The organism is Lichenihabitans psoromatis, assembly GCF_004323635.1.
In the GTDB taxonomy this organism is placed as follows: domain Bacteria; phylum Pseudomonadota; class Alphaproteobacteria; order Rhizobiales; family Beijerinckiaceae; genus Lichenihabitans; species Lichenihabitans psoromatis.
On sequence record NZ_CP036515.1, the window covers coordinates 3,247,512 to 3,702,115 of the forward strand.

Below are 454,604 nucleotides of genomic sequence, written 5' to 3' on the forward strand. Positions count from 1 at the left end.
AAGCATGGAACGCGGAGAGAGGATCGACGCATGACGGCGTTCAAGGCCGCCACGACCGCCGCAATCGCGGAGGGCGGCGCTTGCTTGCGCGCGGGTCGGCTCGTCGCCTTCCCGACCGAAACCGTCTACGGCCTCGGCGCGGATGCGCGGTCGGATGTCGCAGTGGCGCAAATATATGCCGCCAAGGGACGGCCGGTCTTCAATCCCCTCATCGCCCACGTGGCGTCGCGAGACTTGGCCGAACGCGAGGGCCGTTTCGACGCGACCGCACGGGCGCTCGCCGATGCCTTCTGGCCGGGGCCGCTGACATTGGTGCTTCCCGTCGCTCCGACCGGCTCGGTCAGCCTGCTGGCCCGGTCCGGGCTCGATAGTGTGGCGCTTCGTATGCCGGCCCATCCGGTTGCGCTGGCGCTTCTCAGGGCTGCTGGTTGTCCGGTCGCTGCCCCATCGGCTAACCGATCCGGGCGGATCAGCCCGACCGAAGCCGCGCATGTGATGGCGGATCTCGATGGACGGATCGATCTGATCCTCGATGGCGGCGCGTGCAGCATCGGGGTCGAGTCCACCATCGTGTCGTGTCTCGATCGCGTCGAGATCCTGCGTCCGGGCGGTTTATCCCGACGTGCCATCGAAGATGTCGTGGGATATCGGATCGACGCGCGTCGCCATGTCGAAACCGCGCCTGTCGCGCCGGGCCTCCTGCTGTCGCATTATGCGCCGCGTGCTGCCGTTCGACTAGGAGCGAGCGACGTCAAGGCAGGTGAGGCCGTGTTAGACTTCGGCGGCCGTCTGGTCGGGCAGGGTGCCGTCACGCTTGATCTTTCGCCGGGCTGCGACCCAACGGAAGCCGCAGCACATCTCTTTGCTTACTTGCGTCAACTCGATGCCAGTGGCGCCGCGGGGATCGCGGTTGCTCCGATTCCCGACGACGGCCTTGGCGAGGCGATCAACGACCGGCTTCGTCGTGCGGCGGCGCCGCGCGGCTAGAGCGCAGCACCCGGGTCTCACTGTGATCCCTGCCGGCTTATTTCTTATCCGATCTCGACGACGACCCGGCCACGGATCGTTCCGTCGAGAATCGCATGCGCGGTGGGGATGATCTCGTCGAACCCGATCGTCGTCGTCAGCGCTTCGAGTTTGGCCGGATCAAGATCGCGCGCAAGCCGGTCCCAGGCTTCGAGACGGCGCACTTTCGACGCCGTCACGCTATTGATTCCGATCAGCGCGACGCCGCGCAGGATGAAGGGCGCGACGGAGGTGGGCAGATCCATACCCTGCGCGAGGCCGCATGCTGCCACCGCTCCCAGCCCTTTCGTCTGTGCCAGCACATTGGCGAGCGTGTGCGACCCGACCGAATCGATGCCTGCGGCATAGAGTTCCTTGCCGAGTGGTCGGCCGGGCGTCGAGAGTTGCGCCCGGTCGATGACGTCGGTTGCGCCGAGCTCTTTCAGATAGGGGCTTTCGTCCAAACGGCCCGTGGAAGCGATCACGGTCCAGCCGGTCTTCGCAAGGATCGCGATTGCGATGGACCCCACGCCGCCGGACGCACCCGTCACGATGGCGGGACCTTGAGCCGGCTCGAGGCCGAATCGCTCCAACGCGATAAGCGACAGCATGGCGGTATAGCCAGCGGTGCCGATCGCCATGACCTGCGCTGGCGAAAAGCAGGCAGGCAGCGGGATCAGCCAGTCGCCCTTGACCCGAGCGCGCTGCGCGTAAGCGCCGAGGTGCGTTTCACCGAGGCCCCAGCCGTTCAACACGACCCGATCGCCCGGCTTAAAATCCGGATCGGCGCTTGCCTCGACCACGCCGGCGAAATCGATGCCGGGGATCATCGGGAAGCGGCGAACCACGGGTGATTTGCCTGTGATCGCAAGCCCATCCTTGTAGTTGACGGTCGAATGCGTCACGCGCACCGTCACATTCCCGTCCATCAGATCGTCGTCGGCGAAGCTCACGATCTCGACGGCTTGTCCGGTTTCCGTCTTGTCGATGCGAAGCGCCTTGAAGAATTCCGACATGGCCGGCTCCCTACTGCGATGGGTTGCGGAGAGCGAACCGCAGCTAAAAGCAAAGCTCTTGTGGTCGGCTCCGTCAATGGCGCGATCTCTCCGGTCGGACCTCGGCCGCCGGCGCCCTTGCCGAGGCTCCGCAAAAAGGACATCTTCACCACTCACCTCAGGCGCACCCTGCTCGGGTCGGCGTCGTCGACCTTGGTCGAGCTCGCAATCGGGAAGTTGGCGCTCTTGTCACAAACAAATTGTGGACGTTCTCCTGTCTGGATTCGGCTGTCTCCGCCGATCCGCCGGCCTCTGGCGGCGGCGCTCTGCCTGTCGGCCGTGTTCTTTCCCCTCGCCGGCCAAGCGCGTCAGACGATTTCGATCCCAACTCCCTTTGAGGTCGGTGGTAGTTCGGTCGGGAACTATCTGTCGGCGTTGGTGGCCGGTGCCGACCGCGACACGATTGCGGCCGCGACCTTCTTTCGCGAGGCGCTGCGGGCCGACCCGACCAATGCCGAACTGATCGAACGCACCTTCGTGGCGTCGCTCTCGAATGGGGATATCACGGAGGGGGCCGACCTCGCCCGCCGCCTAGTGGCGCGCGATCCGAAGAACAGCCTCGGCCATCTCGTCCTCGGCGTCGAGCAGTTCAAGGCGAAGCACTATGTTGCGGCGCGGCGTCAGTTCTCGCAAGGCGCGGTCGGACAGGAGCGTGACGTTACGGCCGCCCTCCTGACGGCCTGGACCTATGCGGGGCAGGGCGACGAGAAAAAGGCGCTGGCGACGCTGGATGGCATTCGTGATTCGAGCTTTGCGCTGTTCAAGGACTACCACGCCGGGTTGATCGCCGACCTTGCCAACGACGTGCCGGAAGCGACGCGTCGCATGAAGGCCGCTTATGCGAGCGACAAGACCATTCTGCGGCTGGTCGATGCCTATGGCCGGTTCTTCGATCGCCACGGCGATGTCGCCGAAGCCCAGCGGGCCTATACCGAATTCGACAAGCTGATGCCGCGTCACCCGATCGTTCTGGCGGCGCTGGCCGACATCAAGGCCGGCAAGACCCTGGCGCCGCTGATCAAGACCCCCGAGGACGGGGCCGCCGAGGTCCTGTACGGGCTTGGCGCTGCCGGAGGGCGACAAGGCGACGAACTCGCCGCGATGGTCTATCTCCGCTTGTCGCTTTATCTCGCGCCGCAGAACGCCCTCGCGACCGTGACGCTTGCCGATATCTTTGGTCGCCTCAAGCAGAACGAGCAGGCCATCGATGTTTATGAGAGCGTGCCGGAAAGCAGCCCATTGCGAAGCAATGCGGACATTCAGACGGGACTGACGTTGGATACGCTGGGTCGTCCCGACGATGCGATCGCGCATCTCGAAGGGATCCTCAAGGATCGGCCAAACGATCTCGATGCCTTGACGACGCTCGGCAACGTGCAACGCGAACAGAAGCGCTTCGCCGATGCGGCCGCGACTTACACCAAGGCGCTGGCACTGCTGTCGCCGACCGACAAGGCGGCTTGGCCGCTGCTTTATTTCCGTGGCATCGCCAACGAGCGGCTGAAGAAATTCGCCGAGGAAGAAGCCGATTTCAAGCAAGCGCTCGAGATCGTGCCCGATCAGCCTTTGGTGCTCAATTACCTCGGCTATTCCTGGATCGATCGCGGCCTGCATCTCGACGAGGCGTTCAAGATGCTGCGTCGGGCCGTCGCGTTGCGGCCTGAAGATGGTTACATCGTCGATAGCCTCGGCTGGGCGCATTATAAGCTCGGCGAATATGATGACGCCGTGAAGGAACTCGAGCGGGCCGTGACGCTGAAGCCGTCCGATCCGACCATCAATGATCACCTCGGGGATGCCTACTGGCGCACCGGGCGAAAGCTCGAGGCGACCTTCCAGTGGAACCATGCGCGCGATCTCAAGCCGGATCCCGAAGACCTGCCAGCGATCGTCAAGAAGATCGCGGATGGTCTTCCTGACCTGGTGAAACCGACAACGGCCGCCGTGACGCCGATGCCCGTCGAACCTGCGCCTGCGACATCGTCCCCCGCGACCCCCGACGCGACACCGGCTCCCGAGCCTGCGGTCGTCACGCCTGCGCCGATTGCTCCTGCGCCTGGGATGTCCGCCCCGGCGGTTCCGGAAGCTCCCCCGGCGCCGGAGGTGAAGCCCGCTCCTGAGCCGACGGCCATCACGCCGGCCGTCCCGCCCGCCAGCGTTCCGGCTCCAGAGCCGGCAACGCCTGCGGCGGCTCCACCAGCGCCTGCGGAGATCACGCCTCCGACGCCCGCTCCTTCGGTCGCTCCCGCAGAACCGGCTGACCCGATCCCGCCTGCCGATCCGGCAAAGCCCGCGGGTGGCTAGAGCTTAGTCCCGAGCGATCATTTCCCGGCTGGCGTATAATGGTCTACAGCCTGTTTTCATGCTGGCTCAAAAGACCGCTGGCCGAAACGGAAGTAGCATCGTGAGTGTCGAAACGCTGATCGTCGCGTCTGACGAAGATGGGATGCGGCTGGACCGCTGGTTCAAGCTGCGTGTGCCGGGTGTCACGGTCGCGCATCTGAACAAGGTCGTGCGGACCGGACAGGTGCGGGTCGATGGCGGTCGTGCCAAGACCTCGACGCGGCTCGTCGAGGGCCAGAAAGTTCGCATTCCCCCGCTCGGAATCACCGCCGAAAGCCTTGCCGCGCCATCGCTTCGGCGCACCAAGGGATCGGAGCAGGATCGGCGTGACGTCGAGGCCATGATCCTCTTTGAGGATCGCGGTCTGATGGTGCTGAATAAACCGTTCGGTCTCGCCGTCCAGGGCGGGTCCGGCACCTACCATCATCTCGACGGCATGCTGGATGCGTTTACCGATCAGAATGGCGACCGACCGCGCCTCGTCCATCGCCTCGATCGTGATACATCGGGCGTGCTGCTCGTCGCCAAGACGCGAAAGATGGCGGCCGATCTCGGGGCCGTGTTCAAGTCGCGTAACGCCCAGAAAATCTATTGGGCACTGCTCGAAGGCGTGCCGAAGCCGGCGCAGGGGCGGATCTCCTTGTTCCTGGCCAAAGGCGAACTCATGGGCGATGCCCGGTCGCAGAAGCCGGGGCGCCCGGTCGATCGGGCTCCTCAGGAACGGATGCGGGTCGCCAAACACGGCGAGGAGGACGCACAGCATTCGGTCACTTATTATACCGTGGTCGACAAGGTTCTGCCGCGCGTCGCCTGGGTGTCGATGAAGCCGATCACTGGCCGCACCCATCAGCTTCGCGCACATGCCGAAGCGATCGGCCATCCGATTGTCGGCGATCCGAAATATAATGGCGGCAGCGGGCCGAACCCGCGCCGAACGGATCCGTTGCGATCGGTGCCGACCGATGTCGAGCAGAAGCTTCACCTTCTGGCGCGCCGACTGGTGCTGCCGAACCCGAGCGGCGGATCGATCGATGTGACTGCCCCGTTGCCGCCCCACATGCAGGCGACCTGGGATTTGTTCGGGTTTGACGTGAAGCAGTATGATCCGATCGACGATGCCCCCGAATGACGAGACACGGATGACAGGCGACAGTCCAACCGGTTCCGAGCCGACCGCGTTCGTTCCGATCGATCCTTACGCCCTCACCCGTCGTGAGGCGGCCGCAACGCAGATCAAGCGCTTCTACAAGCAGGCGACGAGCGGGACGCTTGCTGGCGGCCATACGGTTTTGCTGGACGGCAAAGCCGTGAAGACACCCGCGCGGGCCGACCTCAATCTCCCTCGGTCGGAGTTTGCTGCGGTCTTGGCCGACGAGTGGAACCGGCAGGGCGACATCGTACAACCCGGCGACATGCCCCTCACACGCCTCATCAATTCCGTGATCGATGGGGTCTCGACCCATGCGGACGACGTCCGCGCCGAAATCGTCAAATTCGCAGGCACGGATCTTCTGTGCTATCGCGCCGATCAACCTGCGAGCCTCGTCGAGCTTCAGGCGCGCGAGTGGGATCCCGTGATCGCATGGGCTGGATCTGATCTCGGTGCGCGATTTAGTCTGGCGGTCGGCGTCATGCATGTGGCGCAACCGGACGCGACGCTTGAGGCGGTCGCTGCTGCGATCGCGGAAGGGATCGGCGACGGGTGTGAGGCCGCCTTTCGACTTGGCGCCTTGCATGTCGTCACGACGCTGACCGGGTCGGCCATCCTGGCTCTAGCGGTCATGCGCGCGGCCTTGACGCCTGACGAAGCATGGCGGAAAGCCCATGTGGACGAAAACTTTCAGATCAGTCGTTGGGGCGAGGACGCCGACGCCGCGGAGCGGCGTGCCTTGCGCTGGCAGGATCTTCAAGCAGCGGCCTTCGTGCTGGCTGCCTTGCGTATTGGCAGCCACGCGCTAATCGACGTGCCAGAACAAGCTTAAGACAAATCCATCGTGACAAAGCAACGATTGCGAAAGCTTACCTATTTGGCCGCGTTTAACCGTCCTTTTGGTTGCTTTCTCTGATTCATGTCTCGTCAACCCGGCGCGATCATTGTGGTGTCACAGAAGACACGGGGACGACGATGACCACGATGAACCATGATGTTTCGACAGCGCTGATGACCGGAAGCGACCTCGCGCCGATCACACCGTTCCCGTACTTCACCGAGAGTGGGTTGAACCGCGTGCGTCAGATGTATGCGGCGCTGGTTCCGACCCGCACCTCGCTGGCGGTGTTATTCGCCCTCGATGCAGCACAAACGGCGGCAACGGACCAATGGGTGTCGTTCTTCATCGAGACCGCCAGCGCGCAATTGATTTGGGATCAGCGGCCCACGGGCGTGTTGAGCGAACAGGACGCCGTCTGGTTGCTGGCACGCTTTGACGAAGCCCCAACCTTGTCGGTCATGGCGCTGCTCGTGCGCGTCGTGGATGAGGCGCACCGGATGCCAACATGGCTCCCGGCCGCCGTTCGCCACCGGGCCGCACTGTTCCGCTCTGCCGCCGCGACCGCAACCGGTCTCACGACCCCGCGTAAGGACGTGGCCTATCTGCGCCTCGTGGCCTGAGCCCGGCTCAAGCGGGCATCGATTTTTTGAAAAAAGCCTCGGATCTGCCTCAGTAGAGTCCGAGGCTTTTTGGTTCAGGCATGCGTCATGGAGACGATGATAAAGGCCAGGATGACCAGCACCAATCCACCGATGAGCACGTAGCGGACGCCGACATTCGACTTGCCTTGTCGCGCTTCCACCTTGTCGACGCGGATCGGATCCTCGGCCATTCTTCATTCCCCCTTGGACACCACTGGCTGTTGAGCCGCTTGGTCATTCATCCCTGCGAGAACCTTGAGCACGGCAGGAAGGTTGCGTGCGCCCCGACCGACGTGCGAACGAAGCATCTGACCGGAGGGACCTTTCGTGCCGCTCTATTTCGCTTACGGAAGCAATATGGACGTTGCGGTGATGGCCCGGCAATGCCCGGGCGCGACCGTCATCGCACCAGCCCGCCTCATGGGGCATCGCGTCTTCATCCACGTCTCTGGCCGCGCTTCGGTGCGCCGAAGCCCGACCGCGACCGTGTACGGGCTCTTGTGGGACGTGCCGCTCGCGGACGTGCCGGCGCTGGATCGGTCTGAAGATGTCGTCGGCGGCTCGTTCACGAAGATCATCCAGCCTGTCGTCAAGCCGCAGGGGACGGCCCGTGCTCTCATCTACGTCGCCCGCTCGCTGGCCGAAGGGACGGCATCCGCCGCTTATCTCGACGCCATGATCGCGGCGGCAAAGACGGGCGGCTTGCCGACACCCTACGTCACGGGGCTTGTGTCGCTCCTGCCGAGAGCCTCGGCGCGCCCCAGGGAGGGAGGGAGTTCGCCTGACACGGGGATGTTGCGTTCCGGGCCGATGGCTGGGGTCCGGCCCCGATTCGCAACGCCGTTCGACCGAGATTAAATCTCGTCGACGCTCGCGCCGAATATCGGGGCGAAGGATTGCCGCAATGCGACGTCGACATCGGCCATCGTCACCGGCAGGCCGAGATCGACAAGGCTCGTGACCCCGAGGTGAGCGTCCGCGATGCCGCAGGGAACGATGCTTGAGAAATGCTCGAGATCGGGCTCCACATTGATCGAAATGCCGTGAAAGCTGACCCAGCGGCGCAGGCGGATGCCGATTGCCGCGATCTTGTCTTCCGCCAGCAGCCCGCTCACGGAAGGCGGTTTGTCGGGACGATCCACCCAGACACCGACGCGGGCTTCGCGGCGCCCCGCCCTGAGGTTAAACGACGCAAGCGTCGCGACGATCCAGTCTTCCAGAGCCGCCACGAAGGCGCGGACGTCGGGACGGCGGCGCTTGAGATCGAGCATCACGTAAGCGACGCGCTGGCCCGGACCATGATAGGTATATTGTCCGCCGCGACCCGTCTGATGGACCGGAAAGCGAGCGGCGATGAGATCGTCCGGCCGGGATGACGTGCCGGCCGTGTAGAGGGCAGGGTGCTCGACCAGCCAAACCCATTCGCTGGCTTCACCCCGCGCGATGGCTTCGGCACGGTGTTCCATGATCGCGACAGCGTCCTCATAGTCGACTGGACCATCCGTAATTGTCCACCCGACGGCAGGAGCGGGATCGACCGGAAAAAAAGATCCTGCGAGGTCGTCGCGAGTTGGCACGAGTGTTGCCTTTGAGTCACGTGTGGTGCCGACGTGAGGCGACGCCGCAAACAAGTACTTTACTTAAGAGGCAATGCGCCGAAACTCAACAAGTCGCCCGATGCACGCCGCGAAAATGTGGCGACTTTGCCTCAATCCGCCGCCCTCGAATGGCTGCGAAAACTACGACTTTATCCGAAGTGATCGGGCGAAGACGTCATCCCTGCGACACTACGGATACTCATTATTGCCTGTATGTTGAGTCAAAAATAACGAGCGAGTATTTAACCTTTGGATGTGCCATGCCCCATGCCGCAGGAGCTCTTTCGGATTTCGCTCGATTTTATCAAGAGCGTCGTGACGCCGAGCTGACGCTCTCGGAATATTTGGAGGGTTGCAAGACCGATCCAACCATGTACGCCAGCGCGCCCGAGCGAATTCTGCATGCGATTGGCGAGGCCGAACTGGTCGATACGTCGAAAGATCCGCGACTTGGACGGATCTTCATGAACCGGACAATTCGAGTTTATCCTGCCTTTGCCGAATTCTTCGGCATGGAAGAGACGGTCGAGCGTATCGTCAGCTACTTCCGCCATTCGGCCCAGGGCCTCGAAGAGCGCAAGCAGATCCTCTACCTGCTCGGCCCGGTGGGCGGCGGCAAGTCCTCCCTGGCAGAGCGCCTCAAGGCCTTGATGGAGGTCTGCCCGATTTATGTCCTGAAAGCTGGCGATGAGCTCAGCCCCGTGTTCGAGAGCCCGCTCGGTCTGTTCGATCCAGAGCGAATGGGCGATATGCTCGAAGAGCGCTACGGTATTCCACGTCGTCGATTGACCGGGCAGATGAGCCCATGGTGCGTCAAACGTCTGGATGAATTCGGGGGTGATCTGTCCCGCTTCACGGTCGTCAAGGTGCTGCCATCGCGCCTACGTCAGGTCGCGATCAGCAAGACGGAGCCGGGTGACGAGAACAACCAGGATATCTCGTCGTTGGTCGGCAAGGTCGACATCCGTAAATTGGAGACGCTGAGCCAGAACGATCCCGATGCCTACAGCTACTCGGGCGGCCTAAACCGGTCGAACCAAGGCATGCTTGAGTTCGTCGAGATGTTCAAAGCCCCGATTAAGATGTTGCATCCATTGCTGACTGCGACGCAGGAAGGCAATTACATCGGGACCGAGAACATCGGCGCCATTCCGTTCTCGGGCATGATCATGGCCCATTCGAACGAATCGGAATGGCAGAGCTTCAAGACCAACAAGAACAACGAAGCGTTCATCGACCGGATCTATGTCATCAAGGTTCCGTATTGCCTGCGGGTCACGGAGGAGCAGCGCATCTATGCGAAGCTGATTCGCAGTTCGGAACTGTCAAAGGCGCCATGCGCGCCCTCGACGCTCGAAATGTTGTCGCGGTTCTCGGTTCTGTCGCGGCTACGCCATCACGAAAATTCGAACCTGTTCTCGAAGATGCGGGTCTACGACGGCGAGAGCCTGCGGGAGGTGGACCCGCGCGCCCGCAGTCTGCAGGAATATAAGGATGCTGGCGGGATCGACGAAGGCATGGACGGGATCTCGACCCGCTTCGCCTTCAAGGTTCTGGCCGCGACCTTCAACCATGACACGGTCGAGGTCGGCGCCGACCCCGTCCACCTGATGTATGTGCTGGAACAGGCGATCCGCCGCGAACAACTGCCGGCCGATATCGAGAAGCGTTACATCGAATTCATCAAGGCGGAACTCGCGCCGCGATACGCCGAATTCATCGGACACGAAATTCAGAAGGCCTATCTCGAATCCTACCACGATTACGGCCAGAACCTGTTCGATCGCTACATCGATTATGCCGATGCGTGGATCGAGGATCAGGACTTCAAGGATCCCGATACCGGGCAGTTGTTGAACCGCGAGTCCCTGAATGGTGAGCTGACTAAGATCGAGAAGCCCGCGGGCATCGCCAATCCCAAGGACTTCCGCAACGAAGTCGTTAAATTCGCTCTTCGGTCGCGCGCCGCAAATACCGGCCGTAACCCGTCTTGGACCAGTTACGAAAAAATTCGCGACGTGATCGAACGCCGCATGTTCAGCCAAGTCGAAGAGCTGCTGCCGGTGATCAGCTTTGGCTCGAAGAAGGATAGCGACACAGAAAAGAAGCACGAACAGTTCGTCGACCGGATGATTTCGCGTGGATATACTGAGCGTCAAGTCCGGCGCTTGGTCGAGTGGTATATGCGGGCCAAGCAGGCCAGTTGATCGCAAGTTGGAGCGGACGAGGCTGAATGCATATCGTCGATCGTCGTCTCAACCCAGGTGGAAAGAGCTTCGCTAATCGCCAACGGTTCCTGCGCCGGGCCAAGGAGCAGGTCCAGCGTGCGGTTCGCGACAGCGCCAAAACGCGGGACATCAAGGATCTGGAGCAGGGCGGTGAGGTCACGATCCCGGTCGATGGGATCAGCGAACCCAACCTTCGCCGCCAATCTTCCGGGGGCAAGCGCGACCATATCCTCCCGGGTAACAAGATCTACAACGAGGGTGACCGGCTGGAACGACCGCAATCGCGCAAAGGCGGCGGGTCCGGCGCGGGTGACGGTGGCGGCGGGGATGACAAATTCCGCTTCGTCCTCAGCCGTGAGGAATTTCTCAACATCTTTCTCGACGATCTCGAACTTCCGGATCTCGCCAAACGTCGGCTGTCGGTGACCGAGACACAAGGCATGCGGCGCGCCGGCTATACGGTCTCCGGCTCGCCGGCCAATATCGCGCTGAACCGGACGATGCGGAACGCCATGGCGCGCCGGATCGCCCTGAAACGGCCGACGAGCGCCGAACTCGACCGGCTCGAGGCCGAAGTGGCAAGCCTCGAAGATCTCGGGGCCGCCAGTGCAGACGCGCGACGTGAGGCGCTGACGACGCTGCGGCAGCGACAGGGCCGGACGCCTTATCTCGATCCGATCGATTTGCGCTATCGTCGGTTCGAGCCCTATCCAAAGCCGATCGCCCAGGCGGTCATGTTTTGCATGATGGACGTGTCCGGCTCGATGACCGAGCACATGAAGGATCTCGCCAAGCGCTTCTTCATGCTGATGCACGTGTTTTTGACGCGTCGCTACAAACATGTCGACATCGTCTTCATTCGGCATACGGACAAAGCCGCCGAGGTCGATGAGGAAACCTTCTTCACCAGCGCCGAAACGGGCGGGACTCTGGTTTCCTCCGCACTCGTCGAAATGAAGCGCGTGATCGCCGAGCGCTATAGCCCCGCCGACTGGAACATCTATGGGGCGCAGGCGTCGGACGGCGATAATTCGTCGAGTGACGGGGAGCGGACCAAGCTGACGCTGCAGCAGGAGCTGCTGCCGCATTGCCAGTATTTCGCCTATCTCGAAGTGGGCGAGGAATCCGGCACGCGGTTCGGTCCCTCTGCCCAGGGAACCACCTTGTGGCGCACCTACAAGACCGTGCAAAGCTCGGGACGGTTCGCCATGCGACGGGTCCACCAGCGGGGCGATATTTACCCGGTCTTCCGCGAGCTGTTCCAAAAGAATCAGGATGCAACGGCCTCTCAGGCGGTCCCATGACGCTGATCCAAACCAATCGTCTGCTCTACGACGGGACCGACTGGACCTTCGACACGATCCGTCGCATCCACGATGCCGTTGCCGAGATCGCCCATAAGGATCTCGGCCTGAGCACCTATGCCAATCAGATCGAGGTCATCACGGCCGAGCAGATGCTGGATGCCTATGCGTCCACCGGCATGCCGCAACTCTACAAACATTGGTCTTTCGGCAAACACTTCGCCCAACACGAGGCGGGATACCGCCACGGCCACATGGGGCTGGCCTACGAGATCGTCATCAACTCCGACCCCTGCATCAGCTACATTATGGAGGAAAACTCCGCCACGATGCAGTGTTTGGTGATCGCTCATGCGGCCTTCGGGCATAATCACTTCTTCAAGAATAATTACCTCTTCCAGCAATGGACGGATGCTGAGGGCATTCTAGATTATCTGACCTTCGCCAAACGTTACATTGCCGAATGCGAAGAACGGTATGGGCAAGCGGCCGTCGAGCGTGTGCTCGATGCGGCGCATGCGCTGCAGGCGCAAGGGGTGCATCGATATCCGCGCAAGAAGCCACTGAACTTGATGAGCGAAGAGTTGCGCGAGCGGGATCGCGAGCGTCAGCGCGAGGAGATGTTCAACGACCTGTGGCGCACTGTGCCGGGCAAGACGGCGCCAAGCGGCAAGGATCTTTCGGAGAGCCGTCGGCGCGCGATGCTGGATTTGCCGCAGGAAAATCTGCTGCATTTTCTCGAAAAGAGCGCGCCGCGTCTGCGACCCTGGCAGCGTGAAATTCTCCGCATCGTGCGCCTGGTGGCGCAATATTTTTATCCGCAGCGGCAGACCAAGGTGATGAACGAGGGCTGCGCGACCTACTGCCACTACCAGATCATGTCGCGGCTGCATGCGAATGGGCAGATCACTGACGGCTCGTTCCTGGAATTCTTGCAATCCCACACAAACGTGGTGCGGCAGCCGACCTTCGAGAGCCAGCATTATAACGGCATCAACCCCTATGCGCTCGGCTTCGATATGATGAGCGACATCGAGCGAATCGTCACGGAGCCGTCGGAAGAAGACCGTGAATGGTTCCCCGATCTTGCCGGCACCGGCGATGTCATGGCGGTGCTGCGCGACACCTGGGCCAATTACCGGGACGAAAGCTTCATCACCCAGTTCATGAGCCCGCGCCTCATTCGAAACTGGCGGTTGTTCCACATCGCCGATCATCCCGACGAAGAGGATTTAAAGGTCGCGGCAATCCACAACGAGCGCGGCTATCGCGCTCTGCGGCGGTCCTTGGCGCGCCAGTATGACGTCGCCTGGACCGATCCCGACATCCAGGTGATCGACGTCGATCTCGCCGGTGACCGCAAGTTGATCGTCCACCACAACGTTCTCGACGGCATTCTCTTGCAACCAGGTGACTGCCGCAGCGTGCTGCAGCATCTCGCCGATCTGTGGGGCTATGGCGTGATCATGCGAGAGGTCGAGGAGGCGAGCGGCACGGTGCTGGCGGAGCATCAAGCCAGCCCGCGCACAGGTGTCGCGTAAGGCCACTCCGATCTTTTCCACCGCGCTGCTCGAAGCGTCCTTGCATCGCGGAAGCGGATTTGTTACTTGACGCGCCTTGCCGAGGACGGGTTCGCCCGCTTCGTCATTGCGGCCATGGCGGAATTGGTAGACGCGCTAGCTTGAGGTGCTAGTTTCCGAAAGGACGTGGAGGTTCGAGTCCTCTTGGCCGCACCACACTCAACCAAGAGTGTATTTTCATCCCAAAAGTCGAAGCGCGTTTGTAGCGCGTGGTGCTCATTCAGCCCGCGTCGCAATCGAAAGCGAAAGCCGGCGTTAAGTCGATCGCCACGCGGATATGCGGCGACACGGCGCATTCAGCGTGAGTTCATGGCGCCCCTTTAGGATTGAGCAATCGGACGTCGCGGCCAGATCGCCGGCGACCGAAGTCCTCGTCTTTCATCGGGCCGGGCTCTGATCGACAGTCAGGCCGGCCCTACAGGAGATCGTCATGCTCAGACTATCCAAGCTCGCTGTCGTTGCGGCCCTCGCGTTCAGCGGCGTCGCCTTCCAATCACTCGAGGCGTCGGCGATGCCGGTGGGCACCGATATCGCCACCACGGCCCATGCGGAGGATGTTTCGGGGGTCCAGCAGACGGGCTGGCATGGCCATTATGGTTGGCACCGTCGGTGGCATCGCCATTACGGCTGGCGCCGTCACTATGGGTGGCATCGTCACTATGGTTGGCACCGGCCCTACGGCTTTCGCCACCATCATCGTTGGTGAGACGCGGTCCTCGTAGAGGATGGAAGGCCGGAGCTCGCGCTCCGGCCTTCTTTTTATCGAAGCGGGACGCCCGGGAGTGGATCGTCGACTACCGGCGCCGCCGGCTTGGCGGCTTCGCTCGTCGACAGGAACGGTTTGGCGACCCCGGTAGGGGTGGCCTGAGCTGGGCGCGCGCGCAGCAATTTTGGCATCAAAGCCGCCACCGTCTTCTCGGTTTCGGAGGACCACCCCGCAGGCGCGCTCTTGAGGACTGTCTGACCGGTCCCGGGTTTGATCGCGACGATGTGATAGCCGCCCTGTTTCAGTGCCGTGAGCAGCGACGGCAGCATGGCTGCCGTCTGCTCCTTTACGTCATGCAGCAGGATGATGCCGCGGCCTTGCGCGTTAAGCCGACCCATGAGCAGCGCGAGTTCGGCCTCAGGGGTCTGTTTGACCCAGTCGGACGCCCAGAGATCTGCGCCGAAAACCGCGACGTGGCGCTCGGCCAGCCATGCCATCAGCGGCGGCGTGTCGGCGAAGCCCGGAAAGCGAAAAAATGGAACGCGCGGCGCCTGATCGGCCGAGCCATAGGCGGCTTTGTCGTCGGCCGCGAAGCCATGTTGAATATCGGCTTTCGCCTGCGCCTCCGTCAGGCCCCGCTCCGTGACCTCGGGGTGCGACCACGTATGATGCCCAACGCTATCGCCATCAGCGATCTCGCGCTTCACCAGCGCGGGAGCCGCCTGCGCGTTCCGCCCGATGAGGAAGAAGGTGGCGCGCACACATTCATGTTCCAGCGCCTCCAACACCCTCGGCGTAGTCTTGGGCGAGGGGCCGTCGTCGAAGGTCAGAACGACCTCATGGTCTTGCAGATCGAGCGTCTGCGGATAAGTTTTCAATCCGACCGCGATCGGGACCGACGGATCGATCAAGATGTCGCGGGTCGTGCCCAGCGCGGCCGGGTTGCCGGGGCAGGAGGTCGCTAAGCTGGCCTTTTGCGGCTCGGCCCCGGCGATTTCAGGCGACAGAGCGGCCACGAGGGCCATGATCACAGAGAGGCAAAGGCGCATGCGCTTCCTGTCGCGGGGGCTTGCGGCATTGTGATGGCGTTTTCGTACGATGGGCGCCATCCTGGACCGACGGAAAGCATTGGTGGCTTGTTAAGCGCTCGTTACCAAGTCACAGCTAATTGTTCCTTTAGGGTGTGGCTTGTGGTTTCGCGGGTCGCGCCATCGTCGAGGACCGGACGTCGATTCTGCGGAGAGCCACCATGGCCATCCGCGTGATCGTCAGTCCGTCGAAGTTCGGGCTGCGAGCCGCTATGGGCATCATCAAGTTTCTGGCCGCGACGATGGCGGCCATCAGTCTAGCGGGTTGCGCCGCCACGGTCGGTTCGCTCGACGCAACCGATCTACCTCACCCGACGGACTATTCGGTGCACGGCATCGACGTGTCGAAATATCAGGGCAAGATCGACTGGGATCGCGTCAAGAGCTCGGGCGTGCGCTTCGCCTGGATCAAGGCCACCGAAGGGGGCGATCACGTCGACTCCCGGTTCTTCGAAAATTGGGAGAATGCCAAGGCGGCGGGCGTCAAGCGGGGCGCTTATCACTTCGTCTATTGGTGCCGGCCATGGCAGGAGGAGATCGCCTTCTTCGAGCGCGTCGCGCCCGTCGAGCCGGATGCGCTCCCGCCGGTGCTCGATGTCGAGGCTACCCCGACCTCAAAGAGCTGCAAACGCACCCTTTATCGGGACGAAGTCGTGGCCCAGATGCGGCAGATGCTCGCCGAAATGGAACGGCATTTTGGCAAGAAGCCGGTGATCTACACCACGGTCGATTTCTACGCCGGGATCTTGCAGAATCACGCGCTCGAGGATTACCCGATCTGGGTTCGCAGCACGAAATATTTCCCGTCGATCAAATACGGAAACCGGCGCTGGCATTTCTGGCAGTACCAGTCCGATGGTCACATCGACGGAATTGAAGGCAAGGTCGACCGCAACGCCTTTTTCGGCACGGCCGAGCAGTGGCAGGATTTTACGCGCGGTCGCAATCTGCTCGAGTTGGCCAGGAACTAACCTCGCTGGCGTCGGCGCTACAGGCCCTTGCTGTTGCCGGACGTGATGTCGAACTTGATCGCCGCGCCATCCTGATCGATGGCGCTGCCGCTGCTGCCCGTGACCTCAAAAGCCGAACAGCTATGGTCGTCGTCCTCGGGGAAATCGAAGCAGACGCGCTCGCCCTGAACCGCCCAGGTGCCGGTCGATAGCCCATTCTGGTCGACATATCTGACCTTGCCGCCCGCATCGAAATATTGGGAAAACATCTCGTCGCCCGACCGGCCCGAGATGGTATTGCCGACGAGAGCCTTCCAGGCCGCGAGGCCGGTCAGCTTTTCGGCCGCTGAAGGCGCTGCGGCCGCTGCTGGGGCGGGTGCCGCTGCGGGCGCAGCAGGCGTTGCTGTCGGCGCCGCAACGGCCGGTGCATCGGCCTGAGCCAAAGCCGACGACGTCAATCCGAGCGCAAGGCCGAACGCCGTTGCGAGACCGAGGGAGAGGCGAACGCGGGACTGCATGGATGGATGCTCCGTTGAAGGTTGGCCGGATTTCACCGGCTTCCGATGACGTTATGTCGACAGGGGTGTCATGCTTCTGGTCTCGGCAAGCTCCCGAAGCGGAGCGGCGCTGACCGTCGCGACGGGGGTGTCGGTTTGAAGCTCGAACAACCGACGATACAGCCCATCGACGCGTCCCAGCAGGGTCGCATGCGTGCCGTCTTCCGCGATGCGGCCCCGATCGAACACGAGGATTCGATCCAGCGACCGCACGGTCGACAGGCGGTGGGCGATCACGAGCGCGGTGCGTCCCACCATCAAGCGGCCGATCGCATCCTGGATCAATCGTTCCGATTCGGAATCGAGGCTCGATGTCGCCTCGTCGAGGATCAGCAACGGCGCGTCCGCCAGAAAGGCCCGAGCGATGGCGATGCGCTGCCGCTCGCCGCCCGAGAGCTTCACGCCGCGCTCGCCGACCAGGGTTGCATAACCTTGCGGCAGCCGGTCGATGAACTCCGCCGCATTCGCCAGCTGGGCGGCGTGGCGGATCATCGCGGCGCTCGCGCCGGGACGCGCATAGGCAATGTTTTCGGCCAGGGAGCGATGAAACAGGATGGGCTCCTGCGGCACGATGGCGATCTGCTGACGTAACGAGCTTTGGGTCGTGTCGGCGACATCCTGCCCGTCGATCAGCACGCGGCCACCGGTCACATCGTAGAGCCGCTGGATCAGCTTGACGAAGGTGGTTTTCCCCGAGCCCGAATGGCCGACGAGGCCCACCCGCTCTCCGGCCCTGATCGTCACCGACAGATCGTCATAAAGCGGAGTCGCGTGAACACCGTATCGGAACGTCACGTGCTGGAATTGAATTTCTGCAGCCGAGATCGTCATCGGCGCAGCATCGGGCTTGTCGGCAAGACCAAGCGGCTCGTCATGCAGGGCGACGAGTTCCTCCATATCGTTGACGGAGCGCTGGAATTGATTCACGTGCTGGCCGACGTCGCGCAGATAACCCTGCACCACGAAATAGGTGGTCAGCACGTAGGTCACGTCGCCGGGGCTGGCGCGGCCCTGCCACCACAACAGCAGCGCGACAGCCGTGAGCGACGTCCGCACGATCCAGAGCAGGGCGAGTTGCAAGGTGCCGCTTGCGGTATGGCGGACCCAGGTGCGCCGGGTTCGCTTGATCCACTTGGCGACGATGCTCGTGAAGCGGCTGTCCTCGCGCGCCTCCGCCCCGAAGGCTTTCACCACCGCGTTGCAGCCGAGCGCGTCAGCCAGCGTGCCGCCGAGGCGCGTGTCGACGGCGTTCGAGAGCCGTGCGGCGGGAGCGATGTACCGCGTCGCGAGCAGAATCGTCAGCGCCACATAGACGATCGTGCCCAGCGCCATGACAAGGCCGAGCACGGGCCACTGCCATCCAAGCAGCAGGATCGTGCCCACCAGCACGACGCACGACGGCCAGAGCGCAAGAAGAAGCACGTCGTCGATCATGTCGACCGCCGCCATGGCCCGGGTGATTTTCCGCACGGTCGAGCCCGCGAAGGTGCCGGCGTGCCAATCGGTCGAGAAGCGTTGGACGTGATGAAAGGCGTCGACCCCCATGTCCGACATGATTCGCAGACTGAGCGGAATGACCGCGCTCCACGCCACATGGCGCAGCCCGACCACGACGAGACCAAGCCCTGCCATGAGCGCGAAGGTCTCGATCACCTCGGAGGCGGCGAGCGCCCGGTCGTTTCCGGCACGTGTCAGAGCGTCGACGAGGCGGCCTGCAAAGAGCGGCACAACGATCTCGGCGAGCGTAGCCGCTGCGATCGCTCCCGTCACAAGCGCCAGCAGCGGCTTGCGACGTGACCAATGCCGAAACATAAAGACCAACACGGGCCCGATCGCGGACCCCCGCCGCTTGCGGCGATGTTTAACCATGGGACGTTTCGGCGCTGATCGCGCCGTCCCTCTTGTGAGACCATCACGGTCTCGAACGATGGGAAATTCGTACGAAGCGGATCGTCCGCCGGTCAGTGGACCGGGCGGAGACCGAAGGCCGGTGTGGGCCGACGAAAAAGTGAAGTCATTCGGCCCTCCCTGGCAAGTCGTAAGCGATGACGTTGAATAGCATTGGAGACGATCGAGCACAATCCGCACGTCTGAAGGACGCGCTGCCGCCGCTCTCAAAAGAATGGTAGGAGCGTCGCGACTGTCAGCGTCGACGCCGTCGTCCGTCCTTTCCTCAAAAGCGCCGCACCCGACCTCATGTTCTTTCTCGTCTCGAAACTTTTGTGGGTGATTGCCGCCCCAGTCACGCTGATGGTGCTTGTCGCGCTGGGCGGTGCGCTTCTGTCGTTCAGCCCCGGACGCTTTGCCCGGGTCGGCCGTCGCGTCGCGCTCGCGGGTACCGTTCTGCTGTTGGCGGGCGGTGTTCTGCCAGTCGGAACGCTGCTGCTCCGCCCCTTGGAAGACCGTTTCCCGCAACCTCCCGCCGACCTTCCGGCCCCGACCGGCATCATCGTGCTGGGTGGTTCCATCGATCAGACCATCGCGGCTTCACGCGGTCGCATCACGATCTCCGATGCGGCGGATCGTATGACGGAGGCCGTGATCTTGGGCCGCCGCTACCCCGATGCGCGACTGGTGTTTACGGGTGGAGCCAATGCGCTGGCCGGGAGCGCCTTGACGGAAGCAGCCGACGCACGCCGCCTGTGGATCGAGATGGGGATCGCGCCGGAGCGAATCACGACCGAGGATCGATCCCGCAACACCGACGAAAATGCACGGTTCACGAAGGCGATTCTGCAACCGCAGCCCGGCGAGCGCTGGCTGTTGGTGACCTCCGCCTATCACATGCCGCGCGCCATCGGGCTCTTCCGGGCCAATGGCTTTCCCGTGATCCCCTATCCGGTCGATTACCGGACGCTTGGCACCGATGCCGATATCAGGTTGCATACCGATATCGCGAACGGGCTAGTGCTGCTCAATACGGCGGCCCACGAGTGGATGGGTCTGCTGGCCTATGCGATCGCCGGAAAGACCGAGACGGTTCTGCCGCGACCGTGACCCGGTCTTCGACTGCGTGTCTGTTCAATCCTCGATCGTGAGATCGTCTGGAACGATCAGCATCACGGCCGCCCGCGCGTCGGAGCCGAATTGCCTCATCCACATGACGCCGAGCGTCAGGGCGGTCGCACCGATCAATACATAGGGGCTGACGAACCAGCCGAGATAGGCGACCGCAAAGAAGAAGGCGCGCTGCCCGCGATTGAAATGACGACCCGCCACGATGTTCATCTCGGCGGCGCGGATCGCGACGAGGCGTTTTTGTTCGACGCGGCTGGATTGCTTGGGCGGCACCGAGCCGATCAGAATCGCGACATAGCCGTAAAGGCGCGATGCCCAGGAGAATTTGAAAAACGCATAGCCGAAGATGATCGTGAGCCCGAGAACCTTGGCTTCGAATGCGCCTCGTGTGGACGCGATGCCGAGCGGCAGGTCGGCGAAGATCTTCAGCACGTCGTCGGTGCCGCGCAGCAACGCCAGGGTGCCGCCGATCGCGATCAAGGATGTCGACGCGAAGAACGATGTGCTGGTCTGGATGGTCATCAGGAGTGACGAATCGACAATGCGATTGTCCCGGCCCTGCATCTCCAGCATCCAGCGGAGACGATATTCGTTCATCAAACCGTTCAGGCCCTTGCGGCCGGCCGAGGCCCGCTCGACGAACAGGTAATAGGCGATCCAGGCGGCGAGGAAGAGCGCCAAGCCCACATCATCCGCGATCGTGAATCCAAGCATCGGTCGATGGTTCCTCCCCGTCGGGCGTCATCGTATCACGAGACGTCGCGATGCCGCTGCGATCGACCCTCATAAGTCGCTGACTCATCGCATCCGATGATGCTTTTCCATCATAAAGATTGGCTTGGCCGAGGCGGTCGATCCAGCCATCATGCCGCTCGATCAAAGAGGATTGTTCTGCATGGCACCGCGTCTTTACATCGGCAACAAGGCCTATTCGTCCTGGTCGTTGCGGCCCTGGCTCGCCATGACGCATTTCGGCCTGCCCTTCGAGGACGAGGTCATTCCTCTCGATCAACCGACGACCCATACCGACATCTTGCGGCATTCGCCGACCGGAACGGTGCCGGCGCTCGCGGTCGACGGGATCGTGATCTGGGAATCCTTGGCGATTCTGGAATATTGCGCCGATCGGCATTCCGAGGTTGCGATCTGGCCGAAGGACGCCAACGCCCGCGCGATCGCCCGGTCCGTGTCGTCCGAAATGCACGCCGGCTTCGGCAATCTCCGCAAGGCATGCCCGATGAACATGCGTCGCGCGGTTCGCAAGATCGAGGTCAGCGACGCGGTCGTGGCCGATGTCGCTCGGATCGAAGCGCTCTGGGCCGCGATGCGCCACGACTATGGGCAGGGCGGCCCGTTCCTGTTCGGGGCTTTCACGGCCGCCGACGCCATGTATGCGCCGGTGGTCAATCGCCTGCATGTCTATGATCTCGTGCAGCAGCCGGGGTCACGCGCCTATATGGACGCCATGATGGCGCTACCGGCGTGGCAGGCGTGGCTCGAGGGGGCGAAAGCCGAGCCGTGGTTCTTGGACAAATACGAAGCCATCTGATCGATGTTGTCGTGGACAAGCCGGTCTGCGACGACCGATCGCGGACTGTGTGGTTGCTCGGCTCCGGCAGTTCGGTAGAACACCGCACATGCCGCTTCACATCTTGAAACTCTGCGTCGGCGCGGAGTCGATCGCCGACCTACAAGGCTGGGTCACGGCTCGGATGAGCGAGATGGTCCGCAATGGCGAAACGCCGGAGCAGCGCCATACGACCCGTATGGTGCCGAAACGCGTGCCGGAACTGCTCGACGGCGGATCGCTCTACTGGATCATCAAAGGCCAGGTCGCCGTGCGTCAAGCGCTGCTCGGCGTTCGCCCGTTCACCGATCACGATGGGATCGGGCGCTGTCACTTGGTGCTCGATCCGGCCATGGTGCCGGTCGATCCGCGGCCGCACCGGCCCTTTCAGGGCTGGCGCTATCTTCGGCCTGAGGATGCTCCGATGGATTTCGGCAATCTCCGCTCTGACCTCGCCGCGATGCCCGAGCCGCTGCGCCGGGAACTGCGCGAACTCGGGTTGCTGTAGCGGCTGCCTCGCTCGCTCGAGACTAGACGGCCCAATTATCGATGAGCCGCGTCGTCCCGATCTTGGCCGCGACCAGCAATCGAGCCGGTTGTCCGCTAAGGGCCGCGACGGGGGCCAGCGTCTCGGCGTCGCGCAGCTCGAGATAATCGAGGACGAAACCGGCCCGCTCTAGTCGCGCTCTGGCCTGGGACAGTGTCGGAGCCGGCGCACTCCCGTCGCGCAACGCTGCCGCGCAATCCCGCAAAACGGCTGGGATGAAGGCAGCGGTTTTCCGCTCGGTCTCCGACAAATACCGGTTGCGCGAGGACATCGCCAACCCATCCGGCTCGCGGATCGTCTCGGCCCCCATGATCGCGACCGGAAGATCGAGGTCACGCACCATGTGTCGGATGACCTGCAGCTGCTGGTAATCCTTCTGTCCGAAAAGCGCGACATCCGGGGCGGATTGGATCAGAAGTTTGGCCACGATGGTCGCAACCCCGGCGAAGAATTGCGGGCGATAGGCGTCTTCGAGACCGACGGTCGCTGGCCCGCCCACCGACACTGTTGACGAAAAACCGGGTGGATACATGACCGCAGCCGTCGGCGCATAAACAAGATCGGCTCCGATGGCGGCCAGCATCGCGCAATCGGTCTCGAAGGTGCGCGGGTAGGCTGCGAAATCCTCCGTCGGCGCAAACTGGGTCGGATTCACGAAGATCGAGACGATCGTGCGCCGTGCCTCCTTTTGGCCTTGGCGGACCAGCGACGCATGTCCCTCGTGCAGCGCGCCCATGGTCGGGATCAGCGCGACCTTGTCCCCGGCGTCGCGCCACTGCTTGACCGTCGCGCGCAAAGCCTCAACGTCACGCGCCACCGCGATGGCCGCAGATGCGTGGATCATTGCCGCACGCTCGACGTGGCGCTTGCCGACACGAGGCAGGAGGACGATCTACGGACGAGGGCTGTCGGAATGAGCGAGGTTGTCCTGTGATTCAACGTAATTCGCCTCCCGTATCGCCCCGCTCCACGCCATCGCGCGCCGAGGTGGATGCCTTTATCGATCAGGCCGCCCAGACGCCAGCGCCTTATGCGGCTTCGTCCGGTCGAGGTCGATTGATCTTCGCGCTCGATGCGACCATGAGCCGGCAACCCACCTGGGATGTCGCCATTGCGGTGCAGGCGAAAATGTTCGACACGACGGCGGCCTTGGGCGGGCTCGACGTGCAACTCGTGTATTTCCGCGGCCTGACTGAATGCAAGGCCTCTCGCTTTGTCTCGGGAGGAGCGGGCCTTGCGGGCGTCATGTCCAAGATCCGGGTCGAGGGCGGCAATACGCAGATCGGCCGGGTGCTGACCCATGCGCGCGACGAAGCGCGGCGTGGCAGGGTCGCGGCGCTCGTCTATGTCGGCGATTGCCTTGAAGAACGGATCGATCCGCTCTGCGCCACGGCCGGCGAACTCGGGTTGCTCGGCATCAAGGCCTTCATGTTCCATGAAGGCAACGATCGTGCGGCGACACGCGGGTTTCAAGAGATTGCGCGGCTGACCGGGGGCGCTTACGCGACCTTCGATGCGAGTTCGCCCAAACGCCTGGCGGAGTTGCTGTCGGCCGCAGCTGCCTATGCGGCAGGAGGGCATTCCGGTCTTCTTGCACAAACACGCGCCTCGGACGGCTCTACGGCGCAAAACCTGCTTTCACAGCTGCGTTAACCGGGCGATAGTGCATTCATGCCGTTTCTTATCGCTGGATTGTTGCTGTTTTGGCTCGCCTCGGTCGGGCTGAAAACATTCGTTCGCGCCAATCCGGCTGGGGTCGCCCGCCTGATGCGGCGCGGTGGCGGCCTGCTGGCCTTGATGCTGGCCATTTTCTTGTTGGTGCGCGGCCAGATTGATGCCGCGCTTGCGCTCGGGGGGGTCGGGGTCTGGCTCACCAGCGGCAAGAAGGCACCCGCGATTTTGCGGGGCATCATGGGGGCGACCGGCACCCGTCCCAGAAAGATTTCGAGGGTGCGCTCCGCCATGATCGAGATGGAACTCGATCATGCGACGGGCGTGATGACCGGCACCGTCTTGGCAGGGTCGGACGAGGGCGCGTCGCTCGATCAACTCACGAAAACACGGTGCATGAGCCTCCTGGCCCGATGCCTCTCCGACGATCCGGAAGGCGCGCGTTTGCTAGAGGCGTATTTCGACCGCCGGTTTGCCGGCTGGCGTCAGGCAGGACACGATGGAGGCGACGCGGGGCGCGCTGACGCGTCGAACCGAAGCGGCCGGCGTCCAGGTTCCATGTCGGAGGATGAGGCTTACGAGGTGCTTGGTCTTGCGAAAAGCGCGACCCGGGAGGAGATCACCCGTTCGCACCGGGCGCTGATGAAGAAATTCCACCCGGACCATGGGGGCTCCACCGATCTCGCGGCCCGCGTGAACGAAGCCAAAGACGTGCTGATGCGCCGACATCTGTGACATCGCCTTACGCTGGAAGCTGAAACGAGAGGGAGGAGGCGCGCCCACGGACGGCCGCGAAACGTGTGCCGTGGTCGAGACGAGTTGGGGCGAGCTGCTGCATCTTGCCTCAATCCCGCATTGCGATGCAGGCAAAGCCTGACCGCTTCAAGGTTTTGCAGGCGGCTTCGGCACTCCCGGTATCAAGCCCGACGAAGCGGGCGCGGTAGAGGGTGGAATCGCCCTTCTTGACCTTCTCGGTCATGGGCCGAGCCGACGCGAGGGCGGAGCGGCCCTCGGATTTGGCGCGATTGAGGAGATCGGTGGCTTTGCCGGGAGCATCTGTCGCGCCGATCTGGATCACCCAGCCGCCGTGCTGCTCCGAAGCGGAACGATCCTTGGCGTCGCTTCGATCGACGCGCGTTTCCTCCGGGCGAGACCGGCTAGCCAAAATCTCGGGCTTTACAACCGGCAGGGGAGCCGCCTTTGCGGCTTTCGATCCATTCGGGCCCGCAACCCATTTCAGCGTCGACGGTGTGGCTGTTGCGAGCGCCACCGCGGACGAGTTCGACGCAGCCGGACGGCCATTGGTCGAGCCATCGAGGATCAACCGCTGACGCTCATTGGCGGCCATGGGCGGGGGCAGACGCGAGAGGTCGATTTTCGGCGCGCCGGCGATGAAGGCCGGACGGGGCCGTTCGGATGGCGAGGGGATGGCACCGGCCAGCACAGCCTGACCCAGCGTGCGGGCGCGGTCGCTCGGCCGTGTGGCCGGGGAGGGCGGAACCGCAAGGGTCGGGGCGATCAGGTTGGGGCCGCGTTCCTTGGCCGGCTCGACGTCGGGCGCTGCATCCGCCACCTCAGTGTCGACAGTTTCGGCCGGGCGTTCGATCGGCGAGGGAGGCGCCGCGGACGCGACGCGTGTCGGAGCGGCTTCCTCGATGTGGTTTTCGATCAGCGACGCCATGATGTTATCGCGGCCGGCTGCCGACTTGCCGCCGAGCACGACAGAGATGATCCGGTGGCCGCCCTGGTTGACCGACGACAACAGGTTGAAGCCCGAGGCGCGCGTATAGCCGGTCTTGATGCCGTCCATGCCTTCGATGCGGGCCATCAGATGGTTGTGGTTTGCCATATACGACCCCGCATAGGTGAAGCTCGGGGTCGAGAAGAAGCGATAGTAGGTCGGGAAGTTTTCCTTGATGGCGCGCCCGAGGAGCGTGAGATCGCGCGCCGTGGTCAATTGGCGATCGTCAGGCAGGCCCGAGGCGTTGACGTAGACGGTGCGGGACATGCCGAGCGCGTGAGCCTTGCGGGTCATCAGGCTCGCGAAGCTTGGCTCGTCGCCCCCGATCGATTCGGCCACCGCGACCGCCATGTCATTGGCCGATTTCGTAACAATGGATTTGATGGCATCTTCGACCCGAATGGTCGACCCGGCGCGGAGGCCTAGTTTGGTCGGAGCCTGGGCGGCGGCGTGGCGCGACACGTCGATGCGGGTGTCGAGGCTCATCTCCCCGGACTGAAGCTTTTCGAACAGAAGGTAGAGCGTCATAACCTTGGTGATCGAGGCCGGGTGGCGCAGCTCATTCTCAGCAACCGCATAGAGGGTGCGACCACTATTCGCATCGACCACCATGGCTGAGAACTTCGGCGAATCGACCAGGGACACGTGATGCCGAGCCCCATGGTTGGCCATATGAGCGCGCGCATGACCGTGGTGACGTCTCGCCTGGGCTTCCCCCGTCGTCGCCATCATCGCCAGCGTCAGGCCAACGATCGTCAAGCAGCCTTTCCGGACTAACCCGTTGTGACGCGAACCCATCAATCACCCTCATGGCCGGTTCCGATCGAAGGCCCGAGGGCCTTGCGTGACCGAAACATCACGAGCCAAAACGCTAGGTGATCGCAGTTACGGCGCGGTTAACGGCCGGTAAGTTGGTTCCGCCGCATTCGAGGGAAAATTTCTGAAATCTACTCGGCGCATCATCGTCGAGCCTTAGCCCTAGTTGCGCCACGATCACTGCCAACATTCCGGGTCGAAACAAAAGCGGCCGTGCTCTGGCGAAGCGCTCGGCGCGACCGTACATTAGCAAACCGGGCGACGAGGTGCCGGTCGGGTGAATTGCCGAATACGAGGATACAGTGACGTTGACTGTCGATGCCCCTGTCTCTGATCTCAATCCGCGCGCTTCGAACGTCCAGACGGTCATCAGGATGATGGCGCCGAAGGAGCCGAAGAAGAACGGTGACGGAAACGGCACCGGAACGGCGGTTATCACGCGTCCCAAGACGCAAACCAAAAAACCCAGCATGTACAGGGTTTTGCTTCTGAATGATGATTACACGCCGATGGAATTCGTTGTCGCCGTGCTGCGGAAGTATTTCAACAAAGGGCCGGAAGACGCGACCAGGATCATGTTGCATGTCCACCAACAAGGCGTGGGGGAGTGTGGGGTGTTCACCTACGAGGTTGCGGAGACCAAAGTGACGCAGGTGATGGATTTCGCGCGCAAGCACCAACATCCTCTGCAATGTATTATGGAAAAAAACTGAGAGGCCGCTGTCCCCATGCCTGCATTCTCACGTGCTCTAGAACAATCGCTTCATCGTGCCTTGGCGGTCGCCAATGAACGCCACCATGAATATGCGACGCTCGAACATCTGCTGCTTGCGCTGATCGACGACACCGATGCTGCGGCGGTGTTGCGCGCTTGCTCCGTCGACATCGACATTCTGAAGAAGCAACTCGTCGAATATATCGACAACGAACTCGAAAACCTTGTGGCCGAGGGACACGACGACGCCAAGCCGACGGCCGGCTTCCAACGCGTCATCCAGCGCGCCCACATTCATGTCCAATCGTCGGGCCGCGAAGAAGTGACCGGCGCCAACGTGTTGGTCGCGATCTTCGCCGAGCGCGAGAGCCACGCCGCCTATTTCCTGCAGGAGCAGGATATGACCCGCTACGACGCGGTCAATTACATCAGCCATGGCATTGCCAAGCGTCCCGGCTTGTCGGATCCGTCAAAGTCGCCGCGCGGCGCCGACGAGGAGGGCGATGGCCGCGACAAGGACGCGAAGGAGCCGGACTCCAAGAAGAAGGAAGGCGCTCTCGAGGCCTATTGCGTCAATCTGAACAAGAAAGCGCGAGACGGCCGCATTGATCCGTTGATCGGCCGTGAGATGGAGGTGCAGCGCACCATTCAGGTTCTCTGCCGTCGACAGAAGAACAATCCGCTCTTGGTCGGTGATCCGGGCGTTGGAAAAACCGCGATTGCGGAAGGTCTTGCGCGCAAAATCATCAAGAATGAGGTGCCGGAGGTTCTTGCTGGTGCGACCGTCTTTGCGCTCGACATGGGCACGCTGCTGGCGGGGACGCGATATCGGGGCGACTTCGAGGAGCGTCTGAAGCAGGTCATGAAGGAGATCGAGGGTCACAAGAACGCGATCCTGTTTATCGACGAAATCCATACGGTCATCGGCGCGGGCGCGACCTCGGGCGGCGCCATGGATGCGTCGAACCTGTTGAAGCCGGCGCTTGCCCAGGGTGGTCTGCGTTGCATCGGCTCGACCACCTACAAGGAATATCGTCAGTATTTCGAGAAGGATCGCGCGCTGGTTCGTCGCTTCCAAAAGATCGACGTCAACGAGCCGTCGGTGCCGGATGCTGTGGAAATCTTGAAGGGTCTCAAGCCCTATTTCGAGGAATTCCACAAAGTCCGCTTCACCAATGAGGCGGTTCGGGCGGCGGTCGAGCTCTCGGCCCGCTATATCCACGACCGCAAGCTCCCCGATAAGGCGATCGATGTGATCGACGAGTCGGGCGCGTCGCAGATGCTTGTGCCCGAAGCCAAGCGCAAGAAGACGATCGGCATCAAGGAGATCGAGAGCACGATCGCCACGATGGCGCGTATCCCGCCCAAGACCGTGTCGAAGGATGATGCCGAGGTGTTGGCGCATCTCGATGCTACCCTGAAGGCGGTCGTCTATGGGCAGGATGAGGCGATCGCGTCGCTGACCTCCGCCATCAAGCTGGCTCGCGCCGGCTTGCGCGACGGAGAGAAGCCGATCGGCTCTTACCTGTTCTCCGGCCCCACGGGCGTCGGGAAAACGGAGGCTGCGCGCCAACTGGCGCTCGGCCTCGGGGTGGAACTGATCCGCTTCGACATGTCGGAATATATGGAGCGTCACACCGTCAGCCGACTGATCGGCGCGCCTCCCGGCTACGTCGGGTTCGACCAGGGTGGGTTGTTGACCGATGGAATCGATCAGCATCCGCATTGTGTGCTGCTGCTGGACGAGATCGAGAAGGCTCACCCTGATCTCTACAACATCTTGTTGCAGATCATGGACCATGGAAAGCTGACGGATCACAGCGGAAAGCAGATCGATTTCCGTAACGTCATCCTGATCATGACCACGAATGCTGGTGCGTCGGATCAAGCGCGTGCGATGATCGGTTTCACGCGCGCCAAGCGGACCGGAGAGGATATCGAGGCGATCAACCGGTTGTTCACGCCGGAGTTCAGAAATCGCTTGGATGCGATTGTTCCGTTTGGTCATTTGCCGGCATCCGTCATTGCCAAGGTGGTCGACAAGTTCATCCTGCAGCTCGAAGCACAACTCGCCGATCGCAATGTCACGATCGAACTGACCGACGAGGCGCGCAACTGGTTGATCGAGAACGGCTACGATGAGGCGATGGGTGCGCGGCCGATGGCCCGTGTCATCCAGCAGTCGATCAAGACGCCACTGGCCGATGAAGTGTTGTTCGGCAAGCTCAAGAACGGCGGTGCTGTTCGTGTCGTCGTCACGGCGGAGGAAGGCGGGCCGAAGAAGCTCGGCTTCGTCTACCTGGACGGGCCGGTTATGCCGCGTCCAGAGCGCGATATCGTCGAGGCGGGACGGAAGCGAAAGAGCCGTGCCGAAGCCGAAGATGCGCGCGACGAGGAGGAGCCGGAGACCTTCGATACGGAGGAGGATGGCGATGGCGAGACGCCGCCATCCGCCGGTGGTGGGTCTGTTCCCAAAGTTCCGCTCAAGACCTGATCGCATTCAGTCCCGAACCTGATTGTTTCGGCGGCGCTCCATCGCAAATGTTGGAGCGCCGTTTTTCGTTGTCATGCTATGTCTGCCCCCAATCCAGACCCTTTCGATCGAAGATTTTCATTCATGCCTCTTAACCAAGAATCCGTGCTGCAGGCGCTTGAAGGCATAAAGGGGCCGGACGGGCTGACGCCGCTTCCACGTTCGGGTGCGCTCGGTGGCGTCGTCGTCAAGGACGGGCGCGTTTTCATATCGATCGAGGTCGATCGGCGCCTCGCGACAGAAGCGGAACCGATGCGGGAGCGTGTTGAAAAGCTCGTCGCAGGCCTCGATGGGGTCGCGTCGGTTCTCGTCACGCTGACGGCGCAAAAACCGGTAGGGGCGGCTGGCGCGCCCGCGCCGCACGCTCATTCGCATGCGGCACCTGCTCTCGGGCCGAAGGCTCAGGCGGCTCGGGCCGGCATCGCCGTGGTCGGCGTGAAGACCATCATCGCGGTTGCGTCGGGAAAGGGTGGTGTTGGCAAGTCAACCACGGCCTGCAATCTCGCGCTGGCCCTGCAGGCGCTCGGCAACAAAGTCGCGGTGCTGGACGCCGACATCTACGGCCCGTCCATGCCGCGCCTGTTTGACCTAAAGGGCAAGCCGGAGGTCGTGGATGGCCGGATCATGCGTCCGCTCGATGCCTATGGGCTGAAGGTCATGTCGATCGGTTTCCTGGTCGAGGAGGAAACGCCGATGATCTGGCGTGGTCCGATGGTCATGTCGGCCATAACGCAAATGCTCCGGGACGTGCAGTGGGGTGAGATCGACATCATGGTGGTCGATATGCCGCCCGGCACGGGCGACGCCCAGCTCACCATGGCGCAATCGGTGCCGCTGGCCGGTGCCGTCATCGTCTCGACGCCTCAGGATCTGGCGCTGATCGATGCGCGACGCGGGGTTGCGATGTTCCGGCGGGTCGAGGTGCCGATCCTTGGTGTCGTCGAAAATATGAGCACGTTCATCTGCCCGAGTTGCGGCACCGAAACCAACATCTTTGGCCATGGCGGCGCGCGCCATGAGGCGGAGCGCCTCGGCGTGCCGTTCCTGGGCGAGATCCCCTTGGCGCTCGACATCCGAACCACCTCCGATGCCGGAACTCCAGTCATGGTATCGGCTCCCAATGGTCCGCATGCGGCGGCCTATAAGGCGATGGCGCAAGGCGTTCTCGACTCGCTCGCCGGGCAAAACAGTCGCCCGGCCCCGATGATCGTCATGGAATAAGCGAGACGCTCGACACGACCAGTCCGAGATTAACGCGAGGGAGTTGTGCATGAAGACCGGGGTGGGACGGCGACGGTTTATCGCAACTGCGGCGGCGACGGGAGTTCTGGTGGCCGGAACGGCTCGGGGCGAGGATGCTCCGTCAGCCGCGACACCGACCCCGGATGTGATCTGGCGGCTGACGTCGAGCTTTCCGAAGTCGCTCGATCTCATGTTCGGTGGAGCCGAGACGTTCGCCCGCGTGGTCGGTGATTTGACCGGAGGCCGTTTCCGCATCGATGTGCTGGCACCGGGTGACGCTGTACCGGGTCTTCAGGCCCTCGACGCGGTGCAGGCCGGAACCGTCGAGGCTTGTCACACCTCGATGGACTATTTCTACGGCAAGGACCCGACATTCGCTCTCGCAACCGCGATCCCGTTCGGCCTGAATGCGCGCGGACAGGCCGCCTATGCCTATGAGGGCGGCGGCAACGATCTCTTCAATGAATTTCTGGGCGGCTATGGTGTTCTGGCGTTTCCGGCCGGGAATACGGGCGCTCAAATGGGCGGCTTCTTCCGCAAGCCGGTGAAGTCGGTGGCCGACCTGCAAGGTCTTAAGATCCGGATCGGCGGATTAGCCGGCAAAGTCCTGCAGCAATTGGGCGCCATTCCGCAGGCGACGCCACGCGCCGATCTCTACACCGCTCTCGACCAAGGCACGATCGATGCCGCGACCTGGGTCAGCCCTTATGACGACGATAGATTGGCGAGTGACGAGAAGACCGCCCTTCAGAAGGTGGCACCGAATTATTATTACCCGGGCTGGTGGCGGGGTGGATCGGTCATCCATGTCGCCTTCAACAAGGCGAAATATGAGGCCTTGCCGGCACCCTTTCGCGCCGCTTTGAAGGCTGCGGCGATGACGGCCAATACCGAGATGCTGGCGCGCTATGATGCGCGGAACCCCGCTGCTTTGAAGCGGCTCGTCGTTTCCGGCGCCCAATTACGCGCTTTCCCGCAGGATGTTCTCGAAGCTGCCTTCAAGACCACCAACGATGTGCTGCATGACATTGCAGACGGAAATCCTCACTTCAAGGCCGTGCTCGACAGCACCGTCAACTTCCGGTCGGAGGAATATCTATGGTGGCAGGTCGGCGAATATACGTTTGATAACTTCATGATCCGGCAGCGCGCCAAAGGCTGATCTGTCTCATGCGGGGTCGTCGGGCAGGCGAGGCTGCGACGTTACCATAAGCATGAAGGCGGGAACGAGGGGGCCGGATCGGCGTTTTCGGGTCCATTGCTCCGACAGCGGAGCGATAGATCGAAGGAAAGCCCTATGACAAGACCGTTGATCGCGACCTTGATGCTGTCGGTTGCGATGCTGGCGCCATGTGTCGCGTCTGCCGTCCCCCTGCAGGATCAAGCCGAAGCCGCCGTGCAGAAACTCACTGGAAAAGACGGCCCTGCGACCATCGCCAAGGTCGCCAGTTTTGATCATCAGGTTACGGGTGTCGCCGTGACCGAGACGGGCCGCATCTTCGTCAGCTTTCCGCGTTGGTCCGAAGATGCGCCGATCTCCTTGGCGGAACTGATGCCGGATGGGGCGTTGCACCCCTATCCTGACGCCGAATGGAACGCGTATCGCAACGCCGCGCCACGGTCCGCGAACGATCATTTCGTCTGTGTTCAGGCCGAGACGGCCGATGGCAAGGGCTCGCTCTGGGTCATCGATCCCGCCGCGCCCAACACGGAGTTCATCGTTCCGGGCGGGCCAAAGTTGGTCAAGATCGACCTCGCCACCAACAAGGTCGCGCAGGTGTTCGGGTTCGATCTGAGTGTCGCGCCACAGGGAAGCTATCTCAACGACGTTCGTTTCTCGCCCGATGGCAAGACGGCCTACATGACCGATTCAGGCGCGACAGGCGCTCTGGTGGTTCTCGATCTGACGACGGGACAAGGTCGTCGGGTGCTCGATGGTGACGTGTCGACTCAAGTCGATAAGACCGTGAAGGTCGCGATCGACGGCAAGGAGATGAAGCAACCGGACGGGCGCGGTGTGCAATTCGCCGCAGACAGCATCAGCATCGATCCGAAAGGCCAGTATCTGTACTGGCAACCCTTGACCGGTAAGACGTTATACCGGATCGCGACGGCGGCGCTCGCTGACGTCAGCCTCTCGCCGGAGCAGATGTCGCAGAAGGTCGAGAAGGTCGCCGATAGCGAGCCGAACGACGGCTTGTGGACGGATGCGAGAAATCGCCTGTTTTTCACAGCCGTCCAGAAAAGCGCTATCGAAACGATGGAGCTCGGCGGGAAGCGCACGACCCTTGTCAGCGATCCACGCCTCCGCTGGCCCGATACCTTCGCGCAAGGGCCGGATGGAACGCTTTACGTGACAAATTCAGACATTACCGACTCGCCGCGCTTCAACACCGGAGGCTGGGCTGCGAAATCCTTCAACCTGTGGAAAATCGTTCCGGGCAAAGCCGGACTGATCGATAAAAACCCGGCTTTTTCCAAATAAGTTGGCGTGCGACCAGACCGGCGTTCAGCCGCCGGTCTGGCTCATGGGCCGGCCAACGCGTGGCTTGGAGACCAAGCGATCGGCAAGAAAGTCATGCCCCTTTGGCTTGCGTGCGATCGCCTCGTCCAACGCCAGCATCAAGGCTCGATCGTCCTCGGAGAGACGCAGCGGCGTTCGCAGGTCCGCGGCGTCATTCTGACCAAGGCACATGAACAAGGTGCCGGTGCATGTCACGCGCACCCGGTTGCAGCTTTCACAGAAATTGTGGCTGAGCGGCGTAATGAACCCGATACGGCCGCCCGTCTCCTTCACGCGCATATAGCGGGCCGGACCTCCGGTCCGATGCGAGATCGGCTCGAGCGTCAGCGTCGCGGACAATTGGCGTCGAACGTCCTCGAGCGAGAGATACTGGTCTGCCTGGTCAGCGCGATCTTCGCCAAGTGGCATGACTTCGATGAACGTGATCTCCATCCCGTCCCCATGCGCCCAGGCGATCAACTCTTCAAACTCGCTATCGTTAAAGCCTTTCAACGCCACGCAATTGATCTTGACCGACAAGCCGGCTTGTCGAGCAGCGCGTATGCCGGCCAGCACCTGAGCGAGATCGCCGCGACGTGTGATGGCGCGGAATTTCTCGGGATCGAGCGTGTCCAGCGACACGTTGATCCGCTGGACACCCGTTGCGGCCAGAGGGCCCGCGAAGTTCGCGAGCTGCGAGCCATTCGTGGTCAAGGTCAACTCGTCGAGACGCCCCGAGACAAGATGGCGGGAGAGACGCTCGAACAGGTGCAAGATATCACGCCGCACGAGCGGCTCGCCGCCGGTGATCCTGAGCTTTCGCGTGCCGCGGGTCACGAAGGCGGTGCAGAGTCGGTCCAACTCCTCAAGCGTCAGGAGATCGCGTTTCGGCAGAAAGCGCATCTCCTCCGACATGCAGTAAGTGCATCGAAAGTCGCACCGATCGGTGACCGACACTCGGACGTAGCTGATTGCGCGCCCGAATGGATCGATCAGCGGCGGGTTGTCGAGCAGCGTCAGATCGGTCGTGGGCGCGTTGATCATGCCCATGAGATAGTTTGTCTCCGGCCAAATGGAAGCGCCCATCGCCACAGGCGGGCTCACTTCACGCCTACATATAGTCTGCGGCGACCGTCGCGTCCCGTGTTTCGCGCTGGCCGATCATGTTGATCAGCGCAGTTACGACCACCGCGACGACGATATTCGCCGAAAGCGCGTAGACGGCTGCATAGGCCGGGATCGTAAAGCCGCCGATCGTCAAGGCGTAATTGGCACTCTTGAACCCGGTGAGAGCCGCCATCCAGGTGCCGAGCCCGATACCAGTGGCCCAGCCGAGAAGCAGCGCCCAGGAGTTCAGCCAGCGCGTGAACAGCCCGATCAACACCGGCGGAAGCGTCTGGCTCATCCAGACGCCGCCGAGCAATTGCAACTGGATGGCGTAATCAAGCGGCAAAAACAGGATGAAGAATAGGGCGCCGAATTTGACCACGAGCGACACCCACTTGGCCATACGGGCTTCGGCCAGCGGTGTCGCGTTCGGGTTGATGAACTCGATATAGACGTTGCGGGTCCAAAGGTTCGCGGCCGCGATCGACATGATGGCGGCCGGCACAAGGGCGCCGATACCGATCGCCGCGAAAGCGAAGCCAACGAACCAGCTCGGAAACATATTGAGGAAAAGCGCTGGCACCGCAGCATTCGCCTTATAGCGGGCGAAGAGCTCGGAAAATTCCGGCAGCTTGTCGAGATGCGCCCCGACCGCCATGAAGCCTAGCAGCGTGATGAATGCCAACACTAGAGAATAGGCCGGGAGCAGCACCGAGTTGCGACGGATGACGTCCCGGCTCGACGAACTAAGCACAGCCGTGATCGCATGGGGGTAGAGAAAGAGCGCTGCGGCCGAGCCGAGCGCCAGCGTCGCATAGACCGAATACATGCCGGTCGATCCGGCCGGCGGCAAGGCGAGTATCAGCTTGCTGGGCGAGACCGCCGCGAAGATGCCGCTGAACCCACCGAGCTTGGCCGGAACCACGATCAGCACCGCGAAGATCGTCACATAGATCATCACGTCCTTGACGACCGCGATGGCGGCCGGGGCGCGCAAGCCTGATTTATAGGTGAAGACCGCAAGGATGATGAAGGCGATGATGAGCGGCAGGTCACCCAGGATGCCGCTGGTTTCAATGCCCATCGCGCCGATGATGACCTGAAGGCCGACAAGCTGCAGTGCGATATAAGGCATCGTCGCCATCAAGCCGGTGAGCGCGACCGCGAGCGCCAGCCAGCGATTGCCGAACCGGCCGCGTACAAAATCCGCCGAGGTGATGTAGCCGTGTTGGCGGCAGACCGACCAGAGGCGCGGAAAGATCACGAAGGTCATCGGGTAGATGATGGTCGTGTAAGGAACCGCGAAGAAGGCGATCGCGCCCGCGCCGAACGCGAGGGCCGGAACCGCGATGAACGTGTAGGCCGTGTAGATGTCGCCGCCGATCAGGAACCACGTCACCAGCGTACCGAAGCGGCCGCCGGCGAGGCCCCACTCATGCAGGAGATCGAGATCGCCCTTGCGCCAATTGGCGGCCACGAAGCCCAGGATCGTGATGCTGCCGAAAAACAGCACGAACACCGCGAGCGCGACCCAATTGACAGACATTATTCCTCCCCAGGCACAAGCTTAGCCTCTCGATCCGATACTCGCGGTTTAGCTGCGCGGGCTGGACCTTGTGGTTGCTCGTTTATTGCGTTGCGACGTAGACGATGGCGACCAGCATCGAGCTCAGGACGACCCAAGCCATCTGATAGATGTAGAAAAAGGGAAAACCGAAAAAGCTCGGCTCGACCGCGTTGTAGAACGGCACCCACAGCACGGCCACATAGGGGATCAGCAGCAGAAGATGCCATGGCGTCAGCTTGTTGCTGGACGCGCGCCTCGCTCCTCGTTCGGACATGTCTTCTCCCGCCATCAGTGCCGGCACTATAGAAGGACGAGCCCGGTCGACAAGGCATCCCGCGTCGATCGAGGCCATTTTACAGCGCCAATCCGGCGGAAAGAGCACGACCCATGGTGGACGACCGACAGCACTGGCCGACCGAGCTTCGCGTCCGCGATGGCGGTCGCACGTTCCGAATCACGTTCGACGATGGCGCGAGCTACGATCTTTCGGCGGAATATTTGCGCGTGAAGAGCCCCAGCGCTGAAGTTCAGGGGCATTCGCCTGCGGACCGAAAGGTCGTGGGTGGCAAGCGCGATGTCGCGATCGTGGCGGCGGACCCGGTTGGACATTATGCCGTGAAGCTCCGCTTTGACGACGGACACGACACCGGGCTGTTCACGTGGCGGTATCTGCACGAACTCGGCGCGACGCAAGCGACCGTCTGGGCCGCCTATCTCGCCGATCTCGAGGCCAAAGGTCTGGCGCGCGGCTGATCGCAACAAAAAAGGCCGGGCGAACCGGCCTTTCCGTTTGTCGAAGGATCGATCGATCAGCGCATCACGACGGCGCGCGTGCCGATCTTGACGCGGTCATAGAGGTCCGCGACGTCGTCGTTTGTCATCCGGATACACCCGGACGATACCGCTTGGCCGATCGTGTCCGGCTCGTTCGAGCCGTGGATGCGGTACAGCGTGCCGCCGAGATACATGGCGCGCGCGCCGAGGGGATTCTCGATTCCGCCAGCCATGTGGCGGGGCAGATCGGGGCGGCGGCGGATCATCTCGGCTGGCGGGGTCCAATCCGGCCACTCACGCTTGGCCACCACGGTCTTCGTGCCGGCCCAATCGAAGCCGGGGCGACCGACGCCGACACCATATTTGATCGCCTGATGATCGGGGAGGACGTAGTATAAACGTCGTTCCTCGGTCGAGATCACGATCGTGCCGGGACCGTATGGACCGTCATAGGCCACGGTCTCGCGCGGGATCGCGATTTCGAGCGGTCGACCATCGTCTGCGAAGGACCGCGGCTGTTGTTGCTGGAGGAAGAAGGTGCCTTCATAGGCCCGAGCCGGCATTGAGGCGGCAGAGAGCAAAAGCCCTGCCACGAGCCCGGCCAAAGCAAGTCTGTTACGGCTCATCGAATGCCTCGTTGATGACGCGGGTAACCCAAGGTTTTGGGAGGGCGGTCTACCCGATTCGCGTGTCTTTATAGTGCGGGTAGTCTTGTTGCTTCAGCAACGGAGTTTGCTACGCAGCACGCATTCTGCAGCCCGTCGTTGCTGCCGCGCCACAGTTTCGCCTTCGAAACTTCGGATTTGTGCTCGGATGACTTGTAAAGTTTTGATGAATCGACGCGATCAACTACGCCGCTGCGATGATGCGCCGCGAGAGTGACGATGCGGATCGCTTGACTTGGCGGGCCTCGGCCTCTATCCGCATCAAACCGCAGATGTCGCGGGCGCGTAGCTCAGCGGGAGAGCACTCCCTTCACACGGGAGGGGTCACAGGTTCAATCCCTGTCGCGCCCACCATTCTCATCGAGCAGCCTGAAACGTTAGGCTTCTGGGCATGAGCCTCGGATATCCCGCCTTTCTGATGGTGCGGCGATGGCGGTACTCCAACGAAGGACAATACCAATGACGCGATCCCTTGAGCGCGCCGTGCCGCGGCGTGCGCTCGTCACCGGCGGTTCGCGCGGCATCGGCGCCGCGATCGCGGCGACGCTTCGACAGGACGGACATGACGTCGTGATCGTTGATCGAACCATCGCGACGACGGGTGAGAAGGGGCGGGATCACCGCGCCTACGAATTGGACGTGAGCCAGTTCGCTGCGGTCGAGCGGGTGTTGGCCGAGGTGGAGGCCGACGGCGGACCCATCGATATCCTGGTCAACAATGCCGGCATCACGCGGGATGGCATGGTCCATAAGATGGACCCGGTGTCGCAATGGCAGGCTGTGATCGACGTCAACCTCACCTCCGCATTCAATACGGTTCGGTGTCTCGTGCCGGGTATGCGGCAGCGCGGGTGGGGCCGCATCATCAACATTTCCTCGATCAGCGGCCTGAAAGGACAGATCGGGCAAGCGAATTATGCGGCTGCCAAGGCCGGGCTGATCGGCTTTACCAAAAGCATCGCGTTGGAATTGGCCGGCAAGGGCATCTGCGCCAATTGCGTAGCACCGGGCTTCATCGAAAGTCCGATGACGTCCGCCATGCCGCCGGACGCGTTGCGGCGAGAGGCTGCCGGCATTCCGGTGGGACGGCTCGGCAAGCCTGACGATATCGCCGCGATCGTGGCGTTCCTGGCGTCCGACCAAGCGAGTTTCGTCACGGGGCAAGTGTGGAGTGCCAACGGCGGCCAGTATCTCTGATGACGACGCCGGTTCGGCTTCGACGTGATTTGGCCTCAGGCCGATCGTCGGCTTGCCTGGATGGATGCCACGGCGTCAAACAGTTGATCGAAATGTGAGATGACGCGGTCCGGCCCGAGTTCGGCGACCGGCTTGTCCGTGTAACCGAAGTCCACCGCGATAACTGGAATCTTAGCCGCTTTGGCGGTGGCGATGTCGGTGACCGAATCGCCGATCATGATGCTGGTGTCCGGCAGGCCGCCCGCCTTCTCGATCGTGCCGAAGAGAGCGTCGGGATCGGGCTTGAAGACCGCGAAAGTATCTTGCCCGCAGATGGCCTGGAAACGGTCGACGATGCCGAGAGCGGTCAGCAGCTTGACCGAAGGGGCTTCCATCTTGTTGGTGCAGACCGCGAAACGGTAACCGGCTGCGTCCAGCCGATCCAAAGCCGCGACGACGCCAGGGAAGAGATGGCTGTGATCGGCGATGTGAGCATCGTAATGAGCGAGGAACTGCTTGAACAGGATCTCGAGCCGCGTTGTGTCGACGCTGCGGCCGACCGATGCATAGCCTCGCTGGATCAAGGCTCGTCCCCCGGAGCCGAGAAGAACGCGCGCTTGATCGATCGCAATCGGCCCGATGCCGTCCTGCGCCAGAATGACGTTCAATGTGGCAATCAGGTCACCGGCCGTTTCGGCGAGTGTTCCGTCGAGATCGAAGACGATCAGCGGGGCTGCGGGCATCGAAGATCCTAACCGGAAAGAGCCATGGTCGGCGCGCGGCCGCAAACTAACGGCGATCCGCCTGCCAGAGATTGGCCGATCTCGCAATCATCAAAGCGAAGCTCTCGTGTTTCGCCGCTTCAAATTGTCGAGAGCTTGTGATTATCCAATGATCGGGCGATCGTTTCGGAAAATGTGGAGTTGAACGAATGTCTTCTTGGTTCAGCCGCGTGGCACTTGCGTTGATCTTGGCCGCGACATGCGCCCAGACCGCAAGAGCCGCCAGCTACGAGTTTCTCGCGGCGCCGGAAACCGATCTCAATCGAGTCTATCGGCTCGATCGGGCGACAGGCGAGATGGGCGCGTGCCAATATGGCCTGACCGAGGGGAAGGTGGGCGCGACACTTTGTTATCAGCCCGGAGATGGCGCCGGCCCTCAGGCGCAAAGCGAATATTCGCTGATCGCATCGCATCACGTTCGCGAAGGGGGCGTGTTCCGCGTCGACCTACGAGCCGGAACGATGTCGATCTGTTACGTGCTGAATGACACAGTCGTGTGCACGCCGCCGGCGAAATGACGGCACGAGAGCGGAACACGAAAAAGCAAAGACCCCTCGGTGGGGCGCAAACCGAGGGGTCCTGTCGCCAACGCGGCGCCGAGCGGGCCACGCGGGGGCGATCGTGGAGCATGACGGGCCCTCAGTGCCCGTCATGCTCGCAAACTCAGTTGCAGACGCGAACGGGACGATAGCCGGCAAAGTTGCCGTATTCGTCGTAGACCGGACGACGCGAGCGATAGCAGGGCTCGTAAGCCGGCTCGGCATAGGCCGGATATCCGTACCCATAGCCATACCCATAGGGTCGGGCCGCGCTGCCGATGATGGCGCCAGCCGCCAATCCACCAATGACGCCGGCCGCGACCGGGGCTCCCCAGCCGCCTCCGCGATACCATGCTGACGCGGGGGCCGACGATGTCGCGACGCCTGCGGTCAACGTTAGGGCCGCCAATCCGGCCAACAGGGTCTTCTTCAACGCGGACATGTTAACAGCTCCTCCAATGAAGCCGGTTCGGACGGTGGACGACGGCGAAGCGGCTTCGATCGTCTGATGAGAGTATCGCCCACGACCTGAACCGTGCATGAAAACAAGGCAAATATTCTGTTCATGTCGCAGCAAACGGAGCGAATTGCGTTTTTGGCGCGAAGCCGCTACCGAAAGGCAACATGAGGCGGGAGGCGATCGAACCGGCCAATCCGGTCGCAGCAACGTTTCGCCAGCCAACCGTCCGCTGTGCTTTCCGAGAGATGCGCCCATGGCCGAGAGTGATCCCGACACGATGAAGCGCCAGGTTGCCGAGCGCGCCTTGTCGTTCGTCGACGACGGCATGAAGCTCGGACTTGGCAGCGGCACGACAGCCAAAATCTTCGTCGATCTGTTGGCTGAGCGCGTGAAGAGCGGTTTGCGGGTGCGCTGTGTTCCAACCTCGGAACGGATCCGAGCGCAGGCGACCTCGCTTGGCCTCGACGTGACGACGCTCGACGAGTTGCCACAACTCGACCTGACGATCGATGGCGCCGACGAATATGATCCAGCACTGCGGCTCATCAAGGGCGGCGGCGGCGCGCTGTTGCGCGAGAAGATTGTCGCGACGGCGTCGGACAGGATGATCGTCATCGCCGACGCATCGAAAGCCGTGTCGCACCTCGGGCGTTTTCCATTGCCGGTCGAGGTCAACCTGTTCGGATTCGCCGCGACGCGGAGGCTTATCGAGCGGGATTGCGCCGCGATCGGCCTGCACGGCAACCTCGTGCTGAGGACTGGCCCGGACAAGACGCCATTCATGACCGACGGTGGCCATCTCATTCTCGATTGTCACTTTGGGTCGATCGCCGATCCCGTCGCGCTCAGCGATGTTCTGCTCGCCATCGCCGGGGTCGTCGAACATGGTCTGTTCATCGGCATCGCACAGTCAGTCATCACCAATGTGGACGGAGCGGCCTGCGTTGTCGCCCCCGACCACACCTCATCTTCATCGCGATAGGAAGCTCAAGAATGTTCATGTCGATCCGCCCGTCTCAGCGCCGTGTTGCCTTTGGCCTGGGCGCTCTCGTGCTCGCTCTCGGCACGGGCCTCCCGGCCTTCGCTCAGACCGCGACCCCCGCGCCGGTGCCGGATGTCAGCCAGCCGGAGCCGCCGGCTTCGGCGCTCGCGGCTGCCCGTGATGTCGTCGTGTCATCCGGCATGTCGCGCTCGTTCGAGCCGATGGTTCCGCAATTGACCGAGCAGATCGTGCCGATGTTGACGCGGACGCGTCCCGAACTGACGGCTGACTTGACAGTCGTGCTGAAGGACTTGCAGCCCGAGTTTGTCAAAGACGGCGAGCAGATGACGGATATTGCGGCGCATATCTACGCACGCCGGATGAGCGAGCAGGAATTGAAGGATACGGCGGCTTTCTTCAACAGCCCGGTCGGCAAGAAATACGTCGATATTCAGCCCGCGATGTTGGACGAACTCGTCGTCGCGATGCAGTCTTGGACGCAGAAATTGTCTTCAATCATGATGACACGCGTGCGCCAGGAAATGATCAAGAAGGGTCACAACGACTTCTGATCCGACGCCTTTGACCGCGACGAGCGAAACGCTTGTCGCAAGTCACGCGATACCCACATGAACGAGAGCTTGGAGGGCGCGCGGGATCGCCGCGACGCCGGTCCAAGCGCATCCAAACGGGCCCGAGACGATGACGGCGGACGAAGAGGTCGATCTTTTCGTGATCGGTGCAGGATCGGGCGGCGTGCGTGCCGCGCGCATCGCCGCTGGTTACGGCGCCAAGGTTGCGATCGCGGAAGATTTTCGCGTCGGTGGGACCTGTGTCATTCGCGGCTGCGTCCCCAAGAAGATCTATGTCTATGCGAGCCGGTTTGCCGACGAGTTCGAGCAGTCCGAAGGATTTGGCTGGTCGCGACCGCAAGCGAGCTTTGATTGGGGTCACCTCGTCGCCACCAAGGAGCGGGAGATCACCCGCTTGTCGGCCATCTATGCGGCCAATCTCGAGAAGGCCGGTGTCGCGCTGCATCAGGGTCGCGCGACGGTGACGGGGCCGAACCATGTGATGCTCGCCAACGGGCGATGCTTCGCGGCGAAATATATTGCGGTGGCGACCGGCGGCGTGCCCGAGCATCGGCCGCATGTGCCGGGCCTCGACCTCGCCATCAGCTCGAATGAGATTTTCGACCTGCCGGACTTTCCCAAGAGGCTTCTGGCCGTGGGCGCAGGCTATGTGGCGCTGGAGTTCGCGTCCATCTTCGTGCGTCTTGGATCGCGCGTCACGGTCGCGTTTCGCGGTCAGACGATCCTGCGTGGGTTCGATGGCGACATGCGCGACGGCCTGACGGCGGAGCTGCAGGCCTCCGGCATCGATCTGCGTCCGGGACTATCGGTTCTTGGGATCGAGCGGCACGCCGATGGTCTGCATGTTCGCTTGAGTGACGCCTCGACGCTGGTGGTCGACCAGGTCCTCCTCGCGACGGGGCGCCGTCCCGCCACCCGCGATCTTGGTTTGGAGCATGTTGGCGTCGAACTCGCGGAGGATGGCTCGGTGAAGGTCGATGGCTTCTCGCGCAGCAGCGTACCGTCGATCTATGCGATCGGAGACGTGACCAATCGGGTCAACCTCACGCCGGTCGCGATCCGCGAAGGGCATGCGCTGGCCGATACGCTGTTCGGCGATAAACCGACACCTGTCGAACATCATGCCATCGCGACGGCGGTCTTCACGACGCCCGAACTCGGCACGGTGGGACTGACCGAGGAAGAGGCACGCAGCACTCTCGACGTCGTCGACATCTACAAGACCTCGTTTCGGCCGATGAAATCGACCATCTCGGGTAGTTCCACGAAAACCATGATGAAAATTGTGGTCGACGGCGCAACCGATCGGGTGGTCGGCGTGCATGTTCTCGGCACCGATGCGGGCGAGATGGCGCAGCTTCTGGGCATCGCGGTCAAAATGGGCGCCACCAAGCGGGACTTCGACGCCACGATGGCGGTCCATCCGACAGCCGCCGAAGAACTCGTGACGATGCGAACGCGCACCGCGCGCTACGTGCGCGAGGCATAGGCGCCCTCAGACTGCGTGACGGCGTCGTCCGCCCAGGGCCGGATTGATGGATGGACCGGACGCGGCGCTGGTGTATAAGCCCCGCCACCGTTGTTGACGCGCCGCTACCCTGTCTTCGGACAAGGAGAGACGCGCGAGGAGAGTTTAAGATGCCAGAGCTGCGCGCCGCCGGCGACCATGGACCCCAAGCGGCGCGGTCCGACATGTCCTCGTCGATGGGCTGGTCGCCGACGAGCTGGCGCTCGAAGCCGATCGAGCAAGTGCCGGTCTATCCGGACCTCAACGCGTTAGCCCAGGTCGAGACGCAGCTTGGCAAATTCCCCCCGTTGGTTTTCGCGGGCGAAGCCAGGAAGCTCACGCGCGCCTTGGGCGATGTGGCGAACCGCAAGGCATTCCTGCTCCAGGGCGGCGACTGCGCCGAGGCTTTCGAGGAGCATGCGGCCGACAACATCCGCGATTTCTTCCGCGTCTTCTTGCAGATGGCCGTCGTCATGACGTTCGCGGCCGCCTCGCCAGTGGTCAAAGTCGGACGGATCGCGGGCCAGTTCGCCAAGCCGCGCTCGACCCCCAACGAGATCATCGATGGCGTGGAACTGCCGAGCTATCGCGGCGACATCGTCAACGGCATTGCCTTTGACGAAGCCTCCCGCATCCCGGACCCGCAACGTCAACTCGACGCCTATCGGCAGTCGGCCGCCACCCTCAACCTGCTGCGTGCCTTCGCGACCGGCGGCTATGCCAATCTCGAAAACGCCCATCGCTGGATGCTCGGCTTCGTCAAAGATAGCCCCCAGGCCAGCCGCTACGAGGAACTCGCCGGCCGCATCACCGAGACACTCGGCTTTATGAAGGCGATCGGTCTCGATGCGGAACGGCACCCCGAACTTCGCCAAACCGATTTCTACACCTCGCACGAGGCCTTGCTGCTGGGCTATGAACAAGCCCTCACGCGGATCGATTCCACCAGCGGCGACTATTACGCCACTTCGGGACATATGATCTGGATCGGCGATCGGACGCGCCAACTCGGCAACGCGCATGTCGAATATTGCCGCGGCGTCAAAAACCCGATCGGCTTGAAATGCGGTCCGTCGCTGCAGCCCGACGATCTGCTCCGCCTGATCGACGTGCTCAATCCGGCCGACGAAGCTGGCCGCCTGACGCTGATCTGTCGGTTTGGGGCCGACAAGGTGGGCGATCACTTGCCGAAACTGGTTCGCGCGGTGGAAGCGGCGGGGCGCACCGTCGTCTGGTCCTGCGATCCGATGCACGGAAACACGATCAAGACCGCGTCCGGCTACAAGACCCGTCCGTTCGAGCGAGTCATGGAGGAGATCAAGCATTTCTTCGACGTGCATCAGGCCGAGGGAAGCTATGCGGGCGGCGTCCATCTCGAAATGACCGGCAAGAATGTCACCGAATGCACGGGCGGCGCGCGCGCGATCTCGGAAGCGGAACTGCACGATCGCTACCACACCTATTGCGACCCGCGCCTCAACGCCGATCAATCGATCGAAGTGGCGTTTAAAGTCGCGGACCTGCTCAAGGCCGAGCGGGGCAACGCGCAAGACACGAGCCGGGCAGACGCCGCCGAATAGGAGCTAGCGCATAGCCATGTCTGGCGCTCGTGGTGACGCGCATCGTCAACTTGCTGGTCTTTTGACGAGGCCATGCGGCCCTGGCGCTTTGCGTGAAGCGTTCAATTAGGGGGCGAAGCGCAACGCCCCTCGTGTTCGATGCCGAAGTAGACATCGAGCGCGCGTTGACCGGGGTGGGTGATTGCTACGGCTCTGGACCCCTCGATGGGCCGCATCCAGCCTTGCTCGAAACAGGCGTTGAGGAAGGCGGCGCCAAGCGTCCCGGCGACGTGCGGACGTCGCTCGCTCCAATCGAGACAGGGACGGCAAAACAGGCGACCCTGTGTGGCGCGGGTGGTCGCCGCATCGACGTCGACCCCGATCGAGCGGAGGAATGCGGTGCCCTCATTGGTCAGATCGCAGCCGCCCTCCATGTCGCCGATGTAGCCGCGCTCGATGAGGCGATCAGCGATGGCAACCGCGACCTCGCCGGCAAGATGGTCATAACAGCAGCGCGCTCGCCGCATCGCCGCGTCGCGCGGACCGGTCCGAACCTTGCGGGGCCGGCGATGGCCCGGCTCCGACGCCACCGCCATGATGCCTTCGAGCATCGTCGCGACCGTGGATGACGCGAGTCGATGAAACCGATGCCGTCCCTGCGGCTGCACTCTCAGCAGACCCGCTTCCGTCAACCGGCCCAGATGGCCGCTCGTCGTCTGGGGCGTGACGCCCGCTACCTTTGCCAATTCGGCGGCGGTGAGCGCACGTCCATCCATCAGCGCAATCAAGATCGCGATCCGGGCGGGGTCGCCGACAAGCGCCCCAATTTCGGCAATCCCGGTCGTGGTCAGCATCGATCATCTCCAAGTGTGAGGACATTGCGGATTGTCGTCGCATAGACAATGTCGGTCATGCTTCGGTCACGGCCGAAGCATCGTCGCGTGAGCGCGGTCTACGAACGATTTGGCAATACGCCAAAGGGACCGCTCATGCTCACATGTATCATCCGCTACGACATCGATCCGTTTCGCGTCGACGCTTTCGAGCACTATGCTCGCACGTGGGGACAAGCCATACCGCGCTGCGGGGCCGATCTGATCGGCTATTTCGCGCCTCATGAAGGATCGACCACGACCGCCTACGGCATCTACAATATCGATGATCTCGCGGCCTATGAAGCCTATCGCGCACGCCTTAAAGACGATCAGCTTGGCCGTGACAATTACGAGTTCGCCAAGCGCGAAAGGTTCATCCTCCGCGAAGAGCGATTGTTTCTCCGGTTGGTCTCCGCCCCCCATGCGACGCTGGTAAAGCCATGATCGCGGTGATTTTCGAGGTCGATCTGGCGGAGGACGGACGCAAAGACTATTTGGCTTTAGCCGCGGCCTTGCGCCGCGACCTCGAGGCGATCGATGGATTTCTGTCGGTTGAGCGGTTTCAAAGCGTCTCGGCATCAAACCGGATGGTGTCGCTCTCGTTCTTCCGAGACCAAGAGGCCGTTCGTCAGTGGCGGAACTCCAGAGCGCATCGGTCGACGCAGATCCGTGGGCGATCGAGCGTCTTCACCGATTATCGTCTTCGTGTCGCCGAGGTCATCCGCGATTACGGCATGAACGATCGCGACGAGGCACCTCCCGATAGCCTCCTTGTTCATGCAGAGGGCGACACCAAAGCCAGGTGAAGCGAGAGCAGATCGGCGTGGGACGTCAGGTCTGCTTACTCTCTTTGACGTCCATCTCGTTACCGCGCCAGACGAAATCATCCGCCGCCAAAGCGCTGACAAAAATGAGAGGAAGCATCAGGTCGCGGATCATCCAGGCAAACGGCGAGGTCCAGGTGAAGCGCCATCCGGCACTCAGGGCGAGTTGGACTTCCGCAGCCAGCCAGATCACCCAGACCAGCAATCCCGCGAGAATGGGATCGTAACCATTGGCCCAGGCCGCATAGGCGCCTGCCAACAGGCTGAGAAGGGAGCCGGACAAGATCTCGGGCAGAAAGAACATCGGGAAGGTGACGCGGCGAAGTCGTGCCCAGCGCGTCTGGCGCGCCCACACCTCGGACAGCTTACGACGCCCCAAAGGTTGCTCGAAGGGGCTGTCGACGAGCCGAACCCGCAACCCCTTGCGGCGAACCAGTTTGGTGGCGGCCGCGTCCTCCGCGATTTCGGCTCCGAGCGCCGTGATGCCTCCCGCAGACTCAAGGATGTCGCGACGCCAAAGCATCGTCTTGCCTTGCGCGAAGCCGAGCCCGATGGCTTCGGCCGCATATTGCCAGCGCGCCTGCAGGCTATTGAGGAAACCGCATTCGACATCGGCCCAGAATCCATCGGGGTGTGAGCCGATCGGTGTCGAGCAGACGAGACCCGTATCCGGACGCCATGCCGCAAGCAGGCGCTGCAGGTAGTCGCCTGGCATCAGCACGTTTGAATCGGCCATCACGATCCAGTCATGAGCGGCGGCGTGCCAACCCTTGGCGACATTGTTCAGCTTCGGATTGGCATTGATCCAATCATCTCCGATCAGGATGCGGGCCGGTACACCCGGGTTGGCATCGATCAACCGCTTCAGCAGAGGCAGAACAGGATCATCCGCGCGCGCGGCACAGAACAAGACTTCATAATCCGGATAATCAAGATGAAAGCTCGAACCGAGCGTCTCTTCAGCATAATTTTCGAGGCCGCATACCGGACGAACGATGCTGACCGGCGGAGCATCGGCTGGCGCGGCGAGCGGTGTCTTGCGCTCCGGGCAACGATAACGTGCGATGGTCGTGCTTACGACCTGCACGGTCGTCATGATGAAGCAAAACCCAGCCGCACATTGCGCTACCGTCATGGTCCGGTCCGTTATTCAGAGTTAAAGATAATTCATTGGCAGGCTAAAGCTGTATTTGCCTGCACGAAACAATCGTCCAAGTCTAGCGTCAACGCACGGGACACATGATCCGCTAACGTGGTCATCAACAATATTTCGATTGTCTGCGTCGTTTGAGTTACGCCGCCGGACACCAGAGGAGCCGATATCCGGCTTGACATAGAACAAAACAAGAACATACTGTTTGAAAGCGGAGGAGAGACCCATGGTTCGTGCCTTGTTTGAAGACGTGATCGAGCTCGCATGCCTCGCCGCATTCCTGTCTGGCGTGGCGATCCTGGCGAACCCCGGAACCATGGCTTGGATATTTTGAGGGGGAGTTGATCCGGTGTCGGTCGATCAAGCGGCGATCGAGCGATGTTCGGCCTCCAAGCGCATGTCAGCTTTCTGTTGACGAGCCGGCCTAACGCTCGACGCGTCGCCGATCGGCGGTCAAAGTAGTGACCGGCGCCGCGGTGGCGGAACCGGGTTGCCTTTGAAGGATCATGTTTTGGTTGCGGATACGAACGAGCCTGGTTTCGTGCACCTTCATGTGCATTCGTCGTTTTCCTTGCGCGAAGGCGCGCTGACCATTGGCAAGCTCGCGAAGCTCGCGGCGCAGGATCGCATGCCGGCTCTGGCGATCACAGACAGCAATAACCTGTTCGGCGCGCTCGAGTTTTCTGAGAAATTATCCAAGGAAGGCATTCAGCCGATCGTCGGCCTTCAGATCGTCGTTGATTTCGGCGATGGAGCGGCCGTTGCAGGGCGCTTCGATGTGGCCAAGGCGGGTCGAGGCGCCATCGTCTTGCTCGGTGCCACTGAGGTCGGCTACGCCAATCTCATGCGGATCGCATCGCGGGCCTATCTCGATCCGACACCTGGCGAGCCGCCGCATGTGAGTTTCCAGCGCCTGTCGGAAAGCCATGCTGGCTTGATCGCGCTGACGGGTGGGCCCTCCGGTCCCATCGATCGGTTGTTCGCCGTCGATCGAGCCGATAATGCGGCACAGAGGCTCGATCGTCTCGTCAGCCTGTTCGGCGATGATCGTCTTTACGTGGAACTCCAGCGTCATTCTCTCGACGAGGAGCGACGGGTCGAGCCGCAACTCATCGATCTGGCTTATCGTCGGGACCTGCGCCTCGTCGCCACCAACGAGCCATTCTTCGCCACGCAGGCCGATCATGAGGCCCATGACGCGCTGATCTGCATCTCCGAAGGCGCCGTCCTCGGCACGCCAAATCGACGCCAATTGTCGGCGGAGCATCGGTTCAAGACGCGTGCTGAAATGCTGGCTCTCTTCGGCGACCTTCCGGAAGCCACCGCTCATACGGTGGAGATCGCGCAGCGCTGCTCCTACCGGCCGCGAACCCGGAAGCCGATCCTCCCGAACTTCACCGCGCTGAATGGCGAGCCGCTCGACGAAGTGGCGGCCCTCCGCCAGCAGGCCGAGCAGGGGCTCGATGCGCGGCTCGCCAGCCATGGCACCGCGCCCGGCATGAGCGAAGACGTCTACCGCCAGCGGCTTGCGTTTGAGCTCGACGTCATCATCAATATGAAGTTTCCGGGCTACTTTCTGATCGTCGCGGATTTCATCAAATGGGCGAAGGCGCATGACATTCCGGTCGGCCCGGGGCGCGGGTCGGGCGCAGGGTCGCTCGTGGCTTATGCGCTGACCGTTACCGACCTCGACCCCCTGCGCTTCGGGCTCTTGTTCGAGCGCTTTCTCAATCCCGAACGCATTTCGATGCCGGATTTCGACATCGACTTTTGCCAGAACCGGCGGGACGAGGTCATTGCCTATGTGCGGCAACGCTACGGGGTCGATCGCGTGGCGCAGATCATCACGTTCGGGTCGTTTTTGGCGCGGGGCGTGCTCCGCAACGTCGGGCGGGTGCTCGAAATGCCGCTCGGGCAGGTCGATAAGCTCGCTAAGCTGGTGCCGCAGAATCCGGCTAACCCGGTGACCTTGGCCCAGGCTGTCGAGAGCGAGCCGCGTCTGCAGGAAGCCGCCGAGACCGAACCGCGGGTGGAGCGTCTTTTGTCGATCTCGAAGACGCTGGAGGGGCTCTATTCCAATGCCTCGACCCATGCGGCCGGTATCGTGATCGGCGACCGCCCCCTCGATGAGCTCGTGCCGCTCTATCGCGACCCGAAGTCGGATATGCCGGCAACGCAGTTCAACATGAAATGGGTCGAGCCGGCCGGTCTGGTCAAATTCGACTTTCTGGGTTTGAAAACCCTGACGGTTCTGCAGACGGCCGTGACACTCATCGCCCAACGCGGCATCAAGGTCGATCTGTCGGCCATCCCGATCGACGACGTTAAAACCTATGCCATGCTCGGACGGGGCGAAACGGTCGGCGTGTTCCAGCTGGAAAGCGTCGGAATGCGAAAAGCCCTGGTCGACATGCGCGCTGATCGGTTCGAGGATCTGATCGCGCTCGTGGCCCTCTACCGGCCGGGTCCGATGGCCAATATTCCGGTCTATTGCGCCCGAAAGCTTGGCGAGGAAGTCGCCGAATATCCGCATCCAAAACTCGAGGCGGTGCTGAAGGAGACGCATGGCGTCATCATCTATCAGGAACAGGTGATGCAGGCCGCCCAGATGCTGTCGGGTTATTCGCTCGGCGAGGCCGATATGCTGCGCCGCGCGATGGGCAAGAAGATCAAGGCCGAGATGGACGCGCAGCGCGATCGCTTCGTGAGCGGTGCTGTCGAGCGCGGCGTCAAGACCGAAACGGCCAATACGATCTTCGATCTTCTGGCCAAATTTGCCGATTACGGCTTCAACAAAAGCCACGCCGCCGCCTATGCCTTGATCGCCTATCAAACTGCTTATCTGAAAGCCAATTATCCGGTCGAGTTTCTCGCCGCCTCAATGACGCTCGATAAAGCCAACACCGACAAGCTGTCAGAATTTCGCAACGAGGCGCGGCGGCTCGGCATCAAGGTCGAACCACCTTCGGTGAACCGGTCCGGTGTCGATTTCGACGTCACGCGGGACGATCCGCCCGCCATCGTCTACGCTTTGTCGGCCATCAAGGGCGCGGGGGAAGGGCAGATCGCCGCCATCGTCGCGGCGCGGGGGAGCAAACGCTTCAGCTCGCTCGCCGATTTTGCGTTGCGGCTGACCTCTCGCGACGTCAACAAAAAGGTGCTCGAGAGCCTTGCGGCCGCCGGCGCCTTCGATGAGTTCGAGACGGATCGGGCGCGCGTCTTTGCCGGAGTGGAACAAGTGCTCGGCATGGCGACGCGTGCGGGCGACGAGCGCCGCGCCGGCCAGAGTGCTTTATTCGGCGCCTCCGACGTCGAAAGCGCCTTCCGCTTACCGCTGGCCGATGCGTGGCCCGCAGCCGAGCGATTGCGCCGGGAGTTCGATGCGGTTGGATTCTTTCTGTCGGGTCATCCCCTCGACGACTACGAAGCCATTCTCAAGCGGCTCCGCATCCAGCGTTGGGCGGAGTTCTCGCGTGCCGTGAAGGGCGGTGCGACGAGCGCGCGCCTTGCCGCGACCGTGCTCGACCGGATGGAGCGCCGGACGAAATCCGGCAACAAGATCGGCATCGTCAATCTGTCGGACGCGTCGGGTCAATATGAAGCGATCATGTTCCAAGAGACCCTGAACGAGCATCGCGACCTGTTCGAAAAGGGATCCGCCGTGTTGATCACGGTGCAGGCTAGCGCTGAAGGCGACGAGGTGCGTTGCCGCATTCTCACGGCCGAGGGGCTCGATCAAGCGGCTCATCGAGCGCAGAAAGGGCTGCGTATCCACGTGCGGGATGTCGCGCCACTCGCCACGATTGCGAGCCGCCTCGATAAAAAGGGCGATGGCGAGGTCTCATTTGTCGTCATGATGGACGATGGCCTCCGTGAGGTGGAGGTCAAGCTGCCGGGCAAGTTCAGCCTGTCGCCCCTGATGGCTGGCGCCTTGAAGGCGGTGCCGGGCGTCGTCGCGGTCGAAAACGTATGACACAAGTGTCCGAAGACGATCTCATCGCGCGTTTCTTTGCGCCGCTGGCCGGGCCAGCCGCGCTGGAGTTACGCGACGATGCGGGGTTGCTGGGGGTGTCGGCCGGGCAGGAGCTCGTCCTCACCAAGGACGCGCTGGTGGCGGGTGTGCATTTTTTCGCCGATGATCCACCGGCTTCGATTGCCCGCAAGGCGCTTCGAGTCAATCTCTCGGATCTCGCGGCGAAGCGGAGCCGCCCGGTCGGGTTTCTGCTCGGGCTCGTCCTGCCTGCGGATTGGACGGCCGATTGGCTGCAAGCTTTTGCGGAGGGATTGGGCGAGGATGCGGCAAAGTTCGCCTGTCCGCTCATCGGTGGCGACACGGTTTCGACGCCGGGTCCCCTGTGTCTGTCGATCACGGCTTTGGGCGAGGTGCCGGCCGCCGCGATGCTGCGCCGGACGACCGCGCGCCCCGGTGACATCATCTACTGCTCGGGCACGATCGGGGATGCGGCCCTCGGCTTGCGCCTTCGGCAATCGACCGGTAGCGATTGGACCTCATCGGCCACTGGGGCGGATCGGGCGCATCTGCTCGACCGATACCTGCATCCGCAGCCTCGGCTTGGTCTTCGCACGGCGCTCTTAGCGGCCCATGCCGGGATGGATGTTTCCGACGGCCTCGTTGGCGACCTGACCAAGATGATGCGCGGGTCCGGCGTCTCGGCACGTCTCGATCTTGGGCGTCTGCCGCTTTCGAGCGCGGCCAAAGCGGCGCTTCGGATCGATGCGGATCTGCTCGAAACCATTGCGACGGGGGGTGACGATTACGAGATCATCGCCACCGTTCCACCGGTCGCCGCGAAAGGTTTCGAGGGGGCCGCAGGTCGGGCCGGCATTTTGGTGACTGCCATCGGAGAGGTTCTGGACGGGTCCGATCCGCTCGACATCGTCGGGCCAGATGGCTCGACCATCACCTTCGCCAAAGGATCTTACAGCCATTATTGACGCCAGCTTCCGCCTATGGCGGAAATTCTTGGATCGCGCGTTCCTACATCGTGATGGAGCGGAACGCGGATGCGGCGGCAGCCGGGTCTCGGGCCGCCATGATGGCGCTCACGACCGCCAGGCCATCGGCACCGGCTTTGAGGATCGATGCCGCATTGTTCAACGTAATGCCGCCGATCGCTAGGATAGGCTTTGTGGTGCGGCGACGCATCGCGGCGAGGCCCGCGAGCCCGATGGGGGAGGCCGCATCGGGCTTGGTCGATTGCGGGAAGATCGGCCCGATCCCGAGATAGTCGGCGCGCGTCGCAGCGCTCTCGGCGAGATCACTGTCTTTGGTAATCGAGAGGCCGATCAAGGCGTTGGGTCCGAGGAGATGGCGCAGCATGTCGATCTCCATGTCGTCCTGCCCGACATGAACGCCATCGGCGCCGACCGCCAGCGCGACATCAGCGCGATCGTTGATCAGGAGCGGGATGCCGAGCGGCCGCAGCACCGACATCAGCGCGCGAGCTTCGTTGACGAAGGCGCGCGTCGGAGCCGTCTTCTCGCGCAGTTGCACCATGGTGACACCGCCCGCGACGGCGGAACCGACAATGGAGACAAGCCCGCGGGTGCCCGCAAGATCGCGGTCGGTGACGAGGCAGAGCCGGTAAATCTCCCGACAGGGCGCCATCACGACAGTTTCAAATCAGACGTGATGGCGGTCGCGTCCAGTGCCGCGAGTTGATCGATCCAAGCGGTTCGAAACGAGCCGGGTCGGGCTGTTTGAGCGGCGGCCCGCTCGCCGGCGATGCCGACGACCGCCAGTGCCGCCACCGCGGCGTCGAAGCGATCGGGCTCGATGGCGCAGAACGCGGCCGTAATGGCCGATAGGGAACAGCCGATTGCTGTTACCTGCATCATCAGGGGAGATCCATTGGCGAGATGCGCCTGGCGGCGTCCGTCGGTGATGAAATCGATCGCGCCGGTCGCGACCACGACACAGCCGACATGCCGGGCAAGCTCGATCGATAGGACTTCCGCCTCGCTGGTCGTATTGGCGCTATCGACACCTTTCGGGCGTGCTGCGGAGAGGCCGAGGCCGCAGGAGGCCGCAACCGCCATGATCTCCGAGGCATTGCCGCGGATGACGGATGGGCCAAACGGGAGCAGCTGTTGGACGGAGGCGTCGCGGAACCGGGTCGCACCCGCGCCGACCGGATCGAGAACCCACGGCGTTCCGCGCTCATGCGCCACGGTCGCGGCGAGCGCCATGGCCGCCACCCAATCCGACGACAGCGTGCCGATGTTGATCGCCAGGGCCTGGATGAGGCGGCCGAAATCGTCGATCTCTTCGGGCGCATGGACCATCGCGGGCGACGCGCCGAGCGCCAGAAGCGCGTTCGCCGCAATGTCCATCGACACATAGTTGGTGATGTTCTGGACCAGGGGACGACGCTCCCGCAGGCGGTCGAGTGCCTGCCCGATCCGGGTTGCCATCGGGCTCGCGATCGCCTCGGTCGTCATCACTCATCCCTTTGATTGCTCGACGTTTCGGCCGCCATCACGCGTTGCGGTGCTCCGGGCTTTCTGTCACAACTTTCGTGTACGTGCGAGAATAAAGCCGACGCGAATGATCGAGCGGTGCGTACGCCAAGATCAAGGGAATCGACCAAGGAAAAGGGCAATCTCTCAATGAACCCGATTTGGCTTATCTTGTTAGCCGGCTTGCTGGCACTTGTTTACGGCGGCGTGACGATCCGAGACGTGTTGGCGGCCGACGTGGGCAGTCTGCGGATGCAGGAGATCGCCGGCGCCATCGCCGAAGGCGCGCAGGCCTATCTGCGTCGGCAATATTTGACGATCGCGATCGTTGGCGTCGTCATCTTCGCGGGACTGTGGTTCCTTCTCTCCGGTGTCGTGGCGATCGGGTTTTTGATCGGCGCCGTCTTGTCGGGTGCGGCAGGGTTCATCGGCATGAACGTGTCGGTCCGTGCGAACTTGCGGACCGCCCAAGCCGCGACCCAGTCGCTGGCCGGTGGGCTGGACATCGCGTTCAAGGCCGGCGCAGTCACGGGCATGCTCGTGGCCGGCTTGGCGCTTCTCGGAGTCGCCGGTTATTTCGCCGTGCTGACCGGCCCGATGGGTCTTGCGATCGATAATCGCGAGGTCACCGACGCGCTTGTGGCGCTCGGGTTCGGAGCATCGCTGATCTCGATCTTTGCGCGTCTCGGTGGCGGCATCTTCACCAAGGGAGCGGATGTCGGGGCGGATCTCGTCGGCAAGGTCGAGGCTGGTATTCCGGAGGACGATCCCCGCAACCCGGCCACCATCGCCGACAACGTCGGGGATAACGTCGGCGATTGCGCCGGCATGGCGGCTGATCTCTTCGAGACCTATGCGGTCACGGTCGTGGCCACGATGGTGCTCGCCTCGATTTTCTTCGCGGGACAGGCCGTGTTGGCCGGTGCCATGGTCTATCCGCTCGCAATTTGCGGCACCTGCATCATCACCTCGATCGCCGGGACCTATTTCGTCAAGCTCGGCGCCAATAACTCGATCATGGGAGCCCTCTACAAGGGGTTGATCGTGACCGGGCTGCTCTCGATCGCCGGACTCGCGATCGCGACGCATTTCATGATCGGCTGGGGCGAAATCGGGACCGTCGCGGGACGTCCCATCACCGGGCTACATCTGTTCTTCTGCGGAATTCTCGGTCTGGTCGTCACGGGCCTGATCGTTGTGATCACCGAATATTACACCGGCACCGGCAAGCGGCCGGTCGTGTCGATCGCGCAAGCCTCGGTCACGGGCCATGGCACGAACGTGATCCAGGGTCTCGCGGTCTCGCTCGAATCGACCGCGCTGCCGGCCCTTGTGATCGTTGGCGGGATCATCTTCACCTACCAACTCGCGGGGTTGTTCGGGACCGGGATCGCGGTCACGACGATGTTAGGACTGGCCGGGATGATCGTGGCGCTCGATGCGTTCGGGCCAGTCACCGATAATGCTGGTGGCATTGCCGAAATGGCCGGTCTTCCCAAAGAGGTTCGGCACGCGACCGATGCGCTCGACGCCGTCGGCAACACCACCAAAGCCGTAACCAAAGGCTATGCGATCGGCTCGGCGGGCCTTGGCGCGCTGGTGCTCTTCGCGGCTTACTCGAACGATCTCGCCTTCTTCTCGGCGCACGGCGACACGATCCCGTATTTCAAGGACGTGGGTGTCGTGTCGTTTGATCTCTCCAATCCCTATGTCGTGGCCGGACTGATCTTTGGCGGGATGATCCCCTACCTGTTCGGCGGCATCGCCATGACGGCGGTGGGGCGTGCGGCCGGTTCGGTGGTCGAAGAGGTACGGCGCCAATTCCGCGAGAAGCCTGGCATCATGCAAGGAACCGATCGGCCGGACTATGGTCGCGCCGTCGACATGCTGACGCGCGCCGCCATCAAGGAAATGCTCATCCCCTCGTTGCTGCCGGTGCTGGCGCCGCTGGTCGTCTATTTCGGTGTGCTGGCTCTCTCAGGATCGAAAGCCAGCGCTTTTGCGGCGCTCGGGGCGTCGTTGCTCGGCGTCATCGTCAACGGATTATTCGTCGCCATCTCGATGACGTCCGGCGGTGGGGCTTGGGACAATGCCAAGAAGAGCTTCGAAGACGGCTTCGTCGATAAGGACGGTATCCGCCATTATAAAGGGTCCGAGGCCCATAAGGCATCGGTGACCGGCGATACGGTCGGCGATCCCTATAAGGATACGGCGGGGCCGGCGGTGAATCCGGCCATCAAGATCACCAATATCGTGGCGCTGCTGCTGCTCGCCATCTTGGCGCATTAGGTCCGCGACGCAAAAAAACCCACGCGGCCTTGGCTGCGTGGGTTTGTTCGGGGCGGTAGCCTCGCCCTTAAGCCGAGGCTACCGCGTATTGTCTGTGCTAGAAGCGCAGCAGGTTGCGGAAGAGGTTCTTCACGAAGCCCTGCTCGGCGCCGCCGGTCGGTGTGGTGCGGCTGATGAAGTCGAACACCTTACCGTCCTGCATCCCGTAATTAGCGATGCGCTCGACCTTCTTCTGCGGTGTGAAATACACCGCCATCACGCGCTGATCCGTGACCTCGGCGGCCGAATAAGCGAGGGGACGATCGACCTTCTGGCTAATGTAGTACCAGGCGCTGCCACCGATCGTGGAGGTCGTCGACGGCGTGCCAAGGACCACCAGGACTTGCTCGGCCGATGAGCCGACCTTGACTTGATCAAGCGCATGCTGGTCGACGACGTAACCGCGCGCATATTCCCCATCGTAACCGAGGCAGCCGCCGAGTGAGAGACCGAGGACGGCAACGCTCGCCCATCGGGCCAAGCTTGGGAAAGGGAATATGGCTTGTGCCGACCGCAGCATTATGGTCTCCGAAGAATGCCGAACCAAGTCACCGATCGTGTTAATATCGGCGGACGGACGCTTTTCTCTTGCATCCAAACCCGCCGTTGCCTAACCCCCGACCACGTCAAAAGCAAGGTGCCACGGGTGATCCTTCGGCAGCATGCTTGAATCTGGATGCCATGTCGTTTTTGTTCAATCGAGGCCGGGCTGCGTCGAATCGCAAGATCATCGATCGGCTGAACGACGACATCATCGCGGCCGTCCGCAACCCAGTTTTTTATCAATCGGGCGACGTCCCAGACACGTTCAATGGCCGGTTCGAACTGCTCGTTTTGCATCTCGCCCTTGTGGTTCGTCGCTTGCGCGTCCTTCAAGATCCGGCGCCCGCGATGGGGCAGGATCTGATCGACACCGTTTTCCGGCATCTCGATCCGGCGATGCGCGAGCTTGGGGTCGGCGACATGGCGGTGCCGAAGCGGATGAAGAAATTGGCCGAAGCGTTTCTCGGGCGATCGGTGGCTTACGACCTGGCTTTACGGACGACCGATGGGAGCTTGGCCGACGCCCTGTCGCGCAATGTCTACGGTGGTTTGCGGACGGCCGATGCGATGTCGCGTTACGTTCGCGCATCCGCCGCTGCCTTGGATGCGCTGGATTCAACTGCTTTCCTCAACCACGGGGTCGCATTTCCGGACCCTGTCCCGTTTTTCGTTCCAAGTGGCGCGTGATCATGTCCGAAGCAAATCCCGTCCCCTTGTCGGCCGGCCCGACCTTGATCGACAGTCTGGGCAGTGCCGGCTTGCGGGTGGTTCAGACCGCAACCGCAGAGGAGCGATCCGAGTTGGCGCGGCTCAACGGTTTGGTCGACATCACGTCGTTGACCGCGACCTTGCTGGTACGGGCCGAGGGGCGCGGCGGGGCTTGGGTGACCGGCAGCGTCGTCGCCACCATCGTCCAGACCTGCGTGATCAGCCTCGACTCGTTCGAGACGAATGTCGTCGAGCCGGTGGATGTCCACTTCCTCCCGGAAGCGGATCTCGACGCCTATCGCGCCGCGCTGTTGAAGCGGGGGCCCGATCCTGCCGAGGACGAGCAGGAAGAGGACGAGCCCGATCTTCTTATCAATGGTCGGATCGATCTTGGCGCTCTGACCGCGGAGGCCTTGACGCTCGGACTCGATCCCTACCCGAAGAAACCCGGCGTCGAGTTCAAGGAACTCAGCCCGCCAGAGCCGGACGTTTCACCCTTCGCGGCCTTGAAATCGCTTGATCTTCGGAAGAGCTAGGCGGCTTGGACCGAACATTGTCCTTGCCAATCGGCCCGGCTCTATGGTCTTGCCTTATCGGATCGCACGGGCCATCGAGCCATAACCGATCGAGAATGATCGCGTCCATCGGGCGGTGCTTTGAGGATGCGATGAGGAACGCGCGATGACAAAACCAGTTCGGATCGCGCTCGACGCCATGGGCGGCGACCACGGACCAACCGTCGTCGTTCCAGGAGCGGCGCTGGCGCTCGAGCGTCGCCCGGATCTCACCTTTGTGATGACGGGGGATCGCGCCACGATCGAGCCGTTGCTGGCGCAGCATCCAAAATTGCGGGACGTGACGACGCTGCTTCACGCGGAAGTCTCGATCCGAATGGACGATAAGCCAAGCCAGGCCTTGCGGAGTGGCCGGCGCGTGTCGTCGATGTGGATGGCGCTCGATGCGGTGAAGCGCGGTGATGCCGATGCGGCGCTATCGGCCGGCAACACTGGCGCTCTGATGGCCATGGCGAAAATCTGCCTCCGAACGATGCCTCAGATCGACCGGCCAGCGATCGCGGCGATGTGGCCGACCATTCGCGGCGAGTCGATCGTGCTCGATGTTGGGGCCACCATCGGTTTCGACGCGCATCATCTTGTCGATCTCTCCATTATGGGGGCCGCCATGGCCCGGATTGTGTTCGATATCGAGCGTCCCACCGTGGGCCTGCTGAATATCGGTGTCGAAGAGATCAAGGGCATCGAGGAGGTCAAGGCGGCCGGTCGGATCCTACGGGAGATGTCGCCGCCTGGTCTCGAGTATCACGGGTTCGTCGAGGGTGACGACCTCGGCAAAGGCACCGTCGATGTGGTGGTGACGGAGGGGTTTACGGGCAACATCGCCTTGAAGACCGCCGAGGGAACCGCCAAACAGATCGCACAATATCTGCGCGACGCCATGAGCCGGAATCTGATGTCCAAGATCGGCTATTGGTTCGCCAAGCAGGCCTTCGACGCCCTGCGGGAGAAGATGGATCCGAGGCGCGTCAACGGCGGTGTGTTTCTTGGTCTCGACGGGGTCGTCATAAAAAGTCACGGCGGAGCAGATGTGCTCGGCTACGCTGGCGCAATCGAGATCGGTTACGATATGGTGCGGCACGAATTGCTCGCGAAGATCCGTGACTCGCTCGCTTTCGCGCAGGATAGCCGGCTTGTCGCGACCGGGATTGTTGCAGTTCCCCCCGCTCTTTAAATCTGTCGGGGCAAGCAGTGCGCGACGAGTTGTGGCGACGGCCGATGCCGTCAGGACGGAATGGGCAATCGTTTGACTGAAACCAATCTTCGCTGGAGAGCGGTCGTTCGCGGCGTCGGCGCCTACCTTCCGCACCGCTGCATGTCGAATGCCGAACTGGCCGCGACGGTCGAGACATCGGACGAGTGGATCGTCCAGCGGACCGGGATCACGCAACGCTACATCGCGGCGCCTGACGAGACGACGTCTGTGCTTGCAACCCATGCGGCGCGGGCGGCGCTATCCAATGCGGGCGTCGACGCCAACGACATCGACCTCGTGATCGTCGCGACATCGACCCCCGATTACACCTTTCCGGCGACAGCCACCCAGGTGCAGGCCGCCCTCGGCATTCGTCATGGCGCGGCCTTCGATCTTCAGGCGGTCTGTTCCGGCTTCGTCTTCGCGCTCGCGACCGCAGAAAAATTCATCCGTTCAGGCTCGCATCGCCGCGTGCTCGTGATCGGCGCCGAAACATTTTCACGCCTGCTCGATTGGACCGACCGCACCACCTGCGTCCTCTTCGGCGACGGCGCCGGAGCCGTGGTGCTGGAGGGTGAGGATGGTGGCAACGCCTTCAAGGACGGCGGGATCATCTCGACGCATCTCCGCTCCGACGGACGCTTTCGCGATAAGCTGTTTGTGGATGGTGGGCCGGGATCAAACGGGATGACCGGCCATCTCCGCATGGAAGGTCGCGACGTCTTCCGCCATGCCGTCGGAATGATCGAGGACGTCGTCACAGCGGCATTCGCGGAATCGGGGATCACCGCCGACGACCTCGATTGGTTCGTGCCACATCAAGCGAACCGTCGGATCATCGATGCTTCGGCGGTTAAATTAGGTGTAGCACCATCAAAAGTAGTTGCTACTGTGCAGCTACACGCCAACACATCGGCGGCTTCAATTCCACTTGCACTCGCAACGGCTTGTGGCGATGGACGGATTAAAAAAGGGAATTTGGTGATGCTGGAGGCGATGGGCGGCGGCTTCACCTGGGGCAGTGCGCTCGTTCGTTGGTAGCTGGCCCAAAGTTAACTCGATGCCAAGCGGGCTTTTTAGCTCGGACGCTTGAACCAGAGGTTCGGTGGGTGCAATTTGATTAAACGACAGAGATCGCGAGAGGATGGCTCCATTGGCGAAAAAGCCTTCTGAACTGACGATGGGAGCGGAAAAAGGGGAAGCCGTGACGCGGACGATTACGCGCGCAGATCTGTCCGAAGCCGTTTACCAGAGGGTCGGCCTTTCCCGAACCGAATCGGCCGAGCTGGTCGAAGGCGTCCTCTCGGAAATGTCTGAGGCGATTGCGCGCGGCGAGACTGTGAAATTGTCATCCTTCGGCTCATTCGTGGTGCGGTCTAAAGGCGAGCGCATCGGCCGGAATCCGAAAACGGGCGTCGAAGTGCCGATCACGCCTCGTCGTGTGATGGTGTTCAAGCCATCGAACATCCTGAAAAGCCGGATCAACGGGCAACCCGTGACAGGAAATGACCAATAGTCGGACGTCGCAGAAGAGCTCTGAGGCGTTCCGCACCATAAGCGAGGTGGCGGAAGCGTTGCAGTTGCCGCAGCATGTGCTTCGTTTCTGGGAAACCCGCTTCGTTCAAATCAAGCCGCTGAAGCGTGGGGGCGGTCGGCGCTTTTACCGGCCGGATGATGTCGAACTCCTGATGGCGATCCGTCAATTGCTCTACGGCGAGGGTTATACGATCCGCGGCGTCCAGCGGATTTTGAAGGAGCAGGGGCCGCGGGCCGTGGCCGCCTTGGCGCGAGGCGGCGCCATCCCACCCGCTCAGACGTCACCGCACGACGATCAGACCTCGCCTCACGACGCCATCGAGGCACCAGAGTCGACTTCGTCGGTTTTCGCTTATCAGACGATGGCACCTGACGCACGCGGGGCCGATGATGTCGACCCGGAGGCGTTCGCGCCCATGGAAGCTGGGGAATGGGCAGGCGACCAAGCGTATCAAGCCAAAAACGAGCCTGACCGTGGCGCGATTATCGATCGACTGCGCGGCGTCATGACGGAGCTGAGCGAGTGCCGCCGCATCCTCATGGCTGCAAGAGGCTGAGAGCGAAGCCAGCCGAAAAACTTGTCGAGGCGTCTCTGGAGGTTGTACACGCTTCGTCCACTTGACCCTCTTGCGTCGGCACCGTCGAACCGCTAGAGCAGTCAAGTCGATTAAACGCCGCGCCAAGCGCCGTTTGGTCGACATCCGCTTTCATGAGACTGCACCATAAAGCCCAGGTCAGTTATATCGTGTCGAGCGGTGTCGGAGTGTAGCGCAGCCCGGTTAGCGCACTAGTCTGGGGGACTAGGGGTCGTAGGTTCGAATCCTATCACTCCGACCATTTTACCGTTTCACATGCGACGTGACAGCGACCGGACCTGGATGCCTTCAAGGCACCGAGACTGATATTGCAACGATAACGGCGACTTTTTTCCGCAAATGCTCCACTCGCGCCGTCTTTGTTGAGTCGGGCGTCATGTTAGCGATTGTGACGCCACGGCTTTGCCGTCACTCGCCTGCGATCAAGCGCCAATATTCAATCTTCGGGCAGCGGTTCATGACGACCTGAAGCCCGCGCTGCTCGGCACGCCTGGCGGCGGCGTCGACTCTGATGTCGAGCTGCATCCAGATGACCGAGGGGCGTGTTTCGAGCGCCAGTACCTCATCGACGACACCGTCGATCGCCGCGTTGTTGCGAAAAATATCGACCATATCGATCGCGTGCGGGACGTCCGCCAGTTGCGCGAAGACGGGGATGTTTCCGATTGAGCTTCCTGGCAGCGCCGGGTTGATCGCGACGACCTTATAGTGCTGCGCTGCTAGAAATTGCATGACCCCATAGGATGGCCGCCGCGGCTTGTCGGAGGCGCCGACAACCGCAATCGTTTTCACGCGGAGGAGGATGTCGCGGAGATAAGCGTCGGAATAATCGTCGTGATCCTGCATCGCTAACCCCTCGACGGCCGCCACCGCGCAGAGTGCGGCGTTCCAGTGAGCACTGTGGCGGAGGTCTTTGGCTCTCGCAATCGAGGATCCAGTCTCGACGACATGCGATGAAAATTACGGTATCCCGATACCATGTTTGTTAGATCAATGAAAAGGTTGACGTTTTTTGAGATTACGCCGAAGCGTCGTCATTGACATGATTTGAGATCGTCTGTAGGCCAACCGCAGACGGTCGATCATGCGTGTTCGGCCCGGTCATTTTGGACAAGTTGAAACTGATGTTTGGTAAGACCTACTCGGCCAAAGCCGCCGAAATCGAAAAAAAGTGGGTGATCATCGACGCGAAGGGGCTGGTTGTCGGCCGTCTCGCGTCCGTCATCGCCGATCGCCTTCGTGGCAAGCATAAGCCGTCCTTCACGCCGCATGTGGATGATGGCGACAACATCATCGTGATCAATGCCGCTCAGGTGGTGTTCACGGGCCGGAAGCTGGCTAACAAGGTTTATTACCATCACACCGGCTATCCGGGTGGTATCAAGGAGCGGACCGCCAAGTTCATCTTGGAAGGTCGCTTTCCGGAGCGTGTGGTCGAAAAGGCTGTTGAGCGCATGTTGCCGCGCGGCCCGCTCGGTCGTCAACAGTTCGGCAATCTCCGCGTCTACAAGGGCTCCGAGCATCCGCATGCCGCCCAACAGCCCGTGCCGCTCGATGTCGGCGCGATGAACAGCAAGAACTTGAAGGTCGCCTGATCATGGCTGAAACGCTCTCCTCCCTCCAGGATCTGGCATCCTCCTCCGCGTCCGAGCACCCGGTCGCTCCTGTCTACGTGCAGAAGATCGACAAATATGGTCGGGCCTATGCGACCGGCAAACGGAAAGATGCTGTTGCCCGCGTGTGGCTCAAGCCCGGTTCGGGCAAGATCACGATCAACGAGCGCGCCATCGAGGTCTATTTCGCTCGCCCCGTGCTCCGCATGATCGTCAATCAGCCGTTGCAGATCGTGCAGCGCTCCAGCCAGTATGACCTCGTCATCACGGTTGCGGGCGGCGGTCTGTCCGGTCAGGCCGGCGCGGTGCGCCATGGTTTGTCCAAGGCGTTGACCTATTACGAGCCCGAGCTTCGCTCTGTCTTGAAGCGCGAAGGCTTCCTGACCCGCGACTCGCGCGTCGTCGAACGTAAGAAGTACGGTAAGAAGAAGGCTCGTCGGAGCTTCCAGTTCTCGAAGCGCTGATTTCAGCCCTTCACCGATCTGGTCGATATCGAGGGCTTCCCGGTTTCCGGGGAGCCCTTTTTGCATGCGAAGCGCGATGACGTGGCTCCTCGATCTGTCTGCGGGTCCGTCATGGTGTCTTCACATATCCGGGTCTAATCAGACCCGATATCCGCGAGGGCGAACTCCATGGCGACTGTGTTCATCGACGGCGAGGCTGGTACGACTGGTCTCGGCATTCGCGATCGTCTCGCGGGTCATGCGCATATCGAACTCCGCAGCATCGATGCGGCGTTGCGTAAGGATGCGGCAGCCAAGCAGCAGCTTCTCGCCGAGGTCGATCTCGTCATTCTTTGTCTTCCGGACGATGCCTCGCGTGAGACCGTGCGGCTGGCCGACGAACTCGCGGGCGGCGGACCGAAGATCCTCGATGCGTCAACCGCCCATCGTGTTGCGTCCGGCTGGGTCTACGGATTTGCAGAACTCGCCCCAGGTCAGGCCGATGCCATTCGGGCATCCCGGAGGGTCGCCAATCCGGGTTGCTACGCGACCGGCGCGATCGCACTGCTGCGCCCGCTCGTCGATGCGGGGCTCGTGCCGTCTGGTTTCCCGCTCACGATCAATGCGGTCAGCGGATATAGCGGTGGCGGCAAATCCATGATTGAGGCTTACGATTTAGGCGCCGCGCCGAGTTTCGAACTCTATGCTTTGGGGCTCGAGCACAAGCACCTGCCCGAGATCGAGGCCTATGCGGGCTTGTCACGGCGGCCGCTCTTCGTCCCATCAGTTGGCAACTTTCGCCAAGGCATGCTGGTCAGCATTCCGCTTCATCTCGATGACCTGCCCGGTCAGCCGACGATCGCGGCACTCGAGCAGGCTCTAACGACGTTTTATCGGGGATCCGCGCATGTCAAAGTCATGTCGGATCATCCGGCCAAAATCGAACCCGAAGCCTTGAACGACACGAATGGGATGGAACTCAGGGTCGCGGGCCATGAGGCCTACCGTCAGGCGGTGCTGATCGCGCGGCTCGACAATCTCGGCAAGGGGGCCTCGGGCGCCGCCGTGCAGAATGTCGAGCTCATGCTTGGCATCGACTGAGGCGAGTCACCGCGTCCTTGCGCCTCAAGCCTTGACGCGCACATATGTGCCGGGCGCGTCGCCAAGGAGGTCAAGCACACCGCCGCCTGGCTCTCTCGCCGGCACGGTCTCGGGGGCTTGCGCTGTCTGCCAGGCGGCCCAGTCCAGCCACCATGTTCCGGGCTGATGCTGCGCCGCCTGCAACCACTCCGCATAATCTCCGGTCGCCTTGGGTCCCAGCCAAAACCCATATTTGGCTCGGCTAGGCGGGTTAACGACGCCGGCGATGTGGCCCGATCCGGCGAGAACAAAACGAACGGGGCCGCCAAATGCCTTGCAGCCCTCGAAGACGGAGCGGGCGGGTGCGATATGATCCTCGCGGGTGGCGAGATTGTAGATCGGGATCGTGACGCGGGAGAGGTCGAGCCGTTGTCCCGCGACCTTCATCAGGCCGCGCGCCAGCTTGTTCTCGAGGTAGCAATTCCTGAGATAAAACGAGTGGTTCGCGGCGGGCATTCGCGTCGCATCGGAGTTCCAGGCCAAAAGATCGAAGGGCAGGGGGTCTTTGCCCTTCACGTAATTGTCAACCAGATAAGGCCAGATGAGATCCTCCGGACGCAGCATGTTGAACGCTTGCGACATGCTGGATCCCTCCAGAAAGCCTTTGCTCTGCATCTGCGTTTCCAAGGCGGCGATTTGCGCCTCGTCTGCAAAGATTTTGAGATCGCCGGCATGTTCGAAGTCGACCTGCGTCGTCAGGAAGGTGGCGCTCGCGATCCGCTCGTCGCCCCGCGCGGCCATATAGGCGAGCGTCACCGCCAATAGCGTTCCGCCGACGCAATAGCCGATAGTGGACACCTGACGTTCGCCGGTCGAGGCCTCGACGGCCCCCAAAGCCGCGACGATGCCGTCTTCCATGTAGGATGCGAAATCCTTGTCGGCGTGGCGGTGGTCCGGGTTGACCCAGGAGATCACGAAGACCGTCAGGCCTTGCTGCACCGCCCAGCGGATGAACGACTTCTCCGGATTAAGGTCGAGCACATAGAATTTGTTGATCCATGGCGGCACGATCAGCAGCGGCCGTTTCAGGACGGTCTCGGTCTGCGGCGCATATTGGAGCAGCTCGATCAGCTCGTTGCGGAACACAACCTTGCCGGGCGTCAGGGCCATGTTGACGCCGAGTTCGAATTTGCTCGCATCGGTCTGGCGAACCTTCAGGTCTCCGTGGCTCGTCTTGATGTCATCAGCAAGCTTGGCCATGCCGCGGACGAGATTGCCGCCACTTTCCTTCAACGTCTCGCGCAGAAGCTCGGGGTTTGTGCCGACGAAGTTCGAGGGTGAGACGGCGCTCGAGATCTGGCGCAGGTAGAAACGGGCTTTGTCACGGGTCGCGGGGTCGACGCTTTCGGCGCCCTGCACAAGGTCGTTGGCCCAGCCTGTGCCCAACAGATATGACTTGCGGATGAAGTCGAAGAACGGGTTGTCGCGCCACTCGGGGTCGGCAAAACGCTTGTCGTCCACGCGTTTCGCAGCTGTCGGACCCTCGTTCGCCGGAGTCGTCGGGGCCGGGGACGGGGTCATGCGCTGCAGGCTGCTCGCCCAAAGATCCATGAATTGGGATGATAGCGCTGTTTGGGCCTGCAACAGGCGCGCCGGGTCGTTCAGCCAATATTCGGCGATCTGGCCGAAGGTTTTGAACGCATCGGACACGTCCTGGCTGAAACCGCTCTCCTGGCCTTTGGCCTCACGCGCCTTGACATAGGCTGTCGTCGCCTGGCCGCTGAGCTCGATGAACTGCCCCATATTCTTCGCGAGCGTATCGAAATTCGGCATGTTCCAGGATAGAGGGGCAGGCGGCGAGACTGGCTTGGCCCCACGCGGGAGCGGCGCAGGATCGACCGGGGTCGGCTCGATCTGGGGCGACCGCGTCGGCTCGGTCAGTTTGGCGTCCAACGTCACGCCACCGACCGAAGCAGTGGGCTCCGCTGGCTGAGCAGTGCTGTCCAGCGGTCGTGCAATCTGACCGGGTGCAGGCCGCAACCGGTTCGCAAGTCGCGATGGCGTGGGAGTTGGAGGCGTTTCGACGTGATGCAGGACGGCATCGACGGCCGCCGCGAGCACATCCGAGCCGTTTTTCATGACGGCCGCGGCGCGGGGCTGCTTCTCACCGGCTGCGCTTTTAAAACGTATCTTGGGAGCGGCTTTGGCCTTGGCCGGTGCGGCGGCGACGTCCGCAGTCGCTGGCAGAGGTGTGTCGAGCACCGATGTCAGCTCGGCATGCTCAGCTTTCACATGCCGGCTTCGAGCCTTCTGGGTTTTCTTGCCGCTCACCCTTCGTCTCCCTCGCCCCGAACCGCGGCGGCGCTGTCGCCGTGGTCCTGTTTCAGTCATATTACGGAGCTAATTCGACAGCGGATCGATCGTTTCGGCACCATCCCGAAATAGACGGCCGGGCGGGAGATTGCCAGTGATGCTTTTGTGGCGACGAGGACGGCTGGTTTGTGGCCGCCTGCTCCTAATGGTCGGGGTGATGGGGGTTGTGTCTCCGCTGCTGTCCATTCCGGATCGCGCCGCGGCGCAGACCGCGCCGGCTGCGGGCAACGGCAGCTTCGCCGATACGATGGAAGCGGTCGGGCTGAAGGCCAAGGTCGCGCCACCGCCCGATTTCGTCGTGAAAAGCCGCCCCGACCCGAGCAAGCTCAACTATCTGCCGGTCGGCACGACACATCCCGAGCGGCCCATCAAGGTCATGACGCCCGCCGAGATCGCGGCCACGACGGCCGATCTCGACAGCACGCGAATGAATCAACAGCGGCGCGCCGGGCTGAAGCCCCCACCGGTGCCGTTGAAGACCCAGAAGGTCAAAGCGCCCACAAAGAAAACGGTGCCTTAAGGATTCTTCACCGACTATCGTAAGTCCGTGTTAAGCGCTGCGCCGCATCGCAACACCCATCAGGACCCTCCGGTTATGACCGATTTTCATCGCGTCCGACGCTTGCCGCCCTACGTTTTCGAGCAGGTCAATCGCTTGAAGGCCGCCGCGCGCAACGCCGGGGCCGATATCATCGATCTCGGCATGGGCAATCCTGACCTCCCTGCTCCCAAACATGTCGTCGACAAATTGATCGAGACGGTCGGAAAACCTCGGACCGATCGCTACTCATCGTCGAAGGGCATTGCGGGCCTACGCCGCGCACAAGCCGCTTATTACGGTCGCCGCTTCGGCGTGGCACTCAATCCGGACACGCAGGTGGTTGCGACCCTCGGCTCGAAAGAGGGTTTCGCCAATATGGCGCAAGCCATTACCGGGCCCGGCGATGTGGTGCTGGTGCCGAACCCGTCCTACCCGATCCATGCCTTCGGCTTCCTCATGGCGGGCGGCGTCATCCGTTCGGTTCCGGCCGAGCCGACGCCGAGCTTCTTCGTCTCGCTCGAACGGGCGGTGGTTCATTCCATCCCCAAGCCGATCGCCGTTGTGGTCTGCTATCCCTCGAACCCGACCGCCATGGTGGCATCCCTCGATTTCTATCGCGATCTCGTCGCTTTTGCGAAAAAGCATGAAATCTTCATCCTGTCGGATCTTGCTTATTCGGAGGTCTATTTCGAGGGCGAGCCGCCGCCATCCGTGCTGCAGATCCCCGGCGCCATGGATGTCGCGGTGGAATTCACCTCGATGTCGAAGACCTATTCGATGCCGGGGTGGCGAATCGGGTTCGCGGTCGGCAACGAGCGTCTTCTCTCGGCGCTGACGCGCGTCAAAAGCTACCTCGACTATGGCGCCTATACACCGATCCAGGTGGCCGCTGCTGCGGCGCTCAACGGCCCGGACGATTGCATCGTCGAGATGCGGGAGATCTACAAGCAGCGACGCGACATCATGGTCGAGAGCTTCGCGGCTGCCGGCTGGACTGTGCCGGCGCCTGCCGCTTCGATGTTCGCCTGGGTGCCGATCCCGGAGAAGTTTCGTCATCTCGGCAGTCTGGAATTTTCCAAACTGCTGATCGAGAAGGCCGATGTCGCGGTCGCGCCCGGCATCGGGTTTGGTGAGCATGGCGACGATTACGTTCGCTTGGCGCTGGTCGAAAACGAACAACGCATCCGCCAGGCGGCGCGCGGGATTCGTCGCTTCTTCGATACGGCCGATGCGACGCTTCACAATGTCGTGCAGTTGAAGAAACACGGCTGAGCCCGATCTCTGCCTCAGCCGGGTCGGGACCCGGTCAGAGGAGCCAAGCCGATGACACAGACGATCGGCGATGCGCGTCAGAAGTTCGCGGCTTTGCTGGAGACAGCGGGGCGGATCGTCGCGCTGACGGGCGCCGGCATATCGACAGAATGCGGCGTGCCGGATTTCCGCTCTCCCAATAGCCCATGGCGCCGTTACCCGCCGATCGACTTCAAGGACTTTTGCGCTTCGCCCGGCGCGCGCGTCGAGGCGTGGCGGCGTAAGTTCGCGATGGACGACATCTACGCAGGCGCTCGGCCTGGGCGAACGCACAGGGCTTTGGCGCGACTCAATGCCGAGGGCCGCCTCTTGGCCGTGCTGACCCAGAATATCGATGGATTGCATCAGGGCGCTGGATTGCCCGTCGACAAGCTCGTGGAACTCCACGGCAACGGCACCTATGCGCGCTGCCTCGCCTGTGGAGCGCGGCATGAATTGGTCGACGTGCGTCGTGATTTCGAGGCGACGCATCAGGCGCCAACCTGTTCATGTGGCGGGATGGTCAAATCCGCGACGGTCGCGTTCGGGCAATCGCTCGATCCCGACATCCTCCGTCAGGCCAGGATCGCAGCAGAAGCGTGTGACCTGTTCTTGGTGCTCGGATCCTCCATGGTGGTGCAGCCCGCCGCGACCCTGCCGCTTCTGGCACGCCACAAAGGCGCGGTGCTCGCGATCGTGAACCGCGAGCCGACGCGGCTCGACCAGTCAGCCGATCTCGTGATCCACGATGATGTCGGTACGGTTCTGGCTGCGTGGGCGGAGGCGCCTTAGTCGCTCGTCTGCAACAGGCCTCTCCCATGCCGCATCGGAACCCTATTTCCGGCTTTGTTGCGGGAATCCCGATGCTACAGTCGGGATGACGCGACGATGATATGATTCGCGACGGGACGTCTGAAACGACGGCTTCGATCGGATTATCTGACTTTAGGGTCTTCGGTTCGCCTGAGTGGGATGGGTCCGTTGGGCATCAAAGATGAGTCGAGCAATGCTCTCAGTCTTGAAACCGCGATTGCGTCCCAAGGTGGTGACCTCGACGTCACCGAGCTTGCCGGTCAGATCAAATGGTTCGACGTCGCCAAGGGATACGGCTTTATCGTTCCGGATGGCGGCGGCGCCGACGTTCTGTTGCATGTCACGACGCTTCGGCGCGATGGGCATCTGACGGTTCGCGAAGGCGCCCGCATCGTTTGCGAGGTCCTGCAGCGTCCCAAGGGCCTGCAGGTGTTTCGTGTGCTCTCGCTGGATTTGTCGACGGCCGTCCATCCCGCGCAAGCCGCCCCCCCGCGGACCCATGTGCATGTCGCGCCGGCCGGCGGTTTCGAGATCGTCGTCTGCAAATGGTTCAATCGCGTCCGTGGTTTTGGCTTCGTGTCGCGCGGGGAGGGGACCGACGACATCTTCGTCCATATGGAAACGCTGCGACGCTTCGGCATCTCCGAACTGAAGCCTGGCGACCACATGCTCGTGCGTTTCGGCGATGGCCCGAAGGGGTTGATGGCCGCAGAGATCCGGCCGATGAACGATGAGGCACCATCGTCGCACTGAGGCTTCCGCTTTGAAAAGCGGATTGAAATCCCTTAGCTATGCCGATCCCCGGCATTGTCATCGCGCTGCGATCCGCAGCCCTACCAATGCTGCACCTGAAAGGATCATGCCTTGATCTCGATGCGGATGATTGCGGTTGCGTGTCTCTTGGCCGGCTCGACCGTTGGCGCGGCCGCGCAGGACAAGACCCTCGAACCACTCTCGATCGTAACGGCCAGCGGCTCGCATCCATTCGAGGTCGAGGTGATGCGGACCGATCCTGAGCGGGAGCGTGGCCTGATGGAGCGCCGATACCTGCCCCCGAACCGCGGCATGTTGTTCGATTTCAAAACCCCGCAGCCTGTGATGATGTGGATGAAGAACACCTATATTCCGCTCGATATGGTGTTCATCGACAAGCAGGGTCGCGTGGTCAGCACGACCGAGAATGCCGAGCCGATGTCGGAGCGGATCATCTCGTCCAAGGGCGTGACGCTCGGCGTCCTCGAGGTCAATGCCGGCGTCATCGCCAAGATCGGCGTCAAGGTCGGCGACAAAGTCGAAAACGCGATGTTTCCAAAATAAGGGGGGAAGCCGGCACCTTGTTTGGATCGCTCGCAACCCATCCATGATCGAAGCGTTTGCACCCTGCAAGCGACATGCTATAGCGCGACTGGAGCGGGCAAGTGTGTGGTCGGCGTTTGTAGGACAGTGTCCGGCAAGCGCTGTAACTGGATTTGTTCGTAACGGTCGTCTTGGCGGCGTGTCGCACCTGTGCGGATGCGGTTGCCAAGTGTCGTCGGGGTATAGCGCAGCCTGGTAGCGCGGAAGTTTTGGGTACTTCAGGTCGTAGGTTCGAATCCTGCTGCCCCGACCATTCCGGCTTGCCGGACGCCACAGCAGAGGAGAGCGGTGCAAGCCGAGGTCCTTTGCAAAGTTTCGACACGGGCTCGCAACGCGAGCCGCCATTGGGGTTCAGGCGCGGATGTCAGCACGTATTTTTCGCCCGGGCCGTGGTGCGACCCAATCTGGTCGTGCACGCACGAAAGCTTGGGTTCTCGATTACGAACCGGCTGTGGCGCGCGAGATCGAACCGTTGATGGGGTGGACGAGCTCCTCGGATATGAACTCACAGGTTCGTTTGACCTTCGCGACCAAGGAAGAAGCCATCGCATTTGCCGAAAAGCGCGGCATCGCCTACCGCGTGGAAGAGCCAGCCCCGACACCGGAGCGTCGTGGCCTCTCCTATTCGGATAATTTCAAAACAAGCCGCATGGGTCAGTGGACCCACTGACATTCGGTAGGATGCGCGGATCGATTTGGCTCCGTAGCTCAGTTGGATAGAGCAGCCGCCTTCTAAGCGGCAGGTCGCTGGTTCGAATCCAGCCGGAGTCGCCAGTTTTTTCAATTAGTTAAACGCCACTGTTAGTTGAACGGATTGACCGTTTTACAGGGCGTTCTACATCTCCCGTTCTCTTTCGTTCGAGCGCGGCAATGGCCTGTTCAGCAGGTCTGACGTCCCGGCTGAGGTCGTGCTCCATCATCTTTGCTTCCGCGTGATCGATCCATTTGGTCACCGCGTGGATCAATCGATCAGGCGTATAGACCGATTGCTCTTTTAATTGTCATCACCTTGCTCCGTATCAGCGGCTAAACTCAACCTAGTAGATCGCTGTTGGTCGCTTGGATTTTTAGCATCCAGACCAAGCCAAACCCAGCGATCCTCTGGTAGAAGCCGCAAATGACGTAAGGAGTGAAGCTTATGAATTTGGACATGGTATCCCCGGCGATGCGAGCGGTAGCCGAGAGACTTGAGTCGGAATACAGCTATAAAGCTGTACAATTTCAACCTTGGTTAGCTAAAAGCAAAGAAGATATTTTTTTACAATCCACATTTCATCGAATACTTAAAGAAAAAGCGGGTGCAACCCATATTGGTGAAAACGTTTTTATCTCGACAGAGGCGAATGTTTTTACTCATGCTTTCTACATTGACGATGATAGCTGGATTGCAGCAGGAGTAATCATTAGAGGCAATGTTGAAATCGGAAAGAATTCATCGATCAACTCGTTTTCGCATATTGCAGGTAACGTCAAGGTCGGAAACGGAGTGAGAATTGCTGGTGCAGTTGCTATCTACGGGTTTAATCACGGTCATGAGCGAACTGACATCCCTATATATCAGCAAAGACATACATCAGCAGGTATCGTTATCGGCGACGGCGCTTGGATTGGAACTAACGCGGTTATCGTTGATGGTGTGAAGATTGGTTCACATTCAATTGTCGCCGGAGGCGCTGTTGTCACCAAAGACGTCGGTGACTTTCAGATTGTTGGTGGCAATCCGGCAAAAGTGCTTCGCGACCGCTTAGCAAGTGGCAACGAACCTGCGGCGATCGGAGCATAGCGACGCTACGACGCTGATTATGGACTTTGGAGTTCCACTGCGAGCCAATGCTGCGCGTGCAGTCCGTCAAAGTCGCTTGTTACGATGTCTTTCCGTGAGGAGCTTTCCTGAACGTGCAATTCGCGCCAACCTTATCACCTTTGGGTCGGCGAAGGTTTGGTCCAGATCACGTGGGGGATTGATGGGGTTAGCTCAGGGATTTCCACCGACCTGAGCCTTGAACTCATCCCCAAGCGGCAAAGAAGAGATGATGTGACTGCAGGTGTGCATGCTGCCGTCCAGCAAGCCGCTTAGGTTTGTGTCATATCTCGATCAAGAGCAGTCAACACCTGCCTCAACCGCATAAGAGCGTCGATCGACTCAGAGAGCTTCTCTTTCTGCGATTTCAGAAGCGCGAGTTGAGTCTCGATTTCGTCTGTCCTGAGATTGGGCAAGTGGTCGCCCCGCGCCTCATCCAACCGGGCTTTAATTTCGGTCAGCGTAAAGCCAAGCGCAACCTGTCCCAGGACATATTCGAGGCGCCTGATATGACATTCTTTATAGACTCGACGGCGGTTTACTCGCTCAGGGCTAACAAGACCGCGCTGCTCATAAAACCGCAAAGTCCGTGGCGTGACGCCAAAGTTCTTGGCGACTTCGTCTATTCCGAAAGGTCCGTCTTCACGCGACAGTACATGATTAATGCCGTTAGTCGGCATTGCATTGTCCATACGAATCGCCAAAGCAAGAGTACGAAAAGGTTGAAGTTAAGGACGCTTGGTCAATTGAAAACGTCTACTTACATTTGACCGCTCGGAAGTCTAATTAATTTGTTATCAATATGACATTTAAACGTTTTGCGGCGCCTGCTATCCCTTAGCCCACGGTCGCATCAAGGTCTGTCAAGGCTATTGAGCGAGATATGAAGCGATACTGTACGATGGCGAACGGTCGGCGACACGCGGCGTGAACGATGGTCGAGACGAGTTGTCGCGGACGGATCGCGCATCGTCTGCTGAATCGCGGCGACACAGTCGTTGACAGGCAGCGCTCGCGCTAAAAACCGAATTTCATCCCCACGGTCGCTCCGCTGCCCCCGGAGCCCTGGTCGCGGGACTCCATCGTCTGGCTGTAGACGTGCGGATCGTTGGCACCTTGGACATGAACGCCGAACGCGATCGGATTGCCGGTCTCGGGCCCCGCCGGATGGCGGTCGGCGACAGGATGGGGCAGGGCGGCAGGCTGGGGCGGGGAGGCAGGGTCTCGGGTCCGCGTCGCGCTCTTGCGATGGGGCTTAATGCCCTGTCGGATCGACGGCGTAGGAGGCGCCGTCGTTGCAGAGGCTGCGCGGAGACTGGGCGGCACCAGGAGCGAGTCGCTTGCGTCACCGGCCGATACGCCCGCTTGCGCGCTGGCCAAACATGTCGTCGCGATCAGCAGTGTACCGATCATCAATGCGGTTGAATATGGTCGTGTCACGTCTCTGCTCGTATCGTTGAACCCGACACGACAGAATCGCGGAAACCAAGCCGTTTCAAGGCATGGTTGCTGACCATGCTGATTGAATCGGAAGGCTCTTCAGTCCTCCTCCTCGTAGGATTCCGGCCAAGCATCCACCCAAGGCGTCCGATGACCAGCGTCGTAAAGATGGCTGGCGCGCAACTCGAACAACGCTCTGCTGCGTTGGAAGCGCGCCAGACGATCATCGTCGGTGCGGGAAACCCGGGTTTCGCCCTGATCAATGGCGGCCCGAAAAACGTGGCATCGAACCACCTTGCCATGATCTTCCATTTTGAAGCGAACGCCGAAAGCATCGACTTCGCCTGGTTCGTTCATCGTCGTCAGCGGCATTACACATCCATTCGGGGGCGACGATCTCTCGCGAAGCGTTCCGCGCCGACGTCAGTCACCTGTCTTCCCCGCTTTAGCGCTAAAGGCTCGGCGCGACCTAGTCGAGTAACCGTTTCGCGTCGACCTCCAATCCAAACTGTGTCGGCCTTGCGTTCCGGAGATCCGCCTTCTAAGCAGGTCCGTTGATCGAGGCGGTCCCGACAGCAGCAAGGATGACGATGTGGGTTTGATTCGACAGGCCGTGTGGAGCTGCATGGTCGCAACGACACTCGGAGCCTGTATGGCTTCCCAGCCGCCGCTCGGCGCCCATTGGCACCGCGCGGATTCGCAAGCGCAAATCCCCGGCGAAGTTGCGGCTGCTCTGACCGAATGCGAACGCGCCGCCGCTCCAATGCGGGATCAGCGGAGCGCTTTGACCACCTGTATGCGACATCGCGGCTTCGTCTATCTCGAAGGCGTTTGATCGCACATCTCGGATCGCGACTCGAAAAGCGAGCCAATCGCGTGTAGGCTAGCGCTGCGATACGCGAGGACCTCCGATGTCCAGACCTGCATCAAGCGCCAGCCGAACTTTTGAAGAGGGGGCCGATGCTCGTGCTGCTGGGCAGCCTGCATCTGCCAACCCGCATTGTCCCGGGACGGAGGATCGCCGTGAGTGGAGTGCGGGATGGCGCGCAACATTCGATCTTGACGAAGACCCCGATTTTCGGTCCGAGCGATCGAACACTGACGATATCAGCGATGCCCATATCGACGCCGAGTTGCCGAAAGTGCGTCGCTAACCGGCAATAACGATCTCGCCCTTCGCTCGCCGTCTCAGAACACGATCGTACCGGGAGGGCCGGACGGATCATCTGACGGGCTCGGGTCCGGCACATCGTTCGGCGCGTCATCCGGGATGCCGATCGGTTCCGGGCTCAACGGATCGTCAATGGGATTTGCCGGCGGCGACGGGATGCCAATCGGCTCGACCGGACCGTTTTCGGATGGGTTTGTCGGCACCTCAGGGGGCATGACGGGAGGCAGGACCGGATCATTGGTGTTCGGCAACGACATGCTGTCTTCCTTCTGGCTCGTCTGTCGGACAAGTCTTGCGTCGCCGATTTAGATGCATCACGGCGCAGCCGGCATGGATGACTTGACCCTGCGGCCCTGATGATGCTTCTCCCGCGCGTGAAGCAGTCCCGTCCCGTGCGACGGGATTGCACTCGCAATCGGGCGCCGTCCGGTTTGGGATCGGCTGCATCCTGGGCTGAGGAGGGGCGCCGCTCTTGGATCGGCAATCTCGTGTTTGATGGACTACTCGACCGCGTCTCTCGTCATCACGCGCTCGCCTGCGCTCTCCTCATCCTGGTCGGGCTCACGGCCTATCTGCCTGGTTTCGCCGGCCTGTTCCCCATGGACCGCGACGAGCCCCGCTTTGCTCAAGCCTCCAAGCAGATGCTCGAATCCGGCGACTATGTGGCGATCCGCTTCCAAGACGAAGCGCGCAACAAGAAGCCGGTCGGCATCTACTGGATGCAGGCCGGGGCGGTCTCGGTCGCCGAACGTCTCGGCGTCGCCGATGCACGGACCAGTATCTGGGTTTACCGGATCCCGTCCCTGCTTGGGGCCTTGGCGGCGGTTCTGCTGACCTATTGGACGGCGCTCGCGCTCACGCAGCGGCGAACGGCGGTGCTGGCCGGTCTGCTGATGGCTCCTTGCGTCATTCTGGTGGTCGAAGCCCATTTGGCCAAGACCGATGCGGTGCTGCTCGCGACCGTCGTGGCCGCGATGGGCGCGTTGGCGCGCGCCTGGATGCGCCGAACCGAAAATCGCCCGCTCGAGCTGTGGCTCTGCACAGTGTTCTGGACCGCGATCGGGATCGGCATTCTCATCAAGGGACCGATCACGCCGATGGTCGTGATCTTCGCCGTCATTGCGCTGAGCCTGCGCCACCGCTCGGCGCGATGGTTGGCCAATCTGCGGCCGTGGGCCGGGCTGGTCTGGTGCCTGCTGATCGTTTTGCCGTGGTTCGTGCTCATCGTAAAAGCGTCGGGGGGTGCCTTCTTCAGCGAGGCTGTCGGGCACGACATGCTCGCGAAAGTCGGGAGCGGCCAGGAATCGCATGGGGCACCGCTCGGTACCTATCTCGTGGCATTGTGGGTGACCGGATGGCCCATGGCGCCCTTTCTCCTGCTGGCTGCGCCCATCGTTTGGAAGCAGCGGTGGAGCGATAGCGTCTTCTTTCTGCTCGCCTGGGTGGTTCCGGCTTGGATCCTGTTCGAAACCGTGCCGACCAAACTGCCGCATTACGTTATGCCGATGTACCCCGCCTTGGCGATCTTATCGGCCATGGGAGCGACGTGGCTGCGCCAAGTGGACCGGATCGGGCGTGTGCGGCTTGCGGTCTTCGGTCTTGCGGCGCTGCTGCTCCCGATCGCGCTTCCGGTCGCGCTGGTGGCTGCAAAGGGCAGGGTCGCATCGACCATCGACCCAGCGACGATCGTGGTCGCGGCTCTGGCCTTTGTTGCGGCCGTCGCGGTTTCGATCCTGGCGATCCAGCGGGTGCGTCGGGGCGACATACGATCCGCCATCCTCTGCTCCGTCGTCGCAGCGCTGATCGTCAACGGCTTCATCCTCGGCTGGTTCATGAACCAGACCCATGCGGATCTGATCGGGCTTTCGCCGCGCCTTGCCGATGCCGGACGGGCCGCCATCGCGGCTCGTCCCGGCTGTGGAGCGCCCCTTTACGCGACCGTCGGCGATCGGGAACCCAGCCTCGTCTTTTTAACCGATACCCGTCTGCTGATGACTGACGGTGCCGGGGCCGCCGCTTTCATGAAGGCGGGTCCGTGCCGTGTCGCCTTCGTCGACCAGCCAGGTGAAGCCGCTTTCCTCAGCGCGCTCGGCACCGCGCCCGAGGTCTCGTTGGCATCCCGGGCTGCGGGTCTCAACATCAACGGGGGCAAAAAGCTCGACATCGGTGTCTATGTGCGGCAGGACGGTTCGCCATGATGCAGCAGATGAGACCCGATCGCGCCGTGATCGCGGGCGTGACCAAAATCGACGCTGCGGCGCCGTCGCTCGTGGCGATCCGGTTCGCCGCCGTGTTGATGCTCGCCTTAGCGATCGTGTTGCTGTCATCCGTGGTGGACGTCCGCGTCGCGACCGCGATGGCGGATTTACCGCCGGGCGATATTCGCGCCGCGAGCTATCTGAGCGATCTCGGTCTATCGGGCTACATGTTCGCGCTGGCAGCTCTCGTGGCGATCGGCCCTTTGCTGGTTCGCCACTTGTCTGCCGATCGACGGTGGGATGAGGCCTTGACGGTGCTGGCCGAGCGCGGCGCCTACGTGTTCGCCACCTTGGCTGTGTCGGGCATTCTGGCGCAGGTCATCAAGCATTTGGTCGGTCGGGCCAGACCGACGTTGATGGAGGCCTTCGGGGCCTATCATTTCGATATCCTCTCGATGAAGGCGAGCCTCGCGAGTTTCCCCTCCGGTCATGCCGCCACAGTCTTCTCGGTCGCGATCGCGCTCGGCGCACTCGCGCCGCGTTGGCGGATCGTGCTTCTGTTGCTCGCCACGCTGGTGGCGGCGTCACGCGTTGCGGTCGAGGCGCATTACGTCAGTGATGTCGTCGCCGGAGCCGCCCTGGGAATCGTTTCGGCCACTATCGTGACCCGTCTATTCGCAGGCTGGCACCTCGCGTTTGATCGCGTCGGTTCAACCATTCGGCTGAAGCAGCCGGGGCTTTTCAGCGGCGCTTTCGCCGCACGCGGCTTCGCCCCATGACCGCTCCTGTGCCGCATGTCTCGATCGTGGTTCCGGTTCGCAACGAAGGCGGCAATATCGAGCCTCTGATCCGCGAGATCGAGGTCGCCATGGCGGGCTCGGGACCCTTTGAGGTCATTTATGTCGACGACGGTTCGCGCGACCAGACCGCGTCCGAACTCGCGCGGATGGCGGCCCAGCGTCCCTGGCTACGCAGCTTCCGCCACGCCGAGTCCTGCGGAAAGTCGGCAGCTGTTCGCACAGCCGTTCGGGCCGCCCGCGCGCCCGTGATCGTCACCATCGATGGCGATGGCCAGAACGATCCCGTTACCATTCCAAACCTTGTTTCGACCCTGGCCCAAGCGGGGCCTGGCTGCGGTCTCGTGGCGGCCCAGCGGCTGCGCCGTCAGGATACCGGCTTCAAAAAATGGCAGTCGCGTGCCGCAAATGCGATCCGCGACGCGATCCTGCAGGACGGAACGCGAGACACCAATTGCGGCCTGAAGTGCTTTCCGAGGGCGGTCTATCTCGATTTGCCTTTCTTCGACGGGCTGCATCGTTTTCTGCCGGCGTTGGTGCGGCGGGAGGGGTATTCGATCGCGACGGTCGACGTCGTGGATCGGCCTCGCCTCAGCGGCGTGTCGAATTACGGTTTTTTCGATCGGCTCTGGGTCGGCATCGGCGATCTGCTCGGCGTCCGCTGGCTCATCAGCCGGCACAAGACCCGGCCGGTGGTCAGCGAAGGCGACGCTCGTGTTGTATAGCCTCTCCCTGTCGGTCGAGACCTATCTCCACGAGGTGTTCGTCGACAAGTTCGACATCTGGTTTGCGTTTGGCTTGGTGGCGCAACTGGTGTTCACCGGGCGCTTCCTGGTGCAATGGATCGAAAGCGAACGCGAGGGCCGGAGCGTTATCCCGGTGGCCTTCTGGGTCCTGTCGCTTTTGGGCGGCGTCATGACGCTGATCTACGGCTTCGTTCGGCACGACGCGATCATCATCCTCGGACAGGTTCTCGCGGTCTTTATCTATACCCGCAACCTCATCCTGATTGCCCGCAACGCGCGCCGTGCCAAACGGCAGGCGTCATCCACCACCGAAGCTGAGCCGGACGGAACCGCATCCGCGGCCCCGACACCGACGAAACCGATCACCGCATCGGACGGTTGACGTCGGACCATGGGCCGCGCTGGTCCATTCGTCGAGGAGCCAAAATGCCGACCGACCTTCCGCCCGACTACAAGCCCCAACCCGTCAACGATCCGAACAATCCCGCAGACCCGTCCGTCCCGGGTTCGGTGCCGGCCTACCCGCCGCAACCCGGTAACGACGAGCCAGCGCCGGGCGGTGTGCCGGATCCCGGTGCCGACGTCATCGACCCTCCAGGTTGGGCCGAACCGTCCAGTGTGCCGGGTCTATTTCCCGTGCCGTCGCCGACCCCAGCCGGGACGCCGACCTTCTAAGACGTGGAGTCTCTTATCCCAACACGGGTTTACGTCGCGAAGGTCAAACCATGTCAGACGCTACACGCGACTTCAGGGTTCGGGCGCGCCATGAGGATCCCCATCATGGCCGCCTTGTGAGCGAGCCGAGCTTCGAGGCCGCAGCCATCGCTTATGTCGAGCATCTGAGTCTCTCGGCCGAGCAGACGCTCGAGGTCAACATCGTGGTGCATGATGTTCACAGCGGCCATGAACACAGCTTCGTGGTTCACCTCGACACGGGGGAAGCAACTCCCGTTACCTGACCGAACCAATGTTGCGTCGCGTCGTTGATTCGGCGCGACCGACAACGTCGGCGGTGCGGCTGTCCGGACAAACGATCTGGTCGTCGCTCTTCGTACCTTGGAAAAGAGCCGACAATGGCACTACGTCCGACATGGCAAGGCCACCTGAGATTGTCCCTGGTGACGTGCCCGGTGGCGCTTTACACGGCCACCAATGCTGCGGGCGACGTGCATTTCCATCTGCTCAATCCCAAGACGAAAAACCGCATCAAGATGATCACCACCGACCCGGACACGGGGCCGGTCGAGCGGTCGAGCTTGGTCAAAGGTTTTGAGGTCGAGAAGGGCGAGTATATTCTCGTGACCGACGAGGAGATCAAATCGGTCAAGCTGGAAAGCACCAAGACCATCGACATCGAACGGTTCGTGCCGGCCGATGAAATCGACCGGATTTATTGGGACCACCCCTATTTTCTCGCGCCTGACGGCAAGATGGCGCAGGAGGCTTTCGGCGTCATCCGAGAGGCGATGCGGCGCTCCGGACAGATCGCCCTTGGGCGTGTCGTGCTCTCGACCCGCGAACGGATCATGGCGCTCGAGCCGCGCGATCAGGGTATTCTCGCCTATTCGCTGCGGACCGCAGACGAGGTGAGAAGCGCCAAAGATCTATTCGGCGCCATCAGCGACGATGAACCGGATGCCTCGATGATCGCAATCGCCGAAAAGATAATCGAGCAAAAGGAAGGACCATTCGATCCCAGCCAATTCAAGGATCGATATGAGGAGGCCCTCAAAGCCTTGATCGCCGACAAGCAGAAGGGCCACAAGTCCGTGGCGGCTACGCCCCCGTCCGAGACTAACGTGATCGATCTGATGGCCGCCTTGAAGGCCAGTATTGCCCGGAAAGACGGTGCTGTTTCGAGCGGCAAAGCCGCCAAGGCAGGCGGCGAGACGGCCACCAAAGCCAAGACGAAGGACGCGGATCGCAAAGCGGCGCCGCGCCGCCGCAAAGCGACGTGACAACGCCGGCCCGTTAATCAGTGCCGCCCGCTTTGCGATAGGCCACAGCGGCGGCATCCAAGTCCTTTTCGGCGGTTCGTCTGCAGGCATCCCAGCGGGACTGCGCCTCTGCGACGTCCCGCGCGAGATCCGTCCGCCGCTGCTCGAACGCCTGCGTCTGCCGGTGGCGCTCATCCTCCAGGGTCCGCATAGCCGCCTCGGCCGCATCGAGCCGTCTCCGGTCCGGCGGTGGTGGCTGCGGTTTCGGAGCGGGTTTTGGGCTTGCCCGAACGACTTGCGCCGCAGCTGTGGCGGGTGCCGCTTGTCTTCTAGCCGCCTTTTTTTCGCGCGATGGCGGCAAATCCGGTATGTGCGGCAGGCCCGGCTTTAAGCCGAAGGGATCGGTCGACCCGACCGCGCGTTTGAGCGGCACGTCCGGCTGGACAAAGCGGCCGCGATGGCCGCTTCATCGGTCGCGACATGGGCCTGCCCCTCGGCAAACAAATTTTGATGCGTTTCCCAGGCCCGTAGAGCGGCCTTCTGGTTCGCTGCCGCCACCACCGAATCGTAGAAGCCGAATTGCGCTTGGTAGACCTTGAGGCTCTTGGCCATGGGGACGTCCTCTTCTCGGTCGCGCGACGTTACCCAAGAGCGCTCGTCGGCGTCGACCCCGTTGATCAAGAGCAGCGCCGAAACATCGGACCTCGGACGCATCAAACGACGACGAACAGACAGATCATCCTTGCGTCCTGATAATATACATTATATATAACTGTATATCAACAGAAGGGACGATCGATGCAACCCGTGAGGATAAGTGACCGCCTGTCGGTCGTGCCGCAGCCGAGCCCGGACGAGTTTGCGGCCTTTGCCGCCGCTGGCTACGCGGCTTTGGTCAATGCGCGTCCGGATGGCGAAGAGAACGGACAGCCCGGAAATGCCGCCGAGCGAGCTGCAGCTGACGGGGCCGGGATGGCCTATCGCTTCATCCCTGTCATGGGATCGAACATCACCACAGCGGACGTCCGCGCCTTTCAAGAGGCTGTCGCGCAAGCCAAGGGGCCGACTCTCGCGCATTGTAAGACCGGGCTGCGGGCCTTGATGCTCCATGTGATCGGCGAAGTGTTGGATCACCGGATGGCGCGCGAGGATGTGGACAGCTTCGGCAGCCGCCACGGCTTCGACCTGTCCGGCGCCGGTCGTTGGCTGGATCGTGAGGCCAAGCGCGTTCCGGTCGTCGAAGGCTTCTTCGATCAGCGGACCCGGAGCATTCAATATGTGGTGTCCGATCCAACAACGAAGCGATGCGCCATCGTCGATCCCGTTCTCGATTTCGACGAGCGTTCTGGTGCGACCGGCACCACCAACGCCGATGCTCTGTTGGCTTACGTCGAGGCGCATGAACTGACAGTCGACTGGATTCTCGACACGCATCCCCATGCGGATCATTTCTCAGCCGCGACCTATCTCAAGGGCAAGACGGGAGCTCCGATCGCGATCGGGGCCCGCGTGACCAGCATGCAGACGCTCTGGCAGAGCCTCTACAACTGGCCCGCGCTCGCGACCGACGGGTCTCAGTGGGACCGGCTGTTCACGGCCGGCGATACGTTCCAGATCGGCTCGATCGAGGCCCGTGTTCTCTCTTCGCCCGGCCACACGCTGGCCTCCATCACGTATCTGATCGGCGACGCGGCTTTTGTCCATGACACAGTCTTCATGCCCGACTCCGGCACCGCTCGGGTGGATTTCCCTGGCGGGAGCGCTTCAGATCTGTGGCACTCCATCCAGGAGATCCTCGGCTTGCCGGACGAGACGCGCTTGTTTACCGGCCACGATTATCAGCCCGGCGGCCGACATCCGCGCTGGGAAAGCTCCGTCGCCGATCAGAAGCGCGCCAACCCGCATCTCAACGGCATATCCGAAGCCGAATTCGTGACGCTTCGCGAGTCGCGCGACAAGACGCTGCCGATGCCGAAGCTCATTCTCCACGCGCTGCAGGTCAACTTACGCGGCGGCCGCCTGCCGGAGCCCGAAGCCAACGGCACCCGCTATCTCAAATTTCCACTCGATGTGCTGGTCGGATCGACATGGTAACCGCCCCCGATTTAGCTATGCCGCCCCGCATGACGCGCCAGGATATGGAAAAGCGCGCCGGCGAAGTCGCCAACCTGTTGAAGACCTTATCGCATCCGGTTCGATTGATGCTCGTCTGCACGCTGGTCGAGGGAGAATATTCCGTTGGGGCGCTGGAGGAGCAGATCGGGATCGGCCAGCCGACCCTGTCTCAACAACTCGCCGTCCTACGGGATGCGGGCATCGTCGAGACGCGACGCGAGGCCAAGCAGATTTTCTACAGGCTGACGGAAGCCAAGGCCGCCCAATTGGTCGGTGCGCTTTATTCGATTTTCTGTGCACCGGACGACAAGACATGAGCGCGCTTTTGCAGCCACTTTTTGGCGGGATGCTGCTCGGCTGTTCGGCGTTGCTGCTGCTGCTTTTCAATGGCCGGATCGTCGGGATCAGCGGCATCGTTGGGCGGTTGCTGCAAGGCGAGAGGCTGATCGAGAATGCGGCTTTCGTGATTGGCCTCCTTCTCGGGCCGATCGCCAATGCGGCGAGCTTCGGTGGGTTTCCCATCGTGACGATCGCGACCGCCTGGCCTGTCGTCATGGTGGCCGGTCTTCTGGTGGGTTTCGGCACGCGGATGGGGTCGGGTTGCACCTCCGGCCACGGGATCGTCGGTCTCGCGCGGTTCTCTCGCCGTTCCATGGCGGCGGTCGCGACCTTCCTGTCTGCAGGGATCTGTGTCGCAACGCTGACAGGATTGGTCCGATGACCGGTCGCGCCGCTCTCCGTCTGATCGTTGTGCTGCTCGCCGGCCTCTGCTTCGGCTTCGGTCTGTCCGTTTCCGGTATGGTCAATCCCGGTCGCGTCCTCGGCTTCCTCGATGTCGCGAGCGGCCATTGGGACCCGAGCTTGATGGTCGTTCTCGCCGGAGCCGTGATGGTGACGATCCCGGGGGTCCTGCTGCAACGCAGGCTATCCCACCCCGTGCTCGATCAGCGCTTTCATCTGCCTCAAAATCGCGTCATCGATCGGCGGCTTCTCGTCGGCTCGGCGATCTTCGGAGCCGGTTGGGGCCTGGCCGGTTTCTGTCCCGGGCCGGCCGTCGCCAGTCTGGTGATCGGGTCCGGTCCGATCGTCCTGTTCGTCGCGACGATGCTGGTCGGAATGATCGCCCATGACCGCCTCGTCGGCAGGCGGTCGGCATGAGCCTGCACATGCTCATCTCGGCTGTCGGCTCGGGCAGCATCGTCGGCTTCACGCTCGGGCTGGTCGGTGGTGGCGGTTCCATCCTTGCGACGCCACTCCTGCTTTATGTCGTCGGCGTCACCAATCCGCATGTGGCGATCGGGACGAGCGCGTTGTCCGTCTCGGTCAACGCCTATGTCAATTTTGCGGCTCATGCGCGGAAAGGTCATGTGTGGTGGCGTTGTGCCGTCGTCTTCGCGGTCACCGGAACGGTCGGCGCTCTTGTCGGGTCAAGCCTCGGTCAGCTCGTCGATGGTCGGCATTTGCTGTTTCTTTTCGGGCTTTTGATGATCGCGGTCGGCCTATTGATGCTGCGCTCGACGACCCCCGCGAGCAGCACGCCCAGGCCTGTCGATCTCCGCATGTGCCTGATCACAGGAATCACGGCCATGCTCGCGGGGGCGGCCTCCGGATTTTTCGGGATCGGCGGTGGCTTTCTCATCGTGCCGGCGCTGATCGTCGCGACCGGCATGCCGACCATCAACGCCATCGGGTCGTCGCTGTTGGCCGTCGGCACCTTCGGGCTGGCGACCGCGCTCAACTACGCCAGTTCAGGCCTGATCGATTGGATGCTTGCGGCTGAATTCATGGCCGGGGGCATCATCGGCGGGCTGTTCGGGACGTGGCTGGCAACGAAACTGGCGGCCCGCACGAACGTCCTCAGCCGCATCTTCGGCCTTCTGGTTCTCGTGGTCGCGGCTTACGTGATCTTGCGCAATCTACCGGGCGTCTCGGTCTGACGCGCCGGCTTCATGCGCGCGGACCTTTCGCGACGATCAGCTCCTGCTCGTCGCGCGCATCGTCCAGGGTCGCTCCGACGCCAGCCCCGTCGGCATGGTCGACTGAGAGGGGCTACGACCGACCGAAAGGTCAAGCTCGGATGGGGTGACATCGACACGCGTTGATGACCGTGATGGCCGATCCGGCCCTCCCATTCCTGTCCTCGCAGCAGCGGTGAAAAGAACCCCGTCTACGGTGGACAAGCGACCTCCGCTCGCACGCGTCTCTGGCACTCACCGACCGGCCGCTTTGAGGATGAGGTCGGCGATGGTTTGAGGGTGGGAGATCAGCGACAGATGGCTGGACTTGACCTCGATTGTCGTCGCGCCGATGCGCTTGGCCATGAACCGCTCCAGATCCGGGTCGATGGTCCGGTCCTCGGTCGAGACGGCATAGAAGCTTGGCTTGGACCGCCACGCCGCGACGGTCGTCTTGCCGGCCAGCAGGGCTTTGTGGAACGGCTCCTGGACGGCGTAAAGCACCCTCGCTTTTGCTTCCGGCAGATCGCCTGCGAAATCGCGCAGAAAAGCCTCTTCCGTGAGTCGTCCCTCATCGCCGTCGAATACAATCCCGGCGCTGGCGGGCGGTGTCGGAAAGGTCTTGGCGAGCGCCGCATAGTCTTCTCCGGCATCGGGGGCACGAGCGGCCACGTAGACCAGAGCGGAGACGTTGGGCTCTAAACCGGCCTCGGTGACGATCATGCCCGAGAAGGAATGGCCAACCAACACAGTCGGCCCGTCTTGCCGCGCCAGCACCCGTTTGGCTGACGCCACTGCGTCGTCGAGCGTGGTGAGCGGGTTCTGCACTGCTGTCGTGTTGAGGCCGGCGGCCTGCAATTTGGGGATGACCTCGGACCAGCATGATCCGTCAGCAAAGAGGCCGTGCACCAGCACGACGTTCCTGGCGACAGGACGGGATTGCGCCCCGGCGAGGCCAGAGCTGGCGGGAGCCAGCGCCGCGGCGGCCAGCAGCGTCGAAAAATCGCGACGAGTTATCATGAGATGGACTCCAGGGGATATGAAGGTCGACGGATAGCCACATGCCCCCAAGTCCCCTCTATGTGGTCCTCACAATGGCATAGACATGACGGGGACGCGGTTCGTTCATGTTGGGCCGTTTTCTGACGCGATAATCGAGCGGTCGCTCCAGGCGGTTGGAGCGGCGGGTCCGGCCGCGATGGTGGTTTTGAGGCGGCGTCGGTGGGGCAATGAGCGTGCAGCGCGACTCCGTCCGCGATGGCGCTGATCCTATCATGCGCGTTCGGCATCGCACCGTTTTCTGTCTCAACCTCTCACGGCGCGACGACCTTGAAGATGCGATGCACATGAGGGCATCATCGGCGGGATGTTCGAGACGTGGCTGGCAACGAGACTGTCGGCCCCCGCGAACGTCCTCAGCCGCATCTTCGGCCTTCTGGTTCTCGTGGTCGCGGCTTACGTGATCGTGCGCAAGCTACCAGGTGTCTCGATCTGACGCGCCGGCTTCACGCGCGCGGACCTTTCTCGACGATCAGCCATAGTTACGGCAATACGGGCACCAGTCCGTGCCGCAGCATAATCTCGCGCAACACCTCCGGGTCAGGCTTGCCTGCTGCGACGACGGCGCCGAATTCGCGGAAATATTCCGGGCCGAGCACGCCCGGTGTCAGCATGCACAGGCAGGTCGCCAGCGTGCCACCGCGGTTCTCGAAGCCATGCACTGTTCCACGCGGAATGAAGAGCGTATCGCCGGGATCGAGCGTCATCGGCTTGCCGTCAACGTGGAACATCAAGGTGCCGCGCAATCCGTAAACAGTCTCGTCCCAGTTGCGGTGATAGTGTGGCACGGGCATCCGCCCCTCCCACGCCACGTCCATTTCGAACATGTCGAGGCTGCCGGCGGTGTCGTGTTTGCTGCGCAGGAAGCGCAGGACGATCGGGCCGATCTGGATTGTCTCAGTCATTTATGGACCCTCCCCATTATAGCCCGGCCGTCGAACGGCTTGAACCGTTTTTGTTGAACCTGGCTTTGGTCCAGGCGAATTCAAGAAAGTAAGCCATCATACAGTCCTCAGTTCATCCCGTGAGCACAAGATACATCGGCGCAGTACTGGGCGATTATGCGCGACACTGTAGGCTGGCTGACATTGTAAAACCGAGCCATGTCAGCGCCTGATTTGCAACCCGGCGATGACGCTTTCGGCAATCTCGCGCCGATTGGCGGGGTCTAGCTTCCTGCGCCGGCCGCCTATACGCCCCTCTGCCCGGGCGACAGCCAGGCCCGCGGACGTGCGCTCGCGGAAAGGCATTAGGCCAAGTGAGTGAGTAACGGTCGGGAATCAGCGTGTCGCCTCCGCGGGTCGCTCGCCGCGTTCCGCGAGCGCTTCTAGGTCGGGAATGAGCTCGGCCATGATCTCGGACCGCGTGTACTCTCAACCCTGCAGGAGGTCGTGATGGAATCGCGGGGCGTTGACGCGCCAAAATCCAGGACGGTTTTTCCAGCTTTCCCACTACTCGCCTCGACGAGGCCGGGCGAGATCGACGTGCGTCACGATGCGCTCACTCATCGTGGAGGGATCGGCAAAGGCGGAGCGCGGGGCAGTTGCGGCGATACGCGCGTGCTCGCGCTCCTCGATGGTCGGACGGGGCAGGGGCTTTCGCATGCACGCGCTCAGGCCGACGCCCCCGCACCCAGGCTTGCCCCAGGATAGTCCGAACGCAGGACATGCATCTCGACCGTTCGAGAAAGCCGGATAATTGTTCCCGGCTGGGGTGTTTGGCGGGGGGAGACGTTGCTTCGCTCGGATTTGTGAGCATCAGCAATAGGACTTGGCGGAAGGGGTGAGATTCGCATCCTGAAAAATTTGCAAAATTCGATTGAGAAATCAATTATATCGATCTTTCTATTTCGGTCAGTGTTGCACGTTTTGTTGCGCAAAATATGAGAGCGATTGTGTGGTTGGGCGCTTCTCTCCGCAGTCGTCGCAGCTTCTGACAATCGCATCATCATCAGCTTGGAAGGCTCTATGGTTTGCGAGCAAGATCAACGCTCATTCGGAAAAAAGTGACGTCCAAACGTAAGCTAATTGGACGGCTTTTCCGAACGACTTAGCCACGCTGTCTCGGCATCTCCTCGAACACTGCACTGCATCGCGGCGTGTGTTCCCGCCGGCCGGGGCAGTCCACCGAAACCATGTTGATCAGCGCTGGTAACGGCAGATCGGGCCCGTGCCGGGCCAGTAGGCGCGCCACGTTGAGCACGCCACGGCGGCCGCACGGAGTGCAGATGATCGCGACCGTTGGCCCTGACAGGTCTCCCAGCCGCGGCATGTGGTACTGGGTCGGAAGCTGTGGCTTGGTTCTGACGGACTTTGCCGGCTGGTCGGCAGGAGGTCGGTCAATATCCCAGTCCGTAAAGCGGATGCCGCAGCGAGCCTGATAGGGGCGCGGCGCTCGGCCGGAGTGATTCCACGGGCAATCGGCAGCCAGCGCGTTGAGCAGGGCCTCGAGCTCCATCTCCGACCCGAATCGGTACGCCAGCCGCGCCAGACGGTAGCGGCCTCGACGGGCGCAGAGCTTGCAACTGATTTGCACCTGGACCCACGGCCAGTCGGAGAGACGAGAGGGAGGCTTGCCCATCGGTGGAAATGAGAACAAAATAGGAACAAGAGCAACCCCTGGGAGCGTCGCATATGCCGATCACCTACCATGTCGTCGTACCGTTCGATCGGAGTGACGAGGGCGATCTCGTCGCCGGCGAGGCGCTTGAGGCGCCAAACAGCGACATTGCACGACGCCGTGCCCAGGCTTTGGTGCCGACCCATGTCGGCGCTCTCGCGTTCTCTCGCACCGGAGATCCGGATAGTGGAGAGTTCGCCGATGCGGTGGTGACGGCTGAGTTCGGCGAGGTCGACAAGGGTTCCTTGTTCGGGTGAGGCTCGACCCGGACACGCGCGGCCGATAACCTCCATCCCATGTGCAACCTCTACAGTCACACCAAAGGCCCGACCGCGATCATCGAGTTCACGCGAGCGCTGGTCAACCACGCGGGCAACTTGCCGCCGCAGCATGGCATCTTTCCGGACTATTCGGCGCCGATTGTGCGAAACTCCGTTGCGGGCCGGGAGCTGACGATGGCCCGCTGGGGAATGCCGTCGTCAAGGCAAGCGCTGTTCGAGGCGACCAAGAAGCGTGCCGAGAAGCTCGAGGACAAAGGCAAGACGGTGGACTTCCCAGCGCTGCTGCGCATGGAGCCGGACGGCGGGACGACGAACATCCGGAACACGGCGTCTGCCCATTGGAAGCGCTGGCTCGGACCGGAGAACCGCTGCGTCGTGCCGTTCACCAGCTTCAGCGAGTTCAACCGCGACGCGGGCGGCGAAATCTGGTTCGCGCTTGATGAAAGCCGGCCGTTGGCCTTCTTCGCCGGGATCTGGACCACGTGGACATCGGTGCGGAAGGTTCGCGAGGGCGAGGTCGCGGCTGACCTATTCGGGTTTCTCACGACGATGCCGAACGCCGAGGTCGGCGCTGTCCACCTAAAAGCAATGCCGGTAATTCTCACAACACCCGACGAGGTCGATCAATGGATGACGGCGCCGACGCCGGACGCTCTAAAGCTGCAGCGTCCCTTGTTCGATGGAACGCTGCAGATCGTAGCGCGCGGGATCAAGAAGGACGGGGAGCAGGAGGTCGCATGAGGAGCCTCCGCTTCTACCGGGTCGCTCTGGGTCTTTCTCTTGGAGCGAACGTGCTGCTGATCTTGGGAATTTGGGCATACCTCCACTTCGAAGGGGTGCTGTCGATCATCGAGGAAGTGGTCGGAATTTGGGGCTGACCGCTTCCGTTGCGAGCCTGGGCCGATGACGCTCGACAGCTCGCCGTTTCTGTTACATCCTCGGCTTCGCGCGAGCGGGCTGCCGTGGCAGTTGGGATCATCTGTCCGAACCGGAGTCCCTTCCGCTCGCGTACGCTCGCAAGGTTCATCAATCGGTATGGCACGACCTAAGAGATCGCTTCATCGGCAATATGGAGCCGTGCCTTTCCGATTTGACCAAGACGGCTTGCTCGAGGTGATGCTTGTTACATCGCGAGATACCGGCAGATGGATTGTTCCAAAAGGTTGGCCAATTGCAAAGCTGAAGCCGCGCCAGGTCGCTGCTCGAGAGGCGTGGGAAGAGGCTGGTTTGAAGGGGCGGATTGTTGGCAAAAAAGCACTCGGCCGCTTCCGCTACATGAAAGCGATTGAGGACGAGCAGCCGATCGAGTGCGAGTTGACGCTGTTTGCGCTGCAAGTCTCAAAACAGAGCAAGTCGTGGCCTGAAAGGCGACAGCGAAAAACTGAATGGTTCGGTGTGGATGCGGCAGTCGCGCTCGCTTCTGACCCAGGCCTGCGCAAGATCCTGACGGACCTACCGGCTTCTCTCAGGACGCTCCTCAGTACGGCGCCGCTCCGAACCGCGGGTTCAAGGCCCAAACGCAAGTCTGATCGAGCGGCAGCTTGATGTAGGCGAGATGAAGCTCCTGCTCGTCACGCAGATGTTCCAGGGTCGCCACGACGCCGATCCGCTTCGGCAAGCCTGCTCTGGTTCGCAATCGGGGTAGTTACAAACCTGACGAGCTCGGTTTCCACGCTACAGGCAATCTTTTTCATCGGGCGCGCGTTGATCGAAATGGAAAAAAAGCACCCACCGATCCTCGATGCCTCTGCCGTGATCTTCGACGTGGACGGAACGCTCGTGAGCACCGTCGATTTTCACGCGGAGGCTTGGCAGAAAGCCTTCGCAAAATTTGGATTTCAGTTCGAGGTCGAGAAGATCAGATCTCAGATCGGGAAGGGAGGCGATCAACTCATGCCTGTCTTCCTTAAGCCGGACGAGATCGACAAACACGGTAAAGAAATTGACGCCGCTCGACAAGAATTGGTTGAGCGGGTGTACTTTCCTCAGGTCGTCGGCTTTCCGAAAGTTCGTGAGCTGTTCGATTTCCTGATCGAGCGGGGCATAAAAGTCGCGCTCGGGTCCTCGGCGAAGACGGACGACTTAAAAGTCTATAAGCGAGCCGCGGGGATCGAAGACCTGAAGATGACCGAGACCACATCGGAGGACGCTGAGAGGTCGAAGCCACGTCCAGACATCTTCAACGCCGCCCTCGATCGCCTAAAGATCGAGCCGACTCGCGTTATGGTGGTTGGGGACACGCCTTATGACGTCGAGGCCGCGACGAAGGCTGGTATGGCAACAACCGGCTTATTGTGCGGCGGTTTCCCCGAAGCGTCATTGAGGGACGCGGGTGCCGTCGATATTTACCAGGATCCAGAGGGTCTCCTGACCGCCCTAAAGGCTGCTCGAGATGCAAGTTAACGCGATAATGCTCCTCGCGCGATCGTGCGAGCATCAAGGCTTCCGATCCCTCTGCGTCAGTCCCGGTCGTGACTTCGGCCGCCACCGCGTCTTCGGGCTGTCGCCAGATCGCGGCGGGTAAAGCTGGTAGCCGACCACACCCGCGTCCTGAAAATGCGGCCTCCATTCACCATCTTCCACCTCGAACATGCGATAGGTACCCGTCCGAGGTTCCAGCAGAGGTCCGAAGCGCTTCTCGGCCTCGTCGAGCGTGATTGTGATCATGGTGGCCTCCAGCGGAGCGAGTGTGCTGGAGGGGCGTTGAAACTGGGTTAAGCTGCAGATATCTCGGCTGTGGCCTCTCAGGCCTGCTTCAAGCCGCGCGGTACGACTCCACGTTCTTCGACGCCCCGCGCAATTGTTCACCCGACGGATCATTGCCTTTCCACCTTTCACGGATGAGGCGCTAGCTCATCAGCTTTGGCCCCGATAACTGCCCTTCTCGGAACCAGAGCCACTGAGAGCCAATAGCAGTCCTTCGTATCTAGCCGTGTAGCGGACATTCCTACTCGCATGGGATCTTGCGCTTGTAAGTCCCACCAAGGCCGCATTTTTCGTAGGCGTTCAGAATGCGAAGCGTGTCGAAGCCATTGATGATGCAGTAGGTCTTTAATTGACCCATGCGCGTCGCGTAGGCGCGCATCATTGCACGAACGGGCGACGTGATCTCATTACAGTGCTGAAGCACCATAAGGTCGGCTGGTTCGGAGAAGAGCCGATCAATCTGATCCCCGTTCTTGCCGAGATCAGCCAGCGTCATGGCGTGGAACTCCGCTGGGCCTTTGAATGCGAACTGCCGAGACTTGCTTTCGATCAATCTTCACTGAGGTAAACATGTCGGAGCGCTCTCCACCCCAGTCCTTGGGGACAGTTGGCTCTCCGAAAATCTCCACGAAGGCTTGGTTTACGTCAGCCTCAGGGACGGCACGAAGAAGATTGAGATCTGCCGCTGAACGCGGCTTGTCATATTCGCAAATCTTGGCGAACTCCCCGATCTCGGAAGGAAACGTCTCAAGACCCCAGTGCCATCGATCGCCAACGACACTCGGGCGGATTGGGTCCACGAGTGAGATGAAAGGATAAGCAATGACGTTAGGCACGATCCGGATTTCGGTATCGCTGACGCTCGCCGCAAATCCGAGGACGAGAACATCCTTTTGTCCTGATAGTTCAACCCAGGACGAACTCGATGTGAGGTGCTCATGGTGGAATTCGAAGCGTGCGATCAGGCCGGACTTCAAAACGTCGAGCTTCGCGTAGCCCGTGGCCAGCGGGACCGGTACTCCCCCCTTGCGAATCGCTCTATCAACCGATGATGGGCCCTTAAAAATGTATTTGGAGTAGTGGGTGAAGACTGCCCCTTGGCGCAGCTCATTTTTCAGGATGAGCTGATCGAGCGAAGGCGGCTTCGCAACGGTAACCAGGCGGCAAGCCGGCTTTTGAAGTACGCATGGGTCGCAAGTGTTTGAAGCTGATTGTGCAAATTGCTGATTGAGGCGAGCGTGGCTAGCTTGCTATCGTCGAAATCAATGCCAACGAGCTCAGCAACGCGGCGCAGGTTCAGGTACCAACAGGTCAAGTCGTAATCGTGGCGGTCATCCGATTGAGCCATTGGAGTATTACTCGCCTAGAGTCGACCGTGGCCGTTGCTCAGGCCTTCTCAATAGTATAGCGGTCGCGAGGTGTGTCGAATGTTATCGACGGACAGCATCGCCGGTGATGCGGAGAGTCATCACCCTACCAAGTGAACATTAATAGCTCGCGAGGGCCGGAACTGACGCCGCAAGCGCTGGCGCTCGCAGAATACATGCAACCGTATTGTATAGTGCTAAGCTCCCCGCTGTGCAGACGGTGTGGAGCTTTTGGCTTCGCTCTGCGGGAGAAGTGGCCGATGGCGCGGGTTCGTCACATCAATGTCAGGAACTTTCGCTGTATCCAGCAACTCAGCTGGACACCTTCGGTAGGCATCAACTGTCTGATCGGCCCTGGCGACTCCGGCAAGTCCACGATCCTGGACGCCATCGACCTCTGCCTTGGCGCCCGCCGGTCCCTAACGTTCACAGACGCTGATTTCTATCAATTAAATGTCACTGATCCAATTGTCATCACCGCCACGGTCGGCGAGCTTGACGACACGCTGAAGAGCATGGAATCCTACGGAAATTACCTGCGCAGCTTTAACGCCTCTAGCGGCGTGGTCGAGGATGAACCGGAAGCCCAGGCGGAAACCGTGCTCAGTATCCGCCTCACAGTGGGCAGCGACCTCGACCCCGTCTGGACCCTGGTGTCTGATCGCGCTGAAGCCGCCGGCCAATCTCGCTTCCTGACTTGGGCCGATCGTGCTCGGCTCGCGCCGAACCGGGTCGGTGCGCTCGCGGACCATAACCTCGCCTGGCGTCGGGGCTCGGTGCTCAACCGTCTGTCCGACGAGCGACCCGAAATGGCGGCCGCCCTGGCCGACGCCGCCCGTAACGCACGCGCGGCGTTTGGCGACCTTGCTGAAAACCAACTGGGCGGCACCCTGCGGATAGTCGAGGCCACGGCCCAGAGCCTGGGGATAACCGTCGGCGAGGGTTTGAAGGCGTTGCTCGACACTCACTCGGTCACCTTCAACGGCGGCTCTATCGCGCTCCACGGCGCTGATGGCGTGCCGCTTCGAGCGCTTGGGATCGGTTCAACCCGACTGCTCCTGGCCGGTCTCCAACGCCAAGCGGCTCGGGAGGCGACCGTGGTGCTAATCGATGAGCTTGAGCACGGCCTCGAGCCGCACCGCATCCTCCGGCTCCTTGGCTCGATCGGAGCGAAAGACGCCGAGCCTCCCTTGCAGGCCTTCATAACCACCCATTCACCTGTGGCTGTCCGTGAGCTCGGTGGCGACCAGTTGTTCGTCGTGCGGAACGTCGATGGCCGCCACCACGCGACATCGGTCGGGGTCGATGAGCACGTCCAGGGCACCATCAGGTTGTATCCTGAGGCTTTTCTCGCGCCGTCTGTCATCATCTGTGAAGGCGCCAGTGAAGTTGGTTTTGTACGCGGCATGGACCTGATCGGCCCCCATCGGGTGGTCCGGGTTGATTGTTAGTTCATGGTCGGCCTGGGCGCCACCCTGAGCATGGCCGGCGGAGATGGTCGGGGTTTCGCAGCCGGCCATGCGGCGAAGGCGGGCACGAAGACCTCCGGCGCCGGGGGCTTGTAGCCGATTGATCCGTGCGGGCGCACAGTATTGTAATGCCTTCTCCAGCTTTCGATGATGACCTGAGCTTCCTTGAGCGAGTAGAAGATCTCTCCGTCGAGCAGCTCGTCTCGGAAGCGAGCGTTGAACGACTCGACGTAGCCGTTCTCCCACGGGCTGCCTGGGGCAATATAGGCGGTCTTTGCTCCAACCGCCGTGATCCAGTCTTGCACAGCCTGGGCGATGAACTCGGGGCCGTTGTCCGAACGGATGTGACCAGGCACGCCGCGCAGGATGAACAGGTCGGACAGAACGTCAATGACGTCGGTCGAGTTGAGCTTGCGCGCGACCCGGATGGCCAGGCACTCCCGGGTGAACTCGTCGACGACATTGAGGGTCCTGAACTTGCGGCCGTCATGCGTGCGATCCTCGACAAAGTCGTACGACCAGACGTGATCGCGGTGCTCGGGCCGGAGGCGAATGCAGGAGCCGTCGTTGAGCCAGAGACGTCCCTTCTTCGGCTGCTTGGCCGGCACCTTCAGCCCTTCGCATCGCCAGATGCGCTCGACCCGCTTGTCGTTTACCAGCCACCCGGCATCGCGCAGCAACGCCGCGATCTTGCGATAGCCGTAGCGGCCGTACTGCCGCGCCAGCTCGATGATGTCGCCCGTCAACGCCTCTTCGTCGTCAAAGCCCCGCGGCGCCTTGCGCTGCGTCGAGCGGTGCTGACCGAGCGCCGCACAGACGCGGCGCTCGGAGACAGGCAAATGCTGTCGCACATGCTCGATGCAGACGCGCCGGCGCGCGGGGCTCAGAAGTTTCCCGAGGCCGCCTCCTTCAGAATCAGCTTGTCGAGCGTGAGGTCGGCGATCGCCTTGCGAAGCCGCATGTTCTCCGTCTCCAGCTCCTTCAGGCGCTTGACCTGGTCAAGCTTCAAGCCGCCGAACTCCTTCCGCCACCGGTAGTAGGTGACCTCGGTCACCCCGATCGAGCGAACCGAGTCCGCAACGGTCTTCCCCTGTGAGACCAACACGTCGACCTGACGCAGCTTGCTCACGATCTCTTCAGGCTTCGGTCGTCTTCCCATCGATCCATCCTCCAGGCTCGAAAGCCATACATCGGGATGGACCACTTCAAGGGGGGACGATCACCCGGCCGGGTTGCAGTTGAGACCTATTTTTCCGCTCTAGAGTTTTTACATCCACCGCTGCTCGGTGAGAGGTGTTGATCGCTGGCGAACGCTCCCGACGTCCGTAAAGGGTCGAGAGAAGCTAGTCGGCTCCGGGAATGTCGCTTATCGGAAGCTATTCGCCCGGTGCTTATGTCAGCCGATAGGCGGATAGCGGCTGTAGCCAAGTTTCGACGGCTTTGTCCTTCGCCATAGGACACCGGACATTCGAACCAGACTTATGCAACGGCAACATTGTTGATTAGCTGGAGGCCGCAATACCGCGCAAAAATCTTGATTTTCGCACCAGACCGCTTTGAGTGGTCAATAATTTCGCAGGCGTGCCTGGAATGAACTGCCGCCAAGGCCATCCATGATGGGACATTCCGGCCTGTCGTCTCCTTCGCAGGCATCGGCGAGGCCATGCAGCGCGCCGGCCATGTCGCGCATGTGCTCGATCTTCGTTTCCAGCTCGGCAATGTGCGCCTGGGCGATAGCCTTCACCTCGGAACTGCACCGGTTGCGGTCGCTCCACAGCGTCAGAAGTTCGCGAATGCGATTGAGGGGAAAGCCGAGATCGCGGGCGCGTCGGATAAATTTCAACCGGTGAACATCCGTCGTCGAGTAGCTGCGGTAATTACTGTCCTGCCGGGTGGCGGACGGAATGAGGTCGATCACCTCGTAGTGCCGGATCATCTTCGCCGTAACCCCGGACGCCTTAGCGGCTTGGCCAATTTGCATAAAACATCCTCTTACGATTGTCCTTGACCTTACTACTATGGGAAGGCGCACAACAATGGGAGAGGTCAAACCATGGATGATCATTCTCACGGCACCCCCACCGAGAATCATAGCTGCTGCGGCTGCGATAACGGTAAGCCAACACCTGCGGACTCTTCAGCGCAGCAGGTCAAGGACCCGGTTTGCGGGATGATGGTCGACCCGCTCAAGACAGCCCACAAGGCGGAGCATGACGGCAAGGATTATTTCTTCTGCTCGACCGGCTGCCGCACCAAGTTTACGGCTGATCCCGCGAAATACCTGAAGCCGGATCCGCACCAGGCGGAGCCGGTGCCGGCCGGCGCGATCTATACCTGCCCGATGCACCCGCAAATCCGGCAGGTCGGGCCGGGAAACTGTCCCATTTGCGGCATGACCCTGGAGCCGGTCACGGTCACGGCCGACGCGCCGCCCAATCACGAGCTGGCGGACATGTCGCGCCGCTTCTGGATCGGGCTCACCCTGACGTTGCCGGTGTTCGTGCTGGAAATGGGCAGCCACATACCCGCCCTCGGCCTGAACACGCTCGTTCCTCCGCACATCTCGACCTGGGTGCAGTTCGCTTTGTCGACACCCGTCGTTCTATGGGCGGGCTGGCCCTTTTTCCTGCGCGGCTGGGCTTCGGTCATCAACCGCAGCCTGAACATGTTCAGTCTGATCGCGCTCGGAACGGGTGCATCTTACCTCTATAGCGTGGTCGCGGCGTTCGCGCCTGGCGTCTTCCCTGCCGGCTTCCATGAAATGGGCGGCATGGTGCCGGTCTACTTCGAGCCGGCCGCCGTCATCGTCGTGCTGGTATTGCTCGGCCAGGTGCTGGAGCTGCGCGCCCGCGACCAGACCGGCGGCGCGATCCGCGCCCTGCTGAATCTCGCACCGAAAACCGCCTTGCGGGTAAAGGCCGGCAGCGACGATCAGGAAATCCCGCTCGATCAGGTGCATGTTGGCGATCTGCTGAGGGTCCGGCCGGGAAGCGGCGTGCCGGTCGATGGCGTCGTGACGGACGGCAACAGCGCCGTCGATGAATCCATGGTGACAGGCGAGTCCATGCCGGCCGCGAAGGAAACAGGCGCAAAGCTGATCGGCGGCACGGTCAACGGCACCGGCTCCCTGATCATGCAGGCGGACAAGATTGGCTCCGATACTATGCTGGCCCGCATCGTCCAGATGGTCGCCGAGGCGCAGCGCAGTCGCGCCCCCATTCAGCGCATGGCCGATATCGTCGCCAGCTTTTTTGTCCCCGCCGTGCTGGCCATCGCCGTGCTGGCCTTCATCGCCTGGGCCGTGTGGGGCCCGGCGCCGGCACGCGCCTACGCTCTGATCGCCGCCGTTTCGGTTCTCATCATCGCCTGCCCCTGCGCGCTTGGCCTCGCCACGCCCATGAGCATCGGGGTTGGCGTCGGCAAAGGGGCCGGTGCCGGTGTCCTGATCAAATCCGCCGAGGCGCTCGAGCGCATGGAAAAGGTCGACACACTGGTTGTGGACAAGACCGGAACCCTGACCGAGGGCAAGCCGAAGGTGACGGCTGTGCTGCCGGCAGGCGGGTTCGCGGAGAAAGACATTCTGACCATGGCGGCCAGCCTAGAGCGGTCGAGCGAGCATCCCCTGGCGGCCGCTATCGTGGCCGCTTCGCGCGAGCGCGGCCTCACGATCGAGGACCCTACGGACTTCGCTTCCGTCACGGGTAAGGGCGTTACTGGCAAAGTCAGGGATCGACTCGTGGCGCTTGGCAACAAAGCCCTGATGGACGGTCTCGGCATTCAGTTTGCCGACCTGAACGGCAAAGCCGACGATTTGCGCAGCAAGGGTGCCACGGCCCTGTTCATGGCCATCGACGGCAAACCCGGTGCGGTCATCGCCATTGCCGACCCCATCAAGGCCAGCACGCCCGCCGCGCTCGAAAAGCTGCACGCGGGGGGCATTCGCATCGTCATGCTGACGGGCGACAATGCGAGGACGGCTGAAGCCGTCGCGCGGACGCTCGGCATCAAGGAGGTGCAGGGCGACGTGTTGCCCGAGGACAAGCACCGCATCGTCAAAAAGCTAAAAACCGAGGGTCGCATCGTCGCCATGGCCGGCGACGGTGTGAACGACGCGCCCGCCCTCGCGGAGGCCGATGTCGGCATCGCCATGGGCACCGGTACGGAAGTCGCGATCCAGAGCGCGGGCATCACCCTGGTGAAAGGCGACCTGATGGGCATCGCCCGCGCTCGCTCGCTCAGCCAGATGACGATGCGCAACGTCCGCCAGAACCTGGTGTTTGCCTTCGCCTACAACGTGATCGGCATTCCGGTCGCGGCCGGGGTTCTCTACCCCGCCTTCGGCATCCTGCTCAGCCCGATCATCGCCGCGCTCGCCATGTCGCTCAGCTCAGTGTCGGTTATCCTCAACGCGCTGCGCCTTCGCTCTGCGCAGCTTTAGCGCCCGGCACGAGGACATCCCTCAATTCAGGCCCGGACAATTTGGGCCTGTAACCAAGGCGGCGAAGCCGCATCTACAGAGGAGAAACGCGCGATGAAGTTTTTGACAACTCTGGCCGGTCTGGCCCTTGCGGCAGCCCCGTCCGTGGCGATGGCGCAGCAGGCGATGAAGATGGATATGGGGGCCGACGCCACCCCGTCCGACAAGGCCTTTATGTCGTCCATGCAGACGATGACGAAGAACATGGACGTGAAGCCCACCGGCAACACGGACAAGGACTTCGTTTCGATGATGATGCCCCACCATCAGGGCGCGATCGACATGGCAAAGGTGGAGCTTCAGTACGGCAAGGACCCGATGCTGCGAAAATTGGCCACCAATATTGTCAAGGCGCAGGAAATGGAAATCGGCGAGATGAAAAGCTGGCAGGCCAAAAACGCCAAGTGAAAGGCGGAGTGATAACTTCCATTATGGCTGGTGCAAAACTCTTGAATTACGCACCTACTCTTTTGAACCATCCGGCCCGTCGTCGACCAGCACCTTAGCCAGTCCTACCTGACGTTTCTAAAGGGTTCAGTTTTGAAGACTTCAATGCGGGGCATCATAGACGGGTCACATGCCGGCCGCACCGCAATGGCCTTTGCCCTGCTTGTCGACCACCCAGATGCAGTCAGGCTCGGGATAGATCGGAAATACCCGGCCCCGCCGGCTTTCCATCGAATCGGCAGTGCCGAAACCCCAATAGTCGGCTTTATTCGCCTTCTTGAAACAGGTGAACGAGCCGCTCGGGCTAACCCCGTGCTCGGGTGCGAACTTCGGATAATAAAATCCCGTGCGGTGATCCGCCCATACGACACCGTCACCCGTGCAGCCGCCTTGTGCCGCAGCTTCATTCTCGAATGTCGGCACGGCCCCCAGGCCGTATTCGGAAGCGACAACGGGGCTGGGGCCGATCGGACGCGCCCCAGACCGGTTAAACGCTGGCGGATCTCGCCAACGACGCCCGAGGCCTCATCGAGGCGCTCGGCCTCGAGCACTACTATCTTGTCGGGCACTCGATGGGCGGTAAAGTGGCGCAGCTTGTCGCCTCGCGTCGTTCTTGCGGACTCGCCGGGCTGAGCCTGGTCGCCCCGTCGTCGCCGTCACCGTTGCACCTGCCGCTCGACGTCTGTCAGGGTATGGTCAGCGCCTACGCCAGTCGGGAGAGCATCATCGCGACCGTCGAGCAGGTGTTGGCGGCAAAACCACTAGCCCCAGAAGATCTCGAGGCGGTGGTGTTTGACAGTCTACGCGGCGCGTCCACAGCCAAGGCGGCGTGGACGCTTGCAGCAAGCCAGGAGGACATAAAGCACACTGTCTCCGCGATCGCCGTGCCGACGCTCGTCATCTCGGGTGAGGAGGATCTGGTCGATCCTACTTCAATCCTGAAGCAAGAACTGTTGCCGCGTATTCCGCAGGCGACGCTGCATATTTTGGCTGGCGTGGGCCACCTCTCCCCTTTGGAGGCGCCGCACGAGATCGCGAGCCTGATCCGCACGTTTGTCGCCCCGTTGGTCGGCTAACCACCCGTCCCACCCGAAGGAGTTTCTGATGTTCGAAACCGAAATCATTCGGATCCTTATCCTGCCACTCGGCATTATCAGCACCCACCTCATTCGAAGCCCCGCTGGCTGCATTCTTGTCGATGCAGGCATCCCTGGATCGGAGCGCAAAATCGGTCGTGCCCTTGCCCGGGTCGGTCTATCCTACCGCGATATCAAGCTGATCGTCGTGACCCAGGCGCACACCGATCATGCGGGCAGCGCCGCACGCCTACGCGACCTATCCGGGGCGCCCATCCTGGCCCACAGGGACGACGCGGATTTCTACCGCAGGAAGGCCGATGACCTTCCGCCCGACTGGCCGAGTCGGCAGGCTGTTCCTCAAAACGCCGATGCCGCACAATGCCTATGATGGCTTTGAACCCGATATCATGATGACCGATGGGGAAACAGTAAACCTCCTCGACTTCGGCATCGATGGGTCGTTCTGCATACCGGCGGCCATACGCCAGGTTCGATCTCGATCGAGCTGTCCTCGCAGAATGCACTAGTCGGCGATCTGATCGCATCGGGCATCCTGATCGGCGGCATCGCATTCACCGGCCGAGCCATTCGTCCTCCGTTCGAGGACGACCCGGGCAGGGTCGCTCGCGAACTGGAACGTCTCGTGAGGCGTGGAGCAAAGCGTTTTTACATGGGACTTGGTTGTCTATCGAATGTGGCAGAGGTCGTGCGGCAAGCCCGCATCTTGGTAGAGCTGGGAACCGAAAGATGTGTGACCGGCCATTGCAATCAATCGCATTGAGATGGCACGGCCACCGACCCGACGCATACAGGCTGCCATTGGTCGCGGCGTTTGCGTCCGGCTAGATCGATTAAGCTTACGAGAGCGGCTTCGTGTCCGGCCATCGGATTCGGTCGTGAGCTGCTTTTTACAGCAACCAGCGCGAAGGGCAGCTTTTCTCACTCGAGGCTGGATACCGGACATTCCGCTCCCGGCCAGGATGCGCCAGCAGCTGCCGTTGGCTTGTCGCCCTAAAGCGGACCTTCGGCTTTGCGCCCAACACGCCCTTCAGCGGTCATGGCCCTGTTCCAGAGAGCAGCCGTTCGAATCGACGCGATTTGCACGAAAGTCGCGCGGCTCGCGTGGCCCGATCTCGATGACCCGTATGCGGACGGTTGGCTTGTAGCATCGCTCGATGTTGTCGAATACGTCGGCGGAAGCGTCGTTGTTGGGGATGATGCATGGCGCCGCAAGTTCCGCCTTCCAAATTAGCGCCAGCTCATAGGCCCTCGATCTCAGCCGCTACCAGCCAAGATGCGTTCGATCTTGCGTCCTGCACGATGACGGACAAAAGCGCGTTCATGGAGTTCGTCGAACGGGCGATGACATAAAGGGCCGCCGCATGAGTAGTTTCCGAACCTCGGCAAGAATGGCGTGCCGCTCTAGCCTCTCCCTTTGAAACTGCGTGCCTTTGTCGCGTGCCGATTCAACGGCACTCTTCACAATGCCGTCACCAAAACATTCAGCTCGCACCGAAGCGCAGAGGGTCAGACCATGCTTTTGGCCGTATCAGCATTGAAGGGCTACGCCATCCTGGCGAGCGATGGCCGTATCGGCAGCGTCAGCGACGTTCTGTTCGATGACGAATCCTGGCGGCTTCGGTGGCTTGTCGTCGATACCGGAACCTGGCTGTCGGAACGCAAGGTCCTGGTTCATCCGTCAGCCATCGGGGAGGTCGATCACGACCGGCAGGAATTGCCGATCCGGATGTCGAAGGCGCAGATCGAACGTAGTCCCGACATCAGTCGGGATCGACCCGTCTCGCTGCAGATGCAGGGCCAGCTCTACGACTACTACGGATGGGATCCCGTCTGGGGCGGCAGCGGCTATTTCGGAGGCGGCTTGGGTCTGGTTGGCTCGTCGGGGTATTCAGGGATGGGAGCCACTCCGATGCCGAACGGCCATGGGTCTGACGACGGTGATCCGCATCTGCGCAGCACGACGGCCGTGACGGGTTCCCACCTCGAGGCGACCGACGGAGAAATCGGTCATGTCGAGAACATGCTGATCGATGATGCGGGCTGGGACGTTCGCTACCTCATTGTCGATACCAGGAACTGGTGGTTCGGACAGCACGTCCTGATCTCGCCCTACGCCGTCAAGAGCATCTCCTGGTCGGATCGAACGATCCAGCTCGACGTCACGCGCGCGTCGGTCAAGGCAAGCCCGGCGTGGGTTCCGACCGCCATGATCGACCAAGTGTATGAGAAAAGGCTTCACAACCACTACGGCTGGCAGGGCTACGGGTTTTAGGAAAGGTTCGCTTTGACAGCCGGCACGGACGGTTGGGCCTCCATGCTCAGCAACCAGAAACTGCGTGAGTTCGAAATCGAGGCGCTTGCCGGTCTCGACGTGTCGCTCGCGGCGGTGTCGGGCGTCGCGACCGTTGTGACCGACCCTCGTCGTCCCGACAATCCGGTCGTGTTTGCGAACCATGCTTTTTCCCAACTCACGGGCTTTGCGCACGATGAGATCATCGGACGAAATTGCCGCTTCCTTCAAGCCCCCGAGGCTGACCCTGCAGCGATCCGCACGCTTCGAGAGGCCTTGGCCGCACGGCGTCCGATCGCGATCGAGATTCTCAATAAGAAGCGCGACGGCTCCTTGTTCTGGAACGCACTTTGCCTTTCACCCGTGTTCGACGTGACCGGCGATCTTCGGCACTTCGTCGGCAATCTCGTCGACGTGAGCCGGCGGCGGACTGCCGAGCAAGCGCTGCATCAACTGCAAAAGATGGAAGCGATTGGACAGCTCACCGGCGGCGTCGCCCACGATTTCAACAATCTCCTGACCGTCATTATGGGCAGCGTCGAAGCCCTTCGGCGTCAAACTCTTACACAGGCGAATCGGAGCCGTTATATCGACGCGATCGGGACGACGGCCGGCCGCGCCGCGAAACTGACCGGCCAACTTCTGGCCTTCGCCCGCAAGCAGACCGTCGAGCCGACCGTCTTCGATACGTCTGATCAGGTTCGTCGCACGGTCGACATGCTGCAGACGATCGTCGGGTCGCGGATCGAGATCACCACCGAACTCTCCTCGAAGCGTTGCTTCATCAAGGGTGACATCAGCCAATTCGAAACGGCGCTGGTCAACATGGCCGTGAACGGGCGCGATGCGATGAACGGTCAGGGGCATCTCATCATCGCGGTCAAGCGGGTTACCGACGGTCCCGCGTGGCATGGACACGATGCGGTGTCCCGCGACGTCATCGCGGTGGCCGTGACCGACACAGGCGCCGGAATCCCGTCCGCCAGGCTCGAGCAGATTTTCGAGCCGCTCTACACGACCAAGGAGGCGGGCGCTGGTACCGGGCTGGGGCTTGCACAGGTACATGGTTTCGCTAAGCAGACGGGCGGCGAGGTGCGCGTCGAGAGCGAACTCGGACGGGGCACAACGTTTACGCTTTTTCTGCCGTGTGCTGAAGCGGAGCCGATTGCCGTTCCGACGGAGCGAATTCAAGCAGCCATACATGAGCAGGGGCGACTTCTCATGGTCGAGCACCATGGTCAGATCGCTGAAATCACCTCTGAGATCCTGAGAGATCTCGGTTACGAGGTCCGCTGCGTGACCAACGCCGCAGCGGCTTTGGCGGCGATCGAAGCCGACGACCAGGTTTTTGACCTTGTCTTCAGCGACGTTCAGATGCCCGGCCTCATGAGCGGTATCAATCTTGCGCATGAGCTGAATCGCCGATGGCCGGAGTTGCCGGTGCTCTTGACGACCGGCTACAGTAACGTTCTTGCGAGGGACGAAGACGTGGTCGGTGATTTTCGAGTCCTGCGGAAGCCCTATTCCGCAGAGGCCCTTACGAGCCTCATCGAGGACATGATCCGCGTCGCGCGAGTCACGGAGGAGAGCAGACTGGCCTGATCCAGGCCCGGACCCGCCGCCACGTCACCGGCGGCCCCACTGCCGCTGCCATTACGGCCCATCACGCAATCGTCTGGACCAATCGGTCATCGAGCGTCTGACGACGGCGTCCTTCGGACCGGTCAAGACCGTAAACTCGGTCCAGTCGCCCTTGCGCTCGAAACAGATGTCGAAGCTCATGCTGCCGACGCGGAGGTCGCGCACCGTGAGGGTCGACATCCAATCGGGCAGCGCCGGATCAACGAACAGTTTTTCGGCCGGCGCGTCCGGCTGAAACCCGAGCATGGCCTGCAACAATGAGAAGATGGATCCGGCCGCCCAGCCTTGCGGGACGTTGGCCCCGATATATTGCACGGGAAAGTTCGAGTCGTCGCGCTGTGTGCCGGCATAGAGTTCCGGCATCTGGTCTAGCGCGAAATAGCCGGCTGCTCGGGTGATTGCTTCGGCGATGCGGCAGGTCTCGTCATGAAAGCCGTAGCGCTTCGTGCCCTGCGCAATGAAGCCGTTATCATGCGGCCAGACTGCGCCGGTCTGATAATTGTAAGGGTTGAAGCTCGTGTGGTCGGCCGACAACGTGCGGATGCCCCAGCCACTCCACATATCTGGCTTCATGAGACGGTCCGTGACCCGACGGGCGCGTTCGGGCGGCACGATGCCCGACCAAAGGCATTGTCCGGGGTTGGACGCGATCGACATGACCGGCTTCTTCTCGCCGTCGAGCGCATAGGCGTAAAATCCCTCGGCCTCGTTCCAGAAGGCCGCGTTGAACTGCTCGAACAGCACAGCTGCCTTTCGACGGAGCTCCGAGGCCCGGTCGCCTTTGTCGAGGGCGTCGTAGATCTGGGCCATGCGCAGCCAAGCATCATAGACGTACCCCTGCAACTCGCAGAGGGCCTTCGGGCCTTCAACCAGCGAGCCGTCGAGGTTCATGACGGCATCGCCCGAATCCTTCCAGCCCTGGTTGGCATAGCCGACGGGCGAGCGGGTCTCGTATTCCTGAAAGCCGTCGCCGTCGCGATCTCCATATTGATCGATCCACTCGAGGCAACGTTCCGCCGTCTCGAGATGCTGTGTCAAAAGCGACCGATCGCCCGTGCAGGTCCAGGCGGTGTGCAGCGTGATGAGGTACAGCGGGGTCGCGTCCGCGGTGCCGTAATAGGGTGTGTGCGGGATGAGCTTGAAGTGGGCGAGTTCGCCGCGCCGGAGCTCATGATGGATCTTGCCTGGTTCGGCGTCGCGATAGTCGTCCCGTTCGGTCGCTTGCCAGTATGCCAGAACCAAGAGCGCGCCGCGGGCAAATTCGGGGTGGACGATCGCATTCTGCAGCGAGATGATCAGGCTGTCGCGGCCGAACAGTGCAACGAACCAGGGCAGGCCAGCGGCCGGAACGAACTGCATATGATCCGTGCCCTCGATAGGTAGCCGCAAGGCCGACATGTCGTCGATCGCCTGAGTGAAGGCCGCGGCAAAGGTCTGGTTCTCCGTCTCGACCTTCAGCACGCTGTCCTTCCAAATCTTTTGCGCCTTCATGGCTTCCGACCCCATGTAGTCGGCCACCGCCTGTTTGGGCGCCATGCTCCAGATAGCGCCATTCGCGAAATCGTAGAGCAGGCCGGTGTGCCACGACGCCCCTGGCTGGATATCGATGGTGAAGCTCAAGCGGCCGTTGGCATAGGTCATGGCCGTATGCTCGTTGACAGCCGTCACTTTAAGGGCTCGCGAAAAATCGTCGTGGCGGTAGGTGGTGGTCAGCGATTGCGTCTCGGCGGACCACTCGGTGCGGATTTCTCCTCGACGGGTGACCTTCTTGCCCTTGACCTCGAACAGATCGGCAAAGTCGCTCCGGATCGAGAGTTCCAGGCTGAAGCATATGGGCTTGGAGCCGTAGTTGATGATATCTACGTCTTCATGCATGCCGCCGTCGATATGGCGGCCGAACACGAGCCCGAGCGTGTTTTTCGCGATCGTCCCGCCGGCCGTTGAGATTGGCGGGTTGGTGCAATAGATCTGGGCCGCGGAGGCCGACAGCGCACCGCCGTTAAGCAGTGTCCAGGGCACCCCGTCGGCAAACATGGCCCAGCCGCTGATGAGGCGAGTGTCAAGAAAGTAGAGGCCCTTGTCGCCTCCGGCGAGGATCTGCCCGTCTGGTTCGCTGACCATCACGGTGTAGCCCTGATGAACCGCGAGCTGGGGCGGACCGACTTTGATCTCGAGCGTCATGATTGTCTTTCAGGCGAAGTCGCGCCGCATGTGTGATGAAGATCGTCGCTCCGATCTTGGCGCAACAGAACTGCTGGTTAGTGGGCCGCAAGGCGGGCCTTGATGGCGCCGACCGCCCAAGCGCTTTCGCTGACCTTTGCGGTCATGGCCGCCTGTCGAAGTTGATCGTAGAGTTTGGCTGGCACTGGGACGCTGATCAGGATGTCTTCCTCAGTCGATTTGGGTGAACTGTACACAAAGCTCGCGAGACTGGAGGCGAACTGGCTGACCTCGTCGGCTTTGCTCTTGTCCGACGTGTCGGCCTGCGATCCGATTTTGGAACACTAGGCAATGACGAGATGATCAATGATCTCGCCGCTCTTCAAACCTTGTTCCCGCAAGCGGTCGATCGCGGTCATCACGGATCGGCTGACACTCGGATCGTTCGTCGAAATCTCGTCGGTAGCAAGGCTTGGTTTGGTGCCGGCGGCCGGGCATTCAAACGCCGCTGCCGCTGGTACCGTCGCGATCACCAGCAGCGGGAGAACGAACAGCGGATGGAGGCAATAGGATCTAGGCATACAACCCTTTCGTTCGTTCTAGGCCGGAGCTCGAGTTGAAGTTACTTGCAGAATCACTAACCAGGCACGTTGGTGAATGTCTCGCCGTATGAATCACCGTCGCAACTGTCGCACCGACAGAACCAATCGAGAACAAAGAATGTATCGGTGTTTCAAATACTTTTCATTAACTCACCGCCATCCTAATAGATAGAACAAGGGAGCCTCGTAACGGGTCCAATTCAGTTTGTTAAATTTACGAAAGACTAAACGCGGCTCATCTGCATAGAGGAGATTTTCAGGTGAGAAATCGGCGAGGCGGTTGACACAACATCCGTGCGCTGATCCGTCATGATCTGACTAGCCAGCTCTTTAAGCGCCGGACTAGGTAGTTTCCGAGGCTAGGATCGCCGATCGGTTCTGTCCTTATCGCATCATGATCATGCATGAAGGGGTTCGGTTCAGCCGTTTACTGGGCTGCGTCACCGAAGCTACACGCATGCGATGAGGACGGCGAGCCGAAAAATCCGACGCTCTTTGCATGCTGCGTTCTTTAATCGGCCCGTTATTGGGCCGTCGCAAGGCTCAACCTGCTGCGGAGGCGTTTCCACGAAAGAACTAGAAGCCATGACCCTCAAGAGCGACATCCGGCTCCTCCTTGCGGACGTCGACGGGACGTTATTGACCCGTGACAAGGTTTTAACCGAGCAGGCAGTGGCAGCGGTTCGCGCCTTGCGACAGGCCGGCATCGTCTTCGCGATCACCAGTGGCCGGCCGCCGCGCGGCATGCGCATGCTGATCGAGCCGCTCGGCCTCGATGACGCCATCGCGGGCTTCAACGGCGGCGTCATCTTCAACCCCGACCTGTCCGTCATCGAGAGCCACCAACTCGACCCAGCGACGGCTCAACGGACCGTCGAACTGATCCTGGGCCGCGGCCTCGACGTCTGGATTTACACGGCCGACGCTTGGTTGATCCGCGACCCCATGGCGGCGCACGTCACGCACGAGACCTCGAACGTCAGATTCGCGGCCACGGTCGTGCCATCCTTCACGCCCGCGCATCTACAGCGGGTCGTGAAGATCGTCGGCATTTCCGACGATCTCGCCCTGGTGGCGGCTTGCGAGACGGCGGCCCAGGACACGCTAGGCGCGACTGTGAGTGCCGAGCGCTCGCAGCGGTTCTATCTCGACGTGACCCACCCGCAGGCCAACAAGGGCGCGGTCGCGGTCACCTTGTCACGATTGCACGACATCCCGCTCGCGCAGATTGCCACGATCGGCGACATGCCGAACGACATCCCGATGTTCCGTAAGAGCGGTTTCTCGATCGCCATGGGAAACGCGAGCGACGAGGTGAAAGCGCAGGCGCATGCGGTGACCGTCAGCACCGAGCATGAAGGCTTTGCCAAGGCCGTGCGGCGCTTCATTCTGCAATCGGTCGGCGCTTGATCGTCTTCCTATGATGCAGAGCGCCAAGCCTTAGTGCCCTCAACACTGAGGACGGAACCTCGCCCGCGATCGTCCAGCTACCTAAGCTGCAGTCCGAGTCTGCGAATGAGCCAGGGCATGGTCAGCCCTTGCACCACGATGGAAAAGGCCACGACCGCAAAGGCGACGACGATGATCTCCTGCCGCTCAGGGATGCTGTCCGGGAGCGCCAGGGCCAGCGCCAAGGCTAGCGCTCCGCGAAGACCGCCCCAGACGAGCACGTGCTGATAGCGCAGGCCGATGCGGAGGGGCGTAGGGAACAGCAGGAGACAGAGCGGATAGATCGCGAGCACCCGCCCGATCAGCACAAGGATGATCGCCACCACCGCGGCTCCCGAAAAAAAGGCGAACGGCTGAGTCGCCTCGTGGCCGCCGATCAGGATGAAGATGACGGAGTTCGCCAGGAAGGCCGCATATTGCCAGAACGACAGGACATGGTCGCGCCCGTGTTCCGAGATGGCGCCCCTCCAGCCGACATTGCCAACCAGGAGTCCGGCCGTGAGAGACGCGAGCACGCCCGACATGCCGAAATGTTCGGCCAGCAGGAACGACCCATAGGCCGCAATCGTGGTCAGCGTGATCTCGACGAGGTGATCGTCGGTCCGCCACGCCACGAGAAGAAGCAGGGCTGCAATCAGCCCGCCGAGGACAATCCCGCCGACGATCGTCCAGGCTAGCGAGCCTGCGATCATCAGCGCAGAACTCGACCCGCCCGCCGCGACGACGATCAGGACTCCGAACCCGACCGCCGCGGCACCGTCGTTGAGCAGGCTCTCGGATTCGACCAAAAGGCTGAGGCGTTCTTCGACTTGGATCTCCTTGAAGGCCGCAATGACCGAGACGGGGTCGGTCGCTGCGATCAAGATGCCGAACAGGGCGGCGCCGATCCAGCTCCAGTCCAGGAGAAAGTGGACGCCCAGGGCCACCGCTCCCGTCGCGATCACCACGCCCGGGAAGGCTAGGAGCAGCGTCGCGGGAAGCTCACGGCGGAAGGCCCGCCATTTGAGCTGAAGCGCTGCCTCGAAGATGAGCGGGGGCAGGAAAACCGAGAACACGAGGTCGCGGCTCAACGGAATGGTCAGAACCTGAGGCAGAAAGCCGAGGCCGTACCCGGCCGCCACCAGCCCGATGCTAAGGCGGCGGGTGAGCATGGCGACCAACGACGCGGTCAGCAGGATCAGCCCCAACGTCGTGGCGGTTCCGTCAGCCAAGAGACAGGTTTCCTCCGGCGGGCACGTTACCCGCTTGGGCCAGGATGACTGATGTTATCGGTCCTCCTTGGGTTCTAGAGGCTAGTAGCCAGGTTTTGCTGATCTGTCACGCCTGTCACACCTCGCGTGCAGACCTGCCGGTGCGCCAATGCGCCTCGATCTGTTCGAGGGTCTTGCCCTTGGTTTCGGGCACCAGAAAATAGAAGAACACCCAGGCAGCGATCGCTACGACGCCATAGAGCCAGAAGGCTCCCGCATGCCCGAGAAACCCGACCAGGGTCAGGAAGGTCAGCGCCACCACGAGGTTCAACGCCCAGTTCGTGACCGTGACGGCGCTCATGGCCGCACCACGCACTTTGAGCGGATAAATCTCCGAGATCAGCAGCCAGAAGATAGGCCCAAGCCCGAAGGCGAAACACGCCACGTAGATAACCAGCCCGCCAATGGCGACGGAGCTCTTGAAATTTGCCAACTGCTGAAACTGGAAGGCCGCGCCCAGGATCGCCAGACCGACGATCTGGCCGGCCACTCCCACGAGCAACAACGGCCTGCGACCAACCCGGTCCATCAGGAAGATCGCCACGACGTGAAGAATCCACATCACCATCGTAAGTCCCGCTCCGGCCAGGATCGCGGGTCCAGTACCGCTAATTCCGGCGAACTTAAAAATGGTTGGGGCATAATAGATGACCGTGTTAATGCCGGTGATCTGTTGAAAGATGGCCAGTCCCAGGCCTACGATCATCGGCTTTCGTAGTGACGGCTCGAAGAGCCCCCTCATCCCACCGATGCCTTGGTCTTTCATGCTTTTTTGGATGTCGGCGATTTCCGGCTCGACATCGGATCCGGTGCGGGCTCGCTGAAGGATTTGCCTCGCCTGGTCGACCTTCGATTTGCCGATCAACCAGCGCGGGCTGTCGGGCAGCCACCACATGCCAATGATCAAAGCAACGGATGGAATGGCGGCCAGTCCGAACATAAAGCGCCATCCGCCGCTGGCGGCGGAAAAGGCATAATCCACCAGGTAGGCCACCACGATGCCGCTGGTGATCGCCAGCATGTTGACCGCCACCAAGGACCCGCGGACCTTTGCCGGCACGAGTTCGGCGATATACATCGGGGAGATGAAGGACGCGATGCCGATGCCGATGCCACTCACCACCCGGGCCGCGATCAGCCATTCGATCGTTGGCGCCAGAGCGGTGCCGAGAGCGCTTATCGTAAAGATCATGCCGGCCAGGATGATCATCGTGCGGCGCCCGAAACCGCCCGTGAAAGCGCCTCCGATGCTGGCACCGGCAACGGCGCCCACGAGGACGGAACTGACGACCACTTCCTCCATACTAGACGACAGGGAAAACTGGATTTTTATGAACAGGATAGCACCGGAAATCACGCCCGTATCATAGCCAAACAGCAGACCGCCGAGAGCCGCCACCGCAACCGCAAAGTATACGAATCCGTTCACTTCCGATTTGGCACTATCAGCTGCCGCCTCGACCCCCTTTGGACGTTTCTGGCGCAAGGTTTGTCTCGAGGCCGGAGGTGTCCGATTGGGGGTCAAGTCGTGGCACGCTGAAGCTCGAGGACATCGCTCGGCTGTCGAAATTTGAGAACCGTAAAGTCGAGCCGGAACAGAAGGCGGCCGTCATCGTCCGTGACCTCCATCCGCCAATCCTCTCCGAGTTGCAGCCGGGCGGCGTCGGATGCCAGGAGGGCGTCGAAGAGCTGGATCGCCCGACCGCGGGCGGCAAGCTGCCCGGAAAGCATGACGCCTTGCTTGTCCATCATCGCATGGCCGTTACAGGTATTGAAATGGTAGCGGGGCATGGGCGCTCTCGATCAAGCCGACCGATACTTAATGGCCGGAACCTGGCGGAGACCCTGTGGTCAGCGGGCCTGCGGTGGTTGCCGACGTGGTCGCCTGCTGCGGCTGAGCGGGCGACTGCTGGCTGGCCGCCAGGGCCTGTGCACCGATGATGAGGCCCATCACGATGATCCATGTGACGAGCGAGGGCTTCGTCATTCCGAGGGCGTTGTGGGCGACCGTCTCGCTCCGCGGGGTTATTGAAGCAACGCTCCTCGGCAGAAGGAGGACCAGGCGATTGGCGGCCGCTCCCGCCTCCAGGCGGCCCCGCGATCAACGACGCCAGTCGCCTCGCGGCGGCATCGGCCGGCAGCGTTGCCAATTCGGCGGCTTCCTTCCAAGGATCGAAGTCACGTCTCGCCAGCGTCGACAGGACACTGAGCATCATGCCGTTTCCTTCGTCGCCGACTGAAGCATAGAGGAAGGGCCCGAAATCAGGTCCAAAAAGTCTTGAGAGGCTCTTCATCTCGATCACCAGGGGTTTGTGGCGCCTCACCGAAGGGGCAAAGCTTCTCCTGCAAGCACCGTTTCGAGCCTGTGGGGCCTTGATCCAAGGCGTCAGAGTCAGAAATTATTTGATTGACGTTTACGACGGCTATCCTCACCCGGTTTGGCGAAATAGGCCAAGCGCCGGCGGGCGATTGCAGGCCTCCGGGGTCATAATCAGCTGCGGGAACGCGGCGCCGTGGCCACAGATCGGTGCAGATCGATAATCCGGCACCTCGTCACTTGAGGTGAGCGCTTGACAATTGGCGGCGGCTACGTTCGTAAAAACGCCGACTGGCGCCCCCGCCCTGAGCCATAGATGTTCCAAGGCCACCGCGCAGCGTGGAAACTTTTGTGCATGGGTCAGGACGACAACATTGCCAATTGTCAGATTGAGGGCGACGAAACCCGCGAGGCTAAAATAGGGAAAGCGGGACGGCTGCACGTGAATGACAACTCGGGCTTCACGACCGCTCCCCTTCTCGCGAGAGAGTGGCGCAAGGTGGCTCCGTGCGCAAAGACCAAGTGCACATTTGGCGTAGTAGTCCATGATGTCGACGCTGAGATCGACTTCCGCATCCGATTGTTCGATACGCTGGCTCTTCTCGATCGACAACAAACGCACATGCGCGTGCTTGCGGCGATACAGGGCACCGGCAGCTGCCGCGGCCACGCGCCCTCTGTTTGAAACGCCCCTTGACCGCCACGACTCGAGACAGGTCTCGGCGGACGTCAACACGCCGGCAAAGTCTCCGGCTGGCCGTTCGGACTGCGTCACCAGGAAAGTCATGGCACCTCAAGGAGCAGAGGGCGCGGGTGGAATTGCGAGCGCCTGCCTGGATCCAACATACGGTCCGGCGATCGCCGGCGGCAGGCTCGGAAACTACCCAGTCCATCGTTCAGGACATGCCGTTTTCACCCGTAGGGTTCAGAAGCAACCAGGTGTGGCGGGCAATCTGCTCGTCCTCGAGCGAGGGGAGAACCTGCACGCTGCAGTGCCCTTGCCGATCTCTGACTGGATCGGTTGTCGATCGGTTTTGGGCCGCCTTAAGGTCAACGCCGGCCCACGCCAAGCCCCTACAGATCGCTGCGCGGACGGCGGCGTCGTTTTCCCCGATGCCACCGGTGAAGACGATCAGGTCTATCCCCTCGAGCGCGCCGATCATAGCGGCGATCTGCTTGCGCACGGAATAGCAGAACATCCGGACGGCAAGGTCTGCGGTGGGCTTCGACGATGCGGCGTCGTGCAGCGTCCGCATGTCGCTCGCGAGCCCCGAGACGCCGAGGAGGCCGGACCGATGGTTGACCAGATCTTCGATCCTGGCCGCGTCGAAACCCTTCTCGCGCATGAGATAGACCAGAACGCCGGGGTCGAGGTCGCCGCTGCGCGTGCCCATCACGACGCCGCCGGTCGGGGTCAAGCCCATGCTGGTGTCGATCGACCGGCCGCTTTCGACCGCTGTGACGCTCGCGCCGTTGCCCAGATGGGCGATGATGAGGCGCTTCGGCACCTCGGTTGAAAGCTGGTGCAGGATCGACTCGCAAGACAACCCATGGAAGCCGTAGCGTTGAATGCCCTCCGCCTGCAGGTCCCTAGCGATGGGCAGGACGCGGGCAATGTCGGGCAGGTCAGCGTGAAAGGCCGTATCGAAGCACGCAACCTGCGGGACGTCTGAGAACAGGTCCTGCGCGTAGCGGATCATCCCAAGAGCCGGCGGCATGTGGAGGGGCGCGAAGATCGTCGCGCTTTCGAGCTGTTGGATGACTGTCGCGTCGATCAAACAATGCTGGCGAAGTTTCGGCCCTCCGTGCACGATGCGATGCCCGACCGCGATGGGCACCGGCCTGTTCGAATCAACCAGAAATTTGCAAATTCGGAGCATGACGTCGCGATCGCCGGCAGCCGGCATATGCTCGTCGACCGTTTTTTCCTGGCCTTTTCGTTCGTGGCCGCGGAAGAGCCCAGTGCCGTCCTTGCTGCGTTCCACTTCGCCTGTGAGCAGAGTCTCGGTGCGTGGCGAGGTCACATCAAACAAGCCGAACTTCACAGACGAGGACCCGCTATTCACAGACAGAATGGGCCGCGTGGGACCGCGCTCGGTTCTCCTATGGCGAGGCTGGGGTCTTGCGCCGCCGGTATCTGACGCTTGCCGTTCGTCTCCCATCGTCGGGTCTCCCTCGTTGGGCTCTCGCGCGTGCTGCGAGCGAGATTAACGCTGTTCCGCCAGAACGTAGGTCCGCAACGCTCTCGCGTCGTAACAGGCGTTGTGTGGCACCTCGCTGAGCGTCTCTGAATCGAAGAGCGGCAAATCAAGTAATTCGAAGATCAGCCTCGGTGAGGCAAGACGATAGCCCGGGCCTGTGACCATCAGCTGCGCCAAATGCGCGATGTCCTCGGGCCAGTCCGCCACCACCACCGGTGCCGGATCGTCACGTAGATACGCTCCCAGCTTGGCAATCATCGCGGGCCGGGAGATCGGCTTGGTGTGCAGAACCGGCAGCACATGCGTCGCAACCCAGGGCTCGGGCGCGGCACACGGCAGTGCCTCGTAGAAGGGGGCGTAATCCGGCTCCTGCGGCACGAGCGCCAAGGAGATGAGCAGGCCGCCGAAACCGTTGAACTCGGCATCCAGAAAATAACGCACCGGCAGCTCTATCGCGCAAGCTGGAAGGCCATGGGGCTGTCGTCCCCACGCACGTCAGATCGGATCGAACTGCTCCGACTGGAAGCTGCGGCGATCGGTTGAATCTCGATCGTGCTCGTGACGCCGGTCACGCCGAGCAACCGCCGGACATCCTGTTCGACGGCATACCTCTGGAACGACCAATCGACACGTCCGCTGAGGGTGATCCATCCCTTGTCGACCCTCAGTGTCACCATGAACCCTGGGTCGACCTTGTGCCAGGCAAGCAGAGTTGCCGCGGTCGCGGCGATGTCGGCATCGCACCAATTCAAGCAGGGCGCGTGCTCACCGGCTAGGGTTGCGGCCCGATGACTCCGTGTCGCGTGTCCCTTAAGCGGGACCTCGATCCGGGCTGCATCCGCAGCCGGGCTCGCCGAAGCCTGCTTCAATCCCTTGGAACTGGACAATGGAAACCTCGAGGTTCTTGGATTGCGACCATGGAGCCCCAACGCTAGTTGGCGACGAAGAAACAAGAGAGGATCGGAAACTACTCAAGGTCTGTCGATCCCGGGCCAGACACTCAACCTCCGCCTCGAGAGGCACTTGGAACCATTCCCGGCGAACTCACGATAACCGCTCTGGTTTTCAGCCACTAACCGATGCCGTCATCATCGCTCAGAGCAGCCGCCTGAGTACATTCCGAACCTGCGCCCGCGGACCCATCCGCGCTATAGTGCGTCCAGCAGTTCGTTCGACGTGGCAGGCCGAAAGTATCGAAACTTCTCAAATCCTCGGGCCATCGCGGCCCCAGCCCTCGTCCTCTTTCGTTCCGAAATCCAAGACCATGGACCATTATGATGCGGCCGTCGCCGTCTTCGACATGAAGGACCTCAGCATCGTCGGCAAAGGCTATCACACCGACGAGAAAGTCACGGGCTTCTACAACATGGGCGACCGGGTCCGATTCTGGGGCAGGCGCGGGGCCTACTGGGGTGGGCTCCGTGGCCTCTTTTTCGGCGGCCTGTTCATGACCATTTTAGTCGTGGATTACGTCGTCGTGCTCGGATATCTCGCGGCGATCGCGCTTTCCGCCGCCGAGTCCGCCGTCGTCGTTGGTGGCCTGAGCGCGCTCGGCGCAGCGCTCCATGGCGCCGGTATCTTAAAAGACAGTGTGCTGAGTTACGAGACAGCTTTGGCGGCCGACAGTTTTCTCGCGATGGCGCGCAAGAGCCGGGAGGAAATGTCCAGGGCAAAAGCGATCCTCGGGGGAAGCGGGCCGTCGCGCTTCGATCTGCATCACCAACCACAGGTGCTCGAAAGCGTCGGATAAGTCAGTTGAAGCGAGACCTGAGTATTTTCCGAGGCTGCTCCATTGATTCGCGAAAGCCCAGCTAGGTGGCATGGTCTACATTAGGCCACAGCAAGAAGAGATGATCCCATGAAGAATTTCCTCCTATTCAGTTCCGTTGCATTATGCCTCTCTCTTGGCATCGGGAGCCCGCTGCTTGCGGCTGAAGCCGTTGCAGGCACGACTGCGGTGAATACAACAGCAGTGACGAGCGACGCGCCCGCCATCAAGCCGGCGGAGACCTGCCTGAGCGATCTTCGGGCGTTCAATACAAAGATGGACAAGGGAGGGTATTGGCTGGGCGGATCGGAGTACGGGTATGGGTACCCGGCCGGCGGATGGGGCAATGGCTATGGCTATGCGATGGGCGAATATCGACCCGCCATGGGGGTCGGCTATCAGAACGCACGCCCAGGCTACGAAATCCGGGTTTTGGTCTCGGCGGCAAACATCCTGGCCCGCCAGGGAAAGGAACAGCCCTGCCAGGCTGTGCTCGCAACAACGAACGCGATCTACAATAAATACGCCGCCGATATGCGTGATGGAAAGTCGGCGATGGTCGACGGGCCCGGCTGGCGGCAGCAGCAGATCGCCGCCGCCCAGCCGGTCGCGGATCGGACCATGTCCCTGCGGTCCGACGAGTTGATCGGAACCGAGGTCCGCAACCAGAAGGATGAATCGCTCGGCAGCGTTGACGACCTGGTGATGAGCCCAACAAGCGGCAAGATCGCTTACCTGATCGTCGCGCGGGGCGGATTATTCGGCATCGATCAAAAATATGTCCCGGTGCCCTGGACGGACATCAAGGCGACGCCGAACACGAACCTGCTGGTCCTCGATACCAGCAAGAGCGTTATGGAGGGCGCCCCCAAAGTCAAGCACGATCAGTTCTTCACGAATGCGCAGTATACCGAGACGAGCCAGAAGGTGGACAATTACTGGAAGACCCATCTCGCGGCCAACTGATTTGCGAGACGGGTTTTCTCGATCGCCATGGCGACCTCCCCTGATCGCGGAGCAAAAGGCGGGCATCTGGAAAGGTGTTCGCCCCCGTGTCCTTAAATCGGGCGTTGAGTAGTTTCCGAAGCTCTCTTGCAGGCGGAAACGGCGCTACGGTCGCATGCTCAGCATTGGCGTTCCGCATTATAACGACTCGGGCTGTTTCTTGAGCGAAGGCTTCAAGCCTAGCGGCCGGGCATGCCGGTCAAGTCGTCCGCAACATCAAAATCCCCACCGGCCAGCCGTCTTGCGCCCGAGCTGCGCAGAACGGCCGGGACGCAGACACCGACCCGAACCACATGAGGATCACCCGACATGGACGCACCACCGCTGACGCGCGAGCCGCCGAGCAGCACAGCCAGCACCGGCACCCCGGAAAAGCGCGGGACATTAGGTTCCGACGAACTGCGCAAGATGAACGCCTATTGGCGTGCCGCCAACTACCTGTCGGTCGGGCAGATCTATCTTTATAATAACCCGCTGCTGCGGGAGCCGCTGACGCTCGACCACGTCAAGCCGCTGGTCGTCGGCCACTGGGGCACCACGCCGGGACAGAACTTCATCTACGTACACCTGAACAGGGTCATCAAGAAATACGACCTCGACATGTTCTATATCGCGGGGCCTGGTCACGGCGGCCCGGCGCTGGTCGGGAATACCTATTTGGAGGGCACCTACAGCGAGATCTACCCGGACATCAGCCAGGATGAGGCCGGGATGAAAAAGCTGTTCACGCAGTTCTCGTTCCCCGGTGGCATCTCAAGCCACGTGGCGCCGACCACTCCGGGCTCGATCCACGAGGGCGGCGAACTCGGCTATTCGTTGAGCCACGCCTTCGGGGCTGCCTTTGACAATCCCGCTCTGATCGTCGCCTGCGTGATTGGCGACGGCGAGGCCGAGACCGGACCGCTGGCGACGGCCTGGCAGTCGAACAAGCTGCTGAACCCGGTATCGGACGGGGCCGTGCTGCCGATCCTCCATCTCAACGGCTTCAAGATCAATAATCCGACGATCCTGGCCCGCATCGAGCACGAGGAACTGGAGCAGTTCTTCCGGGGCTGCGGCTGGATCCCGCTCTTTGTCGAGGGCGACGACCCGGACACGATGCATGAGCTAATGGCCGCCACGGTGGAGAAGGCCGTCGAGCAGATCCATCTCATCCAGAAAACCGCTCGCACCGACCCATCCGCCGCGCGGCCGCGCTGGCCCATGATCGTCCTGCGGTCGCCCAAGGGCTGGACCGGCCCGAAGGTCGTCGACGGGCTCCGGATCGAGGGAACCTCGCGAGCCCATCAGGTGCCGCTTCTCGTCGATGAGCAGCATCCGCAGCACGTGGCGCTGCTCGAAAGCTGGATGAAGAGCTACAAGGCCGAAGAGCTGTTCGACCGGAACGGGCGACTTATCCCCGAGCTGGCGGAACTGGCGCCGAAGGGCGACCGCCGGATGGGCGCCAATCCGCACGCCAACGGCGGCCTGCTCTTGCGCGACCTGCGCATGCCGGACTTTCGCGACCACGCGGTGACTGTTCCTGCGCCTGGTGCCGTCATGGGCCAGGACACGCTCGTGCTGGGGCATTTCCTGCGCGACGTCGCCAAGCTGAACCAGGAGCGACGGAACTTTCGAATCTTCGGCCCGGACGAGACACTCTCGAACCTGCTGGGGGCCGTCTTCGAGGTCACCAACCGGCAGTGGGATGCCCGAACGGAAAGCATGGACGAGTTCCTCGCGCCGGACGGTCGCGTCGTCGATTCCATGCTGAGCGAGCACCAGTGTGAAGGCTTTTTAGAAGGCTATCTGCTGACCGGCCGGCACGGCCTGTTCAACAGCTACGAGGCGTTCATCCGCATCGTCGACTCGATGTTCAGCCAGCACGCGAAATGGCTGAAGGTCACGGCGGAACTGCAGTGGCGTCGCAATATCGCCTCGCTCAACTACCTGCTGGCTTCACACGTCTGGCAGCAGGACCACAACGGCTTCACCCACCAGGACCCCGGCTTCATCGACCACGTGGTCAACAAGAAGGCCGACATCGTGCGGGTCTACCTGCCGCCGGATGCCAATTGCCTGCTGTCGGTGTTCGACCACTGCCTGCGCAGCCGCCACTACGTCAACGTGGTGGTGGCGGGCAAGCACGCGCTACCCCAGTGGCTCACCATGGAGGCCGCCGTCATCCATTGCACGGAGGGGATCGGCATCTGGCAGTGGGCGAGCAACGACCAGGAGGGGGAGCCGGACGTCGTGATGGCCTGCTGCGGGGATACTCCTACGCTGGAGATCCTGGCGGCCGTCTCAATCCTCCGGGAGCATCTGCCAGAGCTGAAAATCCGGGTGGTTAACGTCGTCGACCTCATGCGGCTTCAATCGGCGAGCGAGCATCCGCACGGCCTCAGCGACGCGGATTACGATGCGCTCTTTACCACCGACAAGCACATCGTCTTCGGCTACCACGGTTACCCCTGGCTCATCCATCGGCTGACCTACCGGCGAACCAACCGCAACCTGCACGTGCGCGGCTACAAGGAAGAGGGCACGATCACGACGCCCTTCGACATGCGTGTGCAGAACGATCTCGACCGGTTCCACCTCGTCCAGGACGTCGTGGATCGCCTGCCGCACCTCGGCAGCCGGGGCGCTTACCTCAAGCAGTTCGTCAGGGACAGGCTGATCGAGCACAAGCACTTCATCGAAAAGCACGGCAAGGACATGCCGGAAATCGTCAACTGGACGTGGGGAAAATCCACATGAGAATCCAGGAGCTCGCCGATACGGCAAGGGCGTTGGTGGCCGACCACAAGGGGCTGCTGGCGATGGACGAGAGCAACGGCACCTGCAACAAGCGTTTCGCCAAGCAATGCATTCCCCAGACTGAGGAGGCCCGGCGCGCCTATCGCGAGCTGATCGTGACGACGCCCCATCTCGGCGAATGCATCAGCGGCGTGATCCTCTACGACGAGACCATCCGGCAGAGCAAAAAGGATGGGTCGCCGTTTATCGAAGTCATCCGAGAGGCCGGCATCATCCCCGGCATCAAGGTCGACATCGGCGCCAAGGATCTGGCGGGTCATCCCGGCGAGAAGATCACCGAGGGGCTGGACGGTCTACGGGACCGGCTCAAGGCGTATTTTGCGATGGGCGCCCGCTTCGCCAAGTGGCGCGCCGTCATCGCGCTCGGGGACTGCCTGCCGACCCAAGCCTGTATCGAGACCAATGCGCACGCTTTGGCCCGCTATGCGGCCCTATGCCAGGAAGCCGGTCTGGTCCCGATCGTCGAGCCGGAGGTGCTGATGGCCGGCGATCACACGATGGAGCAGTGCCGCGCCACGACCGAGCAGGTTCTGCTCAACGTGTTTGAACAACTTCACCTGCAAGGCGTGGTGCTGGAAGGCTTGATCCTCAAACCCAACATGATCCTTCCCGGCTTGACTTGTCCGCAGCAGGACGCCGTGGAAGAGGTGGCCGACGCGACGGTGCGCTGCCTGTTGCACGCCGTCCCGGCCGCCGTTCCGGGCATTGCCTTCCTGTCGGGCGGCCAGTCCGCGAAACTCGCATCGGCGCGCCTCAACGCGATGAACAGCCGTTCCAAACCACGGGCGGCGCCGCTGCCTTGGGCCCTGGCCTTTTCCTACGCCCGCGCCATCCAGCAGCCGGCCCTGGAGATCTGGCGCGGCAGGCAGTCGAACGTGGTCGCGGCGCAGCGCGCTTTGCACCATCGGGCGCAATGCAACGTGGCGGCACGCCGTGGCGCCTATCGTGAAGCAATGGAAAGCATGTGATACAGGCTCGGTTCTAAGCTCAAGCGACCGAGGTGTGGGGAGGCCGCGGGGGCTCTGAGTCGATCCGGCGGGTCGCGGTGCGATTGGGGAGAATCAGAGTGCGCCGACAGGATGACCGAACACCGGTAAGAGAGACCACCCTCAAGGCTCTTGACGCGCTGTTCGCACCTTGATTGCCGCGCTGCCAATGCCACTCGGTCTGGCATTCATCACCTCATCAACTCCGACGTGAGCCGCGACTGGGGCCAAAGAGAGGTTTGGGAAAGGTCCGGCTCCAAAATCATGGGCCTCGGTGCAATGGCCTCGAAACTCTTGGCCAACCTCTCGGCCGAGACCATCGCCGCTCGTGCGTTAGGCGAAGTCCCAGAACCGAGCAGCTCCCGTGAGTTCTCCCCGTCGGTCGCTGGTGTTCGAAAGACGAGAAACCGGGTCAATCCACCAATTTCCCCGACCGACAGCTGAAATGCGTCGGTGCCGCACGTTAACTCTCCATTGGGCGTCATTCTCCACATCAAATGCTGCATGGAAGTCCCCCCTTTAGAAAAAGTGTCCCAAGCTAGCATCGTGGCCCGACCACGGTCCCAGAACATTACTTGCTGTGCCAGGCTGAGGAACCATCGGAATCTACCTACTGCGATGACCCAAACGGAGAATTCGCAGCGCTTTCGGTCCGCGCGAGTCTCTCGGCGTCGTCAGAGGCCCTATGCCTGGTGCCAAAGCTCCAGCGTGGTACGGCTTCTAGCTGACACCCGCCGACACAGGCCTGCAGCTTGCTTCGGTTTTTCCCTTCGATTGATGAATGCCTGTGACGCTTCGACTTTCAACGTCGATCTCGAGCGGAATGCCGCGTCGGAGCTCATAGGGTTCTCCACCGATGAAAATCGTCATCGGCTCTCCGGCCTCCAGCGTGGCTTCGATCAGGGTTTTGGCTTGTTCGACCCTGACCTTCAGCGTGCGGCGGCGCCACTGGACGCTGAAGGCAAGGCTGGTCCAGCCGCGGGGCAGTTTCGGGTCGAGCGCGATGCCGTCGCGGCGGACCGACAAGCCAGCAAAGCCGAAGACGGCCATAATCCAAAGCCCTCCAAGCGCCGCAATGTGGACGCCGCCGTCGATTGCCACTTTAGTGTCCGAGAGGTCGATCGCGGCGGTTTCCAGGAAATAGCGGAGTGCCGCTTCGCTCGCGCCCAAGCGCGCGGCCACGAGGCCGTGCATGGCTTTGCTCAATGAGCTGCCATGGCTGCACCGGTGCTCATAGTAGCGGAAATTTGCCACCGCGCTCTCGCCTCTGAATTCCTCCGGCAGTAAGCCCAAAAGCGCGACGACATCGGCCTGCTTGACCACCTGTGATCGCTGCGTCCGCTCCCGCCCCAGCACCACGTCCATCGGGACCGAGCGGCCCGCGTAGTCAGCAAGATCAATGTCCTCGAGCACAAAATAGCCCGCGAACTGCTCGAACAGACCGGTTTTCGGATCGAGCCCGGTCGCGATGGTGTCCGCCACGGCCCGCCACCGCTTAAGTTCGGCCTCGTCGAGCTTCAAGCGTTCGGCAAGGTTGGCCCAGCGATCTGGCCATCGCTTCCTCAACAATGCTGCGACATCGATCGCGCGGTGGATGTTCCACCGCGCCATGACGTTGGTGAAGGCGTTATCGTCGATATGCTCGTGATATTCGTCGGGTCCGATGACGCCACGGATATGGCATAGCCCGTCTGCTTCGGGCTGGGCACGGCTTGTCCAGAACCGCCCCGTTTCCAGGAGGATCTCGGCCCCGGCGTCGAGCAGAAAGTCCTCGTCCCCGGTGGCTTCCCAATAATGCCAGACCGCATAAGCCACGTCGGCGCTGATGTGCTGCTCCTGCGTGCCGCAGAGGATCTTGATAATCGTGCGATCCGGACCAACCGCCTGCGTCGGCGTCATCTCGGCCCCTGTGTCGGCGGATTCCCAGGCGTAGAAGGCGCCGCGCCAACCCATGCCGGCCGCCTTAGCCCGCGCGCCATCGAGGGTATGAAAACGGTACATCAACAAGGCACGCGCCGCTTCGGGCCAGGTCAGGGTGTAAAAAGGCAGCAGGAAGATCTCGGTGTCCCAGAACACATGGCCACGATAATCGTCGCCGGTCAGCGCGCGTGCCCCGATCGAGACGTGCTCGTCGTCCGGATTGGCGGCGCTATTCAGGTGATACAGTGCAAAGCGGAGGACTTTCTGCGCCGTCGCATCACCTTCGACCGTGACGTCGCTGAACTGCCAGCGCGACGACCAGACCGCATCATGAGCCGCGAGCATGCCGCGCCAGCCGATCCGTTCTGCATTCCGGAGCTTGTCCCGGGCCGCATTTCCCGCATCGATGGTCTTGACGTCGCTGCGGACGATCGCGACCGACCGCTCGAAACACACGGTTTGGCCGGGCTGCGTGGTCCACGACCAAGCCCATTTGAATTGACCGAGAGACGTGGGCTTAACATCACGGCCATCGATCTGGAGTAACGCTGCGGCCGCCATCCCGAGGCCCTTGCCGGAATGGGCGGTATGCCAAACTCCCAGTTCCTGATCCAAATGATCGCTCAGCAGCCCCAGGCCAACGCCTTCGCAAGAGGCCTCGACCGTGACATCGACTACACCGGTCTCAACCATCATGTGAATCAGTTGCAGCCCAAGCCCGCGCTCGCTCATCGAGACCAGACGTAAGGTCTTCAGATGAAGGTTGAGGTCCGCCGTCTTCAATCGGCTGCTTTCACTAAGCAAGGCGCCTCGCCGCACGTCCAGCGTCATGCGATGCGACAGTACTTCGCCGGGGTGACGCACCATCGGCACGCCGTTGACCAGAAGACGCACCTGCAACCAATCCGGGGCTGGAACGAGCCCCGGTGTCGCGTGCTCGGTATCGGGAGTGTCGAACAGTCCGGCCACATAGGTCCGGGCCGGAGCGACCCAGCGGGTGCCACGGGTCGTCGCGCGTCCACCCCTGACGCCGAGAAAGCCGTTGCTGATCGCGAAACGCGACTCGACACTGGTTTCGCGAAGCGGATCGAAGCCATCCGCGATGAAGACCCAGGCAGGGTCGGCAGTCGGCGCGAGCAGTTGGTCCATGCTTTTCGGCCCGGTCATGCCGCCACCTGGCGAAGTCGGACGCCCGTCAAGGCGTCGATGGCAATGGCGTCGAGGCTCGTCACGACGAGATCGGCGCCAGCCGCCTGCAGCAGGGCTGCATCGTCCTGGCGGGCGACGCCGAGCGCTCCCATGCCGCCGCTGCGGGCTGCCTCAATTCCGGCGGGAGCATCCTCGACGATGAGGCAGTTTGCTGGCGCGACGTGCAGGGCCGCCGCAGCCAGCAGGAAGATCTCCGGATCCGGTTTGCCCTTCTTGACATCGCGCCCGCAGACATTGGCATCGAACATATCAAGCAGGCTCTCGCCGGAAGGCAGACGGATGGTCTTCATCATCCCGTTGGCGTTCTTCGAGGACGAGGCAACAGCGATGGGCCACCCCAGCGTACGCACCGACGCGACGAAACGGAGCGCATCGGGGAAGGCCTCGACCTCTCCGGCCGCGATCAAATCCTCCAGGCGTTTCTGCTTCCGCGCGGCGTAGACGGTAACTTTCCGCGCGGCATCGGGCACCCCGAGCGCCTCCAAGGCCGCGCGAGCCCCGGCGAGGCGCGGCTTGCCCGCGACCTCGGCCTGGTACAGGGCGGTCGTGAAACGGCCCGGATCGGCGAAGCCTTCCAGCGCCTCGCGCCAGGCTTGCTCATGCGGGGACGCCAGCAGGACGCCGTCGACATCGAAGATGACAGCCGTCAGCTTTGCGGACTGCGAGGGCGGATTCGGTGAAGCGCGATCGTTCATGGGATGGGACCTTGAGGGCATGGCGAGGCCGTCAGGCCGTCAGTTCGCGCCGGATGGCCTGGAGTTGCTGCTGGCGCTCGGCGCTGACCTTGGGATAGCTCATGTCGAGCCCCTCGAGCGTGTCGACCACGATCTGGGAGACAATCAGGCGGGCATTCTCCTTGTCGTCCGCCGGAACCACATACCAAGGTGAATGCTCTGTGCTCGTTGCACTGAGGCACTGTTCATAGGCGGTTTGGTATTGCTTCCAGGACTTCCGTTCCTCGACGTCAGCGAGGCTGAATTTCCAGTTCTTGTCGGGCTCGTCGATCCGCGCCAGGAACCGCTTGCACTGTTCGTCCTTCGACAAATGCAGGAAAAACTTGACGATGCGGGTGCCGTTCGCGTGGAGGTGCTGCTCCAAATCGACGATCGAGCGATAGCGGTCGTGCCACATCTTGCCGTCGTGGCGGGGCGCGTCCGGGATGCCTTCGCTGTGAAGAATGTCGCGATGGACCCGGACGATCAAAACTTCCTCGTAATAGGAGCGGTTGAAGATGCCGATCCGTCCCCGTTCCGGCAGATCGCGGGTTGTGCGCCAGAGAAAGTCGTGTTCCAGTTCGGTCGCGCTCGGGTGCTTGAAGCTGAAGACCTGACAGCCCTGCGGATTGACGCCCGACATCACATGCCTGATCGCGCCATCCTTGCCGGCCGCATCCATGGCCTGAAAAATCAGCAGCACGGCGTAGTGGTTAGACGCGTAGTGCATGTGCTGCAGCGCGCTTAATTTCTCGATATGTTCCGCTAGAAGCTGCTTGTACTGCTCGCTCGATTTGTAGACGGGATCGGTGACGGTCGGCCATTGCTTGAGATCGACGTTGTCGCCTTCACGCACCCGAAAGTGCTTTGTATGGATTTTCATCGTCGTTCCTTCGGCTGTTTGTGGCACATCGTCCGTCGTCGCTGCGCGTGTCCGCGTCTGACGCGCCGACGGCTTCAGGCTCTCACGCGGCGGCTGCGGGCGTAACGACGGTTTTGCCGGCACCTTGTGGCTGACTGTCCTTCCTCGGCTTCTCGTCCTTCTTGACGTCATCGAGAATGCGATAGGTGAGCAGCTTTGCCCGATCGTTCACGAGCGCCCAGGCCAAGGCATAGCCCCAAACCAGCAGGGCCCAATACCAGGCCAGAGGAGTCACCAGGCCGAAGCCAAAGATCGCAATCAGGGTCGCGACTACCTGGGTTCCGAGCACCGCCATCCAGAGAATCTTGGCCGGGCGAATGGACCAGAACGGGCCGCGCGTCCGCGTCAGGAAGATGGTGAGATGTCCGGCGACCGACAGCTTCAGATACATGAGCGTCTGGATATGCGGCCGGTCGATGTGAAAGACGCGCTCGCCAAGGTAGAATAGGCCAAAGGCCGAGATCACGCCGAGCACGCCCAGGACCGTGGACACGCCGAGGACCACGCGCATGTTCCAGGCTTCGGGCTCGTCCCTGTACTGGACGTTGTCGTAGGCGATCGAGAGGATCGCTCCGTCGTTCAGCAGCGCCAGCATGACGATCATGACTGCCGTGAGCGGATAGAAGTTGAACACCAGGATCGCGAGCGTCATGAAGAACAGCACCCGCAGCGTCTCGGCGATCCGGTAGATCGCATAGCTGTTCATGCGTTGGAAGATGCGGCGACTTTCCTTGATGGCGTCGATGATCACCGACAGGCCCGGGGTCAGCAGCACGATCGAGGCGGCCGCACGGGCCGCATCGGTGGCGCCCGAAACCGCGATCCCGCAGTCCGCCTTCTTCAGCGCGGGCGCGTCGTTGACGCCATCGCCCGTCATGCCGACGATGTGCCCGCGCTTCTGAAGCACGTCCACGATGTGGAACTTGTGCTCGGGAAACACCTGGGCGAACCCGTCCGCGTCCTCGATTGATTTGGCGACCGCCAGGGTTTCGTCGCGCTTGGCGTCGCCGAGGCCGGCGCCGTCGAGGATATCGGCTCCCATGTCCAGCGTCTTGGCGGTCTCACGGGCGATGGCAAGCGCGTCACCGGTCACCATCTTGATCTTCACGCCCATTTGGCGCGCGGTGGCGACCGTGGCTTTGGCGTCCTCGCGCGGGGGATCGAATAATGACAGGACGCCGACCAGCTGCCATTTGCCATCGCCATCCGCACGGGCCACGCCGAGCGCGCGGAAGCCGCGCGCCGCGAAATCGTCGACCGCCTTGTCGATGGCGGTCTTCACGGCCGCGGCATTGTCCGCCATCTTGAGGATGACCTGAGGCGCCCCCTTCGCCACCTTGAAGGTGCTGCCGTCCGCGGCCTTGACGGTCGCCTCGGTTCGCTTGTGCACGGCATCGAACGGCGTGAAATGCAGGACCTCATAGGCCTGCAACACTTTAGCATCCTTCAATCCGCCCAGGACCGCCAGATCGATGGTGTCGTCATTGTCGGCGCGCGAGGCGAGCGCGGCATTCAGGACCACCTGATCTGCCGTCATGTCGTCGACGGCAAAGGGGTCGCCCAGCGTCAGCTTGTTCTGTGTCAGCGTCCCGGTCTTGTCGGCGCAAAGCATGTCCACGCCAGCGAGTTCCTCGATGGCCACAAGGCGGCTCACGATCGCCTGCTTCTTGGCGAGCAGGCGCGCCCCGACCGCCATAGTGACCGATAAGACGGTCGGCATCGCCACAGGAATGGCCGCGACCGTCAGCACCAGGGCGAATTGCAGGGTCGAGAGGATCGGGTCGCCGCGGTAGAGCGCCACCGCGATGATGACCGCCACCAGGGCGACAGCCAGAACGATGAGGTAGTTGCCGATTTTCAGCACGGCCTTCTGGAAATGGCTGACCGTGACGGCCGTCTCGACCAGTTCGGCGGTCTTGCCGAAATAGGTCTTCGTCCCCGTGGCATAGACCAGCGCGCCGATCTCGCCGCGCCGCAGGATAGAACCGGAAAACACCGCGTCGCCGGGTTTCCGCGTGGCGGGCAACGATTCTCCGGTCAGCGCCGACTGATCGACAGAAATCTCGTCGCCGTCCAACAACCGGGCGTCCGCCGGCACGATATCGCCCAGGCGTAATCGAATGACATCGCCCGGCACCAACTCCCGCGCGGCCGGCGTCACCCATTTGCCATCCCGCTTGACCCTGGCTTTGATGGCGAGCCTCGCCTTCAGCGCCTCGATGGCATTGCCGGCTTGGCGTTCTTCCCAAAAACCCACGCAGGCATTGGCGACGAGCAACAAGAGGATGATGAAGAAATCCGGCCAGTGCCGAACGACTGCTGAAAGCACGACCGCAATTTCGATCATCCAGGGGATGGGACCCCAGAAATACGAGAGGAACTTCAGCAGTGGATTGACGGTCTTCTCGGCGATCTCGTTCGGCCCGTATTGGGTCAGCCGCTTGTCTGCCTCGGACTGCGTGAGCCCATCCGGCGACGAGCCGAGCCTGTTCTCGACCTCCGGCAGGGGAAGTGTCTTGAGATCGTCGGCGGCCTTAATGGTCGGATCCGATTTGGCATCGCGAGCCTTCGCCTGATCCTTGTCGAGCGTCGCCATGGGGCTCTTCCAGTTTTCGTGCGCAAAAGGGGGCCTGGGCAGCGTGAGGTCGACGGTCGCTCGCGCCGACCCGAAGCCAGCTAACGCTATGCACCGGGCGCTGCGTTCGAAAAGGATCGGAAACTACTCAGCGGCGTCGATTATCGCGTTGAAATCCGCGGCATTCAGGCTGGCGCCGCCGACCTCGGGCAACGACAGGATCGCGCGTGCGTTGGACAGCTTGACCGATCCGCCATAGCGGATTCTGATCGCGTTCCCCGCGACCTCCCCGAACCGATCCGTGAGGCACTGGCGGATGTGGTCGTGCATCTCCACGATCTCACTCGCGGCCGGCATGTGACCGCTGCCGATCGCCCAGAGCGGCTCATAGGCGATCGCCAGGGTATCGGGTCCCGCCAAATCTTGCGGCACGCTGCCGGCGATCTGGCCGCCGCAGGTCGACAGGGCGAGACCGTCACGCCGCTGAGCTTCGCTCTCGCCGATACAGATGATGGCCACGAGCCCGGCGCGCCACGCCGCCGTCGCCTTGGTGGCCACGACGGCATCGGTCTCCTGGTGATAGCGCCGCCGCTCCGAGTGGCCGACGATCACCGTAAAGGCGCCCGAATCCTGGGCGTCGCAATCTTCTCCGCCAATAGGGATACGGCCTGAGGCGGTCTGCACGGCGCGTGAGATCAAGGTGGCGGGGACGCAGATCAGCGTGTCTGCTTTCGGCGGCGTCGCCGCGACCGACGTGGCCACGGCCTCGATCTCGGCAAGCTGAGCGGCCAGCCCGTGCATCTTCCAATTTCCCGCGATCAAGCACCGCATGGCATCCTCATCGTGGGTCGGTCTTGCTTGTGGGCCGGTCGATGCGGGTGCCCGAAAGCGCCCGCGGACTGACGCTATTGTCCGTGGTTTGCGTTGCCGTTGGTCAGGGCAAGTCCCGCCTCGCCGTTGGCCGGGAGAATCAGTGCACCGTTCGCGGTCGCCGGTTTGCCGGCTTTTGCCGCGATGTCGAGGAACGGCTTGATGATGTCGATGGGCATCGGGAACACCACGGTCGAGTTCTGTTCGGCGCCGATCTCCGTGAGCGTCTGCAGGTAGCGCAATTGCATGGCGGCTGGAACGCTCGACAGGATCGTGGCCGCATTGACGAGGGTTTGCGAAGCCTGGAACTCGGCTTCCGCATGGATGACCTTGGCGCGTCGGTCGCGCTCGGCCTCGGCCTGTTTGGCGATGGCGCGCACCATGTTGTCGGTCAGCTCGACCGTCCGGATCTCGACGTTGCTGACCTTGATGCCCCAGGCTTCCGTCTGGGTGTCCAGAATGCTTTGCACGTCCGTGCTCAGCTTCTTGCGCTCGGACAGCATTTCGTCGAGTTCGTGCTGCCCGAGCACGGCGCGCAGCGTGGTCTGGGCCAACATCGTGGTGGCGGACAGGTAGCGCTGGACCTGGATGATGGCGCGCTCGGGGTTGACGACATTGAAGTAGAGCACCGCATCGACCTTCATCGAGACGTTGTCGTGGGAGATCACATCCTGACTGGGAATCTCGACGACCTGAATGCGCAGGTCGACGCGGACCATTTCCTGGATGAAGGGGATGAGCAGGACGAGGCCCGGGCCCTTCACGCGATCGAACTTGCCAAGCGTAAACACCACGGCGCGTTCGTATTGTCGGAGAATCCTGATGCTCATGCCGAGCAAGATGAACGCCGCGAAGATCAGGATCGGGATCAGATAAAACGAGAGAAGACCCATTGTCATCGTCCTTCAAAGGAGAAGCGAGTTCGCCTTCAGCGGAGTGAAGATTGACGAACAGATCGATCTGGCACCTTCAAGGTCTGCGGTGGCAGTTTGGGAGGTTGGCTTAGACGGTCTTCAAGACTTACATCATGGCAAGATGCTGCGGCGGTAGGGTCGGAAACTACTCAGTTCGACGATCGCCTTAGGTAGAGCCGCATACAACGGCATTGGCCAACGTCGCAGCACTGTGGTCAGACCTGTCGCCGTCCGCGGCTCGCTCCCCATTTGCGCTTACTGCGGCGTGATTACGAAAGCCCCTGTGATCCATTCGGACCGCCAGCGCAACGGATCCTCCGACTCTGCGGCGGAACATGCTATCATTCTTTGCTGCTGGCGAACGAGGACCCTCGACGATGCCAGAACCACTGAACCAACATGCTAAGGGAAAGCGCCCCAAGTCGGGCCGGCGATCGACGTTGTCGCGCGGCCCACCGCCCACCGTTGTGCCCCGCTTTGCCGTTGTCGGGATCGGAGCTTCGGCAGGTGGGCTCGGTGCCTGCACGAGGCTCATCGACGCCATGCCAGCAGAAAGCGGCGTCGCCATCGTGCTCGTGCAGCATCTCGAGCCGAACCACGCCAGCATGATGGTGGACTTGCTCGCCACCCACACGGCGATGACGGTCCAAGAGGCGAGTGATGGGCTCCGTCTCGAACCAGACCATCTTTATGTCATTCCTCCTGGGCGATATCTTTCGGTGCGCCAGGGCGCCCTGCACCTCACAAAGCCGAAAACCCAACGCGGTGCGCGCCTACCTTTCGATGTCCTTCTGCATTCGCTCGCCGAGGACTGCGGCGAGCGTGCAATCTGCGTGATCCTGTCGGGTACGGGAACCGACGGTAGCCTGGGACTTGCCGACATCAAGGCGAACGGTGGCTTCGTCATCGCACAGGATCCGATCGAAGCGGATTACGACGGCATGCCGCAAAGCGCGATCGCGACGGGCGGGGTCGATCTCGTGCTCCCAGTCGGCAAGATCGCCAAGGCGCTCCTCGATCACACGCGACAAGGATCAGGGCGCAAACTCGCGGCGGTCGCTCTCGCCTCACCGCCAAAAACGGGGGACCTCCCCGAGATCATCGAACTACTGCGGCGACGAACGGCGCACGACTTCACAGCCTACAAGACAGGAACGCTGGAGCGACGGATCCAACGTCGGATGGCCATGGTCTCCATAGAAACCCGCGACGTGAGCCGCTACGTCGAGCGTCTCCGGGGCGATGCCAATGAACTCGAATTGCTGGCCAAGGACCTTCTGATTAACGTCACGGGGTTCTTCCGCGATCCGGCCGTTTTCGCCTATATTGCGAAAAACGTAGTCCCCGATCTGGTCCGCGACCAAGCGCTGGAGCAGCCGCTTCGCATCTGGATTGCCGGGTGCAGCACGGGCGAAGAAGTCTACTCGCTGGCCATGCTGTTTCGGGAGGCGATCACCGCCGCCAAGAGGGAGATCAAGATTCAGATCTTCGCCTCCGACGTAGATTCGGATGCCGTCGCGCGCGCGCGCGAGGGCCTTTATCCCGAGGCGATCGCGACCGCCGTGTCACCTCAGCGGTTGGCTCGCTTCTTTGTCAAGGAGGACCATCATTATCGGATTCGGGCCGATCTGCGCGCTCTCGTGGTGTTCACGGTTCAGGACTTGCTGTCCGACCCACCCTTCTCGCGGCTAGATGTCGTTTCCTGCCGCAACCTGATGATCTATCTCAGCCCCGAGGCACAGGGCAACGTCATCTCCCTTCTCCACTTCGCCTTGCGTCCGGGCGGTATTCTCCTGCTCGGCAGCGCGGAGACGGTCGGCCGGGCCGAGGGGCGTTTCGAGCTGATCGCCAAATCCGAGCGTCTGTACCGGCGCATCGGGCGAAACCGGCCGAGCGAGTTTGCGTTTCTTAAAGCAGTGCCGGAGGCCGTAAAGCCCATGGCGCGCGTCGAAACTCAGGCGGCGCCCTCACGCCAAAGCGTTTTGGCGCAGCTCTGCCAGAGGCGGGTGCTGGATGCGCATGCTCCGGCGACGATCCTGGTGAACCACCGGCACGACTGTCTTTTCTCACTTGGCCCCATCAATCGCTTTCTGCAGGTGGTGCCGGGCCAGCCCAGTTTGGACTTGCTCGCCATGGCGCGTCCTGAGTTGAGGACCAAACTCCGATCAGCTCTAAAAAGGGCCATCCGCGAGAACGCCGGCATTGTGATCCCGGGTGGCCGGATCATCGAGGGGGGCGAGACGCTCGCATTCAGCATCGATGTCCAGCCCCTAGTGAGCGAGGGCGAAGAGCTCCTGCTGGTCTGCTTCGTCAACGCGCCGCAACACCAGCCCGAGCACCGCGCCCTCGCGGTGGCGAGCGGGTCACCGAGGATCGCCGACCTCGAACGCGAGCTAGACGCGACGCGACAGGAGCTCGAAGACGCGAACCGCGGCCTGGATGCCTCGAGCGAAGAGCAGAAGGCCATTGACGAGGAAGCCTCGTCGGTCCGCGAGGAGTACCAGTCGACGAACGAGGAACTGCTTGCGTCCAAGGAAGAATTGCAGGCGCTGATCGAAGAGCTGACGGCCTTGAACAGCCAGTTGCAGGAAACACTCGAGCGGCAACGCACTACAACGAACGATCTCCAGAACGTGCTTTACAGCACGGATGTCGCGACGCTCTTCCTCGACACTTCCCTGAACATCCGGTTCTTCACGCCGGCCACAAAATCGTTGTTCAGCATCATCCCAGGTGATATTGGCCGCCCACTCGCCGATCTTCATGCTTTGGCCAGCGACGGCGCGCTCGCGCTCGACGCCGCTGCGGTGCTGCGGGACGGCTCTCCCGTCGATCGGGAAATAGAGGGGCAGAAGGGGACATGGTTCGAGCGGCGGATCCTGCCGTATCGCACCCCAGACAGAGGGGTGGAGGGGGTCGTCATCACTTTCACCGATATCACAGACCGGAAGATCGCCGCAAAATCGCTGCAGTTCTCGCAGCAGCAAGCTGAGACCGCGAACCTCGTAAAGTCTCGATTTCTGGCGGCCGCCAGCCATGATCTTCGCCAGCCGCTTCAGGCCCTAAAGCTGATTCGAGGGGTATTGGCCAAGAGGATTGCGGAGCGACGGACGGAAGAAGCCCTGGTCCTCGTCGCCAGACTGGACGACACGGCGTCCTCGATGTCGATGATGCTCAACACCCTGCTCGACATCAATCAACTTGAGGCTGGTACGGTCCGGACGGAGGTGACCGCCTTCCCCATCAACGATCTTCTCGATCGATTGCGCGACGAGTTCAACTGGCACGCTGGCGAGCAGCATCTTGGCTTCCGCGTCGTCCCCTGCAGTCTATTGGTCGAAAGCGACCCGCAACTGCTCGAGCAAATGATGCGCAACCTCCTGGCAAACGCGCTGAGATATACCGACCATGGCAAGGTTCTGATGGGGTGTCGACGGCATGCTGACCGACTCAGCGTCGAGATTTGGGACACAGGCATCGGGATTTCGGACGAGGATTTGGAGGTTATTTTCGAGGAATACCACCAGGTCGATAACGACGCGCGGGAGCGTGACCGTGGGCTCGGCCTGGGGCTTTCCATCGTCAAGCGCCTGGCAAGCCTCCTAGGGCATCCGATTCGCGTCCGCTCCACGCCGGGAAAGGGCTCGGCTTTCATCGTCGACGTCGGTCTTGCCCTCCAAGGCAACGCCATTCGGCCTGCGGTCCCCATGCGGCCAAGATCTTACGGATCGCCGGCTGACGCTCAGAAGGGTACGATCCTGGTCATCGAGGACGATCCGGCCGTGCGACAGTCGCTCGCGCTCTTCCTTCAGGACGAGGGTTATCGAATTGCAACCGCCTTCAACGCCACGGCGGCGCTCGACCTCGTTACCCGGGCCGAGGTTGTGCCTGACCTCATTCTGACGGACTACAACCTTCCCAACGGACTCAGCGGGCTGGAGGTGAGCGTCAAACTCGGTGACGTGCTCGCGCGGCGTGTCCCAGTGATCATTTTGACCGGGGACATTTCGACACAAACGCTGCAAAACATCGCCGACAGCGACTGCGTCCAGCTGAACAAACCAGTCAAGCTCGACGCCCTGATGGATGTCATCCAACGTATGCTGCCCGACCTGCCGGCGCCTCCGCAGCCACGCGCGCCAGCGACCGCGAGCTCCAAGCAAGGTGTTGCCGACTCGACCGTCTTCGTGGTCGACGACGATGACGCGGTCAGCGCCGCGATGCGCCTCGTGCTCGAGGACGCCGGACACAGTGTGAGGGTGTTCATCTCCTGCGAATCCTTTCTTGAGGTTTACCAGCCGGGACATGGTGCGTGTTTGCTCATTGATGCCTACCTGCCCGGCATGGATGGGTTTGAACTCCTGCGGCGGCTGCGAGCCGCTGGACACCTGCTCCCCGCCATCATGATCACGGGGCGCAGCGACGTGCCCATGGCGGTCAGGGCGATGAAGGCCGGCGCGTCGGATTTCATCGAGAAGCCGGTCGGGCGCGACGACCTGCTCCTGGGGGTCGCGCGCGCACTCGACCAATCCCACGACGAGAGCAAGCTTTTCGCTTGGCGGGAGAAGGCCGCCCACCAGGTGTCCGACCTCACGCCGCGCCAGCGACAGGTCATGGGCCTCATTCTCGCGGGCCACCCCAGCAAGAACATCGCGGCGGACCTCGGCATTAGCCAACGCACCGTCGAAAACCACCGCGCGTCGATCATGAAGCGAACGGGTTCGAAATCCATGCCGGCCCTGGCGCGCATGGCCATGGCCGCTAGGGCAGTTGACACCAGCAGACCGCCCGAAGAGGCGTTCACGGTCGAGGAAGCACTCTGATCGGCCTACCGGATCATGTGGATTCGACCAGTTGGATGGCAGCCCAGCGGCCTTGTGCCGATTGAAAAGCCCGGCGGCCACCCTGCCAGCGCAAACGCTCGACCTCGGCTGTCATGTCGGCATGACCTCCCACACGCGTAGTTCAAGGCTGACCAGCCCTGATCGCTCTTGGCTCAAGCCGCGTGGAGGACTGGTTTCGACCTTGAGCGAGGAAACCAGCAGGTGAAGGTGGTTCCCTGTTCCTCGGACGAAGTGACATGGATCTGCCCGCCGTGGGCTGCGACGATCTCCTGTGTGATGTAGAGGCCCAGCCCCAAATTCATCGACGCATGCTGACCGGTCGTCGCCGTTGCGCGGGTCAAAGGATCGAAGATCGAGCTTAACTTCTCGGCCGGGATCGGGACACCCCTGTTGTGGACCGTCAAGCTGACGGAATCCTTGTCGCTTGTGATACCAACTTCAATCGAGGGATCTTGGAATCCATATTGGATGGCGTTGCCGAGCAGGTTCGAGAAGACCTGTCCGATGCGGGCTTTGTCCCATTCACCCGTCATGTCAGCGGGAGATACGTCGAGCCTGATGTCCCGCGACGGATGCCCGGCCCTTATCTCGTCGACCATCTGATGGGCGACGTAGCCGAAATCCATTGCGGATCGGACGATCGGGAGCGAAGCGCCAAACCTCGCGCGCGTGACATCCGTGAGAGTGTCGATCAGTCCGCCGATCCGGCCGGCACAGTCGGACATGGTTCCCACGAGCATCGACTGGCGTTCGTTGAGCGGTCCGATGCGCGGCATGAGTTCGGCCGACAACATTATAGCCTGCACCGGACTGCGAAGGTCATGCCCTAGGATGCCGATGAACATGTCTTTCGACCTCAGCACCTCGTCAGTGTAGTATGTCGTCGACTCCATCAGTTCCTGGTCGATGGCCTCGTTGAACCTCGTCAGGTCCTCGAAGTCCTTCCCGTCCATGAGCGGTTTCGATCTCCTCCAGAGCTTGATCACGCTTGCCCGCAAAGCCCGGTACTCGGAGGTCATCTGACCGATGTTGAAGCCACCCGAAAGGCGCAACGCCGCGTGGGTTTCCGCGGCCGTTCTGGTTGGGTCTCGGGCCTTCTTTCCCCTGGACTTGATCGCTTCTTCCTTGGGCGTCTGGTCCGACTGGATGTCGGCGACGATGAATTTCAGAATGAGATGGATGTGGTCCCGCAAGGCCAAGGGGGTCATGCCGTCGGACGTCGGCGTCAAGGTTCGTGCAAAGTTCTCCCATTCGACGACGATCGGCTTGATGTTCTCGGACATGAAGGTCGAAAGGCGTCTGCGACCCTCACTCTCACCCGAGTGCGGCGAAGTCGAGATGGTCTCTGCCTTCGGGTTCATGGAACTCCTGTCAAATCCGTTACTAATCTATAATAAGATTTTTTGTCCCCTTGCGAAAATGCATACTGATTATGCGCATACGGCTGCGGCATGCGCCAGCCTCGTGCCTCGTTCTGTCAGCCCGACAGGCATTAATCGTTTTCTACGGCAATTCGAATTTAGGACGGCGCCGTTTCTATCGAACGACGCGGTAAATGCTGGGGCGCCGAGATCTTGGGCATGTCCGTGATTTCCGGCGTAAGTACACGGCGACAGGCGACAAGCAGGGTCGCAGCCCTGTTGCTACCGAAAAACTCCCGGCCACCGTGGTGAATGCCCTGATTGTCGTTCATTTGCACAGTCTGAGTATTTTCCGATCCTACCGGCCAGACGCGAAATCTGCAGTTTGGGTACGGATGCCGAGCAAGCTGTGCGGGCGCCCACAGTTGGTCGATCGCGATTTGCCGGGGGGTCAATCGTTGCGTACTGGGGGAAGCCAATGTTGGATTGGGATGACTTGAGGTTCTTCCTTGCGATCGCCCGCGCCGGCAGCCTGTCGGCCGCCGCGAAGCGGTTGCATGTGGCCCAGTCGACGGTGGGGCGCCGCCTCGCATCGTTGGAATCCAGTCTCGGCGTCCGCCTCCTGAATCGGACTCCAGACGGATACGTTCCTACGCTAGCCGGGGACGACGTGCGCCATCAGGCGGAACGGGTTGAGGCGGAAGCGCATGCGCTGGAGCGGCAAGTGGTGGGACACGACCTGCGCATGGCGGGCCAGGTCCGTGTCACCTGCGCCGAGACGATCGCCAGTAACCTCGTCGCGCCCTGCCTCGGGACGTTGCACGAAACGCAGCCGGACATCCTGATTGAACTGATCCCGGACCCAAAGGATCTTAGCCTTGCGATGCGTGAGGCGGACATTTCCATCCGGCTCAGACCGCCCGTCCAGCACGATCTCGTGGTCCGCCGTATCGGCACGCTCGCCTACGGACTTTACGCCAGTCCAGGGTATCTCGAGCGGAGTGGCGAATGTGACTACGATACCGGCTGCGCCGGGCACTGGCTGATCACCCAGCTCGAAGGGATCCAGGACGCAACCCAGACGGACTGGCTCGCCGATCTTGCGCCCCGCGCGCGCATCGCCATCCAGACCAGCAGTCATGCCGCCGCTCTCGCGGCCGCAAAGCAGGGCGGAGGCCTCGCCAGCCTCGTCCGCTTCTGCGCGGACCAAGAGCCCGGGCTCGTTCGGCTGAGGAACCCGCCGCTACGCGCCCCGATACCCAGCACGGGCATCTGGCAGGTCGTGCATAAGGACAATCGCGACACCCCTCGGATCCGGTTCGCCCTCGACCACATCACGAAATGGGTCAGGAAACGCGGCGACGAACTCGATCCCGTGCAAGACCGGCTCGATCTTGCGCCGGCCTTAATGGCAGGTTGAACGGGCGGAGGAGACCCTGACGGCGCCGATGGTGACGCAGGTGCGCGCGGGTTCCCGGCGAATGTGACCTCGGATGGCATGCTCCGTCGGACCCGGCCGGTGGTTTTTGTAGAACACACAGCGATCGCTAACCAAATGATATATGAGCAGCCGTTTGCGTAGTTCGCTCATTGTCTTCCTGGCGACGTAGATCCTTCACGGAAGCGGCGAGCGCCTCAATCTCGTTCTGCTGCACGATCGCCCTTCGGATCTTCGAGCTGTTCGATCGCAACGGACTGGCGTCCGAGGCTCAGGAACAAACGAAGGCAGCGGTCGTCCAGCCCAGGGCGGGTTCAACGGAAACGCTGAGCGGCGGCGTGAAGGCAACGTTCGCGCCGGCCGACTTGGCGATCTGGACGTGACAGTCTCACCCTCATTGGCCAAGCGCCACGGCCCCGGCGGCCGTGGCGCTTGGCGAGACCATGCAGGGTCTAGCCGGGCAGGTACTCGTGGACAGCCTGTCGCTTGGATTCGACACTGTGGATTCGGTGTTGACGCATGGACTGTCATTTAAAAAGTCCGACCTCCGGTTAAACGACGATCGCCAACCCATCCATCGTCAGGGGCCCGAATCCACTCGAGGGACAACGAAGGGCTGCTTTTACGCACTCATTTCTCCGGAGCATCCTGACCGAAAACGGCCAAGCTCGCGCATTCACGGTAAATCACGCTGCCAACAAGCAAACGTTCTGAATGTCTGGGTCGGGTCAGGTGTAGCCGTCCAGTTCCGGAATGCCGTTTACCGCAATGATCGGCCGCGCTGCAGATCACGGGCGAGTTCCTGCGCGTAGTCCGGGTGCCGCTGCGGTGGCGCTGATCGCTGATGGGCAATCTCACAAGACATGGCCGCCCAAGGCACTTCGACGTAGGATGAGGCCAGCTGAGCGAGGCGGCGCGCAGTTTAGGCCTTTCCTATGCAGGTCTCCACCAGCACAGTCGCCGAGCGCGGAGTGCCGTAGGGCAACCCGACTATAGAGCCTTCCTGTATCTGGTCGCGGAAGCAGAGTTATATTGATGGGAATCGGCTATATGGGATTGTTGGCGCGCCGCCGACCTTGATGGGTTCGTCACCTATGTCGAATTGGCGCATGCCATCAGGCGGTGCGATCGGGCAGGGCGGGCTATCGCGGCCGCTGCCATGCTCGCCTGACACCCTTCGCGTAAAAAGCTCCCGTGAACCGACCCACGATAATCGCGCAATCCATCAAAAAGCGTGTTCATGCCATTCAGGCCGCGCTTAGTCGGCGGCTCGCAAGCTCCTGATCAATGACGACAAGACCGCCCACCTGATCCTCGACGCTGCGGCTGCTTTGCAAGCTGCAGACGAGGCGCGCCCAATGCGGTTTCAAGCGCATGTCGCCTTGAGTTCGAAGTCCGCTGTATCGGCTGGGAACACTCGTCACTTGGATCCATTGCCACTTTTGTTTCACGGCAAATGTAAACGTTCTCTGGTTCATCCGTTCTACACAGGCACTCAGGCCGCTATCGTGCAGGCTTTGGCTTCCTGCTCGATCAGCCATGCGGTCAGCGTCGTTCGTCGAGCGCAGGTCAGGCGGCCAACCTTAAATGTCGGGATCGTCCTTTTGTCGGAGAGGTGGCGCGCCTGGGGGACTTTGAGGCCGAGGTGATCCGCGATGGCAGGCATTCCGTAGAGGAGATCGGGGGTCTGTGACATCATGATCGAAGAGTCCTTGTCGTGCTCATGTCGCGTCGAGTTGCGAGCAGGCTTTCTCAAGTAATTGATAACGCTTGCAAACGGTATCACGTGCTTTGGAAATGATTTAGCCGCTTCAAGAGTTAATCGAAGCGGCTAAGACGTTGTTAAATAAAAGAAAATTTCATTTATCGGAAATGCGTCTACAATCCTCGGTCATGAACGTGATTTCGTCCGCGAAGGCCTCGTTGGCGATCGAGGTTAGCACGCTGGCGTCCTGCAGGATCTCGTCGGTGACATACATCGTCGACATCAGCTTCTTGAGGTCGAGCTCGACGAGGCGGAACTTGGGCTTGGACGAGGGAGCAGGCGCGCCCTCGCCGACCCAATAGGACTGCACGCCGCCCCAACGCGAGCCGGTGGCACGGCTCGACTCGTCCACGGCCGGGATCTTGATGCCATTGGCGCTGGTGCTGATGCTCAGCTTGCGGACACGGCTGAGGATATCGCCGGTCACATAGGACCGCTTGAAGATCTCGGTCGCGAAATCCGTCTGCACCAGGAAGCCGCCGGACGAGGCGTCGACCTCGCCGGCGCCCTGCGGCGCGCGGACGAGGCGCTGGTCGAAGGTGCGGAGCGAGGGGTTCGCGTAATTGACGCAGGCGATCAGTTGCTCGCCGAAGTTGCGGAAGCTCTTGCCATCGTTTTGGGTCTGGCCGGGTTCCTGGGAGGCTTCGCCGCCGAGCGGACGAGCGAGACCGGCCTGACGCTCCTGCGCCTTTTCGGTGCGCTCGATGGAGCGCTGCAGGGTATCGATTTCGGCCTCCTTGGCCGTATAGGCGGCTTCGTCGTTCGCCAAGCCGACGAGTTCGTCGACCTTGACGCCGAGGGCGGCGCGCATCTCATGCAGTTTCATAGCTGTCTCCGGGACATGGGTTTAGGCGCCGTGCCCCAGGGGGACGGCGGGACGTCCTGGCCGCGTGGGCCGAGGAGGTTCGGGGGATGTGAGAGCGGCTAGGCCGCTTCGCTGATGGGCAAGTTGGCGCGCCTCTGCAGCGCCTTGGCGCGGCGGAGCCGCAGCGCCGTCGCGCGCGTCTCGGCGTCGGCGGTCTCGGTTGTGGCCTCGGCCAGATCGTCGGTGTTCGTCTCAGCCGGATCGTCCGACGCATTGGCGGCCGCGACCGCCGTGATCATGTCTTTGGCCTGACCGAGATGATCGAGCGCCTGGCGCAATGCATCCTCGTTGGCGGAGGACAGCGCCTTGCCGGCGCGCTGGACGGGGCTGCGCTGGTGGCGGGCTGTCATGCCGCGCATCAGGGCGATGCCGGCGGCACGGTCCTCAGTCTCGCCGGTGACGCTCGCGATCAGCTCGGCGACTTCCTCGGACGTCATGTCGATGAGGATCTGCCCGGCGTCCTTCAGAAGACCGCCAAGACGACCGGGGATGTCGGAGCCGTCGCCTTCGTAGCTGGCCTCCCAGGTGACGCTGCTGGTCAGATAGGCGAGCCATTGGATCACGTCGGCCATGGCGGACACGTCGTAGAGGTCGCGCGTCAGCACGCGGCCGATGGCGCGGGTCTCGGTCCCAACGATCGCGGCCAGCTGGACGACGTCGACGCCGGCGGCGCGGGCCAGCGCCAGAGCATTCTTGTTGCTCGGGATGGCGACGATCGACAGCTCGAGCAGCTCCTGCCGCGTGAAGTCGACGCCGCCCTTGCGCGATTTCGACAGCGTCCAATCGATCGGATCGAACCCGACGCTGCAGGAATTGATCACGCCGGCCCGGACCATCTTGTAGACGGCCTCGGCCCGCGGGTTGATGTCGGCCGCCACGAAGGTCGCGTCGCCGAGCAGGCGGCTCTCCTCGACCCGGATGTTGTGGACGCGGCCGATGACGTTCTGCGGGTCGCTCGGGTTGTGACCGTAGAGCAGCACCGTGCCGGCGCCGCTGCGGTCGTAGACCCAGCCGTTCGGATCAAGCGTCGTGTTGTAGCTATCGACCGAGTTGTCCGAGAGCACGAAGGTGACGGTGCGCGTGTCCTCGGCCGTGTCGGTGCTGGCCTCGACGCCGGCGAAACGCACCATGGTGTGCAGCGGACCGCGCTTGGCGGTGCCGAGGAGAGCGGCCGTGCGGAAGGCCGCGAGATCCTCGACCGGTTCGGCCGCGCTCGATCGATGGAACATGCTGGAGGATCCTTTAGGCGGCGGAGGCGTCGGCAGCGGGCCGGCCCGCATCATCGGGCGCGGTACCGGTCGACTGACTGCCTGCAGCGGCCATGTTCTGGGGTTGCTGGAGCTTGTCGCCACCCTCCATCGGGTCGCGTCCGTCGTCGATCCGCGCCTCGTTCGGTGTCATGAACATCGACATGATGCCGGTGCGATAAGCGTTGTAGCGGGCCGCCACGTCGCCCCGCGTGATCTCGCGATAGTCGAAGTCGATGAACAGGCCCTGGCGCTTCAGGCCGAACTGCGACGACAGTTTCGACCGCCACCGGTTGGTGTAGCCCGACAGCGTGTAGTTCACATATTCCTGGCCCTGCTGGCCGATGTTGTTGTTGGTCGACCGCGACAGCTCGCCCACCATGTGGGGCGGCACGCGGAAGATGCGGCAGACCTCCTGCAGCTGGAAGGCTCGAGCCGCAATGAACTCCATGTCGAGCGACGATAGCGACATGGCCTGCCACTTCAGGCCCTGCTCGAGCACCGGGATGCTGCCGGTGTTGGCGAGGCCGGCATGCTTCTTCTTCCAATCCTCCGACATCCGTTGGGCGCCCTCGGGCGTGAGGGTCTTGTCGGTCGTGAGCAGGCCGCTCGGCCGCGCACTATTGCCCATCCACCGTGCCGCCAGTTGCTCCTGGGCGAGGCTGAGGCCGATCGCTTCCCGGGCGAGACTGATGCGCGCCGCGCCGAGCAGGCCGTTCAGCGAGAAGCCGCGCAGGTGGATCATGTCCTCGGCCGGGACCAAGGTCGGGAAGCGGGCCGCCATCGCCATCTCGTGCATGCCGGAAGCGGAGAGCCGGTAGAATAAACCGCCGTCCGGCGTTTCCCAAAGGGCAACACGATCCGGATTCCAGGGCACCAGCTGGGAAGGCACGCCGCGCCGATCGCGCAGGATGGCCGCGTAACCGTTGCCGCGCATCATCAGGCCGCCGGTCAGCTGCTCGCGGAACTCCATGCCGGACTGCCACTCGTTCGGCTCGTCGAGCAGGGTATGCAGGAAGTGGTCTTTCGCCACCTCGCGGCCGCCGTCCTCGCGCTGCCGGTAGATCTCCGGCGTCAGCTTGCCGACATCCTCCGAGATCATGGTGACGCAAGCCAGCACCGCCGCGGCGTTGAGCGCCGTGTGCTGGTTGACCGGGATCCCGGTCTGCGAGGCCGACACGATCCCGAGCGCGTCCGCGAACTGCTCCTCGGCAGGGTCGCCATAGCCGCGCCGCCCGGCGGCGGTGCGATCCCGCCCGAACAGGCGCGTCATCCAACTCATGCCGGATCCTTCAAAAATACGTCAGGCCGCGCTCGACCGTGTAGACGGAGCCTTTCGGCTCGGGGTTGGCCGCCATCAGCGAGGTGGCGTTAAACGCCGACATCAGCGGATCGATCTTGCCGGTGCCGCTCACCTGCTTGGTGATCAGCACCGCATTGCCGCGCAGCTCGACCCGCGCGTTGCTGACGCACCAGGTCATTAGCGGCTGTCCCGGATGGGAGCAGGCCTGGTCCGAGAGCTTCACCTCGAGCGTCTTGATGGCGCCGGTGAGCTTGTAGCCCTGACTGACGGCGAACACCTGCTCGGTGTCGTCCGAGATGCCCCGCACCGAGAGCTCGTCGACGATGAGGCCGACGCCGGCCGGATCGAGGCCGACCGAGGCCAGCAGTCCGGCATCGTTGCATTGCACGACGCGGTCGACGAGCGCGGCATAAGCCGTGCCCATGTCGTCGACGATGGAGAGGTCTCCATCCCGCTCGAAGTCGAGGAAGTTGGACGCCTCGCTTTTCCGCCGCTCGAGGACGTTGCGATGCATCCAGGCGTGGATCCACAAGCGCCACTCGCGAGTGACCTTGTCGCGGCCGATGACCGCCAGGCCGAGCAGATCGTCGAGGCCGCCGCCGTCGATGCCGACCGTGATCACGTCCGACAGCGTCAGGATGTTTTCGAAGGTCATGCTCGGATCGGCGCGCTTCTCCCAATGCTCGGCCCCGGGCCAGCGGTCGGAGCCGAGCGCCATGCCGATCTCGACGTTGAGATGCTGGCTGGCCCAGCGCCGCAGCTCCTCCTCGCCGGCGAGCTTGGCCGTGTCGAAATCCTCGACCAGGCGGTCGACCGTGATGGACCGCCCGTCATTTGGGGTGACCATGTGCCAGAAGGCTTTGCTCTCCCACGGGTAGGGCTTGTCGGGTTCCTTCTTGGCCCGGCCGATCGCGTCGGGAAACTCGTAGAGGACCGGCAGCATCTTGCCGCCCGCCGTGCCGTTGCGGATGGCCCGCGCCTTGGCGAGCTCGGCCTTGAACACCCCGCGCGGCGGCCGTTCCGACTGGGTGGTCGTGATGGCGAAGAAGGCCTCCGGCTGCGAGACGATGCCGCCGCGGATCTGCCCCATGACGCGATCGGCGTCGGAGGATTCGGCGATGACGTGCAGCTCGTCGACCATGACGCCGGCCGGCTTCACGCCGGTCATCACCTTCGGGTTGAAGCTCTTGATCTGCAGCGTGGCGCCGGTCGGGTTGAACGTGACCTTCTTCTTGTGCGCCTGGATGTGAAAGCGGCCCTTGGACGACAGGAAGGGGTCGACCTCGATCATGCCGGTCAGATGCTAAACGGTCGCTAAATCAATGGTTTGCTGGCCATTGTTGCGCCCTTGTTGCGTCGCGAGCGGCATCAGCTGCGCGGCCATGCTCTGAATGATCTCATGGTGCCGCCCGCCACCAACGATCGGGTGTGCGTAGATCTGTAAAGTCGTGTCGAACTTCTTGTGTCCGAGAAGCGAAGCCACGTCCGGCATGGGCATGCCTGTGCTGATCATGAACGATGCGGCGAAGTGGCGAAGCGCATGGAAATGCGGCCACCCGTCCTTGCCGTTGTAGCCAGCGCGAACCAGCAACGGCTTCCAGTGTCCGGCATGAAAGCAAATCGAATGCATGCTGCCGCCGCGTTCCGATTGAAACAGAAGCTCGCGGTCATTGACCTTGTAGAACAGTGTCACCCACTCCCGCAGCATCGTACGGATATGCTCCGGCATCGGAACGTCCCGCAATCCGGAAATTGTCTTGGGAGATTTTAGGTCGTCAAACTTGGTCAGCCTATGTCGGACGTGAATAATGCCAAGCTCAAGGTCGACGTTGCACAAGGTCAGACCTGCGATCTCGCCGTGGCGCAGGCCACAGCAGCCTGCGAGGTTAACGAAAAGGCGCGCGAGAAGATGACATGCGGGTTTGTAGACTCGATCCGTCGACTCGGCGGTTTTGAGCAGATGCAGAATCTCACCTTTGGAGAAGGTTCGAATAGGATCGATCGGCGGTCGACCGATCTCCGCCAGAAACTCGGCAATGACCTTCTTGCGGATCAATTTGCGCCTGAAGGCGAAGGACTCGACCTGCTGCAACGTCCGCATACGGTGGGTCATGGTTGATGGGCTGTAGCGCTTCACCTTAGCCAGCCACTCATACCAAGCTTCGATATCCTTGAACGTCAGGTCCGTGATGAGTCGACCTCCGAGGCGCGGTACGATGGACTGGTCGACGATCATGGTAAGATTTTGGTGACACCCCTTGCCAATTTTGCCGTCCCGCAACCGGCCTTCCGAATAACGCAGGAATAGCTCGCAGATCTCCGACATGCGCAGCGCCACGGATCGTGGCGTATGTGTTCCGGCTTCGACCTCGGTCTCGGCGTGCGTGCGGAATTTGTCGGCTTCCTTCTTCCGTTCGAACGTTCTCATGCGGCGCTTGCCGGCTTCGTCGACATAACGGACCACCCAGGCGAATTTACTCTCTCCGTTGTGGGTCCACTCGCGTTTAGCGACGCTCGCCATCGGTGGCCTCCGATTGATGAAGAGGTTCGGCGAAATGGAGCCTGCCAAGTCGCGGGGGAGGGGACGCGACGAGCGGTGGGGCCGCCTCGCGGATATCGATCTGGATTGGATGTGCGATCATCATTAAGTTGCCTGTTGATTGGCTTTTGGCCGCTATCGCCAGCGATCGGTTCTGGCCCCGGGAGGGTGACAACCAAGTCGAAGAAAGCGCACCCGCGCGCGTTGCTCTTTCAGGCTGCAAGACGCCCGACTGCTCAAGAAGACTGCTCGCTGGCACCGCACAGGCGCGCGTCGGTTGTCGGCGGATTGGTCTCGCTAGAGACAACCCGACGCTCTCTGACGTGCCGTCGACGATGGACGAGTGTCATCGGGAGTTGTCCCCTCCGTCCGGAATCTTGGACGTGTATCCGGGGTCTGGCAAGTTGTTCTCGGTCTCACCACACACTATTCGTGAGGTGAAGTCGAAGGTCCTCAAAGGTAAGCGCATCGGCATAGGCTATATGGGTGAGGCAGGTCCATGGTTAAGGCCTCGTTTTCAAGAGCACTCGACGACCACGACGCAGTGCGGTGCTTCGAGTGACTTCGACGTGTCTGGAACCTCAGGCTTGATAATCGTTGGCCCCGATGTCTGGAGATGGGCTCTGTCGGAATGCATTCCGTTCCGATCGAGGGCTGCCCATGGTTTGCCGATGACGCTCCAAGATGCCCAGATAAAAGGCTAACCTATTGTAAACATTGATCCGTTTGAATTATTTGAATTCCACTCTATTCAAACGGGCAGGGCCAAAATCTTAACCCATTGTAGTGATTGACGTTTTTGATTTCGCGGCACCGCTATCTGCCCCTTTGAATAGCGCGTTTTTCAAAAACCCAGAAAATCTCCGCGTGAGACTACGTCCGGTTCCAGCCCCCCTTGACCGGTCGGGATCGAAACCCCCCACCCCCCGGCCAGGCCCCGACGCCTGACGCGGAGGGCCGGGCAGGGGCATCGGAGGGTCAGGACAGGCGATGGGGGCCAGAGAACCGTAGGACAGCCAGCGGGCTTCTATGATGCTTTGAATCGAGAGAAGCGGCCACCGCCGCGACGGGTGCCGTCTGGCCCTTCCTTGACCTGGTTGTCATGGGCCCGGCAGAGGAAGCGGAGGTTCGAGGCCTCGTCCGACCCGCCGTTGCGCGGGCTGACGATGTGGTCGACGACGACGCCGCGAGCCATGCAGCCGGGCGCTCCACATTGGTGACTGTCGCCGGCGAAGATGACTTGCCGCAGGACCTTCCAGTCCGACGTCCGGTACCGCGGATCCGCCGTCTTGAGCGGCAGCTTGGCGATGGAGAGGTCAGCCGCTTTCAAGCGCGACGGCACCGTGCGAAGCGCCATCGGCCAATCTCTCGTTTACTTCCGGGAATGTTCCTTATCGGAAGGAATCCGCCTTTTCAAAGTTAGGTGAACCGGCCGCCGTTGCGGCGGGTGCCATCGGGCAGCTGCTTGATCATATTATTATGCGCTCGGCAGAGGGATCGCAGGTTCGAGTCCTCGTCCGAGCCGCCGCTGCGTGGGCTCGTGATGTGGCCGACGATCAGTGCGCGTAACCTGCAGCCAAGTGCTGCACATTGGTAGCCGTCCCGCTGTACCAACCACGCGCTGCTGCTCGACCCTCCGCCTACTGCCGCTCGCCGAACGAGATGGGATAGGCTGCGGTGCGAACGCCGATCATCGGGTCGGCCGGCATGATTCCGATCGGGACGTTGCCTGGAAGAAAAATCAGTTGTTTGTCGAGATCCGCCTGATCGACCGCCATCTTGTCGATCGTGAGCGTACCCAAGCGGATCAGCCGGCGAGTGTCCGGCCACGCCTTTGCCGGATCGTCGAGGGCGTCAGTCGCCTCTGCAACCTGTGCAAACCAGTCGAAACGGATCGGCGCCCGGCCGACTCGATCGGCGACGTCGTGCAACAGATAGTCCGCCGGCTCGGTCTTCAGCGACGCTGCATCAAGATAATGCTCGCCAGCGGCGGGCACGAAGCGATAGCGGATCGCGATGCTCTGGCCGTGAGCGTCGACAAAGCGAAACGCGTTCACTCCGAAATAGCTGGTCGTGGCGAAGCTTGCCGGCGACTTTTGGCTGGAGAGAAACGCCTTGGCGGCTGGGTGAGTCTCGAGGAACCGGTCAAGCGCAGTCGGCTTCGTGGCGCTGGGCCCGCTCGAAGCAATCGCTTTGAACAGGTGTCCGAAATCGGCGGCGTTGGAGACCGGGAAGCCGTCGAAGCTGTGTGCCACGATATCGAGGCTGGCATCGTCGACCGTACCGAACTTGATCGACAGGCCGCGCGGATTGGCGTTGCCGTCGTTGTCGGGAATTGCGGGAAGGCCAGTGAAGTCCGAGAAACGGACGATGACGGGCGACGGGCTCTTGAACAGAGCGGCTTCGCTGATCGCGCTCGCTCCCTGCGCAGGATTGAAGATGCCGGTCAACACTATGCCTTTGGCGTGAATGGCACGCGCATGGTTATTGCCGAAGGTCGCGTGCAGGTCTGCAACTAGCCTGGCGGGCAGGTCGGCCGGATCTGCGGCTCGGGCCGGAACGGCGATCCCTGATGCCAGAAGACCGCCCGCGAGGAGAAGACGCCAACCCACACTGCGGTTTGCCCGTTTCAAAGTCTCGAAATGCATGGTGCCCCCTATGCAATTGCTCGAAATGATCATGCAGAGTGTTGGGACGAGTGTTAATCTCCTGGCTTGCGCAATCGTTTTCCCGGGTTGCTGTGGTCGTTGAGGTGTTCCTGTGCAGGGTCATGGCGAAAGGAAGTTCACGGAGTCGCGATTGCTCGCCTCTTCGGCGGCGCGAGACTGGCCGGCCCTCGCAGTCGACATCCGCAGCCACTGCGCGGGGCCCATTCCCGCCTTCGTCACAGAAGATGCCGAACTCACCTTGATTCTCGACGGCGATGGTCACTCGAACGTTCACCGCGCCGCACATGGCGTCCGCCAGCACGCGCCGGCCATGCGGGGAACAACCTTCGTCATTCCAGCCGCAACCCACGAGGAAGCCACGTATGTGACAGCCGACATCCCGGAGGTGATGCATCTGTATCTGTCGCGTCGCCTATTCGAGGATATTTCCAGGGAAGATCATCTGCCGTATTTCGATCCTGCCAATATTCATTATGTCAGCGGCATCTGCGATCGCTCCCTCGATTGGATGGGCGCGATCGTGGCGCGCGAACTCCTCCAAGAGACCTCGAGTGCCTCGATCCTCATCGAGACCATCGGGCTCAGTCTAGCCGAGCGGATGGTCGCTAATTACGGAATTGGGGTCCGCCAGCGACCGGCCACAGCCGGGGCAAGACGAGGACTGGACTCGATCCGGTTGCGTCGGGTGCTTGCCCATGTGGAGGATAATCTGGGCAGAGCGCTTTCGATCCATGAGCTTGCCGCCGTCGCGTGCCTCAGCCCTTTCCATTTCGCGCGCGCGTTCCGACAGGCGACGGGCGACCCGCCGCACCGCTACGTTTCTGGCCGCAGGCTCGCTCTGGCAAAGCGGTTGCTGCGCGAAACCGATCGATCGCTCAGCGAGATCGCGGCGATCTGCTGCTTCTCGTCCCAAGCTAACCTCTCCCGCGCCTTCGTGCGAGTGGTCGGCGTCACACCCGGACGGTTCCGTGCTGAGATGAATTTGTAGCGCACGCCCCAGACCTGACCCATCGCGTTAAGCCATCGCACTGTTGCGCGTCGGCGCAAGAGTCTCGATTTTGGCACTAAAATAAGCGTGAGGTCCGCTCATACTTTGAGGCGGCCGGTTTTACTTCCGGGAATGTCCATTATTAGAAGCAATTTGAGAGTGGGAAGGCTGCTCAGGGGGGCTTGCAGTGAGGCAGCTTTCGAACGGGCAAATTCCGGAAGCCGCCGTCGCCTACTCGCTTATTTGTGACGCTGGCAGAACCTGATCCGGTTCCCAAATGGATCGTGCACCTGTAGCTGATCTCCCCACGGCAGTCGCTCGATGCCGGGCCGGCCATAGCCGTAGTTCTTCGCAGTCAGTTCTGCATGAAAGGCTTGTACACCGGTCATCCAGACGAACGCCGTTGATCCGGGGCTAGCACCACCATGATGCTCGGTCAGGTGAAGTTCCAATCCGGCCCTCTCGATAGCCATATAAACAGGCAAGCCAAGCTCGTGACGATGTTCCATCGTGATGGCAAAGCCTAGAAAGTCACAGTAGAACTCCCGGGCCTTCGCCAAATCAAAGATGCGCAGGATAGGGATAGCTTGTCGGAACGACACTTGGCCCGGCCGATGGGGATCGAGAATTGCTGCGGCTGCATTCCAATCTCGATGGCCGAGTTCCGCCGCAACCAGTTCGAGGCTCGCGGCATGGGAAATGTTTATCGCGTTGACAGCTAGTGCTGATCGCAGCCGCTTAGCCATCGCTTTCGCTTGTTCGATTGTCGGCATGATAGTTCCTCGCGCCGGCGATGGTCATCGGGGCTCACATTGCCGATACATCGCCGGGCGGACTATCCGGTGAAGATCCGAACTCAGTGCCTTCACCATGTCCATATGGACGCGAGCGGCTGGCGGCACCTGCCGAGCATACACCTGTCAGAGCCGGGTCGTTGGTGTCAATCGGCTCTGCACGCTAGCAATGACCGCTTCAAAAATAGGGAGCCGGATTGTCCTATGGCTTGCAAGAGGCGAAAGCATCCATCCGGCATTCCGGGAATGTCCCTTATCAGAAGCTATTTGTCCGCGGCGTAGTCGCAGATGGGTGGAAAGTGGAAATAGGGGCGGAGGCGAAAAGCGGACATTCATCTCTGTGCCAATCAAAGCCACTGACCCTTGCACTCTAATACACCCGTGACCGTAGTCATTGTCGGAACTCGACTCCCAAGTCGGTCATCTAGCGGAGAGCGACCTATTCCCGAGGGCACGGAGTTAGCGTTTAAGCTGCGGAGTTGTTATCTTGCAGGCTGAACGGAGTATGCCCGATGGCGACGGTCGACGAGTGGATTGCCCATGCGGAAACTCTACCGGCGGTGGCGATGACAGTGTTCGAGGCCGCCGGCAACGTGCCGGTCACCGAGCGCGAGTTCTACGATCCAAAGGTCCTCTCCCTCGCGCTCTTGAGCCGAAGCTACAACACGTTCCGGGCCATTCTGGCGCTGGCGCGACAGGACTTTGTGCCGGAGATGCGGACGCTAGTCCGATCGTGCTACGAAAACCTCTTCCTGGTGGTTGGCCTAGCTGAGAAGGGCGACGGCTTCATCGAGGAAATGCTGCGCGACGAGCAGATGGCCCAGATCGGCACCACCAAGGTACTCTGGCAGGTGCACCGGGCCGAGGTGGGCGATAACGACCCACTGGTGAAGCAGCTGAAGAGCCGCATCGACTGGATGAAGGACCACACCCCCAAACCGGCGTTCCTGAACCCGGGGGACGCGGTCGCGAATACCTCGATCGAGCACACCTATTTGGTCTACAGGAACCTCTCACGCGATTCCGCCCACCCGTCCATCACGGCGTTGAAGCGGCACCTCGACATCGAGGAGGTGAAAGGGAAACTGCTAATGGGGTTAGACGTCCAGCCGCTGCCAAAGGAAGCAGAGCGCATCGAGACCATCGACCTCGCGTGCATCGCCCTGATGGCGCTTTGCATGGGAGTCGCGGGCGTTTTGGGTGTGGAGAGCAGCGCCGAGATGATCGACGCAGCGCAACGCTACGACCGTTTGAAGTACGGCCCCGAGGGGTTCATAGACGCCCGGCCGGGTTGCAGTTGAGACCTATTTTTCCGCTCTAGAGTTTTTACATCCACCGCTGCTCGGTGAGAGGTGTTGATCGCTGGCGAACGCTCCCGACGTCCGTAAAGGGTCGAGAGAAGCTATTCGGCTCCGGGAATGTCGCTTATCGGAAGCTATCGATAGCAGCCTAAGTCGCCGATGGCTGAAGGGCCGAAAATTGTAGGTTCAACAATCCTGTCCGATAGCAATCAAGCAGCAGACCTTCGCCCGACTTTCCGCTGGCCAACCCGCTAATCACGCAGACGCTACAGGGGCGGTGCATCATTCTTTAGTTACGCACGATGATCCCGACCAAGGCGAATAGCCAGAAACACACATATTCACGATAATCTCGACCAGGCAGCCTCGCTGATTTTTAGCAACCGGATGCGGGCGGCACATCCTTTACGGCATCTGCAAACCTCCGCATCAGGCGCACCAACTCGTCAACCTCTTGTAGGTCCCACGTTTTAAAGACTGCGCGACCCATCCGATCGCGCGCGGCGTCAACAAGCTCGGTCATCGTCTTACCCTTCGGCGTGATGCTGGCTTCCCGAACGCGGCGGTCGGCGGCACTGTCTGTACGCTGCACGAGGCCAAGGCTTTCGAGCTTCGCCACCTGACGGCTGACGGTCGTGTAGTCGCGGCCGACCCGATGGGCCATGTCCACCACTCCAATCGGTCCGTACCGTTCTATGCCGACCAACAATGGAAACAGGGCCCGGTCGAGGGGAATACCGGCCTCTCCGATCAGAGCTTCGTCACGCTGCGGCCGATTCATCACAGCGACGATATCGAGGACGGCTCCGTGTAGCTCACGAAGGCAAGTGGTGGATATATGTGTATTATGCATGTTATCAATTGACGCTGATGAGTGGCAATGATCCAGATGGGTGGAAAGCTGCCAATGCAGTTACGGCAGGCAAACGCCCACTAGCCGGTTCCATAATCGGACATTCCCACCTGTGTTCCGCACCGTCCAACCACCTGATCTTTTTCGGATGTCCGGGCAGTGTAAAAGTCTTGATTTCTGCACGCTCAATGATGGGGATTAACGCATTGCCCGTGATTGGCGAGTGTCTCGATGACACGGCAGTGATCGACGCGACCATGGCTACATCCTTCGATCATCGCCTGTAGTTCGGTCTTGAGGGCGGTCAGGCTGACCAAGCGCTGTTCAACGTCAATGAGGCGCGAGCGCGCGATGGCATCTGCGGTCGCACAGGGCTGGTGCGGGTCATCTTGCAAGGTGAGCAAGGTGCGGATGGCATCGATCTCGAAGCCCAGTTCACGCGCATGGCGAATAAATGCCAACCTGCGCAGGTCGCCGCTTTCGTAAAGTCGGCGGTTTGCCTCGGTGCGGGGTGGGGCAGGTAAAAGACCAATTTGCTCGTAATAGCGAATGGTCGGGACTTTCACGCCGCTGCTGCGCGCTGCTTCTCCGATGGAAATACCTTTCATCATGGGCTTGCTCCTCTAGTCGCTAGAGGATGTAGCATCCTGTTCTATAGAACAAGGATAGCGCGATGACGGCGATAACGACGCAGACCCGCTTCAGGGTTGAAGGCATGGATTGCGCAGCCTGCGCGACCAAAATCGACACGGTTGTGCGGAAAATGCCGGGCGTGGCCGACGTGTCGGTATCAGTGACGGCCGGCACCATGACCTTGCACCACGACGCCACAAGCGATCTGGTCTCGATCGCGAAGAAAGTCTCGGGTCTCGGTTACGCATTAACGCCGCTCGCTGGACAAGCTCCAAACGCAAACGAGAACGCGCACACTCACGATCACGCCGGTCACTATGATGGTGGGCACGATCACAGCTCGGCATCCCGGCCATGGTGGAAAAGCAAAAAGGGCTTGTTGACGATCGCGAGTGGCGCGGCGCTTGTCGCTGCTTACGGCGCTGGCAAGGCTGTTCCTTCCATAGCGCAATGGGTTTTTGTCGCAGCTATGTTAATCGGCCTGATCCCGATTGGCCGCCGCGCCATCATGGCCGCCATCGCCGGCTCACCCTTCACGATTGAAATGCTGATGACGATCGCGGCCGGGGGGGCAGTCATCATCGGCGCCGGCGAGGAAGGCGCGACAGTCGTGTTTCTCTTTTTGGTTGGCGAGCTGCTGGAAGGAGTCGCCGCCGGCAAGGCACGCGCCAGTATTCAGGGGCTGACCAAGCTCGTGCCACGCACGGCGCTGATCGAGCGCAATGGTCAGACCCAAGAAGTAGCCGCCGACGCTGTGGCGGTGGGTGCAATCGTGCTGGTGCGGCCGGGCGAACGCATTCCAGCTGATGGTGTGATTGTCTCCGGTGAAAGCGCGATCGATGAAGCGCTGATGACGGGAGAAAGCAAGCCGGTGCGAAAGGGCGTGGACGCCAACGTATTTGCCGGGACAATTAACAGTGACGCGGTGCTGCGCATTCGCGTGACGGCGGCGGCGGCTGACAACACGATCGCGCGCGTTGTTAAGCTGGTGGAGGAAGCGCAAGAAAGCAAAGCGCCAACCGAACGATTCATCGACCGCTTTTCTCGCTGGTATACGCCGGGCGTAACGGTAGTCGCGTTTCTTGTCGCCATCATCCCTCCGCTTGCTTTTGGCGAAGCGTGGGGAGCTTGGGTCTATAAAGGACTCGCGATCCTACTGATCGGTTGTCCTTGTGCATTGGTGATTTCGACGCCTGCGGCGATTGCCGCATCCTTGTCGTCGGGCGCTCGGCTTGGTCTCCTGCTCAAGGGCGGCGCAGTTCTCGAACAGCTTGGCAAGATCACGGCAGTCTGTTTCGACAAAACCGGAACCCTGACCGAAGGCAAGCCACAGGTGACGGATGTTGTGGCCTTCGGCCGGAATGAGCGCGACGTGCTATCGATGGCGGCGGCGCTTGAAACTGGCTCGACTCATCCGCTTGCAGTGTCAGTTCTAAAACGCGCTAAGGCCGACAAAGTGCCGGTGCCCCCGGCAGGCGAAGCGTCGGCCTTAAGTGGCAAAGGCGTCGTCGGCCGCGTTGGCGGCGTCAATCTGTTTCTCGGGTCTGCGGCCGCCGCCGGCGAGCGGGTTGCGCTCACGCCGGAACAGACCGCACGCATTGAAGCATTGAACGGCGTGGGCAAGACGGTTTCGGTGCTGCTAGCGGGAAATATTGTCGCTGGAGCAATCGCGATGCGCGATGAGCCCCGTGCTGATGCGCTTGCAGGCCTCAAGACGCTGACCGATGCGGGCATCAAAGTTATTATGCTGACCGGCGACAACCGCCGCGCGGCTGAAGCCATTGGCAAACAACTCGGCATAGAGGTTCGGGCGGAGCTGATGCCGCAGGACAAGCAGCGCATCGTCGATGATCTGAAACATCAGGGACTAATCGTCGCCAAAGTTGGCGACGGAATTAACGATGCGCCAGCGCTCGCAGCGGCGCATGTCGGCATTGCAATGGGCGGCTGCACCGATGTCGCGCTCGAAACCGCTGATGCTGCCGTGTTGCATGGACGGGTGGCCGATGTCGCGGCCATGATCGCGCTCTCAAATCGCACAATGGGCAACATCCATCAGAACATCACCATGGCGCTCGGCCTCAAAGCGGTGTTTTTAGTCACGACGGTAATAGGAATTACCGGGCTATGGCCTGCAATCCTGGCCGATACCGGCGCAACTGTGCTGGTGACGTTGAACGCGATGCGGCTGCTGCGGCCCGTGTAAAAATCTCGACTTTCGCACGGGCGCTCAAGCCGACAGCGTGTCGGCACGGCCGGCCGCGTAGCGCTCCCCGATGCGTGACCAGTCGAGCACGCCCCACCATGCCGTCAGGTAGTCCGGGCGGCGGTTCTGGTACTTGAGGTAGTAAGCGTGCTCCCAGACGTCATTGCCGAACAGCACCTGATGCCCGTCCATCAGCGGCGCGTCCTGGTTAGGTCGGGCGACGAGGGAGAGCTTGCCGTCGCCGTCCATCAGCACCATCGCCCAGCCCGAACCGAACACGCCGGTCGCGGCCTTGTTGAAGGCCGTCTTCAGGTCGGCGAACGACCCGAAGTCCCGGGCGATGGTCGTGTCGACATCGCCGGTCGGCTCGCCCCCCCCTTGCCGCCCATGACCTGCCAGAACATCGTGTGGTTGGCGTGTCCCCCGGCGTTGTTGCGCACCACTGTCCGGATCGCTTCCGGCAGGGTCTGAGTTTTCGCGAGGAGGTCCTTAAACGCGACGTCGTGAAGGTCGGGATGGTCCTTCAGGGCGGCGTTGAGGTTGCTCACATCGGCCGCGTGATGCTTGTCGTGGTGGAGCTGCATCGTCTGCGCGTCGATCGATGACTCATCGGCGTCAAAGCCGTATGGAAGCGGCGGCACCGCGAAGGGATAGTTGAGCTTGGCCCCAAAGTCGACAGGCTGGGTCGCTGCCTGGGAGCTGGCGCGCCGGAGGGTGGTTGCGGTCGCGAGCGCGGCCGTGCCGAACAGGAAGGTGCGGCGGAACGGGTTGATCATCAGGGGGACTCCGTTCATGGGCGTGAATCAGCGTCGTCCTATGTAGCGGCCAAGGCCTTGAGCTTGGCCAGCGCGGTCTCCGGAGCCTCGCCGTAGTCAATCGTGCCGGTGAGCCGGCCAGCGCGGTCGAGCAGGAACACCGTGGCGCTGTGGTACATCGTGTATTCATTGCCGCCCTCGCCCGGCACGCGCTTGTAGTAGACGTGGTAGGCGTTCGCGATTGTCGCGACCTCGGCTTCGGTGCCGGTGAAACCACGGATGCGAGGGTCGAACGACTACAGGTAGAGCTTCATCTGCGCGGGCGTGTCGCGACCCGGGTCCACCGACACGAAGATCAGGGCGTCGGCGGCGGTTCCCATCTGCTTCATTGCCGTCGTCAGCATCAGCAGGGTCGTTGGGCAGACCTCCGGACAGTAGGTGTACCCGAAATACAGCACCGTCGGTCGGCCGATGAGATCCGCCTGGCTGACCGCGCGCGTTTCGGTGTCTATCACCGTGAACGGACCGCCGAAGGTCAAGAGGGCCGGCGCGGGCGCCTGGTTCGACCAAACCGATGTGACGAGGGTGGCCACGACGACGGCGAGGGTGCAAAGCGCGAGCGCGACAACAAGTCGGATGCGGCGCATGAATCGGCTACTTCGACATGGGCGGTGTGACCTCGCCCATCGGCTTGACGGCCAGTTCGACCCGCTCGGAGCCGGCGTGCTCGAAGGTCAGCGTGACATAGATCGTATCCCCGGCCTTGAAGGGCTGCTTAGGACCGATCAGCATGAGGTGGTAGCTGCCGGGTTTGAGCGTGACGGAGCCGTGCGCCGGAACGGCAAGGCCGCCCGGCACGGGGTGCATGGTCATGATGCCGTTCGAGACGGACATCTCATGGATCTCGACGTGGTCGGCCAGCGGCGACGAAGCCGTAACCAATCGATCTGGCACCGCGCCTGTGTTGGCGATGGTCATGTGGCCGATGCCCGTCGGCGCCCCGGCCGGCGTGGCGCGCGAGACGGGATCGATGGCGACGAGATCGCTCGCCGCGTGGGCGAGTCCAGGGGAGACGACCCCGACGAGGGCGGCGAGCAGCATCTTTGGTGCAAAGCGCATGGGCGTGATCCGGTTGCGATGAGAGGCGACAAAAACGTTTTGGGCCCGCGCCGCGGCGACGGTCGCGGACCCGTGCTCACGATCAGGGCTTTACGGTGAACTTGTAGGTGCCGGTCGTCTTGTGCCCGTCCGTCGAGAGCGCGTGCCACGCGACCATGTAGGTGCCGGCCGCAAGGGTGCCGGTGACCGGAACGACCAGGGTAGTATCACCGCTGGAACCGAGCGTGGCATCACCGGTCGTGACGGCGGCCTTGTCGGGACCCATTAGCTTGACGCCCGTGAACTTCAGGTTGAGCCCTTCCGAGAACATTAGATCGAGTTCGGAGGGCGAGGAGGCCGTTCCGTTGATCGGCGGGTTCGCCGACTTGAGATGCGCATGGGCGAAGACGGGCGCGGAGGCGGCGAAGAGGCCGAGGCCGGCGAGGACGAGGGTGCGTGCGAACGTGTTCATGATGTTTCCTGTCGGTGATGGGGAAAGTTCGGCGAGCCACGGGCCAGCCGTTTGTGTCATCCGGAGAGTCCGCCAAGGCGTGACCGCTCGGCGGGACCTCAGGCGAAGGCGCGCCGGAGCGGTGAGACCGTGCGGATGACCAGGAGGTCGACGGCCAGCATGAGCAGGATGGCGGCGCCCGTGATCGGGAACGCCAGCCCGAGCGCGGCGGCGGCGATCCAGAGCGCGCGCTAGACGCGTGACTCGGCGGGATAGGGTGGCACGCCGACCCGGCCTACCGGACGGCGCTTCCACCACATCATCACGGCCGCCACCGACGACAGTATGATGGCGAGGCAGGTCGCCAGCATGACGATCTGGTTCAGCAACCCGAATTCCTGCCCCATGTGGACTTTGATGCCGAACTCGATCGCCTTGCCGATCGGGCCGTAATCCTTGAAGGCGAGGTCGACAAGCGGCTTACCGGTATACTAGTCGAAGTGGATCGTCCGCTCCTTGCCGAGGTCCGCGGGGTAGATCGCTACCGTGTAGACACCCGTCTCGTCGCCAGGGGCCGACATCTCGAAGCCGCGCGTAATGCCGAGCGTGTGGGCCTCGTCGACCGCCCGGTCGAGCCCGATCGGAGCCGTGCCGGTCGGGGTGGAGGCCGGTACGGGCGCCGTTTCCATAACCCAGCCGGGCTTGGTCGTGGCCTCGCTCATCGGCACCGTCGAGGAGGGAACGTCGTCCCAGAGCTTGGCCGGGTAACCAACCCCCGCCTGGTTGACGTAGTCCTGCATGTGCGCGCCCCAGAACTTCGACCAAGGCATGCCGGTGGCAGCCAGGAAAAAGATCACGATCCCGGCGAAGGCGCCGGTGACGGCATGGACGTTGCGCCACCAGATCCGTTTGGTCGGCGTGCCGCGAACCGTGACCACGCCTCCGGCCTGCCTACGGGGCCACCAGAGATAGAAGCCGGTGACCACCAGGATCAGCGCGAAGCCGCCGACCGCCTCGATGACGTAGCTCGCTTAGTCCCCGAAGTAGACGAGGCTGTGCAGCTTGCGTGCGACGAACATGAACTCCGTGTCGGCGTTCACCTTGTCGCGCACCTGGCCCGTATAGGGGTTGAGGTAGACCAGCGTCTTGCGCCCGCACTTCAGCGTTACCAGTGCCGACGCGGTCGGGCTCGCTGGCTCTGCATAGGATTTCAGTCGCGTACCAGGAACGGCGGCGAGCGCCTCCTCGGTCAGGCGACTGGGCAGCTGCATCGGCGTGGCCTGCGCCTGGACCACGGTGCGGTAGGCGAAAGCCGTGTGGTTGATCTCGTTCTTTAAGTAATAGATCGAGCCGGTCACGGCCAGCAGGATCATGAAGGGGACGCTGATCAGCCCGGCATAGAAGTGCCAGCGCCAGATGGAGCGGTAGAGCGACGAGCGTGCGGAGGGAAACGCCGGAGCGGCGTCGAGGGGGAGGGCTTTGGACATGGTCGATCGCTCCCGTTCAGTCCACGTCCATGCCGGGCATCGAATGCCCGTCATGTCCCGCCGCGTCGTTCCGGACCTTTGCCTTGGCGCCGATGCCCTCGACATCGAAGGTCACCGGGACCGTGCCGGTCACGATGTCGCGGACCACCGCAAGAGTTGGAGCGAGCGCTAGCCTGGTTAGAACTGCCACGGGGCAGGTACGTGAGGATAATCGCATGGGAGACGTCCTGAAAGGCTCGCGAGCGTGCGCATTGACGCGTCGCCATCAACGAGCAGGAAAAGACCGGGTCCGCGTGTCAGGTCACGCGGTCGATGGGCCTTGTGATTTGCGCGGCGAGCGCAGCCGTGAGGAAGCCGGCACCCAAGTCATGGCTTGGACGTGCTCGACAACCGATCGCGCCACCTATGCCCCTATTCGCGAAAAAACTAATTGCTGCATTTCGGGGTGGCGGGCTCATATCGATCGCTGGATCTCACCGGCCTGACCTTCTCGGTCAGCAGCCGGCCGGAAGACTACCTGGAGCGTGCACTCGTCACCTCCGGTACCCTGGTCGACGCCGATTCCATCCAGCGCGCTAACGCCGAGGCGCTCTATCAGCTGGGCTCCTACTGTATCCAAGGCGAGTACACCTACCTAGACGTCACGGGTCGCAACGGTCGGGCCGACCGGTCCTTCCAGGGCGGCTATGTGGAGGGCGCCTGGGTTGTGAACGGCAACGGGCATCCCTACCGTGTCGCAACCCCGTACGGCGCCGATTTGGCTGTGCTGCAGGGCGTCAAGGTGGAAGACGGCCGGCGTATCTCCCGAGGTGCATCGGTGTATTCGAGCTCCCGGCGCGTTTCAGCGCCCTGAACCGGCAGTCGACAGGCGTGCTTGGTGGCTCGGAGCAGGATGTGACGGCGGGCGTCGGTTGGTACCCCGACCGGAACGTACGTGTACTCGCCGACTACGTGCATGGCTGGACAGATCCGCCGCTTTCTCAGTCGCGGCTGGCCGCAAGGTCGAGAGCGACGCTTTCGTGACCCGCATGCAGATCAAATGGTGAATCCGGGTATCGCCCGGTTCACCATCCGCGCATGCCGATCGAAGGAGAAACTTGATGAAGCTGAGCGCGCGAAATCAGCTGTCAGGAACGGTTCTCTCCGTGGTCAGGGGGAGCGACTACGTTTCATGTGGTGATCGAAACACAGGCGGGCAGCGGATCACCTCGTCTATCACAAACGAGGCCGTCGATGACCTTAAGCTCGAAACGGGCAAGAGTGCGATCGTGGTGATCAAGGCCTCGGATGTCAGCGTAACGAGCGATTAAGACTATGATTTTGCGAATGAAAAACCACTGTCGTGGCATCGCCTTGTTCGCGCTCACTTTCTGCTTGGCCTCGCCGTGTTTGGCGATGGTCGCGGAGGCCCATGTCGCCGTGGCGGCCAACTTCACCGAGGCCGCAAAAGAGATTGGCATCGCCTTTGAAGACAAGACTGGCGACAACGCCCTGCTGAGCTTTGGGTCGTCCGGGTAGCTTTGCACGCAGACCACGCAGGCTGCGCCGTTCGACATCCTGCTGTCCGCCGACGTCGAGCGGCCTTAAAAAGGCGTGGCGGACGGCTATGGCGTGGCCGGAAGCCCCTTCACCTATGCGATCGGCAAGCTGGTGCTGTGGAGCAGGACGCCTCAGGTGCTCAAAGGTGAGTACACGCTGAACTCCGGCAGCTTCCCAAGACATCTCCTTCAGGCTGCTGAGCCTCGATGCGAGCGGCAACCCAGTCGACGACTTCGTGGAGGTCGCCCGTGGTTCAGGTCATCGCCGCGCTTCTGCCACCGCCTAAATCCGTCACCGAGGGCAACAACAGGGCTGTGTCGGACCTGACGCTTGAGAAGCTGATCCTGAAGGAATCCACCTCGGGAACCTTCTAAGTCCAACCGGCCGTCGGGCTTGCGTTGAGCAGTTGGTGGCCGAGTACGGCGTGTCCATTAAGAGCGACCAGCCCAGCTCACAAAGCTGTGCAGACAAATAGAGCCACATCAAACGAGGAAGCCACTCGATTGGACAATTCGAGTGCAGAAAGACATTAAAACGCGCAACAGTCCCACCATTTAGGCGACATTTGCGAGCGTTATCTTGGCATAACGTCTTCTCATTTCATTGATTGACATGGGCAGCCTACCACGGACTATCAGGCAATTCAAAACAGACGTTTGCTTTGCCTTCGATGGACTTGAAAGGATATCGATATGACGGCACGGACCACGCCATTGATGCTAGCGTTTACTGCCGGCTTGACGGTCTTTTCTGCGAACGCAGCCTTTGCCGAGTCCACCCTCTCGATCATGAGCTTTGGAGGCGCCTATCAAAGCGCGCAGAGAAACGCAGTCTTCGATACGTTCACGGCAAAGACGGGCGTCAAGATCGTCGAGCAGGAATACGGCGGCGAGATCGCAAAGATTAAAGCAATGGTCGATTCTGGCAACACGACTCTCGATGTGATCGACGTTGATGCCCCCACTCTGCAGCAGGGTTGCGACGAAGGCATCTTCGAAACGATCGACTGGGCCATGATCGGTCCGCGGTCGGAATGGCTGCCGGGCACCTCAGCCGAGTGCGGGGTCGGTAGTATCGTCTACGCAACCGTGCTGGCCTATGACACGGCTCAGACCAAAGAGGGCCCAACAAAGATCACCGACTTGTTTGACACGAAAAAATTCCCCGGAAAACGTGGATTGTGGAAGAACCCGGCCACGAATCTTGAATTCGCGCTGATGGCAGACGGTGTCGCGCCTGCCGACGTCTACACGGTCCTGGGGACACCCGCCGGCGTGGATCGGGCCTTCAAGAAGCTCGATACGATAAAGAAGGATATCGTCTGGTGGGAGGCGGGTGCCCAGGCCCCCCAAATTCTCGCCTCCGGCGAGGTTGCCATGACGACCGCCTGGAACGGCCGCATCTTCAACGCCAACAAGGAAGGGCGAAAGTTCAGGATCGTGTGGGATCACGAGATTCTCGACAGCGATCTCTGGGTCATCCCAAAAGGGGCCAAGCATCCCGATGCATCGCTGGCCTTCATTAAATTCGCGGTTGAGCCAAAAATTCTCGCCGACACTACGAAGTTCATCCCCTACGGTCCGGTACGCAAGACAGCCGCTGCCTTCGTGCAGCCCGATATCGCGCCAGATCTTCCGACGAGTCCGCAGAACATGACGGGAGCGATCACGATCAATAACGCTTTTTGGGCCGACAAGGGAGACGAAATCCGCAAGCGGTTCACGACCTGGCTGGCGCAGTAGCGGCGCGAATCAAGCATCCGAAGACGCCGGCAAGTATAGCGACTCTGGAGAACCACATGATTGCGTCCCGACCGATGCCGCAGGCGCCGAAACCCGGCAGCCCCGAAGCGATCGCGGACGTGACATCCTTCGTTCGCTTCGAGCGGGTCCGAAAGTCCTACGACGGGGTTCATTTTGTCGTCGAAGACCTCAACCTTGCGGTCCGCAAGGGCGAGTTTATGACAATGCTGGGGCCGTCAGGCTCCGGCAAAACGACTTCGCTGATGATGCTTGGCGGGTTTGAAGAGCCGACCTTCGGTCACATCTTTCTAGGCGACGAGCCGGTCGAGCGCTTAGCACCAGAAAAACGAAACATCGGATTTGTGTTTCAGAGCTACGCGCTCTTCCCGCATATGACGGTGGCCGAGAACATCGCCTTCCCGCTGCGTTATCGTGGTTTAAAGGGGGCCGCTGCGGCCGAAAAGGTCGTGAAAGCCCTTGATATGGTCCACCTCGGCCACCTCGCGTCGCGAAAGCCCAGCCAACTATCCGGCGGCCAGCAGCAACGCGTGGCGCTAGCCCGGGCGCTTGTCTTCGATCCGACGCTCGTGCTGATGGACGAGCCTCTTGGTGCGCTCGACAAGCAGTTGCGTGAACATATGCAGGTTGAGATCAAACTGCTTCAGCGCATGCTCGGCATCACCATGGTCTATGTGACGCACGACCAATCCGAGGCGTTGACTATGTCGGATCGCATCGCGGTTTTCAACGACGGCCGCGTCCAGCAGTTGGCGACCCCCGAGGTGCTGTACGAGCAGCCGGCAAACAGCTTTGTCGCCAGCTTTATCGGCGAGAATAATCTGATGCCCGTGACGGTCGCGGCAGCGGGCGGAGGGGTCGCCACGGTGACGTTGCGTGACGGCTCTCGTCTACAAACGCGCAACGCCGCCGGGGTAACAGCCGGTGGGAGGGCTCTTCTCGCTATCCGTCCCGAACGGTTCTTTATCCAGGACGGCGCGACGAGCGGATCGTCGATCCTCTTGAGCGGGTCAATTAGCGACATCTTCTACCTCGGCGACCATGTCCGCCTCTCCGTAGATGTCGGCGGGGAAAAGCCGGTCGTGGCGCGTATTCCCGTTTCTCTACGTCGCTCCTTCGCCCGCGGCGAGTCCGTTGCCCTCGGATGCGCGATCGCCGATTGCCGCCTGCTGGAAGGTTGAGAGGATGCTCCTCGCCATTCATAGCCCCGCCAAATCACCCTCCATCAAACGCGCGATCCAGCGGGCGAGCCGGCCTGCGCGCCGCGCGGCCTTTCTGCTCGCCCTGCCGCTCCTCGCGTTCCTGGCCATCGCCTTTGTCGTGCCGATCGCGGCCTTGTTTGCGACCGCCGTCGACAATCCTGAGACGCGGAGCGTTTTGCCGGACACGCTGGGGGCGTTAGCCGCCGCGCCTGACACCGTAGTTCCGGACGAGCCCGTCTTCGCCGCGTTGGCCCACGATCTAGCTGTCGCCGGCAGGGCGCGAACTGCCGCTTTGCTCGGCAAACGTTTGAACTACGAAATGCCCGGCATGCGCAGCATCGTAATGGGTGGCTCGCGCCTAGCCGCCGGATCGCCGGGAGGACCCTGGCGCCAAAAATTCCTTGACAGCGATCCCGCCTGGGGCAAGCCGGCGCTTTGGGCCATCATCCGGCGGGACGGCGCGCGGTTTACACCATATTACTTGTTGACGGCTGTCGACCTTCAGCAATCGCCGAACGGCGACCTTACGTGGGTCGTGCCCGACCAGCGCATTTTTCTCGCGGTTCTGGGCCGCACACTTCTGGTCGCCGCGGGCGTGACGCTGCTGACCTTGCTGCTCGGCTATCCCGTCGCCTATGCGCTCATGCTTGCGCCGCCGCTGCTCGGGGCTATCATGATGCTTTGCATCTTGTTGCCCCTGTGGACCTCGTTGCTGGTGCGGACCACGGCCTGGGTGGTGCTGTTGCAATCTAACGGGGTCATCAATGATCTGCTGATCGGCATGGGCCTGATCTCCGAGCGCTTGCAACTGATCTTCACTCGTTTTGGCACTGTGGTAGCGATGACCCATATCCAGTTGCCGTTCACGATTTTACCGATCGCGAGTGTCATGCGGACCATTCCTGTTGCCCAACTCCGGGCAGCCCGGTCGCTTGGGGCGCCACCGATAGCGGCCTTCTGGCGGATCTACATCCCCCAGACGATGCCCGGCGTCATAGCGGGCTGCCTGATCACCTTCATTTTATCTCTCGGCTACTATATTACGCCTGCTCTGGTGGGTGGCCCGACCGACCAGATGGTCTCCAACTTTATCTCTGTCTACATCAACCGAGACCTCAACTGGGGCCTCGCCAGCGCACTCGGCGTGGTCCTGCTTGCGGTTACACTACTGATCTACGGACTGTTCCTCAGGATCGTGGGCATCGAAAAACTCAAGCTCGGGTGACCGCCATGACCGTGCTCGGCCTTTCCTCTTATTCGCAGCCGCCAGAGCGCTTCGCCCGGTCCGGCCTCATCGTTGTCGTTACTTTCGTGCTCCTTTTCCTGATTGCACCACTCTTCATCGTCGTTCCTTTGTCGTTTTCGAACGATCCGTACTTCTCGTTCCCGGTAAAGATGTACTCGCTTCGCTGGTTTCGCGACTTTTTCGGGGACGACCGCTGGATGGCGAGCTTAAACAACAGCGTGATCACGGCCGCTTTCACGACGATCCTATCCACGGCGCTCGGCACTATGGCGGCGCTGGGGCTGTCGCATCCCTCCTTTCCATTCCGGCGGACCGTTAACGCGATCCTCATCGCGCCCATGATCGTGCCGGTCGTCATCGTGGCGGTCGGAGACTATCTGCTCTATGGCCATGTTGGGCTAACCAACACGCGCACTGGGCTTGTGCTCGCCCATACGGTGCTGGCCACGCCGTTCGTCGTCATCACGGTGACGGCGACGCTCGCGACTTATGACGTAGCGCTGACAAGGGCGGCCCGCTCGCTAGGCGCATCGCCCCTTTCGGCCTTCCTGCGAGTCACGATGCCCGTCATTCTGCCGGGTCTCGTGGCCGGTGCGGTTTTCGCTTTCGCCACGTCTTTCGACGAGGTCGTAGTCGCGCTCTTCATGACCAGCGCCGAGCAACGCACGCTGCCAGTCCAGATGTTTTCGGGCATCCGCGACCAGATAAACCCGACGATCATGGCGGCGGCCACGATGCTTCTTGGCTTGTCGGCAATGCTGTTTGTTTTGGTCGCGTGGCTTGGGGCGCGAGGGCGGGCGCGGTAAGGCGTGCAGACGACAGATGCCTGCCGTTAACAAGCCTCGATCTCGGTGCGCCCGACGAACATGTCGGCGAGCCGCGCCGCGAAACTTTGCGCCACGACCGAACGGTTCCTAGCCTCGTTGAGATAGATGCCGACGACGACGTCGGTCAGATGCGGCAAGCCGGCGCTGCGGCCGAGCGCGCGCAGGCTGTGCGGCAGCACGCGGGTCGCAATCGCGGTCACACCGAACCCTGACGTCACGGCGGCTTCGATGCCAGTCTGGCTGGGGGTGGCGTAGACGACATCGAAGGCCCGACCCTCCCGTTGGAGCGCCGACAGCATCGCGCGACGATAGAGACAGCCCTCCGGGTAGCAGACCAGGCGGACGGGATCCGTTTCGCCGAACGGCGGTGCCATGGGACCGCCGGCCCAGGTGAGACTCTCGCGCCATGTCATGAAGGCGCCCTCGGCAGGACCGTCAGGCGTCATGGCCACGACCATGTCGTAGCGGCCGCCACGGAGGCCTTTCAGCAATTCGACCGAGAGGTCGCAGGTTACGTCGAACGTCACACCGATTCCGTCAGCCGTGAGACCGGTCAGCAGTTTGGGCAAAAAGTGGTCGGCATAGTCGTTGGTGATGCCGAGCCGCAGCTTGCCGCGCGTGTCCCGTTTCGACAGGCGCAACATCATGTCGTCGTTGAGCGCAAGGATCTGACGCGAGTAGCCGGCCACCACCTCGCCGGCCTCCGTCAGGCTGCTTCCGCCACCATCCTTGTGGAACAGCGCCGTGCCGACGAGGTCCTGCAGCTTTTTCATTTGAAGGCTAATCGCCGGCTGCGTGCGTCCGAGCCGTTCCCCCGCGCGCGTAAATCCCTTCAAGTCGATGATCGTGACAAAGGCGCGCAGGAGGTCGGTCGGAATGCTGCGCATCGATGAAGTCCAAGCCAAATGTGTCCTTCGCTACTAGGCCGTGCAGTTGCGGCCTCCTAAGGACGATCAGATCTGGAGCGTAGCAGAAATCATGCCTTAACGATGTTATGCTCCGGTCCGAATGGGAATCCGGTGATGTTCTCGGCGCCGTCCTGGCTTAAAACAAGGATATCGTGCTCACGATAGCCGCCTGCTCCGGGCAGGCCGTTGGGAATGGTCAGCATCGGCTCCATCGACACGACCATACCGGGTTTGAGAACGGTATTGATGTCCTCGCGGAGTTCGACGCCCGCCTCGCGACCGTAATAATGCGATAAGACGCCGAAGGAATGGCCGTAGCCGAATGAGCGGTAGCCCAGCAGGCCTTCCGAACGATACATGTCGTTCAATTCGGCCGCGATGTCTCCGCATCGAGCGCCCGGCCGCAAGATCTCCAGGCCACGGCGATGGACCTTCACATTGACCTCCCAGACCCGCAAGCTTGCATCGTCGACATGGTCTAGGAACAAAGTGCGCTCAAGCGCCGTGTAGTAGCCGGCGATCATGGGAAAGCAGTTTAGCGAGAGGATGTCGCCCTCGAGCAAGCGGCGGGACGTCACTGGATTGTGGGCGCCGTCCGTGTTGATGCCAGACTGGAACCAAACCCAGGTATCCATCAGCTCCGCATGTGGAAAAGTTTCGGCGATATGGCGTACCATCTCCTGCGTGCCGGCCAGGGCGATTTCATGCTCGCTCGCGCCTGCGCGAATCGCGGAACGGATCGCCGCGCCTCCGAGATCGGCCGTGCGGGCCCCTTCACGGATCAAGGCGATCTCCTCCTGAGATTTGATGGCGCGCATCCACATGGTGGCTTGCCCCACGTCGACGAACTCGACACCTGGAAAACCATCTTGAAATTGTCGGAACAGATCAAGAGGCACGTCATCGAATTCGATGCCGATACGTTTGCAGCCCTTCAGCTCCTGCTGCAGCGCGTGGATATAATTGTCCTTACGCCAGTCAGTATAGGTGACGTTGTCGCCGAACGTTCGCCGCCAGGGCTGGCCTGCGTCGATACCCGCCGACACTGATACGGCGCGCGAGGCGCTGACGACGAAAGCGTAGCGGCGTCCGAAGGAACAATAGAGGAAATCGGCAAAATAATTAATGTTGTGATAAGACGTCAGGAGTGCCGCATCGAGATTCATCTCGACGAGGACACCGCGCAGGCCATTTTGGCGGCGCTCCATTTCTGCCTGCGAAAATGTCGGCTCCGCCTTTTCGCCGTTGTGCATTGTCTGAAGACGCAGGAGGTCGTTGGACATGGCGGTCGCGTACTGGTTCACGGGGGGGCACTCTCGATGATTTAAGACTTGATGTGACGATACTAGGAGCTCAAGGGGACCTGTTCTAATCAAAAGCCAAAATGCGCCGATCAGCACTTCTCATGCACGGCGACACTGCTGCGGAGGTAGGGTTGCTACCCCACACTGAATCATGGAAGCATCATCGCATGGCCGAACACAGTTACGACACCGGACGGTTGGATCTCCCCTTCGTCGGCATCGCAACCTTCGGTAAACGGCCCTATCAGCCGGACTGGAGCCGCATCGACGCCGATGTCGCAATTCTGGGCGCCCCTTTCGATTTCGGGACGCAGTGGCGCGCGGGCGCTCGCTTCGGACCGCGTGCGATCCGCGATGCCTCGACCCTGTTCGCGTTCGGCCATGCCGGCGCTTACGACCATGAGGACGATATCACCTATCTCGACGGCGTTCGTATCATGGACCTTGGCGACGCCGACATCGTGCACACGGATACGATCAAGAGCCACGCGAACATCGAATATGGCGTGCGGCGCATCCTGGAAGCTGGCGCTCTTCCGATCGTGCTCGGTGGCGACCATTCAGTGAACATTCCTTGCATCGCAGCCTTCGAGGGACGAGGGCCGATTCACATTGTGCAGATCGACGCGCATCTTGACTTCGTGGACGAGCGGCACGGCGTCCGCTTCGGACATGGCAGCCCAATGCGGCGTGCCATCGAACGGTCGTGGGTGTCTGGCCTCACCCAGATTGGTATTCGCAATGTCTCCTCGACCGCAAAGGATGGTTATGAGGCGGCGCGCGCGATGGGATCGGACATCCTGTCGGTGCGCCAAGCCCGGAAGCTCGGGGCTGACGCGATGGTGGCCCGTGTGCCTAAGAGTGTTCCGCTCTACATCACGATCGACATCGATGGCTTCGATCCGTCCATAGCCCCTGGAACCGGCACACCGAGCCATGGCGGGTTCCTCTATTACGAAGTTCTCGAACTTCTCGACGGACTGGTCCGTGGTCATGACATCGTCGGAATCGATCTCGTCGAAGTCGCCCCGGACTACGACCACACCGGTACCACTGCCATTCTGGCGGCTCAGATCCTGCTCAACTTGATTGGACGGGTTCATTACCACACACGCCGCCGCCGCAGTGACGCATTATGAGAGTTTGTTTGAGAACGATCCCCTTGGAGGCTTGTGCATGATGCATGGATGGTCGGATTGCCCCTCGTGTGTCGCTGCCGATGCCAAGGATTAACCATCGAAGCGGCGGGGTTAAGACACGAATCTGAGCCATGGTCAGCGGGTTTTGTCGAGACGATGATCCCGCAGGCGGTGCCTGTAGATTGTCCATTCGAAGCGGGAACGCGAGACAGAGGTGGTTCGGCGTATCTATACAGTGGGCTTAGTGGATTGTCTGTCTGAAGGCGGCCAGGGTGATCTTCCCCGGTTCGCGGACACGGGGTTTAGCTTGCCTTCCTTTCGGCCTGCTCAGGCGTGATGTAGCCGACTACCGAGTGTATCCGCTGCCGATTGTGGTAGCCTTCGATGTAAGCGAACAGGTAGCGTCGGGCCACCTTCCGGGTCGCCCAGCGTCGCTGGTGGACGAGTTCGACCCCGAGAGTATTGAAGAAGCTTTCCATTGGGGCATTGTCGTAGCAGCAGGCGGTCCGGCTCATGGAAGGCGTCGTCGTCATGTGGGCGAGCTGCTTTCGGTAGCCTCGGCGGCGTATTGGCTGCCGCGATCAGAGTGACAGATGACGCCGGCCCCTGGTCGCTGCCGTTGGGAGGTCGTCATCAGGGCATCCGAGGTCAGCTCGGTCCGCATGTGCCGCGCTTGGACCAGCCGACGATCTTGCGGGTGGCAAGATCAAGGACGGCGGCCAAGTAGAGCCAACCCTCTCCGGTCGGCAGGTACGTGATATCGGCGAGCCAGACCGTGTTTGGCAGCGCGGCGGAGAACTGCTGCTTCAGGAGGTTCGACGCAATCGGCAGGTCGTGCCAGATGTCGGTCTTGCAAAACCAGTATCGACGCCCCGCCAGGGCGCAGATGCTATGGCGTATCAGACGCTCCACCCGCCCTCGGCTGGCCGTTCACCATTCTGCGCGCAGGGCGGCATGGACCCGAGGCGAGCCATAGCGTCTGTTATGCACGGCATGGACTCGGCGGACGTCGTCGGAAAGGCGACGGTTGGACGTCGATCGAGCGCTCTCGTGACGAAACGGCCAGTCGTAGTAGCCGCTATCAGAGACTTCGAGCACGCGGCACATGAGACGCACCGGCCAAGTGCTCGCATGCTGCTCAATGAAAGCAAACGTCATTTAAGCATTTCCGCAAAGATGCCCATCGTTTTTTTTAAGACGTCGCGCTCCATGCGCATCCGGTCGAGTTCCCGCCGCAGGCGAGCGATCTAAGCCGCGTGGTCGGACGGCGAAGCCACCGGCCTCGCGGATGCGGTTACCGATATTCCTGCTGCCCGCAGCGGTGGGGAGCCACGCATTAGCCCCGTGCGCCACTGCCTAAGCATGGAGGGTTGGATCTCCCGAGTTTGGCCGCGATCTGCATCTACCGGCAGCCACTGCTCTCCAGCAAGGCCAATGCCTCACGTTTGAACTCGCGTCTCGTCTTTGCCATCAAACACCTTCGCCGCCCGCAAGGAGCGTATCACAGGTGTCCGTGAAGGCGGGGGAAGATCAAGACGATGAGGAAGAGATCCAGGCGGAACCACAGCCCGGCCGCCAAGGCGAAGGTGGCGTTCGCGGCCGTGCCTAGCGAGAAGACGCTGGCGGAACTGGCGCAACAGTTCGACGTGCATCCCAATCAGATCACGCAATGGCGCTCACAGCCTTTGGGGGCACCGCTGGCGTCGTCGGATCAGAGACGACAGCCATCGCCGCCACCTCTGTCATCGACGTGAAGACGCTGCATGCCAAGATCGGGACTGACATTTGCCAACGATTTTTGGGAAGGCGCGCTCGACAAGGCCGGACTGTTGCCGAGCAGGAGACGATGATCGAGCGCTCGCTTGATCTGCCGGTTGCCCGGCAGGCCGGAGAGCTCGGCATCAGCCGTGGCAGCGTCTATTATCTGCCGCGCCTGGTCCCGGCTGCCGGTCTCGCGCTGATGCGGCGGATCGACGAGTTGCATCTTGAGTATCCCTTCGCCAGCAGCCGCATGTTGCACGACCTCCTTGCTGGGGAAGGCATCACCGTCGGCCGCGTCAATCGCCACGCTGACGAAGCGCATGGCGATCGAGGCGGTCGAGGAGGGTCTGGCCCGCTTCGGAGCGACGGACGTCTCCAACACGAAGCAGGGTTTTTAGTTCACCAGTATCGACTTCATGAAGTTCCTGCTCTCCAAGGAGATCAAGATCAGCATGGACGGCAGGGGCGCTTGGCGCGAAAACGTCTCCGTCGAGCGGCTCTGGAAGTCCGTCAAAAGGGATACGAGCCGACTTCATCCGCTGCGATCTGGCAGCCAGAGACGTCGCCGCCGTCATCCCCCCCAATCGTAACCGTAAGGTCCAGCCCGTCATCGACTGTCACATCTATGCCCTGAGCAATACGGTCGAGCGCTGCTTTGCAAAGCTTAAACACAGCCAACGACTGGCGATACGATACGACAAGACAGCCGAGAGCTTCCTCGGCTTCGTCCTCGTCGCTTCGATCCGCTTGTGGCTCAGGCACTTTGTCCTTACCGCCTAGAATGCTCCAGCACCGTCTTCAGCGCGATTAAATAGTCTGGGCGGATCTGCAACTCGGCTATTCCAAGCGCATTGTGCGCTGACTCGCTGGTCGCCTGACGGGAAATCTTGATCGCACCGTCCAAGGCGATTTCAACAATTCAGTCGATTTCCTCCCGCTCGGCTGCGCGAATAGCACTGCGAACCTCGGTTACTGTAAAGCGCGCCGGCTTGTTCACTTATCGGCCTTTCTCAACCGCACGCCTGGCTGACCATGGTTCAGGAACTCGACGCCAGCGGCTTCTAGGGCGCGCTCAACTGCCTGGACGTTGGCAGCCCGGCCAGCGATCGGACATGCCGCGGCCTTTTCCATTCTGCGGATGGTGTTGACATTCAAATTGGCTCTGTCAGCCAGATCCGCCTGTTCTATCCCACTTAAAGCGCGAGCCGCCTTAAGTTGGTTCCCGGTAGTAAGCATGCAACAGGTTCCTGAGTGTCGGAATAGATGTTTCATAACTAGATAAATATGAACAAGGCATACGCGCATTTCTAGTTTTCAGAACTAGGAAACCAGCGTTGAATGCCACGTGCTCCGCTATCGCACCCCAACCAGCACCTACGACCGCACCACAATTATGCGGGCGGCATGGTCGAACGCCCGCTGCACCGCACCGGGCTGGTGATAAGGTCGTGGGCTTGTAAAAGCCTATAGACTATCGCTATCGAAACGACGTATCGCCTTTCGTCGGTTAAACGGACGACCAGTTCCCGTGACGAGAATTCGCAATTATCCAGCGCCAGTTCGATCATCTGGTCATGGATATTAACCGGTATACGGTTCCAGAACCGGCCCGGCGCCGATGGGCGGTCCTCTAGCGCCTCGGGACCGCCGCTGAGATTGCGGTCAAACCAGCGGCAGAAGGTTCGGCGCGCAATGCCCAGTTTCTCCCGCGTCCGCTTGGCCGGCAGATGTGACTGCTCGACGATCCGGATAATTTCGAGCTTTTCGGATGCGGGGTATCTCGTGCGTTGTCGCCCCCATCCGCGATCTTGCTTTTTATTCAGCAGACGGTTTTCGAGCGTCAGATCGGCCACGCACGCCTTCAGGGCGCCGGCCTCACGGCGCAGGTTCTTGACCTTGACGCTGGTGGCGGCTCGAGCCTTGTCGCCGGCCAAACGCCGTTTTCTCGCTTCCATGAACTCCTTCGACCCAGTGTAATAGAGGCCTCCCTCTCGTCAGGACTTCCGTAAGCGGAAAACCGTCGTGAAGTAGACCGTGTCAAGGCGGTTTCACTTAAGCAAAGAACGGTTCACGATCAAACGCGGGTCGAGTGTTCCATCGAAGGCGGCCAGCACATTGCGGACGGTCGCCTTGCCCATGTCGACCAGACAGTCGGCGGTGAGGGCCGCACAATGCGGGCTCAACACGATGTCCTCGCGGCCGAGCAGCGGATCATCGGCGGCCGGGGGCTCGCGGGCGAACACATCGAGCCCAGCGCCATGCAGGCGGCCGGCCTCAAGAGCCGACACCAACGCCGCCTCATCGATTAAACCGCCGCGCGCGGCGTTTATGAGAATCGAGTTGTCCTTCATTCGGGCCAGCGCGAGCACGTCGATGAGGTTGCGGGTCTTGTCTCCGAGCGGCACGTGCAGCGATACGACGTCGGCCTCTGCCAGAGCTTCGTGTAGAGTGTCGAAGAACCGCACGTCGGGAAAGCGTGCTCGATCCACGAACGGATCGTAAGCCGCGACCGACATGCCAAGAGCGCGGGCGCGGGCCGCGAATTCTTGGCCGATGCGGCCATAGCCAACGAGCAGCAGCGTCTTGCCCCGCAGCTCGAACGTCGATTTCCGACCGCGGATACCGAAATCGCCCGCCCGGACGGCGCGGTCAAACCGGATGCCGTTCTTGGCCACCGCCAGCATCAGGTACAAGGTATGCTCTGCGACCGCGACGGCGTTCACGTCACCGATAATCGTTACTAGAATGCTGCGCTCAGTGCAGAAGGCAAGCGGTAAGTTGTCGTAGCCGACGCCGTGGCGCGAAATGATCTTGAGTTTATGGGCGCCCGTGAGCGCCTCTGCAGGCAGCGGCGCGTCCCGGATGGTAATTGCGTCGGCGTCGCCCACGTGCGCCGCGATGTTGGTCGCGCTGGTGTCGGTCAGCACCTCGACCTCAATGTCGTCCCGCGCCGAGAACAGGTCCAGCGCCGGTTGGGCGATACGCTGGATGACGAGGACCTTTTTGCGATTGTTCATGGGCTCCATCCGAACTTAAAACGGGAGATCAGCTCGTGCTCGTCCAGCCGCCGTCGAGCATCAGGGCGGCGCCGGTCATTAGGGCTGAGGCCTCGGAGGCCAGGAACACGACCCCGCCCATAATGTCGTCTAAGCGCCCCATGCGGCCGAGCTTAATCTTGGCAAGCGCAAAGGCCCGAAAATCTGCGTCAGCCAGGAACGGGGCGGTAAGCGGTGTTTCGATGAAGGTCGGGCATAGGCTGTTAACCCGGATCCCCTTGGGGCCGAGCTCGGCCGCCATCGCCTTGGTAAGACCTTCGATGGCGTGTTTTGTGGCGCAATAGACCGTCCGGCCGGGACCGCCCACATGTCCCATCTGCGACGACATGTTGATGATTGAGCCATGGCGCCCGGCCTCGACCATGTGGCGCGCCACGGCCTGCGCCACGAAGAACGCCGCTCTGACATTGAGCGCGAACACGGCGTCATAGTCGCCTGCTGACACATTCAGGAACGGTGCCGGCCGGTTCGTGCCCGCGTTGTTTACGAGGATGTCGAAGGGGCCCACCGCGCCGAGCACGGCCGCGCAACGGTCGCGGTCGCCGACGTCTAGCGTTACGGTCTCCGCCGTGCCGCCACGCCGCTCGATCTCCTGCGCCACGGCCTCGATCTCAGTCGTCGTCCGGCTCACGAGGGTAACGACCGCGCCGGCATCTGCGAGGGCGAGTGCCGCCGCGAGCCCCAGGCCGCGACCGGCTCCGGTCACGACCGCGCTGCGGCCATCCAGCCGCAGCGATGGCGTGCGGGGATAAGCCTCGCTCATCGGCTCACCGGGCATCGACGGCGGAGTAGGGCTCGACATTGCGGCGGCCATAGCGCCGAACCCGGACGTTGGCCTGCTCGCCATGGCCCGAAAACCCCTCGAGCGCGCAGAGCCGCGAGCAGACCTCGCCTAGGCGCGCCGACGCCTCGTCGGTCTCGACCCTCTGGTAGGTGCAGGTCTTCAGGAACTTACCGACCCAGAGTCCGCCCGTGTAGCGCGCGGCCTTCATGGTCGGCAAGGTGTGGTTGGTGCCGATGACCTTGTCGCCGTAGGCCACGTTGGTGCGGGGGCCGAGGAACAGCGCGCCGTAGTTCGACATGTTGTCGAGAAACCAGCCATCGCGGTCGGTCATCACCTGCACGTGCTCGGAGGCGATGTCGTCGGCGACCGCAAGCATTTCGTCGTAGTCGCGCGCAACAATCACCTGACCGTAATCGGCCCAAGCCTTGGCCGCCACCGCGGCGGTCGGCATGATAGTGAGGAGACGCTCGATCTGCTCAATCGTGGCGCGACCCAGCTTCTCCGAGACGGTGAGCAGGATGGCGGGCGAGTTGGGTCCGTGCTCCGCCTGCCCCAGCAGGTCGATGGCGCAAATCTCGCCATCCACCGAGTCGTCAGCGATGACCAGGGTTTCGGTCGGGCCGGCCAGAAGATCGATCCCGACGTGTCCGAAGGTCTGGCGCTTGGCTTCGGCCACATAGGCATTGCCCGGGCCGACCAGCATGTCGACCGGCGCGATCGTGGCGGTGCCAAGCGCCATGGCGCCGATCGCCTGGATACCGCCGAGCACGTAGATCTCATCGGCACCGGCGAGGTGCTGGGCCGCCACGATGGCCGGCGCCGGCTCGCCCCGGTAGGGCGGCGCGCAGGTGATCACGCGGGCGACGCCTGCCACCTTGGCGGTGATGACCGACATGTGAGCCGATGCCAGCAGCGGATATTTGCCGCCCGGCACGTAGCAGCCGACCGAGCGCATCGGTACGTTCTTGTGACCTAAGAATACGCCCGGCAGCGTCTCGGTCTCGACATCGCGCAGGGCGGAGCGCTGCACCTGGGCGAAGTTGCGAACCTGGCTTTGAGCAAATCGGATGTCGTCCAGCGCCTGGCCGGACAGCCGGGAAAGGCAGGACTCGATCTCCCGCTCGCTCAGGCGAAAGCTTGCCGGATTCCAGCCGTCGAACTTGACCGACATGGCCCGGACCGCCTCTTCGCCGCGCTCCTCTATATCGGTAAGGGCGGCTTCGACGACCGTGCGCACCTGCCGGTCGGCCGCGCGAGCCTGCTGCACGTCCATCCCCCGCTTGAGCCACTCCGCCATGCCGCGATCTCCCCGTTCGCCTCTCGAAACAAAAAAAAATGGCACGGCTTGACCACGACGTCAATTTTTCGCACATTTGTGCGATAATCGCGCAAAAGGAGTTTGCATGTTGAAACCGCAGATTGCCAAGCCGGACTTTTCGCAAACGCTGGCGCGCGGACTCGATCTTCTCGGCGCTTTGTCTGACTCGGCCGCGTCGCTTTCGGTCAGCCAGGCCGCCGAACGGGTAGGGATCAGTCGGGCCGCCGCCCGGCGTCTGCTACTAACCTTGCGCGAACTCGGCTATGTCCGGTCGGACGGCACGCTGTTTTGGCTAACCGCGCACGTTCTCCAGCTAGGCGCGGGCCTTATCCGCAGTGGCGGAGTGTGGGCCAGCGTAGCGCCGTATGTGATCGATATCGCGGACCGGTTAAACGAGCCCTGCTCGGTCTCCGTCCTCGACGGACCGGATACCCTGTTCGTCTGCCGCGACGCGACGCGACGAATATTCACGACCCGCCTTGGTGTCGGCGACCGCTTGCCGGCGCACTGCTCGGCGAGCGGCAAGACGCTGCTGGCCTGTCTGCCGGAGCCTGACCTCGACCGGGTCCTGGCGCTGCGGCCGCTGGTCGCCCGTGCGCCGGCCTCGATCACCGATCCGGTGCGGTTGCGCAGCGAACTTGGCTTTACCCGCGTGCGCGGCTACGGATTGGCCATTGACGAGATGGAGGACGGTACGCTGTCGGTTGCGGTTCCGCTGCGCGATCGGGACGGCCAGGTGATCGCCGCCATGAGCGTCGCCTCGCACCGAATGCGTCGCACGCCGGCCGACCTGCAGGGCTCGTTGCTCGACGACCTTCGCCTGGCCGCGCAGCAGGTCGAGCGCGTGATCGAAAGCTTTGGAGATCGGGGCTGGGTGCCCTGACCAGCGAAGTGCTGGAAAAGCCGGCGGAAAGGGGACGATAGATGACGATGGAATCGGTCGAGGAACAGCCAATCGTGGCGGCGCGGCTCCCTGACGTGCCGTTTGATGCCGCCCGGCTTGACGGACTGCTGGACGATGCCGGGCTCGATGCAGTGTTGGTGACGTCCAAGCACAACATCCAGTACATGCTGGGTGGCTATCGCTACTTCTTCTACGCCAACATGGATGCGCACGGCTTGAGCCGCTACTTGCCGTGCCTCGTTTACGTCAAGGGACGATCCCGCGAGGCGACCTATATCGCCAGCCCCATGGAGGACCACGAGCGCGAGCTCGGCAAGTTCTGGGTCGACAGCACCCATTTCAACAACATGACCTCGCGGCAGACAGCCGCGACCGCGGTTTCGACCCTGCGTCACTGCGCCCCTCGGGCGCGGCGCATAGGCATCGAGACGAGCTTTCTGCCGGTGGACGCCTACGAGGTGCTTCGCGACGGCTTGCCCGGCGTATCCTTAGAGTCGGCCACGCTGCCCTTGGAATTGCTCCGGGCAGTCAAGACACAGGCAGAGCTGACTAAGCTAGAAGATGCGTCGACCAAAGTTGTCGAGGCTATGCTTGCCGTGATCGGACAGCACGGGAAGGGTGCCACCAAGGCGAACATCGCGGAGGCGCTCCGCTACGAGGAGACCGTGCGCGGCGTCACGTTCGACTATTGTTTGATCACCATGGGGCAGTCGTTCAACCGCGCCCCGTCGGGGCAGGCGTGGCGGGAGGGGGAAGTCCTGTCGCTCGATTCCGGCGGCAACATCGGCGGCTACATCGGCGATCTCTGCCGCATGGCGATCCTGGGCGAGCCCGACGCGGAACTTGAGGATCTGCTGGCGGAGATCAACGCCATCCAGATGGCGGCCCGCGGACCAGTGCTCGCAGGGGCGCGGGGCGGTGACGTTTTCGCGGCCCCCGAGGCAATGCTGGCGCGCTCGCCCCATCGCGAGCGGCTCGATTTCGTGGCGCACGGGATGGGCATCGTCAGCCACGAGGCCCCTTGGCTGACGGGGCGATCCGCGGTGCCTTACGAGGCCTATCATGCCAACAGGCCGCTCGAGGCCGGGATGGTTCTGTCCATCGAGACCACGCTACTTCATCCCCGCCGTGGCTTTATCAAGCTCGAGGATACGGTGGCCGTCACCGAGACTGGCTGGACTGCCTTCGGAGACGCCGGCCGGGGTTGGAACAGTGTGGGCGGCTGATCCGCGCGGGGCCGCCCTCAGAAGGCGCCCCCCTTGCGGGGCAGCCCTCCTGAGGAGCGGGATGCACGCTTAGAAGTTATATTTTTCTATATTATCCTTGTTAAAAACCAGCGGCGGCCCGAGTAAGATCTCGTCCTTCGCGGTGAACTTGAGGTCGCCGAGGCGCCCGGCTTTCACCACTCCCTTGGCCGGATCGAGCGTGCCGTCCAGCTGTGCCTTGGTAATGAAGAGGGCCGCATAGCCGATATCGACCGGACTCCAAAGCACCGCTTCCTTAATGACACTGTCTTTGATGTAGGGTCGGATCGAGTTGGGAACGCCAATTCCGGCGATGGTAATTTTGCCGGACAACCCGAGCTGCTTTACCGCCTCGGCCACGCTGACCTCGGCGATGCCGTCCACCGTAAACACGCCCTTGGTTTCGGGGTTGGCGCGCAGGTAATTGAGGGTGATGTTCTTGCCCTTTTCGATGTCCTGTTCGCCAAGTAGCGTCGTCTTGATGTGCATGTCGGGGTATTTTCTCGCCACGGTCTCCGTGATGGCCTTCATCCAGGCCAGCATGTTCGAGGCCGTCAGCGAGCCGGTCACCATCAGAAAGTCGCCCGAGGTCCCGGCCCCCTTGGCCATAATGTCGGCTATAGTCTCGCCGATGGCGGCGTAGGACGCTTGGTTTAGGAACACCTGACGGGCCTCGGACTTAACGTCCGCGTCCCAGGTGTTAACCTTTATGCCTTTCTGCTGGGCGCGCATTAGCGACGGCGCGAGTGCGGTGGGATCGAGCGCGCAGATCGAGATCGCATCGACTCGGCTCCGGATCAGACGATCGACGATGTCGACCTGGCCGGCGACATTGGCATCCACGGGCCCATTGTACTGGACCGTCAGGCCGAGTTCCTTGCCGGCTTCCTGCGCGCCCTGGTTCGCGGACACGAAATAGGGATCGCTCGTGAATTTCGGCACGAAGGCGACCGTTTGGCCGGCCGCCAACGCGGGCCCGCTCAGCAGGCCAGAGGTGCCGGCGAGCAGGCCGCCGCCGATGCCGATCATGGCTTGGCGGCGCGTGGGATAGAGAAGCCCGGACGGGCGTCGTTCGTCGTTTGACACTGAATGTCCTCCCCAAAACAATGTTGTCCGGTCGAAGCTGCCGGATCGGCGGCCCGCCTAGGCGGCGGGATCTTGTGAGCCGTGCGCCGCCTCAGCGGGGCGCGCGACGGAAAAACTCGTTAGCCAGCACACCGAGGATTAGGAAGGCGCCCACGATGACGAGCCCCCAATCATTGCGCACGCCGGCAGAGACCAGCCCGTCCTGCAGGTATGCCAGCACCAAGACACCCAGCACTGTTCCCGGGATGGTGCCGGCACCGCCCGTGATCTTGGTGCCGCCCAGTACCACCATCGCGATGACCGGCAGTTCCAGCCCCAACGAGGCATTGGCGCGCGCCGTTGAAACCCGGGCCGTCTGAATAATGGCCGCGACGGAGACGAGGCCGCCCATCAGGCCATAGATAGCGAGCTTTACGCGTTCGACCGGAACGCCAGAGAAGCGGGTTGCGAGTTCGTTCGCGCCGATGCCGTAGACCCTGCGCCCGAAGGTGGTGCGATCGAGGAGCAGCCAGCACGCCAGGGCCGCGACCACGAGGGCGGGTAATTGCGCCGGCACCAGGCCGCCCGCGATGTATGACTGCCCGATGCTGGCGAACCAGGGCGGGAAATCCGACACCGCCGCCGCGTTTGAGATGGCGTAGGCCGCACCGCGGTAGATCGCCATGGTAGCGAGCGTCACAACGAATGGGTGTAGGCCCAGATAGGCCACGGCCGCGCCGTTGACGAGGCCGCCCGCGATCCCCGTCGCGACCCCGAGCAGCATGGCGGCTGGAAGCGGAAGCCCGGCCTGATAGGAGAGTCCCATAACGACCGACACGAGGGCCAGTAGCGAAGCGATAGAGAGATCTATGCCTCCCGACACAATCACGAAGGTCATGCCGAGCGCCAGTATGCCGGTCTCAATAAAGGTGCGCGAGGTGTCGAGCAGGCTGCTCGGGTCGAGGTAGCCCGGAACGAGCACACCCAGTCCGGAGAGTTCAACGACGAGTAAGAGGGCTAGCCCGTGGGTCCGAGTGAAGACGAAGCGCCGTGGCGGTGGTGCCTCGACGGGTGCGGTGAGGCGAGTCGTGGGCTGGCTCACGAAAGCCTCCTTGAAGCGCGAAACCGCAGGGCGTCGACCGAGATCGCGAGCAGGATCAAAAGGCCTAAGACCAGTTGCTCGAACGTACCCGGGACGCTGTTCAGCGTAAGCGCGTTCAGGATCACGCCGACCAGTACGGCACCGATCACTGGGGCGACGGTGGAACCGCGCCCGCCTGTAATGCTGGTGCCGCCCAGCACGACTGCCGCAATGCATTGTAGCTCAAATCCGGTCGCGGCGGTCGCTTGGATCTCGCCGATCTGGCCCGCAAAGATCGCGCTGGCAAGGCCGCAGCCCAGGCCCGTGGCGAGGAAGCAGCGGAACTTCACGAAACCCGCCCGCAGCCCGACCGCGTCGGCGGCCCGGCGGTTGCTGCCGACGGCCAGGATGTCGCGACCCCATTCAGTATTGCGATTGACGAGGTCGAAGAGAACGAAGACGAGGACCAGACCGACAATAGGCGCGCGCAGGCCTGCGATACTGCCGAGCCCGAAGGCGCGGATTCCGTCGGGGACCAGCAGCACGCCGTTTGCCCCGATCAGCAGAACCACGCCGCGCAAGGCGAGCAGCATGCCGAGCGTTGCGATGATAGAGGGGACGCGGCCTACAGTGACGATCGCTCCGTTAAGCGCGCCGACCCCGAGACCCACCCCCAGGGCTGCAAGCAGCGGCAGGACCGGGTTCGCCATGAGGTGGCCCACGCTCGCATAAGTAAAGGCGCAGGCCGCCAGCAACGAGCCGATCGACACGTCGATCTCGCCGGACAGGATCACCTGGTTGAGCGCGAGCGAGACTATGCCTACAACCGCGACCTGGCTGATGATGTTGAGGAGGTTGGCGCTCGACCAGAAGCCCGGAGTGGTCAGGCCGAGCAGAAGCGAGACCACCACTAAAAACGCGATGGGAGCGGCCTCGGGCCGCTTGACGGCGCGATCGACCCAGGGCGCGGTCAATGCACCGACCCCGGATGAAGAGCCGGGTCCTCAGCCAGTTCGGCGACGATGCCCGCCGCGGCAGCCCCGATCGCATCGGGTGAGAAGTCTGGCCCCTGGAAGGCGCCGGTCAGGCGGCCCTGATGCATGACCAGAATGCGATCCGACATCGATAATATTTCGTTCATCTCCGACGACACCAACAGCACGGCTTTGCCAGCCGCCGCGAGGTTGTCGATTATGCGGTAGATCTCGGCCTTGGCGCCGACGTCGACCCCGCGCGTCGGCTCGTCGAGCAGGATGATATCTGGCTCCACCACCAGGGCTTTGGCGAGCAGCACCTTCTGCTGGTTGCCACCGGACAGCGACAGCACCGGGGCTTTGAGGCTGCTGCTCCGGATCGCGAACAACGCGCGGAAGCGCTCTGCAATCTCCCGCTCCCGCCGGCGCGACACGAACCCCAACCGAGAGATCCGGTCGAGGCCACTGAAGGCGATGTTCCAATCGATTGGGTAGTCGAGAACCAGTCCCTGCGAACGCCGCTCCTCAGGCACGTAGATGATGCCGCGCGCAATAGCGGTGCTCGCATTTGGGATGGGGATCGGACGCCCCTCTATGAGGATGCTGCCATGGGTGGCGGGTGCGATGCCGAAGATGGCTTGCGCCACCTCCGATCTGCCCGCACCGATCAACCCGGAAAGGCCGACAATCTCGCCCCGCCGAAGCGTGAACGAGATGTCTTTGAACGCGCCGGTGCGCCCGAGCCCACGCACCTCCAGCAGCGCCTCGCCGGGCGAGTGCGGCGTGCGGTGGAACAATTTGCTGAGCGGGCGGCCAACCATCATCTGGATTAGCCGCGACATGTCGAGATCGCGGGTGCAGCAAGTGTGTATCTGCTCGCCATCCCGCATCACTGTAATCCGGTCGGAAATCTGGAACACTTCGTCCAGCCGGTGCGAGATGTACACAATTGCAACACCGCGGCGGGTTAGTTCGCCCACGATGCCGAACAGGCGCTGAGCCTCCCTCTCGGTGAGGGCGGCGGTCGGCTCGTCCAGGATCACGACCTTGGCATCGTGCATCAGGGCGCGCGCGATCTCCACCATCTGGGCATTGGCGCCCGACAGGGAGCGCACTGCCGCGTCGAGGTCGAAGCTGACGTTGAGCCGCCCAAACGCCGCTGCCGCCTGCCGGCGCATCGCGGCCCAGTCGAAGGTGCCGAGGCGCGTGCGCGGGCGAACCCGCCCCACGAACAGATTCTCGACGACCGATAGGTCAGGGAATAGGTCGAGTTCTTGCGGCACCATGGCGATGCCCGCGGCTTCGGCTATGCGTGGCGAGGTCAAAGAGACGATGCTGCCTGCGACCTCCACATGCCCCTCGTCGGGCAAGTGGATACCGTGCAGCATCTTCATCAGCGTGCTTTTGCCAGCTCCGTTCTCGCCCATGACCGCGTGGACCTCGCCGGCCCGGATCTCTAGGTCGACGCTCCGGCACGCCCAGATGCCGCCAAACCGTTTGCCCGCACCCGCCAGACGGCAAGCGATCGGGACGGCCGTCTCCGCCGAAGGCGCAGCGCTGCGGTCCTGGTCGATGCTTGGCGTCATCATTTCTCCCCTCTAGCGGCTGCCGTCTGACGCGGACCGTTGGGCGCTAATAAGCGGAAGCCAGATCAAATTGTCAAACAATCTTATTTGACATTTTTGCGCGTCGATCTTAGTGATTTCGCCATTGGGAGATGTCAATGCGCACCGAGACGCTCAAAACGATTAGTGGTTCGGAACACCGCGGGATTAGAACGACGTGGCTGCATAGCGCCTCGACGTTATCCGGGGAGATGATTGCGCGGGTCGGCTGGGACTGCCTTGTGGCAGACATGCAGCACAGCATGACCGGGTTCGACGAGATGGTCCGGCTGCTCCAGGTAACGACCAACCTCGGGGCGATAGTCCTGGTACGTCCCCCGGCGCTCGACCCCGCACTGATCGGGCGACTGCTCGATGCCGGAGCCAGCGGCATCATTTGCCCGATGGTGAGTTCGGTAGCAGAGGCACAACTGCTGGTCGCGGCCTGCCGCTACCCCCCGGTCGGTAACCGTAGCATCGGGCCCATCCGGGCGCGATTGCTGTTCGGCGACGATTATGTCGCCAAGGCTAACAGCGGAGTGCTGGCCATCGCCATGATCGAAACGCCCGGGGGCCTCGAGCAGCTCGATGCCATCGCGCGGGTGCCCGGACTTGACGGCCTGTTCGCCGGACCGAGCGACATCGCATCGAGCCTCGGCCGGCCGCCGAGGATGGACACTGACGACGCCGTCGTGGTCGAGGCCCTTGGCCACATTGCCAAGAGCGCCGTCGCGGCCGGCATCATGGCGGGACTTGCCTGCGAGACCTCGGCCTATGCCAAGCAAATGCACGCGGTCGGCTACCGCCTCTTCGTGACGGGGTCGGACCTGCGCATCATGACCGTAGCGTCCAAAAGCTTGCTGGCCGAGTTCGGCCCATGAGGCCCGGGCTGGAGTCCTCCTTATCGAGCTCCGGCCAGGAGATCTTCGATGCGCTGCGTGACGACATCGTGTTCGGGCGGCTCAACCCGCGCGAGCGACTGGTAGAAGCCGATCTCGTGTCGCGGTTCGGCTCGCACCGGGCGGCGGTCCGCGAAGCGCTCGCGGCGCTGGAACATGCCGGGCTTGTGGACCGGCAGCGTAACAAAGGCGCCTCGGTGCTCGACCTCAAGCCCGAGCGCGTCGAGCAGCTTTACGCCGTCCGCATACTGCTGGAGACGACCGCGGTCGAAGCCATACCGTTGCCCCTCGACTCGGCCGCACTGGACATGCTCGTCGCCATTCAGCGGGAGCACCAGGAGGCCGTTGCCAGCAACGATCTGCGGCGCATCTTCAACCATAACAACAGGTTCCACGGCACGCTCTACACGCAGTCCGGCAATCTCGTCCTGGTCGAGATGATTGAGCAATGCGCTACACGTGCCCTGACGGTACGCTTCCATCCCTACATGGACCGAGGCTTCCTGGAGCGTGTCTGCAGCGACCATTGGGAGATGATCGACGCTTGCCGCCGCTGCGACCGCGCCGGTCTGGTCGCCCTGGTGCGGGACCATCTACCCCTAGCCAAAAATCGCTACCTCGATACCTACGACCAGCTCCTAGTGCAGGGCGGCGTTCTCGCGCTGCATCCCTGACGGCGTTACGACACCGCGACAACAACAATTACCACACGATCGGGAGGATCAATTGAGCAAGCTCTTTGACGCGGCCTGGAATATCGAATTCGTGGGCCGCACCAACCAGGCCGGCCGCGCCGACGGCATCCAGTGCATGATCCACAAGGGTTACGCTTTCGTCAGCCACGTCTTCAGCGGCGGCGTCAGCGTCATTGACGTGCGGGATCCGCGCAACCCTGTGCCGGTCAACTTCCTGCCGACGCACAAGCGATCGTGGTCTGTCCATATCCAGACAGCGAACGACATCCTGCTCGTGGTGGAAGAGTTCAACTTCTATTCGGTCTACGTGAGGGAGACCGAATATTACGGTCATTCGATCGAGGGCGTGCACTCGAGCAAGTTTGGGACCCGCGGCGAGGATTATACGGCCGGCATGCGGGTCTACGACATCTCCGACCCCGTTCATCCGCGCCCGATCGGCTTCATGGAGGTTGAAGGGCTGGGTTTGCATCGTATCTGGTGGGTGGGCGACCGCTACGCCTATGCGTCCGCCCTGTTGGACGGCTACACCGACCACGTGTTCATCGTGATCGACATGCAGGATCCTGCGCATCCGCGCGAGGTCGGACGCTGGGCGCTGCCTGGCATGTGGGCCGCGGACGGCGAGACTTTGACCATGCCGGGGCGCGTTGCGTTGCACCACGCCGTGATCGCGGGCGACACCGCCTATGCGTCTTGGCGGGACGGCGGCCTGACCCTCCTCGACATCTCGGACAAGACCGCGCCGAAGCTGATCTCCCACACCAACTGGTCGCCCCCGTTCGCGGGCGGCACCCACAGCGCCCTGCCGTTGGTCGACCGGGGCCTCTGCATTGTAGCCGATGAGGCGGTGCTCGACATCGACCAGGAGCCTATGAAATACACCTGGGTGGTGGACATCCGAGCGCCGCAGAACCCGGTCACGATCGCGACTTTCCCGACTCCGTCCGACCAGGACTACGTGGCCAAAGGCGGCCATTTCGGTCCGCACAACCTCCATGAGAACCGGCCCGGCGCCTTCCAAAGCTCCGACTTTGTGTTCGCGACCTATCAGAATGCGGGGGTGCGCGTGTTCGACATCCGCAACCAGTTCCAACCGCTTGAAATCGGCTTTTTTGTCCCGAGCGAGCCCGAGCAGTGGCTGGATACGCGACCCGATCGGCACCGCGTCATTCACACCTGCGACGTCAACGTGCAGCCAGACGGGCTTATTTACATCACGGACTACAACGCGGGCCTATACATTTTGCAATGGAAGGGAGCCTGAGACGGCGATGTTGCTGAAGTCCGTCAATGACCTAAAGTCATAAGCGGTTCAGTTTGCGATTATTGGGTCTGACCAGTCCGACCGCCCGGAGGCTAATCCAAGGCGCGGGCGTCGAGACGCATGAATCGTGTTGGAGGCCAAACTCCGCGTTCATGGTGATCCGCACGATGAGACGCTTCTGTTTCGACCAAAAGTCCGCGTCGGTTTAATTGTCATTTAAAAGCAGATTGATGCCGTCCGTCTACTTCTGACTTATTCAATTGAAAAACTGCGCATCAAGGGCGGAGCAGGCCAGCGATGGCTTGCGGTCACGGACAATTGCAAATGGATACCGCCGCCTCATGCGGGTTTCAGGTCTGGCATCGGGATCAGCTTGGCCATCTATCGGAGGTTCTGAGCGGCGGCAGCAAGGTGCAACTCGTTGCGGGCTCCGTTTGGACCTCGGAGGCGCATCCGGTCGAGCTTCTGGACGCGCTTGAAAGGCCGTCCTATCGTGCAGTAGAATGGCGCCAACTTCCGCCGCACATAGGACCAGGTCGACAAAGCGGTCGATGGAGCGAAGAATATGGCCTGCCGGCACGTGCCTTTCGAGTGAGAACTCGTCGAAGAGCGCTGCTTGATCGACTTGCCGCGGTCCCATCATCAGCTTCGCCTCCCGTCCGTCTGCAGGATTGACTCAGCCCCGGTACTTCAATTCGAGGCCAGACTCTTTGCAACGGAATATGCCCGGAGCAGACATAGTCCGACCTATCTACGCGCTCCCGGTCGCGTTCCAACTGGCCCCGGATAGACGGCGTTTCCTTGGTCGGCGACGCGGCCCATCTCATGCCGCCGTTCGCTGGCGAGGGTTTCAGTATTGCCATATACGACGGCTCCGAACTTGTCCGATCGATTGCCGTCAGCGTCTGCTTGGCCGGCAGATTTGACTGCGACGATCCAGATGATTTCGGGCTTTTCGGATGCGGGGTATCTCAAGCTTCGTCGCCCCCATCCGCGATCATGTTTTTTTTTGGGCAGACGGTTTTCGAGCGTCAGAACGGCCACGCACTCCTTTAAGGCGCCGGCCTCACGGCGCAGATTCTTGACCTGGTCGGTGGTGGTGGCCCGGGTCGTGTCACCGGCCAGACGCCATTTTCCGGTTTCCATGAACTCCTTCGACCAAGTGTAATAGAGGCTTTGGGGGATGCCTTCCCTGCGGCACAGCTCGTCGATGCTGTCCTCGCCACGCAGGCCGTCGAGCACGATCCGAATTCGGTCTTCGGCGGAAAGATGCCGGCGGGTCGCTAGGCGGGTGTTTTTTACCACCCGCTCGGCGAAGGGCTTGGTGGGCAATTTCGGCGTGGAGCATTTGGCTCTCATCTTCGTTCTGTCGTCGCTACGACGAGACCCAAATCCGCCTCGAATTACAACCTTGATTCTGGGCCATAGGTGCTGACTGCAGACAATCACGCAGAAGTTGAGCCCCACGCTGGTCCCGCGAGACTTGAGGTCGGTCGGCCCTTAGCGTGGTTCTTGACCCAGTCTGGGCAAGATTGCGATAACGGTCCGCTTCGCTACGGGCAAAGTCGAGCGAAGCTTGCGTCGTGCCGACGCCGCCGGACCAATCCGATGTGCAGCGACAACAACCCCGAGCTGCTCGACTTCTCGAACGTGACCAAGCGTCTTTAATCGTGGGTTGCAAGATTCTTAAAGATCGAGTCCTTGCGGCAGGATTACGATGTCTCGGATTACGACGTTTCGCGGTCGCGTCACCATAAAAAGAACTGCCGCCGCAACCTCCTTAGGTTCCATCAGGCTCCCTGAAGCCAGGGCGTCGTCGAGCTTTGCTTGCGGCCAATCCTTCAGGAGTGCCGTAACGACAGGCCCGGGGGCAACCTCCCCCACCCTGATCCCGTGCTTGTTAACTTGTCGCCGCAGCGTGTGAACGAAGGCCTGGATGGCGTGTTTCGACGCAGTGTAAACAGGCTCCCAGACGACCGGCACGAAGCCTGCGACCGAGCTCGTCACGATGATATCACCCGTTTTACGCTCGACCATGTGCGGTAGAACCGCATGAATGCAACGAAACGTGGCGTTGATGTTCAGGTTTAGCATGCGGTCCCACGCGTCAGGATCGCCATCGATGACCTCCCCGCCTACATATGATCCGGCGTTGGCGTGGAAGATATCGAGCGAGCCGGTCTGCTTCAACAATGCAGACATCATCCCCGATACGCTTTGAGGATTCGTTAGGTCAATCACCAACGGGATAGCGTCTGGGCCGAGCGACGCGCAAACCTCCTTGAGCGTATTTTCTGCACGGTCAATGAGGACAACGCGGGCGCCTGCCGCGTGGAAGGCCCGCGCGCATTCCAAGCCGATCCCGGATGCGGCACCTGTCACTGCCGCGACCTTCCCCGATAAGTTCTGATCCATCAAAGCATCCTTTCAGTATTTTTGAGATTTTTGATCATGGTTTTGAGGGGCTTTTGTGTCCGATGATCATCGCCGTGAAGGTTGAACCCAGTGTTTGCGACCACAAGATAGCCCCGTACAATTGAATCTACCGATCACGCTGCCGATGCAGCCATGGCGGCATTCATCGTGTGGGTGTTGCGAAACTTGGAGGGCGTGGTCTGCTTCAGCAGAAGAAACTGGCGATTGAAGTTCGAGACGTTGTTGAAGCCGGTTTCGTAACAGATCTCCGTTACGTTTTTGCGCCCCTGAACCAGCAGCTGGCACGCAAAGTCGATGCGAAGCAAGTTGATGTAGGGCACGAAAGTCATTCCAGTATGTTTCCTGAACGTGCGGGAAAACGCGCTCGGACTAAGGCCGCTGAGTTTCGCGAGTTCGCTCTCATGCAGTTCTGCAGTAAAGTTCCTGCGAATATGACCCAGCACATGGTTCATCGCACCTGACATATACTTCATTGGCTCGGACTGAAACTCCCCGCTGGCAAGCGGCACCCTGGTCCGGATCTGCCCCAGAATGTTGAGCAGTGTCACGAACAGCGCGATGCGGCGGGCCCCGATGGCGTGAAGCAGTTCGGTGAGGATCGGCGTCACCAGCGCGGCCGTGGCAGGCGGAAAGCCGATGCCATGCGTCGACTCGTCCAGCAAACCGGCGACGAAATCGAGCTCGGGAAACAGGGCGAGACATCCTTGGATGAACTCTTGCGTAAACTGCAGCACAAGGCAGCGCTCGGGGATAACTTCATCGGGGGCGACATTGCTGACCCAGTTGTGCGGCAAGTTCGGGCCAGTCATCACGAGGTTGCCCGGCTCGAACGCCCCCACATAGTCGCCGACCCGGAACGTGCCGGTGGTCGCGGTGACCAGATGCAGCTCATATTCGGGGTGAAAGTGCCACCGGACGGTTTTATACGGATAGCCGTGTGCCCACACCTTGAACGACTCGTTGCGGCGAACCTGGACCAGCTCGAGATCGGGCTGCTGCATCGCGTTCCTCCGTTCGTGCGGGTGGCCGCTCTGGCTCAAAGCGCGGCCCCGCCATCAACCTCCGAGAGCGTCGCCATCAGATGTTTGGTCTGCCTGTAGAGCGCGCGATAGACCGCGTATTGGTGGTCGTAGAGTGCCTTGACAGCCTTATCCGGGTGCTGGATGCGGGCAGCCTTGTTCCAAATCTCGATGTCGGTCAGCGTTGCATGGCCTGTAGCGAGCGCGGCCAAGAACGTGTCGCCTAGGCTCGCCCCAGTGGTGACCTGCCGCAACACCTGCGACTGGCCGCTGATGTCCGACACGGCTCCGAGCCAGACGCCGTTGCGAGTGCCGCCGCCGACCGCCACGACGCGGTTCGGGGCATGGCCGACCGCCTCGAAGGTCTCGACGATGTGGCGCACCGCGTAGCCGATGCCCTCCAGCGCGCCGCGATAGACGTCGGCGCGGGTATGCGTGAGATCGAGCCCGAAGATCACGCCCTTGGCACGCGGGTCGTGGAGGGGGGTCCGCTCGCCGGAGAAGTACGGCAGCACGATTAGGCCCTTGGCGCCGGCGGGCGAGGTCGCGGCCTCCTGCGCCATCTCGCCCATCACGTCGGCGGCGGGCTTGTCGCGAAACACCTGATCAGCGAACCAGCGGGTCAGGGTGCCGCTTGTCGCGAGCCCCGCCTGGCTGGCGTGCAGCCCCGGAAACAGCCACGGCGCGTACCACAGGCGGGGGTCCCGCACCTGAGCGGCCGTGATCTGGATGATGAAAATGGTCGAGCCGTACATCATCATCATGTCGCCCGGGGCCGTGACGCCGACACTGAGCGCTTCGGCAGCCGCATCGATGGTGCCGCAAACCACCGGCGTCCCGACCGCGAGGCCGGTTTCGGCCGCCGCCGCGGCCGTGATGGTTCCGGCGATCTCGTGGCTCCACAGCAGGCGCGGCAGATGGGCGAGATCGACGATGCCGTCGGCGAATTCCGGGCTCCAGCGTTGCGCCGCGGGATCGTAGAGCGGCGTGAAGCCCGCCGCCGTGAAGTGATCCATCGCGTAGTCGCCGGTGAGGCGATAGGTGATATAGGGCGTGGCCGAGACGAACATGCGGGCTTGCGCGTAAATATCGGGCCGCTTGTTCTTGAGCCACAGAATCTTGGGGCCGACCGACTGGCTGGTGAGCCCGCTGTTGCAGCGCGCCAGCAGCGTCTCTGCGCCGATCTTCTGCATGAGGAAATTGATCTCCTCCACGGCGCGGGTGTCGACGCCGTAGAGCACGCCGTTCATCAGCGGTTTGCCGCCGCCATCGAGCGGCAGCATGCAGGGCCCGATGGCGCTGGTCGCCACCGCCTTGATGTCGCGCGGATCGACACCGCTTTTGGCGAGAAGCTCCCGCGTGATCGCGACGGTGTCGCCCCACCAGTCCTCATCGGGGCGATGCTCGGCCCAGCCGGGGCGGGGCACGATCATCTGATGCCGGCTGACTGCCTGGGCCACGATGGTGCCTGACGCATCGGTCAGCACACCTTTGGACTCGAAGGTCCCGACATCGATGCCGATGAAATACGTCACCGATCTCTCCCGTTCAGGCGCGGCCGTGCGAGGCGCGGGACCGGCGCGCCAGGCTATCGACGATGACCGCGACGGCCAGCACGCCGCCGGTGATCATGTAACGGAGCGAGGACGACAGATCGAGCAGCGTCAGCCCGCTCGAGATCGACTGGATCACGATGATGCCGACCAGGGCCGAATAGGCGCTGCCGCGACCGCCGAAAAGGCTGGTGCCGCCGATCACGGCCGCCGCGATGGCGTCGAGGTTGACGTCGCCGGTGCCGGCCTGCTGGCTTGCCGAGGCGAGCCGCGCCGACGAGAGGACCCCGCCGAGCGCCGCCAGCATAGAGCACAGCATGAACGCGCTCGTATAAATAAAGCGGACGTTGATGCCGGAGCGGCGCGCGGCCTCCCGGTTGCCGCCCACCGCCGTGACGGAGCGGCCCCACTGGGTGCGGGTGAGCGCGTAATCGGCCGCCACCACGAGACCGACGAAGAGCCCGAACATCCACGGCACGCCGCGATCGGTGTTGAGATAGGACACAACCGCTTCGAGCACGGCCGTGATCAAGATCACGCGCACCAGGAGGCCCCCGAAGGAGCCAGCGGTCAGCCCGGCGGCGCGCCGTCGGGTGGCGGTGCTCAAGCCCGTCACAAGACCGAACACGCCGGGCAGCGCCGCAATCGCGTAGGCCACGATGTGCGGCATGAAGAGAGACTGGCCGAAATCGACCAGGCCCGACTCGTAGGGCAGATTGATCGATCCGCTGGCGCCCAGAATGTAAAGCTGCAGCCCGAGGATCGCGAGCAGCCCGGACAGTGTCGAGACGAAGCTCGGCATGCCGAAGCGGTTGAACAGGAACGCGTAGAGGAAGCCGAACAGGCCCCCGACCACCACGGCGCCCAGAATCGCGAGCCCCACGGGCCAGCCCTGGTTAACCCAGAGTACGCCCACCATGGCTGACGCGAAACCGCTGACCGACCCGACCGACAGATCGATCTCGCCGACCATCAGGATCAACACGATGCCGAGCGAGATGACGCCCACGGTGGAGGAATCGTAGACGAGATTGACAAGGTTGTTGCTCGACAGGAAGACGCTGTTGAGGCTCTGGAACACGGTCCAGATGATGGCCAGCCCGACGATGACCGGGAGCGAGCCGAGATCGCCCGACCGCACTCGGTCGATGAAGGCCTGGACCGCGCCGCCGACGCCCTGGCCGTGCCTGACGCGCTCGTCGCTGCGATCGAGCCGCGGCGGCGGGGCCGCGGCGTTCTGTGTCTCGGTGCTCATGGCCGCTCTCCCTGCGCGCTGTCGTGTTCTGCCTGAAGGCGATGGGACCGGCGCGACACCGAATTATCGCTGGCGCCCGTTATGGCGCTGATCAAGTCCTGGTTCGAGGAATCGGGGGTGAACACCCCGTTGTTACGGCCGAGCCGCAGCACCACGATGCGGTCCGCGACGGCGCGCACGTCCTCCATGTTGTGGCTGATCATCACCACCCCGAGGCCCCGGTCGCGCACCCGCTCAATCAGGTTCAGCACCTCGGCGGTCTGGGCGACGCCGAGCGCGGCGGTCGGCTCGTCGAGCAGGATGAGTTTGGGATCGAGCAGCAGCGAGCGCGCGATCGCGACCGTCTGGCGCTGGCCGCCGGACAGCGAGGCCACGGGTTCGCGCACACTCGGAATTCGGGCCGACAGCTCCTTCAGCAGCGTCCAGGCCCTGACTTCCATGGTGACCTCATCGAGCCGCAGGGGGCTGAGTTCCTTGCCCAGGAAGATGTTGGCCACGACATCGAGGTTCTCGCACAGCGCAAGATCCTGGAACACGGTCGCGATGCCGAGCGCCAGCGACGCGCTCGGGCCATCCAGCGACACGGGCTTGCCGCGAAACGCAATGGCGCCAGCGGTCGGCTGGAACACGCCCGCCAGGATCTTGACCAGGGTCGATTTGCCAGCGCCGTTGTCACCGACCAGCGCCACCACCTCGCCGGCCCGGACATCGAGATCGATGTCGGTCAGGGCCGAGACGGCGCCGAAGTTCTTCGAGACGCTGCGAAGGCTGAGGACAACCTCCCCATGTCGGTCCGGAGGCGACGGTCGATCGGTCATCCAGGGAGCATCCTCTTGCGACGGGTGGGGGAGATGCGCCGCTCGGTCGGGCCTTGTCGGCCGGGCGACGATGAAGCGTGTCAGGTCAAAGCGTCAGGGCGCGATGCCGAGCGTCTTGCAGCCGTCCGCGTAGCGGCCGGTGCAGAGTTCCGCCGCGGTCTGGATCGGCTTACCCTCGATCATCTTGTCGAGGATCTCGGCCTTGAGGTTCTGGGCCGTCACGACCGCGGGCGTGAACAATTTAGAGGGTGTGTCGAAGAGCATCGTCTCGGCCTTGGGGGCTTCACCGGACAGCAGCGCGATCACGATATCGGCCGCTGCGCCCGCCACGATCTCGCTCGGCTTGGAGATGGTGTTGTACTGGTCGCCCGCGATGATGAGTTGTAGGCCCGCGATGGTGGCGTCGTTTCCGGTGACGGGCGGCACCGGGTTCACGCCGGCCGCCTTGAAGGCCGCGATCGAGCCGCCGCCCGTGCCGTCATTGGCGGCCACGACGCCGACGATCTTCTTGCCGAAGCGCGAGATCTGGCCGCTGACCCACTGTTGGGCCTTGGCCGGCACCCACTCGGGCGTATCGTATTCGGCGAGCGTCGCGTAGCCGCTGCCTTCGAGCCCCTCGTGAATGCCCTTCTTGATGAGGCCCGCGGCCGCATCGGTGGGAGAGCCGTTGACTTCGAGCAGACCGACATCGGCGGTCGGGACCTTCATGGCTTTAAGCTGCTCGACCAGCGATTGCGCGATCGCCTTGCCGATGGCCTGGTTGTTGAACGACACGTAATAGTCTGCTTTGGCGGACGGGATCGGCCGATCGTAGGCGATGATCTTGATGCCCTTGGCCTGAGCCTGCTTCACCAGGGAGGCGGCAGCGGTCGAGTCCACGGGATCGATCACGATGGCTTTGACACCCTGCGAGATCACCGAGTTGAACTGCTGCTGCTGGCGCGAGGCGTCACCGTCTGCGTTTTGATACAGCACGCTGCAGGTGGGGCACTGCTTCTTCATCTCGGCCACGAAGCCGGGATGGTCGTGCTGCTCGTAGCGCGTCGAGCCCTGATCTGGCATGAGGAACGCAACTTTTGCGTCGGTGACGGGTGCGGCCAAGGTTGCGGTGCCGCCGAGCAGGCAACCCGCTATGGCCGCGACACCACTGAATTTCCAAGAGACCGTATTCATGGGGGCTATTCTCCATATCGATTAAAAAAAACAGTCAGCGAGGTCGAGAATGTAACGTCATCCTCCCGCATGAATTGAGCAAACCGGCTTGGCACGCGTGAAGGTCGGTCAAGCTCGAGCTGTCGCGTGAGAGATCGCGCACCAGGGCAACGCTGTCGAACGCGGAAGCCTGTCAGTCGCTCAAGTCGGAATGATTGCTCATTGTTTCTCTCCCAGGGGGCGCTTTAGGCGCCGGATCGGCTGGCTTTTGCCAACTCTATTCACGATCCTAGGCTCTGCTCAGAAAGCAGGCTACCAAAATTGCACCATGATTCTGATACTTTCTTGCAAGTCGAAGCTCCAGCGTAGCGCGTAGGACGGCAAGAGTAGATGCACTGGTATCGAAGTGCCTTGGGCACCCCATTTAAGCTTTGATCGCGTCGAGACGTCAGCACAGGCCCTGCAATTCACTCGCAGGGCGCTGAAAAAAGATCGACGTTCAGCCTTTCAGCTTCATCGCGCATTATTTTCTGCTGATGCACCGGGAAACGCGGGGGAGTCGGGATTTTTCGCTGTCTGCGATGCGCTTTCTGCGACGGGCGCCAGCCCCGTTGCTGTGGGCGAGCGGCCCCTGCGCCGCCATCTCACGCTACCTCCGTTTAACGAGCAGCTTTGGCAGGCGAAGGAGGTTGCAGGCTGCGGCCGAGAAGGCAAAAGCCATGTCGACGCGCTCCCGGCCCCATGCCCGGATGCGGCGCAGCAGTCCGAACTAGTTGCCCCAGCCGAACCCCTCCTCGATCCACTTGCGGATGCGCTGTCTCACCGCGTAGCCGGGATGGCGTGTGGTGCGTGCGTCGATGGCCGAGGGCCGCCCTGCGGTTTTGCGGGCGTGGTGCTACGTGACGTTAGAGGTGACTCGGTTTATCTGAACAGGCTCGCCGTCCGGTAAGGCGTAGGTGCCCGCACCGGCCACGGCTATAAAGCCGTCCTTCACCACGAATGAGCGACCGATCAATTCGAAAAGAGGACGGTGCTGCTGCGGCTGCACGTAGCGCGGTTCACCGGCCGCTATTCCGAGCGGAAGGCAGGTCCAGGCACGGTTGCTGCCGGAACCCGCTGACGCTGCGAAGGCAGCTTTGACGCCCGCCCGCCGGATATCCTTCACCACCCGCTCGGCAGGCTTCTTGGCGATTGAGGACTTGGCTCATCTTCGTTCCTTCGTCACTACGACCAGACTCAAATTCTCCTCAGTTCACAACCTCAAATCTGTGCCATTGCTGCTGACGCTGGACAATCGCGGTGCAAGTAGCGCTCGCCTTCGGCGAGGGAGAGGCGGCAGGCAAAGTTCTCGCCAAATTGTCCGACACTGGATCGGGCGGATTTCTCAAAGGACTGTTGGCCGTCAACAAGGGCGACTGAGAAATCGCCGCCGCGCTGTTCTCGCGCTGCGACATCCCGGAGCCGGAGCGTCCCTTCGCGAACATCATGGTCATGTTGGATCCGTTCCGGCGGAGCGAAGATCCTGCGGACAAGGCCGCGATCGAGGCGCTGCGCGTGGCCGCCGCCTCGGAACCCGGGTCGCTGATCGTGATCGCCAAGCTGGCCGCAAACGAGGTTTCGAGGACCTGTCCGACAGGGCCTGCAAGGATGCGGTCGGCCTGATCGGACCCGCCATGCACCTTCCCGCGCGCATCACGATCGCGGCCTATGCTTACGGAACGAACGACCACGTCGTCGTCATCCGGGCGCTCGACGACTTCGTCGACACGGGCGCCGTGACCGAAGAACTGCAATGGTTGGCGGACGCCCCATGCTTCGGATACGCCGCCCCGAAGCCGCAGTGCCCGCTTCTTCGAAAGGCTTTCGGCATCGACCCGCGTCGTCCCACCGATCGCGCGCGCATGCTTGCGTCCTGACCAACGCCAGGCGGTATCTCAAGGCCGAAACCATCCTGCGGCGCCCGGTGCGTGCAACGCCCGAAGACCCGCTCTGCACCTGCTGCTGGCGCAGACGGACCGGCGCACGAACAGCGCCGAGGAAGCGGTCCAAAGCGTGGTTGCCGTCGACGAGAATGCCTACGTCGGTCCCGCGTCGTATCGTATGCATTGGGCCCACGAACTCCGGGAAGCCGGCCATTTGCGGCGCGCCTTGGACTTGGCGTACGGCCTGCTACGCTCCTTCCCAGACAGGCCGCAGATGTTCTTGGGCTACGTTGGACTCGTCTTTAGGGACCCGTCGCACGCTATCATCCCCACCAGGCGCAGGCCGGGCCGGGATGCCGGGTCTCGATTTTCTGAGGCGTCCGGCCGCACAGACAGTTTCATCATCCACGAGGGGGGCGTCTTTCCTCGGCCTCGATGTGGTCCCTCCCTAGTCCGATCGGGCGAAGAAGGTAATCGGGCTCGGCGTCGGTGGGACCTTCCTGGTTCCGGGGATGCTCGGCCGCGCGACGACCTGGACCGTCAAGGACATCAAGAGCAAGTACCTGCATGTACTGCATACCGTGCTGCAATACTTCGAGAAGCGATTTCCAAGCGTCGAATAGCTACGGCAGTTCACGATGCAGAACGGCGACGTTGAGCCCGCGCTGGCCATCGTGAGGGAGAGCGCCAAGGCGAGACGGGACCGTGCGGAACGTGTCTACTTCACGGGCAACATGCCTCTCTGTTTGGCGGCCGCCTCGACGGGGTTGAACGTGTTCTCCTTTGCCCAATACGTCAGATTCATCGGCTTCGAGATCGCTACGTCCAACGGGGCCCTGCCGAATCGGACATTCGGCATCGACATGACGAACAGGCATCGAGGCAAAGGGGCCGCTCTCCGGGCTTGGACATGCAGGTGCACAGCGCCATCGCTTCGAACCGCCTTAACATCGTTTGGAACGGGAAGGATCAAGGCCTCAAGAGAGAGACCCGCACGTCAGCCTAGGCCGCCCAAGCGTCGGAAATGACCGCTGCTCAAACTAAGCGGCGGCGCATTCACATACGACATCGTGAAAGCCGAAGCGCCGCCACCCTCAAGACATGCGCTGACATTTGTGATTGCATATAAAACTTCAGCTTCCTGGTGCCCAGCAGACATTCAAATCGTCGACGCGGAAGTCCGCTTAGGGTCACTTTCGGACCTGGCCGTCGCGGAGCTGTTTCAAAGGCAGGGATCGTCAGGCATCTCATAGCCGAGACTCACAAAGCGTCAGGTAAGGAGACGACGCTGATCTTGGTCGCGGCGCCTGGCACCAAAGACGCGTACCGCCGCATCGAACTGCAGCCGTTTGCTGGGTGCTGGGGCGTTCGACGCCAGCGCGAGCGAAGTAGATCAAGTCGATCACGGCCGGGCGAAGCTCCCGATGCCTGCATACTAAACGCCGCGCAGCAGAGCGGCGCGGGTTGCCTCGTCGGCAGGGTAGAAACATTCGAGCGCGATTTCGGAAAGGGTCACGTCCGCGGGCGAACCGAACACCGTGGTGGTGCTGATCATCGACAGAGGTGCGGCGAGACCGGGAAGACGCAGTCGCAGAGGAACCGCAAGGCCGGCTAAGTCGTGCGGCGGCGCTGCACTGGCGCGGGACGGAAAGTTGGACAGTTCCGCGAGGAGCGCCACCAAGACGGCATCGCCGCTGCGGTCGATCTGCTGCTGCAATCGAAGGAGCAAGTGCATTCGCCACTCGCCGAGATTGTCGATGCGCGGGGCTAGGCCTTTGGGATGGAGGCTGAGCCGCAGGACGTTGACGGGAGGAGCGAGCAACATGGCATCCACTCCGACCAAGAGCCCGGACATGGCAGCATTGCTTGCGACAAGCGTCCAATGTCGGTCGACGGCCAGCGCCGGAAACGGCGCATTGGCGGTCAGGATCGCATCGACGGTCCGTCGCGCCACGGCCATGTCGGGCGCCGTCAGCGATCGCTCGGGATAGAGCGCAGCGAAGCCGGCGGCGTGCAGCATCTGGTTGCGGGTCCGGAGTGGGACGTCCAGCCGTTCGGCTAGGCGGATCAGCACGCCGCGACTCGGTACGGCGCGACCGGTCTCCACAAAACTCAGGTGACGGGTGGAGATCTCCGCCTCGCCCGCAAGATCGAGCTGGCTCAGCCGGCGGCGCCGCCGCCATTCCCGGAGAAGAGCGCCGACACCGGCGGAGGAGGGGGACGCAAGATGGCTCATGTCGACACGATAGCCCAGCTCCAGCGGTTCTCCATGACCTTCGAGGTAATGGACCAAGGGTTGGACAGCATCGATCCTGTCAGTCGTCAAACCACGTTGACAGGAGGTCATCATGCATAATTATCAGGCGATCGCGGAACGCTACCTCGCGATGTGGAACGAGCCCGATCTTAACCGTCGACGCGCCCTCGTGGCGGTCGGCTGGATTGCGGACGGCCGGTATGCCGATCCGTTGATGGAGGGGCATGGTCATGACGGGATCGCGGCCATGATCGAGGACGCCCGCGCGTCCTTTCCTGGTCATCGTTTTACATTGCGAGGTAAGCCCGACGGCCACGGCCCTTTCTTGCGCTTTGCTTGGTCGCTTGCTCCAAACGGCGGCGCGCCCGTTGCAGGCGGCACTGACGTGGCAAGGCTCGACGAGGCAGGCCGCTTCATCGAGGTCACCGGCTTCCTGGATGGGAACGCGTCTCATGAATGAGCGAAACATCGTTCGTACCCGATCCGGTGTGGACCTCTTCGTCCGCGACTGGGGCAGTGGCCCGCCGGTTCTGCTGCTCGCGGGTTGGGGCATGACCTCCGACCTGTGGGCGTCCGTGATGCTGCGGCTATGCGAGGCGGAGCTGCGGGCGATCGCATTCGATCGGCGCGGGCACGGTCGATCGAGCGATCCAGGGATCATCAGCTATGACCTCCTGGCCGACGACCTTGCCGACGTGATGAAGGCGCTTGATCTGGCCGCCTGCACGGTCGTGGCGCATTCAGGTGCCGGAGGCGAGGTGGTCCGCTACCTCGCTCGCCATGGTGACACTCGGATCGCCAGGATCGTGTTCGTCGGGGCGACCCTGCCGGCGCTGGCACGCACGCCGAACAACCCCGAGGGGATCGACCCCGCGCTGCTCGAGGCCATAGCGCAACAGATTGGCGACGACCTGCCGGCATGGATCGACAACAATGCCCGGCCGTTTGTTGCTCCGGATACCCCGGAAAGGACGATCGACTGGCTGGCCGGCATGGTGATGGGCTGCTCGCGGCGTATTCTGGTCGACTACTACCGTGCCATGGCAGCAGCCGATTTCCGAAGCGAGCTTCGGCGGCTCATCCAACCGGTCACCATCATCCAGGGCGACCAAGACGTCTCGGCCCCGGAGGCCCTCTGCGGTAGACCGCTTGCGGCGCTGCTACCCGGGGCGGAGTTCCTTCTCTACAAGGGCGTGGCTCACGGCCCAATGGTGACACATGTCGAGAGGATCGCCGCTGACATCGCGGAACGGGCGGTAAGATAGCCCCGACGTTGTTCGTTGGCCATGATCTCGCGCGGCTGAGGTCGCGACTGCCAACGATGTAAGTCTAGCGCAGTTTTATGGATGGCATCATTTAAGCTGCAGCCCGGCGGGCAAGTGCCTCTTGATCGACGATCCAAGCAATCAGGGTTGAACGCCGGGCGCAGACGGTCCCTCCGATCCGAAATGACGGGATGATCTCAGCTTCGATTCGGTGCCGAACCTGTTTGTCTCGCATCTGTAGAAAGGCCGCGATGGCGGGCACGCCATAGAGCAGGTCTGCATTGGCCTCTGCGTTCATCATAAATTCCTTGTTGCACAGTTGTTGCGTGAAACTGCCGGGTATTCTCGGGCAGTCTTGAATTCGTTCAGCTTTTTCGGCCCATAGCGGGGCTGAGTTCGCAACATAAAAAGGGCCACCATAGGCGACCCAAGTTATTGTTAAGATTGATAAAAAAATGTATTTGTGGCGGCTTTAGAGAGTTCCGGTCAGCTGCTCGAAGGCGAGCAGCGAGATGGCCTGGGTCGGCGCGACCAGCAGGAATTCGGCATTGGGCCGCTTGTTGAGCAGCAGGGCCGTCAGCATCATGCCGGAGCCGTTGGTGGTCTTGCTGTTCTTCTTGGGCACGAGAAGGAACAGCTCGCGGATGAACCGCACGTTGGTGACCGGATCGTAGGAGCCGAACATGGCCCGCACGATGTCGCGGAACCAGTCGCCGGCCGCCTGCTCGAACCGCGGCGTGCCGGGGATATCCGGAATGCGCAGGTTGTCGAAGATCCGGACGGCGCGATCGGCCTGCTCGACGATCAGGTCGGGGAGGAACGGCACCAGGCTCGTTCCGTTACGGAGGCGATCTTCCCAATCGGGGCATGACAGATCCCAATCCGTCATCCGATCAGGTCTCCCCATCCGCCGTCATCGACCGGCTTGCTCGTCGCGCCCGGTTCGGGCGCAGGCTTGGCGCCCGACTTCGGCTTGCCGAGGGCGCGATCCAGGATCGCGTTGGCGGCCGAGACGCGCGACGATTCCTTGAAACCCTGGGTGGCGATATGGGCCAGCGTATGGATCGCGATCGCCTGGTAGTGCTTGGCGAGATCCTCGGCGCTTTCGCTGCCCTTCAGCGGCGACAAGACTTCGATCGCGGGGGCTTCGGTCGGACCGAGGTCGGGCTTCGTTTTCGGCCCGGTTCCGGATCGAGCGCCGCCGCGCCCCTTGCCGGTTGGCTTGGTCATTGAGGGCTCCCATGCGAACCGCCCGAAAGCGGCTAAGTGATTGATGGGACGCGTCCGTTTGAATTATTTGCTATTCAAAGGGGCAAAAAAATCTCCGCGTGAGACTACGTCCGGTTCCAGCCCCCCTTAACCGGTCGGGATCGAAACCCCCCACCCCCCGGCCAGGCCCCAGCGCCTGCCGCACAGGGCCGGGCAGGGGCGTCGGACGGTCAGGACAAGCGACTGAGGCCAGAAGAACCGAAGGCCAGTCAGCGGGCTTCTATGAAGCGTTGAAGCGGGTGAAGCGGCCTCCGCCGCGGCGGGTGCCGTCCGGCCCCTCTTTGACCTGGTTGTCATGCGCCCGGCAGAGGGAGCGGAGGTTCGAAGCCTCGTCCGAGCCGCCGTTACGCGGGCTGACGATGTGGTCGACCACCACGGCGCGGGCCAGGCAGCCGGGCGCCGTGCATTGGTGGCCGTCGCGAGCGAAGATGACTTGGCGCAGGACTTTCCAGTCCGTCGTCCGGTACCGAGGATCCGCCGTCTTGGGCGGCAGCTTGGCTATAGACAAATCGGCTGCCTTCAGGCGAGATGGGACCGTTCGCAAAGTCATTGGCTCGCCTCCTGGAGTGATCAGGTTTCAAGGACTATCGAGAGGTTGGAAAACTGGGAGAAAGATGTGACCCGCTACACCTTCGACTTACTAGACGGCGATGATGCTACGGACCTGTCCGGTATCGCAGATGGCAATCATCGGATGGCCCTGAATGTGGCAACGACGCTGTTACCTCAAGTTGTTCAGGGCATTACCGCTTCCGATTTGACAAAACAAGTTAGGGTCGTTGTTCGTGACGTGGGCGGCAATCCACTCTTTCAAGTAAAGATTTCGATCGAGGTGGATCGCGCGGTCTGATCGATAGGCCGACGAATGTGCGGCTTTTACTTCCGGGAATGCTCATTATCAGAAGCAATCCGCTCTCGTAGCAAGCTCAGAGGAAGCCCTTGCCGGCGTGATCCTTGAACGCCTTTGCGCGTCGATCGTAGATCTTCAGCGTCGACACATCTTTGTGCCGCGTCACGTCCATCACCTTGAACGGATCCGCGCCACTGGCGAGCGCACTCGTGGCGAAGCCGGCGCGCATCGAGTGCCCCGAGAACAGCGTCGGGTCGAACTTGGCGACCGCGACCCAGCGCTTGATGATGTCGGCGACGGAGCGGTCGCTCAGCGCCAGGGGCGAGACATGACCGCCTTTGGCGATCGATCGGAACACCGGGCCGTCAATGATGGCGGCGGCGGCGAGCCAAGCCTCAAGCGCAGCGACAGCACCCAGCTTCGAACCACGCGGAACCGCGACGACATGACCGGATCCTTCCTGGTCGGTTTTGGACGTGCGAATATGGACGATGACGCCTTCGAGCACGCGCTCGAGGTCGTTGACGTCCAAGGCAACAATCTCGGAGCGCCGCAGCGCGGCCGCGAAGCCGACGCCGAGCAGGGCGCGATCGCGTTTGCCGATCAGCGTGTCCGGAATGACCTTGTTGATGGCCTTCATCACCTTGTCGGTCGCCGGCGCCTTTTGGGTCACCCGTGTACCGATGGTGCGCCGAATGCCGCGCATCAACTGCTTGATCGCCTCGGCCGACGTCGGCGGCTCATGGCGCGCCTGGACATGGTGATAGGCGATCGCCGCCGCGCGCCGGTTGATGGTCGACGCTTTGATTCCGCCATCGGCGAGCGACGCGAGATAGCCCGCGACAGTCGCGATCGAAGCGGGCAGGGGATCGGCGCCCACCTCGGTGCACCATGCTGTGAACTGCCGGAAGTCGCTCGCATAGGCGCGGCGCGTCGCTGGTGATTTCTCAGCGAGCGCATAATCGACGGCCGAGCGCACCGCCTCGGTAAAGGCGGTGCTGTGGGCAACGTCCCTCCCGCCGATCGGGACCGGCAGGTTGGACATGATGACCTCGCCTGCTTAACCAGCGCGTTCGTGGGCAACAACTTTGACGCTTGGATAGTCGTGGTTGACGATAAGCTCGAACTCGACGCCGAGCGGATCGCCCTGTTCCTTGAGACTCGGCACGATCGAGACCGACACGTCGGGCTCATAGTGGATGGACGCTTGCCGCTTCAACTCCTCGCCGAGCAGCTGCACGACCTGGTCGCCGGTCAGCGTACCGGTGTGCCGGGTCTCATTGGTTTTCGTCCTCTCGAACTCGATCGTCTTCACGGCTCGCTCCTGAATTGATGCGTCGGGCCGTCTGGCCGGTCAGCGTTTCCCAGCGCCGGATGGCGACGTCGACGTAGACCGGGTCGAGCTCGACCGCGTGGCAGATCCGACCGATCGTTTCGGCCGCGATGATCGTGGTGCCGGATCCGACGAACGGGTCGTAGACCGCGTCGCCGGGGCGGGAGTTGTTCTCCATCGGCCGCTGCATCGCCAGCAGCGGCTTTTGCGTGCCGTGGCCGGTCTCCGAGCGCCGATGCGGCATCAGCCACACCGTGGTCTGTTTGCGATCGCCGGCCCAATGACCGGTGCGACCCTTGCGGACCGCATACCAGGCTGTCTCATGCCGCCAGTGATAGTGGCCGCGCGAGATGATCAGCCGGCCTTTGTCCCAGATGATCTGAGAGCGCATCCGGAACTGGCAGGCCTCGAGGCTGGCCTTGACGACATCGCCGCTCAACCCGCCGTGCCAGACATAGGCGACGTCGCCGGGAAACAGCGCCCAGGCGGCGCGCCAGTCGGCCTTATCGTCGTTCATGACCTTGCCTGTCGCGCCGCCTTTCGAGCGGCCGAGCAGATCCGTCAGCTTGTCGCGCCAGGCCGGGTCGTAATTCACGCCATAGGGCGGGTCGGTCACCATCAGATGCGGCACGGCGCCGTCGAGCGCCAGCGCCACGATGGTCGGGTCGGTTGCGTCTCCGCAGACAAGCCGATGCGCGCCGAGCGACCAGACGTCGCCGAGCTGCGCCACCGGCCGGACCGGGGCGTTATCAATTCCTTGCATGGTTGTGGGTTCTTTTGCGTCCCGCCGCATGCGGCAGGCGGGATGGCCGAATGTCGGCCGGCTCAGGTCATGCGAGGTACAACTCGCGGCTCGAGGTGTTTGCGCACCTCGGCCCCCGCCTTTCGCGGCGGAGGATCAGGCAGCGCCGAGGCGGACAGCCGGCAGGCCGGTCAACGTCTCCCAGCGGGCAATCGCGATATCGACATAGGCCGGGTTGAGCTCGATCGCGTGACACACGCGACCCGTGATCTCGGCCGCCACGATGGTGGTGCCGGACCCGACGAACGGGTCGTAGACGGCATCGCCTCGGGCTGAATTATTCTCGATGGGGCGCTGCATCGCCAGCAGCGGCTTCTCGGTCGCATGGCCGGATTGAGACCGGACATGCGGAATAGGCCAGATCGTGCGTTGCCGGCGATCGCCCTGCCAATGCGCCGGTCGGCGCTTGCGCACCACATACCAGCATGGCTCGTGCTGCCAGTGGAAGTGACCGCGACTGAAGATCGGCCGCTTCTTGTCCCAGATGATCTGGGCGCGCGGCTCGAATTTGCTGGCCTCGAGGCTTTGCAGCACATGCACGCTCTGCAGCGCGCCGTGCCACACATAGGCGGCCGAGCCGGGGAACAGGTCCCAGGCGGCGCGCCAGTCGGCGATGCCGTCGTTCATCACCGCGCCGATCGCGAAGCTGCGGCTGGCGGTACCGACCGATTTTGCATGGGCGATACGCCAGGCCGGATCGTAACCGACACCGTAGGGCGGGTCTGTCACCATCAGGTGCGGCACGGCGCCGTCAAGCGCCAGCGCCACGGTCGCCGGGTCGGTCGCATCGCCGCAGACCAGCCGATGCTTGCCGAGCGACCAGACGTCGCCGATTTGCGTGGCCGTTCGGCGGGCGGGATGCTGCATGCCGGTCCGTCCTGTCTGGTGTCAGGCGTCGGCGAGCACGCGCGCCTTGGCTTTTGATCGGGTCGGCTTCGGCGCCGGCTTGGGTGCCGGCTCGGGCTCGACCTCATCGATCGGCTTGCGGATCACCGACCACTCGAACCAGCCCATGAACGTCTTGCGGGCGTTGATCCAGGCGTCGCCCATCTCGACCGCGATCGCTTTGGTGTCGAGCTGGCGGCGACCGCCGGGCACCTTGGACACGTCGAAAAGCAGGCCTTTGTAGAAGTTCTTGCCGCGCCGCACGAACTCCGCCGTCAGGATCTTGAGGCGCTCGGCATCCACCTTGGCGCGCGCCTTCACGACCCCGTATTCGTCCGCGAGGTCGCGATCCGACCTCTTTTCAATATCGTCCATGTCGGCGTCTCCTACGCTTTTCGACCGGGACCATCGCCCCGAGATGTGTGGCCCCAGCGGGCGATGGCGCCCTTCGTCCAGTCGGCCCGATTGGCTCTGACCTCGCGGAATCGCGCGACGCTGGGCACGGCCGCAGCACGGATCGCCTCGAGCTCGCGGTCGCACAGCACGATAGAGCCGAGCTCGTCGGGCAAAGCTGCGACGGCGTCATCGGTCATCCGGAGCATGGCTCAGCCCTCGAGGCGGTCGACGATGCAGACCGGGACCGTCATGCGGTGCATGGCAAATCGCTCGGCCAGGTGCTTGTCGGTGAAGCGCAGCGCGTCGGTAGCATCGACGGTCCAGAACAGGACCTCGTCGTGATCCTCGGCCAACAGCTTGGGAGCTGAAGCCGGGCTCGACGCGTGTTCGATCATCCAGACGCGCCGCATGGATCAGGCCACAGCCGCGAGAGCATGACCGCGACGGCGCGCGCATTCCCGCGCCTGCCCCGTCGCGCGGATCTCGCGCAGCATCGCGCTGGTGTAGCGGTTGCGGCCCTGGTCGCGCGCATAGGTAAAGATCGTCTTGCGATTCTTACGGTCTGCCGACCGAGGACGCTCGGGCAGGCGAACGAAATCGCGCTGGATGAGCCCGGACGCGGCCATCACGATGACGGCGAGGCGTCGGAGACGAGTTGTGAGCATGCAAGGCCCTTCGGCTGGCGCGATCGAGACGCGCGGGATCGAGCCGGCGGCGACAGCCACCAGCGGGACATCCGGTCGAAGCCGGGATGGGGGTGAGGAGGGGACGCGGGCCGGGACGCGAGGTCCGGCTCTGGTCGCGCAGGCGGGATCGGCCCGGCTTACCCCTTGCGGGCGCAGGCCAAGATCGGAACCGTCAAGCGCGCCAGTTTTCCACCGAGGGGCAGGGAGCGATTACCTGCATCCGCGTCGTTGCTGGCCCGTTCGGGCGTCTGTTATCGGGAGGCGATACGCTTGGGGCGGCGGACTTCGACCATGACCGCACGGCCCTGGCGGTCCGTCACGGTGCGCGGCCGCATCGACACCGCGCCGCGTTCGGACTCGGGATGCGATGGCAGCTTGGCGAACACTTGATCGAGCTGGACGTCGCGCGCGAGCTTCTCGAGTTCACTCAAGGCGGCATCCTTCTGCTCGTGAAAACGGTGCGGGTCGCGGCGATCGGGGCCAAGCCCTCGGATCATGTCGCAGGCGGCCAGGATACGGCTCGCATAATCGCTGGCAAGATCGGTCACATGACGACCTTCCTGCCGCGGAACCCATAGGCCCGATATGAAAATCGCCCCGCAGGCGTTTGCCCCGGAGCGATCTGTACCCGTTCTGTCTATGTCAAGTCACTGACGCTAGTCAAGCGCTGTGCGCGGGGCGGACCGCTCGCGCCAGCCACGCCTCGGACACCCGCTTGGCCGGTCGGATGGCCAGCGGCACAGCCGGAGCGCCGCGCCGCGCCGGCGACAGCCGACGCATGCCGAGGGCACGATGCGCCGCCGCCGTCTCGCGATCGTCCTTCCGGTACATCCGGGCACTGAGATCGGCGAAGATGCGGGGCGGTTTTCCGGCATCGGTCTCGCCCAGCCACGGCTTCTGTGCCGCCGAGGGCGGCAGCACCGCGATCGACTCGAGCACCTCGAACAGATCACCGGCCAGCGCGTTCAAACCCGCCCACCACGCGAGATATTCGGCCCGCTCCTCAAGGATGCTCTTCGGCTCTTGATCGTATTTCAGCGGGCAGTAGGCGCCTTGCGGATAATGTTGCCCTGATGGCGCGACCGGCACCAGAACGTCTTGTGCCAACTCACCCTCTGGCCAGACCGGCACGAACTGCGTTTCCCATCGCAGCACCACCGGTTTGCCGTTCGGCTGCGTCACCCGCGATTGGGTCGGCCGGGACTGCCAGAAGGGCCGGCATCGCGCCGCCGGCATCCGGGCCATGATCCCGATCGTCACCTCGATCCGCTCGAAGCCACGGCGCATCGCCTGCGCCTCGTCCTGGGCCGTCGTGACGAAGTCGGGCGCAAGATCGAGCGGGCCGCTGATCGGCTCATCGTGGAACCGCGCCAGTGCATTGACGGCCGCCTCGACCTTCAGCGCGTCGGGGTGGCACTCGCCGAGCGCGGCCGGCAGACCGGGCTCACGGCTCCAGTCGTCGACGCGGACACCGAGATCGCAGATCCGGAACATCGGCGAGACTTCGCATGGCTCGCCACCGTCGCCCTCACGCTGCCGTTTCGGCAACTCGTCGCGATAGACCCAGCGGAGAACATCCTCGATGTCCATCACGCGTCGCCCTTTCGCTTTCTCCTCCAACCGCATCATCCGTGCCAAGCTCCAGCGCAATCCCCTGTTGCTGTGGTCCGTGGCGATCGTTGCACCTGTCAAGGGCTAAGCGATCATCGACCGCGAGCATGGATGCGAGCGTCCGCGCCGCTCGCCGTCGCGCATATTCCGCCGTTCGGCGCGTCCAGGCCATGTCACGGCAAAGCTCGCCGAACGAGGCTTGCGTGGCGCGGCACCGCGCCCAGGCCCACAGGTATTTACGCCCGTCCGGATCATGCTCGAGCAGGGCGGACCAGTTCGACACGTCCGAAAGTCGAGTGGAGATGCCAGTAATTTCTGAAGTTTTTCCGTACACTCCGAATACCGGCATAAGCGGCAGAGCGGTAAAAGCGGCAATGAGGCAAGCCTCGACGCGCTCTTGCGTCCAGATATAAGCCAGTTCAATCCTATTGATCACGAGGAACCATAACAGGAACGAAGCTCTGTAACTACGATCGACATTGTGTCGTCTCGATAAAGTAACGAGGTAATCACAGATGATCTAGGCTGAGTTTTATCCATCCCTCGAAGAGAGTTCATCCATAACAAGGCGACTCAGACCGTGCACAGGGGACCCGGAGCATTGCCCGATGGCCTGCTCCGGATCATCAAGTCTCACATGCTGGACATGGCCTCCGCCATTTTCAGGTGCATGTTGACAGTCGGGAGTGTCTTTGTGGCCCAGGTCTTCAGCTTTGCGTCGTCCCCTGCATCCTTGTAGCTCGCGAGGAGCGCAGCCGTGTCCTGATGCGCCTGGATCTGGTCGGCCACGTACGCCTTGTCAAAATCCGCACCGGTCTTGGCTTGGAGTGCCGTCACCAGAGCCTGGTGCGGATCGTCGAGCGACATCGCGACCGTCGCGCCCGACCCTTTTGCTGCGGTCTGGAGTTTCTTCTCCGCCATGTCGTGATCCTTGATCATCTTACGGGCGAATGCTTTTACCTTTGGGCTCGCGCCCTGTTTGAGAGCGAGCTTTGACTCGGCGACTTCAAAGGTATTTCCAACCGACGCCTTCATCGCAAAGTCCGGGGCCGGAGTTGCGCCCTGCGCCAATGCGGGGGAGGCCAGAACTGCAGTCAATGCTGCCACGCCACATACAAATTTAACGTTCACGATCGAGGTCCTCGATGATTTGGCAGTGGTGCCGGAGCCCGAACTCAAGACGCGCGTGTTCAGGTCCCGATGGCGACCTGCGACCTCACCGCACAGCTCTCAGCAGGGTCGGATTGCGCCTGGCGCGTCGTAAGACGCAGGTAATATCCCGATGGACCCCCTTGCAGAAACGACCACGACGCCATCGTGGGGTCGACCTCGCGCCAAGCGCTTCCGTCGGAAACCAACGCTAGTCAATCACCGCGGAACCATGAAGCCGCTGACACGTAAAGACGGCACTCACCAGAGCAAATCTGAAGCGACCTACAAACCGACGATGTGCTTGACGTCAGCGCACTCAACGACCGGTTGCATCCCGTGGCTTACCGCGCGGCGCTCAGTCGGCATCGACCAGATACTCACACGAGGCTTTCCTATGGCAAAACACAAGACACCTCATGCATCTGCCACAGCGATCTCGGAACTTGTCGGCAGCGGTGGCGAGCTGCATCAAACGGCACATGGCACGCATCCCCCTATGACCACCAACCAGGGTGGCGTGATCGCCGATGATGAGAATTCGTTGAAGATCGGGGAGCGTGGTCCTGTCCTGCTCGAAGACTTCGCCCTCATCGAGAAGCTGAACCACTTCAATCATGAACGGATTCCGGAGCGCGTCGTCCACGCCCGGGGAGCCGCGGCGCACGGCTTCTTCGAGTTGACGGACTCGCTGGCGGAATTCAGCAAGGCCAAGATCCTCGGCGAAGTCGGCGTCAAGACGCCCCTCTTCACCCGCTTCTCGACAGTTGGTGGCAATATGGGCTCGGCCGACACCGCGCGCGACGTGCGTGGCTTTGCGGTTAAGTTCTACACGCAAGAGGGCAACTGGGATCTCGTCGGCAACAACATACCGGTGTTCTTCATCCACGACGCGATCAAGTTCCCCGATCTGATCCACGCTGCCAAGCAGGAGCCGGATCGCGGCTTCCCGCAAGCACAAACCGCCCACGATACCTTCTGGGATTGGGCATCGCTCTCGCCGGAGAGCACGCACATGCTGATGTGGATCATGTCCGATCGGGCGATCCCGCGCTCGTTTCGCATGATGGAGGGCTTCGGCGTCCACAGCTTCCGGCTCGTCAACGAGGCGGGTCAGTCAACCTACGTCAAGTTCCACTGGCGGCCGAAGCTCGGCATGCAGTCGGTTGTCTGGGACGAGGCCCTCAAGATCAGTGGTGGGGATCCCGACTTCCATCGCCGCGACCTTTGGAATGCCATCGACACTGGCAGCTTCCCGGAATGGGAACTGGCCGTGCAGTTGTTCGACGAGGATTTTGCGACGAGCTTTGACTTCGACGTCCTGGACGCGACCAAGCTTATCCCGGAGGAGGTCATCCCGCTGCGCGTCATCGGGCGTATGGTACTCGACCGAAACCCGGACAACTACTTTGCCGAAACCGAGCAAGTCGCTTTTTGCACGACGCATGTGGTTCCCGGCATTGACTTCACCAACGACCCGCTTCTGCAGGGGCGGAACCAATCCTACCTCGACACGCAGATTAAGCGATTGGGCGGCCCGAACTTCGCACAGCTGCCGATCAACGCACCGCGCTGCCCTGTCCGCAACTTCCAGCGAGACGGTCATATGCAGATGGGGGCGCCGAAAGGCCGTGTGTCATACTCGCCGAGTTCACTCGACACCACGACCGAGCGGCAGGATCCAATGCTCGGGTTCAAGAGCTTTCCGGCCAAAGAGGCGGGCGACAAGCTGCGGACACGCTCATCCACCTTCGCCGACCACTTCAGCCAGGCTCGTCTGTTCTTTTTCAGCCAGACCGAGACTGAGCAGAACCACATCATCTCCGCCTTTATCTTCGAGCTGAGCAAGGTGCAAACAGAGGCCGTTCGCTTGCGGCTCTTGGGACGGCTGGCGAATGTCGACGAAGCGATCGCCAAGCGAGTCGCCAATGGACTTGGCTACGAAGGCCCGATCGAAAAGGCGCCGACGCAGGTCCCGGTCCGCAAGGACCTGAAGCCGTCGCCGATGCTCAGCATCCTTGCCAAGGCCAAGCCGACTCTCAAGGGACGTCTGATTGGTTGTCTCGTGGCCGACGGAACGGATCCGAAGGTGGTGGTCGCGATCGAAAAGGCCGCGACGAAGATTGGAGCGCAATTGAAGGTCATAGCCCCAAAGGTTGGGGGCGCTAAGGGCAGTGACGGTGGGCTCATCCACGCTGATTTCCAGCTCGCGGGCGGCCCGTCAGTCCTGTTCGACACTGTTGTCCTCGCCTTATCGGTCGAGGGTGCAGCGATGCTCGCCGAGGAGTCCGCCGCTGTGGCCTTCGTGCATGACGCCTTCGCGCACCTCAAGGTCATCGGCCACTCGGTCGGGGCTAAAACGTTGATGGACAAGGCGGGCGTCAAACCGGATTCGGGCGTCGTTGCACTCGACGCTCACAGCGGAGCCGCCTTTCTGCAAGAGGCCGAAAAGGGACGTGTCTGGGCGCGCGAGCCGACCGTCCGCTCGGTTTTCTAACCTGCCTATACACTGAGGAAGGGAGCGCCGGCCGGGAGACAGGCCGGCGCTCATCAACATCTTTCGGCCTGCAATCTGTATTTTGACCGGCGTGCAAAGGTAGATATTTCGTCATCTACCGTTCATCGCCTATCTTCGAGAGAACGCCATCCGCACTTCGCATCATCCGAAGCAGCTAAGTCTCTCACATCGGCCGCCCGCGATAAGTCGTCGGCTGAAATGGCCGGCTCCCGCGATACTTCGATCCTGACGGCGCTTGTCCGCGCGGCGGCGCCTTGTCGGGCCACTCGTCCGTCCACGATCGCTTGTTGAGCCACGTCGCGGGGTATTTCCAGGCATAGCCAGGTGGCTTGCCATCGGCATATCGGACGACCGCGGCGATCATCTGCTCGAAGGGGAGGGGCGGGTCACGCGCCATCTCCGCAAAGACCTGCATGGCGTCCTCTTTGCCGACTTTGTTGGGCCAAAGCACCCACCAATCTTGCCACGCTGTCGCGGGCCAGGGCGGCACGGGCGTCCGATCCTGACTGGGCCTAGATCCAGCGCTGCCGCTTCGGCTGTCCTGACCCGGACATCCGGCCTCAACCGGGCTGCGCCCGGTTGAGGATATATAGTCTGAGGTTTCGGTTCCTTTCGGTTCCTTTCCTTTGTGACTCACTGGGTCATTGTCTGAGGCAGTGCCTGGGGCACGCTGATCTGCGAGTGCCGGTGCAAGGTCCGGGTCGGCGTTCATGTGGTTGCGTAGGATCTTGGCTTGGGGATCGAGAGCGTAGAGGGCATTGCAAGCAGATGTGTTGGCTCTGTCGTATGGCTCGCTGTTGAACTCTGCCCCTTTTCGCCCCGCGCTCGACTTGGCCTGTTTGCGGCGGTTCGAAATGAGCTTGATCCAGGTGCTCAGTGCTTTGACGGCCATGTCGCGCCGATAGAAGCGCCCGTCCGAGCAGAGCGTCCAGCCCTCCATGGCGACTGCCTTGACCATAAGCCAAGCCCGCACGTCGCGCCCATACCCTGCCAGGAAGGCGAGCTCTGCATCGTTTTCCGGCAGGGTGGCGGCCGGCTTCTCGTGCTGCGAACGTGCATGCAGACGAACCGCCGCCCCGAACTCCTCGGGCGAGGCAATGATGGAGAATCGGCTATCGCAGAGCCACTGGATATTGAGCATGACCTCGGGCATGTCGCCGAGATCGACATCGGGCGGCAGCAAGGGAGGCGGGGCACCGCCGTGGGTGACGACGCGGAGATGCGGCTGGGTCGTCACGGGTGCCTCCGGGCAATGAGTGTGGCGTCGGTCATGCGGTCACCTCGAGGATCGATGTCTGATCGGGATGCTCGAACCGCAGCGGCTTCGGCGGCCGCGCCTGCTTCTCGCGCTTGCAGTTTGCGGGTTGTGCCTCGTCGAACTTTCCAGCCTCGCGGCCCCATGCATCCCAGCCCGGCCGGGTCTTGCGCGAGAACAGGTCGGCCCGGCGCCCAGGCCCGAACAGCTGCTCGGCGGTCGCATAGGCGAGCTCGGGCTTTTCGGAGTGACGCCGGCGCGGCGCCTCGATCACGTTGAGGATCGAGCGCGAGACCGTCTTGGGTCTGCCGACCCGGCCGATCAGGAACGGCTCGGCATTGCCGCGCAGCACGAAGCCCGGCCCGAAGGCTAGCTTGCCCGTGGTACCGCGCTTCACCCAGGCGCCGCCGGTCACATAGGTGAAGCCCCATGCTTTCAGCACGGTCAGGCCGGCCTCGATCATCGGGAAGGTGGCCCAGAGCCAGAGGTAGCAGTCGCCGCGCGCCAGATAGCTGACCGGCAGGGCGCAGATCTCGGCCGTCGGCATGCAGTCGTATTGCCCCTGCGGAGCCTTGTCGGCGCCATTGTCGGAATGCAGCTCGAACAGCCAGGGCGGATCCGCCATGATCACGTCGTAAGATAGGATCGGCAGCGGATCGAAGAACGTATTGGGATCCGGCGTCACGCGGCGGCCCTCCGGTCCGCATGCTCGCGATGGGCGTGGCAGAACCATTCCGTCTGGCCGTTCACGCCTCGAAAGCCGAACGCACCCCACTCGCCGCACATGCAGAGGTGGATACGCGGGTCGGGTCCGGGCGCGGGCGCGGTCGACTCCGCAAATAGGTCGGTGGCGACGGCCGGCGTCTCGGCGCGCAGCGCGCGAGAGTGGGCGATCCGGGCCAGCGCGGCGGTATTGCCCTTGCGGCGCGCTTCGTGCTCGGCCGGGCCGAACATGTCGGTCTCGATCGCGCCGTTGCGGACCAGCACGGCACGCACCCGCGGCGCGCAATCGTAGTGGCGCCAGGAGGCTTTCGGTGGCTCTTGGAACCACTCGCGCTTCAGGCCAGCGGCGGCGGCCGCGAGATGGAGCTCGTGCAGGCTGTCAGCCCACACATGGCAATACATCTGCCCGCGGTAGGGCAGTCGAGCGGGATCGACGAAGACGCTCATCCGGCCATCCCCAAGGCCGAGAGATACAGGTCGAGGATCTCGTCTTCCTCCCGGCGCTTGTCGTGATCCATCTTCCGGATCGAAACGACCTTGCGCATGATCTTGACGTCGTAGCCGGTGCCTTTGGCCTCGGCGTAGACCTCCTTGATGTCCTCGGCGACCTGCTTCCTGTCCTCATCGAGCCGCTCGATGCGCTCGATGAAACTGAGCAAGTGCTTGGCTTCTGCGGTGTTGGAATCCATGGCCTAGCACCTCGCCAGTGAGATCTTGGCGGGGCGGCGGACTGAAGAGGGCACGTAGCAGCGCTGGGCGTGGCCGGCGCAATAGGGCTTACCGGCCGCCTCGACGGGCTCGCTGCAGAACCGGAAACCCTCCTGGCGCAATTCTCCAAGCGGATAGTGACAGCCGCCGGCGGCCGGCCCGTTTTTGAAGGCGTTTGCTGCGGGGGAGCCCTCGAACAACATCGGCCGATGCGTGGAGGGCGCGGCGATCGGCGTCTCGATCGGTTGCGGCAGAGCGCGCTGCGGGGCCGGCGAGACCTTGCTGAGCTTTGTGGGGGTTCTCCTGCGGAAAGGCTGTCGGATGGTTGGTGTGCTGCTGCTGAGATCGGTCATGGCCACGCCCGAAAAAGGATGAAGAGAGAGAGGGCGCGGTCCACCTCGCAGCGGGCCGTCCCAACACGTCGAGGGCACACAGGGCGCCCGAGTAGCGGTTCACGATGAGGGAGAACGGCGCGGAGGCCGTGCGCCTAGCGGCGCGGCGTCAGAGGGGGATCACCCGGCCGGCTCGGGGATCTGAAGAGCCAGGGCGCCCACCATCTCGCCCAGGCGAGCGAGCGCACCGCCGCGTCCGCCCTCCGGTTCGCTGCCTTGATTTGGCGCGTGGCGAGCCAGGTGCGCGTTGACCTCGGCAAGAGCGCGCTCCACGACCTCGAGGCGGGCCATAACGCGTTCGGCTTCATAGCGGGCGGCCACCTCTCCTAATGTGTGGGATTGCTCGACGGGCGCAGGGGCGAGCCGCGCAGCTGCCTTCCGCAACGCGTCCATCTCCTCGGCCCTGATCAGCTTGGCCGTATCGTTCCAGATCCCGCGCACGCGTCGCGCCCCGAGCTTCGTCTCGCGATCGACGTAGCGGAGTATCTCCTTCACCTTCGAGCCGCACGGCATGGTCCTGGCGATCCTCTGCACGAGGGACTTGGCTTCCGCGACCGAGCTCATTGAATATCCTGCCATGTTCGCGGCTCGAAAAGCCTCGCCTGCGGCTGAGTTTGCCGCGACCTTGGCAAGGACCCATGCGATGCTTCGCCTCGAAGAGCACCACGGGCGCTTGAACCCGCCTTGCTCGCCTGAAAACGGAGATGGAAGTGACCGATTTTCTTACCCCCCAACCGGCCGAACGGGGCTGAGTCCACCGAGCGGCTGGGGTGAAACCGCCCGGTCTCTGAAGCTGCTGAACAGGCCGGCGGAAAGGCCAGGTGAGTGGCACGCGAAACGCCGCGCTCACCCTGCAAGTCTCGCCCGCTTTCGCGGGTCAGGGAGGAAACGCCCAAAGCGCGCAAGCGCAGAAGGGGCATCTCTGACCCGGCAAGCCGAGCCAGAGCGAGGATCGCCCGACGCGAAAGCGCGGGCGCGAAGGGCGAGACGGGACGACCGAGCGCAGCAAAGCCTCGGCCGCCCCTAACACCAACGATGGTGGCCCCACCGTCAGTGATCTCGTGACGGCAAGCGGCAGACCTGGTCATAGGCCACCTCCGACATCGTCGACTTGACCGAACGCATGCGGATGCAAGGACGCACCCGTGCCACCGATCGACCGATCGCTTCCGCTTTCTGTCGTTAGCCATCCCAACAACCCAAGAAGACGGCGCCGGTCGACACCGTTCGCGCCAGGAGAAGACGCATGTCCCGCATTCCCGTCGATGCCGATACGACTCGTCTGCTCGACGCACTTGAACGGTTGAGCCTTCGCCTGGTCGACCATCTGCCGCCCTCGGCCGTGCCGGCCGCCCAGGAGGCATTGCATCAGGAGATTGAGACGACGAGGCCGGGCTTGCGGTCGCCCGGCCTGATGACCTGGACGCTGCAGTTCAGCGAGCGCGTGGCGCAGCGGTTCGCCGGAAAGCGCCCGTGACAATTCGAGCGAGTCGGCAGAGGCGTGCGCGCGGCTCATGCCGCACCTCTGTTCAAAGCGGTAAAGCGCGACCGGACCCCTTGCGAGGCCCGGTCGCGCCCTTCACCATCGAAGCGCAACACAACGACGGAGAACCTTGTGGACCACCAGCCTGAGCAAACCCTAGCGAGCAAACTGGAGAGCATCGTCCAGCACTTGGCAGCGCAAAACGTGTTGATCATCCTGCTGCTTTCGGAAGTCGCACGAGATAAGGATCGCAACGCTGCTTTCATCACGAACCTCGACGCGAAGTTGCAGAAGATGAGGGAGAGTGAGGGAGAGACACCAGCTCTTCTGAAGCTCGAAGTGATTGCAGCTCATGCGCGTCGGGTGATGTCCGGTCTGCAGCAGACTGCGGAGCCGGCGAGCGATCTGATAAACCTAGTCCACGTAGCAGGTCAGCAACCGCGTCGGGCCACAAGACCTCGTTAGCGTGTTCAACGTCAGCCGCATCATCCTGTCCATAGAACCTGGCGATGACCCTTCGACTCCAGCGCTCTTTTTCGATGAGGCGTCGCCAGATCGCGGGCACCAGCGCGAGGTCGCGGCCGAACTGGACGAGGCGTGAGACGGAGGCGCGGCTCATGCCGACACCCCGCCCGCGAGCGCGGAAAACCGCGACCGGACCCCTTGCGAGGCCCGGCCGCGCCCTTCACCATCAGTGCGTGACCAACCGACGGAGAAACAATGCCGGAGCACTACGAAATACAACTCGATGGCTTTCGATATGTGACGAACGACGCTGGAAAGCAGATCGCTGAAGTAAGCTACCTGGTGAAGCAAGGTTACTTCACGATGGTCATGCCGGTTCTCATCGACGCGCAAAGCGTCAAGGAAACCGACTTTATTTTGGCGGCTCGAGGAAATCTGCATCGGATCCTCAGCGAGCTTTCTGTTCAGACGCAGGAATGGGCTCTGCCGCATCATCCAGGCGCAGCAGCGGCACACAATCAATCGAGCCCCACGCAGCCGTCGGATCTCTGACCATCGGCCAGATGCCGGCGCGCAATCGGCTCTCCTCGAGGTCCGATAGCCGACCCATCTCGACTAGACTGTCGATGATGCGCAGCGCCTCGGCGCATGGCTCCGGCAGCTTGTAGCTCCGGATCAACTGCTCGGTCCGGCGACGACGCTCCTGCGGCGTGGTGAGAGAGCCCCTCATGCCGCGCTCCTTTGGGCCTGCTGCGGCTCTGGGCGCGAGACAGACTCGGGCCAGACTGCGTGGTCCGGCCAATTATCTGAGAACCAGCGAAGAGCGTGCTCCCACCGCCTGACCTGAATGTCTGCTCCTGTGCTCAGGGCCCGCAGCTTCTTCGTATCCCCAAATACCCGCCAACTGACTGTCGATTGCTCGACACTTAGCGCCTCTGCGTAAAGAGCGGCTAGCAGGAGAATTTGTGTGATTGCACCCATAGACACAGGTTTCGGTAATACTACCGTTAAAGTCAACGGTTATCTTACCAGTAGCGCCAAACAAGAGGAGCGGTCATATTACCGGTCAATGGAACTTTCTGAAATCCTGGCCAGAATCGAACGCCGGCTTGAGAAGCTAGGCCTTAGTGCGGCTTCGGCGTCGAAAGCTGCAGGCAAAACTGACGCCATCCGGAATTTGCAACGCGCTGTGGAAAGCGGGGACAAACGACAAGGGATCAGCACAGCGACACTGAACGCTCTCGCCCCAATCTTAAAAACGAGCTCAATTTGGTTGCTGGCTGGCGCGGGACCGGAGAGTATTGACAATCCGGATGAAATCGAAAATGACGCCGCCCGCGATTATGGTAGCCGAACGTCAGATTTGGTTCTCGCTCAGTATGCCGGGATCGTCGAAGCTGGATCGTTTCGCCCGGTCGACGAAGACATCAACTACGACGTCGAACCGATCCCTGTCCCACGTGACAGGAAATACCCGCACGCCAAACTCTTCTTCTTCGACGTCGCAGGCGACTCGATGAACGATCTGAAGCCTCGCCCAATCATGCCGGGCGACCAGGCGCTATGCATCGAAATTGAGAAGCTGCGGGTGCCGTATCGTCACGGCATGGTCGTAGTCGTAGAGCAGATCATCAACGGCGGACATCTGCGCGAGCGGTCGGTCAAGCAGATCGAGTTGTTCGAGGACCGGGTCGAGTTCTGCCCACGCTCCCGAAACCCCAAGCATAAGCCGATCGTAGTGCCGCGGGAGCCAACGGCCGACGACGGCCGCATCGTCGCCGTGATCGCGATCGTGCGCAGCATCGTCAACACCATCTCGTCGGACTAGGCCAAGCCGCACTTAGGCATATCGCATCAAAGGCGATAGCGGCAACATCGGATAAGGATCAGGTCGGCGCGCGTAGCGAAGCTCACGTTCGCGTTGTGCAATGTCGAGCGCGGTTGCGTCGCGAACGTCGTCGAGATTAGCCACCTCGTAGGCGCAGGCGGGGCAACTGAACACCATGCGGGTCCAGAGCTTCCGCCGCTTGAACAGGGTCGAGGCTTTCATGGCGCCCGGCGGCCGATCAACGCTGGCCAGTCGCATGGCGGGCTTAAGGCATCCGCAGCACCGAAGGTCCACCCGCAGCAACACGGAATCGATTGATGTCGCAAAATCGTTGCTATTCGGCATTCGAAGCCACCCACTCCGTTTGTTCCTTCTATGTTCCTTAAAGGTTAGGGGCTGGAGAGAGTCAATCCGTCGAGGCGCAACTCAAACTGTAGACCCGTGTCTGATGTACCTAGGTGAGGTAATTTTACTTATCTGGCTTGACGCGGTAATTTTACTGTTCCACTCTTACCTCATCGCTTACCCGCTGAGGTCTCCATGTACACCGTCACCATCGCCGTTCCGTTCTCAGGCGTAGCAAATTCCAACCGAGCAGGCAGTCCGCTCTCCGGCACCGTCCTGGTCAGCCCAGCGCCCTTCGGCCAGTCGAGCTACGGTCAGTTCGAATTCTGGGCCATTCCGCAGGCTGTTCCAGCCAAGCGTCGTAAGAACGCCAAGGCCCTCGCGCCGGCCATCGTCGCCCCGACGCTGCTGACCCAGGATCACCCCGACTTCGCGGCCTTCGCGGCGCATTTCGAGCGGTGCCGCCGCGAAGACATCGACGCCTTCATGGCCGACTGGATGGAACACAAGGGCGGCTTTGTCGAAATGACCGGCGGCCGCCGCATGCCAAATGTCCATCACCGCCAGCCGGCCCATGCCGACGGCGCTCGCGCCCTCGCAGCGTGAGGGTGTGATGACCTCTCCCTATCGCAAGCATCTCATCGGCCGCCGAGGTGTGCCCGCTCCCGAGACCGGCAAGCCGGAACGTACCGAAGGGGCGGCGGCATGACGGGCGGCCATTTTTCCGACGTCCTCGATGACGAACTGCGTCGCGTCACGACAACCCGAGCCCTGCGCCACCTCAACGCCCGCGACCTTGCCGATCCCGAGGCGCGGGCCGTGGCCTATGTCCGCGCCGGTCTCCTCATCACTCCGCTCGGCGCCGACGACCTCGAGGCAGTGCGCCGCGCAGACAAGCTTATCAAGATCAACGCTCCCGTCCTCCATGTCAGAGATGCAGCATGACCTACGCGCATGTCTTCGCCAGTATCTTGGCCGACACCCCGGCCCACGACCAAGCCGAAAGAACCACCGAGCGGATGTCTCGCGACCTGCTTCATGCGGCTGTCCATGAGCGGGCAGACCTCGGCGATTGGCGCACCATCGACTCGGTTCTCCTCGCCGCCGGATTTACCCGGGGCTCGATCGACCTTTATGGCGTGTCGGCGCTCGAACGCGCCCGCTTCAAGCGCCAGTTTCGCACCCGGGTCGTCACCGGCTTGGAGGCCTTCGGCTTTGCCTTCCTGATCGCCGTTGCTCTCGTGATCTACTGCATCGTCTGCCCGCTCCCCGCGCGCGCCGCCGGAACCTCAGTCGAGAATCCCTCGATTTTTGCCTCATCGGTCGTCCAGATCCTGCTTGGCGTCTTGCTGCTCGGAGCTTTGATTTGGGCCGTCGCCACGCGCGGAACGCCCTGGATCGCCGACGCTCCGGAGAGCGACCAGCGCCTATTCGGCGACACCACTACCTACACCGGGGACGATCGATGATCCGTATAGTCCCCATGCGGGTGCCGCCGCGTCCCGCTCCTGATCCTCCGGCCGCCATGAGGCTGATTTCCGCTCAGGCATTCGACGTCGCGTTGAGGACGCTGCAGGTGCTCGCCCTCGAGGCAGAAGCCGCTTACGGTCTGCATCCGGACGAGATGGCGCATCCGATGGTCCGGATGCGCCATTGCCAGGATGCTCGAGAGGCCGTGCGCCTGTTCGGCGAAGCCAATTGGATCGTGTCGTGGGATACGAACCATGCCTGACGCCGCTATCGATCGCCGAGCACGCCTACTCTCCAAGATCGTAGAGTTGCGCGCCAAGACGGCGAGCATCGGTTGCACCGAAGCCGAGGCGCTCGCGGCGCCGTTGGCGCGACGCTGCCGACATTCGATTGAGGGACCGTCTCATCATCGCGGAGCGCGTGACGGGAACGCGGCCGATGCCGGACGAGCAGCCGCCGACCCCGTCACGCTCGCGCATGGCGTCACTTCAAGTGCGCTCGTGCAGGCCCAGCTGGGCTACGGGAATGTGCATGGCTGATCGGGATATCTGTCCGTACGGCCTAGTCCCCAAAGAAGGCCAGCCGTTCGAAGAGCATCATCTCGAGCGTGCTCTGGCAGAACTGGCGCGGATCATCGATCAATACGGTGAGGTCTACCTTCCGCTATTCGAGAAGGTGGAGGCGGAGTTGGCCGAGCTGCGGCGTCGCGCCAATCCGCTCGAGCGTGCGCGTCGGATGGCACAGGCTATACGGAGGCAGGCGGCGTAAAGGCGATCCGACGAAGCCACTCCCGCTTCTGCTCTAAGCTTGGACCAGAGCCATATTTCGGGCGTAAATATTTGTGGCCCATCAAAGCTGCGATCAGCTTTTCAGGAGCTTCGACGGCCGTTAGCCGATCCTCGAAGCTGTGACGCAACGAATACAACGAATGCGACGACGTCGGGCGCAGCTGGTGTGATCCCAGGACTTTGTTGACGAGGGCCGACAGCCCCGCGGCCTTATCGCGATATCGAGGAAAGCCAATTGGCTGTGCCTGCATCGCTGCGAGCGCAACGCCAACCAGCGGAATGTCTCGTTCCGACTGCCGCGTCTTCATGCGACGATTGTCTGGCCGGACCTGAACATGAGGAATATCTGCGTCCAGATGGATCGTATCGCTCGTGAGATTGACGGCTTCAGAGAGGCGCAGACCGGTTTCGGCGATCAGGTAGAGAGCGCGTCTCGCTTCGGAGTTCAAGGCGTCGAGAGCGCCGTTCGCGAGCAATTGGTCTTGAATGAACCCGGTCGCAAAGGCTGAGCGACTTCCGGTTTCCTCCCCCTCGATCCGCAACTGGCCGAAAACCGCCGCGAGTCCTAGTCGATGTTTTTGATCAACGGTCCTGAACATCTTGTTGAGGTGTCCGATATCTTTGTTGGCCGTGCCGATATCGATCTTTTCCGCGAGCACCCGATCCTGCCACCATCCCTGAAAGTCGAGCGTGTCGCCTCGAGTGACCTGGTCGATCGGTTTATCGCCGATCTTCGCCATCAGGTTGGCGATGGCGCGAAGCTTCGGATTTCGCCATTTTCGAAGCTGATCGGGCGAAAAGTCGTTATTGCCGGCGCGGGAGAGCTTCTCAAACTCCGCGAAGAGGTTAGAGAGCTGTATTTGCGGGACGGGGACACCGCCCAGCAGCGATGCGGCAGCCGATCCGCCTTCCTTCTGCTCGATCGTCAGGAACGATTGGAGCCTCGTTGCGAGCTCTCGCATCGGGCGTTCTGCAAGCTGCTCCGCGGGAGTGTAATCGAAACCGAGTTGCCGGCTACGCAGCCTCGCTGCCTCATAACGGACAGCAGCTTCGGCCGACCGTCCATCAGATAGCGCGCGCCAGTAGATCTCGAGCTCGGCGTTGATTTGGCCAGCCACCTTACCGGCCCTGATCCCGCGTGGGTCGTCAGCCACACGTACTTTGGTGGATTGCTTGACGATGCCTCTTTTGTCCAACCCGGTGAACGGTTCGGGCACACGGCGTGCAAAGTGCCACCAGCCATCGCGCCGCGTCAAAAAGGTGCTCATGTCCGCAAGTGTTGCACGATTTGTTGCGCGATACTAGGGCAACGTGCCATATGTAAAACAATTCATTAACGATTAATCGTTACATAACAACAAGTTAGGCTAATTCTCTTTGGCGGAAGGGGTGGGATTCGAACCCACGGTGGGCTTGCACCCACGGCGGTTTTCAAGACCGCTGCCTTAAACCACTCGGCCACCCTTCCAAGCCCGCCGCGGCGATGAACTCTCACCCTCATCTCGAAGGCGGATATCACGGCCTGGACCCGTCGACATCCAATCGACGATGATCCGACGCCCCACGTCTTTAAGGGGGCGCAGGGTGCGTCGTCAACGGCGATACGGCAGCGCTCTCACGGATCGCCGGCGAGGCCCTTGCACCATTGGCTGACCATCAATCGATTTTTGATTTGTCCGATGCGCGGCGCGCGCTTTGAAGACGTTCTTCAGCCGACCGTAAGCGCGCTTTGTCGATCGAGCGAAGCTCTTCCTTAGACGTGAAAGCTGGGGCGGGCTCCGCGGTCGACGTCTGTTTCGACTGCGCTTGGCGCGCGGCTTCGATCATCTTCTTCAGGTCATCCACGGTGTCGTCTCCCGCCTCGAGCAGAAGCTACGGTCAGCGGAGCGGAACGGCGTCGGATCGCGTGTGTTTGAGAAGCGACATGCGTTCTCGACCTCCCGTCAGCCGCAGATATGCCGCAATTCAGCCGCATCTCGCCACGAGACACGAAATGGCGTAGTTGAAGTCGAAGCGTTTCGAGGCCAGGGCAGGGGAGGACAAGCAGCTTCAATGTTCCGTAACCAAACTGGCGTGATAACAACGTTCGGATCGAAGGATGTGTCGGCGCGACATCGCGCTCTGTCGTCCTACCGCGAGGCTCAGGCGCCTTGTGGACCGTCGACCGGCGTAAACAATGGGTCCTGCGTCATGCGTGTTTCGGAATGAAGGCCGCTGCTTTCCCTTGGCGAAGCTCCAACTTCGGTTGCGCCGGAGCGTCGATCAAGGTCATCGGCTTGTCGTTCGGTTCGATGTTGATGCTGGCGGGGTGCGCGACCCAGCCGGGAAAACAGATTGCCCTTGGTGGATCTGGTTACGATCCCAAGCTTGGCGTCTACGCAAGTCCCCGTGTGGTTGCCGATGGTGAAGCGGTGCCGCGTGGTGGTGGCTCCTACCTTGTCGGTCGCCCCTATGTGATCGGCGGCCGCTCCTACTACCCCAGCGAACGCCCCTCCGGCTATTCGGTGGTCGGCATGGCGTCCTGGTATGGCGACGCATTTCATGGACGTCGAACCGCCAATGGCGAGGTGTTCGACAAGGGCTCCATTTCGGCCGCGCATCCGACCTTGCCGCTGCCGAGCTATGTTCGAGTCACGAACCTGAACAACAATCGATCGATGATCGTGCGCGTCAATGATCGCGGGCCCTATCACGGCGGCCGCGTCATGGACGTGTCTCAGCGCGTCGCCGAATCGCTCGATTTTCGGCGCGCCGGCACGGCGCGTATCCGGGTTGAATATATTGGTAAGGCGTCGCTCGGTGGCGCGGATGACCAGAAACTCGCAGCAACGCTCAGAACCGATGGCGGTCCGGCTGAACTCGGTGGCTTCGCCAGCCCGACGCGTTTGGCAGATTCATCGCAACCGCCCGCCGGGCCCCCGAGCGCGCCGGCTCAGCCGACCCGTGTGGCAGCTCTCACGACGCGCGATGATTCGACTCCGGAGGAGCCGGATCTTCGGGCCTCGCAACCGCGGGGTCGCTTGAGCAAAGCGCCGACGCCGCCCTCGCGACCGTTCTCGATCGGCGACCTGCTGGTGCCACCGACCCGCCCCGGGTCGCATCCCTCTGCCAAAATGTCGGCGCGACCCCATGTGGCCGCTGATGCGTCACGCTCGAGGTCGGCCGACAACTGATCCCATGCGGAGCGGCACGTCGTTGCTCGGTCTGTGGCAAGGATGCTCTGCCGTTCGCGCCAGGCGGATGACCAACATGCGGCTTTGGCGGAGGACGAACGACGATGTCAAATCTTTGGTCTCGACTCGGACGATCTTTGGCGGCTGTCGTGGTGTCGCTTGTCTGGACTGCGGCAGCCGATGCGGCTCCGGCTGCTGAATCGTTTCAGACGATCGCGCCCTATGCGATCCTGATGGATGCCGATAGTGGTGCGGTGCTCTTCGAAAAGAGCGCCGATACGCTGGTGGCTCCCGCCTCCACCGCAAAGATCATGACGGCCGAGATCGTCTTCCACGAACTGACCGAACATCGCTTGAAGCTCGATGACCTGTTCGTCGTGTCGGAAAATGCCTGGAGAAACGGCGGCGCACCGTCGGGCGGTTCGGCCATGTTCGCGGCCGTCAACAGCCGCATCCGGGTCGAGGATCTGTTGCGCGGACTCGTGATTGATTCTGGCAATGACGCGGCCATCGCACTGGCCGAAGGCATTGCCGGATCCGAGGATGCCTTTGCGGCGCGGATGACGGCGCGGGCGCGTGAACTCGGCATGGAGAAATCGACGTTCACCAACCCTTGGGGCAGGGGCGATCCGGACCAGAAGGGGACGCCGCGCGAAATGGCGCGGCTCGCCATTCACGTCATCACGGCCTACCCGGCTTTCTACAAATATTTCGGCGAACGTGATTTCACTTGGAACAAGGTGCATCAGCTCAACCGCAACCCGTTGCTGACCATGAATATCGGGGCCGACGGTCTCAAGACGGGCGACATCAAGGAGAGCGGATACGGGTTGGTCGGCTCAGCCGTGCAGAATGGCGAGCGTCTCGTCCTCGTGGTCAACGGCCTCAGGACGGCCCGGGATCGCGCCAACGAATCGTTGAAGCTGCTGTCTTGGGGGTTTCGCTCGTTCGACAACAAGACCGTGTTCGCAGCCGATGACGTCATCGGCACGGCACAGGTGTATGGGGGCGAAAGCCACAGTGTGGATCTCATCGCCGATGGAGCCGTGAAACTGCTGGCGCCGCGCGGCGCTGCGGAGCCATTGACCGGCAAGGTGCTTTACGAGGGGCCGTTGGTCGCGCCCATCGCCAAGGGCGCTCAGGTGGCGCATCTCGCATTGTACCGGGGTGGTGCTCAGGTGCTGGACGTTCCGTTGCGAACGGCGCACAGCGTCGCGGCTGGCTCCTTGCCGAACCGGGCTCTCGACGCCGGCATGGAAGTCGTCGCAACCTTCATCCGGACCAATGTCTTCAAGCGCTGACCTCAATGGATCGAGCCCCGGTTTCTTCATCACGCTCGAGGGAGGCGAGGGGGCCGGCAAGTCGACACAATCGCGGCTGCTCGTCGAGCGCCTGGCTGCGAGCGGTCTCGAGGCGATCGCGACGCGGGAGCCGGGCGGCACGCCGCTGGCCGAAACCTACCGGACGGCGCTGCTGTCGGGTGCCATTGCACCCTTGGGGCCCGCCGCCGAGGCGATCGCCTTTTCGGCGGCTCGCATCGATCATCTCGATCGCAAGATCGCGCCCGCTCTCGCGCGCGGCATCAGCGTGGTCTGCGACCGTTTCATCGACTCGACGAGAGCCTATCAGGGCGCGCTTGGGCAACTCGATCCGCGTCTCATCGCGGCGCTGGAATGCGTCGTCGTGGGACGCCATCGGCCCAACCTCACGTTGATGCTCGATCTGCCGAGTGAGATCGGCCTTGCTCGGGCCGCAGCCCGACGCGGCAATGGCGCGGTGGCCGACCGGTTCGAGCAGCAGGATCTTGCCTTTCACGATGGGCTGCGGCGGGCGTTCCTCAATATCGCGACGGAGGATCACGGCCGCTGCGTGGTGATCGATGCGACGCGTCCGCCCGACGCCGTGGCCGAGGCGATCTGGCAAGCCGTCACCAGCCGCCTGCTCAACCGCCGAACCGTGGAGCGCGAGCCCTGATGCGGCCGTCCAGCAGCGATCATGCGGAAAGCGATGCCATCGAGGGACTGCCGCACCCGCGCGACACCGAACGGTTGTTCGGCCATGCCGAGGCGGAGCAGGGGCTGCTCGATGCCTATCGAACCCGCCGTCTGTCGCATGCGTGGCTGATCGGTGGCCCGCGCGGCATCGGCAAAGCGACCCTGGCCTGGCGCTTCACCCGTTTCCTTCTCGCCAATCCAGACCCGGATGGTGCGGCGGTGCAGGCCGCGAGCGATCTGTCGGTTCCGCGCTCCCATCCGGTTTGGGCGCGGCTGCAGAGCGGCGGCTTCGCCGACGTCGCGGTGCTGCGCCGCGAATGGAACGACAAGACCAAAAAGATCTTCAGCGAGATCCGCGTCGACGATGTGCGGGAGGCGCTGCAATTGTTCCAACGCGCCTCGGCCGCGGGCGGATATCGGATCTGCATTATCGACAGCGCCGACGATCTCAACCGGTCGAGCGCCAATGCGCTGCTCAAGGTCATCGAGGAGCCGCCGGCGCGGTCGCTGTTCCTCATCGTGGCGCATCAGCCGACCCAGGTGATGCCGACCATCCTGTCGCGCTGCCGCAAGATGATTCTGACCGGATTGTCGCCCGACGATGTTCACGGTGCCGTCCTCGCGACGGGGCAGGTGGGAGACGCACCTGCGGCCGATCTCGATGCCGTCATTGGCCGAAGCCATGGTTCGGTGAGCCAGACGATCCGGATGCTCAGCGGCGCGCGCCTGGGGCTCGATCGCGACCTGCGCCAGGAACTCGATCGTCTGCCCGAGGTGGATTGGCGCGCGCTGCACCGGCTTGCCGACCGGCTCGCGGCCGCCGAGGCCGCGGAGCCGAGCGGCATAATGCTCGAGACGGTGCTGGATTGGCTCGACACCCGCGTTCGAACCCATGCGATGGCGGCGACACCGGCGCGCCGCCTTGCGCCGCTGGCGGAGGTATGGGAGAAAGTCCGTGCTGCGGCGCGGGAGGCCGAGGCCTTGAATTTGGATAAGAGACCTTTGCTCCTGTCCATCTTCGCCGATCTCGCGCAAGCGACCCGGATGGCTGGGCTATCCTGAAAAACGGTTGAACATGGCTGCTCGTCCGAGCTTTTACATCACCACTGCTATTCCTTACGCCAATGGTGCACCGCACATCGGCCATGCTTACGAGCGGATCGCGGCCGACGTCATCGCGCGCAGCAAGCGGCTCGACGGTTATGACGTGCTGTTCCTGACCGGCATGGACGAGCATGGCCAGAAGATGCAGCAGACGGCGGCCCGTCTCGACTTGACGCCGCAAGCCTTAGCGGATCGCACCGCTCGGCAGTTCGAAAGCGTCGCGACTCTTCTCAATGCGCGGGCCGACGATATTGTGCGCACCACCGAGGATCGTCATCGCATCGCTGCGCAGGAGATCTGGCGGCGGATGCAAGAGAAGGGCGACATCTACCAATCCACCTACGCGGGCTGGTATTCGATCCGAGACGAAGCCTATTACGACGAAGGCGACCTCGTGCTCGGGCCAGAGGGCAAGAAACTCGCGCCGACCGGAACGCCAGTCGAATGGGTCGAGGAGGCAAGCTATTTCTTCCGCCTCTCTAGTTATGGCGACCGGCTGCTGACGCTATACGACAAGCAGCCCAATTTTATCGTGCCAGATAAATATCGCAATGAAGTTGTCAGCTTCGTCCGGCGGGGCCTCACCGATTTGTCGATCAGCCGCACGACCTTTGATTGGGGTGTGCCGGTTCCCGGTGATCCGGCGCATGTCATGTATGTGTGGGTCGATGCGTTGACCAACTATCTGACCGGGACGGGTTTTCCGGATGCTTCTGCCGAGCGCGCCCGGTTTTGGCCGGCGCAGGCGCATGTGATCGGCAAGGACATCACACGCTTTCATGCCGTCTTCTGGCCGGCGTTTTTGATGTCGGCCGACCTGCCGGTGCCGCGACAGATCGTGGTGCACGGGTTCCTGTTCAACCGCGGCGAAAAAATGTCGAAATCGACCGGCAACGTGGTCGATCCGGTGACGCTGATCGACACCTATGGGGTCGATCCGATCCGGTATTTCTTCCTCCGCGAGGTGCCGTTCGGTCAGGACGGTAATTACTCGCATGAGGCGATCGTCAATCGCATCAATGCGGATCTTGCCAACGATCTCGGCAATCTGGCGCAACGGTCGCTGTCCATGATCGGCAAGAACTGCGAGGGCGTGGTGCCGCGTCACGTGCTGCTCAGCGAGGCCGATCAGGCTTTGCTGGATGCCGCCTATGGCCTGCCCGGCACGGTAAGGGCGGCGTTGCGCGACTTTGCCTTGCATCAGATGCTGGCCGACATCTGGCAGGTGGTCGCAGAAGCCAATCGTTACTTTGCATCCGAGGAGCCTTGGATCAAGCGCAAGAGCGATCCCGAGCGGATGGCGACTGTCCTCTACGTCACCGCGGAAGTGCTGCGGGTCATCGCGCTCCTGGTGCAGCCCTTCATGCCGGCCTCGATGGAGCGATTGCTCGATCTGCTCGGAGTCGCGCCCAGCGCCCGCAATTTCTCGGACGCGACGGTCGAGCACCAATTGCAGAGTGGAACGCCGCTGCCGTCTCCCGTCGCGATCTTCCCGCGCTATGTCGAACCGGAGGCGGCGCCTCCCGGCAGCGCGACGGCGGCCTGATGTTGATCGATAGCCATTGCCACCTGGATTTTCCCGATTTCGAGGTAGAACGGGACGCTATTGTGGCGCGCGCGCGCGCCGCGGGCGTCGAGCGCTTGATCACCATTTCGACGCGCGTCGAGCGGTTCGATGCGATCCGGTCGATCGCCGAGCGCTACGACGATGTGTTCTGCACGGTCGGGACTCATCCGAACCAGGCCAACGAGGAGCCTGACGTTGCTGTCACGCGGCTGATCGATCTATCGCGCCATCCGAAATGCGTTGCGATTGGCGAAGCTGGGCTGGATTACCATTACGACGATGTCCCGCGCGACATCGCCGAACGCGTGTTTCGCACCCATATCGCGGCTGCACGCGAGACGGGTTTGCCGTTGGTGATCCATTCGCGCGAGGCCGACGACGACATGGCCATGATCCTGCGCGACGAGATGGGGCAGGGCCGCTTCACGGCGGTGCTGCATTGCTTCACCTCCTCCCGCGCCCTGGCCCAGACCGGCCTGGACCTCGGCCTTTATGTGTCGTTTTCGGGGGTCTTGACCTTCAAGGGATCACAGGATTTGCGCGACATCGCGCGCGATGTGCCGGTCGACCGAATGTTGGTCGAAACCGACGCGCCGTTCCTCAGTCCTGTTCCGCATCGCGGCAAGCGCAATGAACCCGCCTATGTGGTTCGCACAGCCGCCGTGCTGGCCGAGCTGAAGGGCCTTGAGCTTGACGCCTTTGGCGCGGCAACCAACGCCAACGTGCTGCGCCTTTTTTCCAAGATGCCGCCGCTGCCTGCGCGGGCGGCCGCGTGAGCGTCACGGTGACGATCCTTGGCTGTGGGTCGTCGGGCGGCGTGCCGCGCGTCGGCCAGGGTTGGGGTGCCTGTGATCCGAACGAGCCGCGCAACCGGCGCCAACGCTGCTCGATCCTGATCGAACGGACTAATGCGGCTGGACTCAAGACCAGCGTGCTGGTCGACACCTCGCCGGATTTGCGCGAGCAATTGTTGCGAGCCGGTGTCGAGCGCCTGGACGGGATCGTCCTGACGCACCCACACGCCGATCATACCCACGGCATCGACGACGTGCGCGCGCTGGTGCTGCATATGCGACGCCGCATCGCTATTCACATGGATGAAGCGACAGCCGCCATCGTTCGGCAGAGCTTCGGCTATATTTTCGAGACGCCGGCCGGGAGCCTTTATCCGCCGCTACTGGACGAGACCCGGATCGAGGCTGGCGTGGCCTTCTCGATCGACGGTCCAGGCGGCCGCATCGAGATCATGCCGTTTCGGCTCGAACATGGTGAGATCGATGCGCTCGGGTTGCGGGTCGGCGATACGGCCTATACGCCCGACGTCAATGCCATCCCGGACGAGAGCGTCACGCATCTCGTGGCGCTCGATCTCTGGATCATCGATGCCTTGCGCTACACGAGCCACCCCAGCCATTTCTCACTCCGTGAGGCGTTGGACTGGATCGCGCGGATGCAGCCGACGCGCGCCATCCTGACCAACCTGCATAACGACCTCGACTACCGGACGTTGATCGGCGAAGTGCCGGACCATGTCGAGCCGGCCTATGATGGCATGACAGTGGGAACGATGCTCCGAGCCGTCTGATCGAGATGTCGGTTAGGTTCCATAATATACCTTATGCGAATCCGCTTTGTGATTGCACCACCCTGCTGATGGCATCGCCGTCGCTAGGAAGGATTGAAGCCTCGGACTGCTGGGCTCTGGGTCGATGTGAGCAGCAGATCATCGATGCTTCGCGGTTTCGCCTCACTGGGCCGACTGTTCGGGCTCCTCGCCACGGCAACGATCGACATCGGAGGCGCGATGGTCATCGGCGGCGCGACAGCCAACCGCGTTGCCCTGTGGACCGGAGCGTCGAGCGTCGGTGCGTCGCCACCGACGTGTGATGTCGCCTTGAATGGGTCCGCGACCCGGGCCGGGTCGGCATTCATAGCCAGCAGCGCCGTCGGCTGCTGGAAACCGGCATAGCCGCTCGGCGCACCCCGTTCCGGCGCTCGCTTCTCGTAGAAAGCATTGCCGCCCGCCACCGCGACATAGTGCATGTTCGTATAAGGGAACGTCAGGCCCGCTGTATGGAAGAACATGGCGCTCCCGACTTGCGGGTGCCGCTGGCCCGCCAGAACCGCATCCGCGACCTGCGCGATCCGGTCCCGTTCACGAGGCGACATCGGCTTGCTGAGCACGCCCTCTGCATATTGGTTGCGCTGGCCGACCACCCCACAGACCGTCTTGGGATAGCCAGGAGCCGCGACGCGGTTCATCACGGTCGTGCCAACCGCCAGCATGCCATCAGGGCTGGATCGATTGGATTCGAAATACATCGCCCGGGTCAAACATTCTCGGTCGCTGAGTTGCAAACCACCCATGGGAGACAAGCCGCAACCGCCGAGCGAAACGGCAATTCCAATCAGCGACAAAATGGCTCGATGGCGGATGGCACGCCCTCCCGGCGACACGACGGATCCTATGGATCAGAAGCGAAACTGGTTAAAGCTGAGTTGCATCGCGGATTTGGATCGACCGAAAACGTGGCTGTCAGGCCTGCTCGCGACACCGCACCCTTGGTCGAAATGTGGCCGATCTAAGCGAAACCGACTTGCATTGGCCTGCGGTTATGTCAAGAAGGCAAACGGCCATTTCTTTATTCTAGACCCCGGCTGGGACGCAGCTTGGGCGGGCGGGTGTGGCCGGGCCGGCTGGTCTTCGACACGTGAGCATGTGGTGCTGTGGCGATTAGAGTGGGCGAACAGATACTAAACGGCAGACACGAGCAGGTAAGATGAGCAAAGGCAGAGATTTTCGGGGTCCTAAGAAGCGTGGTTTCGACGACGATGGACCCTCCCCCTATGATACGCGCACGACCCGCCCAGCTCGGAGCTTTGGCGGCGGCGGCTTCGGCGGCGCACCTGCTGGCGGTGGCGGCTTTGGCGGCGAAATGTCGTCCCCGGCACCGACGGGTCCTGTTGTCGATGCGGTCGTCAAGTGGTTCAAGTCCGACAAGGGCTTTGGCTTTGTTGAACTGTCGAACGGCGCCGGCGACGCCTTCCTGCATATCGGTGCTCTCCAGTCCGCTGGTTTCGAGACGGTCCCGCCCGGCGCGAAGCTGAAGGTCCATGTCGGCAATGGCGCCAAGGGCGCACAGGTGACCCGGGTCATCGAAGTCGATACGGCTGGCGCTCAGGAGCGTGCACCGCAACGGTCGTTCGACGCCCCGCGCGCGCCTCGTCGTGCTCCGGATCCGTCGACCGCGATCGAAGTGTCCGGCAAGGTCAAGTGGTTCGACGACACCAAGGGCTTCGGCTTCGTGTCGAGCAACGACGGTGGCAAGGATGTGTTCGTGCACATCTCGATCCTCGGTCCGGCCGGTCTGTCGCATCTCGCCGAGGGCCAGCCGGTCAACATGCGCGTCGTCGATACCCCAAAGGGTCGCGAAGCACTTTCGATCTCGGTCGACTAAATCGCCGATTTGTCCGCATGCTGGCCCTCGCCAGCATGCCTCAGCACCTGCTCGCAATCGTGCTTTGGCCTCGAGAGTTCTGCCTCTGTTGGTCGGAGCGCGCAAACCGGCGCATGCTCCGCTGTCTGCTTTCGTCAACGAACGAGCCATCATGAGCCCTTCGCGGGACATCTCTCGCCTGCTCGACATCATGGCAGCGCTCAGAACACCCGGCACGGGTTGCCCATGGGATCTCGTACAGGATTTCGCTTCGATCGCGCCCTACACGATCGAAGAAGCGTTTGAGGTCGTCGACGCGATCGAGCGCGATGATCGACAGGACCTTCGCGACGAACTCGGAGACTTGCTGCTTCAGGTGGTGTTTCACGCGAGGATCGCGGAAGAAGAAGGCTCGTTCGATTTCGGCGGCGTCGTCGAGGCCATCACCACCAAGCTGATCCAACGCCATCCGCATGTCTTCGGAAACGTCGAGAAGCTGACCCCCGCTGAGGTGAAGACCCTCTGGGCCGACATCAAAGCTCGCGAGAAAGCCGACCGGATTGACAAGCGCCCTGCTCCCGAGGCGCCGGCAGCGCTTCTGGACGACATTCCTAAAAACTTTCCTCCGCTCCTCCGCGCCCTGAAACTTCAAGCAAAGGCCTCGACCGTCGGGTTCGACTGGAACGATACGGGCGCCGTCATCGCAAAGATCGCCGAGGAGCTGGACGAGGTGCGGGTCGCACTGACCTCATCCGGCACAGCGGCGCAACAGGACGAGATCGGCGACCTTCTCTTTGCGGTCGTCAATCTCGCTCGGCATGCTGGGATCGATGCCGATACGGCCTTGCGCGGCACCAACGCTAAATTCGAACGGCGGTTCGGTTACATCGAACGGACGCTCGGCTCCCAGGGGTCATCTCTCGCTGATGCGAGCCTCGATGAGATGGAAGCCCTCTGGGGCGACGCGAAGGCGATCGAACGCACGCCCTCACCCTGCGTAAAGCGGGTCTAAGCGGGCGACCGCTCCGGGATTGGCGACCAGCCCGCTGCTTGCGTTGTCTCGATCGGCTCGACGGCGAGGCTCGGCACCACATCGGTGAAGCGGCTATGCAGTTGTTCCGCCCGCTCGGCCTGGATCCGAACCGTCAGCCGGATCGTCCCATCCTCATCATCCTCGCGGCCTATGGTCTCGGCATGCTCGTAAAGCCAGTTAAGGCCCTTCCCGTCCGCTGGCTCTAACGTCACGACATAGGTGTGGCGACCCGTCGCAAGGCGGGCCTCGACAGCCTCCAGCAAACCCTGCGTCCCGTCTCCGGTCAAAGCCGATATAACGATCGGGCGAAGCTCGATGGGACGATGCGCCGCGTTGTCGAGCAGACCCTCACGCCGTTCAGCGTCAAGAAGATCGACTTTGTTCCAGACCTCGATGAGGCGGTGATGGTCTTCGGCGTCGACGCCAAGATCATGGAGAATCGAGACGACGTCGGCGCTCTGCGCGTCGGTGTCTTCATGCGAGATGTCACGGACGTGGAGGATGACGTCGGCCGAAATCACCTCTTCGAGAGTGGCGCGGAACGACGACACCAACATGGTGGGCAGGTCGGAAATGAACCCCACCGTGTCGGACAGGACGGCCTTGCCGCGATGCGGCAGCTTGAGCAGGCGGAGCGTCGGATCGAGCGTCGCAAACAGCATGTCGTCCGCCATGACGTCGGCCTCGGTCAGCCGATTGAACAGCGTCGATTTGCCGGCATTGGTGTAGCCAACCAGCGCCACGACGGGATAGGGCACATCCGAGCGGCTCTTGCGGTTGAGCGACCGGGTCCGCTTGACCTTGTCGAGATCCTGCTCGATGCGCGCCATGCGCTCCTCGATCATGCGCCGGTCGGTCTCGATCTGCGTTTCGCCCGGTCCGCCGAGAAACCCGAAGCCGCCGCGTTGGCGCTCCAGATGAGTCCAGGACCGCACAAGACGCGACTTTTGATAAGCGAGATGCGCGAGTTCGACCTGCAGAGATCCTTCTCGTGTTCTTGCACGACGTCCAAAGATTTCGAGGATCAATCCGGTCCGGTCGATGATCTGTGCGCCAAACTCCTTCTCGAGATTGCGCTGTTGCACCGGCGACAGGGCGCAATCCATGATCACAAGGTTTGCTTCTTCGTCTACAACGAGTTCCGCGATCTCCTCGACCTTGCCTTTGCCGAGATAGGTCGCAGGCCGGATCTCGGGCAGATTGACGATCAGCGCGCCCGCGATATCGAGATCGATCGCTCCGGCGAGGCCGACGGCCTCAGCCAAGCGTGCCTCGGGAAGACGAGATGACCCTGCAGCGCCATTGCGGCGCTTCTGGCTGAGATAGGGGCCGACCACGAGGGCCCGGGTGGCTGATGCCGTTGCTCGCTCGGCATCGGCAAAATGCGAAAGACCTGTTTCGATCAGCGGATGGTTTGACAGATTGAGTGACCTACTTCACGGCTCAGGACGACAATCCAATCAGGATGGGACCGTTTCGTCCGGCGTTTCGAACATCTGGATCGGATGACCCGGCATGATCGTTGATATGGCGTGCTTGTAGACAAGTTGCGAGTGGCCGTCGCGGCGAAGCAACACGCAAAAATTATCGAACCAAGTCACCACGCCCTGAAGCTTGACGCCGTTCACAAGAAAGATGGTCAAAGGTACTTTGTGTTTGCGCACGTAATTGAGAAACGTGTCTTGTAAGTTTTGAGCGCGTTCGGCCGCCATGTTCCATTCCGTTCTTGGCGCCGCCTCTTGTTATCACGATTGCGCGATGCTGCTGTCGCAGGCATCGGGGCGGGGCACCTCGATTCGCATTAGATGCAGAGACGCGCCAAGCCGCAAGGAAAACTTGCGCCTTCAGCCGTCGCCGGACCTTGCCTCGCGGTCGCGGGTCGCGCAATCAGTCGATGCCGAGCGACTTCAATTTGCGATGCAGTGCGGAGCGTTCCATCCCGATGAACTCGGCCGTTCTAGAAATATTGCCGCCGAACCGGCTGATCTGCGCCACCAGATATTCGCGCTCGAACACTTCACGGGCTTCGCGCAGCGGCAGGCTCATCAGCTTCTCGCCCCCTGCCCCATTCGGGGTCGCCGGCACCAAGGTCCCGATTTCAGCCGGCAACATGTCGGCCGAGACCTCCGCCTCGAGATCGCCACCGGCCAGGATCATCAGCCGCTCGACATTATTGCGGAGCTGGCGAATGTTGCCGGGCCAATCATGCGACTGGAGCACCGCCATGGCGTCGGCCCCGATCTTCCGGCGCGGCAACCCACCCGTCGATGAGACCTGGTCCATGAAGAATTCGATCAGTTCGGGAATGTCCTCGCGGCGCTCGGACAGGGACGGAACCCGCATCGGCACGACGGAAAGGCGGTGAAAGAGGTCCTCCCGGAACGTGCCTTCGGCGATCCCCACCGAAAGATCCCGGCTGGTCGACGAGATGATGCGAACGTCGACATGCACGCGCGTCGATCCGCCGACGCGCTGGAAGTTTTGATCGACCAGCACCCGCAGGATCTTGCCCTGCGTCTCACGCGGCATGTCGGCGACCTCGTCGAGATAGAGCGTGCCGCCATGGGCCTCTTCCAGCGCACCGACCTGACGATTGCGACCATCGCCGCCCTCGGTCCCGAAGAGCGCCACTTCCATCATGTCGGGCGTGATCGTCGCCGCATTGATGACCACGAAGGGTGCGGTCGCACGGGCCGAGACGTCGTGCAGCATGCGAGCGGTCAGTTCCTTGCCCGAGCCCGGCGCGCCGGAGATCAGGATGCGAGAATTCGCGGGTCCGATCTTCTCGATCGCCTGCCGCAATTGATTGGTCGTGGTCGACTTGCCGACGATCCGGTTCGGCGTGAAGGCGCGAATCTTGAGGTCGGTGACCTCGCGTTTGAGGCGCGATGTCTCAAGCGCGCGGTCGGCTACGAGCACCAAGCGATCGGCCTTGAACGGCTTTTCAATAAAGTCGTAGGCCCCAATCTTGATGGCCGACACTGCCGTTTCGATGTTGCCGTGACCCGAGATCATCACGACCGGTAAGCTTGGATGCTGCTCCTTGATGATTTCGAGCAGTTGCAAACCATCGAGGCGCGAGCCTTGCAGCCAGATGTCGAGGAACACGAGGTGGGGTCGCCGCGCACCGATGAGAGACAGCGCCTCGTCGGAGTTCCGCGCCGTTCTGGTCCCGTGACCCTCGTCGGACAAGATGCCCGAAACAATGTCCCGAATGTCGGCTTCGTCGTCTACGACCAGGATGTCTGTGGCCATGTGATCCTCAAGCTTGTTCGGAAAATGAATCGGCTCGGGCCGTCTCGGGTAGGCCGAGAGACCGGAGAACCGGGAAAAAGAGACGAACGCGGGCGCCCTTGACGGATTGCCCGTCCGATGCGGCATCGAGCAATTCGATGCCGCCGCCATGATCCTCGAGGATCTTGGCCACGATCGCGAGACCGAGCCCGGTGCCATCCGCGCGAGTCGTCATGTAAGGCTCGAGCAAACGTTGCCGGTTTTCTGCCGGAAAGCCCTTCCCGTTGTCGACGATATCGATCGATGCCATGCCGTCGTGATCGACACTCAAGCTGACGTCGATCTGGCCCGGTCCCCGCTCGTCTTCCGGGACGGCGGCGATGCCCTCGGTGGCGTTTTTGGTGATGTTTGTCAGCGCCTGCGTGATGAGACGACGGTCGAACTTGGCGATGACGGGATCGGCCGGAAGGTGATCCACGAACGTGACATCCGGATGCCCTTCACGCATCAGGAACAGGACCTGCTCGATGCAGGGCCGGACGTCGTCCTCCTCGAGCAAGGGTTTTGGCATGCGGGCGAAGGACGAGAACTCGTCGACCATGCGCTTGATGTCATCGACTTGTCGGACGATCGTATCGATACATTGATCGAACACGTCACGTCCCTCGACGATGACGCGCCCGTAGCGCCGCTTCAGGCGCTCTGCCGAGAGTTGGATCGGGGTCAACGGATTTTTGATTTCGTGGGCGATCCGTCGGGCCACATCGGCCCAAGCGGAGGTCCGCTGCGCCGAGATCAGGTCGGTGATGTCGTCGAGCGTCACCACATGATTGTAATCACCCGCGGCCGATACGTCGTTCGTCACCCGCACATTCACGGTCCGCTCGCGATTGAGGGTCGTGAGCGTGATCTGCGATTGATGCAGGCGCTGCCGCCCTGCCCTCGCTTCCATCAGCACGGGACCGAGTTCCGGCACCAGCGATTCGATCGTAGCACCGACAAGTGGCTCCCTCGCCCCCGGAATCGACAGAAGCTTCTGCGCCGAGGCGTTGACGACTGTAATCTGCCCTTGGTTGCCGACCCCGATGACGGCCGCCGGAACACCCGACAGCACCGCTTCGGTAAAGATCCGACGCTCGTCGTTCATTCGGTTGGCAACGATCAACTTATTCTGCTGGACCCGAAGCTCCGACGTCATTTTGTTAAACGTCTCGCCGAGCCGGCCCAAATCCCCTTCCGAGCGGCGGACCGGAACCTGGACGTAAAGATTGCCCGACGACACCTGATCCGTGGCGCGAATTAATCGACGGATCGGGGTCACGAGTTGGTTGGCGAACGACAGGCCGAGCCAGATCGACGACAACATCATGATAGTGGCCAACAGGCTATACATCGTGATGAACGCCACCTGGATGCTGCGGCGATGGCGATCGAAGATGTCGTAAAGACCAATGATATCGGTCGCTTGGCGCGAAAATTCGATTGAGAACGGATCAACCGGACGAGCCAGATACAGGAACGTATCGTCGAACGACGGCAGCGACCGGAGCGCCACAAAGGTCTTTCCCGAGTCGAGCACGAAGCAGACCGGGTCGCGCTTGCGGGCATCCTCGAAATCCGCCGCTTCCGGCTTCGCGATCTGAGCTGGTTTGCCCGTATCGACCTTCTCGACGACGGAGCCGTCGCTCTTCATCATGACGGCCGTGGTAAATCCCAGAAAATGCACCCGAGACGCGAAATAATTCTGGAAGAACGCGCGCTCGTTATAGCCGACCTTGGCCCGGTCGAGATCGGAGGCCGTCAGGTCAGCTTCGCGCAGCAATGAATTGCATTGCGTCTCGCGGTACAATCGCGCCGCATCGGCGGTATGCGAGATGAAACCGCGAACATCCTGCATGAAGGCGGGATACAGGCCCCGTTCGAGCGTCACGGACCCGACCACCGCCATGATGATGGCGGGCACGGCGGCCGTGATGCAAAACAGACCGACGATATAGAGGTGCAGCCGAGCGCCGGCCATGCGGGCTCGCCATGCGATCACGAGCCGAACCGCTTCGGCGATGACGAGGCCGAGCAGAACGAGCACGATCGCGCCATTCACGAGGAACACATCCACCACGACCGCATCGGTCGGCAGGATGGGGGTATAGCCGGTGAAGACCACGAAGGTCGCGAGCGCCGAAATTAGACCGAGCGTCACCACGATCGGGCCGAGTCTTAGTGCGATACGCCGCCGGCGTGGCCGTCGGGTCGATGTCCCCTCTGGTGTGCTCGCAGTTTGGTCCACCAATCAAGAGCCTTCCGGATCAACAGTCCTGCCGCAAACACCATCGGGTCTCGAGTATCCGAGTCTGCGACTCGGACAGGCTACGCCGATATGCGTTGTATTTATACGACAGTGTTGCCGAACTGCGACGATTTGAGGGCAGCGGCCAAGCTTCGCGGCCGCCGCGCCTTTTTCATGGCGTCCCGCTTGTTACCGCGGCATCCGCATCAAACGAATATCGAGCTCCCGAACCTTCTTTCGCAGCGTGTTACGATTGAGGCCGAGAAGTTCGGCGGCCTTGATCTGATTGCCGCGCGTCGCCGCAAGCGCGGCCGAGATAAGCGGCACCTCCAGTTCACGCAGAATGCGGTGATAGAGGCCCGGTGGTGGTAGGTTGTCGCCATGTTGGCGGAACACGCCGGACAGATGCCGCTCGACAGAGCCCATCAGGCCGCCGTCGTCGGAGCTGGCGTTGGCCACCATGGAGGTTGCGGCCGTCTGCACGGCCTGCGCGCTTTCCATGCCAAAGCTGCTCAGCGGCGCCTGCCCCGCAAGTTCGGCGTCGACGAGGTCACCGCCGATCACCTCTTGCGGGTATAGCGCCGCGAGACGCCGCACGAGATTCTCGAGCTCACGGATATTGCCGGGCCAACGATACCGTTTCAGCCGCTCCTGTGCGTCTGTATCGAGATGTTTCAGCGGCAGACCCTCGGAGGCTGCCAGGGTGAAGAAGTGACGGGCAAGGTCGGGGATGTCTTCTGCCCGTTCGCGCAGCGGCGGCAGGCGCAGCGGCACCACGTTGAGGCGGAAGAACAGATCCTCGCGGAAGAGACCCTGCTGGATCGAGATGCGGAGGTCCTTGTTGGTGGCCGCCACGATGCGAACGTTCGTCTTGATCGGGGTGCGACCACCCACGGTCGTATATTCGGCCTGCTGCAACACCCGCAGCAATCTCGTCTGCGCCTCCATCGGCATGTCGCCGATCTCGTCGAGGAACAAGGTACCGCCCTCGGCCTGTTCGAACCGTCCGGCCGAGCGGGTGTTGGCGCCCGTGAAGGCCCCCTTCTCGTGACCGAACAGCTCGCTCTCGATCAGGTCGCGCGGGATAGCCGCCATGTTGATGGCGACGAACGGCCCAGCTTTGCGCTTGCCGTAGTCGTGCAGCGCACGCGCCACGAGTTCCTTGCCGGTGCCCGACTCGCCCGTGATCATCACGGTCAGGTCGGTCTGCATCAGCCGCGCCAGCGAGCGATAAATCTCCTGCATGGCGGGCGAGCGACCCACCAAAGGCATGTTTTCGAGATCATCATTATCCTTCGGCAGCGCTCGCTTGCCCGGTTCGCTGAGCGCACGGCCGACGATCGCGACCAATTCCTTCAGATCGAAAGGTTTTGGGAGATAGTCATAGGCGCCCCGTTCGGAGGCCTTGATGGCGGTCATGAACGTGTTCTGCGCGCTCATCACGATGATGGGCAGGTCCGGCCGCAGCTTCTTGATCCGGGGCAGGAGTTCGAACGCGTTCTCGTCGGGCATCACCACGTCGGTGATGACGAGATCGCCCTCGCCGGCTTGCACCCAGCGCCAGAGTGAGCCGGCCGTGCCGGTCGTCCGCACGTCGTAACCAGCACGCGCCAAGGCTTGGCTCAGAACCGTGCGGATCGCCGTATCGTCGTCGGCAACGAGGATATGGCCATTCGTCATTACAAACCCCTTCGGATCAAAAGCGGCGTCAGACTTGAGACCCGCGCCCGTCCCGTGCCGCATACATCGGCATAAGAATGCGAAACGCCGTCCGTCTTGGATGCGATTCGCATTCGACGATGCCACCATGGTCGCCGACAATCTTGGCCACCAGTGCAAGACCAAGGCCAGTTCCCGAGACTTTCGTGGTCACGAACGGGTCGAACAGCACGGCTGCGATCTCCGGCGGAATGCCGGGACCATTGTCGCGCACGCAAAATTCGAGCGGCAAGCTGACGGGGTGCGACGAGCCGGCGGTCTTGAGCCGGACCCCTGGTCGGAACGCGGTCGTGAGCTCAATCTCGCCATCGATCGCGTCGCCCAGCGACTCTGCCGCGTTTTTTACGAGATTGAGAAACACCTGAACCAGCTGGTCGCGGTTGCCGAGCACATGCGGCAAGGATGGGTCATAGCTCTCCTGAAAGCGAATGTGGCGGGCGAAACCCGCCTGCGCCACGCGCTTCACGTGGTCGAGCACGGCGTGAATGTTGACGCTCTCGCGTTCTGTCGGCCGCATATCCGAAAAGGCTTCCATCCGGTCGACCAGCTTCACGATCCGGTCCGTCTCGTCGCAGATCAAGCGCGTCAGAGCCCGATCCTCGTCGCCGACTGCGGTTTCGAGCAATTGCGCCGCTCCCCGTATGCCCGAAAGCGGGTTCTTGATTTCATGAGCCAGCATCGCCGCAAGCGCAGAAACTGAGCGGGCTGCCCCTCGATGGGTAAGTTGCCTGTCCATTTTATCGGCAATTGTGCGTTCTTGAAGCAGAATCACGACACCATCGCGAGCTTCCGGCATGGGTGCCACGTGAATGTCGACAATTCTGTCCGGCCCGAGACGCGGATTACCGAGGTCGACCCGGTATTCTTTCACGGCTGAGCCGCGGTCGAGAACCTGCTCGATCAACGCCAGGAGGGGCGACCCGAACGGCACGAGGTCGGCGAGTTTGTGCCGGGTCATCATGGCGCGTCCCATCTCGAAGAAGGACTCGGCGGCCGAGTTGACGTCCACCACGGTTCCATCGGCGCGGATCGCGAGGACCGGATGGGGCAAACCGTTGAGCACCTGAATCGCATTGGCGGCGAGGCTGAGGTCAGAGCGCGCCGCCGTCTCGGATCCGTCCGTCCAGGGTGTCGTGTGCGCGGTCATGCGGCATGGTCCATCGTGGTGGTTGTCTCGTCGGATCGAAAAAGCGCTGACAGAAGCGCGGGGACCTCATCCGGATCAGTCGTGGTCACCAGACTGTCACGGAGATGAGCGGGTGCGCCCCCCGCATGCAGCGCATAAGCCGAGAGGTGCTTGCGGGCGTGCCGCAAGCCCTTGTCGCGTCCGAACATCTCGATAATCGACTCGAAATGCTCACAAGCCGCCTCGAGGCGTGCTGCGCCGCTCGGCTGCGGCACCGGACGACCGGTCCTCAGAAAGCCCGCGATCTGTCCGACCAGCCAGGGGCGACCGACCGCGGCCCGTCCGAGCATGACGGCATCGGCGCCCGACTGCGCCAGCATCTGCACGGCATCGGCGGCCGAATGGCAGTCGCCGTTGACCACGACCGGGATCGTCACGGCTTCTTTGACGGCCCGAATGGCCGCCCAATCAGCTGTTCCGTTATAGAATTGGTTGCGGGTCCGGCCATGCACCGTGACCAACCGGACCCCGAGTGACTCGGCCCGTCGGGCAAGCTCGGGCGCATTGAGGCTGTCGGCATCCCAGCCGAGCCGCATCTTGACCGTGACCGGAATCGTGACCGCGCGAACGGTTGCGTCGATGAGACGGCAAGCCTGATCGAGATCACGCATCAAGGCCGAGCCCGAGTAACCGCCCGTCACCTTCTTGGCCGGACATCCCATATTGATGTCGATGACGGCGGCGCCGAAGCCCGCAGCGAGGCGAGCCGCTTCAGCCATCGGTGCCGGCTCGCGCCCCGCGATCTGGACCACATGGATCGCGACGCCCCGGCCCTCGGCGCGGTTCAGCGTTTCGGCCTGCCCTGTCGTGAAGCTGGCGGCCGCCACCATTTCGCTCACGGTCAGTGGCGCACCAAACCGGCAAGCGATCCGACGCATGCCGACATCGGTGATCCCCGCCATGGGAGCCAAGATCGCACGCCCCGGCACGGCTACGGATCCGATCATGAGACCGGCCTGCGGGACTGCAGAGCGCTGGGACTTATGTCCTGCGTCATTGCCTGTCTCGTCCGATCGCATCGCTTCGCGCATCAAGCACCTTTCTTTCGGGGGCGGTTCCGGGTAGATCGCTCACGCGATACGGTGGTCGTTGCCCAGCGTGCCTAATTTATCATCAGCATGGTCTAAAGCCTGCAGATTAGTCAGTTGCTGCGGCGCGGCAACTCCCTTGATAGCGCATCTGCCCGGCCACTTGGCGACAGTTTGACGCCGCGCGGGCGTGAGTTGGTCGAAATCGTATTCGGAGTGTGTTTGCACGATGCCTGCCTCGTCCCATGTTCTTGTCGTCGCTGCAGGCCGGGGGTCGCGCGCCGGCGCTGGATTGCCCAAGCAATTCAGGACGCTCGCGGGTCAGTCGCTGATTGCGCGGACGCTTCATGCGCTTTTGTCGGCTCATCCGGACCTTCGTGTCACGCCGGTGATCCATCCTGACGACACCGATTTGTTCAGCGAAGCGGCCAGGTTGCTCGATGCGACGATGCGCGAGCGGCTGCACGCTCCCGTTTTCGGTGGCGCGAGCCGGCAGGACAGCGTTCGCCTTGGGCTTGAGGCACTGGCACTGCATGACGTCGCGCCAGACATCGTGCTGATCCACGATGGGGCCCGTCCCTTCGTCTCGCCGGAGCTCGTGCTGCGGGCGATTGCGGCCGCGGATCGACACCAAGCGGCAGTTCCCGGCTGCGCCGTCACCGACACGATCAAGCAGATCGGCTCGGACGGGGCGGTGCTCGGCACACTGGATCGCCAGCAGTTGCGAGCCGTGCAGACGCCGCAAGCCTTTGCGTTTCCGCTGATCCTCGCGGCTCATCGTCAAGCCGCCCAAGCGGGGCGCAACGACCTGACCGATGACGGGGCCGTGGCTGAATATGCCGGCCATTCAGTTTACGTGTTTGAAGGCGATGTCATCAACGTGAAGATCACGACCCCCATGGATTTCATGTCTGCCGAAGCCCGCCTGCTCGCCACCCTGCCGGACATCCGCGTCGGCCAGGGCTACGACGTCCACTCCTTCACCGACGGCGACCATGTGTGGCTTGGCGGCGTTCGTATCCCGCATGATCGCAAGCTGACCGGCCATTCCGACGCCGATGTCGTGCTGCACGCCTTAACCGATGCGGTCCTCGGTGCGATCGGCGACGGCGATATCGGCGTACACTTCCCGCCCAGCGACGAGAAATGGCGTGGCGCGCGGTCCGCTCTCTTCTTGAAGGATGCGATCGAGCGCGTCGGCAAGCGGGGCGGCGTCGTGGCGCATCTCGACGTCACGATCGTATGCGAAGCGCCGAAAATCGGCCCGCATCGCGAGGCCATGCGGGCCGCGATCGCCGAGATCGCCGGGATTGGCATCGACCGGGTCGGCATCAAGGCCACCACATCGGAACTCATGGGGTTCGTTGGCCGTCGCGAAGGCATGGCGGCTTGGGCTCTTGCGACGGTTCGTCTGCCGCTCGGGCCAACCTGATACGGAGGCGTCGATGTTCCAGCCCGCCCTGCTGCGCCGTGCCGAACTTCTCTTGGATGCATGTCGGGTCAGGTCGCTGATGATCGCTACGGCGGAGTCATGCACAGGCGGCCTCGTCGCGGCCTTGTTGACCGAGATCGCTGGATCCTCCGCCGTGGTCGATCGCGGCTTTGTGACCTATTCGAACGACGCCAAGCGCCAGATGCTCGGCGTCCCGGATGATGTGTTGGCCCATGACGGCGCCGTCTCCGAGGCCACCGCCCGAGCCATGGCGGCCGGAGCGATCACCCGCTCGAACGCCGACATGGCGGTCAGCATCACGGGTATTGCCGGGCCGGGCGGCGGCAGCGAAGCCAAGCCCGTGGGGCTGGTGCATTTTGCCTGTCAGGTGCGGGTTGGCGCTGGTCGGGCGGGCGCGAGCAACCATATCGAGCGCCGTTTCGGGCCTCTGACCCGCGATGCTATTCGACTGGCGTCGGTCGAGCAGGCCTTGGCGCTGCTGGAAGCCGCCATCGCGGCCACGCCGGCCTGACGCGTCCGAGCGCCAACCGGCGGAAGGTTTTCACCGTTAAGGCGCCACCACACGCGTGCCAGCGTGCGGGTACACGCGGTTGGCACGCTCCTCGAACGCCTCGGCGAAGCGCCTGAATGCCGCTTCGAAGACAGAGCCCATGAGCATGCCGAACATCCGGCTTTTGAACTCGTAGTCGATGAAGAACTCGACGGTCGATTCGGGCCCTTTTGACCCCGATGGCAAATCGACGAAACGCCACCGATTTTCCATGCGCTTGAACGGCCCGTCGACATATTCGACGAGAATCTGCATCTGCGGCCGATCCATCGTGACCCGGCTCGTGAAGGTCTCGCGGATGGCCTTGTAGCCGATCCGCATGTCGGCGAGCAGTTGCTCGCGACCATCGTCGAGCGTCGTCCGGCGTCGAATGTCCAGGCTCTGACAAAGCGGCAGGAACAACGGATAATGCTCCACATCGGCAACGAGATCGAACATGTCGCTTGCGGTATGTCGAACGCGACGGCTGGTGCGGAATGTTGGCATGTGTCTCGATCGGCCTGAGTGAACCGGATGAGGGACCGATCCTCGTGAATCGTCTCCTCCGTCATGCGTGACATTTAGGGGCTTCGGCCGGCTTTCGCCATCGGTTCAAATCGCCACCCGGCTTTGCGCCGCAAGCAGGTCTCCACTCCCCCCACCTGCGACACCTCAGCTTTCGTTAACCATGTCGGCTTACAACAATGACTAAGAATCACGAGCCGCAACAATTGTTGTGGCCTTGCCCGGTTAACTTCCATGCGGCGAACCCTCACGGCAATCGGTCTGGCCTTAACCGTTCTGACAAGCGGATGCGCCGGGCAGAACTATCCCACGGATCTCTTCCGTGCCCAGGCCAATGCCCCGTATCAACTCGGGAGCGGCGATCGGCTTCGGATCATCGTGTTCGGGCAGGATGCACTGTCGAATTCCTATTCGGTGTCGGGCGCCGGGGCGGTGTCGCTCCCGCTTGCCGGGGATGTGCGCGTCGGCGGCCTCACGACGACGCAGGCCGAACGCCTGATCGAGACACGGCTGCGTGCCGGCTTCCTGCGCGAACCGCATGTGTCGGTCGAGGTCGAGGCCTTTCGGCCCTTCTTCATTCTTGGCGAGGTCACGCTGCCTGGCCAATACCCCTTCGTGAACGGCATGACGGCCCAAAAAGCGATCGCCATTGCGGGCGGTTATACGCCGCGCGGCTTCCAAGGGTCTGTCGATGTGACCCGCAGCGTCAATGGTGCGCCGGTGACCGGAACGGTTCCGTTAACGTTCCCAATACGTCCAGGCGACACGCTGACCGTCGAGGAAAGGTTCTTTTAGGAAACCGGTCCATAAAGCCTTGCGAGAGCGAGGCCATGGCGGCCTCGCCTGCAGTTCTGTTCCGGACGATATCGCTCGCGCGATCTCGCCCCGGAATGCGAGGCCGGTATGCGGGACGCGTCACGCCACCAAGATGACAGTCTCAAGATCCTTCATGTCTTGCGTGCGCCTCTCGGCGGTCTGTTCAGGCATGTCCTCGATCTGACGCGCGAGCAGGTCGCCCGTGGACATCATGTCGGGCTCGTTGCGGATGCGAGCACCGGCGGCGCAATGGCCGACCGGGTGCTTGCCGATCTGGAGCCTCACCTCGCGCTCGGCGTCACGCGTTTCGCCATGCGGCGTAACCCGCATCTGACGGATGTGTCGGCTCTGTTCAAGATCGCGGCGCTGACTCGTAAGCTCCGCCCGGACGTGCTGCATGGGCATGGATCGAAAGGCGCGACCTTTGCGCGACTTCCGGCGATCCTGCCCTGGGCCGATGCTCATGTAGTGCGGGTCTACACGCCTCATGGCGGAAGCCTCAATTACGCGCCAGGCACGATGTTGCACCGCCTTTACATGCGGATGGAGCGGATCATGGCGCAGTCGTCCGACCTGATCCTCTTCGAGAGCGCCTATATCGAGGGCCGGTATGGCCGATCCGTCGGTCGACCTCGTTGTTTGTCCCGCGTCGCCTTGAACGGGATCTCCGAGGCCGAGTTTCTGCCGATCGTGCCGGCGGCGGATGCGGCAGAGTTTCTCTATGTCGGTGAACTGCGCGAAGCGAAAGGGATCGACACGCTTCTGGACGCGATCGCCGCAGCCAGCATCGTGACGGGTCGCCGGTTACGAGCTGTTCTGGTCGGGTCCGGTCCCGACCGAGATAAGCTGCAGGCCCGGGCCGCGTCCCTCGGTCTTCAGCAGGATATCGTCTTTGCGGGGCCGATGCCGGCGCGGCAAGCGTTCGAGCTCGGTCGCGTGCTCGTCGTGCCGTCGCGCGCCGAGTCCCTCCCCTACGTCATTCTCGAGGCAGCCGGGGCCCAATTGCCGATCATCGCCACCAATGTCGGTGGCATCCCCGAGATCTTCGGACCCTATCGGGATCGATTGATCGCTCCGAACGATGTTGCGGGCTTGTGCGACAAAATGATCGAGCAACTCAGCCTATCGCTCGATGAGGAGCGAGGGGCCGCGGTTCAACTTGCCGATCATGTTCACCTGGAATTCGGAATGGCCCGCATGGTCGATGGCGTTATGACCGCGTATCTTGATGCAATGGCCGAAAAAGCAATGCACTCGACCGGGGGAGAGCGATCGTCGTCTCTGCGGCCCGGTGGCTTTGGCCTGTAGGAGCTCGTTTCCATGACATCGCCTCCCGGCGGCTTCACGCCGGACGACATTCGCCGCAGCAAAGCGCTCGATCCCATGGGTCAGGCCGCGCGCCCCTCGACCCGCCCTCCCTCGCCCCGGCTCGTGGCCCTCGCCGAAGCGATGGGTGGCCCGCAATCTCGTCCGCCCTATTCGCCGGTCGTTTTGGCGGGTGTCGTTCGGATGGTCGAGTTTGCGTTGCTGTGCGCCGTCGGGTTTCTGATCCACGAGGTCTATGTCGCGCCGCTATCTGACAGCAGCGTCGCTTACGTGGCCATGATCCTGATCGTGGGCGCGCTCAGCATCATCGGGTTTCAAGCCGTTCACGCCAATTCGGTCACGGCGTTCCGCGCGCCTGTGACGTTCGGGTTGCGTGTTGCTGCCGTCTGGACATTCGTCTTTCTCGTCGCCCTGGCCGCGATCTTCTTTCTCAAGCTCGAGGGCACGTTCTCACGCGTGTGGCTGCTCAGCTGGTATGGCATCGGCCTGGCGGCTCTCCTGCTCGAGCGCGGGGCCATATCGATGGTGATGCGCCACATGAGCCGGATCGGCCGTCTCGATCGCCGCACCGTGATTGTGGGAGGCGGCGCCCCCGCCGAGTCGTTGCTGACAGCCTTTGGCGACCAATCGGAGACCGACGTCCGCATCATTGGAGTTTTCGACGACCGCGACGACGATCGCTCGCCAGACGTGGTGGCGGGCTATCCGAAGCTTGGCAACATTGACGATCTTGTGGAATTCGCCCGCCACACGCGGCTCGATCTCGTCATCTTCACTCTGCCGATCACGGCGGAGCAGCGCCTTTTGCAAATGTTACGAAAACTATGGGTGTTGCCGATCGACATTCGGCTCGCGGCTCATATCAACAAGCTTCGGTTCCGCCCGCGGTCTTACTCCTACATCGGATCTGTTCCGGTTCTCGATGTGTTCGACAAGCCGATCGCCGATTGGGACGTCGTCTCGAAATGGGTCTTCGACCGGCTCGTTGGCGCCTTGGCGCTGCTGGTTCTCTCACCCGTTCTCCTGGTCATCGCCATCGCGGTGAAACTCGACTCGAAGGGTCCGGTCCTGTTCAAGCAGAAGCGCCATGGCTTCAACAACGAGATCATCGAGGTCTTCAAGTTCCGCTCGATGTATGTCGACCAATTGGACTATGTGGTCAGCAAACAGGTAACGCGAGGCGATCCGCGCGTCACACGGGTCGGTCGCTTCATCCGCCGCACATCGCTCGACGAGTTGCCGCAGCTGTTCAACGTCGTGTTTTGGGGCAATCTCTCGCTGGTGGGGCCGCGGCCGCATGTTGTTCACGCGACCGCCGCCGACCGGGCCTATGATGAAGTCGTCGATGGGTATTTCGCCCGTCATCGGGTTCGACCCGGCATTACGGGCTGGGCGCAAGTCAACGGGTGGCGCGGCGAAACCGATACCTCCGACAAGATCCAGCGCCGCGTCGAGCATGATCTCGCCTATATCGAGAACTGGTCGATCTTCTTCGATCTTTACATCCTGCTGATCACGCCGGTCGCTCTCGTCAAGGCCGAGAATGCATATTGACCGTGCAGTGGCGGCGGCGAGCGCCGGGTCGGCTCAGGCTGCCCCCATCGCGGTGCGGCTGCCGCCGTTGCGGTTTAATTATAATGTCCTGATTAAACTGAGCTTCTTTCTTTTCGTCGTGTGCGGCGCCATCGCTCTCGTCGAACCATCGCCCTACGATTTCGCCTCGTTCCTCACGATCGGGCTCTGGTTCCTCGGCGGCTTCAGGGTCCATCGCTTCATCCTTGCGTTCCTGGCCCTGATCTTCGTCTATAACTTCGGCGGCTTCGTCGCTCTGCTTCCGTATCTGAACGAGCCCGACCCGACCCTCTTTATGTTGCAATCGCTTTATCTTGCGATCACGGCCGTGTTTTTCGCGCTTTTTTTTGCCGAGAATACACTGGCGCGGGCCGAGCTTTGCCTGAAAGCCTATGCGTTCAGCACGGTGGTTGCGGCTGCTTGCGGAATTCTCGGCTATTTCAACATCGGCGGGACGGAGGATCTGTTCTCTAAATACGGTCGCGCCTCCGGAACGTTTAAGGACCCCAACGTCCTCGGCTCCTACCTCATCATGGGTGCGCTGTACTTCATTCAGAGCCTCATTCTCCGCCGCACCCGGCACCTCCTTCTCACGCTTTCGGCCTTGTTCATCGTGGTGGCCGGCATCTTCCTGTCGTTCTCACGTGGGTCGTGGGGCGCTTTCATTGTCGCGGCCCTGATGACGATGGTGTTTGCGTTCCACTCCAACCGCGACGCGAGGGTGCGCCGACGCATTGTGGTGATGGCGGCTGTGGCGGTCGGCGTCGCCTTGATCGGCATCGTACTGCTGCTCTCGATCGACAGCACCCGCGAGTTCTTTCTCCAGCGCGCCAGCGTCACACAGGAATATGATGAAGGAGAAACGGGGCGCTTCGGCAACCAACTGCGCTCACTTCCGATGCTGCTCGACCGGCTGAATGGCTTCGGGCCGCTTCGGTTTCGGCTGATCTTCGACCTCGATCCGCATAATTCCTACATCAACTCCTTCGCGTCCTACGGATGGCTTGGCGGGTCGGCGTTCTTGCTGATGGTCGGGCTCACGATCTTCATCGGTTTTCGCTTGGCGCTCGCGCGCTCGCCCTACGCCCGGATCGCGCATGTCTACTGGCCCGCGCTTTTCGTCTTTCTCATGCAGGGGTTTCAGATCGATATCGACCACTGGCGGCATGTCTATCTGATGCTCGGCGCCGTCTGGGGTATCGAGACCGCTCGCATCCGCTGGCTCGAACGACCCGCTTGGGTCGAACGCCCGGTCGGCTTGCGCCAGTCGTCAGGCCGCCTGCCCTCGCGGTGAAGCCGGAGCGAGGCGCGCGCGGTAGACCGAGGTGATGGCCGCGATGTGGCGTTGCAGTGTGGGCGGGTTCGACCAGTAGAGCTCATAGGCACGCTGTGATAGCCGTTCGACCAGCGCATCGTTCGCCATCTCGCGCAACGCACGGGCGAGATCGGCGGCGTCACCGCTCTTGAACCAGAGCCCCGCGACACCGTCTTCGATCTCTTCCCGCCCAGCGCAACCGTCCGATACGATGACCGGGGTGCCGAGCGATTTTGCCTCAAGAACCGTGAGGGGCTGGCCTTCGTACCAGAGCGACGGGAACACCAAGGCGCGCGCCTCCCGCATCAACTGCCTGACCTCGTCCGGGCCTTTCCAGCCGAGAAGCCGCGCCTCCGGAAAGCGCGCCGCGAGTTCCGAGGCCGCCGGTCCGTCGCCAACGAAGAGTGGGACGATGCCCGCAAGACGGGCGGCCTCGGCAAAGAGAAATGGCCCCTTCTCAGGCGAGAGACGGCCGATGAACATCATGTCGGCGCCCGGCCTCGGCGGCTTCTGGCCCAGATCGAGCGCATCGATAGGGTTTGAAATTTCGTGCACCGGAATGTCGGTGGGCAGGCGATGGCCGATGACGTCGAGCTGGAATTTCGAGATGCAGATATAGTCGGAAAAAACGGTCGGGAGATGGGCAATCCGCTCCATCACGACTTGCCGAGCCGCGCGCCAAAGCTTCCGCCCATAGGTGCGCGAGTCGCAGTGCGTGCTCCAGCACGCCAGCGACAGAGGATCGAGCGGACAGGCGTGATGCTTCTGATAATTATAGAAGCCACCATTCGGGCACAGGATGAAATATTCATGCATCGTATAGATCGCGGGTAAACCCGACCGCGCGATGGGGACCGCGATGGATGGTGAAAGCGCTTTCGCCCAACCATGGACGTGCACAACGGTGCGACCGGCTGGACAGGTGGCGAGAAGCTCCCCCAGCCGCTTTGCAGCCACGCCGTTCCAGATGCCCTGAACAGCGGCTGCCGCCTTGGACGTATGGCCGATCAGGTCCGCTTGGCCGAGACAAATCACCTCGACGCCCGCTGCGCTGAGAGCGGGCGCGATCGGGCCGACAGCCGCAAAGATGATCGGTCGATGGCCCGCTTGCTTGAGCCCGATGGCACTGTCGAACGCGACTTTAGCCTGACCGCCGGTAACGGAGGCCCAATCGAGAACGATGATGACCGTCATCGGATCGGCGATGTGCTTGTCCATCGCTCACGTTTATCACAGCGGGCTTAATGTGCGGTTGCGGAAGGCCGATCGATCGCCGCCGTCACGGTCGGGTCGGGGCCACGTCTCGGGCGAGCCGCCAAGGTTACTGCCCATCAACCGGCCATTGAACTCTGAAACTCTTTGATAAGAGCCGCGTAACTTAAGCTGTCTCCCTTGAGGAGGCTGACCTTGTGGAGGTAAACATGTTTTCGAACAGGAACAGCCAGTTCGTCGCCGGTATCGTGCTCGCTCTTGGCGTCGCCGCTGCTCCGGCCGCTTACGCTGCCGTCAAGATGGTCGGTGGTGCACCGATGTATCCGACCAAGAACATCGTCGAAAATGCCGTCAATTCCAAGGATCACACGACGCTTGTCGCAGCCGTCAAGGCAGCCGGTCTCGTCGATACGCTGTCGGGCCCCGGCCCGTTCACGGTTTTCGCGCCGACCAACCGCGCCTTCGCCAAGCTGCCCAAGGGCACTGTCGAGAGCCTCGTTCAGCCTGAGAACAAGGACAAGCTGACCGCGATCCTGACCTATCATGTCGTTCCCGGCACCCTGACGGCCGCTGAATTGAAGCAGCAGGTCAAGGCTGGTGGCGGCAAGGCCGAGCTGAAGACTGTGAATGGCGACACGCTCACCGTAACGGCGCATGGCAAGGGTCTCGATGTGACCGATGCCAAGGGTGACGTCGCGCGCATCACCATTCCGGATGTCATGCAGTCGAACGGCGTCATTCACGTCATCGACACGGTCATGATCCCGGGCTGATGCCTGAAACAAATCGAAAAACGACAGAGGCGCCGCGACCTGCGCGGCGTCAGACTAGCGGGTCCGTTTCGTCAATCGCGACGGGCCTGCAGGGCTTGGCGGGATTGCTCGGCGCCGGGGGAGTTGCTGTTGCGGCAGCGGCGGCTCATCGAGGCGGAGGAGACATTACGGCGATTGCCGCCAATATGATGTTGATCCATGCGGCGGCCATCTTTGCGATCCTGGCATCGACGCAGCATTCGACGTCACGGGCGGTGCTGCTCGGCGTCATCGCCATGCTGATCGGGGCGGTGTTGTTTTCCGGAGAACTGGCGCTCGCCGGCTTGACCGGCGAACGGCCGTGGCCCACGGCTGCTCCCATCGGCGGAAGTCTGTTGATTGCAGGGTGGCTGGTTGTCGGTCTGGCCATGGTGTACCGCGCCGTGATGGGAGCGGCGAAGCCCTGATCGCGCTGCGCCGACCCAATTTCGGAACGAGTGCTCCTGCCTTGGTGAACACGGCGAAGTCGCATAGAACCAGCTAAGCGTACCAGGGCGGGTGGCCTTTGGACGTCAGCTGGTGGGGCAGGAAATGCTTGGTTCGTCCCGTGAACTCGCTGTGGTGCTGCAACGGGTGGCCCAACGCGATCAGGCGGCCTTTGAGGTTTTGTACAACGCGACGAACCGTAAACTTTATGGGATCGTTTTGCGTATTTTGGTCAGCAGGAGCTTGGCGGACGAAATTCTTCAGGAGGTCTATGTGAAAATCTGGCAGAAGGCCGTCGATTTCGACCCTGGGAAAGCGTCCCCGATCACATGGATGGCCGTCATCGCACGCAATCGGGCGCTCGATGAGGTTCGCCGTCCGTCTCACTCGGCCATGCAGGACGACATCAGCGAGGGGCTCGAAATCCCTGCCGAGGTGGATCATCCCCTCGACAGTATGGAGCGAAGCGACAGCTTCAAGGCCCTGCTGGTATGCCTACAAACGCTCGATCCGGAGCGTCGTGAAATCCTGCTTCTGGCTTACTATCGCGGTTTGAGTCGCGACGCTCTCGCGCGGCGGTTCAACCACCCGACCGCCACAATCAAGACATGGCTGCACAGAAGCCTGGCCCAGTTGAAGAACTGTCTCGCATCATGACGACTCCCGAAACCACCGATCATCCCGACATGCTGGCTGGAGAATATGTTCTCGGAACGCTCGATCATGCCGAGCGGACGCAAGCGTCGCTTCGCCGTGTGAGTGACCCCGTTTTCGATGGTGCTGTTACGGCTTGGGAACATCGTCTGGCCCCGCTTGATGAGGCAACGCCCGAAGTGGAGCCGCCGACCGAGTTGTGGTCGTCGATCTTGGCGCGAATCATGGGTTTGAGTGCCGCTGGAATCGGTGCTGCCGGGAACGTGGTTCAACTCAGCCGACAACTTCAGCGTTGGAAACAAGTCGCTGCCGCGTCGATGGCGCTCGCGGCCGCCTTGGCGCTTTGGGTTGCGGTCTCGCCCTTCATGGCGACGCGTGGTGTAAACGAGCCTCTGGTGGCCGTCTTGCAGAAGACGAACGACGCTCCGGCTTTCGTGATGCGGGCCGATCTTCGGGACAATGCTCTCTCGATCAATCCTGTCGCTGCGACCCCGATCCAAGGCAAGTCCTACGAATTATGGATCATCGATGCCGATCTCGGTGCGCCGAAGTCACTAGGGATCCTTGGTGAGGATCACGTCTCGCAAACCAAACTCCCCAATGTGCCGCGCGCCGTCTTGGAACGAGCCACATATGCCGTCACGGTCGAGCCGCCCGGCGGATCCGTGAATGGCGTCCCATCAGGTGCCCCGGTTTTCTTCGGACATCTGCTGCGAACCGGGCCGTGAAACTTGATTTCTAGCGCCGGCGGTCCGATATCTAATGTAACGGTTTTAAACATGTGGCCCAAGTTGCATTCTGCAGCCCGTCAAAGCGCCGTCACGGTCGCGATGCCATCATCGTTTGGACGATCATAGTAGGTTAACGCTAGTCTCGACAGGATAGCGTCCTGATCGAGTGGCTCGGCGAGGGGAGTTTAACATGGGTGTGAACGAAGCCGAACAAGGTCAAGGCTCGGCCGCATCCACGACGGAGTCGTCCGAGGCAGAGCAAACGACGCTCCGTCCCGCCGAACCGAAACCGACACATGCTCTCAAAGACGACATGCTTCGGACCATTCCTAGCCTGCGGGCCTTTGCGTTCTCGCTTTGCGGAAATGCCGACCGTGCCGATGATCTGGTTCAAGAGACCTTGATGAAGGCCTGGATCAATCAGAATTCATTCACGCCGGGCACGAGCATGTCGGCTTGGCTGTTTACGATCCTGCGGAACGTCTTCTACTCGGAATATCGGAAGCGGCGTCGAGAGGTCGAGGATGCTGAGGGCACTATGGCGGCTCGCCTCGTGTCGGTGCCCGAGCAGAACGGGCATATGGACCTGCAGGATCTCCGCACCGCGCTGCAGAAACTGCCGGCCGAACAGCGGGAGGCTCTCATCCTCGTTGGCGGATCTGGTTTTGCTTACGAAGAAGCGGCGCAGATCTGCGGATGTGCTCTCGGGACGCTGAAGAGCCGCGTCAACCGGGCGCGAACCGCCATCGCGGCCCTTATGGCTTTGGAAACAACCAGCGACGTCGGCAAGCCGGAGTGGAACGCCATGGGCGAGCTCGGCAGTGTCATGATGTGGGAACGAAACTAAGTCCCACCCGGCCATAGTTTCTCTGCGGCTGAGGCTAGTGGAACGCCGCGGAGATGTCGCGCGGCTGCTTCGCGTTGAGCTGAAAACGTAGCCGATGATCTGACGCGGTCTGGTGATGATGGCATCGTCGTGGCGTCGCTGTACTCTGCATCAGCCCCGATAACGACTGTCCGAGGCCTCGCCTACAGACATCCGGCTCAGTCCCCGCTTTGCCATAACGAATAGTGTCTTGTCGCTGAGAAGCGCCGCGGTGCTTTGTCGAAGGATGTCGGGGTCTATTTAATAGAAAAGCCCGGCGCTTTCGCGCCGGGCTTCTTTTGTTGGACGAAACGAGTCGACTTAGAAGTCGCGCTCGACGCGGAGGCGAGCCTCGAAGGCATCGGGGTTCTTCTTGACGCCGACCGGCAGAGCGGTCGCGACCTGGCCGAGTTCGTGAGCCAAGGTCTGGTCGATGCGCATGTAGATCACTTCCACGCCGAAGTTCAGGTCGTGAACCGGGGTGAAGATGAACTGGTTGCCGACGCGGAATTCCGATGCGTCGCCGATACCGCCACGGGTCCAGTCGATGTTCTTGACGATGTTGCCGTAGCCGATCGTCTCGTACGAACCGAACAGAACGTCGTGGAACTGGGGCGTGAAGTAGTGGTGCAAGGCGCCCATGACGTGGAAGCCCGAACCCTTCTGGAGGGTGTAGCCGCCAGTGCCGTTGCCGATCGCGACAGCGTCACGGTCGATATGCTGGAAGCCGCCGAGCGCGAGCGAGTTGAAGCCGGCGTTCAGGTAGTTCGAGGAGTCCTGGTAGAGGTAAGCGCCTTCCTGGTAGCCGCCTTCGATCCACAGATCGTCGCCAGCAGCCAGCATCGGCAGCTTGATCTGCACGCCGCCCTGAACCGCGAAGCCTTCCGTGGTCGAGTTGGCGAACTGGTTGGCGATCGCCACGTTGCCGAGCGGACCCGCAACCGTGTTCACGTCATGGTAGGCAGCCGAGATCTGAGCCGCACCCCAGGCCTGATCGACGCGCAGGACACCGACGACATCCGGGATCGTCTCGCCAGCGTAGACGGCGTTCGCGCCAGCCAGACCGTTGAGGCCGGCAGCCGGGTTGATGGCGCCGGTGCCGAACGCGATGTTGCCGATGTTCTGGCTGAGGTTACGACCGTTGCGGTCTTCGACCGAGATCGTTGCCGAGAAGCCGCCACCGAAGGTCGCGGTGTAAGCGAAGACGTTGTTGCTTTCGTCGGAGTTGGCAATGCCTTCGAAGTTGTAGTTGTCGGCGTAGAAGTCGAAGAACGACTGAACGCGACCGGCCGTGAACCCAGCGAACTGGATGAAGCCCTTGTCGAGATAGGCGTTGTTGCCGCCCTGGTTGGCGAAGGAGTTCTGACCACCAGCGACACCGCCGCCCGAGTAGTTGCCCTGCAGACGATCGATCTGGAAGCGGACGTAGGTGCGCAGCGTGCCATAGGCGGTCTGCGTGCGAGCGTCGGCGTCGATACGACCGCGAGCGAAGAAGCCGCTTGCGTCACGGCTACGGCCCGGGATGAACGTGCCGGTGGCGCGCGGAGCCGCAACCGTGCTGACGCCCGGGCTCGGGAAGAAGGCCGAGTTGTTCTGGATGTAAGCATATTCGGCGCGGATGATGCCGCCGACCTTCAAGCAGGTGTCGGTGCCCGGGATGTAGAAGTAGCCAGCGCCGGTCCAGTCGCAAACGCGAACGTATTCGACCGGGGCAGCCTTCCGAAACGGCAAATCAGCAGCCTGCGCGCCAGCAATAGCGGCCATTCCGGCCACCGAACCAAGAAGAAGACTCTTAACGAGCTTCATAGTACAACCTCCAGTTTGAAAGACCCAACGAGATTAGACTTGCTCTTGTTCGAAGCAGATTGAGACCGGACCGTCTTCATTCCAACTTTATCGAACCGTTGCTACTCTAACCTCCTTATCAACCCGGACTTGCCCTTACAAAACCCGGCGTCTTGGCCGATGGCATCTTTGCAAGAATTCCGTTCCGATCTGAGCGTGGGGTAAACCCCGTTCGCAAAATCAACATACGCGGCGACCCCTCGGCGACAAACGCCAGAATGGTCCCAACGCCCTTCAGTGGGGGGTTTCAGTTCGGATTGTGACATTCGAGCAACGAATTTTCGACCCAATGTTGCCTTGTTGCCGCGTGTCGGCAAAAAAGCATGCCACATATGCGATTGGCAGCATCTGTCGCTTTCACGACCGTAGGCCGATTGCGGCATTCGCTCTCACTTGTGCTGATTCATGGCTCTGATCGCCAACGTTTGACGATGACTCGGTGCCGCATCTCACATCTGGTGTCCGGAGTCGGATGACGTCCCCTTCCCGATCTCCCAGCCTCTTCGGCGCCCTGATCCGGGCATCGAACGCTTGCCATGCCGGGCCTCTTCGGGCATAGGTCTGGACGTTGCTGGTCCACGGACTGCGGCGAGCGGAGATGTGGCCGAGAGGCTGAAGGCGGCGGTTTGCTAAACCGTTATAGGGTTGTAAAGCCCTATCGAGGGTTCGAATCCCTCCGTCTCCGCCAATTGTTGCCTATTCCCCCCATCTCGCTTTCTTGCCTTCTCGCGCTGTCTCGAAGCATCGGGACGACGAAGAGGGCGTGCGAATTCCGCAGAACGATGGGGTGGAACGGTCTGATTAGATCCGCGGACCGCGATAGGCCAATTTCGGCCGGATCTGCGCTGCGCGCGATGCGCCCTGCTGATGCTGATGCTGCTGGTTCCAAAGGCTCGAATAGATCTCGCAGCGGCCGAGCAGTTCCTCGTGCGTGCCGATGTCGTGAACCGTGCCCTGATCAAGAACCATGATGGCGTCACAGCGCACCAGGGACGATAGGCGATGCGAGATCACCAACATGGTTCGCCCGTTTGCGATCGATTCGATGTTGGCGTTCACGATCGCCTCGCTTTCGGCATCGAGTGCACTCGTCGCTTCATCGAGAATCAGCAATTTCGGATCGGTGATGAGCGCACGAGCAATCGCGAGTCGCTGGCGTTGCCCGCCAGACAGATTCGGCGACCCCTCGAAAATATAAGTCTCGTAGCCGCGAGGCAGCTTGTCGATGAACTCCTGCGCGCCGCCGAGGCGGGCCGCCGCCACCATCTCGTCATAGGTCGCGTTCGGTTTCGCGATTGTGATGTTCTCTTTGATGGTCCCGGTGAACAGGTAATTATCCTGCAGGACCACACCGAGGCTGCTCCGCAGGTGATCGATGTCATAGTCTCGGATATCGAGGCCATCGATCTTGATCGACCCCCGGTAATCGGAATGCAGCCTCTGCAAAAGGCGCGTGATGGTCGTCTTCCCCGAGCCGCTGCGCCCCATGACGCCGAGCGTCGTGCCTTGCGCGATATTAAACGTCACATCGTTGAGGGCTCGTCGCGTCGAGCCTTTGTAGCTGAACTGCACTTTCGAGAATTCGAGGTGCCCCTGTAACGGCGTTTTGACGCCGTGGCCGGAACGCCCCTCCTCCGCCGGTTGATTGACCACGTTGGAGACAACCTGGATGGCGATCCGCGCATCGTCCAACTGGCTGACCAATTTGGCGGCTTGGATCAGCGGCGTCGCCACGCGCTGACTGAGCAGCAGGAACGCCAACAGACCGCCGACCGAGATCGGATCGTCGTTGGCGGTCGCCAGATAAACGCCATACGCGAAGGTGCCGCTCACCATCAGCTTTTCCAGCGGCGCGACGACGGTCTGAACCATATTCGACGTGCGGCCTTCGGCGATGCGGGCCATGGCGGCGCGTCTGTTCAACCCGTCCCAAAGCTTGCGCTGCCGCGCGTCGAGCGCGAGTGACTTGACGGTCCTTATGCCCTGCAAGGTCTGGATCATGAAGGATGAACGGGCGCTTTCGGCCGCCACGACGACCGACAGTCGCCGCCGCATCAACGGCATCATCAAGACGATCCAGGTGAAGATCGCCACACAGCAGATCAGCACGATCGCGGTCAGGATCGGGCTAAAGAAGGCCATGACGGGGAGGAAGACCAGCAGGATCCCGAGATCGAGAACGCTTCCGAACATCTGCCCGGTCAAGAACAGGCGGATCTTGTTGCTCTCGTTGAGCTTAAACGCGATGAGACCGATCGGATTGCGCTCGAAAAAGTCGATCGGCAGGCTCAGCACTTTATCGAAAATATAGGTCGAGAGCTTGATGTCGATTCGTGTCGTCAGATGAAGAACGAGGTAGCGGCGGATCGCTGCGAAGACGACATCGAAGGCGGTCAGCACCGCCATGCCCAGACAAATGACGATGAAAGTGCTGATGCTATGGGATTGAAATACCCGGTCCGACATCAGGCGAAAGAAGATGACCGGTGTGAGCGCCAGCAAGCTCAGGATTGCGGCGCAGATCACCACGTCGCGCACGATCCGGCGCTCACGGAAAACCAGGCTAGCGACGAGCTGAGCACTGAACGGCTTGGTCTCGTCCGAAATCGCATAGCTGCGGCTGAACAAGACAACCTCGCCGCTCCACGCCTCCTCCAAGCGATGGCGGTCCACCACGAGCTCGAGTTCGCCCGGAGACATCGGATCCCGGAGCTTGGCCCAGGACAGCTTCGGGTTTTCGCCGACGTCGACAAGCAGCATTGCATTGCCGTTCTTCAGCTTCACCACCGCCGGAAACGTCTTGGCGATCTTGGTGAGGCCGTCCCAGTCGAGTGTCACGGCCTTGCCGCGTAGACCTGAGGCTTGCGCGAGAGTGACGAGCTGATTCGATGTCGCTTCATCGCTCGACGGCCCGAAATCCCTGACCAATCGGTCGAGCGTGACGGTCAGGCCGTGATGCCGGGCCACCAGACTCAGGCATCGCAAAGCGCTATGTGCAGGCCCTTCGTCAGCGCTGGCTGATGGCTGGCTTGTGTCGTCCATCGATCGGAATTCCTGTCACGGCTGTCAGCTTTCTATAGCACAAGGTGATTGCTTGGTCGCCTTCCGTAACGAGAAGCTACCTCGTCGAGAATACGAATGGGCCTCAATCACTCCCACTCGATGGTCAACTGGTTTGAGTCCGCGTTGTAAATATTGGGTTTTCTGCTCATGCTCCGAACCGATACCAACCGCGATACCACCAGGTTCGCGGACCGCCACTGGCCCGCTTCCTCCTAAAGGCAACTGGTGACGACGATCGGGATGGCACCGAGGCTCAGCGCTTAGCCGCATAGATTTTGATGTCGGGTTACCCGATCACGGTATGCGTCGCACGCTCCCTCACCGCCCGGGCGACGTCGGCATCCTCGACAGCCTCAACCTTTGCGACGGATTCATCAATGTAGTCCTGCGGAAGGCCGTGCTCCCGTCCGCCAGCCAAGACATGTTCCTTATACCAAATGTAGGGCTTGAGGCTTTCGTCGATTGCTTCACTCGAGGCGATATACGTCAGGACCTTTCGCCTACGCCCCTTATCATTGACGACCGTCACCATCGTGGCGTCATAACCCTTGCCGGCTCCCTCAGCGGCGTCGAGCTTTCGGCGCTCTGCGGGATCAAAACTGAATAGAACACCGATGACGGCTCTCTCATCGTCATCGGTCGCGAACGCATTGCACTTACCCGACCCGTCTTTGCTTCGCTTGTGAAAGCGCAGCTCATGGCCTGACAGTGTGGCAACTCCCAACGGCTTGGCGCTCGGCATACGTTCACGCAGCCGCGCAGTCGCCATGTTCGACCCGTAGGCGAAATACTCAGCCGGCTCCGGCGCACCCGTCTCGACGTCTTGCAAGGCTTCGACTGCCGGATCGCCGGGCTTGCGGATGGCGCGCAGGGGCACGGTCATGATGCTGTGGTCATGCGTCTCCTCGCCCTCCCGGGTTATGAGTGGCCGGCCATTCTCGGAATCGAGGATCGGAACCGGCCTACCGGCCCATCCACAGGCCGTGCATCTCGGTCGTTCCCAGAGAAGGCCCGGCGCCGCGGTGTTTTCACCCTGTTCGGGCGCCAGATCGGGCGAGCCGCAATCGGGACAGGCCTCCGGCACACCACGCAGCTCACGAAGGATCAGGGATGTGGCCATGCCGATCGCATGCTGAATCAACGTATGCGCCATGTCGGCGTCGAGCCATGTGGCCGACTTCGCATGTGTCAGCCAGTTGGAGAATGTCCAGGCGCTATCGAGCGCGCCCTTCAAGGCGCCGCGCCGTTCCCGATTGCTATTGCCGGGCACCACGGCGTTACAGATGATTTCCGACCACTCGCGGAAATTGGCGCGCTGCGGTGGTGTCTCCGTCCAGACTGCCGCGTCCTGGGCCACGCCGATCAATTCGAGCAAGGTCTCACGGCAACGAACCCCGACGGCCTGATAGTCCGCGAGATTGTGGGCCTGGGCAACCGCGTCGCCGGCCTCTTCCATTTTCTCAAACACCGGCCCGAACGGGAGAAGCCGCATGTCGTCCCGTTGCTGCTGCTCCGTGCGCGGGATGCGCAGGATCAGGCCGATGTGGAACGTGAGCGCCAGGTCCATGTTCGGAAACTGCTGCTGGGAGTAGAGGTTGGTGCCACCAGTGATGACCCACCATCGGTCCTTATTGGTGTGAATGTCCCACACGTCATGACGGGTGTTCAACACCGCTTCGGAGTACACCTTTTGCAGAAAGGTTACCTCTAGGTCGGGCGCTTGCCATTCAAAATATTCTCGAATGGACTCCATTTCCTCTTCGCTGGCCTTCAGCATCTCGCCTCCACTTTGAGGCTGCGCCCATCGGGCGACACACCAGCCCACAGCGACGCCCACCTAAAACATTAGATTTACCGTCCGAGCGCCTATCCTTGCTCCGCAAGTAGGCTTTTTAGATTCCGGGTGACCGTGGCAGCGATATCTGCCGGCGAGGTACCGTGCAGCCGTGCCAAGCCTTGCACAGCGACCCAAACATCGCTCGGCACCGCGGGACGGGCATCGATCCGTGTAAACGGTCCGTCTGTTTCCGTCAGAACGCGGTCCAGCGGGAGCGCCTTGGTGATCGCGGCGCGCTTTTCGTTCACAAGCATCTCAGCGTTCACCGAAAAATAGCAGCCGAGATCGACCGCTCTCTTGGCCTCCGCCGCGGTACCGGTGAACCAATGAAGCACGACGCGACCGTGAGGCGGCGGCATGTGTTGCTCGATCATATCAAGCACGGCCTTCGTCGCTCGGACGCTGTGCGTCGTGACGATCTTGTTGCCCGCCGCCGCGCAGAGCGTCAGCACGCGAGCAAAAACCTCCTTCTGTGTCTCGAACGATTTGTAGAATCGCGGGCCGGCGTCGAGCCCGACCTCGCCTACATAGCGGGTTCGCGGCAGCAATTCCTCCCATAACCCGATCTCATGGGCGCGGTCGGCGACCAGTTGAGGGTGCAGACCGAGAGCCGCTCGAACATGACGGGTGGCGGACGCCAGTTCGTGGTTCCGCGGCCAAGCCTTGGGCGTGGTGGTTACGGTAAGAGTGAACACGCCATCGCGCTCGCAACGCTCCACCGCGGCCGCGTGGTCGGGGTAGAGATCGAGGTGGCAATGAAAATCGACGAGACCCGATCGCATGGGGCCTCTTACGACGGTGCGGCGCGAACGCCAGTCAGCAAGCGCCCAACCTCCTCCAATCCGCGGCGATAGACATCGGCCAGATCATCGTGGCGGGAGGGATCATCAAAGAGCGGCCCCGGCTTGTGGATGAGGACCTTGGCGAGTTCCGGGCGCTTCGATAGCCGCGCGATCGCGATCTGGAAGGATCGGACCTGCTGACCTTCGGCCTGCTTGGTGTCCAATGTAGCAGCCTTCAGGTCGGGTACGCCGTAAACTGTCGAGTCCTTGCCTCGCAGAGAGGCCCGCCGAATGAGACACGGCAGGCAGTACCCGCAGTGCCCCTGGGGCTTCTTGGTCCAGCGCCCCTTCGTCGGTGACGAACATGATAGCGACAGCGGGGCGAGCTGCTTCAAGAGGGCCGGATTGGCGCATTGGGCGACCATCTCCCCCTTAGTCTTGTCCCAATAGGGATTCTCGACCTTCCCCGCGACGCCGAGCGCCTGGAGTAAATCGTTCCACCGGGCCATGTAGAAAGGATGCGTCGTCCGCGTGCTGAGCGCGCCGAGCCGGAGTCTATCAAGCGGCACATTGAGCGCGATTAAGCCGTTTTCCGGAACCTTGAGCACGAAGTCGCGGCCGAGCGCGGTGCCGGCAGCGACGCCCAGGGAGAAGAATAGGAACGAGCGGCCGCGCGTGGTGTCCTCCGATCCGACATCCTCGACCAGTCCGCTGTCGAAGCTCATCCACACGCGCAATCGATCGAAGGCGGATGATTTGTAAGCAGCTTTCAAACCGTCGAAGCACTGCTCCTGCGACTTGCTCACCAGCCCTTCGCCGGCATGGCTGACAAGGAGCGGCGTTTCGCCGGCATTCAGGCTGTCGATCGCGCCGATCAAACTGTCCAAACCACCGGAGAACAGGCTCACGCCACCGAACGGGGTGGGAATGAGGGTGGGCGCGGCAGGAGAGACCAGCTTCGCATAACCCTTAGTCCGTTTGCGGAAGCCTACATCCCACCTGTCGCCGGTCAGGAAATTCAAGGCGCGGAGCAAGATGGGTGCGGCGGCCGTCCATCGCGCCGGATCGCTCACGGGGATGACCAGCCGAATCTCGCGCGTCCAGGCGTCCTGCGATTCGGTCGAGCGAGAGATGCGGGTATCCGCAGCATGAACGTGGGCAGCGACCACCAGTATGTCTGCGCCGATCTCGCTCGGTGTCAGATGCAAAGCTTTAAGGTCGGCCAAGGCATGGGCGATCCCATGATCGAGGCGCTTGCCCGCCACCAACTGCAAGGTCGATGCGACCTCGTCGCGCGCCTTGGGGACGCGGGTCTTATCGTCCGGCCCGAAACGGCCGATGATGACATGGCGCCTCATTTCGCTGCCTCCCCATCGCCCATCGTCTGCAATACCTCGAAGGCGGATTGATAGACGTTGGTCACGAAGCTCATCACCGCATCAGGGGTTAGCGACTGGATGTTGACACCCGCGGCGTTGATCGCGTCGCTGACCCCACGCTGGATGAAATCACGCAGTTGCGCCTGAACCCTCTCGGCCGCGCGCGGGTCGGCAGGTAAAGTCACGACCTTAGTGCCGATGTCGTTGCAGATGCGCGCTTCGATCGCGTGTGTCGCATATAGTTCGAAGACGGTTTGGATTTGACCAGGTGTCAGCGCGTCGATGTCGGTAATGCCGGCGCCGGCGAGATCGGCGATAGTCTCGACGAAGGCGTCTCGCGCGATCCCCTCGTCGATCGACCCCCCTTCGGGGCAGATGTAATCGGCGAGCCCCGCGAATACCTCCTCAATCGGCCGCCCGGCGAGGCTTTCGAGGTTGAGCGTTCGCAGCGCCTCTCGAACGCCATTCGCGCTGGCGTCGTTGAGGAATCGGACAAGCCCGGCGCCCGCACCCCGCGATGAACCCATCCGTTGCGCAGCCTGGCGCGAACCGCCCGCCGATTTGGACACATATTGCGAGACAGCACGGCCGAGGCTCCGACGGTCGCTTCCGCCCGAACTTGCGAAGCGCGTGAAATTGTTTCTGGCCGATGTGAAGCGATCCGACGCTCCTGCTGGCGCGGTCGGCCGGGGTGCCGGCGCGGGAGGAACCGCAGGCGGCGATCCATCAGGCGGCGTGGATTGTGTTCCGTCGCCATCGCCCGCGCCCGCGCCGGCCCCGCCGTCGCCATCACCCTGCAACCAACTCGGGATGAGCGGCGTGCCGCCGCCTGCACCTCCATATGCGTTCGAGGTGCCCATCAGCGACCACCCTTCCGCGTGCGAAGAGCGGCGCTCGCCGTCGGCTTCAAGAAGGCCGAACCGGCGGTGGACCACCTTTGGAGTAGCTTCTCGAAGCGCGCGACGGCGTCGGAATCCTTGATGATCCCCTCCCAACCCGACGCTGGCCACGGCCCGCATCGATCGGCCGGCAAGGCTTCGAGCAGGTCGAGGAGGTTGGCCTGCAGCGTCGGATGCGCGCGAACCAGCACGGCGAGTCCATCGACGCCCGGCGGCACGGTATCGAAGGCGTCCCCGCCCATAACACGGCCCCGCAGCTCCTCGAAGACCTGCGCGGCTTCGGCCGGAACGAGCTGCTTGAGTTCACCCTCGAACGCCTGGACAGCGAGCTTCGGGCCGAGCAGCTTTTCGACTACCGCGGCGAGTCGTCCGAGGACGGAGGCCGCTCCGAAATAGTCCTTCCGATCCTTAGTCACGAACAGATAGGGGCGCAGATCGACTTCAGCCAAGGCCGGTGACAGCCGCGCCCAGGCCCGTATCGCGTCGGCCGCCTTCCACTCCGTCAGGATGGCGCTGTCATTGGAGCCCGGCACGGCGGTCGGCTTGGCGTCATCCATAGAACTGACCTTCGACCCGGCTCGCTTCGCCTTGGAAGCTGGCTTCTCCTCCGATGCGGCGGCTTCGAGCGCCGCCAAATCTACGCAGCGGCCGTCCGGGTCGCGGGCGGCGGCGCTAGCGATCTGGTCGAACAATCTTGAGAGGAACCGTTCCGCCAGCATCAGCTTCGCCAGGACGGGCAGCTTCACCTCATCTCCGAAACCGCGTGCGAGCGCGGTCTGATGGCGTAGCAGCAGGGTGTTCAGGAAGCGTTTGATCTGCCGCGGATTGCCCTGAGTCCCGCTGGCCAAGATCGGACCAATCTGGTCGCTCAAGGTGAGCGCGTTCTGGACTTGGCCGGCCTTGTCGCCCAAGGCGGTCTTGACCGTCTGCGCGTCGAGCCCGGCGGTCTTCCAAGGCCGTTTGAGCAATTCACGCGCGACGGTGATGAGCGCCGAGTAAGCAGGATCGTCCTCGCCCAGCTCGGCGCCGATGAGCAACAGGGTGACGTAGATGCGGGTTTCGGTCTCGCCCAAAGCCGGGATCCGGAATGGGATCTGGATCAGCTTTTCGAGATAGTTGCGCGCATAGTCGCGCGGGCCGGTCGTGTCCGGCAGCTCCGGGAAATGCTTCCGCACGGAATATTCGATCATCGCTTCATCGGCCGCGACGATGAACGCGGTGCGGGCGGTGAAGACGAACAGCCGGACGGCTTCGAGCGTTTCGATCGCGGTGTCCGGCAGGCAGCGGTCGAGATCGTCGATGAGGACGATCAGTTGTTTGATGCCCGCCTGCTTGAGCAGGTCGTCAAAAGCCTTTCGGAACGCCTCGATCTCTTCCGGTACATTTTTCGACTCTCCCGGTTTCAGCAGGCCCTGCACACCGTCGATAGCTTTGTCGTAGTTCTCCTTCGTGGCGAGTTTCGAGGGATCGGAGAAGATGCCCTTCAGCGTACCGACCACCGCGCCTACCTGGTCAGCTGTGGGGATGCCTGTGAACGCGGTAAACGCGAGACCGCCCCCGTGTCGCGCGATCTTTAGCCAGTCGATTCGCCGGAAGATGTCTTTGACGGCTATGCCCGCCTTGGTGAGCAACGGCCGTTTTTCGATAAGGCCAGTGACGATGCCCTCGATCAGCGCGATCTTGGCGTCTTCGAATCCTTGAAAGCGCCATCCGTTGAATTTGATGCAGAGCACGTCCTCATCAGAACTAAGGCCGTTCTCAATCATCTCCAAGATGCTGGATTTGCCCGCGCCCCAGTCGCCGTGAACGCCGATCGTCACGGCGCGCTCGGGCTTTTCGCGCAGCAGCTCGATGATGGTTTTGGCGATCGCCTCATTGTTGAGGAGATCGACCTTTGTCTCATTGTCAGTGAGAATCATCCTGCCCCGACTCCTCCCTGCGACTCGCGGCTGTTATTTCACCAGAGCTACGTGCAACACTGGCGCAACCACCGGAAATTCGCCATAAGTTCTTGTTAATCTTTCGTGATCTCCACCCCACGAAGCGTCTTTGAATATTGCCGTAACTGATCCAAAGGGCGGGCACTTGCGGCCGATTATTTAGTACTTGAGATCTCCGCTGTGGCATTACCTGGAAACATGCCGCGACGCGATCTTCGCCACCTGTCGTCTCGGGTCCGGAACAAAGACGTTGCCAACGTAATTGCCGCACTACGGCCACATGTGGCGCTGAACGCAAGCTCATCGCTCGAGCCTCACTCGCAGTCTTCGGGCCCGCTCGCGGAAAGCGGCCTCGCCGCCCTCCAAGATGTCACACACCGCCTTGCGGATTTCCGCGCTCTCAAGACCGCCCGACACATAGGTGATCGGCGGAAGGCCGCCCGAAGGATGCGGGCCCGCCGATGCGACGATGATCTGGTCAGCATCTGTGTTGATGACGAGGTTGGCGTTGTGCGTGACCATGATCACCTGGCGCTTCGCCTTGGCCGCGATGAACAGCGCCACCAGTTCGTCGAATACCGACTTGGGATCGAGATTCTCTTCGGGTTGATCGATGATCAACGGGCGATCATCTGAATCATCCAGAGCAAGATAGAGCAGCAGCAGCACGATGCCCCGCGTGCCGGGCGAAAGCTTTCGGATGTCGACTCCATCATAGGAGATTTCATATCGGACGCTGATGTGCCCGGTCCCGAAGAGCCAATGCGCGAACTGCTTCGACCACGCCCGAAATTCCACCTGCTGCGTCGGCGCATATGGCGCATGGGACAGCAGTTCCCTTAGATAGCGCCCCATGAACGCCGTCATCGCCGCTTGAACCTGAGCCGCCGTGCCGGTCTCCCATGCCGATTTAAGTGCGTCTGTGGCGGCCGTAATCAGGGAGCCGCGGCCGTAGAAGGGACCGGCCTTGCGTCTGTCGAGGAGATCTTCCTCCGCGATCGAACCCCAGGCTTGGACGTCTGCGATTCGGCGAACCGAGAAGCTGAGCTTGTTAAGCGTGCCCGACGACGACGCGAGCCGTGCCAACAGCGGCGCGTAGAGGCCGGCAAGCGCGTTCTGCTCATTGATTATCGCCTCGAAGACCCGGCCGTAGGCCTCATCCCGCTCAGCCTGAAGATCCTTCCGACGCGCGGCGGCGCCTTGCGCATCGGTCAGCCGGGTCTCGAGGGTCTGAAGCGCGGAATTCTCCTGCGCGATGCGGTTGGTCAGCGCCGTATATTGATCGCGAACCAGCTTGTCGGCGCTGAACAGCGCTTCGAGGCGGGTCATTTCCGCCACGATCGGCGCGAGCGCTAGCACCGCGAGGTCTGCACCGTCGGCAATCAGCGCGACGTTCGGATCGCCGGGCGGCGGCGGAACGCCGTTGAGCTTGCGCGCCTCGCCATCGGACCATGCGATGTAGGCCGTCAGGCTCTTATCGACGTCTCCCTTGTAGATCAGTAGGAAATCGTCCCACTGCTGGGCACTCATGCCGCTATTGCCATGTCGCGCCTGGGCCTGACGGAGCATCTCCGGTGCGCCGGTGGCGCGCGTGCTCCGAACTTCGCCCTGGAGGGCAACGAAGGTCCGGCGCTGGTTTCCGTAGGCCTGGATCTTGTTCCGAAGGCTCTGAGCCGCCTCGCTGAGTTGGGTGTGGCGAGCCACCTGCGCTTCCGTCCCCTTGACGACCAGCTTGGCGCGATCGGCAGTGTAGTCCGCAATCAGCTTCTTCTTTTGTGCCACCTGCGTAGTCAGCGGGGCGACCAGGCTTTCCTTTTCGAACTCCGACGCGATGCGATCAGATATGTCCGAGATCGCCTCGGCTTCACGCTCGCGCGCCTGCTGGAATTGTGCGGTCTGCTGCTCTCGGAGCTCCGCAAAATCGATCGCCCATTCGCGATCGTCTTGCGAATGCGACTCGAAGATCACCCGCTCGATCTCATCGACGAGACCGTCCGAAACGCCCTTCGCCGAGCAAAGCTCTTCGACGAACTGCTGAGATAGATAGCGGGCACGCGGGAACGACATGTGGCCGTTGGCGTCGCGTCCGTCGAGTGATCGCGTAACCGTCGCACCGCCGCCCCAAGTGAGCGTCGCTTTTGCGTTGCCGATCAGCCCGCGCGCCCGGGCTAGGAATGATGGGCTGATGTTCTCGTCGGCTTCCCAGCCGGAAGGCGAGATTGCGTCGCAGCCCGCTGCGATCATGTCGGCCAGGGCCGTCTTGCCCGAGCCACGCGCGCCGATGATGGCGACGAGACCATGATTGAGGGGGACGTCGGGCGTGGTGGCCCAATCCGCATTGCCGATCTGGACGTGCGAGATGACCTGCGACGGCATGGCCGAACGCGGCGGCTGCTCACCGACATAGGCGCGACCGTCGGGATCGATGCACGCTTGCCGTAGCGCATCGAATTCGAGGCCGCCCTTGATCCACGAGAAGCGATTTCCGAATGGCGATGCCACGTCGTCGAGCCTGTGCGCGTCGCTTCCGTGCAGACAGGGCTTCAGCCCGCCATAACGCACGCGGATCTCGTCGGGCCCGAGGTCTTTCTGACCCAACCAGAACTCACGCTGCGCCGGACTGCCCGCGAAGATCACATGCGCAAAGCCCTCGATCTCGCGCCGGATAGTTTGGTCGGCAGCTTCGCGAACGCCCGACGTTCCGTCTGTGGCGCCGCCGGCGACCGCAATCAAGATGTTCTTCTTCGCCCAGGCGCTCTCCGAAAACACCTCGCGCAGCCTCTGGAAATTCACCTTGAACTGGTTTGCGCCGTAGGCGAGCGCGGCGCGATCGTCGATGATGTCCGGATCGGCCTTCTTACCGAGGCGGATCAGGTCGGCACGGGTGCAGTCGAACCGATCCTGCATGACGTTGAACTGCAAGCGCGACAGCAGGCGCTGCAGCTCCTCAACATGGTTCGGGTCTTCAGGGCTCACGAAGAGGTGGAGATTGACGAAGCCGCCCTTGGCCGTCGCCACATCCAGCCGCAGCTCGACATTCGGGAAGACCAGCGCGGCTCTGGGCAAGCGGCCCAGCGCCTTGTGGCGGAGCACTTCCTCGTAGGTGTCCGTCACATAATAGTCGGTCACCGCGATCCCCTCGATCACCGGCGTCGCCTTCTCAAGAGCGGCCAAATAATCGTGCCACGCCGTCGGGCCGCTGAACTGATTGTTCATGGCGGTGCCGGGCGCGTGAATGTGCGGCTCCCATCGCCGCCACTCGGAACCCCTGTTTAACATTTCCCCGCTGCCCCTCGCTTCTTATCGTGGGTTTGTCCCCCAGGTTCGGCGCCGTCCAGCCCAGGCGCGACATCAACGACCTCTCCACGGCTGCCAACCAGGGCAATCGCAATCCCTGCCAGGGCGCAGCGCGGGGCAAGGCGCTCGGCAAGCCGGACCGTGGCGTCGGTCTTCGGGACGACAGCGACCTGCCGGCCCGGCGATGGCGTCGCCATCAGCATGCCGACCGTCTCGCACAGCCCTTTGTAGAGCCGCGATACCTGGCCCGAATGCCGCGTGTTGATGATGCCACCCTTGCACTCGGCCGAGATGACCTGGCCACCAGCCTCCGCCACGACATCCCCAAGGCCCGATTTGGGATTGATCGTGATCGTCTGACCATCCGCGTTTCGATAGACGCCGCCATACGAAGTGGTCCCAAGCGTCGACACCATCGAGAAGCCGCGGCGCGACAGCCAACCGGCGAAGTCGAACTGCTTTCCGTGCTCGCCGTCGGGATGCACGCGGACATCACGCGCGCCCTCTGTGCGCAGCAGATGCATGGCATAGGCAACCATCACCGCGCCCTCGTAGAGGTGGTGCTCATGTTCGCCGTCCGCCTTTCCAACGCGGTTCGGCGGCGGCGCAAGCGCCGTCACAAGGTCGTCAAAGTCCACGTTGGCCTCCCCGTCGCGACGACGCGCGAGCCGTCGTCATCGCCATTGACAGTCCCTTATAACCGGCCATATTTGCCCGGTAAAGGAGGCCCAGTCATGATTGCCTATAATCCAGATAAGTTTGGGTCGCTCTATAAGACCGACCTGGGCCAGCGCCTCTGGGGGTTTCTGACCGAAGAGCCGAATATCGCGCGGCTGGAAACGGCCTCGCAGCTCGGCAAGCCGGCCGTTGAAGGGATTGAAGAGCACCTTCTGGACGCGTTTCGCGAGGACGTGCTGGCCGACCGCGTCAAGCAGATGGTCGGCCATATGGTTCGCCAGATTTTAGAACAGCGCGATTGGGTCCTCGACCAGACCGATGTGAAGGTCCAGTCCGTGCCATTCAGCAAGGCGGCCCGCTACCGGCGGGCCGACTGGATTACATTTCACGCGTTTCGCAATACCAGCGACCCGCGCGACGTCGTCATCACAGATCGCCGCCAGAACGCGCCGCTGCCCGCCGACGCCCGTTGGACCTACTACGCGACCTTCGCGAGCCCGTTGAAGGCGTCAGTGGCGTTTGGCGTGCGTGACATTCGGCAGCTTCGTCAGCATGTGCATGCGCACGGCTATCAGCGCATGCGCATCGAGCGGATCTTGCGACGTGCCTAATGCCGATGCCCGATCACCCGCACATCGCGCTCAGCGACCGCGAAGAGCCCGTGCTGCTCGCCTGGCCGACGCAAGGCAATGCTGGCGGCTTCATTCAGTTCGAGAAGGCGGCGGACTGGCGCGCCTTCGTTGAGAGCCTCGGCATCGATCCGCGTATCCCCGAGATCGTGCGCGCCAAGTTTGCCCGTGCGCAGACGCTCTATCTGCTGGGCTGGGCGGATTTCAGCGTCATCAAGGCTGGCGAGCTCGCCGCCCTGATCGCACTGGAGCTGGCGCTGATGGATCGCTATGGCGGCCGCCTCTCGAAGAACAAGCGAAGCTTCGCGGCGTTCCTGAAACACATGGTCGAGGTCGACGGTCTCACCGACGCGCAGATTCCCATGGTCGTGCGCTGTGGAGGAACGGCATTAGGTCAGTTGACCGGCGACACACGTCCGACCCTTGCCGAGCGTCGAAACGCTCTGGCCCACGGCGATCCGTTCGATGGACTGCCAACGGGCGGTCTCCTTGAACTGGCCCGCGACCTCATCAATTTCGCCTACCGCCACTACATCGCGGAGGCCGCGGGCCTCGGCCTACATCCAACCACGACAGGACGAGCCCAATGACGGCGAGTACGTCGCTCATTGCCGCCATGAGCGCGGTCTGGCGACTTCCCCGGCCGGGCCCGGACAACCTTCTGGCCTCACCGCCCTTCGTCGCGCTGAGCGAGCTGTGCCTCGCGGAGTACGGCGGTGGCAAACCGGTATTCGCTTTGAGCACTGCCCTCCGCTCACTGGGGCTGCCGTGTCATCTCCCTGCCAACAAGGCACCATTGAGCCTCGATCCCGAAAGCGCCGCGAATGCGCTAGACGACGCATATCGGCGCAGGACGACGCTGCGCCGCCATCTATGCCCGCTCGACCTGGCGGACGAGATGCCTATGTTGAGCTTCGGCAATGCCCGCGTCGCGGACTTCACCGCGGATGATCTGGCGCGGCTGTTCAACGCCCCGCGCCTCGCCCGCAACTTTCACAATGAGTCGCTCGATCCTAAGCGCTTGGCGCAGTTCCGATGGCTGGTTGTGGAGGAAGAAATCGCGCTCGACCCGCGCCCTGAAGCACGCGCCGCCCCGTTCATGTACATGACACTCGATCGGGATTTCGGCGAGATCGATCCCCATCTCGGTCGCTTTCCGCCGGCGGTCGAACGAGCGCTGTTCTTTCTCCTGCTGGCGCCATGGGAACGGTGGTCCACGATGCAGGAGGTCGACTGGCGAGGCTTTCGCTTGCCTTGGATTTACACGGCCGACGACGACCTCTTCATTCGCCCGTCTCCACCCCCGAGCGCGGATAGCCTCACCCTTGAGCCATGGATCGTCCAGGATCAGTGGGGAGACGACATCGAACTCGAACGTCCGACCGTCTTACGACTCGATGACGACGCGGCGTCGGGTCTGGCGCTCTTCACCGATGATGCTTGGAAAGAGCTCGAGGGGGCACGGGCAACGGACCTGTTCGAGACGCCTATCGCGCATTTTCTTGTCCGGGCCTTCCTCGCCGATGGCATGGACGAGGTCATGGCGCACATGACGGCCATCGAAGCTGCCGTCGGCCTCGAGATGGACCACAAGAAATGGCTTCGGCCGAAACCTGACCCGCACAAGGCGGTTTCGTCAGCCACGGATCGCGTTGCGGCACGCGTCGCGGCTGTCTTGAACGACGCCACAAGCGTGCAGGCCTACAAGGAACTCTTCGACCTGCGCAGCGCCTTCGTTCACGGCCGCACTGGGCTCCAGAAGATGTCGACCAAGCAGCGCGTCATGGCGCGCAGCCTGGCGCGCGGAGTAGCCCGCGGCCTGGTCGACCTGGCGCTCAAGGGGCTGCGGCCGCGTGCAGACGTACTGAGCGACCTCCTCACGCGAGGCGCACCCTACTTGTAGGCCCTCAGGGCAGAATGGTCCGACCGCGAATGGCTGCCGAAACAGAGTCTCTCCTGATCAAGCCCATCAGCGTGCGGCAGTTCGAGCTGTACGCCCTGTCGCTCGACCGTGGCCCGAACTTCGACCCCGCAAGCATTTGCGCCGCATATCAAGTCGGCCGCGGCGGTGCCTGTGGCGGGATTCTCCTCGACCAGGAGACCGGGACCTTCAGCACGGTCGCTTTGCGACGCCGGGTCGATCATTGTTGGACCGGCGTCGCAAAAAGCGGTCCGTTCCCGGCGCCCGAACAGGCCCTCGACGCGCTCAGCATCGGCATGCGCGGCGGTGATCCGCCTGAACCGCTCGCACCTGGGGTCCGCCGAAGGCCTTTGTTGATCGAGGTCGGGCCGCGTGGAAGCTCCCCGGAGTTTGACTTGCTCATCAAGTCCATGAGTCATCTGCCGGCGCTGATGGCGGTGGGAGAGTGCTATCTCGCCCTGCCGCGGCCAGATCGGAACTTCATCCCCGATTTGCAGACCAACAACTTCGCGTCGCGGCTCTTCGAGCTTTACCTGCTGGCCTGCTTTCGTGAGCAAGGCCTGCAGGTCCGCCAAGATCACGTCTCGCCCGATTTTCAAATCGAGAAGGACGGCATGACATGTTGGGTGGAAGCGGTGACCGCGAACTCCGAAACCCCGCGCGCTGGCGGCATCGGAGATTGGGTTCATGCGCCTACGGATCGAACGGAGCGGCTCACCGGCGCCCCGGCTGAACGCTTCGCCAAAACGCTGCGAGGAAAGTTGCAGCGGGAATATCACGACCTGTCGCACGTGCAGGGGCATCCGTTTGCCATCGCCATCGCGGATTTTCACAGCTCCGGCTCCATGGTGTGGAGCCGGGAGGCACTGCCGACCTATCTCTACGGTGTTCGCGCCGATGTCGAAGATGACGGCACGAAGCGACGCGCGGTCGGGACGGCGATATTTAATCTCACGGGCAAGAACGCGATCCCGGCCGGACTGTTTCGAGACCCGGACTTCGCGCATTTGTCCGCCGTTCTCTTCAGCAACGCCGGCACCTTGGCAAAATTCAACCGTATGGGCTTTTTGGCCGGATGGCGTCCGCCCGGCCTGTCGATGATCCGTCGGGGCATCTTGTTCGATCGGACGCCGGGCGCGTTGGAACCGATCGACTTCGAGCTAGAAGTGGGAAGCCAAGAGTACGACGCACTATGGCCATGGGGCGAAGCCTGGTGCCAGGAACTCGAGGTCTTTCACAACCCGCTCGCCTCCCATCCCATTCCGTTCGACCTGATCCCTGGCGCGACGCATTGGTTCGAGCGCGGCGGCGAAGTGGAATGCAGCACGATTTGGGCGAACTCGGTGATTTCATCGGTCACCCAGCTTCGAGCGCCAAAAGGCTATTATCCCGCGGCAGAAGCATAGGCGCGCGAGAAACGCTGCGAAGCGAAGCGTTGGGGCGCAAACTCCGTCGTTGCCTAAGCTTGTTCGCCCTTTCGCGTGATGAATCTAAATTCTGTTTGCCCAGCTTTGGCCGCCAATTCGAACCATTTCTCACGGTAGTCCGGCAGCTCTGCTCGACTTACAGCAATAGTGGAGAGCGCCGAACAATAGGCGATCCCGGCATGGACTGTTTCGCCGACATAATTGAGAAAGCGCGTCAGATCAGCTGGGTAAGCAAGGTCGGTGTCACTCTCGAAAACCTTGTGTCGCTCGCCATCGACGAAGGTGTTAATCGCGGTTTCCAGAACCGCGTAGCTCAAAAACGCATCCGCCCCTGCGTCTTGCATGGCGAGCACCGCGTTCAGCTCAGGACGCCATTCGATCGCTTTCCGGCAAAGCGCCGGATTAACGTGGCCGACGGCAATGTTTCGCATGTACTTCGCGAATTCGAACCCCCGCCGATGTGTTGAGATGATCTCATTTAGCTCCGGTTGATCCTTGTAGAGTCCGCGGCTTATCCCCTCCAGGTCGGCGACATTCGCGCACGAAACGAGCAATTGCTTTAATAGGACCAAACGGATGGCGTGATCTTCCGGCCCGGCTTCCAGCGCCTTATCCGCAGCAACGAGATCGCCATGTGCGAGCCGCGCCGAAATCGCAATCTGGATGAAGTCCAAATCCATTCGTCTGCTCGCTCTCTTGATCGGCGACTACACTATTCGTCATCGTCGCGGTTGACCCGCCCTGTTGCAGGCCCAGCCAGCATCGGGCTGGATCGACCGACGCCCAATTGGAACCGCCGCGCCGCATCGACAAGGTCGAGGGCACTCTTGCGTCCGAAGGCAATTTCCAGACGCCGCTTTTTCAGGTCGAAGGTGAAGCTCGCGCCGTCCCGACTGTAAGTCACGCGCTGATCGCGATCATCGTCGTCCACATCGCCACCGGACGATTCACCGATATCCTCCAGCCGATCAACCAGCGCATCGAAGGAGTCCTCCATGCTGTCGAACTGCACCACCAGCCGCTGGAACTCGTCCGAGAAAAGTTCGTCGAGCGCCTCGCGATGCGCCGCCCAGCCTTGCCGAAGCTCGAGCCGTCGCGTGATGTAATACTCGCTCGGGTCCTCCGGATTCTGACCTGTCTCGACGATATAGCGGAAAGCAGGCGCATCGAGCGTGTCGGCCTCCTTCCTGAGATCCTTGCGCTTGAGGCCGAGGACATCGCGCGCATTTTGGTAGAGGGTTTGCAACTCCTCCGCGACCGTGTTGGCAAGCAGTCGATTGCACCAGCCGTCGGCCGACTCCGACAGCCGATCGGGCACCTTGTGATATCCGCGGCTGAAGCCGTCGAGGCTCCGGATTGCCCCTGTCTCGGTTCCCTCCAGATACTCGCTGTTGTTCTTCAGCCGGATGCCTGCAAGCGCCGCGTCCGCAGGTATGGCGGGCGGTTGCGCCACATAGTGGATCCGAAAGCTGTTCGATGCGGACAAGATGGCCTGGGGCGTCTGAGTCGCCCGCATCGACATCTCTCGGGTGATGTAGCGCGGCACTTCCTGGCGCAGATAGTTCTGCAAGCTTTCGCCGGTCAGCCAACGATCGCGTGCGAGCGCGTCGGGTGCGCGACCTTCAAGCGCTTCCAGCAGAAAGTGCGTCCAGATGCCGTGACCCAGCGCGTTTGACGGGTAGGACTTTTCCCCCGGCGAGCATGACAGGAAGGCGCCAAGATACCAGCCGCTATCGAGAAATTCTTCGACCTCGTCAGGGTCAAGGTTCCCGATCACGTCCCGCGACTGCACGACGTCGCGGAAGGGCTCGGCGCACGCGTCGATGAAGATCAGCGCCTGCTCACACGCGCTCTGGGACAAGGGCTCCAGCAGCGCATCGCGCATCGAGAGCGTCGTATCGGCGATGTTGAGGCGATTGGTATCGTAAGTGCTGAGGCGGTTCCCACCCGCGCCATGGAAGCCGTGCCCTGCGTAGTAAAAGACGAAGAGGTCATCGGCCGAGAGGTTGCGGATCGTGTAGCCCAGATAGTCCTGAACGGCGGCCAGGCTGGCGTCGGCGTCGGTCATCAGCTCAATCTCGACATTGTCCGCCGGCAGACCCTTGAAGATCTCCTGCACCGCCTCACTCACCGCGTCGGCATCCGCATGCGCGAACGCCACCGACGGCAGCGCGTCGCCGCTCTTCGGCTTGCGATAATTCTCAAGCCCAACGATCACGGCCACGACCCGCGTGAAGCGCGGTGCTGTGGGATCCTCGTCAACTGGCCGGGTCGGCGCCGGCACGGGTTTGCGCGCCATCACGCGTTCTCCTCAAGATATTCGCGTTCCACGCGACGCCCCCTTGCCCGTCTGGTTCGTGGGTGCCTCTCCATCCCAGAGGCTCGACAATGGCGCCGCTGCCAGCCTGTCGCCGAACGGCACGACGTCCGTGCTGTCGTAAAGGACGACGCCGAAGGCAAAGCGGTCTCCGCAGGCCTCGGCCAAGGCCCGCAGGCCGCCGAAATCACTGGCTTTGACCGTGGCGCTCGCCTTGACCTCGATGCCTGCGATCATCCCGTCATCGCGCTCCAGCACGATGTCCACCTCGCGCTTATCGCGGTCGCGGAAATGGTGCGGCGTCAGCCGCAGGTCCGAAGCCGTCATCAGCTTCAGCACTTCCGAGAACACGAAGCTCTCCAGCAGCGCGCCGAACGTGCCGCGATCAGCCTTCACCCGGTCGAAGGTCAGCCCGCGCACGCTCGCCAGCAGACCGGAATCGAGGAAATGCAGCTTAGGTGTCTTGACGATGCGCTTCAGCGCGTTCGTGAACCACGGCTGCAACGTGGCGATCAGGAACACCTGTTCGAGGAGCGCGACGTAACGCTGCCCCGTCTTGTGGGTCACGTTGATACCGGCGCCGAACTGCGAATAATTGACCAACTGGCCGGAGTGCTCGGCCAGCAGCCGCACGAATTTCGGAAGCTCGGTCAGCTTCTCCACATCGGCGATGTCTCGCAGATCGCGGGTCAGAATCGAGGTGAGGTAAGATCGCAACCAGTCCTGCCGCCGGCGCTCGCTGTCACGACTGATCGCTTCGGGGAAACCGCCGAGCAGGGCGAGTTGGACGAGATCATCGCCAATAATCGCGCCGTGTTGGCTCTGGAGTTTTCCGTCGAAGAGGCGCTCGAGAAACGAAGGGTGCCGACCTTCGATTTCGGCCTTGGCAAGCGGCAGCATCTGGATGGTCTCCATCCGGCCAGCCAAGCTGTCTGCGATCCGCGGAAGGGTCAGCACATTTGCCGAGCCGGTCAGCAGAAATCGGCCTGGGCGATAGTCCTCGTCGACCGTCTTTTTGATCGCCAGCAGCAGGTCCGGCGCGCGCTGGATTTCGTCGATGATGGCCCGGTCCAGGCCCCGGATAAAACCGGCCGGATCGGACTGGGCGGCCTCGAGCACGGTCTGATCGTCGAGCGTGATATAAGTTCGGCCGGTCTCCCCCATCTTTCGGACGAGCGTGGTCTTCCCGGCCCTGCGCGGTCCCACGATCAGGACGACAGGCGTATCTGAAAGGGCTTCTTCCGCCCGCCGCTCCACAAACCGTTCGAACATGCCTTCTCCGAATCCCGGACAATCGGGACTATGGGTATCGGCCAATTGGGAGTCAACGGTCCGCTAATTGGGAGTTTGTGGGCCGCTATTTGGAGAGCCAAGAGGGGAATGCCTTCCCCCTGGTCGCCGCCGCTGTCACCGACGCACCCCCTTCTGCGGGGAGTCCCCGCAACGCCCCTTTGAGAGTGAGAGGGCGGAGGGCTTCGCTGTGACGGGTTGAGGGCTGGAGGAGAGGCCTCCGGCGCCCGTCATGGAGTTTGGTCTCATGAATATGCAAGTCCTCGACGCGCGCCGCGATAACGACGGCGGCTACTCGGTGGATGTGAGCCGCGGTGAGCGTATCGGCCGCGTATCGTCGGAATGGTTCTCGCGCCCCGCCGACGAGCGCTATCTATCGTTATCCGACCTGGCTCAAACGGTCCGCGACCGCGCCGATCGGAGCCGAACACGCGTGGTGGAAAGCGCCCTTATCCACGTCGAGGCGAACCGCGACGACCCGGAGCGGTTGGCTCTGATCCTGCCAGGCACGGACACGCCTGTTGCGCCGACACACTGGTCTTTCGGCCAGCTCGCCAGCCTGGTCGGTGCGCCGGCAGCCTACCTGCGGCAGCTTCCGGCCGCGCTCGCCGGCATCAACCTACAATATGGCCTGACCTCCAATCGCGCCGAGCAGATCAAGACGCTCGAAACCGACACCGGGCGGGTCGAGCTGCGCGCCGTCACCGGCCCGGATTATGGCCGCATCTTCGATCACGAGCTGGTCGAGGCCGTACAGCGCATCGCAGGCAACGGCACCGGCGATACCCGCTGGAAGGTCCCGGGCGTGCTCGACTGGTCGACCGGGATCTACAATCCCCGCGTCGACATCAGCAAGGATACGACCACGCTCTACGCCTCGGATCGTGACGTCTTCCTGTTCCTGGTCGATGACCTGAACCCGATCGAAGCCGGGCGCCTGCCGGACGGCTCGCCCGATTTGTACTTCCGCGGATTCTATTGCTGGAATTCGGAGGTCGGCGCCAAAACGCTCGGCATGGCGAGCTTCTATCTTCGCGCCGTCTGCCAAAATCGAAACCTCTGGGGCGTGGAGGATTTCGAGGAGATCACCATCCGCCACTCGAAATATGCCGCAAATCGGTTCGCGCATGAAGCAGCCCCGGCGCTGCTGAACTTCGCCAACTCCTCGCCCATGCCGTTCGTCAACGGCATCAAGGCGGCCCGTGAGCGGATCGTCGCAAAGACCGATGAGGATCGCACCGACTTCCTGCGTCGTCGCGGCTTCTCGAAGGCGGAATCCGGGAAGATCATCGACGCAGTGCTGGGCGAGGAAGGCCGCCCGCCCGAGTCCATCTTCGATTTCGTACAGGGCATCACCGCCGTCGCCCGCGATAAGCCGCATCAGGACGCCCGCCTCGACCTCGAAGCCAAGGCGAAAAAGCTGCTCGACCGAGTCGCCTGACATCAGTGAAGCCGGAGACGCGTTTTTACGTGTCTCCGGCTTTGCGCTTCCGTGTCCTTCCGGCCCTCCGATCCGAAACGCTGCCCCCTTTAGAGGAAGAGGGCGGCGCTTCGCTTCGTGACGGGTTGGAGGTCGAGAGAGAGTCTTTCGGCCGCCCGTCGCGGAGTATCATCCCATGGCGACTACAGTTCAGAAGATCACACTCTCGCCTTCGCGCGACATTCCCTTCAACAAGCTCTTGCTCAGCCAATCGAACGTCCGGCGCGTGAAAGCCGGCGTCTCGATAGAGGAGTTGGCTGAAGACATCGTCCGCCGCGGCCTATTACAAGGCCTCAGTGTCCGGGCCGTCAACGATCAGGCCGGTGTCGAGACCGGCATGTTCGAGATCCCCGCCGGCGGCCGGCGCTACCGGGCGCTTGAGCTGCTGGTGAAGCAGAAGCGCCTCGCCAAGACCGCGCCGGTGCCCTGCATCGTTCGCGACAGCGGCATCGCGGAGGAGGATTCGCTCGCTGAAAACGTCCAACGGGCGCCGCTGCATCCGCTCGACCAGTTCCGAGCCTTTCTGGCGCTGCGCGAGAAGGGCCAGTCCGAGGAGGAGATCGCCGCCGCGTTCTTCGTCTCCGTGAATGTGGTGAAGCAGCGCCTGAAGCTGGCGTCGGTCTCGCCGGCACTGCACGATGTCTATGCCGAGGACGGCATGACGCTCGATCAAATGATGGCCTTCACCGTATCGGGTGACCATGAGCGTCAGGAGCAGGTGTTCGAACGCCTGAAGGCTTCCCACGACAAGCAGCCCTATGTCATCCGCCGCATGCTGACCGAAGGCGCGGTCCGTGCCTCCGACAAGCGGGCACAGTTCATCGGGGTGGACGCCTATGTGGCAGCGGGCGGCACAGTGCTGCGCGACCTGTTCCAGGGCGATGATGGTGGATGGCTGCAGGACGTCGCGCTCATCGATCAGATGGTGGGCGACAAGCTGAAGGCGGACACCGAGACGATCGCCGCCGAAGGCTGGAAGTGGATCGAGGTCGCGCCCAACTTCGCCTACGGCCATGCCTTCGGTCTGCGTCAGCTCCGCGGCGAGACCGTCGCGCTCACGCCCGAGGAGGACGCAACCCGCGAGGCGCTCCAGGCCGAGTTGGACCGGCTCTCCGACGAATATCAGGACGCCGATGAACTTCCAGACGAGGTGGACGAGCGCCTGTCGGAGCTTGAAACAGCGATCGAGGGCTTCGAGAGTGGCCCCGTGGTGTTCGACGCCGCCGAGGTCGCCCGCGCCGGCGCCTTCGTAAGCATCGGCGCCGAGGGAAAGCTTCGCGTCGAACGCGGCTACGTCCGGCCCGAGGACGAGTTGGCGGCTGAACAGGAGTCCGGGCTGCCCGCGGATGACGACCACGAGCGCGCCGTGCTCGCCAACTACGAGGGCGTCGAGCCTGCCGTGACGGCCGAGCCGGAAGCCGAGACGGAGGAGGACGAAGGTCTTTCGCCCATCTCCGACCGACTGATGACCGAGCTGACCTCGCACCGGACGCTGGGCCTGCGACATGCGCTCGGCGAGCGGCCGGACATCGCCTTCCTCGCGGCCCTGCACGTCGTGACGCTCAAGACCTTCTACCACTATGGCTCGGATAGCTGCATGGAACTGGACCTGAAAAGCGTCAGCTTCAGCGCCCAAGCGCCGGGGCTGAACGACAGTGATCGTCCCCCCTTGAAGTGGTCCATCCCGATGTATGGCTTTCGAGCCTGGAGGATGGATCGATGGGAAGACGACCGAAGCCTGAAGAGATCGTGAGCAAGCTGCGTCAGGTCGACGTGTTGGTCTCACAGGGGAAGACCGTTGCGGACTCGGTTCGCTCGATCGGGGTGACCGAGGTCACCTACTACCGGTGGCGGAAGGAGTTCGGCGGCTTGAAGCTTGACCAGGTCAAGCGCCTGAAGGAGCTGGAGACGGAGAACATGCGGCTTCGCAAGGCGATCGCCGACCTCACGCTCGACAAGCTGATTCTGAAGGAGGCGGCCTCGGGAAACTTCTGAGCCCCGCGCGCCGGCGCGTCTGCATCGAGCATGTGCGACAGCATTTGCCTGTCTCCGAGCGCCGCGTCTGTGCGGCGCTCGGTCAGCACCGCTCGACGCAGCGCAAGGCGCCGCGGGGCTTTGACGACGAAGAGGCGTTGACGGGCGACATCATCGAGCTGGCGCGGCAGTACGGCCGCTACGGCTATCGCAAGATCGCGGCGTTGCTGCGCGATGCCGGGTGGCTGGTAAACGACAAGCGGGTCGAGCGCATCTGGCGATGCGAAGGGCTGAAGGTGCCGGCCAAGCAGCCGAAGAAGGGACGTCTCTGGCTCAACGACGGCTCCTGCATTCGCCTCCGGCCCGAGCACCGCGATCACGTCTGGTCGTACGACTTTGTCGAGGATCGCACGCATGACGGCCGCAAGTTCAGGACCCTCAATGTCGTCGACGAGTTCACCCGGGAGTGCCTGGCCATCCGGGTCGCGCGCAAGCTCAACTCGACCGACGTCATTGACGTTCTGTCCGACCTGTTCATCCTGCGCGGCGTGCCTGGTCACATCCGTTCGGACAACGGCCCCGAGTTCATCGCCCAGGCTGTGCAAGACTGGATCACGGCGGTTGGAGCAAAGACCGCCTATATTGCCCCAGGCAGCCCGTGGGAGAACGGCTACGTCGAGTCGTTCAACGCTCGCTTCCGAGACGAGCTGCTCGACGGAGAGATCTTCTACTCGCTCAAGGAAGCTCAGGTCATCATCGAAAGCTGGAGAAGGCATTACAATACTGTGCGCCCGCACGGATCAATCGGCTACAAGCCCCCGGCGCCGGAGGTCTTCGTGCCCGCCTTCGCCGCATGGCCGGCTGCGAAACCCCGACCATCTCCGCCGGCCATGCTCAGGGTGGCGCCCAGGCCGACCATGAACTAACAATCAACCCGGACCACCCGATGGGGGCCGATCAGTGGCACGAAGGTTCCCGGTCGATAGAGACGTATGAACGCCAATTGCAAGTCTGCCGCTTTCACCTCGCGAGCTAGTTCGAAGGCGCACTCTAATTGTCTCTACTTCTTCAACGATGCGCCGGGCGACTTCGATAAATTCCACGCCCTCAACAGTCGGATGAGTGCCTCCATTGGTGCGCTCAAAAAGCACGGCACCGAGTTCATTTTCAAGGCTGCGAAGGCACCGGCTGAGCGTAGATTGCCTTACATTTAACGCCTCCGCGGCCCTACGAAGACTCTTATAGTGGGACGCCGTCACCGCCCATCGAAAGTCTCGAAGTTCTAGGGTCAAGTCGGACCACTCGATCTGCGCTGATTGCTCACCGGAAGCAGACGCGCCAACTTCCCACTCAGTCCGCCACGGGACGACGGCAGCTTCCTGTGAAGATTGCTTAGCTCAATCCAAAACCTTTCGCCCGATGCCATCGCCATCATGCTGCGGCAACCCAGCCACGAAACGTAAAGCCGGCGTAGAACAGTGCAACTTCAGAAAACCCTGCCTCGCGGAGGGTCGCTTCGTCTTCACTGACGGACAAAATGGGTAGGCGCGATGCCATCGCGGAAGCCGACACAGATGCCGCTGCAAAATCGACGCGGGATTCGCCGGCAAACGCTATGGACATCGACAACCAGCGGCGAAGCTTGCCACCTTCCGGGCAACTGTGGTGCGCCACGACGAGTGGTGCACCCGGCTTCAGACGTCGGCGGATTTCCCGCAGCGCGCACAGCCGTTCGTCTCGCCCGAGAAAGTGCAGCGTGAGCAGACAGGTTGCGCCATCGTATGGTCCCGGCGGTGCGGTGTCGATATAGCCGTGATGCAGTTCCACACGCTGTTGCAGAGGCCCGAGGACGCGGCGTCCTAAATTGAGCATCTCGAGCGAGGGATCGACGCCCACGAAGCGCCATCCCTGCTGCGCCTCGGCAAGCGCTTTGAGTTCTAGGCCGCCGCCTGCGCCGACCACCAGAATATTCGCCGCCTCCGACGCGTGCTCCGCGAGCAGAAGCATCGTCATCCGGTGGAGATCTGCAAAGCCCGGTACTTTCCGCGGTGTGGCTTCCGCATAGCCGGCGACCGCGGCCGGATCAGTGAAGGGCTGCATCACGTCCATGGCTCAACCGAACACTAGCGCGCGGTGAGCGGACGTACCCGCCGTCACACCGTCGGCGACGGCCCAACTGATGCTGTGTGGCGCCCGAGCGATGTCCCCTGCGGCATAAAGACCGGGAATGCATGTCATCTTGTCGGCATCAGTGCGGATCAAAGGGCCAAGCGGACCATCTTCGATCTCGACGCCAAGCTGGTGGGCGAGCGGGCTCGCCAGGCGCGACTGAGGCGAAATGTAAAGCGCATCGATCGCGCTTCTACGGCCATCGTCCAACTCGATGGCGGAGAGCGCGAGACCGTCGCCGACTAGTCGTCTTACGCGGGACGGCTCGACCTTCACGCCACGGGCAGCGAGCTTCAGCGCGTCGGCTTCATCGAGCACGGCACCATCGAGATACAGTGTTGTGGGCCCCCATTCGGCGACCAAGTACGCTTGGTGGACGGACATGAGCGCGTGGTAAAGTACACCGAGCTCGCGGTCGCTGAACTCGATTCCATGACAATAGGGGCAGTGGAGCACCGTCTTGCCCCAGCGTTCTTGAAGGCCGGCGATGTTCGGCAGTTCGTCGCGGAGTCCGAAGGCGAGAATGAGCTTTGAGCTCTCAATCGATTCGCCGCTTGCCATAAGAACTGAGAACCTGTCGTCGTGGACTTGCGCCTCGCTAGCCTCTGCACCCAACATCTGAACGGTCGTATAGGCCAGAAGCTGCTCGCGGGCCGCTGCCAGGATCTGGTGCGGGTCCTCCCCGTCCTGCCCCAAAAAGCCGTGGGAAGCAGAAGCGAAACGATTCCGCGGCCGGCCGGTGTCAATGACGCATACCTTCCGGCGAGCCCGCGCGAGATAGGTCGCAGCAGCCAGTCCGGCGAAGCCGCCACCGACGACGATGGCGTCATGCTTCATGTGCCGTCTCCTTGGCGACGTTGCCGCCTCGTTTTGCGAGGCGGGCATGGGCGTCGGCGCTCAGTTGCGCCAGCGTGACTTCGCCGAAGCGGGTCAGCAGAAGCGCCTCGGCATCATCGAACGCCTGCCCGAGCGCAGCATTGACAGCCTGCTCGACGATGCAACCGGGCGCTTCGGTCCGATTACTCATTGCCAGGATCTCCGGCTCTCCCAGCCCCTCGTAGATGTCGCGCAGTGTGACCTGCTCTAAGTCGCAAGCCATGGTCCAGCCGCCGCCGTGCCCTTTCTCGGAACGAACAAAACCCTTCTCGCGCAGGCCTGCCATGATCCGGCGGAGCACGACCGGATTGGTATCCATTGCACGCGCGAGAGATTCCGAGGTTTGCGGCTCGGGCCGCTCCGCCATGTGCAGCAGGACGTGCAGCACGCCCGACAATCGACTATCCCGTCTCATGATCTGATCCTGATCCCCGTCTGCGCCATCAAGCCGAGCGCGATTGCATGTTGTTCGGGGGGGTAATCGGGCGGCGGTACACTGGGTCGCAGCGAGAAGCGCGCATACCAATCGGAGAGCCGAGGACAATCGGAAGGGATCGGCACACCGTAGAAGCCGAGGGTGAAATGCAGGGACGCCATCGCCACGCAATCGGCGGTCGTCACGGTATTTCCGGCGATGAACTCCGCGTCGCCGATCATCCGCTCGGCAAGCCTCAGCCTCTGGAAGTAGCGTTCGGCGCCGATCTCGGCCGCCTCCTGGCTTTCGCGATCGGCACCACGGTTGAGACGGCTCCCGTGCCGTGCCCAGATGCCGAAGAACGTGAGCGCTTCGTCAAGGACGGTGGTGACTTCGCGCGTGCGAGCTCGGTCCTTGGGCGTCTTGCCGCGCATATTTGGGCCGCCGCGCGTGTCCTCGAGATATTCAAGGATCGCCAACGACTGTCCGACGACTGTCCCGTCGTCGTCGACGATGATCGGAAGCGATCCGTTTGGCGAGAGGCCTTTGATGACTGATGGCGGCCAGTTCGTCCTGCCGCGTGGTGGCTCCAGACGGACCAGTTCGACATCGCTGAGGCCTTTCTCCGCGAGGTAGATGGTCACCCGCTGCGGATAGGGGCCGAAGGCAAAGTTGTAGAGTTTCGGCACATCAATCCTCAGTTACTGCGCTTGTGCGCGCGACCAGATTCCCACCTGTCGCGCGGACAAGCGCGTCCGAGGCCTTAGGATGGGATCGCTTGGCGCGCGGGGGGAAATTCACCCTTTCACACAATCTGCCGCCTCGTATCATGCAACATCATATGTTGCATGACATGTTAAAAGTCAATGCTCCGGGGCGTGAGCCGGTCAATTTTTCAGCGGACATCTAGCGACGGATGAAGGAACCGCAGTGAGGATGCTGCTCGGAATCTTGAGTGAGATAACTGTGGCGAAGTGTTCGCCGCGGTGGAATAGAGTCGCGATGGGAGAGATGGCGCACCCGACAGGATTCGAACCTGTGCCTACGGCTTCGGAGGGTGGCGCTCTATCCAGCTGAGCTACGGGCGCATCGCCTGTCCGGCCCTCGCGCCGACAGCTTCGTGGAACTCTGCGGGAACTCGGCAAAACCAGCCAACACCAGCATCAGGCGAGCCACATGCCCGGTTACAGGTCCGCGCGGTCGGCGATGCGCGATTAGACGAAGAGTCTCGAACGCGATCCACAGCTTGAACCCATATTCGAAAGCCGCAAGCAAGACCTCGGCATCGAGATCGCCTCGAGCAGCAGTCTAGTTCCAGAACTCGCCTTCAGCCAAGCCATCGCCCTCAGCATAGTCCGGGTCTCGGACTGTAGACCCGCCTATTTTTAGCCTCCTCCACGCCAGACAACTACGATCACTAAATATCTATTGCACAACGACAAATCGTCGCTCTGTCTAGTCTCCGCAATGTCAAGAGCATCCAGCAGGAGGCAGCACGACCATGCTCGTACCAGACCGTATCGTCCGACTAAAAACCGTCCTCGCCCGCACCGGCCTCAGCCGCTCCACCATCTACCGCAAGATCGCTGAGGGCACGTTCCCAGCCCAGCTAAGAATCAGCATGAACGGCGCCGGTTGGCACGAATCCGATATCGATTGTTGGGTCGCCAATCCCACCGGCTGGCGGCCACCAGAGGTGATGACGGAGATGATGCGCGCGAGGAGCGCGTAGTTCAGAGATCGTCGTCAAGCCCGTCGTCATGAACCTCGGCTGCGCGCTGCTTCGCGTCGGCGATCAGCTCCTTAGCAGACTCGCCCTTCACCCAGGCATCAAGCATGTCGGCCCAACACTGAAGCATGATTTTCCGTTCGGCCAGGTAGCGGTTCACGTTGTAGACAGCCGCGATCCGGTTCCGAGGCGAGTGAGCCATGCTCATCTCGATCCAGCGATCATCGAACTTGGCGCGGTTCAGGCCTGTCGAAAACGTGCGGCGCAGGTCGTGAACGCCGAGGCTTTGAAAGTCCGGGTCGTCCTCGCGGATACGCTCCACAGCCGTATCGATCACCCGATTGAGCGTGGCGTTGCTTATTGGCGTATCGCCGTCGTACCGGCCAGGATGGAGGTATCGGCTGACGCCGAACATGGTGCGAAAGGCCGTCAGAATGTCGAGCGCTTGATCGCTGAGCGGGACGAAATGCGCCTTGCCAGCCTTCATACGCTCGGCCGGGATCGTCCAGCGCGCGGCGGCGAAGTCGATTTCCTTCCAAGTGGCGTCGATGAACTCCGATTTGCGAACGCCGGTCAGCAGGACAAACTTCACCGCTGAGCGTAGCGTAGGCGCCGCCGCCACGTGATCCAACGCCGTCAGGAACGCGCGAACTTCGGATGGCGACAGGGCGCGCTCGCGCGGCTCGAACGTCGCGATGGCACTGGTGCGGATCGACTCGGCTGGATTGCTGACATCCAGCCCGCATCCCTGCGCGTGGCGGAAGACCAGCAACACGACCTCGCGGACATGCACGGCCACGGCCGGCCCGCGTTTCTCCTTGACCTCATCGCACAGACGTTTGATCCGCTGCGGCGTCACCTCCGCCAGCTTGAGCTTCGACAAGTCACCTGCGATGGCGCGCTCATAGACGGAGCGGCGCATCGCCAGCGTGCTGTCGGCCAGTCTTTCTGCCCCCGACTTAGGATCGGCCTTGTGCTTGAAATACGCTTCCGCCCAACCGCCAAAGGTGACCGCCTCGGCTGACGCGGTGCGCTTCTCCACCTTAGCTTTCGACGGCGACTCGCCTCGCTCGACCTGTCGCCTGGCGCGCGCCAGCAGCGTCCTCGCCTCCGCAAGCGAAACATCCATCCCGTATTCCAGTGCCTCGGGCGCTCGTGTCAGCGTGCGAGCCGCCTCGGCGCTATACCGGCCGATGGTCAAGACCTCCTGTCGCCCGTTCACCCGGTACTGATATCGGAACGAAATGACCCCGGTCGGCGTGACGGCCGCGTGCATCCCATCGCGGTCCGTCACCTTGTAGAGCTTGGCCCTCGGTTTGAGATTTTTCAGTTCTTTATCAGTAAGATCGCCCATAAACCTGCATCCGGTCAGGGGGCGAACGGATACCAACAAAGGGGGTGTTGGTAGCGAAGGCCCGTTTCTTGACCATCCTGCGCCATACCAACGTCGCTACCAACAAAGTCGCCGGGTTGGGGTGACATGCAGTGATACGGGGTGGGATAAATAATCCTTGTTAGTCAAAGAGATCGCGCGATTTTTGGCACGGCGCAGGACGGTCTGACACGACCTTAGATCACTCCCACTCGATTGTGCCAGGAGGCTTGCTGGTCACGTCGTAGACGACGCGGTTGATGCCGCGGACCTCGTTGATGATGCGGGTCGCGACGCGGCCGAGGACGTTCATGTCAAACTTGAAGAAATCCGCCGTCATGCCGTCGACGGAGGTCACGGCCCGCAGGGCGCAGACTTGGTCGTAGGTGCGCCCATCGCCCATCACACCGACGGTGCGGACCGGGAGCAACACCGCAAAGGCCTGCCAGATCGTGTCGTAAAGCCCCGCTTTGCGGATCTCGTCCAAATAAATCGCGTCCGCCTGACGCAGGATATCCAGCTTGTCGCGGGTCACCTCGCCTGGGCAGCGAATCGCCAGCCCCGGTCCTGGGAACGGATGCCGGCCGACGAACGCCTCCGGCAAACCGAGCTCGCGGCCCAACGCCCGCACTTCGTCCTTGAACAATTCGCGTAAGGGCTCGACCAGCGCCATGTTCATACGCTCGGGCAGACCGCCAACGTTATGGTGCGACTTGATCGTCACGGACGGACCGCCCGAGAAGGACACGCTCTCGATCACGTCCGGGTATAACGTGCCTTGTGCCAGAAACTTGGCGCCGCCGACCTTGCCGGCCTCCTCGTCGAACACCTCGATGAAGAGCCGGCCAATCGTCTTTCGTTTCGTCTCCGGATCGGAGACACCCTCCAACGCATCGAGAAACAGCGTCTCGGCATTCACATGCACCAACGGAATATTATAATGGTCTCGGAAGAGGCCGACGACCTGATCGGCTTCCCCGGCCCGCATCAGACCGTGATCGACAAACACGCAGGTGAGTTGATCGCCGATCGCCTCGTGGATCAACACGGCCGCAACGGCCGAATCGACGCCGCCGGACAGGCCACAAATCACCTTGGACGAGCCCACCTGCCGCTGGATCTTTTCGATCATCTCGCGCCGATAAGCCGCCATCGTCCAATCCGACCGAAGGCCAACGATCTTGTGGACGAAGTTCTGCAACAGCTTGGCGCCATCGGGCGTATGCACCACCTCCGGATGGAACATGGTGGTGTAGAAACGCCGCTCTTCATTGACCGCGATCGCGAAAGGGGCGTTGTCGGACGTCCCGACGACGGTGAAACCGGGGGGAAGCCGCGTTACCCGGTCGCCATGGCTCATCCACACCGGATATCGGCCGCCGACGTCCCACACTCCCTCGAACAAAGGACTCGCGGCGCGGATCTCGACATCGGCGCGTCCAAATTCGCGGGCATGGCCGCCCTCAACGGCGCCGCCCTGCTGCAACGCAAGCGTCTGCTGGCCGTAGCAAATTGCTAAAATCGGCACCCCGGCCTCGAAGACCGCCGCCGGCGCGCGAGGACTGCCGGCATCAACGACCGAGGCGGGACCGCCCGAGAAAATCACACCTTTGGGATGGAGGCGCTGAAACGCCTCGTCGGCTTTCTGAAACGGTGCGATCTCGCAATAAACGCCGGCTTCACGCACGCGCCGCGCGATCAATTGGGTCACCTGCGAGCCAAAATCGATGATCAGGATCGCGTCATGCTGGCCCGGCGCTCCGCCGTCCCGCCCCTGCGTGGCGTCGTCGGAGCCGGAACGGATTGCTGCGGGGGCCACCATCGTGTCGCGTCCTCATAGATCGGCGCGCTGTAGCGGCCTCTCGGGCCGCGACGCAAAATGCCGGGATCGTTTCATCGTGCCGGGCAGGCCCGACCGCGAGCCTCGATCCTCTAGCGGGTTTAGCCCCGCGCGCAAAGCGGCGTTGGATCACACCCTCCGCAGCGAACGCCCGCAGGAGGGTAAACGGATTTATACCCGGATCCGACCCATGGATTTAGCGAGGCGACAAGTTACGACCCTTACATCAGCGGCTCAGGAGACCCAGAATGAGTGCTTGGCTGATGAAGCCCGATCAAATACCTGCCCGTTTCGGGCTCGGCATCGAGCCCGATCCTCCACCCTCGGAGGCTCGGTCCTGGCTGCCTCGCGCAGCGGTTCGACGGATGATCGACTGGACGCGGCGGCGTTTCCATCGTCAGAGCAGATATTCCGAAACAAGCATCGCATCCTGGTAGCCGAGGCGGGAGGATGAGATGCGACGCGGATGGCTTGACCGAGGCGCGTTCGGCCGCGATTGAAGAGCATGCGTCGTCCCCGTCAGCAGATCGCTATCACGCCCGACATCATTCTCCGGGCTTATTCGATCGGCCTATTTCCCATGGCCGAAACTGCCGAGGATGAGGCTCTGTTCTGGGTCGACCCAGAGGATCGCGGTGTGTTCGATCTCACGGCGATCGCGGTCTCGAAGAGTCTCGCCAAGACCATCCGCTCTGATCGGTTCGAGGTCGTGGCCGACCGCGATTTCGACAGCGTGATCGCGGGATGTTCGGCCCCTGCCCCGGGCCGAGACAACACCTGGATCAATGCGCGGATCCGATCGCTCTTCGGGGATCTGTTCGCGATGGGGCACGTCCACACGATCGAGGCTTACGAAAACGACACGCTGGTCGGCGGCCTCTATGGCCTTCACATCGGGGCGGCCTTCTTCGGCGAGAGCATGTTCCACCGCGCGACCGACGCCTCCAAGGTCTGCCTCGTCCATCTGGCGGCCCGGCTGATCGACGGCGGCTTCACCCTTCTGGATACGCAATTCATCACGCCGCATCTGGCGAGCCTCGGTGCCATGGAGATCCCGAAAGCGGTCTATCGCGCGAGGCTCGCCGACGCGATCGAGCGCAAGGCGACATTCCACCCCTTTGGCCAAAGCGCCGGGATCGATGGAACGACCGCGCTTGCAATCGTGCGAAACGCGAAAGCTTAAGCCCGGGCTGGTTTAGGCTTATTTCCGGCCTGCGGGATCGTGGCCAACGACCGGCTCTGCCGTATAATCTGTCGCCGGGAAGAAGCTCTGCACGGGCTGGCGACGCGCCTCGGGATTTTCCTCCGGGCGCGGGCTTTGTCGGACGACACGTTTCGGCTTCGGCGGCGGTGTGTTGGGGGCCGGCGGCTTAGTGGCATTATCGGGCGGCGGCGCCTCCGTCGCCGGTGCGCCGGCATCGGCCGTCGCGGCAGGCGTGTCGACGATGATATCGGTGCCGCCTTTGCAGCCCGTCAGCCAGATATCGTAGATCGGATGTTCGATGCCATGCAGGCCGGGGCTCGCCGCATACATCCAGCCCGAGAAGATGCGCTTATAGTCCTTGTCGGACGTGACTTCATCGACTTCGACGAACGTATCGGTCTGCGGCGCCTCTGTCGGCGGCCGCGTGTAGCAGACGCGGGCGGTCACCTGCAGCGATCCGAACTGAACCGTCTCGTCGATCGCGACCTCGAACGATATGATTCGTCCAGTGATCTTGTCGAGACCGGAGAACACCGCCGTCGGGTTCTTAATCTTGTCGGCCGAGGCAATGCCGGGCAGAAGGGTCGCGCCGAGGAGCGCCGCAACAGCCACGGCGACGTGCCGACGGATTTGCGGCATCGAGAAACGATTGATCTTGAAGGGCACCGGCAGCTTTCGCTCTGGAGACAGGACGATGTTGAATCCGACGTCACTGCCTTTGGTGGGCCGATGTGTCAAAGTTTGGGCTAAGGCCCGGTCTTAGTTCGGAGTCCAAGCGCCATAGTCGCCGCCAACAGTCGGCCGGGTACCTTCGTTCGAAATCGATCCCGGCGGCCGATAGGCCAATGGCGTGCCAGTCATGTTGGGCAGATGGGGCTTTTGCCACTCGCGCGGAACGTAAGTCTCGTCCGTCGGCGGCGTATCGACGGTGTGGTGCAGCCAGCCGTACCAACCGGGCGGCGTCATCGACCCATCGATCTGGCCGGCGTAGATCACCCAACGACGCTCGAACTTCAGGCTCGGGTCGATCCCCGGCTTGCGATAATAGATGTTGCCGAATTCGTCGGTGCCGACGCGTTCGCCGAAGCGCCAGGTGTAAAAGCGCGTGCCGTAGGTCTGGCCGCTCCACCAGGTCAGCGCCTGCAACAGGTTGGTCTTGAACGTCATGGCAGCACCGTTCACTCGTGGTCGTGGCTTCGGCTGTCTTATGTCGCGTGCGAGCCGCGACGTAAAGGGCGGCCACCCAAGCCGTTCCCTTTTGACGCGCTGAGGGCTGCGGCATTTGAGAGACAGGATCGTCATCGCGGTCGCAAATGCCGGAAAATACACCATATCTTGCTTGAGAGACTCGATCGGATAATGGATTTCGCCTCTTGATCGCGAGAGTCAAGACATGACCGCCTAAGGGTCCAGGCCGTCCACATGATAGATCAATGGACTCGTCAAGAAGCCAAGACGTATCATTCAAGCCTGTTGTCGAGCGCGAGGCGTTGAGCTCGCGGTTGGCGTGTCGAGTTCCAGTCGAGCGTGACGAGCGGATGTTGGGCGCCAAGGCGGCCGGCAGGCTTTGTCGTCGAATAAGAAATTGCGGTTGAGTCTCGAAGGATGCTTTCCTTTTTGGAGCTCGATCGATTCCGAAGGTATCAAGCGATGCATATCGAACGGCTTTTCACCACGACCGCAGGCGCTCCCTACGACTCGATCGCATTTCGGAAAACCCGGAGCGAAATCCGCAACCCGGATGGATCGATCGTGTTCGCACTGGACGACATCGACGTGCCGGCGGCGTTCAGCCAGGTCGCAGCCGACGTTCTGGCCCAGAAGTATTTCCGCAAGGCTGGCGTTCCGGCTCGGCTGAAGCGTGTGGAAGAGAATGACGTTCCCTCTTTCCTATGGCGGTCAGTGCCCGATTCCGAGGCGCTTGCGACGTTGCCGGAAGCGGACCGATTCGTTTCTGAACATTCGGCCAAGCAGGTGTTCGATCGTCTTGCTGGAACCTGGACCTATTGGGGCTGGAAGGGCGGCTACTTCGCCTCCGAGGTGGATGCGCAGGCCTTCCATGACGAACTCCGCTACATGCTGGCGCGCCAGATGGTGGCGCCGAATTCGCCGCAATGGTTCAACACCGGCTTGCATTGGGCCTATGGCATCGATGGCCCCGGCCAGGGCCATTATTACGTCGACTACAAGACCGGCGAGCTGACGGCCTCCTCTTCGGCTTACGAGCACCCGCAGCCGCATGCCTGCTTCATCCAATCGGTGGCCGATGATCTCGTCAACGAAGGCGGCATCATGGACCTCTGGGTCCGCGAGGCACGGCTCTTCAAATATGGATCCGGCACGGGCAGCAATTTCTCGCACCTGCGTGGCGAAAGCGAGAAGCTGAGCGGCGGCGGACGATCGTCCGGATTGATGAGCTTCCTCAAGATCGGCGATCGCGCCGCTGGCGCCATCAAGTCGGGCGGCACGACGCGCCGCGCCGCCAAGATGGTGGTGGTCGATGCCGACCATCCCGACATCGAGGCCTATATCGATTGGAAGGTGAAGGAGGAGTTGAAGGTCGCGGCGCTCGTGACCGGCTCCAAACTGAACAAGCGGCACCTCAAAGCCATTCTGCGCGCCTGCCTGAATTGCGAGGGTCATGGCGACGATTGCTTTAACCCGGAAAAAAACCCGGCGCTGAAGCGTGAGATCAAACTGGCGCGCAAGAGCGCGGTTCCGGACGGCATGATCAAGCGCGTCATGCAGCTTGGCCGCCAGGGCCACACCACCGTCGATATTCCGGAATTCGACACCGATTGGGACTCAGAGGCCTATCTGACGGTCGCGGGCCAGAACTCGAATAATTCGGTTCGGGTGACGGACGATTTCCTACGCGCCGTCGAGGATGATCAGCCCTGGAATCTGCTGCGTCGTCTCGATGGCAAGGTCCATAAGACGCTGCCGGCCAAGCAGTTGTGGGACAAGATCGGCTATGCGGCTTGGGCCTCGGCCGATCCCGGCCTGCAATATCACACGACCATCAACGACTGGCACACCTGCCCGGCCGCTGGCCCCATCCGCGCCAGCAATCCGTGTTCGGAATATATGTTCCTGGACGATACGGCTTGTAACCTTGCCTCGCTGAACCTGTTGCAGTTCCGCGACGATACGACCAAGCGGATCGATGTCCGCTCGTATGAGCATGCGGTGCGGCTCTGGACCATCGTGCTCGAAATCTCGGTGCTGATGGCGCAATTCCCCTCCAAGGAAATCGCTCAGCTTTCCTACGAGTATCGGACCCTCGGCCTCGGCTATGCCAATGTCGGCGGCCTGCTGATGGCGTCTGGCATCCCCTATGATTCGAACGAAGGTCGCGCGATCTGCGGCGCCCTGTCGGCCATCATGACGGGTGTCTGCTACTCCACATCGGCCGAAATGGCCGGTGAACTCGGGGCTTTCCCGGGGTATACGCCGAATGCCGACTCGATGCTGCGGGTGATGCGGAACCACCGCCGCGCGGCCTATGGCGACGCTGCCGGCTATGAAGAGGTCGCGGTTGCGCCGGTGCCGCTGGTCGCGAGCGATTGCCCGGACCCGATCCTGATCGAGCGTGCAAAGATCGCCTGGGACAAGGCCATCACGCTCGGCGAACAGAATGGCTACCGCAACGCGCAGACCACTGTCGTGGCGCCGACCGGTACCATCGGCCTTGTGATGGATTGCGATACGACCGGCATCGAGCCGGACTTTGCCCTGGTGAAGTTCAAGAAGCTCGCCGGTGGCGGCTACTTCAAGATCATCAACCGGGCCGTTCCCGAAGCCCTGCGCTCGTTGGGCTACCGTGAATCCGAGATTGCCGAGATCGAGGTCTATGCGGTCGGTCACGCCAGCCTTCGGCAATCGCCGGGCGTCAACCAGTCCAGCCTTCGCGCCCGTGGCTTCACGGCCGAAAAGCTCGATGGGCTGGAGAAGTCGCTCGCGAGCGCCTTCGACATCAAGTTCGCGTTCAACAAATGGGCGCTTGGGGCCGATTTCCTCACCGGCGTTCTCAAGGTACCGGCCGAGAAACTCGACGATCCGAGCTTCGAGCTGTTGCCGTTCCTCGGCTTCACCAAAGCCGAGATCGACGCCGCCAACGTGCATATCTGCGGAGCCATGACGCTCGAAGGCGCGCCGCACCTCAAGGTCGAGCATTACGCCGTGTTCGATTGCGCCAATCCCTGCGGCCGCACCGGCAAGCGCTATCTCTCGGTCGAGAGCCACATCCGCATGATGGCGGCCGCGCAGCCCTTCATCTCGGGCGCGATCTCCAAGACCATCAACATGCCGAACGATGCGCTCGTCGAGGATTGCAAGGACGCCTATATGCTGTCCTGGCGGCTCGGACTGAAGGCCAACGCGCTCTATCGCGATGGCTCGAAGCTGTCGCAGCCGCTCAACTCGCAACTAATCGAGCAGGATGACGACGAGGAGGATGCGGTCGAGACCCTGATGGCCGCATCGACCCCGGCCCGCGTCGCCGAAGTCGCGGAGCGGATCGTCGAACGCGTCGTGGAACGGATCGAGCGCCGCCGCGAGCGCGAGAAACTGCCGAACCGCCGCACGGGCTACACTCAAAAGGCGATCGTCGGCGGCCACAAGATCTACATCAAGACCGGCGAGTATAAAGACGGCCGCCTCGGCGAGATCTTCCTCGACATGCATAAGGAGGGCGCTGCCTTCCGGTCGATGATGAACAACTTCGCGATCGCGATCTCGCTCGGCCTACAATATGGCGTGCCGCTCGACGAATATGTCGATGCCTTCACGTTCACCCGCTTCGAGCCGTCGGGCCCCGTGCAGGGCAATGACGCGATCAAGAACGCGACCTCGATCCTCGATTACGTGTTCCGCGAACTTGCGGTGTCCTATCTCGACCGCAGCGATCTCGCTCACGTGGTGCCGAGCGACCTTGGCTTCGACGCGATGGGCAAGGGCGAAACCGAGGGCAAAGCCAGCGAAGGCCGGCCGCAATCGGATACGGGGGTCGTCTCCAAAGGCCTCGTGCGCTCGAAAGCCGACCGCTTCATGCTGGTGCGCGGCGGCCCGGCTGCTGGAACGTCGACATCGGCTGAGCCGCCGCGTGGGACTCCCGTGACGGCACAGGCTTACGCGACCGATGGCGCGACGGCTCTCAAGCAGGAGATGGCGCAGGCCGTGTCGGAAGCCACGCAGGAGGCTCTCGCGGGTCTCGCATGGAGCGAGCCGGCGCAGTCCGGGCCGCGCACCAGCGTCGCCGAGAAGAAGGCCGAGGCCCGGATGAAAGGCTATGTGGGCGAATCATGCCCCGAGTGCCAGAACTTCACGCTGGTGCGGAACGGCACTTGTCTGAAGTGTGAGACCTGCGGTTGTACGACCGGGTGCTCATAGTTATTCCGACTAATTCGGAAGTATGCCCCAATGGGTGGTAAAGCCAATATAGGCCAGCCACCCGATCTATGACGACTTATTGCTCATAGGACTTAGAGCAACCCGCAAGACCAAAGCCTCGATACCGATCGGGGCCCAATCGAAGGACACGGATCGATAGGCACGCGGGGCAGATTCTATCTGCTCCGCAAGATTCAAGGCGGAACAGATCGTGACCAAACCAAGGCAAGAGCCAGTCCGTCGGATCCTCTCGATCGACGGCGGCGGCATCGTAGGAACCTTCCCGGCCGCCTTCCTCGCGGCCCTGGAGAAGAACCTCGGCGGAGAGCCGATCGGGCGCTACTTCGACCTCATCGTCGGGACGTCCACCGGCGGCATCATCGCCATTGGCCTCGCCCTCGACATGACGGCGGCCAGCCTGCTCTCGCTCTACGAAAAGGAAGGTCCGACGATCTTCGGTCAGGACAGACACCCCGTCCTCAACCGCGCCCGAAGGATATGGCGCAACGCCAAGCGCCTCGTCACCGCAAAGCATCCAGCGGAACCGCTGAAGGAGGTCCTTGAGGCCACGTTGGGGGATCGGCGGATCGGGGAAGCAAAGACAAGGCTCGCGGTACCGGCGTGGAACCCGAGCCTCCAGAAGGTCTACGTGTACAAGACGGCGCATCATCCGCGCTTCGAGACGGACTACAAGTCGCGCGCGGTCGACGCGGCCATGGCCACCGCGGCGGCGCCGACCTTCTTCCCCCGACACGTCACACGCGACGAGGTAGGCCTGATCGACGGTGGCGTTTGGGCAAACAATCCGGTCGGCCTGGCCGTCGTCGAGGCGATCGGCGTCCTTGGCTGGAGCCGCGAGTCGTTACGGGTCCTGAGCATCGGATGCCTGGACCAAGCATACCGGATCGGCGATGCACCCGGCATCACCTCGCTGGGATCGAAGGCGATCAAGCTGTTCATGGACGGGCAGTCGCACGCCTCCCTGGGAACGGCCTTCCTGCTGACCGGGCACGAACACGAGGCCGAGCGGGTATTCCGCGTCACGCACACCGTCCCCTACAAGTCGTTCGCCATGGATGACACGACCAAGATCGGGGAACTCAAGGGCATGGGCTTCGCCATGGCTCGCGATCGCATCCCGACCCTTAGGAAGCACTTCTTCGGAGGGCCGGCGGAGCCATTCGAACCCTATCACCGCCTCAAGACGGAAATGGAGATCGCGAAATGAGCATGATTCCCGATACAATCACCCTGACCAAGGAGGCGGAAACCTTCCTGGAGGATCTCGCCGCCGAACTCGAAATCCCGCAGGGCCGCTACGAGCAGGCACGCGAGAGATACCGTTCGCTGGGCGAGTGGCTGCACCGCGACGCATCGACCGTCCGGCAGTTCGATCCCCAAATTTACGCGCAAGGCTCCTTCCGGCTGGGCACGGCGATCAAGCCCCCGTCCGAGAAGGAGGATTACGACGTCGACTCGATTTGCCTATTCAAGAAGCTTGATCGGCAGACGATCACTCAGCAGGACCTGAAGATCCGGCTAGGCCAGGAGGTTGAGGCCTACCGTACCGCTAACAGCATGATCAAGCCGTTGGTCGAGGGCAGACGCTGTTGGGTGCTCAGCTACGCCGACGGGGCCCAGTTCCACATGGACATGGTTCCGGCTGTCCCGAGCGCCGAGAGCCAGCGTCGCCGCTTGTTGGAAGCGCACCTCAGCACCGCTTGGGCGGAGACGGCCGTGAGCATCACCGACAACGAGACACCCGGCTACATGGTCATCACGGACGACTGGCAGCGATCCAATCCCAAGGGCTACTCGCGCTGGTTCAAGCAGCGGACGACCGTCATACTCGAAAAGCGGCAGGCCCTGACTGCCGACAGGGTTAGGGCCGAGGTCGAGGCCATCCCGACCTTCAAGCTGAAGCTGCCGTTGCAGGCGGCGGTCATGATCCTCAAGCGGCATCGCGACAACATGTTCTCCAAGGACGCGACCGACGCGCCCATCTCTGTGATCATCACGTCCCTGGCGGCCCACGCCTACAACGGCGAAGCCAGGATCGGGGCGGCGCTCGTCTCGATCCTTGCGGGGATGGACCGGTTCATCCTTACCGGCGCCAACGGCGAGGCGGTGATCCAGAACCCGAGCGATCCACTGGAGAACTTTGCCGACAAGTGGGTCAAGCACCCGGAGCGCAAGTCGGCTTTCTACAGCTGGCTGGCCACCGCCCGTGAGGACTTCAGCGCCCTCGCCGGGATGACAGACCGCAGGCAGATCACCGAGAGGGCCTCGGACAGCGTGGGCGAGCCGCTGGCGAAGCGCGCGGAGGGCCGGCGGCCGTACGCAACGCCGAGCCTACTCACGACCGGCTTCATTCGCGACGAGGCGCAGGCACGGCGCGAGGCGGTCCGTATCCAGGGTGACAACCGCAGTGCCTGACGATCCGATCGACTTCGATGACGCCGTCGAGCGCATCGAGGATTGGATAAGCACGTCGACCGGCGGGCTCGAAAGGCTTCCGCCGGCCGCACTATCACGCGCTCGTCGATCATCGGTGGAAGGCTGGCGTGTCAGCATCCCGTGCACGGACGGGCCGCGTCGGCTCGACATCGTCATCGGCGAGAGCTTCCCGTTCGTGCCGCCGCAGATCGTGCTGGTCGATCGGCCTCCGTTCCTCACTTGGCCACACGTCGAGGAAGACGGCCGGCTATGCCTGGCGACCGAAACCGTGACCTACTCGCCGGGTGACCCGGTCGGCGTGCTCGTGACCCTCCTCGATTTGGCCGTCCGCCTTATCGAGAGGTGCGAGGGCGGCGACGTCGACGACGACTTCCGGTCGGAGGTGCTGTCCTACTGGCGCAACGTCGCGGACTACCCTGGACCGCCCATCGTTACGGCTTGCGACGCGGACGGCCCCTCCCGCATCATCCGTGTGTGGTGGGGGAAGGATTACGCTCTGCTGGGCGACGGCGACGACGAAATACTGGCGTGGCTGAGGAACAGGTACGGCAGGCTCAAGCTCAAGCCCCGTGAGACAAAGACGGCGCCGGCCGTGTTCATCAAGCTCGGACGTTGCCTGCTGCCGGCCGAGTACCCAAAGAGCGCGGCAGACATCCACGCATTGGCACGCGAGGCCGGTGCGTCGGATCTGCTCGACCAAGCCCTGGCCTCCTTGCCCGACAAGCTTGCGGTCGCTCTCTGCATGGCAACGGACAACGGCACCGCGGTCGCAGGCATCGTGATCCCGCGTCCGATCCCGCAGCGGGGCGTGGACAGGCTTACGAAGGGATATAGCGGCGGAAGATCGATCCCGGTCGACGTCCTCTCGCCTCGGTTCTTCGGTCCCAACCCCGCCAAGAAAGCTAGCCTCGAACGGGTGGACGCGGCTTGGATCCATGGCCGGTGTCAGGACGACCGGTTCCCCGCCCTCAGAGGATCGAAGGTCGTCGTCCTCGGATGCGGTTCGGTCGGCGCGCCGATCGCCGTGTCCCTTGCACAGGCCGGCGTGGGGACCCTGGTGCTCGTCGACGACGATCTTCTCGTCGGCGCCAACGTTGGGCGACATCCCCTGGGTCTGGGGTCGTTGCGCCATGGCAAGGCGGCTGACCTGAAGCTGAGGATCGCGGCGGATCTCCCCCACGTTCGCGTCGAGGCGATGAAATGTCGGGCGGAGGATGTCATCCTCGGACCACCGGTGGTACTCGACGACGCCAGCCTCATCGTCTCGGCGCTTGGGAACTGGAGTGCGGAACGGCTGCTGGACGAGTGGCACCGGGCGGAGGGCCGGCACGTCCCGATCCTCTATACTTGGACGGAACCTCGCGCGACCGCAGGACATGCGCTGACAGTGGTCGGGTCGGCATCTTCCCTTCAGCAAAGGGTCGACGAAACCGGGCTTCCTCGTATCCAGGTCACCGAGTGGCCGGCCGGCGACACCAAGAGACAAGAGCCGGCGTGTGGAGCCATGTACGAACCCTACGGCCCCGTCGAGCTTGGGTTCATCACCGCCATGGCGGCGGAGCTTGCCTTGGACTCCCTGCTGGGCACGACGACCTCGCCGACTCACAAAATCTGGGCTTGCAGCAAAAGGTTCCTGGACCGCGCCGGTGGCTCCTGGACACCCTTGTGGAAGGCGCTTCCCGGATTTCGCAACGAAGGGGCGTTCGTGACCGAACTCCCCTGGTCCGAGGCCATCTCGCTTCATGCAAAGGCCGCATGAGACGGTATCCTTTCGGGAACGCCGGCCAGTCGTTCGTATTGTCCCGCAAGGCGCTCGACCATTTCGATCGCCATCGGCAGACCCGCTTTTGGCACCTTGAGGCGGGCGGCCTGCTCTTCGCCCGCTTCGACGGTGCACGGACCATCGTCGACCTCGCCACCGGGCCCAGGCCGACGGACCGGCGGGGCCGTTGCAGCTACCGCCCCGACCGAATGGCCGAACAACGCGAGATCGACGAGAACCACGCGACGGGCCTTCACTTCGTCGGCACTTGGCACACCCACCCGGAGGATCGACCCAGCCCGTCCCCCGTCGACATGGCCAGCATCGCAGACATTTTTCGACGCTCGCGCCACGCCCTGAATGGCTTCGCGATGGTGATCGTCGGCAGGGACCCCGGGCCGGAGGGCATGTACGTGGGTCTCTGGGACGGCGCGGTCATTCACAAGCTCGCCGAAGGTCCCATCGAGGACGACCCAGTAGCCGATCAGACTCGCCCGGGTTCGTCCTGACGAATGTCCAGGGCGTGCGCGAAGCCGCCACTCGCCCTGTTTTGATCGTAGATCCGAAGGGGGAGGTCGGCCTTTGGCATCCAGACGCGGCCGACCTCGATGGCTGCGGACACGGGAAGCGCCGAGAAGACGTTGACCGTCGCGCCCTCCCCATGGACGGCCTTGATGCGGTCGAGCAGGCGCCGCAAGTGGCTCCGGAACAGCGACAGGTCCTCGGAGCGCCGCATGATGTCATTGTGTGGACGAGCGGCCGTGATCGACCAGATCGCGGTCTCGGGGCCGAGGACGTTCAGGATCCTTTCGTCGGCGACCGAGGCGCTCAGCGCGAGCACCAGGGCGACATTAGGCTTCCCCTCGACGCATTCCTGCACGTTGAACGCGATGCCGGGCTGATCCGGCTGCCAAGCCCAGGTCGACGGCTCGCGGTGGCGCTGGTGCACCTCGGCGGGAAGGATGTCGCACAGGAGGCGGCCGAGTTCGATGAGGAGCGGCTGTGGCGCGAGGGCGAAGACGGAGGCGTGGCGGATTTCCTGCCGCTCGATCCGGCCCCGTACCTTGTCGGCGAACTGCCGTCGCAGGTTTTCGCTCTGGAGCGTCCAGTAGTTGGCTTCCCCGTCCGTCATGGAGAGCCCCAGCATCTCAAGGTCGATTGTCTGAAACGAAGCGGGATGGCGGGACGGCAGCATCGCCGCGAAGATCTCCTCCCGGGAGACGAGGGCCTCGTTCCGTCCGACGTTGGCGGCGAACCGGATGACGTGGGATGCCCGGTCCTGTCCGATACCGGTGACCATGTTGATGCGGGTTTCGTGCTCCTCCTTCATGGCGAGTAGTAACGCCTCGGGATGCTCGGCCAGGCCGTCGACGTCGATCAACTTGTGGTGCCTCGGGCACATGAGCATCAGGTTCGTCAATTCCTGGGCCAGGAGCGGCGACCTGACCGGGTCGCCCCTGGGACCGTCAGCGGAGTCCCCCACGATATGGGCCACGAAGCCGAACAGTGGGTCCTCCCTTCCGGAGACCAGGTCCCTCGTCTGGTCCTCGTTACAACCTCGATACTGGCAACGACCGCCCGACCGCGCCCAGAGGATGCGCTGCTTCTTCTCCGGAATCCGTGTCTTGGCCATGTTCCCGCCTTCGAGGTTGAATCCGTGGGCGTCACGAGCAAGCCGCCGCTCCACCTTCTTCCCGATCTTTGATCGACGACGAACGTAACGAGCCAATCGGCAGACATCTCAAGATGCACGCGCGCGCCCACCGTTTCTCTTGTGTGGGCCGTCCCGGCGACCACCTCAAGGCTGGCGCTTCGCACCCCCGCTTCGCCGCTTCGGCCTTGACCCGATCGCCGGAACGGCCGATCCGCTGGCCATGGTCTTGTCGCAAGCTCCGACCCCGGGTTGACCAGGCTCCGAGCATTTCGACGCCCCTCAGGGTATTCCTTGCCAAGCCTTCCGGCTCCCGCTTCAATTCGGAATGGCTACATTACCAGTGACCAACCTTCAGAGCTTCATTGGCCGGATCATCGGCAGCCCTCCGACCCCGGGAAAGGTCGTAGTCTATCGAGGTCACCCCAACGAGGATTACCTTCTTCGTCCCGCGATATTTCGTTCCCCGATTGCGGCGGAGCGGGAACACATCCTTCTGAGGGATCTCATCGCGGCTCATCCCCAGGAGTTTGCCGCGGACGGCAGTACCCTGGAGTTGTTGGTGAGGATGCAACATTACTCCCTGCCGACCCGTCTACTCGATGTCACGTGGAACCCGCTGGTCGCCCTCTATTTCGCATCCGAGCCGCAGACGAAAAAAACCGACGTAATGCGAATGGGGCGAATGCGCAGGCGGACCGTGCCCACGGACGGCGAGGTGATCAAGCTGACTATCGACGAGTCTCTCGTCCGCTACTTCGACAGCGACACCGTAAGCTGCCTCACGAACCTAGCTCGTTGCCGCTTCGACCAGAAGGAGGAGCTTCGAACGATGACGGCGGGAAAACCCACTTTCTCGAAGACCGCGCGGGCGACGTTCAATGGCAAGGAGACCGTCAAAAGACTGCTTCACTTCATCCGAACGGAAAAACCGGCGTTCGAACCCGAGATCGTACCGGAGCAGCTCAGCAGATTCTTTCTTGTGAAACCGAAGTACAACAATCGACGGATACTCGCGCAGGAAGGTGCCTTCATGGTTTTAGGCCTGACCGAAGAGGTCCCGGCGACCGGCGCCCGCGGCATCGTGGTCGAACGCATAACGATTCAGGCGCGACGCAAGGGTGAGATCATGTCGCAACTCGGGCATGTATCCATCAACCAGCGCACGATGTTTCCCGAGATCGATCGCGCCGCCCGCTATCTGACAGACGGCTTAACCACCTCCGCCCTCCTCTCGCGAGGCACCTCGCCCGCAAGGTGAGCGCGCTAGCGTCGTTCGACGCTCACAGGCGTGAGATCGTGGAATGATGCACTGCATATGATCGGGCGATGTCACTCACAGACTCACCTCCCACTCTTCGCGCGACCGCCTCCCGCCGCTGGTGAGGCGTGAGCTTGGGCTTACGTCCGAGGCGGACGCCGCGCTCCTTCGCCCGCTGCCTCCCCTCCCCGGTCCTGGCGAGGATCAACTCCCGCTCGAACTCCGCCAGGCCGCCGAGGATCGTCAACATGAGCCGGCCATGGGCCGTCGTGGTATCGGCCCAGGCGTCCCGGAGGGACCGGAAGCCGGCCTGCTTGGTAGCGATCCCGTCGAGGATGTCGAGGAGGTCTGGCGTGCTGCGGGCGAGCCGGTCCAGCCTCGTCACCATGAGCACGTCACCGGCCCGAAGGGGCCCCGAGCGCCATGTGCAACTGCGCACGATCGAGGCGAGCGCCCGTCACCTTTTCCCGGAAGATCGGGTCCGCTCCGGCGGCCATCAGCTCGGCGACCTGGGCGTCGAGCGTCTGCCCGTCCGTCGACACCCGCGCGTAGCCGACCGCCCCCATCGTCGTCCCTCTTTTCGCACCGGAATTCCGCACGTCCCAAGTGACTGGTATCGTCGCTCGAAGACGCCGAGGATGCTTCCGTGAAGCGCGTTTGACGAAGGTCGCCGGTGACAACTCGGACCTGCGCCGGGCCCTTTCCGAGAGGGAGGCCCTGATCGAGTCGCTCCGTCGCGAGAACGGGCGGCTCAGGGCTAGCCTCGGCTTGCTTGAGGAAACCGGCATGGTGATCCGCGACGGCGCCGAGGCATGACCCTCGTCGTCGTCGAGGATGTCGTTAGCCGGCGCGACTTCGGGGTGATCTTCTCCGCACGCGTCGCGGACATGTCGGACGACCAACACGGAGAACGACTTCGCGTCCGCGCAAATCGCGTTGCGATGATCGGAGAACCCGCAAAGGGGGAGACCTGGAGGATCGAGGGCGAGCGCAAGGCGACGCCGTGGGGCCTCCAGATCGAGGCTACGCACGCGACGCGCACCTTGCCCACGGGCAAGCTGATCAGGGACTTCCTGGCCAACCACGTCGCGGGGATCGGCCACGATCGAGCGACCCGGCTTTGGCTCGCCTACGAGACGGACCTGCCGCAGATTCAAGACGAGGGCGACGTCGACGCCATCGCGGATGTCATCGCGCCCGACCGGCCGGTGCTTGCGCCGAGGCTCGCGGCGGCCTGCGTATCCGCTTGGCGCGAAGCCGCCGGCGAGACCCGCCTCGTCGAGTGGTTGGGGGCAATCGGCGTGGACGACCTTCAGATTGCTCGTCGCCTCTTCGCTATCCTCGGAGACCATGCCGTCGAACGCCTGGCGGCGAACCCATGGTCGCTGGTCGCGCTCATGCCATGGTCGAAGGTCGACGCGCTGGGGATGAAGCTCTTGCGGGAAGCGAACGCCGCCTTGGTCGACGCGGCGCCGCAGCGGCTGGTCGGCGCGGTCGACGCCTCGATCAAAGATCTGATCGGGACCGGCGCAACGGTGATCGCGGACGAAGATCTCCGCGTGAGGCTCGGGGCCGCGCTTCGCACGTCGGCGACGAACCCGGTCGTTTCGGAGGCGGTCCACCTTGGCAACGCCTGCGGAGCGCTTGTGCGATACGGAGATCGTTGGCGGGCTCCCGGGTGCGCCTCGATGGAGCAGGCCATCGAGGAACGATTGTCCTCTATGGCGGCCGGTGGCGAGCATCCATTCCCCACTGAAGCCGACATGCACCATGCCATCCGGGATTTCGAGCGGCGGCATGGGTCCCTGCATGCGGAGCAGCGCGCGGCGGTCTTGAAGGTGATGGTCGACTCCCTGGCCTGCATCCAGGGCGGCGCTGGCGTCGGCAAGACATACGCGACAAGGGCCGTTTGCGACCTCTGGGAACAAGCCGGGGGGACCGTGCTCCTGGCCGCGCTCGCGGGTAAGGCCGCTCTACGCCTCTCCGGGGCGACGGGTCGGCTGGCCAGGACCCTGTTCAGGACACTGAAGGAAATCGACGAGCGCGAAGCCCGTGGACACGGGGCGGCCTCTACCCCCGACGAGCCCGCCGTCCCTTCGTCGGCTCCCCTCGCCGAGATCACGTCCACCACCCTCGTCATCGTGGACGAGGCCAGCATGGTGGACCTAGGGACCATGTACGGACTGCTTCGTCGCATGCCGGCGGGGGCCCCTGCTGCTCATCGGCGACCATCGCCAGCTCCCTCCGGTGGGCTTCGGCCTTGTCTTTCATAAGCTCATCCACGACGACAGGATCACGGCCCGCCTCTCCTTCGTCCACCGCCAGTCGGATGCGTCGGGCATCCCCGCAGTCGCCGCTAGCCTGCGGGAGCGGACCTTGCCTCGGTTGCCTTCCTTCGAGCCGCTCGGGGACGGGGCGTCGTTCGTCCAGGCCCGAGGCGCGGAAGAAGTCGCCGCGTCGGTCGTCGGCATCGCCGTCCGGACGGGCGTCCTCGACGGTGCCGACGTTCTTGTCGTGACCCCGACGAACGGCGGAGCAGCCGGCACGTGTGCCTTGAACGCCAAGCTCCACGATCTTCGACGCGAACGTGACCGTTCGATCGAGATGCGGGGAGCGCTCGGGGAACGGTTCAGCGACGGCGACCCCGTCCTTTTTCGACGAAACGATTACCGACGAGGGCTCTTCAACGGGTCCCTGGGGACCGTTATTGCCATCGTCCCGGCGGAACGATCCCTGCTGGTGAGGTTCGAGGAAACCGAGCATCTCCTGGATGCGTCCGACCTCGTCGACGTGTCGGTCGGCTACGCACTCACCTGCCACAGGGCCCAGGGGTCCCAGGCGGCCACGGTGATCGTCGCCGTCCCCAGGAGCAGGATCATCGACCCAGCTTGGATCTACACCGCCGTGACCAGGGCGGAGCGCAAGGTCGTCCTTATCGGCGACGAAGAGGCGTTGCGCGCTGCGCTCGCGATGCCTTGGACCTCGGATACCCGGCAAGTCGGCTTCACGTGGCCCTCGTCGCGCGGCGAGATCGAGGGTGACCACGACGTGCAGACTCGATATGCCGACCATTCCTAAGTCAGCATACGAGTTCCGCGATATGCCGGGTCTAACCCATTCAAAATACACACTGGAATAAGTCAGGGGGTTATATAATTGTGGCGCCACGACCGGCTGCTCATAATTGAGCTTAACTCCCGACCGGCATATTGAGTTTTAAAGGCATTTTATATGGTTAAGTTTATTAGTGTTTTCAACAATAAAGGTGGCGTTGGTAAGACGACAATCACATGGAATGTTGCCGATCGACTAGCGGAGTGTGGAAAGCGCGTTTTGCTGATAGATTTTGATCCTCAATGCAATCTGTCAATTGCAATGTTGGGCGGGGACGATTTTAAAAAATTGTGGCGGATGTTCATAATCCCAAAACTATTAGATCATTTCTCCAGGGTTATCTGCAGAACACTGGACCCGGTCCAATTACTACATTCAAAGGACCTCATACTCATGAGAATGTTAAGATAGTAGCGGGCGATTTTTGGTTAAATGTTTATTCAGACGCTCTTAGCGTCGGTAACGATTTACTTACCGGGACAGGTATTTCAAAATTTGTGTCGTTACGAACGCTGGAACGGAAATTAGCTGCGGATGGGCAGCATTTTGATTATGTAATGATTGATTTGCCGCCGTCATTCGGAGGCTTAGTTCGTTCCGCTCTTTATTCATCAGACTACCTAGTGATACCTTGCACATCTGACACGTTCAGTGAGTATTGCATTAGCCTGATCGAGCAAATGTTACCCCAGTTTGTTTCTGACTGGGGAATAGGAATTACTCGCTTTAAGCAAATGAACTTCGGGTCGCAGGACTTTGACAGCTACGGGAAGCCGGTGTACGCGGGCTGGATTTTCAATGGCTTTGATACACGTGCGGGGAAGGAGCTTCGCGCCGATGCTGCTCACCATACTAATATACAGAGCGCGAACCAAAAACTTGCCGATAGTCTAGCTACTAATATTACGGGATATAGTGCTATCTTGCCCGGTAGTAAGATCTACTTGGGCGGTATTGAGGATATGAACGTCCTCATTCAAAATAGTTTATGGCAAAATATTCCTGTATCCAATCTCGAGAGATATGGACAAGTGAAAGACTTATCTGGCGATCGCGCTAAGTGGTCGGAAGCACAGCTCATTTTGATCAGGAAAGTGAAAGATCAAATATCGGCGATCAGCGGTCGTATAATAAACGACTTATAGTGGTTAGTAGGACTGTATGAAGGCAGTGAAATATAGCAGTGACCTGTTCGCCCGCCTCCAAGCTCTCGGCATTCAGACCGAAACGGTCAAGCATGCGCCGGTCTTCACGGTCGAAGAAGCGCAGGCCGTTCGTGGGGCATCGGAGGGCGGCGCGCACACCAAGAACCTGTTTCTGCGCGACAACAAGCGCAGTTTCTTCCTGGTGACGCTCGGAGAAGACACGGCTGTCGATCTCAAGCGGCTCCGGCATTTGATCGGCGCGAAGGGTGGCTTATCATTCGCCTCGCCCGATTATCTCTTCGACACCCTCGGCGTACGACCCGGGTCGGTGTCGCTCTTTGCGGCCATCAACGACGCATCGGGCAGTGTCACGGTCGTGATCGAGACGGCTTTGATGCAGGCGGCGCGGATCCATTGCCACCCGCTGACCAATGACAAGACAACGTCGATCGCGCCCGATGATCTCATGGCCTTCCTGCGCGCGACGGGTCACGAGCCGCTGCTGATCGCGCTCAGCGACGCCGATCCCCTGCCCTGACGGGCGAGCGATCGAGGATGACAATCAGGCCGCGACGTCGAGCGCCGAGCCTGCAGCGACGCCGATACTGGCGCGGATCACATCGGTAAGGGCAGCGGCTTCCTTCGATCGGCCCGACGAGCCACGCAGCAGCCCGACCTTCACATTGCTCAAAACTGGTAGCCCGGCGCTTGACGGCACCAGACGCTGCGAAGCCAGGTTGACGGCGGCCCGCGGCAGAACCGTCAGCGCAAGCCCAGCCTGGATGATCGGCGCAAGCGCCGCATAATTGGTCGACATCAGAAAGATGCGGGACGCGATCCCGGCCGCATCCAGCGCCTCGAGCGCCGCATTCCGCCATGGGCAGGTGGGCGTCGACAAGGCAAGAGGCAGCGGCCTTTGATCTTCGATGGGGCCGGATCGCAACCCTGCCACCCAGCACAAAGCCTCCTCGCGCAGAATCTCGAGCCCTTTGATCCGCTCGCAATCCGTCACGACCGCGACATCCACTTCGCCGGTCATGATCCGCTGGGCCAGATCGACGCTGGGATGGCAGACAATCGAGAGTTCGACCAGCGGATGCTGCCGCGTGAATCGCTTGACGATGTCGGGCAGGAATGGCTCTGCGTAATCGTCGGGGATGCCGAACACGACCCGGCCGGCGAGCCCATGCTGTTTCAGATCGTAAAGGGCTGCCGCTTCGACCTCGAGCATGCGTCGCGCATGATCGACGAGCCGTTCGCCATCGCTGGTCAGTCGGGTGCCACGCCCCTGTTTGACGAACAACGGCCGTTCGAGCTGCTCCTCGAGGCGGCGCATATGCATCGAGACGGCACTTTGCGTCTTGTTCACCCGCTCGGCCGCGCGCGTGAAGCTGCCGGTATCGACGATGGCGAGAAACGATCGGAGCTGGTCAGTGTCAAGCATAAACCGATGATGATACGCGATCGATCTTATGTCAACTATGCGTTGGACCGATGGTTGGCCCGTTCCTATCTTAAAACTCTAGACGCTTCGTAACGCGTCCATCGAGGTCCACCATGCATCTCTCCATCCCGTTCCCGTCCCGCACCGGACACCGCGCCACGCGCGGCATCTCCGCCGTCCTGCCTCTTATCAGCAACGTGACGTCCACGCTCATCTCCTGGCCCCGCCGGGCCTATGAAAGCCGTCGTTTGAGCTGGACGCTGGCGCAAATGTCCGAACACGATTTGTCGGATATTGGGTTATCGCGCCAGGATGTCGTCGACACATCCGCGATGCCGCTCGGCTCCAATATTGGCGAGTTTTTGGCGGAGCGTGCAACGAGCCGCCGGGCCGATCGTCGGCACTGACGGCGCATTTAGACGTGCGTGAGATAGTAAAAGCGTGCGGGTTCGCGGTTCGCGCGTAGCTTAAGCTCGCGACGGCGATAAGCGCTTGGCGGCTCGCGGCTACCGCGTGGCTTGAGCTCGCGACGGCGATAAGCGCTTGGCGGCTCGCGGCTACATAGCCTTCTCGACCTGGCCGCGGATTTCGCCACCCTTGTTGGCTTCGGTATGGATGTTGAAATACATCTTACCGTCTTCCAAGGCCTTGGCCTGATCCGCCGTCAGGGTCGCAGATCCTTCAATCGGGCTGCCTGAACCGATCGCCACAGGCACCATCACGCCGGCATTCGCACCGACTGCTGCGGGGCCGTGGAAATGCGCCGCCGTGGCGGTTCCGGTCAAGCCTTGATAATCAACCTTATAGCTGAGCTTCATCGAGGTTGTGTCGAAGGTGGCCGCGACCGTCCCGGTGCCCTTCAGGTCGGCATGCGGCGGCACCTCTGTTTCGGCCGAAAGATTGGCCTTATACTCCATCGTCTCGGCGAAAGCCGGAGCGGCTGAAACAGCGGCGACCACCAGAGCGGCGGCGAAAGCGAAAGAACGCATCGAAGGTCTCCATACGGAACGGACCGAACCGGCCTGGGTGGCCGCCAGTCCAGGCTGTATATGGAGCGCGACGCCGTGGCGGCGATAGCGTCAGGCTTTAGACCTCAGTGCAGAATTTGGCTCAGGAACAGCTTCGTCCGCTCGTGTTGCGGATTGGCGAAGAACGCCTCGGGCTTGTTCATCTCGACGATCTCGCCGCCATCCATGAAGATCACGCGATCAGCTACCTGCCGCGCAAACCCCATTTCGTGGGTCACGCACAGCATCGTCATGCCCTCATTGGCCAGCGATACCATCGTATCGAGCACCTCCTTGACCATCTCGGGGTCGAGGGCCGAGGTCGGCTCGTCGAACAGCATGATCTTCGGGTTCATGCAGAGCGACCGTGCGATGGCGACGCGCTGCTGCTGACCACCCGAAAGCTGGCCCGGATATTTATTGGCCTGCTCCGGGATCTTGACCCGCGTCAGATATTTCATGGCGAGCGCATCAGCGTCGCGCTTCGGCATCTTGCGAACCCAGATGGGCGCCAAGGTGCAATTCTCGAGGATGGTGAGATGCGGGAAAAGGTTGAAGTGCTGGAACACCATGCCGACCTCACGGCGCACCTCGTCGATCCGTTTGAGATTGTTGGTCAGCTCCGTGCCGTTGACGACGATGCTGCCCTTCTGATGCTCTTCCAAACGATTGATACATCGGATCATCGTGGATTTGCCCGACCCTGACGGGCCACAAATCACGATCCGTTCGCCACGCGAGACATTCAGGTTGATGTTCTTCAGGACATGAAACTCGCCGTACCATTTGTGGACGCTGTCGAGTTTCACCGCGAGGTCCTCGGCGGGAGCGATGCTCGGGATCGCCGTTGCGTTCGACATGGGAGAAGACCTCAATGAGCGCGACCGGCCTTCAGCCGTCGCTCGGTATATTGCGAGTAGCGGGACATGCCGAAACAGAAGATCCAATAGACCATTGCGGCAAAGACGTAGCTGGTTGTCGTGATCGTCGGTCCGCCCCAATTCGGGTCGAGCCGGGCGCTCTCCAGCGTTCGAAGAAAATCGAAGATGCCGACGATCGCCACAAGGGTCGTATCCTTGAAGAGGCCGATGAAGGTCGAAACGATGCCGGGGATCACGGTCGTCAGCGCCTGCGGCAGGATGATGAGCCGCATGCTCTGCCAGTAGCCGAGCCCCAGCGCCTGGGCGCCTTCGGTCTGGCCGCGCGGCATCGCCTGGAGGCCGCCGCGCACGACCTCCGCCATATAGGCGGAGGCGAACAAGGCCGTGCCGATCAAGGGTCGTAGCAGCCGGTCAGGCGTCCAAGCCTCCGGCACGAACAACGGCAGCATCACATTGGCCATGAACAAGACCGTGATGAAGGGCACGCCGCGAACGATTTCAATGAACGCGACCGACACCGTGCGGATGATCGGCAGTGCGGAGCGCCGTCCAAGCGCGAGCAAAACGCCGACCGGGAGCGACACAACGATGCCGACCACTGACATAAGCAGCGTGATGAAAAGACCGCCCCAGAGACTCGTGTCGATGATCGGCAAACCGATCAGATCCGATCCGCGCACCAGGAAAAAGGCGAAGACCGGGTAGACGATGAAGAACAAAAGCGCCGCGACGTTGCGTTTGGGCGCCGAGGTCCACAACAGCCAGACGATCAGAACGGCACCGATCGCCTCCGTCAGGTCGATCCGCCAATGTTGGGTCTCGGGATAGGACCCATAGCGAACGTATTGAAATTTCTGCGCGATAAAGGCCCAGCATGCGCCATCGACCTTGGTGCGGCAGGTGGCGGCGTCGCCGGACCACACCGCATCGGTGAAGAGGAAGCGCACCAGATCCGGCAGAACCCAGGCCACGAAGGCAACGGCCAGAAGGGTCAGCAACCCCGAACCCGGCGTCGAGAAAAGGTTGGCCCGCATCCACGCCAAAGGACCACGCACCGTGATCGGCGCCGGCTGAGGGGGATGCGACTCGGTTTGGACGAAGGCTGCGCCGCCGGACGGCATATCGGTGACGGCAGCGTCGAGCACGGCATCGGCCGTCACGGACGGATCGAGATCTGTCTTGTCGGCGATCTGGCTCATCCGCGTCACCGTTCCACCAGCGCGATGCGCCGGTTATACATATTCATGATCGCCGAGGTGAAAAGCGAAATGACGAGATAAACCAGCATCGTGATGGCCATGACCTGCACGGCCGCGCCGGTCTGGTTCAGCACCGTGCCGGCGAAAACCTGGACCAGATCGGGGTAGCCGATGAACACCGCCAGGGAGGAGTTCTTGACGAGGTTGAGATATTGGTTGGTCAGCGGCGGAATGACGACCCGCATGGCCTGCGGCACCACGACGAGAGCACGGATTCGGCCCGCCCCGAGGCCCAGCGCTTCGGCGGCTTCGGTCTGGCCGTGCGCGACCGATTGCACGCCAGCACGGACGATCTCGGCGATGAAAGACGCGGTGTAGACCGAGAGGCCGAGCACGAGGGCGACCAACTCGGGAAACACCTGCCGGCCGCCCGCGAAGTTAAAGCCTTTCAACACCGGTATGTCGAAGGTGATCGGCCGCCCCAGAGCGAAATAGGTCAGTAGCGGCAGGCTGATCAATAAAGCGAGCCAGACCCACCCGACGGGCGACTGTTGGCCGGTGCTCTTCTGCCGCCTGCTTGCCCAGATCGTAAACAGGATCGCGGCCAGAATGGCGATCACGACGGCCATTCCGACGAAATGAGCGCCCTCGCCGAATTGCGGATTGGGAAAAATCAGCCCGCGGTTGTTGAGAAAAATACCGCCTGGCAGCGCAATCGATTGGCGTGGCGCCGGCAACGGCTTCAGAACCGCATTGTACCAGAACAGCAATTGCAGCAGCAGCGGAATGTTCCGCAGCGTTTCGACATAGACCAGCGCGAGTTTCGCGACGATCCAGTTCGACGACAGGCGCGCGATCCCAACCGTGAAACCGATGATGGTGGTCAGGACGATCCCTACAACGCCGACCAGCAGCGTGTTGATCAAGCCGACCCAGAAGGCCTCAGCGTAGGTCGAGGAATGCGAATAGGGGATCAAGGTCTGGTTGATGTCGAAGCCCGACGTCTGGCCCAGAAAGCCGAAATCGGTCGGCATGCGAAGCCGTTCCATCGCCGTCATGGCGTTGGTGGCGGCCCCGTAAACCACGAAGACGATCAGAGCCACGAGCACGATCTGATAAACCGCTCCGCGGACGATCGGATTTTGGATCAGGGACCCGCCCGATGGCTTCGCACGCTCGACTAATTCCACCATCGCGATCCTTCGATGTGCAGGGGTTGGTGGTTGCGATCAGGGACAATCGCCCCGATCGCAATCATTGCTTACTTTTTCAGCGGATCGGTGGGGCGTATTGCAGGCCGCCCTTATTCCACAAGGCGTTCAAGCCGCGCTTGATTTTCAGCGGCGAGCCGTCACCCACGTTTTTGTCGAAGACTTCGCCGTAATTGCCGACCGTTTTGATGATGTTGTAGGCCCAGGCCTTGTCGAGCCCGAAGCCCTTGCCCTGCTCGCCTTCGACGCCGAGAAGACGACGAATGTCGGGGTTATCCGACTTCATCATGTCGTCGACGTTCTTGGACGTGACACCCAGTTCCTCGGCCGACACCATGGCATAATGCGTCCAGCGGACGATGTTGAACCATTGGTCGTCGCCCTGCCGGACGGCCGGCGATAGCGGCTCTTTGGAAATGATCTCCGGCAGCACGATGTGATCGTCAGGATTGACGAGCCGGATCCGCTCGGCATAGAGGCCCGACGAGTCGGTCGTGAAGGCGTCGCAACGGCCAGACTCATAGGCCTTGAGGGTTTCATCCTCCCCCTTGAAAGCGACGCTGTCGTATTTCATGCCGTTGGTACGGAAGTAATCGGCCAGATTCAGTTCTGTGGTGGTGCCCTGTTGCACGCAGATCGAGGCGCCGTTCAGATCCTTGGCGGACGACACGCCGAGCTTCTTGCGCACCATAAAGCCCTGGCCATCATAGAAGTTGACCGGTCCGAACAACATGCCCTGCTGGTCACGCGAGGAGGTCCAGGTGCTGTTCCGCGCCAGGAGGTCGATTTCGCCAGACTGCAAGGCGGTGAACCGATCCGTCGCGTTGAGCGCGATGAACTTGACCTTGGTCGGGTCGCCGAGCACCGATGCCGCGACAGCGCGGCAGAAATCTACATCGAGACCGGTGAACTGCCCCTTGTCGTCCGGAATGCCGAACCCGGCCAACGACGGATTGACGCCACAGGTCAGCACATTCTTCTGCTTGACCGTATCGAGTGTCGCGGCCGAGGCGACCGCGGTGCTCGCCGCAAGGGCAGCGACCATCAACGATGCAAAAAGTCTCTTCTTCAAAAGCTCAACTCCAGCGTTCCTGCACGACACTCAGCACTCGCGACTAAGCACGCCATGTGCCACCGCCCGCCAGCGCCGTCGCTATCACAGAAGTTTTGCCTGTCGTGGTCAAGGCGTTGCAGGCCATCTCCCGCGTCTTGACGTCCCGCCCTGCAATGGATCAGGTGCACGCCGACCTTCAACCTCGGACGATCATGACAAAACTCACGCCGGACACTCGCGCGACTCTCGGCTCGCGCTCGCGGCTCATCCATGCCGGGCGCGACCCTGAGGAGCAGCATGGGTTCGTCAATACGCCGATCTATCGCGGCTCGACGGTGCTGTACGACAATGTCGCACAATTGAAGAACCGCGAGCGTCGGTTCACCTACGGGACGAAGGGTACGCCGACCACCGAAGCGCTGGAGACGGCATGGAGCGAACTCGCCGGAGCAGCCGGAACGGTGCTAACGCCCTCGGGCCTTGCGGCCGTGACCGTTGCGTTGATGTCGGTGCTCGGCAGTGGCGACCACATCCTGGTCACTGACTCGGCCTATCTGCCGACACGGCACTTCTGCGACACGATGCTGCGGCGCTTCGGCATTTCGACGACCTACTACGATCCGCTGATCGGAGCGGGGATCGCCGACCTGTTTCAGCCGAACACCCGTGCGGTTCTGGTGGAAGCGCCTGGGTCGCAGACGTTCGAGATGCAGGATATCCCGGCCATCGCCGAGGCAGCGCATGCGCATGATATCTGCGTCATCATGGACAATACCTGGGCGACACCCCTGTTCTTTCCGCCCCATGCACGCGGAGTCGATATCGCCATCGAGGCCGGCACAAAATACCTCTCCGGCCATTCCGACCTGTTGCTCGGCTTGACATCCGCGAATGCGACATACTGGCCGAAGCTGCGTGAGACCTTCGACGCGTTTGCGATATGTGCCGGGCCCGAAGATGTGTTTCTGGGCTTGCGCGGACTTCGAAGCATGGACTTGCGGCTTCGCGAGGCCGAGCGCCAAGCGCTCGCAATGGCGCAATGGTTCGACAGTCGCGACGAGGTGCGTCAGGTGCTGCATCCCGCCCTGCCGAGCCATCCCGGACACGCGATCTGGAAGCGTGACTTCCTTGGGTCGTCGGGTTTGTTCTCGATCATTCTCGAACCGGCATCCACGGACGCCGTCGCGGCGATGCTCGATGGGCTCGAACTCTTCGGGATGGGCTTCTCCTGGGGTGGCTACGAAAGCCTCGTGATCCCGTTCGATCCGACAACTTATCGAACTGCGACCACCTGGAACCCAGGTGGACCGACACTGCGCTTCCAGATCGGGTTTGAAGATCTCGCCGATCTTCAGGCCGACCTCGATCGTGGCTTCGCCCGCCTGCGCCAAACCTGACGGCCGCCAGGCCTGAGGCAAGCGGGGTCGACCATCAGTGATTATAGAGGCAGCGACCGTCGGCGTGTTTGAACGACGGCGGATCGCAGGGATTTGAGTCGAACTCACATAGTTTGACACAGCCGTTCGGCTGCAGCCCTTCATGCGGATTGAAGGCCTGTCCCTGCCGATTGTAGATATAGCCGTCCGGCTCGACCAACCGCCCGCTTGCATATTGCGCATGGGCTAAACCTGGCAGGGCGAGCGCTGCGGCAACCACGCCAATCAGCGCTATTTTGCGTTTTGAATTGTCCATCTCTCGCTCCAAATAATATGGGCCGCTGCACGGCGACTGGTGCCCGACCGTTTCATATCAAATCGATGAGTAGGCGGCTCGGTTCCTGGACGGCGTGGCCCAGGAGCCTGCGGTATGTCGGCGCTCCACACATGCCGATTCAAGACGAACGAACTCTTTAGGGATCGTCGCATTAGTGTAATGCAGGAGTTTGGAGCCAACCTCAATGCCGATCGCATGCGAAGGATGTCGAGATGGATCGGCATTCACATTTCCCTTCTCGATGGCGTTTCAGCCCATTGTGAATGTCGCCAAAGGAATGATTTTCGCCCATGAGGCGCTCGTGCGCGGTCCTGCCGGCGAGGGTGCCTTCACGGTCCTGTCATCCGTGACCGACAGCAATCGCTACGCCTTCGATCAGCAATGTCGGGTGAGAGCGATCGAAATGGCGTCTGCGTTGCGTCTGTCAGACGATCCGACAGCGAGCTTATCGATCAATTTCATGCCGAATGCGGTCTACGAACCGAATGCTTGCATTCGGCTGACATTGGAGGCTGCGGAACGGACGAGCTTTCCCCTCGAACGGATCATCTTCGAATTCACCGAAACCGAGAAGCTCGATGCCAAACATCTTCTCAACATTCTGCAGACCTACAAGGATATCGGCTTCCGAACCGCAATCGACGATTTTGGCGCGGGCTATGCCGGCCTTGTGCTGCTGGCTCAGTTTCAGCCCGATATCGCGAAACTCGATATGGCGTTGATCCGCGGCATCGATACCGATCCGGTTCGGCGTGCCATCGTCCGCTCGACACTCGATATGTTGCGAGACCTTAACGTCGTTCCGGTCTGCGAAGGTGTCGAGACCGAGGGCGAGCTCCACGCGCTACGCGATCTCGGGGTCGATCTCATTCAGGGCTATCACATCGCCCGCCCGGCTTTTGCCGCGTTGGCCAAGCCGGTTTAGGCGATCGTCGCGTCACTCAAGCAGGTCGGCTAGTCGATCAAATCGAGCCGGCGTGCCTCTTGCGACGCAAACAGCAGCGCATCGACAACGACATCCGACGCGATCCGGTCGGTCGCTGTGTCGGTTCGACTGATACCCGACGTGATGATACGCCGTTTTTGTCGATCTCGTCCCACGGCGAACATCCAGACATGGTGATCTTCCCGGTGGCGCACGCTGATATGTGTGGGGTTAATGCCCTCGATCTCATACATCGGTGTCGGCTCGATCCCTGACTTCAAGAGCCCAGACCATCGTGGGTGCCGCTTAGGGAAGCGCGCGAAGATCGTGTCAAACTTGATTGATCGTCTTACGCCGCGGCGTTTGACGGTGCGCCGTGAGCCTCCAACGAGCTTGTCGGTTCGGGAACGCTGGGCATGAAAAAAGCCCGGCCAACCGTTTCCGGTGCCGGGCAAAATCAGGTCCGCGTCATGCTATCGGATTGATGTTCCGAGAAGCTCCGTTGCGATCGATCGCTGTTGGGAACGCGACCCTGCCCGGCTTTTTCCGACCTTGCGCCGCAACATCCTAACCCGACGTTGACGCTACTGATGGGTTGCCGTCCCGATCTGCGTCGTTGCTCGGCAAAGCATGCCCGACTCGCGGCCGCTACCATCGCAGTGTTGCCATTTATTAAATGTAGCAACCCCCGAGTTGCGTTATTTCTGCGTATGCGGTTTTCTCGCCGGTATCATGCATCGCCTCGTGTGTTCATGATCTGCGGGAGTACAGCGGGAGAGTTTTTCATGGTGTTAAGATCGGCAACGGGCATTTCGATTGCCTGCGCCGCGCTCACGCTGTGCGTCGGCGTCGCGCTTCATGCGATGCCACCCAGAGAGACCGCGTCTAAGCCATGGGGCGATCTCGCCAAGGCCCCCTTCCCGGATCCCGTCGTTCCTGCTCGACTTCCACGTCGAGTCGAGGTGGCTGCGCTGACTGCGCCCGTTCCGTCTCAACAGCACGCGGCTGACGTCGTGGCGCCGACGACCTCGGCGGTCCAGACCTCGTCTGCTGCTATACCCGCCGCGCAACCCGTGCCGACCCAAGCCCCTGCACCAGCACCTGACGCGCAGCAGATCTCGAACCCGACAGCTTCTCCCGGTTCGACTGTCGTGCCGTGGCCGGGCCAGCAGCGGGAACAAGGCGCGCCGGCGAGCGAAACCGTGGTTCAGGCTCCCCCTGCCGACGTGCTCGCGATGGCGGATCCGAGCGAGGTGCCCGCCGCCGACACGCGCAAAACCATCGACATCAACACCGCCTCGGTCTCGGCCTTGAACCATCTACCCGGCAACAGTCACATCGGACAGGCGATCGTGAACCACCGCCCGTATCGCTCAATTAAGGAACTGGTGGCCAAGCGCGTGTTGCGGGACAGCGATTTCGCACGCGTCAAATCTGTCATCCGCGCCGATTGAGATCGCGTCGCTAGAGTCGCGGTTTTCAGGACGGCGATGTGTCGCCATCGAGTAACGGGGCCGCCTCGACCTCTTCGAAAGGCCTCAAGCCTATCCGCAGGACTGGATCATGACCGGAGCGCCACCCACACCGCGCCGAGTACGATGGCCAGGACCACAATGACCATGATGCCAATCGACATCCATCGACTGGCTTGTTTCGAGGTTGCGTCACTGGCGGCTAAAACGGGCTGGGCCTCCTGCCGCCGCGCCAGCGCGATCCGTTCCGGACTGTTCGGTGTCCCGGCTGCCTCGTCGTCCGTCCCGAGCGAAGACAATCCCGGATCAGGCGCCGACACCTTGTCGCCGGTCCGACCAGAGTCGATATCTTGCTTCAATTGCGCCACCGTAGACGTCTGGGCGTCGATCGGATGTCTGGCCACCTAAGTCTCCTCGATTGTCATGCGTGAGACAATGCACGAGCGGCTCGTACGGCTTGAACCGGATGGCGTGCCCTATCGTCACAACGGATCGGAGTTGCGATGAGGCGGACGGAACGTCGTCGTCAACGGGTCGACCCCCGCGCAAGACACGACCCGCTCTTCCAGCTTGACGGTCAGTTTTCTGGGATGTCCGAGAGCCATCGCGCGTCGAGGATCAGTTTGGCCTCAAAGATGATCCTGCCCTGATCGTCTCGAACGTGGCACGTCATGATGCGATGATTGCCATTCGGCATCACATCACGCGCGATGTCGGGAAGTGCGTCGATGGCGGCAAGTCGGGCCGCATCACGGTCCACGAACTCGGTTCCGAGATCGTCTCGTATTTCGATGGCACCGTCATTGATATCGAAATAGAAGCGAGGCATCGGGCTTCTCCGACAGCAAGCATTCCGACCGGTGACACCCGACTTGATCGTCTGGTCACCCCCGTCAATGACACTCTAAGAGTGAGACAACGGCCGACATTGTTCTTTGTTAAAAAGCGGAAATTTGGTTGAAATCGCAACTGCCACAAGCGCCTACCGACGATAGCAAAGGTCTGTGACCATCTGAAAAGAACGCACCTCGTAGGTGCGAGTGTGCGACCCCCTTTTTTGGTCGCAAAAAGTCGCTTGTTCCGCCGCGATTTTCGCTAAGTGTTTGATCTAAATGGTGAGCGCGATGGGGCTCGAACCCATGACCCTCTGATTAAAAGTCAGATGCTCTACCGACTGAGCTACACGCTCCCGTTTCCAGGCGTCCTGTGCATAGTCTGCAACCGGTCCGGGGGTCAAGGCAAAGTGGTTCCCGATCGTCGAATGGGCTGATTTGTCCCGCGCCAAACGCGATACGTGCGTCGTTTTTGCGGTGACCCCGATCTTCTGCTCGTTTTTCTTCGTATCTCAACAAGCGGAACGGGAGCGATGTCATGCGAGATAGATTGAAAAGCGCAGCAATGGTGGTGGCTCTGGTCGGATCGATCAGCTTGGCGTCCTGGCAGGCGCGTGCGGCCGATCTCGATGCGGCGACGCAAGCAACGCTTCGATCGATCATTACCCAGCAGATCAATGCGTTCGGTCGCGACGACGCGGATGCCGCAGAAAGTTTCGCGGCGCCGGGCATCCGCTCGAAATTTCCGAACGCGAAGGATTTCAACGCGATGGTGCATCAATCCTATGCGCCGTTAATCCATCCGCGCAGCACGCATTTTGATGAGGCCGGACAAACCGCGCTCGGTCCGCTTCAGAAGGTGACGATCGTGGATGCCGATGGCGGGGTCTGGACCGCCGTCTACACGTTCGAGCAGGTGGATGGCATGTGGCGCATTACGGGCTGTGCTTTGGTCAAGGAACAAGGCACGACGATCTAGGCGCGATCGCGCGAGCGCCGCTCGTTGCTAGTCGGTGTATTTGATCAGCAGCATCAAGGCCACGAAGAGGACGGCCGAAATGACCGTGGTCCAGAGGGCTTTCTTCTTGAGGCCAGGGGTTTCCGGCGCGCCCGGCTCGCTGCCGGGCACGACCGAGCCGCTCTCCTGTTGCGATCGCACGCCAAATGGCAGCACGGCAAATAACACGATCCACCACATGGTAAAGTAGATCGCGATGGCCATCGGGGTCGGGATCGGCATTTGATCGCATTCCCACCAGCAATAGAGAGCCAGGGCTTGGTCTCCCGGCGCGTTTCGGCATGAGCAACGCCACACCGCACCTTGTGGTTGTTAGCCACAAGGCGCGGTGACGATTTTAGACTTCCACCACCAACACATGGACAGTGGGCTTCTTGCCCCACGCCGCGCCGATCGCGCCGCGAACCGATCGTTCGACCGCCGTCGCGGCTGCATCGGGGTCACGCCGCTTGCCACGACCGAGATTATCGAGCGTTGCGAAGATCGCGGCATCGATCACGGCGTCCATCGCCTTGCCGTCGCGGGTATGCGTTGGCATGCCGGAAAAGACGACGTCGGGATCGCCCGCGAGATCGCCTCGCGACGTCAAGGCGAAGGCGATCGAAACGATGCCCGCGAAGGCAAGCCGGTTGCGGGCCGCCAACGACGGATCATTGGCACTGACCAGCAGATTGCCATCCTTGCAAAGACGACCATGTGGCGCTTCGTCGACGATAGACGGCGCTCCCGGTGCGAGCAGAACCACGTCGCCATCCGCAGCCGTGATCACATGATCGATGCCCATAAGCCGCGCAAACTTGCCATGCTCGAACAAATGCAGTGGCTCGCCATGCGCCGGAACCGCAATCTTGGGCCGGACCCAGCCATAGAGTTGCGCCACCTCGGCGCGCCGGGGATGCCCCGACACGTGGATCATCTCGGTTCGGTCCGTCACCACCTCGACGCCTTGCCGCACCAGGCCGTTGATGACGCGGCCGACTTCTCGCTCGTTGCCAGGGATCGTCCGCGACGAGAAGATCACCCGATCACCTGGGATGAGCTTGACCTCGGGATGCTCGTCCTGCGCCATCCGGGCGAGGGCGGCCCGCAATTCACCCTGGCTTCCGGTCGCGACCACGACAGTCTTTTCCCGCGGCAGATAGGCATAGCTGTTGGCCGAGAAGAACGGCGCGACTCCATCGAAGTAGCCACAATCGCGCGCCACTTCGATCGCACGATCCATCGCGCGACCCACCACGATGACGCTTCGCCCGGTGGCTTCCGCCGCATCGGCAACAGCCCTGATGCGCGCGATGTTGGACGCAAAGGTCGTGACCAGTACGCGCCCGGGTGCGTTGCCGATCAGCGTCCGCAGATTGATGGCGACTTCCGCCTCCGAGGGGCTCTGCCCTTCGCGCAGGATGTTGGTCGAATCGCACACCAGAGCCAACACGCCCTCGTCGCCGATCTCGGTCAGTCGCTTCTGGTCGGTCGGAAGCCCGATCACCGGGGTTTCGTCGATCTTCCAGTCACCCGTATGCAAAACCGTCCCAAGCGGCGTGCGGATGGCCAGAGACGAGCTTTCCGGGATCGAGTGAGCCATCGGGATGACCTCGACCTCGAAGGGTTCGAGATCGAGCCGATCGCCGAAGGCCATGATCTCGACCGGGATCTTGGGTGCGCCGGGCTCCGCCGATCGCTTGATTTCGAGCAGGTTCGCGGCAAAACGCGTTGCGAAGATGCGGCAGCCGAGTTTCGGCCAGAGCTCGGTCACAGCACCGATATGGTCTTCATGCGCGTGCGTAATGACGAGACCGACAAGGTCCTTCTTGACCCGTTCAACAAAGCTGACATCCGGAAAAACAAGATCAATCCCCGGAAGATCCGGGCCTGCGAACGAAACGCCGCAATCGACCATCAACCATTTTCGTTTGTTCGGTGGGCCAAACCCATAGAGGGCGGCATTCATGCCGATCTCCCCGAGGCCTCCGAGCGCGCAAAATACGAGCTCATTATCGCCACTTGCCATTCAAATCACCCTTTTAGCCGATTTTCGGAACCGGCTGGTCCATCAAGAAAACATCACCTGCATCAACCGTCTTCTGGCCGTCGCTCGTCTTCAGGACAAGGCGACCCTGGTCATCGATCGTCTCAAACAAACCGTCGAGTTTGTGCGATTTCGACGCAACCGACATTCTGGTCCCGGCCGGGAGGGCTCGTTCGAGCCAACGCGATCGAATGTGGAGAAAGCCACGCCCTCGATCCCATAACGTCAGCGCCTGATCGAGCGACAGCGACAAGGCGCTCACCACATCGTCGACGTTGGGTCGCTCCGCCGAAACAGAGAAGAGGTCGGTTGCTGCATAGGGAAGATCAGAGGGATGCGATTGCCGATTGATCCCGAACCCCAACACGCAGGCGAAACGACCGTCACGGCAGCGTGCGCCCTCGACTAGGATCCCGGCCAACTTGGCACCGGCATGAACGATATCGTTGGGCCACTTGATCGCGATGGGTTGATCTGTCGCGACGAACAGCGACAGCGCGTCCATCAACGCGACGCCCGCAAGCAGCCCCAGTTGAGGCGCTAACACCTGTGGCACCGGATCGATCAGCAAGAGGCTCGCATAAACGTTGCCGGGCGGAGATGTCCAGGAACGCCCCTGTCGCCCCCTGCCGCCGGTCTGGCGGCTCGCGACGATCCATAACTTGCCGCGATCACCGCGATGAGCCCGCGCCATCGCCTCGTCGTTGGTCGAGCCTAGCGTCTCGAAACTATTGATCCGATACCCCGCTCGTATGGCTTGGTCGGCAAGCTTCACGTCTCAGAACAAGGATCGGGCAGCGGCAGCCGCGCTCGCGACGATGGGTGCCGGAAAGACCCAGAAGAGCAGGACCGCAAGTCCAGCAGCGCCGAGCACAAAGCTCACGGCAGGGTTGGCTTTGTCAAACGCAACTCCGGTTGGTTCGTCGAAATACATCATCTTGACGATCCGGAGGTAATAATAAGCCGCAACGACGCTCGAGAGGACGCCGAGAACCGCAAGGGCGTAGAGATTGGCTTGGATCGCGGCCTGGAAGACGTAGAACTTGGCAAAGAATCCAGCCAATGGCGGAATGCCGGCAAGCGAAAACATCAACATGGCAAGGAAGAACGCCATGGCGGGGCGGGTGCGCCCGAGGCCGGCGAGATCGGCGGTGGTCTCGATATTCACGCCACCCCGGCGCATCATCATGATGGCCGCGAATGTCCCGAGCGTCATGACCAGATAGATCGAGAGATAGATCAGCACACCATAAACGCCGGCCTCGGTCCCGGGAGCGAGACCCACCAGGGCAAAACCCATGTGGCCGATCGCCGAATAGGCCATCAGGCGCTTGAAGTTGGTTTGGCCGATCGCCGCGAACGAGCCGAGCGCCATTGATGCGATCGAGATGAAGATGATGATCTGCTGCCATTCGTGCAGGATGCCCGGAAAGGCTGTGATGATGATCCGGACCGTGATCGCGACGGCTGCCATTTTGGGGGCCGTGGCGAAAAATGCAGTCACCGGAGTGGGCGCGCCCTCGTAGACATCGGGCGTCCACATGTGGAACGGCACAGTCGACATCTTGAAGGCCAGCCCGGCCGACAGGAACACAAGTCCGAACACCACGCCGATGTGAGCATTACCCTGAAGGGCCGTCGCGATGCCGCTGAACAGGACCGTACCTGAATAGCCGTAAATGAGCGAAGCGCCATAGAGCAGCATGCCAGACGACAGGGCACCCAACACGAAATACTTGAGCCCCGCCTCGCTGGCCCGCAGGTTATCGCGGTGGAACGCCGCGAGAACGTAGAGCGCGAGGCTCATCAACTCGAAGCCGAGGTAGAGCGCGATCAGACTGTTGGCCGAAATCAGCATCAACATGCCGAGCGTCGAGAGCAGGATCAGCACAGGATATTCGAAGCGATCGATGCCCTCTTGCTTCAAGAAGCCGATCGACATGACCAGGGTCACCAGCGACCCCAGGAGAGCCAGACCCTTCATGAAGCGCCCGAAAGCGTCATCCAAAAAGGCGCCTTCGAACACGATTGTACCATGAACCGACGTGCCGACGTCGATCAGAAAGGCCGCGCCGAGGACCACGATGGCGAGTTCGGTCACGAGGGCGGTCGACCGCTCACCCCGTAACGCACCAACCATGAGCAGCACCAGAGCCCCCACCGCAAGGATGAACTCTGGAAGGACAGGTCCGAGGTGAAAATCGGGCGACATCGGAGTTCGGTCCTTACTGCGAAACGTTCAGAGCGGTGGCGGTCGTCGCAGCCTGAGCGGCTTGAACGACCTTCGAGATATGATCGACGGACGCCATCGATGCATCGATGATCGGGGCTGGGTGGAACCCATAGTAGATCGTCAGCACGATGAGCGGCAGAAGGATCACCATCTCGCGCGGCGAGAGATCGAGGATCCCCGCAAGAGACGGCTTCTCGAGCTTTCCGAAGATGACCCGGCGATAGAGAAACAGCGCGTAGCTCGCCGCCAGGATGGTGCCAAAGGTCGCGATCAGCGCCACCCAGGTGTTAACCTGAAACGCCGCCAGCATCGTGAGGAACTCGCCGACGAAGCCCGACGTTCCCGGAAGCCCGATATTCGCCATTGTGAAGATCATGAAGGCGACGGCGTAGCGGGGCATCCGTTCGACGAGGCCGCCGTAAGCCGAAATCTCACGCGTGTGCATGCGGTCGTAGATCACACCGACGCAAAGGAACAAAGCAGCCGATACGATGCCATGTGAGATCATCAGGAACATCGCGCCCTGAATGCCCTGCGGCGTCATCGTAAACAGGCCCATCGTCACGAAACCCATATGGGCGATCGACGAATAAGCGATCAGCTTCTTCATATCCTCCTGCACAAGCGCCACCAACGAGGTGTAGATGATGGCGACGACCGACAGGGCAAACATAAGCGGCGCGAAGTAATGCGACGCATCGGGGAACATCGGCAAAGAGAAGCGCAGAAAGCCGTAGCCGCCCATCTTCAACATGATGCCGGCCAGAATGACAGACCCTGCGGTCGGTGCCTCGACATGCGCGTCCGGCAACCACGTGTGGACCGGCCACATGGGCATCTTCACTGCAAAGGAAGCAAAGAAGGCCAGCCAAAGCCAAGTCTGCATCGAGGCTGAGAACATACCGGGTTGCAGCAGGACTTCGATGTCGGTCGTGCCGGCGACGCCATACATCTTCATGATGGCGAGCAGCATCAACAAGGAGCCGAGCAGCGTGTAGAGGAAAAACTTCATGCTGGCGTAAATGCGCCGCTTCCCGCCCCAGATGCCGATGATCAGGAACATCGGGATCAGTCCGCCCTCGAAGAAGAGGTAAAACAGCACCAGATCGAGCGCACAAAACACGCCGATCATCAAAGCTTCCAGGATCAGGAACGCGATCATGAATTCCTTGACGCGCAGCTGGATCGAGTCCCAGGACGCCAGGATGCAGAACGGCATAAGGAATGCGGTCAGGACGATGAACGGCATCGAGATGCCGTCGACGCCGAGCTTGTATTGCAAGCCGCCGCCGAACCAGCCCCGAGTCTCGATCAATTGAAAGGCCGAGTTGGACGTGTCGAAGTGGCTCCAAGCGTAAAGCGAGACGAGGAACACCACCAGCGTGGTCAGGAGAGCCGTCCAACGCGCGTTGCGGAGCGTTGCCGCGTCGTCGCCACGCAGGAGCAAAATGACAGCCGATCCGAGGACCGGGAGGAAGATCAGAAGCGAAAGAATGCCGAAGCCGAACATCAGTGGACGCCCCCGACCAGATACCAGGTGATGAAAGCGGCGACGCCGAGCATCATCGCGAAAGCGTAGTGATAGAGATAACCGGTCTGCAGCTTCACCACGCGATTGGTCGTTCCGACTACGGCGGCGGCGACGCCATCCGGCCCGAAGCCATCGATCACAAAGCCGTCACCACCCTTCCAGAACAACCGGCCAAGCCAGAAGGCCGGCCGCACGAAGAGATGATCGTATAGCTCGTCAAAATACCACTTATTGAGGAAGAACAAATAGAGCGGGCGATTGATCTTCGCCCAGGACTCAGCGGTTCCCGGCGACAACACGTAGGCATAGAAAGCGACCAGAAATCCAACCACCATCATGATGGTCGGCAGGATCGACACGAGGAACGGCACATGCTCCATCGCCTCGAAGATGTGGTTGTGATCCGAATAGAAAAGAGCCGCCTTCCAGAACTCGCTCATGCCTTCGCCGATGAAGGCATGTTTGAAGATGAGGCCGGCGAAGAGCGCGCCGAAGGCCAGCACGAACAGCGGTGCAAGCATCACGATTGGTGATTCATGCGGCTCATGATGATGCGAGTGATCGTCATGCGCCGCAGCTTCATGCCCATGGGCCGATGCCGTGCCATGGGCGGGTTCCGCATGGGTGTTGTGGTCGTTGCCTTCGACCGGCCCCTCTTGGCTGCGATCGACTCCAAAGAAGGTCAGGAAGATCAGCCGCCAGGAATAAAAAGACGTCATGCCTGCGGCGAACAACACCATCAAAAACGCATAGACGGCGCCAGGGCGAGTCGATGCGAAAGATGCTTCGATGATCGCATCTTTGGAGAAATACCCCGCCGTGAATGGAAAGCCAGTCAGGGCGAGCGTCCCGATGATCATCATCGCGAAGGTGATGGGAATCTTGCGCCAAAGGCCTCCCATTTTTCGCATGTCCTGCTCGTGGTGGCACGCGTGGATGACCGAACCGGCGCCCAGGAACAGCAAAGCCTTGAAGAACGCATGGGTGAAGAGGTGAAACACCGCGAGCGAGTAGCCACCGACCCCGAGCGCCACGAACATGTAGCCGAGCTGCGAGCAGGTCGAATAGGCAATCACCTTCTTGATGTCGTTCTGCACCAAGCCGATCGTCGCCGCAAACATCGCGGTCGTGCCGCCGATGACCGTCACGAATGTCATCGCATGCGGCGCAAGCTCGAACAGCGGAGAGAGCCGCGCGACCATGAACACACCGGCGGTCACCATCGTGGCGGCATGGATCAGCGCCGACACCGGCGTCGGACCCTCCATGGCATCAGGCAACCAGGTATGCAGCAGAAACTGCGCTGACTTACCCATCGCGCCCATGAAGAGCAGCAGGCAGGCCAGGGTCAGCGCATTCGGATCCATGCCGAAGGCATGAAAATGCTTGCCGACGAGCCCAGGCGCAGCCGCGAAGATCGTATCGAAAGCCACCGATTGGGTGAGCGCAAAAACAAGAAAGATGCCAAGCGAAAAGCCAAAGTCACCGACGCGATTGACCACGAAGGCCTTGATGGCGGCTGCGTTGGCGGTCGGCCGATCATACCAGAACCCGATCAGGAGATAGGACGCGAGACCGACCCCTTCCCAACCAAAAAACATCTGAACCAGATTGTCGGAGGTCACCAGCATCAACATCGCAAAGGTGAACAGCGACAGATAGGCGAAGAACCGCGGCCGGCTCGGATCCTCGTGCATGTAACCAATCGAATAGACGTGAACCAACGTCGAGACCGTGTTGACCACCACCAGCATCACGACCGTCAACGTGTCGATCCTGAAAGCCCAATCGACTTTCAGAGCACCGACCGTCATCCAGTTGGCGACATCGACATGGGTTGTCCCGTCGCCGAAGCCGACATTGACGAAAGCAACCCAGGACAACAGCGCCGAGATGCCGACCAGCACAGACGTCACGATCTCGGAGCTGCGGGCGCCGAGTTGATTGCCGAAGAGCCCGGTGATCAGGAAGCCGACCAGCGGGAGAAACACGATGGCTTGATACATGGGGAGTCCTAAAGCGGGGCTGGTCAGCCCTTCATCATGTTGATGTCTTCGACCGCGATGGATCCGCGATTGCGGAAATAGACCACGAGGATCGCGAGGCCAATTGCCGATTCGGCGGCCGCGACCGTCAGAACGAAGAGGCCGAAGACCTGTCCCGTGAGATCACCCAAGAAGGACGAGAAAGCGACGAGATTGACGTTGACGGCCAGCAGGATCAACTCGACCGACATCAGGATGATGATGATATTCTTGCGGTTGAGGATGATCCCCGCAACGCCGAGCGTGAAGAGGATCGCGCCGACGATGAGATATTGTGTGAGTCCGACGGTCATCATGCTGCCTTCACCGGAAAACTAGAGGCCCACACGGGACGGAACTTTCCGCACTTCGACGGACGTATGAGGATCGCGACGGTTCTGCTCGGAAATGTCCTGCCGCTTGACGCTGACCTTGTGCCGCAGCGTGAGTACGATCGACCCGATCATGGCGGTCAGCAGCACAAAGCCTGCCGTCTGAAAGAAGTAGAGATATTGCGTGTAAAGTACGCGACCAAGCGCGGCCGTGTTGGACAGCCCCGGCATGATCGGCGCAGCCGTGAGGCGGAGATCGGCAGGAGCGATCGTCCAACTACCGACGACGAGAACCAACTCGACCAGAACGACACCACCGACGAGCGCGCCGACCGGGAGATATTGAAGAAAGCCCTGCTTCAATTCGGCAAAGTCCACATCGAGCATCATGACGACGAACAAGAACAGGACCGCCACAGCGCCGACATAGACCACGATCAGAATCATGGCCAAAAATTCAGCTCCCAGCAGAATGAACAATCCCGCTGCGTTGACGAAGGCAAGGATCAGAAAGAGGACCGAGTGAACCGGATTCTTCGCCGAGATGACCATGAAGGCCGAGGCGACCGCGATCGCCGAAAAGATGTAGAAGAACGCGTCGGCCGCCGTCATGCCAGTCCCTTATGCACTTGTGACCACGTGGTCATACGAGTGCTCGTGCTGCGATGCAACGAGCCGCCACCGTCACGAACCCGTTCTTCCAATTTCAATCAGCGATACGGCGCATCAAGCGCGATGTTTCGCGCAATCTCACGCTCCCAGCGGTCGCCGTTCGCGAGAAGCCTGTTCTTGTCGTAGAGGAGCTCCTCGCGGGTCTCGACCGAGAATTCCGCATTGGGACCTTCGACGATTGCATCCACAGGGCACGCCTCTTGGCACAACCCGCAATAGATGCATTTCACCATATCGATGTCATAACGCGTCGTGCGCCGGGTCCCATCGTTACGGCGAGGTCCAGCCTCGATCGTGATCGCCTGAGCGGGGCAGATGGCCTCGCAAAGCTTGCAGGCGATGCAGCGCTCTTCCCCGTTCGGATAACGCCGCAAAGCATGCTCACCCCGATAACGCGGGCTTTGCGGATTTTTCTCGTGAGGGTAGTTTAGCGTCAGCTTCGGCTTGAAGAAATACCGCATCGCCAAGGCGAACGCACCGACGAACTCGGTCAGAAAGATCGACTTTGCGGCTTGATCCAAACGCATTTGGAATCCCTCTCAACTATCGCAGGGCATCCCTGCCCTGATTGCTCAGCCCGCGTCAATGGGGCAAGCCACCCCAACCCGTGATCTCCAACACACCCGCGACGATGACGACGCAAGCGAGCGAAATCGGCAGAAAGATCTTCCAACCGAGCCGCATTAATTGATCGTAGCGGTAGCGCGGCACGAAAGCCTTCACCATCGCGAACATGAAGAAAACCAATGATGCTTTGATGATGAACCAGATCGCGCCTGGCACCCAGGTGAAGGGCGCGAAGGGGATCGGCGACAGCCAGCCACCCAGGAAAAGGATGGTGGTCAGCGAGCACATCGTGACGATTGCCACATACTCACCGAGCATGAACAGCATGTAGGGCGTCGCCGAATATTCGACCATGAAACCGGCCACCAGCTCGGATTCGGCTTCGACCAGGTCGAAGGGAGGGCGGTTCGTCTCGGCGAGTGCCGAGATGAAGAAGATGATGAACATCGGAAACAGCGGCAACCAATACCAGCCGAGCAAGCCGAAACGTCCGTTTTGCGCGTTGACGATGTCGGTCAGGTTCAGCGATCCAGCGCACATCAGCACCGTCACGATCACGAGGCCGATGGAAACTTCGTAGGACACCATCTGGGCTGCGGACCGCAACGCCGCCAAAAAAGGGTATTTCGAGTTCGAGGCCCAGCCGGCCATGATGACCCCGTAGACACCCAGCGATGAGATGGCGAAAATATAAAGAATGCCGACGTTGAGGTTGGCGACAGCCCACCCTTGGTCGATCGGAATGACCGCCCAAGCCGAGATGGCCAAAACGCCCGACACAAGCGGCGCCAGCAGGAACACGCCTTTGTTGGCGCCCGATGGGATGATCGGCTCCTTGAAGACGAATTTCAGCATGTCGGCAAAGCTTTGCAGCAGGCCGAACGGGCCGACCACATTAGGGCCGCGACGCAGCTGCACGGCCGCCCAGATTTTCCGATCAGCCAACAAGATGTAGGCGACGTAGATCAACAGGGCGACGATCATCAGAAGGCTTTCGCCAATCTTCAGAAGGAGGGGCAGGAACCAGCCGTCGGTCATGCGAAGTCCTATTCGGCAGCTTGTTGCAGGCGGCCCTGCGCCAGCGCAGAGCATTCGGCCATCACGGCAGAAGCCCGGCAGATCGAGTTGGTCAGGTAGAAGTCCGAAACGGTCGAGCGGAACGGTGAGCGGTCGGATGTTGCGACGCCGTCCCCGAGGCTCGACAGGGCCTCCTTATCGGCGGGCACCACGACGTCGAGCGTTCCGAAGTGCGGATGCTCAGCCAGAAGCGCAGCCCGCAAAGCCCGGTGCGAGTCGAACGGTAGGCGATGGCCCAACACGTCGGACAAGGCCCGCAAGATCGCCCAATCTTCCCGCGCGTCACCTGGCGGGAAATTCGCCCGATCGGCGCGCTGCACGCGGCCCTCTGTATTGACGTAAAGACCGGTCTTCTCGGTATAGGTGGCGCCCGGTAGAATGACGTCCGCGCGGTGTGCTCCGCGGTCGCCATGGGTGCCCTGATAGATCACAAAGGCTCCGGGCGCGACGTCGACTTCGTCAGCACCAAGCAGGAACAGCACGTCGAGTGCTCCCGCTTTCGTCATTCCGGCAACGTCGAGGGCGCCGTCTGACGGCACGAAACCGAGATCCAGGCCACCGACGCGCGACGCTGCCGTATGCAGAACCGCCAGTCCGTTCCAGCCCTCAGCCGCGCCGAAACCTGCTGCCGCTTTGACGGCCATTGCGAGGACCGCCGCACCATCGTCGCGGGTCAGTGCGCCCTGTCCGATCAGCACCATCGGCCGATCGCCGCGTAGGGTGGTGCTTTTGCCAACGTCACCGAGCGTTTCGATCCCGGCCCCGAGATATTGATAGGGGTAGGTCAGATCGGCACGTTCGCCGATGACTTCGATCGGGAAATTCCCCTTCAGCCAACGCTTGCGAATACGCGCGTTCAACACCGGGCTTTCACGACGCGGGTTCGACCCGATGATCAGCAACGACGTCGCATCCTCGATGCCGGCGACCGTCGGATTGAACAGGTAGGACGCGCGGCCGAATTTCGGATGCAGCTTGGTTCCATCCTGGCGGCAATCGATGGTGGTCGAGCCCAGCTTCGCCATCAGTTGCTTGAGAGCGAACATGTCCTCGACGCTCGACAGGTCACCAGCGATGGCCCCGATCCGATCGGGGGGCGACGCCTTGATCTTGCCGGCGATCGCCGCGAAAGCCTCGCCCCACGTCACCGGCACCAGTCTGCCGTCACGCCGCATGAAAGGACGATCGAGCCGCTGAGCCTTCAGACCGTCGACCACATGACGGGTCTTGTCCGAAATCCATTCCTCATTCACGGCGTCGTTGACGCGCGGAAGGATACGAAGCACCTCGCGACCGCGTGTATCAACCCGGATCGAAGAGCCGAGCGCATCCATCACGTCGATCGAGTCGGTCTTGGTCATCTCCCAAGGACGCGCCTTGAACGGATAAGGCTTCGGCAGCAAGGCGCCGACCGGGCAGAGATCGGCGATGTTGGACTGCAATTCCGACCCGAGCGCCGTCTCGAGATAGGTCGTGATCTCCATATCCTCACCGCGACCGATCGCACCCATGTCGCCGGTTCCGGCGACCTCCGCCGTAAAGCGGACGCATCGGGTGCAATGGATGCAGCGGTTCATCGATGTCCGGACCAACGGACCGATATACTTATCTTCGACCGCGCGCTTATTCTCGTGATAGCGCGACCCGGCGACACCGAACGCCATCGCCTGGTCCTGCAGATCGCACTCGCCGCCTTGATCGCAGATCGGGCAATCGAGCGGATGATTGATCAGCAGAAATTCCATCACGCCGCGACGCGCGGTTTTGACAAGCGGCGTCTTGGTGAAGATCTGTGGTGCCTCGCCATTCGGACCCGGGCGGCAGTCCCTCACGCCCCACGCGCAAGAGGCGACGGGCTTCGGGCTGCCCTTCACTTCGACCAAACACATCCGGCAATTGCCCGCGATCGACAGGCGCTCGTGGTAACAAAAGCGCGGAATTTCAGCGCCGGCTTCCTCGCAGGCTTGCAGCAAAGTGAAATCGGCCGGGACGTCGATCTCGCGACCATCGATGACGAGTTTGGTCATGGGTAATCTCGTGTTCGTGCCGATGAAACAACAACGAGGCCGACAGTCGTCCTCGCGCGCTGAGATAGTCGATGGTCAGTAGCGGCGGTCATTACTCGGCCGCGATTTCGATCGGCTCGGGATGCGGATTGGCCATATAGCTATCAATGCGGCGCTCGATCTCAGGCCGGAAATGCCGGATCAGCCCCTGCACGGGCCAAGCGGCCGCGTCACCCAGGGCACAGATCGTGTGGTTCTCGATCTGCTGCGTCACCGATAACAAGACGTCGATCTCGCGCTTATGCGCGCGACCTTCGGCCATGCGGCTCACGACGCGCCAAAGCCAACCCGTCCCCTCACGGCACGGTGTGCACTGGCCGCAGCTCTCGTGTTTGTAAAAGTAGCTCAGGCGCGCGATCGCCCGGATCACATCGGTCGACCGATCCATGACGATGACGGCAGCAGTGCCAAGCCCGGACTTCAGAGCACGCAGCGAGTCGAAATCCATCGGCGTGTCGATGATCTCGTGGGCCGGTACGAGCGGCACCGACGCGCCGCCTGGAATGACGGCGAGAAGGTTGTCCCACCCGCCACGAATGCCGCCGCAATGCCGATCGATCAACTCCCGGAAGGGGATCGACATGGCTTCTTCGACGTTGCAGGGCGTGTTGACGTGACCGGAGATGCAAAACAGCTTGGTGCCGGCGTTGTTCTTAGCTCCAAAGCTTGAGAACCAGGCCCCGCCCCGACGCAAAATCGTCGGCGCTACCGCGATCGATTCGACATTGTTGACGGTCGTGGGACAGCCGTAGAGGCCCATATTGGCGGGAAACGGCGGCTTCAGCCGCGGCATCCCCTTCTTGCCTTCGAGCGATTCCAGCAAGGCGGTCTCTTCGCCGCAGATATACGCGCCGGCACCGCGATGAACGTAGATGTCGAAGGGGTAGCCATGCAGGTTGTTTTTGCCAACCAGATTGGCGTCGTAGCATTCCTCGATCGCCGCATCCAGGCGGTCGGCTTCAAAGATATATTCGCCACGGATATAGATGTAGCAGGCATGCGCGCCCATCGCGAAAGAGGCGAGCAGGCATCCCTCGATCAAGAGATGCGGATCGTTGCGGATGATCTCGCGGTCCTTGCAGGTTCCCGGCTCAGACTCATCGGCGTTGACGACGAGATAGGAGGGGCGAGCCGGATCCGGCTTTGGCATGAACGACCACTTCAGCCCCGTCGGGAAGCCGGCGCCACCGCGCCCGCGCAGGCCCGATGCCTTCATCTCGTTGATGATCCAGTCTTTGCCTTTTTCGATCAAGCCTTTGGTGCCGTCCCAGGCCCCGCGCGAGCGAGCGCCGGCGAGACGCCAATCGCCATACCCGTAAAGGTTTGTGAAGATGCGGTCCTTGTCTTCAAGCATCGAAAAGGCTCCCCGCGACAATGTCCCGGCTGATGATGGTGTAGCGCAACCAGATGACGTTCATGGTCATGCCCCGCCGCCCTGCTCGATCGGCGCATCTGCGGCCGCCGGCGGTTGAGGAGCAGGCGGGATAATCGTCTGAGTCGCGTGCTCAATTCGCGGAATCTCGACCGAGTGTAGACCCGCTGGCGTTTGGGGATTGTCGCCATAGATCGTCGTCAGCGAGGTCAGGTGACCGGCTGGCTCGGATGTGGCGCGTCCCATTTGCGACCCTTGCCGAACTGGCCGGCCTGCCGCCAAATCGGACAGCAGAGCGTCGAAATTCTCCGGTGTCAGATCCTCATAATAGGTGTCGTTGATCTGAACCATCGGGGCGTTACAGCAAGCTCCCAGGCATTCCACCTCGAGCCACGAAAACAGGCCGTCTGCCGACACGTGACTCTGTGCACCTACCCGCTGTTCCAGGACAGACTTGATCCCGTCCGAACCGCGGATCATGCAAGGCGTGGTGCCACACATCTGAATGAAGAACTTGCCGACCGGCGCCAAGTTAAACATCGAATAGAAGGTCGCGATTTCGAGCACCCGAATGTAAGGCATCTCAAGCATCTGGCCGACCGCTTCGATGGCCTTCTTGGGCACCCATCCGTCATGCTGCGACTGCGCGCGCCACAGCAACGCGATCACCGCGGAGGCTTGGCGGCCCGGCGGATATTTAGCGATCTGCTTCGCGGCCCAAGCCTTGTTTTCGGGTGAGAACTCGAAGCTGTCGGGCTGGACTTCAGCCAATCGGCGAACGGCCATGCTTACCTTCTCGCGTCAAAATTATGCGTTGCGGTTTCAAGGCGACGGGTCACCTGTCGACCTCTCCGAACACGATATCCAGAGAACCGAGGATAGCCGAGACGTCGGCCAGCATGTGTCCTCGGCACATGAAATCGATCGCTTGCAGATGGGCGAAACCTGGCGCCTTGATCTTGCAGCGATAGGGCTTGTCCGTGCCGTCTGAGACCAGGTAGACACCGAATTCGCCCTTCGGCGCCTCAACTGCTGCATAGACCTCGCCGGCGGGAACGTGAAACCCTTCGGTGTAGAGTTTGAAGTGATGGATCAGAGCTTCCATCGAGCGCTTCATTTCGGCGCGCGACGGCGGCATCACCTTGCCCATGCGCGCGTGAACCGGCCCCTGCCCTTCAGGAGCGAGAAGCTTGGCGACGCATTGTTTGATGATCTTGGTCGATTCGCGCATTTCCTGCATGCGGATGACCTGACGGTCGTAGTTGTCGCCGTTCTTGCCGACGGGGATGTCGAAATCCATCTCCTCGTAGCACTCGTAGGGCTGGCTCTTGCGAAGATCCCAGGCCGCGCCGGATCCGCGCACCATCACGCCCGAAAATCCCCAAGCCCAGCATTCGTCGAGACTGACGATGCCAATATCGACATTGCGCTGCTTGAAAATACGATTTTCGACGAACAGCGCCCAGAGATCGTCGAGCACCGAAAGGAACGGATCACAAAAAGCGCCGATATCTTCGACGAGCAGACGCGGCAGGTCGGAATGAACGCCGCCGGGCCGGAAGTAATTCGCATGCATCCGAGCGCCTGACGCGCGCTCGTAGAACACCATCAGCTTTTCACGCTCCTCAAACCCCCAGAGCGGGGGCGTCAGGGCGCCGACGTCCATCACTTGCGTTGTCACGTTGAGAAGGTGCGAGAGCAATCGGCCGATCTCGCAGAACATGACACGAATCAATTGTGCCCGACGAGGAACTTCGAGCTTCAGCAGCTTCTCGATGGCCAAACAGAAGGCATGCTCCTGGTTCATCGGCGCGACATAGTCGAGGCGATCGAAATAAGGAACGTTCTGAAGGTAGGTCCGAGCCTCCATCAATTTCTCGGTGCCGCGATGCAGCAATCCGATATGCGGATCGACGCGCTCGACGACTTCGCCGTCGAGTTCGAGCACAAGTCGCAAGACCCCGTGGGCTGCAGGATGCTGAGGCCCGAAGTTGACCGCGAAGTTACGCAGATTCTGCTCGGTCATTGCTGCCTCGCCTTTTCGTCGCCCGGAAGCGCCGCGATGTCTGTGCCCTCCCATGGCGACAAGAAATCCCAGTTGCGGAATTCCTGCGTCAAGCGGACAGGCTCGTTGACGACTCGCTTCTCAATGTCGTTCCAGCGCACTTCCACGAACCCGGTCATCGGGAAATCCTTCCGAAGCGGATGCCCTTCGAAGCCATAATCCGTCAGCAAACGCCGAAGGTCGGGGTGTCCCGAAAACAGGATGCCATAGAGATCATAGGCTTCCCGCTCGAACCAGTTCGCGCAGGGAAATACCGGTATGATGCTCGGCACCGGGGTCGTTTCGTCAGTCGATATTTTGATCCGAATGCGGCTGTTGTGCTTTGGCGAGAGCAGATGGGTCACGACATCGAAACGTGCGCCGCGCTCAGGATAATCTACGCCGCAAAGATCGACGAAAGAGATAAAGAGACAACGGGCATCGTCGCGAAGAAAGCGGACGACATCGACGATCCCAGCGGCCGGCAGGGTAATGCACAACTCATCATCGACCACAGACGCGACGATGCCGTGATCCGGGTGCGATGCGGCGATATAGGCGCCGAGTTCGACGAGGGGATGGGCCACTACCTCAGTTACGCTATCGCTCATGGCGCTCAGTCTTCCCGTCTATCGCTCGATCGTGCCGGTACGACGGATTTTCCGTTGCAACAGCAACACGCCATACAGCAGGGCCTCGGCCGACGGAGGGCACCCCGGAACGTAAATATCCACCGGAACGATCCGATCACAGCCGCGGACAACCGAATAGGAGAAGTGATAATAGCCGCCGCCGTTGGCGCAGGATCCCATCGAGATCACGTAGCGCGGCTCCGGCATCTGGTCGTAAACCTTACGGAGCGCCGGAGCCATTTTGTTGGTCAGCGTTCCGGCAACGATCATCACGTCCGACTGACGCGGGCTGGCGCGCGGCGCGAAGCCGTAGCGCTCGGCATCGTAACGAGGCATCGACAGCTGCATCATCTCAACGGCGCAGCAGGCGAGACCGAACGTCATCCACATTAGCGATCCGGTGCGGGCCCACTGAATGAGGTCGTCCGTCGCCGTAACCAGGAAGCCCTTGTCGGCAAGCTGATCATTCAACCCGAGAAAGAAGGGGTCGTCGGAACCGATCGGTCGTCCCGTATTCGGATCGATCACGCCGCGCGGACGAGGCGCAACAGCGGTGTCGGCCGGGCTTGTGATCAATCCCATTCGAGAGCGCCTTTCTTCCATTCGTAAACAAAGCCAATGGTCAGCACGCCCAGAAACGTCATCATCGACCAAAACCCGAAGGCACCGAGGTCACGAAACGCCACCGCCCACGGAAACAGGAACGCGACTTCCAGATCGAAAATGATGAACAACAGCGAGACGAGGTAGAAACGGATGTCGAATTTCATGCGCGCGTCATCGAAGGCATTGAAACCGCATTCGTAAGCCGACAGCTTTTCAGGGTCCGGTGACTGGTAAGCCACGATGAACGGAGCAAGCAGCAAGGCACCGGAAATGACCACCGACACGACGATGAAGACGATCAACGGCAGGTAGTCACTGAGGAGGTTCGGCATAAAGCGTTCCGCTCAAATGGATTGCCAAATCGGCGCGACGGACCAGAAGCACCTTCCGCTTTGGCCTGCCATTTGGTGTCCATGACGTAATGCAGCGCACCAATGCAAGCAAGGCGAAATGGTGCCGCAGGGCCACTTGTTTCGACAGGTTCCAATCCGCAGAAGCGGCGACTTGACAGATCTATTTGCGGATGGGGCTCGCGAGTGAATGGCGAGAGAGACGGGACTCGAACCCGCGACCTCCGGCGTGACAGGCCGGCGCTCTAACCAACTGAGCTACTCCCCCACGAGGCTGACCGGCAGTGCCGTGTCGCTCGGAGAAGTGCGGAATATGATACCCCTCCCCGGCTGTCAACCCACTTACGTCGAGGGGTGTGTAAAACCTGCGAAAACCACACACCGGAGACGAGCGATGCATGATGAGCATCGCTCAAGAAAGCCGTTGCAGATGCGATATAAAACTCCAAATAGCTTAGCTAAAACAAAGGCAAAGGCGTTCCGCTAAAGGCGAGGCCCGCCAAGCCGCCAACGCCGAATCTCCTCCGCCGTTACGATATGGATGGCATCTGGCGAGATCCGCTCCGCAAAGGCGATCATGCGAGGATCGGCACCCATCAGCTTCGCATAGGCACTGAGCGACGACACGAATTCGCTCGATCCATAGATTCGCTGCCGCTCCATCGCGCCCGATGGATCGCGGACGGCTTCGTCGATCACCATGCGGTGAATACCGAGGCGGCTGACCGGAGGGACGACCCGTCGTTTGCCTCCGAGAAACGCATAGACGCAGGCCGAATAGCATGAGCCCGGCGTGACCTGCGCGATGTTCGATCCGGGTTCGGCCGTCAGAGCCGCGACGATCACGGCCGCGCCGATCTTCCGAAAAGCGCTGCCGAGTTGCATTGCGCCGACGACCGTGCCGCCTGGCGATTGCAGCAGCACCACGGGACGGAGATCTGAGTCTTTCAGGTGTTCGGACAGGAAGGTGACGAACTGGTCGGCCGTTTCGTTGCTGATTTCGCCATCGGCCACGATCACCTCAGGGCAACTGCCGTGGCACTGAGTCTCTGTGCCGATCGTCGTCAGCGCGAAACTCATGGGTTCAGCCGCAAGGGCCGCCGCCGCAGGCCAGAGAAGGGCTAAGCACCAACCTAAGACGCTGATCACGAGCAGGTTGTTGCGATGCCGGCGATGTTCCATTGACGTCGAGCGGGTCGGCCAAGGCATCCGGTCCCTCCAGACGCGATCATTCGTTTCGAATCGGCGGTCGATTATGCTGTCCACCTTGAGCTCCGATTGGGCCACCGAGCCGACGGGCACGCGGCCGAACATCCTGGATCACCGCTCTGCTGCAATCGCCATGCCGATTTGCAGGCCGCACCGAGACCCACGAGCGATCAAGAATGGCGGAAATCAATGCCAGCGCAAAATGGTTTCGTCGTGTCGGGACTGGGGCCAATTCGCTCGCTTTGATGTGCGATGCGTCGTGGGACCGAGCGGCGCCAAGGTCCAGGCTTACCGAGCGACGTCTACCTGAAATGGCTGAGATGTGGTGGGCGGTGACGGGCTCGAACCGCCGACCCTCTCGGTGTAAACGAGATGCTCTACCAACTGAGCTAACCGCCCTCAGGGTGCCGGGTTCACTCAAAGCTTTGCCGGACGATTGGGTTCTAAGCGCATCGGGTCCGGCTCGCAAGCCCATGGAGGCGTCCCCGCTCCGATCCCGCGGCTGGTGGGTGGGGCACGTCGCGCTCAGCGGTTGCGGATCCGTCCTCTCATCGGCCACGACGCCTGTCGCGCCAGCGCGGCGCCTTCGCTCGTTCCAAGGCTCCCCGTAAACGGTGTAAGCGACAAGACAAGAGGACTGGCAAACAGCCGGGAAGCCGCAATCGAATCACGACCTCCGACGAGGCGACGACGGCACGAAAAAGCCGCGACCCTCATCGGATCGCGGCTTTCGTGGTGACGCTTCTAGCAGTGACTCAGATACCGTCGCTCAGTGTGCGACGACCCCGGATGCGTCGTCGTCGCTGATGGCGGGTGTTTGACCTGTCGGCAAGATCTTCTCCTCCCAACTGATCGGCTGCGGCTGCCGAATCAATGCATGCTTGAGAACCTCATCCATCCGTGACACCGGCACGATCTCGAGGCCGTTCTTCACACTGTTCGGGATTTCGAGCAGATCCTTGGCATTCTCTTCGGGGATCAAGACCTTCTTCAACCCACCGCGCAACGCCGCCAGCAGTTTCTCTTTCAACCCGCCGATCGGAAGCACCCTGCCCCGCAACGTGATCTCGCCCGTCATGGCGATATCGCGACGGATCGGGATTCCGGTCAGGATCGACACGATGGTGGTTGCCATCGCAACGCCGGCTGACGGTCCATCCTTGGGCGTCGCACCTTCCGGCACGTGCACATGGATATCGCGACGTTCGAAGAGTGGCGGCTCGATGCCGAAATCGAGAGCCCGCGAGCGAACGTAGGAAGCAGCAGCGGAGATCGACTCCCGCATCACGTCCTTCAGATTACCGGTGACGGTCATCTTACCCTTACCGGGCATCAGAACGCCTTCGATCGTCAGCAACTCGCCGCCAACCTCGGTCCAAGCCAATCCGGTCACGACCCCGACCTGATCCTCCGTCTCAGCTTCGCCATACCGATATTTCGGCACACCGAGATAGTCGGCCAAGTTCGCCTCGGTCACGCGGATCGTCTTGTGATCCGTGCTGAGTATCTCCTTCACGGCCTTGCGGCAGAGATTGGAGATTTCCCGCTCGAGATTACGAACGCCCGCTTCCCGCGTGTAGCGCCGGATGAGCAGCATCAAACCATCGTTGTCGATCGCCCATTCGTGCGGCTCGAGCCCGTGCTTTTTAATGGCAGCCGGAATCAAGTGCGTCCGCGCGATCTCGGCCTTCTCGTCTTCCGTGTAACCGGCGATCCGAATGATTTCCATGCGGTCCATCAAGGGCGCAGGGATATTCAACGTATTGGCGGTCGTCACGAACATGACGTTCGAAAGGTCGTAGTCCACTTCGAGATAGTGGTCGTTGAAGGTCGCGTTCTGTTCGGGGTCGAGAACCTCGAGCAGGGCGGATGACGGATCGCCGCGAAAATCCATGCCCATCTTGTCGATCTCATCGAGCAAGAAGAGCGGGTTGGAGGTCTTGGCTTTCCGCATCGACTGGATGATCTTGCCCGGCATCGAACCAATGTAGGTCCGACGATGACCGCGAATCTCGGCCTCGTCGCGCACGCCGCCGAGCGACATCCGCACGAATTCGCGACCCGTCGCTTTGGCGATGGATTTGCCGAGCGAGGTTTTACCAACACCCGGAGGGCCGACGAGGCAGAGGATGGGACCCGTCAGTTTGTTGGCCCGACTCTGGACCGCCAAATATTCGATGATCCGCTCCTTGACCTTGTCGAGCCCGTAATGCTCGGAGTTCAAGGTTGCCTCTGCCAACGGGAGGTCGCGCTTGATCTTCGAGCGCTTGCCCCACGGGATCGACAACAGCCAGTCGAGGTAGTTGCGGACCACCGTCGCTTCGGCCGACATCGGCGACATCTGACGAAGCTTCTTCAGCTCAGCCGTCGCTTTGTCGCGCGCATCCTTCGAGAGCTTCGTATCCTTGATGCGCTGCTCGATTTCGGCGAGATCGTCCTTGCCGTCCTCGTCGCCCAGCTCCTTCTGGATCGCCTTCATCTGCTCATTGAGATAATACTCGCGCTGGGTCTTCTCCATCTGCCGCTTGACGCGCGTCCGGATGCGCTTCTCGACCTGCAAGACGGAGATCTCGCTTTCCATCAGGCCGAGGCACTTCTCAAGACGCTTGATCGCGGATGGCATCTCGAGGATCGCCTGCTTATCCGAGATCTTGACCGCAAGGTGCGACGCAATCGTATCGGCAAGCTTCGAGAAGTCTGTGATCTGCCCAACGGCCGCGACGACCTCCGGAGACACCTTCTTGTTCAGCTTCACATAGCCTTCAAATTCGGTCACGACCGTGCGGGCCAAGGCTTCGAGCTCGACCTGATCGACCTGATCGTCGGCCAACACTTCACCGTCGGCCTCGTAATAATCATCGGTGCGCGTGTAGTTGCGGACTTTGACGCGCGTTGCGCCTTCGACCAAAACCTTAACGGTCCCGTCGGGCAATTTCAGGAGTTGAAGGACAGACGCGAGGGTACCAGTCGTGAAGATCGCATCGGTGGCCGGATCGTCGTCCGTGGCATTCATCTGCGTCGCGAGCAGAATGAACCGATCGGCCTTCATGACCTCTTCAAGGGCACGAATCGATTTTTCGCGGCCGACGAAGAGCGGCACGATCATGTGCGGAAAGACGACAATGTCACGGAGTGGCAGGACAGGGTAGCCTTCGATGCTACCGGGCGCTGCAGGCAAGCGCTTCTGAGTTGTCATGATTCATCCTAACGATGTGTGGCCACGCTGACGCTATTAAGCCGTTTCGTGTGGCCCAGCGATCCCGGTTCGTCCGGTCGCTGCCGCCGGAGGCCGTGCAACGCACCCCCAGCTTGGGATAGCGCGGCCGCTTCAAACTGTGGCCCGGCGCCAACACCGAAGTGGCGGTGTGGCTGAGTAAATTCAAGAAGTCGATCGGTTCTCTGGAGTAATAAAGCAGGAAACGGGCCAGAGTGTCCTCTGGCCCGTTCGCGATCCTTAGGCGCTGGCTCCAGCCTTTTCGGCGCCACGCTCTGAATAGATGTAAAGCGGGCGCGCTTTACCCTCCACGACCTCCGGTCCGATCACGACCTGTTCGACCCCGTCGAGACCCGGCAGCTCGTACATCGTGTCGAGCAGGATGCCTTCCATGATCGAGCGCAACCCGCGGGCGCCGGTGCGGCGTTCGATCGCCTTCTTGGCCACCACATTGAGCGCTTCGTCCTGGAAGGTCAGCTCCGTGCTCTCCATCTCGAACAGGCGCTGATACTGCTTGACCAGCGCATTCTTCGGTTCCGTCAGGATCTTCTTAAGTGCATCCTCATCGAGATCTTCGAGCGTCGCGATGACCGGTAGGCGGCCGACGAACTCGGGGATCAGGCCGAACTTCAACAAATCCTCCGGCTCGACCTTGCTGAAAATCTCGCCGGTGCGCCGATCGTCAGGAGATTGCACCTTCGCCGCAAAGCCAATCGATGTGCCGCGTCCACGCGCCGAAATAATCCGCTCAAGGCCGGCGAAAGCGCCGCCGCAGATGAACAGAATGTTGGTCGTGTCGACCTGGAGGAACTCCTGCTGCGGGTGCTTTCGGCCGCCCTGCGGCGGGACCGAGGCGACCGTGCCCTCCATGATCTTGAGAAGAGCCTGCTGGACGCCCTCACCCGACACGTCACGTGTGATCGAGGGATTGTCCGACTTCCGGGAAATCTTGTCGATCTCGTCAATATAGACGATGCCGCGTTGCGCACGCTCGACATTATAATCGGACGCCTGCAGCAGCTTGAGGATGATGTTCTCGACATCTTCGCCGACATAACCGGCTTCGGTCAGCGTCGTCGCATCCGCCATCGTGAACGGCACATCGAGGATCCGCGCGAGCGTCTGTGCCAACAACGTCTTGCCCGACCCGGTCGGCCCGATCAGCAGGATGTTTGATTTCGCCAGTTCGACATCGTTATGCTTCGTCGCGTGGTTCAACCGCTTATAATGGTTGTGCACCGCCACGGACAGCACGCGCTTGGCCTGCGGCTGCCCAATCACATAATCGTCGAGGACCTTGGAAATCTCCTTCGGGGTCGGAATTCCATCGCGGCGATTGACCAGCGACGACTTGTTCTCCTCCCGGATGATGTCCATGCACAATTCGACGCATTCGTCGCAGATGAACACCGTTGGGCCAGCGATCAGTTTGCGAACCTCGTGCTGGCTTTTTCCGCAGAAGGAGCAGTACAGCGTGTTCTTGGAATCGCTGCCGCCGGCTTTGCTCATTGTAGTCTCCGTTAGGATCGACGTCCTGACAGGGATGTCGATCATCTCAAGAAGTTAAGGGCGCTGCGCTAACAAACCGTAGCTGATGCAGACCCAACAGGACACGAGCCGGGATTCGTGCTAATATCGTTCGAGGTTGGCTTCATAAACAAAGACGTGGTCGATCCGATATGTGACCACGACGCGGCCGCGAGAGCAAGTTAACCCATCGCCACCGGTCGCTGACCTGCTTCGCGTCACATGGCCGCAACATCTTCATGACGATCATGCGACGGCGGCTGAAGCGTTATCGGGCGTCGCCGGTCTCTTCGACTCGCTTCGACTCGACCCGATCAACGATCCCGAAATCACGGGCTTCTTCGGCCGTCATGAAGTGATCGCGATCCAGCGTGTTCTCGATCGTGTCATAGTCTCGTCCCGTATGCTTCACGTAGATCTCGTTCAGCCGGCGCTTGATCTTCATGATGTCTTCGGCGTGTCGCAAAATATCCGAGGCTTGTCCTTGGAAGCCGCCCGAGGGCTGATGCACCATCACACGAGCGTTGGGGAGCGCAAAGCGCATGCCAGTCTCACCTGCGGCGAGCAGCAGCGACCCCATCGACGCTGCCTGCCCGATGCAGAGCGTCGAAACCTTCGGCCGAATGAACTGCATCGTGTCGTAAATTGCGAGCCCAGCGGTCACGACTCCGCCGGGAGAGTTGATGTAAAGCGAAATCTCTTTCTTGGGGTTTTCGGACTCGAGGAACAACAACTGGGCAATCACGACTGACGCCATATTGTCCTCGACCTGACCCGTCAGGAAGATGATGCGCTCGCGCAGCAAGCGGGAGTAGATGTCGAATCCACGCTCGCCCCGGCTCGTGTTTTCGATGACTTGCGGGATGAGATATTGGGCGTAGACGTCGCGGGGGTCTCTCATTCCAATCAGGTCCTTGGTCGGCGCGTGCGGCGCAATACTCGTTTCGTCAATGTATGTGCTGGGATGGCGAGCGCAACCCAGCACTATGAGAACGCTTAGCCGCGCGCGTCGTCATTCTCATCGGAGGATGCCTCGGGAGCGTCCTCAGTCCAGGCGTCGGATCGCGGCAGAGCCATCGCATTATCGCCTGCCTCGACCTTGAACAACTCTTCGCGCGAGACAGTCCGGTCCGTGACTTTCGCCTGGGTCACGATGTAGTCGACCACCTTCTCCTCGAACAGCGGCGCGCGGATCTCGGCAAGCGCCTGCGGGGTCTTGCGGTAGAACTCCCAGACTTCCTTCTCCTGGCCCGGATATTGGCGGACCATTTCGACCAAAGCCTTGGTGATCTCGTCGTCGCCAACCTTCACGCCCGTGCTCTCGCCGACTTCGGCGAGGACGAGACCCAGGCGCACGCGACGTTCCGCGATGCGACGGTATTCGGCCTTCGCGTCGTCTTCCGTCGTATCGTCATCGGCAAAGGACCGGCCGGACTTCTGCTGCTCGTCCGAAACCTGCCGCCAGATGTTCGCAAACTCCTGCTCGACGAGGCCCTGCGGGAGATCGAATGAATATCGCTTGTCGAGTTGGTCGAGCAACGCGCGCTTCAACTTGTCGCGCGAGGCCTTGGAGAATTCATCCTCCATGCGGGAGCGCACGGCCGTCTTCAGGCCATCAAGATCGTCGAAACCGAAGTTCTTGGCAAAATCGTCGTCGATCTTCAGCTCGCCCGGAGCCGCAATGGACTTGACGGTGACGTCGAAGGTCGCGGCCTGCCCAGCAAGCTGCGCCGACAGGTAGTTTTCAGGGAAGCTGAGCGCCACCTTCCGCTCCTCGCCGAGCTTCGCCCCGACGAGTTGCGCCTCGAAACCGGGAATGAAGCTGTCGGAGCCGAGGATGACGTCGATGTCCTTACCGGCGCCCCCCTCAAAGACTTCGTCCTTGATCTTGCCTTCAAAATCGATCGTCAGCTTGTCGCCGTTTTCGGCGGTGGCGTCATCGCCTTCCTTCGGCGTGAAGACACGGTTTTGGTCGGCCATGCGCTCCATCGACTTGGTGACCTCGGCCTCATCGACCTCGGCAACGAGCCGCTCGATCTCGATGGTCTCGAAGGTACCCGTCTCAAACTTCGGCAGGGTCTCGACCGCGACCGTGAACGAGAGGTCGCCTTCGGCCTCCATCGCACGCTCGACCTCGGCCTGATCGCTCGCGAGATCGATCTTCGGCTCCATCGCAAGTCGGAGACCATTGTCCTCGACGATCTTGCGGTTGGCTTCATTGACGGCATTCTGCACGACTTCGCTCATCACTGAGCGACCGTAGACGCGCTTCAGATGCGCCATCGGCACTTTGCCGGGACGAAAACCGTTGATCTTGACCTTGTCTCTCATGCCGGCGAGTTCGCCTTCGAGCCGCGACGCAAGATCTGCGGCCGGGAGGACGACCTTATATTCGCGCTTGAGGCCCTGGCTGCTGACTTCGGTGACCTGCATCTAACTCTAGCCTCTTCGTTCCGTATCGCCGCTTGCGCCGGCGATCGTTCGCGTCGCGCAGCATCATCAATCGTATGGGGCTTGCGCCGCCGGTTCCCATGTCAAACAGCTAGTTGGTGCGGGCGGAGGGACTCGAACCCCCACGATGATGAGTCACCGGAACCTAAATCCGGCGCGTCTACCAGTTCCGCCACGCCCGCTTCCGTCGGAAGCCGTCTCGACAAGAGGGGTCTCTTATCACGCGACGCTGGAGATGCAGCAAAAATCTAACTCGCCGCCGGCCTCCCCCCGTGCTGATGATGGTTTGGCCATCAACCGGAACCGAGAAACCGTGTCCCATTTCAGCAAACGATCGCTTTTGATGTCCCTGGCGGGCGCTGTCGCAGCCCTAGTGGCGGGCCGGAGCGGGTCGAGAGCCCAGGCTAATTTAACCAGCGCCACAGGTGGCGTGATACTTAAGCCGGACGCCGTCACCCGCCTCGATGCCCGTGCCGCGCCGGCCCACATGCCAGGGCTCGCCGGATCGCCCCAAATGATCGCGCTCGATGGAACCGTTCACGGCCCTGTGCTCCGAATCAAAAAGGGCGAGCCGCTTGCGGTGATGCTGACGAACCATACCGACCAGCCTATGACGCTGCAGTGGCACGGCATGTGCTGCCCCAATGCGGTCGACGGACTGATTGGCCTCGATGCTCCAGCCATCGCGCCTGGTGCTGGCGCGTCAATTCGCTTCACCCCGATCGATAGCGGCCTGTCGTGGTTTCACGCCGCGATGGTTCCCAATCGGACCAACCAGACGGCGCATGGTGTCAGGGGCGTCCTGATCGTCGACGAAGAACAGCCGCCGACGGTGGATCGCGATTTCCTGGTGTTTCTCGCCGATTGGCCGACGCCCGGCGGCGCTCAAGTGCTCATCAACGGCGGCGGTTTGCCCGAAAATGTCACCATGGCGCCGGGCAGCCGCTTGCGACTGCGCGTGGTCAACGGCTCGACCTCGCTCATCATGTTGGTCGCGATCGAGGGCGCGCGGCCGTTCATCGTCGCCATCGATGGGCAGCCGTCGGAATTGTTCGAGCCGGTGAAGGACATGGTGCCGATCGGCCCTGGCGCGCGCTTCGAGTTCATGCTCGACGTCCCCCGCACAAGCGGAGCGACCATGCGGTTGACCCTTCGCGGCACCGAGCGCGTCGAGGGTGTGCTCGAGCATGATCGCCCTGTCCTCGAGGTGCGAACGGAGGGCCCTGTGCGGGACCAACTCCCGCCGATCGTGGCCTTGCCCCGTAACCCGCGCCTGCCACCCGCCATTCCGCTTGAACGATCGGTGCGCGCCGATCTCGCGATGGAACAGGTCCCCGCAAGTCCTGGAAAAGCCCGTTGGCGGCTGAACGGCACGGCGACGCTGGACCTGCCGGCCCATCCGTTGCTGACCGTGAAGCGCGGCGGCACGGTCACGCTCGGGTTTGCCAATCGGTCGTCCGAGTCCATCGCGCTTCGGGTGCATGGCCACGTCATGCGGCTGCTGCACAGCAAGGATGATGGCTGGGAACCCTATTGGCGCGATTCGGTTTTGCTGCCGCCGCAAACGAGCAATCACGTGGCATTCGTGGCGGATAATCCGGGCAAGTGGATGATCGAGTCGGCGATCTACGATCAAGCCGCCTTCGGTTTGCGCCATTGGTTCGAGGTGACGGCCTAAATCGTTGTTCGGGTCGTCCGATGCAGTGCCGCCAGTACGGGCGGCAGCGCGTCGGGGAGATCCTCGGCGATCAGGCCGATTCCGACATGCCGAGCCGCCGCCGCATGGAGATAGACAGCGGCGCTCGCGGCCTCGAAGGCTGGCATGCCCTGCCCCAGCAACCCGCACACCAGTCCAGATAGGACATCGCCGGACCCGGCGGTCGCAAGCCACGGCGCGTCCGCTTCGGCGATCGACGCTCGGCCGTTCGGTTCCGCCACGACCGTATCGGCGCCCTTCAGCAGCATGGTGGCCCCAAGGCGCGCCGCGCCGGCCCGCGCTCGCTCCAGCCGAGACCCGGACGGACCATCCGCCCCGAACAGCTTGGCGAATTCCCCATCGTGCGGCGTCACGACAACCGGACCCGGCGCCGTCAGGATCAGGGCCCGCAGCGCCGCGCTGTCATCTGCAAAGCTGGTCAGTGCGTCGGCGTCGAGAACCACGGACCGGAGCGGATCTGTTGGGTGCTTGGGCGCTAACGCGCGTTCGACCAGCGCACGCGTTTGTGCGCCGACGCCGAGACCTGGGCCGAGCACGACCGCATTCTTGCGGGTGTCAGCCAAGAGGCTCGTCAGATCGTCGGCGGCGTCGCAGGCTTTCAGCATGATGGCGGTCAGGTGAGCCGCATTGACGCTCAAAGCTTCGGTCGGCGATGCGACCGTCACCAGCCCGGCGCCGACCCGAAGGGCGGCCCGCGCGCTCATCCGCGCCGCCCCCGTCGTCGTCGCGCCGCCACTCAGCACCAGCGCATGGCCCCGCGTATATTTGTGTCCCTCGGTGGTCGGCCACGGGTAATGGTCGATCCAGAGATCGGGGCCATTGACGAAGGCTTGCGGCGCGATCGTCGAAAGCACGACCGCGTCGATCCCGATGTCGGCGAGAATTCGCGTGCCGCATCGGCCGCGTCCTGGCAGCAGCAGATGGCCGGGCTTGTAGCGGAAGAACGTCACCGTGACGGCAGCCTGGATGGCCGGACCTTCGCCGTGAGTGCCGCGATTGCCGTCGAGGCCGGAAGGGACGTCGATCGCGAGAACCGGAATCCGGCTCGCGTTGACGCGATCGACCAAAGCAGCGGCTTCCCCGTCTAAAGGTCGAGACAGGCCCGCGCCGAACAGACCATCGACGATCAGGTCGACCTGATCGAAAGATGCAACGGACGCCGCTTCGACCGGTTCGTGCCATGCCGCGAGGGCCGCCGCCGCATCCCCGCCAAGCCGCCCAGGGTCGCCGAGAAGCGCCAGTCGCACGCGGTGGCCGCTGCGAACCAGGCCTCCTGCCGCGACGATCCCATCGCCGCCATTGTTGCCGGGGCCGCATAACACGAGGATGCGCAAAGACGCCCCGCCCAGCATCGTCTCACAAGCCGCCGCCACGGCTGCGCCCGCGCGGTCCATCAAGATCGAGCCCGGAACGCCGCGTTGCGCCATGAGGCGGTCGGCCCGCGCCATCTCGTCGGTCGTTAGAAGCTCGCCTGTGCCGCGCCGATCAGGGTGCATCGGAGGTTCCTTGTACCGGGGGATCTAGTTCGCTCGACAGTGCTCTCGGTGGTCAGCAGTGTCTTAATTGCCTAATAGTTGAGCGGTATGCGTAGAACGATGGCATAAACGAAGATCGCAAACCATACGTGTCGGATAGCGTGGACGCTGTCCTCGAAGCTGCTTTATGGCACGTCGCATGCTAATGAGAGTTGACTGCAATGCCCGTGACGCGTTGTCGTTGGACGCAAAGCTTCTCCTACGCCTGAGTCGACAATCGCATGAAAAAGATCGAGGCCATCATCAAGCCCTTCAAGCTGGATGAAGTGAAAGAAGCGCTTCAGGAAGTCGGATTGCAGGGCATCACTGTGACCGAGGCGAAGGGTTTTGGACGCCAGAAGGGCCACACCGAGCTCTACCGCGGCGCCGAATACGTCGTCGACTTTCTTCCCAAGGTGAAGATCGAGATCGTTCTGGCCGACGAGATCGTCGAGAAGGCCGTTGAAGCGATCCGGAAATCGGCGCAGACGGGACGGATCGGCGATGGCAAGATTTTTGTATCGCATATCGAGGGGGCGATCCGCATCCGGACCGGTGAAACCGGCAACGACGCGATCTGATCCACTTGGCTGAACGTTACCACGACCGCTCCAGCGGTTCGTGCGCGTGTACTTGTGATGAATAGAAAGGACCGACATGAAGACCGCCCAGGATGTCCTCAAGGCGATCAAGGACAATGATGTCAAATACGTCGATTTCCGCTTCACCGACCCGCGCGGCAAGTGGCAGCATGTGACGTTCGACATCAGCATCGTCGACGAGGACGCATTTTCGGAAGGCATCATGTTCGACGGATCGTCGATCGCTGGTTGGAAGGCGATCAACGAGTCTGACATGACGTTGATGCCGGATCCGGAAACGGCCTGTATGGACCCGTTCTTCTCGGCCTCGACGATGTCGATCATCTGCGACGTGCTCGAGCCCGCAACCGGAGAGCCCTATGGCCGCGATCCGCGCGGAATCGCCAAGAAGGCCGAAGCCTTCCTGAAGTCGAGCGGCGTGGGTGACACGATCTTTGTCGGTCCGGAAGCCGAGTTCTTCGTGTTCGACGATGTACGCTTCAAGTCGGATCCCTACAACACGGGCTTCATCCTCGATTCGATCGAATTGCCGAGCAACGGCGACACGGCTTACGAGGGCGGCAACCTCGGCCATCGCATCCGCACCAAGGGCGGCTACTTCCCGGTCCCGCCGATGGATTCGGCTCAGGATATGCGCGGTGAAATGCTGGCCTCCATGGCGTCGATGGGCGTCAAGGTCGAAAAGCACCATCACGAAGTCGCTTCGGCACAGCACGAGCTGGGCATGAAGTTCGACAAGATGACGCTGATGGCCGACGGCATGCAGATCTACAAATATTGCATCCATCAGGTCGCCAACAGCTACGGCAAGTCGGCCACCTTCATGCCGAAGCCGGTCTTCGGCGATAACGGCTCGGGCATGCACGTGCACATGTCCATCTGGAAAGATGGCAAGCCGGTCTTCGCAGGCGACAAATATGCCGATCTGTCCGAAACCTGCCTGTTCTACATCGGCGGCATCATCAAGCATGCCAAGGCGCTGAACGCCTTCACGAACCCGTCGACGAACTCCTACAAGCGTCTCGTCCCGGGCTACGAGGCACCGGTGCTGCTGGCTTATTCGGCCCGCAACCGGTCGGCATCCTGCCGCATTCCGTATACGTCGAACCCCAAGGCCAAGCGCGTCGAAATCCGTTTTCCGGATCCGACAGCGAACCCCTATCTCGCTTTCGCGGCCATGCTGATGGCCGGCCTCGACGGCATCGCCAACAAGATCCATCCCGGCGATGCGATGGACAAGGATCTTTACGATCTGCCTCCGGCAGAGTTGAAGCAGATCCCGACCGTTTGCGGCTCGTTGCGCGAAGCACTCGAGAGCCTCGACAAGGACCGTGAGTTCCTCAAGGCGGGTGGCGTGTTCCCGGACGACTTCATCGATTCCTGGATCGAATTGAAGATGACCGAAGTGATGCGTTACGAAATGACCCCGCATCCGGTTGAATTCGACATGTACTATTCGTACTGAGAGCGAACCGACGCAGTGTTGAAAAGCGGCCTTCGGGCCGCTTTTTTTATGCTGGATCGTCCCCGCTGGTTGGAGCGTCAAAAGTAGCCATGCGGCTCATGCCCTCCCGCCTTCTCGCGCTTCGGCTTTGCGCCATTCTGCTCGCCTCTTCGCTGCTGACGGAGCGGCCTGATCTTGCTGTCGCGGCGGGCGATCCGGCTCCCGTGGTCGCCGCACCAGCCGCACTGCCTGTAGCGCCGAAAGCTGGAGAGGAAAGCGTCGGACAAGCGCTGTGCCGATTAATCGAGACCTCGGCCGCCAAGGCCAGCATCCCGGTTCCGTTCTTCACGCGGTTGATCTGGCAGGAGAGCAGCTTTCGGGCCGGCGCCGTCAGCCCGGCCGGCGCGCAGGGCATCGCGCAATTCATGCCTGGAACCGCGCGGGAGCGCGGCCTCTCCGATCCGTTCGATCCTGAACAGGCCATTCCGGCCTCGGCCGCCCTACTGGCCGACCTCGTGCAGCGTTTCGGCAATATCGGCCTAGCGGCGGCGGCCTATAATGGCGGGCCTGCTCGCGCAAGCGCCTGGTTGTCCGGCAAGGGAGGGCTGCCGTTTGAAACGCAGGACTACGTGCAACGCATTACCGGGCGCAGCGCCGAGGATTGGGCTGCCGATCTCAAGGGTCACGCTCCGCCGCCGCTGCAGCCGACCCCGTCGTGCCAGCAGATCGTCGCGGACCTCCGGTTGACGACGAGTACCCGTCTCGTCGCCGAAGCGCCCTTCGCGCCCTGGGGGGTGCAACTGGCGGGCAATTTCTCGAAAGCACGGGCTCTGGCGAGTTTCGAGCGCGCGCGGAGCCGCTATGAGACGATCATCGCCGACACGCGACCCATGATCATCGGGACACGCCTCCGCACACGTGGCACCCGGGCCTTCTATCGCGTGCGGGTGCCGGCCGACAGCCGGGCCGCCGCCAACGATCTCTGCAGCAAGATCCATGCGGCGCATGGCGCCTGCATCGTGTTGCGGAGCTGACCCGCAGGCCGAGATCATTGCTTGCACCCACGAATTCCGGCATGGAGCCATGCTCTATGCCCGTCGAGGCGCAATATCTTCAGGACGATCCGGAAAGTCTCACCATGCTTGCTCCCCTCCGCGTCGGTATCGCGGGTCTTGGAACCGTTGGCGGTTCGGTGCTTCGGCGTCTCGTCGCGCAGCGTGCTCTTCTGGCCCAGCGCACCGGTCGGGACATCACCGTCACGGCTGTATCGGCCCGCGACCGAGCCAAGCCGCGTGACCTCGATCTTGCCGATCTGCACTGGTTCGACGACCCCGTCGCGATGGCGAAGTCCGACGAGATCGATCTTTTCGTCGAGCTGATAGGTGGGTCCGAGGGGCCCGCCAAGGCGGCTGTCGAGGCGGCGCTGCAGTCCGGCAAGCCGGTGGTGACAGCCAATAAGGCGCTGCTGGCGCATCACGGGATGGCGCTGGCGCGGCTCGCCGAGGAGCGCCACGCGGCTTTGGCGTTCGAGGCGTCCGTCGCCGGCGGCATCCCGATCGTCAAGACGTTGCGCGAAGGTCTCGCCGGTAATCAGGTCGAGCGCGTGCAGGGCATTTTGAACGGCACCTGCAACTACATTTTGACCCGCATGGAGGACGAAGGGCTCGCCTTTGCCGACTGTCTCGCGGAGGCGCAGCGGCTGGGCTATGCCGAGGCCGACCCGACCTTCGACGTCGATGGCTTCGACACCGCCCATAAACTCGCGATTCTGGCCACTTTGGCGTTTGGCGTGGCACTCGATATCGAATCGCTGCACATCGAAGGAATTCGCGCCATAACCCCGGCCGATCTCAAGTCGGCAGATGAATTGGGCTACCGCATCAAGCTTTTGGGCATCGCACAACGCGTCGGCACCCGAATCGACGGCCGTGTGCACCCGACAATGGTGCCGAAGACCTCGGCTTTGGCCCAGGTCGGCGGCGTGATCAACGCCGTTACGGTCTTCGCCGACGCCGTGCGTGAATTGACGCTCATCGGCCCGGGCGCAGGCGGGGAAGCCACGGCCTCGGCCGTCGTCGCGGATGTCGCCGACATCGCGCGGGGTGTGCGCTCCGCGCCGCTCGGGCTGCCGGTGGCCGTGCTGGAACAGGCCGACACCCTGCCGCTCCGCGATCACGCCGGCGGTTATTATATCCGTCTGTCGGTGCGCGATACGCCCGGAGCGGTGGCGGCCATCGCGGCCCGCATGGCCGAGCGGAGCATTTCGTTCGAAAGCGTGGTGCAGCGGCACCCGCCCCGGCGCGATCCGGGCTCCTCCGGGACGGTGCCGGTTGTGCTCGTCACCTATCGCACAGTGGAATCGGCCTTGCAGACTGCACTCGACGCGGTCGTGGCGGACGGTTACATCGCCGAAGCGCCGCAAGTGATCCGCATCGAACGAGAGTAGCCGCCGCGCTTCATTGCTTTAGACGACCTAGGGAGATTGAACCGGTGACCGACCTCATCATTCAGCAGCAGGACATCATCGAGCGCATCTTGACGCTCGAACTCGTGCGCGTGACCGAGCGGGCCGCCGTCTCGGCGGCGCGGCTGCGGGGACGAGGCGACGAGAAAGGAGCCGATCAGGCCGCTGTCGATGCCATGCGACGCGAGCTGAACCGCCTGCCGATCGACGGCACCATCGTGATCGGCGAGGGCGAGCGCGACGAAGCTCCCATGCTGTTCATTGGCGAGCGTGTCGGCACGCGCACGGGGCCGAAAGTCGACATCGCTGTCGATCCTTTGGAGGGCACGACACTTTGCGCGAAGGACATGCCCGGCTCGATCGCCGTCATGGCGATGGCGCAATCGGGCGCGCTGCTGAACGCACCCGATGTCTATATGGAAAAGATTGCCATCGGTCCGGGTTACCCGCGCGGCATCGTGCATCTCGACATGACGCCGGAAGAGAACATCCGCTCTCTGGCCAAGGCGAAGGGGGTCAGCCCGGCCGAGATCACGGTCTGTGTTCTCGACCGGCCTCGGCATGAAGAGTTGATCGCGGCCTGCCGCCGTGCGGGTGCGTCGATCCGGCTTCTCACCGATGGCGACGTGGCCGGAATCATTCTCACGTCGCGGTCGCATCAGACTGGCGTCGATCTCTATCTTGGCACAGGAGGCGCACCCGAGGGCGTGCTGGCGGCCGGTGCCTTACGGTGCGTCGGCGGCCAGATGCAGGGTCGGCTGATCCTCGATAGCGAAGCCAAGCGCGAACGCGCCGCCAAAATGGGAATCAGCGATCCGACGAAGATCTACGACATGAAGGACCTCGCGTCCGGAGACGTCGTGGTCGCGGCAACCGGCGTCACCAACGGCGAATTGCTGTCCGGCGTCCAGTTCCGCAAAGACGTGATCGAGACCGAGACGCTGATCTATCGATCGGTCACCGGAACGGTCCGCCGCATTCACGCCGAACATCGCGAACTCGGCAAGTTTCGTCTCGACTGATCACCCGTCAGTCTCAGCAAAACGAAAAGGCCGTGGAGATGATCCACGGCCTTTTTTTATGTCGGAAAGCGAAGTGCCGTTAGTGGAAATTGCCACCGAACAGCAGGTAGAGGATCAGCAGAATGCCGAGGATACCGATGATGCCGATGCCGCCATTGCCATAATAACCGGCACGTCGGCCATAGAATCCGCCGCCGCCGAACAGGACGAGAACGATGATGATCAAAAGAATCAATGTCATGAGAGGCTCCAAATGTTGGCCGAACCACGTCATGAACAAACATGGTCAAGCCGATCGTCTCGTGCGGGCGCCAAGTCCGGATCCAGTGACCGGAGATGAACAACCTTACGTTGGATAAACCCACAAACATCTGAGTGGGTCCACGGTTCGCGACAAAATTGTGGAAAAATTGCGTCAGCTTGACTGTAGACGGTGACCCTACGTCATGCAACGACGTCCCGGTGGGTTGTCGAGGGTCTGCTTCACAACGGCGGTGCAATCTTCGCAACGGAGACACCTCGCCACAGAATCGAAATGACGCAACGGAGGTTTCTGCCGTTGCCGATCGGGAAAATCCCGAGCGTCAAACGGCGCGGTCCATCCGCGACCCCGTCTTGGTGTCGGGCAAGAACAGGTAAACCACGAGCGAGATGGCGATACAGGCGGTGGCGTACCAATAGAAGCCGGTCTCAAAACCGTTCTTCTTGAACGTCAGGGCGACGTAGTCGACCGAGCCGCCAAAGATCGCTGCCGTGAACGCATAGGGTAAACCGACCCCGACGGCGCGGATCGCGGTCGGGAATAGCTCTGCCTTCACGATCGCCGTGATCGACGTGTAGCCACTGACGATCAACCAGGCGAGGCAGATCAACCCCATCGCGACCCATGGGCTTTTCGTATCATGCAGCGCGCTCAGGAGCGGAACGGTGCCGAGCGTGCCGAGCACCCCAAAGCCGACCAGCAATGGCTTGCGGCCGATCCGGTCGGAGATCGCGCCATAGATCGGCTGGAGCATGATGGCGAACAGTAGCGAGACCGCGGTCACCAGCGTGGTCTGGTCGTCTGTCAAACCCACCGAGAGCTTCAGGAACTTCTGCATGTAGGTCGTGTAGGTGTAAAAGGCCGAGGTGCCCCCGATCGTGATCCCGATCACGAGAAGCATTCCGCGCCAGTTTCCGGCGATCAAGCTCCAGAAACTCACGCGCGTCGCATCGGCCTTGGCGGTTTTGAACAGTTCCGTTTCGGCGAGATCGCGGCGCATGTAATAGCCGTAGACGGCCAGAAGAGCGCCGATCACGAAGGGAATGCGCCAGCCCCACGCCTTCAACTGGTCCGGCGTCAGCAGCAGCTTCTGAAGCACCAGCAGCACCACGAGCGCCAGCAATTGACCGCCGATCAGCGTGACATACCAGACGCCCGAGTAGAAGCCGCGATGCTGCGGCTCCGACATCTCGCTGAGGTAAGTGGCGCTCGTGCCATATTCGCCGCCCTGGCTTAGCCCTTGGAGAATGCGGGCCAGCGACAGGATCACCGGCGCCCACACGCCGATCGTCGCGTAGGTCGGGCTGACGGCAATCAGCAAAGACCCAAAGCACATCAGCAAAACCGACCAGGTGAGCGAGGTGCGGCGGCCGAAGCGATCGGCAAAATAGCCGAACAGCAAACTCCCGACGGGTCGCATCAGAAACGCCACCGCAAACAGGGAGGCGGCCGAGAGTTGTTGCGCGACCGGGTCGGTCTGCGGAAAGAACGAGCCGGCGAAATAGAGCGCGAAGGCGGAGTAAGCGTAGACGTCGTACCATTCGATGAGGTTGCCGATCGAGCCGATCAGAATCGAACGGGTCTGTTGCCATCGGCCGACCGGCGCAGCGCCGATTCGGGAAGAGCGTCGCACCATCTCAGTATCGGTCATGGTTCACCGGCTTGCATGAAACGGCGTCGTTGCTGCAAACTTCCAGCTTGGCCTGTGGGACGCAAGGGCTTTGCCGAGAGCGGGTCAATCGACGGTGAAGTCGACGACAGCGAGCCCCGCCGGGCCGTCCTTCACGGCTGAGACGAGCCGCGCGCCGGCCGCTTGATGCGCGGGATGCACCAGATAAGCATCGCGCGCCGCTGCATCTGTAAAATCAACCGTGAATGCGTGCGTGTAATCGCGGCTGAGCCCCTCAGGGCTTTCGTTCGGACCGGCCGAGAAGGCCAGCAACCCTGGTATGACCTGTTGCAGCGCCGCAAGTTCGGCGAGGATGCCGCTGATCTCGTGAGCCGGAACGTCGGCGCGGAGGTGAGCAAAAACGATGTGTCGCAGCATGGCAGTCTCTCTCGTCCATTGTTGCAGGACACGATACATGATCGCGGGCTCGCCGCGAGCGATGCGGGCCGCCTTGAGGCAGCCCATGATCCAGGAGCCAAAGTGAACCGTTACGATGTCGTGGTGCTCGGGGCCGGCGCGGCCGGTATGATGTGCGCTGCCGAAGCCGGGAAGCGCGGCCGCCGCGTGCTGGTCCTCGACCATGCCGATGCGCCCGGCGAGAAGATCCGCATTTCGGGCGGTGGTCGGTGCAATTTCACCAACATCCACGCGGCTCCCGCAAATTTCATGTCGCAGAACCCGAGTTTCTGCATCTCGGCTCTCCGCCGCTACACCGCCGCCGATTTCGTCGCGATGATCGAGCGTCATGGCATCGCCTATCACGAGAAGACGCTCGGCCAATTGTTCTGCGATGGCTCGGCGATGCAGATCGTCACGCTCTTGCGCGACGAGATGGAGCGTCACGGCGCCGCGCTTCGGCTCGGCATCCGGATCGATGCGATCGATAAGGCGGACACCGGCTTCACGCTCATGGTCGATGGCGAGGAGATCGCTTGCGAGGCGTTGGTGGTGGCAACGGGAGGGCGATCCATCCCCAAGATGGGGGCGACCGGCCTTGGCTATGAGATCGCCACGCGCTTCGGCATGCGCCTCGTCGAGCCGCGCCCAGGCCTCGTGCCGTTGCGGCTCGACCCGGCGATGCTGGAACGCTTGCAACCGATCGTCGGCGTGACGGTCGAGGCTGCCACGACCAGCGGCAAAATACGGTTCGACGAAGGCATGCTGTTTACCCATCGCGGCCTCAGCGGGCCGTCGATTCTGCAGATTTCGTCCTATTGGCGCGAAGGCGAGGAGATCACCATCGCGATGGCGCCCCACACGGATGTCTTCGATTCGCTTAGGAGCGCGCGGGAGCGAAACGGCCGCCAAGCTCTGCAGACCGCGCTCGCGACCGTGCTTCCAAAGCGCCTGGCCCAAGTCGTCATCGAGGCTCATCCCGGCCCGATCACGCTTGCGGAATGTTCGGACAAGATCCTTCGGCAAATCGATACGGCGGTGAATCGCTGGTGCTTCAAACCGGCCGGATCGGAGGGATATCGCACCGCTGAGGTCACCGTTGGTGGTGTCGACACGCGCGATCTCGATTCGCGCAGCATGGCGGCCAAAGGCGTGCCGGGTCTCTATTTCATCGGTGAGGTCGTCGACGTGACCGGTTGGCTCGGCGGCTATAATTTCCAGTGGGCGTGGTCGTCGGGCTGGTGCGCGGGACAGGCTGCGTGAGCGAAGGACTGTAGCCGCAGGCCTGAGTGCTCGATGAGGGACGCAGCGCCTTTGGTGCGCCCAAGGGGAATCGAACCCCTGTTTTCGCCGTGAAAGGGCGACGTCCTAGACCGCTAGACGATGGGCGCACAAGCAACGGGTTCAACGAATGGCGATGAACCAGCGACGACCGGACGTATAGCAGAGGTTTTTTCCCTGGCAAGCCGGGTTGGTGGCAAAAGTGTCGCGTTTCAACGCTGCTCGGGAACCGCTGCGTCCATGACGCGCAGTTCGGCGCGCCCGCTTCCGCCCCAGCGACTGACCGTCAACGTGCCGGCCAGATGCACGAGACGGCCCTGCTGGGCGCGAAGCTCGACGCCGAGCGGGCTGCTGGCCGCACGAAACGCGATGCCGCTTAGCCGTGTTCCATCCGGGCCCGCCGCCGTCAGCCGCAGATGGTCGGTGCCGACCGGCACGACGCTGGTCAGGCGGTGATTTGGGAAAGCGAAGACAGGTTCCGGATTGCCGGTGCCGAACGGGCCGGCCGTCTCGATCGATTCGATCGTGTCGATCGATGCTGCGGCGGCCGAGAGGGCCGCGTCGATCTCCAGCGCGCTTGCGGCGCGCGATCGTGCAACTGCGTCGCCCATCTGCTCATGCAAGAACAGCCGAAACGCGTCGATCCGTGCCGCCTCGATGGTGATGCCGGCCGCCATGGCATGGCCGCCGCCCTTGATCAGCAAGCCGGTCTCAACCGCAGCCCGCACGATACGCCCGAGATCCACGCCCGGAATCGACCGTCCAGACCCGGTGCCGACCAACCCATCGAGGCTGATCGCGAAGGCGGGCCGCTCATAGCGTTCGCGCAAACGCGACGCGACGAGGCCGACAACCCCGGGATGCCAACCCGCACCGCTGGTGACGAGCGCCGCATAGGCCGGTGCGTCCGTCGTTTCGGCGACCGCGAAGGCTGCGGCCTCGGCTTCTTCGCTGGCGCTCGCTTCGATAGAGCGGCGCTCGCGATTGAGTTGGTCAAGCTGTTCGGCGATGCGCCGCGCGTCGAGTGGATCGCGCGTCAGCAGCAGCCGCGCTCCGAGCGCCGCGTCTCCGATCCGGCCACCCGCATTGATTCGCGGCCCTACCAGAAAGCCGAGATGAAATGCCGTCGGCGGACCCTCGGTCCCGGCGATGTCGAATAGAGCCGCAAGCCCAGGCCGGGCGCGTAGACGCATCACCGCGAGGCCCTTCGCCACGAAGGCGCGGTTGAGCCCGGCCAGCGGCACGACATCGGCCACCGTCGCCAAGGCGACGAGGTCGAGCGCCGCCAGCAGATCCGGCATCGGCTTGCCGGCCCAGAACCCCCTCGCCCTCAGGTCGCGATGCAGCGCGACCAGCACCATGAAGACGACGCCAGCCGCGCAGAGGTGACCAAGGCCCGAGAGATCGTCCTGCCGATTGGGGTTCACGATCGCTTGAGCCGGCGGAAGATCCAGCGGCGCCTGATGATGATCGATCACCACGCAATCGAGGCCGAGACGACGGGCTTCTTCGAGCGGTTCGGTGCTGGTCGTCCCGCAATCGACGGTCACCAGCAGATCCGCCCCCGCGCGCTTCAGCGCCTGAATGGCCGGGATGTTCGGCCCGTAGCCTTCCAAGATACGGTCGGGAATGTGGATCGCCGGTCGCAGTCCGGCGGCCGTCAGATAGTCGGACAGGAGAGCTGCCGAACAGGCGCCGTCGACATCGTAGTCGCCAAAGATAGCGACCGCCTCCCCAGAAACGACGGCTCCGGCGAGCCGCTCGACCGCTGCTTCCATGCCGCTCAGGCCGTTCGGGTCGGGCATCGCGTCGCGCAGGCTGGGCGCCAGAAAGCCCGGTGCAGAGACCGCCGTCTGGCCGCGTGCCGCAACAACGCGGGAGAGCAGATCGGAGAGGCCCAGCGTCTGCCGAATCGCATCGGCCTGCACGGCTTCGGCGACCGCAAGCCGATCGCGCCAGGCACGGCCGAGCATCGAGTGTTCGACTCCGAGAAAAGCGCGGCTCATGGGCGTCCGGTTCGGCGCAACTGGCCCCGCGACTACGAACCGGGCTCGTTGATGGGGAAAACGTTTCCTATTTGTTCGTCGCACGCGTAATCCGTGCGATAAACCACCAAGGAATACTGGGGTCCGACACCTTATGGTCGACAGCGACGATCTTTTCAATTCGGAACCGAGCGTGCAGACGCCGGAGCCTGAGGACAGGCCGGCGCGCGGACGCAAGCGGACCGCGCCGGTCGTCTCGGGGGGCGCGCCGAACCTGTCGACGCCAAGCCTTTCGACACCAAGCCTCTCGACACCGGGAGAGGACGGCTATACCGCCTCCTCGATCGAAGTGCTTGAAGGGCTCGAACCGGTGCGCCGACGCCCCGGCATGTATATCGGCGGCACCGACGCGTCCGGCTTGCATCATCTTTTCGCCGAGGTGATCGACAATGCCATGGATGAGGCGGTCGCGGGACATGCGACCTTCATCGAGATCAGCGTCGAGGCCGATAATTTCGTCAGCGTCACGGATAACGGGCGCGGCATCCCGATCGATCCGCATCCCAAATACCCGAACAAATCGGCCCTCGAAGTCATCATGACGGTGCTGCACGCCGGCGGTAAGTTTGATTCGGGTGCGTATCAGACGTCGGGTGGATTGCACGGCGTCGGCGTTTCGGTCGTCAACGCTTTGTCGGAGCGGCTCGAGGTCGAGGTGGCCCGCGGGCAGACGCTCTATCGTCAGGTGTTCGAACGCGGTCTCGCTCTCGGTCCACTCGAGACCGTCGGCCGCGTGCAGAATCGGCGTGGAACCCGGATCAGGTTTCGGCCCGACGCCATGATCTTCGGCGAAGGCTCCAGTCTGGACCCGGCGCGGCTGCTCCGCATGTCGCGGTCCAAGGCCTATCTGTTTGGTGGTGTCGAAATCCGTTGGCGGTGCGCGCCGGAGCGTATTCCGCCCGGCTCCTCCGTGCCGACCGAGGCGTCCTTCCGCTTTCCCGGCGGCCTGAAGGATTTTCTCGCACGCGAGGTCGATGGCCGGTCCCTCGTGACCGATCAGCCGTTCACCGGCAAAGTCACCAAAGCAGGTGGTCACGGCTCGGTCGAATGGGCCGTGACATGGCTGTCCGACGACGATGGATCCGTCCGATCCTATTGCAACACGATCCCGACGCCGAACGGCGGCACCCATGAGGCGGGGTTGCGATCCGCCCTCCTCCGCGCCCTCAAGGATCACGCCGAGCGGATCGGACAAGCCAAACGTGCCGCTGCGGTGACGGCCGACGATGTGCTGCAAGGCTGCACCGCCATGCTGTCGGTGTTCATCCGCGAGCCGGAGTTCCAGGGCCAGAACAAAGAGCGGCTGCAGACGCTAGAAGCGTCGCGGATCGTCGATGCCGCCGTGCGCGACGCCTGCGATCATTGGCTGGCCGATACGCCCTCGCAGGCGTTGCGGCTGCTCGACTGGAGCATCGACCGGGCTGAAGAGCGGCAGCGCCGCCGCGCCGAAAAAGACACGGCGCGCAAGACCCCGACCCGCAAACTGCGTCTGCCGGGCAAGCTGGCGGATTGCCTGAACAATTCGACCCAGGGCTCCGAGCTTTTCATCGTCGAAGGCGACTCTGCGGGTGGTTCGGCCAAACAGGCGCGCGACCGCGCCTCCCAAGCGGTGCTGCCGCTTCGTGGTAAGATCCTGAATGTCGCCAATGCAACGCGCGACAAACTCGCGGCCAACCAGCAACTCGCCGATTTGGCGCAGGCGCTCGGCTGCGGCACCGGCGCCCAGTATCGGGACGACGAACTGCGTTACGACAAGATCATCATCATGACTGACGCCGATGTCGATGGTGCCCATATTGCATCGTTGCTGATCACGTATTTCTATCGTCAGATGCCGAAATTGATCGATACGGGTCATCTTTATCTCGCGGTGCCCCCGTTGTTTCGACTGACCCAGGGCACCAAGTCGGTCTATGCGCGCGACGATAAACACAAGGACGAGTTAATCCGCAGCAAGCTGAGCGGCAAAGGCAAGATCGAGATCAGCCGCTTCAAGGGCCTTGGCGAAATGCCGATGCGCGATTTGAAGGAAACCACGATGGACCCGAGCAAACGATCGCTCCTCCGTGTCATGATCGCTGAAGACCAGATCGAGGGAACCGCTGGCGCTGTCGAGCGGCTGATGGGCAACAAGCCAGAGGCTCGGTTCGCCTTTATTCAGGCCCGTGCTCCGGCAGCCGGCAACCTCGTGGATATCTGATGGTCGAATCAGAGCGGTTTACAGGCAATACAGGCCCGAAGAAGCCATGCTGCAGCATCTCGCTGTTGACTCGCCGAGATTAATCCTTAAGTGAAACGTTGAAAGTGTAGAACAGTCGCGTGATCTTGGCTGATGAGCGATCAACGCGCGTGCATCCACAAACGTGGTTTGCTTGTGTTCCCTTTATCGCTCTCTCACGCAAGATGAACTAATGAATTTTAACGAACTCGGCCTGAGCGACAAGGTCCTTCAGGCCATCGACGCGGCGGGCTACAAGACCCCAACGCCGATCCAGGCCGAAGCCATTCCACATGCGCTCGCCGGCCGCGACGTCCTCGGAATCGCGCAGACCGGCACGGGTAAAACAGCGGCCTTTACGCTGCCCATGCTGTCCCGCCTTGAACAAGGTCGCGCCCGGGCGCGAATGCCACGGACCCTGATCCTGGAGCCTACCCGCGAGCTTGCCGCACAGGTCGAAGAATCTTTCGTGCGCTACGGCATCAACCACAAGATCAATGTGGCGCTGCTCATCGGCGGCGTCTCGTTCAGCGACCAGGAAGCCAAGATCACGCGCGGCGCAGATGTCCTGATCGCAACCCCGGGGCGACTTCTCGACTTTGCCGAACGCGGCAAGCTGCTGCTGACCGGTATCGAAATTCTGGTCATCGACGAAGCCGATCGTATGCTCGACATGGGGTTCATCCCTGATATCGAGCGCATCTGTAAGCTCGTGCCGTTCACGCGCCAGACTTTGTTCTTCTCGGCCACCATGCCGCCGGAGATCACTCGTCTGACCCAGCAATTCTTGCACAACCCGATCCGCATCGAGGTCGCGCGTGCATCCTCGACGACTGAAACGATCACGCAGGGGCTGGTGGCGTCCGCTCCCGGTTCCGCCAAACGCGAGACGTTGCGTCAATTGTTGCGAAAGTCGGCCGGTTTCAAAAATGCGATCATCTTCTCGAATCGCAAACGGGATGTGGCCATCTTGACCAAGTCGCTCGAAAAGCATGGCTTTTCGGTCGGGGCCTTGCATGGTGACATGGATCAGCGCGCCCGGATGTTGTCGCTCGACGCATTCCGAAACGGTGATGTCAGCTTGCTGGTCTGCTCGGATGTCGCGGCCCGCGGCCTCGACATTCCGGATGTGAGCCACGTGTTCAATTTCGACGTGCCGACCCATGCGGAGGATTATGTCCATCGCATCGGGCGGACCGGCCGCGCTGGCAAACTCGGCACCGCTTTGTCGATCGTGACGCGTGCCGATCAGCGCTACATCGACGACATCGAAAAGTTGATCCAGCGCAAGATCGAGTGGGCGGGTGTGACCCCGGACCAGATCACCGACGAAGGCGACGACGAGTCGACCAGCGATCGCCGGCGCGGGCCGTCTCAGGGTGATCGGTCGTCCTCCGGACGTGACGTAAGATCATCGCGTCGATCCTCGACGCGCAATCCCGATCGCAGCGCCTCCGCCGATGTCGCGCCGACCTCTCGCGCCCAGGCCGCGACGGTCCGGTCCGACGCGTCGCCGGCACGGGTCGAAGCTCAGGAACCTCGCGTTCAGGAGCGGCCCGAACGGCTTGAGCGCGCCCCCTCGAGGGATCGTGGCGCGCCGTCCAACAATCGAAACGGCAACAACCGGCCGGCCGAGGCCCAGCGTCCTCGCTCGCCCGCCGAGACGCCGGCACCCCGTCGCCATTATCGCGACCGCGATGAGGAAGATACGCCGGTGATCGGCCTTGGCGATCACGTGCCGTCCTTCCTGTTGCGTCCGGTCCGCATCAAGTAGAAGCGGATGATATGAAACAAAAAAAGCACGGCAGATCCTGCCGCACTTTTTTTGTTGCCGAGCCGGCGACCCTTAGTTCAAGGCCGCCATCGCGTCCGGGGTGGCGGGCGTGATCGCGACACTCTCGCCACAGCCGCAAGCCGAGGTCTGGTTCGGGTTCTCGAACACGAAGCCCGAGGACAGCTTGTCGGTTTTAAAATCCATCCGGGTTCCGAGCAGGAACAGAATGGCTTTCGGATCGATGAGGACGCGGACGCCCTTGTCTTCGATCACTTCATCATGCGGCATGGCCGCGTCGGCAAATTCCATCGTATAGGACATGCCGGCGCAGCCGCCGTTCTTCACGCCGACGCGCAAGCCAAACTGCCCGCCCGATGCGTTAGCCATGATCTCGCGGACCCGATCGGCCGCAGCGTCCGTCAGCGAGACGACCTTGAAACGTGATGCCGAAGCACCCATCCTCGTTCTCCATGATGCCGCGCCCAGCGCGGATCTCTTTGAGCGCAATGTAACGATGAATCGACGCTTTCGCCAGGGAGCATCGCAAGTGGACCGAAGGAACACTTCCCTCCACCTTCGAACACGCTAAAATCACCGTCTGATCCCGACCTCAAGAGGCGTCCGGTCGCGCTGCTCCGCAGTGGGATGAACGGACCGATATGGCGACCTGAATGAAAGAAAGCACCGCAAAATTCGGCATCGGCCAAGTAGTTCGGCATCGAAAATACCCGTTCCGCGGCGTTGTTTACGATGTCGATCCCGTCTTCGCGAATACGGAGGAATGGTGGATGGCGATTCCCGAAGACGTGCGTCCACGCAAGGATCAGCCGTTTTATCACCTGTTCGCCGAGAATACCGAGACCGAGTATGTGGCCTATGTGTCTGAGCAAAACCTCTTGCCCGACACCTCCGGCGAACCCCTTCGAAACGCGCAGATCGAAGAGGTGTTCGTCCGAACCGAGGATGGAGAATATAAGGCCAAGTCGATTCCTCGGAACTAAGGCCGAGCTTGCACCTGCACGCTCGGTCCCGATCATCGACAAAGAAAAGCCCTGCGGGTCACATGACCCGCAGGGCTTCGATTTTTTAGACAGCTAAGCCAGCTTACTTCTTGGCCGGCGCCGGTGCTGCAGGTGCCGCGGGGGTGGCCGGAGCGCCAGCCGTGCCGTTTTGCTGCTCGAGCAACTGGCGCTGCTGCTTGGCTTTGGCTTCCAACTGCTGCTGAAGCTGCTGCTGCTGCTGCTCGAGAACCTTGGGGTCGATCGGCGCGCCATCGAAGGCCTTGCCGAACCCGGCGAGCGGGATCGTGAAGCTCACTTCGTTGTTGACCGAGTTTTTCACGGACACATTGAGCAGCGTGCCCTTTTTCAACTGGTCGATCAACACACCCTTCACCTTCGCTTCGGCGAAGCAGCCGTTGGGCATGCAGATCTCGAAAGCGCCATCGGTCTGCGGGCCCTTATCGATCGAGAAGCGGAAGCCCGGCTTCAGCAGCAAGCCCACCGGCATCAGCAGTCGAACGATCCGCGTGTCGTCGCCCTTAATGTCGTAGACCGCGACCGCGATGGCCGGGGGTTGATCCGGCGCGCTGCCGAAATCGCGGGTCGTGTAGCAGATTTCCTTGTTGGCGCCCTGGTCCTTGCCGCACACCTTGGTCCAATCGGCCTGGGAGGGCTGCAGATCGACCTTGATGGGTCCCTGCGGTTGAGCCTGCTGCCCCTGAGCCGCAGGAGCGGCGGGTTGCTTGGCGGCTTGGGCAAAGGCTGCGCCGGAAAACCCCTGGGCCGCGAGGCTGATGCACACCGCAAGAGAAGCGGCACGCGTGCGCGTCAGACGAAACAACATATAGACATCCTTCGAGGTCGGTTGGCAGCATGCCGGCCGGGTTGCGATGAGCGGACGCCTCCGCGACCAGGATGCCGTTGCAGCATCGCGTTCGCCGAGGCGCGAAACGATTCAAAGGTCTTTGCTGTGGATTAAGGCGACAGGTTGACCACGGGTTCCTTAGTCGTTCCGCCGGTCGAACGCCAGACATCTCGTTCCGGTCTGTCGCGATCGTCTGGATGTCGGTCGCCGGTACTCGTATGAGAGGCTGGACCTTCGCCTCCAGATTCGGCATGCCCACCGCATGAGCTTCACGACCGGTCGATCCATCATGCCCGCGCACAGCTGCCTGCGACCTTTGCTCGCGATCGCCGGAGGCCTGTTGCTGGCGGCCGCGCCTCTCGCCTGCGCCCGTGCGGTCGACGCTCCCTCGATCGCCATGCACGGCGCCCCGGCTTTGCCGGCCGATTTCAGCCACCTGCCCTATACGAACCCTGAGGCTCTCAAGGGCGGTAAGCTCGCCATGTGCTATCTCGGCACGTTCGATAGCCTGAACCCGTTCAATCTGAAGGCCGGCTCGACCGCCCAGGGTCTGAACACCAACGTCTTCGAGACGCTGATGACGCGCTCGCTCGACGAGCCCTTCACGCTCTACGGGCTGATCGCGAGGTCGATCGATACCGATGCGGCGCGCGACGAGGTGACGTTTCATCTCGATCCGCAGGCCCGGTTTTCCGACGGGTCGGCGGTGACGGCCGACGACGTGATCTTCACGTTTAATTTGCTCAAGCAGAAGGGGCGACCGCAGCAGCGCGCCGCCTTCAGCCTGATCAAATCCGTCGACAGCCCGGATCCGCTGACGGTGCATTTCGATCTGCGCGGGTTGAACGACCGGGAGATGCCGATGACGCTCGGCCTCATGCCGGTGCTGCCGAAGAACCACGTCGACCCGAAGGCGTTCGACGACACGTCGCTTGCGCCGCCGATTGCGACGGGACCCTATCGGGTCGCCTCGGTGGTGCCCGGCCAACGCCTAACCCTTCAGAAGAATCCCGATTATTGGGCCAAAGACAAACCGATCAGACGGGGCATGTTCAACGTCGACACGGTCACGATCGACTATTATCGCGACGCGAACGGCATGTTCGAGGCCTTCAAGGCGGGGCTGTGCGACTACCGGCTCGAGACCGACCCCACCCGCTGGACGACTGGCTACGACATCCCGGCCGTACGTGATGGCCGGATCATTAAGGAGACGGTCCACTCCGGCCTGCCGAAGGGCATGGAGGGCTTCGCCTTCAACACGCGGCGGCCGATCTTCGCCGACGTTCTGGTGCGCGAGGCGCTGGGCGACATGTTCGATTTCGAATGGATCGACGCCGTGCTGTTCAACGGCCTCTACCGGCGGACCGACAGCTTCTTCGCCGATAGCGATCTTGCCTCCACGGGGCGTCCGGCCGACGCCGCCGAACGGAGCCTGCTCGCGCCGTTCCCGCAGGCGGTCAGGCCCGACATCCTTGCCGGAACATGGCGCCAAATGACCACGGATGGGTCGGGGCGCGACCGACGTCCCGCGCAGGCCGCTTTGGCGTTGCTGAAACAAGCCGGCTACGACATTCACGACGGGTTGCTGGTGTCTCGTGCGGGCGAGCCGCTCAGCTTCGAGATCATGGTGACGAACCGCAGCCAGGAGCGGCTGGCGCTCGCCTATTCCGAAAGCCTCGCGCGGATCGGGGTCGTGGCCCATGTGCGCTCCGTCGACGAGGTGCAATATCAAAGGCGTCGGCAGGCCTTTGATTTCGATATGATGTTTGGAACGTGGACCGCATCTCCGTCGCCCGGGGCAGAGCAACGCTCCCGTTGGGGGTCGGCCAGCGCCGCACAGGAGGCTTCGTTCAACCTGGCCGGTGCACGCTCGACAGCCATCGATGCAATGATCGCCGCCATGCTGTCGGCCACGACCCAAGACGATTTTGTCGCGGCCGTGCGGGCCTATGATCGGGTGTTGCTGTCGGGCTTCTACATTATCCCGCTCTATCACTCGGCGGATCAGTGGGTCGCCTATTCCGCGACGCTTCGCCATCCGGAGCACTTGCCCTTGTTCGGCTTGAGCAATACCTCTCCGATCGAATATTGGTGGCGCAAGGCGCCCTGACGCAGAGCCCGATGGCCAAGGATTCCCGATGACCGATCCGATCGACAGCCGGCCGCCGCTCGTGATCGACATCGTCTCCGATGTCGTCTGCCCCTGGTGCTATGTCGGCAAACGCCGGCTTGAGGCCGCACTGGCCGAACGCGCCGACGACGACATCACCGTGCGCTGGCACCCCTTTCAGCTCGACCCGACGATCCCGGCCGGTGGTCTCGATCGGCGCGACTACATGATCAAGAAGTTCGGCAGCGCCGAGCGGATCGATGAGATCCATGGGCGCCTGACCGAAGCGGGGCGCGGCGAAGGGCTAGAATTCGCTTTCGACCGGATCACCCGATCGGTCAATACGCTCGACGCGCATCGCGTGCTGCATTGGGCGGCGGCCGCAGGCGTGCAGGATGCCGTCGCCGAGGCGCTGTTCCGAGCCTATTTTGTCGACGGTCGCGACATCGGTTCGCCGGCGGTTCTGGCCGATCTAGCGGCTTCGGCCGGTCTGAACGGCGTGGAGGTGGCAGAAGCCCTTGCGGGCTCGCGCGACATCGAACTGATCCAGGCCGAGATTGCTCAGGCGGTTCGAATTGGCGTCTCGGGCGTGCCGTTTTTCATCTTCGCTCAGTCTTTCGCTGTGTCGGGCGCGCAGGCGGCCGACGTTCTTGCAACCGCCATCGACCGCGCCCGCGCCGAACTCGCCTCGCCTGCGCCGATGACCGCCTAATCCTGACGCATCACCCTCACCTTATTCGGCAGCTTGCTTGAACGCCGCCGATGCGGGGTTGTTGGGGTGGGTCGTCCAATTGGCATAGGGACGATTGTTCAGTAGGCCCGTGCGCGGATCGACACCCTCGGTCTGATGGACGAGCGTGATACATGATTCGACTGGGCAAACCTCAACACAGAGGTTGCAACCGACGCATTCTTCGTCCTTCACGACGAACTTACGCGCCCCGTCGACCATCGCCGTGATGGCCTGATGCGATGTGTCCTCGCAAGCGATGTGGCAGCGGCCGCACTTGATGCAGAGGTCCTGATCGATGCTGGCCTTCACGACATAATTGAGGTTGAGATATTGCCAATCGGTCACGTTGCCGATCGCCATTCCTCTGAAGTCGTCGATCCGCTCGTAACCCTTGCTGGCCATCCATGTTTTCAAGCCGGTGATCATCTCCTCCACGACCTTGAACCCATAGGTCATCGCGGCGGTGCAGACCTGCACCGAACCGGCCCCCATGGCGATGAATTCGGCCGCGTCGCGCCAGGTCGTGATGCCGCCGATCGCCGAGATCGGCAGTCCGTAGGTCTCGGGATCACGCGCGATCTCCGACACCATGCTGAGCGCGATCGGCTTGACGGCCGGCCCGCAATAACCGCCGTGGGTTCCCTTACCGTCGACTTGCGGCGACGGACACATGCGGTCGAGATCGACCCCCATCATCGAATTGATCGTGTTGATGAGCGACACGGCATCGGCCCCGCCGCGCTTCGCCGCTCGTGCCGGATGCCGGATATCGGCGATGTTCGGCGTCAGCTTCACGATCACCGGCATCCGCGTGTAGGCTTTGCACCAGCGCGCCACCATCTCGATATATTCGGGGACCTGACCAACCGCCGAGCCCATACCACGCTCCGACATGCCGTGCGGGCACCCGAAATTCAACTCGATCCCGTCAGCGCCCGTCTCTTCCACGCGCGGCAGGATCGCCTTCCAGCTCGCCTCATCGCAGGGCACCATGATCGACACCACCATGGCGCGGTCCGGCCAGTCGCGCTTGACCTGTTTGATTTCCTGCAGGTTGAGGTCGAGTGGGCGATCGGTGATGAGCTCGATGTTGTTGAGGCCGATGAGCCGCCGATCCGGACCGTGGATCGCGCCGTAGCGCGGGCCCGACACATTGACGACAGGCGGGTCCTCGCCAAGCGTTTTCCAGACGACGCCACCCCAGCCCGCCTTGAAGGCGCGGACCACATTGGTCATGCGGTCGGTCGGGGGCGCCGAGGCGAGCCAGAATGGGTTTGGAGAGCGGATACCGAGAAAATTCGTGCTCAGATCGACCATGGTCACCCCTCCTGGCCTGCGACGGATTGTTGGGCGGCTTGCAACAGACGATCGATCGAGAGGGCGGCCTGCTTGCCATCCTCGACTGCGCTGACGGTCAGGTCTTGGCCCCCCGCGACACAGTCGCCGCCGGCCCAGACGCCGGGCAGTGACGTACGGCGTTCGTCGTCGATCACGATCCTGCCGCCCGACAGCGCCAAGGTCCCCTGCCCAAGCGGTGCTTCGATGAAGCTTTGGCCGATCGCCAGCAACACCATGTCGGCCTCGATCCTCAGGGCCGAACCGCCATTGGCCGCCAAAGCCGTGCCGCCCGCCGCGTCGCTGGGCGATCGCTGCGCGAACAGGGCTGCCGACACACGGCCGCTCGCCTGCTCAAACCCCGCCGGGCTCGCCCAATGGCGGATCGTGACGCCGTTGCGCTGCGCCAGTTCCTGCTCGAAGAGGCTCGCCTTCATGTGTTCTGGCCCGCGCCGATAGACGATCGTGACCTCTTCGGCCCCGAGCTTCTTTGATTGCACGGCCGCGTCCACCGCCGTCATGCCGCCGCCGATCACCACGACGCGGCGGCCGACCGCCACGGTCGACTTGTCGGAGGCCTGACGAAGTTGCTCGATGAAGCCGACCGCATCGATCACATGAGCGGCCTCGTCCATTCCCTCGAGCGCATTAAAGCCCGCGAGCCCGAGGCCCAGGAACACCGCGTCATATTCGGCCCGGAGCGAGGCGAGATCGAAGTCGCGTCCCAGCGCTACCCCGGCCCGCGCTTCGATCCCGCCGATCGACAGAATGAAGTCCACTTCCCTTTGGGCAAAATCGTCGACGGCCTTGTAGGTCGCGATCCCATATTCGTTGAGGCCGCCGAGCTTGGGCTTGGCATCGAGCAGCGTGACGGCGTGGCCGAGTTGCGCGAGACGATGGGCACACGCCAAACCCGCCGGGCCAGCCCCCACGACCGCCACGCGGCGACCCGTCTCAGGACCACGTCGGAAGGGCTGCTGGCCGGTCTTCATGATCGCGTCGGTCGCGTGCCGCTGCAGCAGGCCGATGTGAACGGGCTTATGCTCCGCATGTTCGCGGACGCAGGCTTCCTCGCAGAGGGTTTCGACCGGGCAGACGCGGGCGCACATTCCGCCCATGATGTTTGCGGACAAAATCGTCTCTGCGGCCCCGATGGCATTGTCGGCCGCGATCTGACGGATGAAGAGCGGAATATCGATCTTGGTCGGACAGGCGTTCTGACAGGGCGCGTCGTAGCAGAAGTAGCACCGATCGGATTCGACGAAAGCCTCATGCCGGGTCAGCGGCGGCGTCAGGTCAGCAAAATTTCGCGCATATTGGTCGGCCGATAGACGTCCCCCCGTCACCGTTTCGCTGCTCTGCTCCATCGCCGCCACCCTTCGAACCTGACCATTTGGTCAAGTTTTCAGTGTGACAGGACCTTGTCAAGCAGAACCATTCTAATGTGCGAAATCTCGGCAGTGCGTTGGAGCAATTGCCTAAGAGCCGATCGACTTTCAGGCGACTGCCTCTTTTTGTCGCGACGCGCAAAGAAGCGACAACCTGCCGCGACCGGGCCTCACGGGTTGACGCGGCTGCCGCGAAGCAGGACGGTCCCGCATGCCGAACGACTGATCCTTACCGGATACGCATCTTGGCCCAACATGATCTGTGGCGCGGGTCGCTGGTGCAGAAGGCCCGTCTCGTCTCGGGGCTCATCCTGTTCGCCTTCGCGACCGCGCATTTTTTCAATCACGCATTGGGACTGGTCAGCCTTGATGCGATGCTGGTGTTCGACGACTGGCGCATCGCGATAGACCGATCGATCATCGGCAGCATCGTTCTTCTCGCGGCGCTGCTGATCCATGTGGCCTTGGCGACCTGGAAGATGGTGCGCCGTCGCACCCTCAGATTGCCCATCGCCGAATGGGCGCAGATCGTCCTCGGCTTCGCGATTCCGATCTTTTTGTTACCTCACATCGTCAATACCCGCGTGGCCGCCACCGCTTTCGGTGTCTCGGACACCTATTCCTATGAACTTGCCAGAATCTGGCCAGTCTCGTTCGTGCCTCAGAGCGTTCTGTTGCTCTTGGTCTGGATCCACGGATGCCTCGGTCTCCACTTCTGGCTAAGGTCGACCCCGCTGTATCGACGCCTTGCCCCGCTGCTGCTCGCAATCGCTGTCTTGTTGCCCTTTGCGGCGCTCGCCGGCTCCAGCGTTCAGGGCCGCATCATCGAAGCCGCCATTAGGGATCCGGCCCGGTTCCAGGCCCTGAAAGCTGAGACGCATTGGCCCGATGAGCGCGCCTCGGCCAGCATCCAGTCGGTGCGAGAGGACGCGCAGAACGGGTATGTGGTCGGGCTGTTCGCAATCGCGGCGGCCGTGGCGCTGGGCCTCGCCGTGTCGCAGCGCGCCAAGCGGATCCAGGTTCAGTATGTCGGCGGACCGTTGGTCCGAACCGAGCTCGGCCCAACGGTGCTGGAAATCAGCCGCCGGAATAAAATCCCCCATCTGTCGACCTGCGGCGGCCGCGGTCGCTGCTCGACCTGCCGCGTTCTGGTTTTGAGCGGCGGCGCTGAGGCGGCGCCGCCTTCCGACGCCGAACGCAAGACCCTGAAGACGATCGGGGCGGCAGACAATGTCCGCCTCGCCTGCCAACTTCGCCCCTCTGCCGCCATCACGATCATGCCGCTTCTGAAATCCGCCACGACCGAACAGCGGCTTCCCGCAATGGCGGAGGCCGACACGGCAGCCGAGCGAGAGCTCGCGGTTTTATTCGTCGACATGCGGGGGTTCACGGCCCTGACCGAGAGTCGGCTGCCGTTCGACGTGATCTACATCCTCAATCAGTTTTTTGGCACGGTGGGTGGCCCGATCCATGCGAATGACGGATGGATCACCAATTATGCAGGCGATGGGCTGATCGCCCTGTTTGGCGACCCGGCCGGGCTCGCCGCAACCTGCCGATCCGCCATGGTGGCGGCGGCCGAGATCGATCGCGCTCTATCGGCGCTCAACGAGCGCCTCGTAAACGAGATGCGGCAACCCCTCCGGATCGCCATGGGCCTGCATGCGGGCGCTCATGTTCTGGGCCGCGTGGGCTATGGCGAGAAACCCGCCATGTCGGTTATCGGTCTGGCCATGAACGTCGCCAGCCGCCTCGAAGCCATGGCCAAGACGGCTGGCGTCCAGATGGCCGTGTCGCAGATTGTTGCCGATCACGGGCGGTTGGACACGCGCGACTTACGAGCCGAAGCGACCGCCGTCCGAGGATTGAGTGCGCCGATCGATGTGGTCTTCGTGGAGGCCGCCCGCGACCTGCTGCCGCGTTTGCAAAGCGACGCGCTTGCAAGCTGAGGCAGTCGCTGGCACGCCGCTGCCGTTCGGGTTAGATCACCAAGACGAACGTCATCGCAACCGGGGCCGACCATGCTGATCGACAAGACGCCTTTTCGCACGATCTGGGTCGAGCCCAACGGCCGCCACGGCAGCGTCAAGGTCATCGACCAGACGGTTCTGCCGCATCGCTTCGTGGTCAAGACGCTCGCTACCGCCGAGGAGGCCGCCACGGCCATTCGCGATATGACCGTGCGGGGTGCGCCGCTGATCGGAGCGACCGGGGCCTACGGACTGGCGCTCGCCATGGCCGAGGAGCCGACGTCATCGAACCTTGAGGCTGCGTTCGATCTGTTGATCGCCACGCGGCCGACGGCTGTCAATCTGCGTTGGGGGTTGGAGCGCATGCGCCGCCGCCTTGCGGCTTTACCCGAGGCGGACCGCGCTGCCACCGCCTTTGCCGAAGCGGCCGCGATCGCCAAAGAAGATGTCGCGGTCTGTTCCGCGCTCGGTCAGCATGGAGCCGATCTGATCCGAAATCAGTGGGAGCGCGCCGGCCGATCGCGCACCATCAACATCCTCACCCATTGCAATGCAGGCTGGCTCGCGACCGTGGATTGGGGCACCGCGCTGGCTCCGATCTACAAGGCGCATCGCGCTGGCCTTCCGGTCCATGTCTGGGTCGACGAGACACGGCCACGCAACCAGGGCGCTAGTTTGACGGCCTATGAGCTCGGTCAGGAAGGGGTGCCGCATACGATCGTGGTCGACAACGTCGGCGGCCACCTCATGCAGCACGGTCAAGTCGATCTCTGCATTGTCGGGACGGACCGGACGACCCGGACCGGCGACGTCTGCAATAAAATCGGCACCTATCTGAAGGCGCTCGCGGCTCACGACAACGGCGTGCCGTTCTATGTGGCGCTTCCGGCTTCGACGATCGACTGGCGCATGAGCGACGGCAGGGCCGAGATCCCGATCGAGGAACGCTCGCCCCTCGAGGTCACGCATATGAGCGGCGTCACAGCGTCGGGTGCGATCGAAACCGTGCGGATTACCCCGAGGGCAGTCCGGCGCTGAATTATGCGTTCGACGTCACTCCGGCTCGCCTCGTCACCGGCCTCATCACCGAGGCCGGCGTCTGCGCGGCGTCCGAGGAGGGTCTTCTGTCGCTGTTTCCGCTGCGGGATGCGGCTTAGAACGGCGCGTCGACGTCGCCCATTTCGACATAGACCGACTTCAGCCGCGTATAATGATCGATCGCGGCGCGTGAGTTTTCCCGCCCGACGCCGGAGCGTTTGACGCCGCCGAACGGCACCTCGACCGGGGTTAGATTATAGGCGTTGATCCAGCAGGTGCCGGCCTGCAGGTTGGCGATCGTGCGGTGCGCCCGCTGGATGTCTTTAGTGAAGACGCCGGCCGCCAAGCCAAATTCGGTATCATTGGCCCGCTCGACGACCTCGTCCTCATGATCGAATACCAACACGCTCATGACCGGCCCGAAGATCTCCTCTCGTGCGATCCGCATCCCATCCTGCACATCGGCGAAGATGGTCGGCCGAACGAACGACCCCTTCTCGAATCTGGGGAGGCTCGGGGCCTCGCCGCCGGTAACCAGCCGCGCGCCTTCCTGCCGCCCCACCTCGATATAGGACAACACCTTGACGCGCTGCTGCTCCGAAATGAGGGGGCCCATCTGGGTTGCCTGATCGAGCGGATCGCCGAGCCTGATCGCATCCGTGCGGCGCGTGAGCCGGTCGAGGAAAGCCTCATAGACACGGCGCTGCACGAACACGCGCGTGCCGTTCGAGCAGATCTGTCCGGCCGAGTAGAAATTTCCCAGCATGGCGCCACCGACCGCATTGTCGAGATCGGCATCGTCGAACACGATCAGCGGCGACTTTCCGCCGAGCTCCATGGTGACATGCTTGATGCCTGCCCCGGCCGCCGCCATCACGGCTTTGCCGGTCGGCACCGAGCCGGTCAGCGAGATTTTGGCGACGCCAGGGTGCTCGACCAGCGCGCGACCTGTCTCGCCACGTCCTTGCACAACATTAAAGACGCCGGGCGGGAGACCCGCTTCGAGCAGGATTTCGGCCAGGTGCAGCGCCGATAATGGCGTCAGCTCCGAAGGTTTGAACACCACTGCGTTGCCGCAGGCGAGGGCCGGAGCGGCTTTCCAGCAGGCGATCTGGATCGGATAATTCCACGCCCCGATGGCGCCGACGACGCCCAGCGGCTCGCGACGCGTATAGGCAAACGAGCCGCCGAGGTCGATCTGCTCGCCCGCGATCGAAGCCGCGAGACCGCCGAAATAGTCGAGGCAGTCGGCTCCCGACGCGGCATCCGCCACCAGCGTCTCACTGATCGGCTTACCGGTATCCATCGTCTCGAGTTGAGAAAGGGCGCGATTGCGGTCACGCAACAGGTCGGCAGCCCTCCGCAGCACCCGGCCCCGCTCGGCTCCACTTTTCCGACCCCAGGCGCGCTGGGCCTCAAGTGCTGCATCGACCGCCTGATCCACCGTCGCCGACGTTGCCGCGTGAACACGCGCGATGACCTCGCCGGTCGCAGGATAGAGAGACGTGATCTCGGCCCCGCCCGGCGCGTCAACGTAAGCGCCGCCGATGAAGTGGGATCCGCGCGGTTGGACGTCAGGCAGCATGTCGATTTTCCCTTGGCCGAACGATCGCTCTACTTCTTTTCGAGCAGAAGCGTCCCTTCTTTCTGGATGAGACCCTTCGCCTTGTCGGCCAGAAGCGCCAGAACCCACGGCAATTGAACCGTACAAATCACCTGGTCGTCGGCGACGTCCAGCGAACCGGAGGCCGTCTGTCCCATCGCGCCGACGAGGAATTCGAGCCGGTCGTCCAGCCACTTGTCTTCGAGAACGGAAATGCGGTTGGATTGATTGGTCTTGAGATAGCCGATCCCGTCCTTCAGGCGGCGCAAGGCCTCCTGTTTGCCGAGATGATGCGGAATGGACACCACGAGTGGTTTGGACATGAAGCAACTCGTTGCTGATTGCGATCAGCTTCCTATACCGGGTCCGCCGTCATGAGGCACGTGTAAGATCGCGGGCGCATGATGCCATCGGGCCATGTCTGGTCCATCCCAACCCAAAGAAGGTTCACCTATGTTTTTGAAAGCGACGCTGCTGGCCTGCTTTGCACTGATCGGCCTTTTGGCGGGACCGGCCGATGCCCAAGAAACCAAACCGCAGGATCCGAAGGCTGCCGAAGCGCCGCAAGCCGGAACCGTGATGCTGACGATCTTCTTCAAACACGACCAAAGCCGGCCCTTGGATCAACTCAACGCCCAACTGACGCAGCAGAAATTCTATGAAACATTTCCGCCCAAGGATGTCGAAATCGTCTCTTGGTACGTCATGATGGGCATTGGACAGGTGGTGACGCTGCGGTTTCCGGCGGAGCGTCTGCGCGAGATCAATCGTGCTATCGAGCGGACCGCGTGGGGTCCCTATCGCACAGAATTCTACCCAACCTACGATTACAAGCCCACGGCGGTGGCCGAGCGCAACAAGCTGAAATAGAGAATAAAAAAAGCCGGGCTCGCGCCCGGCTTGTCAGCTGACCGTCTCAGGTCGGCCGGAGAAAAGATGCGGCGTCACGCCCGACCGATGCGATCAGGCGGCGCCTTTCGGCATCACTTCTTTTTGGCGGCCGATGTGGTGTGGGCCTTGGCGGAGGTTTCATGCGCCTTGGCGGAGTGGCCGTGAGCCTCGGTCGAATGCTTGGTCGCGGTCTCGTGGTCGTCCTTGCCGTGATGCTCGGCAGCGGTACGGTGGGACTTGGCGGCCTGCTCGTGATGGGCGGCGGCTTCCTCGTGAGCTTTCTTGGGCATATGTCTGCTCCTTAAGCGTTCAGCACGATAACGTGCATGGTGCTAACACAGTGAGCATTCATTGGTTGCAGCCTTGCTCCACGCAGCCTTGCCGAACCGCCATCTACTCTGCGCCTGCCCAACCCTCCCATCGTCGTTGACGTCGCTTGCCGACCCGGTATCTTTCGATCGCGACGGAACTCATCTGTCGGCCGGGAGAAAACACATGCTCAAGACCGCACTTTCATTGGTGATGCTTTGTGGCTTGGCTTCGGCTGCCTTGGCGGACGGCTCGTGTAAGAGCGTCGCGGCCGACAAGAAGCTGGCGGGCGCTGCGATGAATAGCTTCATGAAGAAATGCCAGAACGACGCCAAAACCACCTGCGATACCTCTGCGGCCAGCAAGAAGCTGGCAGGCGCTGCCAAAACGAGCTTCACCAAGAAGTGCGTCAACGACGCGACCGGAACCTGACGCGCCACAGCATGTTCGGGTCGAGCGTCGGGCGGCGGCATGTGGCCGTCGCCATTCCCGCATAGCCACCGATCTGCCGACCATAGAACGAGCATGTTTCTCGTCTTCGTCGAACCAGCTCGGTCTGCTCCAATTTTCAGCGACTCCCCTTACTTGCGTGATCATTCACGTACCTGCCCCCGCGTGATCGTTCACGCCCATAAGACGAGGCCCTCATGAACAAGCGGCAACTTGGTGGATCGGGATTCAACGTTGCGCCGTGGTGTTTCGGCGGCAATGTCTTCGGATGGACAGCCGACGAGGCGATGTCGTTTCGATTGCTCGACGCTTTCATCGATGCCGGTTTCGACTTCATCGACACAGCGGATGTCTACTCCCGTTGGGCTCCGGGAAATAAGGGAGGCGAATCCGAAACCATCATTGGCAAATGGCTAGCCGAGCGGCGCAACCGCGACAAGGTCGTGATCGCCACCAAGGTCGGAATGGAGATGGGTCCGGGCAAGGACAATCTTTCGAAGGCCTATATCGTCGAAGCCGTTGAAGCATCGCTTAAGCGGCTGCAGACGGATGTGATCGATCTTTATCAATCGCATCGTGATGACGCCAAAACGCCACCCGACGAGACGATCGCGGCCTATGCCGATTTGATCAAGAGCGGCAAAGTCAGGGCCATCGGCGCGTCAAATTTCAGTACGGAGCGGCTCGCGGCGTCGCTGGACCTCAGTGAACACGACGGCTTGCCGCGCTATGAGACACTTCAGCCCGAATACAATCTGTATAATCGATCCGCGTTCGAGACCAGTTTGCAGCCTTTGTGCGTCGCTCGCGGCGTCGGCGTGATCCCCTATTATTCGCTGGCGTCAGGGTTCCTGACCGGGAAATATCGATCCGAGGCGGATTTTGGCAAAAGCCCACGCGGGGGCAATATGGCGAAATATCTCGATGCCCGCGGCCTGCGGATTTTGGCGGCATTGGATCAAGTGGCCGACGCCCATCATGCGACGCAGTCAGAAGTCGCGCTCGCTTGGCTGATGGCTCAGCCGTCGATCGTCGCCCCCATCGCAAGCGCCACGACGGTTGAGCAAGTCGTGAGCTTGGCCAAGTCTGCCGACCTCAGCCTATCGACCGGCGACATCGAGATTCTCGACCAAGCCAGCACCAGTTGATAAAGAAGGTTGCGCCACTGCCGATGGTAGGCGCAACCAACTGATTTCCAATGTCGGACCGACGATATGATGACCCCGTTGTCTGTTATGTACCAGTGGTCTGGAGCGAAGTTGTCGGTTTGATGCCGGTCGTGGTTGCTTTTCGGGCATGTATCTTCCCGTGTCTCCGCACTATGGTCGCGCGAATCGCGTGACCCGGACCGACGGATTTGATGTCTGACCACCAGCACACCGATGTGCCCTTGTTTCTCGGGGTCGATGGAGGCGGCTCGCATTGTCGCATGCGTCTCCGCGACGGACGCGGCACCCTGCTGTCTGCAGTCGAAGGTGGTCGGTCAAACGTCTATCTCGATTTCGAGCCCGCGATCGAGACCATTGCGCTTTGCATCGATCAATGTCTGGCGGCAGGTGGCCTCGGCGCTGAGGATCGCGCGCGCCTTCATCTGGGGCTTGGCCTTGCGGGCGTCTCGAGTCGGGCCGTCGCTGACCGGGTCGCTGAACGGTTCAAGAACGTCTGTTCCGTCACCGTAACCAACGATGCGGAGATCGCCTGCCTGGGCGCGCATGGCGGCAAAGACGGGGGCCTCATCATCGCGGGCACCGGAAGTGCCGCAGTCGCGCGTGTCGGTGGTCTGAGCACGCCGGTCGGAGGGCGCGGCTTCATCATGGGCGACGATGGGTCTGGCGCACGACTCGGTCTCGAGGCACTGCGCCGCGCACTTCGGGCGCATGATCGACTGGAACCGCAGACCACGCTGACCACGTCCTTGATGGCAGCCTTCGACAACGATCCGGTCACTCTCATCGAGTGGGGGCGCCACGCTAAATCGCGAGATTTCGGAGCTTTCGCACCACAGGTCTTCGAGGCCTCGATTGCGGGTGATCCTCTGGCTCTTTCACTGGTCCATACAGCGGCGGGCGCGATCGCCGATTTGGCGCGTGCGCTTCAGGATCTCGGGGCGGTCCGCATCTCGCTTGTCGGCGGCTTGGCCTCCGCGCTTCGCCCCTTTTTGCCGGCAACGACATTGAGCAGCCTGCACGAGCCCTTGTTCGATCCGCTGGAGGGCGCTTTGCTCTTGGCGGGCTGTCCCTTGCCTGGTGCGGATCGCGCGCCGTGAACCGGTCCGGCTCGAACGTGCCGCGCGATGCCCGGTTCGATACGGCGCTCATGGCGCTGCGCCAGGATATCTCGACGGGACGCTTTAAAGATCGCGATATGCTTCCGGGCGAGCGAGACCTATCCGACCTGCTTGCAATTTCCCGCACGACCTTGCGGCGCGTGCTGTCGACCCTCGTCGAGGACGGTGTGCTTAGCCATCGGCACGGGGTCGGTACCTTCGTTCGCCGAACCCCGCGCGGCGTGCCGGAGCCGGCGTTGCCGACCCTGACGAGCTTTACCGAGGAGATGCGGTCACGCGGCCTCAGTCCGTCGTCGCGAGACATCGGACGCGGGATCTTCCGCGCGACACCGGAAGAGGCCGTGATGCTGGCCTGCTCGCCGGGCGACGAGGTCATACGCCTGACGAGGCTTCGCTATGCGGACGACGAGCCGATCGCGATCGATCACGCGGCTATCCCGCGTCTGCTGCTCGATGATCCCGGCGAGATCGGGGCATCGCTTTACGAGGCATTTGCCCGAGTTGGACTGAAGCCTAGTCGCGCTCTGCGGCGCATCCAGGCCGTGACCGTGACAGGCCTCGAGGCGGGGCGCCTCTGCGTTCCCCTGGGGAGTGCCGCGCTCGCGATCTCGACCACGGCTTACCTGCCCGACGGGCGATGTTGCGAATTCACCCGATCGATCTATCGCGCCGATCGGTACGACATTGCCTCCGAAGTCCGCGCCCCGATCAGCGATCCCAAGGATTCAAAGCGATGACCGAGTTATCCCCCGTCGCCAGCCACATGGCCCGCGAGGTTGCCGAAATCCCGGAGGCGCTCGGACGCCAAGTGGCGGAGACGGCTGCGGCGCAGGCGGCGCTCGGGCGCCGTCTCCGCGACATGGACCCCACCGTCGTGGTGACGATCGCGCGCGGCAGCTCGGATCATGCGGCGCTTTATCTGAAGCATCTCGTCGAGACGCGCCTCGGGCTGCCGTGTTGCTCCATCGGTCCGTCGGTCGCCTCGGTCTATGGCACGGCCCTCCGCCTCAAAGGCGGGGTGGCGGTCACCATTTCGCAATCGGGCGGAAGCCCTGATCTCCTGGCCATGCAGCGCGCCGCCAAGGCCGGTGGAGCGTTGACGATTGCGATCGTCAACGACGTAGCGTCGCCGATCGCCAGAGAGGCCGATGTGCTTCTACCGCTTTGCAGCGGGCGGGAAATTTCGGTGGCGGCCACCAAGACCATGGTGGCGTCGCTCTTCGCGTCGGCCGCCCTGGTCGGAGCGTGGAGCGAGGATGCTGCCCTGAACCAGGCTGTCGCAGCGCTTCCCGATCGCCTCTCCGACACGGCTTCGATCCCGGACGAGATCGTGTCGTGGGTGGCGGCGCAGCGATCGCTTTACACCATCGGGCGTGGGCCGACCTTCGCGGCCGCCGCAGAGGCGGCTTTGAAGTTGAAGGAGACGTCCGCGATTCACGCCGAAGCCTTCTCGTCGGCCGAAGTGCTGCATGGGCCGACGGGCCTCATCGTCGATGACTTTCCGGTTCTGTGTTTCATGGCCGAGGACGCGGCTCGCGCCGGTATGGACGCGACGCGCGACAAACTCGCCGGTATGGGGGCGCGTTGCGCCAGCTTCGATCGGCGCCTTGGTGATCGCTTCGGCGTCTCTATCGCTGACTGCGGACATCCGTTGTTGGCGCCTCTCGCCATGCTCCAGAGCTTTTACGCTCTGGCCGAGCGGGTCGCCCAAAGGCGCGGCCGCAATCCGGATGTGCCGCCGCATCTTCAGAAGGTCACCCAGACCCTATGAAAGAGGTTCTGTTCGGCGCTCGCATCTTCGACGGGAACCGCTTCTGGGACGATCACGCCCTCGTCCACGAGAACGGGACGATCCTCGGCTTGGTCCCCTCAGAGGCGCGACCGGGCGCGGCCAGGTCCATCGATCTCAACGGTGGGATCCTCGCGCCCGGTCTCGTTGACATTCAGAATAATGGCGGCGGCGGCGTGCTGTTCAACGACAATCCGACGCCGGAGGGCGTGGCGGCAATCGCTGCGGCGCATCGGCGGTTTGGAACCACATCCTTGCTGCCGACCGTCATCACCGACCGTCCGGCCGTGCTGAGAGCGGCACTCGATGCCGTCCGGGCTAGTGTTGGCACAGTGCCGGGATGTCTCGGCATCCATGTCGAGGGTCCCTTTATCGATCCGCGTCGCGCGGGCGCCCATCCACCCGCCTTCATCCGCGCCATGACGGCGGCCGACGCCGATGCGCTGATCGCGGCACGGGTCGGCGTCATGCTGGTCACGGTCGCGCCCGCGTCAGCCGATGCCGCCTTGTTCCGACGGTTGGTCGAGGCTGGCATTGTGGTCAGTCTCGGTCACGCGGAAGCGACCGCTGCCGAAGCGCAAGCGGGTTTTGCGGCAGGCGCCACGGCGGCGACCCATCTGTTCAATGCCATGTCGCCGCTCGGGCACAGGGCGCCGGGGCTGGTCGGCGCCGCACTGGCCTCGCCCGCCATCATCTGTGGGCTCATCGCCGACGGGTTCCACGTGGCCGACGCTGCCCTCCGGGTTGCCGTTCTGGCGAAGGGCGCGCCCGGGATCGCGTTGATCTCGGACGCCATGCCGCCCTCCGCCGGTGGCCCCGACAGCTTTATGCTCGGGGGACGGCTGGCCACGCGACGGGACGGACGGCTGGAACTCGACGACGGGACGCTGGCGGGAGCCGCCATCACGTTGCTCGATGCCGTCGCCTACCTGACCAATACGCTGCAGTTCCCTCTCGAAACGGCATTGCAGATGGCAACCGCGACGCCGGCGCGGCTTCTGGGGTTGCAGGCCACCCACGGACGGCTTGGGGCCGGCGCGGTCGCTGACATGATCCACACCGACGATAACGCCGCGCTCCATGCGGTTTGGGTGGCGGGTCTATCTCAACCCACCGAATCGAACCCTCAATACTGACGATAGCTTTGCGGTTTGACGATCGTCTGATCGAAGGTCCGACGCCCAATTATGGCGATTTTGGACAAGTTTACGAAATCGAAAAGCAAGCGTATCAAATTTGACACAGCGGCCTGCAGGGCGTTGGAACGCAACGTTTTGTCAACACTAAGAGGCTTTAAGTTCTCTTCGTCAAAGGGCCAGTGACCCTTTGCGTGACCAAGCCAAAACACAAACGTCGAGGGTTGGTCACAAATCTGCTTGAATTCGAAGAGGTATGTCAGGGATTGAGCACGCCCGCCCCGCCAATCAGAACTGTGGCTAAGAAAACACAGTGCTTGAAAAGCAAGTCTGGAATAGCTCGATCTACGAAGCCATGCGGATTCGACACGAAACTAAACCGCAGTTGCGTAACTTTAAACTTCGAGCTTAAGCTCTGGAGGAGAACCTAAATGAACCTACGTTCGTTGCTTGCAGTCGCAGCCTTGGCGACCTGCTCGACCGGCGCCGCAATGGCCGCCGATTTGCCGATGCGTTCGCCGCCTCCGGCTCCGTTTTATCCTGCTCCGATCTTCACCTGGACAGGTTTCTACGCTGGTGTGAACGCCGGCGCTTCGTTCGACAACAAGGCTGGTAGCGCGACCGCAAACGGTTTCACGACCGCCAATGGTTTCGTCAGCGGCCCGGCCACCGGTTCATTCGGTCCCTTCCGTGGCGGTTCGTCTAGCACCGGCTTCGTCGGTGGCGGTCAGATCGGCTACAACATCCAGAACGGCATGTTCGTGTACGGCCTCGAAGCCGACATCGACTATTTCGGCGGCGGCGGCGGCAAGACCCGTTCCTATGCTGACAACGTCGTGTTCCCGGGCGGCACTCTCACCACCCGCGGCCGCGGCGGTGACGGCTACCTCGGCACCGTTCGTGGTCGCCTCGGTGTCGCAGCCTTCGATCGTACGTTGCTCTACGTCACGGGCGGTCTCGCCTATGGCGATTACGGCACCTCGACCCGTAGCGCGCGCTTCACCAACGCAACCGGCACGAACTTCATCGACTTCAACGGGAACGGCAACGACGACACCCGTATCGGCTACGCAGTCGGCGCCGGTGTGGAATATGCCTTCACCCAGCAGATCAGCGGCAAGATCGAATATCTCTACACCGACCTCGGCAGCCGCAAGTACAACCTGACGAACCCGAACACCGGCGCCGTCATCTCGGCCCGCTCGGACGGAACGTCGCAGATCGCTCGCGTCGGCCTGAATTACAAGTTCTAGTCGAAGCCTCTGCACGGTCCATCTGGACCGTTGCGGAACGACCTCGAAGCCCGGCCTCTTGGCCGGGCTTTTTCATTTGGTCATTGCAAAAAGCCTGAATCGCGTGGCAATGCTCGCCGCATGCAAGCCTCAACCCTTTTGACGCCCGCGCCGACCGGCGATCGACCGGCGCCCCGTATCTCGTTCGTGTCGCTCGGCTGTCCCAAGGCGCTGGTCGATAGCGAACGGATCATCACGCAACTCCGCGCCGAAGGCTATGAACTCACCAAGAGCCATGCCGGGGCCGATGCCGTCATCGTCAACACCTGCGGGTTCCTCGATAGCGCCAAGAAAGAGTCGCTCGAGGCGATCGGGCTCGCTCTGGCCGAGAACGGCAAAGTGATCGTGACCGGCTGTATGGGGGCGGAACCCGAAAACATCACGGCGACGCATCCGAACGTCCTGGCGATCACCGGCCCGCAAGCCTACGAGAGTGTCATGACGGCGGTCCGGTCTGCTGCGGCGCCGCTGCACGACCCGTTTCTCGATCTGGTGCCCCCACAGGGCGTAAAGCTCACCCCCCGCCACTATGCCTATCTGAAGATTTCGGAGGGCTGCAACAACCGCTGCTCCTTCTGCATCATTCCGAAGCTGCGGGGCGACCTCGTCTCGCGCCCCGCCGCGGATGTGCTGCGCGAGGCCGAGAAACTCGTGGCGGCCGGCGTCAAAGAGCTGCTGGTGATCTCGCAGGATACCAGTGCCTACGGGCTCGATCTCAATTATGCCGAGAGCCGCTACAAAGACCGGAGTGTGCGGGCGAAATTCTACGATCTCGCCCGTGACCTCGGCCAGTTCGGCGCCTGGGTTCGCCTCCATTACGTGTACCCCTACCCGCATGTCGACGAGGTCATCGGCTTGATGCAGGAGGGTCTTGTGCTGCCTTACCTCGATATTCCGTTTCAGCACGCTTCCCCGAAGGTCCTGAAGGCGATGCGCCGCCCCGGCAACCACGAGAAGGTGTCGGCGCGCCTGCAGAAATGGCGCGACCAGTTGCCGGATTTGTCGGTTCGGTCGACGTTTATCGTGGGGTTCCCCGGAGAAACCGACGAGGATTTCGAGTTCCTGCTTGAATGGTTAACCGAAGCGAAGCTCAGCCGGGTTGGCGCGTTCGTCTATGAGCCGGTCCGTGGCGCGTCGTCGAACGATCTCGGCCTGCAGCATGTGCCGCCGGACGTGCAGGCCTACCGGCATCGCCGCTTCATGCTGCATGCGCAAAAGATCAGTTCGGGCTTGTTGCAGAAGAAAGTTGGTCGACGGTTCCCGGTCATCGTCGACAAGTCCGGCCCGAGCGTTTCGGAAGGGCGGACGCAAGGCGATGCGCCGGAGATCGACGGCAAGGTCTATTTCAGCTCGCGTCGTCCGGTCCGCGCGGGCGACATCGTGACGGTCAAGATCGAGCGCGCCGACGCTTACGATCTCCACGGCATCGTCGTCTAGCCTCAACAAAAAGGGCGGCCTCTCGGCCGCCCTTGTGTTTGATCCGCCGTGGTTAAGCGATCATTGCGGGATCTTGTCGTCGATGCCCTTCACATACCAATTCAGGCCCAGGATCTCCTTGTCGGGAAGCGACTCGCCGTCTTTCACCGCGACGGTTCCGTCCTGCTTCGTGATAGGTCCCTTGAAGGGGAGCAGCTTGCCGGACTTGATCGCCGCTTCGGTGTCCTCGGCCATCTTCTTGACGTCGTCGGGCATGTTCACGTAGGGGCCCATCTTGACCATGCCGGCATCGAGCCCGCCCCAGGTGTCGTGCGACTTCCAGGTCCCGTCCATGACCGCTTTGGTTTCCTGCACGTAATAGTCGCCCCAATTGTCTTCGATCGAGGTCAGAATGGCTTTGGGGGCGAAGCGGCTCATGTCGGACGATTGCCCGAACCCGAGCTTGCCGGCCTTTTCCGCTTCCTGCAGCGGCGCAGCGCTGTCGGTATGTTGCGCGATGATGTCGGCGCCCTGCGCCAGAAGCGCCTTGGCGGCGTCCGCCTCCTTGCCCGGATCGAACCAGCTATTCACCCAAACGATCTTGACCTTCATGGTCGGGTCGATCGATTGAGCGCCGAGCATGAAAGCGTCGATGCCGGCCACGACTTCCGGAATCGGGAAGGACGCGACATAGCCGACCGTATGGGTCTTCGACATCTTCGCGGCGATTTGGCCGATGATGTAGCGGCCCTCATAGAAGCGAGCCGAGAAGGTCGACAGGTTTGGGGCGCGCTTGTAGCCGGTCGCGTGTTCGAACTTGATGCCCGGAAAGGATTTGGCAACCTTGAGTTCAGGTTCCATGAAGCCGAAAGACGTGCCGATGATCAGCTGATAGCCGCTGCGCGCCAATTGCTCGAAGGCGCGGGCGCTATCGGTCTCGGCAACATTTTCCAGAAATGTCGTCTCGACTTTGTCGCCGAGCTGCTTCTGGAGGTACTGGCGCCCGAGATCGTGCTGATAGGAATAGCCAAAATCACCGACCGGGCCGACATAGACGAAGCCGACCTTCACCTTGTCGGCCGCCACTGCGGCGCCCGTCACCGACACGGACAATGCCACGGCCGCCACGGTCCTGAACCAATTGATCATCTGTCTCACCTTCTCTTTCGAGCCAATCGACGGTCGGATCCGGCGCTGTCGCCAGCCTCGGTCGTGGCCGAATTGCGCCATGAGGGTTGCAAAAACCGGACCTCTGGACAAGCGGCATCCGTCCGAGACCGCATTCAGCGGTCGGAGATGAAGGGCATTCCCAGCATGGCGGGGGCGGCCGCGCCACGTCTGTTGCGCCAGGACAGGACGATCAGCGCCAGCACGGTGGCGGCATACGGCACGGACGATAGCAATTGCCCGGGCAGCCCGATGCCGAAGGCTTGGGCATGAAGCTGCAAAACCGTGGCGCCGCCGAACAAAAGCGCGCCACCCAAGACGCGCCAGGGACGCCATGACGCGAAGACGACGAGCGCCAGAGCGATCCACCCGCGTCCTGCCGTCATGCCCGGCGACCAGAACGGCGTATAGACGAGCGAGAGGTATGAGCCCGCAAGCCCAGCGCAGCCACCGCCGAACAAAACCGCCAACAGGCGAATGCGGCCGACCGACAGGCCGAGCACATGGGCCGAGGTGTGGTTGTCGCCCACGGCCCGCAGCGTCAGCCCGGCACGGGTTCGGCTGATGAAATAGGCCACGAGGGCGATGAGCGCGATGCCGGCATAGACGAACAGATCCTCACCGAAGAACAGCCGACCGATGATCGGAAGATCGCTCAAGCCGGGGATCCAAAGCGCTTGCGCGGCGGTGCGCTTCTGCCCGACGAAGCCACTTCCGATCAGGCCCGACACGCCGATCCCAAAGATCGTGAGCGCAAGACCCGAGGCCACCTGGTTGGCCGCCAAACCGATCACAAGAACCGCGAACAGGGCCGCCATCAGCACGCCCGATGCTGTGCCGGCCAAGGCTCCCAACACGGTCGAATCGGTCATGTAGGCGACGGCAAAACCCACAGAGGCGCCAACGATCATCATGCCCTCGACCCCGAGGTTGAGCACGCCAGAGCGCTCCGCCACGAGTTCGCCGACCGCTGCGATGAACAACGGTGTGGCGGCCGTCACGATCGTGACCAGCACCAGTTGAACGATATCCGGGTTCATCGGGCGATCCTCATCGTGCTGCCCCGGTGACGATCCGCACGCGGTAGCGGGTGAAGACGTCGGCCGCCAGCACGCACATCAGCAGGATGCCCTGAAAGGCGCTGGTCAAATCCAGCGGCAGCTTCATGGCAACCTGTGCGCCCTCGCCGCCAATGAAGGTCAGGGCGAGCACGAGGCCAGCCAGAAGGATGCCGAACGGCGCAAGACGGCCGAGAAAGGCCACGATGATGGCCGTGAAGCCGTAGCCGGGCGAGATCGAGGGCTGCAACTGGTTGATTTGGCCAGAGACCTCGATGATTCCGGCGAGTCCCGCCAAGCCGCCCGAGATGGCGAAGACCGCCAGCGTGATGGTCCGCTCACTGAAACCTGCGAACCGCGCGGCTTTCGGCGCGGCCCCGAACAGACGCACCTCATAACCGAACATCGTCTTGGCCAGGACGACCGACGCGATCAGCACGGCCGCGAGCGTCAGCAACACGCCGGCATGAAGCCGGCCGTCGGCGATCAGCGAGGGCAAAGTGGCTTCCGGGTCGAATGTCACCGAGACCGGGAAGTTGAAGCCTTGCGGGTCGCGCCACGGGCCGCGCACCAGATAGTCGAGCCCATAACCCGCGATATAAACCAGCATCAGGCTCGACAGGATCTCCGAGACGCCGAGCGTCACCCGGAGTATCGCGGGTATCATGGCATAGAGCGCGCCACCCACGATCCCGAGCAGCATCATGGCGGGGAGGATCCACCAACCGCCGAGGCTCTGCTGGTAGGCGCCGTCATGCGTGGCCAGCGCGAGCCAACCGCCGAGCGCGCCGCCGACGATGAACTGCCCCTCGGCCCCGATATTCCAAAGATTGGCGCGAAAGCAGAACGATAGACCAACCGCGATGAGGATCAGCGGCGACGCTTTGACGGCCAGCGCCTGGAGCGACCAACTCGCCGACAACGGGTCGATGAAATAGACCGAGAAGGCCTGGACGGGCGATTTGCCGAGCAGCGCCACGACGACACCGCCGATCGCGATGGCGAGCAACAGCGCGACGACGGGAGCGGCAATCGAAGCCCATCGGCTCGGCTCGGCGCGCGGCTCGAGATCAATGCGCATGCAGGCCCTTCGTCGGTGTCGACGCGGTCTCGGTCGAGGCCGCGAGCCCTCCCATCAGCAACCCGATCTCCTCCCGAGTGGTGCCGGCCGCGGACCGCAAGGTCGAGAGGTGGCCGGCATGGATCACAGCGATCCGATCGCAGATCTCGAATAATTCATCGAGATCTTGGCTGATCACGATCACGGCCGCGCCACGCCCTGCCAGATCGATGATGGCCTGCCGGATCGTCGCGCCGGCCGCGGCGTCGACGCCCCAGGTCGGCTGATTGATGATCAGCACGGCAGGTTCGCGCAGGATCTCGCGGCCAACCACAAACTTCTGCAGATTGCCACCCGACAGCGTTCGCGCCATCGGGTCGGCGCCGCTCTTCCGCACATCGAAGACTTTACCGATTCTGATCGCGAGCGCGCGGGCCGCCGCCCCGAGAATGAAGCCGCCGTTCGACACCCCTCCGGTCGAATGGCGGGTCAGCACAACATTGTCGGACAGCGAAAAGACCGGCGCGGCCGCATGACCGTTGCGTTCCTCGGGAACGAAGGCGGCATGCCGACGTCGGCGCGCCGTCACACCCTCGAGACCGACCGGCGCACCATCGATCGTGATCGCATCGGCTGATCCCGCGAGGCGCTCGCCCGAGAGGACCTCGAATAATTCGGATTGGCCGTTACCCGCCACGCCCGCGATCCCGAGCACCTCGCCCGCATGGACGGCGAGATCGATGGCGACGAGATCTGTGCCATGGAGATCTGCGGCGGGAGACGACAGACGATGGGTCGCGAACCGCACCGCGCCCTCGTGACGGTCAGACGCGGGCCGCACCTCGGCAATCTGAGACCCCACCATCATGGCCGCAATCGAGCGTGCGGTTTCCCGAGATGGATCGCATGTCCCGACGACCTTGCCGTGACGCAGAATGGTGGCGCGATCGCACAGTCGGCGAACTTCGTCGAGCCGATGAGAAATGTAGAGCAAGGCCCGGCCTTCGCGCTTCAATCGCTCGAGGGTGCCGAACAACCCTTCGGCCTCCTGCGGGGTCAGGACCGAGGTAGGTTCATCGAGGATCAGCAGCTTTGGATCCTGCAGCAGGCACCGGGCGATCTCGATCCGCTGACGCTCACCCGCCGAGAGGGTCCAGACCGGCCGGCTTGGATCCAACTGAATCCCATAGCGGTCTGCCACCTCCGCGATGCGGTCCGCGACGCTATCGAGCTTTGCGCTTTTTGGCAGAACGAGCGCGATATTCTCGCCGACCGTCAGGTTCTCGAACAGCGAGAAATGCTGGAAGACCATGCCGATACCAAGTGCGCGAGCCTCTTCCGGGCTTGCCAGGGTGATGGTCCGTCCCTGCCAGAGCATGACGCCCTCGGTCGGCTGTAGCACCCCATAAACCATCTTCACGAAGGTCGATTTGCCGGCGCCATTTTCGCCGACGAGCGCATGGATTTCGCCTCCGCGCAGGTCGAGGTCGATCCCGTCATTGGCCGTGAATGTGCCGAAGCGCTTGACGAGACCGCGCACGGACAACAAGGGCGTTGGGTCGGCGGACGCGACGGTCATCGGCTGCGCTTCGACCGGATCAGGCAAGGAGAACCGTTACGCCGGCGATGAGTTGGTTTCGGCGGATCTCGAACCGTTTCGCCCTAACGAGCTCAACGGAGTCACGAACGTGGATTGCCTTGACCATCGAGCCTCGCCGCCGTCCGCTATCGACCAAACACCTGCACCGCCAATGCAGCATAGTGAGGTTTACGCGAGATCCGCAACGGGATGCTGGCTCGATTCACACCCGCCGCAAGACGTCGATCCTGTAGTCGGCATTGCGCTCGGCCTTGAGGATCGACACGGTACCGGCCAGCGCCTGAATGAGAGCGTCACTTGCCTCCCCGCTCCCGATAGCCGAGCGCTTCTTCCCAAGCCAGTGCACCAGCACGACGTCACCGCCGGGAGCGAGACTCTCCCGAATCCGACCGGCTAAAACGACGATGTCGCTGGCTCCGAGATAATCGATCACCTCGGACATAAGAATGAGATCGAAGGGTTCGGCTGGCCAATCGCCTGGCACGAACATGGACGCGAAACGGACCCAAGGGGTTTCAGCATTGCGCTGGCGCGCTTGCTCGAGCGCCGCCTCGACCGGCTCGATGCCTAGAAGGTCGTCACAGCGGACCGCGAGCGCGGCGGTGAGAACACCGATCGAACACCCGACATCCAGTCCACGCGCATAACGCGGCTGCGGCAGAGACGCGATGGTCGCGGCATATTTGGTGCGCTCGTAATCGCTCGTGGCGAAGCGCCACGGATCGGGATTGCGATCGTAGAGCTGTTCGAAATGCGCCAAATCGACGGTGTCGCTACGCATGCCGCATCCTCGAGCCCGATCGATCGACTGCCCGAACAACCGGTCGTCAGAACGACAGCAGCCCCGACGCGACCGTATGAAGGGTCGTCAACACGGCGGCTAGCACGAAAGCCTCGATGACACCCAGGATCACGCTCATACGCCAACTTCCTTACGCTACACAACGAACGAGCGGCAGCCGAGGGGCTGCCGTTTTAGCATCAGACGGGCGGGCGAGGCCCGCCTCGGGACAGGATCAACAACCCTACCAGGTGCTGTTTTCGATGACGCCGCGGCTCGTCAGCACGACCCACGACCGGCCGCGCCGCTCGATCGAGCGGATTTCGCCCGCACCCGGTAAGAACTCGCCCGGCGCGATCTCGCGCAGGCCGCCGCGGCGCGCTTCGACCAGCGCCAGCCCATCGTAAACATCACGCACCACCCAACCGTCGACCGTCGGCGGCTTCATCGGCAAGGCGCGCGGATCGTTGGCCGCGACCACAGACACGTCCGGCTTCGGCGGCGTCTTGGTGGCTTGCGATTTGGTGGACGAGACAACGCTGTCCTGTTTGGTCGGGAGCGGAACATAGGCTGCGGCAGCCTGAGCCGTGCTGGCGGTCCGCTGCGGCGCCGTAACGGGACGCGGCGGGGGCGCGACCGGGATGGTCCCCGTGGGGGTCGGCGAGGCAACCTGCCGCTCGATGCGATCGAGCCGATTGGTGACGTCGGCAAGCTTTTGGCTTGCGTCGGGCGTCTTGTCCTTCGGGTCGCGATCGAGCTTGTCGAGCCGCGCCATGATCTCGGCGAGTTTCTGGCTGGGATCGCGCTCCGGCTTGTCGAGCTTGGACGATAACTGGGCCAAGGTCGCGCCGTCGTTGGCGCGGCTCTGCTCGATCTCCTGACGGAGGCCTTCGACGCTCTTCTTCAGGCCGCGGATCGTATCCTCCTGCTTCGAGGCATCGGCGGTCGTCCGCAGCGTATCGACGCTGCCTTTCAGGCGTCCGATCTCATCCTGCAAACGATGCAACACTTGCGCGGTCGCGTCAGGGTCGGCGGCTTTCTGCGCCATCATCGAAGAGGCCGCGGAGGAGCGAATGCTCTGCACTCCGAAGGCGCCTGCCCCAATCGCGAGCAGAAAGCCGGCTGCCCACACTCCATGGTGAAAGCGAAAGACAGGCGCCGTCGCGGTCGCGGGAACGAAAGGGATCAGCGCGGTGCCGACCTCCGCTCGCTCGGACGCGGGACCTTGTCCGGAAGCCTTGGCCTTGTCTCCGTCGTTCCGTTCGGAAGCCGGGTCAGAGCCCATTTTAAACTCCTGTGTCAGGTTTCGTTCACCACTTTGAGAGGAAGACATTCACGATGCGTTATCCTTACGCGTCTGTTGCCGTCCCGCTTTGAAACAGAACGATGTCGCCTCACGGCATGCCGTCCCATCTTGCGGATGGCTGCGCGCCGGGCCATGGTCCACCTGAAACGTGGCCGAAAAGGCGGGCGTCTCCGGCGGATTTCAGCCATATCGGAGGCGTCGAACAGCAAAGGGGAAACGCATGATCACAGACAGCTTCGAGGTGCTCGATTCTCGTTTCAAAAAGCTCGTTTTCGGCAACGTGCATGTGGAAAAGCTGTGGACAGGTGGTCGCTGGTGCGAGGGGCCGGCCTATTTCCCGGCGGGCAAATATCTCGTCTGGTCCGATATCCCGAACGATCGTGTCATGCGCTTCGACGAGACGGATTCGTCGGTCTCGACCTTCATTGCACCATCGCTGAATCAGAACGGCCATACGGTCGATCGCGACGGTCGTCTGATCTGCTGTGAACATCGGGGACGATGTCTGTCCCGCATCGAGCATGACGGCTCGCGCAAGGTGCTGGTCGATACGGTCGACAGCAATAAGCTGAATTCCCCGAACGATGCCGTCGTGAAGTCAGACGGGACGATCTGGTTCTCGGACCCGACCTACGGGATCGACAGCGAGTATGAGGGCGATTTCGGCAAATCGGAACTCGGCGTGAGCCACGTCTACCGTTACGATCCGCGCTCTGGCGTGACGAATGCCGTGACCGAGGATTTCGTTCAGCCAAACGGGCTAGCTTTCTCGCCGGACGAGAAGCTCCTGTATATCGCCGATACAGGCAGTTCGCACGTCGAGGACGGGCCACGCCACATCCGCGTCTTTGACGTAGAAGGTGATCGCTTGATCAACGGCCGCCTGTTCGCAACCTGCGAGTATGGCATGTTCGACGGCTTCCGCTGCGATACAGCCGGCAACGTCTGGACCTCGGCCGGCGATGGGGTGCATTGCTACGCACCGGACGGGACATTAATCGGCAAGGTCAAGATCCCAGAGGTCGTCGCCAACCTCTGCTTCGGCGGCCCGAAGCGCAACCGCCTCTATATCTGCGGGACGACGAGCCTCTATTCCGTGTTCGTCAATGCGCAAGGCGCGGTCTGGCCGCGCTGAAACGCCAGCGGGGGAGCACCGTGTTGCGGCTCTCTCCCGCGCATCACCTGATCAGCGCGTGAGCGCTAAGCCACCATTGCGGCAAGACGGACCTGCTCATGCGGGTGATCGATCGGCTCGGGCTGGCGCAAGCGAGCCACCGCCGCCGAGACCCGCCGCTCCACCATCCCCTCGATCGGCCGAGCCGCGGCCGCGACTGCGCGGGCCTCGTCCAGCTTGCCATTGCAGTGAAGCAGGATGTCGCATCCGGCCAGCCGCGCCTGCTCCGCGCGTTCGCCCAAGCTGCCCTTCAGGGCTTCCATTGAAAGATCGTCGCTGAGCAGCAGCCCATCGAAGCCGATCACACCGCGAATGATCTGGTCGATGACGCGAGCCGATGTCGTGGCAGGCCGGTCGGGATCGAGCGCCGTGTAGACGACATGCGCCGTCATCGCGATGGGTAGGTCCGCGAGTTGGCGGAACGGCTCGAAATCATGCTGGTCGAGTTCGTCGCGATCGGCCTCGACGACTGGCAGCGACAGGTGGCTATCCACCCCCGCCCGCCCGTGGCCCGGCACGTGTTTCATGACCGGCAGTACGCCGCCGAGCAGAAGGCCTTCGGCAAAAGCGCGGCCAAGGCGCGCAACGGTCATGGGATCGGCCGCAAAAGCACGATCGCCGATAACGTTGTGGCTTCCCGGGACCGGGACATCGAGAACCGGCGCGCAATCCACCGTGACCCCGACATTTCGCAATTCATGCGCGATCAGCCGGGCGCCGAGCTTGGCCGCCTGGGCGTCGCTCTCGCCACCGCACCCCTCATAGCGGCTCGCTGCCGGGTAGTCGGGCCAGAGCGGCGGACGCAAGCGTTGAACGCGGCCGCCTTCTTGATCCATCAGCACGGGCGCCTCGAAACGGCCCACGACAGCGCGGAACGATGCCGTCAGTCGCGAGACCTGCTCCGGTGTATCGACGTTGCGGCGGAAGAGAATCAGCCCCCACGGCTGCGTGTCAGCGATGAAGCGCTTTTCATCGTCGGTGAGCTCGAGGCCGGCACAGCCGCACACGAATCCAAGCGTCATGCGCGATGGCCCGTTCTGAAACATGAGGATAAAAAAGAGCGAGCCGCCAACGCGTTATCGACGCGCGGGCGGCTCGTTCGTCGTTCAAGGCGTCGGATCAGTTCCGCACCACGAAACACCCACCGCCACCGGCGGTCAACTTCGTGCAGAGGGACTTGGCATCCTCCTGCGAAAGATTGCCGACGCGGATGCGATAGACCGACTTGGTGCCGAGATCAGCCTTGTGGATCGCCGGACGATACGATCCGAGTTGCGCCGCATATTTTTTCTGAAGGCGAGCGACGGTCTCACGCGCATCCTGCTCGCTCGGTGGGGCGCCGAGTTGCACGGCATAACCACCGCCCGCGCCGGTTGCGGCGGGTGCCGCATCGTCCGCTGGGTCGACGGCCGCGACTTCCGTTGGCTTGGGTTTCGGCGCGCGAACCGGAGCGGCAGCCTGCCGGGCTTTCGGGCCTGTGGACGATGCGTCGGTCGCGGTCGTCCCGGTTGTTCCGAGGTCGGCGACCTCGACCGGAGCCTTTGGCGTCACCGCTGCGGCGCGCGTGGTCGACTTGGCCTTCGCGGGCGCCGAGGCCGGCGTTTGGGCGGCAGGCTGGGCCTGTCCGGATTGGGACGGCGGAGCCTGATCCTGACCGGCGAGCGGCAGCGACGTCTGCGGATCGAAGGCAAGGCTTGCCGGCTGGTCGTAGCCGAGCCCCGTTGCGGCCCCGAGCCGGGTCGATGCCGCAAGGCTGTCGGCCGGATTGGTGATGATGGTGCCATCGGGCCGGACCATCACGGTCTTGACCTTCTTGGGCTCTGGGAACGGGCTCGAGGCTTGTGGGCGGGCATCGTCAGGTTGTGCTGTCTTGACCGCCTGGGCGAGGTCGACCGGCTGTTCCGTCGTATTGACCACTTGAGCGGTCGCGGTCCCATCGCCCTTGTTTTTGTCCAGCAATGTGCTGTTCTCGGACGCTGCTTCCGCGTCTTTCGCCGAATTATCCGGCTGAACTTTGCTCGGGCCCTCGGCCGCCATAATGGTCGGCGCGGCGGTGCCAGCATTGCTGCTAGCTTGCGCCACACCCGACGGGCGGACCAGGAAGCTCGCGGCAAGACCGCCTCCCGTCAGAAGGACGACGGCCGCCAGGACGATCAAGGTTCGCCGCGACGAGCCAGAGACGGGCTCCAATGCGTCGCGCGTGACCGAAAGCCCGCTCATGTCGCCGCGTTGCTGCGGTGCGATCCGCCCCTCGGCCCAGGCATCCGGGCTCTGCTCGATGGGGCGCTGACCCTCTACGGAAAGGCGCGGATAGGGCTGCGTCCCGGCCGGGCCATGTACCACGGCCGCGTCGTCCGGAGATCCCGGCTCCTCGCCGGCCTCGGTGGAGGCGCGATAGTCAGCCTCGTCATCGTGATGGTCGGCCGCCGCATAAGGATCGTCGTGGCGCGCAACATCATGCCGATAGGTTTCGACAGGCTGGGCCTGCGGCGCGACGACAGGGCGCGGCGGCTCTGTCCGGGGCCGCGCGGCGGTCCCTCCTTGCGGGAACACACCGCGGAACGGGTCTTCCTGCCCGACGAGACGAGCGAGCTCGGCCAGGGGGTCTTGTCCGGACGATGAGGGTTGCCCCACCATCCGCATGCGCCGCTCGAACTCGTCAGCACCGCCGAGGGTCCGGGAAATTGCGGGCGTGTTACTCATCATACACCTCGCGTTACAATCGCCTTGGCGAAATGCATCATCTCGTGTCACCAAAGGATCGGGCCGCGCTCTCGTTCGAGAGTGACGAGCCAGCAGACCGCACAGCGATGTGACGATCCGTGTGACAGAGTTAGCGCATCTCTTCCGGCGCACTGACACCGAGAAGACCAAGGCCTGACGCGAGAACCGAAGTCGTTGCTTGAACCAAGGCCAATCTCGCGCTTGTCAAATCTCTACTTTCTTCATTAACAAAGCGTAATTGTGGCTGATCTTTACCGCGATTCCAGTGCGAATGCAGAGCACTTGCGAGGTCATGAAGGTAAAACGCGATGCGGTGCGGCTCGTGGCTGGCTGCAGCGGCCAAGATTTGGCGCGGATATTGCGCCAGCAAGCGCACCAATCCCGTTTCGCCTTCGTCGGTCAGCAGATCGAGCTTTGCGTCGCGCAACGCCGTGTCGCCGAGGTCGAGATCCGGGAACACGCCCGCCGCTTGCCGCATGACCGAGCGGCCCCGCGCATGGGCATATTGCACGTAGAAGACCGGATTATCTTTCGATTGCTCGATGACCTTGCGGAGATCGAAATCCAGCATCGCGTCGTTGGACCGAAACAGCATCATGAACCGGACGGCGTCGCGGCCGACCTCGTCGACGACCTCGCGCAGCGTGACAAAGTCACCCGAGCGCTTCGACATCTTCACCGGCTCGCCATCCCGCATCAGCTTGACGAGTTGGCACAGCTTGGCGTCGAGCGTCGCCGTCCCGTCCGACAGAGCCGCGACTGCCGCCTGCATGCGTTTCACGTAGCCGCCGTGATCGGCGCCCAGCACGTCGATAATCGTGTTGAAGCCGCGATCGAGCTTGGTTTTGTGATAGGCGATATCGGACGCAAAATAGGTGTAGGACCCGTCGGATTTCAGCAGCGGGCGATCCACGTCATCACCAAATTGGGTCGATCGGAACAGGGTCTGCTCGCGATCTTCCCAATCCTCGATGGGTTGGCCCTTCGGCGGTTCGAGGCTGCCTTGGTAGACGAGCCCCTTCCGCCTGAGATCATCGATCGCGCGGTCGACGGCATCCTGCCCATCATGTTTCTCAGTCAGCGACCGCTCGGAAAAGAAGACATCATGCCGGATGTCCAGCGCCGCGAGATCGTCGCGGATCATCGCCATCATGGCGTCGATCGCAATAGGCCGCACCAGCGGCAGCCACTCCGACTCGGGTTGCTGGCGCAGTGCTGGGCCATACTGGCTCGCAAGCGCCACCCCGACCGGCTTCAGATAATCGCCGGGATAGAGACCTTCGGGAATGCTCCCGATGTCCTGGCCGAGCGCCTCGCAATATCGAAGGAAAGCCGAGCGGGCGAGGACGTCGACCTGAGCGCCGGCGTCATTGATGTAATATTCGCGGGTGGTGGGATGACCCGCGAAAGCCAACAGGTTGGCCAAGGCGTCGCCGAAAACCGCGCCACGCCCATGGCCGACATGCATCGGACCCGTCGGGTTGGCCGAGACAAACTCAACATTGACGGGCGGCGCACCGGCATCGTCGCGTCGACCGAAATCGGCGCCCTTGGCCAGCATCGCCGCAAGAACCCGCGTCAAAACCTCGGGTTGCAGTTTGATGTTGATGAAGCCGGGGCCAGCGACTTCGGCGGTATCGATATCGGGATCGGCGACGAGATCGGCCGCGATCGCCACCGCGAACTCGCGCGGAGTTTTATAATGCGTCTTCGAGTCTTTCGCATAGACCATGGCCGCATTGGTCGCGAGATCGCCGTTGGCGGCATCGCGGGGCGGCTCGACGGTGAAGCGCGACAGATCGAGAGCGGCCGGCAAGGTGCCGTTATCGATCTTGCCCTGCAGGACGGCGGCGATGCGGTTGCGGAAGTCGGCGAAAATATCCATGGCGCGTGCTTTACGGCTTTACGGTTCGAATTGGTACTGGGAAGGCAGCCTGAGCAGGTCTTTGATCGCAAAGCCGCCGATGTTCCGCCAAGGCGTAGCGATCCGTCATGCCGGCCACATAGTCGGTGACGACCCGAGCGACGCCGGCCGGGTCGCAGGCGCAGCGATCGGCCTTGGCGGACCAATCGGCAGGCAGCAGATGCGGGTCGTCGAGGAGGCGCTGCGTGAGGCCGACGACGACGTCATAGACGCGCGATCGCACGGCAGCCACTTGCGGGTGCCGATAGAACCGCGCGAACAGAAACGCCTTGATGTCCTGGCTCGCGGTCATCATGGGCGGCGACAGCGCGACGACCGGGCGCCCCAGGCGGCGAAGATCATCGGCGCTCCGCGGGTCGGCCGCTGCGAGACGCCGCATCGTTTCGGCGATCACATCGCTCACGAAACGATCGACGAGCCCGCGGGCCAGCGCGAACGGCATCCGCAACGGATCGGCATCTGGACGCCGCTCACGGATGGATCGTTCGAGATCGCGGAGAAACGGCACCTCGCGTGCCTCGTCGAGATCGATCAGCCCGAGCCGCAACCCGTCCTCGAAATCATGGGCATTATACGCAATGTCGTCGGCGATTGCGGCCACTTGAGCTTCGCCGCTCGGATAGAGGTCCAGGGCGAGCGACAACCTCTCATCATAGTGTCGCAGAAGCGCGGGGATCTCGGTCGGCGGCCCGTTCCGTTTCGCCAGCCCCTCCAACGTCTCCCACGTCAGGTTCAGCCCATCGAAGTCGAAATAGCGTTGCTCGAGATCGATGACGATCCGAAGGCTCTGCACATTGTGATCGAAGCCACAAAGGTGCCCGACGCAGGCGTTGAGGGCATCCTCGCCCGTATGGCCGAAAGGCGAATGTCCAAGATCATGCGCGAGCGCCAAGGCTTCGGTGAGGTCGCCGTCGAGGCGAAGGGCGCGAGCCACGCTGCGCGCGATCTGCGCCACCTCGAGCGTGTGGGTGAGGCGGGTGCGATGGTGATCCCCCTCGTCCGGCATAATGACCTGGGTTTTCAGCGCCAGCCGGCGAAACGCCGTCGAGTGCAGGATACGATCCCGATCGCGCTGGAAGGCCGTGCGGTACCGCGACGGAGCCTCGTCGAAGGCGCGCTTCGGTCCGCGCGATGCATCCGCCGCATAGCGCGCCAACGCGGCCTCGGGGTGAGATGTCGCTTCCGCCGTCATGCAGCCGCTCCGGGACCGATCGCGGCAGGCGGCCGCGCCGACGACCGCCATTGCGGCGTCGCAACGAAGCGCTTACCTTGTGGACATGTTTGCGGGCAAGGCTCGCGTGGGAATGAGCCCGTTTCGCCGAAGCGCGGATCGGGTCAGCAAAGGAGTTCCAAAATGAGCGAATCCGCCGTTTTGGCGCCGGTCACGATTTCGGCGCGCGCCGCCGCACAGGTCAATAAGGTTTTGTCTCGCGAGGCGCCAGGGTCCTACCTCCGCATCGCCGTGAACGGTGGCGGTTGTTCAGGCTTCCAATATGCGTTCGACATCGTCGTCGAACGCGATGGCGACGATCTGGTGATCGAGCGCGATGGCGCATCCGTCCTGATCGACCCGGTGTCGGTCGGCTTTTTAGAAGGCTCCAAGATCGACTACGTGGATGACCTGATCGGCCAGTCGTTCAAGATCGACAATCCGAACGCGACGGCGTCGTGCGGATGCGGAACCAGCTTCGCGCTGTAGTCAAAAGCTCTCAGTCAAAGCCATGACGACAGCGCTTCTCATCATCGACGTCCAAAACGCAATATTGGCGGGCTTGGCCAATGGCCCCCGCCAGGCGGTCATCGATGACCGCCTCGATGAGGTGGCGGCTCGCCTGGGCCGGTTGAAACGCGACGCCGAGGCGGCTGGGATACCGGTCATCCTCGTTCAACACGACGGAGAAGCTGGGCATCGACTGAATGTAGGAACAGCCGGCTGGCAGTTCCGAGACGAAATTGCTCCGCACTCCGACACGATTGTGGTTCACAAGCGCAGTTGCGATGCTTTTCACGACACCAGCTTGGGACAGCGTCTGGACGACCTCAAGATCGATCATCTGATCATCGGCGGCTGCATGAGCCAGTTCTGCGTCGATACGACAACCCGGAGAGCCGTCTCTCTCGGCTTCGATGTCACGCTGTTAGAAGATGGGCATGCCACTTTTGATTTCGGCGCCCTGAAGGCCGAGCAGATCGTCCATCATCACAACCAGATTTTGTCGGGATTCGAGGCCGGATCTAAAACTGTTCGAGTTGTCCCAGTCGAGGCGGTCAAATTCCGCAACGTCATCCCTTAATACCAGTGGTCTGAAAGCCATGGGACGGGTCTGAGCGTCTTGTAAAACCGCTTGTACCATTTGGTTGGCCAGACGCCTTGCGCCGCATCCTTTGGACGCGGGTCACCCGTGAAGACAGCGATCCGCATATCGGGCGCAAGCTGGGCCGGACGTGTCAGCCGCGCCGGCCATGGCGGCAGGAGCTCATGCTTGAAACTCCGGCACCAACTCGCCGGCCAAAAGGCGATCGGCAAGCCCGAGCGTTTCGTCAGGTAGATCTGTTCATTATCGAATTCGTAGGTGAGGGCGGCCCCGCCTGCTTCGAAGTCATCGACCAGATGAGCCGCCGAGCCGACGTCAAAGCGCATAACGGATGAATTGCCGATCCCGTCGCGCGACTGTGTCCAGTTGCGGATGAGGCCGAGCTTTCCAGGCTCGTAGTCGAAAAAGCCGTCGATCGGCCCCGTCACGACAACATCGAGATCGAGGAACAGCACCGGGCCAGAAAGATGGCCCAGTGGTCTGGACCATAGGCTTAACTTGCGCCACGGGCCTGGTTTGAGCCCGTCGGCGAGACGAATGGCCGGGATCGACTCGACCACGATGGCGGGATCCAGACCGGTCGCATCGTCGGTGAAGGCGACGAAGCGTGTCGGGCGCGATACGTTTCGCATCACGCCGCGATACAACCGATTGACGTAATCCGGCCCGTAGAGCGTTCCCCATTTCATGCAGATCACGGTCTGCATGATTGGGCTTGGATCGAGGGGTGGGCGGGCAGCGTCCATCCGGCTCAACCTGTCGGCTTACTTGGGTTCGGGCAGGTTCAGGCGGATGTGCAACTCGCGCAACTGCTTCGTGCTCGCGACCGATGGGGCGCCCATCAGCAGATCCTCGGCACGCTGGTTCATCGGGAACAGCACGATCTCGCGCAGATTCTCCTCGCCGGCCAACAGCATGACGATGCGATCGACGCCAGGCGCGATCCCGCCATGCGGCGGCGCGCCATATTGAAAGGCGCGATACATGCCGCCGAACCGCTCTTCGAGAACGGCCTCGTCGTAACCCGCGATGCCGAACGCCTCACGCATCACCTCCGGTTGGTGGTTACGGATCGCGCCGGACGACAATTCGACGCCGTTGCAAACGATGTCATATTGATAGGCCAGGATATCGAGCGGATCCTTGGTGCGGAGAGCCTCGAGCCCGCCCTGCGGCATCGAGAACGGGTTGTGCGAAAAGTCGATCTTCTTGTCGTCTTCGTTATACTCGTACATCGGAAAATCGACGATCCAGCAGAGCTCGAACACGTCCTTTTTGAGAAGATCGAGATCGTTGCCGATCCGGATACGCGCCTGCCCTGCGAGCCGAGCCGCCTTGCCTTCCTGATCGCAGGCGAAGAAGACCGCATCGCCGGCCTTCAGATTCGCTTTCGCCGCGATCGTGGCTTGGACCTCCGCCGGGATGAATTTGGCGATCGGCCCCTTGCCTGTCAGCTTGTCGCCATCCTGTTCGAAGATGATGTAGCCGAGGCCTGGGGCGCCTTCGCCGCGCGCCCAATCATTCAGCTTGTCGAAGAAGGAGCGCGGTTGCGCCCCTGCCCCGGTGGCGGGAATCGCGCGCACCACGCCGCCGGCCGCGATGACGTTCTTGAACGCCTTGAACGACACGTCGGGATGGTTGAACTCCTCCGTCACGTCCACGATGACGAGCGGGTTACGAAGGTCCGGCTTGTCGACGCCATATTTCAGCATCGACTCGCGGTAGGGGATCATCGGGAACTTCTGTGTGACCGGACGGCCCCCGCCGAATTCCTCGAAGACGCCGCGCAGCACGGGCTCGACCGCCTCGAACACGTCCTCCTGGGTCACGAAACTCATTTCGATATCGAGCTGGTAGAACTCGCCCGGGCTTCGGTCGGCGCGCGCATCCTCGTCGCGGAAGCAGGGCGCGATCTGGAAGTAGCGGTCGAAGCCCGCCACCATAATGAGTTGCTTGAACTGCTGCGGCGCCTGCGGCAGCGCGTAGAACTTGCCCGGATGGACGCGCGAGGGCACCAGATAGTCGCGCGCGCCTTCGGGCGACGACGCGGTCAGGATCGGGGTCTGGAATTCGAAGAAGCCCTGGCGCTTCATGCGCGAGCGCAGGCTGTCGATCACATTGCCGCGCAGCATGATGTTCTTATGCAGCCGCTCGCGGCGCAGGTCGAGAAAGCGGTACTTCAACCGCGTTTCTTCAGGATATTCCTGCTCAGTCGCGACCGGCAGCGGCAATTCGGCCGAGGGGCCGAGCACCTCGATTGCAGTGACGTAGATCTCGATCGCGCCCGTCGGCATGTCGGCGTTCTGGGTTCCGGCGGGCCGCAGCCGCACCGAGCCGTCGACCCGCACCACCCATTCCGACCGCAGCACTTCCGCATCCTTGAAGGCCGGCGATTCCGGATCGATGACGCATTGGGTGAGGCCATAATGGTCGCGCAAATCGATGAACAGCACGCCGCCGTGGTCGCGGATGCGATTGCACCACCCGGAGAGACGCACCTCCGTGCCGGCATCGGCCGCCGTGAGTGCGCCACAGGTATGGGATCGGTAACGGTGCATCATGATCTCGTCGACATCGTAAAACGCGCGGCCGAAAAGGCGGCTCGTCAGAGCGGCGGAACAGGCCACGCCGCTTGCCGCATGTCAAGAAACGTCAGGCCGCCCCGCACGGTGGTCGACGCCTCAATCGCGAGCGTCATGCCGCGCGCAAGTGCCTCGCATCGGACGCGTTATTCGTCTATGGACGAAACATGACCGTTGTGACCACCACCTCCGACCTCGCCGCCGCTTGTCAGCGGTTTGCGACCCATCCTTTCGTGACCGTCGACACCGAATTTCTTCGGGAAACGACCTTTTGGCCGAAGGTGTGTCTGATCCAGATCGCATCGGCCGACGAGGCCCTGGCCGTGGATGTGCTGGCGCCCGACATCGACCTCGAGCCGTTTTTCCAGCTCATGCGCGATACGGCCGTCGTCAAAGTGTTCCATGCGGCACGCCAGGATCTCGAAATCATCTGGAAGAGCGCCGGCATCATCCCTTTCCCGATCTTCGATACGCAAGTCGCCGCCATGGTGTGCGGTTTCGGCGATCAGGTGTCCTATGGCGAGTTGGTGCAGACGATCTGCAAGGTGCAGATCGACAAATCGTCCCGCTTCACCGATTGGGCGCGGCGCCCCTTATCGGAGGCGCAAGTCACCTATGCGATCGCCGATGTGACGCATCTACGCGACATCTACCGCACCTTGAAGGCTCAGCTCGAAAAGACGGGTCGCCTGACATGGCTGGGCGACGAGATGCGGACGCTGACATCGCCCGCCACCTACGAGCAACATCCCGAAAGCGCGTGGGAACGGTTCCGCTCCCGCGTTCGCAAGCCACGCGATCTCGCCGTCATGATGGAACTCGCCAAATGGCGGGAGGAGGAAGCGCAGTCCCGCGACGTGCCGCGCTCGCGCATCCTGAAGGACGACGCGTTGATCGAGGTCGCCCTGGCGGCGCCCCGAACCATCGAGTCACTGCTGGAACTTCGCGCAGTTCCACGTGGCATGGATCGATCGCGCTCCGGCGCCGATGTCGTCACGGCCGTTCAACGCGGGCTCGATCGTGACCCCAAAACCTTGCCGAAGATCGAGCGAGACCGCCGAAACGGCTCTGCCTGTGGCGCCACTGTCGAACTGCTCAAGGTCCTGCTCCGCCAGGTCGCCGAAGGGCATGGCGTCGCGGCCAAGATGATCGCCACCGTCGACGAGCTCGAGGCCATCACGCTCGACGACAAGGCGGACGTGCCGGCACTCCAGGGATGGCGTCGCGACCTCTTCGGCCTCAAAGCCATTGAATTGAAACACGGCCGCCTCGCCCTCACGGTCGAGCGCGGCAAAGTCGTCGCTCTCGAGTGGCAGGACGCACCCGAGAGCTGACGACCGTCTCGATCGCTCTGTCTTGAGCGTCAGTCCTCGACCTTGATCTCCGCTTCACGCCCGAGCAATTTGGCGACTTGCTTCAGCCGGTTGTTGAGGCGAACGGTCGCCAAGTCGGCGAGATCGCGCGGAAGCGTGAGGGTCAGCTTGGACTTGCCGCAGCGCAACGGCGCCCGCGGCAGCACGCCCCCCATGGCCGACGACACCTGGATGGCAACTCGCAGGATCGCACCGATAAGCTTTGCACGCTCGATCCCGGCTGGCAGCACGAGCGAGCGCAACTGCGCATTCACGTCCCCATCGAGACCCTCGTAGCGATAGTTGATCGCCAGGGCCAAAAATCCGCGCCCCGGATGATCGATGCCGACGAAGGCCGCATTGGCGATCGTGCTGAAGGCTTGCGCGCTGCGATAGTCGGGATGGGCGCGCCACGCCGTGTCCGAGAGCAGACAGGCGGCATGACGAAGCCGTTTTTGTTCGACCGTCTCTTCGATCAGCCCTGTCGTGAACAGCTCGTCGGTCCAGGCGGTGAGGTCGTGACCATGGCGGGGGTTTCGCGACCGGAGCGCATTGAGTTCGGCCGCCGCTTGCAGCAACGCATCCTTGCGGCGAACCTCTTCGCTCAAGCGCTCGAACAACATGCCCTCGCGGACGCCGAGCGTCGACACCACGACATCCTTGGGCTTGCCGATGCGAATGACTTCTTCCAGCACGACGGCACCGAAACCGAGCAAAGGCCGCCGGCTCGCCGATACCGTCGCGAGCGATGCGGCGGCATCCGTATCGGATGGTTCGATCAAGCTCGAGAAGATCTCGGGGTCATTGCCGGGAATGACGTAGCCGTGCATCACATGAAGCGGATAGTCGCGCTGCCGCATGTGGAGGGCCGCGAGCGCCCGCCACGTTCCGCCGACCGCATAGAAGGTTCGGCCTTTCAGATCCTTCAACGGCGCAGCCGCCGCCAAGGCATCCCGCACGATCTTGACGGCCCGCTTCGGCGAGTTCTTGGACAGGTCGCTAAGCGCCAAGCCGCCGATCGGGAGGGAAATACCCGACCCGATCCGGGTGCCTCGGACGTCGACGAGTTCGAGGGAGCCGCCACCAAGATCGCCGACAATGCCATCCGGTTGATGGAAGCCGGAAATAACGCCCTTGGCTGATAGTTCGGCCTCGCGCAGGCCGCCGATCAGCGCGATATCGGTGCCAATCGCGGCCCGGGCGAGTTCCAGGAATTGATGGCCGTTCGAGGCATCGCGCGTCGCCGCTGTGGCGAGCACGAAGATGTCGGTGATCTCCATATTGCGGCACATGACACGGAAACACCGCAAGGCCGCGAGGGCTTTGTCGATGGCATCCTGGGCCAAAACCCCGGTTGTCGCGACGCCCTTGCCGAGACCGCAGAGAACCTTTTCGTTGAAGATCGGCGTCAGGGCACGCGACAGCGACTCATAAGCGACGAGGCGAACCGAATTTGATCCGATGTCGACGATCGCAACAGGGGAACCCGCCAACCGTCCCGGAGCGGGGTGAACAACAGTCACAAGCAAGACTTTCTCTCGAGGCGCATCAAGGTCATCGCTTGTTGAGACGCTTGAGCAGGATTTTGGGGCTGGATTCTTTCAGCGACTTGCCGCGGCCGGACAGGCTGGGGTTCGTCATAAAATAATTGTGGGCATTGAACGGCTCCTCGTCTGGCCCGGAGACGATTCTCTGGCTGCTCCCATCCGGAAGAACTCGAAAACTCTGCTGATTATCGATCAGGTTGGCGATCATGATCTGGTTCAGGATCTGGTCGTGGACGGTCGGATTGTTGATCGGCAACAGGACCTCGACCCGTCGCTCGAGATTACGCGGCATGAGATCGGCCGAGGAGATGTAGACGTTGGCTTTCGAGTGCGGCAGCCCGTAGCCGCCGCCAAACGCGTAGACGCGGGAATGCTCCAGAAATCGGCCGACGATGGATTTCGCGCGGATGTTGTCGGATAGGCCCGGCACACCCGGACGCAGGCAGCAGATGCCTCGCACGACGAGATCGATCCGCACGCCTGCCCCGCTGGCGGCGTAAAGCGCATCGATGATGTCGGGATCGACGAGCGAGTTGCACTTCAGCCAGATATTGGCCGGCTTGCCGGCTTGGGCGAAGGCCGCTTCCGCGGCGATGTGGTCCAGCAGCTTTTGCTTCAAGGTGAACGGCGACACCGACATCTGCTCGAGCCCGACGGGATCGGCATAGCCCGTGATGAAGTTGAAAATCCGCAAGACATCCCGCCCGATCGCAGGATCGGCCGTAAAGAACGAGATGTCGGTATAGATGCGTGCCGTCTGCGGGTGATAGTTGCCGGTCCCGACATGGCAATAGGTCGCGAGGCTGCCGCCCTCGCGTCGAACCACCATGGAAAGTTTGCCGTGGGTTTTCAGTTCGATGAAGCCGAACACCACCTGGGCGCCCGCCCGCTCGAGATCGCGCGCCCAGCGGATGTTGGCTTCTTCGTCGAAGCGCGCTTTCAATTCGACCAAGGCCGTGACCGACTTGCCGGCTTCGGCGGCCTCGATCAGCGCGCGGACGATCGGGCTGTCTTTCGAGGTGCGGTACAGCGTCTGCTTGATCGCGACGACGTTTGGGTCGCGTGCCGCCTGGGTCAGGAACTGCACCACCACGTCGAATGACTCATAGGGGTGGTGCACCACGAGGTCTTTGACCCGGATCGCCGCAAAGCAATCACCGCCATTGTCGCGCACCCGCTCTGGGAAGCGAACGTTATAGGGTGGGAATTTGAGATCGGGCCGCTCGATCGAGACGAGCTCCGACAGTTCGTTGAGCGCGATCATGCCGTCGACCGTGAAGGCGAGATCGGACGAGACGTCGAGTTCTTCCCCGACCAGGAGCCGCAGACCCTCTGGCATGTTGGAATCGAGTTCGAGGCGGATCACCGACCCGCGCCGACGGCGCTTCAGAGCCGATTCGAACAGCAGGACCAAATCTTCGGCCTCTTCCTCGACCTCGAGATCGCTGTCGCGGATCACTCGAAACACGCCCTGCCCATAGACCGAATAGCCGGGGAACAGCCGCGAGGTGTTCATCGCGATGAGGTTCTCGAGCGTGACCACCCGCACGACGCCGGGCGAGAATTGGTCGGGGAGCCGGATAAAGCGATCGATCTTGCTCGGCATACGGATCAGCGCATGAAGCCGTCGTCCGTCCGCCTTGCGGTCAAGGTCGAGCGCAAGCGTGAAGCCCAGATTCGGAATAAAGGGGAATGGATGCGCCGGATCGATCGCCAGCGGCGTCAGAATCGGGAACACGTGCGACTGGAAGTGGTTTTCGAGCCAGGTCCGCTCCTGCGGGTCGAGATCCTGAGGCTCGACGATCACGATCCCGTTGGCCTGCAGCTCGACGCGGAGATCGAGCCACAGCCGCTGCTGCTCGTTGCCGAGATCCGCGACGGCGGCCGAGATGCTGGCCAGTTGCTCGGATGGGGTCAGGCCATCTTGGGAGACGGTTCGAACGCCGGAATTGACCTGTCCGTGAAGACCGGCAACCCGCACCATGAAAAATTCATCGAGATTATTGGCCGAGATCGACAGAAAGCGAAGCCGTTCGAGCAGCGGATGGTTGGGGTTGGATGATTCCTCCAACACGCGACGATTGAACTGAAGCCAGGAAATTTCCCGGTTGATGAACCGCTTGGGTGAGCTTGCGAGATCAATGCCGGCGCTCGCGATGGTCGCTTCATCGGCCTTCAGTTCGCTGTCCATCAGGTTCGAATGCTCCAAAGCGTTATGCCTGTCGTGTCCGCCTCATACGGATCGCCGGCAACAGGTTGCGACTCCATCCATAGCATCTGGCCCTCGCCGGACACCATATAGCGCAACCGTGACGCTCCCATGCCGGTCCCTAAAGGTCATGGTCCAGCGGGTTGTCTTCATCCGCCTGGTTGGACTCTAACAGCTTGGCCGCCATGGCGCGCGTGACCTTCCGATTGAGGCTCAAAGCCGATTGATCCAGCACCTCGACCACGCGTCGGGCCGCGTCGATCGACCGATCGAGCTGCAGCAAGAGATAGGCCACCACCTGCTCGTCGACCGTGAGCTGCCGGTCAGCGAAGAGTTTTATCAGGACGGCGCGCATTAGATCGTCGTCCGGCGGTTCGATCCGGACCATGGGGGCGAGCCGCAGACGCGAGAGCAGATCCGGCGTGGCTAGTCCCCAACGATCCGGCGGCTGCAGCGCAGTCAGCAATAAAGCGGAATGCTGTTCACGCACGAGGTTCATCAGATGAAACAACTGCGCTTCGCTCGAGCCAAGCTGGTCGGCATCGTCGATCAGCACGGGGCGGGTCGGCAGTGTGGGCAGGTCCGGCCCCGAGAGCAGATCGGCCGTCGCGACCATGGCTTTAGCGTCCGCCGCCCAAAGAGCCGCAAGATGGCTTTTCCCAGCCCCCTTCGGCCCGACCAAAATCATGACGCTGTCGGGCCAGTCCGGCCAGCGGTCGATCATCGCCAGAGCGGCGGCGTTCGAGGTCGAGACGAGATAATCATCGCGCCCATATCGAGGCGGCAGGCTGAGATCGAACGTCAATTGCTGCATGGGAGGCCCCCAGGCACGTCGTTCACGCCTCGCGGCGCAGCGCTTTTGGGATGCGTCCAGCGATCGTCTCGTCGGGCTCCCCGGTGTAGAGCGGGCTCACCAGATATTTGCGGAGCGCGAAACGAGCCAGAACGCCCGCTGCCGCCGCGAGCGGAACCGCGATGATGAGGCCGGTGAAGCCGAACAAGGCACCGAAGGCCAGCAAGGCGAACATGACCCAAACGGGATGCAGGCCCACCGAGGCGCCGACGAGATTCGGCGAGAGAATGTTGCCTTCGAGAAACTGCCCGGTCGTCACGACACCGACCGTCAGAGCGACGAGAGTCCAATCGGGCCAGCTCTGAACCAGCGCTACCGCGACCGCGAAGAGCAGTACGGCCAGCGAGCCGACATAGGGGATGAAGCTCAGGAAGCCGCCCGTAATGCCGATGAGAAAGCCGAAGTTCAGCCCGACGAGCGTGAGCCCGATGCCATACCAGAGCCCCAGGAAGATACAGACGATGGACTGCCCGCGCGCGAAACCGGCGAAGGCCGCATCGATATCGCGGGCGATCTGCCGAACATCCTCGCGGTGAGCAAGCGGCACCCACCCATCGATCGCCGCGATCATGCTTTTCCAATCGAGCAGGATGTAGAAGGCGACGACGGGCGTCACGATCATCAGCGACAGCAGACTGAGCAAGGCCGTGCCGCCTGACCAGAGCGATTTCAAGACGCCGACGAGGTAATTCGAGCCCTGCCCGACGACCGAGCCAATGGAGTTCTGGAAATCGGACGGGCTAAGCCCGCCGCTCAGACCGAACTTCCGGAGCGTCTCGCCTCCATAGCCGTTGACGAGCCGCGTTCCCTGTTCGGTCACCAACTGCTGCAGCTTGACCGCGAAACCCGGAAGGTTCTCGATCAGCGACGCGAATTGGTGCGCCAGGATCGGCACCAGCATCAGCACGATGAGAACGAGCAGGAGCACGAAGAGGGCGAGCAGCAAAAGCGTTGCGCCGAGCCGCCCAAGACCAAGGCGCTCGAGCCGCTCAGCCAAAGGATCGAGCAGGTAGCCGAGCGTCAGCCCCGCCGCAAAGGGCAGCAGCACGCTCGAGAGCATCACGAGCGCGTAGATCAGCAAGGCGAGAAACGCGAACCAGATCAAAACTTGGCGTTGCAGGGTCATTGTCGCGCCGCTTCTTTCGACCGTTCCGTCATGCGCTCATATGCTCGAGCCATTGCGCGAGATACGCCCCGGCGGACGCGACCGTCAATGCCGCAACCGTCGCCAAGGCGATTTGAAAACCGACGCCGAGGTCTGCCCCGAAACCGTTCATACCCAACACTCCCGCCGCAAAAATGATCTGCGCCGTCGTATTCAGCTTGGAGATCGGCAACGGACGGATCGGAACCGGCTTGTCGAGAACCGCCGCGACCAGGACGGCTCCGACAATCATCAGGTCGCGTGACACCACGATGATGGCGAGCCAGTTCGGGATGACGACCGCGAAAGCCAGCGCAATATAGATCGAGACCAGCAAGGCCTTATCGGCGATGGGATCGAGATAGGCCCCGAGCTCGGTCCGGAGATCGAAGCGCTTCGCGAGATAGCCGTCGACGGCATCGGAAAGTCCGGCCACCAGAAACACCGCGAAGGCCTGCATCCAGCGCCGATCGCTGATGAGTTCGATCACGAGCGGCACCAGAAACAAGCGACCGACCGTGATCAGATTGGGAAGGCTGGCAAAAATCTTCGAGCGGTTCATTGACGCTATCGGCACGCGGCCGCACACCCTGTCGTGAGGACGATCGGAGGCGCCGATCGCGATCGAGACCCCATCGCGCGCCGCAGTCACCGCAACTCCTTGCGGCAGGCGTCGATCGATGGTGTCAGTCGAGCCTTGCGCGGATGCGCTCAGCGGCTAAAAACCCTTTCAGCACGCACAACGACGGTGGCCATGCCCGACGAAACCAAATCCCTATCCTATGCCGATGCCGGCGTCGACATTGATGCCGGCAATGCCATGGTGGATCTCATCAAGCCGATTGTGCGGTCCACCCGTCGGCCTGGCGCAGATGGCGAGATCGGGGGGTTCGGAGGCTTGTTCGATCTCAAGGCGGCGGGCTTCATCGATCCGATCCTTGTGGCCGCCAATGACGGCGTCGGCACCAAGGTCAAGATCGCGGTCGAAAGCGGCCTTCACGACACGATCGGCATCGATCTGGTGGCCATGTGCGTCAACGATCTCGTCGTGCAAGGGGCCGAGCCCTTGTTCTTCCTCGACTATTATGCGACCGGCAAGCTCGATCCGGTGGCCGGGGCCGCGATCGTCAGTGGCATCGCAGAGGGGTGCCGACAGGCCGGATGCGCGCTGATCGGTGGCGAGACGGCCGAAATGCCCGGCCTCTATGCCGGCTCCGATTATGACCTCGCCGGCTTTTCGGTAGGCGCGGCGGAACGCGGGCGATTGTTGCCGCGCGCGGGCATGAGCCCCGGCGATGTTGTGCTCGGCCTGCCATCCTCGGGCGTCCATTCGAACGGGTTTTCGCTGGTTCGGCGGATCGTATCGACGACGGGCTTGGCATGGAACGATCCGGCGCCGTTCAGCCCGGGGCAGACCTTGGCCGAGGCCTTGCTGACGCCTACCCGTATCTATGTCCGCCTCCTCCTCGACGTGCTCAAGCGGTCGGAGGGCATTCTGGCGCTGGCCCATATCACCGGCGGCGGGTTCCCGGACAACCTCCCGCGCGTTCTGCCGGAGGGGCTCGGGATTGCGCTCGACCTCGAAAAGCTCACGCCGCCGCCGGTGTTCGGTTGGCTCGCCAAGACCGGCAATGTGGCGCAGGCCGAGATGCTCCGCACCTTCAATTGCGGGATCGGCATGGTGGTGGTGGTCCGTCACGACGCGGCCGAGACCGTGATGACGCATTTCACCGAGGCCGGTCAGACTGCCGTCGCGATCGGTCGCGTGATCGCGGCCGAAACAGGCGACCGCGTGAGGCTCGACGGGACCTTAACGTTTTGACGCCGCACCGGATGCGAACCGCCGTGCTCGTGTCGGGACGCGGCTCCAACATGCAGGCGCTCGTGGCCGACGCCCGCGACCCGACGCATCCGGCCGATATCGCGCTGGTGGCGTCGAACGACCCGAGCGCCGAGGGCCTGAAATGGGCCAAGCAGAACGGCATTGCGGTCGCAGGGGTGGATCACCGCATCCATGCGTCGCGGGAGGATTTCGAACGCGCCCTGCATCTGACGCTGGGTCTTCACCGGATCGAATTCATCTGCCTCGCGGGATTCATGCGCTTGTTGACGCCGTGGTTCGTCAACCAGTGGAGCGGCCGGATCATCAACATCCACCCGGCTCTGCTGCCGAGCTATCGCGGACTGCAGACTCACGCGCGCGCCCTGGCCGATGGCGTGAAAATTCACGGCTGCACCGTGCATTATGTGGTGCCGGCGATGGATGAGGGCCCGATCATCGCGCAAGCGGCTGTGCCGGTGCTTGATGCCGATACGCCGACGACGCTTGGGGCTCGCGTGCTTGCGCAAGAGCATCTGCTCTATCCGCATGCGCTCCGCCTCGTCGCGGGCGGCGGTTTACGGATCGAAGGCAACCGGACGCTTGGTGGACGCGGCGCGCGCGACACCGACGATCTCGTCGTCCCACCGCTCTAGGGGTGGGATGTCGCCCGGACCGCTTGCCGCGGCCCGGGCCGACACGTGATTTAGCCGACGATCTCGTTGCCGGCGAAGAACTGTGCGATTTCCTGCGCGGCCGTCTCGGGAGCATCCGATCCATGGGCCGAATTCTCGCCCATCGACAGCGCGAAATCCTTGCGGATCGTGCCGGCATCGGCCTTCTCGGGGTTGGTGGCACCCATGACTTCGCGATATTTTGCGATGGCGTTTTCGCCTTCAAGCACCTGAACCACAACCGGGGCCGACGTCATCATCTCGACGAGTTCGCCGAAGAACGGCCGCTCCTTGTGGACACCGTAGAACTTCTCGGCCTGGGCGCGGGTCATGTGAATGCGCTTTTGGGCCACGATCCGCAGACCGGCGGCCTCGATCTTCTGGTTCACGGCGCCGGTCAGGTTGCGGCGGGTGACGTCGGGCTTCAGGATCGAGAAGGTGTGTTCAATCGCCATGGCGTTTGGTCTTTCGGGGGTGAGGCCAGAAACCAAGGTGGTTCGAGCGCGGGCGGCTTATACGCGCGCGTTTCGCCTGCGGCAAGGCAGGTCGGCGTCGCTCGCCCCTTGCGCTGCAGCATTTCGCACGCCACAAACCCTTCATGCTGCATATCAACGATCTCACGTTTCGGCTCGGGCCGCGCATTTTGTTCGACAAGGCGGGCGCCGCCCTGCCCGACCAGGCGCGGATCGGCTTCGTCGGACGGAACGGGACCGGCAAGACCACGCTGTTCCGGATGATCTCGGGCGAGTTGCACCCGGAAGGTGGCACACTGTCCCTGCCCCGCAATGTGCGGCTGGGCCGCGTCGAGCAGGAGGCGCCCGGCGGCCCGACCAAGATGGTCGATTTCGTGCTCAGCGCCGATGTCGAACGCGCCGCCTTGATGGAGGAAGCCGAAACCGCAACCGACCCGACCCGCATCGCCGACATACAGACCCGACTCGTCGATATCGAGGCGCATGCGGCCCCGGCTCGCGCCGCCGCCATCCTGTCAGGCCTCGGTTTTGACAAGGCCGCGCAGGATCGTGCTCTGTCCGAGTTCTCGGGCGGCTGGCGCATGCGCGTCGCCTTGGCGGCGGTGTTGTTCTCGCGCCCCGACCTGCTTCTGCTGGACGAGCCGACCAACTACCTCGATCTCGAGGGGACGCTGTGGCTCATCGACTATCTGTCGACCTATCCGGCCACGATCCTGGTGATCAGCCATGATCGCGACCTGCTCGATGCCGTCTGCGACCACATCCTGCATCTCGATCAGGCGAAACTGACGCTCTGGCGCGGCAATTACGCCAGCTTCGAGCGGCAGCGGCGCGAGCAGCAGGCGATCCAGCTCAAGCATAAGAAGAAGCAGGACGAGCAGCGCAAGCATCTGCAAACCTTCGTGGATCGCTTCCGCGCCTCGGCCACCAAGGCCAAGCAGGCGCAGTCGCGCATCAAGATGCTGGCCCGGATGGAGCCTGTCTCGGCCATGGTCGACAGCCAGGTGCTGCCGTTCAATTTCCCTTCGCCCGAAAAGCAACTCAGCCCGCCGATCGTCGCGATGGATGCGGTGAGCGTCGGCTACGGCGACCGCACGGTGCTGAGCCGCCTGAGCCTCAACATCTCGAACGATGACCGCATCGGCCTGCTCGGCTCCAACGGCAATGGCAAGTCGACCTTCGCCAAGCTGGTGGCCGGACGGCTGGATGTTGCGGGCGGCACGATCCGCCGCTCATCCAAGATGACGGTCGGGTTCTTCGCGCAGCATCAGGTCGAGGAGCTCGACGAAAAGCAGACGCCCTATCAATGCGTGGCCGACCGGATGCGCGACGGCACCGAGGCCAAGATCCGCGGGCGCTGTGCGCAACTCGGCTTTCCGAACGTCAAGGCCGATACGCCGGTCTCCAACCTCTCCGGCGGCGAGAAAGCCCGGCTGATGATGGGCATGGCGACCTTCGATGGGCCGCATCTGCTGATCCTCGATGAGCCGACCAACCATCTCGACATCGACAGCCGGGCCGCTTTGATCGAGGCCATCAACGATTACGACGGCGCCATCATCATCATCGCGCATGATCGCTACCTGATCGAAGCCTGCGCGGATCGCCTGTGGCTGGTCGAAAAGGGAACCGTCACGACTTTCGATGGCGATATGGACGAATATAAATCGCTCGTGTTGGAGAATGCCGGGGGCGCCAAGCGAAGCGCCCGCAAGGCCGACAAAGCCGCGGGTGGCGCAACCGCACCGATCCCGCTCAAAAAGCCGGGTCGCAACCATATCCCGATCCGCAAGCAACTCGATGCGGTCGAGGAGAAGATGGGCAAGTTTCAGGCGCTCATCACCCGGATCGATACGGCGCTGGCCAACCCCGAGACGTTCCAGCGCGACAAGGGGAAAGCCGCGACGCTGGCGCAACAGCGGAAAGAGCTCGAAAAAGCGCTGACGGTCGTCGAGGAAGAATGGCTGATGCTGACGACCGAGAGCGAAGCCGCCCAATAAGGCTTCAGGCCCGCTTCTCCCAGCCGCCGCTGTCGGTCTGCTGCCAGTAGGACACGACATGGCCCGCCTCCTTGAGCGCGGACCATTGCCGACGCGCGGCCGCGACCGCGTCGTCGTCTCTGCCATCGAACATGAGCACGGCCCGGTCATAGCCCGCATCCTCGGCCGCCAGAACGGGCGCGACCGCGGCGCCATCGACGAATAGCCGGATCGCAGCCTTGTTCGGGTTATCGGGCCCGTCGGTCAGGTAGACGGGCTGCGTTTCTGGCGCGCCGTCGGCCAAGGTTCCATGCGGCAGAAAGCTCGTTTCGTCATACGTCCAGAGCAGTTGATCGAGCGCAGCGACGCGCTCGGGACTGCCGGCCTGCACCACGGCTCGCCAACCGCGCGCGCGCGCCCGCTCGAGGAGGAGCGGCAGCACCTGCTCGAGCGTTCGTGTTTCGAGGTGATAGAACCAGACGTCGGTCATGACGCGTCAGGCGACCGAGCACGTCACTTTTCGTAGTGATCGGCCACGAGCCGGTCGAGCAGACGAACGCCCCACCCCGAGCCCCAGCTCTGGTTGATTTCATCGGCCGGGGACCCCATGCCGGTTCCGGCAATATCGAGATGCGCCCAGGGTGTATCGTTCACGAAGCGCTGGATGAACTGCGCGGCCGTAATGGAGCCACCATGTCGGCCGCCGGTGTTCTTCATGTCGGCGAATTTCGAGTCGATCAGCTTGTCGTAGCTCGGGCCAAGCGGCATGCGCCACACCTTCTCGCCTGTCGCGATACCGGCCGCCAAGAGCTTCTGGCTCAACTCGTCGTTGTTCGAGAAGAGGCCGGCATGCTCGTGGCCGAGGGCGACGATGATGGCGCCCGTCAGGGTCGCGAGGTCGACCATGAACTGCGGCTTGTACTTGTCCTGAACGTACCAGAGCACGTCGCCGAGGACGAGGCGGCCCTCCGCATCGGTGTTGATGATTTCGATCGTTTGGCCCGACAAGGAGGTGACGATGTCGCCGGGCCGCTGGGCGCGTCCGTCCGGCATGTTCTCGACGATCCCGATCGCCCCTATCACATTGGCCTTGGCCTTGCGGGCCGCGAGCGCGTGCATGAGACCGACCACGCAGGCGGCGCCCGCCATGTCGCCCTTCATGTCTTCCATACCGGCGCCCGGCTTGATCGAGATCCCGCCGGAATCGAAACAGACGCCCTTGCCGATGAACGCGACAGGCGCCTCATCTTTATCGGTCGCCCCATTCCAACGCATGATGACGACCCGGCTTTCGTGCTCGGAGCCGAGACCGACCGCAAGCAGCGCTCGCATGCCGATCTTTTCGGCTGCAGCCTCGTCGAGGATGTCGATCTCGACGCCGAGCTTTTCGAGTTCGGCGGCGCGATTGGCGAATTCGATCGGGAACAGCACGTTCGGCGGCTCATTGACCAACGTCCGCGCCAGTTGGACGCCGTCGGCGATCGCATCCCGGCTGAGCACGGCCGCCTGCGCCGCAGCGACATCCGCCACCGCCAGACGCACCGTCATGTGACCGTCCTTCTCGGCGTCATCCTTCTTCTTGGTCTTGTATTTATCGAAACGATAGGCGCGCAGCTTCAGCCCGAGCGCGAAATCGGCCGCCGCTTCGGCGGTCGCGTCCGGTCCATCGAACACCACCGTGACGGTCTCGGCATCCTTGAGCTTGCCCATCACGGCGCCGCCGAGCGTGAGGCTGCTATGTTGCGGCTGCGGCTTATCGGTCTCGAGTCCGACGACGAGAAGCCGGTAGGCCGGCACATCGGCCGGGGCCAGAATGTCCAGCACGGTCCCGGTCCGCCCCTTGAACTTCGCCGTGCCGGCAGCGCTCTGCAGCATGGGGCGCGCCTTTTCGAGAAGCGAGGACGCTGCCGAACCAAACGTCAGGCCTTCGCCGGCAAACACCACCAGGGAGCCTCGCGTGTCGGACGCGATCTTGTCGAGAGGAACGAACTCGATTGCAACGGAAGTGGCCATCAGACTCTCTCTGGAACGAAGCAGCACGGACCGGGTGACGGTTCGGCCGGCTTAGGATCGGGTGACGCGTCGACCGCGTCGTCATGGCGATAATGGCATGGCGTGATGGATTTCACACGCTTGTTTCAGCGGATGCGGCACAGAGCGGCAATGCTCGGAAATCGCTTCGCTAAACGCAGCGACGCCGTAATTATGACCCTCTTGTTACGTTACCGAACGGTGTGGTCCGATGGTTTGGACGACCGGCATGCGCTTGCTCGAATGGAGGCGCCGCTCTAAGGCTAAGCCGGGATCGCGCAGCATTATGGCTTCTAACGGTATGAAGAGGTTCGTTTTTCCTTTGGTTTCGCCGCGCCTTGTTGCTGGCGTGATCTGCGCCTTTTGTCGAGCGTGATCTTGCATCGTGGAGTGATCGGGGGGATGCCCGAACCGTGCTGAACCTCGTGGGGCGTTACATCCTGCGGACCTCGACCGTGGCCTTCGTGGCTGCGCTTGTGGTCCTGACGGCCGTGATCTGGCTGACTCAGGCTTTGCGCGAGTTCGATCTGCTGACGATGCAGGGTCAATCGATCCTCATCTTTCTTACCGTGACGGGGCTCGCGATCCCGTCGCTCGTCATGTTCATTGCGCCGATCGCCCTGTTCATCGCGATCCTCTACGTCCTCAATCGCTTGAACGCGGATAGCGAACTCATCGTCATGAGTGCGGCGGGTCTTTCCCCGGCGCGGCTGATGCGACCCTTCGCGGTCCTGACCATGGTGACGACCCTGATGGTGGGGTTCATGTCGCTCTATGCGGTGCCGGCCGGCTTCCACGAATTGCGGGATCTCGTGACGAAGGTGCGGGCGGATTTCATCACCCGGATCGTGCGGGAGGGAACGTTCACGACGCTTGATCAGGGTTTCGTGTTCCACTACCGCGAACGCGGCGCCAACGGCGCGCTGCTCGGCATCTTCATTCAGGATCGTCGAGACCCGACCCACATCGCCACATATCTCGCCGAGAGCGGCACGACGCAGCAATCGGGCGACGAATCCTATCTCGTGCTGCAGAAGGGCAGTCTGCAGAGAGAAGACCCCAAGACCACCAGCGCCGCCATCGTGGTGTTCGATTCCTACAAGATCGACCTCACGCAATTCGGCGGCAACAACGGCGCGGTCCCCTACAAGCCCCGCGAACGCTCCACCCTCGATCTGCTGACGCTGAACACCAAGGATCCCTATGTGGCCTCGCAACTTGGCCGCTTTCGCTCTGAACTGCATGACCGTTTCGTCAACCCGCTTTACGCTCTGACCTTCGGGATGATCGCCTTGGCGGCCCTGGCTCAGCCTCGCACCACCCGGCAAGGCCGAAGTGGTGCGATCCTGGCCGCGATCGTGATCGTGTTGCTGGTTCGCGTTGCGGGCTTCGGCGCAGCGAGCCTCGTGGTCAAATCCGCCGGTGCGGTCGCGCTCGATTATGCGGTGCCGCTTCTCGGTCTTGTCGGTGCGGCCTGGTGGATGTTTGGGCCCACCCTCCTGCGTCCGGCTCGCCGGCGACGCCTCGCGACGGCGGTGCATCCGTGATCGGACCAACGCTCACGCGCTACTTCTCGGTGACCTTTGCCCGCACGGTTTTGTCCGTCTTCGGGCTGATGTTCCTGCTGATCTATCTGCTCGATTTCGTCGAGATGCTGCGCCGGGCCAGTGACGCGAAAGGCTCGTCGACGCTGCTGGTCGCTTTCTTGTCGCTGCTGCGGGTGCCGTCCGTGTCGGAGCAGGTCATGCCTTTCGCGGTCTTGTTCGGGGCAATGTTCGCCTTCATCAATCTCACGCGGAAGCTCGAGCTCGTGGTGGCGCGTGCGGCCGGGATGTCGGTCTGGCAGTTCATGTTACCGCCGGTGGCCGTCGCATTGGCGATCGGCATCGTCGCGACCACGATCTACAATCCCATTTCGGCTCTCTCGAAACGTCAGGCCGACCGCCTCGAGCTCAAATTGTTCGGGGCCGCCGGGGCGGGCGAAAAGGCGCTTTGGCTCAGACAGAAGAGCATCGACGGCCAGGCGATCATCCGAGCCGATCATGCCGAAGACGGCGGAACGAGCCTCACCGGCGTCACCGCCTTCGTGTTCGAGCCGGATGGCTCGTTTCAGGAACGCGTCAATGCGAAATCAGCCGAATTGGAGCCCGGATTCTGGAGCCTTACCGATGCTCACATCATCTCGCCCGACGACGAGCCACAGGATTCCAAGACCTTCCTGCTGGCCACCAATCTGACGGCCGATCAAGTCTCTCAATCCTTCGTGGCACCGGAGGGCGTTCCGTTCTGGTCACTGCCGGCGTTTCAGCAACGAACCGAGCAAGCCGGGCTCGACGCGACGGCCTATCGGCTGCGATATCAAACACTTCTGGCTCGTCCTTTGCTGTTGGTCACGATGGTGCTGATCGCCGCTTCGTTTTCCTTAAGATTTTTCCGGTTTGGTGGTGTGGCAAAGATGGTCTCGGGTGGCGTTGCGGCAGGCTTCGTGCTCTATGTCGCGACGACGCTCATCGGAGATCTAGGGGGCGCGGGAATCCTCAGTGCACCTGTGGCGGCTTGGTCGCCTGCAATCGTTGGAAGCATGTTGGCCACATTCGTTCTCTTGCAGCAGGAAGACGGTTGATGGAGCGGCATGGCAGCCCCCTTCAGATCCGCTGTGGCAAGTTTCTGGCGGCGCTCGGACTATTGATCCTGTTGGCGGCCGGACTGTCGGCATCCGGCGGTCACGCTGAGGCAGCGGCACTCGATCCAAAATCACCGACGGTCGCCGGCACTCAAGCCGCCGCCGAGCCTGCAAAGGCCGACCGTCTCGTGGTCGAGGCGAAACAGCTCACCTACGATCGTGACAAGAATGTCGTGACGGCCGAGGGCAATGTTCAGCTCTACTATCAGGGCCGCATCCTCGAAGCCGACAAAGTTACCTATGACCGCACCAGCAGTCGCGTTTTTGCGACCGGCAATGCGAAGCTGACCGAAACCGACGGCACCGTCGCCTATGGCGACCGGTTTGACCTCACCGACGATTTCAAGAGCGGTTTCATCGATAGCCTGAGTGCGATCACCAAGGACAAGACCTATTTCACCGCACCACGCGGCGAGCGCAGCGCCGGCGAAACGGCGGTCTTTGACAAGGGAACCTACACGGCCTGCGCGCCCTGTAAGGAACATCCCGAGCGGCCGCCGTTATGGCAGCTGAAGGCTATGAAGATCATCCACAACAAAGAAGAAAAGATGATCTATTTCGAGGACGCGAGCTTCGAGTTCCTCGGCGTTCCGATCGCCTATCTGCCCTATCTTTCGACGCCCGACCCGACCGTAACCCGCAAGACCGGCTTTTTGGCCCCCGGCTACGTCTATGAATCACGCCTCGGCTTTGGTGCGTCTGTTCCGTATTTCTTCAATCTCGCGCCGAACTACGATCTGACCGTGACGCCGACCTTCCTGTCCAAGCAGGGCGTCCTGGGCCAGGTCGAGTGGCGTCAGCGCATGATGTCCGGCTCGTATAACATTCGCGCCACCGGCATCGACCAGCTCGATCCCGGCCAATTCGATGCCCAGCCCTACGGCACGGGCCGCCGCGAATTGCGCGGCTCGATCGAGACGGCGGGCAAGTTCTTCATCAACGAGCAGTGGAAATACGGCTGGGACCTCTCCCTGTTCAGCGACAAATACTTCTTCCAGGATTACAAAATCCGCAGCGAGAGCCTGACGACCGACTACATCAAGGAGTCGATCTCGACCGTTTACCTGACGGGCCAGGGTGATCGCAGCTATTTCGATCTGCGCGGCTATCGCATTCAGGGTCTGTCGGAATACGACTTCAACAAGCAGCAGCCGCTTGTTCTTCCGGTGCTCGACTACAACCGGACCATCGGGCTTGCGCCTGAGAAGACCTATGGGGTTGGTGGCGAAGTCAAGATCGACCTCAACTTCACGGCGATCTCGCGCACCGCAGCCGATTACCAATCGACCGGCGTTCGTCTTCTCGACAAAGCCTTCGCGCTCTACGATGTTTGCCCGACGTCGCTGACACCCAATCCGGCCCTGCCGAACTTCAAGCCGCCGAACTGCTTCATTCGCGGCGTGGGCGGCGATTATGATCGGGCCTCGGCACAGGTCTCCTGGCAGCGCAAATTCATCGATCCATTCGGCGAGGTGTGGACGCCTTTCGCCTTCGTGCGGGTCGACACCTCCTGGCTCGCCTTGAACAAGAGCGACACCTTTACGTTCACGAGCGCCGGGGGCTTCTCCGAAATCTCGAACGCGGATCAATCGAACTTCTTCGGATCGAAGAACGACTCTTTCTATGGCCGTGCTATGCCTGGGATCGGCCTCGAATATCGCTATCCGTTCGTGGCCTCGACGGGCTGGGCGACGCATCTTTTCGAACCGATCGCGCAGATCGTCGCTCGACCGAGCGAGTTGCATGCGGGTGATCTGCCGAACGAGGATGCTCAAAGCCTCGTGTTCGACGATACGACCCTGTTCGAATGGAACAAGTTCTCCGGCTACGACCGAACTGAAGGCGGCGTGAGAGCCAATGTCGGCGGTCAATATACGATGACGTTCAATTCAGGGATGTCGGTCAATGCCCTGTTCGGGCAGTCCTTCCAAGTCGCTGGGCTGAACTCCTACGCGATTAGCGATGTGGCCAACGTCAGCGCCGAATCGGGACTTGCGACGGCTCGCTCGGACTACGTCGGTCGCGTCGCCGTGAACCTGAACCAAGATTTCTCGTTCATCGCGCGGAGCCGTTTCAGCGAGAAAGACTTCACGCCGGAATCGATCGACGTGATCGCCAACGCGAAATTTGGGGCGACCACCGGATCGATCCAGTATTCGCGATATGCGGCGCAGACGTTGATCGGCTACCCCTATCGTCGTGAAGGCATTTTGTTCTCCGGACGATACGACTTCCTCGATCACTACTTCCTCAAGGGGAGCGCCACGATCGACCTCAACCCCTATAAGTACGATACGGCGACTGGCCTTTATGATCTTAAGCTGGGGAGCCCCGCGCTGTCGGTTCTCGGACTTGGTGTCGGCTACAACGATGATTGTACGACCGTGAGCGTGAATTACAGCCGAAGCTACACCGACTCGGCTGGCGTGAGGGGCCTCGACCAGACCGTCTTGTTGCAACTGACCCTCCGGACATTGGCGCAAGGCAAGGTGCAGACCGGCGTCGGTGGGGCTCAAACCGTGCAGGACGGCATTTACAAGTAGAGTGCCGTTTAGGCCGGCAACGCCTTTGCGGTGTCGTATTCAAGCCTTAAACTTTCAGCGAAATATCGTCGATTCGCTTGCAATTCGATCTCGCGATACACGGGGCGTGGTCGACAGCGTCCCTATGTGCTGCTTGGTTGTTTGCTTCGGTGTAGGTCGCTGCGAGCGACCGGCTTCTGTCAAAGCCTTGCGGCGCTTGGCTGATGTGCTTTTCTGCTCATAGGACACCCATGCTCATGTCGCGTTCGGTTCCCACCATCGGTACTCTAGCGGTTGCGGCTGTGGCTTTGGGATGGTGTTGGATAGGGTCGGCGGCGCCGGCCTCGGCTCAGGCGATCGCCGCCATCGTCAACGGCGACCCGATCACCACGTCTGATGTCGACGAGCAGATGAAATTTCTTCGCATCATCAAGAAGCCGGCTTCGCGTGCGGATGCCTTGGAGGATCTCGTCGCCGACCGCATCAAGCTGCGCGAAGCCAACAAATATGGGATCGACGCGAGTGATTCCGATCTGAGCCAGACGCTGAACCGGGTGGCGTCCGCGGCGAAAATGCAGCCACAAGCGCTGGCCAACTCGCTGCAGGCCGCCAAGGGTAATACGGATATTATCCGCCAGCATCTCCGCGCCGTCGCGGCCTGGAACAATTACGTCCGCAATCGCAACAAGGCGCTGAACGTCAGCGAGGAAGAGATTACTGCGGCTTTGGCCAAGAGCACGTCTGCCGGTAAAGAATCGGCGGATTACACGTTGCAGCAGGTGGTCTTCGTTGTGCCGAGCGGCGCGAGCGCTGGCGTCCTTGAAGGACGTATGCGGGAAGCCCAGGCGTTGCGGTCGCGCTTTCAGGATTGTGCGAGCGGCTTGCCGCTGGCCCGCTCGCTCCCCGACGTCGGGATCAAGCCGGCCGTGACACGCAACGCAAGCGCGCTCTCGGCCAAGACCCGGGAGACGCTGGATCAGACGCCAAAGGGCAGGCTGACAGCACCGGAGCGGTCGGCCTCGGGCATCGAGATGATCGCCGTCTGTGGCCGTGACGACGAGGCGGATCGGACGACGGTGCGCGACAACATTCAGGCTGATCTGATCACCGAACGCTTGTCGAAGATTGCCGATCGCATGTACCAGGATTTGCGAAAGACCGCCGTCGTCGAAAAGCATTGACGGTTATGTCAGCATTGCCGCTGCCGATCGCTCTAACGCAGGGCGATCCGTCGGGAATCGGGCCCGACCTGACCTTGTCGGCCTGGATGCGTCGCACTGGTGAGACGGTGCCGTTCTATGTCGTCGCAGATCCCGCCCTGCTGGCAAAGCGTGCAGAGTTGCTCGGGCTCGATGTCGAGATCGTCGAGACGACCCCGGCTGATGCGGCAGGTTTGTTCAGCTCACGCCTGCCGGTGGTCCCTTTGAGCAGGCGCGTCAGCGGTTCGCCGGGCCAGCCGTGCGTCGAGGACGCGGCTGGAACAATCGAGGCGATCGAGACGGCGGTTCAGCATGTCCGCTCCGGCCTCGCCGCAGCGGTGGTGACCAATCCGATCGCCAAAAGCGTGCTCTATGCTTCGGGTTTCGCCCATCCTGGCCATACTGAATTTCTCGGCGAACTCGCAGCACGGTTCTGGAATGTGCCGCGTCCCCTGGCCGTCATGATGATCTGGTCGGACATGCTGGCGGTCGTGCCTGTTACGATCCACATCGCCCTTGCGGATGTGCAGGCCGGGCTCTCCGGCTCGTTGATCGAAGCGACCGCTCGGATCGTCGATCACGATTGCCGGCTACGCTTCGGCATCGGAAAGCCGCGGCTGGCTTGTGCCGGGCTCAACCCTCACGCGGGTGAAGGGGGCAGCATGGGCCGCGATGAGATCGACATGATCATTCCGGCCCTCGAGGCCCTCCGTGCGAGCGGCATCGACATCACGGGACCGTTTCCGGCCGATACGCTCTTCACGTCCGCGGCGCGCCCTGGCTATGACGTTGCCCTCGCGATGTATCATGATCAGGCTTTGATCCCGATTAAGACACTGGCGTTCGACGAGGCCGTCAACGTGACGCTTGGTCTGCCGTTCATCCGAACGTCGCCGGACCATGGCACGGCCTTCGACATCGCTGGTCGTGGGATAGCACGCGACACCAGCCTCGTTGCGGCCCTGGCACTCGCGGGTCGGCTTGCCGTGCAGGAACGAGCCGGCTTGTCGCCTGGCTCCCTCGTTTGACCCTGCTGCCGGACGATGTTGAGCGTGAGACGGCCGATGGCCTCCCTCCCTTGCGGGAGGTCGTCAGAATGCACGGGCTCGACGCCAAAAAAACGCTTGGTCAGAATTTTCTCTTCGACCTCAACCTGACCGGCAAGATCGCACGCGCCGCCGGCCCGCTCGAGGGGCAGACCGTGTTTGAAGTCGGCCCGGGGCCAGGTGGGCTGACCCGCGCCTTGCTGCTGGCCGGCGCGTCTCATGTGATCGCGGTTGAGCGCGACAAGCGCTGCCTTCCGGCTCTAGCCGAGATTGAAGCTCACTACCCCGGTCGCCTGACCATCATCGAGGGCGATGCGCTAACGCTCGACCCGGCCGTCCTGGCGCGCGGGGTGCCCGGCGGTCGACTAAGGGTCGTGGCCAATCTGCCGTATAATATTGGAACGGCCCTGCTGACACGCTGGCTCGAAGCCGAACCCTGGCCGCCGTGGTTCGATCGGCTTGTGCTCATGTTTCAGCGTGAGGTCGGCGAACGGATCGTCGCGGGGGTGGAGGATCGCGCCGAATATGGTCGGCTCGGCGTTCTCTGCGGCTGGCGGACCGAGGCTCGCATGCTATTCGACGTGCCACCCCAAGCCTTTACGCCGCCGCCAAAAATCATGTCCTCAGTCGTCGAGTTACGGCCGCGCGATGTGCCCTTGCCATGTTCGGGGTCTGATCTGGCGGCCGTCACGCTGGCGGCCTTCGGGCAGCGTCGGAAGATGCTGCGGCAGTCGTTGAAATCGTTGTCGCTGCATGGCGGCCCGATCGATGTGCCGCTTATGCTGGAGCAGACTGGCCTCGATGGATCGACCCGCGCCGAGGAAATCGACATCGCAGGCTTTGTCGCTCTCGCGCGTGTCTACGGTGAGATGTCGCGCCGACGTTGATCCGCTATTCGCGCAGCAACGTCGCAACGAAAGCGGAAACGCCGGTCTCGACCCTTACGCGCTTCAGTCGCTCGGCCGTTAAAATATCCAGCACATCCGTGAAGGTCTTCTGCAGGTCGTCGTTGATCAGCACGTAATCATAGGCCGTCCAGCGCGCGATCTCGTTTCGCGCATTGGTCAGGCGTTGCTCGATGACATCGGCCTGGTCCTCGGCGCGCCGCTCGAGACGGGCCCGCAACTCCCGCATGGAGGGCGGCAGAATGAAGATCGTGACGACATCTGCCGGGGCCTTGCTCCGAACCTGCTGCGTGCCCTGGTAATCGATATCGAACAGCACATCTCGGCCAGCCGCGATCACGTCTTCGACCGGGCCGCGGGGTGTTCCATAGAAGTTGCCGTGAACCTCTGCCGATTCCAGAAGATCGTCGTGATCGCGCAAGGCCTGAAACCGCTCGTGCGTGACGAAATGGTAGTGGATCCCGTCAGCTTCACTCGACCGCCGAGCCCGCGTCGTCACCGAAACCGACAGCGTGAGATCCGATTCCTTCTTTTGCAACAGCATGCGGGTCAGGGTCGTCTTGCCGGCTCCTGACGGTGACGAGAGGATCAGCATCAAGCCACGACGCTTGAGAAGGGCTGGATGGTGCTGACCGAGCGGCATGAGGTTCTCTATTCCAGATTTTGGATTTGTTCGCGAAATTGCTCGATCCGATGGCGAAGGTCCAGCCCGATCCCGGTCAGAGCCGCATCGTTTGACTTGGCACAGAGCGTGTTGGCCTCGCGGCCAAGTTCTTGCGCCAGAAAATCCAGCTTTCGACCGACGATGCCGCCGTCGGTGATCAGGTCCAAGGCGGCGCGGTGGTGAATGCGAAGCCGATCGAGCTCCTCGCGGATGTCGGCCCGCGCCGCCTGCATCACGGCTTCCTGATGCAGGCGGTTCGGATCGAGCGCCGGAACCGCATCGATCAACCCTCGCACTGCTTCGACCAGTCGGTCGAAGACCGCCTCGACGCCGCGCCCGGGCGCATCCTCGGCGGCCGTAGTCAAGGCTGCGATGTCGCTCAGTTGCGCCAGCAGAACACTCCGAAGACCAGAGCCCTCGGCGACCCGCGCGGTTTGCAATTGGCCGAGCGTGATCGTCAACACATCGAGCGCCGCACGGTCGATCGTCGCGCGAACGGATGGGTCCTCGGTCGGCTCGGTGAGGTCGACGACACCCCGAATGCCGAGCAGACCATCCATCGTGACCCGCCCTACCCCGGCGCCCGGTGGCGTAGCGGCGTCGATTGCGGCGATCAACCCGCGCAAAATCGCTTCGTCGATCCGGACCACAGGTGGTTGCGGCGGCCGTTGCAACAGCAGCACTGCGTGGCACGTCCCGCGCCCGATCACGGCCGCGATCCGCGCGCGACATTCAGGTTCGAGTCCGTCGAACCCGTTCGGCAGCCGCACTCTGATGTCGAGCCCCTTACCGTTTACGGTCTTGAGTTCCCAAGCGAGGCTGCCGGCCACGATCGTCGACGAGGCGCGAGCAAAACCCGTCATGCTGGCGAGTGTCGTCGCTGTCGATCGCTCGCCCGACTGGCTTGCCTCGAGCGAGGTCAATTGACGGAGGTCGCGAGGGGAACGACGGGCGGCAGCGCGCGGATGGTCGGGACGATCTTGGCCGAGCTCAGGTCATAGCTCTTGTCGCGTAGAGGATCGAAGGCGGTCCCTTCGGAGGCATCGATGATGGAGCCTTTCCCGAAGCGCCGGTTTGATATCGGCGGTGAATTGTCGTTTGGGGTATCGAGCGAGACGGCACCGGGCTGTGGTTGTCGATCGTTCGACGTCTGAAGCCCGTAAGCGCGAGCGCGAGCCTTCTGGTCGGCCAATTGCTGCGCCGAAACCGGGAATGTGGCCATCGAGCCGGTTGCGGACTGTGCGGGATCGGCGACATAGCCGCCCTCATCGAGATCCGCATCGCCGACACCGGCTTTGGATCGCACCCCAGCAACCTCAATATCGAGTTCGTCAAAATTACCGTTTGGGGCATAGGCATTAGCGGTTGCCGGCTTTGTCGACAGCGGTGTCGAAGGCGCGGCGTCGAAACCCTTGAACGGAAAAGCAGCAAGACGGGAGGGTTGCGGCGACAGTGCCGTCGCCAATGTGCCGCTCGGAAGCTCGCCATAGACGGTCTCACCGCCATTGTTGTCGCTCCGCTGATTGCTCCGCGGCGCAACCGCGCCGGCTGGGACAGGCGCCGTGACCTTGTCGGCATCGGGCGAGACCTTGTCCTTCGCATCCTTCTCGATCTGCCTCCAACGCAACACGTTCGCGCGGTGCTGATCGAGATTGTCCGCGAAAGCATGCCCACCAGTTCCGTCGGCAACGAAATACAGCTCCTTGGTCCGGGACGGGCTCGCGACAGCCTCGAGCGCGGCCTTACCCGGATTAGCGATCGGGCCAGGGGGCAGGCCCGTGATCGCATAGGTGTTATACGGCGTTTTCTGTTCGAGCTCGCTCTTGAGAATACCACGCCCGAGCGTGCCTTTGCCGCCGACAAGGCCGTAAACGATTGTCGGATCCGATTGCAGAGGCATGTTGCGGACAAGCCGGTTGACGAAAACACCGGCGACGCGCGGTCGCTCGTCGGCGCGACCCGTTTCCTTCTCGACAATCGACGCGAGGGTGACGAGTTCGTAGGGCGAGCGGATCGGCGTATCGGGTGAGCGGCGTGCCCAAACATCCGCCAGAATCTTTTTCTGCTCGGCCTGCATGTTGCGGATCACCTGATCGCGCGTCGTGCCCCGCGCGAATTTGAACGTATCGGGCATCAAGGTACCTTCCTTGGGCACCTCCTTGATGTCTCCCGCCAGGACGTCGTCGTCGCGCAGTCGATCGACGACCTGCTCGCTCGTGAGCCCCTCGGGAATCGTGATGGAATGCAGGATCTGCTTACCCGACACGAGCGTATCGATCACGTCACGCAAGCTGGCCGCCTGCTTGAACATATATTCGCCGGCCTTGACCTTGCCGCGATTGCCCTCGATCCAAAGCGCCGCCGTCATCAAGGGTCGGCTTTCGACGACGCCCTCATCAGCCAATTGATCGACGATGCCGGACACATCCGTTCCGGGCGCGATCGTCACGGCTTTATCGGCCGGCAGAGGTCCGGGCGTGTTGATGCGCTGTTCGCCAAGCGACCACGCGACCGCAAGAGCAATGGCGGCGATGCCGATGAAAGACAGGAGCCCGCTCGCGATGCCGACGATGGGCCGGCGGCGCTTGTTTTGCGGGGGCTGCGGCGGCTGAGGCACGTCATCAGGCTGCAAGGCTTCGCGCGGGCTTCGAAGCGAACGGCGCCCCCCGAAGCTCGATCGTCTCTCGGCCGGACCCTGCGTTGGCGATGTTGGATCTTTCGGAGTGTCGACCATCATCAAACCGTGAGTTGCGGATGTGAATATGTAGGGCGCGACCCTAAGGCTTTTGCGCCGCGGCGACTACCGCAAGGTGAACGACGGCATCACGGCCTCCGACGGAGATGCGCCGATCCGCCCCGGAACCCTGCAACAACAGCACTGAAAATGTGGCGACGCAGCGACAAACCAGTGAGAGGTCACGAAACGCTATTGTCATGTTGCAGACTTGTCGCGTGACGGTGGTTCCAGAGAGCCAGGGCGGCACAGCGTCGACGACGTATCAGTGTTCGACGCGTTTGAAGATGAGTGACGCATTGGTGCCGCCGAAGCCGAATGAATTCGACAGCACATGCGTGATCGGACGGGCTTTGGCCGTGTGGGCCACCAGATCGATCTGCGTCTCGACCGACGGGTGATCGAGGTTGAGTGTCGGCGGGACGATCTGATCGCGGATCGCCAGCAAGGAAAAGATCGCCTCGACGGCTCCTGCCGCGCCCAAAAGATGGCCTGTGGCGGATTTCGTCGACGACATGGCAACCGAGGACGCCGCATCGCCGAGGACGCGCTCGACAGCGCGGAGTTCGATCTCGTCGCCCAACGGCGTCGAAGTCCCATGAGCGTTGATATAGTCGATGTCGCTGGCCGAGAGGCCCGCTCGCTTCAAGGCCGCCGACATGCACCGAAAGGCGCCGTCGCCATCTTCGGCTGGTGCCGTGATATGATGCGCGTCCCCCGACATGCCGTAGCCGACCACCTCGCCATAGATCTTGGCGCCACGGGCCTTGGCATGCTCAAAGCTTTCGAGAACGACGCAGCCTGCGCCTTCGCCCATGATGAAACCGTCGCGATCCCGATCATACGGGCGGGAGGCGGCTTGCGGCCGATCGTTGAAGCCGGTCGTCAGGGCGCGACAGGCCGCGAAGCCAGCGAATGACAGTCGGTTGACGGCCGATTCCGTGCCGCCCGCCACCATGACTTCCGCGTCGCCAAATTGGATGATGCGAGCCGCATCGCCGATCGCATGCGCGCCTGTGGAACAAGCCGTGACGACGGCATGGTTCGGTCCCTTGAGGCCATAGCGGATCGATACATACCCGCCGGCGAGATTGATAAGGCGGCCGGGAATGAAAAAGGGTGAGATCCGGCGCGGCCCTTTTTCGTCGAGCAGAAGCGCACCGTCGTTAATGCCGCCGAGTCCTCCGATACCGGATCCGATCATAACCCCGGTCTCGATCTGATCCTCATAGCGGGTCGGAAGCCAATCGGCGTCGGCTAAGGCCTGCCCTGCGGCACCCATCGCAAAGACGATGAAATCATCGACCTTGCGCTGCTCTTTTGGCTCCATCCAACGAGCGGGATCGAAGCTCCCGTCGGTGCCGTCGCCCCGCGGCACTTCGCATCCGATCTTGCACGGCAGATCGGACACATCGAACCGATCAATCAGTTTGGCGCCGTTCTTGCCCTCGAGGAGAGCGCGCCAGGATGTGTCGACATCGCCGCCGAGCGGCGTCACCATACCGACCCCGGTAACTACAACGCGCCTCAATGAATCCACCTCATCACCCTCAAGCTCCGAAGCTTTCGGAGCAAGAGGATCTTTCCGCGCTTCGCTTCATCAGACGCCGGTTCTGCGACCGGCTTGAACCGCATCACCGGCTCTGCACCCTGCTCGGCAGGACGTGCTGGCTTAAGCCTTTTTGTTCTTTTCCAAGAACCGGACGGCATCGCCGACCGTGACAATCGTCTCGGCAGCATCGTCCGGGATTTCAACACCGAACTCTTCTTCGAAGGCCATCACGAGTTCGACCGTGTCGAGCGAATCTGCGCCAAGATCGTCAATGAAATTAGCGTTATCGACGACCTTTTCCGGCTCGACGCCGAGATGTTCAACCACGATCTTCTTTACGCGCTCGGCGACATCGCTCATTTTTGTATCCTCGTTCATATTCATTTTGGTTGGTCACGCTCACCGTGGTGATGCATGACCGCTGCCCCCTCGTGGACCGTTCGACCGACCATCGTCAGACCGGACAGCCACGAGAAACGAAAGCTCTCCCACGTTCCGCGTGACCGAAGGTTCGCCCTGAAGACCGAACCAACAGCTGCGTCGCGGGCACCTCGACTTGAAACACGAAGACCTCGAACCGTCACTCGACTTTTCGCTTCGCATGCAAATCATCCGACGAAACCCAGTGTTTTTCCACTGATAATCCGTCGGCGGCGCTGGGTCGTAACATACTTTATAGACGATTGCGAGAGACCCGCCAGCGGATCCTCATGGGCTCGACCAAGACCAATAAGGCTCTCAAATCATTGCCATTCCGCCATTGACGTGAAGAGTCTGCCCCGTCACATAGCCGGCTTCTTGGCTTGCGAGATAGACAACTGCGGAAGCAACGTCCGATCCGTTGCCTAGACGTCGAGCCGGGACGGAAGCAAGTATTGATTCCTTTTGTTTGTCGTTCAGCACGTCCGTCATCGGGCTCTCGATGAAACCTGGGGCGACGCAGTTCACCGTCACGTTCCGCGTGGCGACCTCGCCGGCCAAGGACTTCGACATGCCGATCATCCCGGCCTTTGAGGCGGCGTAATTGCTCTGACCTGGATTGCCCATCACCCCGACCACGGAGGTGATCCCGATAATCCGGCCATAGCGTCGACGCGTCATGCTTTTCAGCGCCGCGCGAGCCAACATGAACCCTGCTGTCAAATTGACCATCAGCACGACATTCCAATCATCATCCTTCATCCGCAGCGCCAGCGTATCGCGCGTCACGCCGGCATTGTTGACCAGGATATCGAGAGGGCCTGCCGCCTCTTCGGCTCGCGCCACAAGGGTCTTGACCTGTTCGGGATCCGACAGATCGCATTGCACCGGGAAGCTTCTCTCGCCCAGGGTTGAGGCAAGCGTCTCGAGCGCCTCGACACGCGTTCCCGACAGAACGACCGTCGCGCCCTGCTGGTGGAGTGCGGTCGCGATCGCCTGGCCGAGGCCGCCCGTTGCACCCGTGACGAGCGCGGTTTTCCCCGATAGATCGAACATCAATGCTCCTGGATCGAATTGCGAGCCGCCGCAAAGGCCTCGATATCTGCCGGCGTTCCGACCGATATCGTCCGCAGTCCTGGCGTGATGCGCTTGACGAGACCGCATAGAACGGCGCCCGAACCGAGTTCGACAAGATCATCGACACCGGCCTCGGCCATCGTCAGCACGACGTCTCGCCAGCGAACGGTGCCGCAAATCTGTGCCACCAGGGATTGCCTGATGGAGTCGACGTCGGATACCGGCTTACCATCCCGGTTGGCGAAGAGCGGGACGACAGGCGGATGCATCGACACCGTCGCAAGCGCATCCTGCATTTTATCGGCGGCAGACCGCATGAGACCGCAATGAAAAGGAGCGGAGACATTGAGCAGCACGGCTCGCTTGACGCCCCGCTGCTTGGCCAAAGCGATCGCGCGGTCGATCGCAGCCGCGTGACCCGATAGGACGACCTGTCCGCCTCCGTTATCATTCGCGACATCGCAGACGTCGCCTTCAGCGGCGTCGGCCGCGATGGCGCCGGCTTGTTCGGCATCGGTCCCCAGCAACGCCGCCATGGCACCCACCCCGGCCGGAACCGCAGCCTGCATGGCTTCACCCCTGAGACGGAGCAGACGCGCGGCGTCGAAGATGGAAAGAGCACCTGCAGCCGCGAGAGCTGAATATTCGCCAAGCGAATGACCGGCCACGAAGGCGGCCTGGGTTGCGAGGTCCAAACCGGCATGGGCCTGCAACACGCGAACGACCGCGAGGCTCGTCGCCATCAAAGCCGGCTGAGCGTTGGCGGTCGCGGTCAGATCCGCCTCGGGTCCCTCGAAGATGGTCGCCGAAAGCTCTTGGCCGAGCGCGGCATCAACCTCGTCGAACACGGCTCGCGCTTCGGGGAAGCGATCAGCCAGGGCCTTGCCCATTCCGACGCTTTGCGACCCCTGCCCTGGAAACATAAACGCTGTTGTCATCGGCCTCGGCAAATCGTTCAACGCTTTATCAATCAAGATGTGCGGAGTGCCACTGCAGCCTCTCGCCTGTCAAGCGAAGGCACGGCTCCCGCTTTGGAGCGGTCACTCGCGACGGCAAGGGTTGCGCGTGGCTTGAATGTCTGTATGGTGCGCCCTCCGCAGCATCCTGGCCGGGGGCTGAACGGAGGGCATCGTCGTTTCTTGACGATGTAGGGCACCCGCCCGTCTTCCCGTGTTCCCGCCTTCGAATGAAACCGCTCGAGCCTTACCGAGGCTCGAAGGGCTCCGCGCCGGATGCGAGCGTGAACCAGAAAGGCAAGTCATAATGGCTCTTTACGAGCACGTTTATATGGCTCGTCAGGACGTAACCGCCCAACAGGTGGAAACGCTGACCGAGCAACTCAAAGGTATCATCGAGGCCAATGGCGGCAAGATCGCCAAGGTGGAATATTGGGGCGTCAAATCCCTCGCCTACCGGATCAAGAAGAACCGCAAGGCGCATTTCACGCTGATGAACATCGATGCCCCCTCGGCCGCTCTGGTCGAGATGGAGCGCCAGATGCGCATCAACGAAGATGTGCTCCGCATCCTGACGATCCGCGTCGATGAGCACGAGGAAGGCCAATCGGCCATGCTGCGCAAGCGCGAAGACAGCGATCGTGACGATCGTGGTGACCGCGGCGAGCGTCGCGGCAGTGGCGGCGGCCGCTTCGATCGGAGCGACCGTGCTCCGCGCGGCCCGCGTCCTCAGGAAGGTGGCTTCCAGGGTTCAGGCTTCCAAGGTGGAGGAGAAGCATAATGGCTACCGCTCCGCGTCGCCCGTTCTTCCGTCGTCGTAAGACCTGCCCGTTCTCCGGCCCGAACGCGCCGAAGATCGATTACAAGGACACACGTCTTCTGTCGCGCTACGTGTCCGAGCGTGGCAAGATCGTGCCGTCCCGCATCACGGCGGTCTCGGCCAAAAAGCAGCGCGAACTCGCGACTGCCATCAAGCGGGCGCGTTTCTTGGGCATCTTGCCCTACATGATCCGTTAAAAAGCTTCGGGCGGGTTTACTTGCCCATGACGTCGGCGCGTCGAGAGCGAAACTCGGGCGCTTGGCTGGGGGCCGGAACAAGGATGTTCACGGCCTCCTAACCCCTCATTTCGAGGCGGGACAGCTCGACCATGATGAAAACCTCAGGTGTGGCGGTTAGCGCCGGTCTCGCAGCGGCCCTGCTGTTCGTGGTTTCCGCGAAGGGTACGGCCGTCGCGACCCTCATGGCGTATTTCACCGCCCTTCCGATTATGATCGCAGCGGTCGGCTTCGGACATCTATCCGGACTTGCCGGCGCCTTGATCGGCACCGGCGCCGTGACTCTGGCGCTTGGCCCTGTCCTTGGCGCATTTTTCGCCATCGCCTTTGCGTTTCCTGGCTGGTGGCTTTCCTATCTGGCTTTGCTGGCGCGTCCCGCGCCCGAACTGGTCGCCGTTACAGGACAATCCCAGTCGGCTTCGCCTCCGCTCTTGTGGTATCCGCTCGGTCGGCTCGTCACCTGGGGCGCAGCGCTCGCGAGCTTCGCCGTGCTGATGATGGGCACCGCGATCGTGATCCGGTTCGGCGGCTATGACAAAGCTTTCGACGTGATGTCCGGGCGTCTTGAAGCGATCCTTGGGCTGCCGGTCAAGTCGACCGGCATCAATCCTTCGGAGTTTGCTGGGCTCGTGGTCCGCATCCTACCGCTGGCGATGGCGGCCTCGTCATTCATCATGTTGATGCTCAACCTCTGGCTCGCTGGTCGCATCAGTGAGATCTCGCATCGCTTGATCCGTCCGTGGCCGTCTGTGCCGGATGGATTGATGCTGCCCCGCTGGGCCCCAGCCCTCGTTCTTCTCGGGGTTTTGCCGCTCTTTGCCGATGGGTTGATCGGCATTGGGGCCGCGACTGTCGCGGCGTCCTTCGCGACGGCTTTTGCTTTGCAAGGTTTGGCGACCGCCCATGTGCTGACGCGCGGCTTCACGGCCCGGCGCGCCATTCTGGCGGCCATCTATGTGGTGACCGCCATGATCATGCCATGGCCGCTCATCGCCCTCACACTCATCGGACTCGTGGACTGCCTGTTTTCCCTCAGGTTTCGCCGCACACCGACGTCTCATTCCAATTCAACAGGAGGTACACCATGGAAGTAATTTTGCTCGAACGCGTTGCTAAGCTCGGCCAGATGGGCGAGCGCGTCCGCGTCAAGGACGGCTTTGCCCGCAACTTTCTTTTGCCGCGCGGCAAGGCTTTGCGCGCCACGGAAGGCAATGCCAAGCGCTTCGAGACGCAGCGCGTTCAGCTCGAGACCCGCAACCTCGAGCTCAAGACCGAAGCCTCGGCCATTGCCGAGCAACTCGACGGTCAGACCTTCACGATGATCCGTCAGGCCGGCGAAACCGGACAGCTTTACGGATCGGTGTCGACGCGCGATATCGCAGAAGCCATCACGGAAGGTGGTTTCTCGGCGACGCGCAATCAGGTCGTTCTCGCCACCCCGATCAAGACGATCGGCCTGCATATTCTGCCGGTTCAGTTGCACCCGGAAGTCGAAGCCAAGGTGACGATCAACGTCGCCCGGTCGCCGGAAGAAGCCGAGCGTCAGCTCAAGGGTGAAGAGATCAACGTTCGCGAGGAAATGTCTCTCGACGATCTCGGGCTTGAGATTGGCGCAGCCTTGGCCGAGAGCGACGGAAGCCTCGGCGACCGCTAAGCTTCGGCGCCTTCGGGCAAGCCCTCACAGATCAAGCCGCGCGGTGTCTGCCGCGCGGTTTTTTTTATGCCAGTTCAGGAGAAGCGGAATTCGGTCCGATGGCTGTAGACCTCGCCAGGACGAAGAACGGTTGAGGGGAATGTCGGTTGGTTCGGTGAGTCGGGAAAGAATTGCGTCTCGAGACACAGAGCGCCGAACTGGTCGTATGTTGCACCATCCAAACCGGGGACCGGGCAATTGAGGAACGCGGCATTGTAAAATTGCACGCCAGGCTGATCGGTGTGGACCTGCAGCGTCACATCGCTCTTGGACGAATGAACGGTCGCCGCATGATCGAGAGCGCCGCCGAACCGTCCGCCGCGGAGGACGTAGTTGATGTCATAGACCTGGATCGCTTCGTGCCGCACCGGGCGCGCTTCACGGAAGTCGAATGGCGTCCCCTCTACGGGTGCAATCTCGCCCGTGGGGATGCTGTTGGTGTCCACCGGCGTCATGCGATCGGCGAAGATCGTCACGTCATGATCGAGAATGTCGGTCGACCCATCCAGATTGAAATAGGAATGGTTGGTGAGGTTGACGACGGTCGCGGCGTCGCTTGTGGCCGTGAGCTCGATCCGAAGCGTGGCGGGCTCGATCAGCGTGTAGGTGCAGGTCGCGTCAAGCGTGCCGGGGAAGCCCTGATCTCCATCATCGGACCGGAGCGTCAACGTCACCGAATGTGTCGTATGGGCCTTGACGGTCCAGACGCGGACGCCGAAGCCCTTCGGTCCGCCATGCAGGCATGTGATGCCTTTCTCGTTACAGGCGAGATCGTGGCGCTTTCCGTCCAGCGTGAAACCGCCCGCGATCCGATTGGCAAAGCGACCCGGGACCGCGCCGAAATAAGGTGAATGGGCCACATAATCGTCGATGGAATTGAGCCCGAGCACCACGCGTTGCAGGCCCGACCGCGACGGCACGATCATGTCGCGGATGACGGCACCCCACGACAGCACCGAAACCGAAGCGCCGCTATCGGCTCTGAGGATGATCTCCTGAACCTCGAGACCGTCCACGACCCCAAACGTCTTCATCTGCGCGTCGCTCATCGCTTTCCTCCCATGTCGCCTATACGTCTGAGAACGCCGAGCACGGACGTTGGATCGTCCGGTCGCTCGCTATCGTTCAGGCGGGTGTCTGTCGGCGCGGCTCGAATTCATCGGATCGGAGCGTGTGGGCCAGTCCGTCCAACACGCCGTTCACCAGACCCACCTCTTCCCGATCGAAGAAAGCAGCGGCCAAATCGGCATATTCGGTGATGACGACGCGCGCCGGGACGTCACCGCGCCGCATGAGCTCATAGGTTCCGCAACGCAGGATGGCTCGAAGAACCGCTTCGACGCGCCGCAGCGGCCAACCAGCCTGCAAAGCCTCGTCCGTCATCTTATCGATCGCGGTCTGGTGATCGAGAACGCCTTGCAGGATATTGCGGAAGAAAGCGATCTCGGCCGGGCGATACTGATCGCCTTCGACCTCCTGCCCGATCCAATGCGACTCGAATTCGGCGAAGATCTCGTTGAGACCCTTCCGGGCAACTTCCATCTGGTACAGGGCCTGCACGGCCGCGAGCCGGGCGGCGGCGCGTTGCTCTCCGCGCGCCACTACTTGGCCTCGACCTTGCGCTGCAGTCGCAGTAGCGCCAGAGCCGCCCGGGCGGCATCGCCGCCCTTATCGCCACGCGCCGGATCAGCCCGCTCCATCGCTTGTTCCTCGTTTTCGACCGTCAGAATGCCGTTGCCGAGCGGCAACCGTCGGGTCAGCGCGACCGCCATGATGCCGCGACTGCTCTCGTTCGAGACGATCTCGAAATGATAGGTCTCGCCGCGCATCACGCAGCCGAGAACGACGACCGCATCATAGGCGCGTTCGTTGCCATAAGCGGCATCGACGCAAATCGCCACCGCGATCGGGATCTCGAGAGCGCCCGGAAGCGAAATCACATCATAGGTCGCGCCGGCCGCCGTCACGGCCGCGACAGCTCCCGCCAACAAGGCCGTCCCGATCGCATCGTAGAACCGCGCCTCGGCGATGAGGATATGGGCCGGAGCCACGGTTTCGACCGTGTCGGGGAGGATACGGCTTGGTTCTGCCATCAGGGTCTCGGGTCGGGTCGACACAGCGGGATTTCGCAAGCCTCGCTCATAGAGCGCGCATCCGGCTGGTGCAAGGCGCGTGCGCCATCGGCGCTCTCAGGATCGCGCTTCAGGATCAGCCAGTCGCGCCGCATAACGCGCCATCTGATCGATTTCCAGGTTGAGGCGAGACCCGGCCACGACCTCGTTCCAGGTCGTGACCGCCAAGGAATGCGGGATCAAAAGGACCGAGAAGCGGTTCTGCTCGACCGAATTGACCGTCAGCGACGTGCCGTCGAGCGAGACCGAGCCTTTTTCGGCGATGAACCGTGCCAGCGGCCAGGGTGCCTCGATATCGAACCGCGACGTGGTGCCATATTCGGTGCGGGCCAGAACGGTCGCGATCCCGTCCACATGACCGGAGACGAGATGGCCGCCGAGTTCATCGCCGATTTTCAAGGATCGCTCGAGGTTGATGCGGCGCCCGATGCGCCAGTCCGCGAGCGTGGTTCGCTCGAGCGTTTCCTTGGCGGCCTCGACATCGAAGATCGTGCGACCCTGCTCGGTCGCGATATGAACCGCTGTCAGGCATGGTCCCGAACAAGCGATCGATGCGCCAAGCGCGATGCCATCGGCCGGATAGGCACATGCGATCCGGAGGCGCGTGGTGTCGTTCGACGCGGTCATGTCGACGATAGTGCCGATGTCGGAGATCAGGCCTGTGAACATCGTTCTACTTTCTCAAAGCGGCGCAGCCGGTCAGGGCCGAGCATCTTGTCCTCGACAAGGCGATAGCGCTCCCGGTCATTGAGGATAGTTCGCCCAGCGGGGTCGAATGCCGCCAGCCCCGCCCGGCCAAAAGCGACCGGACCGGTCAGCACCGCGACCTCATCGGCATACCCTGCGACCAGAAGCGCGGCACCAAGGCGCGGGCCACCCTCACAGAACACCCGTGTAAGACCACCCGCAAGATGCCGCAGCGCCGCCGCAAGATCGAGCCGTCCATCCTGGTCGAGCAACGATGACACGACATGAACGCCGGCGGCCCGCAGCGCCTCGACGCGAGCCGATGCCGCGTGAGGGCCGGCCACGACGACCACCGGCGAGCGTGCGGCACTCATCACCAGACGTCCTGTAAGCGGTGTGGAGGCCGCGGGATCGAACACCACACGGACCGGCTGATCCGCCTCCATGCCGGGAAGGCGCACATCGAGACGCGGGTCGTCGGCACGTGCCGTCCCTGCCCCGACCAGAACGGCATCATGCAAGGCGCGCTGACCCTGGACCCATGCGTTGGCCATCGCGCCCGTGATGAGCAACCGTGGGTCACCGGAGGGCGACGCCGCAAAGCCATCGGCCGTCTCGGCTATTTTGAGCGTGATGAACGGCCGGCGATCGACCACGCGACGAATATGGCCGGCGTGGTCTCGCCGCGCTTGATCCGCGAGAATGCCCGTTATCACGGCAATGCCGGCGGTCCGCAGGCGCTCGATCCCACGCCCGGCGACACGTGGGTCTGGGTCGCCGCATGCGATGACGACACGCGCAACCCCGGCCGTCACGATTGCGTCAGCGCAGGGTTTGGTATGCCCGTAGTGGCTGCACGGCTCGAGCGTGACATAGAGGGTCGCGCCTCGGGCACGCTCGCCGGCCGCGTCGAGCGCCTGTGTTTCAGCATGAGGCCGACCCCCAGGAGCCGTAACGCCTCGGCTGATGATCACCCCATCCTTGACCAGCAAAGCGCCGACCGACGGATTGGGTGCCGTACGACCAAGGCCGCGCCGGCCGAACGTCAAGGCTGCATGCATGAAGCGGGCGTCGTCTGAAGACGCCTCGTCGCTTATCGCGGAGAACGCCACGCTCAGTAGATTGGAAAGCGCCGCGTCAGGGCTTCGACCTGCTGGCGCACGTTGGCTTCGACGGCCGCGTTTCCGTCTTCGCCATGGGCAGCCAGGCCATCCAGCGTCTCGCCGATCAGCGATCCGACGATCGAGAATTCCGCCGTTCCGAACCCGCGCGATGTGGCGGCAGGCGTACCGATACGGATCCCAGAGGTGATCATCGGCTTTTCAGGGTCGAACGGGATGCCGTTCTTGTTCACCGTGATATGGGCGCGACCGAGGGCCGCCTCGGCGGCCTTGCCGGTCAGTCGCTTCGGCCGGAGGTCCACCAGCATCAGATGATTGTCGGTCTGGCCGGACACCACCGCAAGGCCCCCCGCAACGACGCTATCGGCTAGGGCCTTGGCATTGTCGACAACCTGCTGAGCATAGATCTTGAACTCCGGCGTCAGCGCTTCGCCGAACGCCACAGCCTTACCGGCGATGACATGCATCAGCGGGCCGCCCTGCAAACCTGGGAAGATCGCCGAATTCATCCTCTTGGCGAGGTCGGCGTCATTGGTGAGAATCAGGCCGCCACGCGGACCGCGCAAGGTCTTGTGGGTCGTCGATGTCACGACATGGGCATGCGGAAACGGCGAGGGATGCACGCCACCGGCCACGAGCCCAGCGAAATGCGCCATGTCGACCAGGAACATCGCCCCGACCTCGTCGGCGATCGCGCGGAAGCGGGCAAAATCCCAGAAACGCGAATAAGCCGATCCACCCGCGATGATCAGCTTCGGCCGAACAGCTTTGGCTTGGCGTTCGACCTCATCCATATCGACGAGCTGCGTCTCGCGATCGACCGTGTAGGACTCGGGCTTGAACCAGCGCCCCGACATGTTGACGGGCGATCCGTGCGTCAGGTGGCCACCAGCCGCGAGATCAAGCCCCATAAACGTGTCACCTGGCTGTAAGAGCGCCAGGAAAACGGCCTGATTGGCCTGACTGCCGGAGTTCGGTTGAACATTGGCAAAACCGCAGCCGAACAATTCTTTGGCGCGATCGATCGCGAGTTGCTCGGCAATGTCGACGAATTGGCAACCACCATAATAGCGACGGCCCGGATAGCCCTCGGCATATTTGTTGGTCATGACCGAGCCCTGAGCCTCGAGCACGGCGCGCGATACGATATTTTCCGAGGCAATCAACTCGATCTCGTCGCGTTGACGGCCGAGTTCGAGGTCGATCGCACGAGCGATCTCCGGATCGACCGCAGCAAGACCGGCGCCGAAGAATGTGTTTGAACCACGTGCTCCACCCCGGCGGGAGGCGGCGGTCGGCGTCATCACATCGGTCATAGGTCGTCTACTCGTTACGGGGCTGCGGATTTGGTCACTGAAGACTGCCGCACGCCACCAGCATTCGCTCGCGCGTTGCCACGAACTAACACGCCCCGGCGATCCAGTGAAGATCGGCCGGGGCGTGTCGGTGTCACAGCGAGAACGGCGCAGGCTATTCTTGTTGAATAGCCGGTTCGACCGATGCGTTCTGCTCGTCGGATGTCACGTTGGAGGCCGTCACAGTGCCAAATCCATCGCGCTGGTAGATGTCGGGCCGGAACTGCACCACCCCGTCGGGCGTGGCCCAAGCGGTGATGTAGACCCAATAGACCGCAACCGGCGACGCCAGCTTGACGTCGATCCGGTCACCCGTGCGGATCGCCGCATCGATATGATCGCGATCCCAGCCGGGCGTGTCCTTCAGGAGCCATGCCACATAGTCACGCACGTTCTGCAGACGGATGCAGCCTGACGAGACGAAGCGGAAATCGTCACCGAAGACACCCTTGGTCGAGGTGTCATGCATGTAGACGCCATACGGATTTGCGATGTTGATGCGCACCACACCGAGCGAGTTATTCTCGCCCGGATCCTCACGGAATTTATAATTGACGGCGTCCAAGGAGTTCCAGTTGATCGACGAGGATGGGACCTCCTGGTTTTCCTTATTGAAAATCCGGATGTGGTTGTCGGTCAGGTAATTGGCATCGGCCTGCATCTTGGGGATCAAATCCTTGCGGATGATCGAGGCCGGCACCGTCCAGAATGGGTTGAAATTGATGTCCGTCGCCTTGGTCTGCATGACCGGGGACTGGCGATCGATCTTACCGACGCCGGCAATGTGGTGGCTGAACACGACGCCGTTCTCGACCGTCTCGACCATCGCGGCCGGAATGTTGGCCATCACGAAGCGCGGGCCGAGGTTGCCCGAGAAGGAGCGCAGCCGCACGAGGTTGGTTTCGAGCTGACGAAGCCGGGTTTCGGCCGGAACGTTGAGGGCCGCAACCGTCTCCGACGAGACCGCACCCGATTCGCCGATACCGTGGCGCGCCTGAAACCGCTTCACGCCGGCTTCGACATAAGCATCGTAGACAGGTGACATGCCGGCGGCCGCATCGAGATCACCCGATGCCATCAAACGTCGGCGAAGCGCGACGACCGCCTGGCTCTTGGAGCCAACCCGCAGGCTCGCGCCGCCCGCGACATTGCCCCAACCGCCCTTGGAAACGATGCCTTGGTAGGTCTGGATCGCCTGCTCGGTTGCCGCAACCGTTTGCGGCGACAGGACCGGAGTCGTCGAGCGTTGGATTTCGAGCTTCGGATCGGAATCGTACTTCTGCGCCCATTCGGCTTGCGATCCGAGCGCGACATCGTCGGCATGGGCCGCCGGTCCCATCATCAACAGGGCCGCAGTCAAGGCGGCGCCAAGGTATCGCGCTGCACCCTGTGATTGACGTTCCGATTGTCGCACCACGTAATCGCTCCAGTCCAAGGTTCTTGCAACGCACCGGCACCTTGATGGCAGGCCATTGCGTCTGATCAATTTGATTGACGACCACTGCCGACAGACTGATTCCGCTGCGTCATCGATCCGGTTTCGCTCGGTGCGACAAGGCCGAAATACTTCGTCCAATTTGTGGCGCCGCGTGAGGCCCTAAGTCTTTGTTCTTTCAAAAACCTCAATGCGGAGGTGAGGATTACGGTCCAACTCGAAATGCCGTGCGGACGAAACGTTCGACATGATGTAAAAGCGCAACAAGCGAAGGGGCGGCTCGATTGCTTTCAACTCTCGATGAATGACACAACGCTGGATCGGCATGGAACCCATCGGGAGCCTCGGCGGGCGGCCCTCGGGTCTGGAATGGTGATCCGGGCCAGCATCGTCGGGGCGGTTCTGCTGGCACTCGCGACGATCGCGGCTGGGTTTTTGGTGCGCTGGCCCATCACGGATCATAAACTCTACGCTCGCGCGGTTCGGTTCATCGCGACATCAAGTGGCCTGAATGTTCGCGCCACCGGCCCAATGACGCTGGTGCTCCTGCCCCGCCCCACCGTGCGGATTCGCGACATCGACATGCACGGGTTAGACGACGCGATATCGCTGAACGCCGATGCGATCACGGGCAGCCTGAGCCTCCCGGCGCTCTTGACCGGCCGTCTCAGGATCGCCAAGACGACTCTGGCGGGCTTGACCATGGCGGTGGATGTCGATCGCGTGCTTCCGCCGCTGACCGCCACTGTCCAAGCCGCAGGCGACCCGGCCGAGCGCAAGGCGAACCGCGACCGCCTCGGTTTTCTCCATACTGACGGTCTGACGATCCGGTCCGGCATCATTCGGTTGCGGTCGAACGATCCAGAGAAAGACATGCTCGTGACCGACCTCGACGGCACGTTCGAGTGGCCGGCCAACGATAGCGGCGTCAGTCTCAACGGTCGAGGACACTGGCATGGCGAACCAACCGACATTGCGATGCTGCTCGACAAACCGATCACCCTGATCGAAGGCGGCAGTTCGGAGGGTTATGGCCATTTAAAGTCGACCGCGATCGACGTGACACTCTCCGGCACGCTGAACGGGACCGGCTCGCCCAGCGCGACGGGAAAGATCGCCGCCTCGACGACGATGCTGCCGGGCTTTCTACGCTCGATCGGAACCCCGCTGCCGCAACTCGAGCAGATCGCGTCCGCCCGTCTCAACGGTGACATCACGCTGGCCGACCATGTGCTCTCGATGTCGAGCATGGAACTCGGGCTGGACGATATGCTGTTCGATGGAGCGCTGTCGTTCCACAATGAAACGGGCCACCCCGGCATTGCGGGAACGCTCGCGACCGATCGGATGAGGCTCGACCCTTTCGTCAACACTCTGCCGCCCCTCGGACGCTGGGATCAAGCCTGGAACACCGATCCTTTCGCGACGCGTTCGGTGGCCTATGACGACATCGACCTTCGGATCTCGGCTTCATCGGCAAGCTTCGGCAGCATCGAATTCGAGGATGGCGGTCTCTCCCTGCAAAGCCGCGATGGACGCATGGAAGTCTCCCTGGGCGAGGCGCGCGCCTACGACGGTTTGTTCAAAGGCCGCCTCGTCGCGACCGTCGATGGCGATGCGACCGTGGTGCGGGCCGACGCGACCATTTCGCAGCTGGATCTCGCGGCCTTGGGTCGAGCCTTTGACCCGCCGCTCCAGATCACCGGCACATCCAGCGGCCATATGACGATCGAGGGCCGTGGCACATCGCCCGACTCGCTGATCAGATCACTCGCCGGTCGCGGACAGGTGAATGTCCGCGACGGCGAAATCGGGGCGCCACTGGTGGCCTCCGTCTTGAAGACGGCCGTCTCGCCCTCGGACGATACGCCGGAGCTGCGAACGGATGCACCCATCCCGTTCGACTCGGTTATGCTCGGGCTGTCGGTGGCCAAAGGTGTCATGACGCTCGACGAGGGGTGGATGACGCGCCCGGATCTTCGAGCCATGTTCGACGGCCATCTATCGCTCGCTGATCGATCCGCCGATCTCCGGACCTGGGTCACGCCGAACGGTGATGACAGCCGGAGTGAGGCCGGACGAGCGATGGGCCTGCGGCTCGCCGGCCCGTGGCGCATGTTGCGTCTTCAATCCGTTCCGGTCGACGTCAGGGGCACGCCTGCACCCGTGCCGGATGCCAGCCAATGAGCGCGCCTGATGAGGCCGAACACCGCCCGGGCGAGACGATCGCCGCTCTTCCTCAGGATTTCGCCGCGTCGATTTACTTCATCGGCATCATCCGAACGCCCTGGCCCAATCGGGCCGCTTGTCCGAAACGCGGCGATCCGGATGGCCCCGTTTGCCGGCTCGAGATCAGCCCGCCGTGGATCGATGCGCTCGATGGCGTCGACGCCTTTACGGCGCTTCAGATTCTCTATTGGATGCATTTGGCCCGTCGGGACCTCACCCGCCAAAGCCCGCGGTCGAGCCAGCGGCTGCATGGGACCTTCGCGCTTCGCTCACCGATGCGGCCCAACCCGATCGCCTCCTCGATTGTTCGGCTGATCGGGCGCGAGGGCTCGACATTATTGGTGCGCGGTCTCGACTGCGTCGATGGCACGCCGATCGTCGACATCAAGCCGGACCATTGCCCGCGCTGGTAGAACCCTCAGCATCGTGGCGCCCGAGGACACGGCCCGCCTTCAGGGTGACGTGATCGTCCGTCAGCCGCCTGACCTCATCCATGTTGTGACTGACATAGACGATCGGAACCCGCCACTCGTCGCGGATGGTTTCGATAAACGGCAGGATTTCGCCGCGCCGCGCCTCATCCAGCGCGGCCAGCGGTTCATCCATCAGCAGAAGATCCGGCCCGGCCATCAAGGCTCGTCCGATCGCGATCCTCTGCCGCTCTCCCCCCGATAGACCCACGGCTCGGCGGCTGAGCAGATGCCCAATGCCGAGAAGGTCGACGATGCCTCCGGTGTCGTTGCGCTGCGAGGCACGATTGAACCAGCGCCCATAGCCGAGGTTTTGCGCGACCGTGAGGTGCGGAAACAATCGCCCATCCTGAAACACGTAGCCGATCTTGCGGCGATGCGGCGGAACGAAGACACCGGCCTCGCGATCGACGAAAACCCGACCATCGACGCTCACATGCCCCTCGGTCGGGCGAATGATGCCGGCCATGATGTTGATCAGGGTCGTTTTACCCGAGCCAGACGGGCCGACGAGGCCGAGGACGCGCGCTTCGCTGGAGAGCCGCACATCGAGATCGAAATCGCCGCGTCGATGTCGAATGTCGATCGCAATCATCGCGGTGCCGTGCGCCGCATGACGACGCGCGAGAGCCACTCCGACGCCGCCAACGCTGCCAGCGCGATCACGATCGCCACAAGGGTCAGCCGCATGGCCGGCGCGTCGCCGCCCGGCACCTGGATGTCCGTATAGATCGAGGATGCGATCGTTTGGGTTTCACCGGGGATGTTGGACACGAACGTGATCGTGGCACCGAATTCGCCCAGCGACTTGGCGAAGGCCAGAATGGCGCCAGCCACGATGCCAGGCAAAGCCAGCGGCAGCGTCACGGTCAAGAAGACCCAAGCCGGCGAGGCGCCGAGCGTCGACGACGCCTCCTCCAAGCCGCGATCGATCGTGTCGAAGGACATCCGGATAGCCCGCACCATGAGGGGGAAGCCCATCACGGCGGAGGCTAACGCCGCACCGGTCCAGCGGAACGAGAAGACGAGGCCACAGCATTGCTCGAGAAACATACCGGCTGCGCCACGTCGGCCGAAGCTCAGCAGCAGCAGGTATCCGGTCACAACGGGGGGCAGCACGAGCGGCAACGCCACCAGGCCGCTGACGATCCAGGTTCCCCAGATTCGTGACCGCGACAGCCAGAACGCGACCATGATGCCGAATGGCAGGCTTACGACGGTCGCGGTGGCCGCGACCTTCAGGCTCAGCGCAATGGCGGTCCAATCCGCCTCGGACAGTCCGAGTGGGTTTATGGAAGCACCCTGAAACCTTGAGCTTTGAACAGGGTCGCGGCCTCGGGCGTCTTGAGAAAAGCGAGGTAACGGGTCGCGTTCGGCCCCTTGGCCGACACCGTCAGCGCGATCGGATACACGATCGGGGGATGGGTGTCCTCGGGAAAGGTCCCGACGATGCGGACCTTTGGGTCGGCGGCTGCGTCCGTCGAATAGACGATGCCGAGTGGCGCCTCGCCCCGCGACACGAAGGCCAGCGCAGCCCGCACGCTCTCGGCTTGAGCGATCGAGGTCTCGACGCTCGACCAGATGCCGAGTTTCGTCAGCGCGGCTTTGCCGTATTTTCCGGCAGGAACCGAATCGACCAGCGGAAGGGCAAGGCGCCCCCCGCTCAGCGCACCGGCAAGGTCCATGCCCGGCTTGATGTCCAGCGTCAGGGCCTTGTCGGCCTGCGTGATGAGCACGAGACTGTTGCCGAGCAGAGTGCTGCGGGTATCCTTCTGGATCAGGTCGTGTTTGGCGAGATCGTCCATCCAGTCGAGATCCGCCGATATGAAGACATCGGCCGGGGCGCCTTGCTCGATCTGTCGCGCCAGCACGGATGATGCAGCATAAGATGCCGAAACCGTGAGGCCGCTCGCCTTCTGGAAGGCCGAATCGACGTCGTCGAGCGCATTCTTCATGCTGGCTGCCGCGAAAACGGTGATGTCGGGCGCGGCCGCGAACGACGCCGTCAGTGGCGCCACAAGCAGGGACGAGAGCAAAGCCACGAGGCGCAAGCGGCGGAGCGGTTTCAACACAGGAGGCCCTCTCGACGGAGCGCTATATATGAACGGATATAGGGAACGCGACAAGCCTCGAGCTACCCGCGCGCGCGGGTCCCATGCGAGGGCTCAGGCTTATCTCCGGATCACGAAAAATAAGACGCCATCGTCTCGTCGAATCGCTTGAAGGCTCGCGCCCATCTCACGCACCAGATTGGGAATGTCGATCGCGGCAAGCGGATCGGTACAGGAGACCTCGACCATGGCGCCGGGCGCCATGGTGCGGAGATACCGCCGCGTTCGCAACACCGGTTGTGGGCATTTGAGGCCCCTGAGATCGAGTTGCTGCTCCGCGACATCGTCCATCGCGGCGTTTCATCACCTTGTCGTCACGCGCGCAACCGGTCGCCCTCGGCGTTCATTGCCGATCCTTGACGAAAAGCGACAGTCTGGAGGGATGGAACGGCTAGACAAGCGAAATCGGCATCCTTATAAGCCACCTTCTCGCATGACGGTTCGCCGCACCATGCGGTGGCCCAGGTAGCTCAGTTGGTAGAGCATGCGACTGAAAATCGCAGTGTCGGCGGTTCGACTCCGTCCCTGGGCACCACAAAATCAAACAGTCAGACTGACCTCTCTGGGGCGTGTAGACACTTTCCAGAAAAATGCAGACATCTAGGTTCGTTTTTTTATGCGCGGTCATGTCGAGCCGAGCGACAATCTCGCGAGCCTTTTCCGACGTGTCGGCGGGTTCGGCCGGGGTTTGCAAGTAGTCTACGCGCGCTCGTGTCTAATCAATAAGCACATAGGCTCCTGCGCTAAGAATTTTAACGCAATTGGATAGAAGGTCGCGTCTGAACTCAGCCGGGTTGACATGATGCGACAACATAGCGACGTTCAACTATGATGAACGATGAACAGTGCTTGGCGCATCTCGAAACGCTTTCCGTAAGCAAGGAGCCTAGCGCCTTGGTGCAGGCCGAGGTGTACATCGAAGACCTGTTGCAGTCCTCTCTCAGCGATCGTGCTGGAGCCGCGGATACTCTCGGTGATATTCAAGCTCAGCTTCTGCGTCGAACCCCTTCGTCGCCGCAGCGCGAAGACATAGTCGACCTTCTCGGCGACAAGATTGCGCGCCTATTGGAGCCAGAGTGATCTTTTGTGCATTGCGCATACAAGCGTCTCGCGTTTCGCCCGCCGTGGCGGATCGGCTGTGAAGCATGGACGACGTTGCGGATATGGTTGAGACCTCGAACACTTAGCCTGCAGCCAAGCGGGGCCTAGACCTCAATAAAGATTGACCCTTACTTCATATTTTAACTTTGAAGAATAGTCGCGCGACGGTCTCTGTGCTTAATGCTGTTGATGCTCTTCCATAATATGGCAAAGCCTCCACATTTTGAGCGACTTTGGAAGAGTATTTTATGATCGGATCCGGTCGCGCATGGGCGGGAGGCGAATTTCGTAATCAGCTCAAGATTAAAAAACGCGCCACGTGCTTCGATCATGGCCCGAAGATCGTTCTCGAACTAAAGGATGTGGATTGAAGGCTGGAGCGAAGGCCGTTGACGGTAGTGGTGGAATCGCGGTGTGAAGAGCCGCCCGGATCGGGCCGGAGGGCAACTGTTCTTACGAGCCGCTGCTCGACACGAGGTGCGTGGTGACGCCGGACGATATTTCGAGGCGACGAGACGCCAAGCGGTTCAATGAAAGCGTCAAAATCCTCGCGACGTTCATGAACAATTTGGCGGTCGGCGCGATCATTGCCGGCCTGCTGTCGCCGCTGGTCGCGGGACGGATCGTTCCTGTGCTAGAAGACGTTATACTGGTGTTCACGGCCCTTGCACTCCATATTGGTGCTCAGGTGGCCTTGCGGCTCTTTCTCAAGAGCGAGGATTGATGATGAACTGGTCTCTTCTGGCTTTGCCTGCCATGGCGCTGTTCACGGGTGCGGTGGCCTTCGGCTACATGTGGCTGCAATCCCGCGACTACGATCACAAGCATCCTCGGATGCATCCGCCGGCTGGCGAATAATCAGCAAGGTCTATCCGGCCTGGTCGAGGCGGTAGAGCAAACCTCAAACCAAGAGTCATCGGTGAGCTCGAGGACATCTGCGGTCATTTCAGCTCTGTTGTTCATGTGCGCCAAAGCGCCCGGCGTGAACTAATCGCAAACGGGCGATCTCGACCAGCCATCGTCAGTCTCAGGCACCACGACGATCAGTTAGGGCGATGGCGCCTCATCCGACCGTACGATTCCCACGGTCAAATTGCTGACGTCGGGAAGCCACAGTTACTCGAGGCGGTAAACAGGGAAGCAAGTCATGCCGATGCTCCTTGCTGTTCAAGGGCGAAGGCGACCGCAGCGTCGGAGTCATGGCGCGCGACGTCGGCAAGCTGACGGGCGGACCCTGCACGACGTCGCCCGCTGTGCTGCCATGGCCGACAAAACTCTTTCGCCGGCAGGTGAACGCAACAGTGAGCCTCATGCTCTCAAGGAGATAAGAGCGTGGCATTTACCCCGACTTCCCCAGCACCCGAAGACAAAGTCGTGGCATTAATACTTGTTGCTAAACTGCACTGTTTTTTGAGGAGTTGACTGCGGCTAGCTCCGGCATTTTTTGTCAGCAGTGGATTGCTGCCGACTCGGACACCAAGATGTCGATACGATATAAAATCATGCCTCGACCATCAGTTATCTCCAGCCACCAATCCGAGAATGTTGACTGCTCGTCTGCTTTTTCAGCCAGGAGCGCTCCTGCGAGGCGAATGCCCCGAGCCCGAGCAGCTGCGACGTTTTCAAGTTGGGTGCCGTCTTGGTCCAGGCTCGTTGCGCCGTCGTAAACGTTGAAGTGAAACCGGGGCATGCACCCTCCTCATAACACTGAAGAATACGGTGTCGAGTGCGTGACGGTTCCCCAGGTTTTTTCTTTGACGCAGCGACAAACCGCACGACGGGTTTTCGTCGCATAACGGCGAGAAGAAGGATGGGAGCAGGAGGACGCATGACGCACCTCCAGTTCTATCGTGTCGCCGTTGCCATCTCGGTTCTGGTTAACGTTCTGCTCATTGCGGGAATCTGGGCATACCTCCACTTCAAAGCACTGCTATCGATCATCAAAGAAGCCATGAGCTTTTTGCGCTGAGTCCAAAATGCTGCGTTTGAAAAAGCCACCGTTTGATCTACCAGTTTATCAAACTCTGCACGCGCTAGCTCTGGAAATGCTTGGCTGACGTCACTCGACCCATGCGGATCAACGCAGCAAGTTCACGCAGCAGGCGTTTCGTCTCAAATGGTTTTAAATGATAGGCAGAATGCGGATAGCGCAGTCGAACGATATACGTGTCGGCTGTTAGGAAAATAAAGGGGATCTTGCGCGCTGTCAGAATGTCTGCGATCGGGAACGAGAGTTCACTTCCAAGGTGGACGTTTAACGTTGCGCAGTGAAGAGAAGCCGTTACCGCGATTGCCGCCACGGCTTGAGAAACGGTAGCGAACGGTCCGACAATCGAAGCGCCACAGTCTTCGAGCATGTTGCAAAGTTCAAACGCCAAAAGGTGCTTGTTCTCGACGACGAGAATGACGCAACCCTGCACCCCGTGTGCGTCAGGCGGCAATCCCTGTCCTGGCCATACAGAATCAATTCGATCATGTGTCATCGCGCGCGGTCCAATGGCGTCGCGTCATTGACTTGTATGGTTTTGATAATGCGGTCGGTCGTACCATTGAAATGGTACTGCGACTGACCGTTAACGTCGCTCCGGTCACATGCAAACGGATCATAATCCGATCGGGAAAGGCGTGCATTTTGCAAATCGCCTCTCCTCCGCGTAAAACTGCGCCTAACGGATCGGCTTCGTCCAAAAATAAAATATGTTGAAGATGAGCCAAGGGCTCGCCATTACAATCTTTCATCTCAGTCCGCTCCCCAACGTACTGCCGGGTGCTTAGCCGGATGACAAATGAGAGCTTAGCTCCCGCTCAACACGGCGCTTTTCTTATGGCAGCGGTCAAGCTCAATCGAATGTTATTGCTGAACGGTACGGTGCATCCCGATAGGTACTTGTCTATAAAGAAAAGCCATATTCCTCATCCGCCTTGAAATTTGTGCAGACGTTGGCAGCGGTGTCACGTCATCAGCTAAGTCAGCTGCTCGAATCGGCCTACCAGGATTGTCGGACGCGTGCCACTTCCTCGAGACTGGAGCGGACATCTCGACGATGTTGGCTGAAGTCCGTGGGGAGCCAAGGATGGTTAGGCGATCGTCGACGACCCATGCGGTCCCCATCGCCCCCCACTTGTTCAGCTGAACCCGGCCTTTCCGGCGACAGCCCGAAGCGCGTTCGCTTAGCATGTGCTCCGCCGACGCCAGTGCTTGGACATCGCGTCACTCTCCGACAGATATCGCACATGCGATCCTCTCGGGTCACGTGCAGAAGAATGGCGCATCCACGCTGCGCTGCTTGCAGTCTTCACGAGATGGCCCGAGTTGCACCGCCTGCTGAGTCTCGCGTCGAAATGCTCTCACGTTGAACGTAGCGGAGGTCCGAGCCGGACTCGAAGGTAAGCTTCGCGGGCGTGTCTCTTGTCTTCAATGGACCAGCAACGTGGCCGCAATCGCCAACAGCAAGGCGGGCGGCATAACGAGAAGGCCGAGTTTCAAAAACGTCCAGGCGCTTACGCTCTGCCCTTCACGGCGCAGTGCGGTTAGCCAGAGTATCGTCGCGAGCGACCCTGTCACAGAGAGATTCGGGCCAAGATCGACGCCGATCAGCACGGCGCTCGTGACTTGGTCGGACACTTGCGCGCTCTGCACCGCGCTGCCGGCGATCAGGCCCGCTGGGAGATTGTTGATGAGGTTGGTCGCAAAAGCGACAATGACACCGGCGCCCCAAGCCGTTTCGGTCACCGACCGTTGGGATTGATCGCGCAGAACATTGCTGATCGTTTGGATCAGGCCAGTTTTATCGAGCGCCTCGACGAGGACGAATAATCCCGCGACGAGCGGCAGCACGCCCCAGGATATGCCCTTGAGCATCGTCCACGGCGCTTTCTTCTCGCGAAGCAGCACGACGATCGCGGTCAGGATGCCCGCGATGGCGGTCGGCAAACCGAGCTGGAGATCGAAGAATGACGCCACCAGAAGCGTGATGGCGGTCGCGGCGATGCCGAGCGCCGCTGTCTTGCCGCCGCTGGTAAGGTCCGGCATTTTAACCTCGGACTCGATCGCCTGTCTCAGCGCGGCCCGTTGAGACCATCGCAAGACCGCGTAAGTCGCGACGATCGACAGCAGGGACGGCAACAGGTAGCGCGGCAGCCATTGCAGCAGGGGCGGCATATGGGTGCCATAGATCACGAGATTGGCCGGATTGGAGATCGGCAAAACGAACGAGGCCGCATTTGCGATGAAGGCGCAAATCAACAGGTAGGGCAGCGGATTCTTGGCTTTGGCGGTCTTGACGGCGGCCGCGACTGCGGGCGTCAGCACGACCGCCGTCGCATCATTGGACAGAAAAACGGTGACGATCGTGCCCACGCCGAAAATCAGGAGAAAGAGTCGCGAGGCGGAGCCCTTGGCTCGTTTCGTCGCGACCGCCGCAAGCCAGTCGAACAGCTTTACCTCGCGCGCGGTCTCGGCCAGCAACATCATGCCGATGAGAAACAGATAGACGTCCGTTCCTTTGCCGACACCCGTCAGGGCGTCCGCCGGCGAGAGCAGGTGCAGAACGATCAGCAGAACGGCGCCAGCCACTGCCCAGATCGCCTCGGGCCAATCGAAAGGATGGAGAATGACGCCGGCTGTCGCGAGAGCCGCGATCAACCACGTCAAGCCATGCGGGGACATGAGGGCCTGCCACGGCACGGTCTGCAAAAAAGTGGAGGTCAGGAGGATGGCTTTCCGTTGCGGTTGGGACCGAGTTGCGTGGCGAAGATGCCATTGTCAGGCCATGCTCCCACCGAGGCGGCGTCGCTGCCGTTCCGGACCCGGACGGGAGGCTGATAGGCAGCCGTAGCGGCGTTTATCCGATGCTGACCGGGGCGCCCCGTTTCGTCGAAAGCCTGCACCGCCACGGTGACGAGCCGGCTCGACGTGATGGGCACCGAGGCCGACCAGATCCGTCCGTCGGGCGCGAGCGTCATGGGAATCCAGTCTCCCTCATCCACCTGACACGCGACGCGAACGATCGCGCGACTGCCGAGTACCAGCGCTCGCACGTCGGCTAAACCGTCGATAGCCTGTTCGCGACGACGCAGCAGCCGATGATCGGCCGGGGCCGTGATGATGACGAAAGGAAACGCGTCGTCCAGCGCTTTGAACCGCCAGCTAACGATGCCGCGATCGAGCGTCGCGACCGAGTAGCCGACAGGGCCTTCCTCGATCTGCCCGGTCGAGCGCGTGGCGGCGAAGATGGTCCGGCCATCGTTGCCGAGTTCGTTGTAATGGGTGTGCCCCATGTCGACGAGAGCGACATCATAGGCGGCCATCAA

The 454,604-nt window shown here is 62.1% G+C and carries 433 protein-coding genes, 14 tRNA genes and 14 pseudogenes (1 of these 461 only partly in view); 218 read left to right on the plus strand and 243 right to left on the minus strand.

The window, feature by feature from the left end; translation table 11 throughout:
* The first annotated feature begins 30 nt into the window (after positions 1-30).
* On the plus strand, positions 31-987 hold the full coding sequence (locus EY713_RS15050; protein ID WP_131116159.1) for an L-threonylcarbamoyladenylate synthase: 957 nt from the start codon (positions 31-33) through the stop codon (positions 985-987).
* Between the two features lie 44 nt (positions 988-1,031).
* Here EY713_RS15050 and acuI read toward each other — a convergent pair whose 3' ends face one another.
* Entirely contained in the window at positions 1,032-2,021 is a 990-nt protein-coding gene (acuI, locus tag EY713_RS15055; protein ID WP_131116161.1) for an acrylyl-CoA reductase (NADPH), read from the minus strand.
* Between the two features lie 225 nt (positions 2,022-2,246).
* Here acuI and EY713_RS23360 point away from each other — a divergent pair, with 225 nt between their 5' ends.
* From EY713_RS23360 to EY713_RS15075, 4 genes are all read left to right on the plus strand, one after another.
* Entirely contained in the window at positions 2,247-4,364 is a 2,118-nt protein-coding gene (locus tag EY713_RS23360; protein WP_281015356.1) for a tetratricopeptide repeat protein, read from the plus strand.
* Positions 4,365-4,464: 100 nt separating this feature from the next.
* Entirely contained in the window at positions 4,465-5,532 is a 1,068-nt protein-coding gene (locus EY713_RS15065) for an RluA family pseudouridine synthase (protein ID WP_131116164.1), read from the plus strand.
* A 10-nt stretch (positions 5,533-5,542) separates the two neighbouring features.
* Positions 5,543-6,385, plus strand: a complete 843-nt coding sequence (locus tag EY713_RS15070; RefSeq protein WP_165491144.1) for an ATP12 family chaperone protein — start codon at positions 5,543-5,545, stop codon at positions 6,383-6,385.
* A 152-nt stretch (positions 6,386-6,537) separates the two neighbouring features.
* A complete protein-coding gene (locus EY713_RS15075; protein WP_131116170.1) occupies positions 6,538-7,014 on the plus strand; it encodes a hypothetical protein in 477 nt (158 codons plus the stop codon).
* Positions 7,015-7,088: 74 nt separating this feature from the next.
* On the opposite strand, the gene EY713_RS22780 is transcribed toward EY713_RS15075, so the two are convergent.
* The gene (locus EY713_RS22780) at positions 7,089-7,226 is read right to left on the minus strand and encodes a hypothetical protein (protein ID WP_165491145.1); all 138 of its coding nucleotides are present in this window, start codon (positions 7,224-7,226) and stop codon (positions 7,089-7,091) included.
* A gap of 136 nt (positions 7,227-7,362) precedes the next feature.
* Between EY713_RS22780 and EY713_RS15080 the strand changes: the two genes are divergently transcribed.
* Entirely contained in the window at positions 7,363-7,893 is a 531-nt protein-coding gene (locus tag EY713_RS15080) for a gamma-glutamylcyclotransferase family protein (RefSeq protein ID WP_131116173.1), read from the plus strand.
* Here the strand turns inward: EY713_RS15080 and lipB are convergent.
* Positions 7,890-8,612, minus strand: a complete 723-nt coding sequence (lipB, locus tag EY713_RS15085) for a lipoyl(octanoyl) transferase LipB (protein ID WP_131116176.1) — start codon at positions 8,610-8,612, stop codon at positions 7,890-7,892. The two genes, EY713_RS15080 and lipB, sit on opposite strands and share 4 nt — an antisense overlap.
* Positions 8,613-8,893: 281 nt before the next feature.
* On the opposite strand from lipB, the gene EY713_RS15090 reads away from it, so the two are divergent.
* The 5 genes from EY713_RS15090 (at position 8,894) to EY713_RS15110 (ending at position 14,451) form a co-directional block, all read left to right on the plus strand.
* The gene (locus tag EY713_RS15090; protein ID WP_131116179.1) at positions 8,894-10,840 is read left to right on the plus strand and encodes a PrkA family serine protein kinase; all 1,947 of its coding nucleotides are present in this window, start codon (positions 8,894-8,896) and stop codon (positions 10,838-10,840) included.
* Between the two features lie 26 nt (positions 10,841-10,866).
* Entirely contained in the window at positions 10,867-12,165 is a 1,299-nt protein-coding gene (locus EY713_RS15095; protein WP_131116182.1) for a YeaH/YhbH family protein, read from the plus strand.
* Entirely contained in the window at positions 12,162-13,706 is a 1,545-nt protein-coding gene (locus EY713_RS15100) for a SpoVR family protein (RefSeq protein WP_131116185.1), read from the plus strand. Before EY713_RS15095 ends, EY713_RS15100 begins: the two co-directional genes overlap by 4 nt.
* A gap of 108 nt (positions 13,707-13,814) precedes the next feature.
* Positions 13,815-13,901, plus strand: a tRNA-Leu gene (locus EY713_RS15105).
* A gap of 274 nt (positions 13,902-14,175) precedes the next feature.
* Positions 14,176-14,451, plus strand: a complete 276-nt coding sequence (locus EY713_RS15110) for a hypothetical protein (RefSeq protein ID WP_131116187.1) — start codon at positions 14,176-14,178, stop codon at positions 14,449-14,451.
* Between the two features lie 53 nt (positions 14,452-14,504).
* Here the strand turns inward: EY713_RS15110 and EY713_RS15115 are convergent, their stop codons facing one another.
* The gene (locus tag EY713_RS15115; RefSeq protein WP_131116190.1) at positions 14,505-15,500 is read right to left on the minus strand and encodes a polysaccharide deacetylase family protein; all 996 of its coding nucleotides are present in this window, start codon (positions 15,498-15,500) and stop codon (positions 14,505-14,507) included.
* Between the two features lie 200 nt (positions 15,501-15,700).
* Between EY713_RS15115 and EY713_RS15120 the strand changes: the two genes are divergently transcribed.
* Positions 15,701-16,510 carry a glycoside hydrolase family 25 protein gene (locus tag EY713_RS15120; RefSeq protein ID WP_131116193.1) on the plus strand — a complete coding sequence of 270 codons (810 nt, stop codon included), beginning with the start codon at positions 15,701-15,703 and terminating at the stop codon, positions 16,508-16,510.
* 17 nt (positions 16,511-16,527) lie between these two features.
* Here EY713_RS15120 and EY713_RS15125 read toward each other — a convergent pair whose 3' ends face one another.
* Positions 16,528-17,007: a hypothetical protein gene (locus tag EY713_RS15125; RefSeq protein ID WP_131116196.1), complete on the minus strand. Its 480-nt coding sequence runs from the start codon at positions 17,005-17,007 to the stop codon at positions 16,528-16,530.
* Positions 17,008-17,058: 51 nt separating this feature from the next.
* Positions 17,059-18,915, minus strand: coding sequence for an ABC transporter ATP-binding protein (locus EY713_RS15130; protein WP_131116198.1), 1,857 nt, complete (start codon positions 18,913-18,915; stop codon positions 17,059-17,061).
* A gap of 327 nt (positions 18,916-19,242) precedes the next feature.
* Between EY713_RS15130 and EY713_RS15135 the strand changes: the two genes are divergently transcribed.
* Complete coding sequence (locus tag EY713_RS15135; RefSeq protein WP_131116201.1) at positions 19,243-20,043, plus strand: YdcF family protein; 801 nt, start codon at positions 19,243-19,245, stop codon at positions 20,041-20,043.
* Between the two features lie 24 nt (positions 20,044-20,067).
* Here the strand turns inward: EY713_RS15135 and EY713_RS15140 are convergent, their stop codons facing one another.
* Complete coding sequence (locus EY713_RS15140) at positions 20,068-20,778, minus strand: DUF599 domain-containing protein (protein WP_131116204.1); 711 nt, start codon at positions 20,776-20,778, stop codon at positions 20,068-20,070.
* Between the two features lie 181 nt (positions 20,779-20,959).
* Between EY713_RS15140 and EY713_RS15145 the strand changes: the two genes are divergently transcribed.
* Both EY713_RS15145 and EY713_RS15150 read left to right on the plus strand, forming a co-directional pair.
* Positions 20,960-21,613, plus strand: coding sequence for a glutathione S-transferase family protein (locus EY713_RS15145; RefSeq protein ID WP_131116208.1), 654 nt, complete (start codon positions 20,960-20,962; stop codon positions 21,611-21,613).
* Positions 21,614-21,701: 88 nt separating this feature from the next.
* Entirely contained in the window at positions 21,702-22,139 is a 438-nt protein-coding gene (locus EY713_RS15150; protein WP_131116211.1) for a DUF1489 family protein, read from the plus strand.
* 22 nt (positions 22,140-22,161) lie between these two features.
* Here the strand turns inward: EY713_RS15150 and panC are convergent, their stop codons facing one another.
* On the minus strand, positions 22,162-23,022 hold the full coding sequence (gene panC, locus EY713_RS15155) for a pantoate--beta-alanine ligase (RefSeq protein WP_131116213.1): 861 nt from the start codon (positions 23,020-23,022) through the stop codon (positions 22,162-22,164).
* 86 nt (positions 23,023-23,108) lie between these two features.
* Between panC and EY713_RS15160 the strand changes: the two genes are divergently transcribed.
* Positions 23,109-23,831: a VWA domain-containing protein gene (locus tag EY713_RS15160; protein ID WP_131116216.1), complete on the plus strand. Its 723-nt coding sequence runs from the start codon at positions 23,109-23,111 to the stop codon at positions 23,829-23,831.
* Between the two features lie 18 nt (positions 23,832-23,849).
* Entirely contained in the window at positions 23,850-24,584 is a 735-nt protein-coding gene (locus EY713_RS15165) for a DnaJ domain-containing protein (RefSeq protein ID WP_131116219.1), read from the plus strand.
* A 109-nt stretch (positions 24,585-24,693) separates the two neighbouring features.
* Here EY713_RS15165 and EY713_RS15170 read toward each other — a convergent pair whose 3' ends face one another.
* Positions 24,694-26,349, minus strand: a complete 1,656-nt coding sequence (locus EY713_RS15170) for a D-alanyl-D-alanine carboxypeptidase (protein ID WP_165491146.1) — start codon at positions 26,347-26,349, stop codon at positions 24,694-24,696.
* A 431-nt stretch (positions 26,350-26,780) separates the two neighbouring features.
* Between EY713_RS15170 and clpS the strand changes: the two genes are divergently transcribed.
* The 5 genes from clpS to EY713_RS15195 all read left to right on the plus strand — a co-directional run bounded on the left by clpS (position 26,781) and on the right by EY713_RS15195 (position 33,381).
* Complete coding sequence (gene clpS / locus EY713_RS15175; RefSeq protein WP_131119779.1) at positions 26,781-27,119, plus strand: ATP-dependent Clp protease adapter ClpS; 339 nt, start codon at positions 26,781-26,783, stop codon at positions 27,117-27,119.
* A 15-nt stretch (positions 27,120-27,134) separates the two neighbouring features.
* Positions 27,135-29,615, plus strand: coding sequence for an ATP-dependent Clp protease ATP-binding subunit ClpA (gene clpA, locus EY713_RS15180; protein ID WP_131116225.1), 2,481 nt, complete (start codon positions 27,135-27,137; stop codon positions 29,613-29,615).
* A 123-nt stretch (positions 29,616-29,738) separates the two neighbouring features.
* Entirely contained in the window at positions 29,739-30,875 is a 1,137-nt protein-coding gene (locus EY713_RS15185) for an Mrp/NBP35 family ATP-binding protein (protein WP_131116228.1), read from the plus strand.
* Positions 30,876-30,924: 49 nt separating this feature from the next.
* Positions 30,925-32,058, plus strand: coding sequence for a TRAP transporter substrate-binding protein (locus EY713_RS15190; RefSeq protein WP_342634210.1), 1,134 nt, complete (start codon positions 30,925-30,927; stop codon positions 32,056-32,058).
* A 135-nt stretch (positions 32,059-32,193) separates the two neighbouring features.
* A complete protein-coding gene (locus EY713_RS15195; protein WP_245572743.1) occupies positions 32,194-33,381 on the plus strand; it encodes an SMP-30/gluconolactonase/LRE family protein in 1,188 nt (395 codons plus the stop codon).
* A 24-nt stretch (positions 33,382-33,405) separates the two neighbouring features.
* Here the strand turns inward: EY713_RS15195 and moaA are convergent, their stop codons facing one another.
* The 3 genes from moaA to EY713_RS15210 all read right to left on the minus strand — a co-directional run bounded on the left by moaA (position 33,406) and on the right by EY713_RS15210 (position 36,347).
* Positions 33,406-34,449, minus strand: coding sequence for a GTP 3',8-cyclase MoaA (gene moaA, locus EY713_RS15200; RefSeq protein WP_425374315.1), 1,044 nt, complete (start codon positions 34,447-34,449; stop codon positions 33,406-33,408).
* 61 nt (positions 34,450-34,510) lie between these two features.
* Positions 34,511-36,052: a monocarboxylate uptake permease MctP gene (mctP, locus tag EY713_RS15205; protein WP_131116230.1), complete on the minus strand. Its 1,542-nt coding sequence runs from the start codon at positions 36,050-36,052 to the stop codon at positions 34,511-34,513.
* Positions 36,053-36,134: 82 nt separating this feature from the next.
* Complete coding sequence (locus EY713_RS15210) at positions 36,135-36,347, minus strand: DUF3311 domain-containing protein (RefSeq protein ID WP_210215275.1); 213 nt, start codon at positions 36,345-36,347, stop codon at positions 36,135-36,137.
* Between the two features lie 113 nt (positions 36,348-36,460).
* Between EY713_RS15210 and EY713_RS15215 the strand changes: the two genes are divergently transcribed.
* Positions 36,461-36,826 carry a gamma-butyrobetaine hydroxylase family protein gene (locus EY713_RS15215; RefSeq protein WP_131116236.1) on the plus strand — a complete coding sequence of 122 codons (366 nt, stop codon included), beginning with the start codon at positions 36,461-36,463 and terminating at the stop codon, positions 36,824-36,826.
* A gap of 56 nt (positions 36,827-36,882) precedes the next feature.
* Here the strand turns inward: EY713_RS15215 and EY713_RS15220 are convergent, their stop codons facing one another.
* Positions 36,883-37,473: a L,D-transpeptidase gene (locus tag EY713_RS15220; protein WP_131116239.1), complete on the minus strand. Its 591-nt coding sequence runs from the start codon at positions 37,471-37,473 to the stop codon at positions 36,883-36,885.
* A 318-nt stretch (positions 37,474-37,791) separates the two neighbouring features.
* On the opposite strand from EY713_RS15220, the gene EY713_RS15225 reads away from it, so the two are divergent.
* Positions 37,792-37,866, plus strand: a tRNA-Val gene (locus EY713_RS15225).
* Between the two features lie 129 nt (positions 37,867-37,995).
* Positions 37,996-38,709, plus strand: a complete 714-nt coding sequence (locus tag EY713_RS15230) for a beta-ketoacyl-ACP reductase (protein WP_131119787.1) — start codon at positions 37,996-37,998, stop codon at positions 38,707-38,709.
* A gap of 35 nt (positions 38,710-38,744) precedes the next feature.
* Here the strand turns inward: EY713_RS15230 and EY713_RS15235 are convergent, their stop codons facing one another.
* Entirely contained in the window at positions 38,745-39,431 is a 687-nt protein-coding gene (locus EY713_RS15235) for an HAD-IA family hydrolase (protein ID WP_131116242.1), read from the minus strand.
* A gap of 188 nt (positions 39,432-39,619) precedes the next feature.
* Here EY713_RS15235 and EY713_RS15240 point away from each other — a divergent pair, with 188 nt between their 5' ends.
* Positions 39,620-39,988, plus strand: coding sequence for a hypothetical protein (locus EY713_RS15240; RefSeq protein WP_131116245.1), 369 nt, complete (start codon positions 39,620-39,622; stop codon positions 39,986-39,988).
* Between the two features lie 145 nt (positions 39,989-40,133).
* Here the strand turns inward: EY713_RS15240 and EY713_RS15245 are convergent, their stop codons facing one another.
* Positions 40,134-40,451 (minus strand): hypothetical protein, encoded by a 318-nt coding sequence (locus EY713_RS15245; protein ID WP_227400422.1) that lies wholly within the window; start codon positions 40,449-40,451, stop codon positions 40,134-40,136.
* A gap of 271 nt (positions 40,452-40,722) precedes the next feature.
* On the opposite strand from EY713_RS15245, the gene rpiA reads away from it, so the two are divergent.
* The 4 genes from rpiA to EY713_RS15265 all read left to right on the plus strand — a co-directional run bounded on the left by rpiA (position 40,723) and on the right by EY713_RS15265 (position 45,131).
* The gene (gene rpiA / locus EY713_RS15250; protein ID WP_131116248.1) at positions 40,723-41,451 is read left to right on the plus strand and encodes a ribose-5-phosphate isomerase RpiA; all 729 of its coding nucleotides are present in this window, start codon (positions 40,723-40,725) and stop codon (positions 41,449-41,451) included.
* An 11-nt stretch (positions 41,452-41,462) separates the two neighbouring features.
* Entirely contained in the window at positions 41,463-42,023 is a 561-nt protein-coding gene (locus EY713_RS15255; RefSeq protein ID WP_227400424.1) for a DUF2059 domain-containing protein, read from the plus strand.
* A 130-nt stretch (positions 42,024-42,153) separates the two neighbouring features.
* Entirely contained in the window at positions 42,154-43,533 is a 1,380-nt protein-coding gene (gene gor, locus EY713_RS15260; RefSeq protein WP_131116251.1) for a glutathione-disulfide reductase, read from the plus strand.
* Positions 43,534-43,748: 215 nt separating this feature from the next.
* Positions 43,749-45,131: a class II 3-deoxy-7-phosphoheptulonate synthase gene (locus EY713_RS15265; protein WP_131119793.1), complete on the plus strand. Its 1,383-nt coding sequence runs from the start codon at positions 43,749-43,751 to the stop codon at positions 45,129-45,131.
* A gap of 101 nt (positions 45,132-45,232) precedes the next feature.
* Here EY713_RS15265 and EY713_RS15270 read toward each other — a convergent pair whose 3' ends face one another.
* Positions 45,233-45,964, minus strand: coding sequence for an ArsR/SmtB family transcription factor (locus EY713_RS15270; RefSeq protein ID WP_131116254.1), 732 nt, complete (start codon positions 45,962-45,964; stop codon positions 45,233-45,235).
* A gap of 135 nt (positions 45,965-46,099) precedes the next feature.
* On the opposite strand from EY713_RS15270, the gene EY713_RS15275 reads away from it, so the two are divergent.
* Together EY713_RS15275 and EY713_RS15280 are read left to right on the plus strand one after the other, a co-directional pair.
* Positions 46,100-46,429 carry an NIPSNAP family protein gene (locus EY713_RS15275; protein WP_131116256.1) on the plus strand — a complete coding sequence of 110 codons (330 nt, stop codon included), beginning with the start codon at positions 46,100-46,102 and terminating at the stop codon, positions 46,427-46,429.
* On the plus strand, positions 46,426-46,791 hold the full coding sequence (locus EY713_RS15280) for an antibiotic biosynthesis monooxygenase family protein (RefSeq protein ID WP_131116259.1): 366 nt from the start codon (positions 46,426-46,428) through the stop codon (positions 46,789-46,791). The genes EY713_RS15275 and EY713_RS15280 overlap by 4 nt, the downstream gene beginning before the upstream one ends.
* Before the next feature lie 25 nt (positions 46,792-46,816).
* Here EY713_RS15280 and EY713_RS15285 read toward each other — a convergent pair whose 3' ends face one another.
* On the minus strand, positions 46,817-47,944 hold the full coding sequence (locus EY713_RS15285) for a ceramide glucosyltransferase (protein ID WP_131116262.1): 1,128 nt from the start codon (positions 47,942-47,944) through the stop codon (positions 46,817-46,819).
* Positions 47,945-48,473: 529 nt separating this feature from the next.
* Here EY713_RS15285 and dnaE point away from each other — a divergent pair.
* Positions 48,474-51,935, plus strand: coding sequence for a DNA polymerase III subunit alpha (gene dnaE, locus EY713_RS15290; RefSeq protein ID WP_210215276.1), 3,462 nt, complete (start codon positions 48,474-48,476; stop codon positions 51,933-51,935).
* Positions 51,932-52,918 carry a thiamine-phosphate kinase gene (gene thiL, locus EY713_RS15295; RefSeq protein ID WP_131116265.1) on the plus strand — a complete coding sequence of 329 codons (987 nt, stop codon included), beginning with the start codon at positions 51,932-51,934 and terminating at the stop codon, positions 52,916-52,918. The genes dnaE and thiL overlap by 4 nt, the downstream gene beginning before the upstream one ends.
* Before the next feature lie 43 nt (positions 52,919-52,961).
* On the opposite strand, the gene thiE is transcribed toward thiL, so the two are convergent.
* Both thiE and thiM read right to left on the minus strand, forming a co-directional pair.
* Positions 52,962-53,591 (minus strand): thiamine phosphate synthase, encoded by a 630-nt coding sequence (thiE, locus tag EY713_RS15300; protein ID WP_131119797.1) that lies wholly within the window; start codon positions 53,589-53,591, stop codon positions 52,962-52,964.
* Entirely contained in the window at positions 53,591-54,424 is an 834-nt protein-coding gene (thiM, locus tag EY713_RS15305) for a hydroxyethylthiazole kinase (RefSeq protein ID WP_245572744.1), read from the minus strand. Before thiM ends, thiE begins: the two co-directional genes overlap by 1 nt.
* 168 nt (positions 54,425-54,592) lie before the next feature.
* Between thiM and EY713_RS15310 the strand changes: the two genes are divergently transcribed.
* A complete protein-coding gene (locus tag EY713_RS15310) occupies positions 54,593-56,731 on the plus strand; it encodes a sodium-translocating pyrophosphatase (RefSeq protein ID WP_131116266.1) in 2,139 nt (712 codons plus the stop codon).
* A gap of 97 nt (positions 56,732-56,828) precedes the next feature.
* Here EY713_RS15310 and EY713_RS15315 read toward each other — a convergent pair whose 3' ends face one another.
* A complete protein-coding gene (locus EY713_RS15315) occupies positions 56,829-57,290 on the minus strand; it encodes an outer membrane protein assembly factor BamE (RefSeq protein WP_131116269.1) in 462 nt (153 codons plus the stop codon).
* 161 nt (positions 57,291-57,451) lie between these two features.
* Between EY713_RS15315 and EY713_RS15320 the strand changes: the two genes are divergently transcribed.
* The 7 genes from EY713_RS15320 (at position 57,452) to EY713_RS15350 (ending at position 62,164) form a co-directional block, all read left to right on the plus strand.
* The gene (locus EY713_RS15320) at positions 57,452-58,000 is read left to right on the plus strand and encodes a ubiquinol-cytochrome C chaperone family protein (RefSeq protein ID WP_245572745.1); all 549 of its coding nucleotides are present in this window, start codon (positions 57,452-57,454) and stop codon (positions 57,998-58,000) included.
* 2 nt (positions 58,001-58,002) lie between these two features.
* A complete protein-coding gene (locus tag EY713_RS15325; protein WP_131116272.1) occupies positions 58,003-58,557 on the plus strand; it encodes a YceD family protein in 555 nt (184 codons plus the stop codon).
* Between the two features lie 145 nt (positions 58,558-58,702).
* Positions 58,703-59,770, plus strand: a complete 1,068-nt coding sequence (gene plsX, locus EY713_RS15330; protein ID WP_131116275.1) for a phosphate acyltransferase PlsX — start codon at positions 58,703-58,705, stop codon at positions 59,768-59,770.
* Between the two features lie 60 nt (positions 59,771-59,830).
* Entirely contained in the window at positions 59,831-60,832 is a 1,002-nt protein-coding gene (locus EY713_RS15335) for a beta-ketoacyl-ACP synthase III (RefSeq protein WP_131116278.1), read from the plus strand.
* A 139-nt stretch (positions 60,833-60,971) separates the two neighbouring features.
* Entirely contained in the window at positions 60,972-61,307 is a 336-nt protein-coding gene (locus EY713_RS15340) for an integration host factor subunit alpha (protein ID WP_131119803.1), read from the plus strand.
* Positions 61,297-61,884, plus strand: coding sequence for a MerR family transcriptional regulator (locus tag EY713_RS15345; protein ID WP_131116281.1), 588 nt, complete (start codon positions 61,297-61,299; stop codon positions 61,882-61,884). Before EY713_RS15340 ends, EY713_RS15345 begins: the two co-directional genes overlap by 11 nt.
* Before the next feature lie 202 nt (positions 61,885-62,086).
* Positions 62,087-62,164, plus strand: a tRNA-Pro gene (locus tag EY713_RS15350).
* Between the two features lie 167 nt (positions 62,165-62,331).
* Here EY713_RS15350 and EY713_RS15355 read toward each other — a convergent pair.
* Positions 62,332-62,769, minus strand: a complete 438-nt coding sequence (locus EY713_RS15355) for a CoA-binding protein (RefSeq protein WP_131116284.1) — start codon at positions 62,767-62,769, stop codon at positions 62,332-62,334.
* A gap of 278 nt (positions 62,770-63,047) precedes the next feature.
* On the opposite strand from EY713_RS15355, the gene rplM reads away from it, so the two are divergent.
* The 3 genes from rplM to argC all read left to right on the plus strand — a co-directional run bounded on the left by rplM (position 63,048) and on the right by argC (position 65,080).
* Entirely contained in the window at positions 63,048-63,518 is a 471-nt protein-coding gene (gene rplM, locus EY713_RS15360; RefSeq protein WP_131119805.1) for a 50S ribosomal protein L13, read from the plus strand.
* Positions 63,519-63,520: 2 nt separating this feature from the next.
* Positions 63,521-64,000, plus strand: a complete 480-nt coding sequence (gene rpsI, locus EY713_RS15365) for a 30S ribosomal protein S9 (protein ID WP_131116286.1) — start codon at positions 63,521-63,523, stop codon at positions 63,998-64,000.
* Positions 64,001-64,168: 168 nt separating this feature from the next.
* Positions 64,169-65,080, plus strand: a complete 912-nt coding sequence (gene argC, locus EY713_RS15370; RefSeq protein WP_131116290.1) for an N-acetyl-gamma-glutamyl-phosphate reductase — start codon at positions 64,169-64,171, stop codon at positions 65,078-65,080.
* Positions 65,081-65,104: 24 nt separating this feature from the next.
* Here the strand turns inward: argC and phaC are convergent, their stop codons facing one another.
* Positions 65,105-66,892, minus strand: coding sequence for a class I poly(R)-hydroxyalkanoic acid synthase (phaC, locus tag EY713_RS15375; protein ID WP_131119807.1), 1,788 nt, complete (start codon positions 66,890-66,892; stop codon positions 65,105-65,107).
* Positions 66,893-67,589: 697 nt separating this feature from the next.
* Here phaC and EY713_RS15380 point away from each other — a divergent pair.
* The 9 genes from EY713_RS15380 (at position 67,590) to EY713_RS15420 (ending at position 73,215) form a co-directional block, all read left to right on the plus strand.
* Positions 67,590-67,952: a hypothetical protein gene (locus tag EY713_RS15380; RefSeq protein WP_131116293.1), complete on the plus strand. Its 363-nt coding sequence runs from the start codon at positions 67,590-67,592 to the stop codon at positions 67,950-67,952.
* Between the two features lie 75 nt (positions 67,953-68,027).
* Complete coding sequence (locus EY713_RS15385) at positions 68,028-69,245, plus strand: LL-diaminopimelate aminotransferase (RefSeq protein WP_131116296.1); 1,218 nt, start codon at positions 68,028-68,030, stop codon at positions 69,243-69,245.
* A 51-nt stretch (positions 69,246-69,296) separates the two neighbouring features.
* Positions 69,297-70,055, plus strand: a complete 759-nt coding sequence (locus EY713_RS15390; protein WP_131116299.1) for an SIR2 family NAD-dependent protein deacylase — start codon at positions 69,297-69,299, stop codon at positions 70,053-70,055.
* A 180-nt stretch (positions 70,056-70,235) separates the two neighbouring features.
* Positions 70,236-70,829, plus strand: coding sequence for a cold-shock protein (locus EY713_RS15395; RefSeq protein WP_131116302.1), 594 nt, complete (start codon positions 70,236-70,238; stop codon positions 70,827-70,829).
* A gap of 120 nt (positions 70,830-70,949) precedes the next feature.
* Positions 70,950-71,393 (plus strand): DUF192 domain-containing protein, encoded by a 444-nt coding sequence (locus EY713_RS15400; protein WP_131119808.1) that lies wholly within the window; start codon positions 70,950-70,952, stop codon positions 71,391-71,393.
* A gap of 215 nt (positions 71,394-71,608) precedes the next feature.
* Positions 71,609-71,685 (plus strand) — tRNA-Pro (locus tag EY713_RS15405).
* A gap of 108 nt (positions 71,686-71,793) precedes the next feature.
* Positions 71,794-72,102 (plus strand): ETC complex I subunit, encoded by a 309-nt coding sequence (locus EY713_RS15410; protein WP_131116304.1) that lies wholly within the window; start codon positions 71,794-71,796, stop codon positions 72,100-72,102.
* A gap of 27 nt (positions 72,103-72,129) precedes the next feature.
* Positions 72,130-72,206, plus strand: a tRNA-Arg gene (locus tag EY713_RS15415).
* Positions 72,207-72,570: 364 nt separating this feature from the next.
* Entirely contained in the window at positions 72,571-73,215 is a 645-nt protein-coding gene (locus tag EY713_RS15420) for an acyltransferase (protein WP_131116307.1), read from the plus strand.
* A 290-nt stretch (positions 73,216-73,505) separates the two neighbouring features.
* Here the strand turns inward: EY713_RS15420 and EY713_RS15425 are convergent, their stop codons facing one another.
* The 3 genes from EY713_RS15425 to EY713_RS15435 form a co-directional block, all read right to left on the minus strand.
* A complete protein-coding gene (locus EY713_RS15425) occupies positions 73,506-73,925 on the minus strand; it encodes a MerR family transcriptional regulator (RefSeq protein WP_131116311.1) in 420 nt (139 codons plus the stop codon).
* A gap of 325 nt (positions 73,926-74,250) precedes the next feature.
* The gene (locus EY713_RS15430; protein ID WP_131116314.1) at positions 74,251-74,673 is read right to left on the minus strand and encodes a hypothetical protein; all 423 of its coding nucleotides are present in this window, start codon (positions 74,671-74,673) and stop codon (positions 74,251-74,253) included.
* Between the two features lie 99 nt (positions 74,674-74,772).
* On the minus strand, positions 74,773-75,045 hold the full coding sequence (locus tag EY713_RS15435) for a DUF1488 family protein (protein WP_131116317.1): 273 nt from the start codon (positions 75,043-75,045) through the stop codon (positions 74,773-74,775).
* A gap of 220 nt (positions 75,046-75,265) precedes the next feature.
* Here EY713_RS15435 and EY713_RS15440 point away from each other — a divergent pair, with 220 nt between their 5' ends.
* Both EY713_RS15440 and EY713_RS23605 read left to right on the plus strand, forming a co-directional pair.
* The gene (locus tag EY713_RS15440) at positions 75,266-75,508 is read left to right on the plus strand and encodes a hypothetical protein (RefSeq protein WP_131116320.1); all 243 of its coding nucleotides are present in this window, start codon (positions 75,266-75,268) and stop codon (positions 75,506-75,508) included.
* A 76-nt stretch (positions 75,509-75,584) separates the two neighbouring features.
* A complete protein-coding gene (locus EY713_RS23605; RefSeq protein ID WP_425374316.1) occupies positions 75,585-75,827 on the plus strand; it encodes a ribosome modulation factor in 243 nt (80 codons plus the stop codon).
* 34 nt (positions 75,828-75,861) lie between these two features.
* On the opposite strand, the gene EY713_RS15445 is transcribed toward EY713_RS23605, so the two are convergent.
* A complete protein-coding gene (locus EY713_RS15445) occupies positions 75,862-76,101 on the minus strand; it encodes a hypothetical protein (RefSeq protein ID WP_131116323.1) in 240 nt (79 codons plus the stop codon).
* Between the two features lie 231 nt (positions 76,102-76,332).
* On the opposite strand from EY713_RS15445, the gene EY713_RS15450 reads away from it, so the two are divergent.
* From EY713_RS15450 to ku, 7 genes are all read left to right on the plus strand, one after another.
* Entirely contained in the window at positions 76,333-78,042 is a 1,710-nt protein-coding gene (locus EY713_RS15450; RefSeq protein ID WP_245572746.1) for an ArnT family glycosyltransferase, read from the plus strand.
* Complete coding sequence (locus EY713_RS15455) at positions 78,039-78,821, plus strand: phosphatase PAP2 family protein (RefSeq protein ID WP_131116326.1); 783 nt, start codon at positions 78,039-78,041, stop codon at positions 78,819-78,821. The genes EY713_RS15450 and EY713_RS15455 overlap by 4 nt, the downstream gene beginning before the upstream one ends.
* On the plus strand, positions 78,818-79,564 hold the full coding sequence (locus EY713_RS15460; protein ID WP_131116329.1) for a glycosyltransferase family 2 protein: 747 nt from the start codon (positions 78,818-78,820) through the stop codon (positions 79,562-79,564). Before EY713_RS15455 ends, EY713_RS15460 begins: the two co-directional genes overlap by 4 nt.
* Positions 79,557-79,967 (plus strand): lipid-A-disaccharide synthase N-terminal domain-containing protein, encoded by a 411-nt coding sequence (locus tag EY713_RS15465; protein ID WP_425374317.1) that lies wholly within the window; start codon positions 79,557-79,559, stop codon positions 79,965-79,967. The genes EY713_RS15460 and EY713_RS15465 overlap by 8 nt, the downstream gene beginning before the upstream one ends.
* Before the next feature lie 44 nt (positions 79,968-80,011).
* Entirely contained in the window at positions 80,012-80,260 is a 249-nt protein-coding gene (locus EY713_RS15470) for a hypothetical protein (protein ID WP_131116335.1), read from the plus strand.
* Positions 80,261-80,310: 50 nt separating this feature from the next.
* Positions 80,311-80,544: a DUF5961 family protein gene (locus tag EY713_RS15475; RefSeq protein WP_131116338.1), complete on the plus strand. Its 234-nt coding sequence runs from the start codon at positions 80,311-80,313 to the stop codon at positions 80,542-80,544.
* Positions 80,545-80,658: 114 nt separating this feature from the next.
* Positions 80,659-81,543, plus strand: a complete 885-nt coding sequence (gene ku / locus EY713_RS15480; protein ID WP_131116341.1) for a non-homologous end joining protein Ku — start codon at positions 80,659-80,661, stop codon at positions 81,541-81,543.
* Between the two features lie 13 nt (positions 81,544-81,556).
* Here the strand turns inward: ku and EY713_RS22785 are convergent, their stop codons facing one another.
* Positions 81,557-81,733 carry a hypothetical protein gene (locus tag EY713_RS22785; RefSeq protein WP_165491148.1) on the minus strand — a complete coding sequence of 59 codons (177 nt, stop codon included), beginning with the start codon at positions 81,731-81,733 and terminating at the stop codon, positions 81,557-81,559.
* A gap of 176 nt (positions 81,734-81,909) precedes the next feature.
* Entirely contained in the window at positions 81,910-82,134 is a 225-nt protein-coding gene (locus tag EY713_RS15485; RefSeq protein ID WP_131116344.1) for a hypothetical protein, read from the minus strand.
* A 186-nt stretch (positions 82,135-82,320) separates the two neighbouring features.
* Between EY713_RS15485 and blh the strand changes: the two genes are divergently transcribed.
* The 5 genes from blh to EY713_RS15510 are packed head-to-tail and all read left to right on the plus strand — an operon-like array spanning position 82,321 to position 85,574.
* Positions 82,321-83,616, plus strand: coding sequence for a bifunctional sulfur transferase/dioxygenase Blh (gene blh / locus EY713_RS15490; protein WP_131116347.1), 1,296 nt, complete (start codon positions 82,321-82,323; stop codon positions 83,614-83,616).
* A gap of 17 nt (positions 83,617-83,633) precedes the next feature.
* The gene (gene bigR, locus EY713_RS15495) at positions 83,634-83,954 is read left to right on the plus strand and encodes a sulfite-sensing transcriptional repressor BigR (protein ID WP_207388339.1); all 321 of its coding nucleotides are present in this window, start codon (positions 83,634-83,636) and stop codon (positions 83,952-83,954) included.
* The gene (locus EY713_RS15500) at positions 83,951-84,358 is read left to right on the plus strand and encodes a YeeE/YedE family protein (protein ID WP_131116353.1); all 408 of its coding nucleotides are present in this window, start codon (positions 83,951-83,953) and stop codon (positions 84,356-84,358) included. Before bigR ends, EY713_RS15500 begins: the two co-directional genes overlap by 4 nt.
* Complete coding sequence (locus EY713_RS15505) at positions 84,355-84,795, plus strand: YeeE/YedE family protein (protein WP_131116356.1); 441 nt, start codon at positions 84,355-84,357, stop codon at positions 84,793-84,795. The genes EY713_RS15500 and EY713_RS15505 overlap by 4 nt, the downstream gene beginning before the upstream one ends.
* On the plus strand, positions 84,792-85,574 hold the full coding sequence (locus EY713_RS15510; RefSeq protein WP_131116359.1) for a sulfite exporter TauE/SafE family protein: 783 nt from the start codon (positions 84,792-84,794) through the stop codon (positions 85,572-85,574). The genes EY713_RS15505 and EY713_RS15510 overlap by 4 nt, the downstream gene beginning before the upstream one ends.
* A 273-nt stretch (positions 85,575-85,847) precedes the next feature.
* On the opposite strand, the gene EY713_RS15515 is transcribed toward EY713_RS15510, so the two are convergent.
* Positions 85,848-86,612 (minus strand): alpha/beta fold hydrolase, encoded by a 765-nt coding sequence (locus tag EY713_RS15515; protein ID WP_131116362.1) that lies wholly within the window; start codon positions 86,610-86,612, stop codon positions 85,848-85,850.
* A gap of 346 nt (positions 86,613-86,958) precedes the next feature.
* On the opposite strand from EY713_RS15515, the gene EY713_RS23365 reads away from it, so the two are divergent.
* Positions 86,959-87,087: a hypothetical protein gene (locus EY713_RS23365; RefSeq protein WP_281015358.1), complete on the plus strand. Its 129-nt coding sequence runs from the start codon at positions 86,959-86,961 to the stop codon at positions 87,085-87,087.
* A 46-nt stretch (positions 87,088-87,133) separates the two neighbouring features.
* Here EY713_RS23365 and EY713_RS15520 read toward each other — a convergent pair whose 3' ends face one another.
* The gene (locus EY713_RS15520) at positions 87,134-87,556 is read right to left on the minus strand and encodes a cupin domain-containing protein (RefSeq protein WP_131116365.1); all 423 of its coding nucleotides are present in this window, start codon (positions 87,554-87,556) and stop codon (positions 87,134-87,136) included.
* Positions 87,557-89,284: 1,728 nt separating this feature from the next.
* Here EY713_RS15520 and EY713_RS15530 point away from each other — a divergent pair.
* The 5 genes from EY713_RS15530 (at position 89,285) to EY713_RS15545 (ending at position 91,954) form a co-directional block, all read left to right on the plus strand.
* Positions 89,285-89,527, plus strand: a complete 243-nt coding sequence (locus tag EY713_RS15530; protein ID WP_131116368.1) for a hypothetical protein — start codon at positions 89,285-89,287, stop codon at positions 89,525-89,527.
* 39 nt (positions 89,528-89,566) lie between these two features.
* The gene (locus EY713_RS15535) at positions 89,567-90,292 is read left to right on the plus strand and encodes an SOS response-associated peptidase (protein WP_131116371.1); all 726 of its coding nucleotides are present in this window, start codon (positions 89,567-89,569) and stop codon (positions 90,290-90,292) included.
* A complete protein-coding gene (locus tag EY713_RS22790) occupies positions 90,289-90,429 on the plus strand; it encodes a hypothetical protein (RefSeq protein ID WP_165491149.1) in 141 nt (46 codons plus the stop codon). Before EY713_RS15535 ends, EY713_RS22790 begins: the two co-directional genes overlap by 4 nt.
* Before the next feature lie 235 nt (positions 90,430-90,664).
* Positions 90,665-91,096 carry an NUDIX hydrolase gene (locus EY713_RS15540; protein WP_245573021.1) on the plus strand — a complete coding sequence of 144 codons (432 nt, stop codon included), beginning with the start codon at positions 90,665-90,667 and terminating at the stop codon, positions 91,094-91,096.
* 168 nt (positions 91,097-91,264) lie between these two features.
* Positions 91,265-91,954 carry an HAD family hydrolase gene (locus EY713_RS15545; protein WP_131119812.1) on the plus strand — a complete coding sequence of 230 codons (690 nt, stop codon included), beginning with the start codon at positions 91,265-91,267 and terminating at the stop codon, positions 91,952-91,954.
* A 33-nt stretch (positions 91,955-91,987) separates the two neighbouring features.
* Here the strand turns inward: EY713_RS15545 and EY713_RS15550 are convergent, their stop codons facing one another.
* From EY713_RS15550 to EY713_RS15565, 4 genes are all read right to left on the minus strand, one after another.
* The gene (locus EY713_RS15550; RefSeq protein ID WP_131116378.1) at positions 91,988-92,218 is read right to left on the minus strand and encodes a hypothetical protein; all 231 of its coding nucleotides are present in this window, start codon (positions 92,216-92,218) and stop codon (positions 91,988-91,990) included.
* A 280-nt stretch (positions 92,219-92,498) separates the two neighbouring features.
* Complete coding sequence (locus EY713_RS15555) at positions 92,499-92,753, minus strand: hypothetical protein (RefSeq protein ID WP_131116381.1); 255 nt, start codon at positions 92,751-92,753, stop codon at positions 92,499-92,501.
* Positions 92,740-93,234, minus strand: coding sequence for a hypothetical protein (locus EY713_RS15560; RefSeq protein WP_131116384.1), 495 nt, complete (start codon positions 93,232-93,234; stop codon positions 92,740-92,742). Before EY713_RS15560 ends, EY713_RS15555 begins: the two co-directional genes overlap by 14 nt.
* 137 nt (positions 93,235-93,371) lie before the next feature.
* Positions 93,372-93,605 (minus strand): hypothetical protein, encoded by a 234-nt coding sequence (locus EY713_RS15565; protein WP_131116387.1) that lies wholly within the window; start codon positions 93,603-93,605, stop codon positions 93,372-93,374.
* A gap of 279 nt (positions 93,606-93,884) precedes the next feature.
* Between EY713_RS15565 and EY713_RS15570 the strand changes: the two genes are divergently transcribed.
* Complete coding sequence (locus EY713_RS15570) at positions 93,885-95,075, plus strand: ATP-dependent nuclease (protein WP_131116391.1); 1,191 nt, start codon at positions 93,885-93,887, stop codon at positions 95,073-95,075.
* Here EY713_RS15570 and EY713_RS15575 read toward each other — a convergent pair.
* Both EY713_RS15575 and cueR read right to left on the minus strand, forming a co-directional pair.
* Positions 95,072-96,252, minus strand: a protein-coding gene (locus EY713_RS15575; protein WP_131113674.1) for an IS3 family transposase whose coding sequence is annotated in 2 segments (ribosomal slippage) — positions 95,072-95,991 and positions 95,991-96,252 — 1,182 coding nt in all. Because the reading frame shifts where the segments join, the coding sequence is not laid out codon by codon here. The genes EY713_RS15570 and EY713_RS15575 overlap by 4 nt on opposite strands.
* Before the next feature lie 405 nt (positions 96,253-96,657).
* Positions 96,658-97,074, minus strand: a complete 417-nt coding sequence (gene cueR, locus EY713_RS15580) for a Cu(I)-responsive transcriptional regulator (RefSeq protein WP_131116394.1) — start codon at positions 97,072-97,074, stop codon at positions 96,658-96,660.
* A gap of 72 nt (positions 97,075-97,146) precedes the next feature.
* Here cueR and EY713_RS15585 point away from each other — a divergent pair, with 72 nt between their 5' ends.
* Together EY713_RS15585 and copM are read left to right on the plus strand one after the other, a co-directional pair.
* Positions 97,147-99,531 carry a heavy metal translocating P-type ATPase gene (locus EY713_RS15585; protein WP_131116398.1) on the plus strand — a complete coding sequence of 795 codons (2,385 nt, stop codon included), beginning with the start codon at positions 97,147-97,149 and terminating at the stop codon, positions 99,529-99,531.
* A gap of 93 nt (positions 99,532-99,624) precedes the next feature.
* Complete coding sequence (gene copM, locus EY713_RS15590; protein WP_131116401.1) at positions 99,625-99,978, plus strand: CopM family metallochaperone; 354 nt, start codon at positions 99,625-99,627, stop codon at positions 99,976-99,978.
* Between the two features lie 165 nt (positions 99,979-100,143).
* Here the strand turns inward: copM and EY713_RS15595 are convergent, their stop codons facing one another.
* Complete coding sequence (locus tag EY713_RS15595) at positions 100,144-100,440, minus strand: hypothetical protein (RefSeq protein ID WP_131116404.1); 297 nt, start codon at positions 100,438-100,440, stop codon at positions 100,144-100,146.
* A 104-nt stretch (positions 100,441-100,544) separates the two neighbouring features.
* Between EY713_RS15595 and EY713_RS15600 the strand changes: the two genes are divergently transcribed.
* The 4 genes from EY713_RS15600 (at position 100,545) to EY713_RS15615 (ending at position 105,009) form a co-directional block, all read left to right on the plus strand.
* Entirely contained in the window at positions 100,545-101,093 is a 549-nt protein-coding gene (locus tag EY713_RS15600; RefSeq protein WP_245573022.1) for an alpha/beta fold hydrolase, read from the plus strand.
* Positions 101,094-101,121: 28 nt separating this feature from the next.
* Positions 101,122-101,484 carry an MBL fold metallo-hydrolase gene (locus EY713_RS22990; RefSeq protein WP_210215278.1) on the plus strand — a complete coding sequence of 121 codons (363 nt, stop codon included), beginning with the start codon at positions 101,122-101,124 and terminating at the stop codon, positions 101,482-101,484.
* A gap of 1,146 nt (positions 101,485-102,630) precedes the next feature.
* Positions 102,631-103,389 carry a PRC-barrel domain-containing protein gene (locus EY713_RS15610; protein ID WP_131116407.1) on the plus strand — a complete coding sequence of 253 codons (759 nt, stop codon included), beginning with the start codon at positions 102,631-102,633 and terminating at the stop codon, positions 103,387-103,389.
* A 42-nt stretch (positions 103,390-103,431) separates the two neighbouring features.
* A complete protein-coding gene (locus EY713_RS15615) occupies positions 103,432-105,009 on the plus strand; it encodes an ATP-binding protein (protein WP_131116410.1) in 1,578 nt (525 codons plus the stop codon).
* A 51-nt stretch (positions 105,010-105,060) separates the two neighbouring features.
* On the opposite strand, the gene EY713_RS15620 is transcribed toward EY713_RS15615, so the two are convergent.
* The 3 genes from EY713_RS15620 to EY713_RS15625 all read right to left on the minus strand — a co-directional run bounded on the left by EY713_RS15620 (position 105,061) and on the right by EY713_RS15625 (position 107,789).
* Positions 105,061-107,229 carry an amylo-alpha-1,6-glucosidase gene (locus EY713_RS15620; RefSeq protein ID WP_131116413.1) on the minus strand — a complete coding sequence of 723 codons (2,169 nt, stop codon included), beginning with the start codon at positions 107,227-107,229 and terminating at the stop codon, positions 105,061-105,063.
* 77 nt (positions 107,230-107,306) lie between these two features.
* Entirely contained in the window at positions 107,307-107,465 is a 159-nt protein-coding gene (locus EY713_RS22795; protein WP_165491151.1) for a hypothetical protein, read from the minus strand.
* 87 nt (positions 107,466-107,552) lie between these two features.
* Positions 107,553-107,789: a hypothetical protein gene (locus tag EY713_RS15625; RefSeq protein ID WP_131116416.1), complete on the minus strand. Its 237-nt coding sequence runs from the start codon at positions 107,787-107,789 to the stop codon at positions 107,553-107,555.
* Between the two features lie 606 nt (positions 107,790-108,395).
* Between EY713_RS15625 and EY713_RS15630 the strand changes: the two genes are divergently transcribed.
* Positions 108,396-109,220 carry a Cof-type HAD-IIB family hydrolase gene (locus EY713_RS15630; protein ID WP_131116420.1) on the plus strand — a complete coding sequence of 275 codons (825 nt, stop codon included), beginning with the start codon at positions 108,396-108,398 and terminating at the stop codon, positions 109,218-109,220.
* A gap of 77 nt (positions 109,221-109,297) precedes the next feature.
* On the opposite strand, the gene EY713_RS15635 is transcribed toward EY713_RS15630, so the two are convergent.
* The 8 genes from EY713_RS15635 to EY713_RS23610 all read right to left on the minus strand — a co-directional run bounded on the left by EY713_RS15635 (position 109,298) and on the right by EY713_RS23610 (position 115,980).
* Positions 109,298-110,470, minus strand: a complete 1,173-nt coding sequence (locus tag EY713_RS15635) for a cation:proton antiporter (protein ID WP_131116422.1) — start codon at positions 110,468-110,470, stop codon at positions 109,298-109,300.
* 115 nt (positions 110,471-110,585) lie between these two features.
* The gene (locus tag EY713_RS15640) at positions 110,586-111,995 is read right to left on the minus strand and encodes a sugar porter family MFS transporter (protein WP_131116425.1); all 1,410 of its coding nucleotides are present in this window, start codon (positions 111,993-111,995) and stop codon (positions 110,586-110,588) included.
* 35 nt (positions 111,996-112,030) lie between these two features.
* A complete protein-coding gene (locus tag EY713_RS15645) occupies positions 112,031-112,300 on the minus strand; it encodes a DUF6894 family protein (RefSeq protein WP_131116428.1) in 270 nt (89 codons plus the stop codon).
* A gap of 28 nt (positions 112,301-112,328) precedes the next feature.
* Positions 112,329-112,496: a hypothetical protein gene (locus EY713_RS22800; protein WP_165491152.1), complete on the minus strand. Its 168-nt coding sequence runs from the start codon at positions 112,494-112,496 to the stop codon at positions 112,329-112,331.
* 442 nt (positions 112,497-112,938) lie between these two features.
* Positions 112,939-113,613 (minus strand): aldehyde dehydrogenase family protein, encoded by a 675-nt coding sequence (locus EY713_RS15650; protein WP_131116431.1) that lies wholly within the window; start codon positions 113,611-113,613, stop codon positions 112,939-112,941.
* 109 nt (positions 113,614-113,722) lie between these two features.
* Complete coding sequence (locus tag EY713_RS15655) at positions 113,723-114,988, minus strand: acetate/propionate family kinase (RefSeq protein WP_131116433.1); 1,266 nt, start codon at positions 114,986-114,988, stop codon at positions 113,723-113,725.
* 45 nt (positions 114,989-115,033) lie between these two features.
* Positions 115,034-115,468 (minus strand): hypothetical protein, encoded by a 435-nt coding sequence (locus EY713_RS15660; RefSeq protein WP_131116436.1) that lies wholly within the window; start codon positions 115,466-115,468, stop codon positions 115,034-115,036.
* An 8-nt stretch (positions 115,469-115,476) separates the two neighbouring features.
* Entirely contained in the window at positions 115,477-115,980 is a 504-nt protein-coding gene (locus EY713_RS23610) for a BON domain-containing protein (RefSeq protein WP_131116440.1), read from the minus strand.
* A 311-nt stretch (positions 115,981-116,291) separates the two neighbouring features.
* Here EY713_RS23610 and EY713_RS15670 point away from each other — a divergent pair, with 311 nt between their 5' ends.
* The 4 genes from EY713_RS15670 (at position 116,292) to EY713_RS15685 (ending at position 121,567) form a co-directional block, all read left to right on the plus strand.
* The gene (locus EY713_RS15670; RefSeq protein ID WP_131116443.1) at positions 116,292-116,777 is read left to right on the plus strand and encodes a DUF1269 domain-containing protein; all 486 of its coding nucleotides are present in this window, start codon (positions 116,292-116,294) and stop codon (positions 116,775-116,777) included.
* 108 nt (positions 116,778-116,885) lie between these two features.
* Positions 116,886-117,761 carry a PRC-barrel domain-containing protein gene (locus tag EY713_RS15675; RefSeq protein ID WP_131116446.1) on the plus strand — a complete coding sequence of 292 codons (876 nt, stop codon included), beginning with the start codon at positions 116,886-116,888 and terminating at the stop codon, positions 117,759-117,761.
* 348 nt (positions 117,762-118,109) lie between these two features.
* Positions 118,110-120,539 (plus strand): phosphoketolase family protein, encoded by a 2,430-nt coding sequence (locus EY713_RS15680; RefSeq protein ID WP_131116449.1) that lies wholly within the window; start codon positions 118,110-118,112, stop codon positions 120,537-120,539.
* Entirely contained in the window at positions 120,536-121,567 is a 1,032-nt protein-coding gene (locus tag EY713_RS15685; protein ID WP_131116452.1) for a class I fructose-bisphosphate aldolase, read from the plus strand. Before EY713_RS15680 ends, EY713_RS15685 begins: the two co-directional genes overlap by 4 nt.
* 738 nt (positions 121,568-122,305) lie before the next feature.
* On the opposite strand, the gene EY713_RS15690 is transcribed toward EY713_RS15685, so the two are convergent.
* The 6 genes from EY713_RS15690 to EY713_RS15715 all read right to left on the minus strand — a co-directional run bounded on the left by EY713_RS15690 (position 122,306) and on the right by EY713_RS15715 (position 130,693).
* Positions 122,306-124,672: a glycoside hydrolase family 65 protein gene (locus EY713_RS15690; RefSeq protein ID WP_131116455.1), complete on the minus strand. Its 2,367-nt coding sequence runs from the start codon at positions 124,670-124,672 to the stop codon at positions 122,306-122,308.
* A complete protein-coding gene (locus EY713_RS15695) occupies positions 124,669-125,409 on the minus strand; it encodes an HAD family hydrolase (RefSeq protein ID WP_131116458.1) in 741 nt (246 codons plus the stop codon). The genes EY713_RS15690 and EY713_RS15695 overlap by 4 nt, the downstream gene beginning before the upstream one ends.
* A gap of 31 nt (positions 125,410-125,440) precedes the next feature.
* The gene (locus EY713_RS15700) at positions 125,441-126,310 is read right to left on the minus strand and encodes an ADP-polyphosphate phosphotransferase (protein WP_131116462.1); all 870 of its coding nucleotides are present in this window, start codon (positions 126,308-126,310) and stop codon (positions 125,441-125,443) included.
* Positions 126,311-126,392: 82 nt separating this feature from the next.
* Positions 126,393-128,945 (minus strand): plasma-membrane proton-efflux P-type ATPase, encoded by a 2,553-nt coding sequence (locus EY713_RS15705; RefSeq protein WP_131116464.1) that lies wholly within the window; start codon positions 128,943-128,945, stop codon positions 126,393-126,395.
* Positions 128,946-129,068: 123 nt separating this feature from the next.
* Positions 129,069-129,755 (minus strand): triose-phosphate isomerase family protein, encoded by a 687-nt coding sequence (locus EY713_RS15710; RefSeq protein ID WP_131116467.1) that lies wholly within the window; start codon positions 129,753-129,755, stop codon positions 129,069-129,071.
* Positions 129,756-129,829: 74 nt separating this feature from the next.
* Positions 129,830-130,693, minus strand: coding sequence for a slipin family protein (locus EY713_RS15715; RefSeq protein ID WP_210215280.1), 864 nt, complete (start codon positions 130,691-130,693; stop codon positions 129,830-129,832).
* 557 nt (positions 130,694-131,250) lie between these two features.
* Here EY713_RS15715 and EY713_RS15720 point away from each other — a divergent pair.
* Positions 131,251-135,531: a CheR family methyltransferase gene (locus EY713_RS15720; protein WP_245572748.1), complete on the plus strand. Its 4,281-nt coding sequence runs from the start codon at positions 131,251-131,253 to the stop codon at positions 135,529-135,531.
* A gap of 173 nt (positions 135,532-135,704) precedes the next feature.
* Here the strand turns inward: EY713_RS15720 and EY713_RS15725 are convergent, their stop codons facing one another.
* Positions 135,705-136,913, minus strand: a complete 1,209-nt coding sequence (locus tag EY713_RS15725; protein ID WP_131116475.1) for a sensor histidine kinase — start codon at positions 136,911-136,913, stop codon at positions 135,705-135,707.
* A 496-nt stretch (positions 136,914-137,409) separates the two neighbouring features.
* Here EY713_RS15725 and EY713_RS15730 point away from each other — a divergent pair, with 496 nt between their 5' ends.
* Positions 137,410-138,333 carry a LysR family transcriptional regulator gene (locus EY713_RS15730; RefSeq protein WP_165491154.1) on the plus strand — a complete coding sequence of 308 codons (924 nt, stop codon included), beginning with the start codon at positions 137,410-137,412 and terminating at the stop codon, positions 138,331-138,333.
* A gap of 1,513 nt (positions 138,334-139,846) precedes the next feature.
* Here the strand turns inward: EY713_RS15730 and EY713_RS15735 are convergent.
* From EY713_RS15735 to EY713_RS15770, 8 genes are all read right to left on the minus strand, one after another.
* On the minus strand, positions 139,847-140,050 hold the full coding sequence (locus EY713_RS15735) for a DNA-binding protein (RefSeq protein ID WP_131116481.1): 204 nt from the start codon (positions 140,048-140,050) through the stop codon (positions 139,847-139,849).
* 160 nt (positions 140,051-140,210) lie between these two features.
* Positions 140,211-140,942 (minus strand): phage major capsid protein, encoded by a 732-nt coding sequence (locus EY713_RS15740; RefSeq protein ID WP_131116484.1) that lies wholly within the window; start codon positions 140,940-140,942, stop codon positions 140,211-140,213.
* Positions 140,943-141,040: 98 nt separating this feature from the next.
* Positions 141,041-142,210 carry an HK97 family phage prohead protease gene (locus EY713_RS15745; RefSeq protein WP_165491155.1) on the minus strand — a complete coding sequence of 390 codons (1,170 nt, stop codon included), beginning with the start codon at positions 142,208-142,210 and terminating at the stop codon, positions 141,041-141,043.
* A 13-nt stretch (positions 142,211-142,223) separates the two neighbouring features.
* Positions 142,224-143,510, minus strand: a complete 1,287-nt coding sequence (locus EY713_RS15750; protein WP_131116490.1) for a phage portal protein — start codon at positions 143,508-143,510, stop codon at positions 142,224-142,226.
* Between the two features lie 10 nt (positions 143,511-143,520).
* Positions 143,521-144,822 carry a terminase TerL endonuclease subunit gene (locus EY713_RS15755; protein ID WP_131116493.1) on the minus strand — a complete coding sequence of 434 codons (1,302 nt, stop codon included), beginning with the start codon at positions 144,820-144,822 and terminating at the stop codon, positions 143,521-143,523.
* Between the two features lie 12 nt (positions 144,823-144,834).
* Positions 144,835-146,052 (minus strand): tyrosine-type recombinase/integrase, encoded by a 1,218-nt coding sequence (locus EY713_RS15760; protein ID WP_131116495.1) that lies wholly within the window; start codon positions 146,050-146,052, stop codon positions 144,835-144,837.
* A gap of 1,045 nt (positions 146,053-147,097) precedes the next feature.
* The gene (locus EY713_RS15765; RefSeq protein WP_131116498.1) at positions 147,098-147,427 is read right to left on the minus strand and encodes an HNH endonuclease; all 330 of its coding nucleotides are present in this window, start codon (positions 147,425-147,427) and stop codon (positions 147,098-147,100) included.
* A gap of 283 nt (positions 147,428-147,710) precedes the next feature.
* Positions 147,711-148,718, minus strand: coding sequence for a catalase family peroxidase (locus EY713_RS15770; protein WP_131116501.1), 1,008 nt, complete (start codon positions 148,716-148,718; stop codon positions 147,711-147,713).
* A gap of 151 nt (positions 148,719-148,869) precedes the next feature.
* On the opposite strand from EY713_RS15770, the gene EY713_RS15775 reads away from it, so the two are divergent.
* Positions 148,870-149,727, plus strand: coding sequence for an AraC family transcriptional regulator (locus EY713_RS15775; RefSeq protein WP_131116504.1), 858 nt, complete (start codon positions 148,870-148,872; stop codon positions 149,725-149,727).
* Positions 149,728-149,966: 239 nt separating this feature from the next.
* Here the strand turns inward: EY713_RS15775 and EY713_RS15780 are convergent, their stop codons facing one another.
* Positions 149,967-150,500, minus strand: coding sequence for a glyoxalase superfamily protein (locus EY713_RS15780; protein ID WP_131116507.1), 534 nt, complete (start codon positions 150,498-150,500; stop codon positions 149,967-149,969).
* 533 nt (positions 150,501-151,033) lie between these two features.
* Between EY713_RS15780 and EY713_RS15785 the strand changes: the two genes are divergently transcribed.
* Positions 151,034-151,822, plus strand: a complete 789-nt coding sequence (locus EY713_RS15785; RefSeq protein ID WP_131116510.1) for a DUF5677 domain-containing protein — start codon at positions 151,034-151,036, stop codon at positions 151,820-151,822.
* A gap of 376 nt (positions 151,823-152,198) precedes the next feature.
* On the opposite strand, the gene EY713_RS15790 is transcribed toward EY713_RS15785, so the two are convergent.
* Together EY713_RS15790 and EY713_RS15795 are read right to left on the minus strand one after the other, a co-directional pair.
* Positions 152,199-152,675: a MarR family winged helix-turn-helix transcriptional regulator gene (locus tag EY713_RS15790; protein ID WP_131116513.1), complete on the minus strand. Its 477-nt coding sequence runs from the start codon at positions 152,673-152,675 to the stop codon at positions 152,199-152,201.
* A 185-nt stretch (positions 152,676-152,860) separates the two neighbouring features.
* The gene (locus EY713_RS15795) at positions 152,861-153,283 is read right to left on the minus strand and encodes a MerR family transcriptional regulator (RefSeq protein WP_131119814.1); all 423 of its coding nucleotides are present in this window, start codon (positions 153,281-153,283) and stop codon (positions 152,861-152,863) included.
* A 65-nt stretch (positions 153,284-153,348) separates the two neighbouring features.
* Here EY713_RS15795 and EY713_RS15800 point away from each other — a divergent pair, with 65 nt between their 5' ends.
* Complete coding sequence (locus EY713_RS15800) at positions 153,349-155,514, plus strand: heavy metal translocating P-type ATPase (RefSeq protein WP_131116516.1); 2,166 nt, start codon at positions 153,349-153,351, stop codon at positions 155,512-155,514.
* A gap of 24 nt (positions 155,515-155,538) precedes the next feature.
* Here EY713_RS15800 and EY713_RS23370 read toward each other — a convergent pair whose 3' ends face one another.
* The 7 genes and pseudogenes from EY713_RS23370 to EY713_RS22810 form a co-directional block, all read right to left on the minus strand.
* Positions 155,539-155,913 (minus strand): superoxide dismutase, encoded by a 375-nt coding sequence (locus EY713_RS23370; protein WP_342635994.1) that lies wholly within the window; start codon positions 155,911-155,913, stop codon positions 155,539-155,541.
* The gene (locus tag EY713_RS23375; RefSeq protein WP_281015359.1) at positions 155,823-156,290 is read right to left on the minus strand and encodes a superoxide dismutase; all 468 of its coding nucleotides are present in this window, start codon (positions 156,288-156,290) and stop codon (positions 155,823-155,825) included. Before EY713_RS23375 ends, EY713_RS23370 begins: the two co-directional genes overlap by 91 nt.
* A 173-nt stretch (positions 156,291-156,463) precedes the next feature.
* A pseudogene (locus EY713_RS23000) lies at positions 156,464-156,916 on the minus strand (SCO family protein); the annotation flags it as partial.
* Between the two features lie 7 nt (positions 156,917-156,923).
* Positions 156,924-157,388 (minus strand): copper chaperone PCu(A)C, encoded by a 465-nt coding sequence (locus EY713_RS15815; protein WP_131116518.1) that lies wholly within the window; start codon positions 157,386-157,388, stop codon positions 156,924-156,926.
* Positions 157,389-157,470: 82 nt separating this feature from the next.
* The gene (gene copC / locus EY713_RS15820; RefSeq protein WP_131116522.1) at positions 157,471-157,839 is read right to left on the minus strand and encodes a copper homeostasis periplasmic binding protein CopC; all 369 of its coding nucleotides are present in this window, start codon (positions 157,837-157,839) and stop codon (positions 157,471-157,473) included.
* 98 nt (positions 157,840-157,937) lie between these two features.
* Positions 157,938-159,305 (minus strand): annotated as a pseudogene (locus tag EY713_RS15825) (PepSY-associated TM helix domain-containing protein).
* Between the two features lie 16 nt (positions 159,306-159,321).
* Positions 159,322-159,495, minus strand: coding sequence for a hypothetical protein (locus tag EY713_RS22810; RefSeq protein ID WP_165491156.1), 174 nt, complete (start codon positions 159,493-159,495; stop codon positions 159,322-159,324).
* A 240-nt stretch (positions 159,496-159,735) separates the two neighbouring features.
* Between EY713_RS22810 and EY713_RS15830 the strand changes: the two genes are divergently transcribed.
* The 9 genes from EY713_RS15830 (at position 159,736) to EY713_RS15865 (ending at position 165,858) form a co-directional block, all read left to right on the plus strand.
* Positions 159,736-160,158, plus strand: coding sequence for a porin (locus EY713_RS15830; RefSeq protein WP_131116525.1), 423 nt, complete (start codon positions 159,736-159,738; stop codon positions 160,156-160,158).
* A 17-nt stretch (positions 160,159-160,175) separates the two neighbouring features.
* Complete coding sequence (locus EY713_RS23615) at positions 160,176-160,328, plus strand: hypothetical protein (RefSeq protein WP_425373695.1); 153 nt, start codon at positions 160,176-160,178, stop codon at positions 160,326-160,328.
* Between the two features lie 77 nt (positions 160,329-160,405).
* A complete protein-coding gene (locus tag EY713_RS15840; protein ID WP_131116527.1) occupies positions 160,406-160,615 on the plus strand; it encodes a TOBE domain-containing protein in 210 nt (69 codons plus the stop codon).
* A 16-nt stretch (positions 160,616-160,631) separates the two neighbouring features.
* Positions 160,632-160,823, plus strand: coding sequence for a hypothetical protein (locus EY713_RS23620; RefSeq protein ID WP_131116530.1), 192 nt, complete (start codon positions 160,632-160,634; stop codon positions 160,821-160,823).
* A 269-nt stretch (positions 160,824-161,092) separates the two neighbouring features.
* On the plus strand, positions 161,093-161,218 hold the full coding sequence (locus EY713_RS23380) for a hypothetical protein (protein WP_281015383.1): 126 nt from the start codon (positions 161,093-161,095) through the stop codon (positions 161,216-161,218).
* Positions 161,219-161,536: 318 nt separating this feature from the next.
* Positions 161,537-162,586 (plus strand): ABC transporter substrate-binding protein, encoded by a 1,050-nt coding sequence (locus EY713_RS15850; RefSeq protein WP_170314082.1) that lies wholly within the window; start codon positions 161,537-161,539, stop codon positions 162,584-162,586.
* Positions 162,587-162,660: 74 nt separating this feature from the next.
* Positions 162,661-163,785 (plus strand): ABC transporter ATP-binding protein, encoded by a 1,125-nt coding sequence (locus EY713_RS15855; protein WP_131119820.1) that lies wholly within the window; start codon positions 162,661-162,663, stop codon positions 163,783-163,785.
* A gap of 139 nt (positions 163,786-163,924) precedes the next feature.
* Positions 163,925-165,031 carry an ABC transporter permease gene (locus EY713_RS15860; protein WP_245572749.1) on the plus strand — a complete coding sequence of 369 codons (1,107 nt, stop codon included), beginning with the start codon at positions 163,925-163,927 and terminating at the stop codon, positions 165,029-165,031.
* A 5-nt stretch (positions 165,032-165,036) separates the two neighbouring features.
* Positions 165,037-165,858, plus strand: coding sequence for an ABC transporter permease (locus tag EY713_RS15865; protein WP_131116536.1), 822 nt, complete (start codon positions 165,037-165,039; stop codon positions 165,856-165,858).
* Between the two features lie 26 nt (positions 165,859-165,884).
* On the opposite strand, the gene EY713_RS15870 is transcribed toward EY713_RS15865, so the two are convergent.
* Entirely contained in the window at positions 165,885-166,766 is an 882-nt protein-coding gene (locus EY713_RS15870; protein ID WP_131116539.1) for a LysR family transcriptional regulator, read from the minus strand.
* 89 nt (positions 166,767-166,855) lie between these two features.
* Positions 166,856-168,070 (minus strand): M24 family metallopeptidase, encoded by a 1,215-nt coding sequence (locus EY713_RS15875; protein ID WP_131119822.1) that lies wholly within the window; start codon positions 168,068-168,070, stop codon positions 166,856-166,858.
* Between the two features lie 188 nt (positions 168,071-168,258).
* On the opposite strand from EY713_RS15875, the gene speB reads away from it, so the two are divergent.
* Positions 168,259-169,230, plus strand: coding sequence for an agmatinase (speB, locus tag EY713_RS15880; protein ID WP_131116543.1), 972 nt, complete (start codon positions 168,259-168,261; stop codon positions 169,228-169,230).
* A 302-nt stretch (positions 169,231-169,532) separates the two neighbouring features.
* Here the strand turns inward: speB and EY713_RS15885 are convergent.
* Positions 169,533-170,701: pseudogene (locus EY713_RS15885) on the minus strand (IS3 family transposase).
* A gap of 67 nt (positions 170,702-170,768) precedes the next feature.
* Between EY713_RS15885 and EY713_RS23215 the strand changes: the two are divergent.
* A pseudogene (locus EY713_RS23215) lies at positions 170,769-171,548 on the plus strand (transposase family protein); the annotation flags it as partial.
* Positions 171,505-171,771: pseudogene (locus EY713_RS15900) on the plus strand (transposase); the annotation flags it as partial. The pseudogenes EY713_RS23215 and EY713_RS15900, both read left to right, overlap by 44 nt.
* Before the next feature lie 650 nt (positions 171,772-172,421).
* Here EY713_RS15900 and EY713_RS15910 read toward each other — a convergent pair.
* From EY713_RS15910 to hisD, 4 genes and pseudogenes are all read right to left on the minus strand, one after another.
* Positions 172,422-172,973 (minus strand): annotated as a pseudogene (locus EY713_RS15910) (helix-turn-helix domain-containing protein); the annotation flags it as partial.
* Between the two features lie 66 nt (positions 172,974-173,039).
* Positions 173,040-174,017 carry a hydroxyacid dehydrogenase gene (locus tag EY713_RS15915; RefSeq protein ID WP_131116555.1) on the minus strand — a complete coding sequence of 326 codons (978 nt, stop codon included), beginning with the start codon at positions 174,015-174,017 and terminating at the stop codon, positions 173,040-173,042.
* 19 nt (positions 174,018-174,036) lie between these two features.
* Positions 174,037-174,810, minus strand: coding sequence for an SDR family NAD(P)-dependent oxidoreductase (locus tag EY713_RS15920; RefSeq protein ID WP_131116559.1), 774 nt, complete (start codon positions 174,808-174,810; stop codon positions 174,037-174,039).
* A gap of 4 nt (positions 174,811-174,814) precedes the next feature.
* Positions 174,815-176,128 (minus strand): histidinol dehydrogenase, encoded by a 1,314-nt coding sequence (hisD, locus tag EY713_RS15925; protein ID WP_131116562.1) that lies wholly within the window; start codon positions 176,126-176,128, stop codon positions 174,815-174,817.
* Between the two features lie 106 nt (positions 176,129-176,234).
* Between hisD and EY713_RS15930 the strand changes: the two genes are divergently transcribed.
* Positions 176,235-177,032, plus strand: a complete 798-nt coding sequence (locus tag EY713_RS15930; protein WP_131116565.1) for an IclR family transcriptional regulator domain-containing protein — start codon at positions 176,235-176,237, stop codon at positions 177,030-177,032.
* Between the two features lie 41 nt (positions 177,033-177,073).
* Positions 177,074-178,279 carry a M24 family metallopeptidase gene (locus EY713_RS15935; RefSeq protein ID WP_245572750.1) on the plus strand — a complete coding sequence of 402 codons (1,206 nt, stop codon included), beginning with the start codon at positions 177,074-177,076 and terminating at the stop codon, positions 178,277-178,279.
* A gap of 69 nt (positions 178,280-178,348) precedes the next feature.
* Here the strand turns inward: EY713_RS15935 and EY713_RS15940 are convergent, their stop codons facing one another.
* The 4 genes from EY713_RS15940 to EY713_RS15955 all read right to left on the minus strand — a co-directional run bounded on the left by EY713_RS15940 (position 178,349) and on the right by EY713_RS15955 (position 183,006).
* A complete protein-coding gene (locus tag EY713_RS15940; protein ID WP_131116569.1) occupies positions 178,349-179,326 on the minus strand; it encodes a substrate-binding domain-containing protein in 978 nt (325 codons plus the stop codon).
* Positions 179,327-179,474: 148 nt separating this feature from the next.
* On the minus strand, positions 179,475-180,464 hold the full coding sequence (locus tag EY713_RS15945) for an ABC transporter permease (RefSeq protein ID WP_131116573.1): 990 nt from the start codon (positions 180,462-180,464) through the stop codon (positions 179,475-179,477).
* Positions 180,461-181,417: an ABC transporter permease gene (locus EY713_RS15950; protein ID WP_131116576.1), complete on the minus strand. Its 957-nt coding sequence runs from the start codon at positions 181,415-181,417 to the stop codon at positions 180,461-180,463. Before EY713_RS15950 ends, EY713_RS15945 begins: the two co-directional genes overlap by 4 nt.
* Entirely contained in the window at positions 181,414-183,006 is a 1,593-nt protein-coding gene (locus EY713_RS15955) for a sugar ABC transporter ATP-binding protein (protein WP_245572751.1), read from the minus strand. Before EY713_RS15955 ends, EY713_RS15950 begins: the two co-directional genes overlap by 4 nt.
* A 134-nt stretch (positions 183,007-183,140) precedes the next feature.
* Between EY713_RS15955 and EY713_RS15960 the strand changes: the two genes are divergently transcribed.
* Genes EY713_RS15960 through EY713_RS15970 form a run of 3 tightly spaced genes read left to right on the plus strand, consistent with a single transcriptional unit; the run spans position 183,141 to position 185,882 of the window.
* Positions 183,141-183,902, plus strand: coding sequence for an HpcH/HpaI aldolase family protein (locus tag EY713_RS15960; protein ID WP_165491160.1), 762 nt, complete (start codon positions 183,141-183,143; stop codon positions 183,900-183,902).
* Entirely contained in the window at positions 183,899-184,594 is a 696-nt protein-coding gene (locus tag EY713_RS15965; protein WP_131116582.1) for a GntR family transcriptional regulator, read from the plus strand. The genes EY713_RS15960 and EY713_RS15965 overlap by 4 nt, the downstream gene beginning before the upstream one ends.
* 52 nt (positions 184,595-184,646) lie before the next feature.
* On the plus strand, positions 184,647-185,882 hold the full coding sequence (locus tag EY713_RS15970) for an LVIVD repeat-containing protein (protein WP_245572752.1): 1,236 nt from the start codon (positions 184,647-184,649) through the stop codon (positions 185,880-185,882).
* An 899-nt stretch (positions 185,883-186,781) separates the two neighbouring features.
* Here EY713_RS15970 and EY713_RS15985 read toward each other — a convergent pair.
* The 9 genes and pseudogenes from EY713_RS15985 to EY713_RS16030 all read right to left on the minus strand — a co-directional run.
* A pseudogene (locus EY713_RS15985) lies at positions 186,782-187,241 on the minus strand (transposase); the annotation flags it as partial.
* 327 nt (positions 187,242-187,568) lie between these two features.
* The gene (locus EY713_RS15990) at positions 187,569-188,297 is read right to left on the minus strand and encodes an SDR family oxidoreductase (RefSeq protein WP_131116585.1); all 729 of its coding nucleotides are present in this window, start codon (positions 188,295-188,297) and stop codon (positions 187,569-187,571) included.
* A 134-nt stretch (positions 188,298-188,431) separates the two neighbouring features.
* On the minus strand, positions 188,432-189,319 hold the full coding sequence (locus EY713_RS15995; RefSeq protein ID WP_131116588.1) for an AraC family transcriptional regulator: 888 nt from the start codon (positions 189,317-189,319) through the stop codon (positions 188,432-188,434).
* Between the two features lie 35 nt (positions 189,320-189,354).
* The gene (locus EY713_RS16000; protein ID WP_131116591.1) at positions 189,355-190,872 is read right to left on the minus strand and encodes an FGGY-family carbohydrate kinase; all 1,518 of its coding nucleotides are present in this window, start codon (positions 190,870-190,872) and stop codon (positions 189,355-189,357) included.
* A 13-nt stretch (positions 190,873-190,885) separates the two neighbouring features.
* The gene (locus EY713_RS16005) at positions 190,886-192,145 is read right to left on the minus strand and encodes a sugar ABC transporter permease (protein ID WP_131116594.1); all 1,260 of its coding nucleotides are present in this window, start codon (positions 192,143-192,145) and stop codon (positions 190,886-190,888) included.
* Positions 192,142-192,963, minus strand: coding sequence for an ATP-binding cassette domain-containing protein (locus tag EY713_RS16010; RefSeq protein WP_131116597.1), 822 nt, complete (start codon positions 192,961-192,963; stop codon positions 192,142-192,144). Before EY713_RS16010 ends, EY713_RS16005 begins: the two co-directional genes overlap by 4 nt.
* Before the next feature lie 93 nt (positions 192,964-193,056).
* Complete coding sequence (locus tag EY713_RS16015; protein ID WP_131116599.1) at positions 193,057-194,136, minus strand: ABC transporter substrate-binding protein; 1,080 nt, start codon at positions 194,134-194,136, stop codon at positions 193,057-193,059.
* Positions 194,137-194,764: 628 nt separating this feature from the next.
* Positions 194,765-195,010, minus strand: a pseudogene (locus EY713_RS23225) (IS5/IS1182 family transposase); the annotation flags it as partial.
* A gap of 352 nt (positions 195,011-195,362) precedes the next feature.
* The gene (locus EY713_RS16030; RefSeq protein ID WP_131116602.1) at positions 195,363-195,608 is read right to left on the minus strand and encodes a hypothetical protein; all 246 of its coding nucleotides are present in this window, start codon (positions 195,606-195,608) and stop codon (positions 195,363-195,365) included.
* Between the two features lie 180 nt (positions 195,609-195,788).
* Between EY713_RS16030 and EY713_RS16035 the strand changes: the two genes are divergently transcribed.
* Complete coding sequence (locus EY713_RS16035; RefSeq protein WP_131116605.1) at positions 195,789-196,031, plus strand: hypothetical protein; 243 nt, start codon at positions 195,789-195,791, stop codon at positions 196,029-196,031.
* A gap of 1,441 nt (positions 196,032-197,472) precedes the next feature.
* Here EY713_RS16035 and EY713_RS16040 read toward each other — a convergent pair.
* Positions 197,473-198,273: a helix-turn-helix domain-containing protein gene (locus EY713_RS16040; protein ID WP_131116608.1), complete on the minus strand. Its 801-nt coding sequence runs from the start codon at positions 198,271-198,273 to the stop codon at positions 197,473-197,475.
* 112 nt (positions 198,274-198,385) lie between these two features.
* Between EY713_RS16040 and EY713_RS16045 the strand changes: the two genes are divergently transcribed.
* Both EY713_RS16045 and EY713_RS16050 read left to right on the plus strand, forming a co-directional pair.
* Positions 198,386-198,754: a nuclear transport factor 2 family protein gene (locus EY713_RS16045; RefSeq protein ID WP_131116611.1), complete on the plus strand. Its 369-nt coding sequence runs from the start codon at positions 198,386-198,388 to the stop codon at positions 198,752-198,754.
* The gene (locus EY713_RS16050) at positions 198,747-199,559 is read left to right on the plus strand and encodes an alpha/beta fold hydrolase (protein ID WP_165491161.1); all 813 of its coding nucleotides are present in this window, start codon (positions 198,747-198,749) and stop codon (positions 199,557-199,559) included. Before EY713_RS16045 ends, EY713_RS16050 begins: the two co-directional genes overlap by 8 nt.
* A gap of 472 nt (positions 199,560-200,031) precedes the next feature.
* On the opposite strand, the gene EY713_RS16060 is transcribed toward EY713_RS16050, so the two are convergent.
* The 3 genes from EY713_RS16060 to EY713_RS16070 form a co-directional block, all read right to left on the minus strand.
* The gene (locus tag EY713_RS16060) at positions 200,032-200,448 is read right to left on the minus strand and encodes a terminase large subunit domain-containing protein (protein ID WP_131116619.1); all 417 of its coding nucleotides are present in this window, start codon (positions 200,446-200,448) and stop codon (positions 200,032-200,034) included.
* The gene (locus EY713_RS16065) at positions 200,445-200,789 is read right to left on the minus strand and encodes a hypothetical protein (protein WP_131116622.1); all 345 of its coding nucleotides are present in this window, start codon (positions 200,787-200,789) and stop codon (positions 200,445-200,447) included. Before EY713_RS16065 ends, EY713_RS16060 begins: the two co-directional genes overlap by 4 nt.
* Before the next feature lie 259 nt (positions 200,790-201,048).
* A complete protein-coding gene (locus EY713_RS16070; RefSeq protein ID WP_131116625.1) occupies positions 201,049-201,378 on the minus strand; it encodes an HNH endonuclease in 330 nt (109 codons plus the stop codon).
* 66 nt (positions 201,379-201,444) lie between these two features.
* On the opposite strand from EY713_RS16070, the gene EY713_RS16075 reads away from it, so the two are divergent.
* Positions 201,445-201,678, plus strand: a complete 234-nt coding sequence (locus EY713_RS16075; RefSeq protein ID WP_131116629.1) for a DUF6894 family protein — start codon at positions 201,445-201,447, stop codon at positions 201,676-201,678.
* Between the two features lie 76 nt (positions 201,679-201,754).
* On the opposite strand, the gene EY713_RS16080 is transcribed toward EY713_RS16075, so the two are convergent.
* The 11 genes from EY713_RS16080 to EY713_RS16130 form a co-directional block, all read right to left on the minus strand.
* Entirely contained in the window at positions 201,755-202,723 is a 969-nt protein-coding gene (locus tag EY713_RS16080) for a site-specific integrase (protein WP_131116632.1), read from the minus strand.
* Between the two features lie 15 nt (positions 202,724-202,738).
* Positions 202,739-202,993: a hypothetical protein gene (locus EY713_RS16085; protein ID WP_131116635.1), complete on the minus strand. Its 255-nt coding sequence runs from the start codon at positions 202,991-202,993 to the stop codon at positions 202,739-202,741.
* A complete protein-coding gene (locus tag EY713_RS16090) occupies positions 202,956-203,774 on the minus strand; it encodes a DNA-methyltransferase (protein WP_245572753.1) in 819 nt (272 codons plus the stop codon). Before EY713_RS16090 ends, EY713_RS16085 begins: the two co-directional genes overlap by 38 nt.
* 135 nt (positions 203,775-203,909) lie before the next feature.
* Positions 203,910-204,680: a DNA-methyltransferase gene (locus EY713_RS16095; protein WP_131116641.1), complete on the minus strand. Its 771-nt coding sequence runs from the start codon at positions 204,678-204,680 to the stop codon at positions 203,910-203,912.
* A 21-nt stretch (positions 204,681-204,701) separates the two neighbouring features.
* Positions 204,702-205,019: a hypothetical protein gene (locus tag EY713_RS16100; RefSeq protein ID WP_131116643.1), complete on the minus strand. Its 318-nt coding sequence runs from the start codon at positions 205,017-205,019 to the stop codon at positions 204,702-204,704.
* Positions 205,020-205,084: 65 nt separating this feature from the next.
* Positions 205,085-205,300 carry a hypothetical protein gene (locus tag EY713_RS16105; protein ID WP_131116646.1) on the minus strand — a complete coding sequence of 72 codons (216 nt, stop codon included), beginning with the start codon at positions 205,298-205,300 and terminating at the stop codon, positions 205,085-205,087.
* Between the two features lie 3 nt (positions 205,301-205,303).
* Positions 205,304-205,504 carry a hypothetical protein gene (locus EY713_RS16110; protein ID WP_131116649.1) on the minus strand — a complete coding sequence of 67 codons (201 nt, stop codon included), beginning with the start codon at positions 205,502-205,504 and terminating at the stop codon, positions 205,304-205,306.
* Between the two features lie 3 nt (positions 205,505-205,507).
* The gene (locus tag EY713_RS16115; protein WP_131116651.1) at positions 205,508-205,819 is read right to left on the minus strand and encodes a hypothetical protein; all 312 of its coding nucleotides are present in this window, start codon (positions 205,817-205,819) and stop codon (positions 205,508-205,510) included.
* Between the two features lie 212 nt (positions 205,820-206,031).
* Positions 206,032-206,328: a hypothetical protein gene (locus EY713_RS16120; RefSeq protein WP_131116653.1), complete on the minus strand. Its 297-nt coding sequence runs from the start codon at positions 206,326-206,328 to the stop codon at positions 206,032-206,034.
* Between the two features lie 112 nt (positions 206,329-206,440).
* Positions 206,441-207,409: a hypothetical protein gene (locus EY713_RS16125; RefSeq protein WP_131116655.1), complete on the minus strand. Its 969-nt coding sequence runs from the start codon at positions 207,407-207,409 to the stop codon at positions 206,441-206,443.
* 615 nt (positions 207,410-208,024) lie between these two features.
* Positions 208,025-208,570, minus strand: a complete 546-nt coding sequence (locus tag EY713_RS16130) for a DUF4142 domain-containing protein (protein WP_131116657.1) — start codon at positions 208,568-208,570, stop codon at positions 208,025-208,027.
* Between the two features lie 367 nt (positions 208,571-208,937).
* On the opposite strand from EY713_RS16130, the gene EY713_RS16135 reads away from it, so the two are divergent.
* Entirely contained in the window at positions 208,938-211,037 is a 2,100-nt protein-coding gene (locus EY713_RS16135) for a catalase (protein ID WP_131116658.1), read from the plus strand.
* Positions 211,038-211,221: 184 nt separating this feature from the next.
* Here the strand turns inward: EY713_RS16135 and EY713_RS16140 are convergent, their stop codons facing one another.
* The 6 genes from EY713_RS16140 to EY713_RS16165 form a co-directional block, all read right to left on the minus strand.
* Entirely contained in the window at positions 211,222-212,295 is a 1,074-nt protein-coding gene (locus tag EY713_RS16140) for a hypothetical protein (RefSeq protein ID WP_131116662.1), read from the minus strand.
* Between the two features lie 31 nt (positions 212,296-212,326).
* The gene (locus EY713_RS16145; protein WP_245572754.1) at positions 212,327-212,998 is read right to left on the minus strand and encodes an MT-A70 family methyltransferase; all 672 of its coding nucleotides are present in this window, start codon (positions 212,996-212,998) and stop codon (positions 212,327-212,329) included.
* Positions 212,995-213,483 carry a DUF4031 domain-containing protein gene (locus tag EY713_RS16150; protein WP_131116667.1) on the minus strand — a complete coding sequence of 163 codons (489 nt, stop codon included), beginning with the start codon at positions 213,481-213,483 and terminating at the stop codon, positions 212,995-212,997. Before EY713_RS16150 ends, EY713_RS16145 begins: the two co-directional genes overlap by 4 nt.
* Complete coding sequence (locus EY713_RS16155; RefSeq protein WP_131116670.1) at positions 213,480-213,725, minus strand: DUF2312 domain-containing protein; 246 nt, start codon at positions 213,723-213,725, stop codon at positions 213,480-213,482. Before EY713_RS16155 ends, EY713_RS16150 begins: the two co-directional genes overlap by 4 nt.
* Positions 213,726-213,728: 3 nt before the next feature.
* A complete protein-coding gene (locus EY713_RS16160) occupies positions 213,729-214,097 on the minus strand; it encodes a GcrA family cell cycle regulator (protein ID WP_131116673.1) in 369 nt (122 codons plus the stop codon).
* A 159-nt stretch (positions 214,098-214,256) separates the two neighbouring features.
* Positions 214,257-214,700 carry a hypothetical protein gene (locus EY713_RS16165; RefSeq protein ID WP_131116676.1) on the minus strand — a complete coding sequence of 148 codons (444 nt, stop codon included), beginning with the start codon at positions 214,698-214,700 and terminating at the stop codon, positions 214,257-214,259.
* Positions 214,701-215,382: 682 nt separating this feature from the next.
* Between EY713_RS16165 and EY713_RS16170 the strand changes: the two genes are divergently transcribed.
* The 4 genes from EY713_RS16170 (at position 215,383) to EY713_RS16190 (ending at position 217,912) form a co-directional block, all read left to right on the plus strand.
* Positions 215,383-215,613: a hypothetical protein gene (locus tag EY713_RS16170; RefSeq protein ID WP_131116679.1), complete on the plus strand. Its 231-nt coding sequence runs from the start codon at positions 215,383-215,385 to the stop codon at positions 215,611-215,613.
* Positions 215,614-215,751: 138 nt separating this feature from the next.
* Positions 215,752-216,084, plus strand: a complete 333-nt coding sequence (locus EY713_RS16175) for a hypothetical protein (RefSeq protein ID WP_131116682.1) — start codon at positions 215,752-215,754, stop codon at positions 216,082-216,084.
* Between the two features lie 255 nt (positions 216,085-216,339).
* Entirely contained in the window at positions 216,340-216,636 is a 297-nt protein-coding gene (locus tag EY713_RS16180) for a hypothetical protein (protein WP_131116684.1), read from the plus strand.
* A gap of 415 nt (positions 216,637-217,051) precedes the next feature.
* Positions 217,052-217,912, plus strand: a complete 861-nt coding sequence (locus tag EY713_RS16190; protein ID WP_131116689.1) for a LexA family protein — start codon at positions 217,052-217,054, stop codon at positions 217,910-217,912.
* A gap of 12 nt (positions 217,913-217,924) precedes the next feature.
* Here the strand turns inward: EY713_RS16190 and EY713_RS16195 are convergent, their stop codons facing one another.
* Complete coding sequence (locus EY713_RS16195) at positions 217,925-218,257, minus strand: hypothetical protein (protein ID WP_131116691.1); 333 nt, start codon at positions 218,255-218,257, stop codon at positions 217,925-217,927.
* A 195-nt stretch (positions 218,258-218,452) separates the two neighbouring features.
* On the opposite strand from EY713_RS16195, the gene EY713_RS16200 reads away from it, so the two are divergent.
* The 6 genes from EY713_RS16200 (at position 218,453) to EY713_RS16225 (ending at position 220,495) form a co-directional block, all read left to right on the plus strand.
* Positions 218,453-218,863 carry a hypothetical protein gene (locus EY713_RS16200; RefSeq protein ID WP_131116693.1) on the plus strand — a complete coding sequence of 137 codons (411 nt, stop codon included), beginning with the start codon at positions 218,453-218,455 and terminating at the stop codon, positions 218,861-218,863.
* Between the two features lie 99 nt (positions 218,864-218,962).
* Complete coding sequence (locus tag EY713_RS16205; protein WP_131116694.1) at positions 218,963-219,202, plus strand: hypothetical protein; 240 nt, start codon at positions 218,963-218,965, stop codon at positions 219,200-219,202.
* Positions 219,199-219,726, plus strand: a complete 528-nt coding sequence (locus tag EY713_RS16210) for a hypothetical protein (protein ID WP_131116697.1) — start codon at positions 219,199-219,201, stop codon at positions 219,724-219,726. The genes EY713_RS16205 and EY713_RS16210 overlap by 4 nt, the downstream gene beginning before the upstream one ends.
* The gene (locus EY713_RS16215; protein ID WP_131116700.1) at positions 219,723-219,989 is read left to right on the plus strand and encodes a hypothetical protein; all 267 of its coding nucleotides are present in this window, start codon (positions 219,723-219,725) and stop codon (positions 219,987-219,989) included. Before EY713_RS16210 ends, EY713_RS16215 begins: the two co-directional genes overlap by 4 nt.
* Positions 219,982-220,266, plus strand: a complete 285-nt coding sequence (locus EY713_RS16220) for a hypothetical protein (RefSeq protein WP_131116704.1) — start codon at positions 219,982-219,984, stop codon at positions 220,264-220,266. Before EY713_RS16215 ends, EY713_RS16220 begins: the two co-directional genes overlap by 8 nt.
* Positions 220,259-220,495 (plus strand): hypothetical protein, encoded by a 237-nt coding sequence (locus tag EY713_RS16225; RefSeq protein ID WP_245572755.1) that lies wholly within the window; start codon positions 220,259-220,261, stop codon positions 220,493-220,495. The genes EY713_RS16220 and EY713_RS16225 overlap by 8 nt, the downstream gene beginning before the upstream one ends.
* Here EY713_RS16225 and EY713_RS16230 read toward each other — a convergent pair.
* Together EY713_RS16230 and EY713_RS16235 are read right to left on the minus strand one after the other, a co-directional pair.
* Positions 220,473-221,783 carry a tyrosine-type recombinase/integrase gene (locus tag EY713_RS16230; RefSeq protein WP_131116707.1) on the minus strand — a complete coding sequence of 437 codons (1,311 nt, stop codon included), beginning with the start codon at positions 221,781-221,783 and terminating at the stop codon, positions 220,473-220,475. The two genes, EY713_RS16225 and EY713_RS16230, sit on opposite strands and share 23 nt — an antisense overlap.
* Before the next feature lie 110 nt (positions 221,784-221,893).
* Positions 221,894-221,983 (minus strand) — tRNA-Ser (locus tag EY713_RS16235).
* A gap of 736 nt (positions 221,984-222,719) precedes the next feature.
* Between EY713_RS16235 and EY713_RS16240 the strand changes: the two genes are divergently transcribed.
* The 7 genes from EY713_RS16240 to EY713_RS16270 all read left to right on the plus strand — a co-directional run bounded on the left by EY713_RS16240 (position 222,720) and on the right by EY713_RS16270 (position 229,938).
* The gene (locus EY713_RS16240) at positions 222,720-223,688 is read left to right on the plus strand and encodes a septal ring lytic transglycosylase RlpA family protein (RefSeq protein ID WP_170314083.1); all 969 of its coding nucleotides are present in this window, start codon (positions 222,720-222,722) and stop codon (positions 223,686-223,688) included.
* A 104-nt stretch (positions 223,689-223,792) separates the two neighbouring features.
* Complete coding sequence (locus EY713_RS16245) at positions 223,793-224,989, plus strand: D-alanyl-D-alanine carboxypeptidase family protein (protein ID WP_131116710.1); 1,197 nt, start codon at positions 223,793-223,795, stop codon at positions 224,987-224,989.
* Positions 224,973-225,662, plus strand: coding sequence for a dTMP kinase (gene tmk, locus EY713_RS16250; protein ID WP_131116713.1), 690 nt, complete (start codon positions 224,973-224,975; stop codon positions 225,660-225,662). The genes EY713_RS16245 and tmk overlap by 17 nt, the downstream gene beginning before the upstream one ends.
* On the plus strand, positions 225,662-226,744 hold the full coding sequence (locus EY713_RS16255; protein WP_131116716.1) for a DNA polymerase III subunit delta': 1,083 nt from the start codon (positions 225,662-225,664) through the stop codon (positions 226,742-226,744). Before tmk ends, EY713_RS16255 begins: the two co-directional genes overlap by 1 nt.
* Positions 226,745-226,757: 13 nt before the next feature.
* Complete coding sequence (gene metG / locus EY713_RS16260) at positions 226,758-228,332, plus strand: methionine--tRNA ligase (protein WP_131116719.1); 1,575 nt, start codon at positions 226,758-226,760, stop codon at positions 228,330-228,332.
* Positions 228,332-229,129 carry a TatD family hydrolase gene (locus EY713_RS16265; RefSeq protein WP_131116722.1) on the plus strand — a complete coding sequence of 266 codons (798 nt, stop codon included), beginning with the start codon at positions 228,332-228,334 and terminating at the stop codon, positions 229,127-229,129. The genes metG and EY713_RS16265 overlap by 1 nt, the downstream gene beginning before the upstream one ends.
* The gene (locus EY713_RS16270) at positions 229,126-229,938 is read left to right on the plus strand and encodes an MBL fold metallo-hydrolase (protein WP_131116724.1); all 813 of its coding nucleotides are present in this window, start codon (positions 229,126-229,128) and stop codon (positions 229,936-229,938) included. Before EY713_RS16265 ends, EY713_RS16270 begins: the two co-directional genes overlap by 4 nt.
* A gap of 410 nt (positions 229,939-230,348) precedes the next feature.
* Here EY713_RS16270 and EY713_RS23230 read toward each other — a convergent pair.
* Positions 230,349-230,720 (minus strand): annotated as a pseudogene (locus EY713_RS23230) (cell wall hydrolase); the annotation flags it as partial.
* A 413-nt stretch (positions 230,721-231,133) separates the two neighbouring features.
* Between EY713_RS23230 and EY713_RS16280 the strand changes: the two are divergent.
* The gene (locus EY713_RS16280; RefSeq protein ID WP_131116727.1) at positions 231,134-231,811 is read left to right on the plus strand and encodes a cold-shock protein; all 678 of its coding nucleotides are present in this window, start codon (positions 231,134-231,136) and stop codon (positions 231,809-231,811) included.
* Positions 231,812-231,962: 151 nt separating this feature from the next.
* Complete coding sequence (gene mazG / locus EY713_RS16285) at positions 231,963-232,802, plus strand: nucleoside triphosphate pyrophosphohydrolase (RefSeq protein ID WP_131116730.1); 840 nt, start codon at positions 231,963-231,965, stop codon at positions 232,800-232,802.
* Here the strand turns inward: mazG and hflX are convergent.
* From hflX to dusB, 7 genes are all read right to left on the minus strand, one after another.
* On the minus strand, positions 232,799-234,229 hold the full coding sequence (hflX, locus tag EY713_RS16290) for a GTPase HflX (protein WP_131116733.1): 1,431 nt from the start codon (positions 234,227-234,229) through the stop codon (positions 232,799-232,801). The two genes, mazG and hflX, sit on opposite strands and share 4 nt — an antisense overlap.
* 54 nt (positions 234,230-234,283) lie before the next feature.
* A complete protein-coding gene (gene hfq / locus EY713_RS16295) occupies positions 234,284-234,535 on the minus strand; it encodes an RNA chaperone Hfq (RefSeq protein ID WP_131116736.1) in 252 nt (83 codons plus the stop codon).
* A gap of 175 nt (positions 234,536-234,710) precedes the next feature.
* The gene (gene ntrX / locus EY713_RS16300) at positions 234,711-236,078 is read right to left on the minus strand and encodes a nitrogen assimilation response regulator NtrX (protein ID WP_131116740.1); all 1,368 of its coding nucleotides are present in this window, start codon (positions 236,076-236,078) and stop codon (positions 234,711-234,713) included.
* A 7-nt stretch (positions 236,079-236,085) separates the two neighbouring features.
* Positions 236,086-238,257 (minus strand): sensor histidine kinase NtrY-like, encoded by a 2,172-nt coding sequence (locus tag EY713_RS16305; protein WP_245572756.1) that lies wholly within the window; start codon positions 238,255-238,257, stop codon positions 236,086-236,088.
* 276 nt (positions 238,258-238,533) lie between these two features.
* A complete protein-coding gene (gene ntrC / locus EY713_RS16310; RefSeq protein WP_131116746.1) occupies positions 238,534-240,024 on the minus strand; it encodes a nitrogen regulation protein NR(I) in 1,491 nt (496 codons plus the stop codon).
* A 28-nt stretch (positions 240,025-240,052) separates the two neighbouring features.
* Positions 240,053-241,210 (minus strand): two-component system sensor histidine kinase NtrB, encoded by a 1,158-nt coding sequence (locus EY713_RS16315; protein ID WP_131116749.1) that lies wholly within the window; start codon positions 241,208-241,210, stop codon positions 240,053-240,055.
* Positions 241,207-242,196, minus strand: coding sequence for a tRNA dihydrouridine synthase DusB (dusB, locus tag EY713_RS16320; protein ID WP_170314084.1), 990 nt, complete (start codon positions 242,194-242,196; stop codon positions 241,207-241,209). The genes EY713_RS16315 and dusB overlap by 4 nt, the downstream gene beginning before the upstream one ends.
* Positions 242,197-242,506: 310 nt before the next feature.
* Here dusB and EY713_RS16325 point away from each other — a divergent pair, with 310 nt between their 5' ends.
* Positions 242,507-243,709 carry a bifunctional 2-C-methyl-D-erythritol 4-phosphate cytidylyltransferase/2-C-methyl-D-erythritol 2,4-cyclodiphosphate synthase gene (locus tag EY713_RS16325; RefSeq protein ID WP_131116753.1) on the plus strand — a complete coding sequence of 401 codons (1,203 nt, stop codon included), beginning with the start codon at positions 242,507-242,509 and terminating at the stop codon, positions 243,707-243,709.
* A 13-nt stretch (positions 243,710-243,722) separates the two neighbouring features.
* Complete coding sequence (locus tag EY713_RS16330) at positions 243,723-244,241, plus strand: CinA family protein (protein ID WP_131116756.1); 519 nt, start codon at positions 243,723-243,725, stop codon at positions 244,239-244,241.
* Between the two features lie 36 nt (positions 244,242-244,277).
* Here EY713_RS16330 and EY713_RS16335 read toward each other — a convergent pair whose 3' ends face one another.
* A complete protein-coding gene (locus tag EY713_RS16335) occupies positions 244,278-244,766 on the minus strand; it encodes a type II toxin-antitoxin system RatA family toxin (RefSeq protein WP_131116759.1) in 489 nt (162 codons plus the stop codon).
* A gap of 252 nt (positions 244,767-245,018) precedes the next feature.
* Here EY713_RS16335 and EY713_RS16340 point away from each other — a divergent pair, with 252 nt between their 5' ends.
* From EY713_RS16340 to EY713_RS16355, 4 genes are all read left to right on the plus strand, one after another.
* On the plus strand, positions 245,019-245,579 hold the full coding sequence (locus EY713_RS16340; RefSeq protein ID WP_131116762.1) for a polysaccharide biosynthesis/export family protein: 561 nt from the start codon (positions 245,019-245,021) through the stop codon (positions 245,577-245,579).
* A 108-nt stretch (positions 245,580-245,687) separates the two neighbouring features.
* A complete protein-coding gene (locus tag EY713_RS16345) occupies positions 245,688-246,908 on the plus strand; it encodes a glycosyltransferase (protein ID WP_131116765.1) in 1,221 nt (406 codons plus the stop codon).
* 12 nt (positions 246,909-246,920) lie between these two features.
* A complete protein-coding gene (locus EY713_RS16350; protein WP_131116769.1) occupies positions 246,921-248,480 on the plus strand; it encodes an undecaprenyl-phosphate glucose phosphotransferase in 1,560 nt (519 codons plus the stop codon).
* Positions 248,470-249,792 carry an O-antigen ligase family protein gene (locus EY713_RS16355; protein ID WP_177525406.1) on the plus strand — a complete coding sequence of 441 codons (1,323 nt, stop codon included), beginning with the start codon at positions 248,470-248,472 and terminating at the stop codon, positions 249,790-249,792. Before EY713_RS16350 ends, EY713_RS16355 begins: the two co-directional genes overlap by 11 nt.
* Here the strand turns inward: EY713_RS16355 and EY713_RS16360 are convergent.
* Complete coding sequence (locus EY713_RS16360; protein WP_131119840.1) at positions 249,769-251,007, minus strand: glycosyltransferase family 4 protein; 1,239 nt, start codon at positions 251,005-251,007, stop codon at positions 249,769-249,771. The two genes, EY713_RS16355 and EY713_RS16360, sit on opposite strands and share 24 nt — an antisense overlap.
* A gap of 227 nt (positions 251,008-251,234) precedes the next feature.
* Between EY713_RS16360 and EY713_RS16365 the strand changes: the two genes are divergently transcribed.
* The 5 genes from EY713_RS16365 to EY713_RS16385 all read left to right on the plus strand — a co-directional run bounded on the left by EY713_RS16365 (position 251,235) and on the right by EY713_RS16385 (position 254,495).
* Positions 251,235-251,798, plus strand: a complete 564-nt coding sequence (locus EY713_RS16365) for a fasciclin domain-containing protein (protein WP_131116772.1) — start codon at positions 251,235-251,237, stop codon at positions 251,796-251,798.
* Positions 251,798-252,244 (plus strand): DUF423 domain-containing protein, encoded by a 447-nt coding sequence (locus EY713_RS16370; RefSeq protein WP_131116774.1) that lies wholly within the window; start codon positions 251,798-251,800, stop codon positions 252,242-252,244. The genes EY713_RS16365 and EY713_RS16370 overlap by 1 nt, the downstream gene beginning before the upstream one ends.
* A gap of 124 nt (positions 252,245-252,368) precedes the next feature.
* On the plus strand, positions 252,369-252,920 hold the full coding sequence (locus tag EY713_RS16375) for a sigma-70 family RNA polymerase sigma factor (protein WP_131116777.1): 552 nt from the start codon (positions 252,369-252,371) through the stop codon (positions 252,918-252,920).
* Complete coding sequence (locus EY713_RS16380) at positions 252,917-253,645, plus strand: anti-sigma factor (RefSeq protein WP_165491162.1); 729 nt, start codon at positions 252,917-252,919, stop codon at positions 253,643-253,645. Before EY713_RS16375 ends, EY713_RS16380 begins: the two co-directional genes overlap by 4 nt.
* A gap of 316 nt (positions 253,646-253,961) precedes the next feature.
* On the plus strand, positions 253,962-254,495 hold the full coding sequence (locus EY713_RS16385) for a sigma-70 family RNA polymerase sigma factor (RefSeq protein ID WP_245504367.1): 534 nt from the start codon (positions 253,962-253,964) through the stop codon (positions 254,493-254,495).
* Between the two features lie 339 nt (positions 254,496-254,834).
* Here the strand turns inward: EY713_RS16385 and EY713_RS16390 are convergent, their stop codons facing one another.
* Entirely contained in the window at positions 254,835-256,319 is a 1,485-nt protein-coding gene (locus EY713_RS16390) for a porin (RefSeq protein ID WP_131116787.1), read from the minus strand.
* A 633-nt stretch (positions 256,320-256,952) separates the two neighbouring features.
* On the opposite strand from EY713_RS16390, the gene EY713_RS16395 reads away from it, so the two are divergent.
* Positions 256,953-257,046 (plus strand) — tRNA-Ser (locus EY713_RS16395).
* 113 nt (positions 257,047-257,159) lie between these two features.
* Here the strand turns inward: EY713_RS16395 and EY713_RS16400 are convergent.
* From EY713_RS16400 to EY713_RS16435, 8 genes are all read right to left on the minus strand, one after another.
* Complete coding sequence (locus EY713_RS16400) at positions 257,160-259,400, minus strand: peptidase domain-containing ABC transporter (RefSeq protein ID WP_131116790.1); 2,241 nt, start codon at positions 259,398-259,400, stop codon at positions 257,160-257,162.
* Positions 259,401-259,707: 307 nt separating this feature from the next.
* The gene (locus tag EY713_RS16405) at positions 259,708-261,198 is read right to left on the minus strand and encodes a gamma-glutamylcyclotransferase family protein (protein ID WP_131116793.1); all 1,491 of its coding nucleotides are present in this window, start codon (positions 261,196-261,198) and stop codon (positions 259,708-259,710) included.
* Positions 261,199-261,287: 89 nt separating this feature from the next.
* Positions 261,288-262,040, minus strand: coding sequence for a Qat anti-phage system TatD family nuclease QatD (gene qatD, locus EY713_RS16410; RefSeq protein ID WP_131116796.1), 753 nt, complete (start codon positions 262,038-262,040; stop codon positions 261,288-261,290).
* Positions 262,041-262,048: 8 nt separating this feature from the next.
* Positions 262,049-263,305: a Qat anti-phage system QueC-like protein QatC gene (qatC, locus tag EY713_RS16415; RefSeq protein WP_425374370.1), complete on the minus strand. Its 1,257-nt coding sequence runs from the start codon at positions 263,303-263,305 to the stop codon at positions 262,049-262,051.
* Between the two features lie 89 nt (positions 263,306-263,394).
* Positions 263,395-264,279, minus strand: coding sequence for a Qat anti-phage system associated protein QatB (gene qatB / locus EY713_RS16420; protein WP_131116801.1), 885 nt, complete (start codon positions 264,277-264,279; stop codon positions 263,395-263,397).
* Positions 264,279-266,237: a Qat anti-phage system ATPase QatA gene (qatA, locus tag EY713_RS16425; protein WP_131116804.1), complete on the minus strand. Its 1,959-nt coding sequence runs from the start codon at positions 266,235-266,237 to the stop codon at positions 264,279-264,281. The genes qatB and qatA overlap by 1 nt, the downstream gene beginning before the upstream one ends.
* 321 nt (positions 266,238-266,558) lie before the next feature.
* Positions 266,559-269,537 (minus strand): TrlF family AAA-like ATPase, encoded by a 2,979-nt coding sequence (locus tag EY713_RS16430; RefSeq protein ID WP_131116807.1) that lies wholly within the window; start codon positions 269,535-269,537, stop codon positions 266,559-266,561.
* Complete coding sequence (locus tag EY713_RS16435) at positions 269,531-270,193, minus strand: hypothetical protein (protein WP_131116809.1); 663 nt, start codon at positions 270,191-270,193, stop codon at positions 269,531-269,533. Before EY713_RS16435 ends, EY713_RS16430 begins: the two co-directional genes overlap by 7 nt.
* 96 nt (positions 270,194-270,289) lie before the next feature.
* Here EY713_RS16435 and EY713_RS16440 point away from each other — a divergent pair, with 96 nt between their 5' ends.
* Genes EY713_RS16440 through EY713_RS16455 form a run of 4 tightly spaced genes read left to right on the plus strand, consistent with a single transcriptional unit; the run spans position 270,290 to position 274,189 of the window.
* The gene (locus EY713_RS16440; protein ID WP_131116812.1) at positions 270,290-270,844 is read left to right on the plus strand and encodes a hypothetical protein; all 555 of its coding nucleotides are present in this window, start codon (positions 270,290-270,292) and stop codon (positions 270,842-270,844) included.
* Positions 270,844-271,452, plus strand: coding sequence for a hypothetical protein (locus tag EY713_RS16445; RefSeq protein WP_131116815.1), 609 nt, complete (start codon positions 270,844-270,846; stop codon positions 271,450-271,452). Before EY713_RS16440 ends, EY713_RS16445 begins: the two co-directional genes overlap by 1 nt.
* Positions 271,449-272,765 carry a hypothetical protein gene (locus tag EY713_RS16450; protein WP_131116818.1) on the plus strand — a complete coding sequence of 439 codons (1,317 nt, stop codon included), beginning with the start codon at positions 271,449-271,451 and terminating at the stop codon, positions 272,763-272,765. Before EY713_RS16445 ends, EY713_RS16450 begins: the two co-directional genes overlap by 4 nt.
* Before the next feature lie 29 nt (positions 272,766-272,794).
* Positions 272,795-274,189, plus strand: coding sequence for a hypothetical protein (locus EY713_RS16455; protein ID WP_131116821.1), 1,395 nt, complete (start codon positions 272,795-272,797; stop codon positions 274,187-274,189).
* A 53-nt stretch (positions 274,190-274,242) separates the two neighbouring features.
* On the opposite strand, the gene EY713_RS16460 is transcribed toward EY713_RS16455, so the two are convergent.
* From EY713_RS16460 to EY713_RS16470, 3 genes are read right to left on the minus strand one after another with little or no spacing between them, the layout of a single operon-like run.
* Entirely contained in the window at positions 274,243-274,890 is a 648-nt protein-coding gene (locus tag EY713_RS16460) for a hypothetical protein (RefSeq protein ID WP_245572758.1), read from the minus strand.
* Positions 274,891-274,922: 32 nt separating this feature from the next.
* Positions 274,923-276,509, minus strand: coding sequence for a caspase family protein (locus EY713_RS16465; protein ID WP_131116824.1), 1,587 nt, complete (start codon positions 276,507-276,509; stop codon positions 274,923-274,925).
* Positions 276,510-276,521: 12 nt separating this feature from the next.
* The gene (locus EY713_RS16470) at positions 276,522-277,799 is read right to left on the minus strand and encodes an ATP-binding protein (protein ID WP_131116827.1); all 1,278 of its coding nucleotides are present in this window, start codon (positions 277,797-277,799) and stop codon (positions 276,522-276,524) included.
* Positions 277,800-278,064: 265 nt separating this feature from the next.
* Between EY713_RS16470 and EY713_RS16475 the strand changes: the two genes are divergently transcribed.
* The 3 genes and pseudogenes from EY713_RS16475 (at position 278,065) to EY713_RS16485 (ending at position 282,197) form a co-directional block, all read left to right on the plus strand.
* Positions 278,065-279,258: a DUF932 domain-containing protein gene (locus EY713_RS16475; protein WP_131116830.1), complete on the plus strand. Its 1,194-nt coding sequence runs from the start codon at positions 278,065-278,067 to the stop codon at positions 279,256-279,258.
* A 175-nt stretch (positions 279,259-279,433) separates the two neighbouring features.
* Positions 279,434-280,954 (plus strand): annotated as a pseudogene (locus EY713_RS16480) (ParB/RepB/Spo0J family partition protein); the annotation flags it as partial.
* 62 nt (positions 280,955-281,016) lie between these two features.
* A protein-coding gene (locus EY713_RS16485; RefSeq protein WP_131113674.1) for an IS3 family transposase occupies positions 281,017-282,197 on the plus strand; the annotation gives its coding sequence in 2 pieces (ribosomal slippage) (positions 281,017-281,278 and positions 281,278-282,197; 1,182 coding nt in all).
* 3 nt (positions 282,198-282,200) lie between these two features.
* Here EY713_RS16485 and EY713_RS16490 read toward each other — a convergent pair.
* The 6 genes from EY713_RS16490 to EY713_RS16515 all read right to left on the minus strand — a co-directional run bounded on the left by EY713_RS16490 (position 282,201) and on the right by EY713_RS16515 (position 285,819).
* A complete protein-coding gene (locus EY713_RS16490) occupies positions 282,201-282,530 on the minus strand; it encodes a LysR family transcriptional regulator (protein WP_245573025.1) in 330 nt (109 codons plus the stop codon).
* Between the two features lie 172 nt (positions 282,531-282,702).
* Positions 282,703-283,371: a class I SAM-dependent methyltransferase gene (locus EY713_RS16495; protein WP_131119844.1), complete on the minus strand. Its 669-nt coding sequence runs from the start codon at positions 283,369-283,371 to the stop codon at positions 282,703-282,705.
* Positions 283,372-283,383: 12 nt separating this feature from the next.
* Complete coding sequence (locus EY713_RS16500) at positions 283,384-284,277, minus strand: NAD(P)/FAD-dependent oxidoreductase (RefSeq protein ID WP_131116835.1); 894 nt, start codon at positions 284,275-284,277, stop codon at positions 283,384-283,386.
* Positions 284,267-284,731, minus strand: coding sequence for an Rrf2 family transcriptional regulator (locus tag EY713_RS16505; protein WP_131116838.1), 465 nt, complete (start codon positions 284,729-284,731; stop codon positions 284,267-284,269). The genes EY713_RS16500 and EY713_RS16505 overlap by 11 nt, the downstream gene beginning before the upstream one ends.
* Positions 284,728-285,420 carry a glutathione S-transferase family protein gene (locus EY713_RS16510; protein WP_131116841.1) on the minus strand — a complete coding sequence of 231 codons (693 nt, stop codon included), beginning with the start codon at positions 285,418-285,420 and terminating at the stop codon, positions 284,728-284,730. Before EY713_RS16510 ends, EY713_RS16505 begins: the two co-directional genes overlap by 4 nt.
* A 323-nt stretch (positions 285,421-285,743) precedes the next feature.
* Positions 285,744-285,819: transfer RNA gene (locus EY713_RS16515), tRNA-Arg, on the minus strand.
* A 413-nt stretch (positions 285,820-286,232) separates the two neighbouring features.
* On the opposite strand from EY713_RS16515, the gene EY713_RS16520 reads away from it, so the two are divergent.
* On the plus strand, positions 286,233-286,463 hold the full coding sequence (locus EY713_RS16520; protein WP_131116844.1) for a helix-turn-helix transcriptional regulator: 231 nt from the start codon (positions 286,233-286,235) through the stop codon (positions 286,461-286,463).
* Between the two features lies 1 nt (position 286,464).
* Here the strand turns inward: EY713_RS16520 and EY713_RS16525 are convergent, their stop codons facing one another.
* Positions 286,465-287,814, minus strand: coding sequence for a tyrosine-type recombinase/integrase (locus tag EY713_RS16525; RefSeq protein ID WP_131116847.1), 1,350 nt, complete (start codon positions 287,812-287,814; stop codon positions 286,465-286,467).
* A 220-nt stretch (positions 287,815-288,034) separates the two neighbouring features.
* Positions 288,035-289,654, minus strand: coding sequence for a glutamine-hydrolyzing GMP synthase (guaA, locus tag EY713_RS16530; protein ID WP_131116850.1), 1,620 nt, complete (start codon positions 289,652-289,654; stop codon positions 288,035-288,037).
* 523 nt (positions 289,655-290,177) lie between these two features.
* Between guaA and aat the strand changes: the two genes are divergently transcribed.
* Positions 290,178-290,855, plus strand: a complete 678-nt coding sequence (aat, locus tag EY713_RS16535; protein WP_131116853.1) for a leucyl/phenylalanyl-tRNA--protein transferase — start codon at positions 290,178-290,180, stop codon at positions 290,853-290,855.
* A gap of 18 nt (positions 290,856-290,873) precedes the next feature.
* Here the strand turns inward: aat and EY713_RS16540 are convergent, their stop codons facing one another.
* Both EY713_RS16540 and EY713_RS16545 read right to left on the minus strand, forming a co-directional pair.
* Complete coding sequence (locus EY713_RS16540; RefSeq protein WP_131119846.1) at positions 290,874-291,515, minus strand: DUF2155 domain-containing protein; 642 nt, start codon at positions 291,513-291,515, stop codon at positions 290,874-290,876.
* Between the two features lie 120 nt (positions 291,516-291,635).
* A complete protein-coding gene (locus tag EY713_RS16545; RefSeq protein ID WP_131116856.1) occupies positions 291,636-292,043 on the minus strand; it encodes an NADH:ubiquinone oxidoreductase subunit NDUFA12 in 408 nt (135 codons plus the stop codon).
* Positions 292,044-292,526: 483 nt separating this feature from the next.
* Here EY713_RS16545 and EY713_RS16550 point away from each other — a divergent pair, with 483 nt between their 5' ends.
* The 5 genes from EY713_RS16550 to EY713_RS16570 all read left to right on the plus strand — a co-directional run bounded on the left by EY713_RS16550 (position 292,527) and on the right by EY713_RS16570 (position 300,995).
* The gene (locus tag EY713_RS16550) at positions 292,527-296,267 is read left to right on the plus strand and encodes a vitamin B12-dependent ribonucleotide reductase (protein ID WP_131116859.1); all 3,741 of its coding nucleotides are present in this window, start codon (positions 292,527-292,529) and stop codon (positions 296,265-296,267) included.
* A 211-nt stretch (positions 296,268-296,478) separates the two neighbouring features.
* Complete coding sequence (locus tag EY713_RS16555) at positions 296,479-297,495, plus strand: CBASS cGAMP-activated phospholipase (RefSeq protein WP_170314085.1); 1,017 nt, start codon at positions 296,479-296,481, stop codon at positions 297,493-297,495.
* Positions 297,492-298,703: a nucleotidyltransferase domain-containing protein gene (locus tag EY713_RS16560; protein WP_245572759.1), complete on the plus strand. Its 1,212-nt coding sequence runs from the start codon at positions 297,492-297,494 to the stop codon at positions 298,701-298,703. The genes EY713_RS16555 and EY713_RS16560 overlap by 4 nt, the downstream gene beginning before the upstream one ends.
* On the plus strand, positions 298,696-300,483 hold the full coding sequence (locus EY713_RS16565; protein WP_165491163.1) for an E2/UBC family protein: 1,788 nt from the start codon (positions 298,696-298,698) through the stop codon (positions 300,481-300,483). The genes EY713_RS16560 and EY713_RS16565 overlap by 8 nt, the downstream gene beginning before the upstream one ends.
* A gap of 38 nt (positions 300,484-300,521) precedes the next feature.
* Positions 300,522-300,995 carry a Mov34/MPN/PAD-1 family protein gene (locus tag EY713_RS16570; protein WP_245572760.1) on the plus strand — a complete coding sequence of 158 codons (474 nt, stop codon included), beginning with the start codon at positions 300,522-300,524 and terminating at the stop codon, positions 300,993-300,995.
* Here the strand turns inward: EY713_RS16570 and EY713_RS16575 are convergent.
* Positions 300,971-302,119, minus strand: a complete 1,149-nt coding sequence (locus tag EY713_RS16575; protein ID WP_131116871.1) for an SAVED domain-containing protein — start codon at positions 302,117-302,119, stop codon at positions 300,971-300,973. The two genes, EY713_RS16570 and EY713_RS16575, sit on opposite strands and share 25 nt — an antisense overlap.
* Before the next feature lie 361 nt (positions 302,120-302,480).
* Here EY713_RS16575 and EY713_RS16580 point away from each other — a divergent pair, with 361 nt between their 5' ends.
* Positions 302,481-303,398 (plus strand): FRG domain-containing protein, encoded by a 918-nt coding sequence (locus EY713_RS16580; protein WP_165491164.1) that lies wholly within the window; start codon positions 302,481-302,483, stop codon positions 303,396-303,398.
* A gap of 22 nt (positions 303,399-303,420) precedes the next feature.
* Here the strand turns inward: EY713_RS16580 and EY713_RS16585 are convergent, their stop codons facing one another.
* Positions 303,421-303,786, minus strand: a complete 366-nt coding sequence (locus EY713_RS16585; RefSeq protein WP_342635955.1) for a recombinase family protein — start codon at positions 303,784-303,786, stop codon at positions 303,421-303,423.
* A gap of 7 nt (positions 303,787-303,793) precedes the next feature.
* Complete coding sequence (locus EY713_RS23435) at positions 303,794-303,964, minus strand: recombinase family protein (RefSeq protein WP_342635956.1); 171 nt, start codon at positions 303,962-303,964, stop codon at positions 303,794-303,796.
* A gap of 91 nt (positions 303,965-304,055) precedes the next feature.
* Between EY713_RS23435 and EY713_RS22820 the strand changes: the two genes are divergently transcribed.
* The 7 genes and pseudogenes from EY713_RS22820 to EY713_RS16605 all read left to right on the plus strand — a co-directional run bounded on the left by EY713_RS22820 (position 304,056) and on the right by EY713_RS16605 (position 308,195).
* Positions 304,056-304,214, plus strand: coding sequence for a hypothetical protein (locus EY713_RS22820; RefSeq protein ID WP_165491165.1), 159 nt, complete (start codon positions 304,056-304,058; stop codon positions 304,212-304,214).
* On the plus strand, positions 304,211-305,671 hold the full coding sequence (locus EY713_RS22825; protein ID WP_165491166.1) for an AAA family ATPase: 1,461 nt from the start codon (positions 304,211-304,213) through the stop codon (positions 305,669-305,671). The genes EY713_RS22820 and EY713_RS22825 overlap by 4 nt, the downstream gene beginning before the upstream one ends.
* A pseudogene (locus EY713_RS23385) lies at positions 305,646-305,708 on the plus strand (hypothetical protein); the annotation flags it as partial. The gene EY713_RS22825 and the pseudogene EY713_RS23385, both read left to right, overlap by 26 nt.
* Positions 305,709-305,774: 66 nt before the next feature.
* Entirely contained in the window at positions 305,775-306,476 is a 702-nt protein-coding gene (locus tag EY713_RS22830; protein ID WP_245573026.1) for an ATP-dependent DNA helicase, read from the plus strand.
* A gap of 153 nt (positions 306,477-306,629) precedes the next feature.
* A pseudogene (locus EY713_RS23235) lies at positions 306,630-306,728 on the plus strand (ParA family protein); the annotation flags it as partial.
* Between the two features lie 74 nt (positions 306,729-306,802).
* Complete coding sequence (locus EY713_RS16600) at positions 306,803-307,657, plus strand: ParA family protein (protein WP_131116880.1); 855 nt, start codon at positions 306,803-306,805, stop codon at positions 307,655-307,657.
* A 16-nt stretch (positions 307,658-307,673) separates the two neighbouring features.
* A complete protein-coding gene (locus EY713_RS16605) occupies positions 307,674-308,195 on the plus strand; it encodes a prolyl-tRNA synthetase associated domain-containing protein (protein WP_170314086.1) in 522 nt (173 codons plus the stop codon).
* Between the two features lie 24 nt (positions 308,196-308,219).
* On the opposite strand, the gene EY713_RS16610 is transcribed toward EY713_RS16605, so the two are convergent.
* The gene (locus tag EY713_RS16610; protein ID WP_131116883.1) at positions 308,220-309,101 is read right to left on the minus strand and encodes a LysR family transcriptional regulator; all 882 of its coding nucleotides are present in this window, start codon (positions 309,099-309,101) and stop codon (positions 308,220-308,222) included.
* A gap of 113 nt (positions 309,102-309,214) precedes the next feature.
* On the opposite strand from EY713_RS16610, the gene EY713_RS16615 reads away from it, so the two are divergent.
* On the plus strand, positions 309,215-309,508 hold the full coding sequence (locus EY713_RS16615) for a YjiS-like domain-containing protein (protein WP_131116886.1): 294 nt from the start codon (positions 309,215-309,217) through the stop codon (positions 309,506-309,508).
* A 150-nt stretch (positions 309,509-309,658) separates the two neighbouring features.
* Here EY713_RS16615 and EY713_RS16620 read toward each other — a convergent pair whose 3' ends face one another.
* From EY713_RS16620 to EY713_RS16640, 5 genes are all read right to left on the minus strand, one after another.
* Positions 309,659-310,090, minus strand: a complete 432-nt coding sequence (locus EY713_RS16620; RefSeq protein ID WP_131116889.1) for a CHRD domain-containing protein — start codon at positions 310,088-310,090, stop codon at positions 309,659-309,661.
* 104 nt (positions 310,091-310,194) lie between these two features.
* The gene (locus EY713_RS16625; RefSeq protein ID WP_131116892.1) at positions 310,195-310,968 is read right to left on the minus strand and encodes an amino acid ABC transporter ATP-binding protein; all 774 of its coding nucleotides are present in this window, start codon (positions 310,966-310,968) and stop codon (positions 310,195-310,197) included.
* Between the two features lie 11 nt (positions 310,969-310,979).
* Positions 310,980-312,110, minus strand: coding sequence for an amino acid ABC transporter permease (locus tag EY713_RS16630; protein WP_131119852.1), 1,131 nt, complete (start codon positions 312,108-312,110; stop codon positions 310,980-310,982).
* 83 nt (positions 312,111-312,193) lie between these two features.
* Positions 312,194-313,381, minus strand: a complete 1,188-nt coding sequence (locus tag EY713_RS16635; RefSeq protein WP_131116895.1) for an amino acid ABC transporter permease — start codon at positions 313,379-313,381, stop codon at positions 312,194-312,196.
* A gap of 76 nt (positions 313,382-313,457) precedes the next feature.
* Positions 313,458-314,471, minus strand: a complete 1,014-nt coding sequence (locus EY713_RS16640) for an amino acid ABC transporter substrate-binding protein (RefSeq protein ID WP_425374318.1) — start codon at positions 314,469-314,471, stop codon at positions 313,458-313,460.
* A gap of 194 nt (positions 314,472-314,665) precedes the next feature.
* Here EY713_RS16640 and metC point away from each other — a divergent pair, with 194 nt between their 5' ends.
* Positions 314,666-315,850, plus strand: a complete 1,185-nt coding sequence (metC, locus tag EY713_RS16645) for a cystathionine beta-lyase (protein ID WP_131116898.1) — start codon at positions 314,666-314,668, stop codon at positions 315,848-315,850.
* 34 nt (positions 315,851-315,884) lie between these two features.
* Here metC and EY713_RS16650 read toward each other — a convergent pair whose 3' ends face one another.
* The gene (locus EY713_RS16650; protein ID WP_131116902.1) at positions 315,885-316,145 is read right to left on the minus strand and encodes a hypothetical protein; all 261 of its coding nucleotides are present in this window, start codon (positions 316,143-316,145) and stop codon (positions 315,885-315,887) included.
* Between the two features lie 205 nt (positions 316,146-316,350).
* Here EY713_RS16650 and EY713_RS16655 point away from each other — a divergent pair, with 205 nt between their 5' ends.
* Positions 316,351-317,091, plus strand: coding sequence for an EAL domain-containing protein (locus EY713_RS16655; RefSeq protein ID WP_131116905.1), 741 nt, complete (start codon positions 316,351-316,353; stop codon positions 317,089-317,091).
* A 29-nt stretch (positions 317,092-317,120) separates the two neighbouring features.
* Here EY713_RS16655 and EY713_RS22835 read toward each other — a convergent pair whose 3' ends face one another.
* Positions 317,121-317,345, minus strand: a complete 225-nt coding sequence (locus tag EY713_RS22835) for a hypothetical protein (protein ID WP_165491169.1) — start codon at positions 317,343-317,345, stop codon at positions 317,121-317,123.
* A gap of 531 nt (positions 317,346-317,876) precedes the next feature.
* Between EY713_RS22835 and EY713_RS16665 the strand changes: the two genes are divergently transcribed.
* On the plus strand, positions 317,877-318,545 hold the full coding sequence (locus tag EY713_RS16665; protein WP_165491170.1) for a helix-hairpin-helix domain-containing protein: 669 nt from the start codon (positions 317,877-317,879) through the stop codon (positions 318,543-318,545).
* A gap of 107 nt (positions 318,546-318,652) precedes the next feature.
* Here the strand turns inward: EY713_RS16665 and EY713_RS16670 are convergent, their stop codons facing one another.
* The 3 genes from EY713_RS16670 to EY713_RS16680 form a co-directional block, all read right to left on the minus strand.
* Entirely contained in the window at positions 318,653-318,967 is a 315-nt protein-coding gene (locus EY713_RS16670) for a hypothetical protein (protein WP_131116914.1), read from the minus strand.
* A 173-nt stretch (positions 318,968-319,140) separates the two neighbouring features.
* Positions 319,141-319,392, minus strand: a complete 252-nt coding sequence (locus EY713_RS16675) for a DUF6894 family protein (protein ID WP_131116918.1) — start codon at positions 319,390-319,392, stop codon at positions 319,141-319,143.
* A gap of 284 nt (positions 319,393-319,676) precedes the next feature.
* Positions 319,677-319,752, minus strand: a tRNA-Lys gene (locus EY713_RS16680).
* Between the two features lie 182 nt (positions 319,753-319,934).
* Between EY713_RS16680 and EY713_RS16685 the strand changes: the two genes are divergently transcribed.
* A complete protein-coding gene (locus EY713_RS16685; protein WP_131116921.1) occupies positions 319,935-320,375 on the plus strand; it encodes a DUF4864 domain-containing protein in 441 nt (146 codons plus the stop codon).
* Between the two features lie 27 nt (positions 320,376-320,402).
* Here the strand turns inward: EY713_RS16685 and EY713_RS16690 are convergent, their stop codons facing one another.
* The 25 genes from EY713_RS16690 to EY713_RS16810 form a co-directional block, all read right to left on the minus strand.
* Complete coding sequence (locus EY713_RS16690) at positions 320,403-320,618, minus strand: DUF1467 family protein (protein ID WP_245572761.1); 216 nt, start codon at positions 320,616-320,618, stop codon at positions 320,403-320,405.
* A 133-nt stretch (positions 320,619-320,751) separates the two neighbouring features.
* On the minus strand, positions 320,752-322,422 hold the full coding sequence (locus EY713_RS16695; protein WP_131116927.1) for a ribonuclease J: 1,671 nt from the start codon (positions 322,420-322,422) through the stop codon (positions 320,752-320,754).
* A 13-nt stretch (positions 322,423-322,435) separates the two neighbouring features.
* A complete protein-coding gene (locus tag EY713_RS16700; protein WP_131116930.1) occupies positions 322,436-323,215 on the minus strand; it encodes a biotin--[acetyl-CoA-carboxylase] ligase in 780 nt (259 codons plus the stop codon).
* Between the two features lie 3 nt (positions 323,216-323,218).
* On the minus strand, positions 323,219-324,652 hold the full coding sequence (gene nuoN / locus EY713_RS16705) for an NADH-quinone oxidoreductase subunit NuoN (RefSeq protein ID WP_131116932.1): 1,434 nt from the start codon (positions 324,650-324,652) through the stop codon (positions 323,219-323,221).
* Positions 324,653-324,665: 13 nt separating this feature from the next.
* Positions 324,666-326,183 (minus strand): NADH-quinone oxidoreductase subunit M, encoded by a 1,518-nt coding sequence (locus tag EY713_RS16710; RefSeq protein ID WP_131116934.1) that lies wholly within the window; start codon positions 326,181-326,183, stop codon positions 324,666-324,668.
* Positions 326,183-328,210, minus strand: a complete 2,028-nt coding sequence (gene nuoL, locus EY713_RS16715; RefSeq protein ID WP_131116937.1) for an NADH-quinone oxidoreductase subunit L — start codon at positions 328,208-328,210, stop codon at positions 326,183-326,185. The genes EY713_RS16710 and nuoL overlap by 1 nt, the downstream gene beginning before the upstream one ends.
* Before the next feature lie 23 nt (positions 328,211-328,233).
* The gene (gene nuoK / locus EY713_RS16720; protein ID WP_131119856.1) at positions 328,234-328,542 is read right to left on the minus strand and encodes an NADH-quinone oxidoreductase subunit NuoK; all 309 of its coding nucleotides are present in this window, start codon (positions 328,540-328,542) and stop codon (positions 328,234-328,236) included.
* 21 nt (positions 328,543-328,563) lie between these two features.
* Complete coding sequence (locus EY713_RS16725; protein ID WP_131116940.1) at positions 328,564-329,172, minus strand: NADH-quinone oxidoreductase subunit J; 609 nt, start codon at positions 329,170-329,172, stop codon at positions 328,564-328,566.
* Between the two features lie 98 nt (positions 329,173-329,270).
* Positions 329,271-329,759 carry an NADH-quinone oxidoreductase subunit NuoI gene (nuoI, locus tag EY713_RS16730; RefSeq protein ID WP_131116943.1) on the minus strand — a complete coding sequence of 163 codons (489 nt, stop codon included), beginning with the start codon at positions 329,757-329,759 and terminating at the stop codon, positions 329,271-329,273.
* Between the two features lie 55 nt (positions 329,760-329,814).
* Positions 329,815-330,837, minus strand: coding sequence for an NADH-quinone oxidoreductase subunit NuoH (gene nuoH / locus EY713_RS16735; RefSeq protein ID WP_131116946.1), 1,023 nt, complete (start codon positions 330,835-330,837; stop codon positions 329,815-329,817).
* Positions 330,838-330,845: 8 nt separating this feature from the next.
* A complete protein-coding gene (gene nuoG / locus EY713_RS16740; protein WP_131116949.1) occupies positions 330,846-332,903 on the minus strand; it encodes an NADH-quinone oxidoreductase subunit NuoG in 2,058 nt (685 codons plus the stop codon).
* Positions 332,904-332,994: 91 nt separating this feature from the next.
* Entirely contained in the window at positions 332,995-334,296 is a 1,302-nt protein-coding gene (gene nuoF / locus EY713_RS16745; RefSeq protein ID WP_131116952.1) for an NADH-quinone oxidoreductase subunit NuoF, read from the minus strand.
* Between the two features lie 66 nt (positions 334,297-334,362).
* A complete protein-coding gene (nuoE, locus tag EY713_RS16750; protein WP_131116955.1) occupies positions 334,363-335,100 on the minus strand; it encodes an NADH-quinone oxidoreductase subunit NuoE in 738 nt (245 codons plus the stop codon).
* A 49-nt stretch (positions 335,101-335,149) separates the two neighbouring features.
* Complete coding sequence (locus tag EY713_RS16755) at positions 335,150-336,340, minus strand: NADH-quinone oxidoreductase subunit D (RefSeq protein ID WP_131116958.1); 1,191 nt, start codon at positions 336,338-336,340, stop codon at positions 335,150-335,152.
* Positions 336,337-336,969 carry an NADH-quinone oxidoreductase subunit C gene (locus EY713_RS16760; protein ID WP_131116960.1) on the minus strand — a complete coding sequence of 211 codons (633 nt, stop codon included), beginning with the start codon at positions 336,967-336,969 and terminating at the stop codon, positions 336,337-336,339. Before EY713_RS16760 ends, EY713_RS16755 begins: the two co-directional genes overlap by 4 nt.
* An 18-nt stretch (positions 336,970-336,987) precedes the next feature.
* Entirely contained in the window at positions 336,988-337,572 is a 585-nt protein-coding gene (locus EY713_RS16765) for a NuoB/complex I 20 kDa subunit family protein (RefSeq protein ID WP_165491171.1), read from the minus strand.
* The gene (locus EY713_RS16770; protein ID WP_131116966.1) at positions 337,563-337,928 is read right to left on the minus strand and encodes an NADH-quinone oxidoreductase subunit A; all 366 of its coding nucleotides are present in this window, start codon (positions 337,926-337,928) and stop codon (positions 337,563-337,565) included. The genes EY713_RS16765 and EY713_RS16770 overlap by 10 nt, the downstream gene beginning before the upstream one ends.
* Before the next feature lie 209 nt (positions 337,929-338,137).
* Positions 338,138-338,214 (minus strand) — tRNA-Asp (locus EY713_RS16775).
* Positions 338,215-338,429: 215 nt separating this feature from the next.
* Positions 338,430-339,026, minus strand: coding sequence for a COG3904 family protein (locus EY713_RS16780; protein ID WP_131116969.1), 597 nt, complete (start codon positions 339,024-339,026; stop codon positions 338,430-338,432).
* Between the two features lie 452 nt (positions 339,027-339,478).
* Positions 339,479-339,554 (minus strand) — tRNA-Val (locus EY713_RS16785).
* 370 nt (positions 339,555-339,924) lie between these two features.
* On the minus strand, positions 339,925-342,351 hold the full coding sequence (gene lon, locus EY713_RS16790) for an endopeptidase La (protein WP_131116972.1): 2,427 nt from the start codon (positions 342,349-342,351) through the stop codon (positions 339,925-339,927).
* Positions 342,352-342,609: 258 nt separating this feature from the next.
* Positions 342,610-343,878, minus strand: a complete 1,269-nt coding sequence (gene clpX / locus EY713_RS16795) for an ATP-dependent Clp protease ATP-binding subunit ClpX (RefSeq protein ID WP_131116975.1) — start codon at positions 343,876-343,878, stop codon at positions 342,610-342,612.
* Between the two features lie 286 nt (positions 343,879-344,164).
* Positions 344,165-344,797, minus strand: coding sequence for an ATP-dependent Clp protease proteolytic subunit (locus EY713_RS16800; protein WP_131116978.1), 633 nt, complete (start codon positions 344,795-344,797; stop codon positions 344,165-344,167).
* A 95-nt stretch (positions 344,798-344,892) separates the two neighbouring features.
* On the minus strand, positions 344,893-346,329 hold the full coding sequence (gene tig, locus EY713_RS16805; protein ID WP_131116981.1) for a trigger factor: 1,437 nt from the start codon (positions 346,327-346,329) through the stop codon (positions 344,893-344,895).
* A gap of 114 nt (positions 346,330-346,443) precedes the next feature.
* Positions 346,444-346,529, minus strand: a tRNA-Leu gene (locus EY713_RS16810).
* Positions 346,530-346,690: 161 nt separating this feature from the next.
* On the opposite strand from EY713_RS16810, the gene EY713_RS16815 reads away from it, so the two are divergent.
* Positions 346,691-348,025: a multicopper oxidase family protein gene (locus EY713_RS16815; RefSeq protein WP_165491172.1), complete on the plus strand. Its 1,335-nt coding sequence runs from the start codon at positions 346,691-346,693 to the stop codon at positions 348,023-348,025.
* Here EY713_RS16815 and EY713_RS16820 read toward each other — a convergent pair.
* Positions 348,022-349,560: an NAD(P)H-hydrate dehydratase gene (locus EY713_RS16820; protein ID WP_131116988.1), complete on the minus strand. Its 1,539-nt coding sequence runs from the start codon at positions 349,558-349,560 to the stop codon at positions 348,022-348,024. The genes EY713_RS16815 and EY713_RS16820 overlap by 4 nt on opposite strands.
* Positions 349,561-349,820: 260 nt before the next feature.
* On the opposite strand from EY713_RS16820, the gene EY713_RS16825 reads away from it, so the two are divergent.
* From EY713_RS16825 to glpX, 5 genes are all read left to right on the plus strand, one after another.
* On the plus strand, positions 349,821-350,159 hold the full coding sequence (locus tag EY713_RS16825; protein ID WP_131116991.1) for a P-II family nitrogen regulator: 339 nt from the start codon (positions 349,821-349,823) through the stop codon (positions 350,157-350,159).
* Between the two features lie 76 nt (positions 350,160-350,235).
* Positions 350,236-351,645: a type I glutamate--ammonia ligase gene (gene glnA, locus EY713_RS16830; RefSeq protein WP_131116994.1), complete on the plus strand. Its 1,410-nt coding sequence runs from the start codon at positions 350,236-350,238 to the stop codon at positions 351,643-351,645.
* Positions 351,646-351,734: 89 nt separating this feature from the next.
* A complete protein-coding gene (locus EY713_RS16835; protein ID WP_131116997.1) occupies positions 351,735-352,658 on the plus strand; it encodes a lytic transglycosylase domain-containing protein in 924 nt (307 codons plus the stop codon).
* A 104-nt stretch (positions 352,659-352,762) separates the two neighbouring features.
* Positions 352,763-354,070 carry a homoserine dehydrogenase gene (locus tag EY713_RS16840; protein ID WP_131119858.1) on the plus strand — a complete coding sequence of 436 codons (1,308 nt, stop codon included), beginning with the start codon at positions 352,763-352,765 and terminating at the stop codon, positions 354,068-354,070.
* 44 nt (positions 354,071-354,114) lie between these two features.
* Complete coding sequence (gene glpX, locus EY713_RS16845) at positions 354,115-355,110, plus strand: class II fructose-bisphosphatase (protein WP_131117001.1); 996 nt, start codon at positions 354,115-354,117, stop codon at positions 355,108-355,110.
* Between the two features lie 79 nt (positions 355,111-355,189).
* Here the strand turns inward: glpX and EY713_RS16850 are convergent, their stop codons facing one another.
* The 3 genes from EY713_RS16850 to EY713_RS16860 all read right to left on the minus strand — a co-directional run bounded on the left by EY713_RS16850 (position 355,190) and on the right by EY713_RS16860 (position 357,419).
* Positions 355,190-355,351, minus strand: a complete 162-nt coding sequence (locus EY713_RS16850; protein WP_170314087.1) for a DUF3309 domain-containing protein — start codon at positions 355,349-355,351, stop codon at positions 355,190-355,192.
* Positions 355,352-355,694: 343 nt separating this feature from the next.
* On the minus strand, positions 355,695-357,023 hold the full coding sequence (locus EY713_RS16855) for an MFS transporter (protein ID WP_165491173.1): 1,329 nt from the start codon (positions 357,021-357,023) through the stop codon (positions 355,695-355,697).
* Positions 357,024-357,107: 84 nt separating this feature from the next.
* Positions 357,108-357,419, minus strand: coding sequence for a Dabb family protein (locus EY713_RS16860; RefSeq protein ID WP_131117007.1), 312 nt, complete (start codon positions 357,417-357,419; stop codon positions 357,108-357,110).
* Positions 357,420-357,521: 102 nt separating this feature from the next.
* Between EY713_RS16860 and EY713_RS16865 the strand changes: the two genes are divergently transcribed.
* On the plus strand, positions 357,522-358,700 hold the full coding sequence (locus tag EY713_RS16865) for a BaiN/RdsA family NAD(P)/FAD-dependent oxidoreductase (RefSeq protein ID WP_131117009.1): 1,179 nt from the start codon (positions 357,522-357,524) through the stop codon (positions 358,698-358,700).
* 52 nt (positions 358,701-358,752) lie between these two features.
* Here the strand turns inward: EY713_RS16865 and EY713_RS16870 are convergent.
* Together EY713_RS16870 and recJ are read right to left on the minus strand one after the other, a co-directional pair.
* Positions 358,753-358,828: transfer RNA gene (locus EY713_RS16870), tRNA-Glu, on the minus strand.
* Positions 358,829-358,930: 102 nt separating this feature from the next.
* Complete coding sequence (gene recJ, locus EY713_RS16875; RefSeq protein ID WP_131117012.1) at positions 358,931-360,724, minus strand: single-stranded-DNA-specific exonuclease RecJ; 1,794 nt, start codon at positions 360,722-360,724, stop codon at positions 358,931-358,933.
* A gap of 133 nt (positions 360,725-360,857) precedes the next feature.
* On the opposite strand from recJ, the gene parE reads away from it, so the two are divergent.
* Together parE and EY713_RS16885 are read left to right on the plus strand one after the other, a co-directional pair.
* On the plus strand, positions 360,858-362,963 hold the full coding sequence (parE, locus tag EY713_RS16880) for a DNA topoisomerase IV subunit B (protein WP_131117014.1): 2,106 nt from the start codon (positions 360,858-360,860) through the stop codon (positions 362,961-362,963).
* Between the two features lie 211 nt (positions 362,964-363,174).
* Positions 363,175-364,755 carry a DEAD/DEAH box helicase gene (locus EY713_RS16885; protein WP_131117017.1) on the plus strand — a complete coding sequence of 527 codons (1,581 nt, stop codon included), beginning with the start codon at positions 363,175-363,177 and terminating at the stop codon, positions 364,753-364,755.
* Between the two features lie 72 nt (positions 364,756-364,827).
* Here EY713_RS16885 and EY713_RS16890 read toward each other — a convergent pair whose 3' ends face one another.
* On the minus strand, positions 364,828-365,214 hold the full coding sequence (locus EY713_RS16890) for a HesB/IscA family protein (RefSeq protein ID WP_131117020.1): 387 nt from the start codon (positions 365,212-365,214) through the stop codon (positions 364,828-364,830).
* A 212-nt stretch (positions 365,215-365,426) separates the two neighbouring features.
* Here EY713_RS16890 and hspQ point away from each other — a divergent pair, with 212 nt between their 5' ends.
* Complete coding sequence (gene hspQ / locus EY713_RS16895) at positions 365,427-365,756, plus strand: heat shock protein HspQ (protein WP_131117023.1); 330 nt, start codon at positions 365,427-365,429, stop codon at positions 365,754-365,756.
* A gap of 103 nt (positions 365,757-365,859) precedes the next feature.
* Here the strand turns inward: hspQ and EY713_RS16900 are convergent, their stop codons facing one another.
* Positions 365,860-366,600, minus strand: coding sequence for an invasion associated locus B family protein (locus EY713_RS16900; RefSeq protein WP_131117025.1), 741 nt, complete (start codon positions 366,598-366,600; stop codon positions 365,860-365,862).
* Between the two features lie 310 nt (positions 366,601-366,910).
* Here EY713_RS16900 and EY713_RS16905 point away from each other — a divergent pair, with 310 nt between their 5' ends.
* Both EY713_RS16905 and EY713_RS16910 read left to right on the plus strand, forming a co-directional pair.
* Positions 366,911-368,734 carry an extracellular solute-binding protein gene (locus tag EY713_RS16905; RefSeq protein ID WP_131117028.1) on the plus strand — a complete coding sequence of 608 codons (1,824 nt, stop codon included), beginning with the start codon at positions 366,911-366,913 and terminating at the stop codon, positions 368,732-368,734.
* A 28-nt stretch (positions 368,735-368,762) separates the two neighbouring features.
* Entirely contained in the window at positions 368,763-369,446 is a 684-nt protein-coding gene (locus EY713_RS16910) for a DsbA family oxidoreductase (RefSeq protein ID WP_131117031.1), read from the plus strand.
* A gap of 21 nt (positions 369,447-369,467) precedes the next feature.
* Here EY713_RS16910 and preA read toward each other — a convergent pair whose 3' ends face one another.
* Together preA and EY713_RS16920 are read right to left on the minus strand one after the other, a co-directional pair.
* Positions 369,468-370,784, minus strand: a complete 1,317-nt coding sequence (gene preA / locus EY713_RS16915) for an NAD-dependent dihydropyrimidine dehydrogenase subunit PreA (protein WP_131117034.1) — start codon at positions 370,782-370,784, stop codon at positions 369,468-369,470.
* Between the two features lie 2 nt (positions 370,785-370,786).
* Positions 370,787-372,169 (minus strand): NAD(P)-dependent oxidoreductase, encoded by a 1,383-nt coding sequence (locus tag EY713_RS16920; RefSeq protein WP_131117037.1) that lies wholly within the window; start codon positions 372,167-372,169, stop codon positions 370,787-370,789.
* A gap of 266 nt (positions 372,170-372,435) precedes the next feature.
* Between EY713_RS16920 and EY713_RS16925 the strand changes: the two genes are divergently transcribed.
* On the plus strand, positions 372,436-374,139 hold the full coding sequence (locus EY713_RS16925) for an adenylate/guanylate cyclase domain-containing protein (RefSeq protein ID WP_245572762.1): 1,704 nt from the start codon (positions 372,436-372,438) through the stop codon (positions 374,137-374,139).
* 72 nt (positions 374,140-374,211) lie between these two features.
* A pseudogene (gene mtnA, locus EY713_RS16930) lies at positions 374,212-375,317 on the plus strand (S-methyl-5-thioribose-1-phosphate isomerase).
* On the opposite strand, the gene betB reads toward mtnA, so the two are convergent.
* Both betB and EY713_RS16940 read right to left on the minus strand, forming a co-directional pair.
* A complete protein-coding gene (gene betB, locus EY713_RS16935) occupies positions 375,314-376,783 on the minus strand; it encodes a betaine-aldehyde dehydrogenase (protein WP_131117040.1) in 1,470 nt (489 codons plus the stop codon). The pseudogene mtnA and the gene betB overlap by 4 nt on opposite strands.
* 29 nt (positions 376,784-376,812) lie before the next feature.
* On the minus strand, positions 376,813-377,124 hold the full coding sequence (locus EY713_RS16940) for a polyhydroxyalkanoic acid system family protein (RefSeq protein ID WP_131117043.1): 312 nt from the start codon (positions 377,122-377,124) through the stop codon (positions 376,813-376,815).
* A gap of 130 nt (positions 377,125-377,254) precedes the next feature.
* Here EY713_RS16940 and EY713_RS16945 point away from each other — a divergent pair, with 130 nt between their 5' ends.
* Positions 377,255-377,671, plus strand: a complete 417-nt coding sequence (locus tag EY713_RS16945; RefSeq protein ID WP_245572763.1) for a hypothetical protein — start codon at positions 377,255-377,257, stop codon at positions 377,669-377,671.
* Between the two features lie 113 nt (positions 377,672-377,784).
* Here the strand turns inward: EY713_RS16945 and EY713_RS16950 are convergent, their stop codons facing one another.
* Positions 377,785-377,982 carry a hypothetical protein gene (locus tag EY713_RS16950; RefSeq protein ID WP_131117049.1) on the minus strand — a complete coding sequence of 66 codons (198 nt, stop codon included), beginning with the start codon at positions 377,980-377,982 and terminating at the stop codon, positions 377,785-377,787.
* Between the two features lie 205 nt (positions 377,983-378,187).
* Between EY713_RS16950 and EY713_RS16955 the strand changes: the two genes are divergently transcribed.
* From EY713_RS16955 to rimO, 8 genes are all read left to right on the plus strand, one after another.
* Entirely contained in the window at positions 378,188-378,433 is a 246-nt protein-coding gene (locus EY713_RS16955; RefSeq protein WP_131119864.1) for a hypothetical protein, read from the plus strand.
* 215 nt (positions 378,434-378,648) lie between these two features.
* Complete coding sequence (locus EY713_RS16960; protein ID WP_131117052.1) at positions 378,649-379,599, plus strand: aldo/keto reductase; 951 nt, start codon at positions 378,649-378,651, stop codon at positions 379,597-379,599.
* A 212-nt stretch (positions 379,600-379,811) separates the two neighbouring features.
* Positions 379,812-380,717 (plus strand): glucosamine kinase nucleotide-binding domain-containing protein, encoded by a 906-nt coding sequence (locus tag EY713_RS16965; protein WP_131117054.1) that lies wholly within the window; start codon positions 379,812-379,814, stop codon positions 380,715-380,717.
* On the plus strand, positions 380,714-381,475 hold the full coding sequence (locus tag EY713_RS16970; RefSeq protein WP_245572764.1) for a GntR family transcriptional regulator: 762 nt from the start codon (positions 380,714-380,716) through the stop codon (positions 381,473-381,475). The genes EY713_RS16965 and EY713_RS16970 overlap by 4 nt, the downstream gene beginning before the upstream one ends.
* Complete coding sequence (locus tag EY713_RS16975; protein ID WP_131117057.1) at positions 381,472-382,509, plus strand: SIS domain-containing protein; 1,038 nt, start codon at positions 381,472-381,474, stop codon at positions 382,507-382,509. The genes EY713_RS16970 and EY713_RS16975 overlap by 4 nt, the downstream gene beginning before the upstream one ends.
* Positions 382,506-383,663, plus strand: coding sequence for an N-acetylglucosamine-6-phosphate deacetylase (nagA, locus tag EY713_RS16980; protein WP_131117060.1), 1,158 nt, complete (start codon positions 382,506-382,508; stop codon positions 383,661-383,663). Before EY713_RS16975 ends, nagA begins: the two co-directional genes overlap by 4 nt.
* A 431-nt stretch (positions 383,664-384,094) precedes the next feature.
* The gene (locus EY713_RS16985) at positions 384,095-384,916 is read left to right on the plus strand and encodes an outer membrane protein (protein WP_131117062.1); all 822 of its coding nucleotides are present in this window, start codon (positions 384,095-384,097) and stop codon (positions 384,914-384,916) included.
* Between the two features lie 120 nt (positions 384,917-385,036).
* On the plus strand, positions 385,037-386,392 hold the full coding sequence (rimO, locus tag EY713_RS16990) for a 30S ribosomal protein S12 methylthiotransferase RimO (protein WP_131117065.1): 1,356 nt from the start codon (positions 385,037-385,039) through the stop codon (positions 386,390-386,392).
* Between the two features lie 60 nt (positions 386,393-386,452).
* Here rimO and EY713_RS16995 read toward each other — a convergent pair whose 3' ends face one another.
* The 6 genes from EY713_RS16995 to EY713_RS17020 form a co-directional block, all read right to left on the minus strand.
* Complete coding sequence (locus EY713_RS16995) at positions 386,453-387,520, minus strand: BMP family ABC transporter substrate-binding protein (RefSeq protein ID WP_131117068.1); 1,068 nt, start codon at positions 387,518-387,520, stop codon at positions 386,453-386,455.
* Positions 387,521-387,654: 134 nt separating this feature from the next.
* Positions 387,655-388,578, minus strand: coding sequence for an ABC transporter permease (locus EY713_RS17000; RefSeq protein ID WP_131117071.1), 924 nt, complete (start codon positions 388,576-388,578; stop codon positions 387,655-387,657).
* Between the two features lie 10 nt (positions 388,579-388,588).
* Positions 388,589-389,677 carry an ABC transporter permease gene (locus EY713_RS17005; protein WP_131117074.1) on the minus strand — a complete coding sequence of 363 codons (1,089 nt, stop codon included), beginning with the start codon at positions 389,675-389,677 and terminating at the stop codon, positions 388,589-388,591.
* Positions 389,667-391,235 (minus strand): ABC transporter ATP-binding protein, encoded by a 1,569-nt coding sequence (locus EY713_RS17010; RefSeq protein WP_131117077.1) that lies wholly within the window; start codon positions 391,233-391,235, stop codon positions 389,667-389,669. Before EY713_RS17010 ends, EY713_RS17005 begins: the two co-directional genes overlap by 11 nt.
* 223 nt (positions 391,236-391,458) lie before the next feature.
* A complete protein-coding gene (locus tag EY713_RS17015) occupies positions 391,459-392,037 on the minus strand; it encodes a class I SAM-dependent DNA methyltransferase (RefSeq protein WP_131117080.1) in 579 nt (192 codons plus the stop codon).
* A gap of 244 nt (positions 392,038-392,281) precedes the next feature.
* Positions 392,282-393,322 (minus strand): hypothetical protein, encoded by a 1,041-nt coding sequence (locus EY713_RS17020; RefSeq protein ID WP_131117083.1) that lies wholly within the window; start codon positions 393,320-393,322, stop codon positions 392,282-392,284.
* Positions 393,323-393,563: 241 nt separating this feature from the next.
* On the opposite strand from EY713_RS17020, the gene EY713_RS17025 reads away from it, so the two are divergent.
* Positions 393,564-394,478: an SMP-30/gluconolactonase/LRE family protein gene (locus EY713_RS17025; protein ID WP_131117086.1), complete on the plus strand. Its 915-nt coding sequence runs from the start codon at positions 393,564-393,566 to the stop codon at positions 394,476-394,478.
* Positions 394,479-394,543: 65 nt separating this feature from the next.
* On the opposite strand, the gene nagZ is transcribed toward EY713_RS17025, so the two are convergent.
* From nagZ to EY713_RS17045, 4 genes are all read right to left on the minus strand, one after another.
* Positions 394,544-395,539, minus strand: a complete 996-nt coding sequence (gene nagZ, locus EY713_RS17030) for a beta-N-acetylhexosaminidase (RefSeq protein ID WP_131117088.1) — start codon at positions 395,537-395,539, stop codon at positions 394,544-394,546.
* 97 nt (positions 395,540-395,636) lie between these two features.
* Positions 395,637-397,223 carry an SPOR domain-containing protein gene (locus tag EY713_RS17035; RefSeq protein WP_131117091.1) on the minus strand — a complete coding sequence of 529 codons (1,587 nt, stop codon included), beginning with the start codon at positions 397,221-397,223 and terminating at the stop codon, positions 395,637-395,639.
* 127 nt (positions 397,224-397,350) lie between these two features.
* A complete protein-coding gene (argS, locus tag EY713_RS17040; protein ID WP_131117095.1) occupies positions 397,351-399,126 on the minus strand; it encodes an arginine--tRNA ligase in 1,776 nt (591 codons plus the stop codon).
* Between the two features lie 10 nt (positions 399,127-399,136).
* Positions 399,137-400,357, minus strand: coding sequence for a deoxyguanosinetriphosphate triphosphohydrolase (locus tag EY713_RS17045; RefSeq protein WP_131117098.1), 1,221 nt, complete (start codon positions 400,355-400,357; stop codon positions 399,137-399,139).
* A gap of 162 nt (positions 400,358-400,519) precedes the next feature.
* Between EY713_RS17045 and EY713_RS17050 the strand changes: the two genes are divergently transcribed.
* A complete protein-coding gene (locus EY713_RS17050; RefSeq protein WP_425374319.1) occupies positions 400,520-400,864 on the plus strand; it encodes a HesB/IscA family protein in 345 nt (114 codons plus the stop codon).
* Positions 400,865-400,886: 22 nt separating this feature from the next.
* Positions 400,887-401,459, plus strand: a complete 573-nt coding sequence (locus EY713_RS17055; protein ID WP_131117100.1) for a cysteine hydrolase family protein — start codon at positions 400,887-400,889, stop codon at positions 401,457-401,459.
* On the opposite strand, the gene EY713_RS17060 is transcribed toward EY713_RS17055, so the two are convergent.
* A complete protein-coding gene (locus tag EY713_RS17060; protein WP_210215281.1) occupies positions 401,456-402,226 on the minus strand; it encodes a hypothetical protein in 771 nt (256 codons plus the stop codon). The genes EY713_RS17055 and EY713_RS17060 overlap by 4 nt on opposite strands.
* Before the next feature lie 18 nt (positions 402,227-402,244).
* Positions 402,245-404,038: an aspartate--tRNA ligase gene (aspS, locus tag EY713_RS17065; protein WP_131119871.1), complete on the minus strand. Its 1,794-nt coding sequence runs from the start codon at positions 404,036-404,038 to the stop codon at positions 402,245-402,247.
* A gap of 191 nt (positions 404,039-404,229) precedes the next feature.
* On the opposite strand from aspS, the gene rnd reads away from it, so the two are divergent.
* Positions 404,230-405,396, plus strand: a complete 1,167-nt coding sequence (rnd, locus tag EY713_RS17070) for a ribonuclease D (RefSeq protein WP_131117103.1) — start codon at positions 404,230-404,232, stop codon at positions 405,394-405,396.
* 29 nt (positions 405,397-405,425) lie between these two features.
* On the opposite strand, the gene EY713_RS17075 is transcribed toward rnd, so the two are convergent.
* The 5 genes from EY713_RS17075 to EY713_RS17095 all read right to left on the minus strand — a co-directional run bounded on the left by EY713_RS17075 (position 405,426) and on the right by EY713_RS17095 (position 411,729).
* The gene (locus EY713_RS17075; protein ID WP_131119873.1) at positions 405,426-406,937 is read right to left on the minus strand and encodes a Ppx/GppA family phosphatase; all 1,512 of its coding nucleotides are present in this window, start codon (positions 406,935-406,937) and stop codon (positions 405,426-405,428) included.
* Between the two features lie 31 nt (positions 406,938-406,968).
* Entirely contained in the window at positions 406,969-409,152 is a 2,184-nt protein-coding gene (locus EY713_RS17080) for an RNA degradosome polyphosphate kinase (RefSeq protein WP_131117106.1), read from the minus strand.
* A gap of 139 nt (positions 409,153-409,291) precedes the next feature.
* Positions 409,292-409,984 carry a P-loop NTPase family protein gene (locus EY713_RS17085; RefSeq protein WP_131117109.1) on the minus strand — a complete coding sequence of 231 codons (693 nt, stop codon included), beginning with the start codon at positions 409,982-409,984 and terminating at the stop codon, positions 409,292-409,294.
* A gap of 22 nt (positions 409,985-410,006) precedes the next feature.
* Positions 410,007-411,149: an AI-2E family transporter gene (locus EY713_RS17090; RefSeq protein WP_131117111.1), complete on the minus strand. Its 1,143-nt coding sequence runs from the start codon at positions 411,147-411,149 to the stop codon at positions 410,007-410,009.
* A 28-nt stretch (positions 411,150-411,177) separates the two neighbouring features.
* On the minus strand, positions 411,178-411,729 hold the full coding sequence (locus EY713_RS17095; RefSeq protein ID WP_131117114.1) for a CDP-alcohol phosphatidyltransferase family protein: 552 nt from the start codon (positions 411,727-411,729) through the stop codon (positions 411,178-411,180).
* 192 nt (positions 411,730-411,921) lie between these two features.
* Between EY713_RS17095 and purM the strand changes: the two genes are divergently transcribed.
* Positions 411,922-412,989, plus strand: coding sequence for a phosphoribosylformylglycinamidine cyclo-ligase (purM, locus tag EY713_RS17100; RefSeq protein WP_131117117.1), 1,068 nt, complete (start codon positions 411,922-411,924; stop codon positions 412,987-412,989).
* 11 nt (positions 412,990-413,000) lie between these two features.
* On the plus strand, positions 413,001-413,642 hold the full coding sequence (gene purN, locus EY713_RS17105; RefSeq protein ID WP_131119875.1) for a phosphoribosylglycinamide formyltransferase: 642 nt from the start codon (positions 413,001-413,003) through the stop codon (positions 413,640-413,642).
* Positions 413,643-413,692: 50 nt separating this feature from the next.
* Here purN and ndk read toward each other — a convergent pair whose 3' ends face one another.
* A complete protein-coding gene (gene ndk / locus EY713_RS17110) occupies positions 413,693-414,115 on the minus strand; it encodes a nucleoside-diphosphate kinase (RefSeq protein WP_131117120.1) in 423 nt (140 codons plus the stop codon).
* Between the two features lie 143 nt (positions 414,116-414,258).
* Here ndk and EY713_RS17115 point away from each other — a divergent pair, with 143 nt between their 5' ends.
* On the plus strand, positions 414,259-416,133 hold the full coding sequence (locus EY713_RS17115) for an ABC-F family ATP-binding cassette domain-containing protein (RefSeq protein WP_131117123.1): 1,875 nt from the start codon (positions 414,259-414,261) through the stop codon (positions 416,131-416,133).
* Between the two features lie 4 nt (positions 416,134-416,137).
* On the opposite strand, the gene EY713_RS17120 is transcribed toward EY713_RS17115, so the two are convergent.
* Positions 416,138-416,602, minus strand: a complete 465-nt coding sequence (locus EY713_RS17120) for a DNA polymerase III subunit chi (RefSeq protein ID WP_131117126.1) — start codon at positions 416,600-416,602, stop codon at positions 416,138-416,140.
* 23 nt (positions 416,603-416,625) lie between these two features.
* Positions 416,626-418,125: a leucyl aminopeptidase gene (locus EY713_RS17125; RefSeq protein WP_131117129.1), complete on the minus strand. Its 1,500-nt coding sequence runs from the start codon at positions 418,123-418,125 to the stop codon at positions 416,626-416,628.
* A gap of 431 nt (positions 418,126-418,556) precedes the next feature.
* Here EY713_RS17125 and lptF point away from each other — a divergent pair, with 431 nt between their 5' ends.
* The 6 genes from lptF to rsmA all read left to right on the plus strand — a co-directional run bounded on the left by lptF (position 418,557) and on the right by rsmA (position 426,480).
* The gene (gene lptF / locus EY713_RS17130) at positions 418,557-419,690 is read left to right on the plus strand and encodes an LPS export ABC transporter permease LptF (RefSeq protein ID WP_131117132.1); all 1,134 of its coding nucleotides are present in this window, start codon (positions 418,557-418,559) and stop codon (positions 419,688-419,690) included.
* Positions 419,687-420,766: an LPS export ABC transporter permease LptG gene (lptG, locus tag EY713_RS17135; RefSeq protein WP_131117134.1), complete on the plus strand. Its 1,080-nt coding sequence runs from the start codon at positions 419,687-419,689 to the stop codon at positions 420,764-420,766. Before lptF ends, lptG begins: the two co-directional genes overlap by 4 nt.
* Positions 420,766-423,369, plus strand: coding sequence for an LPS-assembly protein LptD (locus EY713_RS17140; RefSeq protein ID WP_131117137.1), 2,604 nt, complete (start codon positions 420,766-420,768; stop codon positions 423,367-423,369). Before lptG ends, EY713_RS17140 begins: the two co-directional genes overlap by 1 nt.
* A 236-nt stretch (positions 423,370-423,605) precedes the next feature.
* On the plus strand, positions 423,606-424,529 hold the full coding sequence (locus EY713_RS17145) for a SurA N-terminal domain-containing protein (protein WP_165491174.1): 924 nt from the start codon (positions 423,606-423,608) through the stop codon (positions 424,527-424,529).
* 5 nt (positions 424,530-424,534) lie between these two features.
* A complete protein-coding gene (pdxA, locus tag EY713_RS17150; protein WP_131117143.1) occupies positions 424,535-425,575 on the plus strand; it encodes a 4-hydroxythreonine-4-phosphate dehydrogenase PdxA in 1,041 nt (346 codons plus the stop codon).
* A 68-nt stretch (positions 425,576-425,643) separates the two neighbouring features.
* A complete protein-coding gene (rsmA, locus tag EY713_RS17155) occupies positions 425,644-426,480 on the plus strand; it encodes a 16S rRNA (adenine(1518)-N(6)/adenine(1519)-N(6))-dimethyltransferase RsmA (RefSeq protein ID WP_131119877.1) in 837 nt (278 codons plus the stop codon).
* A gap of 4 nt (positions 426,481-426,484) precedes the next feature.
* On the opposite strand, the gene gmk is transcribed toward rsmA, so the two are convergent.
* The 7 genes from gmk to fabD all read right to left on the minus strand — a co-directional run bounded on the left by gmk (position 426,485) and on the right by fabD (position 433,883).
* Complete coding sequence (gmk, locus tag EY713_RS17160) at positions 426,485-427,141, minus strand: guanylate kinase (RefSeq protein ID WP_245572765.1); 657 nt, start codon at positions 427,139-427,141, stop codon at positions 426,485-426,487.
* Between the two features lie 8 nt (positions 427,142-427,149).
* Positions 427,150-428,025: a YicC/YloC family endoribonuclease gene (locus EY713_RS17165; RefSeq protein ID WP_131117146.1), complete on the minus strand. Its 876-nt coding sequence runs from the start codon at positions 428,023-428,025 to the stop codon at positions 427,150-427,152.
* 56 nt (positions 428,026-428,081) lie between these two features.
* Complete coding sequence (gene mltG / locus EY713_RS17170; protein ID WP_245572766.1) at positions 428,082-429,779, minus strand: endolytic transglycosylase MltG; 1,698 nt, start codon at positions 429,777-429,779, stop codon at positions 428,082-428,084.
* 382 nt (positions 429,780-430,161) lie between these two features.
* Positions 430,162-431,427, minus strand: coding sequence for a beta-ketoacyl-ACP synthase II (gene fabF / locus EY713_RS17175; RefSeq protein WP_131119883.1), 1,266 nt, complete (start codon positions 431,425-431,427; stop codon positions 430,162-430,164).
* Positions 431,428-431,568: 141 nt separating this feature from the next.
* On the minus strand, positions 431,569-431,808 hold the full coding sequence (locus tag EY713_RS17180; RefSeq protein WP_131117149.1) for an acyl carrier protein: 240 nt from the start codon (positions 431,806-431,808) through the stop codon (positions 431,569-431,571).
* A gap of 378 nt (positions 431,809-432,186) precedes the next feature.
* Positions 432,187-432,924 carry a 3-oxoacyl-[acyl-carrier-protein] reductase gene (gene fabG, locus EY713_RS17185; protein ID WP_131117152.1) on the minus strand — a complete coding sequence of 246 codons (738 nt, stop codon included), beginning with the start codon at positions 432,922-432,924 and terminating at the stop codon, positions 432,187-432,189.
* Positions 432,924-433,883, minus strand: coding sequence for an ACP S-malonyltransferase (fabD, locus tag EY713_RS17190; protein ID WP_131117155.1), 960 nt, complete (start codon positions 433,881-433,883; stop codon positions 432,924-432,926). The genes fabG and fabD overlap by 1 nt, the downstream gene beginning before the upstream one ends.
* A 325-nt stretch (positions 433,884-434,208) precedes the next feature.
* Here fabD and rpsF point away from each other — a divergent pair, with 325 nt between their 5' ends.
* The 4 genes from rpsF to rplI all read left to right on the plus strand — a co-directional run bounded on the left by rpsF (position 434,209) and on the right by rplI (position 436,611).
* Positions 434,209-434,682, plus strand: coding sequence for a 30S ribosomal protein S6 (gene rpsF / locus EY713_RS17195; protein ID WP_131117158.1), 474 nt, complete (start codon positions 434,209-434,211; stop codon positions 434,680-434,682).
* Positions 434,682-434,918 (plus strand): 30S ribosomal protein S18, encoded by a 237-nt coding sequence (rpsR, locus tag EY713_RS17200; protein WP_131117161.1) that lies wholly within the window; start codon positions 434,682-434,684, stop codon positions 434,916-434,918. Before rpsF ends, rpsR begins: the two co-directional genes overlap by 1 nt.
* Positions 434,919-435,049: 131 nt before the next feature.
* Positions 435,050-436,051, plus strand: coding sequence for a YybS family protein (locus EY713_RS17205; protein ID WP_131117164.1), 1,002 nt, complete (start codon positions 435,050-435,052; stop codon positions 436,049-436,051).
* Entirely contained in the window at positions 436,042-436,611 is a 570-nt protein-coding gene (gene rplI / locus EY713_RS17210) for a 50S ribosomal protein L9 (protein ID WP_131117167.1), read from the plus strand. Before EY713_RS17205 ends, rplI begins: the two co-directional genes overlap by 10 nt.
* Positions 436,612-436,685: 74 nt before the next feature.
* Here the strand turns inward: rplI and EY713_RS17215 are convergent, their stop codons facing one another.
* The 7 genes from EY713_RS17215 to EY713_RS17245 all read right to left on the minus strand — a co-directional run bounded on the left by EY713_RS17215 (position 436,686) and on the right by EY713_RS17245 (position 443,287).
* Entirely contained in the window at positions 436,686-437,699 is a 1,014-nt protein-coding gene (locus EY713_RS17215; RefSeq protein WP_245572767.1) for an aldose epimerase family protein, read from the minus strand.
* Between the two features lie 76 nt (positions 437,700-437,775).
* On the minus strand, positions 437,776-438,192 hold the full coding sequence (gene nusB, locus EY713_RS17220; protein ID WP_245504080.1) for a transcription antitermination factor NusB: 417 nt from the start codon (positions 438,190-438,192) through the stop codon (positions 437,776-437,778).
* A gap of 59 nt (positions 438,193-438,251) precedes the next feature.
* Positions 438,252-438,743 carry a 6,7-dimethyl-8-ribityllumazine synthase gene (gene ribH / locus EY713_RS17225; RefSeq protein ID WP_131119886.1) on the minus strand — a complete coding sequence of 164 codons (492 nt, stop codon included), beginning with the start codon at positions 438,741-438,743 and terminating at the stop codon, positions 438,252-438,254.
* A 96-nt stretch (positions 438,744-438,839) separates the two neighbouring features.
* Positions 438,840-439,451, minus strand: a complete 612-nt coding sequence (locus tag EY713_RS17230) for a riboflavin synthase (protein WP_131117173.1) — start codon at positions 439,449-439,451, stop codon at positions 438,840-438,842.
* On the minus strand, positions 439,436-440,530 hold the full coding sequence (gene ribD / locus EY713_RS17235; RefSeq protein WP_131117176.1) for a bifunctional diaminohydroxyphosphoribosylaminopyrimidine deaminase/5-amino-6-(5-phosphoribosylamino)uracil reductase RibD: 1,095 nt from the start codon (positions 440,528-440,530) through the stop codon (positions 439,436-439,438). The genes EY713_RS17230 and ribD overlap by 16 nt, the downstream gene beginning before the upstream one ends.
* A 53-nt stretch (positions 440,531-440,583) precedes the next feature.
* Entirely contained in the window at positions 440,584-441,894 is a 1,311-nt protein-coding gene (glyA, locus tag EY713_RS17240; RefSeq protein ID WP_131119888.1) for a serine hydroxymethyltransferase, read from the minus strand.
* A 166-nt stretch (positions 441,895-442,060) separates the two neighbouring features.
* On the minus strand, positions 442,061-443,287 hold the full coding sequence (locus EY713_RS17245; RefSeq protein ID WP_131119890.1) for a L,D-transpeptidase family protein: 1,227 nt from the start codon (positions 443,285-443,287) through the stop codon (positions 442,061-442,063).
* A 393-nt stretch (positions 443,288-443,680) separates the two neighbouring features.
* On the opposite strand from EY713_RS17245, the gene EY713_RS17250 reads away from it, so the two are divergent.
* Together EY713_RS17250 and tsaA are read left to right on the plus strand one after the other, a co-directional pair.
* A complete protein-coding gene (locus tag EY713_RS17250) occupies positions 443,681-445,567 on the plus strand; it encodes an AsmA family protein (protein ID WP_165491175.1) in 1,887 nt (628 codons plus the stop codon).
* Complete coding sequence (gene tsaA, locus EY713_RS17255; RefSeq protein ID WP_131117182.1) at positions 445,564-446,022, plus strand: tRNA (N6-threonylcarbamoyladenosine(37)-N6)-methyltransferase TrmO; 459 nt, start codon at positions 445,564-445,566, stop codon at positions 446,020-446,022. Before EY713_RS17250 ends, tsaA begins: the two co-directional genes overlap by 4 nt.
* Here the strand turns inward: tsaA and modC are convergent.
* From modC to EY713_RS17275, 4 genes and pseudogenes are all read right to left on the minus strand, one after another.
* Positions 446,012-446,674 (minus strand): annotated as a pseudogene (gene modC, locus EY713_RS17260) (molybdenum ABC transporter ATP-binding protein); the annotation flags it as partial. The gene tsaA and the pseudogene modC sit on opposite strands and share 11 nt — an antisense overlap.
* Positions 446,671-447,372 carry a molybdate ABC transporter permease subunit gene (gene modB, locus EY713_RS17265; protein ID WP_131117188.1) on the minus strand — a complete coding sequence of 234 codons (702 nt, stop codon included), beginning with the start codon at positions 447,370-447,372 and terminating at the stop codon, positions 446,671-446,673. The gene modB and the pseudogene modC, both read right to left, overlap by 4 nt.
* Positions 447,369-448,148 (minus strand): molybdate ABC transporter substrate-binding protein, encoded by a 780-nt coding sequence (gene modA, locus EY713_RS17270; protein ID WP_131119893.1) that lies wholly within the window; start codon positions 448,146-448,148, stop codon positions 447,369-447,371. The genes modB and modA overlap by 4 nt, the downstream gene beginning before the upstream one ends.
* 102 nt (positions 448,149-448,250) lie before the next feature.
* The gene (locus EY713_RS17275; RefSeq protein WP_131117192.1) at positions 448,251-448,481 is read right to left on the minus strand and encodes a sulfurtransferase TusA family protein; all 231 of its coding nucleotides are present in this window, start codon (positions 448,479-448,481) and stop codon (positions 448,251-448,253) included.
* A 168-nt stretch (positions 448,482-448,649) separates the two neighbouring features.
* Between EY713_RS17275 and EY713_RS17280 the strand changes: the two genes are divergently transcribed.
* From EY713_RS17280 to EY713_RS23390, 4 genes are all read left to right on the plus strand, one after another.
* Positions 448,650-448,725 (plus strand) — tRNA-Phe (locus EY713_RS17280).
* A gap of 293 nt (positions 448,726-449,018) precedes the next feature.
* Positions 449,019-449,270: a hypothetical protein gene (locus EY713_RS17285; RefSeq protein WP_131117195.1), complete on the plus strand. Its 252-nt coding sequence runs from the start codon at positions 449,019-449,021 to the stop codon at positions 449,268-449,270.
* 502 nt (positions 449,271-449,772) lie between these two features.
* Complete coding sequence (locus EY713_RS17290; protein WP_131117198.1) at positions 449,773-450,015, plus strand: hypothetical protein; 243 nt, start codon at positions 449,773-449,775, stop codon at positions 450,013-450,015.
* Positions 450,015-450,149, plus strand: coding sequence for a hypothetical protein (locus EY713_RS23390; protein WP_281015360.1), 135 nt, complete (start codon positions 450,015-450,017; stop codon positions 450,147-450,149). The genes EY713_RS17290 and EY713_RS23390 overlap by 1 nt, the downstream gene beginning before the upstream one ends.
* 589 nt (positions 450,150-450,738) lie before the next feature.
* Here the strand turns inward: EY713_RS23390 and EY713_RS17295 are convergent.
* Complete coding sequence (locus EY713_RS17295; RefSeq protein WP_131117201.1) at positions 450,739-450,981, minus strand: DUF6894 family protein; 243 nt, start codon at positions 450,979-450,981, stop codon at positions 450,739-450,741.
* A 138-nt stretch (positions 450,982-451,119) separates the two neighbouring features.
* On the opposite strand from EY713_RS17295, the gene EY713_RS22840 reads away from it, so the two are divergent.
* Complete coding sequence (locus EY713_RS22840) at positions 451,120-451,260, plus strand: hypothetical protein (protein ID WP_165491176.1); 141 nt, start codon at positions 451,120-451,122, stop codon at positions 451,258-451,260.
* Between the two features lie 64 nt (positions 451,261-451,324).
* On the opposite strand, the gene EY713_RS17300 is transcribed toward EY713_RS22840, so the two are convergent.
* From EY713_RS17300 to EY713_RS17310, 3 genes are all read right to left on the minus strand, one after another.
* Positions 451,325-451,774, minus strand: a complete 450-nt coding sequence (locus tag EY713_RS17300) for a response regulator (RefSeq protein ID WP_131117204.1) — start codon at positions 451,772-451,774, stop codon at positions 451,325-451,327.
* 932 nt (positions 451,775-452,706) lie between these two features.
* On the minus strand, positions 452,707-453,960 hold the full coding sequence (locus EY713_RS17305) for an arsenic transporter (RefSeq protein WP_131117207.1): 1,254 nt from the start codon (positions 453,958-453,960) through the stop codon (positions 452,707-452,709).
* 38 nt (positions 453,961-453,998) lie between these two features.
* Positions 453,999-454,604, minus strand: partial view of a metallophosphoesterase gene (locus EY713_RS17310; RefSeq protein WP_131117210.1) — the 3' portion only. The gene runs 567 nt beyond the window's last position; the window shows 606 of its 1,173 coding nt (coding positions 568-1,173); its start codon lies off the right edge, out of view; the stop codon is at positions 453,999-454,001.

Excerpts from the sequence above, each read along its gene's own strand:
- EY713_RS16015 (WP_131116599.1), bottom strand. The coding sequence starts at position 194,136 with ATGAATACGGTCTCTTGGAAATTCAGTGGTGTCGCGGCCATAGCGGGT.
- hfq (WP_131116736.1), bottom strand. The coding sequence starts at position 234,535 with ATGGCGGCCGAACGCGCTCAAAACTTACAAGACACGTTTCTCAATTAC.
- bigR (WP_207388339.1), top strand. The coding sequence starts at position 83,634 with ATGCCGCCCCGCATGACGCGCCAGGATATGGAAAAGCGCGCCGGCGAA.
- EY713_RS15695 (WP_131116458.1), bottom strand. The coding sequence starts at position 125,409 with ATGAACGATCGCGCTTCACCGAATCCGCCCTCGCAGTCCGCAAAGCTG.
- EY713_RS16170 (WP_131116679.1), top strand. The coding sequence starts at position 215,383 with ATGTCCCGCATTCCCGTCGATGCCGATACGACTCGTCTGCTCGACGCA.
- EY713_RS16755 (WP_131116958.1), bottom strand. The coding sequence starts at position 336,340 with ATGACCGAGCAGAATCTGCGTAACTTCGCGGTCAACTTCGGGCCTCAG.
- EY713_RS23390 (WP_281015360.1), top strand. The coding sequence starts at position 450,015 with ATGATGAACTGGTCTCTTCTGGCTTTGCCTGCCATGGCGCTGTTCACG.
- EY713_RS16195 (WP_131116691.1), bottom strand. The coding sequence starts at position 218,257 with ATGCCGAATAGCAACGATTTTGCGACATCAATCGATTCCGTGTTGCTG.
- EY713_RS16095 (WP_131116641.1), bottom strand. The coding sequence starts at position 204,680 with ATGCAGCATCCCGCCCGCCGAACGGCCACGCAAATCGGCGACGTCTGG.
- EY713_RS16910 (WP_131117031.1), top strand. The coding sequence starts at position 368,763 with ATGACCGATCCGATCGACAGCCGGCCGCCGCTCGTGATCGACATCGTC.
- mazG (WP_131116730.1), top strand. The coding sequence starts at position 231,963 with ATGAGCCCTTCGCGGGACATCTCTCGCCTGCTCGACATCATGGCAGCG.
- EY713_RS16445 (WP_131116815.1), top strand. The coding sequence starts at position 270,844 with ATGCCGATGCCCGATCACCCGCACATCGCGCTCAGCGACCGCGAAGAG.
- EY713_RS17000 (WP_131117071.1), bottom strand. The coding sequence starts at position 388,578 with ATGAACCCGGATATCGTTCAACTGGTGCTGGTCACGATCGTGACGGCC.
- EY713_RS15815 (WP_131116518.1), bottom strand. The coding sequence starts at position 157,388 with ATGCGCTTTGCACCAAAGATGCTGCTCGCCGCCCTCGTCGGGGTCGTC.
- EY713_RS15140 (WP_131116204.1), bottom strand. The coding sequence starts at position 20,778 with ATGCTTGGATTCACGATCGCGGATGATGTGGGCTTGGCGCTCTTCCTC.
- EY713_RS15340 (WP_131119803.1), top strand. The coding sequence starts at position 60,972 with ATGGGAGCGGAAAAAGGGGAAGCCGTGACGCGGACGATTACGCGCGCA.
- EY713_RS22835 (WP_165491169.1), bottom strand. The coding sequence starts at position 317,345 with ATGTATGAGATCGAGGGCATTAACCCCACACATATCAGCGTGCGCCAC.
- EY713_RS23435 (WP_342635956.1), bottom strand. The coding sequence starts at position 303,964 with ATGGGGGCGGTCGGCTACGCGCGGGTGTCGACGGACGGGCAGACGCTC.
- parE (WP_131117014.1), top strand. The coding sequence starts at position 360,858 with ATGGTCGACAGCGACGATCTTTTCAATTCGGAACCGAGCGTGCAGACG.
- EY713_RS15500 (WP_131116353.1), top strand. The coding sequence starts at position 83,951 with ATGAGCGCGCTTTTGCAGCCACTTTTTGGCGGGATGCTGCTCGGCTGT.
- EY713_RS15675 (WP_131116446.1), top strand. The coding sequence starts at position 116,886 with ATGAAGAATTTCCTCCTATTCAGTTCCGTTGCATTATGCCTCTCTCTT.
- EY713_RS15110 (WP_131116187.1), top strand. The coding sequence starts at position 14,176 with ATGCTCAGACTATCCAAGCTCGCTGTCGTTGCGGCCCTCGCGTTCAGC.
- moaA (WP_425374315.1), bottom strand. The coding sequence starts at position 34,449 with ATGGGCATGATCAACGCGCCCACGACCGATCTGACGCTGCTCGACAAC.
- EY713_RS16500 (WP_131116835.1), bottom strand. The coding sequence starts at position 284,277 with ATGAAGCATGACGCCATCGTCGTCGGTGGCGGCTTCGCCGGACTGGCT.
- argS (WP_131117095.1), bottom strand. The coding sequence starts at position 399,126 with ATGGATATTTTCGCCGACTTCCGCAACCGCATCGCCGCCGTCCTGCAG.
- EY713_RS16575 (WP_131116871.1), bottom strand. The coding sequence starts at position 302,119 with ATGGCCAAGACACGGATTCCGGAGAAGAAGCAGCGCATCCTCTGGGCG.
- EY713_RS16160 (WP_131116673.1), bottom strand. The coding sequence starts at position 214,097 with ATGACCGATCTCAGCAGCAGCACACCAACCATCCGACAGCCTTTCCGC.
- copM (WP_131116401.1), top strand. The coding sequence starts at position 99,625 with ATGAAGTTTTTGACAACTCTGGCCGGTCTGGCCCTTGCGGCAGCCCCG.
- EY713_RS17120 (WP_131117126.1), bottom strand. The coding sequence starts at position 416,602 with ATGACCGACGTCTGGTTCTATCACCTCGAAACACGAACGCTCGAGCAG.
- lon (WP_131116972.1), bottom strand. The coding sequence starts at position 342,351 with ATGACAACTCAGAAGCGCTTGCCTGCAGCGCCCGGTAGCATCGAAGGC.
- EY713_RS15680 (WP_131116449.1), top strand. The coding sequence starts at position 118,110 with ATGGACGCACCACCGCTGACGCGCGAGCCGCCGAGCAGCACAGCCAGC.
- EY713_RS15285 (WP_131116262.1), bottom strand. The coding sequence starts at position 47,944 with ATGACGGTAGCGCAATGTGCGGCTGGGTTTTGCTTCATCATGACGACC.
- EY713_RS17095 (WP_131117114.1), bottom strand. The coding sequence starts at position 411,729 with ATGAACCGCTCGAAGATTTTTGCCAGCCTTCCCAATCTGATCACGGTC.
- EY713_RS15515 (WP_131116362.1), bottom strand. The coding sequence starts at position 86,612 with ATGATAACTCGTCGCGATTTTTCGACGCTGCTGGCCGCCGCGGCGCTG.
- EY713_RS15505 (WP_131116356.1), top strand. The coding sequence starts at position 84,355 with ATGACCGGTCGCGCCGCTCTCCGTCTGATCGTTGTGCTGCTCGCCGGC.
- EY713_RS16110 (WP_131116649.1), bottom strand. The coding sequence starts at position 205,504 with ATGCGGCGCGTCTGGATGATCGAACACGCGTCGAGCCCGGCTTCAGCT.
- rnd (WP_131117103.1), top strand. The coding sequence starts at position 404,230 with ATGACCGTTGTGACCACCACCTCCGACCTCGCCGCCGCTTGTCAGCGG.
- EY713_RS15310 (WP_131116266.1), top strand. The coding sequence starts at position 54,593 with ATGAACCCGATTTGGCTTATCTTGTTAGCCGGCTTGCTGGCACTTGTT.
- EY713_RS16765 (WP_165491171.1), bottom strand. The coding sequence starts at position 337,572 with ATGGGATTGATCACAAGCCCGGCCGACACCGCTGTTGCGCCTCGTCCG.
- EY713_RS16460 (WP_245572758.1), bottom strand. The coding sequence starts at position 274,890 with ATGGATTTGGACTTCATCCAGATTGCGATTTCGGCGCGGCTCGCACAT.
- EY713_RS15550 (WP_131116378.1), bottom strand. The coding sequence starts at position 92,218 with ATGATCACAATCACGCTCGACGAGGCCGAGAAGCGCTTCGGACCTCTG.
- nuoN (WP_131116932.1), bottom strand. The coding sequence starts at position 324,652 with ATGTCGCCCGATTTTCACCTCGGACCTGTCCTTCCAGAGTTCATCCTT.
- plsX (WP_131116275.1), top strand. The coding sequence starts at position 58,703 with ATGACAAAACCAGTTCGGATCGCGCTCGACGCCATGGGCGGCGACCAC.
- EY713_RS23365 (WP_281015358.1), top strand. The coding sequence starts at position 86,959 with ATGTTCGAGACGTGGCTGGCAACGAGACTGTCGGCCCCCGCGAACGTC.
- EY713_RS22800 (WP_165491152.1), bottom strand. The coding sequence starts at position 112,496 with ATGACGAAGCCCTCGCTCGTCACATGGATCATCGTGATGGGCCTCATC.
- EY713_RS22790 (WP_165491149.1), top strand. The coding sequence starts at position 90,289 with ATGAGGAGCCTCCGCTTCTACCGGGTCGCTCTGGGTCTTTCTCTTGGA.
- EY713_RS17275 (WP_131117192.1), bottom strand. The coding sequence starts at position 448,481 with ATGGACGATGTCGCGGAGCAGCAACTCGATCTCAGGGGCCTCAAATGC.
- EY713_RS15215 (WP_131116236.1), top strand. The coding sequence starts at position 36,461 with ATGGTGGACGACCGACAGCACTGGCCGACCGAGCTTCGCGTCCGCGAT.
- EY713_RS16690 (WP_245572761.1), bottom strand. The coding sequence starts at position 320,618 with ATGGCCATCGCGATCTACTTTACCATGTGGTGGATCGTGTTATTTGCC.
- EY713_RS15455 (WP_131116326.1), top strand. The coding sequence starts at position 78,039 with ATGATGCAGCAGATGAGACCCGATCGCGCCGTGATCGCGGGCGTGACC.
- speB (WP_131116543.1), top strand. The coding sequence starts at position 168,259 with ATGGCCGAACACAGTTACGACACCGGACGGTTGGATCTCCCCTTCGTC.
- dusB (WP_170314084.1), bottom strand. The coding sequence starts at position 242,196 with ATGATCGGATCCGTAGCCGTGCCGGGGCGTGCGATCTTGGCTCCCATG.
- EY713_RS15685 (WP_131116452.1), top strand. The coding sequence starts at position 120,536 with ATGAGAATCCAGGAGCTCGCCGATACGGCAAGGGCGTTGGTGGCCGAC.
- EY713_RS17305 (WP_131117207.1), bottom strand. The coding sequence starts at position 453,960 with ATGTCCCCGCATGGCTTGACGTGGTTGATCGCGGCTCTCGCGACAGCC.
- EY713_RS15380 (WP_131116293.1), top strand. The coding sequence starts at position 67,590 with ATGGGGGTTGTGTCTCCGCTGCTGTCCATTCCGGATCGCGCCGCGGCG.
- EY713_RS16545 (WP_131116856.1), bottom strand. The coding sequence starts at position 292,043 with ATGACGTTCAAGACCAACCTGTTGCAGGCGCTGACCTGGTGGAGCGGC.
- ribD (WP_131117176.1), bottom strand. The coding sequence starts at position 440,530 with ATGCATGCAGCCTTGACGTTCGGCCGGCGCGGCCTTGGTCGTACGGCA.
- EY713_RS15400 (WP_131119808.1), top strand. The coding sequence starts at position 70,950 with ATGCGGATGATTGCGGTTGCGTGTCTCTTGGCCGGCTCGACCGTTGGC.
- EY713_RS15265 (WP_131119793.1), top strand. The coding sequence starts at position 43,749 with ATGGGCTGGTCGCCGACGAGCTGGCGCTCGAAGCCGATCGAGCAAGTG.
- EY713_RS16725 (WP_131116940.1), bottom strand. The coding sequence starts at position 329,172 with ATGACGGCGGCCGACGCGTTCTTCTACATCTTTTCGGCGATCGCGGTC.
- rplI (WP_131117167.1), top strand. The coding sequence starts at position 436,042 with ATGGAAGTAATTTTGCTCGAACGCGTTGCTAAGCTCGGCCAGATGGGC.
- EY713_RS17165 (WP_131117146.1), bottom strand. The coding sequence starts at position 428,025 with ATGACGGGTTTTGCTCGCGCCTCGTCGACGATCGTGGCCGGCAGCCTC.
- EY713_RS16540 (WP_131119846.1), bottom strand. The coding sequence starts at position 291,515 with ATGCCGCAAATCCGTCGGCACGTCGCCGTGGCTGTTGCGGCGCTCCTC.
- EY713_RS16825 (WP_131116991.1), top strand. The coding sequence starts at position 349,821 with ATGAAAAAGATCGAGGCCATCATCAAGCCCTTCAAGCTGGATGAAGTG.
- EY713_RS16335 (WP_131116759.1), bottom strand. The coding sequence starts at position 244,766 with ATGCCAACATTCCGCACCAGCCGTCGCGTTCGACATACCGCAAGCGAC.
- EY713_RS15435 (WP_131116317.1), bottom strand. The coding sequence starts at position 75,045 with ATGCCGCTGACGACGATGAACGAACCAGGCGAAGTCGATGCTTTCGGC.
- EY713_RS15095 (WP_131116182.1), top strand. The coding sequence starts at position 10,867 with ATGCATATCGTCGATCGTCGTCTCAACCCAGGTGGAAAGAGCTTCGCT.
- guaA (WP_131116850.1), bottom strand. The coding sequence starts at position 289,654 with ATGGTGGCCCCCGCAGCAATCCGTTCCGGCTCCGACGACGCCACGCAG.
- EY713_RS15965 (WP_131116582.1), top strand. The coding sequence starts at position 183,899 with ATGAGGCCCGGGCTGGAGTCCTCCTTATCGAGCTCCGGCCAGGAGATC.
- EY713_RS15630 (WP_131116420.1), top strand. The coding sequence starts at position 108,396 with ATGACCCTCAAGAGCGACATCCGGCTCCTCCTTGCGGACGTCGACGGG.
- EY713_RS16390 (WP_131116787.1), bottom strand. The coding sequence starts at position 256,319 with ATGAAGCTCGTTAAGAGTCTTCTTCTTGGTTCGGTGGCCGGAATGGCC.
- EY713_RS16850 (WP_170314087.1), bottom strand. The coding sequence starts at position 355,351 with ATGACATTGATTCTTTTGATCATCATCGTTCTCGTCCTGTTCGGCGGC.
- EY713_RS16760 (WP_131116960.1), bottom strand. The coding sequence starts at position 336,969 with ATGAGCGATAGCGTAACTGAGGTAGTGGCCCATCCCCTCGTCGAACTC.
- EY713_RS16210 (WP_131116697.1), top strand. The coding sequence starts at position 219,199 with ATGACCTACGCGCATGTCTTCGCCAGTATCTTGGCCGACACCCCGGCC.
- EY713_RS16550 (WP_131116859.1), top strand. The coding sequence starts at position 292,527 with ATGCATATCGAACGGCTTTTCACCACGACCGCAGGCGCTCCCTACGAC.
- betB (WP_131117040.1), bottom strand. The coding sequence starts at position 376,783 with ATGCTGCCTGACGTCCAACCGCGCGGATCCCACTTCATCGGCGGCGCT.
- cueR (WP_131116394.1), bottom strand. The coding sequence starts at position 97,074 with ATGCAAATTGGCCAAGCCGCTAAGGCGTCCGGGGTTACGGCGAAGATG.
- EY713_RS16885 (WP_131117017.1), top strand. The coding sequence starts at position 363,175 with ATGAATTTTAACGAACTCGGCCTGAGCGACAAGGTCCTTCAGGCCATC.
- EY713_RS15325 (WP_131116272.1), top strand. The coding sequence starts at position 58,003 with ATGTCCGAAGCAAATCCCGTCCCCTTGTCGGCCGGCCCGACCTTGATC.
- blh (WP_131116347.1), top strand. The coding sequence starts at position 82,321 with ATGCAACCCGTGAGGATAAGTGACCGCCTGTCGGTCGTGCCGCAGCCG.
- EY713_RS15145 (WP_131116208.1), top strand. The coding sequence starts at position 20,960 with ATGGCACCGCGTCTTTACATCGGCAACAAGGCCTATTCGTCCTGGTCG.
- EY713_RS16630 (WP_131119852.1), bottom strand. The coding sequence starts at position 312,110 with ATGCCGTCCGGCGGCGCAGCCTTCGTCCAAACCGAGTCGCATCCCCCT.
- EY713_RS16835 (WP_131116997.1), top strand. The coding sequence starts at position 351,735 with ATGCGGCTCATGCCCTCCCGCCTTCTCGCGCTTCGGCTTTGCGCCATT.
- EY713_RS15800 (WP_131116516.1), top strand. The coding sequence starts at position 153,349 with ATGACGGCGATAACGACGCAGACCCGCTTCAGGGTTGAAGGCATGGAT.
- EY713_RS22990 (WP_210215278.1), top strand. The coding sequence starts at position 101,122 with ATGTTCGAAACCGAAATCATTCGGATCCTTATCCTGCCACTCGGCATT.
- EY713_RS16265 (WP_131116722.1), top strand. The coding sequence starts at position 228,332 with ATGTTGATCGATAGCCATTGCCACCTGGATTTTCCCGATTTCGAGGTA.
- nuoH (WP_131116946.1), bottom strand. The coding sequence starts at position 330,837 with ATGACCGACGGCTGGTTCCTGCCCCTCCTTCTGAAGATTGGCGAAAGC.
- EY713_RS16585 (WP_342635955.1), bottom strand. The coding sequence starts at position 303,786 with ATGGTGACGAGGCTGGACCGGCTCGCCCGCAGCACGCCAGACCTCCTC.
- EY713_RS16855 (WP_165491173.1), bottom strand. The coding sequence starts at position 357,023 with ATGACCGATACTGAGATGGTGCGACGCTCTTCCCGAATCGGCGCTGCG.
- copC (WP_131116522.1), bottom strand. The coding sequence starts at position 157,839 with ATGAACACGTTCGCACGCACCCTCGTCCTCGCCGGCCTCGGCCTCTTC.
- nagZ (WP_131117088.1), bottom strand. The coding sequence starts at position 395,539 with ATGACGCTTGGATTCGTGTGCGGCTGTGCCGGCCTCGAGCTCACCGAC.
- tig (WP_131116981.1), bottom strand. The coding sequence starts at position 346,329 with ATGCAGGTCACCGAAGTCAGCAGCCAGGGCCTCAAGCGCGAATATAAG.
- qatD (WP_131116796.1), bottom strand. The coding sequence starts at position 262,040 with ATGCGATCGGGTCTCGTCGATTTTCATTGCCACCTCGATCTCTACCCC.
- qatB (WP_131116801.1), bottom strand. The coding sequence starts at position 264,279 with ATGGGCACCTCGAACGCATATGGAGGTGCAGGCGGCGGCACGCCGCTC.
- EY713_RS16370 (WP_131116774.1), top strand. The coding sequence starts at position 251,798 with ATGCCTGAAACAAATCGAAAAACGACAGAGGCGCCGCGACCTGCGCGG.
- EY713_RS15355 (WP_131116284.1), bottom strand. The coding sequence starts at position 62,769 with ATGCAGGATCACGACGATTATTCCGACGCTTATCTCCGCGACATCCTC.
- EY713_RS16180 (WP_131116684.1), top strand. The coding sequence starts at position 216,340 with ATGCCGGAGCACTACGAAATACAACTCGATGGCTTTCGATATGTGACG.
- EY713_RS16780 (WP_131116969.1), bottom strand. The coding sequence starts at position 339,026 with ATGAGTTTCGCGCTGACGACGATCGGCACAGAGACTCAGTGCCACGGC.
- EY713_RS15745 (WP_165491155.1), bottom strand. The coding sequence starts at position 142,210 with ATGTTCCATCGATCGAGCGCGGCCGAACCGGTCGAGGATCTCGCGGCC.
- EY713_RS17010 (WP_131117077.1), bottom strand. The coding sequence starts at position 391,235 with ATGACCGTCGCGTCCGCCGACCCAACGCCCTTGTTGTCCGTGCGCGGT.
- EY713_RS16945 (WP_245572763.1), top strand. The coding sequence starts at position 377,255 with ATGTTTTTGAAAGCGACGCTGCTGGCCTGCTTTGCACTGATCGGCCTT.
- EY713_RS22840 (WP_165491176.1), top strand. The coding sequence starts at position 451,120 with ATGACGCACCTCCAGTTCTATCGTGTCGCCGTTGCCATCTCGGTTCTG.
- EY713_RS15150 (WP_131116211.1), top strand. The coding sequence starts at position 21,702 with ATGCCGCTTCACATCTTGAAACTCTGCGTCGGCGCGGAGTCGATCGCC.
- clpX (WP_131116975.1), bottom strand. The coding sequence starts at position 343,878 with ATGAGCAAAGCCGGCGGCAGCGATTCCAAGAACACGCTGTACTGCTCC.
- ntrC (WP_131116746.1), bottom strand. The coding sequence starts at position 240,024 with ATGACGAATGGCCATATCCTCGTTGCCGACGACGATACGGCGATCCGC.
- EY713_RS15460 (WP_131116329.1), top strand. The coding sequence starts at position 78,818 with ATGACCGCTCCTGTGCCGCATGTCTCGATCGTGGTTCCGGTTCGCAAC.
- EY713_RS15125 (WP_131116196.1), bottom strand. The coding sequence starts at position 17,007 with ATGCAGTCCCGCGTTCGCCTCTCCCTCGGTCTCGCAACGGCGTTCGGC.
- EY713_RS15790 (WP_131116513.1), bottom strand. The coding sequence starts at position 152,675 with ATGCATAATACACATATATCCACCACTTGCCTTCGTGAGCTACACGGA.
- ku (WP_131116341.1), top strand. The coding sequence starts at position 80,659 with ATGGCACTACGTCCGACATGGCAAGGCCACCTGAGATTGTCCCTGGTG.
- EY713_RS15700 (WP_131116462.1), bottom strand. The coding sequence starts at position 126,310 with ATGAAAATCCATACAAAGCACTTTCGGGTGCGTGAAGGCGACAACGTC.
- EY713_RS15915 (WP_131116555.1), bottom strand. The coding sequence starts at position 174,017 with ATGGAGCCCATGAACAATCGCAAAAAGGTCCTCGTCATCCAGCGTATC.
- EY713_RS16560 (WP_245572759.1), top strand. The coding sequence starts at position 297,492 with ATGAGCATGATTCCCGATACAATCACCCTGACCAAGGAGGCGGAAACC.
- clpA (WP_131116225.1), top strand. The coding sequence starts at position 27,135 with ATGCCTGCATTCTCACGTGCTCTAGAACAATCGCTTCATCGTGCCTTG.
- EY713_RS15335 (WP_131116278.1), top strand. The coding sequence starts at position 59,831 with ATGGGCAATCGTTTGACTGAAACCAATCTTCGCTGGAGAGCGGTCGTT.
- metG (WP_131116719.1), top strand. The coding sequence starts at position 226,758 with ATGGCTGCTCGTCCGAGCTTTTACATCACCACTGCTATTCCTTACGCC.
- EY713_RS15555 (WP_131116381.1), bottom strand. The coding sequence starts at position 92,753 with ATGACGCTGGCTGATCTCGGCAAGAACGGGGATCAGATTGATCGGCTC.
- acuI (WP_131116161.1), bottom strand. The coding sequence starts at position 2,021 with ATGTCGGAATTCTTCAAGGCGCTTCGCATCGACAAGACGGAAACCGGA.
- EY713_RS16315 (WP_131116749.1), bottom strand. The coding sequence starts at position 241,210 with ATGACCGCGCACACGACACCCTGGACGGACGGATCCGAGACGGCGGCG.
- EY713_RS16385 (WP_245504367.1), top strand. The coding sequence starts at position 253,962 with ATGCTTCGGACCATTCCTAGCCTGCGGGCCTTTGCGTTCTCGCTTTGC.
- hisD (WP_131116562.1), bottom strand. The coding sequence starts at position 176,128 with ATGGCGGAGTGGCTCAAGCGGGGGATGGACGTGCAGCAGGCTCGCGCG.
- EY713_RS16920 (WP_131117037.1), bottom strand. The coding sequence starts at position 372,169 with ATGGAGCAGAGCAGCGAAACGGTGACGGGGGGACGTCTATCGGCCGAC.
- EY713_RS15410 (WP_131116304.1), top strand. The coding sequence starts at position 71,794 with ATGTCAGCACGTATTTTTCGCCCGGGCCGTGGTGCGACCCAATCTGGT.
- EY713_RS15445 (WP_131116323.1), bottom strand. The coding sequence starts at position 76,101 with ATGTCGTTGCCGAACACCAATGATCCGGTCCTGCCTCCCGTCATGCCC.
- EY713_RS15760 (WP_131116495.1), bottom strand. The coding sequence starts at position 146,052 with ATGGCGAGCGTCGCTAAACGCGAGTGGACCCACAACGGAGAGAGTAAA.
- EY713_RS15485 (WP_131116344.1), bottom strand. The coding sequence starts at position 82,134 with ATGGCCAAGAGCCTCAAGGTCTACCAAGCGCAATTCGGCTTCTACGAT.
- EY713_RS15270 (WP_131116254.1), bottom strand. The coding sequence starts at position 45,964 with ATGCTGACCACGACCGGGATTGCCGAAATTGGGGCGCTTGTCGGCGAC.
- EY713_RS17145 (WP_165491174.1), top strand. The coding sequence starts at position 423,606 with ATGTCGCGTTCGGTTCCCACCATCGGTACTCTAGCGGTTGCGGCTGTG.
- tsaA (WP_131117182.1), top strand. The coding sequence starts at position 445,564 with ATGAGCGCGCCTGATGAGGCCGAACACCGCCCGGGCGAGACGATCGCC.
- EY713_RS15855 (WP_131119820.1), top strand. The coding sequence starts at position 162,661 with ATGCCGCAGGCGCCGAAACCCGGCAGCCCCGAAGCGATCGCGGACGTG.
- EY713_RS16125 (WP_131116655.1), bottom strand. The coding sequence starts at position 207,409 with ATGATGCGGTTGGAGGAGAAAGCGAAAGGGCGACGCGTGATGGACATC.
- EY713_RS15770 (WP_131116501.1), bottom strand. The coding sequence starts at position 148,718 with ATGCATTTCGAGACTTTGAAACGGGCAAACCGCAGTGTGGGTTGGCGT.
- EY713_RS15130 (WP_131116198.1), bottom strand. The coding sequence starts at position 18,915 with ATGGTTAAACATCGCCGCAAGCGGCGGGGGTCCGCGATCGGGCCCGTG.
- EY713_RS23375 (WP_281015359.1), bottom strand. The coding sequence starts at position 156,290 with ATGATCAACCCGTTCCGCCGCACCTTCCTGTTCGGCACGGCCGCGCTC.
- EY713_RS16960 (WP_131117052.1), top strand. The coding sequence starts at position 378,649 with ATGAACAAGCGGCAACTTGGTGGATCGGGATTCAACGTTGCGCCGTGG.
- nuoK (WP_131119856.1), bottom strand. The coding sequence starts at position 328,542 with ATGACCGTCGGACTCACACAATATCTCATCGTCGGCGCGATCCTCTTC.
- EY713_RS16815 (WP_165491172.1), top strand. The coding sequence starts at position 346,691 with ATGTCCCTGGCGGGCGCTGTCGCAGCCCTAGTGGCGGGCCGGAGCGGG.
- EY713_RS16625 (WP_131116892.1), bottom strand. The coding sequence starts at position 310,968 with ATGTCGAACGCAACGGCGATCCCGAGCATCGCTCCCGCCGAGGACCTC.
- EY713_RS15475 (WP_131116338.1), top strand. The coding sequence starts at position 80,311 with ATGTCAGACGCTACACGCGACTTCAGGGTTCGGGCGCGCCATGAGGAT.
- EY713_RS16245 (WP_131116710.1), top strand. The coding sequence starts at position 223,793 with ATGTCAAATCTTTGGTCTCGACTCGGACGATCTTTGGCGGCTGTCGTG.
- thiM (WP_245572744.1), bottom strand. The coding sequence starts at position 54,424 with ATGACGACCGAGGCGATCGCGAGCCCGATGGCAACCCGGATCGGGCAG.
- ndk (WP_131117120.1), bottom strand. The coding sequence starts at position 414,115 with ATGGCGATTGAACACACCTTCTCGATCCTGAAGCCCGACGTCACCCGC.
- EY713_RS17230 (WP_131117173.1), bottom strand. The coding sequence starts at position 439,451 with ATGTTCACAGGCCTGATCTCCGACATCGGCACTATCGTCGACATGACC.
- EY713_RS16695 (WP_131116927.1), bottom strand. The coding sequence starts at position 322,422 with ATGGCAAGTGGCGATAATGAGCTCGTATTTTGCGCGCTCGGAGGCCTC.
- EY713_RS17115 (WP_131117123.1), top strand. The coding sequence starts at position 414,259 with ATGCTGCATATCAACGATCTCACGTTTCGGCTCGGGCCGCGCATTTTG.
- EY713_RS15870 (WP_131116539.1), bottom strand. The coding sequence starts at position 166,766 with ATGCGCAGCATTCCGACCGACCTCCTGCGCGCCTTTGTCACGATCATC.
- EY713_RS16770 (WP_131116966.1), bottom strand. The coding sequence starts at position 337,928 with ATGCCGAACCTCCTCAGTGACTACCTGCCGTTGATCGTCTTCATCGTC.
- rpsF (WP_131117158.1), top strand. The coding sequence starts at position 434,209 with ATGGCTCTTTACGAGCACGTTTATATGGCTCGTCAGGACGTAACCGCC.
- EY713_RS16985 (WP_131117062.1), top strand. The coding sequence starts at position 384,095 with ATGAACCTACGTTCGTTGCTTGCAGTCGCAGCCTTGGCGACCTGCTCG.
- EY713_RS15320 (WP_245572745.1), top strand. The coding sequence starts at position 57,452 with ATGTCGTTTTTGTTCAATCGAGGCCGGGCTGCGTCGAATCGCAAGATC.
- EY713_RS15470 (WP_131116335.1), top strand. The coding sequence starts at position 80,012 with ATGCCGACCGACCTTCCGCCCGACTACAAGCCCCAACCCGTCAACGAT.
- EY713_RS16615 (WP_131116886.1), top strand. The coding sequence starts at position 309,215 with ATGCATCTCTCCATCCCGTTCCCGTCCCGCACCGGACACCGCGCCACG.
- EY713_RS16860 (WP_131117007.1), bottom strand. The coding sequence starts at position 357,419 with ATGCTGCGACACATCGTTTTTGCTCACCTCCGCGCCGACGTTCCGGCT.
- EY713_RS16010 (WP_131116597.1), bottom strand. The coding sequence starts at position 192,963 with ATGACCGATCGACCGTCGCCTCCGGACCGACATGGGGAGGTTGTCCTC.
- EY713_RS15425 (WP_131116311.1), bottom strand. The coding sequence starts at position 73,925 with ATGGACAATGCAATGCCGACTAACGGCATTAATCATGTACTGTCGCGT.
- EY713_RS15670 (WP_131116443.1), top strand. The coding sequence starts at position 116,292 with ATGGACCATTATGATGCGGCCGTCGCCGTCTTCGACATGAAGGACCTC.
- EY713_RS16505 (WP_131116838.1), bottom strand. The coding sequence starts at position 284,731 with ATGAGACGGGATAGTCGATTGTCGGGCGTGCTGCACGTCCTGCTGCAC.
- argC (WP_131116290.1), top strand. The coding sequence starts at position 64,169 with ATGGCGACTGTGTTCATCGACGGCGAGGCTGGTACGACTGGTCTCGGC.
- EY713_RS17215 (WP_245572767.1), bottom strand. The coding sequence starts at position 437,699 with ATGAGCGACGCGCAGATGAAGACGTTTGGGGTCGTGGACGGTCTCGAG.
- EY713_RS15750 (WP_131116490.1), bottom strand. The coding sequence starts at position 143,510 with ATGAGTTGGATGACGCGCCTGTTCGGGCGGGATCGCACCGCCGCCGGG.
- EY713_RS16345 (WP_131116765.1), top strand. The coding sequence starts at position 245,688 with ATGCGGGACGCGTCACGCCACCAAGATGACAGTCTCAAGATCCTTCAT.
- fabD (WP_131117155.1), bottom strand. The coding sequence starts at position 433,883 with ATGACAACAGCGTTTATGTTTCCAGGGCAGGGGTCGCAAAGCGTCGGA.
- EY713_RS15070 (WP_165491144.1), top strand. The coding sequence starts at position 5,543 with ATGACAGGCGACAGTCCAACCGGTTCCGAGCCGACCGCGTTCGTTCCG.
- EY713_RS16215 (WP_131116700.1), top strand. The coding sequence starts at position 219,723 with ATGATCCGTATAGTCCCCATGCGGGTGCCGCCGCGTCCCGCTCCTGAT.
- EY713_RS16240 (WP_170314083.1), top strand. The coding sequence starts at position 222,720 with ATGAAGGCCGCTGCTTTCCCTTGGCGAAGCTCCAACTTCGGTTGCGCC.
- EY713_RS16255 (WP_131116716.1), top strand. The coding sequence starts at position 225,662 with ATGCGGCCGTCCAGCAGCGATCATGCGGAAAGCGATGCCATCGAGGGA.
- rplM (WP_131119805.1), top strand. The coding sequence starts at position 63,048 with ATGTTTGGTAAGACCTACTCGGCCAAAGCCGCCGAAATCGAAAAAAAG.
- EY713_RS16430 (WP_131116807.1), bottom strand. The coding sequence starts at position 269,537 with ATGTTAAACAGGGGTTCCGAGTGGCGGCGATGGGAGCCGCACATTCAC.
- EY713_RS16950 (WP_131117049.1), bottom strand. The coding sequence starts at position 377,982 with ATGCCCAAGAAAGCTCACGAGGAAGCCGCCGCCCATCACGAGCAGGCC.
- nuoE (WP_131116955.1), bottom strand. The coding sequence starts at position 335,100 with ATGGCCGTTCGCCGATTGGCTGAAGTCCAGCCCGACAGCTTCGAGTTC.
- EY713_RS15715 (WP_210215280.1), bottom strand. The coding sequence starts at position 130,693 with ATGACAATGGGTCTTCTCTCGTTTTATCTGATCCCGATCCTGATCTTC.
- aat (WP_131116853.1), top strand. The coding sequence starts at position 290,178 with ATGCGTCGTCCCCGTCAGCAGATCGCTATCACGCCCGACATCATTCTC.
- EY713_RS15795 (WP_131119814.1), bottom strand. The coding sequence starts at position 153,283 with ATGAAAGGTATTTCCATCGGAGAAGCAGCGCGCAGCAGCGGCGTGAAA.
- EY713_RS16940 (WP_131117043.1), bottom strand. The coding sequence starts at position 377,124 with ATGTCCAAACCACTCGTGGTGTCCATTCCGCATCATCTCGGCAAACAG.
- EY713_RS17060 (WP_210215281.1), bottom strand. The coding sequence starts at position 402,226 with ATGGACGCTGCCCGCCCACCCCTCGATCCAAGCCCAATCATGCAGACC.
- EY713_RS16800 (WP_131116978.1), bottom strand. The coding sequence starts at position 344,797 with ATGAGAGACCCCCGCGACGTCTACGCCCAATATCTCATCCCGCAAGTC.
- EY713_RS16620 (WP_131116889.1), bottom strand. The coding sequence starts at position 310,090 with ATGCGTTCTTTCGCTTTCGCCGCCGCTCTGGTGGTCGCCGCTGTTTCA.
- EY713_RS15235 (WP_131116242.1), bottom strand. The coding sequence starts at position 39,431 with ATGCCCGCAGCCCCGCTGATCGTCTTCGATCTCGACGGAACACTCGCC.
- EY713_RS16105 (WP_131116646.1), bottom strand. The coding sequence starts at position 205,300 with ATGCTCCGGATGACCGATGACGCCGTCGCAGCTTTGCCCGACGAGCTC.
- EY713_RS15935 (WP_245572750.1), top strand. The coding sequence starts at position 177,074 with ATGACGATGGAATCGGTCGAGGAACAGCCAATCGTGGCGGCGCGGCTC.
- EY713_RS17025 (WP_131117086.1), top strand. The coding sequence starts at position 393,564 with ATGATCACAGACAGCTTCGAGGTGCTCGATTCTCGTTTCAAAAAGCTC.
- EY713_RS16995 (WP_131117068.1), bottom strand. The coding sequence starts at position 387,520 with ATGATCAATTGGTTCAGGACCGTGGCGGCCGTGGCATTGTCCGTGTCG.
- EY713_RS15090 (WP_131116179.1), top strand. The coding sequence starts at position 8,894 with ATGCCCCATGCCGCAGGAGCTCTTTCGGATTTCGCTCGATTTTATCAA.
- phaC (WP_131119807.1), bottom strand. The coding sequence starts at position 66,892 with ATGCCGAATTTCGATACGCTCGCGAAGAATATGGGGCAGTTCATCGAG.
- EY713_RS16965 (WP_131117054.1), top strand. The coding sequence starts at position 379,812 with ATGTCTGACCACCAGCACACCGATGTGCCCTTGTTTCTCGGGGTCGAT.
- EY713_RS15930 (WP_131116565.1), top strand. The coding sequence starts at position 176,235 with ATGTTGAAACCGCAGATTGCCAAGCCGGACTTTTCGCAAACGCTGGCG.
- EY713_RS15185 (WP_131116228.1), top strand. The coding sequence starts at position 29,739 with ATGCCTCTTAACCAAGAATCCGTGCTGCAGGCGCTTGAAGGCATAAAG.
- EY713_RS17035 (WP_131117091.1), bottom strand. The coding sequence starts at position 397,223 with ATGATGAGTAACACGCCCGCAATTTCCCGGACCCTCGGCGGTGCTGAC.
- EY713_RS17300 (WP_131117204.1), bottom strand. The coding sequence starts at position 451,774 with ATGACACATGATCGAATTGATTCTGTATGGCCAGGACAGGGATTGCCG.
- aspS (WP_131119871.1), bottom strand. The coding sequence starts at position 404,038 with ATGCACCGTTACCGATCCCATACCTGTGGCGCACTCACGGCGGCCGAT.
- EY713_RS15510 (WP_131116359.1), top strand. The coding sequence starts at position 84,792 with ATGAGCCTGCACATGCTCATCTCGGCTGTCGGCTCGGGCAGCATCGTC.
- nagA (WP_131117060.1), top strand. The coding sequence starts at position 382,506 with ATGAAAGAGGTTCTGTTCGGCGCTCGCATCTTCGACGGGAACCGCTTC.
- glyA (WP_131119888.1), bottom strand. The coding sequence starts at position 441,894 with ATGACGCCGACCGCCGCCTCCCGCCGGGGTGGAGCACGTGGTTCAAAC.
- EY713_RS16605 (WP_170314086.1), top strand. The coding sequence starts at position 307,674 with ATGAAGGCAGTGAAATATAGCAGTGACCTGTTCGCCCGCCTCCAAGCT.
- EY713_RS15610 (WP_131116407.1), top strand. The coding sequence starts at position 102,631 with ATGCTTTTGGCCGTATCAGCATTGAAGGGCTACGCCATCCTGGCGAGC.
- EY713_RS15275 (WP_131116256.1), top strand. The coding sequence starts at position 46,100 with ATGCTCACATGTATCATCCGCTACGACATCGATCCGTTTCGCGTCGAC.
- EY713_RS15390 (WP_131116299.1), top strand. The coding sequence starts at position 69,297 with ATGACACAGACGATCGGCGATGCGCGTCAGAAGTTCGCGGCTTTGCTG.
- rpsR (WP_131117161.1), top strand. The coding sequence starts at position 434,682 with ATGGCTACCGCTCCGCGTCGCCCGTTCTTCCGTCGTCGTAAGACCTGC.
- EY713_RS16365 (WP_131116772.1), top strand. The coding sequence starts at position 251,235 with ATGTTTTCGAACAGGAACAGCCAGTTCGTCGCCGGTATCGTGCTCGCT.
- EY713_RS15690 (WP_131116455.1), bottom strand. The coding sequence starts at position 124,672 with ATGACCGGGCCGAAAAGCATGGACCAACTGCTCGCGCCGACTGCCGAC.
- EY713_RS15075 (WP_131116170.1), top strand. The coding sequence starts at position 6,538 with ATGAACCATGATGTTTCGACAGCGCTGATGACCGGAAGCGACCTCGCG.
- EY713_RS16955 (WP_131119864.1), top strand. The coding sequence starts at position 378,188 with ATGCTCAAGACCGCACTTTCATTGGTGATGCTTTGTGGCTTGGCTTCG.
- EY713_RS16470 (WP_131116827.1), bottom strand. The coding sequence starts at position 277,799 with ATGTTCGAACGGTTTGTGGAGCGGCGGGCGGAAGAAGCCCTTTCAGAT.
- EY713_RS17090 (WP_131117111.1), bottom strand. The coding sequence starts at position 411,149 with ATGACCCTGCAACGCCAAGTTTTGATCTGGTTCGCGTTTCTCGCCTTG.
- EY713_RS17005 (WP_131117074.1), bottom strand. The coding sequence starts at position 389,677 with ATGCGCATTGATCTCGAGCCGCGCGCCGAGCCGAGCCGATGGGCTTCG.
- EY713_RS15645 (WP_131116428.1), bottom strand. The coding sequence starts at position 112,300 with ATGCCCCGCTACCATTTCAATACCTGTAACGGCCATGCGATGATGGAC.
- EY713_RS17055 (WP_131117100.1), top strand. The coding sequence starts at position 400,887 with ATGACGACAGCGCTTCTCATCATCGACGTCCAAAACGCAATATTGGCG.
- EY713_RS15850 (WP_170314082.1), top strand. The coding sequence starts at position 161,537 with ATGACGGCACGGACCACGCCATTGATGCTAGCGTTTACTGCCGGCTTG.
- EY713_RS15705 (WP_131116464.1), bottom strand. The coding sequence starts at position 128,945 with ATGGCGACGCTCGACAAGGATCAGGCGAAGGCTCGCGATGCCAAATCG.
- preA (WP_131117034.1), bottom strand. The coding sequence starts at position 370,784 with ATGGTCGATCTGAGCACGAATTTTCTCGGTATCCGCTCTCCAAACCCA.
- gmk (WP_245572765.1), bottom strand. The coding sequence starts at position 427,141 with ATGCCGCTCGGTCAGCACCATCCAGCCCTTCTCAAGCGTCGTGGCTTG.
- EY713_RS15865 (WP_131116536.1), top strand. The coding sequence starts at position 165,037 with ATGACCGTGCTCGGCCTTTCCTCTTATTCGCAGCCGCCAGAGCGCTTC.
- EY713_RS15780 (WP_131116507.1), bottom strand. The coding sequence starts at position 150,500 with ATGCCGACAATCGAACAAGCGAAAGCGATGGCTAAGCGGCTGCGATCA.
- EY713_RS17020 (WP_131117083.1), bottom strand. The coding sequence starts at position 393,322 with ATGGGCTCTGACCCGGCTTCCGAACGGAACGACGGAGACAAGGCCAAG.
- EY713_RS15920 (WP_131116559.1), bottom strand. The coding sequence starts at position 174,810 with ATGAGCGAGGCTTATCCCCGCACGCCATCGCTGCGGCTGGATGGCCGC.
- EY713_RS16090 (WP_245572753.1), bottom strand. The coding sequence starts at position 203,774 with ATGCAAGGAATTGATAACGCCCCGGTCCGGCCGGTGGCGCAGCTCGGC.
- EY713_RS16405 (WP_131116793.1), bottom strand. The coding sequence starts at position 261,198 with ATGCTGAAGGCCAGCGAAGAGGAAATGGAGTCCATTCGAGAATATTTT.
- EY713_RS22825 (WP_165491166.1), top strand. The coding sequence starts at position 304,211 with ATGACCCTCGTCGTCGTCGAGGATGTCGTTAGCCGGCGCGACTTCGGG.
- nuoI (WP_131116943.1), bottom strand. The coding sequence starts at position 329,759 with ATGCGTTTGGATCAAGCCGCAAAGTCGATCTTTCTGACCGAGTTCGTC.
- EY713_RS17295 (WP_131117201.1), bottom strand. The coding sequence starts at position 450,981 with ATGCCCCGGTTTCACTTCAACGTTTACGACGGCGCAACGAGCCTGGAC.
- EY713_RS17050 (WP_425374319.1), top strand. The coding sequence starts at position 400,520 with ATGAGCGAATCCGCCGTTTTGGCGCCGGTCACGATTTCGGCGCGCGCC.
- EY713_RS16355 (WP_177525406.1), top strand. The coding sequence starts at position 248,470 with ATGCATATTGACCGTGCAGTGGCGGCGGCGAGCGCCGGGTCGGCTCAG.
- EY713_RS15740 (WP_131116484.1), bottom strand. The coding sequence starts at position 140,942 with ATGAAACTGCATGAGATGCGCGCCGCCCTCGGCGTCAAGGTCGACGAA.
- EY713_RS16685 (WP_131116921.1), top strand. The coding sequence starts at position 319,935 with ATGCGAGATAGATTGAAAAGCGCAGCAATGGTGGTGGCTCTGGTCGGA.
- EY713_RS17085 (WP_131117109.1), bottom strand. The coding sequence starts at position 409,984 with ATGCAGCAATTGACGTTCGATCTCAGCCTGCCGCCTCGATATGGGCGC.
- clpS (WP_131119779.1), top strand. The coding sequence starts at position 26,781 with ATGATGGCGCCGAAGGAGCCGAAGAAGAACGGTGACGGAAACGGCACC.
- EY713_RS15620 (WP_131116413.1), bottom strand. The coding sequence starts at position 107,229 with ATGACGCTCGAGATCAAAGTCGGTCCGCCCCAGCTCGCGGTTCATCAG.
- EY713_RS16230 (WP_131116707.1), bottom strand. The coding sequence starts at position 221,783 with ATGAGCACCTTTTTGACGCGGCGCGATGGCTGGTGGCACTTTGCACGC.
- purM (WP_131117117.1), top strand. The coding sequence starts at position 411,922 with ATGCCCGACGAAACCAAATCCCTATCCTATGCCGATGCCGGCGTCGAC.
- EY713_RS15765 (WP_131116498.1), bottom strand. The coding sequence starts at position 147,427 with ATGGCGCTTCGCACGGTGCCGTCGCGCTTGAAAGCGGCTGACCTCTCC.
- EY713_RS15725 (WP_131116475.1), bottom strand. The coding sequence starts at position 136,913 with ATGAACCCGAAGGCAGAGACCATCTCGACTTCGCCGCACTCGGGTGAG.
- EY713_RS16280 (WP_131116727.1), top strand. The coding sequence starts at position 231,134 with ATGAGCAAAGGCAGAGATTTTCGGGGTCCTAAGAAGCGTGGTTTCGAC.
- EY713_RS16495 (WP_131119844.1), bottom strand. The coding sequence starts at position 283,371 with ATGCAGCCCTTCACTGATCCGGCCGCGGTCGCCGGCTATGCGGAAGCC.
- EY713_RS16400 (WP_131116790.1), bottom strand. The coding sequence starts at position 259,400 with ATGGACGACACAAGCCAGCCATCAGCCAGCGCTGACGAAGGGCCTGCA.
- EY713_RS16005 (WP_131116594.1), bottom strand. The coding sequence starts at position 192,145 with ATGAGCACCGAGACACAGAACGCCGCGGCCCCGCCGCCGCGGCTCGAT.
- EY713_RS16675 (WP_131116918.1), bottom strand. The coding sequence starts at position 319,392 with ATGCCTCGCTTCTATTTCGATATCAATGACGGTGCCATCGAAATACGA.
- EY713_RS16220 (WP_131116704.1), top strand. The coding sequence starts at position 219,982 with ATGCCTGACGCCGCTATCGATCGCCGAGCACGCCTACTCTCCAAGATC.
- EY713_RS15315 (WP_131116269.1), bottom strand. The coding sequence starts at position 57,290 with ATGCTGCGGTCGGCACAAGCCATATTCCCTTTCCCAAGCTTGGCCCGA.
- EY713_RS16040 (WP_131116608.1), bottom strand. The coding sequence starts at position 198,273 with ATGAGCCATCTTGCGTCCCCCTCCTCCGCCGGTGTCGGCGCTCTTCTC.
- rimO (WP_131117065.1), top strand. The coding sequence starts at position 385,037 with ATGCAAGCCTCAACCCTTTTGACGCCCGCGCCGACCGGCGATCGACCG.
- EY713_RS16450 (WP_131116818.1), top strand. The coding sequence starts at position 271,449 with ATGACGGCGAGTACGTCGCTCATTGCCGCCATGAGCGCGGTCTGGCGA.
- EY713_RS16205 (WP_131116694.1), top strand. The coding sequence starts at position 218,963 with ATGACGGGCGGCCATTTTTCCGACGTCCTCGATGACGAACTGCGTCGC.
- gor (WP_131116251.1), top strand. The coding sequence starts at position 42,154 with ATGACGGCGGACGAAGAGGTCGATCTTTTCGTGATCGGTGCAGGATCG.
- EY713_RS23605 (WP_425374316.1), top strand. The coding sequence starts at position 75,585 with ATGTCCAGACCTGCATCAAGCGCCAGCCGAACTTTTGAAGAGGGGGCC.
- EY713_RS15195 (WP_245572743.1), top strand. The coding sequence starts at position 32,194 with ATGACAAGACCGTTGATCGCGACCTTGATGCTGTCGGTTGCGATGCTG.
- EY713_RS22785 (WP_165491148.1), bottom strand. The coding sequence starts at position 81,733 with ATGCGGACCCTGGAGGATGAGCGCCACCGGCAGACGCAGGCGTTCGAG.
- qatA (WP_131116804.1), bottom strand. The coding sequence starts at position 266,237 with ATGATTCTCACTGACAATGAGACAAAGGTCGATCTCCTCAACAATGAG.
- EY713_RS16380 (WP_165491162.1), top strand. The coding sequence starts at position 252,917 with ATGACGACTCCCGAAACCACCGATCATCCCGACATGCTGGCTGGAGAA.
- EY713_RS17045 (WP_131117098.1), bottom strand. The coding sequence starts at position 400,357 with ATGACGGCGGAAGCGACATCTCACCCCGAGGCCGCGTTGGCGCGCTAT.
- purN (WP_131119875.1), top strand. The coding sequence starts at position 413,001 with ATGCGAACCGCCGTGCTCGTGTCGGGACGCGGCTCCAACATGCAGGCG.
- EY713_RS17015 (WP_131117080.1), bottom strand. The coding sequence starts at position 392,037 with ATGCGTAGCGACACCGTCGATTTGGCGCATTTCGAACAGCTCTACGAT.
- hspQ (WP_131117023.1), top strand. The coding sequence starts at position 365,427 with ATGAAAGAAAGCACCGCAAAATTCGGCATCGGCCAAGTAGTTCGGCAT.
- EY713_RS16890 (WP_131117020.1), bottom strand. The coding sequence starts at position 365,214 with ATGGGTGCTTCGGCATCACGTTTCAAGGTCGTCTCGCTGACGGACGCT.
- EY713_RS16975 (WP_131117057.1), top strand. The coding sequence starts at position 381,472 with ATGACCGAGTTATCCCCCGTCGCCAGCCACATGGCCCGCGAGGTTGCC.
- EY713_RS17080 (WP_131117106.1), bottom strand. The coding sequence starts at position 409,152 with ATGGACAGCGAACTGAAGGCCGATGAAGCGACCATCGCGAGCGCCGGC.
- EY713_RS16155 (WP_131116670.1), bottom strand. The coding sequence starts at position 213,725 with ATGGATTCCAACACCGCAGAAGCCAAGCACTTGCTCAGTTTCATCGAG.
- tmk (WP_131116713.1), top strand. The coding sequence starts at position 224,973 with ATGTCTTCAAGCGCTGACCTCAATGGATCGAGCCCCGGTTTCTTCATC.
- EY713_RS16065 (WP_131116622.1), bottom strand. The coding sequence starts at position 200,789 with ATGACCAAGCCAACCGGCAAGGGGCGCGGCGGCGCTCGATCCGGAACC.
- EY713_RS16905 (WP_131117028.1), top strand. The coding sequence starts at position 366,911 with ATGCCCGCGCACAGCTGCCTGCGACCTTTGCTCGCGATCGCCGGAGGC.
- EY713_RS15385 (WP_131116296.1), top strand. The coding sequence starts at position 68,028 with ATGACCGATTTTCATCGCGTCCGACGCTTGCCGCCCTACGTTTTCGAG.
- glnA (WP_131116994.1), top strand. The coding sequence starts at position 350,236 with ATGAAGACCGCCCAGGATGTCCTCAAGGCGATCAAGGACAATGATGTC.
- EY713_RS15165 (WP_131116219.1), top strand. The coding sequence starts at position 23,850 with ATGCCGTTTCTTATCGCTGGATTGTTGCTGTTTTGGCTCGCCTCGGTC.
- EY713_RS15710 (WP_131116467.1), bottom strand. The coding sequence starts at position 129,755 with ATGCGGTGCTTGATCGCGGGAAATTGGAAGATGCACGGGCTGGCCGCT.
- EY713_RS16060 (WP_131116619.1), bottom strand. The coding sequence starts at position 200,448 with ATGACGGATTGGGATCTGTCATGCCCCGATTGGGAAGATCGCCTCCGT.
- EY713_RS16610 (WP_131116883.1), bottom strand. The coding sequence starts at position 309,101 with ATGCTTGACACTGACCAGCTCCGATCGTTTCTCGCCATCGTCGATACC.
- recJ (WP_131117012.1), bottom strand. The coding sequence starts at position 360,724 with ATGAGCCGCGCTTTTCTCGGAGTCGAACACTCGATGCTCGGCCGTGCC.
- EY713_RS15240 (WP_131116245.1), top strand. The coding sequence starts at position 39,620 with ATGTCTTCTTGGTTCAGCCGCGTGGCACTTGCGTTGATCTTGGCCGCG.
- EY713_RS17125 (WP_131117129.1), bottom strand. The coding sequence starts at position 418,125 with ATGGCCACTTCCGTTGCAATCGAGTTCGTTCCTCTCGACAAGATCGCG.
- EY713_RS15655 (WP_131116433.1), bottom strand. The coding sequence starts at position 114,988 with ATGGGAGACGAACGGCAAGCGTCAGATACCGGCGGCGCAAGACCCCAG.
- EY713_RS16080 (WP_131116632.1), bottom strand. The coding sequence starts at position 202,723 with ATGTCCAACCTGCCGGTCCCGATCGGCGGGAGGGACGTTGCCCACAGC.
- EY713_RS15535 (WP_131116371.1), top strand. The coding sequence starts at position 89,567 with ATGTGCAACCTCTACAGTCACACCAAAGGCCCGACCGCGATCATCGAG.
- EY713_RS22780 (WP_165491145.1), bottom strand. The coding sequence starts at position 7,226 with ATGGCCGAGGATCCGATCCGCGTCGACAAGGTGGAAGCGCGACAAGGC.
- ribH (WP_131119886.1), bottom strand. The coding sequence starts at position 438,743 with ATGGCAGAACCAAGCCGTATCCTCCCCGACACGGTCGAAACCGTGGCT.
- EY713_RS16525 (WP_131116847.1), bottom strand. The coding sequence starts at position 287,814 with ATGGGCGATCTTACTGATAAAGAACTGAAAAATCTCAAACCGAGGGCC.
- EY713_RS16150 (WP_131116667.1), bottom strand. The coding sequence starts at position 213,483 with ATGAGCGTCTTCGTCGATCCCGCTCGACTGCCCTACCGCGGGCAGATG.
- EY713_RS16710 (WP_131116934.1), bottom strand. The coding sequence starts at position 326,183 with ATGTTCGGCTTCGGCATTCTTTCGCTTCTGATCTTCCTCCCGGTCCTC.
- EY713_RS16655 (WP_131116905.1), top strand. The coding sequence starts at position 316,351 with ATGCCGATCGCATGCGAAGGATGTCGAGATGGATCGGCATTCACATTT.
- EY713_RS15520 (WP_131116365.1), bottom strand. The coding sequence starts at position 87,556 with ATGACTGAGACAATCCAGATCGGCCCGATCGTCCTGCGCTTCCTGCGC.
- EY713_RS17205 (WP_131117164.1), top strand. The coding sequence starts at position 435,050 with ATGATGAAAACCTCAGGTGTGGCGGTTAGCGCCGGTCTCGCAGCGGCC.
- EY713_RS15220 (WP_131116239.1), bottom strand. The coding sequence starts at position 37,473 with ATGAGCCGTAACAGACTTGCTTTGGCCGGGCTCGTGGCAGGGCTTTTG.
- EY713_RS15625 (WP_131116416.1), bottom strand. The coding sequence starts at position 107,789 with ATGCCTAGATCCTATTGCCTCCATCCGCTGTTCGTTCTCCCGCTGCTG.
- EY713_RS16030 (WP_131116602.1), bottom strand. The coding sequence starts at position 195,608 with ATGACCATGATGTTCGCGAAGGGACGCTCCGGCTCCGGGATGTCGCAG.
- EY713_RS15585 (WP_131116398.1), top strand. The coding sequence starts at position 97,147 with ATGGATGATCATTCTCACGGCACCCCCACCGAGAATCATAGCTGCTGC.
- EY713_RS17140 (WP_131117137.1), top strand. The coding sequence starts at position 420,766 with ATGGAGCGGCATGGCAGCCCCCTTCAGATCCGCTGTGGCAAGTTTCTG.
- EY713_RS15280 (WP_131116259.1), top strand. The coding sequence starts at position 46,426 with ATGATCGCGGTGATTTTCGAGGTCGATCTGGCGGAGGACGGACGCAAA.
- EY713_RS15875 (WP_131119822.1), bottom strand. The coding sequence starts at position 168,070 with ATGTCCAACGACCTCCTGCGTCTTCAGACAATGCACAACGGCGAAAAG.
- EY713_RS16045 (WP_131116611.1), top strand. The coding sequence starts at position 198,386 with ATGCATAATTATCAGGCGATCGCGGAACGCTACCTCGCGATGTGGAAC.
- EY713_RS16050 (WP_165491161.1), top strand. The coding sequence starts at position 198,747 with ATGAATGAGCGAAACATCGTTCGTACCCGATCCGGTGTGGACCTCTTC.
- EY713_RS16635 (WP_131116895.1), bottom strand. The coding sequence starts at position 313,381 with ATGGTGGAATTAGTCGAGCGTGCGAAGCCATCGGGCGGGTCCCTGATC.
- EY713_RS16840 (WP_131119858.1), top strand. The coding sequence starts at position 352,763 with ATGCTTGCTCCCCTCCGCGTCGGTATCGCGGGTCTTGGAACCGTTGGC.
- EY713_RS15255 (WP_227400424.1), top strand. The coding sequence starts at position 41,463 with ATGTTCATGTCGATCCGCCCGTCTCAGCGCCGTGTTGCCTTTGGCCTG.
- EY713_RS15245 (WP_227400422.1), bottom strand. The coding sequence starts at position 40,451 with ATGTCCGCGTTGAAGAAGACCCTGTTGGCCGGATTGGCGGCCCTAACG.
- EY713_RS15570 (WP_131116391.1), top strand. The coding sequence starts at position 93,885 with ATGGCGCGGGTTCGTCACATCAATGTCAGGAACTTTCGCTGTATCCAG.
- EY713_RS16465 (WP_131116824.1), bottom strand. The coding sequence starts at position 276,509 with ATGGCGCGCAAACCCGTGCCGGCGCCGACCCGGCCAGTTGACGAGGAT.
- EY713_RS15120 (WP_131116193.1), top strand. The coding sequence starts at position 15,701 with ATGGCCATCCGCGTGATCGTCAGTCCGTCGAAGTTCGGGCTGCGAGCC.
- EY713_RS16165 (WP_131116676.1), bottom strand. The coding sequence starts at position 214,700 with ATGAGCTCGGTCGCGGAAGCCAAGTCCCTCGTGCAGAGGATCGCCAGG.
- rpiA (WP_131116248.1), top strand. The coding sequence starts at position 40,723 with ATGGCCGAGAGTGATCCCGACACGATGAAGCGCCAGGTTGCCGAGCGC.
- EY713_RS15960 (WP_165491160.1), top strand. The coding sequence starts at position 183,141 with ATGCGCACCGAGACGCTCAAAACGATTAGTGGTTCGGAACACCGCGGG.
- metC (WP_131116898.1), top strand. The coding sequence starts at position 314,666 with ATGACAAAACTCACGCCGGACACTCGCGCGACTCTCGGCTCGCGCTCG.
- EY713_RS17180 (WP_131117149.1), bottom strand. The coding sequence starts at position 431,808 with ATGAGCGATGTCGCCGAGCGCGTAAAGAAGATCGTGGTTGAACATCTC.
- EY713_RS17285 (WP_131117195.1), top strand. The coding sequence starts at position 449,019 with ATGATGAACGATGAACAGTGCTTGGCGCATCTCGAAACGCTTTCCGTA.
- EY713_RS15995 (WP_131116588.1), bottom strand. The coding sequence starts at position 189,319 with ATGCAGCAGCCCGATCTCGAGCTGGTCCAGGTTCGCCGCAACGAGTCG.
- nuoL (WP_131116937.1), bottom strand. The coding sequence starts at position 328,210 with ATGTATCAAGCCATCGTGTTTCTCCCGCTGGTCGGCTTCCTGATCACC.
- fabG (WP_131117152.1), bottom strand. The coding sequence starts at position 432,924 with ATGTTCGATCTATCGGGGAAAACCGCGCTCGTCACGGGTGCAACGGGC.
- thiL (WP_131116265.1), top strand. The coding sequence starts at position 51,932 with ATGACACAAGTGTCCGAAGACGATCTCATCGCGCGTTTCTTTGCGCCG.
- EY713_RS15210 (WP_210215275.1), bottom strand. The coding sequence starts at position 36,347 with ATGTCCGAACGAGGAGCGAGGCGCGCGTCCAGCAACAAGCTGACGCCA.
- ntrX (WP_131116740.1), bottom strand. The coding sequence starts at position 236,078 with ATGGCCACAGACATCCTGGTCGTAGACGACGAAGCCGACATTCGGGAC.
- EY713_RS16440 (WP_131116812.1), top strand. The coding sequence starts at position 270,290 with ATGATTGCCTATAATCCAGATAAGTTTGGGTCGCTCTATAAGACCGAC.
- rsmA (WP_131119877.1), top strand. The coding sequence starts at position 425,644 with ATGCACGGGCTCGACGCCAAAAAAACGCTTGGTCAGAATTTTCTCTTC.
- EY713_RS15395 (WP_131116302.1), top strand. The coding sequence starts at position 70,236 with ATGGGTCCGTTGGGCATCAAAGATGAGTCGAGCAATGCTCTCAGTCTT.
- EY713_RS16200 (WP_131116693.1), top strand. The coding sequence starts at position 218,453 with ATGTACACCGTCACCATCGCCGTTCCGTTCTCAGGCGTAGCAAATTCC.
- EY713_RS16475 (WP_131116830.1), top strand. The coding sequence starts at position 278,065 with ATGAATATGCAAGTCCTCGACGCGCGCCGCGATAACGACGGCGGCTAC.
- EY713_RS16350 (WP_131116769.1), top strand. The coding sequence starts at position 246,921 with ATGACATCGCCTCCCGGCGGCTTCACGCCGGACGACATTCGCCGCAGC.
- EY713_RS15190 (WP_342634210.1), top strand. The coding sequence starts at position 30,925 with ATGAAGACCGGGGTGGGACGGCGACGGTTTATCGCAACTGCGGCGGCG.
- EY713_RS16330 (WP_131116756.1), top strand. The coding sequence starts at position 243,723 with ATGTTCCAGCCCGCCCTGCTGCGCCGTGCCGAACTTCTCTTGGATGCA.
- EY713_RS15720 (WP_245572748.1), top strand. The coding sequence starts at position 131,251 with ATGCCAGCAGAAAGCGGCGTCGCCATCGTGCTCGTGCAGCATCTCGAG.
- EY713_RS15545 (WP_131119812.1), top strand. The coding sequence starts at position 91,265 with ATGGAAAAAAAGCACCCACCGATCCTCGATGCCTCTGCCGTGATCTTC.
- EY713_RS15990 (WP_131116585.1), bottom strand. The coding sequence starts at position 188,297 with ATGGATCAGAACTTATCGGGGAAGGTCGCGGCAGTGACAGGTGCCGCA.
- EY713_RS16070 (WP_131116625.1), bottom strand. The coding sequence starts at position 201,378 with ATGACTTTGCGAACGGTCCCATCTCGCCTGAAGGCAGCCGATTTGTCT.
- EY713_RS15420 (WP_131116307.1), top strand. The coding sequence starts at position 72,571 with ATGAATTTGGACATGGTATCCCCGGCGATGCGAGCGGTAGCCGAGAGA.
- EY713_RS15115 (WP_131116190.1), bottom strand. The coding sequence starts at position 15,500 with ATGCGCCTTTGCCTCTCTGTGATCATGGCCCTCGTGGCCGCTCTGTCG.
- EY713_RS15940 (WP_131116569.1), bottom strand. The coding sequence starts at position 179,326 with ATGATCGGCATCGGCGGCGGCCTGCTCGCCGGCACCTCTGGCCTGCTG.
- EY713_RS15955 (WP_245572751.1), bottom strand. The coding sequence starts at position 183,006 with ATGATGACGCCAAGCATCGACCAGGACCGCAGCGCTGCGCCTTCGGCG.
- EY713_RS15735 (WP_131116481.1), bottom strand. The coding sequence starts at position 140,050 with ATGATGTCACAGACCCCCGATCTCCTCTACGGAATGCCTGCCATCGCG.
- EY713_RS15135 (WP_131116201.1), top strand. The coding sequence starts at position 19,243 with ATGTTCTTTCTCGTCTCGAAACTTTTGTGGGTGATTGCCGCCCCAGTC.
- EY713_RS16360 (WP_131119840.1), bottom strand. The coding sequence starts at position 251,007 with ATGACGGTCATCATCGTTCTCGATTGGGCCTCCGTTACCGGCGGTCAG.
- EY713_RS16375 (WP_131116777.1), top strand. The coding sequence starts at position 252,369 with ATGCTTGGTTCGTCCCGTGAACTCGCTGTGGTGCTGCAACGGGTGGCC.
- EY713_RS17250 (WP_165491175.1), top strand. The coding sequence starts at position 443,681 with ATGAATGACACAACGCTGGATCGGCATGGAACCCATCGGGAGCCTCGG.
- EY713_RS15050 (WP_131116159.1), top strand. The coding sequence starts at position 31 with ATGACGGCGTTCAAGGCCGCCACGACCGCCGCAATCGCGGAGGGCGGC.
- pdxA (WP_131117143.1), top strand. The coding sequence starts at position 424,535 with ATGTCAGCATTGCCGCTGCCGATCGCTCTAACGCAGGGCGATCCGTCG.
- EY713_RS15100 (WP_131116185.1), top strand. The coding sequence starts at position 12,162 with ATGACGCTGATCCAAACCAATCGTCTGCTCTACGACGGGACCGACTGG.
- EY713_RS15565 (WP_131116387.1), bottom strand. The coding sequence starts at position 93,605 with ATGGCTCAATCGGATGACCGCCACGATTACGACTTGACCTGTTGGTAC.
- mctP (WP_131116230.1), bottom strand. The coding sequence starts at position 36,052 with ATGTCTGTCAATTGGGTCGCGCTCGCGGTGTTCGTGCTGTTTTTCGGC.
- panC (WP_131116213.1), bottom strand. The coding sequence starts at position 23,022 with ATGATCCACGCATCTGCGGCCATCGCGGTGGCGCGTGACGTTGAGGCT.
- EY713_RS15650 (WP_131116431.1), bottom strand. The coding sequence starts at position 113,613 with ATGACTTTCCTGGTGACGCAGTCCGAACGGCCAGCCGGAGACTTTGCC.
- EY713_RS16035 (WP_131116605.1), top strand. The coding sequence starts at position 195,789 with ATGCACCTTCCCGCGCGCATCACGATCGCGGCCTATGCTTACGGAACG.
- EY713_RS17245 (WP_131119890.1), bottom strand. The coding sequence starts at position 443,287 with ATGATGGGACCGGCGGCCCATGCCGACGATGTCGCGCTCGGATCGCAA.
- EY713_RS16520 (WP_131116844.1), top strand. The coding sequence starts at position 286,233 with ATGCTCGTACCAGACCGTATCGTCCGACTAAAAACCGTCCTCGCCCGC.
- EY713_RS16135 (WP_131116658.1), top strand. The coding sequence starts at position 208,938 with ATGGCAAAACACAAGACACCTCATGCATCTGCCACAGCGATCTCGGAA.
- EY713_RS16650 (WP_131116902.1), bottom strand. The coding sequence starts at position 316,145 with ATGGACAATTCAAAACGCAAAATAGCGCTGATTGGCGTGGTTGCCGCA.
- EY713_RS23620 (WP_131116530.1), top strand. The coding sequence starts at position 160,632 with ATGAAAAACCACTGTCGTGGCATCGCCTTGTTCGCGCTCACTTTCTGC.
- nusB (WP_245504080.1), bottom strand. The coding sequence starts at position 438,192 with ATGGAAGTTGCCCGGAAGGGTCTCAACGAGATCTTCGCCGAATTCGAG.
- rpsI (WP_131116286.1), top strand. The coding sequence starts at position 63,521 with ATGGCTGAAACGCTCTCCTCCCTCCAGGATCTGGCATCCTCCTCCGCG.
- EY713_RS15345 (WP_131116281.1), top strand. The coding sequence starts at position 61,297 with ATGACCAATAGTCGGACGTCGCAGAAGAGCTCTGAGGCGTTCCGCACC.
- EY713_RS15615 (WP_131116410.1), top strand. The coding sequence starts at position 103,432 with ATGCTCAGCAACCAGAAACTGCGTGAGTTCGAAATCGAGGCGCTTGCC.
- EY713_RS16325 (WP_131116753.1), top strand. The coding sequence starts at position 242,507 with ATGCCTGCCTCGTCCCATGTTCTTGTCGTCGCTGCAGGCCGGGGGTCG.
- EY713_RS16665 (WP_165491170.1), top strand. The coding sequence starts at position 317,877 with ATGGTGTTAAGATCGGCAACGGGCATTTCGATTGCCTGCGCCGCGCTC.
- EY713_RS16900 (WP_131117025.1), bottom strand. The coding sequence starts at position 366,600 with ATGTTGTTTCGTCTGACGCGCACGCGTGCCGCTTCTCTTGCGGTGTGC.
- EY713_RS15755 (WP_131116493.1), bottom strand. The coding sequence starts at position 144,822 with ATGATCGAGGTCGACCCCTTCCTGTCGTCCAAGGGCCGCTTTCACATC.
- EY713_RS15840 (WP_131116527.1), top strand. The coding sequence starts at position 160,406 with ATGAAGCTGAGCGCGCGAAATCAGCTGTCAGGAACGGTTCTCTCCGTG.
- EY713_RS16225 (WP_245572755.1), top strand. The coding sequence starts at position 220,259 with ATGGCTGATCGGGATATCTGTCCGTACGGCCTAGTCCCCAAAGAAGGC.
- EY713_RS16820 (WP_131116988.1), bottom strand. The coding sequence starts at position 349,560 with ATGCACCCTGATCGGCGCGGCACAGGCGAGCTTCTAACGACCGACGAG.
- EY713_RS16455 (WP_131116821.1), top strand. The coding sequence starts at position 272,795 with ATGGCTGCCGAAACAGAGTCTCTCCTGATCAAGCCCATCAGCGTGCGG.
- nuoF (WP_131116952.1), bottom strand. The coding sequence starts at position 334,296 with ATGCTTGAAGACAAGGACCGCATCTTCACAAACCTTTACGGGTATGGC.
- nuoG (WP_131116949.1), bottom strand. The coding sequence starts at position 332,903 with ATGACCAAACTCGTCATCGATGGTCGCGAGATCGACGTCCCGGCCGAT.
- EY713_RS15530 (WP_131116368.1), top strand. The coding sequence starts at position 89,285 with ATGCCGATCACCTACCATGTCGTCGTACCGTTCGATCGGAGTGACGAG.
- EY713_RS16340 (WP_131116762.1), top strand. The coding sequence starts at position 245,019 with ATGCGGCGAACCCTCACGGCAATCGGTCTGGCCTTAACCGTTCTGACA.
- thiE (WP_131119797.1), bottom strand. The coding sequence starts at position 53,591 with ATGGCGCCCTGTCGGGAGATTTACCGGCTCTGCCTCGTCACCGACCGC.
- EY713_RS15785 (WP_131116510.1), top strand. The coding sequence starts at position 151,034 with ATGGCGACGGTCGACGAGTGGATTGCCCATGCGGAAACTCTACCGGCG.